This window comes from Streptomyces sp. NPDC001848 (assembly GCF_042891915.1).
In the GTDB taxonomy this organism is placed as follows: domain Bacteria; phylum Actinomycetota; class Actinomycetes; order Streptomycetales; family Streptomycetaceae; genus Streptomyces.
On record NZ_JBIATP010000010.1, the window covers coordinates 1 to 367,558 of the forward strand.

Genomic DNA, 367,558 nt, shown 5'->3' on the forward strand with positions numbered 1-367,558 from the left:
GGAACGGACGCTTCCTTCGTACTCACCGGAGAGACTCACTCTCTCGGCTTTCCTCCGGGCGCTTCCCTTCGGTGTTTCCGACTCTATCAGATCTTTCCGATCCGATTTCCTCGGTGCTTTCCAGGTTCCCGCTCTCGCGTTTCCCTTTCCGGCGGACCCGACTTTATCAGAAGTTCTGAGTCGGGATTTCCGCCCTGCGGGGCAGGTTCCCGGGCGCTCGGTCGCGTCGGGTGCCCCGCTGGCGGAGCCGTAAACGTACTGGAGCGGGGCGCCTCGATGCAAATCGAGGCGCCCCGCTCCGGGTCCACCCCCGTTCGGACTTGACCGAGCGTCAGACCTCGACGACCACGGGGAGGATCATCGGCCTGCGCCGATACGTGTCGGAGACCCACTTCCCGAGGGTCCGGCGCACCAGCTGCTGCAGCTGGTGGGGTTCGACGACCCCGTCCTGCGCCGACCGCTCCAGCGCTTCCGTGATCTTGGGAATGACGTCGCCGAAGGCCGAGTCCTCGATGCCCGAACCGCGGGCCTGGATGTGGGGGCCACCGGTGATCTTGCCCGTGGACGAGTCCATCACCACGAAGACCGAGATGATGCCCTCGTCGCCGAGGATCTTGCGGTCCTTCAGTGCCGGCTCGCCGACGTCTCCGACCGAGAGGCCGTCGACGTAGACGTAACCGGCCTGGACCTTGCCGGAGATCTTGGCCTTGCCCTCGACGAGGTCGACGGCGACGCCGTCCTCGGCGATGACGATGCGGTCGTGCGGGACACCGGTGAGTGCGCCCAGTTCGGCGTTGGCCCGCAGATGGCGCCATTCGCCGTGGACCGGCATCAGGTTCTTCGGGCGGCAGATGTTGTAGAAGTACAGCAGCTCGCCCGCGGACGCATGGCCGGAGACGTGCACCTTGGCGTTGCCCTTGTGGACGACGTTGGCGCCCCAGCGGGTCAGACCGTTGATCACGCGGTAGACCGCGTTCTCGTTGCCGGGGATCAGCGAGGACGCGAGGATCACGGTGTCGCCCTGGACGATGCGGATCTGGTGGTCCCGGTTGGCCATGCGTGACAGTGCCGCCATCGGTTCGCCCTGGGAGCCGGTGCACACCAGGACGACCTCGTGATCCGGCAGATCGTCCAGCGTCCTGACGTCCACGACCAGGCCCGGCGGGACCCTCAGGTAGCCCAGGTCCCTGGCGATGCCCATGTTGCGGACCATCGAGCGGCCGACGAAGGCGACCCGGCGGCCGTACTCGTGCGCCGCGTCCAGGATCTGCTGGATGCGGTGGACGTGGCTGGCGAAGCTTGCCACGATGATCCGCTTGCTGGCGCCCGCGAAGACCTGGCGCAGGACGTTGGAGATGTCCCGCTCGTGCGGGGTGAACCCGGGGACCTCGGCGTTCGTGGAGTCGGCGAGGAGGAGGTCGATGCCTTCCTCGCTCAGCCTGGCGAACGCGTGGAGATCCGTCAGCCGGTTGTCCAGCGGGAGCTGGTCCATCTTGAAGTCGCCGGTGTGGACCACCATGCCGGCGGGAGTGCGGATGGCGACCGCGAGGGCGTCCGGGATGGAGTGGTTGACCGCGACGAACTCGCAGTCGAAGGGGCCGACGCGTTCGCGCTGTCCCTCCGCGACCTCCAGCGTGTACGGGCGGATGCGGTGCTCCTGGAGCTTCGCCTCGATCAGGGCGAGGGTCAGCTTGGAGCCGATCAGCGGGATGTCCGGCTTCTCCCGCAGCAGGTACGGGACGCCGCCGATGTGGTCCTCATGGCCGTGGGTGAGGACGATGCCTTCGATGTCGTCGAGGCGGTCGCGGATGGACGAGAAGTCCGGGAGGATCAGATCGATTCCGGGCTGCTCCTCCTCGGGGAAGAGCACTCCGCAGTCGACGATCAGCAGACGGCCTCCGTACTCGAAGACGGTCATGTTCCGGCCGATTTCCCCGAGGCCACCGAGCGGGGTGACCCTGAGGCCCCCCTCGGGGAGCTTCGGGGGCGGGCCGAGTTCAGGATGCGGATGACTCAAAAGACTCTCCTCACCACACACGCCACGTACCGGTAAGGCACGTGGCGCGCGTGACGTTCGTGCAGAAGCAGTTGTCGGTATGGGTGCAGGCACCTGTGTCCTGCCTATTCAGTTGTGAAGTCCTTGTCAGAGCTGTACCCCGCCGGCGGCAAGATCGATCTTGAGCTGGGCGGTCTCCTCGGGCGAGAGCTCGACCATGGGCGGGCGCAGCGGCCCGGCGGGCAGTCCCTGGAGGGCGAGGGCGGCCTTGGTGGTCATGACGCCCTGGGTGCGGAACATGCCGGTGAAGACCGGGAGCAGCTTCTGGTGGATCTCGAGCGCCTTCTGGACGTCGCCGCCGGCGTAGGCCTCGGCCATGGCGCGCAGCTCCGGGGTGACGACATGGCCGACGACCGAGACGAATCCGACCGCGCCCACGGAGAGCAGGGGCAGGTTGAGCATGTCGTCGCCGGAGTACCAGGCGAGGCCTGACTGGGCGATGGCCCAGCTGGCGCGGCCGAGGTCGCCCTTGGCGTCCTTGTTGGCGACGATCCTCGGGTGCTCCGCGAGCCGGACGATGGTCTCCGTGTTGATCGGGACGCCGCTGCGGCCGGGGATGTCGTAGAGCATGACCGGCAGGTCGGTGGCGTCGGCGATGGCCTTGAAGTGCCGGTAGAGGCCCTCCTGGGGGGGCTTGTTGTAGTAAGGCGTGACGGTCAGCAGACCGTGTGCGCCGGCCTTCTGCGCCGCGCGCGCCAGTTCGATGCTGTGGTGGGTGTCGTTCGTGCCGACACCGGCCACGATGTGGGCGCGGTCGCCGACCGCGTCCAGAACGGCTCGTACGAGGTCCGATTTCTCCGCGTCGCTGGTGGTGGGGGACTCACCGGTGGTGCCGTTGATGATCAGGCCGTCGTTGCCTGCGTCCACCAGGTGGGTGGCGAGCCGCTGCGCGCCGTCGAGGTCAAGTGCGCCGTCCGCCGTGAAGGGCGTGACCATGGCGGTGAGGATCCGCCCGAAGGGGATCTGCGGAGTGGAGGTCGGAGCCATGGATAACACGCTACTCGCTGCTCCGGCCGTGGTCTGCCCGAGGGGGTCGACAAAAGTCCTGACAAATGTGGAGCCCGGTACTGCCTGCTCGGGGGTTCAAGCAGTACCGGGTCCGTTTGATCAGGCTAGATGAACTTCGCGAAATGCCGCAATACGGACACTTCGCTCGGCTGACCCGTACATCTGTGCCCGAGCATCCCTGCCCGACCGGCGCGGTGGGTGCGGGTTACGGCGCGACGCGGCCGTTCGCGTTGAACGCGGCGTACGTGAGCGGCATGAGCCTGGCCCATTCCGCCTCCATCCTCTCGCCGACCATCTCGATCTCCCGCTGCGGGAAGGAGGGCACCTTCGCCAGCTCGTGCTGGGTGCGCAGGCCGAGGAAGTGCATCAGCGAGCGGGCGTTGCAGGTGGCGTACATCGAGGAGAAGAGGCCCACCGGGAGGACCGAACGGGCGACCTCGCGGGCGACACCGGCCGCGAGCATCTCCTGGTAGCGCTCATACGCATGGATGTACGAATCCTGCATCGCGCGCTCGACGATCGCATGCTGCGTGTCCGTACCCGGCACGAACTCGTACTTGCCAGGACGCCCCTGCTGGACGAGCTTGCGGTCCTCGCCGGGGACGTAGAAGACCGGCTGGAGCTCCCGATAACGGCCTGATTCCTCGTTGTAGGAGTTGTGCACGACGATGCCGTTCGCGAGGAAGTTGTGCCAGGGGCCTTCGACCGAGAGGTCGTAGGTCATCTCCTCGCCGTCCTGTTCGATGGCGTGGACGAGATCCGGAACCGCCTTGGCGATCTTGCCGCCGCGCTGGGCCAATGCCTGTTCACCTGCGCTCTTGACCGCGTGGCAGGGCTCACAGGCGGGAGCGAGGTTCCTCTCGTCAAGGGCTTGGGTCAGGTCGCCGGCGAGGGGAACCACGTGGTCCAGGGCGAGCTGCTCCCTGGGGAAGTCCTGCCCGCAGAGGTGGCAGGTGTCGGTCTCCTTGATCAGGCGCTGGCGCTGCATGGCCGTCCATACGCCGATGCCGCGCCGCAGGCTCGGTGGGACCAGGGCCTGGGAGGGGCGGGGGGCAGTGCCTGCCGCCAAGACGGAGTCACCGACGGCGAGCTCTCCTGCCTTGCGCCACCCCTCGGGGGTGAGCACCGCGTGGTCCACCGTGCAGCGGAGCGTCTTCCCGGAAGCTGTAGTGATCTTGATCAGTGGCTTCACGCCGGACTCGATCACATCGACGATCCGTGCCCGCTGGGCCAGCAGGGTCTCCTCGTCGTAGCAGCGCACATGGTTGCGGCGCACTGATTCGAGCTTGCGGAGACGGGTGCTGGGGTGCTGCTCGCGAAACTCCGCGACCGCGGACTCGGCTGCCTCACGGTTTTCGTAGAGGCCGAGGTGGTGGTTGGTCTCGCCGCGCCTGACCTGGGCCATCCACTTGCCCGCCCGGCTGTGCCAGGTGACACCGCCGGCGGAGTGCGGGAGCCGGTCCTCGACCCCCAGGTGCCAGAGTTTGTACAGCTCGGCGATGGTACGCCGGCGCAGGTTGCCCGCCTCGCTCTCGAGGGTGATCTCGGTGTCACCCGCCAGGCACCAGCCGACCCGGTGCCGCATGAACTCGCGGAAGACGAAGATCGGGGCGCTGATGAAGAAGGTCATCGAGTTGTGCTCGAAGGGGCTGCCGTGCCGGTCCCGCATCAGGAAGTTGATCAGGCCCTTGGAGCGCTCCGGGTCCTTCTGCAGCTCGTCCAGGGACTGCTCGCCGGCGGTGGAGACACGGGCGGCCCACAGCACGTCGGAGTCGGACGCGCTGTGCTTGACCAGCTCGACGGTGACGTCGCTGCGGAAGCTGGGCTTGAGGTCGTCGGCGGAGGTGTCGGTCACGGTGTGGAAGGTCCTTCCCATCACAAGCTCGGGCGGCGCCCACTCTACGGCCCGGCACTGACAACGGGGCGTTCGGTGCCGGTCCACGACATTCGCCGGCGAAGTCGATCGAAGTTCTGCGAAATCGGTGATTCAGGGCACCTTTTCGGGCACCCGCTCGTCTGTGTCGGTGACGGCGATCCGTTCGCGTCACCCCCGGTCCTCACACAGCTGATCCATCGATCCGCACGAGTCTCAAGAGGAGAAACACACCCCATGTCCCGTCGGCGCGAGCCCGTACCGTTCGCCTTCCTCGCCGAAGCCGACTCCTTCCGCAGCAATGTCACGCCCCCGCCCCGTCAGCGTGCCTCCGCCGCCGAGCTGGCCGGGCGCTGGCTGCTGGGCCTGACCATCGCCGCCGGGCTGGTGGGCTCCCTGGTCATCGGCATGCCCGCCATGTCGCACCAGGCGTCCGCGACGACGCAGCAGTCCGTGGCGTCCAACGGCCGCTGACGCTCCTCGTCGCCCGTCGGCGCGCAGCGGCGACCCCGTCGGCCCCCGAGGGTGGTGAGCGGGGACACGGCTCGATAGCCTCACCGGTCACAGCCCCGTGCACCGAGTGAGGAGCAGCCGTGTCCCTGCCCTTCCTGACGGCCGACCGCGCCTCCGAGCAGGCGGCGGACGACCTGCCGCTGCCGTACGACGACCGCGACCGCTGGCGCCGCCCCTACCGGCCCGGCCCGTGGCGGGTGGGCACGGCCGCGCTCCTGCTGCTGTTCGCGTCGTACGTGCTGTTCGCAGCGGTCGTCATCGCCCTCACCGGCACCCCGTCGGGCGCGGGCACGGTGTTCGGTGTGGCGCTGGCCGTCATCGCCGGGGCATTGCGGCTGCTGCGGATGGGCGTCTGGGTGAGCGCGCGCGGGCTGCGCCGAGTGGGTTTCCTGTTCACGCGTACGGCGCGGTGGCAGCAGATCGTCTCGGTCCGGACGGTGCAGCAGCCGGTGCGCTGGCTGGGGCTGCCGCGCACGGTGCAGGGCCAGGCTCTGGTCCTGGTACGGCAGGGTGGGACGCCTGCCCCGGAGCCCCTGCTGACCACCCACAACGCCGACTTCCTGGCCCGCCCTCAGGCCTTCGACCGGGCGGCGGACACGGTGGAGGCGTGGGCGGCGGAGTTCAGCCGGAGCTGACCGGTCGGGGCACCCCGGTGCCGGGCTCAGGACGTGACCGTCCTGCCCTCGTGCAGGGCGATCGCCCGCTGCATCGCCTTGCGGGCCCGTGGGGTGTCGCGGGCGTCGTGGTAGGCGATCGCCAGGCGGAACCACGTGCGCCAGTCGTCCGGGGCCGCCTCCGTCTCCGCCTTGCGCTTGGCGAAGACCTCGTCGGCCGAGTCGCGGTCGATCCGGCCGCCCGGGGTGCGTCGCAACTCGTCGACCGGCAGGCCGCCCTCCGCGTCCAGCTCGGCGGCCAGCCGGTTCGCCTTGCGGACGAACTGCGTGTTCTGCCACAGGAACCAGACCCCGATGACCGGCAGGATCAGCACCGCGACGCCGAACGCGACGGTGACCGGGGTGCCGTTCTGGATCAGCAGCACGCCGCGGCTGCCGACCAGGACGAAGTAGAAGACCAGGACAGCGGCCGTGACGGCGTAGGTGATCTTCGCGCGCATCGCTGCTGCTTCCCGTTACTTCAGGTCGAGGAAGTGCTCCAGGCCGAAGGTCAGGCCCGGAGTGGTCACGACGCGGCGGGCGCCGAGCAGGATGCCCGGCATGAAGCTGCTGTGGTGCAGCGAGTCGTGGCGGATGGTGAGGGTCTCGCCCTCGCCGCCGAGCAGGACCTCCTGGTGGGCGAGCAGGCCGCGCAGGCGGACGGCGTGCACGGGGACGCCGTCGACGTTCGCGCCGCGGGCGCCGTCCAGAGCCGTCGCCGTGGCGTCGGGCTGCGGGGCGCTGCCCGCCTTCTCGCGGGCGGCGGCGATGAGCTGGGCGGTGCGCGTGGCGGTGCCGCTGGGGGCGTCCACCTTGTTCGGGTGGTGCAGCTCGACGACCTCGACGGACTCGAAGTACGGGGCGGCCGCCTCGGCGAACTTCATGGTCAGCACGGCGCCGATGGAGAAGTTCGGGGCGATCAGGACGCCGGTCTGCGGGGAATCGGCCAGCCAGCCCCTCAGCTGTGCGAGGCGCTCGTCGTTCCAGCCGGTCGTGCCGACCACGGCGTGGATGCCGTGCCGTACGCAGAACTCCAGGTTGTCCATGACGGAGGCCGGAGTGGTCAGCTCCACCGCCACCTGTGCCCCCGTCTCGACGAGGGTCTCCAGCTGGTCGCCCCGGCCGAGGGCGGCCACCAGCTCCATGTCGTCGGCGGCTTCGACGGCCCGTACGGCCTCCGCACCGATCCGGCCCTTGGCGCCGAGGACCGCCACGCGCAGCTTGCTCATCTCTCTTGCTTCCTTACCGGAGGGTGATCAGGGCACCGGAGGTGATCACGACCGCAGCGACCGGAGGCGGTCACGCGACCGCGTCGTGCAGCCGGGACGCCTGCCTGTCTTTCAGCGGACCGATGACCGACAGCGAGGGCCGCTGTCCCAGGATGTCCTGTGCCACGGACCGGACGTCGTCCGGGGTGACGGCCTCGATCCGGGCCAGCATGTCGTCGACGGACATCTGCTCGCCCCAGCACAGCTCGCTCTTGCCGATACGGTTCATCAGCGCGCCCGTGTCCTCGAGTCCGAGGACGGTCGAACCACGGAGCTGGCCGATGGCGCGGGCGATCTCCTCGTCGGACAGACCGTTCTGCGCGACGTGGTCCAGCTCGTCGCGGCAGATCTTGAGCACGTCGTGCACCTGACTGGGCCTGCAGCCCGCGTACACCCCGAAGAGGCCGCAGTCGGCGAAGCCGGAGGTGTAGGAGTACACGCTGTAGGCCAGACCCCGCTTCTCCCGGACCTCCTGGAACAGGCGGGACGACATGCCGCCGCCGAGCGCCGTGTTCAGCACGCCGAGGGCCCAGCGGCGGTCGTCGGTGCGAGCCAGGCCCGGCATGCCGAGGACGACGTGCGCCTGCTCGGTCTTGCGGGCCAGCAGCTCCACGCGGCCGGCGGTGCGGATGGTGCGGCGGCCGGCGCGCGGGCCGATGGGCGTGGCGTCCGTACGCGTGAGGGCACCGGCCTTCTCGAAGGCGGCCCGCACCTGGCGTACGACCTTCTGGTGGTCGACGTTGCCGGCGCAGGCGACCACCAGGTGCGTGGGGTCGTAGTGCTTCTTGTAGAAGCGGCGGATGCGGTCGGCGGTCAGGGCGTTGACGGTGTCGACCGTGCCGAGGACCGGGCGGCCGAGTGCGTTGTCCCCGAACATGGTGTGCGCGAACAGGTCGTGCACGCAGTCGCCGGGGTCGTCCTCCGTCATCGCGATCTCCTCGAGGATCGCGCCGCGCTCGACGTCGACGTCCTCCGCCAGGATGAGCGACCCGGTCAGCATGTCGCAGACGACGTCGATGGCGAGCGGCAGGTCGGTGTCGAGCACGCGCGCGTAGTAGCACGTGTACTCCTTCGCCGTGAACGCGTTCATCTCGCCGCCGACCGCGTCGATGGCGGAGGAGATGTCCAGGGCGGACCTGCGGGACGTGCCCTTGAAGAGCAGGTGCTCCAGGTAGTGCGTGGCGCCGTTCAGCGCCGGGGTCTCGTCGCGGGAGCCGACGTGCGCCCAGATGCCGAAGGTGGCGGAGCGCACCGAGGGCAGGGTCTCGGTGACGATCCGCAGACCGCCCGGGAGGGTGGTCTTGCGGACGGTGCCGATGCCGTTGGTGCCGTTGATCAGGGTTTGGGTACGGGCGACGGCCCGCGCCTCCGAAGAGGTGCGGGCCGTCGCCCTGAAGCCACGGGACGTCACTGGGCGGTGTCGTCCTTCGCCTCGTCGCCGGACTCGTCCTCGCCCTCGATCACGGGGATGAGGGAGAGCTTGCCGCGGGAGTCGATCTCGGCGATCTCGACCTGGACCTTCTGGCCCACGCCGAGGACGTCCTCGACGTTCTCCACGCGCTTGCCGCCGGCGAGCTTGCGGATCTGCGAGATGTGCAGCAGACCGTCCTTGCCCGGCAGCAGCGAGACGAACGCACCGAAGGTGGTGGTCTTCACGACCGTGCCCAGGTAGCGCTCGCCGACCTCCGGCATGGTCGGGTTGGCGATGCCGTTGATCGTGGCGCGGGCGGCCTCGGCGGACGGGCCGTCGGCGGCACCGATGTAGATGGTGCCGTCGTCCTCGATCGTGATCTCGGCGCCGGTGTCCTCCTGGATCTGGTTGATCATCTTGCCCTTGGGGCCGATGACCTCGCCGATCTTGTCGACCGGGATCTTGACGGTGATGATCCGCGGGGCGTGCGGGGACATCTCGTCGGGCCGGTCGATGGCCTCCATCATCACGTCGAGGATGTGCAGGCGGGCGTCACGGGCCTGCTTGAGGGCCGCGGCCAGGACGGAGGCCGGGATGCCGTCCAGCTTGGTGTCGAGCTGGAGGGCGGTCACGAACTCCTTCGTGCCGGCGACCTTGAAGTCCATGTCGCCGAAGGCGTCCTCGGCGCCGAGGATGTCGGTCAGCGTCACGTAGTGCGTCTCGCCGTCGATCTCCTGGGAGATCAGACCCATGGCGATACCGGCGACCGGGGCCTTAAGCGGCACACCGGCGTTCAGCAGCGACATGGTGGAGGCGCACACGGAGCCCATGGACGTCGAGCCGTTGGAGCCGAGGGCCTCGGACACCTGACGGATCGCGTACGGGAACTCCTCGCGCGACGGCAGCACCGGGACGAGGGCGCGCTCGGCGAGGGCGCCGTGGCCGATCTCGCGGCGCTTGGGGGAGCCGACGCGGCCGGTCTCACCGGTGGAGTAGGGCGGGAAGTTGTAGTTGTGCATGTAGCGCTTGCGCGTCACCGGGGAGAGGGTGTCGAGCTGCTGCTCCATGCGCAGCATGTTCAGCGTGGTCACGCCCAGGATCTGGGTCTCGCCACGCTCGAACAGGGCCGAGCCGTGGACCCGCGGGATGGCCTCGACCTCGGCGGCGAGCGTACGGATGTCCGTCACGCCGCGGCCGTCGATGCGCTTCTTCTCCTTGATCACGCGCTCGCGGACCAGCTGCTTGGTGAGCGAGCGGTACGCGGCGGAGATCTCCTTCTCGCGGCCCTCGAACTCCGGCAGGAGCTTCTCGGCGGCGAGCTGCTTGACGCGGTCCAGCTCCGCCTCGCGCTCCTGCTTGCCGGCGATGGTGAGCGCCTGGGCGAGCTCGGGGCGGACGGCGGCGGTCAGCGCCTCCAGGACGTCGTCCTCGTAGTCGAGGAAGATCGGGAACTCGGCGGTCGGCTTGGCGGCCTTCGCGGCGAGGTCCGACTGGGCCTTGCACAGCACCTTGATGAAGGGCTTCGCGGCCTCCAGACCGGCGGCGACGACCTCCTCGGTGGGCGCCTCGGCGCCGCCCTCGATCAGCTTGATCGTCTTCTCGGTGGCCTCGGCCTCGACCATCATGATCGCGACGTCGCCGTCCTCCAGGGCGCGGCCCGCGACGACCATGTCGAAGACGGCGTCCTCGAGCTCGCTGTGCGTCGGGAAGGCGACCCACTGGCCGTTGATCAGCGCGACGCGGACGCCGCCGATCGGGCCGGAGAAGGGCAGACCGGCCAGCTGCGTGGACGCGGACGCGGCGTTGATCGCCACGACGTCGTACAGGTGGTCGGGGTTGAGCGCCATGACGGTGGCGACGACCTGGATCTCGTTGCGCAGGCCCTTCTTGAAGGACGGGCGCAGCGGGCGGTCGATGAGGCGACAGGTGAGGATGGCGTCCTCGGAGGGACGGCCCTCACGGCGGAAGAAGGAACCGGGGATCTTCCCGGCCGCGTACATCCGCTCCTCGACGTCGACCGTCAGGGGGAAGAAGTCGAGCTGGTCCTTGGGGGTCTTGGACGCGGTGGTGGCCGACAGGACCATCGTGTCGTCGTCCAGGTACGCGACGGCGGAGCCGGCGGCCTGCTTGGCCAGGCGGCCCGTCTCGAAGCGGATGGTGCGGGTGCCGAAGGAACCGTTGTCGATCACGGCTTCGGCGTAGTGGGTCTCGTTCTCCACTAGCGTTTTCTCCTCGTCTTCGTCCCTTGGCTGCCCGTGTGGCAGGGGGACGGTGGCGGAGAAGCGCGCCGTCTGGTGCGGGCCGGTCTTCGATCGAAGCACCCGGGCTGTCCTGCCCGGGGGCCACTACCGAGGACCGGCGGCGGCGAGGTGCGCTCCTCCTCGTTCGGTGTGTGCGGTGCCGCCTGGTGCCTCCAGGTACCCCTCACACGGTGTCCTACATCGTGCGTTGTGCTACCACACTACAAAGCGGTGGTGACAGTCCGCACGTACAGCAAAGGGAGCGGCCCCCTTCGTACGGGAACCGCTCCCTCCACGGCGTCTTACCTGGCGCCCGCCGCACCGCGGCGGATGCCCAGACGGTCGACCAGCGTACGGAAGCGCTGGATGTCCTTCTTCGCCAGGTACTGCAGCAGGCGACGGCGCTGACCGACCAGGATCAGCAGACCACGGCGGGAGTGGTGGTCGTGCTTGTGGGTCTTGAGGTGCTCGGTCAGGTCGGAGATCCGACGGGACAGCAGAGCGACCTGGACCTCGGGGGAGCCGGTGTCACCCTCCTTGGTACCGAATTCGGCGATGATCTGCTTCTTCGTAGCGGCGTCGAGCGACACGCGTACTCCTCGTAGTCTTCTTCAGCTGCCACCGAGTGCCCCTGGTCTTCTTCTCAGGGGAGCTTCCACGACTCGGGAGGCGGGGATCCGCTGGGCGCGGCCTCCAGGGGAACCGGAGGTGCGTACACATACGGCCGTCACACAGCGTACCAGCCGGGCAGCAGTGGCCCGGGCCGGGTCCCGCGGGGGAGGCGGCGGGGGCGTCCGGCTCCCGGCGCGTGGGGTCACAGCAGCCGGAAGCCGAAGCCCGTGGCGGCGAGGCCGATGACGACGATCGTCGGCCCGATGACGTAGTTGCCCCACTTCCGGGGGCCTTGAGCGCGCCAAAGGGCAGTGGTCGCAGCGACACCGGCAATGACGACCAGACACCCGGCGATCCCGAGAAGGGCCAGGAAGAAGCCGCTCCAGGTAGCCGGGTGGTCCGGGTTCGGGGTCCAGGTCGCCGCAAGTCTCACTTCGTCGGCCGCTCTCACTCGTCCTTGGCCAGGGCCTGGATATCCGACTCGCTGCCGGAGCCCGCGGCGTGGACGCCCGTGTTCGAGGTGGTGCGCACGGTGTTCTTGAACGCGCCGTCCGTCAACGTGTCGGGATCGACACCGAACTGACTGATCCCGCTCCCCCGTCGTCGAGTACGTGATCACGACGGAACCCAGGAGAGTGATCCGCGAGAGGAGACGTTCACCGGCTCAGGAGGCGACACTGTCGGATCCTTTGCCCACCGCTACCGTCGGGTCCTTTGCCCACCGCGGCCCTGGGCGACGGCCACGACCGGGGTGTCGCCCGTGCACGCACCGCTGGACGGGGGCGGCGAGTCCCGCCTCTGTCACCTCCGCCGGGCCTGAGGGCCGGCGCGACGGCGGAGGGCCGGCGGCCGCCGAGCGGCGCTCAGACGCCTCCGCGCACCTTGCTGTAGACGTCGAGGACGGCCAGGCAGACCGGGACCAGCGAGAGCAGCACCACGGAGTCCGCGAGGTCCAGCATGCGGCCCCAGAAGGGGGAGAGCCCCTTCTGCGGCACGATCAGGGCGATCGCGATCAGCAGGAGCACGCCGGCGGCGACCGAGGCGCCGAGCCACAGGGTCCTGATGTCGACGGGGCCGGAGTTGCCCTTGAGCAGTTCGAGGACGATGCCGGCCGGGGGCGAGATCGCGAGGCCGAGCACCAGCAGACCGAGGGTGACGACACCGGCCACGAACAGGCACGTGACCTGTGCGGTGTACCGGAACAGGCGCGCCCGCATCATCGCGGCGAGACCGGTGCACAGGGCCAGCAGCTGGGCCCAGCCGCTGTCGCTGAAGCCGAGGACCGCGCCACCCGCGCCGATGATGACGGCCGCGCAGCCGCCCACCAGTCCGAGCAGCAGTTCGTGGCCCCGGCTGGTCTGGGCGACGATGCGCTGGACGTCGACGGCCTCCAGGTCGCCCTCCCGGCCCTCCCGACGGGCCCTGGCCAGGTCCTCAGGGTTGCGGAAACCGATCGGCAGCTTGGCGAAGCGGGCCGACCACCCGGGCAGGAAGCCGACGACCGCCAGCGCGACCACCGAGGTGCCGGCGGCGATCTCGCGCGGCTGCGCCTCGGTGAGCACACCGCAGAACACGGCGAGCGTGCCGATCGCGGAGGCCAGCGCGGCGGCCACGAACGGGGCGTCCCCCTGCGGCAGGAGCATGATCAGCACGACCGACAGGAGCAGTACGGCGACGCAGCCGACGAGGAACTGGATCCTGCCGGGGCCGTGCCCCGCGTCCTGCGGGATGACGCCGGAGCCCGCGATGAGCGCGTGCGGCAGCGCCGAGACGCCGAGTGCGACGGCGGAACCGCGGTCGTCGTACACCCGGGCCCGCACCCCCGCGAGCACCGTCAGCGCCAGTGCGACCACGCCGGCGAGGATGCCCTGGAGGCCGTGCATGTCGTGCCGTACCGGATCCGCGAACCAGAAGACGAAGCCGAGCATGACCAGCAGCAGCGCGCCGGAGACAAGACCGGCCACCCGCATCAGGTTGTCGTTCCAGCTGCGGATGTCCTGCTTGACCGCGGCGGCGATCGCGTCCACCACGTCGTCGTGGACGGCCGGCGGCAGCGAATCGGCGAACGTGCGCAGCAGCAACACTTCGCCGTCCCTGACCCGGTGCTCGAGCAACGAACGGCTCGCGTCGAGCACTTGGCCCTCACGGCGTACCAGGTGGTAGCCGGCCGGGCTGCTGTCCGGCGGGACCAGACCCGAGAGCCTGACGATCTCGGGAAAGAGGTCCTGGATCGGCAGGTCCTCCGGCAGCGCGACATCGACACGGCTGTCCGGCGCTGCGATGGTGATTCGGCAGAAACCCGTCGAAGTCCCCGTGCTCACCTGGTTGTTCCCCCTGTTGGACAAGGCTTGCTCACACCGCTGCTACGGCGCGGAGCGCCACCATATCCGTTGCGGCGGCGGACCCTGGGCCCGCCCACCCGTTTTCTCCCAGGACCCCCTCGGCATCTCCATCCTCCTGGCTCCCTCGCGCACTTGGCTCATCAGTAGGATCGACGTCTGCGCGAACGACGCCTGCGCGAACAAGGACATGTCGCGGTACACGGGGGCGTCGGTGCCAAGACGTATCAATCGCGAAGGATGAGTGCATCGGTGAGCGTCGTCATCATCAAGCGACCGCCGCGGACAGCGCCCCCGGTGGTCCCGGACGGCGAGGTCAGACTCGAGACGCCGCCCGAGATTCCTCGAGAGGGCGAAGAGAGCATGCTGATGACCCTGCTGCCCATGATGGGCATGCTGGGTTCCGTCGGCTTCTTCTTCATGCCGGGCCTCCCCTCCTACATGAGGATGGTCGGCGGGCTGATGCTGGCCTCGACTCTGGCCATGGCGATCGCCCAGTTCGCCAAGTCCCGGCAGGGCGGCGGCGGTGCCGGGATGGCCCAGGACCGGCGTGACTACTTCCGGTATCTGGAGCAGGTCCGCAAGGACGTGCACAAGACCGCGGACCTGCAGCGGCGCAGCCAGCTCTTCCAGCACCCCGACCCGGAGCAGCTGTGGGCGGCGGCGGCCGACGGCAAGCGTCTGTGGGAGCGGCGCCCGACCGACGCGGACTTCGCGTCCGTACGGATCGGCCTCGGCACCCAGCAGTTGAACACTCCGCTCGTCGCCCCGGAGACCGCGCCCAAGGAGGAGCTGGAGCCGCTGACCGCGGCTGCCATGAAGGCCTTCCTCGACGCGCACGGCAGCCTGTCCGACCTGCCCGTCGCCGTCTCGCTGCGCGCCTTCTACCACGTGACGGTGTGCGGGGACTCCGACACGGTCTACGGCAACGCCCGTGCGGCCATCGCCCAGCTGGCGACGCTGCACTCGCCGGAGGACCTGATGGTCGCCGTGGTGGCGCATCCCTCCGCGGCGGCGGACTGGGACTGGATCAAGTGGCTACCGCACAGCCAGCACCCGAAGGCCAAGGACGGCGCCGGCTCGGCCCGGCTCCTGTTCGACGACCTCGGCGAGCTGGAGGAGGCGCTGGCGGACCAGCTGGACGACAGGCCCCGCTGGAACCCGGACGCGAACCCCGTCTACGACCAGCCGCACCTGATCGTGGTGCTCGACGGCGGCACCGTGCCGCCGGACTCCGAACTCGCCAGTGCCGAAGGGCTCCAGGGCGTCACCTTCCTCGAAATCGCCCCGGGGGAGCTGGAGGAGGACTTGCGCGCGGGCCTGACGGTCTATGTGAAGCCGGGCAGGATGCGGCTGTTCGTCGGCCACGAGTCCGCGTACTCCGGCAGGCCCGACGAACTGAACATGGCACAGGCGGAGTCCCTGGCACGGCAGCTCGCCCCTTTCCGGGTCGGTTCCGCGGAGGAGGGCGAACCCCTCCTGTCCAACCTGGACTTCACCGACCTCATGGGAATCGGCGACGCGGGGTCCGTCGACGTCTCGCGCACCTGGCGTCCGCGCACGCTGCACGAGCGGCTGCGGGTGCCGATCGGTGTCGGCGAGAACGGCGAGCCGGTCATGCTCGACCTCAAGGAGGCCTCGCAGGAGGGCATGGGCCCGCACGGCCTGTGCGTCGGCGCCACCGGTTCCGGCAAGTCGGAGCTGTTGCGCACGCTGGTGCTCGGCCTCGCGGTGACGCACTCCTCGGAGACGCTGAACTTCATCCTCGCGGACTTCAAGGGTGGTGCGACCTTCGCGGGCATGGCGGACATGCCGCACACCGCGGCCGTCATCACCAACCTCGCGGACGACCTCACGCTCGTCGACCGTATGCGCGACGCGATCACGGGCGAGATGCAGCGCCGTCAGGAGCTGCTGCGCACGGCGGGCAACTACGCCAATCTGCACGACTACGAGAAGGCCCGGGCGGCGGGCGCCGCCCTGGAGCCGATGGCCTCGCTGGTGATCGTGCTCGACGAGTTCTCCGAACTCCTCACCGCCAAGCCCGACTTCATCGACATGTTCATCCAGATCGGCCGTATCGGCCGTTCGCTGGGTGTGCACCTGCTGCTGGCGTCGCAGCGCCTGGAGGAGGGCAAGCTGCGCGGTCTGGACACCTACCTGTCGTACCGGATCGGTCTGCGCACCTTCTCCGCCGCCGAGTCCCGCACGGCGATCGGTGTCCCGGACGCCTACCACCTGCCGTCGATCCCCGGCTCCGGCTACCTGCGCTACGACACCGACACCATGGTCCGCTTCAAGGCGGCGTACGTGTCGGGGCCGTACCACGGCGAGGGCCCGTCCAGGGTGAACCGCTCCACCCAGCTGCGGCCCGCGCTGTTCACGGCGGGGCACGTGGCGCTGCCCCCGCAGCCGGTGGTCGAGGACCTGGACGCCGACGACAAGGTCGACGACGCGCTCGCCGACACCGTCTTGGACGTCATCGTGAGCAGGATGGTCAACCAGGGGCCGCCGGCCCACCAGGTGTGGCTGCCCCCGCTCGACGAGGCGCCCTCGCTGGAACAGCTCCTCCCCCAGCTCGCCGTCACCCAGGAACGCGGCCTGACCGCGCCCGAGTACACGGCCCTCGGTCGGCTCAACGTGCCGGTCGGCCTGGTCGACAAGCCGTTCGAGCAGCGGCGCGACGTGCTGTACCGGGACTTCTCGGGCGGCGCGGGCCACGGTCTGTTCGTCGGTGGCCCGCAGTCCGGCAAGTCGACCCTGCTGCGGACGCTCATCTCGTCGTTCGCCCTGACCCACACGCCTGCCGAGGTGCAGTTCTACTGCCTGGACTTCGGTGGTGGCAGCCTCATCGCGATGGAGGAGCTGGCGCACGTCGGCGGGGTCGCCAACCGGCTCGACGCCGAGAAGGTGCGCCGTACGGTCAGCGAGGTCGAGGGCATCCTGAACGCGCGCGAGGAGTACTTCCGCGCGAACAACATCGACTCGGTCCAGACGTACCGGCAGCGCAGGGCCGCGGGTCTGCTGCCCGACCAGCCCTGGGGAGACGTCTTCCTCGTCATCGACGGCTGGGCGTCCTTCAAGACGGACTACGAGCTGCTCGAGGCGACCGTCACCGACATCGCGACGCGCGGTCTCGGCTTCGGTGTGCACGTCGTCCTGACGGCGAGCCGCTACACCGAGGTGCGGCCCGCGCTCAAGGACATGCTGCAGAACCGCATCGAACTGCGGCTCGGTGACCCGACCGAGTCGGAGATCGACCGCAAGGTCGCCCAGAACGTCCCCGCCACCATGCCCGGCCGCGGTCTGAGCCTGGACAAGCTGCACTTCATGACGGCGCTGCCGCGGGTCGACGGGTCCTCGCAGACGGAGGACCTGGCGGAGGCGACGGCGATCCTCGTCCGCGGCGTCAACGACAACTGGCAGGGCAGCCACGCGCCGGCGGTGCGGCTGCTGCCGACCATGCTGTCGGCGGACCGGCTGCCCAAGGGGTTCGAGCACCCGGACCGCGGTGTCGCCATCGGTATCGACGAGTCCTCGCTCTCGCCGGTCTTCGTGGACTTCGAGACGGACCCGCACTTCATCGTCTTCGGTGAGAGCGAGTCCGGTAAGTCGGCGGTGCTCAGGCTGCTCATCAAGCAGATCACCGAGCGCTACACGCCGGACCAGGCGAAGATCGTCATGGGTGACTACCGACGCGCTCACCTGGAGGGTGTGCCGGACTCCCACCTGTCGCGCTACTGCGCGTCGGCGCCCGCCCTGGCGGAGACGCTGGAAGGCCTGGCCGGCTCGATGAGCCGTCGTATGCCCGGCCCGGACGTCACGCCCGAGCAGCTGCGCAACCGCAGTTGGTACAGCAGCCCGGACGCGTTCGTCATCGTCGACGACTACGACCTGGTGGCGACGGGCATGAACCCGCTGTCCCCGCTCCTGGAGTACCTGCCCTTCGCACGGGACATCGGCCTGCGCATCATCATCGCCCGCGCCTCGGGCGGTGCCAGCCGGTCGCTGTACGAGCCGGTGATGCAGCGTCTGCGCGAACTCGGCGCCCAGGGCATCGTGCTCTCCGGCGACCGGACGGAGGGCGCGCTGCTCGGCAACATCACGCCGTCGCAGCTGCCGCCCGGCCGCGGGTACTTCCACACGCGGCGGCGGGGTGGGCAGCTCATTCAGACCGGGTGGCTTCCGCCGCGGTTCTGAGGGCCGGAAGCTCGGGGCAGAGGGGCGGTACCCATGTGGTGCCGCCCCTCTGCGCCGCGTGTGCGGGGGTGTGGGTGGTGTGGGCTTGGGCGCCGCGCGGACGCTAGGGTGGTTTCGCGACACAAGAGCCGATCCACGGGGGGCAGTTGTGGGCAGCGACGGTCTGCGCGCCGACCCTTCGGTCCTCAAGGCCGAGGGCTTCAACATGTTTACGGTGGGCCAGGACTTCAGCAAGGCGGTGGAGGCCCTGAAGGCGGGGCTGTCCGCGCTGGAGGGCGGCGAAGGCGCCACCCCGCCGTGGGGCGACGACGACATCGGACAGAACTTCGGGGTCGCCTACGAAGGCCTGCGCGAAGGCATGTACGAGTCGATGGGCAGTCTGGCGCAACGGCTCGCGGGGATGGGACTGGCCTTCACCGAGATGGGCGTGCGGCACGAGAGGAACGAGGGCGACGAGGACGCCGCCTGGCGCCAGATCACCGCCGAGTACGACGGCCAGGTGGACACATCGAAGCTGCAACGCCTGTCGCCTCGGCAAGGGGCTTGACGCGGCGCCGTCGACGCTGTCAATCCGCGTTGCCTGCAACAGATTTGTGACAGCAACCCCCTGAAGTTGCCTGCGATCGACTCCGTAAGCTGTGCGCACGGCTGTTCCCTGCGTGATGTCCCTTGTTCGGTGAGGGAGTTGGGCGCCGGTTGCTGACGGGGGTGTGGACGCTGTGTCGATGATGCTGCCGGACGAGCTCGAATGGGTTCTCCAGATGCTCGGCTACCGCTGGCCGACGGCGGACGAGGACAAGCTCAAGGACTGCGCGACCCTGTGGCGGAAGTTCGGCGACGACGTCTCGGACCTGCACGCCAGGGCGAACACCAGCGCCAGAACGGTGGTCGCCCACAACGCCGGTGAGTCCATCGACAAGTTCACCAAAACCTACGCCAAGTTCGACGGCGGCACCGGCTCCGACGGCTACCTCGCGAGTGCCGCCCAGGCCGCCTACACCATCGCAAATGTGCTGGAAGCGTGCGCCTACCTCGTCGAGTTCGCCAAGTGGGCGGTGATCGCCCAGCTGATCGCGCTGGCCTTCGAGATCGCCGCCGCCCAGGCCGCCGCTCCCTTCACCTTCGGCCTGTCCGAGGCAGGCGCACTCGGCGCCACCCAGGTCACCCGGCTGATCGTCCGACGCCTCCTCGACGAGCTCAAAGAGGCGCTCATGGAGTCGATCGTCCAGGCGTTGAAGCAACCCGCCATCTCGGCGATCCAAGCGATCATCACGGACCTGATCCGGCAGACGGTGAACGTCGGCTTCGGCGCCCAGCACGGCTACGACCTCGGCAAGACCGTCAAGGCCGGCGCCGACGCCGGCTGGGACTCCATCAAGCAGACCCCGCTGACCCTGGCCCAGGGCGTACGCGACAACCTGGGCCAGAAGGCCGGCAGCCGCTTCCACCACGCCATCGACAGCCGCATCGACGGCTACCACGAGTCGGGGACGTCCCATGGTGACGGGGAGGACGGGGAGGGCGGCGGTGACGGGGAGTCCGAGTCCTCCTCGGGGTCGTCGTCCGACTCGGAGTCGGGATCCTCGTCCCATTCCCCGTCCGACTCGGAGTCGGGATCCTCGTCCCATTCCCCATCCGACTCGTATCCGGATTCATCGTCCAGCTCTTCCTCCAACTCCTCATCCACGGCCTCCAACGACTCCGGCTCGTCGGGGTCGGGGTCGGACTCCTCGACGTCGACACACACGAACACGGGCGCGGGCACGCACATGGGCGGGCTGTCCGCCGACACCGGCGGTGCCCACATCGGCACGCAGGATGTGGGCGCGGGCCTGGAATCCGACGGCTCCGGCTCGGGGGCCGAACACAATCCTTCCCCCTTGGACACGGCGGCCCCGAGGCATACGACGTCGCTGTCGGACTTCGACGACCCCGCGCCCGGCGCGACATCTCACGGTGCTTCTGACGCCACCGGTTCCTCCGGTTCCTCCGACTCCCCGAGTGCGTCAGGCCCCGCCGACACCGGCGGCTCTTCCCCATCCGGCCTGTCCTCACCGACGCCGCACGCCGTACCCAGCCACGCGCCGTCCGACGGTGCGACGGCTCCTACGGGAGGCGGCAGTGGCGGAATCGGCACGTCGATAGACAGCCTGGCCGCCGGCGCGCCCACCCAGTCGCACGCCGCTCCTACTCCGACCACGACCGAACACTTCCCCGGCGGAACGGACGGCCGGGCGGACGGCGCCTCGTCCATGCCGACCTCGCCCACGCCTCCGTCGACCATGGACAGTGGTCCCGTCCCGCGCTCCACCGCAAGCACACCCGGCGCCACGTCCTCGACGACGGGCCCCACGAGCCCGGCTCCCACCGTCGCCCCGGTGAGGAATCCTTCCTCCGCCACGCCCGGCACGGCGTCACCCAGGGAGACGGGCCCCGCCTTCGCTCCGAGCCCGACGGTGTCCTCGACGACACCCCGGGCGTCGCGCACCTCGATGCCGGACGGCCGCATGCCTGGCGGTGGCGACGGCCGAATATCCGGTGCGAGTGACGGCCGCGTAGCCGGAGTGGGCAGCAGTCGCACAACGGGGGCGGGCGACGGCCGAATATCCGACGCAGGCGACAGGCGTACGTCCGGCACGACGGACGGCCGCACGTCCAGCACGACGGACGGCCGCATACCGACGCAGCGCACCCCCGGCACCGCCTCCGACGACCGCGCTGCGTCCCGCACCACTGTGGAGGACCGCACGGCACCGCGGAACGCCCCCGGCACGACGCCGAGCGACCGCACTGGGCCGCGGAACATCACGGACGAGCGCACAGCACCCCGCAACATTCCTGAGGAGCGCTCTCCCGTTCGCGACGCGACGGACGAACGCACCACACCCCGCGACGTCCCGGACGAACGCACCACACCCCGCGACGTCCCGGACGAGCGGACCGCGGCGCGAAACACCACGGAAGAAGGAACCACACCCAGGAACACGCCCGGCACCACGCCGGGCGACCGCACCGCCCCCCGCAGCACCTCAGACACGACCGACGCGCGTACACCCGCCCGAGGCCAAGACGCGAATCCGGACCGGGACTCGACCACAAGCGGAAGCCCGAGAACGAGCTCCTCCAGCGGTGAGCCGGAGCGAACCTCCACGCCCAGCAGCGCCAACACCCCGAACTCCTCGACGCAGTCGGGTTCCACAGCACGGCCCGGTGACAGCCAAAGCCCAACCGCGTCCGGCAAGCCCGGACCCCAGCCCCAGCCGGGCACCCGTCCCACCCCCAACAGGGCCCCGAACCAGCCCGCGGGCACAGCACCCGGCACCACTCCGCACCCGCACGCCCCGCAGGAGCCGGCGTCGCAGCACGACAGGTCGGAGACGCCCGAAGCCGAGAGGGGCCACCGCCACGACCCACAGCACCACCAGGTGACGCCGGTCCCGATCCACACCGTCTCCCCGGCGCCGTCGTCGCCACCGTCGCAGGCGAGCCATGCCTCGCCGCCGCCCCCGGGTGCCCCCTCCGCACACCCCGGCGCCTCCCCGCAGCAGCACCCGCACCAGGACAGCCTGAACGACATCCGCAACGATCTGGATCACTATCCGGGCGGTCTGACCGAGCCCCACCCGGACGACCAGCAGGCGCTGGTCAATGCGGTGCCGCACAATCCCGACGGAACCCCGGAGCGTTTCCCCGACCCCTTCGGCCACTGGGCGCAACTCCAGAACGACGGGGGCAACACCGTCCCCGGACGCAGCAACAACTGCGCAGACTGCTCCCGCTCGTTCCTGGAGACCTGGTACGGAAACCCGCAGGTCTCAGCCCCGCGCACCCTGGACGTCGACGAACACGGCAACCCGGACCCCTGGTCCCCCGAGCACAACGCCAACGCCAACCAGATCCGATGGGCGGGCGCCGAGCACATCTACGCCGGCACCGGCGACGACCCCCACACCGCCGACCGCATCGCGTGGGACCTGCACCAAGCCGGACACGGCGCCGCAGCCATCGTCCAGGTCTCCTGGCCCGGCGGGGGCGGCCACGCCTTCAACGCCGTCAACCACCACGGCCACATCATCTGGATCGACACCCAGAGCGGAGAGGTCAGCCACCAGCCCCTCCACATCCCGAACGCGACCGGCGTCTGGCACATCCCCCTGGACGCCGACCGCAATCCCATTCACCCGACCCAGCCCGAAACCGACACCACCCACCACGAGTCGGAGACGCCCCACGAAGGCACCGAAACTCCCCACCAGGAGCCGGACGACTCGCCCCAGGAAAACGAGAGTCACCAGGCTCCGGAGCCGAACCCGTCGCACGGCACCACGGACAACGTCCCCGTCAAAGACGCGGACGCCCCGGAAACCACACCGACCGCAGACAAGCCATCAGACACCGGCACCGACGGCCACACCCCGGACAGCCCATCCCACACCCAGCAGGCCCCGCCCCACCCGGACACACCCACTCACGCCGAACACGGCCCAACCCAGGCGCAGCACACATCGAAGCCCGACGAGCTTTCAACACCACATCCGTACGACGGCACAGCGACGCCGGCTTCCAGTTCCACGCACAGCAGCACTGAGAGCCGAGACGGCAACGAAAGCGACCGAGGCACGCCCCATGAAAGGGACGGTGTGGCGGCTTCGGACCACCGCACCCGAACCGACGCGACTCACACCATCGACACCGGTACCAGCGACCCCGCCGCTGAGCACGAGGCACCTTCGGCGACCGAGCGTCCCGATGGCGCTGACGCCCACAGAGTCACCCACAACGCGCCCCCTTCGGCGCCTCATACAGCGGCGGGCGACCCGGCGGTCGACCGGGGCGCTCCTCGGCACTCCCCTGCCCCGAACCCACAGTCCGCGAGCGCCTCGTCCGGGCATCCGACCAGCGGCAGTATGAATCGGCCGCATGCAGACGACGCGTCTCCAGCGGGTCGGCACACCACACCCGACCAGCGACCAGCCGCCCCGGTGAGCCACGATCACCGCGCGCCTGCAGAACCTGGCGCCGTATCGGACCATGAAAAGGATCCTTCGGCCCAGACAGGTCAGCACCGAGAACACGGGATGCTTCCCGAGCAGTCCCAGGCGGATCTCCGCGGCACCCACGACGTACACAAAGTCGATCTCGATCGCCTCTACAGCGACCTGTCCGAGTGGGGCAATACAGACCAACTGCGCGATCTGCTACGTCAGTGCGGCCCACCGGGGCAACTGAAGGGAATAAGCAAACAGACCCTCATCGACGCATTGCGGAACCCGCCGTTCCGTGACCTTTCGGAGGGTCAGCAAGGGGCGGTGGTAGCTGCCATCAGTCGCCTCTCCTTGAAGTTCCACGCCGAACTCGGAGTAGGCTCACTCGACCCCGGAGTGCCGAATCCCAACGACCCGGCTGTTCGCCCTCTCGACCACGAGGAGGGATCCGAGAAGAGGGAGCGACAGGAGAAGGGGCGTGAAAGCCTTGCACAAAGAATGAAAAGGAAGGGCACTCCCTCGGCCGGCGTCCTCTACCACAGCGGGCAAGCAATAGGGAATCCAGACCGCCCCGCACTCCGCAAAGCACTGGGTGCGGAGGATTTCAAGGCGCTGCTCGAGAACAAGGGAGACTGGTCTCGGCGGAACTATGCGACCGTTGAAATATTCGATCCCGTAACCCGGAGGAGCACCTACATTTCGGACAGTTCGCTGTCTATGGGTCGGGACTGGGCGGAAGGCGTCCACTCGGAGCCTCACATTCTGGATTACGTTGATGCCGTCAACGCCCAGCGGGAAGAGGGCCGTAAGATTCAACTCGTAAGCTTCTACACAGAGCGCGAGCCCTGCGGCCCCGCCTTGGGTACCGACTGCTCCTCATTCCTGGGAGAACATCTCCCCAAAGAGGTCAAAGTTTACTACGGAACCCCCTTCCGAAGAGGGCAGATAGAGAACGAGGCAGAGTTGCGCGCCGAAGGTCACGGCGCCGAGGTCAACGAAATGAAGGATGCCGCGGTTGCCGCACAGGGTGACGAGTCGCAGGCTTACGTGGACAAGCTGCGCGGCATATGGACCGACCTGGCACATGGCGGCCACCTCTCGTGACGTAGGATTCTGGGCTTGACAGAGAGGAGAGACGCGCCATGCCCATCGATGCGGAAACCTGGCAAAAAATCCAGGCATGGATGACGTTCCCCAAAAGAAGCGACAACCTGCTTCTCGTCGTGGGCACCGCCGGCTCGGGAAAGTCCGAGTTCGTCAGAGAGACCGCGAGGAATATCGACGGATCGATCGTCATCGAATGCGCGGGCATGACGGCCGATTTGGTGGCGCGGCGAATCGTGTCCGAACTTGGAGGGGACCTCCTACCTTCCGGTCGACGATGGCGCAGGGATCTACTGCGCACAACGGTGGAAGGGGAGCATGTAGTGCTCCTGTCCAATGTGCAGTGGGCCGGCGAGTTGGTGACTTCATCAGAGCCCTTGAGGATCGCGCGCTCACTGGTATCGAAGCTGACGTGGGCCCCGAAGGCCCGTGTTCGCTTCGTTCTCGAATGGGACCCCGATCTCCTTGGCGACCCACCACGCGGCAGTGTCGGCATCTCCCTGCAAAGACCCGGCGCACCCGCCGACGGACGCGAGTCGCTGCAGGGCGCGGACACCGCAACGAGGCAGGCTTTCCACGCCCTGAGTCTCTCCGAACTGACAGAGGTCGACCTTTCGGTTTGGCGTCTTCTCGTCATGGCCGCCTTTCCCTCGCGGCAGCCACCGACCGAGGCCGGCCTTCGAGGGATCGCCACGGATCACCCAGAGGCGTTGACGGTCCTGGAAGGGGCCACCGGGCACCCAGGAGTCGGCTTCCGCCGGCCTTCCACGAGACACTTCTGGCGCCGACAAGGCAGCGCCGGCCCGGAACAGCAGGCCCGGATCGCGGAATCGCTGATCGAGCACATCCGGGAGTCGAATCCGGGACGGCCATGGACTGAAGCGGGAGCGGTGGGCAGGTATGCCGCGAAATCGCTGCCCGTTCATGCTGCTCTGGCCGGTTCGCTCGAACAGGCGCTTTCCCAGGGATGGATCCTGGCGAACTGTGAAGCCTTGTCCGTGCTGGAAGCACTGGGTGCCGCCTATCCCGAGGGCGTGCCGCCCGGCAGCATCGCGGCCGATATCCGTTCCCTGGAGGCGCAAGGCATCCAACCTGCCGACCAAGGCGAGTGGGCGTCTTGGCTGCACCACGCTGCAGTGAGCAGCGGGCGAACCGAACTTGCCCGACAGATCGTCGACAGCGGTGTGGCACTGCCGTGGCGCACGGTGTGGTCACGCTGGCGCCCCAGCGGGGTGTTCGGCGGATACGAGGGGGAAGTAGGGCGGGTCGACGAGATCGCACTGGCTGCGGATGCAGCCCGCGGGCAGCGCGTCATCACGATGCGTGACACGACCACGGACAAGGCCGCGCTACCCGAATTCTCGTACGTCATGCGCGAATGGGATGTTCCCACTGGCAGTCCTGTCGGAGAGGAAGTCCGCGTCGAGGAGTCTCTCGAGGAGGCCGAATGGCTCTTTGCGGACCGGGCCCCCCAGGGCCTGCCGGCTGTCTTCGCGGTGCACTCTCCCTCTGGCTGGCAAGTCGAGGAAGACGGCGCTCCGCCTCCGCCTCGTGTGCCTGCAAGCGTCACGAGCGGGGTCCATGTGGAGGGAATGTGGGTTCTGGCCGGCAGCGGGGGCCTGTTCGCGGTTTCAGCGGACACCGCCCTCGCCCCCGGTCCGGCGACATGGCTGCCCGAACCGCTGGTGGAAGAACACGCCGGCCTTGCGCTGCCCGAGGTACCGCTCCCGGCGCGCGCCGCCGCAAGAGGTGAACCGTCCAGCAGGCTCTGGTTGGAGGCGAGCTTTGGTGAAGGCACCTGTCATCGCCTCGCCGCACCAGACCTACCGGACGGAGTGGAGGACCAGGCTGCGCGACGCTTCTTGACCGACATCGGTCTGCCGGTGGTCGGCGGCTTCCTGAATCTGTACGTCGACTCGCCGTTGAACAACGGTTTGCGTCAGGTTCCGTGGTCCGACAAAGCGCAGAACAGGCCACCCGATGGTGCGGGTCCCTTCTTCCTCATCGGGAGGTGGATGTACTCACAGTTGCTACTCGACGGGACGTCAGGCCAGGTGCTGCGCGACGCCACTCGTGGTCCGAGCACCGTCCTGGCCGGCAGCAGCCTCTCCCAGTTCTTCACCGTGGTGCGACTCTTCGATGAGCACCGTAAGACCCTTTACCCCAGTCGGGCAGACCGACGAGACCACCACCGGATTCTGCGGGAGTGGTGCCGTCGGATCGACCCGGTGGCATTGGAGGGTGAGGTGTGGGACGTCGTGCTCGGCCCCTACGATTTCGAGGACAGCACTTGGGATCTCGTTTCCCCTGATGGCCGCTTCCCGTAAGCCTGTGAGGAATGCGGTGAGGAGGTCGGCTCCGGAGGGGGGAGACACGCGGCAGGAAATCACTCCAAGTTTTACCGATTCTCAGAGGTTCGGCTCCTGCAGAAATGCCCCGCTGAAGCAGGTGGAGTGAGACATGAGTCCTGAGATGCCCCCGCAGATGCCACCCGAGCAAGCCCTGGACGAGCTGCTGGAGTGGCGGAGCAGTGAGACTGGAAGAGTGGCCGAGTTGACAGGCCCTCCGGACTCTGGACGGACCCGGACACTGCTTCGCCTGCGCGAGGTCGCACCCGACGTGACTTTCTTGGATGCCACCGGGCTCACCTGCGAGGACGTCATCGAGCGGCTCACGGAAGCAGCTGGACTCGACCTACCATGTGAACGCCGTGCCGACTGGGGTTACGCCTTGCGCAACTCCTCGCTCACAGGCGGCTCGGTCATCGTCGCCAACACTCAACGCGCAGGGCGGACCCGACGCTCCTCCGAACCTGATCGGATGGCGTCCTCGACCCGGGCCGCGGTGAGCGGACCCGTCGGCACGCGCTGCGCGGGGGCGGGGCCGGGCGGCGGTTCTTCGGACGACGAGGGATCGATCCCCTGGCCACGCGGCCAGTCCCGCAGCACCTCCGCATCCGTCTCCAGCATCGCCATGCCGTGCGCGTCCTCAACCAGGTGGCGGGTCCTTCCGCGCTCGGCGGCGAACACGACGGCGCCTGCCCAGCTCTCCGGGGCAGTCAGGTTCCAGTTGTGCAGCTCGGGCGCGTCGAAGGCCTCCGGCGAGCGGGGCGCTTCTGTCAGCGCCACCTCATCGAGGCCCTTCACCCTCCGGCCCGTCTCCGCGTCGAGCCGGAGCGGGCCGCGCTGGTCGACCACCTCGACCGGGTCCCGCCCCTCGTACCGACGGCGGCGAACCTGGTAGTAGTCGCCGTTCAGGCTCGGGTGGGCCGTGAACCAGTTGCCCGGCCGCCACCACGCCCACACGGTGCGCCACGGCATCCGCGGCTCGGCCGCCGCGATCCGCTGGGCGCACTCGTCGTGGCCGGCCTCCCTCGCGGCGAAGTGAAGCCAGGAGGCGAACTCGGCGGGCGTCACGACTGCGCTGCCCGAAGATCGCTTCTGCCTGCAGGAAGACCTGGCGGCCCGCGTCGTCCCCGTCGTTCCCGGCGGCCAGGTGGTCGCGCACCGCCGCGCGGTCGGCGGTCAACAGCCGTGCGGGGTAGGCCAGTACGCCGCCCAGCTCCTCACTCACCCGGTCATCCTGTCACCCACACCCCGACCGCCTCACCCTGGGATCGCCGGAAGCCCTCATCGGTTCGACCACTCCGCGCCACCGGCGCCTAAGATCGACGTCACAGGCGAAGGCGTCCGCGACGGCGGAGGACGGGGACCATGACCGGCTCGACCGAGGACTACGCACCGCACCCCCACATAGGCGGCCGGACCGCGGCGCTGCGCGCGCTCGCGGCATGGCGTGGGGCCGCTCCCGGGGCACCCCGTGTGGTCGCGCTCACCGGCAGTTCCGGCAGTGGGCGTTCGCGCTTGCTCACCGGGTTTCTGATGCTGTGCGAGCCGGAGTTCCGCAAGCAGCTTCCGCTGGACGTGATGGATCCGTCGACGGTGCCGCCGGAGCTGCCGGCCCCGGCTGTGCCGGCCCCTGACGGGCTGACCGCCGCGCAGGTGCTGTGGCTGCTCGCCGACCACTACGGGCTGAACGCCACCGGCACCGAGGAGGTGTTCGCCGAGCTGGCGGCGCTCCAGGACCCGGTGACCGTCGTCGTACCGGACGTCGACCGGGCCGGCCCGGTGCGGGCGGCAGGCGAGCCGGCGCGCCTCGTGCGGGACGTGCTCGCTCCCCTGGCCGCGACCGAGACGGTCCGGTTGCTGGCCGAGGTGCCGCGTCCGCTGGTCGCCGACCTGGTCGCCGGTCTGTCGCCCGGCGCCGTACAGGTCATCGACCTGGACGAACCCGAGTGGGCCGATCCCGAGGGCCTGGTGCTGCATGCCCAGGCGGCGCTGAGCCCGGAGTTCGGTGCTCCTGAGCTGCCGTTCACGGTCGATCCCGCCGCCCGGCTCGCCCTTGCCGCGGCCATCGGCCGCCGTGCGGGGACCAGCCCGCTGGTCGTCCAACTCGCCGTCCACTGCATCCTGATGGCCCCCGAGGGCTTCGACCCCGCAGACGAGAGCCGGTTGCCGACCTCCGTCGGTGAAGCCCTCGATCTGCATGCCGGGCGGCTCGGCGCCGATCCGCAGACGTTGCGGCTGATGCTGGCGCCGCTCGCCCTGGCGGAGGCCGACGGCATACCCGCCCACCTGTGGGCGCGGCTGGCGAGCGCGGTCGCCGGAAAGGACATGGGCCAGGCCATCGCGGGCGGAATGCTGCTCGCCGGGCCCTTCGTGCAACCCGGAGGGCGTCAGGCCGAGCAGGAGGCGGACGGCGACGAGCAGCCGCAGCGCGGGCGTACGCTGCTGCGACTGCTGCACCCCGCCATCGGTGACGAGATCCGCGCCGGCCTGCCGAACGTGCGCGCCGCGCAGACGCAGATCGCGGTGGCACTGCTGGACGCTGTGCCGGGCCAGGACTGGAGCAAGGCCGACCCCTACGTGCGTGACCACACCGCGGGTCACACCCTGGAAGCCGGTCTGCTGCCCCAACTCCTCACCGATCCGGGGCTGTTCGTGTACGCCGATCCGGTACCGCTGCGCGCCGCCGTCGAAGCCGTCCCCGTGGAGGCTCTCGGGGCGCCGGCCCGTACGTACCTGCGTACCGCCGCCCTGCTGACCCGTACCCAGGCACCGGCTGCGCTGCGCGCCGCCCTGCTGGAGACGGCGTTCGTCGAGGACGGCCTGCCCGAGTACGCCGACGCCGTACACCGGCTCGGCTTCGAGCTGCCCTGGCGGACGCTGTGGAGTCTGCCGATCGCCGGGGTGAGCGCCGTGACCGTCGGCAGCCTGCCGAGCCCGGAAGGGCCGGCCACTCCCGTCGCCGTCCTCGTCGTGCCCGCGGGCACGCCCGGAGCACGCCCGGTCGGCGAGCCCGAGGGAGCGAGTGGATCCGCGGTGCTCGTCCGCGGCCTCGTACGACCGGACGACCTCGCGGACACCGACCCCGGGCAGATCCTGCGCCCGTTGGCGGAGGAACGGGCCGCCGCCCCGCTGGGGCTGAGCCGAGGCGCCGACTACCTGCGCGTCTGGGACCGGACGAAGGAGGAGGTCGTGGCCGCGTTGATCTCCGACACGCCCTTCACCGCCGCCGACCTCTCCCCCGACGGCGTCCTCCTGGTCGCCACCGAGCGCGGGGCGAAGGCCCTCCGCATCCGCTCGACCGACGCGGCGCTAGCCTCGTAGCCACACCCGTCCCCACTCGTTCGACCAGCCATCTCGAAGGAGCCTCCCCTTGACCAGCCAGGAGCAGGCGGCGGTACAGGGCGCCGACGCGCCAGAAGGTGCCCGTCCGGTCACCGGCCCGGGCAACACCGCCGTCTTCACCTACGTCGACCCGGCGGGCGGTGAGGAGACCACCCTCTTCCGCACCTCGGGTCCGGGCCTGCCGCCCGCCGAGTACCAGTGCTGGGCCGAGCTGCGGCGGATGAACGTACCCGTCGACAATGTCGTCGCCGTCCACACCGACCTGCGGCCCAGCCTGCTCCCGGGCGGCTACACGGCCGAACTCCTCAATTCCTTCCCGAACGCCCAGCTCTCCTGCTCGCAGACCTACGGTGCCCGTCCCGAGGAGCGGGCGGAGGGCGTCGCGGCGCTGGTCGAGCAGGTCGAGATGCTGCACCGGGTCGCCGGGCAGCAGCCGCCGCCCCGCCCGTACCGCCTCCCGGTCCCCGCGCAGGTCGCGCCCGCGGAGCCGATGCGTGACGTGGCCCTCGGCCGCCACCTCGTGGAGGTCTTCGGCCAGGAGGGCGTGCGTCGCTACGACGCCGACGACGTGGCCGAAAGCCCCCTGCCCGACGCCGCCAAGTCGACGCTCACCTGGGCGGGACTCCCCGCCGACCTTCCCCTCTTCTTCACCGCCGACCGACCCGACGCCCCTCCGGCCCGCGGCCTTTTCACAGACATCGCCACGAACCTGCGCGAGCGCCGGAGCCCGGCGGGCGAGGAGAGGATCGCCGCCCTGGCCCACCTGGCCCGCATCGGCTTCGACGGGGTCGCGGTGATCGCGGTGCAGTGCGTGCCCGGGACGACGGAACCGGACGGCCTCGGCGCGCTGTGGGCCGTGGACCCGGTCACGGCCGAGGCCCGCTACGTCAACGGGACGGCGGCCGCCTTCGCCCGTTCCCTGGCGCTGCTGGCCACCGTACGGCGGCGGATGCACGGCCTCGACCCCGTCGCGGCGGGTTCCGAAGTGGCGGCGCTGCAGGCACAGTTGGTGGCCGTCGACGCTTCCGCGCTGGCCACCCCTGACACCTGGTGGTCTCTGATCGTCGAGCAGATGTGGCACGGGTTGTTCTGAGCGGCCCTCCGGAAAATCCCCCGCTGAGAGACCTGAGGCAACTGAGAGAACGAGGAGAGCACCTGTGACGTCCGACAACCCGGCACCGCCGACCACCGCCGAGCAGGCCCTCGACATCGTCCGCAGCCGGTACGCACAGCCCAGGCTGCCGGACGGCTCGCCCGCCCAGCTGCGCGTCGAGGAATTCGACATCGGATACCTGGTGTACGCGGAGTTCCCGCCGGTCACCGACGCCGCCGGCCGGCCTCAGCCCGCTCCGCCCGGCGGCAGCAAGATCGTCGTCTCCAAGGAGACCGGCGAGACCGTCACCGTCCCCAACTTCCCGAACCCGGCGGCCATCGATCTCTACCGCAGACAGCGCCGGTGACCAGTACGGAATCAGTACAGCGAGAACCCGCCGCTGTGCCGCCCCTGGCTCTTCCTCGCCGGCCGTGAGGCGTCGTCGGCCATGCCTCTCGGCTCGGGCTGCCCCGCGGACGGGTCATCGCCCGTCAGCGGCTCCCCGTGCCTGACCTGCTCGCGCTCCTCCTCGGAGAGCGACTCCCACCGGCCACGCAGGGAAGCCAGGCCTCCGCCCAGGGCACGTGCCACGGCGGGGTCGTCCAGGGCGTCACGCAGGGCGAGCCGGCCGGAGAGCAACCGCTTCGCCGCGTCCTGCATGCCCTCGCCGACGTTGTCGGTCTCGGAGAGCTTGCGCAGGGCGGAGTTCAGCGAACGTATCTGCTCCGGTTCCAGTGCCTCGTCCAGCACCCCTCGGTCCTCCGAAGCGTCGTACGGGGTCGGTGGGTTTTCAGGGAGCCTGGCCATGTCGCTTCTCCTCGCTGCCCTCGTGCCTCGGACACCCGAAGTATCTCCCGTGGCCCGCGGATGCCATGCCGGCCCCCCAATCACCCCAGGAGGAGAGGGACTTCGTCGTCATGGCTCAGGCACAGAGCACGGGAACGGGCAACGGAACCGACCGTTCACCGGCCGCCGGTCTCGTCGGCCGGGCCTTCGGCCGCCTCGGGCGCCGGGGTGGTCTGGTCTTCCTGCTCGCGGGGCCGGCCCTGAGCGGATGGGGCGCGTACGAGGGGGCGTATCCGGCGGGGTGGGCGGGCACCCACGGCACTCTGACGGTGAAGCAGTGCGAGGTGGGCTACCCGAACAACGCATCGCGGAGCAGCCGCAGGAACCGCCGCCCCGTCCGCTGCACGGGCACGTTCGTCTCCGACGACGGCAAGAGCAAGGACTCGGCCGCCGCGGTGCAGGTCAGGCACCGGTACGCGGAGGGCACCGAGCTGTCGGTGCAGCAGACGGAAGCGCCGACGACGGCCGCCTCGGCGAACGGCGACTACGTCCAGAGCGGAATGGACCGCGCCTGGCGCTTCTTCGGGGCCTTCTTCGGCGGGTGGGTCCTCACCGGCCTCGGCGCCTTCTGCCTGGCGACGGGTTATGCGCCGTTCGGCCGGAGCCACGTCTCGTACGACGAGGCTTGGGAGGCGTCGGGGCGGGGAGTGACGCGTCCGGTCCTGATCGGGATGATCGGTGTGGGGATCGTGGGAGTGGCGGCGTCCTTCCTGGTCAGCTACTTCGTCTGACCGACCCCGGTGGGCGCCCGACTGGCCGCGGAGGGTAATCTTCGCCGGTCAACTTCGGGTCTATCTGCACCTGTTCACTCGATCACGGGGTTCCCCAGGCATGTCGACGCCTCCACCGCAGTACCAGAACCAGCCGCCTTACGGGCAGCCGCAGCCGCCGTACCAGCCCTACGGCGGGCCGCAGCAGCCGTACGGGCAGCCGCGGCAACCTCAACCGCAGCCGCCGCGCGGCCCTCAGCGCCCGCGGCCGGGAGGCCCGTTGCGGGTGGTGCAGTCGGCCGCCATCGTCATAGCGATCTTCGGCGGCCTGGCCTATTACGTCTGGGACTACAACACGAGTCCCACGGGCGGCAAGGCGAGGGCAGAGGCCTCGGCGTCCGCGCAGGCCAAGGAGAACGCGACGCACGACCCGAACATCGGCGACTGCGTCAAGATCAAGGACCCCCAGGGTCATCCGCTTCCGACGATCGTCGACTGCACCTCCCCGGAGGCCCAGTACAAGACGGCTGACCGGCTGTTGGGCGATGACAGGGGCTGCGACGCGAAGTACGCCTACGGCATTCGGTACCACAGCAGCCACCAGCTCGACTACACGTTGTGCTTCACGAAGGTCTGACCCGGGCTCACCTCACGCTGCCGCCGCGCGCCCCGCAGGGGCCGGTGGCGGTCGGTTCGCGTGACGTGCGCCCGCGGCGGTCGTGTATGTCGAGGCAACCGTCGGGACCCGCACAGAGACAACGGTCTGCACACACAGCGACGACCTGCAGAGTTCGCGTCACACACTGCGTGTCGGCGTGCCTGCCTTTCCGACCCACCATCACGGGATCTCCCATGCGTTTGGCAACCGTACTGCTACTGATCGGCGCTCTGTTCGGAGCGGCACCCGCCGCAGCCCAGGCCGCGCCCTCGCGTGACTCCGCTTCATACCTCGCGCTGTCCTCGAAGCGAGGCGGTGGCGTCAGCGGCGGCGGCATCAGCAAGAGCGGCGGCTACAAGAAGTCGAGGGGAAGCGGCTACACCTACCGTTACAGCCACGGCAGTTCGTACCCGGGGAAGAAGAAGATGCCCCTGTGGCAGGCGATCCTGGTCCTGCTCGGTCTGGGCTGCCTCGTCGTCTGGGGCGTCGTCAAGTGCGTTCGCAAGCTCCAGAAGGTTGTCAGCGGCTGACGGTCAACTCGGCGGTCCGCGACCTCCTCGGGGCCGGGGGCGGTTCTGGTCTTCGGCATGCGCTTCCCTCAAGCAGGGCGCTCTGTCGTACGTGCCCCTTCATCGCCCTTCACGCAGCCCACTCCGGCTCTGACAACCGCCTCCTGGTCTCACTGATAACTTACTGCTTCTGCCAGTTGACTCCATGGGGGAATCATGAGCCAGCCGCCCTTCCAGCCACCGCCGCAACCGCCGCGACCTGCACAGCCACCGCAGAGCCCCTCCGGCCCGTACAACCAGCCTGCCCCGCCGCAGCACGCCCCGGGGTTCGGACCGCCGACCGCCCCCGGCCATTCCCCGATGCAGCCCGGGCCGCCGCCGGTTCCTGGTCAGCCGGCGATGCAGGCCGGGTTGCCACCCGTTCCCGGCCAGGCTCCGGTGTACGGGGCGCCACCGCCCGTCCCGGGCCGGGCACTGGCGCAACCTCCATACCCGATGCAGCCCGGACCGCCGTTCCAGTTCCAGGCACCGCCCCCCGGTCAGCAGCCGAACGCAAGCGGTAATCCGGTCGGCGCGGTCCTTTTCGGGCTCTTGGTCTCGGTCGTCGTCTCGCTGCTCTACACCGCTCTCATCCTGGCCACATACAAGGATCAGTCGGTCACGACGGCCAACACCCTCTACCTGGCCCACGCGTTGCTCAACGGTGCGATGGTCGGCTCCCTGGTCGGCCTGATGGCTCACCGCAGCAATGGCGCCCGGATCGGTGGAGCCGTCATCGCCGCACTCGGCGCCTTCTTCGGCTACACCAACGCCCTCCCGCTCATCGTCCTCATGAACCAGACGCCGATATTCGTCATGAATTTGCTGGAGGCCGACCCCTTCTTCCCGGCCAAGTCCTGGTGGACCAGCGATGCCCACGGCGGAGTCGACTGGTTCTCCCCGCTGGGCCTGGTGGTCGCCGCGGCCGCTGCTTGGGGTCTCGCGTACGTGGTCGGCAGCAGGCGCCGTCAGGTATGACTGTGCGCCGGTGCCGGTCCGGCCGCTGTCCGAGCCCGATCGGCAGCCGGAAGCAGTCGACTCCCGTTCGGCTGCACGCTGAAGACGTTCCCTGTACTCCTCCTCATGTCGATCTCCGGCGAAGTCTCCCCGTCGCCCTCCCCCACCGCCACTGTCGTGCCCACCGGCCGGCGAGCCGCGCGGCGGATGATTCGCGGGATGAGCGGAGCTTCGGCTGCTGTCGGCGTCCTCGGCGCGGCGGGGGGCTGATCCGGGCGCGTCGGACGGTAATCCACTCGCGCTGGGAGCCCTCGATGGATGCCAGCACGAACGACAACGGCAGTGTCGCAACGGCGAGGGCGAGCCCCGTCGCCGCCATTCCGGTGCGGATCTCCCGCCTGCCCCGAACTTCCAGGTGAGCGGCGAGCAGCGGCAGCACACAGCACAGGAGAAGGCTGAAGTGCCAGCCCTCCTCCTTGATGAAGAAGACCATCGCACCCAGCAGACCGGTACCGAACCGATGGTCATGATGCGGCAGCGCGAGAGGAAGAGCTCAAGTCCGTCGACCCCGCCGCTGAAACCCATCGCACAACCGCCCTCTCGCCCTCCGGCACTCGTCCTGCTCGCCGCTCACACCGCGGCATGGTCGTATCCACCCGTACCCACCTGTGGAAACCCGTCCGCCGCCGAGAATCCGTTGACAGCCGTCGACATCGCCAGGGCGAGCGCGCTCAGCGCCGACGCGACCGTGTCGAACGCCTTCGAGGCCTCGGCCCACATCTCCATGAGCCGGATGGCCTGTGCCGCGGCCGGCGCGAACATGGCCACCGACGCGGCCTGCCCACCGACGGGAATCAGGTTGACGGCCTGCGCCGCGAGCAGATTGACCAGCCGGATGACGAGCAGGTCGCAGAACATCACCAGGAACGACTTGAGGAACTCGGCGAACTGGAAAGCCAACTGCGCCGCCTGCGCGTAACAGCTCTGCAGGGACTTGCAGGTCTCCTTGATCTCGTCGAGCTTCTTGCAGAACTCGTCGAAGTACACGGTGGCGGCGTCTGCGGCGTTGCCGTCCCGGCTGATGCCGACGTTCTGGTCGCCCTCGCGCACATTGGCGGCGATCGCATCACAGAACGAGTCCAGACTGCCCCACACGTCGGAACAGTCGTTGTACGAGTTCCAGTCGACGAACACCCAGTTCGTCGCGACGGCGAAGGGATCGAAGTCGAAGAGCAGTTTGGACGCCTCCACCGCCACCGCGGAAGGGCTGCCCAGGTCGAGGGCGCCGCCGAGCGTCTTCTGCACCGGGCTCATCTTGTCCTCGTCCACATGGCCGGACGCGTACTTGGCGAGCGGATTGTCGCTGCCTCCGCCAGGTGGCTTCAGCGTGTGCACGGCGTCACCGGCGTCGCTGAAGTCTTGCGGATAGCCCCCGGAAGCACCGGCCGGCACCTTGGACCCCGGGTAGGTGGCGTCGAGTTTCGCCGCCTCGGCGCGGTCCGTCCCCCTGTAGTACTTCGCCATGCCCGCCAGTTTCCTTCGCGGAGGCCTCCAGCACGCCTCTTGACCTTCTCCAGAGCCTTCTTGGCCTCGCTCACATAGCGGTCGTGGTCACCCGCGAAGAGATCCCAGGCGTCTCCGCCCAGCGTCCTCTCGATCCGCGCATTGGTCCCGGTGTACGTGACGGCCTGTGCACTGCCGTCCGCGGCACGCCCCACAAGCTTCGAGAAGCCGTCGATCGCACCGGGTTCTACACGAATGTCCACATCTCCCCCATTGACCACGACGGCTCGTCGCCAGGTACGTCCGCTCAGTACAGGGACCAGCCGCGCCCGTCGTGACGCGACTTCGTACCTGACCGGTTCTCCAACGCCGCACGCTGCTCGTCCTGGAGCTGCCGCCGCTCCTCCTCGAGCCGGCGCTTCCCCTCCGCGGCGAGCGCCTCACGCTCGCTGTCGGGCAGGGAGGCCCACTTCTCGGCGGGGGGAGCCACCTGCCCCACGGCCTGATCGGCGTACGCCGACACATCGGCCGCCTCTCGCAGCCCCATGCGCACCGCGAGGACCTCCTGTGCCGTCTCCTTGAGCGCATCGCCCCCCAGCCCCGAGGCGAGACGGTGCAGGGACTGCCGCAGGATCTTGGCCTGGACGGCGTCCTGCTGCGTCATCCGAACTCGCTGCGCGCCCAGTTCTGCGCGTTCCCCGTGGCGTGCGCGGAGCGGGAGGGCGCCGTGGAGGCGGTGGCCGCAGCCCGGGTGGACGTCTGCGTGGTGCCCGGGGAGCCCGAGCCGGCCGCGGAGGCGGTGGCCCCAGCCCCGTCGGACCCCTGCGTGGTGTGGGCACCGTGTCCGGCCAGCGCGTCGACACCCCGCTGTACGCGATCCCCAACCGCCCCGCTCACCCTCTCCGTCGCGGTGCCCACGGCGTTGTCCGCGTGCGAGTTCAGGTCCGTGTAGCCGGCGACGGTCGATCCCTCGCCCCCGGTGACCTCGTTCTTGAGACCGTCCACGTACTCGCCGGCCGCAGTCCTGGCCACCCCCGCCGTCTCGCCCAGGTCGATGCCGGATCGGGCGTCGCAATAGGTCTCGATGCTCTGCTGCCCGACGTTCTGCGCCATTCCGATGGCGGCCTCTTTGGCCTTGTCCTTGGCGGCGCCGACCACCTTCTCCTGGACGAACTGCTTGGCCTGCTCCTTGATCTGCTGCTTGGCGAACTGTTTGACCTTCTCCTTGGTGATCTTCTCGAGCTGCTCCTTGGCGATCTTCTTGAGGGCGTCCACGGTGGCGTGCTCCATGGCCTTGGTGATCGCCTCCATGACGTCCCTCTTGAGCTTGTCCAGCAGCTCCCGGACGATCACCCGCGTGGCCTGTGTCGCGCCGAGCGCGCCGATCTCGGACAGTCCGAAGGTGAAGGGTGCGGACGCCTGCGCGGCGATGATCTCCAGGGCGAGAGCGACGAGTTGCGCGATCACGGCCAGCTTCGCGGTGAGAACCGCCACCGCGGCCGCGTCGAAGGCAAGAGCGATCACTTCGCACGCGGTCTTCGCGTCCGGGATGTAGCGGTCCTCGCCGCCCACGCCGGTGTAGGCGCCCCAGGCCTTGCTGAAGCCGTCGACCGCCGTGCCGACGTTGACGGCGACGACGGTGCGGGCGAAGCGTTCCCCCTGTGCCTCGATCTCCTCCAGTTGCCTGCCGAAACTCCGCCAGGCCTCGGCGACCTCGTGCAGGGCTTCTTCGTCGGCCTCGGGCCAGGAGTAGCCGAGGAGGTCGAGCACCCAGACGAGCTCGCTGGGCAGTGTGAGCGACATGCCAATAGCCCCGCATTTGTTCAGATGTGGCTGGAAATCCCGTTCAGCAGGTCGCTGTTCGACGCGTCCGATCCGTCGTAGTCGCGTGCCATGTCCTGCAGGTTGTGCCCGATCTGCTGGAGCCGTTTCGCAAGGCTGTCCATCGATGCGAGGATTCCGTCGCGAATCGGCGTGTAGACCTGGCCGAAGAGTTCCCCGAAGTCCGTGTCATCCCAGGGTTCCCCCAATCCTTCGAGGGTGTCCTGAAATCCCTTGGACGCTTTGGAGAATTCACCCCCGAGATCGACGAAGTTCTGCCCCTGCTTCCGGAGCACGGCCGTGTCAACGTCAAAGGTGTCGAACTCCATCGCTCTCCCCCGGACTTCCCTTGCTGCAGTTCGTATTGCATGGCAGGCCGATACCTTGGACTCCTCGCGCACGACCCGGCCAGCCCGCAGGTCAAGAGATCGTCAAGTCGTTCAGGGGGACCAACAGTGGTGACAACACAGCCGAGTTACGGCAGTACAGCGAGCCTGTGGGCGGGAAGGCTGCTCGGCTTGGGACTCCTCGTCGTGGCCGCGGTCGTCGCCGCGGCGACCGTTCCAAAACTGCGCAGCGAACTCGCCGGCGAGGGCACCGATGGAACCCTCACGGTTTCTTCATGCGAAACGCACACGGCGACCCATTACGGCACCCACAGGCGTACCGCTGAACTCAAGTTCAACTGCACCGGAACCTGGACCGCGCAACACGGTGGAGCCACCTACCGAGACGTGTCGGTGCCGACTTCATCGCGTTTCGAAACCGGGGCCAAAATCCCCGTGGTGCACGTGGACGACACCTTCGAGCAGCCGCAGGACCGGGACCCCGGAAAAGACTCCGCGATTCTGGCGTTCTGCCTGTCCTTGCTGGCATTCGGCGTCTTCTGCCTCCGCACCGGCTTCGGCAGCCGCAACGGTCCCGGCTTCGCGGCCTCCTGGCACCGCCTGCCGGCCCCGACCGTCACCGGCCCCCGTCCTCGGCGGCATCTTCGCCTTTGGTGTCCTGGCAGCGCTCGTGTGCTCACTCGCCCGGTAACGCCCGCACCCCTCCTGAGGAACCCCATGACCCAAGTACCCGGGAACGCCGCGACGAACGCCGCCGTGCCCGGCGAGCGCACGGGCCTCGGCCGCCTCATCGGCGCGGGGCTGATCCTCGTAGGACTCGTCCTCCTGGCCCTCGGCGCCTACCTCGGCCCCTGTCGCTACGCCACCTCCACACCGGGCAAGCTCACCGTCGAGACGTGCACCGTCGACTACAAGTACCGTTCCGGCACGTCGGGCAGTTCGCGGAAGCGGACGAAGACCAGGTGGTGCTACGGCACCTTCACCGCCGCCGACGGCTCCGTGAAGGACCTCAACGCCGAACTCAAGAGCGACGCCCTGTACCAGCGCGGCCACGTCCTTCAGGCCCGCAGGATCGGCGACACCTCCTACCAGCTGGACCACGGCTGGGTCGGCGCCATCGCGGTCGGGTGCGCGTGGGGGTTCGGGGCTCTGCCGTTCCTCACCATCGGCTTCTTCGGCACGGTCACCGGCCTCTCCTCCAACCGGGCACCGAGTCAGCGGCTGTTCCGTACCTGCCTCGCGCTGGTCGTGGTGGGAGTGGTCGGGCTGGTCGTCAGTCTGCTGGTGAGGTTCTTCGTGTGACGGTGCCCCGGCGGTCTCCAGCGAGACGAACGAACACCCCGTGCAGCGGCGCCCGCAGGGACCAGGACCCCGACCCGGCAGCCGAGCCGGACTCCGGTCGCCGCGGAGCCGTGAGGTCGGTGCTACGGGTCGTACTGTGGCTGGCGGCGCTGGTCGCCGTCGCGTTCACCGTCGCCGTGGTCCACGGGTTCATCAGGCTGGCCCATGACATCGACCATCCCAGGGACGGCTTCTCCGACTGGCAATGCGCGAGCCGGTCGGGCACCTGCGATCGGTGAACCCAGCCGGGCAGGCGGGACACGTCTCCATCTGCCGGCATCGGTTCCCCGCCGTCAGGCTCGACGGGCGTGGGACGCGAGGCGATCGGCGAACGCGAGGACGAGGTCGCGCAGCTCATCGGGCCGCTCGATGACGAACGGCCGGTCGAGTGAGGCGAGCACCGGAGGCAACCAGTCGAGCCGCTCCACCCGTAGCTCGACACGCATCCAGCGCTCGGTCGCCCGTTCCTCGCCTGCCGGGGGCTCGTCCGCCTCCAGGCTCGCAACACTGGCGGGAAGGTGGGTGCGGATCTGCTCAGCTGTCCCGTGGATCCGCAAGATCACCTCATGCTGGTACTCAGCCGTGGCGAACCCTGACAACACGCGTTGCGCCGGACCGGGGCCCACGGGCGACTCGAAAGAGCCGGGCAGGGCCCTCGCGTCGGCGATGCGATCGAGCCGGAAGGTCCGGTCCTCGCCGATCTCGGCGTCCGAGCCCGTGACGTACCACCGGCCCGAATGGGCGACGATCCCGTACGCGTGCAGTGTGCGTTCGCTGCGTCGACCGTCGGCGTCGGTGTATCTCATGGAGACCGGTCGACGGTGGCGCACCGCATCGGCGATGGTGAGCAGGACGCCGGCGTCCGGGGTGGCGAACTCACCGGGCTGATCCGTGAAGGCGAGCGACTCCAGCAGCATGTCGAGCCGGCGGGCGACGTGCCCCGGCAGCACCCGCCGGATCTTGGCCGATGCCGTCTCGCTCGCCGTGCGGTCCGCCGTCGTCAACCCCAATCGACGGCCGGCGACCAAGCCGAGCAGCACGACCAGCGCCTCGTCGTCACTGAGCATGAGCGGAGGCAGGCGGTACCCGGGGGCGAGCCGGTACCCGCCGTAGCGGCCGCGCACCGACTCCACGGGAACGTCGAGGTCGATCAGGTGGTCCACGTACCGCCGCACAGTACGTCCATTGACGCCGAGCCGGTCGGCGAGTTCGGCCACCGTCCGAGTGCCGCCCGACTGCAGCAGCTCCAGGAGTGTCAGCACGCGGCCGGTGGGTCGAGGCATGGTTCAGCCTAACGCCCAATACAGGTCGGATTCTGTCCACTATTTCTCCTAGCCTGCAGAAGTGCAGTGACTTCACTTGTCAAGGAGATCACCATGGACTTCGTCTCGATCCGGATCATCACCAGCGACGTCGCGCGCCTCGTCGCGTTCTACGAGCGAGCGACAGGGGTGCAGGCGACGTGGGCCACCGAGGACTTCGCCGAACTCAAGACCCCCAACGCCACCCTCGCGATCGCCGGCACCCGCACCGTTCCGCTGTTCGCCCCGGGTTCCGCCCGCCCAGCGGACAACCACAGCGTGATCACCGAGTTCCTCGTCGACGACGTGGACCGCGTTCACCAGAACCTGACCGGCTTCGTCACCGACTTCGTCAACGAGCCCACGACGATGCCCTGGGGCAACCGGTCGCTACTGTTCCGCGACCCCGACGGCAACCTCGTCAACTTCTTCACACCGGTCACCCCGGCAGCCATCGCGAAGTTCACACGTTGACCCCACACACAGCCGTTCCCGCGGGCCGGCCTCCCTGCGATCCCGCGACTCCCGGCGCAGGTCAGCCGAGCCCAGCAGTGCCCAGGAGTGCCAACGGTGAAGGGCAAGCCAGAGCTTCGAGAACGTGGCTGATGCGCAGGGGCAGCCGACGAGAAATTGGACTACGTGTGCGATGTCCTGAAGCGGATTCCGGCGCAGGCATGGACCACTACCTGACCATCTGAGCAGCAGCAGAGTGGCCCTTGTCCAGGGCTCAAAGGTTCCCCCGACACAAGGCGGAGGCCAGCTCAGCCGCGGCCGAACAGGCCTCCCATGCGCGCTCCCAGCTTGCGTGGGTCAAGGCCACCGGTCTTCAACTCGAAAAGCCTGACCACCGAGAGCACCAGCAGCCGACTGACGCGCGGGTCGCTGACCTTCACGTCGAAGCGGGACAGCGGTCCGGCGTGACGGGTCAGCTCGAACGCGGCGCCCTCGGGCCCGGAGAACCGCAGCGTGAGCGGGGCGACGAGATCGCCCATGGCGGAGTCGAAGTTGAAGCGCCCCACCGAGTTGCGGAGCAGTGAACCGAGGCCGGAGGCCTTGCCTTCCAGGACCGCGAGGCCGAACTGCTCCACCCGGACCCGGTCCTTGAAGGGGTTCGGGTGCGCGTCACTGTGCACGCGGCCGACAAGGGTCCGGTCCGGGCCGGCGGCGTCTTTGGCCGTCACCAGCCCCACGAACTGGTCCAGTCGGGGTCCGGCGTAGACCTCACACGGCACCTTCGCCTCCGGCGGGCCGGGCCGACGCACCCGAGCCGCGGCTGCGCTCGCGCCCTCCTCGCGGACCTCCCACACCGTTTGGTCCCGGTGATAGGAGAAGGTGGTCCGGAAGGAACTGAGCGAATCGATCACCGTGCACCCCTCCCTCGCAGTTCTGCCGCTGAGGTGCGGCTCCACCGCGCCGCCGTTCACGAGGCATCGGCCGACGTAAGGCATCGGCCGCCGGGCAGAGTCTGCAAGCCGCTCCCCATTTCCACTGGCGTGCCGGGTCAGGTTCGCGGTGGCGGGACGATGCCCCGACTCAGCGCCTCCAGAGCCCGGGCTTGCTCCTCGGACACCTCGACCGCAACCAGGGAGCCGTCGGCGAAGTGCAGGTCCACGCGTTCCGAGAGCGACGTGTGCCGGATGACGACCCTCCGCAGCTGTCCCGGCGGGATCTCGCCCAGACACCGGGCCTCCCTACGCGGCGTTCCGGGCGGGATTTTGCCGAACAGGGACGCCTTCTTGGTGGGGACCGTGCACATCAGCAGGATCCTGCGGTCGGTGAAGACCATCAGTACCCGTTCATTGTCGTAGTCGGTGCGCGAGATGTCGGGTCCGGTGCGCACAGCGATCGCGAACTGGCCGGCCATGCTCTGCCATCCCCCCGTGAGACCGGCCCCGCGCACGATACGTCGGATCCTGCGGATGATGCCGAAGTCGAAGTTCTCGACGGCATCCGCGGCCGAGAGGGCACCTTCGAAGGCGCCCTCCAACGCGCCTCGCGTGCCCCTCCACTGCTTGCCAGTCCGCAATTCGCGGGGCAGGGTGCGGCGGATCAGATCGCTCAGCTTCACATCGACGATCCCGAGCAGTCGCTCGTGCGGCTGCAGCCATGGTGTGATCAATGGCACATGGGAACCGCCGCCGAACAGGCGCGGTTCGAAGACGGGCTGTGGCGGGCCGAACTGGCCGGCGCTCATCCGAAGTCCTCCTCGATCCGTGTCTTCGGCACACGATACGGGGCCTCGTCCTTGCGGCCGTCGAGCTGGCCGGTCACAGCGTCGACGGCGGGGTCCTTGCTCAGCCCGTCGGTGACCGCACTCATCGGACCGTCAGCGCCGACCACCGCTCCGATGCCGCCTCCGATGACACCCTTCGCGGCGCCGTACACGGCCTTGGTGCCCCTGGCGGCCGCGAACTCCCCGAGGTTCTTCATCGACGGGGAGCTGACCAGGTCCTTGAGGCTCTTGGCCCTGTTGCCCATGCCGCCGATCTTGCGCACGGCCTTGGCCGCCTTCAGGCCGTCCTTGATCGTACGGAAGGACTTGCCGGCCTCCTTGATCTTGCGGACCTCTTCCATCAGCTTGTCCAGCGTCTTCGCCAGGCGGACGGAGACCTCTTCGACCCGTTCGATGAACGCAGTAATCTCGGCATCCGCCACGAGGGCGTCGGCAGCGGTCGCAAGGCCGAGGGTCAGGATGTCGACCGCGACCATCGCTGCGAGCGAGACGATCAGTGCCTCGATCGCCTCCCGAATGATCTCGATGATCATGTTCTCGGCAAGCTGGCACGCAGCAGCCGCCTGACTGATGATCTGCGCGATCTCGTCCATGTCCTTGGCGGTGCCGTCGATGGCCTCGACCACCTGACCCATGTGCCTGCCGAAGGCGTTCGACGCGACGCCTTCCCACTCCCCGGCGAGTGTGCCGCCGCCCTCGCGCAGAGCGTTGCTGACCCCCCGCATCGCTCTCGCCTGGTCCTGCCACTCGTGTGCAGCCGCACTGAGTCCGGCGAGGTTGCCGGTGACCTCCTCCAGCATGTCCATCAACCCGGTGGAGTCGAGCGCCGCCTTGACGATGCTGTCCAGGCCGGCGTCCAAGCCGTCCGCGACGGGATTCTCGATCTCCGGCAGCGGGATCAACGGCTCGTCGACGAAGTCCCGCGTCCACTTGTACGCGTCGCCGATCTGTTGGAAAGTGCCGCCGCTCACTGTCCGCCCCCGAAGGAGGCCTGGATGTGCACGTCCTGGCTCTCGTAGTTCATCGCGGTGTCCTGGAGACCCTCGCAGGTGTCGCGGAGAATCTCGAGCAGATCGGCAAAGTTCTCCTGCTCGGCCTGCACGTGCTCGCGGTACGCCTCGTAAAGGTTTTGTGCGTTCGGCAGCTTGCCGAAGTCGGTCGACGAGAGCGGCACTGACTCCATCCTCGACCAGATACGCGTTATCAGCTCAGCCTGGGCCTGTATGACCTTGTCGTACGACTTCAGCGCGCCCGGATGAACCCGAAATCCCTGATCCCCCACAGCTTCTCCCTGATCGCGGAAACGCACGTGATCATACTTGTGGGACGTTACTCAGGTTGAGCTCGACACGTCCGGTGCATTGAACGCGTCGTGGCCCTGGCCAGGCCGGTGGGTTGGTTTGTCCAGGTCAGACAGGCACCGCCGAGCTTGCCCCTCGGCGTGGTGCCGTTGGGGACTGCGGCTCGGTCGAGGGATCGGTCTCCGAGGAGCGATGAAGCTCTCGGTGACGTCATTGCCGAACGTGAACCGGTGTGTGCCTCGGCCCGAACGCAGTAAGAACCTACTGACCCCCGTAAGGAGGTCGCTGGGCATACGGATTGGAGTGCTGCGGGGGCTGAGCAGGAGGAACCGGGTACCCGTACCCTTGATCGGGAGCTGAGGTCGGGTATGTCCCTTGCATGTGCGGGTACCTCGCTTGCTGGGGCGGGTAGCCCATGTTCTGCGAGTAGGTACCGGTGACGGGGCGGCTGTTCTCCGAGCGGCGGCGACTCCGGGTTACGGCCAAGATGGTGACGGCGGCAATCACGGCTCCGAAGCCGATGACGCTGACGACAAGGACGATTACGCCCATTGAAACAGGATCCTTTCCTGGCCTCGGCTTGGTTCGCTGCTCTCTTGCCCGGATTCCCGGTCGCGTTCCCTGCCCCTGGCCGACGTGTCGGGGGCAGAAACCGATGTCCCAGCCTCAGCACACACAAAGGGGTGGCCGTAATTGGCTACGCACCCCACAGCAGAATCGGCTTCCGCCAATTTCGTTTGTTGATACCTGCCTGCTCGGCCCTGGCGATGCGCTCCGCGCCGGCTTGTTCTCGCCTGGAGGCCGATTTGTCCCAATCGGCAGGATTCAGGAAAAGCATCGCATTGCTGCCCGGCACAATCATCACCCCTCCAAAATCAAGGTCTCCTGCAATCCACGCACCGTGCTCAGTCCCCCCTGGCCAACGGCGTCGCCCGGCGGCATTGATCGCTTTCATCAACGGAGCCCCGTGCCCGCCTCGAGTGGAGATCTTGACTTCGAAAACATTGCCGTACTCGGTCCAGAGTGATCCCTTTTTGACCACACGCGTGTGGAAACGAAGAGGGTAGTGTCGCAACACCTTCTTACATTGGATCAGACGAACACCACCCCATAGGCGGTAACCCGTGAGAACCAGCAAAAACATTGCAGGAACGAAAGGAAGCACAAGGAAGAAACTATTTGGTGCACCTGCCCTGTACAGTGCGATCGGCACCGCGACCAGGACGACAATGACCACGATCCGCGCAGCGAGAACCTTCACCAAGGTGACGTAATTCTGCTTCATCACCTTTTCGATAACCACGGCCTCGGGCACGTCCGATCCCGGTGAGCTCTGTGACATTTCGTCTCCTCGCGCTCGTTGCGCTCGACTAACCGAAGTCATTCCTGATTGCGTCGGAATCCGCGGCATCCGCCACCCCACTGCCATTGACCACGGAATCCGCAAACGCAGGATCGGTGAACGTCAGAGTATGCGCGACTCCGAGAAGCACGTCCCGATAGGAATCAGCGAGGTCCACGGCGGCTGTCACCAACTGCAGCAGGATGATGTCGTCAGTTCCCGGGCCCGTCACAGCAACCGTTCCCTGCCAGACCATCACCTCGGGGGACGCGTCACCTGCCTCGGACGACGTGCTGGTGGCAGGCGCACGTCGCCTCTTCTCTGCGAGAAACCCCACTCCACACGGCAGTTCTAGAGGGCGCATGCCTTCGTCGGGACGGTCGGCAGCCGATCCGGCAAGGCTGGCAAGCACGAGTTTGGCGTTGGCTCCGGATGTCGGGAAGCTCGAAACTGTAAGGACCGAGGAGGTGACTCCACCAGCGTCGTCCGGGTGCAGCCCTAGCGCGCACCCAAGCACGTTCTGAGCATTCAGCAAGCCCACGACACCGGTATAGAACTGTACGACGCGTTCCGCGCGGTCGCGCAACTCGTCTGGCAAGCTGAGCACCTGCTTGATCAGCTCCACGACCCGTTCCACAGGCGGATCGAGGTCCAGCTGCAGATAACCATGCGGAAGTCCGTACCAGAGCAGAGGTTTGCGCTGATTCTCAGCATCGGTCAAGACGTCAGTCACTGTGCGATCCATTCTGCAGATACTGCTGTCCCCTCTACAACCATCCCAGCAGCCCTGCGATGTCGTGCAGTGTGGCAGCAGCCTTTGTGGTCTCTGCACTGTTGTGTTCAACGCCGTGGTCCGGAACCAATCCCAGACTCTCAGCGGACGACACCATGTTCGCGGCGGTATTCAGACCGCCGGCAGTGATGGCGCCCATCAGCTTGGCCGACCCGCCAACACCTTGCCTGGCAAGACGCCACGATTCGGCGGTCTCCTCGGTGGCGGTCTTCGAGAAGGCGGGGACGACCTCCCTGACGAAGGCTCCGGCCTTTTCTGCGTTTGATACAGCCACGCCCATTCTGCCGGCCATGCCCACCCCCTCGGCTACTTCCTTCGCCGCAGCACCCAGGGCAGCTCCGCCAGGGATCATGCCAACCGTATCACCGGCCATGGATGCCCAGGCGGAGAACATATCCATACCGCTCCCGCCGCCGAACAAGTCGCTTCGGAACTTGGCGTCGGCCAAATTCTTGGACATCGAGGCCGCGCTGGCGACCACCGCGATGCCGGCAAACAGTGGAGTCAGCGGCGTGGGGAAGAGTGCCAGCAGGCCGGCAATTGCGCCAATCGTTCCCGCGTGCTCCAGCAGGAACTCACCAGTTTCCTTGATGCCGTCCCACATGGCATCGACGGCCTTGCTCAGCCACCCCGGTTCCTTCGGCGCCAGCTTATCCGTGGCCTCGTCGAGAGACTTGGCGACCGTTTCCGCATTGTCCGCGTGGGTGGTCTCCAGCACCCGAGCCTTCGCGATGATGTCGTCGTACTCGCCGTTGGCCTTGTTCAGCGCGAGCGTGGCTTCGTTGAGGTTGCGCTCAGCTGCCCGCAGCCGCGCCGTCGCCGCGTCGGCTTCTGCCTGAGTCGCGAACTGGTGGCCAGCGAGCTTGAGGTCCGGGTCCTTCTCGGCTTGAGCGTGACGCTCCGTGGCCGCTGTGATGGCGGCCTTCTTTTCGGCAGCGGCATCGTCGTACTTTTGTGCCAGGTCGCGGTGGGACGTCAGGTAGCCATCCCACTTGTCGAGCTGCACGGAAGCCTTCTCCAGCGATCGAGCAGCATTCTTGATGTAAGTCGGCAGCTCACCGTCGATCGCGTGCCGGAAGGCCTGCGCCGCGTCGCCCTGCCAGTAACTGCTTTCGCCGATCAGCTTCTGGAGCTGCGTGTGACAGCTCCGCAGCGCGGTGGCGGCAGAAGCCACCTTCCGGCGCAGGGCGTCGACTTCGGCAGGAATGCCCGGCACGGGATTCCACCCGAGGTTCGGGTAGGGGTTCGCTGCCATTACTTCGTCCGTCCCTGTCCCGACGTCCCCTGCTTTGCGATGTCCTTGAAGGCTTTCTCCAGAGCGTCTTCGACCTCCTCGTAAGCCTTCTTGTTGGACTTCACACCCTTGCTGATCGCGTCGATCATTTCCTTCGTCTGCTCGGATCCGTATCTCCAGCGCTCCTGGAAACCGTCACACGCCTCGTCCAGACGCTGGGTTCCGATCTGATCGGCGCGGACATGAGCCAGCGCGGAACGAGCCTCGTTGAGGTCCCTGATGCACCCCTCGAGGGTTTTCAGAAACTGACCCAACTGATCCGTGTCCGTTTTGAAGTGATCCCCCATGGGATATCTCCTCTGATGCTGGATGGTGCTGGACCGAGTCCGCTTCAGCAGATGAGCACTGACGAAGGAGCCCCTTCAGCGATGCTGGATTCGCGACTACGACGCGGACCGACCCAAAAATCTGGATGGGGCGCTTCTTGCCGGGTAGACATCGCTCAGGAACCGGATAGCACCGGACCGCGGTGCTTACCTGCTCAGAAACGGCAGCGGGCTCCGGGCTGACGTGGCTTCTGCGCAAGGCGCGGCAAGCTCCGGCCTACGGATGAACTTGCGAGAGCGCATGGATCAGCGGCATGCCCAAAATGGCGCACGCCCTTGAACAATGCGGCTGTTCCTCCTATTGGCCCTGCTGTGGGGGCCGCTGTGCATACGGGTTCGGGTGCTGCGGAAACTGGCCTGGAGGCATGGGGTAACCCTGATTGGGAGCCGCGTCGGGGTACGGCTGATGGCCCGTCGGGTACTGAGGCGGGTAGCCCGTACTCTGAGGGGGGACTGCGCCGCCGGAGCCGGGGCCGCCGCCACTACCTCGGTTGCGGCGGCTGCGGATTACCGCGAAGACGATCGCGAAGACGACCATGACGGCTGCGAGACCGGCAATGAGAAAGGTGGTGCTTGAGGAGGACTTGTTCTTTTCCTTGGCCACATTCGTGCCATCGTTGCCCTTCGAGGCGCTGCCGGACTGTGTGGACGTGGACGGCGAGGCCTGGGCAAGCGGGCCTTGCTTGGGGCCCTTGGGAATGTCCTCTGTTAGCGCTGCATAAGGACGGATGATGCCGTATCCATATTGCTCGTCAGGCACCTTCTTGACTTTGTGGCTGAGGAAGGTGGCCGACTTGATCATGCGATTGATGACCTGACCGGCAGTGAGGTCCGGGTACTTGGCGCGAATGAGGGCTGCGGTGGCGGAGACGTACGCAGTTGCGTCAGACGTGCCCGTCCCAGATGAATAGCCATTGGAATGATTCGTGTCTGCCCGTACGATGTTTACTCCCGGAGCGGTGAGTGTCACTCCGTCACCAAAGTTGGAGTTAGACCAAAGATTCAGCGACTCATCAACGGCGCCCACCGCTACCACACCAGGAAGTTTCGCCGGGTATTCGATACCAGCGTTTCCATCATTTCCCGCACCGGCCACAACAACAACGTTGTGCTGCTGGGCATACCTGATGGCATCTGCTGCCTCCGAACCAGGTCCAGCAGAAGAATCAATAAATGACAGATTGATTACCGAGGCACCGTGATCGACTGCATAGCGAACCCCAGACGGCCACCCGTCACCTGCGCCGTCATCTCCGACCTTAATCGGCAAAATCTTGACCTTAGGTGCCAAACCGATCACGCCTGCAGAGTTATTTACCCCGTGTCCATGTCCAGCAATGATGCTCGCCATGCCGGTGCCGTGACCGTCAACGTCGCCTTCCGCGTCTCCGCCACTTCCAGAGAAGTCCCTGCCCTTCAACACCTGCCCAGTCAGATCAGGGTGACTACCATCCACTCCGCTATCGACGACCGCAACGGTGACGCCTTGGCCCTGTGACTGTGACCAGACCTTCTTGAAGTCGATGACGTCAATGACCCACTGCTTGTCTCGAACGTAGTCCGCTGAGGCAGTGGGAGCCGAGGTGAGGAGCAAGGCTCCCGTCAATGCCACGACACCTGCCGTGGACCAGACTCGCTTGAAACCCAATTCCTTGCTCCTCACTCAGGTATGGCTGGTGCCCAGCCTTCACACCCGGGCAGACGGCGACTTTCCGTCTGCTCCTTCTTGCGTGCTTACTCGATGGTCCGCGGCACGTTGCGGCTTCGGTCCTCTTCCGAAATCCAGGTCTCTTCGTCCTCGACCAAGTAGTCGGGACGGTCGCCCTGGCCATTCTCTTTCTCGGACCGCCGGCCCTTGCCGCCTGCTCCGCCGGCTGCGCCGGCCTGCGTTCCGCCCCGGCTGCCGTGCAAGCCTGCCCCGCCGCCGGCACCCTTGCCGACCCCCTTGGCCGCACCGACCACACCGCCACGAGCCCTCGCGAGGGCTCCACGACCGCCAGCGCTGACGCCGCCTCGGCCTGCCGCGCCAGCTCCGCCGGTACCCATGCCACCGATACCGGCTCGGCCTCCGACACCGCGGCCTGCTGCCGCGCCACCAGCCAAACCACCGCGACCGGCTAGGGCCCCGATCCCGCCAGCAGAACCGCCTGCGAGGCCGGCAGTTCCACCAGGTACTCCGATCCCCGCGCTCAGTGCGCCACCAGTACCGAGGCCACCGCCAGCACCGACGTTAGCTCCGCCAACGCCCGTACTGGGGCCAGTCCCAGTCAGGCCGGGAGAGATACTGTCCACATTCGTCCGGGCTGTCGGAAGCTCCGACGTGGCCGTCGGAAGCTGCGTACCTCCCGTGATGCCAGGGTCACGGGGCACCGTGGGGGCCGGCTTGATACTTGTGGTCGAGCCTGCGCTCCACGGTTTGTTGGCCACACGACCAGTACTCGGGCCCCCAGGCAACGCGCTGGGGACTGTGATGGGAGGTGGCATCGTCACATCATTGTGTGGAGGGTTGACACTTTTCTCAGTGTCGACCCACTTGTTTTTCTCAAGGTTCTGCGTATAAACCTTGTAGTTGGTCGCCAAGTTCTCCATCACCGCCACGGCCTGCAGCTTTCGCTCCATTCCTAGCGACAAATTCTTCTCGTTCGCCTTAGCGACGGTGTCGGCACTGACACCCGCAGCCAGGTCTTTCATCGCCTGTGCGTCATCGCGACCGTCGTCATTCAACCTGTCGCCCGCGCTCTCGAGCGTGGACGGTTCGTGAATGTCCTGCATCTTGGTGATGGCAGCGTCGAGATCCGTGCTGATCGCAAAGAGTTGCTCCGCCGTGAAGTTGGCGTACGCAGCCCCGTTCCGTAGCTGGACACCGATCGCGTCCGCCCTGCGCTTAAAGGCTTCGGCCGCCTGGCCTTCCCAGTGCTCGAGGACGTCATCGACGGCTTTCTGGAGGTCCCCGGCGATACTACCCTTGGCTGGCTGCGTGTCTACGGCACCGGTCTTACCGTCACCGTCGCCGCCGGAAAGGATTTGATGGACGCTCTTCCAGTGATCCCCGACCCTCGCAATCGTTCCCGGGTCGGAGTTCAGGATCATCTTACGCAGCCCATTGACCGAGTATTCCATGAAGTGCGTCTTGAAGCCCTTGCGGTCGATGGCCTTTCCGTGGCGCTTGACCGTGTCGGACTCAATGAGCCGGTCATGCTCCTTCCGTTGCGCTGCCTTCCTCTCCTTTTCCTGGGACTGGGCGAACTGCTGGCTGGCTTCGCGGTCCTGTCTAGCGTCGGTCATGGCCAACTCCCCTCGTCAGTGCTGTTTCCGGAACTCGACTACTTAGAAGCCAGCTGGCCCTTCTTGGGGCCACCCGAGTCGCCACCCATACCGCGCTTGATCTCGTGCTCCTCGTCGTTGTACCTGTCCCGAACCTTCGAGGTTTTTGTACTGAAGTCGTCGATCAATCCGTGGAGCTTTTCGATGATCGTCTCGATCTTGGTCTTCATTTCCCTGTGAGCCGCGTGTAGTTCAGCAGCCTCTTCGAACACACAAGACTTTCCCGAAACCTGACCGAAGGCATCCATCGGGATTTCCGTGTTGTACTTCGACGTGGTGCCGGCCTTGTCCATGTCGTCCAGCAGTCTCCAGAGCCTGCGGATGACCTCATCCAGCGCGCTCAGATCAACACGCATTCCGTTGCTCATACCCCGTTGTCCTCTCCCCTGTTACTCAAGTTCTCAGCACCCGCTCGGTGCTCAAGCCGCCCAGTCATCGCCCGGACCGACCAGCCGACTGCCTGACCGCGCCAACCCGCCGACTCCGCCAGTCCCGCACAGCGACCCCACTCCCCGCAGCCGTAAGCACCAGGACAAGTCCCGTCCCCAGCACATAAATGGCGATCCGCCGTTGCCGTTCCGCCTCGCTCTCCCCCATCGTCACCGCCATCGGAATGACTCCGCCAGACCCCGCCTTCACCGGCGGGTCCGGTGTCGGGGACGTGCCCGGTGTGGAATCGTCCGACAGGGCGGCGACCGGGTCGACAACCCCCCACCCGATGTAGCGGTTCGGACCACGCCCCGGCCGCTGAGCCGTCTGCTCGATCCGGGTGGCGATCTGGGCCGCCGTCCAGGTCGGGTGCTTCTCCTTCAACAGGGCCGCGACGCCCGCGACGTACGGGGCCGCGAAGCTCGTGCCGTCGGCGGTGCACTGGCCGCCCTTCGGGACCGTGGAGACCATGCCGACGCCCGGTGCCGCTACGTCGACGAAGTCGCCCGCCTGCGAGAAGAAGGCGCGTTCGTCGTTGCGGTCGGAGGCCGCTACCGCCAGGACGCCCGGGTACGAGGCCGGGTAGGTGTCTGCGGACTTACCGTCGGCTCCGTCGTTTCCTGCGGCGGCGACAATCAGCGCGCCCGCATTCACGGCCGCTGCCACGGCACTGCGCAGGGTCGGATCGTCCTTCTTGTTCGCGGTGTCCGACGAGATGTTGATGATGTCCACACCCTTGGCGACCGCGTCGCGAATCGCCGAGGCCATCGTCCCCGAGTTGCCCTGCTTGTTCTCCCCGCCCGTGTAGCGGAGAGAGAGGATCTTGGCGTCCGGAGCAATGCCCGCGAAGCCCGTCCCCTTCATCGGACGAGCCGCGATGATGCCCGCCACCCGCGTGCCGTGGCCTTCCAGGTCCTGGGTGCCGGAGCCGCCGACGTAGGACTTGCTGTCTGACGCCACGGCTGCGCTCAGCTGACGGTTGGAGCTGTCCACGCCCGTGTCGATCACCGCGACCGTAACGCCCTTGCCCGTGGCCTGTGCGCGCAGTTGGTCCAGGAGGATCCGCTGGAGTGACCACGGCGTCGACTTGATGACGGGGCCGCCGAACATGCATTCGGTCGTGGTCGTGTCGCCGGAGCCGGGGTCCGAGTCGGTGAGGTGGGTGGGCGCCGCCGCGCCGGCCGGCGCCGAGCCGGCCAGCGCCGGCGTGCCCGGTGCGAGGCAGATTCCCGTGGCTGCGAGCACGCCGAAGGCCCGCCGTACGGTGGCGGTTCCAGCGGTGCGGCTACGCGAACGAGCGGTCGTGCCCCGCATGTTCAGGTCCCCCATGTTCACGCCCTGAGGGCTTTCTTGGTTCCTTGCTTCCTTCGAAGCTGAGTTGTTGGTGCGTAGGTGAAGATGCGCCAATGCCTGTGCAGATTCCAGGGATTTACCGTGCGCGGCCCCGGACAAGGGCTCGGCCCAGCGGACGCCTTGGCGTCGGCTGGGCCGATTCTCCTCATGTCATGTTCCTCGGGCCGCCGACGGGCTCAGCCCCAGGTCGAGGCGTTGCTCTTCTCGGTGGCCTGGTAGTTCTCGGCCGCGTTCTGCAGGGCCGCGGCAATCTTCAGCAGCGTCGCGTGCAGGTCCGCGGCGGTCTTGTCCCATTCGCGCTGCTTGCGCTGGTAGCCCTCCTGGGCCTCGCCTTCCCAGGTGTTGGCGACGCGCTTGACCGCGGCCTCGAGGTCGTCGAGCTGCTGCTTGATGCGGCCGGCGGTGGAGCGCACGTCCGAGGACGCGTTCGTGATCGTGGCGTAATTTACGAGGATGCCCGACATCGTCGTTCCCTTTCAGGAAGAGTCGAAGGAAAGCGGTGGCAACCGGTCGCGATCGGCGGCAACCGGTGACGACCGTGGATGGTGGTGAAGAGCGCTGAGGAGCAGAAAGTCGAGTCCTGGTATTCGGCTCAGCCGAAGTCGGACATGATCTTGCTGATCTCGGAGTTCTGCTGCTCTTCCGACGCGGAGTAGTTGCTCCGCGTGGAGTCCACGGCTTCCTTGATGTCGTTGAGGATGTCGCTCATCCTCTTCGCGTCCGCGTTCCAGCGTTCCTGCAGCTGGTGGTAGGACTGGGCCGCCTGGCCCTGCCAGCCGCCCGCGATCTGGTCGATCACTCCGTTGAGACGGCGAATCTCACCCTGAAGCTGACCGTTCACGGTGTTGATGTCGCCGGAGAGCTTGGTCAGTTCGTCTTCTGTTACCCGGAACTGGCCGGCCATGTTGAACCTTCCCCCATGTCGTCGTTGATCCGGGAAACCTGCACCAGTACCCGGAGAAGCGGCCCATCCGTGAGCGCTGAAGGCACTCTATCGTCCGCCCGTCACACATCCACAAGCAAGGCCAATGAGTTACAGGGTTCACACACTTGAGCGATGATCCTGTGATCCCGCACGCCCAAGTGCTGCTTGCTTTCGGCCAGTTGACCCGTCACTGGCTCTGCGGCTGCGCCGCGCTGCCGGTGTCCAGGGTGGGTCCCTTCGGGATGAACGTCGCCCAGGACTGCGGCACGACCGCGGGGTTGGACACCTTCTCGTAGCCCAGCCGTGTGCGCGCCTTGTCCGTTTCGCTCGTCCCGTCCGATGAGGAGCTCGCATCTTGCGACGAGGAGGAGGAGGAGGAGGACGATGACGAGCCGGCGCCGCTGCCCTGTGCTGCGCTGTCGTTGTTCGACGGCAGCGAGTAACGCAGGCCGGTGTCCGTCAGCAGATACGTCGCGCCGCCGCCCTGCGCCGTCCCCGTGACCTCCTGGAAGAGGAGCCCCGAGCCGGACGAGACGTAGGCGCTCAGGGATTCGGAAATGACCTTCTTGGGGTAGGTCGTCCCAGCCCAGGCGGCCAGTTGCGGCTTCCTGTCCTCGCCGATGGTGCCGTTGTAGACACTGCACGAGGTGGTGCGGGCCTCCTCGGTCGCCGTCGCCGCGGGGTTCGCCTGCCGGGGAACGGTCTGGGGCCAGCCCTTGTCGGCGTAGAAGCTCTCCGCCTGGCCTCCGTTGGCGGCGATGATGTCCGGGGTGTCGACACGGATGTCGCTGATCGGGTCGGTCCCGTACGCCAGCTTCGCGGAGGGCGCGCTCTTGAGCAGGTTGGCCACGAAGGGCGTGATCTCGGCAACCCGGTCCCGCAGGACGACGTAGTACTGAGTGCCCTGCGCGTCCTGCGCCTTGAGCACCCGCCCCACCGTCCGCGCCTCCTGCGGGAGCCCGGACACCCTGGTCGGCTGCCCGGCGGAGGGGACCTCCGGGAAGGTGATGACGCCGCCTTCGTTGAGGGTGTGCAGCCACTGCTGGCTCACCGGCTGTGGCTTGGCCGTGGTGCCGATGACGGCGGCGCGCAGCTGCTCCATGGTGGTGCTGTCGAGGCCCGTGGGTCCGCCCAGCAGGAAGGCGTTGCCCTTGCCGTCGACCAGGTACTCCCGTGAGGTCTTGGGGTCGATGACGTACAGGGCCTCGCGGGCGTCGACCTTTCCGTCGCCGCTCAGCGCCTTGGCGTCGTCGGCGTCGAGGACGAAGACGGCACGGTCGATGGCGTCGTTCGAACCGGGCGCCGGCCGTTCGCACACCGCCCAGGTCTTCGGCTTCTCCGCATCCGCCTCGGCGGGCAGTCGGTCGGGCGCGTACGGGATGCCGAGGGTCGCGCCGTGCGGGATGCCGCTCTTGTCGATCTCCTTGCCGGAAACCTCGATGACGCTGCCCTTGCCCTTGTCCAGAAGGAGCTTGGCCGAGGCGTAGTTGAGGACGGGGTGGAGTGTCGGGATCTCCTTGCCGTTCGTCGCCTTGTCCTTGAGGACGACGTAACGCGTCGTGGAGTCGCTGTCGACGATGATGTACTCACCGGGCGTGTCCCAGCCCGCCGGCGCCGACGGCTTGATCACGCCCCAGGCGATGAAGCCGACCACCAGCACGACGCCCAGCGCGAGGCTGGGCATCACCGTCTGCATGGCACGCGGCGCGCCTTCGTCGGATCCGCCCGGCGATGGCGCCAGGAACGCCGCGACGGTGCGCTTGCGAGCGAACGTATAGGCGGCGAGCTCGTCCCGACGCTTTGCCATGGTCCCCAGGTCTCCCGTTGTGTGACGCTCGATCGTGCTTGATTGTGCTCGATGCGCTCGGTGCGCTCGGTGCGCTCGGTGCGCTCGATGCGCTCGATGCCCCAGTGCATTCGATGCCCTCGATGCGCTCGATGGATTTCGATGCGCTCGATGACTTCGATGTGCTCTGTGCTCTGTGCTCTGTGCTCGATGTGCTCGACGTAGCTCGAAGCCGCTTCCGCCGAGCAGGCCCTTACTATGCCCTGTGCCGCGAGGCGACGAGCCATCAGGTGTCCTGCGGGCCCCGCATCTTCACAGAGCCTCACCGCCGTGCCCCACCATCCGGGGCCCGTCCGTGAAAGGCTGGCCACCTGGGGTTTCGGTGTCCCCGGTGTCCCCCCATGCGCGGCAGCGGGTACCGTGAGCCACTCGCATGGATGTTGTGGGCCATCGGTGCCCCTGGCCCGTCGCCGGGACCTCCGACGGAGGATCTCCGGCCGACGAACGGCCACTACTTCGCGAAAGGGATGTCCCGGGGGATGAGCAGCGCTACGAGCACTCGGCGCGGAGCCCGCGCACAGCAGCAACAGGACGGTCCGGGCCGCAGACGCGGGCCGGCTGCGGTCCCCGCCGCCGCGTCGCCGCGCCTGCTGCCCAACCCGGGCGGTATGGGGCCGCTGCGGCTGCAGCAGCTCATCCTGGTGGAGCTCGCGGCGGCCGTCATGCTGGTCGCCTGGGCCGCGGACGCGTCCTGGCTGCTGGCCCCGGCCGGCGGGGTGGCGGCGCTGCTGCTGCTCCTGGCGGTCCTGCGCCGGGGTCGCCGCCCGCTGCCCGAGTGGTACGAGACGACGCGCGCGCTCAGGCGCCGTCAGCGCGAGGCCAAGACGCCCGTACCGCCGGGGACGGACCCGATGCTCGCCCCCACCGTCGAGTGCGACCCGGCCCTGCGGACCTACCGCTTCGTGTCCCGTGACGATCGCTCGATCGGCATGATCGGCGACGGGACCTTCCTGACCGCCGTGCTCTTCGTGCAGCCGGCGGACCAGCCGCTGCGTCCGGAGTCCGCCGGACGGCAGCTGCCGCTGCACCTGGTCCAGGAGGCGCTGGAGGTCGACGGGATCCGCCTGGCGTCCGCACAGGTCGTGCAGCACACCCAACCGGCGCCCGCGCCGCATCTGCCCCAGCAGTCGGTCGCCGCGCGGTCGTACGGCCCCCTCCAGGCGCAGACGGGCTCGCCCGCGCTCCGGCTCACCTGGGTCGCCCTCAAGCTCGACCCGGAACTGTGCCCGGAGGCGGTTCAGGCCCGCGGAGACGGCGTTCCCGGGGCGCAGCGTGCGCTGCTGCGGGTGGCGGACCAACTGGCGAGCCGGCTGGCCGGGGCCGGCTTCCGGGCGACCATCCTGGACGAGAACGAGCTGGTGCAGGCGCTCGCGACGTCCAGCTGCCTGAACCCGCGGGCCAACGCGCAGCACGCCCAGGACGGTCGGTCGCCCCAGCGGCGTACGGTCGAGTCGGTGCGGAGCTGGCGGGTCGACGACCGCTGGCACACGACGTACTGGCTCTCGCGCTGGCCGCAGTTGGGCAGCGGTGGTGTGGCGCTGCCCGAACTGATCACGCGGTTCACCTCGCTTCCCGTGCTCGCCACGACGTTCAGTGTGACGCTGGGCAAGGCCGGCAGCCGCGGCGTCTCGCTGACCGGGCATCTACGCGTCACCGCCCGTGGCGACAGTGAACTCGCCCAGGTGGCACGCGAGTTGGAGCGGGCCGCCAGTGCCGCGAAGGTGGGTCTGGTCCGCCTCGACCGGGAGCAGGTCCCGGGAGCCCTCGCCACTTTGCCGCTCGGAGGTACGTACTGATGTCCCACCCCGTAACGGCCACGGACCCGCGGCAGCACGGCCGGACCTCCGGACGCACGCCGGCGCACGTCGCCTCGCCCACCGACACCGGAATGATCCCCATCATCCGGCAGCCGGAGACACCGCAGCAGCAACGGCGCATCTTCAGCCCGGGTTTCGGGCTGCGCGGCCCGCGCCGCAACCGCCATGTCGTCACCGTCGACGAGCTCGCGGCCATCAGCATGCCGATCGGCGACGACGGCGTGATCATCGGTACCGACCCGGAGTCGCAGCCGGCCGTGCTCGGCCTGTCCCGTCCCACCCCCTTCGACGTCGTGCTCGTGGGCGGACTCTGGCTCGCCCAGGTGCTGGCGTTGCGCGCCGCCGCGACGGGGGCGCGGGTGGGCGTCGAGACGGGCCGTCCGCAGGCCTGGCAGCAGTTGGCCCAGGTCGCGGGTGGCGGCCAGCAGTGTGTGACGGTCTATCCGGTGGGACGGGTGCCCGCTCAGGGCCCGTCCGTCTCCAGCCCGGTGGTGTTGATCCGGGACTGTGGTGTCCGTCCGCCCCGCGGGCGGGTCACCTCGCTGCCGTGGCAGGCCGTGGTGACGGTGCTGCCGTTCGTCGGTGAGCACGCACCGCGTTGGTTGGCCCAGGCCCAACTGGTCGGCATTCAGCGCATCTCGCCCCAGGAGACCGAGATCGTGCGCGACACCCTGGGCATCCCGGACGAGCATCTTCAGCTCCTGCCCACCCTTTACGACGGTGTCGCCCTGTGGTGCACCCGCAAGCACCGCAAGTTCGTCATGACCGAGCCCACCGACGCGGAGACGGGCCTGCTCGGCGTGGCCCGCCGTATGGACTGACGCGTCGTCCGGAGCGTCGAGTGACGCGTCATCCGATGCCCGTGCGGGGCGACGCGTCAGCCGATGCCCGTGCAACGCGTCGCCCGACGCCCGTACGACGCCTCGCCCGACGCCCGTACGACGCGTTCGTCCCACGCCCGTGCGATGCGTTCGTCCCACGCCCCGTGCAACGCCTCGCCCGACGCCCGTACGACGCCTCGCCCGACGCCCGTACGACGCCTCGCCCGACGCCCGTGCGACGCGTTCGTCCCACGCCCGTGCGACGCGTTCGTCCGACGCCCGTACGATGCGTTCGTCCCACGCCCCGTGCGATGCGTTCGTCCCACGCCCCGTGCAACGCCTCGCCCGACGCCCGTACGACGCCTCGCCCGACGCCCGTGCGATGCGTTCGTCCGACGCCCCGTGCAACGCCTTGCCCGACACCCGTGCGATGCGTTCGTCCGACGCCCCGTGCAACGCCTTGCCCGACACCCGTGCGATGCGTTCGTCCCACGCCCCGTGCAACGCCTCGCCCGACGCCCGTACGAACGCCTTGCCCGACGCCCGTGCGACGCGTTCGTCCGACGCCCGTGCGACGCGTTCGTCCGACGCCCGTACGATGCGTTCGTCCCACGCCCCGTGCAACGCCTCGCCCGACGCCCGTACGACGCCTCGCCCGACGCCCGTGCGATGCGTTCGTCCGACGCCTGTGCGACCGTCGTCTGACGCCTCGTCGTCCCGGAAGCACGGTGCGACCGGTCACGTCGACAGTCACTTTTCCGTACCGCGACCCGAGTGATTAGTCTCTTCTGGTGATGCGGTGACGATCGCAGCCGCGTGGGAATCGCCACTCGGTCCGCCCGGCCGCGACGACGACCAACTCAGCAGCAGCGGCTGACCAGGAGGCAAGCAGTGAACAGCGATCGGTCCGAGTACAACGGCGCCAGCCCGTCCTCGGACGGGGACGATCAAGAGGTGGACCTCACCGGCGAGTTCGAAATCGTCTACACACCTCCCGCCTGGTACGCCGAAAGCACACAGGGTGGTTCCGCGGCCGGCGGACAGCGCGACGCCGGGCCGGCCTCGCCGCCTCCGCCACCCGGTCCGCCCGTCGGTTCGCCCGTCGGTCCCCCGGTCGGTCCGCCCACCGGACCGCCGGGTGGCCCCGCCCCCCAGGCTCCCGCGCCGGCGCAGCCGTACGCCCAGGGCGCACCGCAGCAGCCCGCGCAGGGCGCGCCCCCCGCGAGCCGGAACAGCACGGGTGGCTACGGCTTTCCGCAGCAGCAGCCCGCTGCGAGCACCCCTCCTGTGCCGACGGGCGCGGCGACGCCCGGCGGGTACGGCTACCCCCAGCAGACGGGAGCGGGCGCATCCCAGCCGGGCCAGAACCCGTCAGGCGGCTACGGACAGCCTCAGCCTCAAGCGTCGGCCCAGCCGCAGCAGTCCGCCCAGCCGCAGCAGCCCGCCCAGCCGCAGCAGCCCGTGCAGCCGCAAGCACCCGCCCAACCGCCCGCGCCCGGCTTCCCCGTGCTGCGGCCCGTCGACGAGGACGCCCAGGCCGAGGAGCCCCAGGCCGCCGCCCCGGCAGCGGGCGCCCCTCAACAGCCCGCCGGCGCGCAGTCGACGCCCGAGCAGCCGGTGGCGGAACTCAACCATGCCGCGGCCGACGCCGAGGCGGCGAGGCTGTTCGGCGGAGCCGACGACGACGAGAAGCCGGAGGAGGAGCCGAGCGGCGAGGCCGAGTCGGGTGACTCCGCCGGATCCGGAGTGTCCGGTGCGGAGGGCGCCGGGACGGCGGACGTCCGTTCCGCGTCGGAGTCCGCCGCGCCGACCGAAGCCGAGGCCGCGTCAGCGACCGGGGAGGCAGAGCCGGAAGGCGATGCGGAGACGGAGCCGGCGCCCGCCGCACCCGCACCCGCAGCGCAGGGGCAGCAGCCGCAGGCGGCGCCCGCCGCGCAGGTCCCCGCCGCGCCCCAGGCCGGCCAGGAGCTTCCTCCGCTGCCCCAGGGCTACGTACCCGCGCACCCCGTTCAGGGGGCACCGCAGCAGGCAGGGCAGCCGGACCAGCAGGCCGCGGCAGCAGCCGCACAGGCCGCCGGATACGGCTACCCGCAGCCGGGGCCCGGGCAGCCCGGGCACCCGATGCCTCCGCAGGGCGCGTTCGGCCCGGCCCAACCTGCCGGGTACCCGGCCCAGCCTCCCGCGTACCCGGCGCAGGCTCCCGGATACCCGGCGCAGAGCGGACAGCCCGCGCCGGTGGACCCGCGGCAGGCACCGCAGCCCCCGCAGCCGCAGCCGCAGCCGCAGCCGCAGGCCGCCGGGTACGGCTACCCGCAGCCGCCCGCCCAGCCGCTCCCGCAGCAGCCCGGACCGGTCGGTTACGGTTATCCGCCCCCGCCGCCCGGCTACGGCTACCCGCACCCCGCCCAGCCGCAGCAGCCCGCGGCCCAGCAACCGGCTCCGGCCCAGCAGCAGCCCCCGGCCCAGCCACTGCCGCAGCAGCAGGCGCAGCAGCAGCCCGCCGCTCCGCCCGCCGCCTACGGCAACCAGGGCTGGACCGCCCCGGTCGGCCCCCAGGCGGGCCCCGGCGCTCCCCAGCCGCAGGCCGCGCCCGGCACCCCGCTCGGCTACAACGCGGCCGTGGAGCTGTCCTCCGACCGGCTGCTGCGCCACCAGCCCAAGGCCCGCAAGAACAACACGGGCCCGTCCCGCTTCAAGCTCGGCGGCAAGAAGGAGGAGGCCGAGCGGCAGCGGAAGCTGGAGCTGATCCGTACGCCGGTGATGTCCTGCTACCGGATCGCGGTGATCAGCCTCAAGGGCGGCGTCGGCAAGACCACCACGACCATGTCGCTCGGCGCGACGCTCGCCACCGAGCGTCAGGACAAGATCCTGGCGATCGACGCCAACCCGGACGCCGGCACCCTCGGCCGACGGGTGCGGCGCGAGACCGGCGCCACCATCCGCGACCTGGTTCAGGAGATCCCGCGGCTGAACAGCTACATGGACATTCGCCGCTTCACCTCGCAGGCGCCGTCCGGGCTGGAGATCATCGCCAACGACGTGGACCCGGCGGTCTCCACCACCTTCAACGACCAGGACTACCGTGCCGCGCTCGACGTGCTGGGCCGGCAGTACCCGATCATCCTCACGGACTCGGGTACCGGTCTGCTCTACAGCGCGATGCGCGGAGTCCTGGACCTCGCCGACCAGTTGATCATCATCTCCACCCCCTCGGTGGACGGCGCGAGCAGCGCCTCGACGACGCTCGACTGGCTGTCGGCGAACGGCTTCGCCGATCTGGTCCAGCGGTCGGTCACCGTGATCTCCGGTGTCCGCGAGACGGGCAAGATGATCAAGGTGGAGGACATCGTCGCGCACTTCGAGACCCGCTGCCGCGGTGTCGTCGTGATCCCCTTCGACGAGCACCTCGCGGCAGGCGCCGAGGTGGACCTCGACATGATGCGTCCCAAGACCCGCGAGGCCTACTTCGACCTCGCCGCCCTCGTCGCCGAGGACATCGCCCGTACGCAGCAGGGCTTCGGCAACCCCAACCTGCACTTCCAGCAGCCCCCGCAGGGATACGCGGCCCCGCAGCAGCCCCAGCAGCCCTACGGCCGGCCCGGCGGTGCCCCGCAGCCGGGGCAGGGGTGGCAGCAGGTCCCGCAGCAGCCCGGACCCGGGCAGGGCTGGCAGCAGCAGCCCGCGCCGGGCCAGAGCTGGCAGCAGCAGCCGGCCCCGGCGCAGAACCCGCAGCAGGACCAGCCCCAGCAAGGGCCCGTACCGCCCGGCTGGACGCAGCAGTAGCGAACCGCGGACATGGTCAGAGGGCCGGCACCTTCACGGTGCCGGCCCTCTGTGGTCCGCTGCGTGGTCCGCCCCTTGGCTCGCCACTTGGCTCGCTACTTGGCTCGCTACTTGAGGTCGAACTCCCCGTCGCGCGCCCCGAGTACGAACGCCCGCCACTCCGCCGCGGTGTAGCGGAGCACCGTGTCGGGGTCCGCGGAGTTGCGCATCGCGACGGCGCCGCCCGGCAGGTACGCGATCTCCACCCGTTCGTCCTGGGGACCTTCAGGGGAGCCGACCCACTCGACGCCGCTGATGTCCATGGCGTACAGCTCTTCTTTCTCCTGCTCGGTCGCCACCGGGTCCACTCCGTTCCACCGACCTTACGGACGAAGGGGATTCTACAACTGGCTTGCGGCGGGGGGTTTCAAGCGGTTTCCGAGCGAAGGACGCGGCCGTCGGCCGTTGTTCAGGCGTGGTCTCCCGCCGCCGCGATCAGTTCACGGCAGCGCTTGACGTCCTCCGCCATCTGCTCCAGCAACCCGTCCAGCGAGTCGAACCTGGCCTGTCCGCGGACGAACGCCAGGAAGTCGACGGCGACGTGCAGCCCGTACAGATCCAGTCCCACCCGATCGATGGCGTACGCCTCCACGGTGCGCTCGGTGCCGTCGAACTGGGGGTTGGTCCCGACGGAGATCGCGGCCGGCATCGCCTCCCCCTCGACCAGCAGCCAGCCGGCGTAGACGCCGTCGGCCGGGATCGCGGTGTGCGGGAGCGTCTCGACGTTGGCGGTGGGGAAGCCGAGGTCACGGCCGCGCTGGGCACCCCGTACCACCACGCCCTCCACCCGGTGCGGGCGCCCGAGGATCTCGCGCGCGCCCTCGACGTCACCCTCGGCGATCAGCCGACGGGTCAGGGTGGAGGAGAAGGGCTCGCCGCCGCCCGCCTCCCCGGTCACGTAGAGATCCACCACCTCGACCTCGAAGTCGTAGGTCTTGCCCTGCTCGGCCAGGAACTCCACGTTGCCGGCGGCCTTGTGCCCGAAGCGGAAGTTCGGGCCTTCGACGACGGCCTTGGCGTGCAGCTTGTCCACCAGCACCTTGACCACGAAGTCGGCGGGCGAGAGCCGGGAGAACTCGGTGGTGAAGGGCAGGACGAGGACCGCGTCCACGCCCAGTTCGGCGCACAGTTCGGCGCGGCGGTGGTGCGGGGCGAGCAGCGGTGGGTGGCTGCCGGGGCGCACGACCTCGCTGGGGTGCGGGTCGAAGGTCACGACGACCGAGGGGACGCCCAGCTCACGGGCGCGCTCCACGGTATGCCGGATGATCAGCTGGTGACCGCGGTGGACTCCGTCGTACGAGCCGATGGTGACGACGCTGCGCCCCCAGTCCTCGGGGATGTCCTCCAAGCCACGCCAGCGCTGCACTGTGACCGCTCCTCGTCGAACCTGTGTCCGTCTGTCTCTGCCTTGTACGCAGGTCTAAGGGTGCCATGCCGGGACGCCTCGGCCCGCATCGGCATGGAGGCTGTGACGGGGGGCACGTCGTATCGGGGGCGTCCGGCGGCGGACACCGCCGTGCGGGCCGTCCGGACCGTCCGGACCGTCCGGACCGTTCGAGCCGTGAGGCACCGGCCGGACCGGTCGTGCGGTGAACGCGCCCCCTTCCGCTCCCTCGGTTCACTCCGAGCGCCTGCTCGCCGGGGTGAATGGATACGAATGGATGGATACACCTCTGTGAGGGGGAACCGAGGGGGGACCGTGGAGCGGCGGCCGGTATCGCGCGATCGCCGCTCCACGGGCAGACAGGGCGTGCGTCAGCCGTGCGTCAGGCGAACACGGCCAGGCTCTTCGCCTTGCCCCGCTGGGCCTCCACGAGCGCCAGCAACCGGCTCTCCGGGCCGAAGACGGCGACGGGGCCGGCGCCCGCGTACTCGTCGGGCATCTCCAGCCGTACGCCGTTGGTGAGCAGCCGGGCCCGCTTGGCGTCCACGTCCCAGCGCGGGAAGGCGGCCGCGGCGGCCTCGGCGATCGGCATCACGGTCAGCTCCTGCTGGAGCTGCTCCAGGGTGTGGGCCGCGTCCAGCTTGTACGGCCCCACCCGGGTGCGGCGCAGTGCGGTGAGGTGGCCGCCGACGCCCAGGTCCTCGCCCAGGTCGCGGGCGAGGGCCCGGATGTAGGTGCCGGACGAGCAGACCACGGACACCAGCAGGTCGAGCACCGGGGTGCCGTCCTCGGCGACGGCGTCCCGGACGTCGTACACCGCGAACGACGAGACGGTGACCGGCCGGGCCGGGATGTCGAATTCCTCGCCGTCCCGGGCCCGCTTGTACGACCGTACGCCGTTGATCTTGATGGCGCTGACCTTGGACGGCACCTGCATGATGTGGCCGGTCAGCTTGGCGATCCCGGCGTCGATGGCGTCCCGGGTGACCTTGGAGGCGTCGACGGAGGAGGTGATCTCCCCCTCGGCGTCGTCCGTGATCGTCGTCTGCCCGAGGCGGACGGTGCCCACGTACTCCTTCTCGGTCAGCGCGAGGTGACCGAGAAGCTTGGTGGCCTTCTCCAGGCCCAGGACGAGGACGCCGGTGGCCATCGGGTCGAGGGTGCCGGCGTGGCCGACGCGACGCGTCCTGGCGATGCCGCGCATCTTGGCGACGACGTCGTGCGAAGTGAAGCCCGACGGCTTGTCGACGATGACGAGGCCGTCGGGCGTGGTGTGCTGCTGGGTCATTCGGTGGTGTCGTCCGTCTCGTCGTCGGAGCCGGGCTTCCGGTACGGGTCGGCGTCACCCGCGTACGACTTGCCCGTGGCCGCCTCGCGCACCTGCGCGTCGGACTGCCGCGCCTTGTCGAGCAGGTCCTCGATGGTCCGGGCGGTGTCCGGGAGGGCGTCCGCGACGAAGGTGAGGGTCGGGGTGAACTTCACGCCGGCGGCGCGTCCGACCTCGGAGCGCAGGATGCCCTTGGCGCTCTCCAGGCCGGCCGCGGCGGCCTTCCGCTCCTCGTCGTCCCCGTACACGGTGTAGAAGACGGTCGCCTCCCGCAGATCGCCCGTCACCCGGGTGTCCGTGATGGTGACGTGCGAGCCGAGCCGCGGGTCCTTGATCCCGCGCTGCAGCTTCTGGGCCACCACCTCTCGGATGAGGTCCGCCAGCCTTTTAGCCCGCGCGTTGTCGGCCACTGGTCCGTCTCCCTGTCTTTCCTGTCTGTGTTCTTCGGTCGGTCGTCAGTCGTCGTCGCCGTGGAGTCGCCGTCTGACGGACAGCAGCTCCACCTCGGGGCGCCCGGCGACCAGCCGCTCGCACCGGTCCAGTACGTCGGTCAGGTGCCCCGCGTCGCCGGAGACCGCGGCGAGCCCGATGATGGCCCGCCGGTAGAGATCCATGTGGTCCACCTCGGCGGCGCTCACCGCGTACTTGCGCTGGAGCTCGGCGACGATCGGGCGGACGACGGAGCGCTTCTCCTTCAGCGACCGTACGTCGCCGAGGAGGAGGTCGAAGGACAGGGTCCCCACGTACATGTGTGTCCGGATGACCCGCCGGTACGGGATCGGTGGCCCTGCCGTCGGTATGGGCAGGGACACGAAAACCGTACAACGAACCCTGCGGGCCACTCGACGGGATTGTTCTCGCCCCGCCGCCCCTACCCGTTCCCGTCCTCCAGGGGCTGCCGCCCCTTCGACCCCGCCAGGGGCTACCGCCCCTGGAACCCAGGCCCCCGCGGGCCGTGCCCAACCGACCGCACCGGAGCTACCGCCCCTGGAACCCAGGCCCCCGCGGGCCGTGCCCAACCGACCGCACCGGGGCTACCGCCCCTGGAACCCGGCGGGGACTACGTCCCCTGCACCCCTCGCGGGGCTCCGGCCAAGCACCCCGCTTGGGCTACGCCCCAGACCCCGTTTCCGGGGACCGGCCCCCGAACCCCCGCTCCGCAGACGCCGGAGGGGCTGATTTGTCAGCCCGTCCGGCGTTTGCGGACGAGGCCGTTCAGGGCGAAAAGGGTCGGGGGGCGCAGCCCCCAGGGACGGGACGGGTAGGGGCTGCGGGGGCGCAAACCCCTCGTCGGGGACCGCCGCGGTCCCGGCAGACGGCCGCCGGCCGACGGAACAGTTCGTCCCGTCGGCCGGCAGGCAGCCGTCGGCCTTACGCCCGCGGCTTCTCGCGCAGCTCGTACGTCGCGATGACGTCGTCCACCTTGATGTCGTTGAAGTTGCCGAGGTTGATACCGCCCTCGAACCCTTCGCGGATCTCGGTGACGTCGTCCTTGAAGCGACGCAGGCCCTCGATGGTGAGGTTCTCCGCGACCACCTTGCCGTCGCGGATGAGGCGCGCCTTGGCGTTCCTCCTGACCTCGCCGGACCGGATGAGGACACCCGCGATGTTGCCCAGCTTGGACGACTTGAAGACCTCGCGGATCTCCGCCGTACCGAGCTCGACCTCCTCGAACTCCGGCTTGAGCATGCCCTTGAGGGCCGCCTCGATCTCCTCGATCGCCTGGTAGATGACCGAGTAGTACCGGACGTCCACACCCTCGCGCTCGGCCATCTGCGCCGCACGGCCCGCCGCGCGCACGTTGAAGCCGATCACGATGGCGTCGGAGCCCATCGCCAGGTCGATGTCCGACTCCGTGACCGCACCGACGCCGCGGTGCAGCACCCGGATGTCGACCTCCTCGCCGACGTCGAGCTGGAGCAGGGAGGACTCGAGGGCCTCGACGGAACCAGAAGCGTCGCCCTTGATGATCAGGTTCAGCTGCTGGACCTCGCCGGCCTTCAGCACCTTGTCCAGGTCCTCCAGCGAGACGCGGCGCGTGCGCTTGGCGAAGGCCGCGTTGCGCTCGCGGGCGGCGCGCTTCTCCGCGATCTGGCGGGCCGTACGGTCCTCGTCGACCACGATGAAGTTGTCGCCGGCACCCGGGACGTTGGTCAGACCCAGGACCTGGACCGGCATGGACGGCCCGGCCTCCTGCACGTTCTGACCGCTGTCGTCGAGCATCGCCCGCACGCGGCCGTACGCGTCGCCGACCACCATCGTGTCGCCGACCCGCAGCGTGCCGCGCTGGACGAGGACCGTCGCCACGGCGCCACGGCCGCGGTCGAGACGGGACTCGATCGCGATGCCCTGGGCGTCCTGGTTCGGGTTGGCCCGAAGGTCCAGGGTGGCGTCGGCGGTCAGGATGACCGCCTCCAGCAGGCTGTCGATGTGCAGGCCCTGCTTGGCGGAGATGTCGACGAACATGGTGTCGCCGCCGTACTCCTCGGCCACCAGGCCGTACTCGGTGAGCTGACCGCGCACCTTGGTCGGGTCCGCGCCCTCGACGTCGATCTTGTTGACCGCGACCACGATCGGCACGTCGGCCGCCTTGGCGTGGTTCAGGGCCTCGACCGTCTGGGGCATCACACCGTCGTTGGCCGCCACCACGAGGATCGCGATGTCGGTCGACTTGGCACCGCGGGCACGCATGGCGGTGAACGCCTCGTGACCCGGGGTGTCGATGAAGGTGATCGCCCGGTCCTCGCCGTTGACCTCGGTCGTGACCTGGTAGGCACCGATGTGCTGGGTGATGCCACCGGCCTCGCCCGCGATGACGTTCGTCTTGCGGATGGCGTCGAGCAGGCGGGTCTTACCGTGGTCGACGTGACCCATGACGGTCACCACCGGCGGACGGACGACCAGGTCCTCCTCGGAGCCCTCGTCCTCACCGAACTCGATGTCGAAGGACTCGAGGAGCTCGCGGTCCTCCTCCTCCGGGCTGACGATCTGGACGTTGTAGTTCATCTCGCCGGCCAGGAGCTGCAGCGTCTCGTCGGAGACGGACTGCGTGGCCGTGACCATCTCGCCGAGGTTCATCATGACCGCGACGAGGGACGCCGGGTTGGCGTTGATCTTCTCCGCGAAGTCGGTGAGCGACGCGCCACGGGAGAGACGGATGGTCTCGCCGTTGCCGCGCGGCAGCATCACGCCGCCGACGGACGGCGCCTGCATCGCCTCGTACTCCTGACGACGCTGCCGCTTCGACTTGCGGCCACGACGCGCCGGACCACCGGGACGACCGAAGGCGCCCTGCGTGCCACCACGGCCACCGGGACCACCCGGACGACCGCCGAAGCCGGGACGGCCACCGCCGCCACCGCCGAAGCCGCCGCCACCACCGGGAGCACCGGCACCGGGACGACCGGCGAAGCCGCCGCCACCCGGACGACCGCCTCCACCGGGACGACCGGCGAAGCCGCCGCCGCCCGGACGAGCGCCGCCACCGGGACGACCGGCACCGGCGGGACCACGACCGCCGCCGCCGGGGCCCGGACGCGGGCCGGCAGCGGGACGCTGCGGCATCATGCCCGGGTTCGGGCGCGGACCGGCGGGGCCGCCGCCGGGACGCGGACCGCCCTGCGGACGCGGCATCGAGCCCGGGGTCGGGCGCGGACCGCCCGGAGCCTGCGGACGCGGGCCGCCGGAAGCCTGCGGACGGGGACCGCCAGGGGCGGCCTGCGGACGCGGGGCACCCGGAGCGCCGGGACCACCCGGACGCGGGCCCTGCGGACGGGGCGCCTGCGGGCGCGCCATGCCGGTGGAGCCACCGGAGGTGAAGGGGTTGTTGCCCGGACGGGGACCGGCCGGACGGGCACCCGGACGTGCGCCGGAACCACCCGGACGCGGGGCGCCGGGACGCGCACCCTGGGCACCGCCCTGGCCCTGGCCGGACGCGGCCGGACGTGCGCCGGGCTTGGGCGCACCGGGACGGGCACTCGGGCGCGGCGGGGTGGGGGCGGCCGGAGCCGACGGGGGTGCCGTGAACTCGGGGGCACCCGGGGCGGGGGACGCCGGGGCGGGCCGCGGCGCGGGCTTCGGGCCCGGCGTCGGGCGCGGACCCGGGGCCGGAGCCGCGGGCTTCTCGGCGGCCGGGGGCTTGGGGGCCGCCGGACGCGGGGCAGCCGGCCGTGCGGCCTGCGCCGGGGAGGGCGCGGCCGGCTTCGCCGGGGCGGCCTTGCGGGGGGCGGCGGACTTGCCGCCACCGCCGTTGCCCTGCTGCAAGGCGTCGGTCAGCTTGCGTACTACGGGCGCTTCGATGGTCGAAGACGCCGAACGGACGAATTCACCGAGTTCCTGGAGCTTGGCCATGACGACCTTGCTCTCGACACCGAACTCCTTGGCGAGTTCGTAGACCCGGACCTTAGCCACTTCGCTCCTTTGAGGTCCGGGTTGAAGCCGGACCGTCGCTAGTTCATGGGCGTACTCATCGCGTACTCATCGAGTGCTCATCGCAATCTCGACCTGCTTTCGACTCGCGAGGTACCAGGACCGCACGCGGTTCCGTGCGGCACGTCTTACGGTGTTGTCTGCCCAGCTGGGTGCTGCTGACAACTTTCTTCCTGCTCGACGTACTGGCGCAACGCCTTTGTGTCGAGCGGACCCGGGACGCGGAGCGCCCGCGGGAACGCCCGACGGCGCACCGCCAGGTCGAAACAGGACAGTGCGGGGTGCACGTACGCACCCCGGCCGGGCAGCGTACCGCGAGGATCGGGGACGCAGGCGTCCTCGACCGCCACGGTGCGCAGCAGTTCGATCTTGGCCGCTCGCTCCCGACACCCCACACAGGTGCGTTCAGGGCATACTCGGGCGTGCGTCCGGCCAGACACGGATAAGTCTACCTCCCCGCACCGACCTCACCCCTTTGGGGCAAGAATCGAACAGCTGCTGCATATGAATCTGTCGTGATCTCAGCGACGCGCGGCCGGGATCTATTCCCCGCCGGGGTCGCACGGCTTCCCCGCCGAGGTCACACGCTTCCCCGACGCGGTCGCACGGCTCAGGCCTGCGGCTCGGCAGGCTGTTCGGTGTCCGGCCGGATGTCGATCCGCCAGCCGGTCAGCCGTGCCGCCAGACGGGCGTTCTGCCCCTCCTTGCCGATCGCCAGCGACAGCTGGTAGTCGGGGACCGTCACGCGCGCGGAGCGGGCCGCGAGATCCACGACCTCCACCTTGGAGACCCGGGCCGGGGAGAGGGCGTTCGCCACCATCTCGGCGGGGTCGTCCGACCAGTCGACGATGTCGATCTTCTCACCGTTCAGCTCGCCCATGACGTTGCGCACACGGCCGCCCATGGGGCCGATACAGGCACCCTTGGCGTTCAGGCCCGAACGGGTGGATCGCACCGCGATCTTCGTACGGTGACCGGCCTCACGGGCGATCGCCGCGATCTCCACGGAGCCGTCGGCGATCTCCGGCACCTCGAGCGCGAACAGCTTCTTCACCAGATTGGGGTGGGTGCGCGAAAGAGTGACGGACGGACCGCGCACACCCTTCGCCACCCGGACGACGTACGACCGGATGCGCTTGCCGTGCTCGTACGTCTCCCCCGGCACCTGCTCCTGCACCGGCAGGATGGCCTCCAGCTTGCCGATGTCCACCAGCACGTTCTTCGGGTCGCGGCCCTGCTGGACCACACCGGTGACGATGTCGCCCTCGCGGCCCGCGTACTCGCCGAGCGTCGCGTCGTCCTCGGCGTCGCGCAGACGCTGCAGGATGACCTGCTTGGCGGTGGTGGCGGCGATGCGGCCGAAGCCCGACGGGGTGTCGTCGAACTCGCGCGGCTCCTGCCCCTCCGAGAGGTCCTCGGGGTCCTCCTTCGCCCACACGGTCACATGGCCGGTCTCCCGGTTGAGCTCCACGCGCGCGTGGCGGCGGCTTCCCTCGGTGCGGTGGTAGGCGATGAGGAGGGCCGCCTCGATCGCCTCGACCAGCAGGTCGAAGGAGATCTCCTTCTCCCGCACCAAGCCCCGCAGGGCACTCATGTCGATGTCCACGGCTACGCCTCCTCCTCTTCCTTCATGTCCCTCGTGTCCTTGCGGTTGAACTCGACCTGCACCCGCGCCTTGGCGATGTCCGGGAAGGCGAGTCTGCGGGTGGTGGCCTTGCGGCCCTTCACACCGGGCACCTCGAGGTCGACGCCGTCGTCGTCGACCTGCTGAATCCTGGCGACCAGTTCGCCGCCCTCGGCCAGCTGGAACCTCACCAGCCGGCCCAGGGCCCGTACGTAGTGCCGGTGTTCACTGAGGAGGCGCTCCGCGCCCGGGGTTCCGACCTCGAGGGTGTACTCCCCCTCGCCCATCGCGTCCGTCTCGTCGAGCTTCGCCGAGAGCGCGCGGCTCACATCGGCGATCTGGTCCAGGTCGGCACCGGTGTCGGAGTCGACGACGACGCGCAGCACACGCTTGCGCCCGACGGAGTCCACCGCGATCTCCTCGAGATCGAGCCCCTGGGAAGTGACGAGCGGTTCCAGCAGTTCTCGCAGCCTCTCGCTCTGGGTGGTGCTCATCCGGGTGACTCCTCGGCCGCGTGTGCTGTTGTGGGTTGGTCGCTGTCAGGTCAAAGGGTATCCGGTCCCGGAGGGTGATGCGGTCCACCTGGCTCGCCGCCGGGTCCGGGCTGCGATCGCCCGAGCCGACGCCGAGCACGGCAGCAACGCGCCTGGGTCGGGGCGCGAGTGCCACGCGCGCGTCGGGACGTTCCGCCCGGCCGACGAGCAGTACCCACACACCGCAGGCGACGGGGATCCACCAGCCGGGGCGGGTCGCCACGACGAACCTAAGCCGGAAGGGCGCGCGGACGGAGGCCCGGGCCGGGCGCACGAGAGCGTACGGCGGCCCGGCCGGCCGCCGGCGCCAAGCGCGCGTGCACGCTGTCGGCCGAGCCGATGGCAGGCACGGGCCGGGCGCGCGGGTACGGTGATCATCGGGTTCCCGCCCATACGTTGGGGTCCCGCCCATCCGTTCGTACCGAAGTCTCCGAGGACGGTCTGCCGTGCCCCTCCCCCCGCCTCCGCGCGCCGCGCTGCGCAGAAGGAGCCTGTTCGCCTCGGCCGCGGGTGCCGCGCTGCTGGCGGGCTGCTCCGGAGCCTCCGATCCGAGCGCCACGGGCGGCAGCCCGGCGGCGGACGACCGGGCACGCGCGCGTGCGGCCCGGGACAGCGAGGCACTGGCGGCGCGGTACGCGGCGGTCATCGCCGCCCATCCGGACCTGGCGGCACGGCTGGTGCCGCTGCGGGCGGAGGTCGTCCGGCACGCACAGGCGTTCGGCGGCGGGACCGGCCCCTCGGCGTCGCCCGCCGCCGGCTCGACATCGACAGGCCTGTCCGCTCTCCCCTCGGCTTCCGGGTCCCCCTCGGCCTCCGCGTCCCCCTCGACCTCCGCCTCCACCGTGCCGGCGGACGCCAAGTCCGCGCTGGCCGACCTGGCCGCGGCCGAGCGCGCCCTGGCCGACCGGCGCGGCAGGGCGTTGCTGGAGGTGCCGGGCGAGCTGGCGCGGCTGATGGCGTCCGTGGCCGCGGCCGGGGCCGCGCACGCGTACCTGCTGACGGAGGGCGGAAAGTGAGCACGAGCAGCACCGGCACACCGACGGCCGCCAGTGGCGAGCTGACCGCCCTGCGGGCCGCCCTGCGCGCCGAGCACGCCGCCGTCTACGGCTACGGCGTCGTCGGCGGCCGCATCCAGCAGGCGCGGCGCGAGGAGGCGCGGGCCGCCTACGACGCCCACCGCGCCCGGCGGGACGAACTGGCCCGGGCGGTACGGGACCTGGGCGGCACACCGGACGCCGCCGCGGCCGCGTACGCGCTGCCGTTCCCGGTGCCCGACTCCGCCGCCGCCGTGCGGCTGGCCGCGGAGCTGGAGGAGCGGATGGCCGGGGTCTACGCGGATCTCGTGCGCGCCTCGACGGGTACACGGCGCGGCTTCGCCGCCGGGGCGCTGCGGGAAGCGGCGGTGCGGGCGGTGCGCTGGAGCGGCGAGAGCGTAGCCTTCCCTGGTCTCGCCGAGCGGGCGGCGGCCGGCCCCACCGCGTCGGCGACACCGCGGACCTGACGCGTACGCGCTCGGCCGTACGCGTGCGAAGCCGACCTGGAAGGGAACAACTCGCGCATGGCTTTCGAACCGCCGCAGCGCCTGGTGAGGGCGCTCGGCGAGACGCAGCGGGACGGTGGCGCCGACTGGCTGGGCAGGCTCCCGGAGCTGGCCCGGCGGGCCGTCGGTCTACGCGAGTTGACCGTGGAGCGGGTGCAGGCGCCGGGTGGCCGCAGCAGCCTGGTGCTGCTGGTGCGGCGGGCCGACGGGACGCCCGCCGTGCTGAAGCTGGTACCCCCGTGGGCCCGGCCGGGCAGCGAGCGGGCCGCGCTCACCCACTGGGACGGCTTCGGGGCGGTACGGCTCCTGGACGCGGACGCCCCGGACGCCGGGGAGGGCGTGCTGCTGCTGGAGCGCCTGCACCCGGAGATGTCCGTGCGCTCGCTGCCGGAGGCGAAGGCCCTGCTGGAGGCGGCCGGCACGCTGCGGCGGCTGTGGGTCGAGCCGCCCGCCGGACACTCCTTCGAGACGGTGGCCGCGCGCACGGAGCGGCAGGCCGAGGCGATGCTGAGGAGCGCGGAGACGGACCCGGAGGCCGCGCCACTGGTCGAGGCGGCGCTGGCGGCCCGTGCGGAGCTGCTCGCCGCCCCGCCCGAGGAGCGGCTGCTGCACGGCACCCTCCGGCAGAGCAAGATCCTCGCCGGGGAGCGGATGCCGTGGCTGGCGGTGGGCCCGGACCCGGTGGTCGGCGAGTGCGCCTTCGATCTGGCCCGGCTGGTGCGCGACCGGGTGGAGGACCTGATCGCGGCGCCCTCCGGGGCTGCCATCACCCGCCGCCGGGTGAAGCGGCTCGCGGAGTCCCTGGACCTGGACCAGGAGCGGCTGCGCGGCTGGACGCTGTTCCGGGCGGTGGAGTCGGGGGTGCGGGCACGCCGGGTGGGCCGCCCGGGGGATGCTGAGCTGCTGCTGGAGTTCGCGAGCTGGCTCTAGTCCTTCGTCCCCGGCCGATCCGCAGGGCCGGCAACGCCTGCGGCACGCGGTGAGGCCACTGCGTGACACAGGCGTCATGGCCCGTTGTACGGATCAGGCGGTGAGGCGGGCGATCGCCTCGTCCACCGTCAGCTCCTCGCGCTCGCCCGTCCTGCGGTCCTTCAGCTCGACCACGCCCTCACCCGCGCGCCGCCCTGCCACCAGGATCTGCGGTACGCCGATCAGCTCGGCGTCGGTGAACTTCACGCCCGGCGAGACACCGGCCCGGTCGTCCACCAGGACGCGGACACCGGCCGCCGCCAGCTTCTCGGAGACGTCCAGCGCGACCTCGGTCTGCAGCGCCTTGCCGGCGGCCACCACGTGCACGTCGGCCGGGGCGACCTCCTTGGGCCAGCACAGGCCCTGCTCGTCGGCGGTCTGCTCGGCGAGCGCGGCGACCGCTCGGGAGACACCGATGCCGTAGGAACCCATGGTGACGCGGACCGGCTTGCCGTTCTGGCCGAGGACGTCGAGCTTGAGGGCGTCGGTGTACTTGCGGCCGAGCTGGAAGATGTGGCCGATCTCGATGGCGCGGTCCAGCTTGAGCGGGGTGCCGCACTTCGGGCAGGGGTCGCCCTCCTGCACCACCACGACGTCCACGTACTCGTCGACCTGGAAGTCGCGGCCGGCGACCACGTTCTTCGCGTGGGTCTGCTCCTTGTTGGCGCCCGTGATCCACGCGGTGCCCGGTGCCACGCGCGGGTCGGCGATGTAGCGGACCTTCTCCAGGCCCTGCGGGCCGACGTAGCCGCGGACCAGGTCGGGACGCTCGGTGAAGTCCGCCTCGGTGACCAGTTCGACGGCGGCCGGGGCGAAGTGCGCCTCGACCTTGTCCATGTCGACCTCGCGGTCGCCGGGGACGCCGACGGCGACGATCTCGCCGCCGACCTTCACCAGGAGGTTCTTCAGGGTGGCGGAGGCCGGGACGCCGAGGAAGGCGGCGAGGGTCTCGATCGTGGGGGTGTCCGGGGTGGGGATCTCCTCGGCGGCCGGGACGCCGGAGGCGTCGACGGGCTTCAGCTCGTAGGTGATCGCCTCGGTGTTGGCTGCGAAGTCGCAGTTCGGGCAGTCCGCGAAGGTGTCCTCGCCGGCGGCGGCCGGGGCGAGGAACTCCTCGGACTTGGAGCCGCCCATCGCGCCCGCGGTCGCGGCGACGATCCGGTAGTCGAGGCCGAGGCGCTCGAAGACGCGCTGGTAGGCCTGGCGGTGCAGGGCGTAGGACCGGGCGAGGCCCTCGTCCTCCAGGTCGAAGGAGTACGAGTCCTTCATCAGGAACTCACGGCCGCGCAGGATGCCCGCGCGGGGCCGCGCCTCGTCCCGGAACTTGGTCTGGATCTGGTAGAGGATCACCGGCAGGTCCTTGTAGGAGGACGCCTGGTCCTTCACCAGCAGGGTGAAGATCTCCTCGTGGGTGGGACCGAGCAGGTAGTCGCCGCCCTTGCGGTCCTTCAGGCGGAACAGCTCGGCGCCGTACTCGTCCCAGCGGCCCGTCGCCTCGTACGGCTCGCGCGGCAGCAGCGCGGGGAGCAGCACCTCCTGCGCGCCGATCGCGTCCATCTCCTCGCGGACGATCCGCTCCACGTTGGCGAGGACCTTCTTGCCGAGCGGCAGCCAGGTCCACACACCGGCGGCGGTGCGGCGCACGTAGCCCGCGCGGACCAGCAGCTTGTGGCTGAGGACCTCGGCGTCGGCCGGGTCGTCGCGCAACGTCTTCGCCATCAACTGGGACATGCGCTGGACCGGTGCGTTGGCCATGGTTCTCGTACTCCTGCCGATGGGGGTCCCCCCGCTCGAGCGAGCCGAGAGTGGGGGAGGGTGATGGCTAGGAGGTTAGCCGGGCTTGCCGTGCCGGTGGAAATCGGTTAAGGCCCGACGGGCCCACGGCGGCGGAGCGGCAGTGGGGCGCCCATCACGGCGTACGGCTTCGGTGCGCTCGGGAAGAGCACCTGCCGCGCGAGGTCCACGTAGCCCAGCGAGTGGTACAGCCCGCGGGCCGGGCTGTCGGTGTCGATCGCCGAGAGGATCGAGCGGGGCTCGCCGGCGGTGTCCGTGATGGTGGTGATCAGGGCACGGCCGATGCCGCGGTTCTGGTACCGGGGGTGGACGTGGAGCTCGGTGATCACGAACGAGTTGTCGAGCCAGTCGTCGCGGCCCTGGGCGCGCAGATACGGTTCGACGACGGTGGACCACCAGTGCGCGCGGTCGTTGGGCATCCCGTACACGAACCCGACGAGACGTCCGTCCGCGGTGGTGGCGCCGAACGCGCGGGCTCCCGGGTAGGTCATGTGCCGCAGCACGATCTGGCGGCGTACGGCGACCTCGTCGGCGCCCAGCCCGAACGCGAGGGCCTGGACGGCGAGCGCCTCGTCGACGCGGGCGGGCAGGTCCAGGGTGCCGATCACGACGTCGTCGACGGTACGAGGCATGGTCGTGAGCCTACAGGGGGTGCGCGGGCGGTGTTCGGCTGCGGGCCGTCTGTGACCCACAGCGCCCGGTGGCGCCTGTGGCGACGCTCAGAACAGGACGCTCATGAACGCCCCGACCTCCTGGAAGCCCACCCTGTGGTACGCCCGCCGCGCGGGGGTGTTGAAGTCGTTGACGTACAGGCTCACCACCGGGGCGACGTCCCTCAGCGCGTAACGCAGCACTGCCGCCATGCCCGGTGCGGCGAGGCCCATCCCCCGGTACTCGGGGGCCACCCACACCCCCTGGATCTGGCAGGCCAGCGGGGTCGCGGCGCCGATCTCCGCCTTGAAGACGACCCTCCCGCTGTCGTCGAAGCGGGCGAAGGAGCGGCCCGCGCCGACGAGTTCGGCGACCCGTGCCTGGTAGAGCAGCCCTCCGTCGCCGGCCAGCGGGGAGACGCCGACCTCCTCGGTGAACATCGCCACGCACGCCGGCATGATCGTCTCCAGCTCGTCCTTGCGGATGCGGCGGACGTGCGGATCGGGGACGATGCCGTCGGGCATCCGGTCGGTGACCATGAGCGGCTGGTGGGCGCGGACCTCACGGGCGGGACCCCAGCTCGGCTCCAGCAGCCGCCACAACTGGGCGGTGGACTCGGCGGGGCCGACGATCGAGGAGCAGCGGCGGCCGGTGCGCCGGGCGCGGTCCGCGAAGGCCCGCACCGCGCGCGGGGTGGCGCAGATCGGGACGAGGTTGGCGCCGGCGTAGCAGAGCGAGGTCAGCATGCCGTCCTCGTACCAGCCCCACATCTCGCCACCGAGACGCCAGGGGTCGAGGCCCGCGACATGGACGCGGGAGGTCACGAAGGCGTTCGCGACCGGCTCGCGGTCGAGGACGGCGAGTGCGGCGTCCAGGTCACTCGGTTCGAGGACCCGGGTGGTCGTCTGCGTCAACACGTGCGGGAGCCTCACCCTTGGGTCTGCTGATCTCCGCACTGTACCTGGCGCGCCTGGACGGTGCCGCCCGGTGGGGTCTGCTGTGGCTTCTGGGACCGCCGTGACTCACTGCCGAACGGCAAGACCTATGAACGCCTCCCAGGAGGCGGGCGGGATCGTGAGGGTGGGTCCGGTTCCGGGGGTGTGCTTGGAGTCACGGACGTGGATGGTGGTGGGGCAGGGGGCTACTTCTGCGCACTCGCCGCCGTCGCCGCCGCTGTAGCTGGATTTGCGCCAGGCGAGGGCTACTTCCAGGCACTGGCCGCCTTCGCCGCTGCTGTAGCTGCTCTTGAACCACACGAGCTCGGACAGTGCTTCGGCGTTCATGTGTCTCCCAGCATCTTCTCTACCAAGGCCAGCGATTCGCGCGGGGTCAGGGCTTGGGCGCGCAGAAGGCTGTACTGCTCTTCCAACTCCCTGACTGTCCGACGGTCGGTGAAGAGGCGGCTGTACGTGTGCACCTCCGCGTAGGCGATCCTGCGCCCTTCCTTCGTCCCGATCAAGGTGAAAGGGCCACCGAGTGCCGCGTGCTCCTCCCGGCCGTTCGGCATGACCTGAATCTCCACATTGCGTTGCCGCCCGATGAGCAGGATTTGCTCCAGCTGCCCCCGATGGACGCCCCACCCTCCTAGGGCCCGATGGAGGATGGACTCCTCCATCACAAAGCTGATGATCGGTGCCGGCTTCCGGGAGAAGATCGACTGCCGCGCCAACCGAGCCGTTACGCGCTGCTCGACCACCTCCTCATCGAGCAGCGGGCGCCGCATCGTGAACACCGCCCGCGCGTAGTCCTCCGTCTGTAAGAGGCCGTTGACCACGAGCGTGTCATACACATGCCACTCCACCGCCTCCCTCTCCAACTTCGCCGCATCCCGAAAAAACGCCGGATACTGCGCCCTCTCCATCTCCTCGACCAACTCCAGCAACACCCCGTGCGCCCCGAGCACTTCGTCCGCCCGTGCGATGAACTCCGCCGACGGAATCCGTCTCCCCTGCTCGAAGGACGCGATGGTCGACTCGGAGTAGCCCGTCCGCGACCCCAGTTCGGCACGTCCCATCCCCGCCGCCGTGCGCAACCTCTTCAACTGCCGTCCGAAGATGTGCGGTACGCCCGTCCCCTGCTCCTCGCTCATGCCCCCCTCACCGCTCTCGCGCAGCCTTGGTCACGGCTCGCCGCGCGTACAGACGCGACCCGTCCGCGTACAACCCGCGGTGGTCCCGGCTGAGCCCCTGTTCAACGCTACGCAGCGTGCGCGACCGTGAGCGACATGAAGTCGGCAACGCCCCCCAACTGGCATATTCAGAACCGCGCCGCGCCCGTACACGAGTTCGCCATGCGGTTCACGTCCACTCCGCGCGGCGCGCGGCTCGCCAGGCGTCTGGTCTCCCACCGTCTCGACGAGTGGGGGCACCCCTACGGCGGTCCCCTCAACGAGGCCGTCACGCTTATCGCCTCCGAGCTGGCCGCCAACGCCGTACGGCATGGTCATGTGCCGGGGCGGGACTTCCACGTACGGCTCACCGAGACGCCGGAGGTGGTGCGTCTGGAGGTCTCCGACACCCGTACGGAGCGGCTGCCCGAGTCCCGGCCCCCGCGGGACCCGGCGAGCGACGAGTCGGGACGCGGGCTGCTGCTCGTCGAGGCGCTGGCCGACCTGTGGGGCGTCGTACCGCGCAGCCCGGGGAAGAGCGTCTGGGCGGAAGTACGGCGGAGTCCCGCCACCGACGGGTGACGGGACTCCGGGGAGAAGGGCGGGGAGAAGAAGCGGTGCTCAGCCCGCGACCGACACCGACGGTTCGCCGGAGGCCGTGCCGTCCTGCTGCATCTGCTCGGCGAGCTTCATGGCCTCCTCGATGAGGGTCTCCACGATCTTCGACTCGGGGACGGTCTTGATGACCTCGCCCTTGACGAAGATCTGGCCCTTGCCGTTGCCGGAGGCGACGCCGAGGTCGGCCTCGCGGGCCTCGCCGGGGCCGTTGACGACGCAGCCCATGACCGCGACGCGCAGCGGGACGTCCATGCCGGTGAGGCCCGCCGTGACCTCCTCGGCCAGCTTGTAGACGTCGACCTGGGCGCGGCCGCAGGACGGGCAGGAGACGATCTCCAGGCCGCGCTCGCGCAGGCCGAGGGACTCCAGGATCTGGATGCCGACCTTGACCTCCTCGACGGGAGGCGCGGACAGGGAGACGCGGATGGTGTCGCCGATGCCCTGGGAGAGCAGCGCGCCGAAGGCGACGGCCGACTTGATGGTGCCCTGGAAGGCGGGGCCGGCCTCGGTGACGCCGAGGTGCAGCGGGTAGTCGCACTGGGCGGCGAGCTGGCGGTACGCCTCGATCATCACGACCGGGTCGTTGTGCTTGACGGAGATCTTGATGTCCCGGAAGTCGTGCTCCTCGAAGAGGGACGCCTCCCACAGCGCCGACTCGACGAGCGCCTCCGGGGTCGCCTTGCCGTACTTCTGGAGCAGACGTCGGTCCAGGGAACCGGCGTTGACGCCGATCCGGATGGGAGTGCCGTGGTCCTTGGCGGCCTTGGCGATCTCCTTGACCTTGTCGTCGAACTGCTTGATGTTGCCCGGGTTGACGCGGACGGCCGCGCAGCCCGCCTCGATCGCGGCGAAGACGTACTTCGGCTGGAAGTGGATGTCCGCGATCACCGGGATCTGCGACTTCTTCGCGATGGTCGCGAGGGCGTCCGCGTCGTCCTGCGTCGGGCACGCGACCCGGACGATCTGGCAGCCCGAGGCCGTCAGCTCCGCGATCTGCTGGAGGGTGGCGCCGATGTCCGACGTACGAGTCGTCGTCATCGACTGCACGGACACCGGGGCGTCTCCGCCCACCGCCACCGGTCCGACCTGGATCTGCCGGCTCTTCCGGCGCTCGGCGAGCTTGGTCGGAACGGACGGCATGCCGAGTGAAATCGCAGTCATCTGCTGTGCAACCCCAAGTTGTGGATCAAGGTCCGGTCCCGGAAAACGGCGGGCTCCGGGGTCCGAGATTACGCCACGGACATGAATGCGGAGCACACAGCATCCACGGAGTCCATCCGATGGGCGACCCGGGCCGGGCGGCCGTCCTCGCCGCCGTCGAGGCCACCGTCAAGGCCACGGTTACTCGCGGAGATGAGCGTTCGCTGCGGGATGCGCGTCACCGCTGTCCGCGCCCAGGCCCGCGAGCAGGCGCAGCCCGTCCTCGGCGGGGCTGCCGGGGGCCGCGGACAGCACCAGCAGCTCCATGCCTGATTCGTCCGGTAGCGCGAAGTTCTCCTGGTGCAGTTCCAGCAGTCCGACCAGCGGGTGGCGGTACGCCTTGCGTCCATGGGTGCGGGCGCGCACGTCCGCGCGGGCCCAGAGGCGGCGGAAGCGCTCGCTGCCCATCGCCAGCTCGCCGATCAGCGAGGCCAGTCGGGGGTCCTCGGGGTACTTGCCGGCGGCCAGGCGCAGGTGCCCGACCACGTCGAGGGTGCACTTCTCCCAGTCCGCGTAAAGACCCCGCTCGGCCTCCTCGAGGAAGATGTGCCGGGCGGTGTTCAGGCCCGGCATCGGCCGGCCGTAGAGAAGCCCGGCGAGGCGGTTGCCGGCGAGCACGTCCAGGCGGTGGTCCATGATCAGCGCGGGTGCGTCGGCGACCAGGTCGAGGACGCGCAGCAGCTCCGGCCGGATCCGGCCGCTCGGTGCCTTCGCGCGGCGGCGGCGCTGCCGGGCGAGCCGGTAGAGGTGCCCGCGTTCGGTCTCGTCGAGGCCGAGGACGCGGGCGAGCGCGTCGAGGACCTGCTCGGAGGGCTGGGTCGCGCGGCCCTGCTCCAGGCGTACGTAGTAGTCGACGCTGACTCCGGACAGGTGCGCGACCTCTTCGCGGCGCAGCCCTTCGACCCGGCGGCGGCTGTCGGTGGGGATACCGACGGCCGCCGGGTCGACCCGGGAGCGCCGGGTCCTGAGGAAGCCCGCAAGATCGTCCATGCCCCCCAGTATGGCCTCCGCGGCGCCCGTGAAGGGGGTCCTGCCGATACCAGGAAGTCCCGTCCGACGGAAGAGGCGCCCCTGAACGCCGGGCGTCGCGGCGCCCAGGATCGAGGCACCCGATCCGAAGGAGTTGCCATGAAGGCGCTGATCGTCTACGCCCATCCGGAGCCGAAGTCGCTCAACGGCTCGCTGAAGGACCTCGCGGTGTCCACGTTGGAGGCCGCCGGGCACGAGGTACGGGTGAGCGATCTGTACGCGATGAACTGGAAGGCGGTCGTGGACGCCGCGGACTACGGCCCCCACGCCTCACGTCCGCTGAAGGTCGCCCTGGACTCGGGCCGGGCCTTCGACGCCGGGACGCTGACCCCGGACGTTCGCGCCGAGCAGGAGAAGCTGCTGTGGGCCGACACGATCATCTTCCAGTTCCCGCTGTGGTGGTACACGATGCCCGCGATCCTCAAGGGCTGGGTGGACCGGGTGTTCACCTACCACTTCGCGTACGGCGTCGGCGAGCACAGCGACACCAAGTACGGCGAGCGCTTCGGTGAAGGCACCCTCGCGGGCAGGAGGGCTCTGCTGTCGGTGACCGTCGGCGGCCCGGAGTCGCACTACGCCGCTCGCGGGATCAACGGCCCCATCGACGATCTGCTGTTCCCGATCCACCACGGCATCCTCTACTACCCGGGCATCGAGGTGCTGCCACCGTTCGTGCTGTACGGCGCCGACCGGATGACCCGCGAGGACTACCCGGACGTCGCCAAGGCCTGGGAGCAGCGCCTGCTGACCCTGGAGTCGACCGAGCCGATCGCGTTCCGGCGGCAGAACTTCGGTGACTACGAGATCCCCTCGCTGCACCTGAAGGAGGGACTGGAGCCCGCGGGCCGCACGGGTTTCGGACTGCACGTGCGTGGCTGAACAACCGTGCCCTTCACCCGCGTGAGCTGCGCGGGCGAAGGGCACGACATCACGACCGTGTGGCGGAAAACGACCGTTCAGCTGATCTTCACGGGATTGACGACATCTGCCACCAGGACGAGCAAGGTGAAGCAGACGAAGATCCCGGCCACCACGTACGCCACCGGCATCAGCTTCGCCACGTCGAAGGGGCCCGGGTCGGGGCGGCGCAGCACCTTGGCCACGTTCCGGCGCAGCGACTCCCACAGGGCGCCCGCGATGTGCCCGCCGTCCAGCGGGAGCAGCGGAAGCATGTTGAACAGGAACAGGGACAGGTTGAAGCCCGCGACCAGCATCAGCATCATCGCGATCTGCTGGGACGGCGGGATGTCGAGGGTGAACACCTCACCGCCGACCCGGGCCGCGCCGACCACGCCCATCGGGGAGTCCGGCCGGCGCGGGGCGTTGCCGAAGGCCGCGTCCCACAGGGCGGGGATCTTGCCGGGCAGGGAGACGATCGACTCGACGCCGTTCTCCATCATGTTGCCCATGCGCTGCACGGACTGGTCGAAGGACTGCTGGACGATGCCGGTGGCCGGAGTGAAGCCGAGGAAGCCGGCGTAGACGTACTTGCCCTCGACGTAGCCGCCGTTGCCGTCCGTCTTGCTGACCTGGTTGTTGATCAGGTGGGCGTGCAGGTCGACCATCTGCCCCTTGCGCTCGACGGTGATCGTGACGTCCTTGCCGGGGTTGGCGCGGATGTCGGACTGGAGGGTGGACCAGTCCTTCACCTGCGTCCCGTTGAAGGCCACGATCTTGTCGCCGGGCTTCAGGCCGGCGGCCTGGGCGGGCGCCACCGGGTCGCCCTTCTCGCACTTCGTACGGTTCTCGCTCTGCTGGATGACGCAGTCGGAGACCTTGGAGACCGTGGTCGTCTGGCTCTGGACGCCGAACGTCATCATCACGCCGAGGAAGACCACCACGGCGAGGATCAGGTTCATGAAGGGGCCCGCGAACATGACGATGACCCGCTTCCACGGCTTGCGGGTGTAGAAGAGCCGGGTCTCGTCACCGGGCTGCAGTTCTTCGAAGGACTGCGCCCGGGCGTCCTCGATCATCCCGCGCCACGGGGAGGTGGAGCGGGCCTCGATCCGGCCATCCGGGCCGGGCGGGAACATGCCGATCATGCGGATGTAGCCGCCGAGCGGGACCGCCTTGATGCCGTACTCGGTCTCGCCCTTCTTGCGCGACCAGATGGTCGGGCCGAAGCCGACCATGTACTGCGGCACGCGGATGCCGAAGAGCTTGGCCGTCGACAGATGCCCCAGCTCGTGCCATGCGATCGAGAAGAGCAGGCCGACCACGAAGACGACTATGCCGAGGATCATCATCAGGGTCGTCATGCACGAGCCTCCGCTGTAGCCGTCTGCGCCGTCAGTTCCCTGGCCCGGGCACGCGCCCAGGTCTCCGCTTCGAGGACGTCCGCGACGGTCAGGGAAGTTCCCTGACGAGGGGTGCCGTGCTCCTCGACCACCCGTGTGACCGTATCCATGATCCCGAGATACGGCAGTCCGCCGTTCAGGAACGCGTCCACGCACTCCTCGTTGGCCGCATTGAACACCGCCGGGGCCGTGCCCGCGAGCTGCCCGACGTGCCGGGCGAGTCCCACCGACGGGAACGCCTCGGTGTCGAGCGGGAAGAACTCCCAGGTCGACGCGTTGCTCCAGTCGAAGGCGGGCGCCGCGTCGGGCACCCGTTCGGGCCAGCCGAGTCCGATGGCGATCGGCCCCCGCATGTCGGGGGGCGTCGCCTGCGCCAGGGTCGATCCATCCGTGAATTCCACCATCGAGTGGACATACGACTGCGGGTGCACGACAACCTCAATGCGATCGAAGGGAATGTCGTACAGCAGGTGCGCCTCGATCACTTCCAGGCCCTTGTTCACGAGGGTCGCGGAGTTGATCGTGATGACCGGGCCCATGGCCCAGGTGGGGTGGGCGAGCGCGTCCTTCGGCGTGACGTTCGCGAGTTCCGCCTTGGTACGGCCGCGGAACGGCCCGCCGGAGGCGGTGACGACCAGTTTGCGCACGTCGGCGCGGGTACCGGAGGCGAGGGCCTGGAACAGGGCGGCGTGCTCGGAGTCGACCGGGATGATCTGGCCGGGCTTGGCCAGGGCCTTCACCAGCGGGCCGCCGACGATGAGCGACTCCTTGTTGGCGAGCGCGAGCGTGCGGCCCGCCTCGAGGGCGGCGAGGGTGGGCGCGAGGCCGATGGAGCCGGTGATGCCGTTCAGGACGGTGTGGCAGTCGGAGCCGGCGAGCTGGGTGGCCGCGTCGGGTCCGGCGAGTATCTCGGGGAGGGCCTCCCCCGGCCCGTACTGCGTGCTCAGGGCCTGCCTCAGGGCCGGTACGACGTCCTCGCGGGCGACCGCCACGGTGCGCACACGCAGGCGGTGGGCCTGCTCGGCGAGCAGTGCGACCCGGCCGCCGTTGGCGGAGAGCCCGGTGACGCGGAACCGGTCGGGGTTGCGCACCACGAGGTCGACGGCCTGGGTGCCGATCGAGCCGGTGGAGCCGAGGATCACGACGTCCCGCACTCCGTCCACGGGGTCGAAGACGAGATGGGGGTCGGCAAGAGGGGCTGGGCTGTCGCTCATCCCTCCATTGTGGCCGCAGGGCGGGGGCGGGCGGACAGGGCGTCCCTCTCCCGAGGGTGCGTCGTCGAGCGGACGAGGTGGTCCTGGCCGGCCGTGACACGCTGCCACCGCTCGGCGGGCGCGGCCGATCTGCTCATCGCCGCGACCGCCGAGCTCCGGGGCTCACCCGTACTTGACGCTCTTGCCCGGCCCGCAGCCGTCCGTCACCGGATCGGCCGGTGGACGTTCTCCTTCCGGGACGGGCCGGGTGACGCGTCGGCGATCCACGGACCGTCTCCGGAGGGGTCGGTGATCCCGTCCTCCAGCCACTCGTACGTGCCGGTCAGCACGCCCTTGACCACCTTGCGGTCCAGGTCGTCCGTGTTGGTCCACAGGCGGTCGAAGAGCTCGTCGACGCGGATGCGGGCCTGTCGGCAGAACGCGTCCGCGAGCTGGTAGGCCTCCCGGCCGTGGTCCCCGGTCCCGTGCAGGTGCTCGGCGCGCACGCAGGCCGCGGCCATCGCGAACAGCTCGGCGCCGATGTCCACCACCCGGCCCAGGAAGCCCTGCTTGGTCTCCATGCGGCCCTGCCAGCGGGACATGCCGTAGAAGGTGGAGCGGGCCAGCTTGCGGGCGCTGCGCTCGACGTACCGCAGGTGCGTGGACAGGTCGATCTCCCGGCGGAACTCCCCGAACGCGCCCGGTACCTGCCCCTGTCCGGCGACCAGCTTCGGCAGCCACCTGGCGTAGAAGACGCCCGCGTTGGCGCCCGCCCTCGCCTTGTCGGACAGGGACTTTTCCGGGTCGATCAGGTCACCGGCCACCGACAGGTGGGCGTCCACCGCCTCCCGTGCGATCAGCAGGTGCATGATCTCCGTGGAGCCCTCGAAGATGCGGTTGATGCGCAGGTCGCGCAGCATCTGCTCGGCCGGCACACCGCGCTCGCCGCGGGCCCGGAGGGAGTCCGCGGTCTCGAAGCCGCGCCCGCCGCGGATCTGGACCAGTTCGTCGGCCATCAGCCAGGCCATCTCGGAGCCGTAGAGCTTGGCGAGGGCGGCCTCGATGCGGATGTCGTTGCGGTCCTCGTCGGCCATCTGCGACGACAGGTCGACGACGGCCTCCAGGGCGAAGGTGGTCGCCGCGATGAAGGAGATCTTCGAGCCGACCGCCTCGTGCAGCGCGACCGGCTTGCCCCACTGCTCGCGGGCCGCCGACCACTCGCGGGCGATCTTGAGGCACCACTTGCCCGCGCCCACGCACATCGCGGGCAGCGAGAGCCGGCCGGTGTTCAGCGTGGTCAGGGCGATCTTGAGGCCCTGGCCCTCCTCGCCGATGCGGTTCGCGGCCGGGACGCGGACCCGGTGGAAGCGGGTGACGCCGTTCTCGAGGCCGCGCAGGCCCATGAAGGCGTTGCGGTTCTCCACGGTGATGCCTTCGGAGGCCGACTCGACGACGAACGCCGTGATGCCGCCCCTGTGGCCCTCGGACTTCGGCACCCGCGCCATGACGACCAGCAGGTCGGCGACCACGCCGTTGGTGGTCCACAGCTTCACGCCGTCGAGGACGTACTCGTCGCCGTCGGGCACGGCCGTGGTGGCCAGGCGGGCCGGGTCGGAGCCCACGTCCGGCTCGGTGAGCAGGAACGCGGAGATGTCGGTGCGGGCGCAGCGCGGCAGGAACGTCTCCTTCTGCTCCTGCGTGCCGAACAACTTCAGCGGCTGCGGTACTCCGATCGACTGATGCGCGGACAGCAGCGCGCCGATGGCGGGGCTCGCGGAGCCGACGAGGGCGAGCGCCTTGTTGTAGTACACCTGGGTGAGGCCGAGACCGCCGTACTTCGTGTCGATCTTCATGCCGAGGGCGCCGAGCTCCTTGAGCCCGGTGATCGTCTCGTCGGGGATGCGGGCCTCGCGCTCGATGCGGGCGCCGTCGATGTGTGTCTCGCAGAAGTCGCGCAGTTTGGCGAGGAACTCCTCGCCGCGCTGTACGGCCTCGGCGTCGGGTACCGGGTGGGGGTGGATGAGGTCGAGCCGGAAACGGCCGAGGAACAGTTCCTTGGCGAAGCTGGGCTTGCGCCAGTCCTGCTCGCGCGCGGCCTCCGCGACCTGGCGGGCCTCGCGCTCGGTGACCGTCGGCTTGGGAGTGGGGGCTGTTGGTGCGGTCATGAGGCTCACCTCGCCGCGAATCGGGATGTTTGGGGCGTACGCCGCTCAAGGTGTGGTACGGCGCCCAAGGGTGCCGTACGGCGATCTTGCGGGCGTACGTTACTGACCGGTGCTACTCGATCGTTGGTACCCCGATCCGGGCAAGGTCACCAGTCCTCGCGCACCGACCCGCCGATGAAAAGTGCGTCGGCCGATGCCATCGGGCGCGCCTCGGTGCAAGTCGGCCAGGAGGCGTCCCCCTGCGACAGGCGCCGTCGTGGGTGTTGCGTCGGGGGGCCTTCCGGGGGACGGTTCGGATACCGTCCGTTCAGCGGTCGCCCGCAGCCGGCGAGCTCGCCACGGGCGCTCGGTGAATTTTGGTGTCGAAGCGCTTCGATAGACTATGGACAGCCCACCCACGCCAAGCTACTGTCGAGCCATCCTCAAACGCCCCTGTTCCGCAACGCGCGCACTGTCGAAGCGCTTCACTCACGCTTGGAGAGCTGGATGGTCACCCTCGCCGAGGTCGCCCAGCACGCCGGAGTGTCGGCGAGCACGGTGAGCTATGTCCTCAGCGGCAAGCGGTCCATCTCCGCGTCCACCCGGCAGCGGGTCGAGCGGAGCATCCGGGAGCTCGGCTACCACCCGAACGCCGGGGCGCGCGCCCTGGCCAGCAACAAGTCGAACATCATCGCGTTGATGATCCCGCTCCGCACGGACATGTACGTGCCGGTGATGATGGAGATCGCCATCGCCGTGGCGACCACCGCACGCGCCCACGGGTACGACGTCCTGCTGCTCACCGGCGAGGAGGGCCCGGACGCGGTGCGCCGGGTCACGGGCAGCGGACTCGCGGACGCGATGATCCTCATGGACGTCGAACTGGACGACGAGCGGCTGCCGCTGCTGCGGGAGACGGACCAGCCGTCGGTGCTCATCGGCCTGCCCGCCAGCACCACCGGGCTGACCTGCGTGGACCTCGACTTCGGGGCGACGGGCGCACTGTGCGCCGAGCACCTGGCCGTCCTCGGCCACCGTGACATCGCTGTCATCGGTGAGGCGCCCGCCGTCTACGAACGGCACACCGGCTTCGCGGAGCGCACCCTCGACGGTCTCCGGTCCCACTCCCGGGAGCTGGGCCTGAGGGTGCTGCACCGCCCCTGCGAGGGCGGGTACGACGCGATGGCGGTGACCCTGGCCCGGATCCTCGACGAGCGGCCGGGCACCACCGGGTTCGTCGTGCAGAACGAGTCCGCGGTGGAGCCCCTGCTCGCGCTGCTGCGCCAGCAGGGCCGGGCCGTCCCGGAGGACGTCTCCGTCATCGCGATCTGCCCGGACCAGGTCGCCGTCCAGGCGTCGGTGCGGCTGACGTCCGTCGCCATCCCCGCGCAGGAGATGGGCCGGCGCGCGGTCGAGCTGCTGGTGGCCAAGCTGGACGGCCACGGCACCGACGAAGTGGTGCTGCTCCCACCGGAGCTCACGGTCCGGGCCAGCACCGGACCGGCGCCGTCCGCGCCCTGACACCGCGGCCGCGCGCCGCACCCCGTGCCGTGCTCGCCGGGGCACCCCACGCCGTACGTCTCCCGGGCGCCTGCCATTCCCGGCGCCTGATGTTCCAGGCACCTTCCTGTCTGCACCCCTTCAGGAGCACACCCACCGTGAATCAGCCTGCCGAAGCCCAGCCCAAGGTCAGCCTCGCCCAGTCCTCCCCCACCGTGGGCACCTTCCGTGAGCGGGACGGTGCGCTGGAGTGGAGCGGCCGTCAGGAGACCGTGCGCGTCGAGCCGTGGGGGCCGGACGCCGTGCGCGTGCGGGCCAGGCTCGGCGGCCCGGTCCTCGAGGGGCTGCCGGGCGCCCTGCTCGACGAGCCGCCGGCCGCCGAGAGCACCGTCAAGATCGAGGACGGGCGCGGTCGGCTCACGGTCGGCGCGCTCACGGTGGACGTGGACGCCGAGGGCCTGATCCGCTTCCTGCGTACCGAGGACGGCGGCGAGCTGCTGGCCGAGGAGCGCGCCCACTTCTGGTGGCCGGGCCCGCGCCTGTACACCGCCGTGGGCAACGGCCACCACCGCCTGGAGCAGCGTTTCGCCGCGTACGACGACGAGCAGCTGTACGGCCTGGGCCAGCACCAGCACGGGCGGCTGGACCAGAAGGGGCTGGTCGTCGATCTGGTCCAGCGCAACGCCGAGGTCTCCGTCCCGGTGCTCACCTCCAGCCGCGGCTACACCCTGCTGTGGAACAACCCGGCGATCGGCCGGGTGGAGCTGGCGGGCAACGGCACCCGCTGGGTGGCGGACTCGGCGCGCCAGATCGACTACTGGATCACCGCGGGCGCTCCGGCCGACGCGCAGCGCCGCTACAGCGCGGTCACCGGCCGCACCCCGACGCTGCCTCAGTGGGCGGCGGGCTTCTGGCAGTGCAAGCTGCGCTACCGCACCCAGGACGAACTCCTCGCCGTGGCGCGGGAGTACAAGCGGCGCGGCCTGCCGATCGACGCGATCGTGTGCGACTTCTTCCACTGGACGCACCTGGGCGAGTGGAAGTTCGACCCGAAGGAGTGGCCGGACCCGGCGGCGATGGTGCGGGAGCTGGACGACCTCGGCATCAAGCTGGTGGTGAGCGTGTGGCCGTCGGTGTCGCCGCTCAGCGAGAACCACCCGGTGATGGAGCAGCGCGGCTACTTCGTCGGCACCCAGTACGGCCCGATGGCGCACGCGGACTGGCCGGACAAGGAGGTCGCCTCCACCGTCCAGGTCGCCTTCTACGACGCCACGAACCCGGACGCACGGGAGTTCGTGTGGTCGCGGGTGAAGGAGAACTACCTCGACCCGTACGGCATCACGGCGTTCTGGCTGGATGCCTGCGAGCCGGAGCTGAAGCCGGGCTTCCAGGAGAACCTGCGCTACTGGGCGGGCCCGGGCCTGGAAGTCGGCAACCTGTACCCGGCCGAGAACTCCCGCACCTTCTTCGAGGGCCTGCGGGCCTCCGGCGAGGGCGAGGTGATCACCCTCAACCGCTCGGCGTGGGCGGGCAGCCAGCGCTATGGCGCCGCCCTGTGGTCCGGGGACATCGGCACCGACTTCGCGACCCTGCGCCGCCAGATCGCCGCCGGCCTGAACACCGCGCTGTCCGGCATCCCGTGGTGGAACACCGACATCGGCGGCTTCCACGGCGGCGACCCGGACGACCCGGCCTACCGGGAGGTGATGGTCCGCTGGTTCCAGTTCGGCGCCCTGTCCCCGCTGATGCGCCTGCACGGCTTCCGCGACCCCGGCATGCCGCTCGGCCCGGAGATGACCGGCGGGCCCAACGAGGTCTGGTCGTACGGGGAGGAGGCCGGCGCGATCCTGGAGAAGTACCTGCGGCTGCGCGAGCGTCTGAAGCCGTACGTCCTGAAGGTCATGCGGCAGGCCCACGAGGAGGGTCTGCCGGTGATGCGGCCACTATTCCTGGAGTTCCCCGGGGACGAGCGTGCCTGGCAGGTGTCCGACGCCTACCTGTTCGGGCCGGACCTGCTGGTCGCCCCGGTGCTGGAACCGGGTGCGACGACGTGGACGACGTACCTGCCGGCGGGTGCGCGCTGGCAGGACGCGTGGACGGGTGAGACGTACGAGGGCGGCGCGTCCGTCACGGTCGACGCGCCGCTGGACCGGATCCCGCTGTTCCTGCGGGACGGGGCGGAGCTGCCGATCGCCGGGTGACGGCTGACGACGGTGCGGCCGGTCCCGTCCCGGGGCCGGCCGCTGTCCTGTCGTGGGCCGCCGGGTCAGCTTGCGCAGACCGACCGCAGGGAGCGGACCAGCGCCCTGGTGTGCAGGGCGTCCAGCCGGTCGGCGTGGTGGACCTGGACGGCGGCGAAGGCGAGTTCCGGGTGGCAGGTGGGCACGGCGCGGACCTCGGCCGTGCCGGCGAGGGCCTGGACGAGTGCCGTGTTGATGCGGTTGATCTCCTGGCGGACGACGGCCAGGTCCGGCCGCGTGGTGGGGGCCTGGTCCGGGTGGTCGGTCCACCGCTGGAACAGGCCGCGCTGCACGATCTTGTTCGCTTCTATCTGGTCGCGGAAGATCCGCCGGACCTCGTCCGGGTCCGCACCGAGCTGCTGTGCCTGGGCGGCTACGGAGTCGAGGACCTGCTGCTCGCGGGCGGGGTCGTCGATGGGACTGTCGGTGCCCCACTTCGCCGCCGCCACCAGGTCGGCGGTGGCGAGGCGCTCGGCGGACAGCTCGGCGACGGGATGCAGCGCGGACGCCGAGGGCCGTACGGAGACGGCAGCGGGCGCCGGGAGTGGCGCGGCGGCCGCGGCGGTCGGGGCGGCGAGTACGACGGCCGCGGTCGCCGCGGTGGCCGCGGCGGTCAGGACGCGGCTGAGGGAGGTGGTGGTTCGCATGGCCGCCATCCAACCAACTCCCGTCCGGGCAGCGGAAAGCCGCCCCTCCGCGAAGGGGCGGCTTCCGGCCGGGATCAGCTGCTGGAGACGCTCATGCTGTTGGTGGTGAAGTTCAGGCCGCCGGACGAGGAGGTGATCTCGAAGCCGAACTGGAAGTCGGCGATGGTCACGTTGCCGAACCAGCCCTTGGTGTCCTTGATCCACTTGAGGATCGGCAGGACGTCGACCGTGCCGGCGGTCGAGTTGGAGGTGCGCACGAACGAGAAGACGTCGTTCGCGGTGTTGTTGCCCTTGTAGACGCTCCAGGTGGAGCCGCCGAGCGTCACGGTGCCCTGCGAGGTGCCGAGGGGACCGACGGCGCCGGTCTTGTTGACCCAGAGCATGATCTCGTAGGCGTGGTTGCTGTCCCAGATGTCGTACGACGTGTTGTACGAGCCGGACGACGGGACGGTGACGTTGTAGCTGCTCGTGAGGGACGAGAGCGAGGCGATCGACCTGTTGATCATCTTCTTGGCGTTGGGGTAGGACTTGATCCCGCCGGTGTTCGGGTGGTCGGCCCAGACGCCCCAGCTGGTACCGGAGTTGGCCCAGATGCACTGGCTGCCGGCGCCCTTGCCCCAGATGTTGTTGTAGAGCGTGTAGCCGTTCAGCGTGGTGTTGCCGTACTGCTCGCAGGAGTTCCACACGGCGGCCTGGGCGGGGGCGGAGGCGAGGCCGACGGTGGCGCCGAGGGCGAGTGCGGGGGCGATCAGCGCCTCGGTGAGCCTGCTCAGGGTGCGTGTTGCCATGGTGTCCCTTCCATGGGTGGGGGGAATTGCGGGGGGTTACCACGTCCTCAGGGCGAGGACGTGGTCTTCTCCGGCGACCAGGTCGAGGGGCCGGCTGCCGGTGGAAGTCCGGAGTTCGACACGGTGGCTGCGGTTCGGTCTGATGACGCCGGTGGCGCCGTCCGGCCTCCAGGTGAGGTCGACTTCGGCCCCGAACCGCGTCCGCGCCCCCCGCAGTTCGCCGCTCGGGTACTCCTTCGGCAGCGCGGGCAGCAGGACCAGCCGGTCAGGGGTCGACTGCACGAGCGTCTCGAGGAGCACGGCGGGCAGGGTGTGGGCCGCGTCGGCGTTGTAGACGTGCCGGTTCGGGTAGTGAGCGCTCATCAGCGAGGCGTGGAAGAAGTCGCCGTCGAGGACCTGGCCGAGGGCGTGGGCGACACGCTCGCCGTCCCGGAGCCGGGCCGCGACGAGCGCGTGGTGGAGGTGCCCGTGCGCGGAGTCGTTCTCGGCGCCGCGCAGTTCGAGCGCCCGGCGGGCGGCCGCGGCGAGGTCCGGAGTGTCGTAGGGGGTGATCTCGTCCAGCGGCCAGACGCCGTGGAGGTGGCTGAGGTGGCGGTGGTCGTAGGTGTCCCCGAGGCCCGGCCACGCCCATTCGGCGAGGGCGCCGTCGGCGTTGACGCGGTGCGGCGGGAGGCGGTCGGCGAGGGTCCGCCAGCGCTCCGCGTCGGGGCCGGGGTGGTACTCGGCCGCCGTCAGCAGGGCGTGGCGGGCCGCCGAGAGGTCCATGGCGGCGTTGACGGTGGCCCAGCTCGCGTTGGCGGGCCGGTTCTCGGGTGAGTAGGAGGGGACGACCAGCAGATGCCCGTCGTCGTCGGTACGGGTGAGGAAGTCCTCGTAGAACAGGGTGAAGTCCTCGTAGAACAGGGCGACTTCGGCGAGGACGGCGGCGGTGCGCGGGTCGCGCTCGCCGCGTGTCTCGTCGTGGTCGACGAGCGGTTTGAGCAGCCAGTCGGCGCCCGCCGTCCACAGGTGCAGCGGGTATTCCCGGCTGAAGTGGTACGCGTAACCTGTCTCGCCGTTGGTGTGCGGGGGCGCTACGACGCCGCGTGCGCCGAAGACGGCCCGGGCGTTCTCCCGCCAGTGGCCGAGTTGGCGGTGGATCAGTGCCGCGTGCGCCTCGGTGACCTCGGGGAGCGCGCCGGCCGCTGCTGAGGCGGTCTGGAGGTTGAGGTTGGCGTCGGTGGTGAACGCGCCGGACCACGCCGTGTTCCAGTCGCCGGTCCACAGGCCGGTCAGCCGCGGCGGGAGCATGCCGCTGGAGCTGAGCAGGTGGTAGGGGCCGGCGGCGAAGGGCTGCACCCCCTGCCGCTCCCGCCCGTCGGTGAAGTCCTCGGCGGCCGTGGTCTCGCCCGCGAGCAGCCGGTCCTGCACGTCGGCGAGCCGGTGGGCCGGCTCGGGCGGCCGGGCGTGTTCGCTGCCGTTGGGGCGTACGAGAGTGTGGTGGTTGACGATGACGCGGTCGTCGTCCGGATCACCGAACACCATTGCGCCATGGCGGCCGTTGCCCCGCAGGAAGGCGTCCTCCCAGCGGCTGGCGGGAAGGGGCTCCCACGTGCCATGAACAGGTCCGTTGTTCATGGCCGCAGCACCGCCGCCCCGTATCGGCCGAGCGTGAGCCCGCCCGTGATCGTCTCGTCCGTGAGCAGGTCCAGGTGCGTGCCGGGGACCTCGACCGTGACCGGTTCACGCCCGTGGTTCAGCACGAAGAGCAGCTCGCCGCGCCGGACCGCCTCCACCCCGGCGGGCAGCCCGTCGAGCACCGGCCGCACGCCCGCGCCGGCCGCGATGCCCGCGAGCAGCTCGCGCAGCGCGTCCGGCTCCGGCAGCGTGGAGACGTACCAGGCCTGCCCCTTGTTGAGCACGGCCGGGAGCCCGTCGAGTTCCCCGCCCTTGTAGCGGGCGGCCACCGTGTCCGGCTCGGCCTCCAGCTCCTCGGACCACAGGGTGCCCCGGAAGCCGCCGCGGCCACCGTCGCACTCGACGGTCTCGCCCGCGTCCAGCGGCCACCACTCGTGCAGCGTGCGGATGCCGAAGAGGTCGCGCAGCCGCGCGTCCATGCCGCCGGGCCGCACCCGGTCGTCCTGGTCCGCGACGCCGGTCAGGAAGCCGCAGACGAGGGTGCCGCCTTGGCGGGCGTACGCGAGGAGGTTCTCGACCGCGGCGTCCGTGAGCAGGTAGAGCTGCGGCACGAGCACACACCTGTAGCCGGCCAGGTCGTGCTCGGGGTGGGCGAAGGCGGCGGTGAGGTGTGCCTCCCAGAGGGCGCGGTGCCAGGCGCCTACGACGGACGGGTAGTCGGCCTCGGTGGAGAGCCGGCCGTCCTGCGCGCCCGCCCACCAGGAGTGCCAGTCGTGCAGGATCGCGATGTCCGCGTTCGTCCGGCTGCCCGCCACCGCCTCGCCGATGCGGGCGAGTTCCCCGCCGAGCTGCTTGACCTCCTGGAAGGTGCGGCCCTCCTCCCCCGCGTGGCTGACCATGCCGGAGTGGAACTTCTCCGCGCCCTGACGGGACTGCCGCCACTGGAAGTAGCACACGGCGTCCGCCCCGCGCGCCACGGCCTGGAGGGACCACAGGCGGTTCAGGCCGCGCGGCTTGGGGTGGTTGACACCACGCCAGTTCACGGGGCCCGCCGCCTGCTCCATGAGCATCCAGGGGCCGTGGGCCTGGGAGCGGGTCATGTCCTGGACCATGGCGCCGTTCCGGGCGCCCAGCGGATCGCGCGGATCGGGATAGATGTCGACCGAGACGACGTCCTCCTCCTCGGCCCAGCGCCAGGCGTCCTGCCCGAACCACATCGGCATGAAGTTGGTGGTGACCGGGATGTGCGGGGTGTGGCGGCGCACGATGTCGCGCTCGGCGACGTAGCACTCCAGCAGCATGTCGGAGGTGAAGCGGCGGAAGTCCAGCACCTGGGTGGGGTTCTTCATGTAGTGGGGCTGCCGGGGCGGCAGGATGCCGTCCCAGCTGTCGTAGCCCTGGCTCCAGAAGGCGGTGCCCCAGGCGGTGTTCAGTGCGTCGAGCGTGCCGTACTTCTCGCGGAGCCAGCGGCGGAACGCCGCCGCCGCCTCGTCGCCGTAGTCGAACGTGCAGTACTCGTTGTTGATGTGCCACATCGTGAGGGCCGGGTGGCCGCCGTAGCGGGCCGCCAGGTCCTCGGTGATGGCGGCGGCGTAGCGCCGGTAGGTGGCGCTGGAGTGCGAGAAGTGCTGCCGGCCGCCCCACCACTCGGTGCGGCCGTCCTCGGTGCGGGGCAGGGTGTCCGGGTGCAGACGGCCCATCCACGGCGGGGGCGAGGAGGTGGGGGTGGCCAGGACGACTCCGATGCCGTTCGCGTGCATCAGGTCCATCAGCGTGTCCAGCCAGCCGAACTCCCGTGCGCCCGGGTGGGGTTCGAGCTTCGCCCAGGAGAAGACACCGAGGGTCACGGAGTTGACCCCCGCGTCCTTCATCAGCCGGACGTCCTCGTGCCAGGTCGCCTCGGGCCACTGCTCGGGGTTGTAGTCGCCACCGAAGAGGATCCGCCCACCGGTGGCGGCACTGAGGTCCGGCATCAGGCGGGCTCCCCGTACTGGATGCCGCGTCCGTTCGTGGCCAGGTAGACACGGCCGTGGACGCGCGGGTCACCGGTGATGGCGTCGCCGATGTACCCCCACTGGTGGGCGTCGTCGTTGATCCGCACCCACGTCTTCGCCTCGTCGTCGGAGCGGAAGACGGCGGTGATGCTCTGCGTCGAGCCGACCTGGTAGATCGCCGGGTAGCCGGCGCCGTCGGCTGCCTTGCCGAAGCCGAGGACGTACGAGGCCCGGCAGCTGCTGACCTTGGAGAAGCCGGCACCGCCGTCGGTGGAGCGGTACAGCCCGTTTCCCTTGGTGCTGAGCCACAGGTCGCCGGAGCGCCCGGGGGCAGCGACCAGCTTGAACTGGGTGTCGCCGGACGGGAGCCCGGTCGCACCCTTCGCGAACGTCAGGCCACCGTCGGAGCTGACGTACACCGTTCCCGTGTCGGTGTCGAACGTGTAGAAGCGTGCCGGGTCGACCGGGTCGGCGACCGGTGTGGCGCCCTTGGGGTACGAGGAGACCTCGGACCAGGTCGCGCCGTTGTCGGTCGAGCGCTGCGCCGGGTACCTGGTGCCGTCCCAGTGCACGAAGGTCCACAGCAGCACGCTGCCGTCGGCGTTGGTGGCGATCGGTCCCGGAGCGTCCTTGGCGATGGCGGGCTGGGCCGGGAAGGGTGCCCAGGTCTGACCGCCGTCGTCGGAGTAGGCGCCGTTGCCGTGGTCGCCCCAGCCCGAGCGGACGACGTACGACGGCTTCCGCGCGGCCTGCGCGAGTCCCGTGGCGGTCCCGAACACGGGGTTCGTCGACATGCCGCGCGACGGCGACGCCGTGAGCCGGTCGTGGTAGAGCACCCCGATGTCGCCCGACCCGCTGATCAGGTGCGCCGTTCCGGTCGGGGGTGAGATCAGCTGGCGTACGGCCGTCTCCTCCAGGCCGCGGATCTGCGGGGCCCAGTGCGTGAGGTCACGGGTGCCGTAGAGGGTCGCGCCGGTGCCGTGGACGATGTGCAGGGAGTCGTACGGGTCGAGGGCGAGCGCCTGGATCCACCAGCCGAACTTCGGCTTGTCCGCGCCGAACGTGAGGAAGGGGGTCTCGGAGACGTCGAGGACGGCCTTGTCCTTCAGGGACGTCCAGGTGCGGCCGCCGTCGGTGGTCCGGTACAGCGTGTCGACCTCGGCCCAGCGGTTGTTGGTGGAGACGACGACGGTGCCGGGGCGCCGGGCGTCGACGGCGACCCCGCCGTAGCCGAACGTGTCGGCCGAACCGTCACTCGCGGTGCCGCCCGGCTTGGCGGGGGTGACCTCGGTCCACTTGCCGCTCGTGGCGTGGAGCTTGTGCACGCTGCCGTCCGACTGGCCGTTGGGGCCGGGAGCGTTGGCGTACGTCACGTACAGCGCACGGGTGTGGCAGTCGTAGGCCGCCCGGATCGGCACCTTGGCGGCGGTGCCGGTGGGCTGACCGGGCACGGCCTGCCAGGTGGTGCCGTCGCTGGTGCGGTACAGGTTCGCCGAGCTGCCGTCGGAGTCGCCCCAGCCGGCGTAGACGGTACGGCCGGCGGCGACGAGAAGAACGACGCCCTGGCCGGACGCGGAGGGAGAGGGCGGGAAACCGGGCGCGGCTGCCCAGGTGGCCCCCCGGTCCGTCGACTTCAGCAGCCCGTCGTGCCGGGTGCCCAGCCACAGGGTGTCGCTGTTCCGCGGGTCGACCAGCAGCCGCTCCCCCGCGCCCCGGCCGTCCTCGTTGGCGCCGAGCTTCACGCTGAGGTCGGTGCGCTTCCAGGTGGCGCCGCGGTCCTCGGAGCGCAGCACGGCTCCGTTGCCGGCCCAGGACTGGGTGTAGGTGCCGAGGGCGAGGTAGAGCCGGTCGGGGTGGGTGGGATCGACGGCCATGGCCTCGACGCCGAGGAGGTTCCAGTCGTCCCATCCCATGTGGTCGATGAGGGGGGTCCAGTGGGCGGCGCCGTCGTCCCAGCGGTAGGCACCGCCGATGTCGGTACGGGCGTAGGCGAGGCCGCGCACGCAGGGGTGGAACAGCACACCGGTGATGAAGCCGGTGCCGCCGATGACGGCGTTGCGCCAGCGGTACGCCTGGCCGGCGACGGTCGTGGCGGTCTCGGCGGCATGCGCGCGCCCGGGGAGGAAGGGGACGGTGGTGAGCGCGGCGGCGGCCGCGGTTCCGGCAAGGACGGCACGTCTGCTCAGGGAGTGGGACGCGTGCATGGCTTACCTCGTTGTGTGCGCTCGGGGAGATCCCGGAGGAGGGGGAAGGTGAGACGCTGACGGGTGCCGTGGCCGACCGCGGGGCAGGAAAAGGCCGGCCACGGCGGGACTGAGGAGCGCCGGGCGTCAGCCCTTGACGGCTCCGGTGAGCATGCCCTTCTTGAAGTGCCGCTGGACGAAGGGGGAGGCGACGGCGACGGGGATCAGGGCGAGGACCATGACCGCCATCTGCAGTCCCAGGGACGAGAGTTGACCGGTGCGGACCGCCTGCTGGAGGCCGGTCGGCGCCTCGGTGTTCTTCTGGACCAGCTGGATGAGCACGTTCTGCAGCGGCATCATCTGCCGGCCGGTGAGGTAGATGGAGGCGTTGAACCAGGCGCTCCAGTACCCGACCGCGTAGAACAACGAGATGACGGCCAGCACGGCCCTCGACAGCGGCATGCTGATGGTCAGCAGGATGCGCAGGTCACTGGCCCCGTCGATGCGGGCGGACTCGGTGAGTTCGGGGGAGATTCCCATGAAGAAGGCCCGCAGGACGAGGATGTTGAAGACACTGACCGCGCTCGGCAGGATCAGCGACAGATAGGTGTCGGTGAGCCCCAGTGACTGCACCAGAAGGTACGTCGGGATGAGGCCGGCCCCGAAGAACATGGTCGCCATCATGGTCATCAGGAAGAACCGGTGGCCCAGAGTGCCCCGCCGGGACAGGCCGTAGGCCGCGAGGACCGACACCGTCATCGAGAACAGCGTGCCGAAGAGCGTGACGCCGACCGAGACCATGATCGCCCGGCTGACCTGGCCGCCGCTGAGCAGTACCGTGTAGTTGACGAAGGTGATGCCCTGGGGGATCACGACCAGACCGCCGACCCGGTCGATCACGGGTTTGGGAGAGAGGCTGGTGACGATCACGATCCACAGCGGACCGAGGACCCCCAGACAGCACAGCAGAAGGAATCCGCCCTTGGCGGTGAGTCCGGCCTTGCTGGGCGGCTCCTCCCACACGGGGCGGGCGGGTGCCTTGAGGCTGCGGATGAGCGTCGTGTTGAGGCTCACTTCTGATACACCCCCTGCTCGCCGAGCAGATGCGCGACCCTGTTCGCGCCCAGGACGAGACACACTCCGATGACTCCCTTGGCGAGGCCGACCGCGGCCGCGTAGCTGAAGTCGCCGTTCTGGATGCCGATGTTCCACACGTAGGTGTCGAGGACCTCGCTGGCCCCGGCACCGACCGCGTTCCGCTGGAGCAGGAACTGCTCGAATCCGACGCTCAGCGCGTCGCCCACCCGCAGGACCAGCAGCAGTGCGATCACCGGGCGCAGCGCGGGCAGCGTCACGTGCCACATGCGCCGCCAGCGCCCCGCGCCGTCCAGGGCGGCGGCCTCGTACAGATCGGTGCTGACGGCGGCCAGCGCGGCGAGGAAGACGATGATCCCCCAGCCGGCGTCCTTCCACACGGCTTGCGCGATGACCATGTACTTGAACAGGCTCGCGTTGGTCATCAGGTCGAAGCCGCTCCACCCGTGGTTCTCCAGGGTCTGCGCGATGATGCCCGCACCGCCGAACATCTGCTGGAAGACGGTGACCACGAGGACCCACGAGAAGAAGTGCGGCAGATACATGATCGCCTGCGCCACGGCCCGCACCCGGGGCCGGATCACGCTGTTTATGACCAGCGCGAGGGCGATGGGTATCGGGAAGAACAGCACCAGTTGCAGCACGAACAGCACGATGGTGTTCTTCGCGGCGCCCCAGAAGAGCGGGTCGTCGATCATCCGCGAGAACTGTTCCACGCCGACCCAGGGGCTGTGGAAGATCGCTGTGGCGCCGTTGCTGGAGGCGTACGGGTCGTAGTCCTGGAAGGCGACGACGTTGCCGAGCAGCGGGACGTAGTTGAAGATCAGGAGCAGGACGATGACGGGCAGCGTCATCAGGATGAGCGCGCGGTCGCGGCGCCACCGGACCCGGAAGGGAACCCTGCCGGCCTTGCCGGCCCCGCGCGGCACGCTCTGCCTCACGGTGGCTGCGGCGACCGCGGCCGTCGGTTCCTCGACGGCCGCAGAGGGACGTGTCCCGTCTGGCCTGCTCCCGGCCGTGAGGGACATCAGTTGCCACTGCCGTTCTTGTCGAGGAGCTGCTTGTACCAGTCGCGCAGCTTGTCGCCGCCGGAGGACTTCCAGGTGGAGATGGCCTGCTGTACGTCGGACAGCTTCTTGTTGCCGCGCACGTAGTCGATCTCCAGTTGCTCGAACTGGCTGGAGAGGTTGGCGTAGCGGCTCGGCTCGATGATGTTCATGCCGTAGGTGGACGTCTTCTTCACGAAGGCACCCTGCCGCTGCTGCCACTCGACCTGCTTGCGGGTGATCTCGGGGAAGTCGGGGTGGGCGAGGTAGGGAGCCGGGGCCGCCAGCATCACCCAGGCGTTGTTCACCTCCTGGTTACCCAGGTCGTTCTTGACCGGGACGCCGTTCTTGACGGTGTAGTGGGTGCCCTCGACGCCGTAGTCGACGAACATCCGTTCCTTGGTGCCGTAGGGTGCTGCCGCGAAGTTGGCGGCGGCCAGCGCGTTCTCGATCGTCTCCTTCGAGGCACCCTTGCGGATCATCGACCAGATGCTGGCGGGCGGGGCGGCGTACAGCGTCGGGGTGCCGCCGCCGGCGCCGAAGTAGTCCATGCCGTCGATCTGGAAGCCGGGGTTGGACTTGGCCTGTTGGGCGGTCAAGCCGTACCAGCCGGACATGTCGTTGTTGAAGACCAGGATCTGCCCGGCGGTGAACCGCTGGCTGGGGTCTCCCGTGTTCGCCCTGTCGTCGGGATGGACCACGCCCGCGTCGAACAGCTTGCGGACCCACTCCAGGTGTTCGAGGTACTCGGGGTGCTCGATGCGGTACGTCAGCTTGCCGTCGGCCCCGATGTTCCAGCCGAGCGGCCCGGCGGGGAGGACACCGAAGATGCCCGCCGCACTCCACCTCATGTCGCCGCAGGCCCACACCTTGGCCTTGGCGCTGGTGGCCTCCTGGGCCCAGCTGAGGAACTCGTCGGCCGACTTGGGAACGGTGTAGCCCTTCTTGTCGAAGATGTCCTTGCGGTAGAAGGGCACGATGTTGGGCACGGAGGCGGCGGGCATCGGGATGCCGCGCAGCGCGCCGCCGAAGATGCTCATGCGCCAGGAGTCGGACGGTATCGCGGCCAGGTTCGGGTACTTCTTGACCTTGTCGCCCGCCAGGTAGGGGCCGAGGTCCATGAACTTGGCGGTGACCGCGCTCGGAATCTTGCCGACCAGTTCCCAGCTGGGCACGACCACCATGTCCGGTATGGAGCTGGAGGCGAGAACGGCGCCGAGCTTCTCACCGTAGGTGTTGCCGTCCTGGTTCTGCCAGGTGATCTTGGTGCCCGCCGCCGCGTCGAGTGCCTTGTAGTACGCGCAATCGGGCTTCGGCGGGGTGCCCCAGAGCGGGGACATGATCGTGAAGGGGGCGCCGGTGCCGAGCTTGTCCGGGACCGACGCGGCAAGGGACGCGAGATCGACCTTGCTGGTGAAACCGGCGGCCGACCCGTTCTTCGACGGAATGTCCGGCTTGGCGACCGTGCTCGGGACGTACGTCGGGAGCATCTTGTCCGCGGCCTTGCGCGACGTGGTGCCCTCACGCGAACCGCTTTCCGAACCGCCGCAGGCGGCGAGCAGGGGCATCCCTCCGGCCACAGCTGCGGCGACCGCCGTGGAGGCGAGGAAGCTTCTCCGGCTAGGTCCGGAAGAGGCGGAAGCGGAGTTCGGCGTCATTGCGTCAACCCTTCGTGGCACACCAGGACACCCGGCGGGAGAGCCGTCGGCTGCGGTGTCTCGAGTGGAACTTGGCTGAGCTGAAGCGGCGGTGACATCGGAGGGGTGGTGAGCACGCTGAGCGGGCCCTCTGCAGTCGAAGCGCTTCGATGTTGCTGTGAGGTTAAGTGAACACCGGGGGGCGCACAAGGGTCGCATCCAAGATTCCTCCGGGGGTGTCGAGGCATCGGCCGGACCGGTCGGGAGGCTTGAAATCACGGTGAGGAAACGGAGTTGTTGCGCCTGGGTGTCTTGACACCCGCCGGGACCTCGAATGAGCATCGAAGCGCTTCGAAAGCGTCCCGCCGCTCGATTTCCGAAGGAGCACCACGTGACTGCACAGACCCCGCCGGCGCTCCCTTTCCGGGATACGCAGCTGCCGTTCGCGAAGCGCATCGAGGACTTGGTGGAGCGGCTGACGCTCGACGAGAAGATCGCGTTCCTGCACCAGTTCGTGCCCGCCGTCGAGCGCCTCGGCATCGCCGCGTTCCGCACCGGCCAGGAGGCGCTGCACGGAGTGGCGTGGATGGGCCCGGCGACGGTGTTCCCGCAGGCGGTCGGGCTCGGCGCGACCTGGAACGAGGACCTGGTGCGCCGGGTCGGCGAGGCGGTGTCCAAGGAGGTCCGTGCGATGCTCGCCCGTGACGAGCGCGTCGGCCTCAACGTCTGGTCGCCCACGGTCAACCTGCTGCGCCACCCGCTGTGGGGCCGCAACGAGGAGGGCTACTCGGAGGACCCCGCGCTGACCTCGGCGATCGCGACGGCGTACACGCGGGGCCTGCGCGGCGACCATCCGACGTACTGGCGCACCGCCCCGGTCCTCAAGCACTGGCTCGCCCACAACAACGAGACGAACCGTGACACCACCTCCTCCTCGGTCCGTCCACGGGTGCTGCACGAGTACGACCTGCGGGCGTTCCACGAGGCGGTCCAGGCGGGCTCGGTGGCGGGGGTGATGCCCGCGTACAACCTGGTCAACGGCCGCCCCAACCATGTCTCGCCGTATCTGCGCGAGCACCTGCGCCGCTGGAGCGACCAGGAGCTGATGGTCTGCTCCGACGCGGGGGCGCCCTCCAACCTGGTCGACTCCGAGCACTACTTCGACACCCACGAGGAGGCGACGGCCGCGGCGATCCGGGCCGGCGTCGACAGCTTCACCGACCACGGCACGGACAGCTCGACGATCGTCGCGCGGATCAAGGGCGCGCTGGTGAAGGGGCTGTTGAACGAGGAGGACATCGACCAGGCGGTGCGCCGGCAGCTCTCGGTGCGGTTCCGGCTGGGCGAGTTCGACCCGCGCCTCGACCCGCACGCGGGGACCCGGGACTTCGACACGCCGGCCCATCGGGCGCTCGCCCAGGAGGCCGCGGAGCAGGCGGTCGTGCTGCTGCAGAACGACGGCCTGCTGCCCCTCGCCGACGGCGTGCGCGTCGCGGCGGTCGGGCTGCTCGCCGACGAGTGCAAGCTCGACTGGTACAGCGGCACCCTGATCCACCGGTCCACACCCCTGGAGGGCCTGTACGAGCGCTTCGGCGCCGATCGGGTGGACTTCGCGGAGGGCGTGGACCGGGTACGGCTGAAGACCTCCGCCGGTGCGTATCTGCGGGTGCCCGTGGCCGACGCCGACGACGAGGTGCGCGGCGCGGAGGGGGCTCTGGACCCGGCGCTGTTGCAGGGCCGCACGGACCTGCCGCCGCTCACCGCCGACGCGCAGGGCAGCGAACTCGCGCTGATCGACTGGGGCGAGGGTCTGCTGACCTTCCGCGCCCCCGACGGGCGGTACCTCTCGGTCGCCGACGACGGGTATGTCCGCGCGTCCGCGGACCAGCCCGGCGGCTGGGTCGTCCAGGAGACGTTCCGCCTGGAACCCCATGGCAGCGGTCACCTCCTGAAGCACCTCGGGACGGGCGGGTACGTGTCGGTCGCCGCCGACGGCGTGAAGGTTGCCGAGGACCATCGGGAAGTCTTCGAACTGGAGGTCGTCGAGCGCGGCGAGGACGCGGTCACCCGGGCGGCGGCGGGCGCGGACGTGGTGCTCGTGTTCGCGGGCAACGACCCGCACCTGAACGGCCGGGAGACCGAGGACCGTACGACGCTGCGCCTGCCCGGTCACCAGGAGCGCCTGCTGCGCGCGGCCCGTGCCGCGAACCCGCGCACGGCGCTGGTGCTGGTCTCCGCGTACCCGTACGCGGTCGACCCGGCGGACCTCCCGGCCGTGCTGTGGACCGCGCACGGCGGCCAGGCCGCGGGCACCGCGCTGGCCCGGGTGCTGTCCGGTGACGTCTCCCCCGCGGGCCGTCTGCCGCAGACCTGGTACGCGGACGACGCGGCCCTGCCCGATCTGCTCGACTACGACGTGATCGGCAGTCGCCAGACGTATCTGTACTTCGAGGGCACGCCGCTGTTCCCGTTCGGGCACGGCCTGTCGTACGCCTCCTTCGCGTACGGCGACCTGGCCGCCCGGGTGGAGGACGGGCGGGTGGCGGTCTCCTTCACCGTGACCAACACCGGCGCGCGGGCCGCCGACGAGGTCGCCCAGGTGTACACCCGGGCCGTCGATCCGTCGGTCCCGCGTCCGCGCCGGGAACTGGTCGCCCACCGGCGGGTGCACCTGGCGCCCGGCGCCTCGGCGGAGCTGGCCTTCGAGGTGCCGTTGCGCGCCCTGGAGTTCTGGGACGTGGCGCACGGGCGGTGGCGGCTGGAGCCGGGCCGGTACGAGATCCTGGTGGGCGCGTCGAGCGAGGACATCCGGCTGCGGACGACGATCACACCGCCCGGTGAGCCGGCCGGGCCGCGCCCGGTGCGGGAACGGGGCCTGGAGGCCGCCGACTTCGACGAGCAGCGGGGCACGGTGATCGTCGACCGTACGAAGGTGTCGGGGGACGCCGTGACGCCCGTCGACGACGGGGAGGGTGAACTGCTCTTCCGCCGGTGCGACTTCGCGGACGGCGTGACGGGCGTGGCGGTGCGGGTGGCCGGCGAGGGCACCGTCGAGCTGTCGCTGGACGGGGGCGATGCGACGGCCGTGCCGACGCTCGCCGCGTCCACCGGCCCCTACGACTACACCACCGTGGACGCCGCGTTCACCGCTTCCGGTGTGCACGACGTCCGCGTCGGACTGCGTGGCCCGCTGCGGCTCGCGCACGTCGGCTTCTCCGCTTGAGGGTCCGGAGCAGGCCGACGCACCGACGGCCGGAGCCCCCGCACAGCGGGCTCCGGCCGTCGGCCTGAAGGTGGGGTCAGAGGGCGAGGCCCGTCAGCACCAGCACCCGCTCGTAGGTGTAGTCCTCCATGGCGAACCTCACGCCCTCGCGGCCGACGCCGGACAGCTTGGCACCGCCGTACGGCATCTGGTCGGCGCGGTAGGAGGGCACGTCGCCGATGACCACGCCGCCGACCTCCAGGGCGCGGTGGGCGCGGAAGGCGACCTGGAGGTCGTGGGTGAACACGCCCGCCTGGAGGCCGTACTTGGAGTCGTTGACGGCGGCGAACGCCTCGGCCTCACCGTCCACCTTCTGCACGGTCAGGACGGGCCCGAAGACCTCCTCGCAGGAGATGGTCACATCGGCGGGGACGTCGGTGAGGACGGTCGGCGCGTAGGAGGCGCCGTCCCGCTTGCCACCGGTGAGCAGCGTGGCGCCCGCGTTCACCGCCTCGTCGACCCAGGACTCCACGCGCTTCGCGGCGTCCTCGCTGACCAGCGGGCCGACATCGGTCGCGGCGTCGGAGGGGTCCCCGGTGACCTGGGCCTCGACGGCGGCGACGACGCGCGGCAGCAGCCGGTCGTACACCGCGGCGTCGGCGATGACGCGCTGCACGGAGATGCAGGACTGGCCGCCCTGGTAGTTGGAGAAGGTGGCGATGCGGTTCGCGGCCCAGTCCAGGTCCTCGTCGCTCGCGTAGTCGGCGAGCACGACGGCCGCGCCGTTGCCGCCCAGCTCCAGGGTGCAGTGCTTGCGCGGCACCGAGTCCATGATCGCGTAGCCGACCTTCTCGGAGCCGGTGAAGGAGATGACCGGCAGCCGCTCGTCCTGGACGAGGGCGGGCATACGGTCGTTGGGGACCGGCAGGATGGACCACGAGCCGGCGGGCAGCTCGGTCTCGGCCAGCAGCTCGCCGATGACCAGGCCGGACAGCGGGGTGGCCGGGGCGGGCTTGAGGATGATCGGGGCGCCGGCGGCGATGGCCGGGGCGACCTTGTGGGCGCACAGGTTCAGCGGGAAGTTGAACGGCGCGATACCGAGGACGACGCCCTTGGGGAAGCGGCGGGTCAGCGCGAGGCGGCCCTGGCCGCCGGCGTCGGTGTCGAGGCGCTGGGCCTCGCCGCCGTTGAAGCGGCGGGCCTCCTCGGCCGCGAACCGGAACACGGAGACGGCACGGCCGACCTCGCCGCGCGCCCACTTGATGGGCTTGCCGTTCTCCGCGGAGATCAGCTGCGCTATCTCCTCGCTGCGCTCCGCGAGCCGCTTCGAGACATGGTCGAGGGCGGCGGCGCGGACGTGGGCCGGGGTGGCGGCGAACTCGTCGCGCACGGCGTACGCGGCGGCCACGGCCTCCTCGACCTGCGCCTCGGTCGGGACGCTGACCTTGCCGACGAGCCTGCCGTCCCACGGGGAGGTGACGTCGAAGGTGGTCTCGCCGGTGGCCTGGCGGCCGGCGAGCCAGAAGGCGTGGGTGGAAGTCATAGCGTTCAGTCCCGGCCCTTCCGAGGTTGGCTGGTGCTTGGGGTTGCGTGGTCCACGGTAGGGCCGGGGCGGCGACGGGTCGTTTGTCCGGGCAGTCGCACTGCCCGGCCGGGCTTGGACGCCATGTACAGCGGGGCTGTCGTCACTCCCCCGCCGGTGCCGTGGCCTTGAGCGCCAGCCACAGTTCCATCCGGACGTCCGGGTCGTCCAGGGAGCGGCCCAGGATCTCCTCGACCCGGCGCATCCGGTAGCGCAGCGTGTGGCGGTGGACGCCGAGGTCGGCCGCCGCCGCGTCCCACTGGCCGTGGCGGGACAGCCAGGCCCGCAGGGAGGCGACCAGGTCGCCGCGGCCCGTCGCGTCGTGTTCGCGCAGGGCGCGCAGCAGTCCGTCCGCGAAGGCCCGTACGGCGTCGTCCTGGAGCAGCGGGAGCACCGATCCGGTCGCCAGCTCCTCGTGCTCGACCAGCGCCCGGCCGCGCCGCCGGGCCACCGAGAGCGCCTGTTCGGCCTGCTTGTAGGCGGCAGCGGCGGCGATCGGCCCGGCGGGGGCCGACATCCCGACCACCAGTTCGTCCTCGTCGGCGGCCGACTGCTCGCGGGCGGCGGCCCGGGCGGCCTGGACCGCCGGTGCGTACTCCTGGCAGGCGGCGACGGCCGCGCCCCCGTCGACGGCGAGGATCACGAGCCGGGCCTGACCCTCGGGCACGACGAGCACGGCCTCCCCGGAGCGGGCGGCGGCGGACTCCACCGTCTCCGCGAGCCCCTCCAGGGGGTCGCCGTCCGTGTCGGCCGCCGCGAGCGCGGCTGCGGTCTGCGGCGCGGTCGCCACGCGCGCGTGCCCGTCGGCGTGCGCCCGGGCGGCCGAAGCGGACGCCGACTCGGCGACGATCACCCGGAAGGGCGCGTCCAGGAGGTCGCCGTACAGGTCCCCGGCGACGGCACGGGCGTGGTCCGGCTGCCCGGCGAGCAGCATCCGCAGCACGGCCGCGCCGATCCGCTGCTCGGCGGCGTGCAGGGACCGGGAGCGTTCGGTGGTGAGGGTCAGCAGGGCGATGGCGGAGTGCACGGCGTACCGCTCGGCGGTGCCCAGCGGGGCGGCCGTGCCCACGGCGAGCGCGGCGCGCGGGCGGCGCCCGGTGCCGAGGGAGTGCAGCTCGATGCGGTCCTCGCCGTTCGGCCCGCCGACCACGGAGCTGGCCGGCGCGGGGCGCTCCCGCAGCCGTTCCACGTCGGGGGTGAGGCGTGCGGCGCGGCGCCCGGCCCACTCGGGCGCGGCGGCGACGACGGCGCCGGACGCGTCGTAGAGCGCGGCCCAGCCGTCGACCTGGGCGGCGAGCGCGGCGAGCAGTCCCTCCGGGCCGTCGCTGAGCGCCTGCCTGGTCAGCTCGCGCTGTGCGGCGAACCCCGCGGTCACGGCCCGGTACTGGTCGGCGGCGAGCGCGGCGGAGACGGCCTTGCTGATGGCGAGGAAGGGGGTGCGGCGGGGCACCTCCAGCAGCGGGAGCCCCTCCTCGCGGGCCGCGTCCACGAGTGCCTTGGGGACCTCGTCGTAGTTGACGCCCACGGCGAAGCCGAGGCCGACCACGCCCGCGCCCACCAGCCGCTTCACATAGCGGCGCATGGCCTCCGGGTCCTCCGCGTCCAGCTTGAGCGCGGTGATGAGCAGCAGCTCGCCGCCCTCCATGTAGGGCACGGGGTCGGCGAGCTCGCTGACGTGCGCCCAGCGGACGGGGACGTCCAGGTGGTCCTCGCCCGCGCGCACGGTCAGCTTGAGCGCGGAGTGGTGGACGAGCGAGGCGAGGGTGAGGGGCATGGGGCCTTCGGGTCGTGGGTGATCGTCGTGATCTGTGCGATCTTTGTGATCGTCGTGATCCTTTGGCCGCCGCGTATGAACGACCTATGCCGATTCTGCCTCACCGTACGGTCGCCGCGGGCCCGGATCCCCGTCAGTTCCGAAGATCGACCAGAAGTGGCGGGGCGTGCTCGCCCTTCACGTTCGTCAGGGAGAGCACGGCGTGCCCCGGCGGCACCGCGTGCGCCAGTTCGGACGCGGACCACCGCTCGCGCTCTACCTGGCGGACGGTCACCGCGCGCGCGGTCGGCGCGTGGCCGGTGATCACCCGGCGCAGCATGTGCAGGGCCTTGCCCGCCGGGGTCTCGGCGATGATCTGCCGGTCGGTGACGTCCCGCGTCTCGGTCCACTCCTTGCCCCACACCTCGGCGAAGTCCTGGCCGTCCCAGGGGGTGAGCCCGGACAGCGCCATCCGGCACCCGGTGGCGCCGAGCAGGGGCCCGCGCAGCGGCCGGGGCACGTCGTCGAGCGTGCGCAGGGTGAGGACGACACCGGCGTTCGAGGACCTGAGCCGCTGGATGCCGCGGACGGCCTCGGGCGTCACCACCCCGCTCGCGTCGTCGAGGAGCAGGCAGGCGAACAGGGACCGGTCCTCACGGGTGGCGACACTGGCGGTGAACTGGGCGAGCACCAGTCGCGCGAGGATCCGCGAGGCGTCGGCGTGACCGCGCTCGGGCAGGTCGATACGGACCCGCACCGGGTGGTCGAGGGCGCGCAGGGAGAACGGCCGGGTCTGCCCGGAGGTGTCGAAGAACGGGGCGAAGGCGGGCCGGTCGAGCAGCGCGACCCGGTCGGCGAGGACCCCGCCGACGTCGCCGGGGTGCCGGGACTGCCGTTCCCGGGCGTCCAGTTCCCGTAGCAGGGCGTCCTGCCCGGTGTCCTGCAGGGCCTTCCGCAGGGCGGCGAGGGGCCCGGGCGCGCCGTCGAGGAGCTCGCGCAGCTCCGGTACGGACGGGAAGCGCCCGTGGACGGCCCGGTAGGGCCCGAGGAGCTGGGCGAGGACGGTGGTGGAGCGGCGGCTGTCCCCGCCGGGGTGCGGGTCGGCGAGGTCGCCGACGAGCGCCTCGGCGAGCACGGCCGCCGCCTCGTCCGGGTCGGTGGTGCCGCCGTACAGGTCCAGGTCGTACACGGACTCGGGGTGTCCGACGCGTACGACGACGTCGTAGGCGTCCGCCGGTCCGAGCCCGGCGCCGGCCGCCCCGACCACGACGACGGCGGCCCGCCCGGTGAGCGCGTGCAGGCACAGCGACTCGGCGAGCGGCCACACCAGCGAGCTGGTCTTGCCGGACCCGGCGGGTCCCACGGCGACCAGGGAGGTGGCGAGCAGATCGGGGCCGAGGGCGAGTCCGCTGCCGCGGTAGGCGTAGGGGTTGCGGGGGTCGTCGACGGCGGTGCCGAGCCGGACCTGGCCGGTGAACAGGTCGTGCCGGGCGAGCCGGGCGGGCAGGTCGCGCTCCCCGGAGGGGTGTGGGCAGGCGGCGGCGCCGTGCTTGAGCACCGCGCTGGTGAACGTGGTGAGGTCGTGCCGGCCGCTGAGCACACCCTGCCAGGCGCGGGTGATGCGGGCGTGGTCGACGTCGCGCATGAGCCCGGCGTGCGCGTCGGCGGCGAGCCGGTCGGCGGCCTCGTGCGCCCCTGCGGCGCGGAGCTGGTTGAACCGGGCGGGGTCGTCCTCGGGCGCCGGGGGCTTCTCGGCCATGGGGGCGGCGGCGCGCCAGGCGGGCGGTCCGAAGCGGCGCCAGACCTCGCCCCAGCGGCCGAGCTTGCCGACGGTGAGCATGATGGCGAGGGCGATGACCGTGTAGTAGCCGTACCAGAGGACGGCGTTGCCGACGCGGTCGTTGCTGTGCCGCCAGGAGTCGGGGGTGAACAGGTCCAGCGGTACCACCCACCAGCCGCCGAGGTAGCCGTTCCACAGCAGCGACCAGATCAGCCAGCCCACCAGGAACGCGATCAGCGCGCCGCTGAGCAGCTGCCGGGTCGGGGTCCGCTCGGGTTCCTGTGCGGGCCGTGGCCGGTGCCCGAAGCGCCACACGCCGGGCAGCGCGGGTGGCCGGGGCGCCCGCAGCCAGGCCAGGAACGCCGAGCCGTCCGGCCGCGGCGGCGGCCCGGGGGCGTGCGCCGGGCGGGGCGGCACCGGGGGCGGCCCCGCCGGACGCGGCACGGGGTCGGCCCGCGTGATCCGTGCGTCCTGCGTTCCGTCGCTGTCCATCGCCGTTGCCCCCTGACCAGCCGCTCCGTCCACCATCAGCGAGTCAATCTAACGTCCCCGCAAGGGGAGTTCACCGCATACGCGACCGGGTGTCCGGTGACGCGTCCCCTTCCGTGGTGTCCACCGCTATGTCCACGGCGGACAAGCGGGCGTCCGCAAGGCGCCCACATGGAGCATGCCCACCCTTCGCGGCCCGCCTTAGCCTGCGAGAAAAGAGGCAAGCGTCCGAAAAACACCCTCGTCACACACACTCGTCGACAAGACCGTCGACGACACCCCCGTCGACAAGACCGTCGACCCGCCCGAACGCAAGATCATCAGGGAGCCCCCATGACCGCACTTCCGCAGGAGCGCCGCGTCGTCACCGCCATCCCCGGCCCGAAGTCGCTCGAGCTGCAGGCCCGTCGCACCGCCGCGGTCGCCCAGGGCGTGGGCTCCGTGCTGCCGGTGTTCACCACGCGCGCGGGCGGCGGGATCATCGAGGACGTCGACGGCAACCGGCTGATCGACTTCGGCTCCGGTATCGCCGTGACGTCCGTGGGCGCCTCCGCCGAGGCCGTCGTACGCCGGGCGTCGGCACAGCTCCAGGACTTCACGCACACCTGTTTCATGGTCACGCCGTACGAGGGCTACGTGGCCGTCGCCGAGGCGCTGGCCGAGCTCACGCCGGGTGACCACGCCAAGAAGTCCGCGCTGTTCAACTCGGGCGCCGAGGCGGTCGAGAACGCCGTCAAGATCGCCCGCGCGTACACCAGGCGCCAGGCGGTCGTCGTCTTCGACCACGGCTACCACGGCCGCACCAACCTCACGATGGCGCTGACGGCCAAGAACATGCCGTACAAGCACGGCTTCGGCCCGTTCGCGCCCGAGGTCTACCGGATGCCGATGGCCTACGCCTACCGCTGGCCGACCGGCCCGGAGAACTGCGGTCCCGAGGCCGCCGCGCAGGCCATCGACCAGATCACCAAGCAGGTCGGTGCGGACAACGTGGCCGCGATCATCATCGAGCCGGTGCTCGGCGAGGGCGGCTTCATCGAGCCGGCGAAGGGCTTCCTGCCCGCGCTGCGGAAGTTCGCCACGGACAACGGCATCGTCTTCGTCGCCGACGAGATCCAGTCGGGCTTCTGCCGCACCGGCCAGTGGTTCGCCTGCGAGGACGAGGGCATCGTCCCGGACCTGATCACGACGGCGAAGGGCATCGCGGGCGGCCTTCCGCTCGCCGCGGTCACCGGCCGCGCGGAGATCATGGACGCCGCGCACGCGGGCGGCCTGGGCGGCACCTACGGCGGCAACCCGGTCGCCTGCGCGGGTGCGCTCGGCGCGATCGAGACGATGAAGGAGCTCGACCTCAACGCGCGGGCGAAGGAGATCGAGGAGACCATGAAGGCCCGCCTGACGGCGATGGCCGAGAAGTTCGACGTGATCGGCGACGTCCGAGGCCGTGGCGCGATGATCGCGATCGAGCTGGTGAAGGACCGTACGACGAAGGAGCCGAACCCGGAGGCGACCTCGGCGCTCGCCAAGGCCTGCCACCAGGAGGGCCTGCTGGTCCTGACCTGTGGCACCTACGGGAACGTGCTGCGTTTCCTGCCGCCGCTGGTGATCGGCCAGGACCTGCTGAACGAGGGTCTGGACATCATCGAGCAGGCGTTCGCGCGCATCTGACCTCAACGTCAGAGCGTGTGAAGAAGGTGTGCGAGGTGGATGGCGGGTCGCGTTTCCGGCTGTCGGCGCGGTTTTTCCTGCCGTAGGTTCTTCACCGGATGAGAGATACACCCGCCCACAGGGGACTGTGGGCGGCACTGGGCCGGGGCCTCCCCAGCTTCGACCTGGTCGTGCCCTCGCGCACACAAGGAGCCTTCGGCTCCGGATCTCCTCGTGATCGGACGGCCGCACGCCCCAAACCCCCCGGGGCGGGCGGCACCCCGATCACCACGGCCGCCCCGGAACAACCCCCCCTGTTCCGGGGCGGCCGTCCCGCGTTCTGCCCCACCCGTTCAGCGGCGGCACCCGGTCACGGGAAGACCGGCCGACCTGGGAAGCTGAGTGGTGTGTCATCGCCCCGAGAAGCCGCCCGCCACCGCAGGTGGCCCGCCTGTGTCGTGGCCACCGCCGTCGTCCTCTTCCTCCTCCTCACCTGGCAGGTCGTCGCCCATGGCCCGCTCGCGCGGGCGGACCTGCGGCTGAGCGGACACCTGGTCCGTCCCGACCGGGTGTCCGGGGCTCTCGCCGACCTGGGGAACGTCTCCGTCGCCGTGCCGATCCTCGCCGTGGTGCTGGTGTGCGCCGCCAGGCTGGCCCGGCGTGCCGGTACGCGACGGTGGTGGCTGCCGTCCGTCGCCGCGACCGTCCTGATGGCCCTCGTCCCCGTGTTCGTCATCCCGGTCAAGCACCTCGTCGCCCGGCCGGGCCCACCCCTGATGGGCCCGGCCACCGGTTACTTTCCCTCCGGCCACACGGCCACCGCCGCCATCGCCTACGGTGCCGCGGCCCTCGTCCTGCGGCCCTGGCTGCGCACGTCCTACGCCCGCCGCGAAGTACTCCTCGCCTGCCTCGCCCTCAACCTCGCCGTGGCCTTCGGTCTGGTCCGCCACGGCTATCACTGGCTCCTGGACGTCGTGGCCAGTTGGTGTCTGGGCGCCGTGCTGCTGACCGGGCTCGCGGTGTTCCTCGGCCGACACGAGGGGCCGTAGGGATCGGCGCTCCCCGGCCGGCACGAGGGACCCCAGGGATCGGCGCTCCCCGGCCGGCACGAGGGACCCCAGGGATCGGCGTCGGGCCCTCAGCTGTCGAAGCCCAGGCCCAGTCGGTCCATGGTCCTCAGCCACAGGTTGCGCCGCCCGGCGTGCGCGTCCGCCCGCGCCAGCGACCACTTGGTCAGCGCGATGCCCGTCCAGGCGAACGGCTCCGGCGGGAACGGCACCGGCTTCCTGCGGACCATCCGAAGTTCCGTCCGCTCCGTGCGCTCCCCCGCCAGCAGGTCCAGCATGACCTCGGCGCCGAAGCGGGTCGCGCCGACGCCGAGGCCCGTGTAGCCGGCCGCGTACGCCACCCGCCCCTGGTGGGCCGTGCCGAAGAACGCCGAGAAGCGCGAGCAGGTGTCGATCGCGCCGCCCCACGCGTGGGTGAAGCGGACGCCCTCCAGCTGCGGGAAGCACGTGAAGAAGTGCCCGGCGAGCTTGGCGTACGTCTCCGGGCGGTCCTCGTACTCGGCGCGCACCCGGCCGCCGTACGGGTAGATCGCGTCGTAGCCGCCCCACAGGATGCGGTTGTCGGCCGAGAGCCGGAAGTAGTGGAACTGGTTCGCCGAGTCCCCGAGGCCCTGGCGGTTCCTCCAGCCGACCGAGGCCAGCTGGTCGGCGGTGAGCGGCTCGGTCATCAGCGCGTAGTCGTAGACCGGGACCGTGTACGGGCGGACGCGCCGCACCAGGTTCGGGAAGACGTTCGTACCGAGCGCGACCCGCCGCGCGCGCACCTCGCCGTACGGGGTGCGGACGGCCATGCCGGCGCCGTACGGCTTGAGGGTCAGGGCGGGCGTGTGCTCGTGGATGCGGACACCGAGCCGCAGGCAGGCGCGCTTGAGGCCCCAGGCGAGCTTCGCCGGATGCACCATGGCCACGCCCCGGCGGTCGTACAGGCCCGCCAGGAAGGTCGGCGAGTCGACCTGTTCCCGTACCGCGTCCGCGTCCAGGTACTCGACGCCGTCGGCGAGGCCCCGACGCTCCATCTCCTCGTACCAGTCCTTCAGTTCCCACGCCTGGTACGTCTCGGTCGCGACGTCGATCTCGCCGGTGCGCTCGAAGTCGCAGTCCAGTGAGTGGCGGGCGACCGCCTTCTCGATCTCGTCGAGGTTGCGGGCGCCCAGTTCCTGCAGCTTGTGAATCTCCTCCGGCCAGCGGGCGAGGCCGTTGGCCGAGCCGTGGGTGAGGGAGGCGGCACAGAAGCCTCCGTTGCGGCCGGAGGCGGCCCAGCCCACCTCACGGCCCTCCACCAGCACCACGTCCCGCCCGGGGTCGCGCTCCTTGGCGATCAGCGCGGTCCACAGTCCGCTGTAGCCGCCGCCCACCACCAGCAGGTCGCAGGTCTCGGCGCCGGTGAGCGCGGGCTCGGGGCGAGGACGGCCGGGGTCGTCCAGCCAGTACGGGACCGGCCGGGCTTCGGAGAGAGATGTCGTCCAACGGGTCATGGCGCTCGGGGCCATGATGTCAACTCCCCACGGAATTCCAGGAACAGGGATTACGCCTTCCGGCGCTTTCTGCGGTTGCCGGCGGCCATGGACGCCAGCACGAACAGGACGGCGACGATGAACATCGCCGTGCCGATCACATTGATCTGGACGGGCGTTCCGCGCTGCGCCGAGCCCCACACGAACATGGGGAAGGTGACGGTGGAGCCCGCGTTGAAATTGGTGATGATGAAATCGTCGAAGGAGAGCGCGAAGGCGAGCAGCGCACCCGCGGCGATTCCGGGCGCCGCGATGGGCAGCGTGACCCTCAGGAACGTCTGCACCGGGCCCGCGTAGAGGTCCTGCGCCGCCTGTTCCAGCCTCGGGTCCATCGACATCACGCGCGCCTTGACCGCGGTGACGACGAAGCTGAGGCAGAACATGATGTGCGCGATCAGGATGGTCCAGAAGCCCAGTTGGGCGCCCATGTTGAGGAACAGGGTGAGCAGCGAGGCCGCCATGACGACCTCGGGCATCGCCATCGGCAGGAAGATCAGCGAGTTCACGGCGCCGCGCGCGCGGAAGCGGTGGCGGACCAGCGCGAAGGCGATCATCGTGCCGAGGACCGTGGCGCCGATGGTCGCCCACACGGCGATCTGGAGGCTGACCGCGAGCGAGCCACACATCCCGGCGACGCCGCACGGGTCCTTCCAGGCGTTCGTGGAGAACTGCTGCCACTGGTAGTTGAAGCGGCCCGTCGGCTTGTTGAAGGAGAACACCGTGACGACGACGTTCGGCAGCAGGAGATATCCGAGCGTCAGCAGTCCGGCGATGACGACGAGATGGCGTTTGAGCCAGTTGACGAAGGTCATTTTTAAACGAGATCCTCCGTGCCGGACCTGCGGATGTAGACCGTGACCATGACGAGGATCGCTGCCATCAGGATGAACGAGAGGGCGGCGGCCTTCGGGTAGTCCAGGACGGTCAGGAACTGTGTCTGGATGACGTTGCCGACCATGCGGGTGTCGGTGGAGCCGAGCAGGTCCGCGTTGACGTAGTCGCCGGCGGCCGGGATGAAGGTCAGCAGCGTGCCGGAGACCACGCCCGGCATCGACAGCGGGAAGGTGACCTTGTGGAAGGTGGTGAAGGGCTTGGCGTACAGATCGCCGGCCGCCTCGTGCAGGCGCGGGTCGATGCGCTCCAGCGAGGTGTAGAGCGGCAGGATCATGAACGGCAGGAAGTTGTACGTCAGTCCGCACACCACCGCGAGCGGGGTGGCCAGCACGCGGTCGCCCGAGGTCCAGCCGAGCCAGTTGGTGACGTCCAGGACGTGCAGCGTGTTCAGGGCCCCGACGACCGGGCCGCCGTCCGCCAGGATCGTCTTCCAGGCGAGGGTGCGGATCAGGAAGCTGGTGAAGAACGGCGCGATCACCAGGATCATGACCAGGTTCCGCCAGCGGCCCGCCCGGAAGGCGATGAGGTACGCCAGCGGGTAGCCGAGGAGCAGACACAGCAGCGTCGCGGCGGCCGCGTACAGGACCGACCGCACGAACTGCGGCCAGTACGTGGACAGCGCGTCCCAGTAGGTGGCGAAGTGCCAGGTGACCTTGTAGCCCTGCTCCAGGGAGCCCGTCTGCACCGACGTGGACGCCTGGTAGACCATCGGCAGCGCGAAGAAGACCAGCAGCCACAGGATGCCGGGCAGCAGCAGCCAGTACGGAGTGAGGCGGCCCCGTCTGCGCGGGGGCTTCCCGCTCTCGGGGGCGGTGGGCGCGAGGGGCGGGGGCGCCTCGGTGAGCGTCGTCATCAGGCCGCCTCTTCCTCGACCGTCTCCACCCCGGCGTCGATGTCCTGAGCCGCGTCCAGGCCGAAGGTGTGGGCCGGGCTCCAGTGCAGGACGACCTGCGTGCCGGGCACCAGGCGGGGGTCGCGGTCGATGTTCTGGGCGTAGACCGCGAACTCGGGGCAGACCGGGCTGTCGACGACGTACTGGGTGGAGACGCCGATGAAACTGGCGTCGGCGATCGTGCCGGTGATGCGGTTGCGGCCCTCGGGGACCTCGCCCGCGTCGTCGGCGTGGGTGAGGGCGACCTTCTCGGGGCGGACGCCCACCAGCACCTTTCCGCCGCTTGTCGTCGGCGCGGAACAGCGCCCCTCGGGCAGGGTCAACGTGCCGCCGCCCGCCTTCAGGACGATCTCCTCGCCGTTCTTGGAGTCGACCTCGGCCTCGATCAGGTTGGAGGTGCCGAGGAAGTTGGCGACGAACGTCGTGCGCGGGTTCTCGTACAGGTCGGTGGGCGAACCGAGTTGCTCGACCCGGCCCGCGTTCATCACGGCGACCGTGTCGGCCATCGTCATGGCCTCCTCCTGGTCGTGCGTGACATGGATGAAGGTGATGCCCACCTCGGTCTGGATCCGCTTGAGCTCCAACTGCATCTGGCGGCGCAGCTTGAGGTCGAGGGCGCCGAGCGGCTCGTCCAGGAGGAGCACCTTGGGGTGGTTGATCAACGCCCGGGCCACGGCGACGCGCTGCTGCTGCCCGCCGGAGAGCTGGTGCGGCTTCTTGCGCGCCTGCTCGCCGAGCTGCACCAGCTCCAGCATGTCCTCGACCTGTTTCTTCACCGACTTGACGCCGCGCCGGCGCAGGCCGAAGGCGACGTTCTCGAAGATGTCCAGGTGCGGGAAGAGGGCGTAGGACTGGAAGACCGTGTTCACCGGGCGCTTGTACGGCGGCAGGTGCGTGACGTCCTGGTCGCCGAGGTGCACGGTGCCGCTGGTGGGCTCCTCCAGGCCCGCGATCATGCGCAGGGTGGTGGTCTTGCCGCAGCCGGAGGCGCCGAGCAGCGCGAAGAAGGAGCCCTGCGGCACGGTCAGGTCGAGCGGGTGTACGGCGGTGAAGGAGCCGTAGGTCTTGGATATCCCGGAGAGGCGGACGTCGCCGCTGTTGTCTGGTGTCGTCATCGTCGTCGTCACGCCCCTGTCAGCTTGGAGAACTTCTGCTGGTAGGCCGTCTCTTCCTTCGGTGTCAGCGAGCGGAAGGCATGGGACTTCGCCTGCATGGCCTTGTCGGGAACGATCAGCGGATTGCTGGCCGCCCCCTTGTCGATCTTCGCAAGGTAGGGCTGCACTCCCGCGACCGGACTCACGTAGTTGATGTAGGCGGCGAGTTCGGCGGCCGGCTCGGGCTCGTAGAAGAAGTCGATGAGCCGCTCGGCGTTCGTCTTGTGGCGCGCCTTGTTGGGGACCAGCATGTTGTCGGACGAGGTCATGTAGCCGGCGTCCGGGATGACATAGCCGACGTCCGGGTTGTCCGCCTGGAGCTGGACGATGTCGCCGCCCCAGGCCACGCACGCGGCGAAGTCGCCCTTGGTGAGGTCCGAGGTGTAGTCGTTGCCGGTGAAGCGGCGTATCTGGCCCTGGTCGACGGCCTTCTGCAGGCGGGCGATCACCGCGTCGAAGTCGTCGTCGGTGAACTTCGCCGGGTCCTTGCCCATGTCGAGCATGGTCATGCCGATGCTGTCGCGCATCTCGGTCAGGAAGCCGACGCGGCCCTTGAGCTTGGGGTTGTCCAGCAGGTCGGAGACCGACTTCACCTCGATGCCGTCCAGCGCCTTCTTGTTGTAGGCAACGACGGTCGAAACGCCCTGCCAGGGGTACGAGTACGCCCGTCCCGGATCCCAGTCCGGCGCCCGGAACTGGTCCGACAGGTTGGCGAAGGCGTGGGGAAGGTTGGACGGGTCCAGTTTCTGGACGTATCCGAGCCGGATCATCCGGGCGGCCAGCCAGTCGGTGAGCACGATCAGGTCGCGGCCGGTGTCCTGGCCGGCGGCGAGCTGCGGCTGGATCTTGCCGAAGAACTCGTCGTTGTCGTTGATGTCCTCGGTGTACTTGACCTGGATGCCGCTCTGCTTGGCGAACGCGTCGAGCGTGGGGTGCCGTTTGGTCTTGTCGTCCACGTCGATGTACTCGGGCCAGTTCGAGAAGTTGACGACCTTCTCCTTGGCCGAGTGGTCGTCGGCGGACGCGCCACCTGGTGTCCTGGTTGCCGCGGGGATGCCGCAGGCGCTCAGCGCCCCGAGTGCGCCGGCCGTGAGCGCGCCGCCCGCGGAGGCGCGCAGCAGCGACCGGCGGGTCATCGCCGCCCGGCCGTTGCGGAGGCTCCGCCGGATGGCGGCGGCTACGACCGGCGAGGGGCGGTCGGGCTCGTACTGCTCCATGCGCGTGGTGCCCTTTCGGAGGTGGTGCCCTTTCGGGAGGGTGGGTGGCCGCGGGTCGGGCGGCCCGGCTGCTATCGGTCCCCGAAGATCGTGCGGTGCCAGTCCTTGCGGGCCACCGCCGTGTTGTCGAACATGACGTGCTTGATCTGGGTGTATTCCTCGAACGAGTAAGCGGACATGTCCTTGCCGAAGCCGGAGGCCGCAAAGCCGCCGTGGGGCATCTCGCTGATGATCGGGATGTGGTCGTTGACCCAGACGCAGCCCGCCCTGATCTCCCTGGTCGCACGGTTCGCCCGGTAGACGTCCCGCGTCCAGGCGGATGCGGCGAGGCCGTAGGGGGTGTCGTTGGCGAGCCGGATGCCGTCGTCGTCGCTGTCGAAGGGCAGGACGACGAGCACGGGCCCGAAGATCTCGGACTGGACGATCTCGCTGTCCTGGGGTGCGTCGGCGATGAGGGTGGGCCGGTAGTACGCGCCGTCCTGGAGGTCGTCGCCCTCGGGGGCCCGTCCGCCGGTCACCACGCGCGCGTAGGCACGCGCCCGGTCGACGAAGCCGGCCACGCGGTCGCGCTGGGCGTGCGAGATCAGCGGGCCCAGGTCGGTGCCGGGGGCGAACGGGTCGCCGAGCCGGACGGTCTCCATGAGGGCCGCGGTCCGCGCGACGAACTCCTCGTACAGCGGCCGTTGCACGTACGCGCGCGTGGCGGCCGTGCAGTCCTGGCCGGTGTTGATGAGGGCGCCCGCGACCGCGCCGTGCACGGCGGCCTCAAGGTCCGCGTCGTCGAAGACGACGAAGGGTGCCTTGCCGCCGAGTTCCAGGTGGAGGCGCTTGACGGTCGCGGTGGCGATCTCGGCGACGCGCCTGCCGACCGCGGTGGAACCGGTGAAGGAGGTCATGGCCACATCGGGGTGGCCGACGAGATGCTCACCGGCCTCCTTGCCGGTGCCGGTGACGATGTTGACGACACCGTCCGGGATGCCCGCATACGTGGCGGCCCGGGCGAACAACAGCGAGGTCAGCGGCGTGAGTTCGGCCGGTTTCAGGACGATCGTGTTGCCCGCGGCGATCGCCGGGAGGATCTTCCAGGCGGCCATCTGCAGGGGGTAGTTCCAGGGTGCGACGGAGCCGATGACGCCGATGGGTTCGCGGCGGACGTAGGAGGTGTGGTCGCCGGAGTACTCGCCGGCGGACTGCCCCTGGAGGTGGCGGGCGGCACCGGCGAAGAAGGCGGTGTTGTCGATCGTGCCCGGCACGTCGAACTCCCGCGTGAGCTTGAGCGGTTTGCCGCACTGGAGCGACTCGGCGCGGGCGAAGTCCTCGGCGTGGTCGGCGAGGACGGCGGCGAAGCGGTGCAGCGCGTCGGAGCGTTCGCCCGGGGTCGCCGTGGACCACTCGGGGAAGGCCGCGCGGGCGGCGGCCACGGCGCGGTCGACGTCGTCGGTGCCGGCCAGTTCGTAGGTGTACACCTCGGTGCCGGTCGACGGGTCGATCACCGAGTGCGTACGGCCCGAGGTGCCCGTGGCCGGTCGGCCCGCGATGTACTGCGCACCGTCCGCGAAACGTTCCTGTAGGTCGCCCCGCGTGGTCGGGCGGGTGGCACCGTCACCGGCGTTGCCCGGTTTGTCCATGTCGCTCTCCTCCGCCGCCGGCCCGCTGTGCGCTGCGGGGGCTGGCGTAGCTTCGGCTCGATATGGGTGCCGATCCTGACAGAGCAAGGGGAGGTCAACAAGTGATTCCGTTGTTGCCTTTTGGTTACGCGACGGAATCTGTCGACCAGATGCCGAGTGCGGCCCATAAAGAAGGGACAGGATGTCAGTGGTGCGTGCCAGACTCGGCGGCATGGAGAAGATCGATTCTTGGGACGCCCTGATCAGGGAGGTCCGCGCGGGGGCGAGGATCAAGTACCTCCACTTCTGGGGGCACCGGCCGCGCGCGGACGGACGGATCGCGGCGAGCTGTCTGAGCCAGTGGTGGCCGTCGCCGTTCACCGTGGATGGCGTGGAGTACGCGACGGCTGAGCACTGGATGATGGCGTCGAAGGCGCGGCTCTTCGGTGACGCGGAGGCGGAGCGGAAGGTGCTCCGGACGCCGGAGCCCGCGCTCGTGAAGAAGGCGGGGCGGCTGGTGCGCGGCTTCGACGAGGCGATATGGGCGCGGGAGCGGTTCGGCATCGTGGTCGAGGGCAGTGTCCACAAGTTCGCCGCGCACGAGGAGCTGCGGGACTTTCTGCTGGGCACGGGGAAGCGTGTGCTGGTCGAGGCGAGCCCGCTGGACCGGGTGTGGGGCATCGGGCTCGCGGCGGACGACGAACGGGCGGCGGATCCGGAGCGGTGGCGGGGGCCGAACCTGCTGGGGTTCGCGCTGATGGAGGCCCGGGCGCGGTTGGCCTCGGGGCAGCCGGTGCCCGATGGGTCAGCCGGCAGCCCCCGTCACCAGTGAGGTCGAGTAGCCGTCGTCGGTGCCCGTCCACGGGTCGTCACCACTGCTGTGGTCCGGGACGGCGAGGACGACGACGAGCAGGACGGCGCCCAGGACGAACCCGACCGCTCCGCAGATGAGGCCGGCCAGGGCCATGCCCGGGTTGGTCGCCTGGCCTCGGCGCGCCTTGCGGCGGCCGGCGACGCCGAAGATCACAGCGAGCACGCCGGCGGGCATGGCCAGCGGCCAGAGGCAGAACACGACGGTGGAGATGATGCCGAGCACGAGCGAGGCGATCCCCATGCCGTTGCTCGGCGGCACGGGCAGACCGGGCCAGCCGTAGCCGGCGCCCTGGGGGCCGTAGGGCGCGCCGTAGGCCGGATGGCCGGGGTACCGGGGGTAGCCGTACGGCACCTGCCCCGGGCCCTCGGGACCGATGGGGGGCGGCGGTACGGGTTCGCCCGGGGCGGGGGGCGGAGCGGCGAAGGGGTTGCCGGCGGCCGGGGATCCGGGGCTCGGTGCGGCGTACGGGTTGGCCCAGGGGCCCTGGGGCGGGGTGACCGGCAGGGCGGGACCCGGGAACGTGACGGTGGTGGGCCGGTCCTGCCCGGAGGGGGTGCCGCCGCCGGGGGCCACGGTGCCCTCGGGCTCCACGGGGGGCGCCCACGGGTCGGAGGCGGGCTTGTCGAGCCGCACTCCGGAGGGCTCGTCGGCGGGGGTGGCGGGGGCACCCGGTATGCCACCGCCCGCACCGTCCGAGGCATCCGGCGTCTGTCCGCCTCCGGCCCCGCCGCTGCCGTGGCCCGGGGAGGCCCACGGGTCCGGGGCCGCGTCCTGAGGTGTTCCCGGCCGCCAAGCGTCGTCGGACATGCGTGGGTCCCCCCTCTGTCGAATGTTCCGTCATGCTACGGGCCCCGTCTCCCCGACGCGGCCCGCGCCCTACGATGATCCCGCACGTCACCGATCAGCCGATCACCCGCGTCCCTCCCCGGGTCACCACCGCCCGGGCGCCGGGACGCCGTTCCCGGGGAGGAACCTTGACCGACCACCACGACACCGCCGCCGTGCGCGACCTGCACGCCTTCATCGCCGGGCTGCCCAAGGCCGAACTGCACGTGCACCACGTCGGCTCCGCCTCCCCCCGCATCGTCTCGGAACTGGCCGCCCGCCACCCCGACTCCAAGGTGCCCACCGACCCCGAGGCCCTCGCCGACTACTTCACGTTCACGGACTTCGCCCACTTCATCGAGGTGTACCTGTCGGTCGTCGACCTGATCCGGACCCCCGAGGACGTCCGCCTGCTGACGTACGAGATCGCCCGTGACCTGGCCCGTCAGCGGGTCCGCTACGCGGAGCTGACCATCACCCCGTACTCGTCCACCCGCCGCGGTATCGACGAGCGCGCGTTCATGGACGCCATCGAGGACGCCCGCAAGGCCGCTGAGGCGGAGTTCGGGACCGTGCTGCGCTGGTGCTTCGACATCCCGGGCGAGGCCGGGCTGACCTCGGCCGAGGAGACGGTCCGGCTCGCCACGGACGACCGGCTGCGGCCCGAGGGGCTGGTCTCGTTCGGGCTCGGCGGCCCCGAGATCGGCGTGCCTCGGCCCCAGTTCAAGCCCTACTTCGACCGGGCCATAGCGGCGGGTCTCCACTCCGTGCCGCACGCGGGCGAGACGACCGGGCCCGAGACGGTCTGGGACGCGCTGAACGAGCTGCGCGCCGAACGCATCGGGCACGGCACCAGCTCCGCCCGCGACCCGAAGCTGCTGGCCCACCTCGCCGAGCACCGCATCGCGCTGGAGGTCTGCCCGACCTCCAACATCGCCACCCGCGCGGTCCGCTCGCTCGACGAGCACCCGATCAAGGAGTTCATGCGCGCCGGGGTCCTCGTCACCGTCAACTCCGACGACCCGCCGATGTTCGGCACCGACCTCAACAACGAGTACGCGGTCGCCGCGCGGCTCCTCGACCTCGACGAGCGGGGTCTGGCCGCCCTCGCCAGGAACGCGGTCGAGGCGTCGTTCCTCGACGACGCCGACAAGGCGCGGCTGTCTGCCGAGATCGACGCGTACACCACCGCCTGGCTCGCGCCCTGACGGTGCGCCCGTCGCCCCGCCACCACCCCGACGGGCTGCCGCGCGGTGCCGCACCGTCACAATGAGCCCCATGCGTACCGTGACCGCCGTGGCCCATCGCGGCGACCCCTACCACCACCGCGAGAACACGATCGACTCACTGCGCTCCGCGCTCCTGCGCGGCGCGGACGCGGTCGAGATCGACGTACGGCTCACCCGGGACGGTGTGCCCGTGCTGCTGCACGACGGATCGCTGAAGCGGCTGTGGGAGCAGGACCGCCCGCTCGCGGCGCTCTCCTTGGACGAGGTGCGGGGCCTGACGGCGGGCGGTGTGCCGACGCTGGCGGACGCGCTCGCGGCGACCGACGGCAGCCGGGTGATGATCGACCTGCCGGGCGGCCCCTCGTCCCGGGCCGTACGCCGAATCGTCGGCATCGTCCGGGACTGCGGGGCGGCGGAGCGCGTGTACTACTGCGCGGGCGCCGAGACCATGCTGGCGGTGCGTGCCGCCGACCCCGCGGCGGAGATCGCCCTGACCTGGGCGACCCTCGCCCCGCCGCGGCCCGCGCTGCTCGACGCGGTGCGCCCGCGCTGGCTCAACTACCGCTTCGGCCTGGTCGACCGCGACCTGGCGGCCCGGGTGCGCCGGGGCGGCCAGCTGCTGTCCGTGTGGACCCCCGACACCCGCCGGTCGATGCGGCGCCTCCTCGACCTGGGCGTGGACTCGATCACGACGAACCGCATCGACACCCTGCGCGCGGTCCGCGGACACTGAGTCGGGCGCGCCGGGACGGGCGGGCGCCGGAACGGGCGGGCGCCGGAACGGCGAGCACCGCGACAGCCGAGCACCGCGACAGGAGAACGCCAGAACGGCGAGCACCGCGACAGCCGAGCACCGCGACAGGAGAACGCCAGAACGGCGAGCACCGCGACAGGCGGGCGGGCCCCGACCGCGAGCGCGTCGCCGGCGAGCACGGGCACGGGCACCTGCCGTCACGCTCCGCCCGCCACGGCGGCTGGCCCCCGCGTCAGGCCGCCTTCGTCAGCCGTACGTCCTCCACGCCCAGCAGCCCGAGCAGCGGGACTTTGCCGGTCCGCTGCCCGGGGTCGACCACGAGGCCGGAGCCGCGGATCAGGTCCAGCAGCAGTTCGGCCAGGGGCATGACCATGTGCCGCCCCCAGCAGCGCTCGGAGGAGTGGCCGAAGGGCAGGTACCCGGGGGCGGTGTCCGGGTCGAGCGCGTCCCAGCGTTCCGGGCGGAAGGCGCCGGGCTCGTCCCACAGGGCGGGGTCCCGGTGGGAGAGCAGCGGCAGCACCAGGACGTCGTCGCCCTCACCGATGCGGTCGTCGACGGCCGGGTACTCCGGGGAGGCGTTGCGCAGGATGTTCCACGAGGGCGGCAGCAGCCGCAGCGACTCCAGGATGATGTTGCGGTTCGGCATGGCGTCGTCGAAGGGCGAACCGAGCCAGAGCGCGTTCGCCACCAGGGTGGAGACGGTGAAGCACACAGGGGCGGCGGCCCTGCGGTACATGCCCATCGCGTATCGGCGTTCCTGGTAGCCGACGGCCCGCGCCGCGCGGCCCGCGAGCCCGGTGAGGTGGTCGCCCGGCCGGGGCCAGCCGGGGAGTGCCGCGCCCACCGCGATCACCGACCAGGTGAGCTTGGGCGTGAGTTCCAGGTTGCGGCTCATCAGCATCCGCAGCCGCCGCGGGTCCCGGCCGAGGATCAGGTCGCGCAGGAAGAGGTGTCCGGTCAGGGGCCAGGATCCGGACAGGTCCACGTCTCTCGGCAGGGGTCCGGCGAGTGCCGCGCGCACGTCGTTGCCGACGGTACGCGTGACCGACGACGCCTCGGTGCGGGAGATCGACCGCCCGTGCAGCGGCTTGAACGTGGGCCGTTCGACCTCCGTGGCGCGTCGCGCGGCGAGGATTCGGTCGGCGACCTCGTGCCCGGCGACGCCGATGGTGTCGGGTTCGAGCCGGAAGACGTCCTGGCCCAGGTGGTCCTGGAGGAGGGCGGCCAGCCGCGGTGCGAACACGGTGGTGCGCGCACGCGGCAGGGATGTCGGGGGCATGTGTTCTCCGGGAGGGGCGGGTGCCGACGCGGTGATCCGCCGTGCGGCCTGGACATCGTTGTCCGACGGCGGCACGGGGTCGCCGGACAACGATGTCGGTCGGCCGCACGGCGGGGCCTGACCGGATCAGTACCAGAGGTACCAGGCGTTCGCCTTCAGGCTCTTGCGGGCCGCGACCTTGTTACGGACGGCGAAGAGAAGCTTCATCACTGCACCTCCTCTCGGGGCGGGGCGGGTGGGCGACGCGCGATGCTCGCGGGTGGAGCCCGTGAAGATCGCGTTTCGTTGGCGAGCCGATTCCTCCCCCACCCGATGAGCGGATAATCACTCCGCCGGGTGAGAACTCCCTTTCATGCACGGAAAGTTCAACCAGTGCGCTGTCGGTCGATCGTGCGCTCCGTCCGGCCTCCCTTTCGCGGCACGGGCGTCCGCCACCCGCACGCCGCCGCGCTACACGCGCGAGCGTTGGGGGACCGCCGCGGGGTCGGCAGGCGCGGACCGGGTGGCGTACTGGGGCACCGGTGCGGTGTCCTTCCCGTTGTCGCGGACCAGGCCGTAGCGGATCACGCCCTGTGCCGGTCCGGTCATGATGTCCTTGTGGACCTCGTCCCAGCTGGACGGGAAGACGATCAGGCCGTAGTCGCAGCCCCGTTCGTTCTGCGTGAGGGTGACGGAACCGTCCAGGTAGAAGTACTCGTTCTGCCACATCTGCTGGGTGCCGGCCGGCAGGACGGCGTACCCGATGGCCGGTCCGCCCATCCCGGTGGCGTATCCGCCGGGGCTGCCCGGCAGGGGGTCGTCCATGCGGCGGCCACCGCCCGACGCGACGTGGAACAGTTTGCCCTTCAGACCGGTCCAGGCCGGCATCACCAGGGCGCCCGGCCGGTTCTTCGGCGAGATCTGCCAGCGCACCAGGACATAGCCCCGGCCCTTGAGCGTGACACTCTCCCCGCGGTGCTGCAGGACGGCCTTCGGGCCGCCGCTGCTGGTGATCCCGGACTCGGTGCGGTGCGGAAGCGCCCCAGGCGGGGTGTTCACGGGGGGCGCGCTGTCGACGGAGTCGACGACCGTGCCGTACAGGTCCGCCGTCGGCGACGGTGCGGGGCGCGCCGTGGCGGCGGGCAGGGCGCTCGGCGCGGTGTGCGTGGGTGGGCGGGCCGTGCTCGCCGCCGTGGGAGCGATCTGGCGGGCGGGCGGCGCCTCGGGTGTCCGGGTCACGACGTACGCGCCGCCCGCGACGATCGTCGCGCCCGCCGTGACGGCCACGGCGGGCTTGGTGAGCGCGCCGAGCACCTTCGCGGACCAGCCGACGGAGGCGGCCGCCGCGGACGTCTTGCCGCCGAGGGCCAGCGACAGGGCGAAGCCGGCCGGGACGGGGACGAGCGCGATCCCGGCGAGCAGCCGTTCGGCGGGCACGACGGCCCTCTCGGCCCCGGCGCACACGGGGCAGCCGCGGATGTGCCGGGCCAGCCTCTTGCGCCACACCGAACCGGGTCGGCCGTCCCAGCGGGCGGTCACGGCGGCCAGTTCGGGGCAGGAGCCCTCCAACGCCCGTACGATGCCGCGCGCCACCTCCAGGCGCGCCTTCATCCGCTGCACCCGCACGGCGGCGTGCTGGCGGCTGATGCCGACGGCGGCGGCCAGCTCGCGGCGGGTGAGCTCGCCCGCGACCTCCAGCCACCACAGCGACAGCAGCTGCCGGTCCTCGTCGTCGAGCCAGCGCACCGCCTCCGCGACCTCACGCCGCTGGCCCTCCAACTGCAGCCGCAGCACGGTGAGTTCGGCGAAGTCGGCGGCCCGGTCGCCCGCGTCCCCGGCCAGCGGCTCGGGCGTCCTGCGGCGCGCCCGCTCCCGTATCTGCCGCATGGCGATGGCGACCAGCCAGGAGCGGAAACTGTCCGGATCACGCAGGGCGCCGATGTTGCCGACGGCGCGCAGCATCGTCTCCTGCACGACGTCGTCGACGTCGGCATGGCCGTTGAGCGCGCGGCCGACGACGTTGTAGACGAGCGGCAGCCAGCCCGCGACCAGCTCGTTGAGCGCATGCCGGTCACCGGCCTGTGCCGCCGCGATGGTGGAACGCCACTGCCGGCTGTCCACGTGCGTCCTCTCCCCGGTCGTCGTACCGCCCTGCGGACGTACAGTCTCAGCCACGGCCGGGATCCATGGGGCGGGCGGTCCGCGACGGCTCGCGGCGCACGGCCCGACACCCGTCGATTCCGGGATGGATCACCGGCCGTGGCCGGCGGCGGGTGCGGTCGCCGTGCCCATGCCTCACTCGGTTCGCTCCTGTGCGTCGGGATCAGGGGGCGCTGAGGGAGACGGAGGGGAGGGGGCCGGGATAACAGTTTTTCGGCGCGACGCGGACCACACGCCTCACCGGCCGGCTGGATCCGTCACCTCTTCCAAGTCCGCGAGCGCCACCCCACCATCACCAAAGCCCGGGCCGACAACGGCTACAAGACAAAGCCGTGGAACAAGCCGCCCACGTCGGCATTGGCCATGGGAAGGGACTCCGGAGCAGAAGGGAACAGGCGGATCAGCGTGTGCAACTGGTGGTGTCCGATGGGGCGTCGATGCGCGCGGTGACCTGCAGGAGCACCTGAGTGAGGCGCATTTCGCACTCGGCACTGTCCGCGCCGGTCACCACCCAGTGAGCAAGCCGGTCATCGATGGACGACTTCGGCGGCGCCGAGACCCAGTCACCAGGTCCTCGTGTCCGGACGAGCCGCTCCAGCCACTGCTCGAAGCGCAGGTCTGGGGGCGCGCTGAGAGCCTTGACCTCTCCGCTGACGGGCGGATGGAGGAACCCTACGGCCGCCGCTGCCACCCGCGTCGGCGTCAGGTCGCGTACCGCGCCGGTGGCGAGCGCGGCCGCTGCCTGCGGCAGATCGATCCCGGTGGCCTTGGCCACCAGCAGCGGGATGAGGTCGCCGCCCGGTCGGGAATTGACCTCGGTCACCGCCGGTCCTCGGTGCGTCAACCGCAGCTCGACGTGCTGTACGCCGCGCTCGATACCCAACGCCCGGACAGCATCGGTGACGGCCTTGAGCACCGCGGTGTCATGGAGCAGTGGATCGTTGGCGTCGACGCAGTGCCCGACTTCTTGAAAGCGGGGCTCGGCACCCGGGCGCTTACGCGTGATGGCCACCACCCGCACGTCTCCGCCGTCGAGTACGACCGTCTCAGCGCTGATCTCGGGCCCGACGAGGTACTCCTCCACCAGGACGCCGGACGTGGCGAAGGTATGCAGGCCCAGAAACGTCTCCCAGCTTGCGGCTCGGTAGGCGTCGCGGACTTCATCGTCGGTGTAGGCCCGCCTCACTCCCGCGCTGCCGGCCATGCCGTACAGCGCAAGTACGCAGCTGATGCCCTTCGTTGACAGGCCGAGGTCGGCGCACCGGTAGGAGCGGAAGGGATAGCTGAAGCCAGCCGCGCGGACCACGCCGGCCCCGACAACGAGGGCCCAGATATGAGCGTTTTCTCGGCGGTGAGACGAAGGATTGGTCTGCGTGGTGGGTGGTCGTGTGGCGGACAGAGTGGCGGGCACGAGCACTCCTGGAAGAGGGGGAGAAGCCACGGCGTCTGACGAGTCCCGGGCGCCGGGCTCAGGAGAAGACTGATCGGCTCGGCGTGCCGTCGAGGACGACGGCACGCCGAGCGGCCGAACTCCGAGGCGCGGAGGCAGGAGCAGCGGCTGGCCGCGATTCCATGGATTCAATCCAGGGGCAGTGAGTACGCCTATCCCGTCCACGGCGTGCTGCAACACTCCTTGAGCGCCCCAGAGCCTGGGTTGAGTTCTCTGGTGGGCAATGACTCTTTCAAGTCGCTTTGTGATGGCCGTTTTCCTGCGCCGACAGAGGGACGGCCACCATGCTGTTATGCAGTTGTCGAGCGGTTGCGGCCCGCGCGGAGCCGGGTGCGGATCCGTCCCTGCGCCGACAGGGAATCCGCAGACCGCGTCACAGGGGTTGTTCCACGGCTATACAGCGCAAAAGGCCGAGACCCTTGAGGGCCCGCTCTGTGAGCGGCGCACTGCACAGCGCCGCTGCCACGAGGGCGAAGGCCACCGCCGTATGCCCTTGCTGTGGCGGAGGAGCGAGCCGGACCGCGGTGGTCACGCCAGAGGCCCCCCGCTGGGGCGCCCAGAATGCTCAAAACGATCGGCCTGCTTCCGGAGAAGTCATCACACGGATCGAGGGCATGACCGTTCTGAGCTTTCAGACGGGGTCCTGCCTCAGCAGGAGGCGCGCACCAGCTGGGCCGGACCGCGGGTGGTGCTGGGCATGGGGGCCGCGCAGCCAGACGTCGCCCGGCCCGTGCCTCTTCCCGTCCTCGTCGATGATCTCGCCATCGATGATGAAGGCCCGCTCCTCTTTGCCGCCGTGCTCGCACGGGGTGTCTGTGTTCGGAGGCCACACCACCAGGTAGGTGGTGCCGGCGTCGCCCTCCAGCAAGGGGATGATGCTGATGCGGGTCGGGTCCACCCGTTCCATCACCTCTGCGATGGAAGTGAAGTGCACTTCACTTCCATCACGCTGCTCCTGCAAGGTCAAAGGTCCCTCCCCGGGCATACTGACGCGTGGCACAGCCAGCTCTGCCCAGCGAAGCTGATCCGGTCGGCGAGGACGACCCTTTCGCCGGGATTCAGGACATTGCTGACTGCTGTGCGGGGCTCAGCCCCGTCACCGCAAGAATCAAAGTAGGGTGCCGGCCAGTTCGAAGCAATTACAGAACTGCACTGCGGTAGGGGTCCGGGCCTTCGAAGTGCACAGGAGTCGGGCGGATCAGCTGTCGGTGTGCAGAACGAAAAGGCCATACCTTCTGCTTCCGCACACTCGACATACGCTGACGTCCGCCCTGCTGGGTTTCGGAGCCATCACTCACGCCGCCGGCGTTGCACCGAGCAGCCGATGACGGAGGGGAAGTGGGAGAGCAGGTAGCCGGGGCAGGCACCGTACGAGGAATGAGTGGTTTTGCTGCTGGGCCGGTAGCCCAACTCCTACTGACCTGGGCGCGGGCGCTGCTGGGTATACGGGTCGGGATACTGATGGAACTGTCCCGGAGGAGCGGGGTGCCCCTGGTTGGGAGCCGAATTGGAGTAAGGCTGCCGAGCCGGCGCGTAGGCGTCGATTTGAGGGAAGCGGCCACCCGCCAAGCCCGGTCCTCCGCCACCACCATTGCGACGGCTTCGGATGACCGCGAGGACGATTGCACCGATGAGCACAACGGCTGCGATTCCGCCGGCGATGACGAAGATGCTGCTGGCAGAGGTCTTCTTCTGGGCCTGGGACGAGGTGTTCGTCCCCTCAGATGCCTCGCTGGAAGTCGAGTCGGGTGACTTGAGTCGACCGAGAGGGTTCGTCTTGGGGCCGGCTGGGATATTCATCGTCAGTGCCGAGTAGGGCCTGACGATCCCGTAGCCGTATTCTTCGTCTGGTGCCCTCAAACCCTTGTGGTGCGCGAAGGTGGCCGACTTGATCAGACGGCTGATGACTTGGCCTGCAGTGAGGTCGGGGTACTTCGCACGGACCAAGGCCGCAGTGGCGGATACAAAAGCAGTGGCGTCTGAAGTTCCGCTACCTACGCCGTAGCCATTGGATCTCGTCGGATTTGCACCCACGATGTCCACGCCGGGAGCTGTAAGTGCGAGCCCCTTTCCCGTGTTCGAGTCCTCCCAGAGATTGGCGTTCTTGTCCACGGCGCCGACGGAGACGACGCCGGGTAGTGCTGCTGGGTCACTTACGGCAATGTGTCCCTCATTTCCCGAGCTGGCCACGACTACAACATCATGTTCCTCCGCGTACGCGATAGCTTCACGACCGGCACTTAGAGTTCTGCCGCCATCGCTTGCTATGGAGAGATTGATCACCTTGGCGCCGTGGTCCACTGCATATCGGACTGCGGCACCCCAAGTTTCATCGAGATTCCTGTCGGACCTCGTCTGAAGAGTGCGGAGCGGCAAGATTTTGGCTTTGGGTGCGAGCCCCATCACCCCTTCGGAATGTCCCGCGCCGTGACCATGCCCGGCGATGATGCTCGCCATCTTTGTTCCGTGGCCAACCAGGTCCTGCTGGGCGTTCCCGCCGCCGGTGAAGTCCTTACCCTGGAGGACCTGGCCGCTCAGGTCAGGGTGCTCGCCATCCACTCCGGAATCAACGACGGCGACGGTGACACCTTCACCCTGAGATTCAGCCCAAACGTTCTCTGCCGAGGTCACGTCCAAGGTCCACTGGCGATCTCGAATGTAGTCCGCTGACGCAGTCGGCGCCGCAGTGAGGAGCAAGGCTCCTGTGAGCGCCACGACTCCCGCTGTTGACGAGACCCTCTTGAAATCCACTTCCCTGCTCCTCACTCAACTGCGGTTGATACCGCCAGTCTTCAAACAGACGATCCGTACGATTTTTCCGTGCGGCTCGTCCATGTGGCCCACTCGATAAGCCGCGGCACGTTCCGGTGGCGGCCTTGGGCGGAGACCAAAAGGGGCCGCGCACGAGCAGGGTTGTTTCTGATCTCCGACAGGCAGAGCGCCGGCGGCCTGACCTGCCGGCGCGCCTCGGTGCACTGGATTTTCCAGGGTGCGGACAATGGCTTTCTTTCATTCCTGCGCACGTCAAAACGAGGGGTCGGATCGTGTGTTCCGTTGCAGGCGATCCGTGTTACCGGATGCGACGGCCCGACCGCGAATGCAAAGCGCAACACGGCAGACCAAGCCGGTCAGGCCCCGTTCACGCGAACATCGATCACAACAGCCAGTTCGACGATTCGTCAGCACTGCCTACGAGGCCGGCCTGACCATGGCGGTCGCCATTCGGGACGTTGCTGACCGCTGGTCGGGCGGTAAGTCCGCACAGCAGTCCTCAAAGTAGAGCGGTCATCGATGCCTGGCAATTGCAGAAGCGCACCGTGAGCGGTATCTGGCTTTTCGATGTGCACAAGATACGGGGCAGCGCCGCTGCGATTGTGCAGGACGAAAGCCCGCATGCTCCACTCACGCACATCACAGCCGCGGCGCCCCAGGCCACCGCCGGCGCACAGAGTAGACAACGCTCGGTCAGCCCGCAGCAGACGACTGGGCATACTGCCGCCGGCCGAGCATGGGCCGCCCCGTCACGAGAAATGCCGCAATGCCTACGTCGGCGATGGTGACCACATCGGTGTCGTGAACGCCGATTTCCCGCGCGTTGGTGTCCATGCCCAGTTGCTTCGACGCGGCCTTGATGTGGTTGCGGACTGTCGGATCCGACACGCCCAGGGCCTGCGCAGTGGCCGGAATCGAGAGGTCATTCTCCAGCCATGCGCACACGGTGGTGAGCAGGTCCCTGTTCTGAGGGTCCGAGTGCAGTTTCCTCAACCGGCGTTCGGCCCACTCCTGGACGGTGTCACCTGCCGCCACGATGAGTTCGGCGAAGTCCGGAGCCGGCTCGAGCGTGAAGTCGTCCGGGGCCGGAAGCGCCAGGATGTTGAAGGCAAGGAGCAAAAGGATCCGGTTGTTGACACTGTTGAGTTCGAGCCCCAGGAGGCTCCCGGCGCGACTCAGACGGCCTCGCAGGGTATTGCGGTGGATACCCAGGGCCTTTGAAGCCTCGATCGGCTTGTACGAGAGGCCGGTGGGCAACGTCTGAAGGAGCAACTTGTGCTCAGGCTTCAGCAGTGGGGCCAGAAGCCCCTGCGCCCAGGCCCACGCCTTGTTCCGAGGCAGCAGCGGGGCGATCTTCGGCTCCGCCCCCACAGCGACCCGCTCAGGGGCGTGCGCTGCCACCAGGACGGCGTGCGCTGCTTCCGCGTAGCCGGCACCCGCAGCATCAAGCGGGTACGGCGTGCTCACTCCCATGGCCAGCCCCTGACGAGCGCTGATCAGCTGGTCAAGATCGGACTGGACCTCGGTGTCCGCACGCGTCGGGGTCACCACGATGATGTGCTGGTCCTTGCCGGGGCAGGGAGAGACCAGCGACCTGCGCCCCATGTGCTGCAAGCACCACTGCAGGTGAGGGTCGCGAGCCTGGCCGCCGGTGTCGATGATTCGCACACGGACCAGGTCCGTGTCCATCAGAGCAGGGGAGATCAAACCGGCGATGACCTGAGCCTTGAGTACCTCTCCGCCGAAGAGCAGCTGGGTGGCGGCCTGGTGGACTGCACGAGGCGCGAGCACAGCGGACCGGGCGGCCTCGTGTTCGAGTCGTGCCTGCTCGCACAGCCCAAGGAGCTTGGCCGCGTGCCGAATCAGCTTGCCGGCCGTCGACTCGAACGCGCGGCGGGAAGCGACAGCCAGCAGCGCGCCGTCGTCTGCACCCAGGATCTGGACGAGCTGTGTGTGTTCGGCCTCGTCGGCGCCGGCCGCCGAGTCGCCTCCTACGAGGGAGCGTGCCAGATTGGACTGGCTCTCCGGGGCGGCGGTGAAGACGCCCCTCTCGTGGGAACCTGCCGCGACATCAGCTTCCAGCGCCTCGGAGAGCCAGCGCACAATGCGGCTGGCGGCCTCGGGGTTGGCCAGCTGCGACGGCAGGGCATTGAGGAGGGCCTCAAGCTGCTCGACCTGGCGCTCGGCAATGAGGGCGCGTTGCTGCTGGAGGTCCTCGTTGATGCCCGCCCATTCGCTGTCCGCGGTCGTGACGAGGAGCGGAAGTTGCAACCGCTGGGCCAGGGTGCGGATGCCAGGCGGAATGGCCGGCACGCGACCGGGCGAGTGCAATGCCAGCCCCGAAGCCCGGCGTTGCTTCAGATCCCGCAGAAGATGGTCCAGGGCCGCCACTGCGCGCTGGTCCAGCTCTCCCCCCGGCGTGACCAAAGCCAACGTCCCTGGGGCGGGCGGTTCCGTTGCCTGGGTGGGCACCTGTGTCAGTTGCACCGCAGCAACCTTGGTCACTCGATTCTCAGCGTGGGCGCGGGCTTGCCATGGGTCCACGAAGAGCAGTCTGAGGTCTGGCCTTCCAGTCGTCAGGTACCCCAGTGTGGGCATGCTCCTTCCCCCTTCACGTGCTAGGTGCCCGACGTCCCGCTCGGGCATGGTGTGCGCGGTCCGGCGCGGTGCCGGCGCCTGGGACATCCGCCCTGCCCTCCCCGGCTCAAAGGGGGGCGGAACGACAGATTCAGATGCACGCGCATTTGTTCGACAGGCTGATACTTCTTCACACCGTATGCGGTGTCAACGCGGCTCCTTCACTTGCACGGCTCTGAAGGAAAAAGGCGCAGGACACCCCACCTGCCTGGCGTTCATCCACCGCTCGGCAAGAGACCCGTCTCCTGGCCACTGACCTACCCGACAGGCCACGGCCTCCGCTCTGGATCGTTCCCCTCTCGGCACCTCGACGGGAGCGCGGGCGTCATCGCTCCGGGAGGGAAAGCTGCCTCGCCCGGATCCGCTGGGTGAATCGCTCGCTGGACAGGCACCCGGTTCCGGACGTGCGGAAGTGCCGGCTTGGCTGCGGAGTCCGCATGGGGATGGACCGCACCTTTGCCCACCGGTGGCACCGGAGGAAGGCCCTGCACCTCGACGAGCTCGGGGCATGGTGACGGCCGGACCGTAAGTGTGCCCAGCGAGAAACCGCTTTATCCGCGCTGCGGGGAGGTTGGCTGAAGGTCGCTCGGTGTGGAGTGATCGCCGTTCTTGGACAGGCTGGAATCGGCCAACGAGTGGATGACCGATTGCAGTGCCGGCCGGCCGCGCCTTGGAGAAGTACTTGGCTGGTGGCGGGGCCTGAGCCAGTACCAGGTGACCCGGCTCGCCCATACGTCACTCCGGCTCATTGCTGCCTGTCTCGAACAAACGCTCTATCACATCGTGCGGTCGGGATGGCTTCGCAAAGTGCAGTGTTTGAGTCAAACAGCAGTCGCGATCTTGGCTGAGATGGATCGATAAGACGACAATCAGATCGACGGTCTGCCTGGAGGCGGAGAACCACTGCCGAGGGACGTCCCCCGCACCCGAGTGGGTGCGGAGGTAGCGCGAAGGAGGGGTTGTGGGGTACTTCACCCAGCAGTGGCATGAGGACCTGCGACATCGCGTGCGTGAGTTCGCCGAGCGCGAGATACGGCCCCGCATACCGGAGATGGAGGCGACTCGGGCCGTGGAGCACGAGCTGGCCCGGTTGATTGCACGACAGGGATGGATCGGCGTCACCATCGACCGAGCGTACGGAGGCATGGGCGCCGGGCATCTGGCCAAGACGATCATCATCGAGGAACTCGCCAGGGTCAGCGGTGCCATGGGTGCCATGGTGCAGGCCAGCCAGTTGGGTGTAGCCAAGATCATCCACTTCGGCAACGATGTCCAGAAGAGAACCTGGCTGCCGCGGATCGCCGCGGGGGACTGCCTGCCGACGATCGCGACCACGGAGGAACAGTCGGGTGGCCACGTCCTCGGCATGGCCACCACCGCGGTCCGTGACGGCGATGACTACGTTCTCAACGGCCACAAGGTCTTCGTCGGGAACAGTCATGTCGGGGACTTGCACGGCGTGGTCGCTCGGACCGGCGAGGGGTCCAAGGGCCTGTCGGCCTTCCTCGTCGAGAAGGACCGGCCCGGTCTCTCCCTGGCCGAACACCAGCCTGCCATGGGGCTGCATGGCTTCAGCTTCGGGAAACTCGTCTTCAACAACTGCCGGGTGCCGGCGGCGAATCTCCTCGGGGCCGAGGGTGAGGGCCTTGCCGTCGCCTACTCGTCCAGTGTGCTCTACGGCAGGCCCAACCTGACGGCGGTCTCCCTCGGCATTCACACAGCGGTCGTCGAAGAGACGGCCGCCCTGTGCATCAAGCGCGAGCGCTACGGCCAGCCGCTGGGCGAGCTGCACAACGTCAAACTGAAGCTAGGTTTGATGCAGCATCGCCTGATGACCGCCCGACTGGCCGCGTACCACGCCGTGCACCTCCTGGATCAGGGCAAGCCCTGCGACGCGGAGCTGATGTCCGCCAAGTACCTCAACGTAGAAGCCGCCATGGAGTCGGCCGAAGACTGTATGAAGATCCACGCCGCGAGCGGCCTGTTCACCGATCGTCCCGTGGAGCGGTATCTGCGCGATGCTCAGCACATCTACGCACCAGCCGGCACGTCCGAGATCCAGCTCCTGCGCCTGGGGGAGTTCGCGCTCGGTACGGCCAAGGGCCAGTGGTCCGAACGCCTGGCGGATCTGGTGAGGCTCGGGCCGACGGACCACCTGGGCGACGAGCAGTTGGAGGCAGCTGCCCGGTAAACGCAGGGAGCCACGGACACAGCGCGGTGCCCGCGGCTCCCACTCGCCTCGCCACGGGCTATCCGGCCGAGAGCGACCGCCCTGCGCGCGTTCAGAGCGCGCCCTGAGCCTCTATCTCGCGCAGTCGATTGACCATCTGCTGGGCCAGCGACTTGATCTGGTCCAGGCCCTGCCGCCCCCAGGGGGTGATTTCAGGGGAAATCGCACAGACCGTGCCCAGAGCGATTCCTGTGTCCCAGTCGATCAGCGGAGCACCGATGTACGAGCGGATGCCGATCTCGTTGATGACCGGGTTTCCGGCGAATCGTGGATAGTCACAGACGTCCTCCAGCACCAACGCTTTCTTCCGCACCACGACGTGCGGGCACCAGCCGTGATCGCGGGCCATCACTCGGCTGGTGCCGGCCTGTTGCGGCCCCAGCTCCATGCTCTGTCCGTCCGCGGGGGTGAAGAGGCCGGCGAAGTACTGCTGCTGCTCGTTGATGAAGTTGACCATCGCGTAGGGAGCACCGACGGTCCGCGCCAAGTTGCGGGCGAACTCGTCGAACTCGGGGACGGGCAGATTACCGACGCCGATCTGCCGCAGTCGGGCTACCCGGGCGGGTGCGTCCGGGTCCTCGGGCGTCACCAGCCTGGGGGCTGTCGGGTCGTATTGGGGTGTGTACGGGACGGGCGTGGACATGCAGGCTCCATTCGACGGCGCTGGCCGAGCGTCAGCGCAGCAGGGTGGGCTCCGCGGGCGGCGTGCCGGGAGCCGGGGCAAGCAGGTGCTCTACGAGCGCGATGAGTACTTGAGTGCTCGAACTGCACTGGCGCGCGTCGCACAGCACAACGGGCACCTCAGGCTTGAGATCGATGGCCGCGCGGATCTCCTCGGGTTCGTAGTGGTAAGCCCCGTCGAACTGGTTGACGGCCACCACGAAGCTGATGCCCCGCCGCTCGAAGAAGTCCACGGCGGCGAAGCACTGGTCCAGCCGGCGGGTGTCGGCGAGGACGACCGCGCCCAACGCTCCGTTGGACAGTTCGTCCCACATGAACCAGAACCGTTCCTGCCCCGGCGTACCGAACAGGTAGAGGACGTGGTCCTGGCTGATGGTGATGCGACCGAAGTCCATGGCGACCGTGGTGGTCGTCTTGTCTTCGATACCCACCAGGCTGTCTGTTCGGGCGCTGACCTGGGTCAGCAGTTCCTCGGTGCTCAGCGGTGCGATTTCGCTGACCGACCCGACGAAGGTGGTCTTGCCTACCCCGAATCCACCAGCGATGAGGATCTTCAGCGCAGTGGGAAAGGGGTCAGATCCGCTTGCGAAGGCCATCTAGCACCGCCTCCAGGAGTTTTCGGTCGGTTGGGGAGGCCGCCTCAATGGGGCGGGGCGCCTGTGCGGTGAGCGCTTTGTGCCCCAAGAGGTCGGACAACAGGACTTTGGTGATGGCGGCCGGCAGCCGGAGTCGCGCGGCGATCTCGGCAACCGAGATGGGGCGGCGCTCGCACAGAGTGAGGACCTGGTCGTAGTCGGGACCGAGGTACGTCTTCGGCCGGATGCCGGTCGCCATCACGAGGCTCAGCAGGTCGAAGTGCGTGGCGGGACGGGTGCGGCCATTGCTGACGGTGTAGGGCCGGACTAAACGTCCGGCCTCGTCGTCGAGCCACATCCCTTCCTGCGAATCCGTCATCCTCAGCGCCCCACAGTGCCCGGCGCGGCTGGCGTCTGGTGCCTGGCAGGTGTCGCGAGATACGGCTTGACGCTCTTGATCAGCATGGCCATCTCGTAGCCGAGTACGGCGGCATCGGCTTCCCGACCGGCCAGAACCGCCAGGCATGTCCCCGAGCCGGCCGAGGTCACGAACAGCAGGAGCGTGTCCAGCTCCACCACGACCTGCCGCACATCATCGCCGTCACCGAAGCGCATACCTACACTGCGGGCGAGTGAGTACATCCCGGAGGCCAGGGCCGACATGTGGTCTGCGTCGTCGGGCGTCAGCCCGTCCGCCGCTTTCCTGAGACCGTCGGCAGACAGCAGAAGCGCGCTACGAGTATGCGGGACTGTCTGGACAAGGCGCTGCAGGAGCCAGTCGAGGTCCTGGGTTTGACCATTGCGCGTGTCGCTCACCATGGCGGCGTCTTTCTCCTCGGGGGTGCGTACAAGATCTGCGGGTTAGCGGGAGTCGTCAGCGGGGCTGTCGGCGGATACGTCGTCGGCGAGACGCTGTCCTCGTTGGAAGGCCGCCATCAGTCCCGGGTCGTGCTCGCCCTGCGGCATGCCCCCCGTCATACGCGCAGTAGGCGCGTTCCTGAGCTCTGGCACGATGTGCTCTTGCGCCCGGCGCTGTGGCAGCGGCGGCCTCCCGGTGCGCGGGTCTTCGTCGTATGGCCCGGGTCGGTTGGCCGCTTGGTGCCGCACGGGCCCTGGGGACTGCGGAGTCGGCTGCTGCGGTGCAGGAGTCGGGGCGGCCATCTGCTGAACCTGAGGCATCGGCTGGATGCGGGGCATCGGCTGGCGTTGGTGCATCGGCTGCGCTGTGTCCAGCGGCGGAGGTACGTATCGCATCTCGGGCTCCACCTGGACAGGGGGACGCTGGGATACGGCAGGCGGCACGTGCTGGTTGGCTGCGACAGTGGCCTGAGAGGACATTTCGTCGGCCTCGTCGCCGATGAGCGGGTGCGGCAGGACGAGGACCGCCTGGATGCCGCCATAGATGTTGCTCTGGAGCCGCACGGCGATGTTGTGGCGGCGAGCCAGCTCGGAGACCACGTACAGGCCGATACGACCGTCGGCGAGCAGCTTGGCGAGGTCGTGGCGGTCAGGCTCGGAGAGCAGGGAGTTCAGCCGGGCCTGCTCCTCCAGGGAGATGCCCAGGCCGCGGTCCTCGACCTCGACGGCCAGCCCGGCCGTCACCCTCTGAGCACGCAGCAGTACTTCGGTGCTGGGATCCGAGAACGCGGTGGCATTCTCCACCAGTTCGGCCAGCAGGTGGACGACGTCGGCGACCGCGTGGCCGCGCAAGGAGCCTTCGATCGGCGGGACCAGTTTGACCCGAGAGTACTGCTCGACCTCGGCGATCGATGACCGCAGCACCTCCATCAGCGACACGGGACGGGTCCACTGACGGCGCGAGATGGAGCCGCCGAGGACCGCCACGTTCTCCGCATGCCGGCGGATTCGCGTCGCCAGGTGGTCGACGTTGAAGAGGCCCTTGAGCAGCTCGGGGTCCTCCACCTCGTTCTCCAGCCCGTCCAGCATGGTGATCTGACGGTGCACGAGAGACTGAAGGCGCCGGGCCAGGTTGACGAAGACCTCGACCCTTTCCTCGCTGCCCGGTGCCGTGCCCTGTGCGAGCTGCGCCGCCCGTGCGAGGGCGGCCTTCGCCTCGAACTGCGTTCGAGCGATTGCGTGCTCGACACGGCCCATCCCGTCAGACTCAGCGGGAGCCTGTCGTGTGAACTGGGGAAGGGTCACCCGCATGCCCCGCTCCAGCGCTACCACCATCCCCTGTAGCTCATTTTGGCCCGTGGTGACAGTGTTCAGCAGTGAGGCCTGGCGCTCGGCGGCGCGACGGGCCTCGGCCGTGGCGGCGCGTGCGGCCACGATCAGGACCGTGACTCCGATGACGAGGGCACCGGTCAGGACGCCCCAGGTGGCGGCGTCCGCCGAGCCGGCCTGGGCGTGCAGGACAAAGGCCACGACGGCGGCCGCGAACACCGCCATGAAGGCCGCGGGAAGGACCGCGAGGCGGCGCATCCTGGAGCGGGTCGCGGGATCGGGCTTCTCGTTCTGTGCCGGCGGCTTGCCGTGCCTGCTTCGTGCCGGGCCCGAAGCGGCCGTGCGACCGGTTTCCGAGGGCGCTGCATATGCCGGAGATTCAGACATGAGAGTCCTCTCGATCAGCGCGGGGGTGCGCGAGCAGCACGCCGCCGACCAACCGTCAACTCGGGGTAAGCGATTGGGCAGTTAATAGCACGGCCACCCTAGACCAATCTCATGAATGCACAGTAATCACATCGCTACCGCAACCACCACAAAAAGGGGCGCACTGATTCAGCGAAATGGAGCTAGATGCTCCGGCGGGCGGCAGTGGCCCAGGTACAAGCCCGGCTACGCCACCATCGCGCGTCTCAGTGCCCCGAGCGGAGAGTACAGAGCGCTGCCAGAGGTCTCCAGCGCTCCACCGAGTGTCCTTCCGGCCGCGCCTGGCCTACGGAGGCGCTGCATCTTCGCGACGAGCGCCTTTCACACCCGCCGGTGAGCCGGTCGTGTTCCTGGCGGCAGCGCTCCCGACTCCAGGCCGGTGCGCAGGGGGCGGCCGGCGACGATCGTACGGATCGCGCTCTTGGAGCATGCCGTGTATCGACCGGGTGACTCCAGGACGTGGCGCGCCGGGACCTGCCCGGCGAACCCGACGTCACGGACTGGGGCTTCTCCGAACCAACTGAACAACTTCCGCGTGAGGGACCCACGTTCGGCGGCCCCGGGCGTCTCGCTACCCGCCCCGCGCGCGCCGCACCCGCCCCCTCGCGTACCGCACCCGGCCCGCCCCCCGCGGGCACCGCATCCGGCCCTCCTCCCGCGCCGGCGCCCGGCCGGAGTCGGGGCCGCACCGGGAAGCGACGCCTCCGGACACACCGCGGCCCCGGGCGGAGACTCCCGCCCGGGGCCGTGTGTCCGCTCACCCTCGGAGGGCTACGCGTCCAGCGACGTCATCACGTGCTTGATCCGCGTGTAGTCGTCGAAGCCGTACGCCGACAGGTCCTTGCCGTAGCCGGACTTCTTGAAGCCGCCGTGCGGCATCTCCGCGACCAGCGGGATGTGCGTGTTGATCCACACGCAGCCGAAGTCGAGGGCCTTGGACATGCGCATCGCGCGCGCGTGGTCCTTGGTCCACACCGAGGAGGCGAGGGCGTAGTCGACGCCGTTGGCGTACTCGACGGCCTGCTCCTCGTCGGTGAAGGACTGCACGGTGATGACCGGGCCGAACACCTCGTTCTGGATGATCTCGTCGTCCTGCTTGAGGCCGGAGACGACGGTCGGGGCGTAGAAGTAGCCCTTGTCGCCGACCTGGTGGCCGCCGGCCTCCACCTTGGCGTGCGCGGGCAGGCGCTCGATGAAGCCGGAGACCTGCTTGAGCTGGTTCGGGTTGTTCAGCGGACCGTAGAGCACGTCCTCGTCGTCCGGCTGACCGGTCTTGGTCTCGGAGGCCGCCTTGGCCAGCGCGGCCACGAACTCGTCGTGGATGGACTCGTGGACCAGGACGCGGGTGGCGGCCGTACAGTCCTGCCCTGCGTTGAAGAAGCCCGCCACCGAGATGTCCTCGACGGCCTTGGCGATGTCGGTGTCCTGGAAGACGACGACCGGCGCCTTGCCGCCCAGCTCCAGGTGGACGCGCTTGAGGTCCTTGGACGCGGACTCGGCGACCGACATGCCGGCGCGGACGGAGCCGGTGATGGAGGCCATCGCCGGGGTCGGGTGCTCCACCATCATGCGGCCGGTCTCGCGGTCGCCGCAGATGACGTTGAAGACGCCCTTGGGCAGGATCGAGCCGATGATGTCGGCGATCAGGACCGTGGATGCCGGGGTGGTGTCCGACGGCTTCAGCACGACCGTGTTGCCCGCCGCGATCGCCGGGGCGAACTTCCACACGGCCATCATCATCGGGTAGTTCCACGGCGCGACCTGTGCGCAGACACCGACCGGCTCACGGCGGATGATCGAGGTCATCCCCTCCATGTACTCGCCGGCCGAGCGGCCCTCGAGCATCCGGGCGGCGCCCGCGAAGAAGCGGATCTGGTCGATCATCGGGGGGATCTCCTCCGACCGGGTCAGCCCGATGGGCTTGCCCGTGTTCTCGACCTCGGCCGCGATCAGTTCCTCGGCGCGCTCCTCGAAGGCGTCAGCGATCTTCAGCAGGGCCTTCTGCCGTTCGGCGGGCGTGGTGTCGCGCCAGCCCGGGAAGGCCGCCGCGGCGGCCGCCATCGCGGCGTCGACGTCCGCCTGCCCGGACAGCGGGGCGGTCGCATACGCCTCGCCGGTCGCGGGGTTGACCACCTGGGTGGTCCGTCCGTCGGCGGCGTCACGGAATTCGCCGTCGATGTAGTTGCGCAGACGACGCAGCTCGGTGCTCACTGCGGGCCCTCCAAGTTCGGGTGTCCAATCGCTGAGACACCCACCCTAGTCCGTCGGCCGACGTTTTCAACACCCTCGATTGCGCCAGTGCTGCGAAATCCGCAGACTGAGATCACAGAAACAACGAATTTCATCGATCCCGCCTTGCGGAACTGTCGATCCGTCGTGCACAGTGAGGTCGTGGCCAGTCGAAGCGCAGACCAGAGGGACTCCCGCGAGTCCAAGAACGGCACACCCCAGCTGGACGCCGTCTCCCTCGCCATCATCGAACAGCTCCAGGAGGACGGCCGTCGGCCGTACGCCGCGATCGGCAAGGCCGTCGGCCTGTCGGAGGCGGCGGTGCGCCAGCGCGTCCAGAAGCTGCTCGACCAGGGCGTGATGCAGATCGTCGCCGTCACGGACCCGCTCACCGTGGGCTTCCGCCGGCAGGCGATGGTCGGGGTGAACGTCGAGGGCGACGTGGAGTCCGCGGCCGACGCACTGGCCGCGATGGACGAATGCGAGTACGTCGTGATGACCGCGGGCTCCTTCGACCTCCTGGTGGAGATCGTCTGCGAGGACGACGACCACCTGCTGGAAGTCATCAACAAACGCATCCGGGCCGTCCCCGGAGTGCGCTCCACCGAGAGCTTCGTCTACCTCAAGCTGAAGAAGCAGACCTACATGTGGGGAACCCGATAACCGTGAGGACCCGATAGCCGTGAGTACCAAGGACCTCAGCAAGACCGCGTACGACCACCTGTGGATGCACTTCACCCGCATGTCCTCGTACGAGAACGCGCCCGTCCCCACCATCGTCCGGGGCGAGGGCACCTACATCTACGACGACAAGGGCAAGCGCTACCTCGACGGTCTCGCCGGTCTCTTCGTGGTCCAGGCGGGCCACGGCCGCACCGAACTGGCGGAGACGGCGTTCAAGCAGGCGCAGGAACTGGCGTTCTTCCCGGTGTGGTCCTACGCCCACCCCAAGGCCGTCGAGCTCGCGGAGCGGCTCGCCGACTACGCCCCGGGCGACCTGAACAAGGTCTTCTTCACCACGGGCGGCGGCGAGGCGGTGGAGACCGCCTGGAAGCTCGCCAAGCAGTACTTCAAGCTGGTCGGCAAGCCCACCAAGCACAAGGTCATATCCCGCGCGGTCGCCTACCACGGCACCCCGCAGGGCGCCCTGTCCATCACCGGCCTGCCGGGCCTGAAGGCCCCCTTCGAGCCGCTGGTGCCGGGCGCGCACAAGGTCCCGAACACCAACATCTACCGCGCCCCGATCTTCGGCGACGACCCGGAGGCCTTCGGCCGCTGGGCCGCCGACCAGATCGAGCAGCAGATCCTCTTCGAGGGCCCGGACACCGTCGCGGCCGTGTTCCTGGAGCCGGTGCAGAACGCCGGCGGCTGCTTCCCGCCGCCGCCCGGCTACTTCCAGCGGGTGCGCGAGATCTGCGACCGGTACGACGTGCTGCTGGTCTCGGACGAGGTCATCTGCGCCTTCGGCCGCCTGGGCACGATGTTCGCCTGCGACAAGTTCGGCTACGTCCCGGACATGATCACCTGCGCCAAGGGCATGACCTCGGGCTACTCCCCCATCGGCGCGTGCATCGTCTCCGACCGCCTCGCCGAGCCGTTCTACAAGGGCGACAACACCTTCCTGCACGGCTACACCTTCGGCGGCCACCCGGTCTCCGCCGCGGTGGGCCTGGCCAACCTGGACCTGTTCGAGCGGGAGGGCCTGAACCAGCACGTGCTGGACAACGAGGCCGCGTTCCTCTCCACCCTGCAGAAGCTGCACGACCTGCCGATCGTCGGCGACGTCCGCGGCAACGGCTTCTTCTACGGCATCGAGCTGGTCAAGGACAAGGCGACCAAGGAGTCCTTCGACGAGGAGGAGACCGAGCGCGTCCTGTACGGCTTCCTGTCCAAGGCGCTGTTCGACAACGGCCTGTACTGCCGCGCCGACGACCGCGGTGACCCGGTCGTCCAGCTCGCCCCGCCGCTGGTCTCGAACCAGGAGACCTTCGACGAGATCGAGCAGATCCTGCGCGCCACGCTCACGGAGGCGTGGACCAAGCTGTAGACCCGCGGAGATCCCCGTGCGCCCCGGACGGCACACCGTCCGGGGCGCACGGGCTTCGTCAGGCCGGCGGTCTGCCGGTCAGATGATGGTGTCGTAGATGTTCCAGCCCGTACCGATACCGCTGCGTGAGCCGTACGGCGACGTGGGGCTGCCGGTACCGGGATAGACGTACACGTTCCCGGAGGAGTCCCGGGCGACGAGGTCCGCCTTGCCGTCACCGCTCACGTCACCGGGGCCGACCATGGTGTAGCCGCCCCAGCCCGTACCGGCCTTGACGCGCGGTCCGAAGGGCGACGTCGGACTGCCGGTGCCGGGATAGACGTACAGGTTCCCCGAGGAGTCCCGCGCGAGCAGATCCCCCTTGCCGTCACCGTTGAGGTCGCCGCCGTTGACCATGGTGTAGCCGCCCCAGCCCCAGCCGGCCTTGACGCGCGGCCCGAAGGGCGACGTCGGACTGCCGGTGCCCGGATAGACGTACAGGTTCCCCGAGGAGTCCCGCGCGAGCAGGTCCGTCTTCCCGTCACCGGTCAGGTCCCCCATGCCGAGCATGGTGTAACCGCCCCACCCGTAGCCGGCCTTCACCCGCGCCTTGAAGGGCGCCGACGGGTTGCCGCTGCCCTGGTAGTACCAGAGGTTGCCGGAGCCGTCCCGGGCGACCAGGTCACCCGTGCCGTCGGCGTGGAAGACCGACATCGGCGTCATGGCGTTGTAGCCGCCCCACCCGTAGCCGATCTTGTACCGCGACAGGAACGGCGACGACGCCGCCCCCGTGCCCTGGTACTGCCACAGGTCACCGGAGCCGTCCCGGGCGATGACGTTCTGCCGCGTCGAGGCGGCCGGGCCGGGTACCGCGGAGACGACCTTCACGTCCGCCGAACTCAGGTACGCCAGACGGTGGTTGTAGCGGATCGGATAGTAGGTGGTGGTGCCGCTGATCACCGTTCGGTCGTGCGGGGCGCTGCCGTCGAACGTGGTCGAGCGGTAGTAGCCCGACGTCTCCTTCGCGATGGCGACGTACAACTGCCCGGAGGGAGCGGTGTACTTGGTGAGCGGCGTCACCGGCTGCGCCGTGAGGTCGCTCGGGTAGGCGCTCGCCTCCGGGTAGGCACGCCCGTAGACCGGTATGGAGCTGGCCCCGTCCCGGGCGGTGACCACCGTGAACGCGGAGGTGTCGGAGACCGGAACGGTGTACGAGCCGTGCGGGTTGTAGAACCACGCCTTGATGCCGCCGTACCAGATCGCGGTCCAGTCGTCCTGCTGTGCGGCCACCACGAAGTCCTGACCGGCGACCGCCTTGTCGCTCCAGTCGGCGGCGACGGTCGTTCCGGAGGAGAAGTAGGGATTCGTGATCAGCGATGCGCTGCTCGACGGCCCGGTGCGCAGGTAGACGAAGTCGGCGGGCTGCGCCGACTGGCCGTCGACGGGAGGTTCGTACGACGTGTCGAACGGCGGCGCGATCCGCACCACCTCACCGGCGACGAGCGGCGAGCCGGCCGGGTTGCTGTTCGGCGCGCCGAGCAGCGACATGTAGTGGTTCCAGTCCCAGTAGGTGCCCGGGTCCCAGTGCATGCCGGCCACGTACGCGTCGAGCGGGCCCGTGATGTCGTCGTGGCCGATGATGTGTTCGCGGTCGAGCGGGATGCCGTACCTGCCCGCGAGGTACTTCACCAGCGCGGCGGACGACTCGTACTCCGACTCGGTGTACCAGCTCCCGCCCTGGAGCGCGTAGCCCTCGTGCTCGACGCCGACGGCGTGCTGGTTCATGTACCAGTTGCCCGCATGCCAGGCGACGTCCTTGTCGGCCACCATCTGCGTGACCAGCCCGTCCGAGGAGCGGATCACGTAGTGGGCGCTGGCGCCGGCGGTCGGGTCCTGGAACTGGCCGACCGACGCCGAGTAGCCGCCCTCGGTGTCGTGGATGACGATGTAGTTGATCGCGTCGCCGTCCGAGGGCCGGTCGGCGATGTCGTAGTTGCCGTACTGCGTCTTGTCCGTCGAACTGGTCTGTTGGTACGCAGCGGGTACGAAGTTGCACGTCAGACCGGACGGGCACTCCGGGGCCGGGGTGCTGGTCGCCGTGGCGGCCATGGCGGTGGTGTAGCTCGCGCCCGTCGCGGTGGCGTAGCCGGTGTGCGTGGTGCCGGTGGTCGAGTAGGCGGCCGTGTTCGTCTGCGGCTTCAGCGCGGGCCGCGCGTCGAGCGTCACCTGCTGGCCGTCGGCGGTCACACGGCGGATCCCCGTACGCATGTGGGTGTAGACGCGCTGCGCGAACTGTGCCGCGCCCTTGCTGTCCGGCGACTGGCTGTAACGTTCCACCGCCGCGTACCACTGCGCCGGGTCGGTCGGTAGCCCGCCGGTCGCCGCGCGCTCGTACTCGGCCAGCAGCGCCGCACCTCCGCGTACGCTCTGCCTCATGTCGGTGCGCAGCGATGCCGCCGGTTCGCCGATGAGCTTCGCCGCCTGCTCCAGTGTGTGCAGTGCGGGCGCGTCGGTCTGCACGGCGCCCACAGCGGCCAGCACGTGCTCCGACGGGTGGAAGGATCCCCGACGGTCCTCGCCGCGCAGGTCCAACTCGCGCATGCGTTCGCTCTGCGACGGCTTGCGCACGTCGGTCGAGGACACCTGCGTGAGGCCCATCACATTGTAATTGCCCGTCATGCTCGGCCGGCCCGCATGGGTGTCCCAACGGCTCTGCTGGTACGCCACCGCCGTCAACACGCTCTGCGGCACGTGGAACTCCCGTGCAGCCGAGGCGAAATCGTCCTGCAGGGCACCGGGAGCGACCGCCGACGGGTGTGAGCCACCCAACTGGCCGGCCTGCGCCACGGCCGCGATTCCCGCCGCGACGAGCGCGAGCGCGCCTCCGGCAGCCATTCCCACCCGCACCCTCGACCGGCGGTGTTTTCGCTGCTTGCGATTCAAAGACCGTTCCTGTTCTGGCCATACGCAGGCCGATCAGGGGGGGTGGCAGGCGGACGTTAGCAGGGAAGACGCCCGCGCACACAATGCGCGGGGCGAACAGCGATCATTTGCGTCGGTTTCGCCGGACGGATCGTCCTCCCGGATGATCAGCAACCGCTCCGGGCCATCCGTTCGAGTGAGAAACGGGGGTCCGGGGCCGTTCGCTGTCCGGGCTCCCCGGTGCCACCTGCTTAGCGTGCGAGGTGACCGATCGCCCTTGCCATCGTTCGCCCGAACGGGTCCCCAGGACGGGGATCGGCAGGGGAAAACGGATCAGAACCGAGGTGTACGCGATGGTGGCCCCGTCGGACGACGACGTGCTCTGGGCAAACGCCCTGCACTTCCAGCACAACGGCTCACCCGCGCTGCGCGGGGTCTCGCTAGGGGTACGCGAGGGCGAGATCCTGGCGGTGACCGGCCCGCGCGGCAGCGGCAAGACGACCCTGCTGCAGTGTCTGGCGGGGCTGCTGCCCGCCCAGCGGGGCGAGGTCTGGTTCAACAGCACGCCCGTGCACACCATGGGCCCGCTCACCCGCGAGCGGCTGCGCCGTGACCGGTTCGGCTGGATCGACCCGGTCCCGATGCTCGTCCCCGAGCTGAACGCCTGGGAGAACGCGGCGCTGCCGCTGATGCTGCGCGGCACCAGCCGCCGCCGCGCCAAGACCGCCGCACTGGAGTGGCTGGAACGCCTGGACATCGGCGACAGCGCCCGCAGGCGCCCCCATGAGCTGACCCAGGCGCAGCGGCAGCGGATCGCCGTCGCCCGGGCGCTCGCCACCTGCCCGACGGTGCTCTTCGCGGACGAGCCCACCGCATCCCTGCACCGCGCCGACGGCGCCCAGGTGCTGCGCACGATCACCACCGCGGCCCGCTCGCACGGCATCACCGTCGTCCTCGCCACCCACCCGGCCCAGGCCGCCGGCCTCGCCGACCGGACGGTGTCGCTGCTGGACGGGCGGCGCGTGAACACCGTCCATCTGCCCCCGGTGTCCGAGACGGAAGGCCGTCAGACGTGCTCGCTCTCCGCCTAGCCCGCGGGGCGCGCCCCCTGGTCCAGTTCCGTCGCCTCCTGGTCGTGGCGGCCTCGGCGGGCACGGGCTTCCTGCTGCTGTGCACGCTGGGGTACGCGCTCGGACATCCGGAGGCGGCGGACGGCTCGGCGCTGCGGCTGGCCTGGTGTCTCGCACCGACCGCGGCCACCGTGTACCTGGCGGTCGCCGTCGCCCGCACGGACCCGGGCACCCGTCCACGGTCCGGTCTGGCGGCGATCGGCCTCGGCCCGGCCAGGCTGATGGCCCTGTCGGCGGCGACCACGGCCTTCACGACCGCGCTCGGCTCGCTGCTGGCACTGCTGGGCTTCCTGCACCTGCGCGGTGATCCGACGGGGATGCCGTTCGACGGCGCGGCGGCGGGCCTCCTCGCCGCCGACCAGCCCTTGCCCGTGCCCGCGGCGCTCACGCTGCTGGCGCTGGTGCCGTTCACGGCGTCCGTGGCGACGGCGGTGGCGCTGCGCCCGCGGGGCGAACCGTCACCGCACGGCGGCGACTCCGACCCGGACGCCGACGACGTGGCCGAGGTACCGGCCGAGAATCCGATGCCGGAGCCTCCCGCCGCCCCCCGGCCCGCCCCCGGCGGCCTGCCCTGGGGTGTGGCCGCGCTCGCCGGGGGGTTCGCCGTGGAGGCGCACGCGAGCCGGCCGGGCGGGGCGCCGGGCACGGCCCTGCCCGGTGGGCTCACCGGCGGGCCGGTGGCGGTGCTCGCGGGCTGGGCGCTGACCGCGTTGGGGCTCGCGCTGGCCGGGCCCGCACTGACGCATCTGTGCGGATGGCTGCTGCAGTCGGTGCGCCCCGGTGCCGTGCGACTGCTGGCCGGGCGCGGTCTGCAGGAGGACGCGGGGCCGATCGGCCGGCCGCTCGGGGTGGTGTGCGCGGTGGCGTCGGGTTTCTACGCCATGGCGACGCTGTACGCCGGCACACGCCCGACCCCGGGGCCGCTGACGACGCTGGGCGCGGTGGTGGTGGGAGGCTGCGCGGTCGCGGCGCTGGCGACGGCCGCGGTCGAGGTGAGGCAGGCGCGTGCCGACACGGTCGCCGCGCTGGTGCGGCTGGGTGCCCCGGCCACCGTGCTGCGCACCGCCGCGCTGCTGCGCGCTGCTGCTCTGGTGGCGGTGTTCACGCCGGTGACCTGGGTGGTCGCGGAACTGGCGGCCATGCCGCTGAGGGGCTGAGAGGATCCCGGAATTTTTTTCGACCCCGGCGATGAGTTCTGGGTCGGCGCGCGGTCCATCTCTGCGTACGGCTCATCCGCCACCTTGGAAGAGAGGCCTCTCATGTACCAGCAGATGATCTTCGTGAACCTGCCCGTCGCCGACGTCGAGACGTCGAAGAAGTTCTTCACGGAGCTGGGCTACACGATCAATCCGCAGTTCACGTCGGACGACTGTGCCTGCGTCGTCATCAGCGACACCATCATCGCGATGATGCTGAGCAAGCAGCACTATGCCAACTTCACGAAGAAGGAGATCGCGGACGCGACGAAGACCAGCGAGGTGCTGATCTGTCTGAGCGCCGAAAGCCGGGAGAAGGTCGACGAGCTGGTCGACCGGGCGGTCGCCGCGGGCGGCTCGGTGTCCGGCGAGACCCAGGACTACGGCCACATGTACGGCCGTGCCTTCGACGACCCGGACGGCCACACCTGGGAGGTCATGTGGATGGACCCGGCGGCGGTGCAGGGCTGAGCACGCGCAGGTGAACGCCGGTGCCCGACGGGTGGGTTGAGAACACTTCTGCGGATTTCAAACGCATGGGCGGTTAATGAGCAGGCAAAGGCGACCGTCATGCCGGACATCGGCGTTGACAGTACTCAGCTGCCGCTTATAAACCTGTGAGCCTCTCGGGGATGCTGTGATGGCAGCGCAACATCCCCTGAACCCCCCGCAGTTGCGCATCCCGTGAAGGGCAATCGTGTCCATATCTTCCCGCACCGCTCGAACGGTGCGCATCCTCGGCGTCGCCTCGGCTTCCGCCGCGCTCGCGCTCGGCGTCGCCGGCAACGCGCTCGCCTGCAACATCAGTGAGTTCTCCGCCGTGGCCAAGTGTGACGGTGGCAAGGGTGTCATCGTCGTCACGGACGTCGACGCCTCCGGTACTCCGGCGAACGTCTCCGTCTTCCTCGAGAACAACAGCGCCGACGCGAGGAAGGTCGGCGTGCAGGAGGTGAAGGGGTCCGCTCTGGGCACCACGGTCACCTTCGCCGAGGACTGGCAGCCGAACGCCACCTACCGCATCCGGGTGAAGGCCGGGCACCAGGTCGATGCGGACATCCAGCCGAACCTGACCACCCCGTCGAGGGCCTGCACCACCTCGGAGACCACCCCGCCGGCCTCCGACACCCCGAAGCCGTCGAACTCGCCGGCTCCGACCCCGTCCTCCTCCGCCTCCCCGTCGGGCACGCCGTCGCAGGCGGAGAGCACGGCGCCCGCCACGACCGGGGACAACTCCCCCTCGCCCGCGGCGGGCAGCTCCAACCTCGCCGAGACCGGCGCCAGCTCCAGCACGCCCCTGATCGCCGGCATCGCCGGCGGCCTGGTCGTCATCGGTGGCGGCGCGGTGTTCTTCGGCATGCGCCGCCGCGGCTCGTCGAAGGCGAACCGAGCGAACTGACACGCCGTCAGCGGCCGTGCGAGCAGGCGGTCCGTCCCGTCGGGGGCGGACCGCCTTTCGTCGTGCATCCGTGGTGCTCAGGCGGACGGGTCCCCGAGCACGACGACGTCGCTCGCGTCGAAGACGACCCCGACCTCGTCCCCGGGCTCCGGGGCCGACCGCAGCGGGCAGGCCGCCTCCAGCGCGGGGGCCTCCTCCGGTTGCAGGCGCAGGGCGACGTGGGTGCCGCGGAAGGTGCGGGCGGTCACGGTGCAGCGCAGCCCCTCGGCGGCGGCCGTCAACCGTACGCCCGCCGGGCGGACCAGCAGCGTGCCGGGCCCCTGCGGGGTGCCTTCCGGGACCGGGAGCTTGCCCCATGGGGTGTCCGCGGCCTCACCGGCGACGGTCGCCTCCACCACGTTGTCGAAGCCGAGGAAGCGTGCCACGAACTCGTTCGCGGGCCGCTGCCACACCTCAAGGGGCGTGCCGGACTGGGCGACCCGCCCGTCGCGCATCACCACGACCCGGTCGGCGAGCGCGAAGGCCTCACCCTGGTCGTGGGTGACGGCGAGCACGGTCGTGCCCAGGCGGCCGAACAGGCCGCGCAGTTCGACGACCAGCCGCTCGCGCAGCGACCGGTCGAGCTGGCCCAGCGGCTCGTCCAGCATCAGCAGCCGCGGCCGGGGCGCGAGGGCGCGGGCGAGCGCGACGCGCTGCTGCTCACCGCCGGACAGCTCGGCGACAGCCCTGCGCTCAGCGCCCGGCAGCCCGACGAGGTCGAGCAACTCCCCCACGCGGGACTCCCGTTCGGCGCGCGGGGCACCGCGCATCCGCAGTCCGAAGGCGACGTTGCCGCCCACGTCCCGCTGCGGGAACAGCTGGTGGTCCTGGAACATCAGCCCCACGCCGCGCCGGTGCGCGGGCACCCCGTCCAGGTCCCGTCCGTCGAGGAACACCCGCCCCGCGTCGAGGGGTTGCAGTCCGGCCACGGTCCGCAGCAGCGTCGACTTGCCGCTGCCGCTCGGCCCCAGCACGCACACGATCTCGTGCTCGGCGACCTCGAGGTCCACCCGGTCGAGCGCGGCCCGCCCGTCGAAGCGCACGGTCGCGCCGTGCAGCCTGAGCATCGTCAGAACTCCCCCGTCCGATCGGTCCGCAGCCTCTCCAGGACGCCCAGCGCCACCGCGCACACCACCATCAGAATCGTCGACAGGGCCATCGCCTGCCCGTAGTTGAGATCGCCGGGCCGCGCGAGCAGCCGGGCCACGGCCACCGGCAGCGTCGGGTTGTCGGGCCGCGCGATGAACACGGTCGCCCCGAACTCGCCCAGCGACACGGCGAACGCGAACCCGGCGGCGATCAGCAGCGCCCGCCGCACGAGCGGCAGATCCACCTCGCGCCACACCCGCCACGGCGACGCCCCGAGCACGGCGGCCGCCTCCCGCAGCCGTTCGTCCACGGCCCGCAGCACCGGAAGCATGGTGCGCACCACGAAGGGGGCGCCCACCAGCGCCTGCGCGAGCGGCACCAGGACCCAGGAACCGCGCAGGTCCAGGGGCGGTTTGTCGAGCGCGATCAGGAACCCGAAGCCGACGGTCACCGCGGACACGCCGAGCGGCAGCATCAGCAGCGCGTCGAAGCCCCGTACGAGCCGGCCGGCGTCCCTGCGGGCGAGGGCCGCGGCGGCGAGCGATCCGATCAGCACCGCGATGAGGGTGGCGGCGACGGCGTACTGGAGCGAGTTGCCGATGGCGTCGACGGGCGGGACGAGGAAGGTGCTGTCGTCGGAGCGGGTCAGCGCCTTGTAGTAGGCGAACCCGGGCGCGTCGAGCGAGCGCTGGAGAAGGACCGCGAGCGGCAGGACGAGCAGGAGGGCGACCGTGGCGAGGACCGCGCCGAGCAGCGCCCACTGGCCGGCCCCGCGCGGCCTGCGCGCCGTGCGCGACGCGTCGACCAGCCTGAGCGCGCTCTCCCGGCGGCGCACCGTCCACGCGTGCAGCCCGAGGATCGCGCCCACCGTGACGAACTGGACGATCGTCAGCACGGCGGCGGTGGACAGGTCGAAGATCTCCGAGGTCTGCCGGTAGATCTCCACCTCCAGGGTGGAGAAGGTGGGGCCGCCGAGGATCTGCACCACACCGAAGGAGGTGAAGGTGAACAGGAACACCATCAGCGCGGCGGCGGCCACGGCGGGGCCCAGCGCGGGCAGCGTCACCGTCCGCCAGGACGCGAGCCGGGAGGCGCCGAGCACGCGCGCGGCCTCCTCCTGGCGGGGGTCGAGCTGTGCCCACAGCCCGCCGACGGTGCGGACGACGACGGCGTAGTTGAAGAAGACGTGGGCGAGCAGGATGGCCCACACGGTGGTGTCGAGTCGTACGCCCCACAGGTCGTCGAGGAGTCCGCCGCGGCCCACCAGCGCCAGGAAGGCGGTGCCGACGACGACGGTGGGCAGCACGAACGGGACGGTGACGACGGCACGCAGCACCTGCCTGCCCGGGAAGTCGTAGCGCGCGACGACATACGCGCCGGGCAGCGCGATCAGCAGGGTCAGGGCGGTGGAGGCGAGCGCCTGCCAGGTCGTGAACCACAGCACGTGCCGGATGTCCGGCTGGGCGAGCACATCCACGACGCGCCCGAACCGCCATGCTCCGTCCGCCTTCAGACCGCGCGCGAGGATCGCGGCGACGGGGTAGGCGAAGAAGACCGCGAAGAACGCGACGGGCAGGGCCATCAGCCCGAGCCGCGCCGCGTTCCCCCGCCTGCGTGGGGTCACTTCAGTACGAGCGACGTCCACGCCTTGACCCACTGGTCACGGTCGGCTGCGATCTTCGTGGGATCCATGGTCTCGGGGCTCTTGGCCGCGGGCCCGTACTCGGTGAACTCGGCGGGCACCTTCGCGCCCCTGACCACCGGGTAGACGAACATGTTGAGCGGCATGTCCTCCTGGAACCTCCTGCTGATCAGGAAGTCGATGAAGGCCTTGCCGCCCTTGGTGTTGTGGGCGCCCGTCAGCAGGCCGGCGAACTCGATCTGGCGGAAGCAGGTGCCGGTGGCGACACCGGTCGGCGCGGTCTTGGGGCGCGGCTGGGCGTAGACCACCTCGGCGGGCGGCGAAGAGGCGTAGGAGACGACGAGCGGCCGGTCACCCTTGGCCTTCCTGCCCCCGGCGGAGCCGGAGAACTCCTGGTCGTACGCCTGTTCCCAGCCGTCGACCACCTTCACACCGTTGGCCTTGAGCTTCTTCCAGTAGCCCTGCCAGCCGGTGTCGCCGTACTTGGCGGCGCTGCCGAGCAGGAAGCCGAGGCCCGGCGAGGAGGTGGCGGCGTTCTCGGTGACGAGGAGGTTCTTGTACTGGGGCTTGACGAGATCGTCGAACGAGGTGGGCGGGGTCAGCTGGTGGTCGGCGAAGTACTTCTTGTCGTAGTTGACGCAGATGTCGCCGTAGTCGATGGGCGTGACCCGGTGCTTGCCCTGGTCCAGCTGGTACTCGGTGCCGACCTGGTCGAGACCCTTGGCCTCGTACGACTGGAACAGGCCGTTGTCCAGGGCCCGCGACAGCAGCGTGTTGTCGACGCCGAAGAACACGTCGCCCTGTGGGTTGTCCTTCGTCAGGATCGCCTTGTTGACGGCCTGGCCCGCGTCGCCGTCCTTGAGGACCTTGACGGTGTAGCCGGACTCCTTCTCGAACGCCGCGATGACGCTCTTCGAGGCGGCCCACGAGTCGTGGCTGACGAGGGTGACGGTCTTGGAGTCGCCGCCGCCGGCGCTACCGCCTCCCGAGCCGGACGACCCGCACGCGGACAACGTGACCATGCCCAGCCCGACGACCACGGCCGCGAACTGCCTACCGGTAATGCTCAACTGATTCCTCCTGGGGGTGACCAGGAAGAGACGCGGCCCTGCCCGGGACCTTTCGTCGGTTCCCGGGCAGGGCGCAACAGCTCGAGTGAAGACCGAACTCCCTACCCAGAATGACCTGGGCGAGGTTCAGAGGGTCTGCGGTCGACACCGCACTCTCAGCGCTGTGGCGCTCCCCTGTCGGAATATGAAGATGTACGTACTGATGGAACAGCCCTCAGACTACCGCTCGGTGGCGGCGAGCTGACCGCACGCCCCGTCGATCTCCTGACCACGGGTGTCGCGGATCGTCACCGGTACACCATGGGCGGCGATCGCCTCGACGAACGCCTTCTCGTCCTCGGGGCGGGAGGCGGTCCACTTGGAGCCTGGCGTCGGGTTCAGCGGGATGAGGTTGACGTGCACGGGCTTGCCCTTGAGCAGCCGGCCGAGCAGATCCCCACGCCACGCCTGGTCGTTGATGTCCCGGATGAGGGCGTACTCGATGGACAGCCGACGCCCGGACTTCTCGACGTAGTCGAACCCGGCGTCGAGGACCTCGCGCACCTTCCACCGCGTGTTGACGGGGACGAGGGTGTCGCGCAGCTCGTCGTCGGGGGCGTGCAGGGAGATGGCGAGACGGCACTTGAAGCCCTCGTCGGCGAACCGGTGGATGGCCGGCACCAGTCCGACCGTCGACACGGTGATACCGCGCTGGGAGAGCCCGAGCCCGTCCGGCGCGGGATCGGTGAGCGCCCGAATCGCACCCACGACGCGCTTGTAGTTGGCGAGGGGCTCGCCCATGCCCATGAAGACGATGTTGGACAGCCGCGCCGGCCCACCGGGGATCTCACCGTCACGCAGGGCCCTCATCCCGTCCACGATCTGGTGCACGATCTCGGCCGTGGACAGATTACGGTCGAGACCGGCCTGACCGGTGGCGCAGAAGGGGCAGTTCATGCCGCAGCCCGCCTGCGAGCTGATGCACATGGTGACCCGGTCCGGGTAGCGCATGAGCACGGACTCGACGAGCGTGCCGTCGAACAGCCGCCACAGCGTCTTGCGGGTGGTGCCCTGGTCGGTCGACAGGTGCCGCACGACCGTCATCAGCTCCGGCAGCAGCGCCTCCTGCAGCTTGGCGCGGGAGGGCGCCGGGATGTCGGTCCACTGCTCCGGCGCGTGCGCGAACCGCGCGAAGTAGTGCTGCGAGAGCTGCTTGGCGCGAAACGGCTTCTCGCCGATCGCGGCGACCGCCTCCTTGCGCTCGGCGGGCGAGAGATCGGCGAGATGCCGCGGCGGCGTCTTGGCTCCGCGCGGGGCGACGAAAGTGAGTTCTCCGGGCTTAGGCATGGCTCAACCAGTGTCGCAGATCCAATCGGGTGACCTGCGGCTGTCGCTCGCTACGACTGTCGTTAGTAGTCGTCACCGGTCGCCACTGAGCGGCCTCGGACGGCCCAGAGACGGCCCAGCGAAGATCACTCGTCGGCCGCCAGCCACTCATCGAGCCGGACCTCGACCTGGTGGTTGTGGGCGGCGCCCCAGATGACCTCCCCACATACGGAGGCCCCAAGGGCCGTGAGGTCCATCCCGCGCGGCATGGCCGTGATCTCCGCCAGCGCTATGGCGTTCGGCACGCCGTCTATACGTATGAAGACCCCGAACCGCTGGCGACCGACGACCTCACCCGTGATCCGGGTTCCTACAGGCAGGGCCGCGACGGTTGCCGCCCAGCTCGACCGGACCGCGTCAGCGGCCGGCACTTCAGGGCCCGTGGGCCACGCGTACTCATCCATCGCTAGATCATGACGCCCTGGAACCGGTGCTTAGAAGATGCGGGCATGCCGTGGTGAGCCGGTCAGATCGCCTCGTCCCCGCCACCGCGCGGAGCCGCTGAGCGCTGCTGCCGTCTGCCGTCGTTGCCATCAGCGCTGCCGTCATCGCGTTCGCCGCATAGTGCTGCGGTCGCTGCTATTTGTGCGGCAACGGGTACCGCGTCACGAATTTCGGAGTGGTCCATCGCCGTGATATGCGGGTCGATCGGAGCGAGAGCATGGTCAAGTGGACATAGCGACGCACTTGCGCAGCCTCATGGGCTCCTTGTCCCGGGAAAGCGGCGTCTTCGGACACGTGGTCACTACGGCCGGCACATCTGCTCCTGAACTCGTGCGCGAAGTGGCTGCAGAGGCGGAACGGACCTGGAAGGACTACGCCGTCGCGGGGGCCGTCGGTCCTGACTCACCAGATGAGGTCGAGGTGGCGCTCTCACGGATCGGCGGTGACCGTGCTGCGGACCTCCTGACCTACCTGGCGGCTGAAGACCTCGTGTTCCCGGCGACGCCACGCCGCGACCGTGCGCATGCTCACCGAGCGGCTGAGCGGGTCGTGCGCCTGCTCGGCTACCAGGCCGACTGGTACACGAACATCAGTGATCTCTCGCTCCAGGCACGCGCGTGGAACCCCGTCACCCGACATACCTTCGACGGAGTCGTCGCGGGGGTTGGAAATGGCTTCGCCGTGGTATTGCTGCAGGTCGGCGAGGACTAGGGCCTACGGCAGCGCGCCTCTTGCTGCCGCCCCTGCCTGCTCGAACTCCTCGGCCGGGATGACAACGGCGGTGAACTCCTCCTGCTCGTTGATCTCCTCAAGCGGCGGCACAGGCACCTCTCCTAACATGGTGCTCGGGCTCCACCGCGACTCGTCCGCCCAATCGAGCCGGCCATCACGGAATACCTCGGTCTTGCGGACCTCGTACCGGTCTTCGCCGACCTCGCTGAGGATCTCCACCGGCTCATCGGAGAAGTCGTGATGCCAGATGACCTTGAGATACCACACGAGTTGCCTGCCTCAGCGTCCCTAGTTTGGAAGATCGCGTACGGGGATCGTGGCTGACCTGGGAAGGCGGTGGCCTGTGCGTTCCCGGAACGCTCGCCGCCATTCCCCGGTGTGCCCCGATGGGCGCCGCTCGATCGGGCACGCCGTGGGCACGAGGGGCGCCCTCGGACCTGCGGCAGTTCTGGCTGATCCAGGTGCGAGCGAGGTGGTTACTGCACCAGATAGAAGCGAACTCTTACCTGATACGCCCCTTAAGACAATCATTACTCTCGTATGGTCTTGTCATGGACATTCTGATACCTGGGCTCGCGCCAACGGTGGTCGGCGTGGTGAGCTTCGCTGTGGTCTTCGTCTGCATGACCAAGGTTCTTTTGCCGCGCATCAACAAGGTTCTCGGCGAACGGAGGGACGCCATCGAGGGCCAGATGGAATGTGCTGAACAGTTGGCAGCGGAAGCCGGTGAAGTCGTCGCGAAGTATCGCGAGGAGCTGGCTGAGGCCCGACACGAGGCGGCGCGCCTGCGCCAGGAGGCTTTGGAGCAGGGCACACAACTGATAGCCGAGCTTCGCGCTGAGGGCCTGCGGGAACGCGAGGCGATGATCGTGGAAGCTCAGGCACGGCTCGGGGCCGATCGCGTCATTGCGGAGACGGAGCTGCGGGGAGACGTCGTGTCGTTGGCCACGGAGCTGGCCGGTCGAGTGGTGGGCGAAACTCTCGAAGGCGTCGCCAACAGCGAGATCGTGGACCGCTTCTTCTCAGACCTTGATGCTCGAAGCGCGGCGGGCTTGCAGTAGTCGCCACCTCAACCCACCACTTCTCCCAGCTCTCATCCCGTCCGCCGTCGACCCGCACACCGTGGAGCGGGCGTGGTCCATGGCGTCCAGGTGGAGCGCGCCACTGTACGAACGACTGTGAGGATTGACCACGGCGCCGCTGGGCAGGCCTGACCCACCGAACGAATGACGCTTCGAGCTGTCCTCTCCAGGAATGGACGCCATGGGCCGCGTCTGCTCGGCTCAGCCTGGGTCGACGGTGGACGGGATGAGAGCATCCCGCGCACGCCACAATGCACCTGCGGTCGGGAACGGTGCCCCCTCCATCCCGGTGCCGGCCGATCCCCCGCCGGAGGCACTGTTCTGACCGTGGTCGCGCTAAGGAGTGATCGACTCATGGCCTCCGGCCCTATCCTCCAGTGGGCGCGCGTCGGCGCAGCCCGCGCGGAGCGGGCCGAAGGCAGGAGCGTCGCGCGGAGCGGAGCCGGGAAGCGTGCCCGGCGGAGCGGAGCGCAGCCGGGCCTTGATCTCGGAGGCCGATGAGGACGGCAAGTACGAGTCCGCTCGTGAGCACGGCATGCACGCGCTGAGGCACTTCTACGCCTCGGTCCTGCTCGACGCGGGAGAGAGCATCAAGGCCGTGAGCGAGTACCTCGGGCACTCCGACCCTGGGCTGACCCTGCGGGTGTACGCGCACCTGATGCCGTCGAGCGAGGAGCGTACAAGGAAGGCCGTGGATCGGGTGCTTCTCCCGGCCCCGCGTGAGCCTGACGGCCCAGAGACGGCCCAGTGACCCACACCAGGCCCCCTATCCGCGCCGAACGCGCTGGTAGGGGGCTTGTTGCTGCCCAACTACTGCCAGTTCTCCGGGCTTGGGCATGGTCCTCCCAGTGTCTCAGATCCACTGGTGTGGCCCGCGACCCAGGATTCACGAGCTCGCAAGGGCCCGTTCCGGGCTCCTGCCGGGCGGACCGCAGGGTCCTTCAGCCGGTCGGTGTGACGCGGATGGCGGCGATGTCGAACTGGAGGCGGACCTTCTCGCTCACCATGGCACCACCCTCGGCCAGCCTGGAGTCGTAGGTGAGGCCCCAGTCGGAACGGTTGATCGTGGTGGTGCCGTCGAAACCGACGCGCTCGTAACCGAACGGGTCCGTCACATGGCCGATGTAGGTGAGTTCCAGGTCGACGGGGCGCGTGGTGTCCTTGATGGTGAGGTCACCGGTCATGCGGTAGACGTCCTTGCCCGCGAGCTGCACGGCGGTGCTGGTGAAGATCATCCGTGGGTAGGTCGCGGAGTCCAGGAAGTCGCGGCCGACCAGGTGTGTGTCGCGTTGCTCGACACCGGTGTCGACGCTGGCGGTGAACAACGCGATGTCGGCACGGGAGCGGGCCGGGTCACGGCCGTCGAAGTAGAGGCGGCTGTCGTACTCCAGGAAGGCGCCGCGCACCGTCGTCACCATGGCGTGGCGGACGGAGAACCCGATCCTGCTGTGCGCGGGGTCGATGATCCACTCGCCGGTGAGGGCCTGCAGGGCGGGATCAGGCAGAGCGCCGGCCGCGGGATGCTCCGGGGCGCCGGAGGCCACGGGTGCGGCGGGAGCCGCCGCGCGTCGGAGGGGAGAGCTGCGGCCAAAAAGGTTCATGCCGCATGTAGTTATGTCAGGGCAACCGGGGCCCGCAAGGCCTGGTCAGGAAACCCGACCCTTCCTCAGCACACCTTCACAGGTGTGCGCGTCTCCTGGGGCGGGGCGGGACGGAGGGGCCCACCGCTCTGTGGACGACGGGCCCCTCCGGCACCGTGAGCCGCGCGGACGCCGGTCGGCCAGGTCAGGCCGACCCCACGAAGACCACCATCAGCAGCCACACCACCGGCGCCGTCGGCAGCAGCGAGTCCAGCCGGTCCATGATGCCCCCATGACCCGGCAGCAGTGTGCCCATGTCCTTGATGCCCAGGTCTCGTTTGATCATCGACTCGCCGAGGTCGCCGAGCGTGGCGCTGGCCGCGACCGCGAGACCCAGCAGCAGGCCCTGCCACCAGGAACCGCCGTCGATCAGGAACTGCATGCACAGCGCGCCCGCGCCCATCGCGAAGGTGACGGCCCCGATGAGGCCCTCGCGGGTCTTGCCGGGACTGATGCGCGGGGCGAGCTTGTGCCGGCCGAAGCGCCAGCCGATCGCGTACGCGCCGGTGTCGCTGACGACCGTCAGGAGCAGGAAGGTCAGGACACGCCGCGGGCCGTCGTCGGCCGTGAGCATCATGGCGACGAACGTGGCCAGGAACGGCACGTAGAAGGCCGCGAAGACGCCTGCTGTGACGTCCCGGAGGTAGCCGTCCGGCGGTTCCGTCATGCGCCACACCAGGGCCGCGAGCGCGGTCAGCGCCATCGCCACCCAGGCTCCCTCGGCGCCCCGCACATACCCGGCGACGATCATCGCCGCGCCACCGACCGCGAGCGGCACCAGGGGTGCCTTGATGCCCTTGCGTTCCTCCAGCCGCTTCGTCAGCTCCCACAGGCCCACCACGACGGCGACCGCTATGACGCCGACGAACACGGCCTTGACGATGAACAACGAGGCGACGATCACGACGCCGAGCCCGACGCCGACCCCTATGGCCGCGCCCAGGTCACGGCCCGCACTCTTCTTCTGAGGTGCGGGTGCCGGCTGCGGGACGTCGGGCATGGGCTCCGTATTCTGCTGCGCCGCCCACGGGGACGGTACTTGCGGCGTCTCGTCGCGGAACAAGGGGCCGCGTCGACGGGCGGCGGCCCCCCGGTCGTCATCCTGGTCTCCGCCGGGCGCGGGTACCTCGGGCACGATGGGCATGGGGCGAGTCTGCTGGGCGTCATGCGCATCGTACGCGGGACCCGCCGGGCCGAGGCCCTGGCCAGGCCCCTGCTCGGTGGGCCCCCAGTACCCGGCCTGTGGCGGCGCCCCCCAGGAAGAGTCGTTCATCAGACCTCGAGCAGCTCGGCTTCCTTGTGCTTGAGCAGCTCGTCCACCTGGGCAACGTACTTCGCGGTGGTGTCGTCGAGCTCCTTCTCCGCACGGCGGCCCTCGTCCTCGCCGACCTCGCCGTCCTTGACGAGCTTGTCGATGGCGTCCTTGGCCTTGCGGCGCACGGAGCGGATCGAGACCTTCGCGTCCTCGCCCTTGCCCTTGGCGACCTTGATGTACTCGCGGCGCCGTTCCTCGGTGAGCTCGGGGAACACCACGCGGATGATGTTGCCGTCATTGCTCGGGTTGACGCCCAGGTCGGAGTCGCGGATCGCCTGCTCGATGTTGCGCAGCGCGCTCTTGTCGAACGGCGTCACCACGGCCATACGCGGTTCCGGCACCGAGAACGAGGCCAGCTGGTTGATCGGCGTCGGTGCGCCGTAGTAGTCGGCCACGATCTTGTTGAACATCGCCGGGTGCGCACGACCGGTGCGGATCGCGGCGAAGTCCTCCTTGGCGACCACGACGGCCTTCTCCATCTTCTCCTCGGCCTCGAGGAGGGTCTCTTCGATCACCACTTGCTCCTGCGTGTCTTGAGTAGGCCCGGCAACGGTCCTCATCGGTCTGCGGCCGGCTGCGTCGCGTCTTCTTCCTGCACGGTTCCCGACCGGCAGGACATTGTCCATCCCCCGGTCAGGGTCCGTCGCCCCGTCGGGGTGCACCCCCGGCGGGTCTGCCTCCGGTCACTCCCGGCTGCCTTGGTCACCCACGAGTGTGCCGATCTTCTCACCCTTGACGGCCCGGGCGATATTGCCCTCCGCCAGCAGTTCGAAGACGAGGATGGGCAGCTTGTTGTCCCGGCACAGCGTGATCGCGGTCATGTCGGCGACCTTCAGGTCGCGGGTGATGACCTCTCCGTAGCTGAGGGAGTCGAACTTGACGGCCTCGGGGTTGGTCTTCGGGTCGGAGTCGTAGACCCCGTCCACACCGTTCTTGCCCATCAGCAGCGCCTCGGCGTCGATCTCCAGGGCACGCTGGGCGGCGGTCGTGTCGGTGGAGAAGTACGGCATGCCCATACCGGCGCCGAAGATGACCACACGGCCCTTCTCCAGGTGGCGCACGGCACGCAGCGGGATGTACGGCTCGGCGACCTGGCCCATGGTGATGGCGGTCTGCACACGCGAGTCGATGCCCTCCTTCTCCAGGAAGTCCTGGAGGGCGAGGCAGTTCATGACCGTGCCCAGCATGCCCATGTAGTCGGAGCGGGCCCGGTCCATGCCGCGCTGCTGGAGTTCCGCGCCGCGGAAGAAGTTGCCGCCACCGATGACGACGGCGATCTGGGATCCGTCGCGCACCACGGCCGCGATCTCCCGGGCGATGGCATGCACCACGTCCGGGTCGACACCCAGTCCGGTGCCGCCGGAGAACGCCTCTCCGGACAGCTTCAGCAGGAACCGGCCGCGAACTTTGCCGTCGTCGCTCTTCTCGGCCTTGGTGGTCATGGAGATCTCCTCGTGGTGCGCATACGAAGAAGGCCATTGCCGGTGGGGCGTGTTTCGCATCCCATGCGCGGCAATGGCCTCCTCGTCAGATCTGCTGTCGTCCGCCACACGCGTGTGCGGGTCGGCGCACGCGAACGGCGGGGACGACTGCTTTCGACCCTACCGGGGTCGCGCGTCGATCGCGGTCCGGACTCAGATGCCGACCTTGATGCGCGTGAAGCGCTTCAGGGTGACACCGGCCTCTTCCAGGACCTTCTGGACGGACTTCTTGTTGTCCAGCGCGTAGGGCTGACCGAGCAGCGTGGCGTCCTTGAAGAAGCCGTTGAGGCGACCCTCGACGATCTTCGGCAGGGCGGCCTCGGGCTTGCCCTCGGCGCGGGTGGTCTCCTCGGCGATGCGGCGCTCGGACTCGACGACCTCGGCCGGGACGTCCTCCTTGGAGAGGTACTTCGGCGCGAAGGCGGCGATGTGCTGGGCGACGCCCTTGGCGACCTCGGCGTTCGGCTTGTCGAGCTCCACGAGCACACCGATCTGGAACGGCAGGTCGGGCATCGTGCGGTGCATGTACGCCGACACGTAGCCGTCGGCGAACTGCGCGAAGCGGTCGAGGACGATCTTCTCGCCGAGGTTGGCGTTGGCCTCGTCGACGAACGCCTGCACGGTCTTGCCGGGCTCGATCTCGGAGGCGAGCAGGGCCTCGAGGTCGGCCGGGGAGGTCTTGGCGACGTGCTCGGCGATCGCCTGGGCGACGGCCTGGAACTTCTCGCCCTTGGCGACGAAGTCGGTCTCGCACTTCAGCTCGACAAGGACACCGGAGGAGTTGTCGTCGGCGATGATGGAGACCACGGCGCCGTTCTCGGCGGAGCGGCCCTCGCGCTTGGCGACGCCCTTCTGGCCCTTGATGCGGAGCGCCTCGACGGCCTTGTCGACGTTGCCCTCGGCCTCGTCCAGCGCCTTCTTGCAGTCCATCATGCCGGCGCCGGTGAGCTCACGGAGCTTCTTGACGTCGGCGGCGGTGTAGTTCGCCATGATTTTCGTGAATCTCTTCTCGGAGTTCGAAGTCTCGAAGGGGCGGCCGCCGACCCGGGGACGGGCGACCGCCGAAGATCTACGGGCTACGAAGATCTGCCGCCGGTGAAGATCCGCCGATGCGGATCCGTCGGCCTGAAGCAGATCTAAGGGCTACGGATGAACGGCGGGTGGCGCGCACGGCGCCGCCCGCCCTCACATCAGCCGAACGGCCCTGAAGGTCAGGCCTGCTCGCCCTCGGCGGCCGGAGCCTCCGCAGCCGGAGCCTCGGCCGGCTTCTCGGCCTCGGCGGCAGGGGCCTCCTCGGCCTTCTTCTCGCCCTCGAGCAGGTCACGCTCCCACTCGGCGAGCGGCTCGCCGGCGGCCTTCTCGCCCTTGCCCTCGGCGGCCACGCCGGAACGGGCGATGAGGCCCTCGGCGACGGCGTCGGCGATCACACGGGTGAGCAGGGTGACGGAGCGGATCGCGTCGTCGTTGCCCGGGATCTTGTAGTCGACCTCGTCGGGGTCGCAGTTGGTGTCGAGGATGGCGACGACCGGGATGTTGAGCTTCCGAGCCTCACCGACCGCGATGTGCTCCTTCTTGGTGTCCACGATCCAGACGGCGCTCGGCACCTTCTGCATCTCGCGGATACCGCCGAGGGTCTTCTCCAGCTTGGCCTTCTCGCGGGAGAGGACCAGGAGCTCCTTCTTGGTCAGACCGGAGGACGCGACGTCCTCGAAGTCGATCTGCTCGAGCTCCTTCAGGCGCTGCAGACGCTTGTAGACGGTCGAGAAGTTGGTGAGCATGCCGCCCAGCCAGCGCTGGTTGACGTACGGCATGCCGACGCGCGTCGCCTGCTCGGCGATGGCCTCCTGCGCCTGCTTCTTGGTGCCGACGAACATGACCGTGCCGCCGTGGGCGACGGTCTCCTTGACGAACTCGTAGGCGCGGTCGATGTACGACAGCGACTGGAGCAGGTCGATGATGTAGATGCCGTTGCGCTCGGTGAAGATGAAGCGCTTCATCTTCGGGTTCCAGCGACGGGTCTGGTGACCGAAGTGGACGCCGCTCTCCAGCAGCTCCCGCATCGTGACGACGGCCATGGCCGTTCTCCTTGTGTTTTCTCGGTTGTTCCTGACGCCCGCGTGCGCCGTGCCGCGAAGGACCGAGGAGGCGCTGACACCGGCCCGCGAGGGCCCGTGTCGGGGCGTGCGAAGTCGACCCGGTGACCCGGATCGCCACAAGAAGTGTACGGGACCGCCGGGGTGGAGGGTGACGCCGCTGTCCACAACCGGTCAGTTGTCCACAGGTTCCGGCAGGTCCGCCCATCGCCCGGCACGGTACCCCCATGCGAACGAAACGAAGTGTGCGGACCTGGCCGGCGGCACTGCTGCTGGTCATGGCGGGAGTCCCGGCCTCGGCGGCGTGGGCGGGCGGCGGGCCCTCGGCCACGGTGTCGCCGTCGGCCCGGGGGCCGTGGACAGCGGTGCCCGCGGCGGCCCGGGGGCCTTCGCCGGGGGCGCCCGCGCCCGGCGCGGGTGCTTCGGTGCCGGCCGTGGGCCGTCTGTGGCCGGTGGGTGTGCGCCCCACGGTGGTACGGGGCTGGGAGCCCCCGGCGACTCCGTACGGACCGGGCCACCGGGGCGTGGACCTGGCGGCAGCCGCGGGGGATCCGGTGCGGGCGGTCGCCGCCGGGCGGGTGACGTTCGCGGGCCGGGTGGCGGGACGGGGCGTGGTCGCGGTCGACCTGACGGGCACCGGCGACCCACCGCTGCGCACGACGTACGAGCCGGTGCGCGCGTCGGTACGGGAAGGTGACGAGGTGGACCCGGGCGACGTACTGGGCGTACTGGAACCATCGACGGCCCACTGCCCGGGCCCGTGCCTGCACTGGGGCCTGCGCCGGGGCGAGACGTACCTGGACCCGCTGTCACTGCTTCCGCCGTGGCTGCTGCGTGCGGGGCCGTCTCGGCTGCTGCCTGTGGAGGGGGTGCCTGTGCCTGTGGCGGGGCCGTAGGTGGCGGCTGGTGACCGGGTGGGGGGTGGGGGGAGGGGGAGGGGGAGGGGGAGGGGGAGGGGGAGGGGGCGGGGGAATCAGCCCCGGATGCCGCGCAGGGCCATCGCCACCGCCACCTCCGTGATCGCCACCGGATCCTCCGCCGCGCCCAGTTCGATACGCCGTACCGCCGCGTCGACGACGCCCTGGAGCAGCATCGCGGCGAGTCGGGGTTCGCGGTGGCCCAGGTCGCGCAGGGCTTCGACGATCATCGCGACGAGACCCCCGTGCGCCGCCCTGATCTTCTCGCGGGCCCCGGCGTCGAGTTCGCTGGCCGAGATGGCCACCACGGCCCGGTGCCGCCGGTCCCCCACGAGGGCGAGCTGCCGCCGTACATACGCCTCGATCTTGGCCTCGGGGCCTTCGGCCGCCGCCATCGCCGCCTCGACCTCCGCCGCCCACACGGGGAAGTCGACCGCGCACAGCTCCTCGACGACGGCCGCGCGGGAGCGGAAGTACTCGTAGACCGAGGAGCGGGCGAGGCCCGTGCGCTCGGCGAGGGCCGGGAAGGTCAGTGCCTCCGTGCCTCCCTCGGACAGCAGGGACCGTGCCGCGTCCAGCAGGGCGGCTCGCTGCATCGACCGGTGCTCGGCCACGGAGGCCGCTCGAATCCTTGGCACGTCCACCACTGTACGGACGCACCGACCCCGACGGCAGTCACTCCGGCCACACGCGCCGGTGACGGGATCGCGCCTCAGCGGCCGAAGGCGGCCAGCTTGGCCCGTAGCTGCAGGACCGACTTCGTGTGGATCTGGCTCACCCGGCTCTCGGTCACGCCGAGCACGTTGCCGATCTCGGCCAGCGTGAGCCCCTCGTAGTAGTAGAGCGTGACCACGGTCTTCTCCCGCTCGGGCAGCGTGTTGATGGCTCGCGCCAGGAACCTGCGCAGTTCCCGGTCCTCGGCCACCTCGACCGGGTTGTCGGCGGCGGTGTCCTCCAGCGTGTCCATGAAGCTCAGCCCGTCCCCGTCCTCACCGCCCACGTGCAGCAGTTCTTCCAGGGCGACCACGTTGGCGAGTGACAGCTGGCTGAAGACGGCATGGAGCTCCTCCACGCCGATGCCCATCTCCGCGGCCACCTCCGGCTCGGTGGGCGTCCGCCTCAGGCGCGCCTCCAGGGTCGCGTACGCCCGTTCCACGCTGCGTGCCTTCTGCCGTACCGATCGTGGGATCCAGTCCAGGGCCCGCAGTTCGTCGATCATGGCGCCCCGGATGCGGGTGATCGCGTATGTCTCGAACTTGATCTCCCGGTCGATGTCGAACTTCTCGATCGCGTCGATCAGCCCGAAGACACCCGATGACACGAAGTCCGCCTGGTCCACGTTGGCCGGCAGGCCGACGCTCACCCGGCCGGCCACGTATTTGACCAACGGTGAGTAGTGCAGGATCAGCTGCTCCCGCAACCGCTCGTCCCCCGTCTCCTTGTACGACCGCCACAACTCGTCGAGCGTCGAGGGAGCGGGCGGGCGCACGCTGCCGCCGTCACGGGCGGCTGGGGGAAGCGCCGCCCGGTCGGACCCGGAGGTGTGCTGGGGCATTCGTCGCCTTGTGCCGTTCTGCAGTGAACTGGTGATACCTGGGTGAGCTGTCGGTCTGGTGCCGGGATGGCCTGTCTGAGTCGGAACCTCGTGAGCGTAGCGTGACTGTGGTGTCGCAGTGTGCGAAGGGCAGCGGATCACCCCTGCGCGATCGGGCCGTGTGGGGCGGTTGTCGTGGCCGCCGTGGTAGCCCTCTGTGATCGCCGGAAAGGGTCAACTGCGGGAAACGCCAAGGCTGTCGGGGGTCGCCCGGACGGCCGACACACGCTCGGTCAGCGCGGGAGGTGATCTTGTCGACCGGCTGTGATCGCCTGGCGTGTCAACTTCCAGCCGTCGCCGTGTCGTTCGACGTATCCAAGTGATCGGAGTTCGTACAGTCTCCCGACCGCGTCGTCCTGGGTCGTCTGCGCGCCGCGCGCGATGGCGTGCGCGGAGGCGGTGCCGTGTGCGGGCAGAGCGGCCAGGACGCGTCGGGCGGCGGGTTCCAGCAGGTCGCGGGGCAGGACGGGGCCGCGTCGGTCCGGGGCGAGCTCGCCCATGTCGCCGACGAGTTCCACGACGTCCGCGGCGTCGGTGACGAGTACGGCGTCGCCGCGCAGCAGTTCGTGCACGCCGGCCGAGAGTGCGCTGGTGGCGGGTCCGGGGACGCCTATGACGAAGCGGCCGAGCCGCCCTGCGGCACGTGCGGTGACCAGGGAGCCGCTGCGGTGGGCGGCTTCGACGACGACGGTGCCGCGGGTGAGTGCGGCGATGATCCGGTTGCGGACGATGAACCGGCTCGGTGTCGGATGCTCTCCGGGCGGCAGCTCGCCCACGACGAGCCCCTGCTCGGCGATCCTGCCGATCAGCCGGCTGTGTCCGCGCGGGTAGGGCCGGTCGACGCCGCAGGCGAGGACGGCGACGGTGGCGCCCGTGGCCCCGAGGACGCCCCGGTGGGCGGCGCCGTCGATGCCGTAGGCACCCCCGGACACGACGACCCAGCCGCGCTCGGCGAGGTCGGCGGCGAGGGTGGCCGCGATGTGTGCGCCGTACTCGGTGCAGGCGCGGGCGCCGACGACGGCGACGGACTTCAGGGCCCACATGCGCAGGCTGGGCCGCCCTCGCACCCACAGTCCGATGGGGCGGGCGTCCCCGAGGTCGTCGAGTTGGGCCGGCCACTCGGCGCTCCCGGGGCACACGAACCTCATCCCGGCCTCGCGGGCGGCGGCCCAGTCCCGTTCCGGCTCGGCCGCCGCGGCCCGCGCGAGGAGCCCTGTCCAGCGTTTGTCGGTCACTCCTGGCAGCCTCCTGCCGCCTTCGCATAACCGTCGGGCCAGTTCCCTGGGGCCGTGTTCGCGCAGCCAGCGGCCGGCGGCCTCGTCTCCGGGTTCGATGACCCGGGTGAGGAAGATCCGGGCGAGGGTTTCGGCGTCCGGGGTGCTGTCCTCGTTCATGCGGGTGCTCCGATCGTCATCGGCACGCCCCTCGGGACGCCGGTGCGCAGTTGCAGTGCCAGGGCGACGTCCGTGGCGTTCGGCCGGTCGTGGCCGATGAGGTCGGCGACCGTCCAGGCCACGCGGAGCACGCGGTCGAGGCCTCGGGCGGTGAGGAGGCCGCGTTCCAGGTTGCGCTCGGCCTCGTCCATGGCGCCGGGTGCGACGTGCCAGCGGTTGCGCAGTTCGCGTCCCGGTACTTCGCTGTTGGTTCGCCAGGGGGTGTCGGCGAGGCGGGCTGCCGCTCGCTGTCTGGCGGCGCGGACGCGGTCGGCGACGGTGGCGGTGGTCTCACCGCGGGCGCCGCGGTCGGTGAGTTGGGCCCGGGTGACGGGGTCGACCTCGACGCGCAGGTCGACCCGGTCGAGGAGGGGGCCGGAGAGCCGGGCCTGGTAGCGGCGGATTGCCGAGGGTGGGCATTCGCACTGGGTTTCGCGCTGGGAGAAGCGTCCGCAGGGGCAGGGATTGGCGGCGAGCACCATGAGGAACCTGGCGGGGAACCGTACGACGCCGGCGCTGCGGGCGATCACGACGTGCCCGGACTCCAGGGGTTGTCGCAGGGCGTCCAGGGCGTGGCTGCTGAACTCGGGGGTTTCGTCGAGGAAGAGGACTCCTCGGTGGGCGAGTGACACGGCGCCGGGCCGGGCGACGCCGGGGCCGCCTCCGACGAGGGCCTGCATGGTGGCCGAGTGGTGCGGGGCGCAGTAGGGGGCGATGTCGATCAGGGGTTTGCCGGGTGGGAGCAGGCCCGCCACCGAGTGCACCGCGGTGACTTCCAGCGATTCCTGCCTGTCGAGCCGGGGCAGGATGGTGGGCAGCCGTTCCGCGAGCATGGTCTTGCCGGCGCCGGGTGGGCCTTCGAGGAAGAGGTGGTGGCCGCCGGCCGCGGCCACCTCGACCGCGGTGCGGGCCGAGTTCTGGCCGACGACGTCGGCGAGGTCGTGGGCGGTGTCGTGCTGTGCGGCGCCCACGCTGTGCATTCCGGTGGCGGCTCCGGTGCCCGGGACGCGCAGGCCTGCGAGGAGGGGATCGGGGCGGCCTTCCATGTCCGGCTCCTCGTCGGGTACGGGCTCGTCGGCGAGGAGGGCGATGAGTTGCCGCAGGCTGCGGACGCCGAGCACGGACACGCCGGGGACGAGTGAGGCCTCGGCGGCGGCGCATTCCGGCACGACCACTTGTTCGTAGCCGGCGTCGGCGGCGGCCAGGACGGCGGGCAGGATGCCGCGGACCGGGCGGACCCGTCCGTCCAGGCCCAGTTCGCCGATCATGACGATGTCGGCGAGGACCCGGGGGTCGATCCGTTCGGCGGCGCCGAGGACCGCACAGGCGACGGCGAGGTCGAATCCGCTGCCGGCCTTGGGTACGGAGGCGGGGCTGAGTCCGACGGTGAGCTTCTTCTGGGGCCATTCGGCGCCCGAGTTGACCACGGCGGCCCGGACCCGGTCGCGGCTTTCCGTGAGGCTTTTGTCGGGTAGGCCCACGAGGGTGAACGCGGCGACGCCTGGTTCGAGGTCGGCCTGGACCTCGACGACCACGCCTTCGACGCCGACGAGGGCCACGGAGCAGGTGCGTGCGAAGCCCATGTCAGGCCACCCCTCGCGCGTGCTGGACGGCGGGTGCGCCGCGCTCGGGGAGCAGGACGCCGATCAGGTCGATGCGGACGCCTCCTGGTGGGGCGCCGCCGTGGGCCTGGATCCAGTGTTCGGCGAGGTCGCGCAGCCGCTCGGCCTTCTGCGGGGTCACGGCGGCCATCGGATGCTCGAAGGAGCCGCCCCTGCGGGTTTTCACCTCGCAGACGACCAGGACGTCGCCGTCCCTGGCGACGATGTCGATCTCGCCGTTTCTGCCGTCGCGCCAGTTGCGCTCCAGGATGGTCATCCCGGCCGCGGTGAGGCGTCGGGCGGCGAGGTTCTCTCCGTACCTGCCGAGTGCGTTGCGTGCCTGGTGTGTGGTCATGTCGGCACCACCTCCGGCGCCAACCGTCACGCATCGGGCTCCACCGGATGGATCTTGGTGGACTACTCGGCGGTTGTGGAAAACTCCGTCACCCACACGGGTGACATAGCGGGCGGGGTGCTCAGCCGCCCGGCAGCTCCAGGTCGCTCTTGTTCAGCTCCTCGATGTTCACGTCCTTGAATGTGAGGACGCGTACCTGTTTGACGAAACGGGCGGGCCGGTACATGTCCCACACCCAGGCGTCCGCCATGGACACCTCGAAGAACACCTCGCCCTGGACCGAGTGCACCTGCATCTCGTAGTCGTTGGTGAGGTAGAAGCGCCGTTCGGTCTCGATCACGTATTTGAACAGACCGACGACATCGCGGTACTCCCGGTAGAGCTTGAGCTCCATCTCGGTCTCGTACTTCTCGAGGTCCTCGGCGCTCATGGCATGTTCCCCTTCAGCCGTGCGATCCCCCCATTGTGCGCCACTCCTGTGAGGCCCTAGACGATTTCCGTGTCCAGGGTCACAGGTCCGGCGGGAGGACCTTCGTCGAGCAGTGTGCGCAGCAGCTCGGCGAGTCTCTTCGGATACACCGTCTCATGTGCCTCGGCCAGTTCTCCGCACGTCCACCACCGTGCTCCCGCGACACTGCTTTTTTCCAGTTCCGTGAGATTCGGCTCGGCCGTGGCGGTCTGGGTCGTACGGGCCAGGTAGTACCACTCGTCCTGGTCCCAGCGGCGGCCGGCGAAGGGGAACGAGCATCTGCGCCGCCACAGCACGGGGCCCAGCTCGACGTCCGTGATGCCGGTTTCCTCGGCCACTTCCCGCAGCGCGGCCTGCTCGCGCGTCTCGTCCCCCTCGACGCCGCCGCCGGGAGTGAACCACCAGTCGTCCGCCGGGTTCTCCGGCTCATGGCCGTGGAGCAGCAGGATGCGGTCGTCGGGGTCCAGCAGAATCACCCGGGCCACCTTGCGCGGCCCGGTGGCGCCCGGCTCGTCCGGCGACGCGGGCGCGGGCGGGGAGGCCTCAGCGGGCACGGGCCGGCTCCGTCCGTACCGCGGTGCCGCGCCTGCGTCCCGCGCGCCCGGCGATCGGTCCGTAGGCCGCGCCTCCCAGGACCAGCACCGCACCCGCCACGATCACGCCGAGGACCAGCCGCAGCGGCCCGGGCGACGAGATCGGACCCAGTGCCTCGAAGCCCGTGGGGCGCGCCAGCATGCCGTGCATCGGCCACACCACGGCGTCCACACGGGCGTCCACCGCGGTGCGCGGCACCGTGCCGTTGAAGGCCTCCGTGAGGTGGGCGGAGGAGTCCAGGGAGCCGCTGCGCTCGTCGCCGAGCACGAACAGCCGGTCCTCGGGGACCGTGATGGTGGGGATGGTCTTGAACTCGGCGGGTTCGCCCTTGACGAGGTAGGACTCGTCGATCTGCTTGCCGTTGACGGTCAGCTTGCCGTGGGTGCAGCAGCCGACGGTGTCGCCGCCGACCGCCACGACCCGCTTGACCAGCGGCATGTTGCCCCACGTCGTCTGGCGGAAGACGATGACGTCGCCGCGCCGGATGTCGGCGCCGTCGACGCGCTGTGCGAGGACCCGGTCGCCGGCGGCGATCGTGGGGGACATGGAGTTGGTGGGCACGGTGTAGGGCTGGTAGACGATCGCGCCCCAGACGAACCCGCCGAGGAAGAGCACACAGCCGAGGGCCACGGCCAGCCCCGACAGCCTGCTGCCGAGCCGTCCGCGGCCCTTGTCCGCACGACCAGTCCCGCTCATTCCCACAGCTCCCCAGGTCGGAGAATCGATCCAGCGGCCACAGCCGGGCCGCGGAAGATCGGCGATCTGGGACGGCACCCTACCCGGCGGTACCGCTGCCGGAAACCCGCGGGTTTCCGTCGGTAAGGCGTGCGGTGAGGCGGCGCCTGCGCCACACCACCAGCGGCACGGCGCCGACCAGGCCGAGGGCGGAGGGTGCCACCGTGTTCAGGCCCTGGTCGAAGGTGTCGGGGATGGGCAGCGTGTCCCAGCGGGTGGGCGGCCAGGCGATCACGATGGCGCGGCCCACGACGTTCCCCACCGGCACGAAGCCCCGGAACTTGTCCTGCTGGTGGTAGCGGGAGTCGAGCGAGTTCTGCCGGTGGTCGCCCATGACCCAGATTTTGCCCGGCGGGACCGTGACCTTGAACTGGCCGCCCTGGTCGTCGACGCTGCAGGGGGTGTTGCCCGGGTACACGTACGGCTCGTTGAGCGGCTTGCCGTTGACCAGCAGCGGGCCGGTGCCCTTGCACTCGATGGTGTCGCCGCCGACGCCGATGACACGCTTGATGAGGTCCTTCTCCTCGGCGGACGGCATCAGGCCGATCCAGCTCAGCGCCGTCTGCAGGGCGTTGGGCGTGCTGGTGGGCTCGCCGGCCAGCCAGTTGTCCGGGTCGTGGAAGACCACGACCTCGCCGCGCGAGGGCTTCGAGCCGAACCACGGGGTCAGCTTGTCGACGAGGACGCGGTCGCCCTGCTGGAGGGTGTTCTGCATCGAGTCCGAGGGGATCGAGAACGCCTGCACCAGGAACGTCTTGATCAGCAGCGCGAGCACCAGCGCGATACCGATGAGGAGCGGAAGTTCCTTCCAGAAGGAGCGCTGCTTCTTGGGGCCGCCGCCCTGTCCGTCGCTCTCCCGCGCGCCGTGCACCGGGGCGTCACTCCCGGAGCCGACGTGCTCTTCCGCGGCCGGGGCAGCCGCCTCGTCGGGTCGCTCCGGCCTCTCCTCGGGACCCTCGTGTCCGGACCGTGCGCCGACCGCCAAATCCCCCACATCCACTCCTCACTCCGTACCGCCGCCGGCGCCCCTGTCGACGCAGGCCCACCACTCCCATAACGAGCGGGAGTTCCGCAGGGCTCGGGAGGGGGATCAATCCGTATCGATCCGCGGAGGCCACCCTATGCGACGGACCGAGTGCGCTCGTCGCACCGCCCGGCACCGACGCGTAAGTGTCCGGCTCCTTCAGTCGGGTCCAGTGCCCAATGGGCCAGGCGATAACCATGGCGCGGCCTACGACGGACTCCTCCGAGACAGTACCGCCGTACGGCTCGTTGCGGTGGTAGCGCGAGTCGGCCGAGTTGGCCCGGTGGTCGCCCATCACCCACAGCCGGCCCGGTGGCACGGTCTCCGAGAACGAGAAGTCCGAAGGTTTGTTCCCCGGGTGAATGTACGGCTCGTTCAGCGGCATGCCGTTGACCGTGACGCGCCCCTGGGTGTCGCAGCACTTCACCGTGTCCCCGCCGACCGCGATCACCCGTTTGATGAGGTCCTTGTCGTTGTCGGACGGCAGCAGGCCGATCCAGGTGAGCCCTTCCTTGACCTGCTTGACGACGATGGGGTCGTTCTTCTTGGGCGTCTTCTCCCCGGCGAGCCAGTCGCCGGGGTCCCGGAAGACGACGACGTCACCGCGCTGCGGCTTGGAGCCGAACCACGGGGTGAGCTTGTCGACGAGGACGCGGTCGCCGATCTGGATCGTGTTCTCCATCGAGCCCGACGGGATGACGAACGCCTGCACGAGGAAGGTCTTCAGGACCAGTGCTATGAGGACGGCGACACCGACGAGGAGCGGTATCTCCTTGACGGCGGAACGCCTCCTCTTCCGCTTCACCTTGCGCTGGAGCTTGCGCCGCTCGGCACGGCTGCGTCCGGTGGGGGCCCCGCCGGCGGCGCGCCGCGCGCCGGTGGGCAGCAGGTTCTGCGTGGCGGTGTCGGACGGCACACCGCGCGGCTTGCCCCGGTTACCCATGCGCACCGCCCGCTGTGGCCGGCGCTTTCGCCTCCGGGGCGTTCGCGCCGGGCGCGGGGACGCGTGCGTAGGCGCCGGGGCGGGTGAGGTGCTTGAGGTGCGCGGCGGGCCAGACCACCCAGTCGGCCCGCCCGATCACGGCGCCGACGGGGACCATGCCGCCGCCCGGGGAGCCGAGGTGGTCCCGGGAGTCGCTGGATCGACTGCGGTGGTCGCCGAGGACGAAGAGCGTGCCGTCGGGCACGACGACGTCGAAGGAGACGTCGGACGGGCTGTTGCCGGGGTAAAGAAACGACGACTCGTCGACCGACCGGCCGTTCACCTCGAGCCTCCCCTCCTTGTCGCAGCAGACCACGTGGTCTCCCCCCACACCTACTACCCGTTTGACGTAGTCGGCGTTCCCGAAGTACCCGGTGCCGTCGAACACGACGATGTCGCCTCGCTGCGGCTTCGATCCGAAACGGTACGCCAACTTATTTACGAGAACGCGGTCCCCGATCCTCAATCCGCGCTCCATGGAACCGCTCGGAATGTCGAACGGCTGCGTCACAAACGTGCCGAGGGTCAGGAGGAACAACAGGCAGGCCAGGGCGGTCAGGGTGATCCGGCCACCGGGCAGCCAGTCGGCCGCCCGGGGCAGCAACGCGGAACGCGACCGTTCCTCCGGCCCCGCCGTGTCCGAGGTCTCCTCGGGCCGAGTGGGGTGGGAGGAGCGGTCGCGCTCCAGGTGCTGTGCTTCGGTGTCCATCGGGGGCAGATGCTATCCGGCCCCCTTGTGAACTCCCTCAGGCGCTCAGTTCTCGCGCTTCTCCTTGATCTTCGCGGCCTTGCCGCGCAGGTCGCGCAGGTAGTACAGCTTGGCGCGACGCACGTCACCCTTGGTGACGAGCTCGATCTTCTCCACGATCGGGGTGTGCACCGGGAAGGTGCGCTCGACGCCGACGGAGAAGGAGACCTTGCGGACCGTGAAGGTCTCGCGCACGCCGGAGCCCTGGCGGCGGATCACGACGCCCTTGAACTGCTGCACACGGGAGCGGTTGCCCTCGATGACGCGGACGTGGACGTTGACGGTGTCACCGGGACGGAAGGCCGGGATGTCGCTGCGCAGCGACGCGGCGTCGACGGAGTCGAGCAGGTGAGACATTTCGTCTGCTTTCTTCGCCGATGCCACAGGTCATCGACGGTAGGTAGGTTTTCGGTGAGTAAGCCGTGGTCCGCGTCGGGGCGGGCGTCGTATCCCCCTGTGGCAGGGGCGCGCGCCGGACGGCGGACAACAGCGCACTATTCTTCCACGCCGTCCGGCCTGCGCCAAAATCGGCCGTACGGCTTGCCGTCGGGGTCCGGTGCCCAGCCCAGGATGGAGAGCATCTCGCGGTCCTTCCTGTCGAAGGCGGCGGGGTCGCAGCGCTCGATCAGGTCGGGCCGGTTGGCCGTGGTGCGCTTCAGGGCCTCGTCGCGGCGCCAGCGGGCGATCTTCCCGTGGTGGCCGCTGAGCAGCACTTCCGGGATGCTCCGGCCGCGCCAGGCGGGCGGCTTGGTGTAGACGGGGCCCTCCAGGAGGTTCGCCATCGCGCCGGGCGCGAAGGAGTCGTCCCGGTGGGACTCGGCGTTGCCGAGGACTCCGGGCAGCAGCCGGGCCACCGCCTCGGTGACGACGAGGACGGCCGCCTCGCCGCCGGCGAGGACGTAGTCACCGATGGACACCTCGTACACCGGTATCCGGGTGGCGTACTCGTCGACGACGCGACGGTCGATGCCCTCGTAGCGGGCGGGCGTGAAGATCAGCCACGGGCGCTCGGAGAGTTCGACGGCGAGCTTCTGGGTGAAGGGGCGGCCGCTGGGGGTCGGCACGATGAGCGCGGGCTCGTGGGAGCCGGTCTCGTAGCCGTCGGCGAGTATCTCGTCCAGGGCGTCGCCCCAGGGCTCGGTCTTCATGACCATGCCGGGTCCGCCGCCGTACGGCGTGTCGTCGACGGTGTTGTGCCGGTCGTACGTCCACGAGCGCAGGTCGTGCACATGGACGTCGAGCTGTCCACGCGCGCGTGCCTTGCCGACGAGGGAGACGTTCAGCGGCTCCAGGTACTCGGGGAAGATCGTGACGACGTCGAGTCTCATGCGCCCTCGTCCCTCGGCGAGGCGATCTCCGCGCGGTCGTCGATCAGTCCCGGCGGGGGGTCGATGACGGCTCGCTGCTCCTCGAGATCGATCTGCGTGACGATCTCCTGGACGAACGGGATCATCACCTCGGTCCCGTCGGGGCGCTCGACCACGAACAGGTCCTGCGTGGGCAGGTGGGAGATCTCGGTGATACGGCCGACCTCGACGCCGTCCTCGGTCACCACGTCCAGGTCGATGAGCTGGTGGTCGTAGTACTCGTCCTCACCCTCGGGCAGTTCGTCGGGGTCGACCTCGGCGATCAGCAGGGTGTTGCGCAGCGCCTCGGCGGCGTTGCGGTCCCGCACGCCCTCGAAGCGCAGGAGCAGGCGGCCGCTGTGCACCCGGCCGGTCTCGATGGTCAGCGGCCCGGCCGAGGCGGGGTCGGTGGCCAGTACGGCGCCGGGGGCGAGCCTGAGCTCCGGCTCGTCGGTACGTACCTCCACGGTGACCTCGCCCCTGACCCCGTGGGCGCGGCCGATCCGTGCGACTACCAGCTGCACTGTGCTTGATCTCCTGTCATACGACTACGGGCCGGGGACGGCCCAGTGGCCCTCCCCGGCCCGAGCCGGTGCTGCGTTGGTTCAGCGGACGTGGTCCACGTCGACGAGGTCGACCCGGACGCCGCGGCCGCCGATGGCGCCCACGACGGTGCGCAGAGCACGTGCGGTGCGACCGTTGCGGCCGATCACCTTGCCGAGGTCGTCGGGGTGGACCCGAACCTCGAGCACACGCCCGCGACGCAGGGTGCGCGAGGCCACCTGCACATCGTCAGGGTTGTCGACGATGCCCTTCACGAGGTGCTCGAGAGCCTCCTCGAGCATGCTCAGGCCTCGGTCGACTCAGACGCAGAGGACTCGGCCGGGGCCTCGTCCTTCTTCTCGGCCTTCTTCTTCTGGGTGATCGCCTCGCCCTTGCCCTCGTCCTCGCCGCTGATGGCCTCGAACGACGGACGCGCGGCCTTGGTCTCCGGCTGCAGCAGCGGCGCCGGGGCGGGCTCGCCCTTGAACTTCTGCCAGTCGCCGGTCTTCTTGAGGATGGCGAGCACGGGCTCGGTCGGCTGGGCGCCGACACCGAGCCAGTACGCCACGCGCTCGGCGTCGACCTCGATCACCGACGGGTTGTACGTCGGGTGGTACTTGCCGATCTCCTCGATGGCCCGGCCGTCACGGCGGGTGCGGGAGTCGGCGACGACGATGCGGTAGTGAGGCGAACGGATCTTGCCCAGACGCTTCAGCTTGATCTTGACTGCCACGGGAGTGGGTTCTCCTGGATTTGACGTGGTTGGGCACGGCGGAGCGGCCGCGTGGGGTTGCGGTACCCGAGTGCCCGATGGACGCGTCAGCCGGAGGAGAGAGGGGTCCTGTGCGGCTGTCGAGTACAGCTAGCCATTGTGCCATACCCTGCGGGCCCCCTTTGGCCGAGGGGCGCGGTCCGCAGGCGTGCGGGCATGACGAAGGGACATCCGGCGCCGGGTCCCCCGGGCGTTGGTCACGCCGCCCGGCGCTCACGGATGCCTGGGCGCAAGCGAGGTACGGCCGCCACGAGCAGCCGTCGGCTCAGCTTGCCGCCGCCCCCACCGGCTCCGGGATGCGGAACGGCTTTCCGCAGCCGCCGCACACGATCGGGGCCTGGGCCAGGACCGAGGGGACCACGCGGACGTTGCGACCGCAGTCGCAGACCGCCTTGACGCGGACGCCGCCTCCCGAGGAGCCGTGGCGGGCGGCCGGGCCCCGGAACGTGCGGGCCGTGTCGGCGGCCGTCGCCTGCGAGTGGGCCTTGAGCGCGCGCTGGAGCCGCTCGATCGTGGGGCGGTAGCGTCGCTTCGCCTCGGGGTTGAGCGTGACCAGGGAGAAACCGCTGCTCGGGTGCGGCTCCTCGGGGTGGTCCAGGCCCAGCTCCTCGGCGATCGCGAGGAATCTGCGGTTGTGGTAGCGGCCGGCACGGGAGGTGTCGCGCACTCCGCGCGCGGCGGCGATGCCGTGGACTGCTTCGTGGAGCAGTCGCTCGAAGGAGAGTTCGTGCCCGCAGGCGGACGACGACTCTCCGATCAGTGACTCGGGCGCGGCAAGATCGGGCAGCTCGGGGTGGTACCGCTGAATGTCGGCCCACGCCTGTGCCAGCTCTGCGGCGAGAACAGGTGGTGTCGTGCTCACGTAATGACAACGAGCCTGAGTGCCCCCGTGTTCCTATTCCGGGGCATCCCAAATAATTTGCACGTACCCGTCAGTTGCCGCTGATGCGTCCTGACGAGGGCGGGTGCGCCGAACTGCGGAGAAGCCTCACAGCTCATCCCAAGCTGGTGCGTAGCCACCTCTACGGTCCGGCGCGTACGAGAACTCCGCACGCCGGGGTTCATGTGGTCCGCGGATGCGCAAGAGGCGTTTCGGCCGCTCCTGGCCCGCCGTCCACCATCTCAGTAAGCGCGCGCCGCGCCGGCGACGTTACCGGGTGCGTCGTCGGCGCCGGGAACCGGCCCGTCCTCGGCGACGAGACACCGTACGGTCACCGCGTGTTCGGCCGGCCCGGGCCCGCCCATCACGCAAAGGCGGAAGCCCTCCGTCCCGGGCGTGGAACGGGTGCTTTCGCCGTGGAGCGATGGCACGGAAACCCCTGTGTGCCCGGTGAGTCATGGGCCGCCGGGGCGGACCAGGGGCGCGCGGACGGCGCACACGAGTACCCCCACGACCCCTGGACGCCACGACGGGCGCGGAGTTTCCTGGCATACGGAGGCCATACGGGGGTCACGGGGGCCGAGTGCGAGGGCACGTCACGGGGGACGGCATCGTCAGACAGCGGCAACTCTTGGCGGATTGGGGCGCTTTCGATGACACCTACGCCCGTGCGGCAGCACCTCTCCCACGCGGGCGCGGTTCCTCGCGTGGACCGGCGTGCACGCGCGCGTGACTGGGCGGAGATTCAGGAGCGGATGCTGGTGCCGCTCTACGAGGCCGTCTACGAGCGGCTGGAAGTGGGGTCCGCGACGCGGCTGCTGGGGCTCGGGTGCGGTACGGGACTGGCGCTGCTGATGGCGGCGTCCCGGGGCGCGTCGGTCACCGGTGTGGACTGCGGGGCGTGCGAACGGCTGGCGCTCGCGCGCGAGCGGCTGGGGACCGCACCGTGGGGCGCGCGTACGTGTGCCGGTGCCCGGATCGTCGACGGCTCGCCACGGGACGCGGCGCCCGCACCGGATGAGCCGGCGTACAACCTGGTGACCGCGTTCGAGCCGATCGGCTGTGCGGCCGGTGATGCCGAGACCCTTGAGCGGCAGTTGGTGGCGGCGGCGCGGTTCACGGAGCACGGCGCGCCCGTGGTGCTCGCCGGGTGGGGTCCGCCGGAGCGGTGCAGCACCGCGTCCGTCCTGCGTGTCGCCGCGAAACTGGCCGATCCCGAAAGCGGAGGGGCCGGTTGGCGGCCGGCGCGACGCGACGACCTGGAGGAGACCGCGCAGCGCTGCGGGCTCAGGCCGGACGGATCGGGGCGGGTGGCCTGCCCCTTCGGGTACGCCGACCTGGACAGTGCGCTGCGGGGGATGCTGTCGACGGGGTTGTTCGACGCGGCAATCGCCGCGACGGACCAGGAGCAGGTCGACAAGGAGCTCACGGAGGCGCTGCATCCGCACCGCCGGGCGGACGGCACGGTGTGGATGCCGAACGTCTTCCGCTACCTGATCGCACGCACCCCCTAGACGACGCGCCGGGGGCGCCCCTTCGCAGAGGGGCGCCCCCGGTGTCGTATCCGGGGAAGTGCGTCAGCCCATGAACTTCTTGAACTCGTCCGGCAGCTCGAATTCCTGACCGCCCTGCTGCGGCAGGCCGAAGGCGCCGCCGCCCTGCGCCGCGGCGGCGCGGCGGGCGGCCTCCTCCTGTTCCTGCTGCTTGCGCTTCATCGGGTTGCCGGAGCGCTGCTTGCCCTTGGCCTTCTTCTGCTGCTTCCTGGCGCGGCCGGGGCCGCCGCCCATGCCCGGGATCCCCGGCATGCCGGGCATGCCGCCGCCCTGGGCCATGCGGGACATCATCTTGCGGGCCTCGAAGAACCGCTCGACGAGGTTCTTCACGGCGCTGACCTCGACACCGGAACCCTTGGCGATGCGGGCGCGGCGCGAGCCGTTGATGATCGTCGGGTCCTGGCGCTCGCCCGGGGTCATCGACTTGATGATCGCGGCGGTGCGGTCGACGTCGCGCTCGTCGATGTTGTTGATCTGGTCCTTGATCTGGCCCATGCCTGGCAGCATCCCGAGCAGCTTGGAGATGGAGCCCATCTTCCTGACCTGCTCCATCTGGGCCAGGAAGTCGTCGAGGGTGAAGTCCTGGCCCTTCTTGGACGCCAGCTTGGAGGCCATCTTCTCGGCCTCTTCCTGGCTGAACGTCTTCTCCGCCTGCTCGATCAGGGTGAGCAGGTCACCCATGTCGAGGATGCGGGAGGCCATCCGGTCCGGGTGGAAGGCGTCGAAGTCCTCGAGCTTCTCGCCGTTCGACGCGAACATGATCGGCTTGCCGGTGATCTGGCGGATCGACAGGGCCGCACCACCACGGGCGTCACCGTCGAGCTTGGACAGCACCACACCGTCGAAGCCGACGCCGTCACGGAAGGCCTCCGCGGTGTTCACGGCGTCCTGACCGATCATGGCGTCGACGACGAACAGGATCTCGTCCGGGGAGACCGCGTCCCGGATGTCCGCGGCCTGCTGCATCATCTCCTGGTCGATGCCGAGGCGGCCCGCGGTGTCCACGATCACGATGTCGTGGAGCTTCTGCCTGGCGAAGTCGATGGAGTCCTTGGCGACCTTGACCGGGTCGCCGACGCCGTTGCCCGGCTCCGGCGCGTAGACGGCGACGCCGGCGCGGTCGGCGACGACGCTGAGCTGGTTGACCGCGTTCGGGCGCTGGAGGTCGGCGGCGACCAGGAGCGGGGAGTGGCCCTGCTCCTTGAGCCACTTGCCGAGCTTGCCCGCGAGGGTGGTCTTACCGGCACCCTGCAGACCCGCGAGCATGATCACGGTCGGGGGCTGCTTGGCGAAGCGGAGACGGCGGGTCTCGCCGCCGAGGATGGTGACCAGCTCGTCGTTGACGATCTTGAGGACCTGCTGGGCGGGGTTCAGCGCCCGGGAGACCTCGGCGCCGAGGGCGCGCTCCTTGACGTTCTTGATGAAGGTGCGGACCACGGGCAGGGCCACGTCGGCCTCGAGGAGCGCGATGCGGATTTCGCGCGCCGTGGCGTCGATGTCCGCCTCGGAGAGCCTGCCTTTCCCGCGGAGGCTTTTGAAAGTCGCGCTGAGGCGGTCGGAGAGGGTGTCGAACACGGCGGCGTCGGTCCTCGGGGTCGGGGTCGTCTTGGGCTGCCCTCCAGGGTATCGGGCCTCACGGGGAAAACGTCCCCGCCCGTCGGGGTCACCCCCGCAGCGCCTCCTCCAGTGCCCGTGCCACCGACACCGCCTCCTCCCCCGGCAACGGCGCTCCCGTGGCCGTCGTCACATAGAAGGCGTCCACGGCATTGGCGCCCAGCGTGGAGACGTGAGCGCTGCGCACCCGCACCCCCGCCTTCTCCAGGGCCCGCCCGATCCGGAACAGCAGCCCCGGGGCGTCCTGGGCCCGGACCTCGATCACCGTCGCGTGGTGGGAGGCCGCGGGGGCGACCGTCACGCGCGGCGGCGGGGGCACCACGCCCCGGCGGCGCGGGTAGGCCGCGTCGCGCTCCGCCAGGCGGGAGGAGATGTCCAGGGAGCCGTCCAGGGCCCGTACGAGGTCGGCGCGCAGCCGGGCGGCCTGGGGCAGGGAGCCGTACTCCGCCGCGACCCGCCAGTCGAGCAGCAGCACCGAGCCGTCCATGCCGTCCGGCAGGTCCAGGGCGCGCAGCTCGGCGGTGCGGACGGTGAGGCGGTGCATGGCGAGCACGCCGGACACGGCGGGCAGCACCCCGGGCTGGTCGGGTACGGCGATGAGGAGTTCCACGCCGAGGGGTTCCGGTTCGCCGGAGGGTTCCTCGGCGGGCGGCTCGGTCTGGGCGCGCAGGGAGAGGACGGGGCCGCCGGTGCGGTGGGCCTCGACGGCGAGCCGTTCCTGTTCGGCGGTGGGCGTGGCGGCCTCCGGGTCGGCGGGCTCGTCGCCGGCGAGCACCGCGCAGACGCGTTTGACCAGGTCGGTCACGAGCGCGCTGCGCCAGGTCGACCAGGCCGCGGGTCCGGTGGCGAGCGCGTCGGCCTCGGTGAGGGCGTGCAGCAGCTCCAGCGTGCTCTGCGAGCCGACGGCCTCGGCGACCGAGCGGACGGTGGCCGGGTCCTCCAGGTCGCGCCGGGTCGCGGTCTCGACGAGGAGCAGGTGGTGGCGTACGAGGGTGGCGAGGACCGCGACGTCGTCGCGGTCGAAGCCGATGCGGCCGGCCACGTCGCGCGCGATGATCTCGCCGGCGAGGGAGTGGTCGCCGGGCCAGCCCTTGCCGATGTCGTGCAGGAGCGCGGCGACCAGGAGGAGGTCGGGGCGGCCCACACGGCGGGTCAGCTCGGAGGCGCGCACGGCCGTCTCGATCAGGTGCCGGTCGACGGTCCACAGGTGCACGGCGTTGCGTTGCGGGCGGCAGCGCACCCGCTCCCAGTCGGGCAGCAGTCGGGTGATCAGGCCCTCGGCCTCCAGGGCCTCCCAGACCTCGACGGTGGGACGGCCGGAGCCCAGCAGGGTGACGAGCTGTTCGCGCGCCTCGGCGGGCCACGGCGTGGGCAGGGGGCGCACGGAGCCCGCCATGCGCCGTACGGCGTGCAGGGAGAGCGGGAGGCCGGCCTGGGCGGCGGCAGCGGCGGCGCGCAGCGGGAGCACGGGGTCACGTTCGGGGCGCGCGGCGCGCGCGAGGACGACTTCGCCGTCCTGCTCCACCACGCCCTCGGCGAGGGGGGACCGCTCGGTGACCGGCTTGCCGCCGCCCAGCATGGCCCGCAACCTCGGCCGCACGGCGCGCGACCGCAGCACACGCCCCACTTCGCGCCACGTCACATCGCTGGCGTACGAAATGACGCGCGCCGCCTCGTACACCTGCCGCAGCAGCGTGTCGGCGTCCAGCAGGCCCAGCTCGGTGGCGACCTGGTCCTGCTCCTGAAGTGCCAGCCGGTCGGTGGCGCGCCCGGTGGTCAGATGCAGCGCGTCGCGCACGTCGAGGAGCCTGCGCCGGGCGTCGGCCAGTCCCTCGCGCGGGGCGTCCGCGAGCCAGGAGGCGGCGACCGCCCGCAGGGCCGTGGCGTCGCGCAGCCCGCCCCTGGCCTCCTTGAGGTCCGGTTCCAGCAGGTACTGCAGCTCGCCCTGCCGCTCGGCGCGCTCGGCGCACAGCTCCTGCAGTTCGGGGAGACGTTTCGGCGCCTGGTTGCGCCAGTCGGCCAGCACGGCGGTCCTCAGGCCCGCGGTGAGCCCGAGATCGCCGGCCAGGTGCCGGGCGTCCAGCAGGCCGAGCTGCACCTTGAGGTCCTCGGCAGCGGTTTTGCGGGCCTCCGCCGGGGTGCGCACGGAATGGTCGAGGGCGAGGCCGAGGTCCCACACGGGGTACCAGATGCGGTCGGCGAGGGCGGCGACCGCCTTGCTGTCGCTGCCGTCGTGCAGCAGGAGCAGGTCCAGGTCGCTGCGCGGGGACAGCTCGCCGCGGCCGTACCCGCCGACGGCGACCAGGGACACGCCGCGCAGTTGCTCGGCACCCGCGGTGAACAGCTCCGCGAGCCAGTTGTCCGTCAGATCGGACAGGGCGGCACGGCGCGGCGGCCCGGACTGCTCCCCCTGCGTGAGGAGGTGCAGCCGGGCCGCCGCGTAGCCGCTGGGTCCCGAGCCCTCTGCTTCCGTACGTACGTCCGTACTCGTCACCCAGCGACTCCTGTTCCGTTGCGTGTCCTACAGCGCGTCGGGTCCGCGCTCGCCGGTCCGGACCCGGACGGCCGTCTCGACCGGGATGGACCAGACCTTGCCGTCACCGATCTTGCCGGTGCGGGCGGCCTTCACGATGACTTCGATGAGCTGTTCGGCGTCGTCGTCCTCGGCCAGCACCTCGATACGGATCTTGGGCACCAGGTCGACCGTGTACTCGGCGCCGCGGTAGACCTCGGTGTGTCCCCGCTGCCGACCGTAGCCGCTCGCTTCCGTGACCGTCAGTCCGTGGACCCCGAAGGCCTGCAGGGCCTCCTTGATCTCGTCGAGCCGGTGCGGCTTGACGACGGCGGTGATGAGCCTCATGCGTCCACCTTCCTGGTCTCCGTGGCGGCCAGGGCGGAGGCGACGGTTCCGATGACACCGCCGCCCGCGCCGCTGAAGTCGTATGCGGTCTCCGCGTGCTCGGCCTGGTCGATGCCCGAGACCTCCTCGTCCTCGGTGACCCGCATGCCGATCGTCTTGTCGAGCAGGAAGGCGAGGACCGCGGAGACGACCAGGGAGTAGGCGAGGACCGCGCCGACACCGGCGCACTGCTTCCACAGCTGGGTGAAGCTGTGGTCCCCGTAGAAGACGCCCGTGGCGGTGGACTGGCCCTTGCCGGTGGCGAAGAAGCCGATCAGCAGGGAGCCGATGATGCCGCCGACCATGTGGACGCCGACGACGTCGAGGGAGTCGTCGTAGCCGAACTTGAACTTCAGGCCCACGGCCGCGGCGCAGGCGACACCGGCGATGGCGCCGACGGCGATCGCGCCGAGCGGCGAGACCGCACCACCGGACGGGGTGATCGCGACCAGACCGGCGACCGCGCCGGAGGCGGCTCCCAGCGTGGTGAACGCGCCGTGGCGGATCTTCTCGTAGGCGAGCCAGGCCAGCATGGCGGCACCGGTGGCGACCTGCGTGTTGACGAACATCAGCGCGCCGACGCCGTCGTCGTTGCCGAGCCAGGAGCCCGCGTTGAAGCCGAACCAGCCGAACCACAGCAGACCCGCGCCGAGCATGACCAGCGGAAGGCTGTGCGGACGCATCGGGTCCCTCTTGAAGCCGACGCGCTTGCCGATGACGAGGATCACGCCGAGCGCCGCCGCACCGGCGTTGATGTGGACCGCCGTACCACCCGCGAAGTCGATCACACCGAGCTTGAAGGCCCAGCCGTCGGAACCCCAGACCCAGTGGGCGACCGGGACATAGACGACCGTGAGCCACAGCGCGATGAACAGCGACCAGGCCGAGAACTTCACACGGTCCGCGAGGGCGCCGCTTATCAGGGCCGGCGTGATGATCGCGAACATCATCTGGAAGACCATGAACACGAAGATCGGGATCGTGTAGCCGGGCCAGAGCTCCGTCAGACCGATCTTGTGGAGGCCGAACCAGTCGGAGTCCCAGCCGATGAAGCTGTTGTTCGTACCGAAGGCGAGGGAGAAGCCGTAGAGCACCCACAGAATGGTGATGATGCCCATGCTGATGAAGCTCATCATCAGCATGTTCAGGGTGCTCTTGACGCGGACCATGCCTCCGTAGAAGAAGGCCAGGCCCGGGGTCATGATCAGCACCAGGGCGGAAGCGATGAGCATGAAACCTGTGTTGGCGGACGACAGCTTGGGTGCGTCCGCCGCAAGCGTGATGGCGGCTGGTGCCATCGGCGTCTCCTCGTCGGTTGGTACGGCCCCGTGCGGGCGAAGCCGGAGAGCGGTCCGGTCATGAAGGCGTGGGGGTTATGGGCCACGAGATTGACGCAGCGCCGTTTCGGTCGAAGCCCCTCGATGTTTCACCGCAGTGACGAAGGCGCCCGGCGTGTTACGCGTTGATGAACTGCCGGATGCCGGCCGCGCTGATCGTTATCGTGGCGCAACGTTCGATGGCGGGCGGCACGACCACCGGCCGAATCACGCAGCAACCATCAATTGATCAATCCCCACGGCGAGCAACCACCTCCGCGAGAGCGGCGCCGGCTCAGGCGCAAAAAAGCCCGGCCGCGGTGGCCATCCGATGACCTGGCATGGGGGGAGCCGAGTCGGGCGGTTCGGGATGGCGGCCGCGGCCGGAGTTCTTGGGGCCCGGGTGGGCGCGGGCCCCTTGGGCCTGAGAAGGTCACACCGCTTCGGCGGTCTCGGGCAGGTGGGTGGCGAGGTGGTCGGTGAGTTCGACGATCTCCGTGAGATCACCGAAATCGCGTACAGCCGTGTCGACGGTTTTTCGAATACGAGTGTTGACACGTTCCGAGCGCACCTTTTTGGCGACCTCCAGGGCCCGCCTGGTGAGCACCGCGCTCTGCTCGGGTTCGCGCTGGAGGAGATGCACGGTGGCCATGCCGATCAGGTTGAGCGCGTACGACCGCTGGTGCTCGCTGTCCTCGGCGAACCGGTCGACGGCCTTCCGCATCAAGGGCTCGGCCAGGGAGGCGTAGGTGGGGCTGCGGCCCGCGACATAGGCGAGGTCCCGGAAGGAGTGGGAGTTCTCCGCGTACAGCTCGGCCTCGGAGAAGAAGCGGATCCAGTCCGGATCGGGCTCGTCCCAGTCCTCGGCGTCGGCGAAGGTGTCCTCGGCCATCCGGACGGCACGCTTGCACCTGCCGGGCTGCCCCATGTTGGCGTAGGCGCGGGCCTCCATCGCATACAGCATCGCCTGGGTGCGCGGGCTCGCGCAGTCGCGGCTGCCGTACTGGGCGAGGTGGATGAGCTCCAGGGCATCCTCCGGACGGCCCAGGTGGATCATCTGGCGGCTCATGCTGGAGAGGACGTACGAGCCGAGCGGCTTGTCGCCCGCCTCCTTGGCGGCGTGCAGGGCGAGCACGAAGTACTTCTGGGCGGTGGGCTGCAGTCCGACGTCGTAGCTCATCCAGCCGGCCAGTTCGGCCAGCTCGGCGGCGACCTTGAACAGGCGCTTGGCGGTGGCCTCGGGCTGCGGTTCCTGCAGCAGGTCGGTCACCTCGTGCAGCTGGCCGACGACCGCCTTGCGGCGCAGTCCGCCACCGCACTGGGCGTCCCACTTGCGGAACATCACGGTGGTGGCCTCGAGCAGGTCCAGCTCGGGCTGGGAGAGCCGGCCGCGGGAGCGCCCTGACGGCGGGGAGGACCGGGGTTCCTCGCGGGGGGAGGCGGGGCTCGGCACCAGCCAGCGCTGGACGGGCTCGATGAGGGACGGACCCGCGGACAGGGCCAGCGAGGTCCCGAGGAAGCCGCGCCGCGCCAGCATCAGGTCGCTGCGCGAGAACTCGCTGATCATGGCCACGGTCTGCGGGCCCGTCCAGGGCAGGTCGATCCCGGACACGGAGGGTGACTGGTGGGCGGGGCGCAGTCCGAGGTCCTCGACGGCGACGACGCAGCCGAAGCGCTCGGAGAACAGTTCCGACAGGATCCGCGGGATCGGCTCGCGCGGGTTCTCCCCGTCGAGCCAGCGGCGCACCCGTGAGGTGTCCGTGGAGATGTGGTTCGCCCCCAACTGGCGTGCCCTGCGGTTCACTTGACGCGCCAGCTCGCCCTTCGACCAGCCGCTGCGCACGAACCACGAGGTGAGCAGCTCATTGGGGCGCTTGTCAGCGTTCGTCCCGCTTCCGTCACTGCCGCCCACTGGAACGCCCCCATCCCTCAGACCACTTGTCGCTGTGCGCGCCAAGCACTACCAGAATGCCGGTGCAGACGGTCCCGCGTCCGGCGGTTCTCACCCGTCGGGCGGGAACCGACTTGCCTCCGGCATACCCACGAGCGCATACGTTCCCAGGAGCCGTGCACTCAAAGTAGTCCTACGATCACCCGTCCAGCCATGGCGTACACAGAAACGCCACCATTCGCCACCCCTTCGAATGAACCAAGGGCGGGCCCCGCACGATTCACTTGACACATGACTGCCGGAAGCGGATGGACGCGTGCACTCACCGGCGCGCACTGACCGCACACCACCCCGGGATGCAACCGGGCGCTGCCCGGGGCCCCGTGGAGACGACCCACGGATGGGAACGCAGAGTCACGTTGCGCTTCCGTGGCGTAACCACCGGCGCGCTGGACCCGTTGGAGGGGGCATGGGCTTCACGATCGGCGGCACGCGGGGCATCCGCGACATCCGCCCCGGTGCGCGGCGCCGGGGCCGCTCGTCGGAGTGCACGGCCGTGGCCGAGTACTCCGGGCTGTGGGGCTGGGACGTGGTGCCCGGCGCACGGGCGGTCGCCGGGCAGTGCTCCTGCGGGAAGGCGGACTGTGGCGCGCCCGGCGCGCACCCGCTGGACTTCGCACCCGTCGTGCGCGCCGGCGCGACGCTCGACGAGGTGACCGAGACCTGGGCCGAGGTGCCGGGCGCCGCGGTGATGCTGCCGGTCGGCCGGGCGTTCGACGTGATCGAGGTCGCCGAGGCCGCGGGGCGGCGCGCCCTGGTCCGGCTGGAGCGCATGGGTCTGCCGCTCGGCCCGGTGACGGCGACCCCGGAGGGCCGCGCGCACTTCTTCGTCGCCCCCGGGTCCGCAGCCGAGCTGCCCGAGCTGCTGTATCGCATGGCATGGGACGACACCGCCCTCGATCTGCACGCCCTGGGCCCCGGCGCGTACATCACGGCCCCGCCCTCGGACCGCGGCGGCCGCGGCCCGGTCCGCTGGCTCCGCTCCCCTGCCCTGGACTCGGCGACGAGACCCCCGGCGGCGCGCCTGCTGATCGGCACGCTGGCGTACGTGGCGCATCGCTCACGCGCCTGAAGGAGACTTCCGCAACACGCCCTGCAGCTCACCGAAGGGCTGGGTCCACCGATACGGAGGGGCCCCATTCCAGCTGCACCATGGAACGGGGCCCCTCCTCCGTACGGTCACGCACAGGCCGCGTGCGTCTGCGCGCTCAGTCCCCGATAAGCGCATCCACGAACGCTTCCGGCTCGAACGGCGCCAGGTCGTCGGCACCCTCGCCGAGGCCGACCAGCTTCACCGGTACGCCCAGCTCCCGCTGGACCGCCACCACGATGCCGCCCTTGGCCGTGCCGTCGAGCTTGGTCAGCACGATGCCGGTGATGTCCACGACCTCGGCGAAGACACGGGCCTGGATGAGACCGTTCTGCCCGGTCGTGGCGTCCAGGACGAGCAGCACCTCGTCGAGCGGGGCGTGCTTCTCCACGACGCGCTTGACCTTGCCCAGCTCATCCATGAGGCCGGTCTTGGTGTGCAGGCGGCCGGCGGTGTCGATGAGCACGACGTCGCAGCCCATCTCCTTGCCTTCCTTCACCGCGTCGAAGGCGACGGAGGCGGGGTCGCCGCCCTCCGGCCCGCGCACGGTGTAGGCGCCGACCCGCTCGCCCCAGGTCTGCAGCTGGTCGGCGGCGGCGGCGCGGAAGGTGTCGGCGGCGCCGAGGACGACGGTGCGGCCGTCGGCCACCAGGACCCGGGCCAGCTTGCCGGTGGTGGTGGTCTTGCCGGTGCCGTTGACGCCGACGACCATCACGATGCCGGGCTTGCTGCTCTCGGGCTCGGTGCGCACGGTGCGGTCCATGTCGGGGCCGACCAGTGTGAGCAGCTCCTCGCGCAGCAGGCCGCGCAGCTCTTCGGGGGTGCGGGTGCCGAGCACCTTCACACGCTCGCGCAGCCGCTCGACCAGCTCCTGGGTGGGCTGCACGCCGACGTCGGCGGTGAGCAGCGTGTCCTCGATCTCCTCCCAGGTCTCCTCGTCGAGGTGCTCGCGGGACAGGAGGGTGAGGAGCCCCTTGCCGAGCGCGTTCTGCGAGCGGGACAGACGGGCGCGCAGACGGACGAGACGGCCGGCGGTGGGCTCGGGGATCTCGATCGGGGGCGCTTCGACGACGGGCGGCTCCTCGACGGCGACGGGAGTCCCGCCCGGAAGGTCCACCTCCTCTATCGTCCGGCGCTCCTCGTCGCGCGGCGTCTCGGCCTCTTCGCCGACGTGCGGCTCGGCCGGAGGGGCGGTGATGTCGGGCGTCTCGGGGGGCGCCGGGGGCAGCGGCCTGCGGCGCCGGCTGCCGACGATGAGCCCGCCGAGCGCGCCGAGCACGACCACGGCGATGACTACAGCAAGGATGACGGTTTCCATAACGCGTCCAGTATGCGCGACCGGGCACCGCCCCGTTCGGCGGCGGCTCCGGGGTGCATGACCCTTGTTGTCTGACGCTCTGTCAGCTAACGTCCCCCCGCACACCTGCCCGGCGAAGGCGAAGGGGACCTTGTCATGGCCGTCACGGTCGTACGGTTCAACCTCGTCGAGCCCGGGGCGACCCCGGCCTCACTGGGCGCCCGCTACCGGGCCGCCGTGGCGATGGCCGGGTACGCCGACGACCGGGGGATCACCACCGTGCAGACGGAGGAGCACCACGGGGCGGCGAACAACTGGCTGCCGTCGCCGTTCGTCTTCGCCGGTGCGGTGCTCGGCGCGACCCGACGGCTCTCGGTCACCGTCTCGGCGGCGATCGGGCCGCTGCACGACCCGCTGCGACTGGCCGAGGACATCGCCGTCCTGGACCTGGTCAGCGGCGGCCGGCTGGTGACCGTCGCCGGGATCGGGTACCGGCCCGAGGAGTACGCCGTCTTCGGCGTCGACTTCGAGCGGCGCGGAAGGCTGCAGGACGAGCTGCTGGAGACGCTGCTGAAGGCGTGGACCGGCGAGGAGTTCGAGTTCCGGGGCCGTACCGTACGCATCACCCCGCGCCCGTACACCCAGCCGCACCCCCTGCTGCTGGTCGGCGGCTCCTCCAAGGCGGCGGCCCGCCGCGCCGCCCGGCTGGGCCTGCCGTTCTTCCCGAGCGCGCACCTGCCGGAGCTGGAGGCCTACTACAAGGAGCGCCTGGCGGAGTACGGCCGGGAGGGCTGGACGATGATGCCCGCCGAGGAGACGCCGCTGCTGCACCTCGCGGAGGATCCGGACCGGGCGTGGGCCCGGTACGGGAAGCACTTCCTGCACGAGGCGCGGACCTACGCCTCCTGGCAGCCCTGGGGCGCCCGCTCGGCGGTCAGGTCGGCGGCCACCACGGTGGAGGAGCTGCGGGCGGAGGGCGTGTACCGGATCGTGACGCCCGAGGAGTGCCTGGCCCTGGGCCTGGACAGCCGCGTGCTGCACCCGCTGGCCGGCGGGATGCCGGTGGACGAGGGCTGGCGCAGTCTGCAGCTGTTCTGCGAGAGGGTGCTGCCCCGGCTGGAGAGCTGAGCCTCATACCGGCGGTCGGGCGGAAAAACCGCCGCCCGGCTCGGGCAGTGGCCGAGCCGGGCGGCGGCAGGGTCCGAGGAGAGGGGCAGCGGGGACTTGGCCCTTCTCCTCGAGTTCGAGGAGCCTTCTCGTCAGGCTCAGCCCATCTCCTCCAGCGCCTTGCCCTTCGTCTCCTTCACGAACTTCAGGACGAACGGGATGGAGAGCGCGGCGAAGACCGTGTAGATCACGTAGGTGCCGGACAGGTTCCAGTCGGCGAGCGACGGGAAGCTCGCGGTGATGGCCCAGTTGGCGATCCACTGCGCGGCGGCGGCCACGCCCAGGGCGGCGGCGCGGATCCGGTTCGGGAACATCTCGCCGAGCATGACCCACACGACCACGCCCCAGGACAGGGCGAAGAAGAGGACGAACACGTGGGCGGCGATCAGGGCGACCCAGCCCTGGGTGCTGGGCAGCTTGCCGTCGACCAGGTGGTAGGAGAACGCCCAGGCCTCCAGCGCGAGGCCGACGGCCATGCCGACGGAGCCGATGAGCGCCAGCGGCTTGCGGCCGATGCGGTCCACGAAGATCATCGCGATCACGGTGCCGACGATGTTGATGATCGAGGTGGTGAAGGAGTAGAAGAACGAGTCCGTCGGGTCGACGCCGACCGACTGCCACAGCGTCGAGGAGTAGTAGAACGCGACGTTGATGCCGACGAACTGCTGGAAGACCGACAGGCCGATGCCGATCCAGACGATCGGCTTGAAGAAGAAGCCGCCGCCGAGCAGGTCCTTGAAGGTGGACTTGTGCTCGCTCTTCATGGCGTGCTCGATCTCGGCGACGCGGGCGTCCAGGTCGGCGCCCTGCCCCTCGACCTCGGCGAGGATCTCCCGGGCGCGCTCACGCTTGCCGACGGAGAGCAGGAAGCGGGGGGACTCGGGGATGGCGAAGGAGAGCAGCCCGTACAGGAGGGCCGGGACGACCATGACGCCGAGCATGACCTGCCAGGCCTCCAGGCCCATCAGCTTGCCGCGCTGGTTGCCGCCGGCGGCGTTGAGCAGGCCCCAGTTGACCAGCTGCGAGATGGCGATGCCGACGACGATCGCGGCCTGCTGGAAGGAGCCGAGCCGGCCGCGGTAGGCGGGCGGGGCGACCTCGGCGATGTAGGCGGGGCCGATCACGGAGGCCATGCCGATGGCGAAGCCGCCGACGACGCGCCACAGGGCGAAGTCCCACAGCGCGAAGGGCAGGGCGGAGCCGACGGCGCTGACGACGAAGAGGACCGCGGCGATCTGCATCACCCGGATGCGGCCGAGGCGGTCGGCTATGCGGCCGGCGGTGGCGGCGCCGATGGCGCAGCCGATGAGGGCGATGGCGATGACCTGGGCCAGCGCTGCGGAGCCGATGTCGTAGCGGTCCCGGATGGCCTCGACGGCACCGTTGATCACGGAGCTGTCGTAGCCGAAGAGGAAGCCGCCCATCGCGGCGGCCGCCGCGATGAAGATGACGTGCCCGAGATGATCGGGATGAGCCGTACCGGCTCCTGTCCTTGCCTGCGCTGTGCTGGTCAACGTGTACTCCTCGGGCCACCGGCAACGCTGCCGGGGATGGGCTGGGCCCTTTCGGGTATGGGTGGCGTGTCAAGTACCCGGCGAGCACTCGTTAACGCCGCTCATATCTGAAGGTAAAAGCAACGTTGCAGAGACTATGCCTTCAGGTTTCGAAGTCAAGAGGCCGAGTCTGTGAGCTTCGAGCCATGTGGCAGAGACGTTGCGTTCAAGTGTTGAAGATGTGAAAAGGTGCAGGTGGCAAACGGTGTAGGAGGCAGCCGTCTAGCGCAGGCGCTGCGAGATGACTTTCGACACACCGTCGCCCTGCATGGAGACGCCGTACAGCGCATCGGCGACCTCCATCGTTCGCTTCTGGTGCGTGATCACGATCAGCTGCGAGGTCTCCTGCAGCTCCTGCATGATGCGGATCAGCCGCTGCAGGTTGGTGTCGTCGAGCGCCGCCTCGACCTCGTCCATCACGTAGAACGGGCTGGGCCGGGCCTTGAAGATCGACACCAGCAGCGCGACGGCCGTCAGTGACCGCTCGCCGCCGGAGAGCAGGGAGAGCCGCTTGACCTTCTTGCCCGGGGGCCGCGCCTCGACGTCCACGCCGGTGGTGAGCATGTTGTCCGGATCGGTCAGGACCAGCCGGCCCTCGCCGCCGGGGAACAGCCGGCTGAAGACGCCCTCGAACTCCCGGGCCGTGTCCCGGTAGGCCTCGGTGAACACCTGCTCGACGCGCTCGTCGACCTCCTTGACCACCTGGAGCAGGTCGGCGCGGGTCTTCTTCAGGTCGTCGAGCTGCTCGCTGAGGAACTTGTGGCGCTCCTCCAGCGCGGCGAACTCCTCCAGGGCGAGCGGGTTGACCTTGCCGAGCTGCTGGTAGGCGCGTTCGGCGGCCTTGAGCCGCTTCTCCTGCTCGGCGCGCACGAACGGCTTCGGCCGGTTGCGCGGATGCTCCGGGTCCTCGGGCAGCTCTTCGCCCTCGGCGGGCGGGGAGGGCGGTACGAGCTGGTCGGGACCGTACTCGGCAACCAGGACCGCCGGCTCGACGCCCAGCTCCTCCATCGCTTTGGTCTCCAGCTGCTCTATGCGCAGCCGCTTCTCGGCCCCGAGCACCTCGCCGCGGTGGACGGAGTCGGTGAGCTTGTCCAGTTCGGCCTTGAGGTCGCGGCCGTGTGCGCGGGCCGCCGCCAGCTCCTCCTCCCGGCGTGCCTTGACCGCCTCGGCGGCGGCGCGCTCGGCCTCCGCCCGGCTCAGGGAGACCTCGACATGCGCGAGGAGCTGCCGGGCGCCGGAGGCGACGGCCTCCGCGACGGCCGCCTCGTGGCGCAGCCGGGCCCGCCGCTGCTCGGCACGCGCGCGTGCCTCACGTTCGGCGCGCGCGGCCCGGTCCAGGGAGTCGGCGCGTCCGGCCAGGCCCTTGACGCGTTCCTCGTGGGTACGGACCTGGAGGCGGGCCTCCATCTCGGTCTGCCGCGCGTTGGCGCCGTCGGCGGCGAGGCGGTCGCGTACGGAGGTGTCGGGCTCCTCCTCGACCGGCATCTCCTCGGCGACGGCGAGCCGCTCGGCGAGTTCCTCGACCTCCCGCAGGGCCTTGTCGAGTGCCTCCTGGGCGCGCGCGGCGGCGGCGGCGCTGCGCTCGGCCTCCCCGGCGGCCCCGCGCGCCTGCCCGGCGAGCCGGCCCAGCTGCTGGGCGACCTGGGACTTCTCCCGCTCGGCCGCTCGCCGCCGCTCCCCCAGTTCCTCGACGAGCGCGGCACACTCCGTGCGCCGCTCCGCCGCGAGCCGCTGCGCCTCGGCCAACTCCTCGCACCGCACGGCGAGTTCGTCGAGCTCGGCGGCGGCCTCGTCGACGGAGGCCTGGACCTCGAGCAGGCTGGGCGCCCCGGCGGAACCCCCGTACGCGAGGTGCGCCCCGAGGAGATCGCCCTCGGCGGTGACGGCGGTCAGCTCGGGCCGCGCCCCGACCAGTTCCTCGGCGTCCTCTAGCGTGCTCACGACGACGATGCCGCGCAGCAGCCGGCGTACGGCGGGCATGAGGTCGGCGGGGCCTCGCACGAGATCGGCAGCGAAGGAGTACCCGTCGACACCGCCGCTGTCGCGTACGTCCGCCGGATCCTGGGGTGCCCCCGCCACCAGCAACGCCGCCCGTCCCCCGTCCTGCTTGCGCAGCAGCCGGAGCGCGTCGGCCGCCGCGGCCGGGTCCGTCACCGCCAGGGCATCCGCGGCCGTGCCGAAGGCCGCCGCGAGGGCGACCTCATGGCCCGGCGCCACCGTCAGCAGTTCCGCGGCCGGGCCGAGCAGGCCGGTGAGGCGGTCCTTCGCCTCCAACAGGGCGCCCGTGCCGTCCTTGCGGCGCAGGCCCATGGCCAGGGCGTCATGCCGGGCCTGGGTCGCGGCGCGCGCTCGTTCGGCCGCCGTGGCCGCCTCGCGTGCGGCCGTGAGCGCGACCTCCGCCTCGGCGAGCGCGGCCTTGGCCGTCTTGTGCCGCTCCGCGAGGTCCGCGTCGCCCGCGTCCAGCCCGTCGACCTCGGCTTTCAGGGCCTCGTACTCCTCCTGGGCGGCGACGGCGCGCTGCTGTGCCTCGTCGCGCGCGGCGGCCAGCCGGTCGATCTCGGCCTGGGCGGCGGCCGCGCGTGAACGGGCGGCGCCCACCTGCCCGTTCAGTCGGGCGAGCCCTTCGCGCCGGTCCGCGATGGCGCGCGCCACGTCCTTCAGGCGCCGTTCCTCGAGCGCCAGTTCGCGCTCCAGCTCGGCGCGGTGCGCGACCGTGTCCTCCAGGGCGCGCTCGGCGGCCTCCAGGGCCGCCTCCAGTTCGGCCTCCTGCTCGCGGATGCGGGCGGCCTCCCGCTCCATGTCCTCGGGGTCGCGCCCGCGCCGCTCCTCCGGCGGCTGGGAGGTGGCGCTCTTGACCCGGGCGTCGGCCAGCGAGATCGTGCCGCGCACCCGCTCCGCCAGCTGCGACAGCTCGTACCAGGTCTGCCGGGCCCGCTGCAGACGCGGCGTCAGCTGCCGCACCTCGTCCTCCAGGAGCGCCTCACGCTGCAGTGCCCTCTTCAGCTCCGCCTCGGCGGCCTCCTTGCGTTCCTTGAGCGCTGCCTCGTCGGCGATCTCGGCCTTGAGGGCCTCGCGGAACCGTACGAGGTCGTCGGCCAGCAGGCGCAGTCGGGCGTCGCGCAGGTCAGCCTGGATCACGGCCGCCCGACGGGCCACCGCCGCCTGCCGGCCGAGCGGTTTCAGTTGGCGGCGCAGCTCGTCGGTGAGGTCCTGGACGCGGGCGAGGTTCGCCTGCATGGCGTCCAGCTTCCTGAGCGCCTTCTCCTTGCGCTTGCGGTGCTTGAGGACGCCCGCGGCCTCCTCGATGAAGGCGCGGCGGCCCATGGGGTCGGCGTGCAGCACGGAGTCGAGCTGGCCCTGGCCGACGATCACGTGCATCTCGCGGCCGATGCCGGAGTCGGAGAGGAGTTCCTGGATGTCGAGGAGACGGCAGGTGTCGCCGTTGATCTGGTACTCGCTGCCGCCGTTGCGGAACATGATCCGCGTGATGGTGACCTCGGAGTACTCGATCGGGAGGGCGCCGTCGCTGTTGTCGATGGTCAGCGACACCTCGGCGCGGCCGAGCGGCGGGCGGCCGGTGGTGCCGGCGAAGATGACGTCCTCCATCTTGCCGCCGCGCAGCGACTTGGCTCCCTGCTCGCCCATGACCCAGCTGAGCGCGTCCACGACATTGGACTTGCCCGAGCCGTTCGGGCCGACGACGCACGTGATCCCCGGCTCGAACCGGAGCGTGGTGGCCGAGGCGAACGACTTGAAGCCGCGGAGGGTCAGGGCCTTGAGGTGCACGCCGTCGGACTCTACCGTCCGGGTCTGTCTCACTCCATGAACCCGCGGTTTCACCCCTGAACGGGCAGGGCACATCCTCCGTTGAAGACGGCGAACAGGTGCGCGGGGGCGACCGGGTCGGGGGGCAAGAAAGAAGGGACGCCGAGGCGTCCCTTGCAATTCTGACAACATCAGCGGTGGGTACGGGCAGCCCGACCACTGCGTGTGCCGTGGCGCGATGCAGTGATCAGGTGAGCGCAGGCTCCGCCTGGTGTGCGTCGACGCTCTCCATGATCCTGTCATGAGAAGCGGCAGCCGAGGACAGCGCGTCGTTCTCCGCCTGGATCCGTCCGAGCTCGGCTTCGAGTTCCTGGACGCGCTGCTGAAGCCGTCGCATCTCGGCGAGGAGTCGCGGGTCGGAGCCGCCGACGTAACCGAGAAGCGCCTTTGCCATGATGGATGGTCCTCCACAATGAGTGACCGACCGATGCGGTGTGGGTCGTGAGGGATTCGCACCCGCGGTGCCCGGCATGGTGAGTTCTACGCCGTGCTTCCATGCCAAACAGCTAAGGTGCGCGGGGCTTTCAGCGTCTCACCAAAAAGTTTGACGGTCAACACGATCACGCCCTGCGCCGACGGGCAACCCGGGGGCGCGCGGCCCTGGACGGGCGGCGCTGCGGCTCCTGCGGGCCCCTGCGGGCGTGGAGATCATCCTTACCCGCGGAGCCTGCCACGGCAAGCGGTTCTTGGCAACCACCAGCACCTTTCCGCCCGGGGCAGATGCCGGTGACATGTCCCTCCGCTTCGGCGCGGGGGTCGTCGGGCTCCGGCTCAGCGGACCGCGAAGCCGTCGTAGCCGCCGCGGGGCGTGTCCCAAATCTCAGTGACTCCGTCCACACGCCCGGGTGTGTCGTCGCCGCGGAGCCACTCCAGCAGAACCTCGCAGCGCTTCCGGGGCCCCTCGGCGACCACCTGCACCCGCCCGTCGTCCAGGTTGAGGGCAAAACCACTCAGGCCGCCGATCTCCAGCGCCTTGGCCCGGGTGAACCAGCGGAAACCCACCCCTTGGACACGTCCGCGCACCCACGCGACCAGCCGTGCGTCGTCGTTCATGGGTGCACGCTAACCGGCCAATGTCCCTCCCGGCACATCCGCCTCGTCCGTGATGCGGTACCGTCCCCACCCATAACTCTCACGTGAAACTCACACGATCGTGTGAGTTGCGCCGACCGCAAGACCAGGAAGGCCAGCAATGGGACGCCACCGACGCTCCGCCGCCGGACGCGCCGCCACGGGGGGCCGCGCCAAGAGGGTCACAGAGAGCTACGACACTCCGCCGGAGCGCTACGGCCCGGAGAACCTCTACGGCTTCGCCGCGGTCCTGGAGGCCGAGCGGCGGGCGACCCGCTCGCACCGCAGGAAGAAGGCCCCGACGCCGGTGCGCACGGGCCTGCTGGGTGTCTCCGCCGCCGTGGCGCTGGGCACCGTGGCGGTCGCCACCGGGGTGCTGCCCGGCGGCAACCACTTCTCGGTGAGCGGTGACCCCGGCGACGTACAGGCCGGCGGCACCACCCCGTCGGGCTTCGCCACCCAGCAGGGCGGCACCAGCGGCACCGCGGACGACCGCGGATCCTCGTCCACCAGCCGGGACGCCGACCGCTCGCCCACGCCGGTCGCGACCGCGACCCCCTCCACCCCCTCGACGTCCTCCGCGGCGCCGACCACTCAGCCCGCGCGGACGCCGTCCCCCTCGGCGACGGGGACCACGGCGACGGCCGCGCCGCCGCCCCAGCAGCACACGAAGCCGTCGGTGACGATCCCCTCACAGAAGGTGACCTCCGAGGCCGCCGCCGAGGCCGAGGTGATCAAGCTGGTCAACCAGGAGCGGGCCAAGGTGGGCTGCTCCCCGGTGACCCCGAACGGCCCGCTGCGCAAGCTGGCGGAGGCGTTCAGCGCGGACATGGCCGCGCGGAACTTCTTCGACCACACCGACCCCGACGGCAAGGACCCCTGGCAGCGGGCGGCCGTGCTCGGCATAACGGACCTGGGCGGCGAGAACATAGCGCGCGGCCAGGCCACGCCGCAGGACGTCATGGACGCCTGGATGAACAGCCCCGGCCACCGGGCGAACATACTGAACTGCGACTTCCAGACGCTGGGCGTCGGAGTGCACTTCGGGTCCGGCGGCCCTTGGTGGACGCAGGACTTCGGCTACTGACGCGGCGCTCCGGCACCGCCGCGATCGTACGCGCGTGCCCCCGCCCCGGGGTGTCCGGGGCGGGGGCACCGTCGTGTCCGGGCGGCTCAGGCGGCGGCGCGGCCGAGCGTGAAGACGCGTGCCGTCTCCGCGACGCGGCGGCCGAGGTGCCGGGCGGTGGCGATGTCGGCCTTGTGGACGGCCTCCGGGCCCTCGTCGTTGTTGCTCTGGGCGGCGGCGCCGGCGAAGACGCCGAGGCGGTTGAGGTCGTGCTCGGAGCCCGTGCTGACGTTCCAGCCGGGGTGCAGTCCGAGGTTGACCCAGTTCATGCCGTGCTGTGCGGCCAGGATCTGGAAGAACTGCAGGGTGTGCAGCTTGTCGCCGCTCTTGGACCCGGAGTTGGTGAAGCCGGCGGCCAACTTGTCCTTCCAGTCCTGCCCGAACCACCGCTTCGAGGACGCCTCGGCGAAGACGTGGAAGGCGCCGGACGCGGTGCCCATGTAGGTCGGCGAGCCGAAGACGATCGCGTCCGAGGCGTCGAGCATCGCCCACTGCTCCTCGGTGATCTCGTCGACCTTGATCAGGTGGACCTGGGCGCCGGCGTCGACGGCGCCGTCCCGTACGGCTTCGGCGAGGACGGCGGTGTGGCCGTAGCCGGAGTGGTAGGCGATGGAGACAACAGGGGTGGTCACGGTTCGCTCTCGCTCTCTCAGACATCACGAAACGGCGGCCACGAAAGGTGCGCAGCTCACCGGCGGCGACAAAAGGAAAGCACTAACTTTTTGTTAGTGCAACCTGGTGGTTAGCGCTGCGCTCGCGTACGCTTGCGGCATGAACGGCATCCAGGAGCACACCGAGGACCAGGACCTCGCGTACAACGTGTTCGCCAAGGCGTGCCCCTCGCGCGGCACGCTGGAGCACGTCACGGGCCGCTGGGGCGGACTCACGCTCGGCGCGCTGTACGAGGGCTCGATGCGCTTCAACGAGCTGCGCCGCCGGGTCGACGGCGTGAGCGAGAAGATGCTGTCCCAGACCCTGCACGCGCTGGAGCGCGACGGCCTGGTGCACCGCGAGGCACAGCCGACCAACCCGCCCCGGGTGGACTACGAACTGACCCCGCTCGGCCGCGAGGTCGCCGAGCGCCTGCTGTCCCTCATCCACTGCGTGGAGGGCCGTATGGACGACGTCCTGGCGGCCCGCCGGCGTTACGACGAGACGCGCGGCGCCCTCTGACAGCTGGGGCAGAAGTAGCTGGAGCGGTTCATCCAGGCACGGCGGCGCATGGGCGTGGTGCAGCGCCGGCAGGGCTCGCCCTCGCGGCCGTACGCGTCCAGCGACCGGTCGAAGTAGCCGGACTCCCCGTTCACGTTGACGTAGAGGCTGTCGAAGCTGGTGCCGCCGACGGCGAGCGCCGCGTTCATCACGTCCCTGACGTGACCGAGGAGCTCCGCGGTGCGGGGGCGCGTGAAGGTGGCGGTGGGGCGCTCGTAGTGGATGCGGGAGCGCCACAGTGCCTCGTCCGCGTAGATGTTGCCGACGCCGCTGATCAGCGACTGGTCGAGCAGGGCCCGCTTGATGGTGGTGCGCTTGCGCCGCAGTGCCTGGTGGAAGGCCTTGTCGTCGAAGAGCGGGTCGAGCGGGTCGCGGGCGATGTGCGCGATGACGTCGGGCAGCCCGTCGGGGGCGGTGTCGTGCAGTGAGAGGCCGCCGAAGGTGCGCTGATCGACGAAGCGCAGCTCGGTGGCGAGGGCGTCGTCGAAGCGGACCCGGATCCTGAGGTGCTTCTCGTCCGGCGCCTCGTGCGGCTGGACGAGGAGCTGACCGCTCATGCCGAGGTGGGCGAGGACCGCCGTGCCGGTGGTCTCGACGGGGATCCAGAGGTATTTCCCGCGGCGGCTCGGGGTGCCGATACGCTGGCCCTTCAGCCGGTGCGCGAAGTCGTCCCCGCCGGCCGTATGGCGGCGGACGGCCCGCGGGTGCAGCACCTCGACGTCGGCGACCGTCCGGTGGGCCACCCAGCGCTCCAGCCCGCGCCGCACGACTTCGACCTCGGGCAACTCGGGCACGGACTCCTCCGGAGGGGTGAACAGGGGACGACGTCCGCAGCGTACCTCTTGGTCAGGAACCGATGACGCGCCGTCCGGAACGGCGCGAGGACGCGCGCCGACGGGCGATGCGACCCGGCGCGCACCGGCGCGTACTGACGCGTACCAGCGCACACTGGCGCGTTCCGGCGCGCAAGCCCGGCGGGGCGCGCGCACGGGCGGACGCCGGCCGCACCGCCCGCCCGGCGGGGCATCGCCGCAGCGGCCTCCGTGCGACCGAGCGGACGTCGTCCAAGCGCCTGCGGGCGTCTCAGGACGCCTGGCGGGCCGGTCCTTCCATGAAACGGACCCGCCCCGGGCACAGGTGCCGGGGGCGGGTCCGTGATGAAGGAATCAGGCCGTGGCCGTGTCGCTCGCCGGGGCCGTGGCGGCGGTTTCCGTGGTCCCGTCGGGGGCTCCCGCCTCGGCCGCCGCCTTCGCGCGTGCGTCCGCGGCGGCACGGATGGAGCGCCATGCCGACTCCGCGGCCTGCTGCTCCGCCTCCTTCTTGCTGCGGCCGGTGCCGGTGCCGTACGAGACGCCTCCGACGCGGGCGGCAGCAGTAAAGGTCTTCTCGTGGTCCGGGCCGGTCTCCGTGACCAGGTACTCGGGCACTCCGAGCCCCTCGGTCGCGGTCAGCTCCTGGAGGCTGGTCTTCCAGTCCAGGCCGGCACCGAGATTAGAGGACTTCTCGATCAGCGGGTCGAACAGGCGGTGCACCAGCTCCGCCGCCGATTCCAGCCCCTGGTCGAGGTAGACAGCGCCGATCACCGCTTCGAGGGTGTCGGCGAGGATGGACGCCTTGTCCCGGCCGCCCGTGCCCTCCTCGCCCCGGCCGAGCCGGATGAAGGAGCCGAGGTCGAGCCCGCGGCCCACCTCCGCCAGCGCACGCGAGTTGACCACCGCGGCCCGCAGCTTGGCCAGCTGGCCCTCGGGCAGGTCGGGGTGGGTGCGGTACAGCGTGTCGGTGACGACGAGGCCGAGCACGGAGTCCCCGAGGAACTCCAGGCGCTCGTTCGTCGGCAGACCGCCGTTCTCGTACGCGTAGGAGCGGTGGGTCAGCGCACGCACCAGAAGGGCGGACTCGACCTTGTAGCCGAGCCGCCCTTCCAGAAGCGTGTGGGACGAGGCTGTGTTGTCCGCCTTCTTCCTGGCGTGTGGGTCCGCCTTGGCGTCAGACATCAGACCTCTCACCAGCCGCTCAGACCTCGAGGACCTGGCGCTTGTTGTAGGTGCCGCACGACGGGCACGCGATGTGCTGCTGCTTGGGCTCGTGGCAGCGCTCGCACGCGACCAGGGTGGGGACCGCAGCCTTCCACTGCGACCGGCGGTGGCGCGTGTTGCTGCGCGACATCTTCCGCTTCGGAACAGCCACGGCTACTTCTCCTGCTTCTCGTCGACGCCCGCTTCGGCGCCGCTCGTGTCGTCCTTGTCGCCACTCTGGAGTGAGTCGGCGAGTCCCTGCAGTGCCGCCCAACGGATGTCGACGGCGTCATGGTGGTGGTCCGGGTCGTCCGCGAGCCGCGCCCCGCACTCGGAGCACAGGCCCGGGCAGTCTTCCTGGCACACCGGCTGCATCGGCAGTGCGAGCACCACCGCATCACGCAGCAGAGGTTCGAGGTCGAACAGGCCGTCCTCGAGGAAGAACCTGTCCTCGTCGTCCTCGGCGTCGTCGCCCGGTTCCGCGATCACACGGCCCCGGTCGTCGGCGTCAGGGTACGAGAACAGTTCCTGGAAGTCCGCTTCGAGCTCCAGCTCGACCGGCTCCAGACACCTTACGCACTCCCCCTCGGCCCGGGCACGGGCGGTGCCCGTGACGAGCACCCCTTCCATGACCGACTCCAGGCGGAGTTCGAGCTCCACCGGGGCGCCTTCCGGCACTCCGACGACCCCGCGGATACCGAAGTCCTTCGGGGCGTCGACCGTGCGGGTCAGGCGCTGCAGCGCACCAGGACGCCGACCCAGCTCGTGCGTGTCGAACACGAGGGGGTTGCGGTGGTCGAGGCGGGCGTTCAGGGCCATTCCTGCTTTCGGTCTTCGAAGCTCGGGGGACGCTGCCCTCCGGTGTTCCCGGGCAGCGGTGATCGCGGACGTCTACGAAACAGCGTGTGCGTACGCGCGACCGAAGAGCCAGAATACTGGACCTTCCGCTCTCGGCCCAATCCGGTGCGTCCGAAGGGGTCCGAGGCCGCGTGTGCCGGAACGCTCAGTGACCGCCGCGTCCCTGTTCGTAGGCCCGCAGCTGCTCGGCGCTGATCATGCTGGTGTCGAAAAGGCTGGTCTCGTCGAGGGCGCCCGCCTGGGCCTCGGCGTACCCCTGCGGGCCGTGGCCCTGGCCGTACGGGGCCTGCTGGTCGTAGCCCTGCGCTTGCGGGTAGGCGGCGTACGGGTCGGCCTGCTGGTAGCCGTACGCGTCCTGCTGGGCGTACGTCTGCTGGTAACCGTACTGGTCGGCCTGCTGGTACCCGTACGGGTCCTGCGCCTGGGCGTAGGCCGGTTCGGTCTGCTGGGCCGGGATCGCGGGCGCCGGGTCAGGGCTGTCGGCGAGGGCCGCGAGATCGGCGAGGTAGTCGGCGTCGCTGGTGTGCTGGACGGTGGTGGTGTCGCCGGCGAGGGCGCCGAGGTCGTCGGTGGCGATCCGGCCGTGCAGCTTCTGGCGGCCCTTGCCGACGGCCTCCAGGGTCTTGGCGAGCACGGCCTCGAAGGCGCCGAGCTTGGCGTCCACGTACGCGTCGGCGTCGCGGCGCAGGGTCTCCGGGTCGTGGCTGCGCTCGGGGGCGTCCTCGTCCTCGTAGCCGTTCTCGTCCAGGCCGGGGCCGGTGCCGAGGAGCTTCTCGCGGCCGCGGCCGACCGAGCCGAGGGTCTTGGTGAGGACGACCTCGAAGTTGGCGAGCTTGGAGTCGACGTAGTCGTCGGCCTCGGCGCGGATCTCCTCGGCCTCCTGGCGGGCCTCGGCGAGGATCCGGTCGGCCTCGGCCTGCGAGCGGCGGGCGACCTCCGTGTCGGAGATCAGGGAGCCGCGCTGGGCGTGCGCACTCTCGATGATCCGCTCGGCCTCCTGACGGGCCCGCTCGACCATCTGCTCCCGGTCGCCGATGAGCTCCTGGGCCTCGGCCAGCGAGTCCGGCAGCGCCTGGCGCAGCTCCTCGAGCATCGAGAGCAGTTGGGCGCGGTTGACCACGCACGACGCCGACATGGGCATGGACCGGGCGCTGGAGACCACCGCGACGATCTCGTCGAGCTTCTTCTGCACGTCCACCGTGTGCTCGCCACTCTCTACGGATGTGTTGGAGACGGACGGATCGACTGTACGGCCCCTGCCGCCCCACCCGACACCGGGTGACGGGCTGTCAGGTACCCGGAACGTCCGCCGGGGTCCGCTCAGTCCTTCTTCAGGCGCTGGGTGAGGGCCTCGAGGACGACCGGGGGCACCAGGTGGGAGACGTCCCCGCCCCAGGCCGCGACTTCCTTGACGAGCGAGGAGGACAGGAAGCTGTAGGTGGGGTTGGTGGGGACGAAGAGGGTTTCGACACCGGAGAGGCCGTTGTTCATCTGGGCCATCTGCAGTTCGTAGTCGAAGTCGCTGACGGCGCGCAGGCCCTTGACGATGGCGGGGATGTCGCGCTGCTTGCAGAAGTCGACGAGGAGGCCGTGGAACGCCTCCACCGTGACGTTCCCGAACTCGCTGGTGACCTGGCGGATCAGGTCGATCCGCTCGTCGATCTCGAACAGGCCCTTCTTGGCCTTGTTGATCATCACCGCGACGTACACCTCGTCGTACAGCTTGGAGGCGCGGGCGATGATGTCGAGGTGTCCGTTGGTGATCGGGTCGAACGACCCGGGACAGACGGCGCGGCGCACTTGTGATCCCTCGCTCTCCGGTCCGGTCATCGTGCTCATCGTGCGTCTTCGCACGTGGAGGCGGCGCGACCGTACCAAAACGTGCCCTCGCCGTAGCGACGGGCCCGGATCGCGTCGAAGCCGTCCGGCCAACGGAATTCCCCGCCTCTGGTGCTGCGCTCCACGGTGACGAGGGCGTCGGCCGCGAGCCAGCCCCCCGAGCGGAGTGTGAGCAGAATCTCGCGAAGATCGTCGTCCGACACGGCGTACGGGGGATCGAGGAAGACGATGTCGTACGGGTCCGCCGGCGCCGGTGTCCGGATGATCTGTTCCGCTTTGCCCGCCCTGACTTCGGCGCCGGGCAGGCCGAGCGCCCTGACGTTCTCGCGGACGGTGCGGGCGGCGCGGGCGTCGGCCTCCACGAGGAGGGTGTGGCCGGCCCCGCGGGACAGGGCCTCGAGGCCGACAGCGCCGGACCCGGCGTACAGGTCGAGGACCCGTTCGCCGTCCAGCGGGCCGCCGAGGAGAGCCTGCCAGGTGGAGAAGAGGCCCTCGCGCGCCCGGTCGGAGGTGGGGCGGGTCCGGTGCCCGGGCGGAACGGCGAGCCGACGCCCGCCGGCGCGACCGGCGATCACGCGGGTCATCTCTTCGGTCCTTGTCGGTCTGCGGTCGGTGACGTCTCGTGCGGTGACGTCTTCAGTGTCTCAGCCACGCCCGGCCCTGGGCACGCCCGCCCTCGTCGTCGCCCGGTCTCGACGACAAGGATCAGACGGGTGGGACGAGTCGGAGGGATCAGAAGGATCGGACGGATCGGACAGGGCGGACGGGCGGACGGGTCCGGCGGGTCCACGGGGCCGGCGGGTCCGACGGGTCCGACGGGTCCGACGGGTCCGACGGGTCCGACGGGTCCGACGGGTCCGACGGGTCCGACGGAATCCATGAATCAGCCCTTCTCCAGGTACTGCTCCCTCTCCTCGTCCAGGAGGGCCTCCAGCGCCGTGCGCAGACCCGGCAGGTGTTCCAGGTCCGGATCGGCCGCCACGACCGCCGCGGCCTCCTCGCGGGCCTGGGCGATGATCTCCTCGTCGTCGATGACGGCGAGCACGCGCAAACTGGTGCGGGCGCCGGACTGGGCCTGACCGAGGACGTCGCCCTCGCGGCGCTGTTCGAGGTCGAGCCGGGAGAGTTCGAAGCCGTCGAGCGTGGACGCCACCGCGTTCAGCCGCTGGCGGGCCGCGCTCGCCTCCGGCATCTCGGTGACCAGGAGGCACAGCCCGGGTGCCGAGCCCCGCCCGACCCGGCCGCGCAGCTGGTGGAGCTGCGAGACCCCGAAGCGGTCCGCGTCCATGATCACCATCACGGTGGCGTTCGGGACGTTGACGCCGACCTCGATGACGGTCGTCGCGACCAGGACGTCGGTCTCGCCGGCGGCGAACCGGCGCATGACCGCGTCCTTGTCGTCGGGCTGCATCCTGCCGTGCAGCACCTCGATGCGAAGGCCTTGGAGGGGGCCCTTGGCGAGCTGGTCCGCCACGTCGAGCACCGCGAGCGGCGGGCGCTTCTCCGCCTCGTCCTCGGGCGACTTCCTGGCCTTCTTCGGGTCGTCCTCCTCGTCACCGATCCGTGGACACACCACGTACGCCTGGTGCCCTCCCGCGACCTCCTCCCGCACCCGCTCCCAGGCGCGCGCCAGGAAGTGCGGCTTGTCCGCGGCGGGCACGACGTGGCTGGCGATAGGCGACCTTCCGGCCGGGAGTTGGTCCAGGACGGAGGTCTCCAGGTCGCCGAAGACGGTCATGGCGACGGTCCGGGGAATCGGCGTGGCCGTCATCACCAGCAGGTGCGGCGGCTGCCTGCCCTTTCCGCGCAGTGCGTCCCGCTGCTCCACCCCGAACCGGTGCTGCTCGTCCACCACGACCAGCCCGAGGTCGTGGAACTGCACCTTGTCCTCGATCAGGGCATGGGTGCCGATCACGATCCCGGCCTCCCCGGTGGCGAGATCGAGCAGCGCCTGCCGTCGCGCGGCGGCTCCCATGGACCCGGTGAGCAGCACCACCTTGGTGGCCTGCTCGGCCCCGCCGAGCATCCCTGACTCGGCCAGCTCGCCCATCATCTCGACGATGGACCGGTGGTGCTGCTGGGCGAGCACCTCGGTGGGCGCGAGCATCGCGGCCTGCCCGCCCGCATCCACGACGGCGAGCATGGCGCGCAGCGCCACCAGGGTCTTGCCGCTGCCGACCTCCCCCTGGAGCAGCCGGTGCATCGGGTGCTCGGTGGCCAGGTCGGCGAAGATCTCCCTCGAGACCTTCTGCTGGCCTTCCGTGAGGGTGAAGGGCAGGCGGTCGTCGAAGGCCGCCAGGAGGCCGTCCGGCTTCGGTTTGCGGGCCACCGCCGGCAGTTGGGTCTCCGCGTGGCGGCGGCGGGCCAGGGCCACCTGAAGGACGAACGCCTCGTCCCACTTCAGGCGGGAGCGGGCGTCAGCGATGTCCGCCTTGGTCTGCGGGCAGTGGATCTTCAGCAGGGCCTCGGGGAGGGAGAGCAGGCCGCGGCCCGCTCGGAGGGACTCCGGGAGGGGGTCGATGGCCTCCTGGGCGCTGGGCAGCACCGTCTGCACCGCTTTGGCGATCTTCCAGGACTCCAGTTTGGCCGTGGCCGGGTAGAGCGGGATCAGGGCGCCCGCCCAGCTGTCCACCGCCTCGGTCACGTCGTCGCCGCGCAGTGGTTCGTAGGCCGGGTGGGCGAGTTGGAGCCTGCGGTTGAAGACCGAGACCCTGCCCGCGAACAGCGCGCGGGTGCCCGGCAGGAGTTCCTTGTGGGGTTTGTGCACGCCGTTGCCGAAGAAGACCAGTTGCAGGCGGCCGCTGCCGTCGGTGATGGTCACCTCCAGGCGCTGTCCCTTGCCCCGGGGAGCCTTGGCCGAGGCGAAGGTGTGCAGACGGGCGTCGGCGACCTGGGCGACCACCGTGACGTGCTCGTCCATGGGGAGGTCGGCGAGGTGGGTGAGTTGTCCGCGCTCCTCGTATCTGCGCGGGTAGTGGTGGAGCAGGTCGCCGACGGTGTGCAGGCCGAGATGCTCGGCCATCACCTTCGCGGTGGCGGGGCCGAGCACCTTCTTCAGTGGTTCTTCCAGTGCGGGCACGAGATCCATTGCACACCAAGGCACTGACAATGCCGTATACGTCTTGGAAAACCGCTGGTCAGCGGGGTGGTTCCGGGCCTACGATGACCCATCCCCGGCTCGCTCCGCGGTCACCGCCCCACCGGGACCGCCCGACCCCGCGCCGTCGAACGTCCCCCACCCGCGGCGCCGTGACGATGGATTCCCAGACCTCACAGTCCTCACCGGCCTCACAGTCACCCAGCTCCGCCCATACCTTCCAGGTCGACCTGCGCGGTCTGGTGGACCTGCTCTCCCATCACCTCTACTCCAGCCCCAAGGTCTATCTGCGCGAGCTGCTGCAGAACGCGGTGGACGCGATCACCGCCCGCCGCGCCGAGCAGCCCGGCGCGCCCGCCACGGTCCGGCTGTACGCGGACGGCGGGACCCTGCGCGTGGAGGACTCCGGCATCGGGCTCACCGAGTCCGATGTGCACAACCTCCTCGCCACCATCGGACGCAGCTCCAAGCGCGCCGACGGCCTGCAGGAGGCGCGCTCCGACTTCCTCGGGCAGTTCGGCATCGGACTGCTGGCGTGTTTCGTCGTCGCCGAGCGCATACGGGTGGTCAGCCGCAGCGCCCGTACGCCGGATGCGGCGCCCGTGGAGTGGACGGCCGCCGACGACGGTTCGTACGTCGTGCGCACACTGCCACCCGACGCGCGGCCCGAACCCGGCACCACCGTGCACCTGGTGGCCCGTCCGGGTGCCGGCGACTGGCTCTCGGCGGACCGGGTGCGGTCCCTGGCACGGGACTTCGGATCGCTGCTGCCGTACGACGTCCGGGTCGGCGACGAGCCGGTCACGGACCTGCCCGCGCCCTGGGACCGTGCCCACCCCTCCCCCGCCGCCCGCAGGGTGGCCCTGGCGCGCCACTGTCACGACCTGTTCGGTTTCACCCCGCTGGACTCCATCGACCTGGACGTGCCGCTCGCGGGCATCCGGGGTGTGGCGTACGTGCTGCCGACCTCGGTGAGCCCGGCCCAGCGGGCGGGTCACCGGGTGCATCTCAAGGGCATGCTGCTGACCGAGCGGGCCGAACAGCTGTTGCCGGACTGGGCGTTCTTCGTGCGCTGTGTGCTCGACACGGACAGCCTCAGGCCCACGGCGTCGCGCGAGTCGCTGTACGAGGACGAGACGCTCGCGGCCGTACGGGAAGCCCTCGGGGAGCGCATCAGGTCCTGGCTGACCTCTCTCGCGGCCGGTGACCCCGAGCGGCTCGCCGCCTTCCTGTCGGTGCACCACCTGGGCGTGAAGTCGCTGGCGCGGCACGACAAGGAGATGCTGCGCACCATGTTGCCGTGGCTCCCCTTCGAGACGACCGACGGGCGGCTGTCCCTGGAGGAGTTCGCGCAGCGGCATCCCGTCGTGCACTTCACCCGGACGGTGGAGGAATACCGCCAGGTGGCGCCGATCGCGTCCGCACAGGGCGTCGGTGTGGTCAACGGCGGCTACACGTACGACAGCGAGCTGATCGAGGCGCTGCCGTCGGTGCGCCCGGGCACGCCGGTCGCCGAACTGGACGCGGACACGGTGACCGCGCACCTGGACGCGGTCGACCCGGCCGAGGAGCTGGCGCTCGCCGCCTTCCTGGCGGCGGCGCGCGCCAAGCTCGACCCGCTGGGCTGCGATGTCGTGCTGCGCGCGTTCCATCCGCTGTCCGTGCCGGCGCTGCACCTGGACGACCGTGAGGCGCGCCACGAGCAGGCGCGGGCGGAGGCCGAGGAGCAGGCCGACGAGCTGTGGGCGGGCATCCTCGGCTCGCTGCGGGGCAGTGCTCCACGCGCGCGTCTGGTGCTCAACCACCTCAACCCGCTGGTCCGCAGGATCAGTTCGCTGAGGGATCCCGAGCTGATCGGTACCGCCACGGAGTCGCTGTACGGGCAGGCCCTGCTGATGGCCCAGCGGCCGCTCAGGCCCGCGGACTCCGCGCTGCTGAACCGTGCCTTCATCGGCCTTCTGGAATGGGCCACCCACTCCGACTCGCCCAAGGACGGCCCCCGATGAGCCAGATCATGGATTTCGACTCGCTGCGCCGGGCCATGGCGGACAACTACGAGCAGCCGGAGGGCCCGGCGCGCAACGCGCGCGCGGAGCAGCTGCTGGTGGAGGCGGAGAAGCTGGGCATCCCCCTGGCCGTGATCGAGGCGCTCGGGCACCAGTTGCAGGTCTACAACTACAGCTCCGAGAAGGACAAGATGTTCGTTCCGTTCGCGCGGTTGCTGCGCATGTGGGACGAGCGCCCGGAGGACTTCGACGAGTACGAGGCCCATTCGCTGCACTGGGTCTTCAAGTGGATGTCGGCGGGCATGCTGGGCCAGCCGCACATCCCGCTGGCCTCCATCGAGAAGTGGCTCGGCGAGATGGAGCACCGCTACCGGCTGGCCGGGTACTCCGAACGGGCCGTGCGCAGCGCCGAGTTCAACATCGCCGCGCACATAGGGGACCTGGAGCGGGCCGAGCGGGCGTACGCGGCGTGGCTGGCCGCCGACCGGGACGCGATGGCCGACTGTCACGCGTGCGAGCTGCACGACCAGGGCTGGTGGCAGTCCAGCAAGGGCGAGGACGAGCGGGCCCTCGAACTGTGGCGGCCGGTCCTGGAGGGCGAGCACGTCTGCGCCCACGAACCGCACGCCGCACTGGCCTCCTCCCTGCTGCCGCTGCTGCGGCTGGGCCACCTGGACGAGGCACGGGCACACCACCTGCGCGGGCTGCGGCTGGTGCGGGCCATGGAGAGCATGCGCTCCTCGTACGCGGACCACGTGGAGTTCTGTGCGCTGACCGGCAACGAGGCCCGCGGCCTCGAACTGCTGTCCGAGCGGCCGGCGTACTTCACCGACTCCGGGGAGCCGCGCAGCAAGCTGAACTTCCTCACCGTGGTGGCGCTGCTGATGGGCCGGCTGGTCGAGCGCGGCCTCGGCGACCAGGTGGTGCCCGGCCCGGCGGGCCGGGAGTGGACCGCCGGGGAACTGGCCGTCCACGCGCGCGGGGAGGCGTTGGCGCTGGCCGCCCGCTTCGACGCGCGCAACGGCACCTCGTACGTCGGCGAGCGCACCCGGGAGCGCATGGACCGCCGCCCGCTGGTGGACCGGCTGCCGCTCGGGGTGCGTGCGGCCCGCCCGGCGCCGGTGGCGCCGCCGCCGCGCGGCCCGCGGGCCCCGCGGGCCGCGGAGCGGGACATCGCGGACCTCCTCGCCGAGGCGCGGCGGCTGGCGGACGCCCTGGACCCGGCCGCGATGGACGCCTGGGCGGCCGTGGCGCGCGCCGCCCAGGGCCGCCGGCTGGACCCCCGGGACCAGGCGGACCTCGTCGACCACGAGGCGATGAGCCGCGGCCCGGAGGGCGTCGAACCGTTCGAGCGGGCGGCCGAGTTGTATCTGGCCGCCGGTGACCCCGGTGAGGCGCTGGCGGCACGCGCGCGTGCGGCCTTCGTACGGTCCCTGACAGGCCACCCGGACGAGGCACTGGAGACGGTCACCGCGCTGCGCGAGGAGGCGCTCGCCCTGTTCGAGGCCGGTGGCACGGGGGTGCGGCAGACGGCGTCCGTCCTCGTCGGGCGGGCCCGCGTCCTGATGAACCGGCTGCACGAGGACGGTGGCGACGCGGAAGCCGCGGAGGAGGCCGCCCGGGAGCTGCTGGCGTTCGCCGGGCCGCACACCGCCGATCGGCACCTGGCGCATCGGGCCGCCGAGGCCAAGACCATGCTCGGCCGACTGGCGGTGCACGCCGGGGACCCGCGGGCCGGGGCGGAGCTGCTGGCGCGGGCGGCCGAGGAGTACGTGGCGGCGGGCCTGCCGTGGTTCGCGGTGGAGCACGAGGCGCGGCTGGCCGACGTCGCCCGGCAGCTCGGCGACGCGGAGACGGCCGAGCGGGCGGCCCGTGCGGCCCTGGAGCACGGCCAGGGGGTTCTGGAGCCGCTCGGGCAGGCACAACTGCACCTTCAGGTGGCGGAGGTGCTGGCGGCGTCGGGGCGGCTTTCGGAGGCCGCCGGGCACGCCCTGGAGGCGGCGCACTGGGCCGACGAGGCGGGTGAGGGCCCGACGCTGGGTGCCTGGGCGCGGCACCAGCTGGGCGGGCTCCTGCTGCGGCAGGGGCGGTACGCGGAGGCGGCGGAGGTGCTGGAGTCCGCACTGCCCGATCTGACCGCCGACACGCACGGCGACGGGGCGATCGTGCAGACCCAGTGGTGGCTCGGCGACTGCCACACGCAGCTGGGCGAGCACCGGGAGGCGGCCGAGCGGTGGCTGCGGGCCGCGGAGATCGCCCGGCACTGGCCGGGCCGGCGGGACCACGCCATGCTGGCGCACCTGGCCGCCGAGGCACTGGGCCGCGCGGGCCTGCCCGTGGAGGCGGACCGGGCGTACGCGCGCGCCGGTGACCTGTGGCGCGAGCTGGGCAACACGCCGAGTCTGGTCCGCGCACTGCGCGCCCGTGCGTGGCTCGCGGCGGGCGGGGAGGCGGGCCTGGACGCCGCGCGGGAGCTGATGGCCGAGGCGGCGCGGGAGTGCTCCGCGGCGGCGGAGGCGGCGGCGGACGAGGAGGCGCGCGCCCAGCTCGTCACCGAACTCGGGCACACGCACCGCCAGTTCGGCGAGCTGGTCGCCCGGTCGGCCGGCGACGGTGCGGACGAGGAGGTGATGCACACGGCGTTCGAGGAGGCACTGACGCACCTCACGGAGGCGATCGCCGCCTTCGCGTCCCTCGGCACGGGCGCCCTCGGTGCCCGTACCGGCGCGGAACTGACCGCCGGCTGGCTGGAGGCCGACCTCGGGCGCCCCCACGAGGCGTCGGCACGCGCGCGTGCGGTGCTGGCGGCCTACGAGGAGGCGGACGCCGACGCGGAGACGGCCGAGGCCCGGCGAGCCGAGGCGGAACGCCTGCTGGAGCAACTGGCCACCCCGCAGCAGCGGTGACGACCGCCGCCGGGCGCCTGCCTCCCCCGCGTGGGGCGCCCGGCGGCGCTCCGGATCACTCCACGCCGATCAGCAGCAGCGGCCCCTGGCGGCCGCCCCGGTACACCACCGTGTCGACCGCCAGGTACGCCTCGCGCACCCGCGCCTCCAAGTGGTCCGCGACGGCGTGCGGGGCCTCGTCGCCGAGGACCAGGGTGACCATCTCGCCGCCCGCCGCCAGCATGCGGTCAAGGACCGTCTCGGCCGTCGCCGTGACGTCGGACCCGATGACCGCGACATCGCCGTCGATCAGTCCGAGGACATCCCCGGCCTGGCAGATGCCGGCCATCGTCCAGGACCGCTCCGCCGCGACGGTCACCTCGGCGTACCGGGTCGCGCCGGCCGCCGACGTCATCGCCACCACGTCCTCGTCGAAGCGGCGCTCCGGCTCGTGCACGGCCAGCGCCGCGATGCCCTGCACCGCGGACCGGGTCGGGATCAGCGCCACGCGGACGCCCTCGGTACGGGCCTGCTCGGCCGCGGCGGCCGCGGTGTGGCGCAGGTCGGCGTCGTTGGGCAGCAGCACCACCTCGCGCGCGTGCGCCCGCCGTACCGCCTCCACCAGCTCCCCGCTCGCCGGGGGCTCTCCCGGGCGGGCGAGCACGGTGGTCGCCCCCGCCTCCTGGTACAGCCCGGCCAGACCCTCGCCCGGCACCACGGCCACCACCGCCCGCTGCACCCGCTCGCGCAGCGGCCGTCCGGTGCCTCCGGTGTGCGCGTCACCGCTGCCGAAGTGGGTGATCCGGATCCGGTACGGCCGACCTGCCTCGATGCCCGCCTCCACGGCGGCGCCCGCGTCGTCGGCGTGCACATGGACGTTCCACAGCCCGTCCCCGCCGACCACGACGAGCGAGTCCCCGAGCGTGTCGAGCCGCTGCCGCAGCCGTGTCACGGCGGCGTCGTCGGCCTCCAGGAGGTAGATCACCTCGTAGGCCGGCCCACTCCCGTCGGCGGAGCAGTCCCCGGGCCCCTGGCGGGGCACCGTGAGCCTGGCGTCCGGCACGCGCGCGTGGCCGCCCGAAGCGGCGGCCGGCGCCTCCCCGGCCACCCGGGGCGCCTCCCCGGTCAGCGTCTCCACCAGGGCCGCGAGCACCGCCACCAGCCCCCTGCCGCCCGCGTCGACGACTCCGGCGCGCTCCAGGACCGCCAGTTGCCCGGGCGTCGCCGCCAGGGCCGCCCGCGCTCCCTCGTACGCCGCCCGTGCCACGCTGCCGCAGTCGCCCTCGGCGCCGGTGACCGCCTCCGCGGCGGCCGAGGCGACGCTCAGGACGGTGCCCTCCACCGGGTGCGCGACGGCCTGGCGCGCGGAGTCGGCGGCCTGCCTCAGGGCGAGCCGCAGCCCCTGCGCGTCGGCGTGGGCCGTCTCACCGTCGGCGGCGAGCACCTGCGCCATGCCGCGCAGCAGCTGCGCGAGGATGGTCCCGGAGTTGCCGCGGGCCCCGATGAGCGCGCCGTGCGCCATGGCCCGTACGGCGTCGGCGAGCGCCGGCCGCCCCTCGCTCCCGGCGGCGCCCGTCTCGTAGCCGGCGAAGACCGCCTCGACGGCCGCCGCGGCCGACTCCACGGTCAGATACAGGTTCGTGCCGGTGTCCCCGTCGGCCACGGGATAGACGTTGATCGCGTCGATCTCCTCGCGCGCCCGCCCCAGCGCCTGAAGGGCGAGAGAGCACCAGGTGCGCACCGCGAGCGCATCCAAGGGCTGCGGCACCTGCGCCACCTGCGCCTCCTTCAGCTGCTGGACGTGGGAGGCAGCGTAGACCCAGGAGGGGCCCGGGCCGGAAGAGGGCCGGGCCGGACGCCGCTGCGCGGGCCGTCCACAGGGCCGCGGCTGGGCCCGGCGCGGCCGTGGTAGTTTCGTTCTACGGGCGCAGCCGATGTATGCTGCTCCGGTTGCCCGATCCAGGTCGGGTGTTTCCCCTGGCAGCGCCACTCAGATCCTACGATCTCGATCCCGGCATGCCGGGACCATAACCGTAAGTGCATCTGAAGTCTTTGGAGTGACCCGTGGCTGCCAACTGCGACGTCTGCGGCAAGGGGCCGGGCTTCGGCAACAACATCTCGCACTCGCACCGCCGTACGTCCCGTCGCTGGAACCCGAACATCCAGCGTGTGCGTACCGTGGTGGGCGGGACGCCGAAGCGCGTGAACGCTTGCACCTCGTGCATCAAGGCCGGCAAGGTCTCGCGCTGACGCCCAGTTAAGCGCGCGGCCACCGCTGGTTCGCTGCACTGAGCCGGTCCATCTCGGTGGGCCGGCTTTTTGCTGTGCCCGCGCGGGCGCGGCCTGCCGGAATCCGCCGCATGCGCTGCGGCGTCCTCGCCCCCTCGACGTCCGCACCGAGGACGGCACCCCGCTCGACGCCGGTGGTCCCCGCCGCCGTGCGCTCCTGACCCCGCTCCTGCTCGACGCCGGGCGGACGGTGTCCGCCGAGCACCTCACCGACGGTCTGTAAGGCGACGAGCCGCCCGCGCGAGCCGCGAACACGCTCCAGTCGCAGATCTCCCGCCGGCGCAGGCGGCCGGGCCCGCACGCGGAGGCCGAGGCGGCCCCCACCGGGCAGCGTCCCGCCGTGTCACCCGACACGGTCGACGCGCGCCGTTTCGAACGGCTCGCCCGCGAAGGCTCCGCGGCCCTCGCGGGCGGCGACCACCGCACGGCGGCCGCCCCCTTCTTCGCCCCGGCGACCGAGCGGCGGATCCACAGCCGGGACCGGACGTACCGGCTGCTGAGCTCCCGGCTGCTCGCGGGCTTCCGCAAGCGGCTGACGGAGAAGGCGGCGACGGCCGTCGAGCCGCCGGAGTACCCGGTGTGAGACCCCGGTCTACGCCTCGATGTCCCCGAAGTGGTCCCAGCCGCCCTTGCTGGTCCACGGCGCCCCGTCCACCGTCACCTGGGGCAGCGCCGAGGGGTTGAGGACCTCGCCGATCACCTTCCAGCGGGCCGGCAGCTTCACGTCCGGCGGGAAGGTGGCGACGATCGCGTGGTCCTCGCCACCGGTGAGCACCCACTGCAGGGGGTCCACGCCCACGGCCTGCCCGATGTCGTTCATCTGGGACGGGATGTCGATGGCGCCGGAGCGGATGTCGATCCGCACCTTGCTCGCCTCCGCGATGTGCCCGAGGTCGGCGATGAGCCCGTCGCTGACGTCGCACATCGCGGTCGCGCCGAGCCCGGCGGCGGCCGGACCCGCGTGGTACGGGGGCTCGGGGCGCCGGTGGGCCTCCACGAACGCGCGCGGGGAGCGGAAGCCGCGGGAGAGCACCGCGTACCCGGCCGCGGACCAGCCGAGCCAGCCGGTGACGGCGACCACGTCGCCGGGCTGGGCACCGGCCCGGGTGACCGGCTCCTGGTTGCGCAGGTCGCCGAGCGCGGTGATCGAGATCATGATGGTGTCGCCGCGTACGACGTCACCGCCGACCACCGCCGCGCCCGCGACCTGGCACTCGTCGCGCAGGCCGTCCATCAGCTCGGTGGGCCAGGTCGCCGGCAGTTCGGCGGGGACGACGAGGCCGAGCAGCAGCGCGGTCGGCACGGCGCCCATCGCGGCGATGTCCGCGAGGTTCTGCGCGGCCGCCTTGCGGCCGACGTCGTACGCCGTCGACCAGTCACGGCGGAAGTGCCGGCCCTCCAGCAGGATGTCGGTGCTCGCCACCACCCTGCGGTCGGGGGCGGCGACCACCGCGGCGTCGTCGCCGGGGCCGACCCGGACCGCCGGGGTGGTGGTGAGCCGGGAGGTGAGCTCCCTGATGAGCCCGAACTCGCCCAGCTCGCCCACGGTGCCCTTCATCGTCGTACGTCCCCTTCTCTTGCCTTCCGCGCCCGGTCGCGAGCCCTCATCGTCCTCGGTACGGTCGTCTCGACCGTCACCTTGTGTCGCCGGTGTCGCCCGGCGCTCACGCCACAGCCTCCGCGGGTCTCCCCCCGGCGAGCGGCGACGCGGTACCGTGGCGTCCCTTCTCTCCACATGATCCTCGTGGCCGCCCTGGAGGTTCCGTGGTACAGGCGTACATCCTGATCCAGACGGAGGTCGGCAAGGCGTCGACCGTCGCCGAGACGATCAGCAAGATCCCTGGGGTGATCCAGGCCGAGGACGTGACGGGTCCGTACGACGTCATCGTGCGCGCCCAGGCCGACACCGTCGACGAACTCGGCCGCATGGTGGTCGCGAAGGTCCAGCAGGTGGACGGCATCACCCGCACCCTGACCTGCCCGGTGGTGCATCTGTAGCCCCCGTCTACGCTTGCCCGGTGAACATCCTGCGTCACCGGCTGCTCGGTCTGCGCGCCCTCGCCCTGCTGATCGCCGCCGTGGGCTGCTCCTCGAACGACGGCAGCCCCTCGGCCGCGGTTCCCAGCCCGGACGCGAAGGTCACGAAGTTGTGCCGGAACCTGGACAAGGTGCTGCCGCGGAAGGTGGGCGGCCAGGGCCGGAACGACCCCGAGCCCCGGTCCGCGCTGACGGCGGGCTGGGGAAGCCCGGCGATCATACTGCGCTGCGGGGTGCCTCGGCCCGCGGAGATGTCCGACCCGGAGGCCGACGGTGCGGAGGTGAACGGGGTGGGCTGGCTGTTGCAGAAGGAGAACGACGGGTCGTTCCGTTTCACCACCACGCTGCGGCAGGCGTATGTCGAGGTGACCATTCCCAAGGCGCGGACGGCCGGAGGCGTGGGGCCGCTCGTCGATGTGGCCCCTGCCATCAAGAAGGCGATCCCCGAGGGGATCGCCTCCTGAGAGCGGATGTGACACGGGGCTCCGCGCCGTACGGTCCTCAGCGCAGCCCGGTCGAGCGGTTCAGCGCCGCCTGGATCAGGCGGTCCACCAGCTCGCCGTAGGAGATCCCGCTCGCCTGCCACATCTGCGGGTACATCGAGATGGGCGTGAACCCGGGCATCGTGTTGATCTCGTTGATCACGAACTCGTCCTCCTCCGTCAGGAAGAAGTCCGCGCGGACCAGCCCTTCGCAGGACGCGGCCTCGAACGCCGCCACCGCGAGGCGCTGCACCTCGGCGGTCTGCTCGTCGGTCAGCGGCGCGGGCACGATGCCGGGCGTGGAGTCGATGTACTTCGCCTCGAAGTCGTAGTAGGCGTGCGCGTCCGGCGGCGGGATCTCGGCCGGTACGGAGGCGCGGGGGCCGTCCTCGAACTCCAGGACGCCGCACTCGATCTCGCGGCCCCGTACCGCCGCCTCGATCAGGATCTTCGGGTCGTGGCGCTGGGCCTCGGCGATGGCCTCGTCCAGGCCGGAGAGGTCCTCGACCTTGGTGATGCCGATCGACGAACCCGCGCGCGCGGGCTTCACGAACAGCGGCCAGCCGTGCTCGCCGGCGAAGTCGACGATCTTCTTGCGGGCGGCGGCCTCGTCACGCTCCCACTCGCGCGGCCGGATCACCACGTAGGGGCCGACCTTGAGCCCGAACGAGGCGAACACCCGCTTCATGTACTCCTTGTCCTGGCCGACGGCCGAGGCGAGCACGCCCGAACCCACGTACGGGACGCCGGACAGCTCGAGGAGGCCCTGGAGGGTGCCGTCCTCGCCGTAGGGGCCGTGCAGCACGGGGAAGACCACGTCGACGTCGCCCAGCGCCTTGGGCACCGAACCGGGCTCGCTGTAGACGACTTCGCGGCTCGCCGGGTCGACGGGCAGGATGACGCCGCCCTCCTGGGACTCCGCGAGGTCCTCGACGCTGGGCGTACGGCGGTCGGTGATCGCCATGCGCTCCGGCTCGTCGGCGGTGAGCGCCCAACGGCCGTCCTGAGTGATACCGATCGGCAGGACGTCGTACTTCGTCCGGTCGATGGCACGCAGCACCGCGCCGGCGGTGACCACGGAGATCCCGTGTTCGGAGCTGCGGCCGCCGAAGACGACGGCGACACGCGGCTTGCGGGGCGGCTGCCCAGGGCTCTGGGGGAGGTTCTCGGTGCTCATATCGCGATGAGAGTACCCGTAGGTAGTGCCCTGGGTCAGCGTGCGCCCCGCAGGCGAACGATCAAAAACGGGGCGAGATCGCTCAGCGTCGTTCGGGCTTCGCGCTGCGCGACATCAGTTCCTTCAGGGCGACCACCGGGGGCTTGCCCTCGTGGACGATGCCGACGACCGTCTCCGTGATCGGCATGTCGACGCCGTGCCGGCGGGCCAGATCCAGCACGGACTCACAGGACTTGACCCCCTCGGCGGTCTGCCGGGTGACCGCGATGGTCTCCTCCAGGGTCATGCCCTTGCCGAGGTTGGTGCCGAAGGTGTGGTTGCGCGACAGCGGCGAGGAGCAGGTCGCGACCAGGTCGCCCAGCCCGGCCAGTCCCGAGAACGTCAGCGGATCGGCGCCCATGGCGAGGCCGAGCCGGGTCGTCTCGGCGAGCCCGCGGGTGATGAGCGAGCCCTTGGCGTTGTCGCCGAGGCCCATGCCGTCCGCGATGCCGACGGCCAGGCCGATGACGTTCTTGACCGCGCCGCCCAGTTCGCAGCCCACGACGTCGGTGTTGGTGTACGGGCGGAAGTAGGGCGTGTGGCAGACGGTCTGCAGCCGCTGTGCGACGGCCTCGTCGGTGCAGGCGACCACAGCGGCGGCGGGCATGCGCGCGGCGATCTCGCGGGCCAGGTTGGGCCCGGTGACGACGGCGACGCGCTCCGGGACGACCTTGGCGACGTCCTCGATGACCTCGCTCATCCGCATGGCGGAGCCGAGTTCGACGCCCTTCATCAGGGAGACGAGGATCGTGTGGGGTGCGAACAACGGCGCCCACTCGGCGAGGTTCCCGCGCAGGGTCTGGGAGGGGATCGCGAGTATCGCGAAGTCGGCGTCGCGCGCGGCCTCGGCGGGGTCCGTGGTGGCGCGCAGGTTCGCGGGGAGTTCCACGCCCGGCAGGTAGTCCGGGTTCGTACGGGTGGAGTTGACCGCCTCGACGAGTTCGGCGCGGCGGGCCCAGAGGGTGACCTCGCACCCGGCGTCGGCGAGCACCATGCCGAACGCCGTCCCCCACGATCCCGTTCCGAACACGGCCGCCTTGACCGGCTTGCTCACTGGCCCTGCCCCTCCTTCTCCCGTGCCTTCTGCTGTGCGGCGGACCGGCGGCGCTGTTCGATGCGCACCTCGCGCGGGTCGTACGGCTTCTCGGGCGCCTTCTCGCCGCGGATCTCCTCCAGCTGGCGGGTGATGGCGGCCATGATGACCTCCGTCGCCTCCTTCAGGACGTCGGGGGACATCTCCTTGTCGTAGAAGCGCGTGAGGTCCACGGGCGGGCCGGCGAGCACGTGGTGCGTCTTGCGCGGAAAGAGGTTGGGCTTCTTGGCGTAGGGCGGCAGCAGCTCGTTGGCGCCCCACTGGGCGACGGGGATGACCGGGCACTTGGTCTGCAGGGCGACCCGGGCCGCGCCGGTCTTGCCGGTCATGGGCCAGCCGTTCGGGTCGCGGGTGAGGGTGCCCTCCGGGTAGAAGGCGACGCACTCGCCGCGCTCCACGGCGTCGATGGCGGCCCGGAAGGCGCTGAGCGCGTCCGTGGACTCGCGGTAGACGGGGATCTGGCCGGTGCCGCGCATCGCGGCGCCGACGAATCCCTTCTTGAAAAGGCCGCTCTTCGCGAGGAATCGGGGAACGCGCCCGGTGTTGTACTGGAAGTGGGCGTAGGCGAAGGGGTCCACATGGGAATTGTGGTTCACCACGGTGATAAATCCGCCCTCGGCCGGAATGTTCTCCATTCCACGCCAGTCCCGCTTGAGCAGAACCACCAGCGGTGGTTTGCAGAGGACCGCTGCGAAGCGGTACCAGAAGCCGATTCTGCGGCGGGGCACGCGGACACCTTCCTCTAGGGACCCGGCACGGGGGCCTGGCGCTTGGCTGTGGGCCGCACAAGTGTCGCCCCAGGCCGCCCGTCTGTCGAGAACACCGTACGCCCGCCTGTCTCCGACGACCGCGCTGCGTCGGGCTTCGCACATGTTCTCCAGGGGGCGGGTGACAATGGGCGCGACGAGGACAGGGACGGAGCGCTCGTGCAGTGGACTGTGGTCGTACCCGTGAAGGCCCTGGCGCGGGCCAAGAGCAGGCTCTCGGACACGGCGGGGGACGCGGTGCGTCCGGGACTGGCGCTGGCCTTCGCGCAGGACACGGTGTCCGCGGCGCTGGCGTGTGCGGCGGTGCGTGATGTGGCGGTCGTCACGGACGACCCGGTCGCGGGGCGGGAGCTGGCGGCCCTGGGTGCCCGGATCGTGCCGGACGAGCCGGCGGGCGGTCTGAACGCCGCGCTCACGCACGGTGCGGCCGCCGTCAGGGCGCTGCGCCCGCGCGGTGCGGTGGCGGCGCTCAACGCGGATCTTCCGGCGCTGCGGCCCGTGGAATTGGCCCGGGTCCTGGATGCGGCCACGGAATTCCCGCGCGCTTTTCTGCCGGACGCCGCCGGAATCGGTACGACGCTGCTGGCCGCCGCACCCGGCGGGGAATTGCGGCCGGCCTTCGGCCCTGATTCCCGGGCACGGCACCGCGCGTCGGGAGCGGTGGAGCTCGCGCTCGACGAGGTGGCTTCGGTGCGCCAGGACGTGGACACGGGCGACGACCTGCGCGCGGCCCTGTCCCTGGGCGTGGGCCCGCGCACGACGGCGGCGACGGCCCGGCTGCTGATTCCCGGGCAGCCGGGGGGCTGACGGGTGCCTGCGGCGGCTTCGCGGTTTGGCGGGCCCTGGCGGGATGCCTCTGTCGGGATGCCTCTGTCGGGCAGCCGCCGTCCGCACCCCGCGGCCGGACCGCGTGCGTCGTACGGAGGCGGACGGCCGGCCGGAGCGACTCGTCGGGCCTCGTGCACCGTGGTGGAGCCGCCGCTGTGCCGCTCCGGGCGCCGTGGCACCCCCTCGTACCCGCAGGCGCACCGGGCCCCGGCTTGCCTGGTCGGCCGCTGCCGCCCGGCTCGCCGTCCACCGGCGCCGATAGGCTGCGGTCATGCAGGCGACCGCGTACACCTACGACCCCGACACCCGCACCGGACAGGTGCTGCTCGACGACGGCACCCCGGTCCCCTTCGACGCGGCGGCGTTCGACGCGGGCGGGCTGCGACTGCTGCGGCCCGGTCAGCGGGTGCGGATCGAGACGGAGGGCGAGGGTGAGGGCCGGCGGATCACGCTGGTGACCCTGCACACGTTCTGAACACACCGCGGGCCGGGCTCCTGCTGGAGCCCGGCCCGGCGCGTGAGTAGTGCCCGTGCGCCCCGGTTACCTGCGGGCGGTGGTCTTCTTGGCGGTGGTCTTCCGTGCCGTCGACTTCTTGGCCGGAGCCTTCTTGGCCGGGGCCTTCTTCGCCGCCGCCTTCTTCGTGGTGGTCTTCTTGGCCGCGGCCTTCTTGGCGGCCGCCGCCGTGGTCTTCTTGGCGGGCGCCTTCTTCGCCGCGGCCTTCTTGGCGGCCGCGGCCGTGGTCTTCTTGGCGGGCGCCTTCTTCGCCGCGGCCTTCTTCGTGGCCGCCGCCGTGGTCTTCTTCGCCGCGGCCTTCTTGCCGGCAGCCTTGGCGATGGTGGGCGGTGCACCGGACAGGCTGCCCTTGGGCGCCTTCTTGACGGCCACCTCGCCACCGCGCGGGAGCTTCTTCGTGCCGCTCACCAGGTCCTTGAAGCCCTGGCCCGCGCGGAAGCGCGGCACGGAGGTCTTCCTGACCCGAACCCTCTCGCCGGTCTGGGGGTTGCGGGCGTAACGGGCCGGACGCTCGACCTTCTCGAACGAACCGAAGCCGGTGACCGAGACCCGCTCGCCCGCGACGACAGCGCGGACGATGGCGTCCAGGACATGATCGACAGCATCGGCGGCCTGCTGGCGGCCACCCAACTTGTCGGCAATCGCTTCTACGAGCTGCGCCTTGTTCACGTCTTCCCCTTCGGAGACATCGCCGGAACGAAAGTGTTCAAGCTTTTTCGCACGTTAGGCAGATATATACCGCAAATCAAACACGAAACGGGCTTATCACCCTTGTGCCGCAACAGACTCGGCCGCCTCAGACTTCCTCTTCGGGGATGCGCTCCTCGTCGAGGTCACCCATGAACCGCTCCAGACGCCGGGCCGCTTCGGCGGGATCGTGCTTGGCTGCGGCCGTGATGACCAGCAGCTTCCGGGTCAGCGCCATCCGTACGCCCTCCGGGACTTGCAGTGTGCGCACCCTTGCGTGCGCTTCCTTGAGTTGGCCCGCGACCGCCGTATAGAGCTGGAGTTGGCCGTCGTTGTCCATGCACAGATTGTGCCATCTGGGGCGAGTTGTCGCCCCCGCTGGGGGCAACTGCCGCGCCCCGGAGGGCGCCCGGGCACCGCGGCCCATCGCGGGGTCAGAGTTCGGGTACCCACGCAATGACCTCTGTAACTGCGGCAGTTGATGACCTTGGCAGTGCCCCGCGGGACCTTCTCGGGGCAGATATGGCTGTACCCCCAACCGTCCACGATTGGGGGTACAGAGCGGTGCAGCGATGGCCGAAACCAGCCTTGCGCCGGGGCCGGGTGTCAGACCTGCAGCGTCTTCGGCTTGTACGAGGGGCGGCGCGCCTCGTAGGCGGCGATGTCGGCCTCGTTCTGCAGCGTGATGGAGATGTCGTCGAGGCCGTTCAGCAGCCGCCAGCGGGAGTTCTCGTCCAGCTCGAAGGCGGCGGTGATGCCCTCCGCACGAACCTCACGAGCCTCAAGGTCCACAGTGACCTCAGCAGTGGGGTCCTTTTCCGTGAGCTCCCACAGCGCGTCGACGATCTTCTGCTCGAGGACGACCGTCAGCAGCCCGTTCTTGAGCGAGTTGCCGCGGAAGATATCGGCGAAGCGGGAGGAGATGACCGCCTTGAAGCCGTAGTTCTGCAGCGCCCAGACGGCGTGCTCACGGGAGGAGCCGGTGCCGAAGTCGGGGCCGGCGACCAGCACCGTGGCGCCCTGCCGCTCGGGGCGGTTGAGCACGAACTCCGGGTCCTTGCGCCAGGCCTCGAACAGCCCGTCCTCGAACCCGTCCCGCGTGACCTTCTTGAGCCAGTGGGCGGGGATGATCTGGTCGGTGTCGACGTTGCTGCGGCGCAGCGGGACGGCCCGGCCGGTGTGCGTGGTGAATGCTTCCATGACTCTCAGACTCCAGCGGGCGTACGAGTGTCGACGTCGGACAGGTCGGCGGGGGACGCCAGGTGACCGAGGACGGCCGTGGCGGCGGCGACCTGCGGGGATACCAGGTGCGTACGGCCGCCCTTGCCCTGCCGGCCCTCGAAGTTGCGGTTGGAGGTGGACGCGGAGCGCTCACCGGGGGCCAGCTGGTCGGGGTTCATGCCGAGGCACATCGAGCAGCCCGCGTGCCGCCATTCGGCGCCGGCCTCCTTGAAGACCACGTCCAGGCCCTCGGAGACGGCCTGCAGGCCCACGCGCGCGGAACCGGGAACGACGAGCATCCGTACACCGTCGGCGACTTTGCGGTCCTTCAGGATCGCGGCGGCGGCGCGCAGGTCCTCGATGCGGCCGTTGGTGCAGGAACCTACGAAGACGGTGTCCACCTTGATGGACCGCAGCGGCTGCCCCGACTCCAACCCCATGTACTCCAGGGCCTTTTCGGCGGCCAGGCGCTCCGAAGCGTCCTCGTACGAAGCCGGGTCGGGGACGGACGCCGAAAGCGGCGCACCCTGGCCGGGGTTGGTGCCCCAGGTGACGAACGGCGAGAGCGCGGAGGCGTCGATGTGGACCTCGGCGTCGAATTCGGCGTCGTCGTCGGTCCGCAGCGTCTTCCAGTACTCGACCGCGGCGTCCCAGTCGGCGCCCTCGGGGGCGTGCGGGCGGCCCTTGAGGTAGGCGAAGGTGGTGTCGTCGGGGGCGATCATGCCCGCGCGGGCGCCGGCCTCGATGGACATGTTGCAGATGGTCATCCGGGCCTCCATCGAGAGCTTCTCGATGGCCGAGCCGCGGTACTCCAGGACGTAGCCCTGGCCGCCGCCGGTGCCGATCTTCGCGATGATCGCCAGGATCAGGTCCTTGGCGGTGACGCCCTCGGGCAGCTCGCCGTCGACCGTGATCGCCATGGTCTTCGGGCGGGCCATCGGCAGCGTCTGGGTGGCCAGCACGTGCTCGACCTGCGAGGTGCCGATACCAAAGGCCAGCGCGCCGAAGGCGCCGTGCGTGGAGGTGTGCGAGTCGCCGCAGACGACCGTCGTGCCGGGCTGGGTCAGGCCCAGCTGGGGGCCGACGACGTGCACGACGCCCTGCTCGACATCGCCCAGCGGGTGCAGGCGGACGCCGAACTCCGCGCAGTTCTTGCGCAGCGTCTCCAGCTGGGCGCGGGAGACCGGGTCCGCGATGGGCTTGTCGATGTCGAGGGTGGGGGTGTTGTGGTCCTCGGTCGCGATGGTGAGGTCGAGCCTGCGCACCCGGCGGCCGCTCTTGCGCAGCCCGTCGAAGGCCTGCGGGCTGGTCACCTCGTGCAGCAGGTGCAGATCGATGTAGAGGAGGTCGGGCTCGCCCTCGGCGCGCCGGACGACATGGTCGTCCCAGACCTTCTCCGCGAGTGTCCTACCCATCGCTTTCCCTCCGGCCGGCAAAGACTGCACCGACCCAACTAGAGATCTTGGGGAGTGGTGGCGCCCGTACCCCTGGTTTTCCGGGCGTTCACCGCCGGGCCCGTCGGTCTGCGGGCCGCTGTGACATCCAGGGTGGCGCGTTCCACGAAAAATTGAACTTGCGTTTCACAGAGTGAGACGCGAGTATCGTTGCATGGACAACAGTAGCGGCGTCGGCGTTCTGGACAAGGCGGCCCTCGTCCTGAGCGCTCTGGAGTCCGGTCCGGCCACCCTCGCGGGCCTGGTCGGCGCCACCGGACTGGCACGACCCACGGCGCACCGCCTCGCCGTGGCGCTTGAGCACCACCGTATGGTGGCGCGCGACATGCAGGGCCGTTTCATTCTCGGCCCCCGGCTGGCCGAGCTGGCCGCGGCGGCGGGCGAGGACCGCCTGCTGGCGACGGCGGGCCCGGTGCTGACCCACCTCCGCGATGTCACGGGCGAGAGCGCGCAGCTCTACCGGCGCCAGGGTGACATGCGCATCTGTGTGGCCGCGGCGGAGCGCCTGTCCGGCCTCAGGGACACGGTCCCGGTCGGCTCGACGCTCACGATGAAGGCCGGCTCCTCCGCGCAGATCCTGCTGGCCTGGGAGGAGCCCGAGCGGCTGCACCGCGGCCTGCAGGGCGCCCGCTTCACGGCGACGGCCCTGTCGGGCGTACGGCGCCGCGGCTGGGCCCAGTCCATCGGCGAGCGCGAGCCGGGCGTGGCGTCGGTCTCGGCGCCCGTACGCGGCCCCTCGAACCGCGTCGTGGCCGCGGTGTCCGTCTCCGGCCCCATCGAGCGCCTGACCCGCCACCCGGGCCGTATGCACGCCCAGGCGGTCATCGACGCCGCCGCCCGCCTGTCCGAGGCGCTGCGCCGCTCGGGCTGACCGTCCCGGACGTCACCCGGGGAGGAGGGACCGGCCTCAACGCCGCGGCAGGCCCCTCCGGCTCCCCTTCGACGTACGGACGACACTCTCGTCACGAGGCTCTCAGGAGAGCTGCAGCCGGTCGGCGGCCCGGTCGCCTCGGCGGCCGACCGGCACGACACCAATGGCCCTGCCCAGGCCGAACTCGGGCATGTTCATGTAGACCGCCTCATGGGAGCTGGCCGGCACGACGTAGGTCTCGTGCCAGAAGCCGACCTTCCCCTTCCCCTCGCGCAGCCGCCGGTTGAAGGCGGCCCAGGCCGGCCGGTGGTTCTTGTCCGGGGCGGCCGCGTAGGCCAGGAGCTTCTCCTTCGACTCCCAGTACTGGACCAGGTACAGCTCGCGCACCCCGCCCAACAGGGACTTGTAGCCGAGCAGTCCGCTGCCCTCGTCCCGTTCGAGCTCCGCGAGCATCGGCCCCATGGCCCTGACCACCGGCCACCAACTGCGCACCGCCGCAAAGCTGTTGATGCGCATCCCGACGTGGAAGACGACCACCCCGTCCTCGCTCGCGGCCGTCGTGCGCCCCTCGATCGGCTTTCCGCTCATGATCGCCCCCACTCGGTCCTCATCCGGCCCGGTCATTGGATAGCTTGACTATCCTGATTGGATAGTAACACTGCCCAATAGGGGCGCAAGAGGAAAGTCGGTGCGGGACGGGATGCGACTGGCGGAGCTGAGCGCGCGCAGCGGGGTCTCCACGGCGACGATCACGTACTACCTGCGCTAAGGGCTGCTGCACGCCGGCCGCCGGATCACGGCCAAGCAGGCCGAGTACGACGAGGAGCACCTGCGGCGGCTGCGGCTGGTGCGGGCGCTGATCCAGGTGGGCCGGGTCCCGGTGAACTCGGCCCGGCAGGTGCCGGCCGCCCTCCGGGACCAGGACCTGGACCGGAACGAGCGCCTGGGCACTGCCGTGTGGGCCCTGCCGCACGGTCCGGCGCCGGACGAGGGGGACCCGGCCACCGAGGCGGCCCGGCGCACCGCCGACGCGCTTCCGGACCGGCTCGGCTGGAACTACGGTGCCACGCCCGGCCCGTCCGGAGAGCCGACGGCACCCGCGTACGGGATGCCGGTGACCGCGATCACCACGCTGTCCCGGCTGGGCTGTCCCTGCGCCGTCGAGGACTTGGAACCCTACGCCCGCGCGATGGAGCGGATCGCGGTCACCGACCTGGACCTGGTGGAGCGCTACGGGACGCCGGACGAGCAGGTGGAGGCCGCCGTGGCACTGACCGTGCCGTACGAGCCGGTGCTGCTCGGTCTGCGCCGGCTGGCGAAGGCGGAGGAGTCACGCCGCCGGTTCAGCGGGAAGTGACGCACGGACAAGGGCCCTCCCGAGGGAGGGCCCTTTTGACTGTGTACCCCCGACCGGATTCGAACCGGCGCTACCGCCTTGAGAGGGCGGCGTGCTAGGCCGCTACACAACGGGGGCGTAGATCATACGTTTCCGCAGATCAGCTGGTCTACCTGGACTCGAACCAAGACTAACTGAACCAGAATCAGTCGTGCTGCCAATTACACCATAGACCAAAGGTGGTTTAGACCTTTCAGTACCCCCGACCGGATTCGAACCGGCGCTACCGCCTTGAGAGGGCGGCGTGCTAGGCCGCTACACAACGGGGGCCCATGTGATCCTGGAAGGATCCGTACCCCCGACCGGATTCGAACCGGCGCTACTGCCTTGAGAGGGCAGCGTGCTAGGCCGCTACACAACGGGGGCTTGCGGATGGGATCCGCGGGTGCAGATGAGCTCTGCGAGCTGGCCTACCTGGACTCGAACCAAGACTAACTGAACCAGAATCAGTCGTGCTGCCAATTACACCATAGGCCACTGGAACGCAAGCCCCTGCGGGGATCTTGTTCTAGTTCTGCGCTTAGGAGTTCCGGCCTTCCGGCCCGCTCCCCGCGGCGCAGGAAGAACATTACCTGAAGGTGGACGGCGCTCCAAAACGGGTATCGGCGCACAGGATCGCGGGTAGTTCGGCGAGGGACGAGATCCGGTGGGGGCCCTCGATGGCGTCACCGCTGATGAGCGCCGTGTCACGGCAGATCCAGACCGACAGCAGACCCGCCTCGGCGGCGCCGCGCCCGTCGATCTCCGGGTGGTCGCCGACGTACGCCACCTGGTGGGGGGCGAGCCCCAGGGCGTCGCAGGCGGCGCGGAAGGCCCTGGCGTCCGGCTTGGAGATGCCGAGCTCGGCTGCGCACAGGACGGCCTCGAAGCGGTCGCGTACACCGAGCGTGCGGAGTTTGTGCTCCTGGACGTGGACGCTGGAGTTGGACAGCACGGCGTGTCGGTGGCTGGCGGCGAGGGCGTCGAGGACGGGCAGGACGTCGGGGAAGAGCGCCCAGGCTGCCTGGTAGTGGCCCAGGTACCGCTGGAACCAGGCGTCGGCCTCGTCGTCGCTGAGCTCCTCGCCCAGGAAGACCCGCACCCGGTCGCGGCGCTGCCCCTCGAAGGAGACCTCCCCGGCCGCGTAGCGCGCCCACTGGACGTCGGTGATCTCACGCCAGCGCGCGAGGGCCTGCTCGACGGTCGCGAAGCCGCTCAGCAGACCCTCGGCCGCCAGGTGGGCACGCATGCCGACACGGTCGGCGGTGGTGTAGTCGAAGAGGGTGTCGTCGACGTCCCAGACCACGGCCCGAATACTCATGGCCCGACAGTAACTCGGACCGGTGACGCCTCTGCCGTTTTCCAGTCTTCGGTCGCCCGCGGATGTCGTAGCGTGGTGGAACCGACGAGCGAAAGACCGAGCCACAGCCATGACCGAGTACCGCGTCCAGTTCACCGTCGAGGCCCGTGCGACGTACGACGCCCTGCCCGCGGAGCGCCGGGCTCAGCTGGACAAGGCGCTGCGCATACTGGCCCGTGACCCGTTCCACAAGACGGCTACCGCCCAGCTCGGCCCGGACGAGCATCTGCGCAAGGCTTACGTGGCTCCCGGCGTCGTACTCGAGTACATGGTGGCGGGCGCGATCATGGTCGTCGTCGTCCTGGAGATCTTCGACGAGAGCCACTACCTGATCGACGAGAACGACGCCGCCTGACGTACGCCGAAGGGGCGGCACCCGGACTCCGGGTGCCGCCCCTTCGGCGTGCTCACGCCGCCAGCTTCGCCAGCGCCGCGTCGATGCGGGCGATTGTCTTCTCCTTGCCCAGGACCTGCAGGGACTCGAAGAGCGGCAGGCCGACCGTGCGGCCGGTGACCGCCACGCGGACCGGGGCCTGGGCCTTGCCGAGCTTGAGGCCGTGCTCCTCGCCGGCCGCCAGCACGGCCTCCTTCAGCGACTCCGGGCTGCTCCAGTCGGCCTGGAAGAGCTTGGCGCGGGCCGTGCTCAGCAGGGCGTCGGAGCCCTCCTTCATCGCCTTGGTCCAGCTCGCCTCGTCGAACACCGGCTCCGCGAGGAACAGGAAGTCGACGTTGTCGGTGATCTCGGACAGGACCTTGACGCGGGTCTGTGCGTGCGGCGCGATCGCCTGCCACTTCGCCTCGTCGAAGTCCTCCGGCGCCCACGGGGCGAACGGGGCCTTCAGCCACGGCCGGCAGCGCTCGGTGAACTCCTTCACGTCCAGCAGCCGGATGTGGTCGGCGTTGATCGACTCGGCCTTCTTCAGGTCGAAGCGGGCCGGGTTGGGGTTCACGTCCGTGATGTCGAAGGCGGCGACCATCTCGTCGATCGAGAAGATGTCGCGGTCGGGCGCGAGCGACCAGCCCAGCAGGGAGAGGTAGTTGAGCAGGCCCTCGGGCAGGAAGCCCTGCTCGCGGTAGAGGTTCAGCGACGACTGCGGGTCGCGCTTGGACAGCTTCTTGTTGCCCTCGCCCATCACGTACGGCAGATGGCCGAACTCGGGCACGGCCTTGGCGACGCCCAGCTCGATCAGCGCCCTGTACAGGGCGATCTGCCGCGGCGTGGAGGAGAGCAGGTCCTCGCCGCGCAGGACGTGGGTGATCTCCATCAGGGCGTCGTCGACCGGGTTCACCAGCGTGTAGAGGGGGGCGCCGTTGGCCCGGACGATGCCGTAGTCCGGCACGTTCTCCGGCGTGAAGGTCAGCTCGCCGCGGACCAGGTCCGTGAAGGTGATCGGCTCGTCGGGCATGCGGAAGCGGACGATCGGCGTGCGGCCCTCGGCCTCGTACGCCGCCACCTGCTCGGCGGTCAGGTCACGGCAGTGCCCGTCGTACCCGGACGGCTTCCCGGCGGCGCGGGCGGCGTCGCGGCGGGCGTCCAGCTCCTCCGTGGTGCAGTAGCAGTGGTAGGCGTACCCGCCGTCCAGGAGCTTGTTCGCGACGTCCTTGTAGAGGTCCATCCGCTGGGACTGGCGGTACGGCGCGTGGGGGCCGCCGACCTCGGGGCCCTCGTCCCAGTCGAAGCCCAGCCAGCGCAGCGAGTCCAGAAGCTGGACGTACGACTCCTCGGAGTCGCGGGCCGCGTCCGTGTCCTCGATGCGGAAGACGAACGTGCCGCCGGTGTGGCGGGCGAACGCCCAGTTGAACAGGGCGGTGCGGACCAGGCCCACGTGGGGGTTGCCGGTCGGGGACGGACAGAAACGTACGCGGACGGAGCCGTTAGCCACGCTTGATCACCTTGTTGGTGAGAGTGCCGATGCCTTCGATGGTGACGGCGACCTCGTCGCCGACGTTGAGGGGGCCGACCCCTGCGGGGGTGCCCGTGAGGATCACGTCGCCGGGGAGCAGCGTCATGGCCTCGGAGATGTTGACGATCAGATCCTCGATCGGGTGGATCATCTCGCTCGTGCGGCCGAGCTGGCGCTGCTCGCCGTTGACCGTGAGCTGGATGGTGAGGTCGCTCGGGTCGAGGTCGGTCTCCACCCAGGGGCCGAGCGGGCAGGAGGTGTCGAAGCCCTTGGCCCGGGCCCACTGCTTCTCACGGCGCTGGACGTCGCGGGCGGTGACGTCGTTGGCGCAGGTGTAGCCGAGGATCACGTCCTTGACGCGCTCGCGCGGGACCTCGCGGCACATGCGGCCGATCACCACGGCCAGCTCGGCCTCGTGGTGCAGTTCCTGGCAGAAGGAGGGGTAGGCGATCTCGTCGCCGGGACCGATCACCGAGGTGGACGGCTTGAAGAAGGCGAACGGGGCGTCGGGGACCTCGTTGCCCAGCTCGCGCGCGTGCTCGGCGTAGTTGCGGCCGAAGGCCACGACCTTGTTGGGGAGCACGGGCGGCAGCAGCCTGACCTTGCTCAGCGGGACCTTGGTGCCGGAGAGCTCGAAGTCCGCGAACGGGATGCCCTTGATGATGTCGAGGACGAGCTCGTCCGGCTTGTCACCCTCGACCGCACCGAAGGCGACGTTCCCGTCGATGGAGAATCTGGCGATGCGCACGGGATCCTTGCGCCCCTTAACTGAGCTGGCTGGAGTCTGACGCTCCAGGCTAACGCGGCAAGGGGTGGGGACCTCGCGCTTTACGGGCGCCACCGGGTTCCCTACGTGATCGGCGGGGCGCCACCGCGCGCCCGCCACCGGTCCCGTGCGCCATCGGCGGCTCGCGCCGGGAGACGATCATCCGCCCGGGTCAGAGGTGAGAGGCCGTTGACCGCGCGCCCCTGGATCCGGCACCGCGCACGCGGGGCATCCGGGGGCTCCATGCGGGTGTGCCGCCACGTGCCGTGACCGACACCTCGCCTGCCGCGCGGGACTCACCCGTGGCACGGGCGTGGGTTCCGCGTGGCAGGCGCCTCCGTTGAGCGTGCGGCGCCCACAGTGCGTACTACTGCGCGACGGAGGCCTGGGCCGGGACCTCCATGAGGACGGTGCGCTTGGGATTGGCGGTCTGGGTGGGAAGGTCGACGGAGTGTTCCGGTGTCGCCGGCACCTGCAGCTCGTCGGCCTCGGCGATGTGCGCCAGCGTCGTCCGCCGCGGGTTGGCTATGGTGCGGAACATCATCGTGGTCTTCACTGTTGTCGTTGACCTCGTCGTTGCGGGCGCCGGGCGGGCCTCAAGGGCCGTCGCCGGGGCGCGGGTTGTCGGATTCGCCATCCCTGTAAAGCGTCAGGCTAAACATCCAATTCCCACGCAAAGCCCCGAAGAGGGTCTGATCACCGTGTGAGTTTGCTCACTGACCGACAGACAAAAGGGGCAATCGCCGCCATCAATCCCCTTCAATGAAACGGACATTGCTCCATTGAAGCCCGCATTCCGCTCCTGATCATGGCGACTGGGACACCACGCGCATGCCGGCGCCTCGTCCGCTTACGCCCGTTATGTACGGGATCACTCTCTACGTCGGGTGACGCAATCCTCACAAGGTGTCACGGAGGTCACACGCTGGCCCGTCGGCCTTGTTGGAGATCCGGCACTGTGCTGGAATTCCACGGACCGCCGCGGGATCGCACCGGCGCACAGGGGGCGCAACGCAGCGCCGAAAAGCGGCGGGAAGGGGGAGCCAGCGCCGGTCACTCACGACCACCCGGGGAGCGTATTCAGGGCGCCCCCCACGACGCCGACACCGTCCCACCGCTCGTGCGGAGGGACGCCTGGTCCAGAGGTTGCGACGCTAGTGCAGGGACGTTTCAAGAGGGATGGCAGCGCTTCGGCGGAGCCGGAGCCGCACGGCGGGACCGACCGCGGTTCCTCGCCCCAGCGCGCCCAGAACCCGGGACCGGCACCGGCTGCCGGCGGCCCCGAGCGGCCCGGGCGCACCGGCGCGTCCACGCTCGGCACGTCACCCACGCCGCCCCCGGCGCCCAAGAGCAGCATTCCCCCAACCGACCCCGGCTCCCGCATGGCGCTGCGCAACTGGCGCATCTCCACGCGTCTGGTGTCGCTGCTGGCGCTCCCCGTCGTCGCGGCGACCTCGCTCGGTGCCCTGCGCATCAGCGAGAACATGGACCAGATCCAGCAGCTGGACAACATGAAGCTGCTGACGGACATGACCACGCAGGCCACGCAGCTGGCGGAGGCGCTCCAGGAGGAGCGCGACCAGTCCGCGGGCCCCCTCGCCCACGGCGCGGACGCGAACGACTACACGGTCAAGGGCGTCCGCGACAAGACCAACCGCGCCCGTTCCGCCTTCCTGGAGGGCACCCAGGAGATCGGCGACGCCTCCGGCAGCGGCCAGCTCTCGGGTGTGCGCGACAGCATCGTCGGCATCGCGAGCGAGCTGAACAACCTCAGCGCGATACGCGCCAACGCCTACAAGGACCCGAAGAACTCCACCCAGACGGTCGAGGCCTACCACCGTCTGATCACCGGCCTGCTCAGCCTGTCCCAGGACATGGCGGAGGCCACCAGCAACCCGGAGATGATCCAGCGCACCCGCGCCCTGGCGGCCTTCTCCACCGCCAAGGAGTACGCGTCCGTGCAGCGCGCGGTCATCGCGGCGGCCCTGCCCGCGAGCAACACCACGTTCGGCCAGCTCTCCGAGAACGACCGCCAGTACGCCCTCTCCGCCCTGGAGAGCCAGGACTCCGAGCTGGACAGCTTCCGCAGCATCTACGGCGACGGCGCCGAGGACCTGACGAAGCCGATCGACCAGGGCAGCCCGACCATCGAGGCCGCCGACCAGTACGCCGGTCGCGTGCTGAAGAGCGCCAACGGCCTGCAGTCGCAGGACAAGCGCTCGTACAAGGACTGGATCGACGACGACTCGACCAAGATCCAGCAGATGAAGAGCATCGAGGGCACGCTCCTGGAGCAGATGGAGCAGAAGGCCCGCGAGCTGAAGAACGCCTCGCAGCGTGAGGCGATCATCTCCGGTGCGCTGATCCTGCTCGTCCTCGGCGTGTCCCTGGTCGGCGCCTTCGTCGTGGCCCGCTCCATGATCCGCTCGCTGCGCCGACTGCAGGAGACCGCGACCAAGGTCGCCCAGGAACGCCTGCCCGAGCTGGTCAAGCAGCTGTCCGAGTCCGACCCGCAGGACGTCGACACGTCCGTGGAGTCGGTCGGTGTGCACTCCCGGGACGAGATCGGCCAGGTGGCCGCGGCCTTCGACGACGTGCACCGCGAGGCGGTCCGCCTCGCCGCCGAGCAGGCCCTGCTGCGGGGCAACGTCAACGCGATGTTCACCAACCTCTCGCGCCGCTCCCAGGGTCTGATCCAGCGCCAGCTGTCGCTGATCTCCGAGCTGGAGTCCCGCGAGGCCGACCCGGACCAGCTGTCCTCGCTGTTCAAGCTCGACCACCTGGCGACGCGTATGCGCCGCAACGGTGAGAACCTCCTCGTCCTCGCGGGTGAGGAGCCCGGCCGCCGCTGGACCCGCCCGGTCCCGCTGGTCGACGTGCTCCGCGCCGCCGCGTCCGAGGTGGAGCAGTACGAGCGCATCGAGCTGGCCGCGGTCCCGGCCACCGAGGTCGCCGGCCGGGTCGTCAACGACCTCGTGCACCTGCTCGCCGAGCTGCTGGAGAACGCCACCTCGTTCTCCTCGCCGCAGACCAAGGTCAAGGTCACCGGTCACGCGCTGCCCGACGGCCGCGTGCTCATCGAGATCCACGACACCGGCATCGGTCTGTCGCCGGAGGACCTCGCGGCGATCAACGAACGGCTCGCCTCGCCGCCCACCGTGGACGTCTCCGTCTCCCGCCGCATGGGTCTGTTCGTGGTCGGCCGCCTCTCGCAGCGCCACGGCATCCGCATCCAGCTGCGCCCCTCCGACTCCGGTGGTACGACCGCGCTGGTCATGCTCCCGGTCGACGTCGCCCAGGGCGGCAAGAAGCCCGCCCCGGGCAAGCCGGGCCAGGGCGCCCCGCACAGCGGTGGCCCGGCCGCAGCGCAGGCCGCCGCTGGCGCGGCCGCGGCCCGACGCCAGGCGCAGCAGGGCAGCCGGCCCGCCGGCGGCCCGGGTCTCGACGCCGGCCCGCAGCGTGGGCAGGTGGGCGCCGGTGAGGGCCCGCGCGCCGCGCTGCCCGGCGCCTTCCCCGGTGGCCGTCCCGGTGGTCCCGGCGCACCGCAGGCCCCCGTCTCCCCGCAGGGCCGGCCGGCCCCGGCGGGCGCGGGAGCCGGTGGCTTCGGACAGGGCGGTCCGCAGGGGATGCAGGCGGCCCAGGCCTTCCAGGAGCCCGGTTCCCGGCAGGGCGGCTTCGGTGACGGCGGCCCGGGCCTGCGCCCGGCCGGCTTCGGCGACAGCGCCCCCGTACCGCCGCAACAGCCGCAGCAGCAGTCGCCGCAGCCCAAGGAGCGGGGTGGCCGTCGCCGTCCGCAGCTGCCCGGGCGTGGCGGACCGCGGCCGGAGCTGCCCGGTGCCGGCTCGCAGCAGCGCACGCCGAGCTGGAGCGACGAGAACGCGCAGCCGCCGGTGCCGCGCGCCTCGCTGGACGCCCCCCGCGGCCACGAGGAGCCGGACGCGCTGACCTCGACCTCTCCCATGCCGCGGATCGACGACCGTCAGGGCCCCGGCTCGACGGCGGAGATCCCGCGCGTGGACGACCGCCAGGAGTTCCCGCGGCCGGACTTCAACTCGCCGCGCCCCGCCGCGGGTTCCCCGGACAACGGGCAGTTCGTCCGCTCGGACGTCTTCGGCGCCCCGGGCCAGGGCGGCGCCCCGGGCCGCTTCCCGGCGCCGGGACAGGGCCAGGACACGGGCCGCTTCCCGGCGCCCGGCCGGGCCCAGGACCCGGCCACGACCGGCCAGTTCGCGCAGCAGGGCTACGACGGCTCCGGCACGGGCCAGTTCGCGGCCCCGGGCTTCGGCAACCACCAGGACCCCTCGGCCACCGGGCAGTTCGAGCGTCCGCAGGCGGGCGGTGAGGCGTACGGCGCCTCCCGGCCGCCCGTCCCCCAGCAGCCTCAGCGCCGCCAGGAGCCCGAGGCGCTGCCGCCGGCGGCGGGTCCCGGAGACGGGCGTACGCCGCTGTACGACACGCTCGAGACCAACTGGTTCCGCGAACGGCAGCAGAGCAACGGCTCCGCGCCTCAGCAGGCTCCGCAGCAGCAGCCCTCCCCGGGTCCCCAGCGTCCGGCCGGCCCGGCCGGCCCGGCCTGGCGGACCTCCCCGAACGACGAGCTCGTCCGCCAGGCCGAGCGCGTGCGGCAGCCCGCCTCGGGCGGGGTCACCACCTCCGGCCTGCCGCGCCGGGTCCCGCGCGCGAACCTCGTGCCGGGCACGGCCCAGCAGCAACAGCACCACAGCGGTCCGCAGGTCTCGCGTGCGCCCGACGACGTGCGCGGTCGGCTGACCAATCTCCGACGGGGCATCGCCCAGGGTCGCCAGGCCGGTACCGGCCAGACCGGCAGCTTCCCCAGCCCCACTCACCAGCAGGAGCGTTAGTTGAGCCCGATGAGCCAGGCGGCACAGAACCTCAACTGGTTGATCACCAACTTCGTGGACAACACCCCCGGGGTGTCCCACACCGTCGTCGTGTCCGCCGACGGTCTCCTGCTGGCGCTGTCGGAGGGCTTCCCCCGTGACCGCGCCGACCAGTTGGCGGCCGTGGCCTCCGGGCTCACGTCGCTGACGGCAGGAGCCTCCCGGATCTTCGAGGGCGGCACCGTGGCACAGACCGTCGTCGAAATGGAACGCGGCTTCCTGTTCCTGATGTCCATCTCGGACGGCTCGTCCCTCGCCGTGCTCGCCCACCCCGAGTGCGACATCGGCCTCGTCGGCTACGAGATGGCGCTCCTGGTCGACCGCGCGGGCGCGGTACTCACGCCCGACCTGCGCGCCGAACTCCAGGGCAGTCTGCTCCACTGACCGGCCCCGGTACCACCCACCTCACGAAATCACCGTCAGGCCGCCACAGTCCCCCCACCGGCCCCGTCAGACGGCTAGCCCGACCGACTTGCTGTCCCGCCCGGAGGATTCATGACCCCGCCCACCGCCTCTCACGATCCGTACGCCGAGCCGTACGGGGACGAGGGCGACCAGCCGCTGGTCCGTCCGTACGCGATGACGGGCGGCCGGACCCGGCCGCGCTATCAGCTCGCGATCGAGGCGCTGATCAGCACCACGGCCGACCCGGCCCAGCTGATGGGACTGCTGCCGGAGCACCAGCGGATCTGCCACCTGTGCCGCGAGGTGAAGTCGGTGGCCGAGGTGTCGGCGCTGCTGGCCATGCCGCTCGGTGTGGCCCGGATTCTCGTCGCGGACCTCGCCGAGGCCGGACTCGTCGCGATCCACCAGCCGGGTGGCGACGAGAACAACGGCGGCGCGCCGGACGTGACACTGCTCGAAAGGGTGCTCAGTGGACTTCGCAAGCTCTGACGGGGGGCGGGCGACCACCTCCGCGAAGATCGTGGTGGCGGGCGGCTTCGGCGTCGGCAAGACCACGTTCGTGGGCGCCGTCTCGGAGATCAACCCGCTGCGCACGGAGGCCGTCATGACCTCCGCGTCCGCGGGCATCGACGACCTCACCCACACCGGGGACAAGACCACCACCACGGTGGCGATGGACTTCGGCCGTATCACCCTCGACCAGGACCTGATCCTCTACCTCTTCGGTACGCCGGGCCAGGACCGCTTCTGGTTCATGTGGGACGACCTGGTCCGCGGCGCGATCGGCGCGGTGGTGCTCGTGGACACCCGGCGCCTGGCCGACTGCTTCCCCGCGGTCGACTACTTCGAGAACAGCGGCCTGCCCTTCGTCATCGCCCTCAACGGCTTCGACGGGCACCAGCCGTACACGCCGGACGAGGTGCGCGAGGCGCTGCAGATCGGCCCCGACACCCCGATCATCACCACGGACGCCCGACACCGGGCGGACGCGAAGAGCGCGCTGATCACGCTGGTGGAACATGCCCTCATGGCCCGCCTGCGGTAGATCAAGTCCGCGGCACCATACGGCAGTTGCCGTAGATCACCGGGTGCCGGCTGTGGCGTTTGACACGGTCGGCCCCGGTGTTCATAACGTTTCGACAGAGAAATTCGGTGGTACCGACACACCGCGCGGTCGGTCGGTACCGCTGCGCTCACAAAAGCCCCGCCTTTTGGCGGGGCTCGCTCTTTATGACCGTTTTATCTAGGGCATCCGGCGTCCGGAATCTCGGATTCCGAGTGTTTGGAATCGCGCAGGTCGACGTGCTGGAATGCCTGAACTGCCCATTGGTCAAAGACGTACAAGTCTCGGACAGGGCTCTGGAGACACCGCGGCACGACGTAGGTGCCGTCGCCGAGAGGTTGTTGGTCGAGTGAGGCGAAGCAAGAACGGTCCCGAGCCGTCGGCGCGGGGCAACTTCACCCCGCCGCCGCGCGGAGCGGCACCCGCACAAGTGCCCGGACCGGAGCCGACGGCTCTCCCGCCCAGCGGCAGCCGCTTTTCCCCGCGCAACTGGCGCGTGCCGACCAGGCTGAACGCGATCCTGCTCATACCCGTGCTGGTCGGCCTGGTGATGGGCGGCTTCCAGGTGAAGAGCTCGATCGACACCTGGCGACAGGCGCGGGACGCCGAGAACACGGCCCGTCTCGTGCAGGCGTCCCTGACCTACGCCAACGCACTCATCACCGAGCGCGACGTCAGCGCCGCGCCCCTCCTCCAGGGCAAGGGCCAGAACGACTCGACGGTCGTCCAGGCCCGCAGTGCCACCGACCAGGCCGCCAAGTCCTTCGACCAGGCCGCCCGGAACATGCCCCACAAGTCGGGCCTGGAGCGCCGCCTCTCCATCTTCCGCAAGGCCGAGACCAAGCTGCCGGCACTGCGCCAGGGCGCCTACACCTCCGCCCTGAGCGGGGTGCAGACCGAGGAGGGCTACGTCCAGGTCCAGCACCCGCTGATGGAGTTCGCCAACGAACTCGGCCTCGGCACCGGCAACATCACCAGCTACGGCCGCACCGTCTACGCCATCTCGCTGACGAAGGCCGCTCTGTCCCTGGAGCGCTCGATCGGTATGCACATGCTGATCAAGCCGGGCACCTCGGACACCAGCCTCGCCAAGCAGCGCGTCGCCCTCTCCTCGTACGCCTACCTCGAGGGCATCGCCGTCGAGGAGTACATCGGCGGCGGCACCCAGGCCGACGCCGACAAGCTCTCGGTCCTCCAGAAGAAGATCCAGTCCGACGGCGCGGCGATGGTCCAGCAGGCCAAGGCCAAGGACCCGAACTACGTGCCCCCGCCGTCCGACCCGACCAAGATGGTCGCGGCTCTCGCCTCGCTGCAGTCCACCGACGCCACCGCCCGCGCCGCGCTCGCCCAGCAGGGCATCACCCCGCAGAACTGGTGGGCGGTCAACACCCTCAAGTTCAACGCGTACCGGCAGATCGAGTCGGACATGGCCGACAAGGCCGTGGCGGACGCCTCCGCCATCGCCGACGACGCCAAGCAGTCCGCCTTCGTCACCGGTGCCATCGTCGTCGTCGCCCTGCTCGCCGCGTTCATCATCGCCGGCCTCATGGCCCGCCAGATGAGCCGCTCGATGCGCCAGCTGCGCAACGCGGCCTTCGGGGTCGCCGAGCAGCGGCTGCCGATGCTGGTCGACCAGCTCTCGCGCACCGACCCCGGCCGGGTCGACACCCGGGTCGCGCCCATCCCGATCTCCTCCACGGACGAGATCGGCGAGGTCGCCCGCGCCTTCGACCAGGTCCACCGCGAGGCCGTCCGGCTCGCCGCCGAGCAGGCCCTGCTGCGGGGCAACATCAACGCCATCTTCACCAACCTCTCGCGCCGCAACCAGTCGCTGATCGAGGGCCAGCTGACCCTGATCACCGAACTGGAGAACAACGAGGCCGACCCGGACCAGCTGGAGAACCTGTTCAAGCTGGACCACCTCGCGACCCGTATGCGCCGCAACGGCGAGAACCTCCTCGTCCTCGCCGGCGAGGAGCCCGGCCGCCGCTGGGACCAGCCGGTCCCGCTGATCGACGTGCTGCGCGCCGCATCCTCCGAGGTGGAGCAGTACGAGCGCATCGAGCTGTCCGGCGTCCCGGAGGCCGAGATCCACGGCCGCGCCGTGACCGACCTCGTGCACCTGCTCGCGGAGCTGCTGGAGAACGCCACGACGTTCTCCTCGCCGCAGACCAAGGTCCGGGTGACCGCCACCCGGCTGCCCGACGGCCGGATCATGATCGAGATCCATGACAAGGGCATCGGTCTGACCGCCGAGGACTTCGCGGACATCAACCACAAGCTGGCCAACCCGCCGACCGTGGACGCCGCGATCTCGCAGCGCATGGGCCTGTTCGTGGTCGGCCGGCTGTCCGACCGGCACGGCATCCGCGTCCAGCTGCGCCCCTCGGGCGAGCAGGCCGGCACCACCTCGCTGGTCATGCTGCCCGACGCCATCACCCACGGCGGTGGCGGCGAGCAGCCGCTGGAGCGCGACGAGTTCACCGTCTCGCAGATCATCCCGGAGCAGCAGCCCTACCAGGGCGAGAACTTCGACGGACAGCCGATGCGCACGGCCGCGGAGCTGGGCTTCGACGACAGCCGCTACGCCGAAGTGCCGAACGACATACGGGAGTTGGACCCCGTCGGCCGCTCGCTGATGCGCGAGGAGCGCCGTGCGGCCCTGGAGGCCCAGGTCCAGGGCACGAACCGGCAGCAGGAGCCGCAGGAGGGCGATCGGACCGCTCCCTCCTACCAGGACGGCTTCGAGACGCGGCAGCCCGCGTACGGCGAAGGACAACACGCGTACGACGACAGCCGGTCCCCGTACGACACCGGGCAGCACGCGTACGAGGAGCAGCGCGCTGCGTACGACCAGCAGACGGCGTACGCGGAGCCCCAGCAGAGCGCGTACCAGGATCCGTACTTCTCCCAGAACGGCGGCCTGTCGCAGAACGGCGGCCTGTCGCAGAACGACGGCTTCCCGTCCGGTGGCGGCTACCCGGAGCCCGCGTATGCGGAGCAGGTGCCGGAGAGCCGTGCCGCGGACCGGTCCGGCCCGGCCGAGACGTTCCCCTCCTTCGAGGAGTCGACGTACCAGGACGACTGGCCGGCGCAGGACGACTTCCGGAGCGGCTACCGCTCCGAGTACGCTCCCGAACCGGAATCCGCGCAGGCCGGTGACGTGAGCGAGCGGGACCGCGTAGGCTTCGACCGTCCGGGACCGGCCCCCTCCGCCGGCCACGAGCTGACCGACGCCGGACTGCCCCGCCGCGGCTCCACCGCGAACGGCACCGCCGGCCGGCCCCAGCCCGTGCCTCAGGATCCGCCGGCGGCCACGGAGACGGGCGGCGACTGGCGCTCCGCGAACGACGAGCGGTGGCAGCAGGCAGCGCAGCTCCGGAAACCCAAGGCGGGCGGGGTCACCGCTTCCGGTCTGCCTCGACGGGTACCCAAGGCGAACCTGATCGAGGGCGCCGCGGAGGCGACCCCGCAGGGAGGCCCACAGGTCTCCCGGGCCCCCGAAGACGTCAGGGGCAGGCTGAGCAACCTGCGCCGAGGTGTCCAGCGGGGACGCCAAGCAGGCAGTGAAACGAACGGCCAGGGCTTCGGTCCTGACAGCACCTACAACCAGGAGCGTTAGTGTGAGCCCGATGAGCCAGGCGGCACAGAACCTGAACTGGTTGATCACCAACTTCGTGGACAACACCCCCGGGGTGTCCCACACGGTGGTGGTCTCCGCCGACGGACTCCTTCTGGCGATGTCCGAAGGCTTTCCGCGCGATCGCGCCGACCAGCTGGCGGCCGTCGCCTCCGGTCTGACCTCGCTGACCGCGGGTGCCTCCCGCATCTTCGAGGGCGGCAACGTGAACCAGACGGTTGTGGAGATGGAGCGGGGATTCCTCTTCATCATGTCCATTTCCGACGGTTCGTCGCTCGCGGTTCTTGCACACCCGGAGGCGGACATCGGCCTCATCGGGTACGAGATGGCGCTTCTGGTCGACCGTGCCGGTACGGTCCTGACCCCGGACCTTCGTGCGGAGCTCCAGGGGAGCCTTCTCAACTAGGAGACGGACGGTGCGTTTGAGCGTCCCGGGGCCGTAAGGTTTCGGGACGCGGCTTCCACAGGGATGGGTGCCCGGCGCAGTCGGAGGAGGAGAGAACGTGGCAACACCCCCAGGCGGTTCGCCCACCGGCAACTGGTCCTACGGCCCCGGTCAGGGCCCGGGCCAGGGTGACCAGAACCGGTACGACTTCCCCTCCGCGCCGGGCCAGTGGCGCCAGCCGTACGCGCCGCAGGGCCCCCAGGGCCCGGGACCGTCGCCGTACGACCAGCCGCCGGCACCGCGTATCCAGCCCGTGCAGCCGCAGCGCCGCTCCCCCGAACCGGCGCCCGCCGGGTCCTCGAACAACCCTCTGGTGCGCCCGTACGCCATGACGGGCGGCCGCACCAGGCCGCGCTACCAGCTCGCCATCGAGGCGCTGGTGCACACCACCGCACAACCGCACCAGATGCAGGGCCAGTTGCCCGAGCATCAGCGGATCTGCAACCTGTGCCGGGAAATCAAGTCGGTGGCCGAGATCTCGGCCCTCCTCACGATCCCTCTCGGCGTGGCCAGGATCCTCGTCGCCGACTTGGCGGAGGCGGGCCTGGTCGCCATCCATCAGCCCGGCGGCGACGAGAACGCCGGCGGCCAGCCAGACGTGACACTGCTCGAAAGGGTGCTCAGTGGACTTCGCAAGCTCTAGCGGCGGTCCTTCCCGCTCCACCACCTCCGCGAAGATCGTGGTGGCGGGCGGCTTCGGCGTGGGCAAGACCACGTTCGTCGGCGCCGTCTCGGAGATCAACCCGCTGCGCACGGAGGCCGTCATGACGTCTGCTTCGGCGGGCATCGACGACCTCACCCACACCGGGGACAAGACCACCACCACGGTGGCGATGGACTTCGGCCGTATCACCCTCGACCAGGACCTGATCCTCTACCTCTTCGGTACGCCGGGCCAGGACCGCTTCTGGTTCATGTGGGACGACCTGGTCCGCGGCGCGATCGGCGCGGTGGTGCTCGTGGACACCCGGCGCCTGGCCGACTGCTTCCCCGCGGTCGACTACTTCGAGAACAGCGGCCTGCCGTTCGTGATCGCGCTGAACGGCTTCGACGGCCAGCAGCCGTACTCACCGGACGAGGTGCGGGAGGCGCTGCAGATCGGGCCGGACACGCCGATCATCACAACGGATGCGAGACATCGGGCTGACGCCAAGTCCACTCTGATCACTTTGGTGGAGCATGCCCTGATGGCTCGCCTTCGCTAGGCGGAGGTTGCGGCAACTGGGCTGCCCCAGCGGGTCGTACCCCGACTGCGGGTGGTTCGTGGTTGACCGCGCCCACGCGGCGGAGCCGCAAGTCGATACAGCCCCGCGCCCCTTGAGGGGCGCACCCACGGGCCCCTCCTCAGGGAGGGGCCCAGTTTTTTCTGCCGCGACGCGATGACGATACGTCCTCTGCACAGCGAGAAGGGCCCCTCCCAAGCGGAGAAGCCCTTCAGGGACGGCTCGAGCGGCGCAGCTACGCGTGCCAGCTGTGCGGTGCGCGGAAGCCCGGTTCGCGTTCCAGGCGGCGCCAGCCTGCCTTGGCGCGGCCTCGGTGGGACGCGGTCGTGGCGGGGGTCTGAGCCGCCGCGCGGGCCAGGAGGACGGCCGTGATGGCGGCCACTTCCTCGGGCTCGGCGTGGCCCTTCTCGACGCGGATGTCAGGGTTGCTCATGGGTCTCAGTCTCCGTGAGAGAGGGGTCCGCGGGGTTGCCGCGGTGGGTCCGCTCGGTTACTGCGGCGGGTTGCCGTGCTTGCGGGACGGCAGGTCGGCGTGCTTGGCGTGCAGCATCGCCAGGGACCGGATCAGAACCTCACGGGTCTCGGCCGGGTCGATGACGTCGTCCACCAGGCCCCGCTCGGCCGCGTAGTACGGGTGCATGAGCTCGGACTTGTACTCCTTGACCATCCGCGCCCGCATGGCCTCGGGGTCCTCCGCCCCGGCGATCTGACGGCGGAAGATCACGTTGGCTGCGCCCTCGGCACCCATCACTGCGATCTCGTTGGTCGGCCAGGCGTAGGTGAGGTCCGCCCCGATGGACTGGCTGTCCATCACGATGTACGCACCTCCGTACGCCTTGCGCAGGATCAGCGAGATCCGCGGCACGGTCGCGTTGCAGTACGCGTACAGCAGCTTCGCCCCGTGCCGGATGATGCCGCCGTGCTCCTGGTCGACACCCGGAAGGAACCCGGGAACGTCCAGGAACGTCACCAACGGGATGTTAAAAGCGTCACACATCTGCACAAAGCGTGCAGCTTTTTCCGAGGCCTCGATGTCGAGGACACCGGCGAGGGTCTGGGGCTGGTTGGCGATGATGCCGACCACCTGGCCGTCGAGCCGGGCCAGCGCGCAGATGATGTTCCGGGCCCAGCGCTCGTGGACCTCCAGGTACTCGCCGTCGTCGACGATCTCCTCGATCACCTTGGCCATGTCGTACGGCCGGTTGCCGTCCGCCGGGACCAGGTCCAGCAGGACGTCCGAGCGGCGGTCGACGGGGTCGGTGCACTCCACCCGCGGCGGGTTCTCCCGGTTGTTCTGCGGGAGCAGGGAGAGGAGGTAGCGCACCTCGGCGATGCACGTCTCCTCGTCGTCGTACGCGAAGTGGCAGACGCCGCTCGTCTCGGCGTGGACGTCCGCGCCGCCGAGACCGTTCTGCGTGATCTCCTCACCGGTCACCGCCTTGACCACGTCCGGGCCGGTGATGAACATCTGCGAGGTCTCGCGGACCATGAACACGAAGTCCGTCAGCGCGGGGCTGTAGGCGGCGCCACCCGCGCACGGGCCGAGCATGACGCTGATCTGCGGGATGACACCGGAGGCCTTGGTGTTGCGCTGGAAGATGCCGCCGTAGCCGGCGAGGGCGGAGACGCCCTCCTGGATACGGGCGCCCGCGCCGTCGTTCAGGGACACCAGCGGCGCCCCGGCGGCGATGGCCATGTCCATGATCTTGTGGATCTTCGTGGCGTGGGCCTCGCCCAGCGCGCCGCCGAAGATGCGGAAGTCGTGGGCGTAGACGAAGACCGTGCGGCCCTCCACCGTGCCCCAGCCGGTGATCACACCGTCGGTGTACGGCTTCTTCGCCTCCAGGCCGAACCCGCTCGCCCGGTGCCGACGCAGCTGCTCGACCTCCTGGAAGGAACCGGCGTCCAGAAGCAGTTCGATGCGCTCCCGGGCGGTCAGCTTGCCCTTGGCGTGCTGCGCCTCGGTCGCCTTCTCGCTCGGACCCGCGAGGGCCTGCTTGCGGATCTCGTGCAGTTCGGCGACCCGCCCGCGCGCGTCCGCGGGCTCGCTCCCGGAATCCACAGCCTCGTCCAAAACGGTCATGTAGCGACCTTACGAAAGCCACCAAGAAAGCTCGCCGTCGACTCCGTACAGTCTCGGGCCCGTTTTCCTGGTAACCCTGAACAGAATACGGCCCGGATGCAGCCGTTCTGACTGCCCCGAGGGCCTCGGCGTTGTCGGGCTCCGACAAAGCGGGCGACGGAGAGTGATCACACCTTGGTGGCTCGCACATGCCATCCCTGGAGTGACAGGGCGCCCCGAACGGCCGCAGACGCGATCCCCACGGCGGAATTCCACGCTACCCGCCGGCTCGCCGCCTCCACGCCCGGGCCCGGCGCTCCCGGGGACACGCACACCGATGACGTTGAAGCCTGAACGGAATAGGTCTACCGTCGCTCCCGTTAAGACTCGTTGAATGTTGAACAGCCTCCAGAGCCGCGGCCTCTCTTCCGGGACCGCGATCCGTCCCCCGAAGGAGCACGTGATGAACCTCTTCAGCCGCAAGAACAGCACCGAGACCGCACCGGCCGCGGGCGTGAACCCGGACCTCGCCGCACTGACCGGCGCGTACACGCTGGACCCGGCGCACAGCACGATCGGGTTCGTGGCCCGGCACGCGATGGTCACCAACGTCAAGGGCAGCTTCAAGGACTTCACCGGCACGCTGCACCTGGACGGCTCCGCCCCGTCGAAGTCCACGGCTTCCATCGACGTGAAGATGGACAGCATCGAGACCGGCTCCGCCGACCGCGACAACCACCTCAAGAGCTCCGACTTCTTCCGGACCGACGAGCACCCGACGATGACGTTCCGCTCCACCCGCGCGGAGGCGCTCGGCGGCGACGACTACCGGATCACCGGCGACCTCACGATCCTCGGCACCACCAGGCCGCTCACCATCGACCTGGAGTTCAACGGCGCGGCCAAGGACCCGTTCGGCAACGAGCGCGTCGGCTTCGAGGGCAAGGCGGAGATCCTGCGCTCCGAGTGGGGCCTGACCTGGAACGCGGCTCTGGAGACGGGCGGCGTGCTGGTCTCCGACAAGATCAAGCTGGTCTTCGACATCTCGGCGATCAAGCAGGCGTGACCCACGCCCGCACCAACGTGAGCGCCCGCCCTCCCGGATCAGGAGGGCGGGCGCTCACGTCTTCACACGGTCACGATCAGAACCCTCCGCCGAAGTCCCCGCCGCCTCCGCCGAAGTCCCCTCCCCCGCCGTCGCCGAAGCCGCCGCCGAAGTCCCCGGTGTCGAAGTCGGCACCCGAGACGTCGCCGCCCTGGTACCCGCCGAAGTCGCCGTAGCCGGTTCCGTAGTCGGCGGCGTACGACGGCGTGGCCATCATGCTGCCGAGCAGCGTGCCGACGAGCAGGCCGGGCAGGATGCCGCCGCCGAAGTAGCCGCCCGCCCAGGGACCGTAGGCGGGGCCCGCGTCCCAGTACGGACGGCGGCCGTACTCCGTGTCCACCTCGCGGATCATGGGGTCGCGGCCGTCGGCCAGACGAGCCCGGTCGGCCGCGCAGACCGGGACCTCGCGCGGGGCGCCGCCCGGCGGTGTCCAGGTCGCGTCGGCGACGGACGGACCGTGGCGCGGGTCGAAGAAGCAGGGCGCCCTGCGTTCGGGCAGCGGCCGGCCCTCGCGGCGGGCGGCGAGCGTCGCCAGCGCGAAGCGGCCGTCCTCCAGGGCCTGGGTCACGGCCTTCACGTCCTCGGGGCGGTGCGCCGCCGCCATGGCCGACTTCGCCTCCTCGTACGCGTCCAGGGCGCGTGCGTAGTCCGAGCGCATCGCGTCGTCGGCGCCCGGCTCCCCCGGCTGGAAGTCGAGGCGGTCCAGTTCCTCGCCGAAGGCGGTGATGTCCTCGTCCACCACGACCCGCAGCTTCTCCAGCGCGGCCTGCTGCTCCTCCGCGCGCCGGCGCCGACCGCGTCGTACGAGCATGTACGCGCCGGTGCCGCCGAGGACCAGCACCACGGCGAGCGTGATCAGCGCGGTGGACGACACCCGGTGGCTGCTGCCGGAGGTGCCCCAGGTGGCGGGGGCGTGGCCGCCGACGTTGGCGAGGGCACGGTCGGTGAAGTCGTTCAGCTGGGCCTTGGCGGTCTCGCCCTGGACGCTGGTGACCAGGTTCCGTACGGCGCTGTGCCCGAGGACCGAGGAGTCGGCGCGGGCGTCGAAGCGGTCGCCGAGGCGGACACCGTACAGGCCGGTGATGCCGGTGGCGGTGCGCAGGTCGACGAACAGGTTCCGGGTCGGGTAGTCGGCGGGCAGGACCACGATGAACACCGGCTTGCCCGCGTCCTCGATCTTCTTGGCGAGCGCGTCGGCGTCCGCCCCGGACAGCTGCCCGGAGGCGGCCGGGTCGACGTACACGGGGCCGCTGCGCAGCGCCTGCGCGATGGCGGACACGTCCGTGGCGGCCTGCGCGCGGGACGCACCGGGTGACAGCACCGTGAGCGCGGCCATGAGCAGGGCGACCAGCGGTACGACAATTCCTCGGTGGAGCGCGGCCTTCATACTTCGAACCTACCGGAAGCCGCATGAACCCGGGCGTCGCTCCGGGCGGGCGGTCCGCACCGCCCACCCGGACCGGTTTCCGTCAGGCCGCCGCCCGGTAGGCCTCGGTCAGCTCGGCCACCGCTGCCGCGTACCTGCCCGTCAGCAGCAGGTGGTCGGCGTCGGCGAACGGTTTCGCGATCGCCGCCGTCATCCCGGAGCCCGCCTTCTGCTGGACGAGCAGCCGGGCCCTGGTGACGATCTGGTGTCCGGCCCGGTCGGAGCCCGCCCTCTCGGCGGCGGCGGCCGCGAGCGCGAGCGCCTTCAGGGTCGCCGTGCCTCCCTCCGGGACCTGGGTCAGCGTGGTGAGCCCCCACCCGTACGGGAACTGCGGATCGTACGCGGCGTCGCCGACGTTGATCGGCAGCTGGTTCTCCGACCTCGGCCAGGTGACGGGCAGCTGCCCGGTGAAGGGACGCCTACCGTAGAGGACGTCCGCCACGCCGTCGCCCTCGGTGCCCGGCAGCCAGGACGCCACGAGCGCGTCGATCCGGCCGAGCCGGTCGCCGATGATCTGCGGGCGCCCGGAGACGATCAGCACCGCGCACTTCATGGCCGCGCACACCTTGTCGACGGCGGCCTGGTCGGCGGCGGAGAGCCGCAGGTCGTGGCCGTTGCCGACGTCGCCGACGCCCTCGGCGTACGGGGTCTCGCCGACGACGACCACGCCGACGTCGTAGCCGTTCGTCGGGGCCGAGGCGTCCTTGGAGTAGGTGACGTCTCCCCCGGCGTTCCTCATGCCCTGGAGGATGGTCGTGCCCTGGGTGTGGGTGCCGGAGGAGCCCTGCCAGGTGATGGTCCAGCCGCCGGTCTGGTTGCCGAGGTCGTCGGCGTCGGAGCCGGCGACGTACACCCTCTGGTTCTTCCTCAGCGGCAGCACGCCGTGCGCGTTCTTCAGCAGCACCTGGGACTCGGCGGCCGCCTGCCGGGCCACGGCCCGGTGGGCCGCCGAGCCGATCCGCGCGGCACCTGTGGTGTCGGCGTAGGGGTGCTCGAAGAGCCCCAGCCTGAACTTCTGCGTGAGGATGCGGGAGACGGCGTCGTCGATGCGTCGCCCGCTGATGCGCCCGGCCTTCACCTCGTCGACGAGTGTCGTCCGGAAGTCCTTGTACGCGTACGGCACCATCATCATGTCGACGCCCGCGTCGACCGACGTGCGGACGCGGGCCGCGTAGTCGCCGGGGAGCTGGTCGATGGCGTTCCAGTCGCTGATGACGAAGCCGCCGAAGCCCATACGGCCCTTGAGCACACCGTTGATCATGTCGCCGCGGGCGTGCATCTTCACGGGGCCCTGCCCGTCGCCGACGATGTCGAGCGAGGAGTACGACGGCATGACCGAACCGATGCCGCGCTGGACGGCTGTCGTGTACGGCGCCAGGTGGACGGCCTCCAGCTGCTGCCGGGTGACCGTGGTGACGCCCTGGTCGATGGTGTAGGAGCCGGTGGTGGAGGAACCGTAAGCGGTGCCGCCGTCGCCGACGAAGTGCTTGGCGGTGGCGAGCACCTTGTCGTCGCGGCTCAGGTCGCGCCCGTCGGGCCTTCCCTGCAGGCCCTGGATGATCGTCTCCATGGACCGCACGAGCGCCGGGTCCTCGCCGAAGGACTCGTAGGAGCGGCCCCAGCGTTCGTCACGGGTGACGCACAGGCACGGCGCGAAGTCCCAGGGGACCCCGGTGGCGCGCACCTCACTGGCCGTCACCGCGCCCGTCCGCTCGGCCAGTTGGGGATCGCGGGTCGCGCCGATGCCGATGTTGTGCGGCATGATCGTGGCACCGGCGAGGTTGTTGTGGCCGTGGACCGCGTCGACGCCGTAGATCAGCGGGATCTGGAACCGGGTCGCCCGGGCGCGGAGCTGGAAGGAGTCGATCATCTTCGCCCAGGCTTCCGGGGTGTTGGGCATGGGGGTGGAGCCGCCGCCGGACAGGAGCGAGCCGAGGGCGTAGCCGGCGATGTCGCCCTGGTCGGTGAGCGCGGCCCGCTCGGCCTGGGTCATCTGGCCGGCCTTCTCCTCCAGGCTCATGCGGGAGACGAGGTCGGCGACGCGTTCCCGGATCGGCAACCTGCTGTCCAGGTACGGCAGTCCGTGCGCGTCGATGACCACCTGCGGGGTCTCGGTGGGAGCCTTGGCGCCGGTGACGGAGAGCTTGAGGGGGATCGTCTCGGCGGGCTCGGCCGCCTTGTCCTCGAGGGTGGGGACCTGGATGGTGCGGGTGCTTCCGGAGGCCGTGCCGGCCGGGAAGGTGAGGGTTCCCCTGACGGGCGTGTAGTCGGTGCCGGGCTCGGCGGTGCCGCCGACGGTCTCGTAGGTGACGGTGACCGGTTCGTCGAGCGGCGCGGATCCGGTGGTGGCGACCGAGACCTTCACCTGGGCGGTGCCGCCCTCCTGCACGGGGTGGACGGCGGAGTCGGTGGTGACGGAGGCGCGCAGGGACTGGTCGGCCCTGCCGTACAGCTCGACGTCGTCCATGGCGAAGGTGCCCTTGACGCCGACGGGGAGCGTCACGGCGTACCCCCACATCTGGGTCAGGCCGAGGACATGGTCGATGCCGCCGACGGGCTGGTAGTCCGTACGGTAGGTGAAGTCGGTGAACGGGATCTGGATCTGTTTCCAGCCGGTGAAGTCGTCGGTGAAGGAGGTCGTCCACAGCTCCGACGCCTCGCCGTTCGCGCCGCCGTCCTTGATCTCGAAGGCGATCTTCCTGCCGTTGTTCCGGCCGTCCCACCAGAAGCGGATGCCGCGGTGGGAGGACCAGTCGTGGGCCGGCTGGTCCGCCGCGAAGTCGTGCGTGAAGCCGCCGTAGCCGCTGATGTCGTAGCTGCCGGTGAGGACCTTCGCGCCCTCGGGGGCGTCCGCGCGGTCGGCGAGCCGGAGGCTGGGCGGGTCGTCGCTGTCTCCGCCCCAGGTGAAGATGCCGTCCGCCGGCTGCCGGGCGAAGGGCACCTCGCCCTCGAAGCGGTCGACGGGCACGGGGGCGGGGGTCGGATCGTCGGCCGCGCGCGCCGACACCAGGGGGATCAGGGCGGTGAGCAGGGTGGCGGAGGCGAGCAGGGCGGTTCTTCGCATCGACGGACCTTCCCTCGGCTCTCAGGGTTCACTCATGGCTTAGATCACGCCGTGAGTTAACTAGCGGGCCGGAGAGGCGTCAAGACTTCACGTCAGAACGGTCACAGACACAACTCACTGCCGAATCAGGCCGGTTGTCGCTTCAGATTCTGAACGCGCACCCCCTTGACGCGTATACGAAGCCGTCATTTACTCACGCCTCGCACGCCCCCATCCCCCACCTGAAGAAGGGCGGCGCTCCATGAAGAGACATCGGCGCGCGATCCGGCTGCTGCTCGCCGGGCTGCTCACCACCGCCGGGTTCGCGGCGGCCACCCCCGCGCAGGCGGCCGGCGAACAGGTCACCGCCTGGCTCACCACGACCGACGACTCGGGTGGACGCCATGTGGTGCGCGGTCTGCAGCCGCAGACGCCGTTCGCCTTCCAGTCCGGAACCGGTGGCGGCGGCGAGAACATCACCGTCGACGAGAACACGCGCTACCAGACCTTCACCGGCGGCGGGGCGTCGTTCACGGACACCGCGGCCTGGCTGATGAACAGCAGCGGGGCCCTCACGCAGGCGACGCGGGACACGACGATGCGGAAGCTGTTCTCGCCGACGGACGGGATCGGGCTGTCGTTCCTGCGCAATCCGATGGGCGCCTCCGACCTGGCGCGCTACGGATACACGTACGACGACGTGCCGGCCGGTCAGACCGACCCCTCCCTGGCCAAGTTCTCCATCGCGCACGACCTGGCGGACGTGGTCCCGCTGACGAGGCAGGCGCTCCAGCTGAACCCGCAGCTGACGGTGATGGCCACTCCGTGGACGGCACCCGCCTGGATGAAGGACAGCGGGCAGCTCAATGGTGGCTGGCTCAAGGCGGAGGACTACGGGGCCTACGCCTCCTACTTCGTCAAGTACCTCCAGGCCTACCGGGACCAGGGCATCCCCGTCTCGTACGTCACGGCCCAGAACGAGCCGACGTGCTGCTCGGGCTATCCGTCGATGAGCTGGAACGCGTCCGGGCTCGCCTACTTCACGAAGAACGAGCTGCTGCCGAAGCTCCAGGCGGCGGGCCTGACGACGAAGGTGCTGGCGCACGACTGGAACTGGGACACGTACGACTCCTACGCCGCCCAGACCGTGGACGACGCGGCCGTCCGCGCGCACCCGAACTTCGGCGGGATCGCGTGGCACGGGTACGGCGGTGACGTGACGAAGCAGACGGCCGTGCACAACCAGTACCCGCAGCTGGACGCGTTCGGCACGGAGCACTCGGGCGGCACCTGGATCGCGAACCAGCAGCGCGAGGACATGCTCAACATCGTGGACTACACCCGGAACTGGGCGAAGTCCGTGACGAAGTGGTCCCTTGCGGTGGACCAGAACATGGGGCCGCACAACGGTGGCTGCGGCACCTGCACGGGACTCGTCACGGTCCACAACGGGGACGGTGCGAGCGGGACGGTCGACTACACGATCGAGTACTACACGATGGGGCATCTGACGAAGTTCGTACGGCCGGGCGCGCAGCGCATCGCCTCCACGGCGTCGTCGTCCGTGCCGAACGTGGCATGGCGGAACCCGGACGGTTCGAAGGCACTGATCGCGTACAACGACGCCACGTCGGCGAGGACGGTGACGATCGACTGGGGCGGGCAGCACGCGACGTACTCGCTGCCGGGGAAGACGTCGGCGACGTTCACGTGGTCGGGAGCGCAGTCGGGCGGCGGCGACCGGTCGGGGGCGTTCGTGGGTCTCGCGGGCAAGTGCCTGGACGTGGCGGGGGCCTCGAACGCCAACGGCGCGGCGGTGCAGCTCTACGACTGCAACGGGACGGCCGCCCAGCAGTGGACGGTGAAGACGGACGGGTCGATCCAGGCGCTGGGGAAGTGCCTGGACGTGACGTCCGGGTCGACGGCTGACGGGGCGAAGGTGCAGCTGTACGACTGCAACGGCACGGGAGCACAGCAGTGGTCGTACAACGCGTCGACGGGTGACGTGGTGAACGTCGCGGCGAACAAGTGTCTGGATGTGACGGACAACTCGTCGGCGAACGGGGCGCGGGCGCAGATCTGGTCGTGCACGGGAGCGGCGAACCAGAAGTGGCGTCTGCAGTAGCCGGACGGACGGGCCGAGGGGTGCTGCGGGCATCCCTCGGCCCGGCCTCGGCGGCCTGGGTGCTACTCCGCCGGTTGCACCCCGGCCCGCAGCAGGCCGTACGTGTACGCGTCCTCCAGGGCTTGCCACGATGCCGCGATCACGTTGTCCGCCACGCCCACCGTGGACCATTCGCCCTTGCCGTCCGACGTGGAGATCAGGACGCGGGTCGTGGACTGGGTGCCGTGCACGCCCTCCAGGATGCGGACCTTGTAGTCCACCAGGTCCAGGGCGGCCAGCTGCGGGTAGATCTTCTCCAGGGCCACGCGCAGGGCGCGGTCCAGGGCGTTGACCGGGCCGTTGCCCTCCGCCGTCGCCACGATCCGCTCGCTCTTCGCCCACAGCTTCACCGTGGCCTCGTTGGCGTGCGTGCCGTCCGGGCGGTCCTCGACGATCGCCCGCCAGGACTCCGTGCGGAAGTAGCGCAGCGGCTTGCCCGCCACCTCCTCGCGCAACAGGAGTTCGAACGACGCGTCCGCCGCCTCGTACGTGTAGCCCTTGAGCTCCCGCTCCTTGACGCGGTCGACCACCCGGCCCACCAGCTCACGGTCGCCGCCCAGGTCGATGCCCAGTTCCTTGCCCTTGAGCTCCACCGACGCCCGGCCCGCCATGTCGGAGACCAGCATCCGCATGGTGTTGCCGACCAGTTCCGGGTCGATGTGCTGGTACAGGTCCGGGTCGACCTTGATGGCCGAGGCGTGCAGGCCCGCCTTGTGCGCGAAGGCCGAGACGCCCACGTACGGCTGGTGGGTGGAGGGGGTGAGGTTCACGACCTCCGCGATCGCGTGGGAGATCCGCGTCATCTCGCGCAGCCTGCCCTCCGGCAGCACCTTCTTGCCGTACTTCAGCTCCAGGGCCGCCACCACCGGGAACAGGTTGGCGTTGCCCACCCGCTCGCCGTACCCGTTCGCCGTGCACTGCACGTGCGTGGCGCCCGCGTCCACCGCCGCGAGGGTGTTCGCGACCGCGCAGCCCGTGTCGTCCTGGGCGTGGATGCCGAGGCGGGCACCGGTGTCCGCGAGGACCGTCGAGACCACGGCGTGGACCTGCGCCGGGAGCATGCCGCCGTTGGTGTCGCAGAGGATGACCACGTCCGCGCCCGCCTCCGACGCCGTGCGCACCACCGACTTGGCGTATTCGGCGTTCGCCCGGTAGCCGTCGAAGAAGTGCTCGCAGTCGACGAAGACCCGCCGGCCCTGCGCCCGCAGGTGGGACACCGTGTCGCGGATCATCTCCAGGTTCTCGTCGAGCGTCGTGCGCAACGCCAGTTCGACATGGCGGTCGTGGGACTTCGCGACCAGCGTGATCACCGGAGCTCCCGAGGCCAGCAGCGCCTTGACCTGCGGGTCCTCCGCGGCCTTGCCGCCCGCCCGGCGCGTCGCGCCGAAGGCCACCAGCTGGGCGTGCCGGAAGTCGATCTCCTGCTGGGCGCGCGCGAAGAACTCGGTGTCCCGCGGGTTGGCGCCGGGCCAGCCGCCCTCGATGAAGCCCACGCCGAAGTCGTCCAGGTGCCGTGCGATGGCCAGCTTGTCCGCGACGGTGAGGTTGATCCCCTCGCGCTGCGCGCCGTCGCGCAGCGTCGTGTCGAAGACGTGGAACGAGTCGTCGAGCTCGCTGGTTGCCGTCTCGGTCATGGTCTCAAGGCTCCTGTTTTGGATCTCGGTCTTACCGGAATGACCGGTTCCACCGTCCCCCCATGGTCCCTCGCGCTCCGCCCCCGGCTGAAGGTGGGCCAGGAAACGAAAAAACCTCTCGCGGGTGCGAGAGGTCTGCGCGCGGGTCGAGGACGACGGTGGCCACCCGTACCTGGTCGTACGTGGCGGTCACTGCGGACCGGCGCGCCTGCTGCCAATAATCATGGCGAACGAGAGCACGGGGGCAGTCTGGCACAATCCGCCCCCGCGCTCACCGCCGTCTCAGGATGCGGTCGTCACGGGGGAGGACTCCACGTCCTTCATCCGGGTGAGGTCCAGGTCCCTGGTCTCCCGCATGGTGACGTACACGACCAGCGATACGGCCGCACAGGCCGCCACGTACCAGAAGAAACCGGACTCGGGGCCCGCGTCCTTGAACCACAGGGCGACGTACTCCGCCGTTCCGCCGAACAGGGCGTTGGCCACCGCATAGGGAAGCGCCACACCCAACGCGCGGATGCGCGTCGGGAACAGCTCGGCCTTCACACAGGCGTTGATCGAGGTGTAACCGGTGACCACGACCAGGGCCAACAGGGACAGGCCGAGCGCCGGCCAGTAACTGTCCGCGTGCTTCAGCATCGTCATCACCGGGACCGTCAGCACGGTCGAGCCCACCGCGAAGGTGATCAGCAGGGGGCGGCGGCCGATCCGGTCGGAGAGCCGGCCGGCGAGCGGCTGGAGGCAGGCGAAGACGATCAGCGCGGTGAAGGAGACCAGGGTCGCGGTCTGCTTGGGCAGGCCGGCCGAGTTCGACAGATACTTCGTCAGGTACGTGGTGTACGTGTAGTACGCGACCGTGCCTCCCATGGTCAGCGCGATCACCAGGAACGCCTCGCGCTTGTGCCGCCACAACGCGCGCAACGTCCCGCGCTCCTGCCCCTCGCCCTCGCTCTCCTCGGCCTCGTAGACGTCCGTCTCGAGCATGTTCCGGCGCAGGTAGAAGACCACCGCCGCACCGAGGGCGCCCAGCACGAACGGAATGCGCCAGCCGTAGTCGTGCAGCGCGCCGTCGGACATCGTGCGCTGCAGGGCGATCTGCAGGCCGAGGCCGACGATCTGGCCGGCGGTCATCGACACGTACTGGAAGCTGGAGGCGAACCCGCGTCGGCGCGGGTCGGAGGCCTCCGTCAGGTAGGTCGCGCTCGCCGCGTACTCGCCGCCCACCGACAGGCCCTGCAGCAGCCGGGCGACGAGCAGCACCACCGCGCCGCCGTACCCGGCGACGGCGTACGTCGGCGCGATCGCGATGAGGATCGCGGAGGCGGACATCAGGGTGACCGTGAGGGTCAGCGCGGCCTTGCGTCCCTTGCGGTCACCGACCCGGCCGAGCAGCCAGCCGCCGACCGGGCGCATGAAGAAGCCGACCGCGAAGATGCCCGCGGTGTTCATGAGCTGGGCCGTGGGGTTGTCGTCGGGGAAGAACGCCCCGGCGAAGTAGGTGGCGAAGCTGGCGTAGACGAACCAGTCGTACCACTCCACCATGTTGCCGGCCGAACCGACCCAGATCCTCTTCCAGTGCTCTCGTCCCATGGGCGGTAACGTGCCCGGCGTTCGCGGGTGCGACAAGAGCGCCTCGGGTTTCGTTCATTGCGTTCATGACGCGTCGGCAGGCCGGCCGCCGGTCCCGTCCTCGGCGAGAGGGGAGCCGCCCCGGACTCGGGTCCCGGGCGGCTCCTGGCACGCGAGCGGTGCGGCGGGCGTCAGCCCAGCTTGTGCATCCAGCCGTGCGTGTCCTTGCGCGTGCCCCGCTGGATGTCGAGCAGGGCCTCGCGGAGCTTCAGGGTGACCTCGCCGGGCTCGCCGCCCGACTGCTTCCACTCGGCGGTGGCGCGCTTGACCGTGCCGACCGGGGTGATGACCGCGGCGGTCCCGCAGGCGAACACCTCGGTGAGGGTGCCGTTCTCCGAGTCGGCCTGCCACCGGTCGATGGAGATCCGGCCCTCCTCGGCCTCGTAGCCGAGGTCGCGGGCGACCGTCAGCAGGGAGTCACGGGTGACGCCCTCCAGGATGGAGCCGGTCAGCTTCGGGGTGACGATCTTGTTGCCGTACACGAAGTACAGGTTCATGCCGCCCAGTTCCTCGACCCACTTGTGCTCCACGGCGTCGAGGTAGCAGACCTGGTCGCAGCCCTTGGCGGCGGCCTCGGCCTGGGCGAGCAGGGAGGCCGCGTAGTTGCCACCGGTCTTGGCGTCGCCCATGCCGCCGGGGACGGCGCGGACGCGGTCCTCCGACGCCCAGATGGAGACGGGCTTGACGCCGCCCGGGAAGTAGGCGCCGGCCGGGGAGGCGATGACCAGGAACAGGTACTCGTTGGCGGGCTTGACGCCCAGGCCGACCTCGGTGGCGATCATGAAGGGGCGCAGATAGAGGGACTCCTCACCGCCATGCGCCGGCACCCACGCCTTGTCCTGCTGGACGAGGACGTCACACGCCTCGATGAAGGTCTCGACCGGCAGCTCGGGCATCGCCAGGCGCTTGGCGGAACGCTGGAAGCGCAGGGCGTTCATCTCCGGGCGGAAGGTGGCCACGGAGCCGTCGGGCTGGCGGTAGGCCTTGAGGCCCTCGAAGATCTCCTGCGCGTAGTGCAGGACGTTGGTGGCCGGGTCGAGGGAGATCGGCGCGTAGGGGACGAGCTGGCCGTCGTGCCAGCCCCGCCCCTCGGTCCACCTGATCGTCACCATGTGGTCGGTGAAGTGGCGGCCGAACCCGGGGTTGGCCAGGATCGCCTCCCGCTCCGCGTCGGACAGCGGGTTGGAGGAGGGCTTCAGCTCGATCGTGGGCGTCGTCATGTGTGGTTGTCCTTCACCGGTTGTCGTGACGGGCCGCGCTCACTCCCGTACTGGCCGTGGCCAGTACTAGGACGTCCGAGCATTCCCTCAATCCGCGGCTCCGCGTCGATTATCGCAAGCGGGGAGTCGCGGACGAAACGGTGTGAATGCGGCCCTTGGGTGTGCCCAGGGTGGGTCGATGGTGACACCCGGCGGAGGCATGGGAAAGCCGCCGGGTGCGGTTGCGACCCGGCGGCCTTGAACTCAGGGGGTGTGAGTAGGGCGGCGGGTCAGCCGGCTACTCGTACGGCGAGCGCGTCGCCGATCTCGTCGGTCGTGCGGGCGGGCTTGCCCACGCGCTCCGCGAGGTCGGCGGAGACGGCCTCCTCGATGCGGGCGGCCTCGGTCTCGTACCCGAGGTGGCGCAGCAGGAGGGCGACCGACAGGACGGTGGCCGAGGGGTCGGCCTTGCCCTGGCCCGCGATGTCGGGCGCCGAGCCGTGCACGGGCTCGAACATCGACGGGAACTCGCCGGACGGGTTGATGTTGCCCGAGGCGGCGACCCCGATGCCGCCGGAGATGGCGGCGGCGAGGTCGGTGATGATGTCGCCGAAGAGGTTGTCGGTGACGATCACGTCGAAGCGCTCGGGCTGGGTGACGAGGTAGATCGTGGCCGCGTCGACGTGCATGTACTCGGTGGTGACCTCGGGGAACTCCTCGGCCACCTGGTTGAAGATGTTCGTCCACAGGTGACCCGCGAACGCCAGCACGTTGTTCTTGTGGACCAGGGCCAGCTTCTTGCGCGGGCGCGCCTGGGCGCGGGCGAAGGCGTCCCGGACCACGCGCTCGACACCGAAGGCGGTGTTCACGGAGACCTCGGTGGCGACCTCGTGCGGGGTGCCCTTGCGGATGGTGCCGCCGTTGCCCGTGTAGGGGCCCTCGGTGCCCTCGCGGACGACGACGAAGTCGATCTCGGGCTGGCCGGCGAGCGGGGTCGCGACGCCCGGCAGCAGCTTGGAGGGCCGGAGGTTGACGTGGTGGTCGAAGGCGAAGCGGAGCTTGAGCAGGAAGCCGCGCTCCAGGACGCCGGACGGCACCGAGGGGTCGCCGATCGCGCCGAGCAGGATCGCGTCGTGCTGCCTGAGCTGCTCGAGGTCGGCGTCGGTGAGGGTTTCGCCGGTGGCGTGGTAGCGCCGGGCGCCGAAGTCGTACTCCTTGGTCTCCAGCTTCACATCCTGCGGAAGGACGGCGGAGAGGACCTTCAGTCCCTGGGCCACGACCTCCTGGCCGATGCCGTCACCGGGAATCACTGCGAGATTGATGCTGCGAGACATGACGGCACCGTACTCCTTGTCCCATGTAATGACACGAGGCGTCCGACATACGGACACGACCACCGGCCCGACGCAGAGGTGCGACGCGGCAGATGGCGCGGGGCGTCCGGCCGCGCCGCACCTCGTGCGGGTGCGGCTCCCGGCTCATGGGTGCGGCCTCACGGGTGAGGTGCGGGCCGTGCGAGTGAGGGCCTCGGGATGCGCAGATGTGGCTCAGTGGCCGGTCGCGCCGCCGTTGTCCCTGCGGTCGAGGGCGCGCTGGAGCGCGGCGGCGGCGTTCTTGCGGTCGGACTCGCTCGTACGGGAAACGTGACGGACTCGGCGGCGGGCGGTCGTCTCGGCCATGGGGAATCGACTCCTTCGTGATCCGCGCGTGCGGAAAAGGGGTTACGAGACGCCGGCGGGGCGGGGAGCGGTGCCGCAGGGGTTGCCTGCACGGGGCCCGGCTCACGACCGCCATTCGCTTGATCGAGCGAGACGTTCGGCTTTTACAAAAGTAAGTGAGGACGGGGCATCTGTCTCCACAATTACTCGGACTTCCTACTATCTGAGACGCCCACCGGGTCACACGACGGCGACCTGCGCAAACCGTCGACGGGAGTCGGGGTGTCAGAGCACGTCCCCGTCGCGCCAGTCGAAGACCAGCTTGCGCTTGAAGTCGAGGGCGCCCGCGGCGGCGGGGCGCACATAGGTGCAGTCCTCGTCGTCACGCAGGCGGACGACACCGCGGGGGCCGAGGCCGTACAGACGGCCGCGCCAGAGCCGCCAGCCGCGGGCGGCGTAGAGGGGGGCGCCGTCGTCGCTGGCGGAGAGCGCGCCGAGGTCGTAGGCGCGGTCGACGATCCGCTCGACCTCGGCCATGACGCGCCCGCCGAGCCCCTGGCGCCGCACGTCGGCGCGGACGCCCACACCCTCGACGTACCCGACGCGCAGCCAGCGCTTGCGGTACCGGGCGCGCCGCTGGATGACGGACCCGTGCGCGGCGAGCCCCCGCTCGTCGGTGACGAGCACGTGCATCCCGCCGAGCGCGTGCTCCCAGTCGTCATCGTCGTAGTCCCCGTCGAACGCGGCATCGAGCAGCGCGCGCACGGCCCGGAGCTCGGCGGGGTCGAGGTCGGCGGTGTGGACGGTACGGACTCCGGCTGTCACGTGGTCAGTATCACTCGTCCCCCGGCGTTCTCCCCGCCCCGACGCCCCCTACGGCGGCCCGGAGCCATGGTTGGCAGCCGGGCCGGACGACCTGCGCGCGCTCATGAGAACCGCCCCCGTCCCGGTTCGCGAGGAGCCGGGGCGGGGGCGGCGTTCGAGAGGGGGCGTCAGCCCATGTGCGGGTACGTGTAGTCCGTCGGCGGGACCAGCGTCTCCTTGATCGCGCGGGTCAGGGTCCAGCGCAGCAGGTTCTGCGGGGCACCCGCCTTGTCGTTGGTGCCGGAGGCCCGGCCACCGCCGAAGGGCTGCTGGCCGACCACGGCGCCGGTCGACTTGTCGTTGATGTAGAAGTTGCCGGCCGCGTAGCGCAGCCTCTCGGCCGTGTGGGCCGCGGCCGCGCGGTCGTTCGCGATGACCGAGCCGGTCAGCGCGTAGTCCGACACCGACTCCATCTGGGTCAGCATCTCGTCGTACTTGTCGTCCTCGTAGACGTGGACGGCGAGGATCGGGCCGAAGTACTCGGTGCGGAACACCTCGTTCTCCGGGTCGCTGCACTCGATGACGGTCGGGCGCACGAAGTAGCCGACCGAGTCGTCGTACGAGCCGCCCGCGACGATCGTGCAGGCCGGGTCCTCCTTCGCCCGGTCGATCGCGGCCTTGTTCTTCGCGAAGGCCCGCTCGTCGATGACGGCGCCGATGAAGTTCGACAGGTCGGTGACGTCGCCCATGCTGATGCCGTCGACCTCGGCCGCGAACTGCTCCTTGAAGCCGTCGTTCCAGATCGAGGCCGGGATGTACGCGCGGGAGGTGGCGGAACACTTCTGGCCCTGGTACTCGAAGGCGCCACGGGTGAGCGCCGTCTTCAGCACCGCGCGGTCGGCCGACGGGTGGGCCACGACGAAGTCCTTGCCGCCGGTCTCACCGACCAGGCGCGGGTAGGAACGGTACTTCTCGATGTTGTTGCCGACCGTCTTCCACAGGTACTGGAAGGTCTTGGTGGAGCCGGTGAAGTGGATGCCGGCGAGGTCCCGGTGTTCCAGGGCGACCCCGGAGACCTCGATGCCGTCGCCGGTGAGGAGGTTGATGACGCCCTTGGGCATGCCCGCCTCCTCCAGGAGCTGCATGAGCAGGACGGCCGCGTGGGTCTGCGCCGGGGACGGCTTCCAGACCACGACGTTGCCCATCAGCGCCGGGGCCGTCGGCAGGTTGCCCGCGATCGCCGAGAAGTTGAACGGGGTGATCGCGTAGACGAACCCCTCCAGCGGGCGGTGGTCGAGGCGGTTCCACACGCCCGGGGAGTTGGCCGGGGGCTGCTCGGCCAGGATCTGGCGGGCGTAGTGGACGTTGAAGCGCCAGAAGTCGACCAGTTCGCACGGCGTGTCGATCTCGGCCTGCTGGGCGGTCTTGGACTGGCCGAGCATGGTGGAGGCGGCCAGCGTCTCGCGCCACGGGCCGGCCAGCAGCTCGGCGGCGCGCAGGATGATCGCCGCGCGGTCGTCGAAGGACATCGCCCGCCAGGCGGGCGCTGCGGCCAGCGCGGCGTCGATGGCGTCCTGCGCGTCCTGCCTGGTCGCGTTGCGGTAGGTGCCGAGGACGGCCTTGTGGTTGTGCGGCTGCACGACCTGGAACTCCTCGCCGCCGCCCATGCGCTGGACGCCGCCGATGGTGCAGGGCAGGTCGATCGGGTTCTCGGCCAGCTCCTTCAGCTTGGCCTCCAGGCGGGCACGCTCGGGCGAGCCGGGGGCGTAGCCGTGCACCGGCTCGTTGACGGGGGTGGGGACCTGGGTCACAGCGTCCATGGGTTCCGTAACTCCTTGACGTGAGCGGTGTTGCGAGCGGGGGTGCGGGCTCAGCCCTTGGTGACCATCGAGCGGACGAAGAAGCGCAGGTTCGCCGGCTTCTCCGCCAGGCGGCGCATGAAGTAGCCGTACCAGTCGGTGCCGTACGCCGTGTAGACGCGCATGCGGTGGCCCTCGGCGGCCAGGCGCAGGTGCTCCTCGCTGCGGATGCCGTACAGCATCTGGAACTCGTACTCGTCCGTCTTGCGCCCGGCGCGGTGGGCGAGTTCCTGGGCGATGGAGATCAGGCGCGGGTCGTGGGAGCCGATCATCGGGTATCCCTCGCCCTCCATGAGGGTCTTCAGGATGCGGACGTACGCCTTGTCGGTCTCGTGCTTGTCCTGGTACGCGACGGACGCGGGCTCCTTGTAAGCCCCCTTCACGATACGCACGCGGCTGCCGTTCGCGGCGAGGCGGCGGGCGTCGGCCTCGGTGCGGTAGAGGTAGGCCTGGATCACACAGCCCGTCTGCGGGAAGTCCTTCCGCAGCTCCTCGTGGATGGCGAACATCGAGTCGAGGGTGGTGTGGTCCTCCGCGTCCAGGGTGACCGTCGTACCGATCGCGGCGGCCGCCTCGACGACCGGGCGCACGTTCTTCAGGGCCAGCTCGTGGCCGTCCTCCAGCGCCTGGCCGAACATGGACAGCTTCACCGACATCTCGGCGCGGGTGCCCAGCTCCAGGGGCTCCAGCCGGTCGATCAGCTGAAGGTAGGCGTCGCGCGCGGCCGTGGCCTGTTCGGGGGTCGTGATGTCCTCGCCGACGACGTCCATCGTCAGCTCCAGCCCCCTGCCGGTGAGGTCCTTGATGATCGGCACGACGTCGTCGACCGTCTCGCCCGGGATGAAGCGGTCGACGACCTGCTTGGTCACCGGGGCCGCCGAGATCAGGCGTCGCATCCGGTCGCTGCGCGACGCGGCGAGAATCACGGGACCCAGCACGGGGCACCTCCACAGAACAGGCAGGAGGCCGCAACCCGACCATTCGGGTACGGCACGGAGAACCACCGTGAAACCTAAGGATCCCTCCGATCGTCGGCCATCGACAGCTGTCACGCATCCGTGCCCTGGATCTCAGACAGATGTATGAGCCGGATCGGAAAATACGGGAGAATGGCCCTGTGGCGGACGTTTTCAAGGCCGGGCGCGGCGATTACCAGGAGCTCGTCGACGAGATCTCCGCGCTGCTCGGCGCCCCGGCGACCCTGGAGAACCGGGACTTCGAGCTGATCGCCTTCGCCGCGTACGACAGCGAGGGCGACTTCGACGAGGCCTCCCTCGACCCCGTGCGCACCCGGTCGATCCTCACGCGCCGCTCCACTGCCGCGGTGCGCAAGTGGTTCGAGGGCTTCGGCATCGCGCGCGCCACGGGGCCGGTGCGGATTCCGCCGACTCCGGAGGCGGGCGTGTACCGGGGAAGGATCTGCCTTCCGGTACGCCATCGGGGTGTCGTCCTCGGCTATGTGTGGCTGCTGGCCGACGAGCCGGGCCCGTCCGAGGCCCAGCTGTCGGCCGCGATGGAGATCGCGGCGCGGATCGGCGACCTGCTCGCCGAGGAGGCGCAGGCGGGCGCCGAGGTGACGCGTGAGCTGCGCGCGGTGCTGACCGCGGAGCGCGGCTGGCCACAGGACATGGCGGTGGCCGAGTTGCGGACGGCGCTGGGTGCGCGTGGCGCGGGACTGCACACGGTGGTCTGCATCGCGCCCTGGCCCTCGGCCGACCCGGACGACGCGCCGTCGGCCCGGACGATCCCGGCGGCGACCGCGCTGTGCACGGTGCCGTGGGGCACCACCGGTCAGAGCCTGGCGCTGCTGGTGCGGTTGCGCTCGACGGACGTGCTGACGCCGGCGCTGACGGCGGCCACCCGGCTGCTGCGGGAGGCCGGGGGCGCGGGCTCGGGGTCGGCGGCCGGGGTGGCGGGCGCCCGGCAGGGCCTCGCCGAGCTGGGTGCGGCCTGGCAGGAGGCCGCGGGGGCGGCCCGCGCGGCCCTGGCGGAGCCCCGGCTCGGCCCGGTCGCCCAGTGGTCGGCCATCGGCCCCTACCGCCTGCTGACGTCGCTCCCGCCGCAGGCGGCCCACGACCCCGCCGTGAGCGCCCTGCTGCCCCCCTCCCACCGCGAACTGGCCCGCACCGCCGAGGTGTTCCTGGACTGTGCCGGCCAGGCGGGCCGCGCGGCCGCCGAACTGGGCATCCACCGGCAGACCCTGTACTACCGCCTCTCCCGCGTCGAACAGCTCACGGGCCTGGACCTCGACGACGGGGAGGACCGGCTGCTGCTGCACATGGCGCTCAAGGGTGCGCGGCTCTAGCGCCGCGGCGGGCAACGTGTGCCCGTCACGGAGCGGCGTCCGGTGCGTGCTCTGGGGGTACCCCCTGCTCGAAGAGCTTGGGGGGCGTGCCGGGCGTCGCGACGGCGCGAACGCCGCCTGTCGCGGCACTAGGTCACGTCCGCCCTTTTCTCCCCGTCAACCCTTCTCTCGTCATCAGCTCATTTCTCCTCATCAGCTCTTTGTCCCTCATCAGCTCTTTTCTTCCCTTCAGCTCATTTCTCCCTTCGGCGCGCGGGATCGGGCCGAAGCTGGTCTGCTGGGTGCGGGGGCCCGTCGTACCCGTCTTCGGGAGAAGCCCATGAGTACGTATCGAGTCGCGCAGGTGGCCGCCGCCGGCGGCCCGTTCGAGGTCGTCGAGCGTGAGGTGCCGCAGCCGGGGCCCGGCCAGGTACGGGTGGCCGTGGAGGCGTGCGGGATCTGCCACAGCGACGCCTTGTTCGTGAACGCCGGGCTGCCGGGCATCACGTTCCCGGTGGTGCCCGGACACGAGATCGCCGGGCGCATCGAGGAGCTCGGCGAGGGGGTGCAGGAGAGGGGCTGGCAGGTCGGCGACCGGGTGGCGGTGGGGTGGTTCGGGGGCAGCTGCGGCCACTGCATGCCCTGCCGACAGGGCGACTTCGTCGTGTGTGACAACCTGAAGGTGCCCGGATGGGCGTACGACGGAGGCTTCGCCCAGGCGGTGACCGCGCCGGCCGACGCCCTGGCCCGCATCCCCGACGCGCTGGCGGCGACCGACGCCGGGCCCATGGCGTGTGCGGGGGTGACCACGTACAACGGGCTGCGGCGCAGCTCCGCACAGCCGGGCGATCTGATCGCCGTGCTCGGCATCGGCGGCCTCGGCCACCTCGGGGTGCAGTACGCGGCCGCCATGGGCTTCGAGACCGTGGCGATCGCCCGCGGAGCCGAGAAGGCCGGCCTTGCCAAGCAGCTCGGCGCCCATCACTACGTCGACAGCACGGCGGGCACCTCCGTCGCGGAGGCGCTGCAGTCGCTCGGCGGCGCCAAGGTCGTCCTGGCCACCGCGGGCAACTCCGAGGCCATCACGGCGACCGTGGACGGGCTGTCGCACCGCGGCGAACTGGTGGTCATCGGTGCGGCTCCCGAGCCGCTGGGGGTCAGCCCCGGCCAGCTGATCATGCGGGGCAGGGTGGTGCGCGGCCATCCGTCCGGCACTGCGCGAGACGTGGAGGACACCATGGCGTTCAGCGCCCTGCACGGGATCCGCCCGATGATCGAGACCGTAACCCTGGACCAGGCGGGCGAGGCGTACCAGAAGATGCTCTCCGGCGCCGCCCGCTTCCGGATGGTGCTGACCACGCGCTGACCGGGCGTCAGCTCCGCTCGACTCCCGCGATCACCTGGCGCAGCCCCTCGGTGAGCCGGTCGGCGTCGGGGGCGCTCTTCGGGTCGAAGGTCCACTGCGTGATGAGCCCGAGCATCAGGGTCGTGTAGAAGGTGCCGAGCGTGTCCACGGTCTCCTCCGGGACGTCCTCCTCGCGCATGCCCGTGAAGAACGCCACGAAGCCGCGCGAGCCCTCCCGCTGGGCGCGCGCCAGGTGGTCGCGCAGCTCGGGCATCTGGTCGCCCATCGCCACGATCTCCACGCTCAGCCGCCACAGGGAACCGGGCTCCCGCATGGTCGCGATGATGTTGGACCACACCTCCCGGAACCGTTCCAGCGAGCCGGGCTCGCCACGGATCTCCTCACTCCCCTCGAAGGCGTCGGACATCTCCTCGACCAGCGCCACATAGGCCTGTGCGAGCAGCGCGTCCTTCGACCCGTAGTGGTAACCGATCGACGCCAGGTTGGTCCCCGACTCCCTGACGATGTCGCGCGCCGTCGTACGCGCGAACCCCTTCTCCAACAGGCAGCGCTTGGCGCCTTCGAGCAGATCCTCACGGTGTCCCATGCGACCACCTTACCCCGATCCATACGACCGTCCTAGACAATCGATTTAAACGCTCGTACTAGACAACCGTTTAGGACGCCCGTACAGTCGCTGCCATGACGAACCCGACGAGCACGACCACGACCGCACCGCCCGCGAAAGCCCGTGCCGGCCGCCGTGAATGGACCGCCCTGGGCGTCCTGATGCTTCCTCTGCTGCTGGTCTCGATGGACGTCTCGGTCCTCTACTTCGCCATCCCGGCGATCAGCGCGGACCTGCAGCCGAGCAGCACCCAGCAGCTGTGGATCTTCGACATCTACGGCTTCGTCCTGGCCGGCCTGCTGATGACGATGGGCTCCCTGGGCGACCGCTTCGGCCGCCGCCGACTGCTCCTGACGGGCGCCGCCGCCTTCGGCGCCGCCTCGGTGCTCGCGGCCTACGCGAACAGTGCCGAGACCCTGATCGCCGCCCGGGCGGTGCTCGGCATCGGCGGAGCCACCCTGATGCCGTCCACCATGGCCCTGCTGCGCACGATGTTCACCGACCCCGGCCAGCGCGCGAAGGCGATCGGCCTGTGGTCGGGCGTGATGACGGGCGGGATCGCGCTCGGCTCGGTGATGAGCGGCGTCCTCGTCGAGCACTTCTGGTGGGGCTCGGTCTTCCTGGTCAACCTGCCCGCGATGCTGCTCCTGCTCGCCCTCGGCCCGGTCCTGCTCCCCGAGTCCCGCAGCGCGAACCCCGGCCGCTTCGACTGGGTGAGCGTCCCGCTGTCGATGGCCGCCGTGCTCCCCGTGATCTACGGCCTGAAGGAGATCGCCTCCGAGGGCCGGCACGTTCCGTACGTCGTGTCGGTCGCTGCCGGGCTGCTCTTCGCCGCGCTGTTCGTCCACCGGCAGCGCACCGCGGCCTCCCCGCTGATCTCACCGGCCCTGTTCCGTGCCCGCGGCTTCACCCCGTCGGTCGTGCTCACCCTGGTCTCCGCCTTCGGGATGATGGGTTCGGCCCTCTTCACCACCCAGTACCTGCAGTCGGTCCTCGGCAAGAGCCCCCTTCAGGCCGCGTTGTGGAGCCTGCTCCCCTCGGTCCTCATCGGTGTCGCGGGACCGGTCACCACCCAGCTCGTCCAGAAGGGCGCCAACCGGGGGTACGTCGTCGCCACCGGCTTCGCGGTCAGCGCCGCCGGATACGGCATGCTCGTGCTGACCGGCACCGACTCCCTGTGGCTCACCCTCGCCGCCGCCGGCGTCCTCGCCTCCGGGGTCGTCATGGTGATGTCCCAGCTGTCCGACCTCGCCCTGAGCACCGCCCCGGTCGAAGAGGCGGGCGCGGCGTCCTCCGTCATGGAGACCGGCACCGAGTTCGGCGGCGCCCTCGGCATGGCGGTCCTCGGCTCCATCGGTACGGCCGTCTACCGCCACGAGATCCCGGCATCGGCCCCGGCCCCGGCCCACGAAACCCTGGGCGGCGCGCTCGCGGTGGCCCACGGGATGCCGGGCCGGGCGGGAGCGGAGCTGCTGGCCGCGGCACGGGAGGCGTTCACCACCGGGATGCACGGGGCGGCGATCGCCGCGACGGTGGTCCTGGCGGGGGCTGCCGCACTGGCGGCGAGGAGCCTGCGCGGGATCCACGTACGGAACGCCCAGGAGTGATCACGGCGCGAGACCAGTCGGGGCCCGGCCACCATGAGTGGCCGGGCCCCGACTGTCGTGCGTGCTGGTCTCAGACCGGGTTCGCTGGTCTCAGACCAGGTTCACCGAGCGGGCGGACGTCGCTCCGATCTCCTCCGCGACCTCCGTCAGCACGTTCTGCGGCACCGTGTCGTCGACCGTCAGGACCGCGAGGGCCTCGCCGCCCGCGATGTCCCGGGCCACCTGCATGCCCGCGATGTTGATGCCCGCCTCGCCGAGGATGCGGCCCAGGGTGCCGACGACACCCGGACGGTCGGTGTAGCGCAGGACGACCATGTGCTCCGCGAGCGCCAGGTCCACGTCGTACTGGCCCACCGCCACGATCTTCTGGTGGTGCTTCGGTCCGGCCAGCGTGCCCGACACCGAGACCTCCTCGCCGTCGGCGAGCGTGCCGCGGACGGTGACCACATTGCGGTGGTCCGTGGCCTCGGAGCTGGTGGTCAGGCGCACCTCGACACCGCGCTCCTGGGCGAACAGCGGGGCGTTGACGTACGAGACCGTCTCGTCCACGACGTCCTCGAACACGCCCTTGAGCGCGGACAGTTCGAGCACCTTGACGTCGTGCTGGGTGATCTCGCCGTACACCTCGACGTCGAGCCGGACCGCGACCTCGCCCGCGAGCGCGGTGAAGATGCGGCCGAGCTTCTCCGCGAGCGGCAGACCCGGCTTGACGTCCTCGGCGATGACACCGCCCTGGACGTTCACCGCGTCCGGCACCAGCTCGCCGGCGAGCGCCAGGCGCACCGACTTGGCGACCGCGATGCCCGCCTTCTCCTGCGCCTCGTCGGTGGAGGCGCCGAGGTGCGGGGTGCAGACCACCTGGTCGAGCTCGAACAGCGGGGAGTCCGTGCACGGCTCCTTCGCGTACACGTCGAGGCCCGCGCCCGCGACGCGGCCCTCCTTGAGCGCCGAGTACAGCGCCTCCTCGTCGACGATCCCGCCGCGCGCGGCGTTGATGATGCGCACGCTGGGCTTGACCTTGTGCAGCGCCTCGGCGCCGATCAGGCCGAGCGTCTCGGGGGTCTTCGGGAGGTGGACGGTGATGAAGTCGGAGACCTCGAGCAGCTCGTCCAGGGTCAGCACCTTCACGCCCATCTGCGCGGCCCGGGCAGGCTGGACGTAGGGGTCGTAGGCGACGACCTTCATGCCGAACGCGGACATGCGCTGCGCGACCAGCGCACCGATACGGCCGAGGCCGACGACACCGAGGGTCTTCTCGGCGAGCTCGACGCCGGTGTACTTGCTGCGCTTCCACTCGCCGTTCTTCAGCGCGGCGTTGGCCTGCGGGATGTTGCGGGCGGTGGAGATGATCAGACCGCAGGCCAGTTCGGCCGCGGTCACGATGTTCGAGGTGGGGGCGTTGACGACCATCACGCCGGCCTTGGTGGCGGCGGAGACGTCCACGTTGTCCAGGCCGACGCCGGCTCGCGCGACGACCTTCAGCTTCCTCGCGGCGGCGATGGCCTCGGCGTCGACCTTCGTCGCGGAGCGGATCAGGATGGCGTCTACATCGGCGATCGCGGGCAGCAGCTCCCCGCGGTCGGCGCCGTTGCAGTGGCGGATCTCGAAGTCGGGGCCGAGGGCGTCGACGGTCGCGGGCGACAGCTCTTCAGCGATGAGTACGACGGGTTTCGAGCTCACGTGAGTCCTCACATGTCCAATGCGGACGGCCGTCCCGACGGCCGCTGGCGGTGGAGGGGAGTGGCACCGGGGAAGGGTGGCAATTCCCAGGTGTCGCTTGGCCGCGTGGAGACGCACGACGCTGTGGGCCTGACGCGATTGTTGTGCAGCAGTCTAGTGGCGCGGCGTGGGTCGTATTGCGCCTGCGCGGCAGGATCACCCGGACGTGGCCTGCCGGTGTGGACAACAACAATAGTGCGGCGGTGCCCCCGGCAGAGGGCACCGCCGCAGCGGAGGTCAGGCCTCCTCGTTGACCCACGACATGAGCTTGCGCAGCTGCTTGCCGGTGGTCTCCAGCAGGTGCTCGGAGTCCTGCTTCTTGTACTCGTTGTACTTCTTCAGGCCGCCGTGGTACTCGTCCATCCAGTTGCGGGCGAAGGTGCCGTCCTGGATCTCCGCGAGGACCTGCTTCATCTCCGCCTTGGTGGCGTCGGTGATGATGCGCGGGCCGGTGACGTAGTCGCCCCACTCGGCGGTCTCGGAGACGGACCAGCGCATCTTCTCCAGGCCGCCCTCGTACATGAGGTCGACGATCAGCTTCAGCTCGTGCAGGCACTCGAAGTAGGCGATCTCCGGCTGGTAGCCCGCCTCGACCAGGGTTTCGAAGCCGGCCTTCACCAGGGCGGAGGTACCACCGCACAGGACGGCCTGCTCGCCGAACAGGTCGGTCTCGGTCTCCTCGGTGAAGGTCGTCTTGATGACGCCGGCGCGGGTGCCGCCGATGCCCTTCGCGTACGACAGGGCCAGCGCGAACGCGTTGCCGGAGGCGTCCTGCTCGACGGCCGCGATACACGGAACGCCGCGGCCCTCCTCGTACTGGCGGCGCACCAGGTGGCCCGGGCCCTTCGGGGCGACCATGCACACGTCCACGCCGGCCGGGGGCTTGATGAAGCCGAAGCGGATGTTGAAGCCGTGGCCGAAGAACAGCGCGTCGCCGTCCTTCAGGTTCGGGGCGATGGACTCCTCGTAGACCTGGGCCTGGATCGGGTCCGGGACGAGGATCATGATGACGTCGGCCTCGGCGGCGGCCTCGGCGGGGGTCACCACGCGCAGGCCCTGCTCCTCGGCCTTCGCCTTGGACTTGGAGCCCTCGTGCAGACCGACACGGACGTCGACACCCGAGTCGCGCAGCGACAGCGCGTGGGCGTGGCCCTGGCTGCCGTAGCCGATGACCGCGACCTTGCGGCCCTGGATGATGGACAGGTCGGCGTCAGCGTCGTAGAACAGCTCGGCCACTTTGTGTTCTCTCCTTGAGTGCAGGTGTTGCGTCCCACCGTATGACGGCGGGCGGAAGGGAAGTTTCGGGGTCTCGGCATACGGGCGGCCGGTGTCCCCCGGCCGCCCGGACACCTTCTTACGCCGACCGGTCCAGGGCCCGCAGCGAGCGGTCCGTGATCGAACGGGCACCGCGGCCGATCGCGATCGTGCCGGACTGCACCAGCTCCTTGATGCCGAACGGCTCCAGCATCTTCAGCATGGCCGACAGCTTGTCGCCGGACCCGGTGGCCTCGATGGTGACGGCCTCCGGGGAGACGTCGACCGTCTTGGCGCGGAACAGCTGGACGATCTCGACGATCTGGGAGCGCGTCTCGTTGTCGGCGCGCACCTTCACCAGAACGAGTTCACGCTGAACGGCCTGCGACGGCTCCAGCTCGACGATCTTCAGCACGTTGACGAGCTTGTTGAGCTGCTTGGTGACCTGCTCCAACGGCAGGTCCTCGACGTTCACCACGATGGTGATGCGGGAGATGTCGGGGTGCTCGGTGACACCGACCGCGAGCGAGTCGATGTTGAAGCCGCGGCGGGAGAACAGGGCGGCGATCCGGGCCAGGATGCCGGGGGTGTTCTCCACCAGGACGGAGAGGGTGTGCTTGGTGGACATGGTTCTCGACTCAGCTCTCTCTCAGTCGTCCTCGTTGTCGCCGAAGTCGGGGCGGACGTCCCGGGCGGCCATGATCTCGTCGTTGGAGGTGCCGGCGGCGACCATCGGCCACACCATCGCGTCCTCGTGGACGATGAAGTCGACGACGACGGGGCGGTCGTTGACGGAGTTCGCCTCTTCGATGACCTTGTCCAGGTCGTCCGGGGACTCGCAGCGGATCGCGTAGCAGCCCATGGCCTCCGACAGCTTCACGAAGTCGGGGACGCGGGTGCCCTTGGCCTGCGGGTCGATGTCCTCCGGGCCGGAGTGCAGCACCGTGTTGGAGTACCGCTGGTTGTAGAACAGGGTCTGCCACTGGCGGACCATCCCGAGAGCGCCGTTGTTGATGATGGCGACCTTGATCGGGATGTTGTTCAGGGCGCAGGTGGTCAGCTCCTGGTTGGTCATCTGGAAGCAGCCGTCGCCGTCGATCGCCCAGACCGTGCGGTCCGGGGCGCCGGCCTTCGCGCCCATCGCGGCCGGGACCGCGTACCCCATGGTTCCGGCGCCGCCGGAGTTGAGCCAGGTCGCGGGCTTCTCGTACTGGATGAAGTGTGCGGCCCACATCTGGTGCTGGCCGACACCCGCGGCGAAGATCGTGCCCTGCGGCGCGAGCTGCCCGATGCGCTCGATGACCTGCTGCGGGGAGAGCGTGCCGTTCTCCGGCAGGTCGTAGCCGAGCGGGTAGGTCTCGCGCCAGCGGTTGAGGTCGTTCCACCAGGCGGTGTAGTCGCCCTGGTGGCCCTCGCTGTGCTCCTTCTGCACCGCTTGAATCAGGTCGGCGATGACCTCGCGGGCGTCACCGACGATCGGCACGTCGGCGGCGCGGTTCTTGCCGATCTCGGCGGGGTCGATGTCGGCGTGGACGATCTTGGCGTACGGGGCGAAGCTGTCCAGCTTGCCGGTGACGCGGTCGTCGAAGCGGGCACCGAGGGCGACGATCAGGTCGGCCTTCTGCAGCGCGGTGACGGCGGCCACCGAGCCGTGCATGCCGGGCATGCCCAGGTGCTGCGGGTGGCTGTCGGGGAACGCGCCGAGCGCCATCAGGGTGGTGGTGACGGGCGCCCCGGTGAGCTCCGCGAGGACCTTCAGCTCGGCGGTGGCCCGCGCCTTGAGGACGCCGCCGCCGACGTAGAGGACGGGCCGTTTGGCGGAGGTGATCAGCTTGGCGGCCTCGCGGATCTGCTTGGCGTGCGGCTTGGTCACCGGGCGGTAGCCTGGCAGGTCCATCACCGGCGGCCAGGAGAAGGTGGTCTGCGCCTGGAGGGCGTCCTTGGCGATGTCGACCAGGACCGGGCCGGGGCGGCCGGTCGAGGCGATGTGGAACGCCTGCGCGATCACCCGCGGGATGTCCTCCGCCTTGGTGACCAGGAAGTTGTGCTTGGTGATCGGCATGGTGATGCCGACGATGTCCGCCTCCTGGAAGGCGTCGGTGCCGATCGCCTTGGAGGCGACCTGGCCGGTGATCGCGACCAGCGGCACCGAGTCCATGTGGGCGTCCGCGATCGGGGTCACCAGGTTGGTGGCGCCGGGACCCGAGGTCGCCATGCAGACGCCGACCCTGCCGGTGGCCTGGGCGTAGCCGGTGGCCGCGTGCCCCGCGCCCTGCTCGTGCCGCACGAGCACGTGGCGCACCCGCGTGGAGTCCATCAGCGGGTCGTACGCCGGCAGGATGGCACCACCCGGAATGCCGAATACGGTGTCGGCGCCGACCTCCTCGAGAGAGCGGATGAGGGACTGCGCACCCGTGACGTGCTCGGGGGCGGACTGCTGTCCTCCGGATCGGGGCCGCGGCTGCGGGTGAGGGGCCCCGGTGGCCTGCTCGGTCATCGGCATTCTCTTCTCGATGCTGAGGGTTTTGGCGAGGTTCGGGCGTTGCTCGACTGGTGCCTGTGCAACAAAAAACCCCTCGTGCCATGAGGCAAGCGAGGGGAGCGCGCCGGGTGTGGTCGCTGGGTTTTCCGGTTCATGTCCGGTGGGTCCCAGCTCAGCCGACGCGCTGTCCAAGTACGAGAATTCGGGTGCGCATGGCACAGACCCTCCCCCCGGCACGCCATTACTGTCAAGTGGGTGGGACGGGAGTCTCATTATGTGAGCGTAGGGCTGTTCCGCCTCCGAAAACGGCAGGCACGCCACTGGTGTACACCCCCGCGGCCCTCCCCAGGGCTCGTTCACTCGCACCGCCCGCGAAGGCCGGCTCCGCCGGGCCGTGCGGCACCGGGTAGTGGCCGGATGTGAGCGCCCGGCGCAGCCGGTACTCGTCCAGTGGGCCCGAGAATGCCATGCCCTGACCATGCGTGCAGCCCATGGCGCGCAGAGCGACGACCTGCTCGGGCAGGTCCACGCCGTCGGCGACGGAGATGAGGCCCAAATCGCCGGCGATGCGGAGCAGCCCACTTGTGATCTTGTGCAGCCGCGCGGACTCGACGACCCCCTCGACGAGGTTCCGGTCCAGCTTCAGGACGTCGAGAGGGAGCCGGCGCAGCGCCGTGATGGCCGCGTAGCTGCCGAGGCCGTCCAGGGCGATACGGACGCCGATCCGGCGCAGGCTGCCGAGTCTGCGTTCCAGCTCCTCCAGGGAGATCCGCGGGTCGATGCCGGACAGCTCGATCATCAGGGCACCGGACGCCAGACCGTGCCGGGTGAGCAGGGCCTCGATGGAGCCGAGCGGCAGGGAGCGGTCGAGCAGCCGACGGGCGCTCACACGGACGGCGACGGGTACGGCGAGTCCGTCGGCGGCGCGCTCGGCGGCCTGCAGTACGGCCTCCTCGAGGATCCAGCGGCCCAGCTCGGCGGCCTTGTCACTGTCCTCCGGGACACGCAGGAACTCGTCGGGTGTGAAGAGCACGCCCTGGGAGGACCGCCAGCGTGCCCGGGCGCTGACGGACGCGATACGGCCGTCCTGGAGCGACACCAGGGGCTGGTGCAGCAGGGTGAACTCGCCGTCGTCGAGCGCGGCCCGCAGCCGGGTGGCCAGCTCGGCCTTGCGGACGACGTCCTGCTGCATCTGGGGCTTGTACAGCTCGACCCGGCCCTTGCCGGCGGCCTTGGCGCGGTACATGGCCAGGTCGGCGTTGCGCAGCAGCTCACCGGCGCCGAGGCCCGGTTCGGCGAAGGCCACGCCGATGGAGGCGGCCACCCGGACATCGTTGCCGTCGATGTCGTACGGCTGGGAGAGGGTGACCCTGAGCCGGTCGGCGAGTTCGAGGATGTGCCTCTCGCGCGCGGTACGGTCCCGGGCGCCGTCGCCGACGATGAGGGCCGCGAACTCGTCGCCGCCGAGGCGCGCTGCGGTGTCGCCCTGCCGCACCGACTCCTGGAGCCTGCGGGCGGCCTGGACGAGGAGCTCGTCGCCGGCCTGGTGCCCGATGGTGTCGTTGACGGCCTTGAAGCCGTCGAGGTCGATGAACAGGACGGCGGTGCCGCGGTCGGAGGAGCGACGGCCGGACAGGGCCTGCTGGACGCGCTTGGTGAACAGGGCGCGATTGGGCAGGTCGGTGAGCGGGTCGTGCTCGGCGCTGTGCTGCAGCTGGGCCTGCAGGCGCACCCGCTCGGTCACGTCCCGGCTGTTGAAGATCAGGCCGCCCTGGTGGCGGTTGACGGTGGACTCCACGTTGAGCCAGCCGCCGTCGCCGGAGCGGAAACGGCACTCGATACGGGTGGTCGGTTCCTCGGTGTGGCTGGCGGCGAGGAAGCGCCGCACCTCGTGCACCACGCAGCCCAGGTCCTCGGGGTGGATGAGCGCGGCGAGCTCGGTGCCGACGAGTTCCTCGGCGGGCCGGCCGTAGACGCCGGCGGCGGCCGGGGAGACGTACTTCAGGATGCCGTTGGGTGCGGCGATCATGATGACGTCGCTGGAGCCCTGCACCAGGGAGCGGAAGTGGTTCTCCTGCTGCGCCAGTTCCTGCGCGAGCGTGATGTTGTCCAGCAGCATGATGCCCTGGCGGACGACGAGCGCGAGGACGACGGCGCCCGCGGTGATGAGCACCACGCGGTCGACGCTGTGGCCGTTGAGGACGTTGTAGAGGATCCCCAGGGTGCAGACGCCGGCGGCCAGGTAGGGCGTGAGAGCGGCCAGCGATCCGGCGATCGGGCGCGGGGCCCGGTACCGGTCGTGATCGGCGTCCGGCGGGGGTGCGGCCGGGTACCGGTCGTGGGCCGGGCGCTGCGGGAGCCCGGGGGCCGGGTCCTGGTCCCGGTGCCCTTCCTCGTGGCCGGTGGCCCGGGGTTCGCTCTGCCGCTGTTCCGGGACGTGTTCGTGCACCACACGCGTGTGCCCGTCGTCCGGCGTCCGACCGGGGCGGGCGCCGACCCAGGGGGCGTAGGCGAGGAGCAGCGAGCCGGAGAACCAGCCCGCGTCCAGCAGTTGGCCCGAGTGGTAGCTGCTGTGCAGCAGCGGCGAGGTGAACAGGGCGTCGCACAGCACGGTCAGGGCGAGAGCGCCGATGGCGGTGTTGACCGCGGAGCGGTGCACCGCCGAGCGCCTGAGGTGCAGGGCGACCACCATGCTGATCAGGGCGATGTCCAGCAGCGGGTACGCGAGCGACAGCGCGGTGTGCGCCACGCTCGGCCCGTCGAACTTCGCCGCCTGCGCGAGCGCGAGGCTCCACGACAGCGTCAGCAGCGAGCCGCCGATCAGCCACGCGTCGAGCGCCAGGCATACCCAACCCGCCTTGGTGACGGGCCTTTTGGCGAGCACGAGCAGTCCTACGATCGCGGGTGGAGCGAAGCAGAGGAAGAACAGGTCGGCACAGCTGGGCGAGGGGACGGGGCGGTCGAGGACGACCTCGTACCAGCCCCAGACGCCGTTGCCCAGCGCGGCCATGGCGGAGGAGAGCGCGAACAGCAGCCAGGCGGATCGAAAGCGGCTGCGGCGGCTACGGGCGTACAGCAGGCAGGAGACCGACGCGGTGCCGGCCGCCGCGCTCAGCCCGAAGTCGCCCATGACCAGCGCGAGGCTCCGGGAGCCCCAGTCGACCGCGGAACCGACGGCGTATCCCGCGCACACCAGGGCCAGGACGAGTTGCGGACCCGGGTTCGTCCGGCCGCCCGGTGCCGGACGGCGGGCCGGCAGCACCCCCGGGGACCTCACCGGTCCCTCCCGGTCCGTCGCGCCGGGTCCCGCCGGGCCCGACGCGCCGGGTGGGCGTGCCTCTTGTGGCCGCCGTGCCCTGGGTGGTGACAGTGGCTGCCGTGGTGACGACGGCTTCCGTGAGCGCTGTGACCGCGTCTGCGCGTCGCGGTCCGCCAGGGTCGTCGCCCGCGGCCGCGCCGCGTCGGATCGTTCGTCCATAGGCCGTGCATCGCCCGTCGCCCCCCTCTGTGTCTGAAAGTTCCGTCCCCGGCGCCGAACGGTGCGCGGCGCAGCCCCTGTCGGGGACGATACACCAGTTTCGTCACTCAGGGACATAGTCCCTCTACTCTCCGTGACGACCAGGAGGAATGCCCGTACGTACCGCGTTCGGGGGACTGCGGAGCGTACCGGAAGCGGACGGGGGTGCGTCGGAAGCGGTGCGTGCGCCGGTGGTGCGACCGTCGGCGGGCGCGTGCGCGGGTGACCGGGGACGGCTCGGACCGTACGCCGCACCGACCGTGCCCGGGACCTGCCCGCCCCCACTCGCCCGCGTGCGGCGCCGGTTCAGCCGCCGGTCGTCAGGACGACGTGCTCGAGCGGTTCTTCCCGCGCGAAACGGTTCAGCTGAGAGCTGAGGAGACGCTGGGCGCGGGGCCAGAAGGCCGAGGTGGGGCCACCGACATGAGGGCTGATGAGCACGCCCGGCGCCTGCCACAGGGGGTGCCCCTCGGGCAGGGGTTCCGGGTCGGTGACGTCCAGGGCGGCGGTGATACGGCCGGACTCCAGCTCGGCCAGCAGGGCCTTGGTGTCGACGACCCCGCCACGCGCCACGTTGACGAGCAGCGCACCGTCCTTCATCCGGGCCAGGAACTCCGCGTCCACCAGGCCTTTCGTCTCCTCGGTGAGCGGAGTGACCAGGACGACGACATCGGCGTCGGGAAGAAGTTCCGACAATCGGGAGAGAGGATGCACAAGGCCGCGCGCTGTGTTGCGCTCGCGGCGCGCGACGCGCGCCACCCGCGCGACTTCGAAGGGTGCGAGCCGGTCCTCGATGGCGGCACCGATCGCGCCGTAGCCGACGATGAGCACGGACCTGTCGGCGAGCGCGGGGTGGAACCCGCTCTCCCAGCGCCCCTCCGCCTGAGCCCGTACGAAGCCGGGGATGCCGCGCAGCGAGGCGAGGATCAGGGCGAGTGCGAGCTCGGCCGTGCTCGCTTCGTGCACGCCGCGCGCGTTGCACAGCCGTACGCCCGGCACGACGGACGACAGGTGGGCGGTGATGTCGTCGACGCCCGCCGTCAGCGTCTGGATGACCTTCAGGTTCCGCATCTGCTCCAGCGGCCGGACCTTGACGTCCTGGCGCTTCATGTACGGCACGGCGTAGAACACGCAGTCGGCCGGGTCGGCGGGAAAGTCCTGCCCGCCGTCCCAGTAGCGGTAGGTCAGGCCCTCGGGCAGACCCTCTATCTCGTCGTCGCGGAACGGAAGCCAAACGTCGTCGCTCATGGTCAGGAGGCTATGCCAAGGATCCGGTGCCGCATTGGTTAGTTTGGGGTGCCAGCAAAGGAGGACGCGGCCAGGTGGAGCGCAGGACGATCGGCGCGGCGACGCTCGAAGTGGGGGCCGTGGGACTCGGGTGCATGCCGATGAGCTGGGGGTACTCCACCTCCCGGCAACGGGGCGACGAGTCGCTGCGGACGGTGCACCGGGCGCTCGACCTGGGGGTGACGCTGCTGGACACCGCCGACATGTACGGGCCGTTCACCAACGAGCTGCTGGTGGGCCGGGTGCTGAAGGAGCGGCGCGCCGAGGCCTTCGTGTCGACCAAGGTGGGGCTGCTCGTGGGCGAGCAGCACATCGTGGCCAACGGCCGCCCCGGCTATGTGAAACGGGCCTGCGACGCGTCGCTGCGCCGTCTGCAGACGGACGTCATCGATCTCTACCAGCTGCACCGGGCGGACCCGGAGGTTCCCGTCGAGGAGACCTGGGGCGCGATGGCGGACCTGGTGCGGGCGGGCAAGGTGCGGGCGCTGGGGCTGTGCGCGGTGGGGGTGCGCGGCGGGCGGCGGACCGGAACGCGGCTGTACGACGGAACGATCCGGCAGCTGGAGCGGGTGCAACAGGTGTTCCCGGTGAGCGCGGTGGAGGCGGAGCTGTCGGTGTGGTCGCCCCAGGCGCTGGACCAGCTGCTGCCGTGGTGCGCGGCGCGCGGCGTGGGCTTCCTCGCGGCGATGCCGCTCGGCAACGGCTTCCTGACGGGCACGCTGACGCCGGGCGAGGGTTTCGAACCGGACGACCTGCGCGCCCGGCACCCCCGCTTCACGGCGGAGATGATGGCGGCGAACCAGCCGATCGTGGCCGGCCTGCGCCGGGTGGCGCGCCGCCACGGTGACGGCGTCACCCCGGCGCAGGTGGCCCTGTCCTGGGTGCTGTCCCAGGGCCCCCACGTGATCCCGGTCCCGGGCGCCAAACAGCGGCGGTGGGTGACGGAGAACGCGGCGGCCTCCGTGCTGCGGCTGACCCCCGAGGACCTGACGGAACTGGCGGCACTGCCGGCGGCGCAGGGGTCGTGGGACTGAACGGGTCCGTTTCGCGCGTGGCCGGAATGTGACGGCGGGTGCGGGGAAGGACGTCGGCCGGGAACCCCATGGACGCGTAAAGCGTAGGCAAGGGCGAACGCCCGCGACGGAGAGACTGCATGGTGCGACGTCGAGTGGTGACGGCCGTGGTGGCCGCGACCGCGCTGCTGGCGGTCGGCTGCTCCTCCGGTGGCGGGGGCACACCGGGTGGGGGCGAGAGTTCCCCGACCGGCGCCGCGTCGCCGTCGTCGTCCGGACGGACCGCCGAAGAGACACCGCCGGCCAAGGGGTCGGTCCGTGTGCTGCGCACGGTCTCCGACCACCTGAAGACGCCCTGGAGCCTGGCTCCGCTGCCGGGCGGCGGACTCCTGGTCTCCTCCCGGGACGACGGGACGATCACCCGGGTCGACGACAGGACCGGCAAGAAGACCGTCGTCGGCACGGTGCCGGGTGTCGCCGCCGAAGGCGAGGGCGGTCTGCTCGGCATCGCGCTCTCCCCCGATCACGCCCATGACCACCTGATCTACGCCTACCTGACGACCGACTCGGACAACCGCATCGTCCGTATGCTGTACGACCCGAAGAAGCCGGCCGGTGAGCAGCTCGGCGCACCGGACACCGTCTTCAAGGGCATCCCCAAGGGCTTCGTCCACAACGGCGGCCGTAGCGCGTTCGGCCCCGACGGCATGCTGTACGCGGGCACCGGCGAGTCGGGCGACCGGGGTCTGGCCCAGGACCGGAACTCGCTGGGCGGGAAGATCCTCCGCATGACCCCCGACGGCGAGCCGGCCCCCGGCAACCCCTTCGGGAACTCGGTGGTCTACTCGTACGGGCACCGCAATGTGCAGGGTCTGGCCTGGGACGACAAGCAGCGGCTGTACGCCTCCGAGTTCGGCCAGGACACCTGGGACGAGCTGAACGCGATCAAGCCGGGCACCAACTACGGCTGGCCGGACGCCGAGGGCAGGTCGAGCGATCCGAAGTTCCAGAACCCGATCGCCCAGTGGCACACCGACGAGGCCTCCCCCAGCGGCATCGCCTACGCCGAGGGCTCGATCTGGATGGCCGGTCTGCGCGGGCAGCGGCTGTGGTGCGTCCCGCTGAAGGGCACGGAGACCGCGGCGCCCCCGCAGGCCTTCCTCACCGGCGCCTACGGCAGGCTGCGCACCGTGGTCGCGGCCGGCGGCGACAAGCTGTGGCTGACGACGAGCAACACGGACGGCCGGGGCAGGCCGTCGCCGAGCGACGACCGGATCCTGGAGGTCGAGGTGTCGTAGGCGGGCCGCCCGGCTCAGTCCCGGTCGGGCTCCGGGGCGGCGGGAGCCGGTTTCGGCAGGCGTATGACCACCGTGCCCGACGCCAGATCGATCGGGCCATGGCCCGGATCGCCGTCCGTGACGTCCACCCTGGTCAGTTCCAGGCGCTTCTTCTCATCGTGGGTGTGTTCGCGGCCCGGTGCGAACAGCTCCTCGAACATGTTGAACACGGCGCCTCCCCAGGGCCTCTCGTCAGCGTAAGCCTCAGCCCGCCGCCTGGACAGGGGGCGCCTCCGCCGGGAACAACCGCAACCGGTGCGCCACCGCCGCCGCCTCGCCCCGCCCCGCGACGCCCAGCTTCGCCAGGATGTTGGAGACGTGGACGCTGGCCGTCTTCGGGGAGATGAACAGCTCCTCGGCTATCTGTCGGTTGCTGCGGCCGACCGCGACCAGGCGGAGCACGTCCCGCTCCCGGTTGGTCAGTCCCAGGGACTCGGCGGGATCGAGCGCGGCCGCCCGCGGCGCGCGGGTGAGGGTGAGGCGGGCGCGCCGGGCGAGCAGGGCGACCGCGTCGGCGAGCGGCCGGGCACCGAGGTGGTCGGCGACCGCCCCGGCCAGCCGCAGCAGCTCGGCGGCCCGCTCGCGTGCGTCCTCGTCGGCACCCGGTACCAGCAGGGACTCGGCGAGCCGGTACCGGACCCGGGCCAGGTCGTACGGGCGGTCCAGGGCCTCGAAGGCGGTCACGGCCTCCGCCCAGGCGTCCGGTTCGCCACGACCCTCGGCGCGCAGCAGCTCGGCGCGGACCCAGCAGGCGTACGCCTGCCACACCGGCACGTTCGCGGCGAGTGTCTTCGCGGTGTCGCGGATCCGCCCCAGTGTCTCGGCGCGGCCCGGCTCGGCGACGGCCGGCCCGAACGCGTCGGCCTCGGCGGTGGCGGCGGCGAGCAGCAGCGGCCAGCCGTAGCGCTGGGTGCCGGGCGGAAACCCTCTGGTCAGCGCGGTGGCGAGCGCGGTGCGCGCGTCGTCGAGGCGGCCCTCACCGGCAGCGATCCCGATGGTGACGTGCTCCAGCCTCAGCTCGTGCTGCGGCATGCTGTCGTGCGTGCCCAGGTACGCACGGGCGGCGGCCAGTTGCCGTGCCGCCTCGGCCAGATCGCCGCGGGCGAGAGCGAGGTGCGCGTGGATCGTGGCGCGGAAGGCGCAGGGCTTGGCGCTCTGGCCGACACGCTCGGAGTTGATCCCTGCCTCGGCGGCCTCCTCCCAGCGGCCCAGGGAGTAGAGGGACTCGCCGAGGTTGCCCCACACCCAGGCCTCGGAGTCCGTCAGCCCCAGCTTCCGGGTGATCTCCAGACCCTCACGGAGCACGTCGGCAGCCTCCCGGGAACGGCCGATGCCTTCCAGGTGGGACGGCAGGTTCACATACAGACGGCCCCTCACGTAGGGCTCGCCGAGAGCGGCCGCCTGCTCCTTGACCTCGTAGATCTCCGCGAGCCCGGTGTCGATGTCACCGGCGTCGACGAGGAGGCCGCCCAGGGTGAGGCGGGCGTTGAGCTCGATGTCGCGGGCGCCCACCATGCGCGCGTACTCCACGGCGCGCTCGGCAGCCGAAAAGGCTTCCGGGCCTGGCTGGTGCAGCATCGACCAGCCGGCGACCATGGCGAGCACCTCGGCGTGCACCTCGGAAGGCGGCAGTCCGCGCACCAGCTCCTGGGCGGTGGCGAGTTCCTTCCAGCCGTCGCCGCGGCCCGTGTGCTGCACGAGTCGCGAGCGCTGTACCCAGAACCAGGCGGCGCGCAGGGGGTCCCCCCGGCTCGAACCGTGTTGAGAGCCTGCGGGAGGGTTGGAATCCTCCTCCAGCAGGCGCAGCGCCCGCCTGGTGATCTTCAGGGCGCGTTCCCGCTCCCCGCACAGTCGGCCCGCCACCGCCGCCTCGGCCATCAGGTCGAGGTAGCGCAGAGGTGTGGTGGCCGGGTCGCAGCCGCAGGGCGGGTAGACCTCGGCGTGGTCCACGGGCCGCAGGGCCGCCCGTACGTCGTCGGGGGCGAGGTCCCAGAGCTCCATCGCCCGCTCCAGGAGCCGCAGTTGCTCGGAGTGGGCGTGCCGGCGGCGGGCCTCCACGGCGGCGTCGAGGACGGCGGGCAGGGCCTTGGCGGCGTCGTGCGCGTGGTACCAGTAGCTGGCCAGGCGGGTGGCCCGCTGGTCGGCGGGGACGAGTGCGGGATCGGCCTCCAGGGCTTCGGCGTAGCGTCGGTTGAGGCGGGAGCGCTCGCCGGGCAGCAGGTCGTCGCTGACGGCCTCGCGGACCAGCGAGTGGCGGAAGCGGTAGCCGTCGCCGTCCGGGGTGGCGAGCAGGATGTTGGCGCCGACGGCGGCGCGCAGGGCCTCGATGAGGTCGTCCTCGGCGAGTGAGGCGACGGCCGCGAGGAGGCGGTACTCGACGGTGGAGCCGCCCTCGGCCACGGCCCGGACGACCCGCTGCGCGGTCTCGGGCAGCGCTTCCACACGGACGAGCAGGAGGTCGCGCAGGGAGTCGGTGAGGCCGGTGCAGCAGCCGTCCTGGGCGGCGACCGCCAGTTCCTCCACGAAGAACGCGTTGCCGTCGGAGCGGGCGAAGATGTCGTCGACCTGGGCGGGGTCGGGGTCGGCGCCGAGAATGCCGGCGATCTGGCGTTCGACCTCGGTGCGGTTGAAGCGGCCCAGCTCGATGCGGCGGACGGTGCGCAGGCGGTCGAGTTCGGCGAGGAGGGGGCGCAGTGGGTGGCGGCGGTGGATGTCGTCGGAGCGGTAGGTGGCGACGACGACCAGACGGCCGCTGCGCAGCGTCCGCAGGAGGTAGGCGAGCAGGTGGCGGGTGGAGGCATCGGCCCAGTGCAGGTCTTCCAGGGCGAGGACGACGGTGCGGCGGGCAGCGATCCGCTCGAGCAGGCGGGCGGTGAGTTCGAAGAGGCGGGCCATGCCCTCCTCGTCGTCCCGGGGGCCGCGGCGGGCCTCGCCGAGTTCGGGCAGCAGCCGCGCGAGCTCCTCCTCCTGGCCGGCGGCGGCCTCGGCGAGTTCCTCGGGAAGCTGCCGGCGCAGGGCGCGCAGGGCGGTGGAGAACGGTGCGAAGGGCAGCCCGTCGGCGCCGATCTCCACGCAGCCGCCGAGTGCGACGACGGCGTCCCCGCGGGCCGCGGCCGCCGTGAACTCCTCCAGCAACCGGGTCTTGCCGACGCCCGCCTCGCCCCCGACGAGCAGCGCCTGGGGCTCTCCGGCACCGGCGCGGGCGAGCGCGTCCCGCAGCGCCCCCAACTCCTCGCCGCGACCGACGAAAACGGGGCTGACGGACCTGGTCTCCACGCCCCCGAGCATGTCATGAGGCACTGACAGCGCGGCACCGATTATTCGCACCGGCGATGCGGAAGCGGCCGCCCCCGGTGATGGGGGGACGGCCGCTGCGGCGGATCGGTCGGGGTCGGCGTGCGCCGGGAGCGCGGGGCCCGCGCCGTCCCGGCACGGCCGCGTGTTCACGCCGCGCGGGCGAGTCCGCTGCGGCCCTGACGCGAACTATGGGACCGGGCCGGGCGGGCCGCGTCGTCGGCCGACTGCCGGCGGCGGCGCTGGGCCGCGCGGGCGAGGCGGTAGTCGTCGGCCTCGCGGATCAGCTCGGCGGAACGGATCTTGTGCAGGTCGTAGGCGAGCATGTGCTTCCCCCTTGGAGGTTGTGGCGCGGCATCGCTTTCCGCGCTGTCTCAACCTTCGTTTCCGAGGGGGGTCCGCCGCATCGGGAAGATTCCGCATCTTCTTACTGACCCGGGTCCTTAGATGCGAAGAGGAGGTCTTAGGGGCCCGGCGAGTACGCCGGAGACGCCCCAAGACCCCTCACAAGTGCGGCGTTCAGCCGGCGGACGGCAGCCCGAGCAGGATGTCCGTGTACTTCAACACGGCCAGGAACAGGCCGATGACACCGAGCGCGACACCGCCCCACGCGACCGACTTGATCCACGCCGCCTGTGGCTTTCCGGGTGTCCCGAACGCCGGCCGGGCCAGCACCACGACGCCTACGATCAGCGCGGCCAGCGCGAACAGGCCGCCCCACAGCGCCGTGGCGTGCCAGGCGTCGCCGTAGACCGCCTTGATCTGCTTGGCGACGCTCGCCTGGGACGAGGTCTGCAGCTGGCCGACCAGTTGCTGGCGCGCTCCGGCCACGGTGCCGAGCCAGCTGCCGCTGAGCGAGATCAGGCCGAGTGCGGCGGAGACCACCGCCCCGGCGCCCTGGCCCACGCCGGAGGGGCCCTTCGGGGTGGCCTCCTCGACCGCCTCCGTCACCTCGCTCGTCTCTGGGGCCTCGGTGGCCTCGGTGGCCTCGTTGGCCTCGTTGGCCTTGTCGGTCTTGGTGACCTCCGCCTTCTGCTCGTCGTTCGTCGCCTCGACGCCGCTCACGGCCCCGGCCTCGTCCACTGTCTTGGTTCCCATGCCTCGCACCGTACGGACGCTGTCTGAGAGGTCTCTTAATGATCGTCTACTGGTGATCGTCGCCGCCTGCACGCGCGCGTGCCGCACGCCACTCGGGGGCGAGCACCGACCAGACCTCGATGTCCTGACGCACACCCCGGTGCGGGTACGCCTCGCGGAGCACCCCTTCCCGGGTCATGCCGAGCCGTCGCGCCACGTTGATGCTCGGTTCGTTGGCGGACGACGCGTACCACTCCACACGGTGCATGCCCCGCTCGTCAAACGCCCAGTCGACGAGCACCCGCGCCCCACGGGTGACCAGGCCCCGTCCGGCCGCCGCGGGCTCCAGCCAGCAGCCGAGCTCGCAGTTGCCCCCCGCGGCGTCGAAGACGCGGAAGAGCAGTCCGCCGACCAGCTTGCCGTCCAGCCACAGCCCGTGCAGGAAGCCACTGTCGGCGGCGCGCTTGTCGGCGTACGACTGCAGGACGGCCCGGGCGGAGTCGACGTCCGTCGCGTTCACCCCGAACGGGATGTGCCGGTTGATGAACTCCCGTCCCCGGTCGAGGTGCGCCAGGAACTCCTCGCCGTGCCACGGCTCCAGGGGCCGCAGCTCGGCTCCGTCGTCACCCAGGGATATCCCGTACATCCTGCTCCCGCTCCGTCAGCAGCACGTCGATCACGGCATCGTCGCCAAGACGCTGCCGGGGAATCGCCGGAACCCCCGGAATCGGCGCACGGCACTCCGGCGGTTCGATGCTGATCCGCGGCAGCCGGCGCTCCAGCCAGGAGGGCAGCCACCAGTTGGCGGCGCCGAGGAGGTGCATGAGGGCGGGGACGAGCAGGGTGCGCAGGACGAAGGCGTCCAGGGCGACGGCGGAGGCGAGCGCGATGCCGAACATGGCGATCACCCGGTCGCCGGCGAGCACGAAGGACAGGAAGACGGAGATCATGATGACGGCGGCCGAGTTGATCACCCGGCTGGTCTCGGCGAGTCCGATGCGCACGGCGCGGCGGTTGTCGCCGGTCTCCAGCCACTCCTCGTACATGCGGCTGACCAGGAACACCTGGTAGTCCATGGACAGGCCGAAGAGCACCGAGACCATGATCACGGGGAGGAAGGGCTCGATCGGGCCGGCACTGCCGAGGCCCAGCAGCTCGCTCCCCCAGCCCCACTGGAACATCGCGACGACCACGCCGAAGGCGGCGGCGACGGCGGCGAGGTTCATCGCGGCGGCCTTCAGTGGGATGCCGAAGGACCGGAAGGCCAGCAGGAGCAGCACGCAGCCGAGGCCGATCACCACGCCCACGAACAGTGGCAGCTTGCCGATGATCACGCTCGCGAAGTCGTCGTAGCCGGCCGTCACTCCGCCCACGTACAGGTCGAGGCTGGTGCCCTTCTCGGCGCGCGGCAGCACGTCGGAGCGCAGCCGTTTCACCAGGTCGCTGGTCTGCTGGGACTGCGGGGCGGAGTCGGGCACGACGGTGAGGTACGCCGTGGTGCCGCTGCTGTCGTACGTCACCGGTGTCACGGCGGCGACGCCCTTGGTGGTGGCGAGCGTGGAGTCGAGGTTGTCGAGGACGAGCTTGTCCTCGGCACCACCGACCTTGCCGACCAGGGTGAGCGGGCCGTTGACGCCGGGCCCGAAGCCCTCGGCGAGCAGGTCGTAGGCCTGCCGGGTGGTCGACGTCTTCGGGTCGTTGCCCTGGTCGGAGGTGCCGAGGTGGAGGGAGAGCGTGGGCAGCGCGAGCAGCGCCATGACGGCCAGGGCGACGGCACCCAGCTTCTTGGGGTGGCGTTCCACGAACGCGGACCAGCGGGCCGACAGCCCGGTCGGCACCTCGGGTTCGGGCCCGTGCTCGTAGAGCCTGCGCCGCTCGCGCCTGCTGAGGGCGCGCGGGCCGATGTAGGACAGCAGGGCGGGCAGCAGGGTGATCGAGGCCGCGACGGTGAGCAGCACGGTGAGGCAGGCGGCGACCGCGACGCCGTTGAGGAAGCCCAGCCGGAGGATCAGCATGCCGAGCAGCGCGATGCACACGGTGGCGCCCGCGAAGACGACGGCCCGACCGGTGGTGGCGACGGCGTTCACGGCGGCCTCGGTCACCGGGACGCCGCGCTTGAGGCTGCGGCGGTGCCTGGTCACGATGAACAGCGCGTAGTCGATGCCGACACCGAGGCCGATCAGCACGCCGAGCATGGGCGCGAAGTCGGCGACGGTCATCGCGTGCCCGAGCAGTTCGATACCGAAGTAGGCGGTGCCGACGCCGATCAGCGCGGTCGCGATGGGCAGCAGGGAGGCGGCGAGCGAGCCGAAGGCGAGGAAGAGGACCACGGCGGCGACGGCCACGCCGATGACCTCGGCGAGGTGCCCGCCCCCCGCCTCGGTGAGCGAGACGGCGCTGCCGCCGAGTTCCACCTGGAGCCCGCGGGTCTCGGCGGCCTTGGCAGTGCTGACGACGGTCTGGGCCTCGCCCTTCTTGATGTCCTGGGACTCGTGGGCGAAGGTGACCGTGGCGTACGCGGTGTGGCCGTCGCGGCTGATCGCGTCGCCGTGGTTGCCCTGGTAGGGGTTGGTGACGGAGGCGACGCCGGGCAGGTCCGCGATGCGGTCCAGGGTGCGGGTCATCGTCTGCTGGACGTCGGTGTCGCGCACGCTGCCGCCGGCGGTGTGCCAGACGACGGTGTCACTGTCGCCGCTCAGGTGCGGGAAGCTCTTCTGGATCAACCGGTAGGCGTGGTCGGACTCGGTGCCGGGGGCGCCGTAGTTGTTCGAGTACGCGGAGCCCGTGACGGCTGCCGCGGAGGTGACGCCGGCGAAGGCGATCAGCCACAGCAAAACCGTGAGAAGGCGGTGGCGGACACACCAACGTGCGAGGGCTGCCACGGATCGTGCTCCCTGGGGTCATTCGTGGATCTTTGCCCGGGGACAGCCACAGATGGAACTGAACATCCCGCAAAGAACACATGAGCAATCCCCAACACTTTCGCAGCCCACGAAGATCCTTTGTCGCTTTCGTGGGCTTCCTCACAAGAGTGGGACCTAAGTCACAGGACAATCCCAGCAACTCTGTCGCCACATAAGGTTTTTGTAAGCGAAGAAGGGGCAGTACACCAGGTTCGGTGCACTGCCCCTCGGGGGCGTTCCGCGATCTCCGTCAGCCCTCGCTGACGCCCAGCTTCTGCAGGATCAGCTCCTTGACGCGGGCGGCGTCGGCCTGGCCGCGGGTGGCCTTCATGACGGCGCCGACCAGGGCGCCGGCCGCGGCCACCTTGCCGCCGCGGATCTTGTCCGCGATGGCCGGGTTGCCGGCGATGGCCTCCTCGACGGCGGCGGTCAGCGCGCCCTCGTCGGAGACGACCTTCAGACCGCGCTTCTCGACGACCTCGTCCGGGGTGCCCTCGCCCGCGAGGACGCCCTCGATGACCTGGCGGGCCAGCTTGTCGTTGAGGTCGCCCGACTCCACCAGCTTGGTCACGCGCGCGACCTGCTCCGGAGTGATCGGCAGCTCGTCCAGGGCCTTGCCCGACTCGTTGGCGTTGCGGGCCAGTTCGCCCATCCACCACTTGCGCGCGGCGGCCGCGTCGGCGCCCGCGTCGATGGTGGCGACGATCAGGTCCAGGGCGCCGGCGTTGAGGATCGCCTGCATGTCGGTCGCCGAGACGCCCCACTCCTCGCGCAGCCGGTTGCGGCGCACCAGCGGCAGCTCGGGCAGCCCGGCGCGCAGCTCCTCGACCCACTCGCGCGCGGGCGCGACGGGCACCAGGTCCGGCTCGGGGAAGTACCGGTAGTCCTCGGCCTCCTCCTTGGTCCGGCCCGAGGTGGTCGTACCGGTGTCCTCGTGGAAGTGGCGGGTCTCCTGGGTCACCGTGCCACCGCTGCCGAGCACGGCGGCGTGGCGCTGGATCTCGTAGCGGCAGGCGCGCTCGACGGACCGCAGCGAGTTGACGTTCTTGGTCTCGGAGCGGGTGCCGAACTTCTCCGAGCCCTTCGGCATCAGCGACAGGTTCACGTCACAGCGCATCTGGCCCATCTCCATGCGGGCCTCGGAGACGCCGAGTGCCCGGATGAGCTCGCGGAGCTCACGGACGTACGCCTTCGCCACCTCGGGGGCGCGCTCGCCGGCACCGACGATCGGCTTGGTGACGATCTCGATCAGCGGGATGCCGGCGCGGTTGTAGTCCAGCAGCGAGTGCTGGGCGCCGTGGATGCGGCCGGTGGCGCCGCCGACGTGGGTCGACTTGCCGGTGTCCTCCTCCATGTGGGCGCGCTCGATCTCCACGCGGAAGGTCGTGCCGTCCTCCAGCTGCACGTCGAGGTAGCCGTTGAAGGCGATCGGCTCGTCGTACTGGGAGGTCTGGAAGTTCTTCGGCATGTCCGGATAGAAGTAGTTCTTCCGGGCGAAGCGGCACCACTCGGCGATCTCGCAGTTCAGCGCGAGACCGATCCTGATCGCGGACTCCACGCCGGTCGCGTTGACGACCGGGAGGGAGCCGGGCAGGCCGAGGCAGGTGGGGCAGGTCTGGGTGTTCGGGTCGGCGCCGAGCGCCGTGGAACAGCCGCAGAACATCTTGGTCCTGGTGCCGAGTTCGACATGGACCTCGAGGCCCATGACGGGGTCGTACGACGCCAGCGCGTCCTCGTACGACACCAGGTCGGTCATGGTGGTCACGGTGAAACTTCCCTCTCAGCCCAGCAGGACGTCGTCGTCGCCCAGCCGCTTCAGCTCGCGGACGAGGATGGCGAGGCCGGTGACGATGGCGGCGGCGGACACGGCGGCGTCGATCAGGCGCAGCGTGTCGTGTTCGAGGCGGGCCTTCTTGACCTGCTTCGCGACACTGATCGCGCCGAACGCGGTGGTGGCCATGGACAGGTACGTACCGGACTTCGACTTCTTGAAGCCCTTGGCCTTCGACAGTGCCTTGCTCACAGCGACGGAGCCTCCTCGAGAAGCGGGTGCCCCCACTTTTCCACGAAGGCGGCCTCGACGGCGGCGCCGACCTTGTAGAGGCGGTCGTCCTTCGTCGCCGGGGCGATGATCTGCAGGCCCACCGGGAGGTTGTCCTCCGGGGCGAGACCGCAGGGCAGCGACATGGCGGCGTTGCCGGCCAGGTTGACCGGGATGGTGCACAGGTCCGCGAGGTACATCGCCATCGGGTCGTCGGCGCGCTCGCCGATCGGGAAGGCGGTGGTGGGGGTCGTGGGCGACACGATCACGTCCACCTTCTCGAACGACTTCTCGAAGTCGCGGGTGATGAGCGTGCGGACCTTCTGGGCGGAGCCGTAGTACGCGTCGTAGTAGCCGCTCGACAGGGCGTACGTGCCGAGCATGATGCGGCGCTTGACCTCCGGGCCGAAGCCCTCCGCACGGGTGAGGGAGGTGACCTCCTCGGCGGAGTGCGTGCCGTCGTCGCCGGAGCGCAGGCCGTAACGCAGACCGTCGAAGCGGGCGAGGTTGCTGGAGCACTCGCTCGGCGCGATCAGGTAGTACGCGGCCAGCGCCAGGTCGAAGGACGGGCAGTCCAGCTCGACGATCTCGGCGCCCAGCTCCTTCAGGAGCGCGACGGACTCGTCGAAGCGCTGCAGGACACCGGCCTGGTAGCCCTCGCCGCGGAACTGCTTGACGACACCGACGCGCATGCCCGCCACGCTGCCGTTGCGGGCGGCCTCGACGACCGGCGGGACCGGGGCGTCGATGGAGGTGGAGTCCAGCGGGTCGTGGCCGGCGATCACCTCGTGCAGCAGGGCCGCGTCCAGGACCGTACGGGCGCAGGGGCCGCCCTGGTCGAGGGAGCTGGAGAACGCCACCATGCCGTACCGGGAGACCCCGCCGTACGTCGGCTTGACGCCGACCGTGCCGGTGACGGCGGCGGGCTGACGGATGGAACCGCCGGTGTCGGTGCCGATGGCCAGGGGCGCCTGGAAGGAGGCGAGCGCGGCGCTCGACCCACCGCCGGAACCACCGGGGATACGGGTGAGGTCCCAGGGGTTGCCGGTCGGCCCGAACGCGCTGTTCTCCGTCGACGACCCCATGGCGAACTCGTCCATGTTGGTCTTGCCGATGATGACGACGTCGGCGGCCTTGAGCTTCTTGGTGACGGTCGCGTCGTACGGCGGGATCCAGCCCTCGAGGATCTTGGAGCCGACGGTGGTCGGGATGCCCTCGGTGGTGAAGATGTCCTTCAGCGCGAGCGGCACACCGGCGAGCGGGCCGAGCTTCTCGCCGCGCTCCCGCTTCTCGTCGACGGCGCGGGCCTGCGCCAGCGCGCCCTCACGGTCGACGTGGAGGAAGGCGTGCACCTTCTCGTCGACGGCCTCGATCCGGGCGAGGTGGGCCTCGGTGACCTCGACGGCGGTCAGCTCGCCGGAGGCGATCTTGGCGGCGGTCTCGGCGGCGGTGAGCCGGATGATGCTGTTCTTGTCCGTCATGGCGGGCTACTCCTCCCCCAGGATCTGCGGCACCTTGAAACGCTGCTGCTCCTGGGCCGGGGCGCCGGACAGCGCCTGCTCGGGGGTGAGCGACGGACGGACCTCGTCCGGGCGCATGACATTGGTCAGCGGCAGCGGGTGGGAGGTCGGGGGTACGTCTTGGTCGGCGACCTCGCTGACGCGGGCGACCGCGCCGATGATGTCGTCGAGCTGGCCTGCGAAGTGGTCGAGCTCTTCGGGCTTCAGCTCCAGACGCGCCAGCCGGGCGAGGTGGGCGACCTCCTCGCGCGTGATGCCAGGCATGCAGCGATCCTCTGGGGTGAGTGTGTGTGCTTTGGCCCAATCCTATGGGGCGGGACACGGTCCCCGTGAAACGGTTTGCCGCCCGCCCGCCCCTCAGCTTCGGCGCCCTTCCCAGGTGTCGCTGCGCAGGAAGTGGTTGTCGTAGAGGTCCTGCACCTCCAGCAGGCTCTCCGGGGTGGCCTCGCCGAGGCGGATGCGCTGGAGGTGGCGGAAGTACTCGAAGCGTTCGACACCCGGTGTGATCACGATGAGGATGTCGGCGCAGGCGCCCGGAACGGCGGCGAAGGCGTGCGGCCTGCCCGGCGGGACGATGACCAGGTCGCCGCGCTCGGCGGTGACGATGTCGTCGCCGGAGAGGAGCTCGGCGGCCCCGTCGAGCAGGTAGAACATCTCGGCGGAGTTGTGGTGTAGGTGCGGGCGCGCACCGTCGGCCCCCTCCCCGAGGGTGACGCGCACGGTGGACAGCGCCCCTCCGCTGGCGCTGCTGTCGGCCAGCAGCTTGACGCCGACGGGGGCGCCACCGACCACCTCGGCCTCGGCATCACGGACGATCACGGACTCGTCGAACTTCGGGACGAACAGCGACATGGGCAACCCCCTGGTGTCGGTGACGGACGGGATCAGACGGCGAAGAGCAGAGCTGCGCTGATGAGAACAACGACCGCCGTGACGAAGTGGATCCCGTACGCGACCGCCTTCGAACCCCCGTGGCGCAGGACTATGACCATGTCGAAGAGCGGCACGAGCGCCACCGCGAGCATGAACCAGGCCTCGGCACGGGCACCGGCGAAGGCGAGCAGCGCCAGGCCCGCGACGCCGTAGGTGCCGTCCCGGAGGCCCTTGATGGTCAGGTAGGCGCCCGCGTCGCCGTCCGGCCGGGCGGGAACCCCGTAGCCGGCGGCGGCAGGACCGGGCTGGAACAGGAACCGGTACCCGAGGAACAGGCAGAACAGGTCGAGCACGACGGCCAGGGTGTAGGCGGTGACGGTCATGTCTTCTCTCCTCGCTAGCAGCGCTAGGGACAAGAGCGAAGCTAGCAGAGCGTCGACAGAAATGCTAGCGGTGCTAGAATTCCGGCATGTCGATTCAGACGCGCCGGGAGCGCGAACGAGCGGAACGCGAGCGGCTGATCGTGACGGCCGCGCGGGAACTGGCGGAGGCCGAGGGCTGGGACGCCGTCACCACCCGGCGGCTCGCCGCCGAGATCGACTACAGCCAGCCCGTCCTGTACAGCCACTTCAAGGGCAAGGACGCCATCATGGCGGCGGTCGCGGTAGAGGGTTGCGCCGAGCTTGCCGTCGAGTTGCGGACCGCGCGTACGGCGGCCGACGGCACGCGCGCGGCGCTGGCGGCGGTCGGCGAGGCGTACACCGCCTTCGCGCGGCGGCGGCCCGCGCTGTACGACGCGATCTTCACCCACCCCGTGGACCTGCCGTTCGCCACGCCCGAGGCGCCCGCGGCCCTGCAGGAGGCGTTCGGTGAACTGCTCCGGGCCGTCGAGCCCGTCGCGAGCGAGGGCGACGATCCGGGCCTGCTCACGGAGACCTACTGGGCCGGGCTGCACGGGCTGGTCACGCTGATGCGCAGCGGACGCCTGCCGGCCGAGGCCCATGAACGCCGGCTCGCCCTGTTGGTCGGGCACTTCGCGGCGGGGGCCGACTGATCACGCCCCTTGTCGGGTCAGCCGAGCCGCCCGGGGTCGTCCGCGGTGGCCGCGGGCAGCGCGGCCCTGGGGCGCTGCCACCCCCGCACTCCGCGGGCCCGCAGCCACGCCGTCGTCTCCTCCGCCGGCATGGCCGCCGCGACCAGCCACCCCTGCACCGCGTCGCAGCCCAGGTCGCGCAGCCGCTCCCATGTCTCGTCGTCCTCGACGCCCTCCGCGACAACGAGCAGGCCCAGCGAATGCGCGAGGTCCACCGTGCAGCGCACGATCTCGGCGTCCTCCGCGTCCACCGCGAGCCGCGCCACGAACGACCGGTCGATCTTCAGCTCGCTCACCGGCAGCCGCCGCAGATGCACGAGCGACGAGTAGCCCGTGCCGAAGTCGTCCAGCGACATCTTCACCCCGTGCCCGGCCAGCCCCGCCAGGGTGTCGGCGGCCCGCTGGGGGTCCTCCAGGAGGACGTGTTCCGTGATCTCCAGCTGGAGCGCGCCCGCCGGGACCCCGTGCCGGGCCAGCCGCGCCGCGACCGACCCCGCGAACCCCGGCGTGTGGACATCCCGTGGGGAGACGTTCACCGCGACCGGCACCGTGAGCCCCTGCGCCCGCCATCGCGCGACCTGCTCCAGCGCCGTCTCCAGCACGTACTCCGTCAGGTGCGGCATCAGCCCGGAGGACTCCGCGATGGCGATGAACTCGTCCGGCGGCACCTTCCCGCGCTCGGGATGCACCCACCGCACCAGCGCCTCCAGTCCGGCGACCTGCCCGTCGAACCGCACCTTCGGCTGGTAGTGCAACTGCACCTCGTGCGCGTCCAGCGCGCGCCGCAGATCCCCCAGAAGCCCCAGCCGGTCCGGTGTGTTCGAGTCCCGCTTGGACTCGTACACCTCCACCCCGGTGCGGTCCCGCTTCGCCTGGTACATCGCGACGTCCGCCCGCCGCAGCAGCCCCTCCGCGTCCAGCGCGTGGTCGGGGAAGACGGCGACCCCGGCGCTGGCCTCCAGGACGAGCGTGAGCCCGTCGAGGTCGAGCGGCGAGCTCAGCGCGGCGACCAGGTTGCGGGCCGCCCTCGACGCGGACGTCGTGGAGTCCGCGACCGGCAGTAACACCGCGAACTCGTCGCCCCCGAGCCGCGCTGCCTCCGCCCCGCGCGGCAGGGCCAGCCGCAGCCGCTCGGCTATCTGCAGCAGCAGGCGGTCGCCCGCGAGATGGCCGAGCGTGTCGTTCACGGACCGGAAGCGGTCGAGGTCGATCAGCATCAGGGCGGCCCGTGCCCCGATCCGCTCGGCGTCGTCGAGGGCCGTCCAGGTGCGCTCCAGCAGCCACTGGCGGTTGGGCAGCCCGGTGAGCCCGTCGCGCAGCTGCTCCTCCGCACGGGCCCGGGCTATCCACAGGGTGGAGTCCAGGGCGATCAGCGGAACGGCGAACAGCGGCAGCAGGACCGGCACCGCGACGGCCACGACGCAGACCAGCGGGGCGATGCCGAGCAGCGCGACGGCGACGAGTCCCTGGCGGAGCAGGGCGGTGCGGACGGCGGTGGGCAGCCCGCCGGTGCGCGGCGCGTGCAGGTACCACAGCAGCAGCCGGGTCACGGCGAGATACGCGGTGGCTGCGAGGACGACCTGGGGGGCGGTGTAGAGGGTCCAGGTCCCGGGGTCCGAGGGCGCCTCGACGGTCGGGACCTGCCCGAAGGCGGCCAGTACGAGGGCTGCGGCGCCGATGCCGAGGAGGTCGGCCGCGCCCTGCAGTATGCCCTGCCGCCAGCGGCCCGGCCGGGCGGCGCCGACCAGGACGACGACCGTGAGGCTGACCATCCCGGCGGGCACCCAGCCGAACAGCAGCAGGACGGCGAGGGTGAGGGCGGCGCCCGAGCCCGTGCCGCCCCACCAGCGGGAGCGGCCGAGCATGACCAGGTGGCCGACGATGATGCCGGTGAGCACGGCCAGGGACCAGCCGACGGCCCCGGACGGGAACAGCGCGTGGTGTTCGCCGAACGCGCGGTAGAAGCCGGCGCCGAGGAGGAACCCGGCGGCCGCGACGACCACCGCGGGCAGCGCGGGCCACGACATGTGCCGGTCGCCGTCCTGGCCGGGCAGCCCGGAGGGACGCCCGTCGGCGAGCGCGCCGGGGCCGGGTGGCAGGGCCGGCAGCGGGCTTGTGCCCGGGGCGCTCCCCGCCGGGGCTCCGGCGCCGGGGCCGGGGGTCGCCCCCCGCACGGCTCGTGGCACGGCGCGCGGGCCGCCCGTACCCGCGTGCCCGGACGGCCGCACGATCCGGCGCCCCGCCTGCCAGGCGCCGCACACCCGGCGCAGGCGCAGCCGTGAGTCCGGGGCGGCACTCTTGGTCGGTTCCATTCCCGTCCCTCTCACAGCCGGTGCCCTCGCCACGCGGCCCGATTGCCCGACGAACCGTCAACGGCACCGCGACTGAAAACCCACCACGCGTCCGGGCACGGCAGGCGCACAGCTCAACAGTAGGCCGCAGAAGGCTTTCACGGGCAGCGGTCGTGGACGGTTGCCCGAATGCGACCCGGCCACCCGTATGCATCTGGTATGCGCCGAACGGGTGACATTCAACCGCTACTCCCCGGTCGGAAGCGCGACTTCCGCGGCTGCTTCCGGCCCTCGTTCCAACAGGACGGCGAAACCGTCCTCATCCAGCACGGGGACCTTCAGCTGCATGGCCTTGTCGTACTTCGATCCGGGATTCTCGCCCATCACCACGAAGGACGTCTTCTTGGAGACAGAACCGGTCACTTTCGCGCCGCGGCTCTGCAGCGCCTCCTTGGCGCCGTCCCGCGTGTACTGCTCAAGCGTGCCGGTGACGACCACCGTGAGCCCCTCCAGCGGACGCGGCCCCTCGTCCTCGCCGGTGCGCTCCTCCTCCATACGGACGCCCGCGGCCTTCCACTTGCGGAGGATGTCGCGGTGCCAGTCCTCGGCGAACCACTGCTTGAGGGAGGCGGCGATGATGGGCCCGACCCCGTCGGTGGCCGCCAGCTCCTCCTCGCTCGCCTGGTCGATGCGGTCGATCGACCGGAACTCGCGGGCCAGCGCCTCGGCCGCCACCGGCCCGACGTGACGGATCGACAGGCCGGTGAGGATGCGGGCGAGCGGGCGCTGCTTGGCCGCCGCGATGTTCTCCAGCATCGCGAGCGCGTTCTTCTTGGGCTCGCCCTGCTGGTTGGCGAAGACCGTGGCGACCTTCTCCTCGCCGGTCTTCGGGTCGCGCTTGGGCAGGCCGCTGTCCTGGTCGAGGACGTACGCCTTGATGGGCAGCAGCTGTTCGACGGTGAGGTCGAACAGGTCGCCCTCGTCCTTCAACGGCGGCTCGGTCGGCTCCAAGGGCTGGGTGAGGGCGGCGGCGGCGACGTAGCCGAAGTGCTCGATGTCCAGCGCCTTGCGGCCCGCCAGGTAGAAAAGACGCTCGCGCAACTGAGCGGGGCAGGAACGCGCGTTCGGGCAGCGTAGATCGACGTCGCCCTCCTTCATGGGCCGCAGCGGGGTGCCGCACTCGGGGCACTCGGACGGCATCACGAACTCCCGCTCGGTGCCGTCGCGCAGGTCGACGACCGGACCGAGGATCTCCGGGATGACGTCACCGGCCTTGCGCAGCACCACCGTGTCCCCGATGAGCACGCCCTTGGCCTTGACCACGTCCTGGTTGTGCAGGGTGGCGAACTCGACCTCCGAGCCGGCCACCGTGACCGGCTCGACCTGGGCGTACGGCGTGACCCGGCCCGTGCGGCCCACACCCACGCGGATGTTGATGAGCTTGGTGTTGACCTCCTCGGGCGCGTACTTGTACGCGATCGCCCAGCGCGGGGCGCGGGAGGTGGAGCCCAGGCGGCCCTGGAGCGGGATCTCGTCGAGCTTGACGACGACCCCGTCGATCTCGTGCTCCACGGAGTGGCGGTTCTCCCCGAAGTAGGCGATGAACTCCCGCACGCCGTCGAGGTCGTCGACCACCTTGTTGTGCCGGGCGGTGGGCAGCCCCCAGGACTTCAGCAGGTCGTACGCCTGGGAGAGGCGGGTGAGGCCGTCCTTGAAGCCCTTCAGGGCGCCGATGCCGTGAACCACCATGTGCAGCGGGCGGGTGGCCGTGACGCGCGGGTCCTTCTGGCGCAGGGAACCCGCCGCGGCGTTGCGCGGGTTGGCGAAGGGCTTGTCGCCGCCCGCCACCAGGCGGGCGTTGAGCTCCTCGAACTTCTCCATCGGGAAGTAGACCTCGCCGCGGATCTCCACGAGGTCGGGGACGTGGTCGCCGTTGAGGCGGTCCGGGATCTCCGCGATCGTACGGACGTTCGGAGTGATGTCCTCGCCGGTGCGGCCGTCGCCGCGGGTCGCGGCGCGCGTGAGGCGGCCGTGCTCGTACGTCAGATTGACCGCGAGGCCGTCGACCTTCAGTTCGCACAGGAAGTGGTACGCGGAGGTGCCGACCTCCTTGGCGACGCGGTCGGCCCAGGCGGCGAGCTCCTCGTCGTCGAACGCGTTGTCCAGGGAGAGCATGCGCTCGCGGTGCTGGACGGCCGTGAACTCCGTCTCGTACGCCCCCGCGACCTTCTGGGTGGGCGAGTCGGGGGTGCGCAGCTCCGGGTACTGCTCCTCGAGGGCTTCGAGCGAGCGCAGGAGCTGGTCGAACTCCGCGTCGCTGATGACGGGAGCGTCCTTCACGTAGTACCGGAAGCGGTGCTCCTCGATCTGCTCGGCGAGCTGCGCGTGCTGCTCCCGGGCCTCCGCGGGCACCGTCGTCTCCGCTTGCTTGTCGCCGGCCACCGTGTTGTCCTCCCGTTACTCTGGGTTGTCCGCGAGGGATCTCGCCGCCCGGACGCAGTGCGCGAGCGCCATGCGCGCGTACTCCGGGGAGGCGCCCGCCAGCCCGCACGTCGGCGTGACCGTCACCGCGTCCGCGAGAAGCCCCGGATTCAGCCCCAGCCTGCGCCACAGCGTCCTGACACCCATGACGCTACCGGCAGGGTCTGACAATGGGCCGTCCGTGGACGGCACGACGCCGGCGAACAGCCGGGTACCCCCTTCCACCGCCTCCCCGATCGCCTCGTCGTCACGATCGGTGAGCAGCGAGAAGTCGAAGGAGACCCCATCTGCGCCGGCCCTGCGCAGAAGAGCGAACGGGACGTCCGGGGCACAGGAGTGGACGACGACCGGGCCGTCCGTGTGCACGCCGATCACGTCGCGCAGCGTGGCCTCGACGATCTGCCGGTCCACGGCCCGGTGGGTGCGGTAGCCGCTCGCGGTCTTCACCTGGCCGCGCAGTACGGCGGTGAGGGACGGCTCGTCGAGCTGGAGGACGAGCCGGGCGCCGGGGACGCGGCGCCGCACCTCGTCGAGATGGAGGCGAAGGCCCTCGGCGAGCGAGCCCGCGAGGTCCCGGCAGGCGCCGGGGTCGGACAGTGCCGCCTCGCCGCTCTTCAGCTCCAGCGCGGCGGCGAGCGTCCAGGGGCCCACCGCCTGCACCTTCAGCGGCCCCTCATAGGCCTGGGTGAACTCCTCCAGCGCGTCGAGGTCCTCGCCGAGCCAGGAGCGCGCCCGCCGGGTGTCCCGCCCCGGCCGGTCCCCGAACCGCCAGCCGCTGGGCTCCACGCGCGCGTACAGATCGACGAGCATCCCGGCGGTCCGCCCGATCATGTCCGCGCCGGGCCCCCGCGCGGGCAGCTCGGCCAGAAACGGAAAGTCCTCGAAGCTCCCGGTGACGGTCTTGGCCGCCTCCCGGGCGTCCCCACCGGGCATGGACCCCACACCGGTGGCGGCACCGAAGGTGAACTGGCTGTTTTCACTCACCCCGGCAGCCTACGGAACCCTCGGGGGCCGGGTTCAACGCCGGTGTCCCCCATGCCGCTCCAGAAGGGCGAGCAGCCCTTCGGGATCGGCGACCTGGAGACTGTTGCGGAAGCGCCCCCGCTCCCAGGCGGTGTCGGTACGGCCGTGGTGGCTGCCGCTCCCGATGAATTCGCCCTCGGCGTCCGGCAGGGCGACGGTCCCGCTGCCGCGGCAGCGGTAGATGTCGTCCAGGAAGTCACCGGTCGTCGTGAGAGCCCGCAGCTCCGCGAGGTCGTCCGAGTCGAAGACCGCGCCGAGAGGGGACGCTCGGCGAGCGGTCCGCCGTCGTCCCCGCCCGCCACCGCGGCCGCGGTCCGCCCCCGGACCCCGTCCAGCCATGCGCGGATCTCGTCACCACTCGCCGCGTCGTGCACCCACGGCGCGCTCACCGCCCCGGCCGCACCGTCAGGTCGTTGACCTCCGCGTCCCGCGGCAGGTCCAGGCACATCAGGACCGTCGTCGCCACCGACTCGGGGTCGATCCACCGGGACGGGTCGTACTGCTTGCCCTCCTGCTGGTGGACCTTGGCCTGCATCGGGCTCGCCGTGCGGCCGGGGTAGACCGAGGTGACCCGGACGCCGTTGGTGTGCTCCTCCTCGCGCAGGGAGTCCGCGAGGGCCTTCAGGCCGTGCTTGGAGGCCGCGTACGCCGACCACTCCGCATGGGCGTTCAGACCCGCGCCCGAGTTCACGAAGACCACGTGGCCGCGTGCCGCGCGCAGCTGGGGCAGGAAGAGGCGGGTCAGCTCGGCCGGCGCGATCAGGTTGACGTTCAGCTGGTGGTGCCAGGACTTCGGGGTCAGCTCGCCCACCCGGCCCAGGTCGACCACGCCCGCGACGTGCAGCAGGGAGTCCACCCGGTCCGGCAGGCTCTGGTGCGAGAACGCCCAGGACAGCCTGTCCGGGTCCACGAGGTCGCCCACCAGGGTCTTCACCCCGGGGAACTCGGCCGCCAGCTCCTTCGCGCGCCCCGCGTCGCGCGCGTGCAGCACGAGGTCGTCCCCGCGCGCGTGCAGGCGGCGGGCCACGGCCGCGCCGATACCTGAGCCGGCACCGGTGATCACATGAGTAGCCATGCCCGCCATGCTCGCATCACCGCGTCACCGGATCCCCAGCGACTCCTCCAGGTACGCCAGCGCCCCCACCGGCTCCTCGGCGAAGAACACCAGGTCCGCGAGGGGCCTGGGCAGGAAGCCCTCCTCCTCCATACGCCGGAACTGCTCCTTCAGGCCGTCGTAGAAGCCCGCGGTGTTCAGCAGGACGACCGGCTTGTCGGTGTGCCCATGCTTCTTCAGCTCCAGGATCTCGGTGGCCTCGTCCAGGGTTCCCATGCCGCCCACCATGATCACGACCGCGTCGGCCTTCTCCAGGAGCAGCCTCTTGCGCTCGGCGAGGTCCCGCGCGACCACCATCCCGTCGACGCCCACCCTCACCTTGTGCGAGAGGAACTCGACGGAGACGCCCACCAGCTGCCCGCCGGCCTCGTGGACCCCGTCCGCGACCACCTTCATCAGCCCCACGTCGGAGCCGCCCCACACCAGGGTGTGCCCGCCCTTGCCGAGCAGTTCGGCGAACTCACGGGCGGGCCGCGTGTAGGTCTCGGAGAGGTCGGCGGCGGAGAGGAAGACGCAGATGTTCATGCCGATCACCGTACGCGGGAAGAACCGGGTCCCCGCGAGCGCTTTTCAAGTATGGCCGAAGGACACACCATCACCATCGAGCAGGGCGACCGGCACGTGCGCGTGGTGCACGGCGGTCAGATCCTGGCGGACAGCGACCGCCCCCTGGTGCTGCGCGAGACCGGCTGTCCCGTGCGGTACTACATCCCCGTCGAGGACGTCCGCACGGACCTCCTCACCCCCTCCGACACCCATACGGTCTGCCCCTTCAAGGGCACGGCGTCGTACTGGTCCCTGCCGAATGCGCCGGACCTCGTCTGGGCGTATCCGGACCCCAAACCGGACGTCGCCCGGATCAAGGACCACCTCTGCTTCTACGAAGTCGAGGTGTCTTGACCGATTGTCGCCGTGGTCTGCGGCAGTCTCACAGGTATGGACAAGCAGACCATCTCGCGCGACGGCACCCCCATCGCCTACGAACGCACCGGTAAGGGCCCGGCGGTCGTCCTCGTGAGCGGCGCGATGTCCACGGGCGCCACGGTGGCGCCCCTGGCCGCGCGCCTCTCGGACCGCTTCAGCGTCATCGTGTACGACCGCCGGGGCCGCGGTGCGAGTGGCGACACGGCGCCGTACGCGGTCGACCGCGAGGTCGAGGACCTGGCGGCGCTCTTCGAGGCCGCGGGCGGCGAGGCATCGCTCTACGGCGTCTCGTCGGGTGGCGCGCTCGCTCTGCGGGCGGCGGCGAGCGGGCTGCCGGTCCGTCAGGTCGCCGTGTACGAGGTGCCCTTCGCCGACTACGGGGAAGGCGGCGCCGAGGAGCGAGCGGAGTACACCCGGAATCTGACCGAGGCGCTCGCGGCCGGGCGGCGCGGGGACGCGGTGGAGCTGTTCCTCAGGCTCACCGGCCTGGCCGAGGCGGTGATCGCGACCGCCCGCCAGTCCCCCATGTGGACGGACATGGAGGCGATCGCGCACACGCTCGCCTACGACGACGCCGTGATGGGCGACGGCCTGGTGCCCCGGGAGCGGCTGGCCTCGATCACGGTCCCGGTCCTGGCCGTCGCGGGCGACGCGAGCCCTCCGTGGCTGCGCAGGGCGGCCGAGGCGATCGCCCGGGCGGCGCCCCACGGCACGCACCGCACGCTGGAGGGTCAGACCCACAGGGTGGATCCCGAGGTGCTGGCGCCGGTGCTGGCGGAGTTCTTCGACCGGTAGTGGCCGGTGTGCGCCGTGGGTTACGCGACCGCGGTGGTCACCCGCGTCGTCGACGCGATCGTCGCCGAGCCCACCACGCGTGTGCCGTCGTACAGGACGATCGCCTGGCCGGGGGCCACGCCGCGGACCGGCTCGGTGAAGCGGACCCTCAGTTCGCCGTCGACCAGTTCCGCGGTGACCTCCGTCTCGCCGCCGTGGGCGCGGAGCTGGGCCGTGTAGGTGCCGGGGCCGTCCGGGGCCGTTCCGCACCAGCGGGGCTTGACGGCGGTCAGGGCCGAGACGTCCAGGGCGGAGGCGGGGCCGACGGTCACCGTGTTCGTGACCGGGGAGATGTCGAGGACGTAGCGCGGCTTGCCGTCCGGGGCAGGGGTGCCGATCCTGAGGCCCTTGCGCTGGCCGATCGTGAAGCCGTACGCGCCGTCGTGCGTGCCGATCTTGGCGCCGGACTCGTCGACGATGTCGCCCTCCGCCCTGCCCAGCCGGCGGGCCAGGAAGCCCTGGGTGTCGCCGTCGGCGATGAAGCAGATGTCGTGCGAGTCCGGCTTCTTGGCGACCGCGAGGCCGCGGCGCTCGGCCTCCGCGCGGATCTCGTCCTTGGTGGTGACCGTGTCGCCGAGCGGGAACATGGCGTGCGCGAGCTGCTTGTCGTCGAGCACGCCGAGGACGTACGACTGGTCCTTCGCCATGTCGGAGGCGCGGTGCAGCTCGCGGGTGCCGTCCGGCAGGGTCACGATCTTCGCGTAGTGGCCGGTGCAGACCGCGTCGAAGCCCAGCGCCAGCGCCTTGTCGAGCAGGGCCGCGAACTTGATCTTCTCGTTGCAGCGCAGGCACGGGTTCGGGGTGCGTCCGGCCTCGTACTCGGCGACGAAGTCCTCGACGACGTCCTCGCGGAACCTCTCGGCGAGGTCCCAGACGTAGAACGGGATGCCGATGACGTCCGCGGCGCGGCGGGCGTCGCGCGAGTCCTCGATGGTGCAACAGCCGCGCGCGCCCGTGCGGAACGACTGCGGGTTCGCGGACAGCGCGAGGTGGACGCCGGTCACATCATGGCCCGCCTCGGCGGCGCGGGCGGCGGCGACGGCGGAGTCGACCCCGCCGGACATGGCGGCGAGGACGCGGAGGGGGCGCTGCGGGGTGTCAGTCATAGCCCTTCAAGGGTACGGGGCCGCGGGAACCGGTGCCGGGGAGTATCCACGCGCGGCTGACGGCGGCGGTCTGCGGGCGGTACGGGATAGCCGTCGACCGCGAGCACATCATCGGGCACGCCCAGGTGCCGGGCACGGACCACACGGATCCGGGCCCGCGCTGGGACTGGGAGCGGTACATGGGGCTGGTGCGGCTGGAGCGGACGGCACCGGCCCGGTAGGGCTCGGAAGGATCCGGGTCAGGTCAGTCCCGCCGTGCGCGCACGTTCCACCGCGGGGCCGATCGCCTTGGCGACCGCCGCCACGTCGGCCTCCGTGGACGTGTGGCCGAACGAGAAGCGCAGGGTGCCGCGGGCGAGGTCCGGGTCCGCGCCGGTGGCGAGCAGGACATGGCTCGGCTGGGCCACCCCCGCCGTGCAGGCGGAGCCCGTGGAGCACTCGATGCCCTGTGCGTCCAGCAGCAGGAGCAGGGAGTCGCCCTCACAGCCGGGGAACGTGAAGTGGGCGTTGGCCGGGAGCCGGTCCACCGGGTCGCCGCCCAGGATCGCGTCGGGGACCGCCTTGCGGACCTCCTCGATCAGCTCGTCGCGCAGGGCGCCGATCTCGCGGGCGAACCACTCGCGGTGCTCGGCGGCCAGCCGTCCGGCGACGGCGAAGGCGGCGATGGCGGGGACGTCCAGGGTGCCGGAGCGCACATGGCGCTCCTGGCCGCCGCCGTGCAGCACCGGGACGGGGCTGTACTGGCGGCCGAGGACCAGGGCGCCGATGCCGTACGGGCCACCGATCTTGTGGCCGGAAACCGTCATCGCGGCGAGGCCCGAGGCCTCGAAGTCGACGGGGACCTGACCGAAGGCCTGGACGGCGTCCGCATGCAGCGGGACGTCGAACTCGCGGGCGGTCTCGGCCAGTTCGCGGACCGGCATGACGGTGCCGATCTCGTTGTTGGCCCACATGACGGTGGCGAGGGCGACGTCGTCGGGGTCGCGGGCGATGGCCTCACGCAGGGCCTCGGGGTGGACGCGGCCGTAGGAGTCGACGGGCAGGTACTCGACGGTGGCGCCCTCTTGTTCGCCGAGCCAGTGGACGGCGTCCAGGACGGCGTGGTGTTCCACGGGGCTGGCGAGGACCCGGGTGCGGGCCGGGTCGGCGGCGCGGCGGGCCCAGAACAGGCCCTTCACGGCGAGGTTGTCGGCCTCGGTGCCGCCGGAGGTGAAGACCACCTCGCTGGGGCGGGCGCCGAGGGCCTCGGCGAGGGTTTCGCGGGCCTCTTCGACGGTTCGCCTGGCGCGGCGGCCCGATGCGTGCAGCGAGGAGGCGTTGCCGGTGATGCCGAGGTGCGCGGTCAGGGCCTCTGCCGCCTCGGGAAGCATCGGGGTGGTCGCGGCGTGGTCGAGGTATGCCATGGTGACGCCAATTCTAGGCCCCGCCCGTTGCGCCGCCGGTGCGGCCGGGCTTCGGCGCAGCCGCGCCCGAAGTCGTGGTGGCGGCGGTCAGAAGCTCCAGGACACCGTGTGGTCCAGCTGCATGAACGTCACCAGGAGCACCAGGTCCGCCACGCCCAGGCCGAGGCCGAGCAGGGCGCGGCCCCGGCGGCTCGTGCCGCGCCACAGGGCCACCGCGGCCAGGACGATGGCGATCGGGCCCAGCACGACGTTCAGGACGAGCAGGCCGAGCAGCCCGAGGACGAAGGACGCCACGGCCATGCCGTTCGCGTCGCGCATCCCGGTACGTCCGGCCGGAGCGGCGGTGTCCTGGCCGCGGGCGGCGGTGTCCTTCGTTCGTACGGCGGTGAGATGCATGGCGGTCAGCTCCCGAGTGTCGAGGACGTACGGCGGTTTCAGTGGGCCGACGGGTGGCGACGGCGCCCGTGCCGCTCGCGGACCGCGAAGACCACGAGCCATACGGCGATGACGGCCGCGGCGACGAGGGTGAAGGAGAGCGGGGCCTGGGCGACGGTGCCCAGGACGGTGCCCAGCAGCAGAAGCGCGGCGACGAGGAACAGCATGGGACGAGATCCCCCTCCGGGATGCCTCTCGTGAATGTTCGGTGAACGCTTGTAGTTACAGTTGTTCACTGACTCCCCAGTCTAGCGCCTTCCATGGCTTTCCAATTCCAGAGAACAGTTGTTAACTGCATGGCATGAGTCACACCCTCGGCATCCGGCAGGCCCAGAAACAGAAGACCCGCCAGGCGCTGCTGGACGCGGCGCTCGGTCTGCTGGAGGAGCAGAGCCTGAGCAGCCTGGGTCTGCGCGAGGTCACCCGCGCGGTCGGTGTCGCCCCGACCGCCTTCTACCGGCATTTCCGGTCGACCGCCGACCTCGGCGTGGAGCTGGTCGAGGAGGCCCTCGGCAGCCTCCACCCGATGATCGAGTCCACGGTCTCCGCGACCGGCGACAGCGACGAACGCATCGAGCGCGCCGTCGGCCTGATCGCCCGTCATGTGGACGCGTACCCCGCACACGTACGGTTCATCGCCCGCGAACGGCACGGCGGCGTCCAGCCCGTGCGGGAGGCGATACGCCGGCAACTCGCCCGGTTCGCCGAGGAAGTGAAGGTGGCGCTGGCCGAGCACCCGGAGTCCGCGGGGTGGAGCGACGAGGACCTGCTGATGCTGGCCGGTCTGTACGTCGACCAGATGCTGGTGACGGCCTCCCAGTTCCTGGAGGCCTTGGAGGGCGGCGCCGGGGACCGGGAACGGGTGGCCCGGCTCGCGACACAGCGGATGCGGCTGATCAGCATCGGCCGCCACCACTGGAAGGGGTGACCGCCGCGAGGCGATCGCCCGCGACGACCGTGGGCGGCGCGCCCGTCCCCCGAGCGCCCCGCCCACGTACCGGCCCGTCCGCCCCCGACGTCCCCGGGGGCGGGCCGGAGATCAGCCCGGCGCCTGCCGCCCCTGCCCGGCCGGCTGCCCACCGGGGCCGCCACAGCCGCCCCGGCCGCCGCCGGGCCCGCCGCCCGGGCCGCCGGACGGCATCCCCGACGTACCCGACGGCTTCCCGCCCGTCGCGCCGCCCGTGGGGGCACCGGAGGGGGCTCCCGACGGCCGGGCGGACGGGTTGCCGGAAGGGGCACCGGACGGCGTCCCCGAGGGCGCCGGGCAACTGGTGCTCCGGCCGGAGTTGCCGTTGCCCGCCGATGACGAGTCGCCCGAACCGCAGGCCGTCAGGACCACGGGCGAGAGCGCCGGCAGGGCCACCGCGGGGACGAGACGCGCACGCTTCATGAGAAACAACTCCAAGGAAGATGAGGGAGTTTCCGGGCGGGCACTCAGTCAACGCCGCTTGGGACTTGCCTCGGACCGCCCTGCGCCGCGCCTGTGCGGCAGGCAAAGCCGCCCCCAAATCGCCGTCCTGACCTGCGCGTTCGCCCCATCGCTCAAACCCCGCGCCGGTACAGTTCCGTGACGGAGGCCGCCGCCCGCGCCAGTTCCTCGCGGGCCTCGGGGGGTGCCAGGACCTCCAACCGGTCGGCGAACACCAGCAGTTGGCGCACCTCGCGGACGAACCCGTACGACAGCCGTGCGCTCACCCAGGGGCTCTCACCGTCGTCCTCCGGCAGGGCGACAAGCGCGGACGCGGTCAGCCGCTGGAACATGTCGAGGAAGTCGCGGCGCACCCGGACGGTCACCTCGTAGCCGCCCGGCCGCTCCTCGACCTGTCGCCGCAGCACCTCCCAGACGTCGGCGAGTTCGACTCCGGGGCGGCGCCGCACCGGGTCCGGCAGCAGGGTCGCCGAGCGCACCCGGTCCGCGCGGAACAGCCGGGGGCTGCCGCGGCGGTCGGCGACCAGGTACCAGACGCCCGCCTTCGAGACGAGTCCGTACGGGTCCACGGTGTACGTGCGCGGGGTGGTGGCCCCGCTGTGCCGGTAGCGCAGCCTGAGGCGACGGTCGGCGAACACGGCGTCCTGGAGGGTGCCGAGGTCGACGGCGGGCTGCGGGCCGCCCTTCCAACGCGTGGCGTCCACCAGGATGCGGCGGCTGGTGGCCTCGGCGGCCGGGCGGTGCGGCGCGGGCAGCGCCGCCATCACCTTGCGCAGCGCGGAGCCGAGGGCGGCGTCCAGGCCGAGCGCGGCGTGCGCGCCCTGGGCGGCCAGGATGAACAGGGCGCGGGACTCGTCGGCGGTCAGGCCCGTGACGTCCGTACGGAAACCGGCGAGCAGTTCGATGCCGCCGTGCCGGCCGCGCTCCGCGTACACGGGGACGCCCGAGGCCGCGAGGGCCTCGATGTCGCGGTAGATGGTGCGCACCGAGACCTCCAGCCGCTCGGCGAGTTCGGGGGCGGGGATGCGGCCGCGGGTCTGGAGCAGCAGGAGGATCGACAGCAGGCGGTCGGACTTCACGCCCACAGGATCGCGAGCGCGGAAAGGCCCGCGCAAACGTTGACGGGAACTGTCACGTGACACCCTTCCGCCCCACCAGGGGCTCCCGCCCCGAGAACGCGACCGGGTACGGCGCCCCTGGTCCCCCTTGCGGGGCTCCGCCCCTGCACCCGGACACGGCGCCGACCCCGGCCCCGGCGAGCTGCCGCCCGCTCCGGTCACGGGGTCCGCCCGCTGCCCCCGGCCACCCGGCAGCACGCCCGCCCAGGGCGCGCGGGTCAGGCCAGCCTGGCCCGCGCCAGTTGGCGGGACTGGGCGACCAGGCGGTCGTTGCTGTCCCAGACCTCCGCGTCCTCCTCCAGGAAGCCGCCGGCGAGGTTGCGTGTGGTGATCGATACGCGCAGTGGGCCGGGAGCCGGGCGGGAGCGTACGTGTACGGTCAGCTCGATCGTGGGTACCCAGCCGGAGATTCCCAGCTCGAAGGCGGTGGGCGGCAGTGCGTCCACCGCGAGCAGCAGGGAGAGGGGGTCGGCGTCCCGGCCGTCGGCGAGGCCGAACCAGGCCCGCATCTCGCCCTTCCCGGACGGCGCGCCGAGCGCCCAGCCCAGGGTCGCGGGGTCCAGCTTGAGCATCAGCCGGTCGGTGATGGCCGAGCTGCCGGGGATCGGCGCCGGAGCGTCCTGCGGGCCGAAGCACTGGTCCAGGGGCGGTATCGCGGGCGGCTGCGCGCTGGTACGGACGTCGTCGGGGAGGGAGTCCAGGTCGCCGTACGCGGCGAGGACACGGATGCGCTCCACCTCGTGGCCCTCGTCGTCGTACTGGAAGAGGGACGCCTGGCCGGTGGAGAGGGTGCGGCCGGTGCGTACCAGGTCCGTGCGCACGACGGCAGGGCCCGGCCGGGACGCGGTCAGGTAGTGCGCCGAGATCGTGAACGGGTCCTGGTGCGGCAGGGCGTCCGCCAGGGCGCGGCCCAGGACGGCCAGCAGGTAGCCGCCGTTGACGGCGTTGATGATCGTCCAGCTGGCGGAGAGGTCGATGTCGTAGACGCCGGGTTCCCGTCGGGTGACCGCGGTGTCGCGGTCGAACTCACTGTTGCCGATCGTGGCCTGCGCGGCCGGTGCGGTAGCTGCTTCTGGCATGCCAGAACGGTACAACAGGAGATTACTAAGCAGTAGCTTTGGAGGCGTCGAGTGGGTGACGCCCCGCCGAAACTCCGCGCGATTCCAGGCATCCACAGGTGAGGTTTTGGCAATTTCTCGGTAAGTGTCCGCACTCGTCCGTGACCGAAGGGCCGCCGGCTCCCTCTCAGAAGACGTACAGCCCGTTCCGCCCGTTCACAGGAAGAGCCGCATAGCCGATGAGCCTGACCGGGACGCCGTTCCTCATCACGTCGATCGTCCTCTTGGCGATCGCCCTCGTCCTGCCTCTGTTCCTGTGGTCACGACTGCGGGGCCCGATGGTGGCGCGCCAGGCCGTCCGGGTGCTCATGCTGGTGTTCGCCCAGGCGACGGCCGTCACCCTCGTCTTCGTCCTGGTGAACAACGCCAACGGCCTCTACGACAACTGGTCCGACCTGTTCGGCACGGGCAACCATGTGCAGCAGGCCGCCGACCTCGGCAAGGACGGCACCGGCGGCATCCAGATCAAGGCCCTGCCCAAGGTCAAACAGACGTTCACGCCGGCCGACGGCCCGGGCATGCGCGCGGCCGGCGGGGTGGAGGTCACCCAGCTCAAGGGCCGGGTCTCGGGCGTCGAGGCCGAGGTCTACGTGTGGCTGCCGCCGCAGTACAACGACCCCGCCTACAAGGACAAGAAGTTCCCCGTCGTGGAGCTGCTGTCCGGCTACCCGGGCTCGGCCAAGGCCTGGTTCGGCTCTCTGCAGGTGCACGAGCAGCTGCTGCCGCTGATGAAGAGCGGGCAGGTGGAGCCGTTCATCCTGGTGTCACCGCGCACCAACCTCATCGCCAAGGTCGACACCGGCTGCGCGAACGTCCCGGGCGCCGTGAACGCCGACACCTGGCTCAGCATCGACGTCCCCAAGATGATCATGGACAACTTCCGTGCCCAGTCCGCGCCGGACGGCTGGGCGGCCGCCGGGTACTCCGCGGGGGCGCACTGCGCCGCGAAGCTCGTGGTCGCGCACCCCGACCGCTACCGGGCCGCGATCAGCCTGTCCGGCTACAACGACCCGATCGGCGAGCGCAACTCGCTGGCCGCGCGGAACATCCAGCTGCGCCGGGCGAACAACCCGTACTTCATCCTGAAGGGCTACCGCACCCCGCCCCGGATCTCGCTCTACCTGTCCGGCGAGAGTGGCGACGGCTACCAGGCGGCCGCCGCGCTGCAGGCCATCGCGAAACCGCCGACACTGGTGCGCGCGGTGCTGATCCCGCGCAGCGCCGGCGGGCACAGCATGGCCCTGTGGCGGCCGCAGATCCCGACGGTGTTCACCTGGCTGAGCCAGCAGATGACCGGCCAGGCCACGGGGAATCTTCCTCAGCCACATTGGACCGCCGGTTCCAGGCGCGCGGAGCTCGCCAGTGGTACTTCATCGCCATCAGGCGTAGTACGAAAGCGGTGACGACCGCGAGCCCCGAGGTGAGCGGGGTCAGGGCGTCGAGACGTATGCAGAGCGCGACCATGGTGGCCCCGACGATCGCCGGAACCGCGTAGAGGTCGCGGTCCCAGCGCAGCAGCGAGGGCACCTCGTTGGCGAGGACGTCACGCAGGACACCGCCGCCCACGGCCGTCGCCAGGCCGAGGGCGGCGGACGCGGTCAGGCCGAGTCCATGGTCGTACGCCTTCGTCGTGCCCGCGACGCAGAACAGACCGAGGCCGGCCGCGTCGAAGACGTTGACCGCGACCTGGATGCGCTCCACCTGCGGATGGAGGAAGACCACCAGGAGAGCGGCGAGCAGCGGGGTCAGGAAGTACCCCAGATCCGTGAACGCGGCCGGCGGCACGGCGCCGATGACCACGTCCCGGAACAGCCCTCCGCCCAGCGCCGTGACCTCGGCGAGCACGGCGATGCCGAACACGTCGAAGTTCTTGCGGACGGCCAGCAGGGCGCCGGAGATCGCGAAGACGAAGATGCCGACGAGATCCAGCGTGTGCTGGACGGAGGGGCTGAACAATTGCTGGAGCACCCTTACATTCTCACTCATCCAAGGGGGTGCACCTTACAAAGCAAGGCAAACTCCGGATTGCACCGAGGTTACAGCGTCGGCTTGCCCGTGGTGAAGATCCACTTCTGGAACAGGTCGTCGAGCCGCTGCCCCGAGACCTTCTCCGCGAGTCGGATGAAGTCGGCGGTGTTGGCGTTGCCGTAGCGGTGCAGCGCGGTCCAGGCGGGCAGCAGCCTGAAGAACGCCGTGTCGCCGATGCGCTCGCGCAGCGCCTGGAGCGTCATCGCGCCGCGCTGGTAGACCGCGGAGGCGAACATGGTGTCGCGCTGCGGGTCGGCCACCTCGATCTGCCAGAAGGGGTTGTCGGCGGGGCGGGCGTCGTACGCCGCGACGAAGGAGTCGTGCGCCGAGCGGGTGCCCTTGTGCTCCGCCCACAGCCACTGGGCGTAGGTGGCGAAGCCCTCGTTGAGCCAGATGTCCTTCCAGCGCTCCACCGAGACCGAGTCGCCGAACCACTGGTGGGCCAGCTCGTGCACGATCGTCGTCTCGTTGCGGACGGCCGAGTACGCGGGCTTCGACTGCACCTCCAGGGAGAAGCCGGCCTCGGGCATGTCGTCGACGATGGCGCCGGTCTCCTCGAAGGGGTACGGGCCGAAGACCTTCGACCAGTAGTCGGTGGCCTCGGCGGTGACGGCGTACACGTCGACGCTGTTGCTGTTCTTCAGGACGGGGTCGATGGCGACGTAGATCGGGATCCCGGACGGCGTCTTGCCGGTCCGCACGTCGAACTTCCCGATGGTCGCCGTCGCCAGGTAGGTGGCCATCGGCTTCGACTCCCGCCAGTGGGTGACGGTCTGGTCGCCCTTGTCGTACGTCGACACGAGCCGTCCGTTGGACACCGCGGTCAGGCCCTTGGGCGCCTTGATGCGGATGTCGTAGGTGGCCTTGTCGGAGGGGTGGTCGCTGGACGGGAACCAGGTGGAGGCGGCGTTGGGCTCGCAGGCGACGAAGACGCCGTCGGCGGTCTTCATCCATCCGTACTTCGAGCCGAACACGATCGGGCCGCCGAGGGGCTGCGGGATGCCGCCGTAGGTGACGGCGACCGTGAAGTCCCGGCCCTTGGGCAGGACGCCGCGCGGGGTGATGCGGATCTCGTCGCCCTGACGCGTGAACTGCGCACGTCTGCCGTTCACCTCGACCTTCGTGACCTGAAGCTGCTGCAGGTCCAGGTCGAAGGAGGTGAGGCTCTGGGTGGCCCGGGCCGTGATCGTCGTACGGCCGTCGAGCCGGCCGGTGTCCGGGGCGTACGCCACGTCGAGGGCGTAGTGGCGGGCGTCGAAGCCGCCGTTGCCGAGCTGCGGGAAGTAGGAGTCGCCGACGCCGGCGGAGCCGGGGGCCGGGGCGGAGGACGCCGCGACGGCGAGGAAGGAGGCCGCCGCGGTGGCCAGGACCCCTAAGCGCGTCGAACGTGCCGAACGGGAGAGTGCCATGGAGTCATCCCTTCGAGCGTGCGCCGATCAGTCGATCGGGCGGTCACGCCGGACTCTGCACTCTCCCGTTCGGTCATGTGCATGACTTTGCCAAGTTGTCATGCGTTACTTGTCGGTTGACTCCTGACGGTCGGCTGCCGCCGGCTTGCCGGGAGCGGACGCCTCGTCGGCGGGCTCGCCCGAGGACTCCTCCTCGGCGGGCTGCTCCGACGACTCCCCACCTGCGGGCTGCTCCGACGACTCCCCACCTGCGGGCTGCTCCGACGACTCCCCACCTGCGGGCTGCTCCGACGACTCCCCACCGGCGGGCTGCTCCGACGACTCCTCGCCCGCGGGCTCGGAAGCTTCCTCCGCAGAGAGCTCCTCCGAGTTCCCGGATGCCTCGGAGGGCTCCTCGGTCGCAGCCGGCGCGTCGGAGGTCTCGGCCTCGGCCTCGGCCCCGACCTCCGCGGCCACCGCCGCCGACGTCTCCGCCGACTCCGCCAGGACCTCGTCGGCCACCAGCTTCGCCGCCTCCTTGGCGTCGGAGAGCAGCACCGTGTCCTGCGGGGCCTGGTCCTCGAAGTTCTCCGGGTGGTGGCAGGCCACCCGCTGCCCCGGCTTCAGCTCCAGCAGCTGCGGCTCGGTGGTCCGGCAGATCTCCGTCGCCTTCCAGCACCGGGTGTGGAAGCGGCAGCCGCTCGGCGGCGCGATCGGTGAGGGGACGTCGCCCTTGAGCAGGATGCGCTCGCTCTTGGCGTTCTTCCGCTTCGGGTCCGGGATCGGCACCGCCGACATCAGCGCCTTGGTGTACGGGTGCATCGGCGCCCTGTACAGCGACTCCCGGTCGGCGAGCTCCACGATCTTGCCGAGGTACATCACCGCGATCCGGTCCGAGACGTGCCGGACGACCGAAAGGTCGTGCGCGATGATCACATACGTCAGGCCCAGCTCCTGCTGGAGGTCGTCGAGCAGGTTGACCACCTGCGCCTGGATCGACACGTCGAGCGCGGAAACCGGCTCGTCGGCCACGACCAGCTTCGGGTTGAGCGCGAGCGCCCGGGCGATGCCGATGCGCTGGCGCTGACCGCCGGAGAATTCGTGCGGATAGCGGTTGTAGTGCTCGGGGTTGAGACCCACGACCGACAGCAGCCGCTGCACCTCCTTCTTGATGCCGCCCTCGGGCGTGACGCCCTGGAGCCGGAAGGGGGCGCCGACGATGGTGCCGATGGTGTGGCGCGGGTTCAGCGACGAGTACGGGTCCTGGAAGATCATCTGCACATCGCGGCGCAGCGGGCGCATCCCGCTCACACCGAGGTGCGTGATGTCCTTGCCCTCGAACTCGATCGTGCCGTCGGTGGGTTCGAGCAGCCGGGTGATCAGCCGGCCCATCGTCGACTTGCCGCAGCCCGACTCACCCACGACGCCCAGGGTCTCACCGGCCTTGACCTCGAAGTCGAGGCCGTCGACCGCGCGCACCGCGCCGACCTGCCGCTGGAGCAGGCCCTTGCGGATGGGGAAGTGCTTCTTGAGGCCGGTCACCTTCAGCAGGGTCTCGCCGGGTGCGGCGTCCTTGGTGAGGGTGGCACCGTCGCTCTGCGCAGGAATCGTCACTGCTGTGTCTTTGGGGTTCTCGCTCACAGCTTCGGCGCAATCTCTTCGGTCCAGATACGCTCCCGCTGCTCCTGCGACATGTGGCAGGCGGCCCAGTGCCGGCTGCCGACCTCGGTCAGCTCGGGCCGGACGGTGCGGGTGACGTTGTCCTTCGGGACGTCGGCGTACGGGCAGCGGGGGTTGAAGGCGCAGCCGGACGGGACGTTGATCAGGGAGGGCGGGGAGCCCTTGACCGGGATCAGGCGCTCCTGCTGCTCGCGGTCCAGGCGCGGCATCGAGCCGAGCAGGCCCCAGGTGTAGGGGTGGCGGGGCTCGTAGAACACCTTGTCGGCCGGGCCGCGTTCCACGCAGCGGCCGCCGTACATCACCAGGAGGTCGTCGGCCAGTTCGGCGACGACGCCCAGGTCGTGGGTGATGACGATGACGGCGGAGCCGAACTCCTTCTGCAGATCGCGGATGAGGTCGAGGATCTGCGCCTGGACGGTCACGTCCAGAGCGGTGGTCGGCTCGTCCGCAATCAGCAGCTCGGGGTTGTTGACCAGCGACATCGCGATCATCGCGCGCTGGCGCATACCGCCGGAGAACTCGTGGGGGTAGTTGTCGACCCGCTTGTCCGGCTGCGGGATGCCGACCCGGTCGAGCATCTCGATCGCCCGCTTACGGGCGGTCTTCTTGTCGACGTCGTGGTGGATGCGGTACGCCTCCACGATCTGCTGGCCGATCGTGTAGTACGGGTGCAGCGCGGACAGCGGGTCCTGGAAGATCATCGCCATCTCGCGGCCGCGCATCTTGCGCACCTGGTCGGGATCGGCGGACAGCAGCTCGGTGCCGTTCAGCCAGATCTCGCCGGAGATCCGCGCCTTGCGCTTGCCGTACTGGCCGGCGGTGTGCAGGCCCATGATGCCGAGCGAGGTGACGGACTTGCCGGAACCCGACTCGCCCACGATGCCGAGGGTCTTGCCCTTCTCCAGCTGGAAGCTGAGCCCGTCGACGGACTTCACCAGACCGTCGTCGGTCGGGAAGTGCACCTTGAGGTCGCGCACTTCGAGGAAGGCGGTGGGGGCGGGCGAGCCGTCGGTGGGCTCGCCCACGGCCGCTGCGCTCTTGCCGATGTCGGTCATGCGAGCCTCACTCGGGGGTCGATCACGGCGTACAGAACGTCCACGACGAGGTTGGCGATGAGCACCGCGAGGGAAGTGATCAGCGTGACGCCCAGGATGATGGGCAGGTCCTGGTTCTTGATCGCGCTCAGCACGGCCTGGCCGAGACCGGGGATGCTGAACGTGGTCTCGGTGAGGATCGCGCCACCGATGAGGGCGCCGAGGTCCATGCCGAGCATGGTCAGGATGGGCGTCATCGTGGAGCGCATGGCGTGCTTGCCGATGACGACCTGCTCCGTCAGGCCCTTGGCCCGGGCCGTGCGGATGTAGTCCTCACCGAGGATCTCCAGCATCGTGGCGCGGGTGATGCGGGCGTACATCGCGGCGTACAGGAAGGCCAGGGTGATCCAGGGCAGGATCATGCCGCCGAGCCAGCCGGAGAAGCTGTCGCTGATGGAGACGTACTTGCCGTCGATCCAGTGCAGCCCGTAGCTGAAGATCGCCAGCGAGAGCAGACCGGTGAAGTAGATCGGCAGGGAGACACCGCTGAGCGCGACGACCATCGCGCCGCGGTCCCACAGGCTGCCCCGCTTGAGTGCGGAGAGCACACCCGCCGCGACACCGAAGACCAGCCACAGCACGGCGGCACCGAGCGCGAGACCCAGGGTCACCGGGAAGCGGTCGGTCAGCACCGGCCACACGGCCTGCTCACTGCGGAATGAGTAACCGAAGCACGGCGCGGCACAGTGGGTGACATCGCCACCGGCCGCGTAGGTGCGGCCCACGAAGATGCCCTTGAAGAAGTGCCAGACCTGCGCGTAGACCGGGTCGCTCAGACCCAGCTTCTCCCGGACCGCGGCGACGGCGTGGGGGTCTGCCTGCTTGCCCACGAAGCTCGTGGCGATGTCCACGCCCGCCCACTTGGGGACGAGGAAGAAGATGCTGAAGACCACCAGGATGATGACCACCAGCATCACTGCGGCGGCGAACAGCCGCCTGGTGAGGTAAGCGAGCACAGCTTACGGCCCGCCGCGGACCGCGGGCCCCCGGAGTCTTCCGTGGGCCCGCGGTCTCGCCGCGCCGGCCTTCACCTGCCTTTCGTGCCGTACGGCGGGTGTGCCGGATTTACTTCGAGGACTTCAGGCCGATGTTGACGAAGTCGTAGTAGCCGCTGTACGCGTTCGACGTGTACACGTTGGCCACACGCGAGGAGCGGATGTTGAGGAGCCGCTCGAACGTGAAGGGCAGGTAGTACGCGCCCTCCATGACCTTGTGGTTGATCTCGGTGGAGATCTGGGTCTTCTTCGAGTCGTCCAGCGTGGTGCTGTACTGGTCGAAGAGGCCGTCGATCGTCTGGTCCTTGATCAGGGCGTAGTTGTTGTTACCGCTCTGCAGGATGGCCTTGCTGTCCCACAGCGGGTAGCCGTAGCCCTGGACGGTCGGGAAGTCCGGACCCCAGCCCATGACGATGATGCCGAGCTTCTTCTTCGCGACGTTCGAGGGCGAGCCGATGATGCCCGGGGACTGCGAGCCGTCGTACTGGTAGATGTCGGCGTTGATGCCGACCTTCTTCAGCGCGGCCTGCAGGGACTCGGCGGTGGCGACTTCCTGCGACTTGTTGTTGCGGACGGCGATGGTGGTGGAGAAGCCGTTCGGCTGGCCGCAGGCCTTCAGCTCCTGCTTGGCCAGGTTCACGTTGCCGTTCTTGTTGGCACCGGCGATCTGGTACGGGTCGTACTTCTGGCCCTCGCCACCGGCGACCGACGGCGGGAGCATGTTGGTGCCGATGTCACCACCGGCGATGGGGCCACCGCGGGCGGTCTGCAGCGACACGTGGTCGGCGGCGTAGATCACGGCCTTGCGGCAGTGGAGGTTGTCGAACGGCTTGACGCTCTGCGGGAAGACCGCGTACCGGATGAAGCCGGAGACCGGGTTGTCCAGGTTCGCCTTGTGCTCCTTCAGGGCGATCTGGCGGCCCTGCGGGCCGAGGCCGGTCTGGCTCGCGTCGATGTCGTAGTCGCCGTTGATCAGGCGCTGGTCGGAGTCGGCCTGGTTGGTGGAGATGTCCAGCGTGATCTGGTCCGGGTAGGCCTTGCGGACCGGGTCCGAGGACGCCTTCCAGCTGGCGTTGCGGACCAGGGTCAGGTTCTTGCCCGGGGTGTACGACTGGAACTTGTACGGGCCGGAGGAGAACGGGTGCAGGCCGTACTTGGACTTGGTGTCCATGTCCTGGCGGACCGGGGACGACACGACCATCGCGAGCACCTGCAGGAAGTCCGAGTTGGGCTGCGGGAGGTGGAAGACGATCGTCTTGGCGTCCGGCGTGTCGACCGCCTTCAGGCCCAGGTGGTCCTTCGAGGTGTCCTTGTAGGGGCCCTTGTAGGTGTTGTTCGGGTCCAGCATCGCCTGGAGGTAGGGCGGACCGCCGGAGAGGACGTCCTGGGCCCAGGAGCGCTCGATGCCGTACTTGATGTCCTGCGAGGTGATCGGCTTGCCGTCCTCCCAGGTGATGCCGTCGCGCAGGGTGAACGTGTAGGTCTTGCCGCCGTCCGTCACCTTGCCCATGTCCGTGGCGAGGTCCGGGGTGAGCTGGGCACCCTCGGCACCCGGCGCGGTCTTGTAGGTGAGCAGCTGACGGCTGTAGTAGCGGGCGAAGTCCCACATGAAGCCGTAGTAACCGCGCGTGGTGTCCCACGAGTCGGCGTCCTGCGTGCTCACGAACTTCAGGGTGCCGCCCTTCTTGACCAGGTCGGCCTGGGCAACCTTGTTGTTCGCCGCGTTGAAGCCGGCCGCGCCGTTCTTCGAGCCGCTGTCGCCGTTGCCACCGCCGCACGCCGCCGTGGTCAGCAGCCCGGCGACCACTACGGCAGCGGCAAGGGCCTGCTTGCGCCGCCCTGAGGTGCGTTGGGTAGTCACGATCTCGGATCCTCCGGATTTGATGAGAGACCCCGTGGATGAGCTCACGGGACGCTTGGGGTACGGCACTTCAGCGCGATCCCTTCGGGTCGAAGGCGTCCCGCACGCCGTCACCGAAGAGATTGAAGGCCAGAACCGTGATGAAGATCGCCACGCCCGGGATGACCATGTACATGGGGTCCGAGTCGTAGTAGTCGATCGCGCTCGAGAGCATCTGGCCCCAGGAGGACGTGGGCGGCTTGACGCCCACACCCAGGAAGCTGAGCGCCGCCTCGGTGAGGATGTTGGTGGGGATCATCATCGTCGTGTACACGATGATCGGCGCGATGAGGTTGGGCAGGAGCTCCTTGAAGAGGATGTAGAACCGCCCGGCGCCGAGCGAGCGGGCCGCCTCGACGTACTCGCGCTCGCGCAGGGAGAGCGTCTGACCTCGCACCACGCGACCGATGTACGGCCAGCCGAAGAAACCGATGACCAGGATCATCACGAAGACGCGCACGCCCGTGCCGGTGAGGCCCAGCATCGCGTTGGGCATGACGGAGACCAGCGCGATGATGAACAGCAGCTGCGGAAAGGCGAGCAGGCCGTCCATCACACGGCTGATGACCGAGTCGACCCAGCCGCCGAAGAAGCCCGCGAGGATACCGAAGAGGGTGCCCAGGACCACCGCGACCACGGCGGACAGGAAGCCGACGAGCAGCGAGATCCGGGCGCCGTAGAGGATGCGGGCGAAGATGTCCCGGCCGTTGACCGGTTCGACGCCGAGCAGGTGGTCACCACTGATGCCCCCCAGGGACCCCGTGGGCGTACTGAACAGCGGATCGATCAGGTTCTCGTGGTAGACGTCCGGGTCCTGTCCGACCAGGTGCGCGATCACCGGCGCGAGGATGGCGATCACGATGAGGACGAGCACGACGATGCCACCCGTCAGGGCGAGTTTGTCCCGCTTCAGGCGCTCCCAGGCGATCCGTCCCAGGGACCGGCCCTGAACGGCCTTCGCGTCGGTGGCGGCAGCCGCTGCTTCCTCGGCCGCCCCCGGGGCCGCTTCCGCAGTCGGCTCGTGCAATGGTGCCGTCATCTGGCAGGGACCCCTCTCAACCGGCGATGGCCGGCCCGCACTTGCCGCGGTGGCGGCATGAATCAGTCCGTCGTACACAGGGGCGAACCCCTTGAAGCGGGAGTCTTCAACGCTTCGGCGATCAGTGGCCAGACTTGACGGTGAAAGGATGCATAAACGTGATGCGGACTGGGGAGATCCGTTATCCGGACAGCCGGTAACGCGGTGCGGACAGCAGCAAATGGGGACACACCGCAGCAGAGAGGGGTCAACCGCCCTCATCTACGCGCGAAGAAGAGGTCCGGGTACCGAACCCGTCCTCCGCCCGGAGAGTAGGGACGTCAGTACACCCCGCGTGCCGGCGGATAGCCGTAGCCGCCCGCAGCGGGCGCCGCTGCCGGGGCGTGGGCTTCGCGGTCGTAGAACGGACGAGCGTTGACGCGCAGCCACATCGCCACCGGGTCGTGTTCGTCGGACAGCGCGACCGTCGACACCGGCAGGCCCTCCGGGACGGCCGTGACGGACTGCTGCATCATCGCGCGCACCGAGTCGACGGCCGGCGGTGAGGTGTCGTAGACGTCCAGGCCGATCGCCAGGTACGGGGCGCCGAGGGACGGTTGCACCCAGGCGCGGCGCAAGGAACGCACGGCGGGGGTGCGGTGGGCGTTCTGCGTGAGGAGGGCGTAGAACTGCGGGATCTCGATGGCCGGTTCCGACAGCCTCAGGGGGCCCGCGGGCTGGCGCTCCAGGCCGGTGGCGATGCGGCGCAGGTCCAGCCAGGGGATGCCGACCCCGCCGCCGGGCGCGTGCGGGTTCAGCCACAGGCCGTAGTGGCCGGGGTAGAGGGCGCGGGCCACGTCGGCGCCGTCGATCACCTCGTAGGAGCGACTCCAGCCGCTGGCCGAGAGTTCCTGTGCCGAGGTGACGCAGGGCGCGTAGCCATGGCCGTCCACTTCCATGGTCGCGTACTGGGCGTCGGGCGAGCCGGACTGGCCGTGCCACAGCAGCATCCAGACCCTGCCCGTGGACGGGGTCGCGAGCGCGCGCAGGAGCGCCTCGTAGGCGTCGTAACGCCCGGGCGTCACCTGGCGCAGCATGTGCTCGACGCTGGCGCTGGCGCTCGCGCTCACCTGTCGTACCGCCTCTTCTGGAAGTTGCGCGTTGGGGAACAGCTTAAGCGCCACCCGGTCGGGGCCTGCTGCCCCGGCCGGTCGCGGTCGTTCGTGGTCGGTCGCTCCCCGAAGCCTCGGCCGCGCCCGGACAGGAAACCCCCGTCGCGGCGCAGCCGCACATCGACACAGCCCGGCGCCCTTGTCGGGGCTGCCTCAGTAGCCCTGCTGATAGAAGGGCCGGACCTTCTCCTTCATCCAGTCGGCCACCGGGTCCTGGGCCACGTCCAGCAGGACCAGATTGACCGGCCACTTGACCGCCACCTTGGCCAGGGCGCGGCCCAGGGCGTCCAGTGGGAGGGCACGCAGGTCGCCCTCCCACTGGGAGAGCTCCACGCCGATGAACAACACCGGGTCCGCCGTCTCGACGGCGGCGAGGCAGCGGCGTGCCGTGAGGACCACGCCGGCCGCCGTGAACTCGGCGGACGCGGCGGCGAGGAAGTCCACCGGGTCGTCCTGCCAGTCGGGCTCGAAGAGGCGGACGCGGCCACCGGTCGTGGGGCCGTCCAGCGGGGTGCGTCCGACGCGGCAGAGCTCGGCCACCGCGTCCGGAGGCAGGGGTATGCCGACCACGCCGCCGGGGTTGACCGAGATACCAACCTGCGGCGGCAGCCCGCGGGCGAACTCGACGGCGGGGGCGACGGTGAACGACATGTGCCCGCCGGCGACATGGCGGAACTGCTCCTCCGAGCTGAACACCGGGACGTACGCCTGGCCCTCGATCTCCAGCGTGGGCAGGTCGAGGGGGCCGCTGTGCGGGCCACCGCCGTTCGGCAGCGGCACCCACAGGTAGCTGCGGCCGAGCACCTCGACGATCCGGGCGCCCGCCGAGGGGATGCCGAGCGAGGCGGAGAGCACCTCCTCCAGCTCGTTGCCCGGCCATCCGCCGTGCGGATGGGGGTGCGTCTGTGCGGGGAAGTCCGCGGGAAGGTCCGCCGGGAAGTCCATGTGCCTACCGCCTGCCGAGTACCACTGGTGTGGCGAAAAGGCTAACGGCTCCGCGGGCGCGGCGATTCGTTCCGCCCCTCCCGCCCGGTCCGCGAAGGCGTTTCATTCCGCCCCGTCCACCCGGTCCGCGAAGTCGATCCGGCGCAGCACGTCCGCCGCGTCCCGGTCCAGAAGGACCGCCGAACCGCAGCCCTCCGGGAACCGTCCCCGCTCGACGGCGCGCAGCAGATGGCGGGTTGCGCTGCGGTGGCGCAGGAAGGCGTACCGGGAGACGCATCGGCCCCTCTCGCGCTGGCCGTCCAGGGCGGTGTCGGCGGTGACGTCGAGCAGGAGCAGGTGGAGCGTGCCGCCGCGGCGCCGGGCCTCGCGGGCCAGCCAGGTGCGCACCCAGGTCTGGGTGCCGCAGTCGTGCACGACGACTCCGGTGCCGGCCCGCAGGGCGCGGCGCAGGCCCGCGTAGTGCGCGAGGCGGACCAGGGGGCGGTAGACCGCGTACGGCAGGAAGCGGGCCAGGCGCGCGTCCCAGCGGTCGCGGGTGTCCTGGGAGTCGACGCGGGCGCCGCGTACCGCGCGCCGCATGAGGGTGGACTTGCCGCTGCCGGGCAGGCCGGTGACCACGACGAGGTCGCGGGCGCCGAAGGTGAGCCCGTACGGGCTGCGGCCGCCGCGGTCGCGCAGGTCGCGGACCACCGGCGCGGGCACCCGCGCGTGGGCCCGCCGGGCCGGGGCGCCGGACTGCCGGGGTACCGCGATGCCCGTGGTCGTGGCGTACGCCGTCGTCCTGTTCACCGTGATCGTCCTCCCTTGCGGTCAGGAAGTCCCATCCCCGCCGAGTGTAAAGAGAAGGTAATGGACGGTTTCTCGTGGTGGTGTCCGCGTACTGCCACAGGCCGGTCACAAGTGCAGCCCTGCCGGGATCGGGCGAGGCGTGCAATGATGTGCGCGCCAACTGCATACCGGCCGCTTGAATCCGCGCGGGAGAGTTCCGGGGACGTACGGGGTTGCGTACGTGGGCCCGGGCGCCGAAGGAGCAAGTCCCTCCCTTGAATCTCTCAGGCCCCGATACCGCGCGGGCGAGGCACATCTGGAAAGCGGGCTGCTTCTCGGTGGCTCCACCCAAGGTGCAAGCCGTGACGTCCCGCCGCGCGGGTGTTCATGGCGAACCTCTCAGGTTCCGATGACAGATGGGGAGGACCGACCTCGCCCTCCCCCACGCTCGAATGCGCTCGCGCGGGGGGACCCCACGCCCTGGGAGCACAACCGATGAGCAGCAGTAGCCCCCTGCGCCGTACCGCGCTCGATGCCCTGCATCGTTCGCTCGGCGCGACGATGACCGACTTCGCCGGCTGGGACATGCCCCTCAGGTACGGCTCCGAGCGTGACGAGCACGTCGCCGTGCGTACCAAGGCGGGCCTGTTCGACCTCTCGCACATGGGCGAGATCACGGTGACCGGGCCCGAGGCGGACCGGTTCCTCAACCACGCGCTGGTCGGCGACATCGCCTCCGTCCGCGTGGGCCGCGCCCGCTACACCATGATCTGCCAGGAGGACGGCGGCATCCTGGACGACCTGATCGTCTACCGGCTGGCCGAGAACGAGTACATGGTCGTCGCCAACGCCTCCAACGCCCAGGTGGTGCTGGACGCGCTCACCGAGCGCGCCGCGGGCTTCGCCGCCGCGGTGCGCGACGACCGGGACGCGTACGCGCTGATCGCCGTCCAGGGCCCCGAGTCCCCCGGCATCCTGAAGTCCCTGACCGACGCCGATCTCGACGGCCTGAAGTACTACGCGGGCCTGCCCGGCACGGTCGCGGGCGTCCCCGCGCTCATCGCGCGCACCGGCTACACCGGCGAGGACGGCTTCGAGCTGTTCGTCGCGCCCGAGCACGCCGAGAAGCTGTGGCAGGCGCTGACCGAGGCGGGCGCGCCGGTCGGTCTGGTCCCCTGCGGGCTGTCCTGCCGGGACACGCTGCGCCTGGAGGCGGGCATGCCGCTGTACGGGCACGAGCTGAGCACCTCGCTGACGCCCTTCGACGCCGGGCTCGGCCGGGTGGTGAAGTTCGAGAAGGAGGGCGACTTCGTGGGGCGTGCCGCGCTGGAGGCGGCCGCGTCCCGTGCCCAGGAGAACCCGCCGCGCGTCCTCGTCGGGTTGATCGCGGAGGGCCGCCGCGTACCGCGGGCCGGGTACCCGGTCGTCGCGGGCGGCGAGGTGATCGGCGAGGTCACCTCCGGGGCGCCCTCCCCCACGCTGGGCAGGCCGATCGCGATGGCGTACGTCGACGCCGGGCACTCCGCGCCGGGCACGCCCGGGGTCGGGGTGGACATCCGGGGCAGCCACGAGCCGCACGAGGTCGTGGCGCTGCCGTTCTACAAGCGCCGGAAGTAGGCCCTCGGCGGGCAGGTGACGTGATTCCGCGCACCTCCGCCGTGCCCACGCACGTCTTCAGCAGTACTCCCTTCACCACCACTCCCCCGCGTACAGGAGAATTCAGGTCATGAGCAACCCCCAGCAGCTGCGCTACAGCAAGGAGCACGAGTGGCTGTCGGACGCCGAGGACGGCGTCTCGACGGTCGGCATCACGGAGCACGCGGCCAACGCGCTCGGCGATGTCGTCTTCGTCCAGCTCCCGGAGGTCGGTGACACGGTGACCGCGGGCGAGACCTGCGGCGAGCTGGAGTCGACCAAGTCGGTCAGCGACCTCTACTCCCCGGTCAGCGGTGAGGTCACGGAGGTGAACGAGGACGTGGTCAACGACCCGTCGCTGGTGAACTCCGAGCCCTTCGAGGGCGGCTGGCTGTTCAAGGTACGCGTGTCCGAGGAACCGGCCGACCTGCTGTCCGCCGACGAGTACGACACCCACATCGCCGGCTGAGGAGCACCCGCGCAGATGACCCTTCTGAACACGCCCCTGCACGAGCTCGACCCGGACGTCGCCGCCGCGGTCGACGCCGAGCTGCACCGCCAGCAGTCCACCCTGGAGATGATCGCCTCCGAGAACTTCGCCCCGCTGGCGGTCATGGAGGCGCAGGGTTCGGTCCTCACCAACAAGTACGCCGAGGGCTACCCGGGCCGCCGCTACTACGGCGGCTGCGAGCACGTCGACGTCACCGAGCAGATCGCCATCGACCGGATCAAGGAGCTGTTCGGCGCGGAGTACGCCAACGTGCAGCCCCACTCCGGTGCCTCCGCCAACCAGGCGGCCCTGTTCGCGCTGGCCCAGCCCGGCGACACCATCCTCGGCCTGGACCTGGCGCACGGCGGCCACCTGACCCACGGGATGCGGCTGAACTTCTCGGGCAAGCAGTTCCACGTGGTCGCCTACCACGTGGACGAGACGGGCCTGGTCGACATGGCCGAGGTCGAGCGGCTCGCCAAGGAGCACCGCCCGAAGGTGATCATCGCCGGCTGGTCGGCGTACCCGCGGCAGCTGGACTTCGCCGAGTTCCGCCGGATCGCGGACGAGGTCGAGGCGTACCTGTGGGTCGACATGGCACACTTCGCGGGCCTGGTCGCCGCCGGCCTCCACCCGAACCCGGTCGAGTACGCGGACGTGGTCACCTCCACGACCCACAAGACCCTCGGGGGCCCGCGCGGCGGCATCATCCTCGCCAAGAAGGACTTCGCGAAGAAGCTGAACTCGTCCGTCTTCCCGGGCTTCCAGGGCGGCCCCCTGGAGCACGTGATCGCGGCCAAGGCGGTGTCCTTCAAGATCGCCGCCACGGAGGAGTTCCGGGAGCGCCAGCGCCGTACCGTCGAGGGCGCGAAGATCCTCGCCGAGCGGCTGACGGCGGCCGACGCCCGCGAGGCCGGCGTGAACGTGCTGACCGGCGGCACGGACGTGCACCTGGTCCTGGTCGACCTGCGTGACTCCGAGCTGGACGGGCAGCAGGCCGAGGACCGCCTGCACGAGGTCGGCATCACGGTCAACCGCAACGCGGTCCCGAACGACCCACGCCCGCCGATGGTCACCTCCGGCCTGCGCATCGGCACGCCCGCCCTCGCGACCCGCGGCTTCCAGGCCGAGGACTTCGCCGAGGTCGCCGATGTGATCGCCGAGGCGCTCAAGCCCTCGTACGACGCGGAGGCCCTGAAGGCCCGGGTGAAGGCCCTGGCCGAGAAGCACCCGCTGTACCCGGGTCTGAACAAGTAAGTCCCCGGTGGGGCACCCGGGGAAGGGTGCCCCATCACCCCCTGTCTTGAGGAGTGACCGTGGCCATCTCGGTCTTCGACCTGTTCTCGATCGGCATCGGCCCGTCCAGCTCCCACACGGTCGGCCCGATGCGCGCGGCACGCATGTTCGCGCGGCGACTGCACAACGAGGGCCTGCTGCCCTCCGTCGCGTCGGTGCGGACGGAGCTGTACGGCTCCCTGGGCGCGACCGGGCACGGCCACGGCACCCCGAAGGCGGTGCTGCTCGGCCTGGAGGGCGCCTCGCCGCGCACGGTGGACGTGGAGACGGCGGACGCCCGAGTGGAGGCGATCAGGACGGGGGGCCGGATCAATCTCCTGGGCGAGCACGAGATCGCGTTCGACTTCGACAAGGATCTGGTGCTGCACCGCCGCAAGGCGCTCCCGTACCACGCCAACGGCATGACGATCCGGGCGTACGACGGCACGGGCGCCGAGCTGCTGTCGAAGACGTACTACTCGGTCGGCGGCGGCTTCGTCGTGGACGAGGACGCGGTCGGCGCGGATCGCATCAAGCTGGACGACACGGTCCTGAAGTACCCCTTCCGCACCGGTGACGAGCTGCTCCGCCTCACGAAGGAGACGGGCCTGTCGATCTCCGCTCTCATGCTGGAGAACGAGCGGTCCTGGCGCACGGAGGAGGAGATACGCGCCGGGCTGCTGGAGATCTGGCGCGTCATGCGGGAGTGCGTCCAGCGCGGCATGTCCCGCGAGGGCATCCTCCCCGGCGGTCTGAAGGTGCGCCGCCGCGCGGCCGTCACCGCGCGCCAGCTGCGCGCCGAGGGCGACGCGACGGCCCGCGCGATGGAGTGGATCACGCTCTACGCGATGGCGGTGAACGAGGAGAACGCGGCCGGCGGCCGGGTCGTGACCGCCCCCACGAACGGCGCCGCGGGCATCATCCCGGCGGTCCTGCACTACTACATGAACTTCGTCCCGGGCGCCGACGAGGACGGCGTGGTCCGCTTCCTGCTCGCCGCGGGAGCGATCGGCATGCTCTTCAAGGAGAACGCGTCCATCTCCGGCGCGGAGGTCGGCTGCCAGGGTGAGGTCGGCTCGGCCTGCTCCATGGCGGCTGGTGCGCTGGCCGAGGTGCTCGGCGGCACCCCCGAACAGGTGGAGAACGCGGCCGAGATCGGCATGGAGCACAACCTCGGCCTGACCTGCGACCCGGTCGGCGGTCTGGTCCAGATCCCGTGCATCGAGCGCAACGGCATGGCTGCGGTGAAGGCGGTCACGGCGGCCCGGATGGCGATGCGCGGTGACGGCTCGCACAAGGTCTCCCTCGACAAGGTCATCAAGACCATGAAGGAGACCGGCGCGGACATGAGCGTCAAGTACAAGGAGACGGCGCGGGGCGGGCTCGCGGTGAACATCATCGAGTGCTAGGCAGGTAGGCCCTGACCAGCGCGTTCGTGTCTTTCAGCGCTGTCGGGGCCTTCCCTGCTCACACGGCGGAAAGTCCCGGCTACATGAGCTCGTCGAAGACGCCGAAGCCGAACACGGGCCGGTCGACGAAGCTGCCGTCGACGCCAAGCGAGCCCTCCTGCGCGGTGACACGGCGGGCTCGGCGGACGCCGCATAGCGGCACTCTCGTCCTGGACTGCGAGGGCCTGTCCAAACTCTTGGGGTCCCGGGCTTCGACGAGTGGCGTGGTCCAGCACGAACCGGGTGTCCGCGGTGCGGACAGCGAGGGCCTTGGCGATCAGGGCATCGTCGATGTCGCCGGTGATGGCGAAGGTTTCCACCCGGCCGCCGGGAAACTCGACTTGGTCAGCGTCGTAGGTGTGGTCGATGGCCACGACCAGGTAGCCGTGGCCGGCTGGTTCCTCGATCGGAACAGTGCCGAGGCTACGGTCGCTGCGCAGGCCCGGTGAGTGCAGGACGACCGGCCTCCCGCACCGGCCGCGCTCAACCGGGGCGGCCGGGTGGGCGTGCGTGGTCGGCAGCAGCAGCGTGCCGGGCGGGATGCCCTGTTCCCCCCTGGACGTCGCCCTGGCGGTCGTACTGGGCGGGGACTGCCCCGCGGACGTCGCGATGCCACGGTGTGAGCCGGCCGCCCTCGGCCCGGTCGCCTCCGACCCGACCATCTCCCGCCTGATCGACACCCTCGCTGCCTCCGGCGAGAAAGCCCTGCAGGCCATCCGGTCCGCACGGTCCGAAGTCCGTAACCGCGTCTGGTCGTTGGCCGGCGAGAACGCCCTGACCGCAGACGGCCAGGTCATCATCGATCTCGACGGTGTCCTCGTGATCGCGCATTCCGACAAGGAGGACGCGGCCGCGACCCGGAAGAAGGCCTACGGCCATCACCCCTGACCGCCTTCGTCGACCACGGACCGGGCGGAACCGCCGAGCCCGTGAACATCATCGAATGCTGACGCGATTCTTGTTCCTGTAGCGCCTCAGGTTCCTCCAGGGGCTACCGCACGGTAACCACTCTCTCCTACGCTGCCGCCAACTCGGCGACGACAAAAGGGAGTTGGACCATGCGTGTGGTGAGACGGTCTGCGGCGCTGCTGGGTGCCGCGGCGATGCTGGTGGTGCTACCGGGGAACGCCCACGCGGCGTCCCCCACGTTCGCGGACGCGACCACGATCGGCACGCACAACGCGTACGAGAAGGACAAGTACACATACTTCGCTCAGGCCCTCGACTCGGGGGCCTCACTTCTGGAACTGGACGTCTACACGGACAGCATCAGCAAGCGCTGGCGGGTCAGCCACAGCAATCCGTTCGGCGACGACAACAACTGCGAGGCCGCGAAGAGTCCGAGCGAGCTGTACAGCAAGAACCGCAACCAGGACCTCGGCAGCTGCCTCGACAACATCGCGGCCTGGCATCAGCTGCACCCCGACCACCGGCCGATCGTCTTCAAGGTGGAGATGAAGAACGGCTTCAACAACAACGGCGGCCTCGGACCGGACGAGTTCGACGCGCTGGTCGCCTCGAAGCTCGGCAACATCGTCTACAAACCGTCCGACCTGCTCGGCTCCACCTACTCCACGCTCGACGCGGCCGCGAAGGCGAACGCCTGGCCGTCGCGGGACGCCCTCAAGGGCAAGGTCGTCTTCGAACTCATCCCCGGTACGGTCGAGATGAAGAACCCGTTCGACCACTACTGGACCGACCGGGAGTACGGCGACCACCTGCACAACCTGTACGCCGCCGGGAACATCTCCAAGGCCGAGGCCTTCCCCGCCGTTCTCGGCGCGGCCTCCGGCGACCCGCGCGCCGGCCGCTACGACGCCTCCATCCGCCCGTGGTTCGTGTTCTTCGACGGCGACGCGGCGACGTACGTCAACAACGGCTACGACACCGCCTGGTACGACGACAACCACTACATCCTGATCATGACGGACGCGGCCGGTGTATCCCCGGCGATCTCGTCCACCAGTCCGACGGACGCCGAGGTCGCGGCACGCCTGTCGCTGCTCGCCCACGACCACGCCAGTGTGATCACCTCCGACTGGTCGACGAAGTCGGCGTCGGTCCTCAGTTCGGTGGCCGACCGGGGCTGACGTCCCGGCGCAGGGGGCATACCACCCGTACAAAGGTGACAACAGGCATCGATCCGTGTAGATACCTGTTCCCCCCACCACCTCTTGAGGGAGCCCCCATGCTGCGAGGCATCGACGTCAGCGCGTACCAGTCCTCCGCGTACGGCACGGACGGCCTCTCCTTCGTCTTCGTCAAGGCGACGGAGGGGCTTTCGTATGTGAACCCGAAACTCTCCGCCCAGACGAAGACCGCCCGGGACGCCGGTTGCGTGGTCGGCTTCTACCACTTCCTGTGGCCGGGCGACATCACCGCCCAGGCCGAGTACTTCGTCGGCAAGGCTCCGGAGCGGGCGGGCGACCTGCTGGCCGTGGACTGGGAGACGACCGGCGACGGGACGCACGCGAGCAACGCGGAGAAGGACGCCTTCATCCGCAAGGTGAAGCAGCTCCGCCCGGACAACCGCGTGCTGCTCTACACCAGCCGCCACTTCTGGCTGACCATCGACACCACGTCCTACGCCGGGGACGGCCTGTGGATCGCCGACTACGTCACCGCGGGCAAGCCGCGTATCGAGGCCTCGTGGCGCTTCCACCAGTACACGTCGGACCCGGTGGACCAGAACGTGGCGAACTTCGCCGACAAGGCGGCGCTCAAGGCGTGGGCGCAGAACGCCTGACCCCGGCCACCGCCCTGCGGGCCCAGGCGGAGCAGTGTTTCGCGCAGTTGACTGCCGGTGACCGCCGCGGTCCCGCGCCACCGCGGGCAACCGAACGGCGGTGAGCAAACGCCTACGCGCGGAATTCCGCAGGCCGCTCGGGCGACGCCTGTTCCAGCGCCTTGGTGACCTCGGCCAGGCCGGCACGCAGGCCGTAGACCGGAGTACCGGGCTGCTGGCGCCAGGAGTCGTCGATGCCGCCCGCGTCCACCGTGTCGAAGCCCAGCTCCTCGAGCAGGGCCCTGACCTTCGCCTTCGCCGACGCGTCATCGCCCGCCACCGGCAGCGCCATGCGGTCGGGGGCTCCGGCCGGGCGGGGACGGTCCAGGATGTCCTGGGCGTAGGTGCCGTTGAAGGCCTTGATCACGGGGTGGCCGATCTGCCGTTCGGTCCAGCGGCTCTCGGTGAGGCCCTCGTCCTCGATCGCCGCGATCCTGCCGTCCCGCTCCCTGGGGTAGTAGTTGCCGGTGTCGATCACGGCGACGCCCTCCGCCGCGCCCTCCAGCAGCCCGGAGGGCAGGTCGGGTACGGCCTTCACCGGGATCGTGATCACAACGATCTCGGCGCCGCGGGCCGCGTCCCGCACCGTGACAGGGGTCGCGCCCGTCTCCTCGGCGAGTGCGGCGAGCGTGTGCGGGCCGCGGGAGTTGGCGACGGAGACGTCGTGGCCGAGGGCGGTGAGCCGCCGGGTCAGGTTGCCGCCGATGTTGCCCGCGCCGATGATGCCGATCTTCATGACTCGCCTCGCCCTTCCGGGGGTCGGTGTCCTTCACAGCCTCTGCCGGGCGTGTCCAACCCCGGCGCGCGGCGAACTATTCCGGTCCGTGGCGAACGGGTGACGTCGACTCGCGGCCTGCCCGGGGCGGGTGTCGGGGGCCTGCTCCCGCAGCAGGGCGAGGGTCCCCTCGAGTTCTTCACCCAGTACGGTGCCGGCCGCCTCCGCGTCCCCGTCGGTGACGGCCCGTACGAGGGCCGCGTGGGAGTCGTCGCCCGTGTTCGCGTCCTGGTCGCGCACACGGGTCAGGGACAGCATGTCGATGAGCGCTTCGCGCAGGGCGGGGGTGAACTCGGCGAACAGGTCGGCGAGTACGGGGTTGTGCGCGGCGGCGACCACCGCCGTGTGCAGGGCGATGTCGGCATCGACGAACGCCGCGTCATCGGCTGCGGACGCCGTGCGCCGGCCCGCCAGGGCGGCTTCCATCGTGGCGATGTCGTCGGGGGTGCGGCGGTGCGCGGCCAGGCGGGCCGCGTGGACCTCGACCGCCATGCGGACCTCGTAGACGTCCGTCACCGCCGCCCGCCGCAGCCGGGTGGGCCAGTCCTCGACGGGCTCGGTCGCGATGACGAAGACGCCGGAGCCGTGGCGCGGCTGCACCAGCCCGGCCCCGGCCAGCGCGCGCAGCGCCTCCCGGACCGTGGAGCGGCCCACGCCGAGTTCCTTGGCGAGCGTGGTCTCGCCGGGCAGCCGTGTGCCGACCGGCCAGTGGCCGCCGGTGATCTGTGCGCGCAGCCGGTCCGCGGCCTGTTCGACCAGCGGGCTGGGGCGGACGGCGTCGAGCGGCATGGCGGTGTCACCAACTTGTCTGAGGAGTAGGGCGGTTCGCACTTGTCTGAGGAGCTGTGCAGTGGATAGCGTACCGGCATGACGCTGCGCGGTCTCCTTCTCCTCGGCTGCCGCGGCGGGGTTTGATCGCGACCGGCGCCCCGCCGCGGGGTGCCGTGCTGCCGGTCACCGTCCGACCGAGCCGAAGGCAGCAGACGATGACCACCACCCACGAGACGCCGGTGTGGAATCCCCAGCGTCCCGGGCCCATGCCGTACCACCGCTACCGCCCCTTCCACGAGCGCGTGCACGTCCCCGTCGAGGACCGGAACTGGCCCTCCGCCCGCATCGAGCGCGCACCCCTGTGGGTCCCCGTCGACCTGCGCGACGGCAACCAGGCGCTGGCCGAGCCCATGGACACGCCCCGCAAGCGCCGCTTCTTCGACCTGCTGGTCGCCACCGGGTTCAAGGAGATCGAGGTCGGTTATCCGTCCGCGAGCCGCACCGACTTCGGTTTCGTACGTCACCTGGTGATCACCGGAGCCGTCCCGGACGACGTCACGCCCGTCGTCTTCACGCCCGCGCGCCCCGACCTGATCGACACGACGTTCGACGCGATCGAGGGGCTGCCGAGGGCCGTCGTGCACCTGTACATCGCGACCTCCCCGGTGTGGCGCGAGGTGGTGCTCGGGCGGGGCCGGGCCGAGGTGTGGCGGACCGTACGGGAGGCGGCGACGCGCATGGCGCGGAACGCGGGGAGGATGCCGTCCTCGTACGTCCGTTTCCAGTTCTCGCCCGAGACCTTCAACCTCACCGAGCCGGACTTCGTGCTGGAACTCTGCGACGGGCTGACCGAGTTGTGGGACGCGAGCCCCGACCGGCCGGTCACGCACAACTTTCCCGCGACCGTCGAGATCGCCACCCCGAACGTCTACGCCGACCAGATCGAGTACGTGCACCGGCACCTCGCGCGCCGGGACGCGGTGATCCTGTCCGTGCACCCGCACAACGACCGCGGCACGGGAGTGGCCTGCGCCGAACTCGCCGTCCTGGCTGGAGCGCAGCGGGTGGAGGGCTGCCTCTTCGGCAACGGCGAACGCACCGGCAACGTCGACCTGGTGACCCTCGCCCTGAACCTCCACGCCCAGGGGGTCGATCCGATGCTCGACTTCCGGGACCTGGACGCGGTCCGTGCGACGGTCGAGCACTGCAACCGCCTGCCGGTGCACCCGCGCCACCCGTACGCCGGCGCCCTGGTCCACACCGCGTTCTCCGGCACGCACCAGGACGCGATCAGCAAGGGACTCGACCATCACGCGCGCGTGGCGGCCAAGTCGGGTGTGCCCGAGGGCGAGGCCCCGTGGGCGGTGCCGTATCTGCCGATCGACCCGGCCGATGTGGGGCGTTCGTACGAGGCGGTGATCCGGGTCAACTCGCAGTCCGGCAAGGGCGGTGTGGCGTATCTGCTGCGCACGCACGCGGGCATCGACCTGCCGCCCCGGATGCGGCTCGACTTCTCACGCATCGTCCAGGAGGCCACGGACGACAGCGGGCGGGAGGCGACGCCCAAGGAGGTGTACGAGCTGTTCCGGGCGGCGTATCTCGCGGAGGGCGAGGTGCGGCTGGCCGCCTGGTCGACGCATCCGGAAGCCTCCGGCAGGCACCGTTTCGTCTGCACCCTGGAGACCGACGACCGCACCGGGGACCACGAGGGCACGGGCACCGGCCCGCTGACGGCCTTCACGGACGCCCTGGCCGGCGCCGGGTACACCGTCCAGGTGCTGGACATCGCCGAGCAGGCGGGCGTGGACGGGGACGTGGTCGCCTACGCCGAGTGCCGCGTCGACGGCACCACGGTCTGGGGCGCGGGCCGGGACATCTCGCCCGTCGCGGCGTCGGTCCGGGCCGTGCTCTGCGCGGTGAACCGGGCGGCGGCCCGGTGACGGAGGTGCTGCGGGCGGAGGACGTCGATGTCGTACGGGACGGGCGGCCGATCCTCCAGGAGGTGTCCCTCACCGTCCGGGCCGGCCAGCACTGGGCCCTGCTGGGCGCGAACGGCGCCGGCAAGTCCACCCTGCTCGGCCTGCTCGGCGCCCTGATCCACCCCACCCGGGGCACCGTCGAGGTCCTCGGGCGCCGTCTGGGACGCGTCGACCTGCGGGAACTCAGGTCCTCGGTCGGTCACGTCAATCCGCGCCATCCGCTGACCTCGCCGCTGCGGGTGCGGGACGTGGTGCTGACGGGGCTGACCAACTCCGTGGAGCCGCTGCCCCGGTGGCGGCCGGCGCCCGAGCAGGAGCAGCGGGCCGAAAAGCTCATCCGGGCCCTGGGGCTCACGGACCACCGTGAGGCGCGCTGGCCCACGCTCTCCCAGGGTCAGCGCGGCCGGACCCTGATCGCCCGCGCGCTCATGCCGCAGCCCCGGCTCCTGCTGCTGGACGAACCGGCCACCGGCCTCGACCTGCCGGGCCGGGAGCAGCTGATCGGCGCGCTGGAGGAGCTGCGCCTGGCCCATCCGCACCTGGCGACGGTCCTGGTCACGCACCACCTGGAGGAGCTGCCGCCGGGCACCACGCACGCCGTGCTGCTGCGCGAGGGCCGGGTGCTGGCTCTGGGCCCGGTCGCCGAGGTGTTGACCGGCGACCAGGTCGGCAAGTGTTTCGACCTGCCGCTCACGCTGGAGCGCCGGGACGGGCGCTGGAACGTGCGGGTCAGCCGCCACGCATGACGAAGGGGGGCGCCGGCCCGCAAGGACCGGCGCCCCCGCACCGCGTCACTTGTTCAGGTGCGTCCAGAACTCGTGGAAGGACAGCACCTTGTCGCCGTTGAGGTCGCGGGACTTGATGATGGCCTCGGCCACTGCCTCGGTGACGTTCCAGTCGCCCCCCTGAGCCAGGGCGGTCTTGAACTCGGTCGTGGTGATGAAACCGTCACCGTCCGCGTCGATCCGCGCGAAGTGCTTGCGTGCTTCCTCGATGTCCGCCACCGGTCCGCCCCTTTTGTGTCGCGTTGTTCTGTCGTGTCGTCGTACTGACGCAGGTCAGACTAACGGCCCGCGCGAGCCCTCAGTGCGGCGACCACCCAGGCGAACTCCTCCTGGTGCGGAGGCTGGGGCTGGTTGTTGACGACGGACATCAGTTCGCGGTAGCGGGCGACCCGTTCGTCGAAAGCCGTCTCCATGCGCTCCCGCACGGCGGCCCGGTCGGTGTCGCCGAACAGGTCCCGCAGCACGGCGTCGGCCTCGGGCGCCTCAGGTGGGATGCCCCGCTCACGTGCCCGGCCCGCCAGTTCGACAAGCCGCTTGGCGAACCACAGGGACGCCCCGGGGGGAACGTCGGGCCGCCGGTCGGCCGCGTTGAACTCGGCCGCCTTCCGCATCTGCGCCCGGAACTCCGGGTCCTGCAACATCTCGGCCAGCTCCACCCAGGCGTCGACCTGCTCGGGCGTCGGGTCGTCGGGCAGGTCGGCCGCCGTGCGGCGCATCCGCTCCCGGATCTCCGGGTCCACCGCGTCCAGTCCGTGGAGCATCTCGTCCACGAACCCGTCCACGATCCGCTGCCGCTCCGCCGCCGACAGCCGCGCCAGTTTGTTCATCAGGGTCATCTCCTCCGCGCTCGATCCCCGTCGCGCCACCGTCGACAGCACCGCCCTGGTCACCCTCAGCGCCCGGATCTGCGCGTCCAGGGCCGCCACGTGCGCGGTCGCCACCTCCGCGACCGTCCGCTCGCCCGCCAGCACCCCGCGCACGTCGGCCAGGCCGAGGCCCAGTTCACGCAGGGTACGGATCAGCTCCAGGCGTGCCACGGACGCGGCGTCGTACAGCCGGTAGCCGCCCGTGGAGCGGGCCACCGGGGGCAGGACGCCCTCGTCGGACCAGTAGCGGATGGTGCGCACGGTCAGTCCGGTGGCGCGGGCCAGGTCGCCGATGGTGAAAAGGCCGGTGCCGTCGTCGATCACATCTGCGAGTCTGGGCCTTCCAGTGGGTGGAGACTCAAGGAGGTCGTGCCGCCCGCGGGCTGGAGGTCCTCCGTAGGGCGGCGGCGTCAGCGGAAGACGCCCGTGTGGCCGAGGGAGTAGCGGCCCGGTTGGGGGTAGACGGCGAGGCCGTGCGGGCCGCTGCCCACCCTGATCCGGGCCAGTTGCCGGCCGGTCTTCGTGTCGATGGCGTACACCTCGGAGTTGTAGCGGCCGGACAGCCACAGCACCTTGCCGTCGGCCGAGACACCGCCCATGTCGGGGCTGCCGCCGTTCGGCAGGCGCCACTTCTTCGTCAGCCGGTTCTCCTTGAAGTCGAAGACGGAGATGGTGCCCTCGCCCCGGTTGGAGATGTACATCTCGCGGGAGTCGCGACTGACGTAGAGCCCGTGCGCGCCCTTGCCGGTGGGCAGGAAGGACGGCTCGGCGAAGGTGTCGCCGTCCAGGATCCACATGCCGTCGGCGACCATGTCGGCGATGTAGAACCTCTTGCCGTCCGGAGAGACCTTGACGTCCTGCGGCATGGCGCCGCGGTGCGGCAGCTTCTGCCGGCCGATCACCTTCATCTTCTCCGTGTCGACCTTGAGCAGTTCGCCGCTGAACTCGCAGGAGACGATGAAGTAGCGTCCGTCGAGCGAGAAGTCGGCGTGGTTGACGCCGTAACAGCTCACCGGGACCGCCTTCTTCACCTTCATGGTGTGCGCGTCGCGGAAGACCAGCTGACGGTCCTTGGAGGCCATCACCACCGCGTACTTGCCGTCCGGTGTGAAGTACAGGTTGTAGGGGTCGTGCACGGCGACCGGCTCGCCCGCCTCGCCGGTCCTCGGGTCGATGGGGGTGAGGGAGTTGCCGAGGTCGTTGTTGACCCACAGCGTCTTCAGGTCCCAGGACGGCACCACGTGCTGGGGCTGGCGGCCGACCCGGATCGTCTCCATGACCTTGTACGTCTTCGGGTCGATGACGGAGACGGTGTCGGAGTTGGTGTTGGGCACGTACACCCGGGACGGGAAGTCCTTGACCACCGGGGAGAGCTGCCCCGGGCGGTCGGCGGCGTAGACGTCCTTGGGGTCGAGCACGGGCGGCATGCCCGGCAGTCCCTGGAGGGCCTGCGGCTGGGCGCGCTGAACGGGGGTCTTGGAGGCTGTGCCCTCGTCCTTCCTGTGGGGGGACCCGCTGCTGCAGCCGGCCAGCACGGCGAGGGCGGCGCCGGCGATCAGTACGCGCGTGACGGTCGTGGGATGCATCAGCTCAGCAACTCCGTGGTGGTCACCGCGGCGAGGCCGCGGTCTTTGAGTGCGTGCAGGATGTCGGGGAGGGCGGTGACCGTGTCCGGGTACCCGAAGTGCAGGCTCACCACCGATCCGTTGCGGATCTCGTCGATGACCTTGCGGGTGACGGCGGCTGCGCCCGGTGAGGTGTAGTCGAGCGAGTCGACGTCGTACGACAGGATGTGCGGGTAGCCGGCGCGGCGGGCCAGGGATTCGACGAGCGGGGTGGCGCGCTGCGCCCGGGACGGGCGGAACCAGGCGCCGATGGCTCCGGTGAGGTGCCGCAGCCGCTCCGCGCATCCCTTGATCTCGGCGAATGCCTGCGGCTCGGACATGGTGGTGATGCCGAGGTGGCGCAGGGTGTGGTTGCCGAGGTCGTGACCGCCCTCCAGGATGCGGCCGGCGACCTCCGGGTGCTCGTCGAGCCAGGTGCCGACCGCGAGGACGGTGACTTTGGCGCCCGCCTCCTCGGCCGTGCGGAGGATCGACGTGGCGTAGGAGGGGTCGCCCTGGCCGTGGAAGGTGAGCGCAACCCGTGGGCGGTTGCGGGGACCGTTGGCGATCTGGGCGGGCTGCCCCGGCAGGGAGCGTGGGACGGGTGCGGCGATCGGGACGTGCGATCCGTTGGCGGAGCGCGTTCCGGTGGCGCGGGACGGAAGGGTCCGGTGGACGACGGTGTCGCCGGGGGAACAGGCGGCGAGGGCACCGGCGGCGGCGAGTCCCGCGCCGGCGCGCAGCGCCGCGCGACGGCCGGGCACGGTGCGAGCGGTGTCCGTCTGACGATCGGTCTCGCGGTCGGATGGGGAGGGAGGGACAGGCGTGGTCACTCTCCCCATTTAAGGACGGGTTGGTGGAGAAATCGACGATTTGACCTTTTCCTGGAAGGGGCGGGTCGCGGTCACCGGTCAGGGACCCGCATCTCGAACCAGGTGGTCTTGCCGCGGGGCAGCAGGTCGACACCCCAGCGGTCGGCGAGTTTGTCGACGAGGAACAGACCACGGCCGCTGATGTCGAGTTCCTGGACGGGCATCAGACAGGGTAGCCCCCGCGAGGGGTCGCGGAGCTCGACGCGGATCCAGCCGCGGCGCCGCCGCATACGTAACCCGAAGACGCGTGCGCCGGTGTGCCGCACGGCGTTCCCGACGAGTTCGGAGACGAGCAGGACGGCGTCCTCGGTCATGCGCGGGCCGAGCCCCCAGTGGCGCAGGATCACGACCTGGGCGAGCCGGCGCGCGGTGGCGGCGGATTCGGGCCGGGACGGCAGCGGCACATCGGTCTCGGCGGGGTTTCCGAACAACTCCAGTGCCTTGAGCGCCTGTTCGTCCTCGACCGCAGGCGACCAGCGTGCCGCGGTAGCACCTCCGTGCCGCCGCGGCGGCTCCATACCCTCCAGCCCCGCCATGGACCCATCATGGCCGCCCGGAGGGGGGCTCGGGGTCGTTACGACGGAATACGCCCCCCGGAAGCACGCATTCCTCACCATTCGGCCGGCATATGCCAAGCGCAATCCGAGGGCTGCGGCACCCCAACTGGCCTGCGACGACGGGCCAGTTGGGGGCAATCGCCGGTCGATCTCGACGCTCAGGCCTTAAGGCTGCCTTAAGGCTCCCATAATCCGCCCCATCGAGGGACGGGGAACAGGACGTCGCGTCAACTCCAGGTGCCACAAACGTGAGTTGCTGAACAATGCTCAGGTTACGGCCGCCTGGCAATCCTCACACGAACTTCGCCTTGCCCGGCCCCTCCTCCACGAAGCTGCGCATCCCGCGCTCGCGGTCCTCGGTCGCGAACAGGCCCGCGAACCAGGTGCGTTCCACCGCGAGGCCGGTGTCGATGTCCGTCTCGAGACCCGTGTCGATCGACTCCTTGGCGGCGCGCAGCGCGATCGCCGGCCCCTGCGCGAGCTTCGCGGCCCAGGCGTGCGCCTCGGCGTACACCTGGTCGGCCGCAACGACCCGGTCCACCAGACCCAGCGCCAGCGCCTCGTCCGCCTTGACCTGGCGCCCGGTGAAGATCAGGTCCTTCGCCTTGGACGGGCCGATCAACCGGGCCAGCCGCTGCGTGCCGCCCGCGCCCGGGATCAGGCCGAGCAGGATCTCCGGCTGCCCCAGCTTGGCGTTCTCGCCGGCGATGCGGTAGTCCGCGCACAGCGCCAGCTCGCAGCCGCCGCCCAGGGCGTAGCCGGTGACGGCGGCGACGACGGGCTTGGGGATGCGGGCGACGGCGGTGAAGGAGTCCTGCAGGGCGCGGGAGCGCAGGACCATCGCGGTGTGGTCCATGCCCTGCATCTCCTTGATGTCCGCGCCCGCGGCGAACACCTTCTCTCCGCCGTAGAGGACCACGGCGCGCACGTCGTCGCGGCGCGTGATCTCCTCGGCGAGTTCCTTGAGCCGGTCCTGGGTGGCGACGTCCAGCGCGTTCATCGGCGGGCGGTCCAGACGGAGGGTGCCCACGCCCTCGGCGACTTCGAGATGCACAGTCATGGGAGGAGGTTAACGGGGACTAACGACAGCGGGCCCGGTGTGCTCGCTCACAGCGGCGCACCGGGCCCGGTCACTGCGGATCGGCGTTACTTGATCCACTCGTCCCAGGGCATGTTCCAGCCGTTGAGCCCGTTGTCGGGCGCGACCGTGGCGTCGTGGGAGTTCTTCACGACGACGACGTCACCGACCATCGAGTGGTCGTAGAACCAGGCGGCCGCCACCGAGCTGTCGTAACCGCCCTTCACATCGCGCAGGCCGACACAGCCGTGGCTGGCGTTGTAGTTGCCGAAGGCGTCGCCGCCCCAGTAGTTGCCGTGGATGAAGGTGCCGGAGTCGGTCAGGCGCTGGGCGTGCGGCACGTCCTTGATGTCGTACTCGCCGCCGTAGCCCACCGTTTCGCCGTTCATCCGGGTCACCACCAGGCGCTCGCTGATGACCATCTGGCCGTTCCAGGTGTCGTAGCCGGGCTTGCCGGTGGTGACCGGGAGGGTCTTGACGACCTTGCCGTCCCGCTTGACGACCATCGTGTGCGCCTTGGCGTCCACGGTGGAGACCTGGCTGCGGCCGATGGTGAAGCTCACGGTCTTCGCCTGCTCGCCGTAGACGCCGGGGCGGCCCTCGACGCCGTCGAGGTTCAGGTTCACGGTGACCTTGGTGCCGGGCTTCCAGTAGTCCTTGGGCCGGAAGTCGAGGCGGTCGTTGCCGAACCAGTGGCCGCGGACCTCGACGGCGGGCTCGGTCTTGATGGTGATGGCCTTCTCGACGTCGGCCGGGTGGGTGATGCCCCGGGTGAACCGGACCGAGAAGGGCATGCCGACGCCGACGGTGGAGCCGTTGTCCGGGGTGTAGACGCCGACGAAGGTGTTCTTCGGAGTGAGCGTGGTGAACGAGGACTCCGCGGCGGAGGTCAGGCCCGAGGCGTCCTCGGCGACCGCGTGGACCTTGTACGTGGTGGCCGAGGCGAGGTGGGTCGACGGGGTCCAGGAGCTCCCCCCACCGGTGATGGTCCCGGCGATCTCGTGCCCCTTCGGGTCCTTGACCTCGACCTGGGTGAGTCTGCCCTTGGCGGCGGTCACCTTGAGGGCGCCGCTCGTGTCCACGTCCTTGGCTCCGTCCTTCGGGGCTATGGTGACGACGGCCTGCGACTGCTTGGCCGCCGCCTTGCCGGAGCCCTGGCCCTTTGCGTCACCGCCTCCCCCTCCCCCACCGCACGCGGTGACGGTCAGCAGGAGGGCACCGAGTATCAACGCAGGCAGCCCCGTGCGCCGCCGCCCTTCCCCTCGGATCGTTCGGATCGTTCGACCCGGGGGCGCCACAGCCGGAGCGCGTCCCTGCGTCTCTCTCACCCGGGCGCCAACCGCCGCCCCCGATATCGGTCGCCCGCTCACGTTCCCTCTCCCCTCGCACGGCCTGATCCCCTCAGGCCCCCCACTCCGGCGCATCCCGAACGCGCACTGCGCAAATCAATCACACCCCACGGCCCGAAGACTCCCCGCCGGTGTCACCGTTCAGTCCCAACTCGCCACCGCGCGCAGGTGCATCGGCAGCCGCCACATGCGCCCCCTGGGGTGCCGTTGTGCTGGGCTGTCACCGTTCGGGCGGCCGCAGGCAGTCTTTCCTTCACAGCACTTGATGCTTGACGTCGGCTCCTGGTTGCCCCCGGCGGGGGAAGGCGTTGGGGAAAACCCCGCCGTGGCCCGGGAAATGCCCGGCTGCGCCCCGTGATGACCCGTCCGTTCAGGGCTGGTCGACGGCTCCGCCGGCTGTCCAGTCGCTCCAGCTCATGTTCCACCCGCCCAGCCCGTTGTCCGCAGCGACCTGCTTGTCGTCGCTGTGCACGACCTCGATGACGTCGCCCACGAGGCTGCGCTCGAAGAACCAGCCCGCCGGGGTGTCGGAGCCGCCGCCCTTGACGTCCCTAAGGCCCACGCAGCCGTGACTGACGTTGCTGTGACCGGGGGCGTCCGGGGCCCAGTAGTTGCCGTGGACGAAGGTGCCGGACTCGGTCAGGCGCAGGGCGTGCGGGACGTCCGGGATGTCGTACTCGCCGCCGAAGCCGACCGTGCGGCTGTTCATGCGGGTGACCACGAGCATCTCCATCACCACCATCTTCCCGTTGTACGTGGTGGTCTTCGGGGCGCCCGCGGTGATCGGCACGGTGGCGAGCAGCCGGCCGTCGCGGCGGACCTGCATGGTGTGCCGGGCCGCGTCCACGACGGAGACCTGGCTGCGGCCGATGGTGAAGGCGACGGTCCGGTACTGCCGTCCGTAGATCCCGGGCGCGCCCTCCACGTCGCGCAGCCGCAGGGTGACGGTGACCCGGGTGCCGGGTTTCCAGTAGTGCTCGGGCCGGAAGTCCAGGCGGACCCTGCCGAACCAGTGCGGGCGGATCTCGACGGCGGGCCTGGCGGTCACCCGGATCGCGCGCTCGACGGCGGCCCGGTTCTCGATCCGCCGGTTGAACTGCACGGACACGATCATTCCGGTGCCGACGGTGGAGCGGTCCTCCGGGGTGACGTACCCGACGAACCGCTGCTCGGGGACGTACGTGGTGAAGGTCGCGTGACGGGCCGAGCGGCGACCGTGGCCGTCGCGGGCCACCGCGTCGACCGTGTACTCGGCCGCGAGGGCGAGGCGGGGGTCGTCCGGCTCCCAGACGGTGCCGCCCGCCGAGAGGTGGCCGGGCACCGGGGACTGCCGGGCGTCCTGGGACCTGACGACGGTCACCGACTCCAGACGGCCGCCCGCGGCCCGGACCCGCAGCGGCCGGTCGGCGGGCACGGCCCTGCTGCCGTCGCCGGGCGAGATGCGGATGAGGTCCTCGGGCGCCGGGTTCTTGCCGAAGACGCCGTCGAGTCCATGGCCGGTACAGCCGGCCAGGACGGCCACCCAGGTCAGTACCGCGGCCAGCGCGGCGCCCGCGCGGCTCACGCGCGTGTGTCCGTGCGTCACGACGATCTCAACGACCCAGCACCTGCCGGGAAACGTGAGTGCGAGCCGCGCACTGGGCAGAACAGGGGGGAGGACGACGGGATCAGGTACGCGGCCGGGACGCCGTGCACCCGTTTTCCCGTCGTTCCGCGAGCCGCGGGAGGCGTGTACGTGTCCAGCGCAGCCGAGCAGGAGGCAGTGCAGGAGGAGCAGGCGGGCGAGGGACGGTCCGCGCGCTCGGCCGCCGTGCTGAACGGCAGGCGGCGCCCGGTGCCCACGGTGCCCGTGTGGCCGGGTGCCCCGACCCCGCTCGGGGCGCGCTTCCGGACCGGCCCGGACGGGGTCGTGGGCACCAACTTCGCGCTGTGGGCGGGGGGCGCGGAGGCGGTCGAGCTGTGCCTGTTCGACGGGCCGGGGCCCGAGAGCCGGGAGACCCGGGTCCGGCTGACCGAACTGACGCATGAGATATGGCACGGTTTCGTCCCGGGCGTGATGCCGGGGCAGCGGTACGGCTACCGGGTGCACGGCCGCTGGGACCCGTGGACCGGCGCCCGCTGGAACCCGGCGAAGCTGCTGCTCGACCCGTACGCGCGCGCGGTCGACGGGGAGTTCTCCCTGCCGCCGGAGGCGTACGGGCACGTGCGGGACTGGCCCGACCAGCATGTCGCCGACACCGTGCGCGACGACCGGGACTCCGCGCCGTACGTCCCCAAGGGCGTCGTGGTGCACGATGACGACGACTGGGCGGACGACCACCGCCCGAAGACGCCGTGGGCGGACTCGGTGATCTACGAGCTGCATGTGCGCGGCTTCACCCGCCTGCACCCGGACATCCCCGACGAGCTGCGCGGCACCTATGCCGGCCTCGCGCACCCCGCGGCGATCGAGCACCTGGTGAAGCTGGGCGTGACCGCCGTCGAACTGCTGCCCGTACACCAGTTCGCGCACGAGGACCACCTGCTGCGCCGCGGTCTCAGGAACCACTGGGGCTACAACTCCATCGGCTACTTCGCCCCGCACGCCGCCTACGCCTCCACCGGCACGGCCGGCCAGCAGGTCGGCGAGTTCAAGCGCATGGTGAAGGCGCTGCACGCGGCCGGGATCGAGGTGATCCTCGACGTGGTCTACAACCACACCGCGGAGGCGGGCGAGCTGGGCCCGACGCTGTCGCTGAAGGGCATCGACAACCGCGGCTACTACCGGCTGCAGTCCGACGCGCGCCGCTACGCCGACTACACCGGCTGCGGCAACACCCTGCACGTGGTGCAGCCGCAGGTGCTGCGTCTGATCACCGACTCGCTGCGCTACTGGGTGACGGAGATGGGCGTGGACGGCTTCCGCTTCGACCTCGCGGCCGCGCTCGCCCGCTCCATGCACGACGTCGACATGCTCTCCCCGTTCCTCGCGGTCATCGCCCAGGACCCGGTGCTGCGCCGGGTGAAGCTGATCGCGGAACCGTGGGACGTGGGCTCGGGCGGCTACCAGGTCGGCGCGTTCCCCCCGCTGTGGACGGAGTGGAACGACCGCTACCGGGGTGCCGTTCGGGACTTCTGGCGGGGCGCGCTGCCGGATGTGCGGGACCTGGGGTACCGCCTGTCGGGCTCCAGCGACCTGTACGCCTGGGGCGGGCGCCGCCCGTACGCCTCGGTCAACTTCGTCACCGCCCACGACGGTTTCACCCTGCGCGACCTGGTGTCGTACGAGCGCAAGCACAACGAGGCCAACGGCGAGGGCAACCGCGACGGCTCCGACGACAACCGCTCCTGGAACTGCGGCGCGGAGGGCGAGACCGACGACGAGCGGATACGGGCGCTGCGGCGCCGGCAGCTGCGGAACCTCCTGACGACCCTGCTGCTGTCGACGGGCGTGCCGATGCTGGTCGCGGGCGACGAGATGGGCCGCACCCAGCGCGGCAACAACAACGCCTACTGTCAGGACAACGAGATCGGCTGGGTGGACTGGGGGCTGACGGCCGACCCCGGCTGGCAGGCGCTGTTCGACCTGACGTCCCGGCTGATCGCGCTGCGCCACCGCCATCCGGTGCTGCGCCGCCGGGCGTTCTTCTCCGGGCGGCCACAGGCGGCGGACGGCCTCAGGGACCTGGCGTGGTTCACGCCCCGCGGGGCCGAGATGACGGAACGCGACTGGTACGCGCCCGCCGCGACCCTCGGCATGTATCTGTCCGGCCGGGACATACCGGGCCGGGACGCCCGCGGCGCACCGGTGGTGGACGACAGCTTTCTCGCGGTCCTGCACGCCGGGGACCGCCCGGTGAGTTTCGTGCTGCCGGGGCCGCCGTGGGCCGAGCGGTACGAGGTGGTCGTGGACACCTCGCGGGAGGAGCAGGCCCAGGCGCCGGGGACGGCCCACCGGGCGGGTGCGACGGTGACGGTGCCGGCTCGGGCGGTGCTGCTGCTGAAGGTGGCCGGCTGACGGCGGTCGGCGCATCGGCCGTCCCGCTCGAAAGCGGCATCGGCCGATCGGCTGACCGGGTGGTACGACCGCGTGGCCGCCCCGGTCGTACGGCCCCTGGAGCAGGGGGACCCCCAGGTCGCGGGATCAGCGGGCGACTGCGGTCGGGCCGAAACTCGGTGGGCAGTGTCAGTGCCGATCCGTAGGCTCGCTCGTGATGTCGACGACACGTGCAACCACCAGCGACCGCTCCGCCGTCCGTACGCTGCTGCGCCTGTGGCCGTATGTGCGGCCGGTGCGGCTGCGGCTGTTCACCGCGGCGTTCGTCGCGATCGTCGCCTCCTGCGTGGGGCTCGTGATCCCCCTCGTCCTGAAGTGGATGGTGGACGGGCCCGTCACCGACCGGGAGCCGGCGGGGGTGTGGCTCGGCGCTCTGTACTTGCTGCTGCTGGGGATCGCCGAGGCCGGGCTGTTCGGGGTGCGGCGGTGGCTGGTGGCCCGGCCGCTGTCGCGCGTCGAGGCGGAGATGCGGGCGGATCTGTACCGGCATCTGCAGCGGCTGCCGGTCGCCTTCCACGACCGTTGGGCGTCGGGGCAGTTGCTGTCCCGGGGCACCACGGACCTCATGCTGCTGCGTCAGTTCCTGGCGTTCCCACTGACGTTCCTGCTGGTGAACGGCGTGACGATTCTGGTGGGTGTGGTCATCATGCTGCTCCAGGACCGGACCCTCGGACTGGTCGTCCTGGGGCCCGGCATCCCGGTGGTCGTGATGTGCGCCGTGTTCGAGCGGCGGTACGCGCTGGTGGCGCGGCGGGCGCAGGACCAGGTGGGCGATCTGACGACCGTGGTCGAGGAGAGCGTGCTCGGCATCCGGATCATCAAGGGATTCGGGCGGCACCACAGCCAGGCCAGGGCGTTCCGGGAGCTGTCCCGGACGCTGCGCGGGACGGAGTTGGCGAAGGCGCGGCTGCTGGCGGCGATCTGGGCGGTCATCGTCACGCTGCCGGAGGTGGCTCTCGGGGCGGCTCTGGTCGTGGGGGCGGTGCAGGTCGCGGACGACGCCTTGTCGGCGGGAACGCTGGTGGCCTTCCTCTCCACGGCTCTCGCGCTGCGGTGGCCCGTGGAGTCCATCGGCTTCCTGCTGGCGATGAGCCAGGAGGCGGCGACCGCTACGGAGCGGTACTTCGAGGTGATGGACGAGGTACCGGAGGTGGAGCACGTCTCGGCGTCGGTGCCGGCCGGGAGTGGGTTCCGCAACCCGGCGGTTCGAGGTGCCTCCCCCAAGCTCTCGACTTCGCTGGAGCAGGGGGGACCCCCATCGCCCACCCGTGAGGGTACCTCCCAGGCCGTCAAGGCACTGGGGGAGGCACGACTGCCCGCAGCTGTGCATGGCCGGCCCGACGGCCTGCGGTTCGACAACGTTTCCTTCCGCTACCCCGACGCACCGCCCGACTCCCCGCCCATCCTCACCGGCATCGACCTCCACATCCGCCCCGGCGAGACCATGGCCCTGGTCGGAGCCACCGGCAGCGGCAAGACCACCCTCACCGCGCTCATCCCCCGCCTGCACGAGGTGACTTCGGGACGTATCACCCTCGACGGAGTCGACATCACCGCCATGTCCCGTGAAGAGCTCCGTGCCAAGGTGGCCGTCGCCTTCGAGGAACCCACGCTCTTCTCCACCACCGTCGCCGCCAACGTCCTCATGGGCGCTCCCGACACCGCCGGCGAGAAGGAGCTGGAGCGCGCCCTCGCCGTCGCCCAGGCCGACTTCGTCCACGCCCTCCCCCAGGGCACCCGTACCCAGGTCGGCGAGCAGGGGCTCAGCCTCTCCGGCGGCCAGCGGCAGCGCCTCGCGCTGGCCCGGGCCGTCGTCGGCACCCCGCGCTTCCTCGTCCTGGACGACCCCCTCTCCGCCCTCGACGTGCACACCGAGGCCGCGGTCGAGGCCGCCCTGCGCCGCGTGCTCGACGGCACGACCGCCCTGGTGGTCGCGCACCGTCCGTCCACCGTCCTGCTCGCCGACCGCGTCGCCCTGCTCTCCGGCGGCCGTGTCGCCGCCGTCGGCACCCACCACGAACTGCTGCGCACCAACGCCGAGTACGCCCATCTGATGTCCGGAGACCCCGCACACTCCCAGGGCAGCGAGGAGGCCCCATGACGGCGTCCGCGACGACCGCGCCGAACGACGAGGAACAGGACCGGAAGGGATCCGCCGCCCCGGACCCCGCCGGCTCCCGCGACCCCTTCGACCGCGACGCCCTCCCCACACCCCCGGGAGCCACCGCCGCGCTGCTGCGCTCACTGCTCGCCCCGCTCAGGGCCCGTACCGCCCTGACCTGCGTCCTGCTGCTGCTCCAGCAGGCCGCGGTGCAGGTGGGCCCGCTGCTGGTGGCGTACACCATCGACCGTGCCGTACCGGCGCTCCGGCACGGCGACCACGGCCCGCTGATCGCGGTGGCGGTCGGCTACCTGCTGTCCGCCGCGGCCTCCGGCGGGCTCCAGTACGCCTTCATCGTCGCCTCGGCACGTGTCAACCAGGACGTGCTGCTCGACCTGCGCGGCCGCATCTTCCGCCACGCGCAGGCGCTGAGCATCGACTTCCACGAGCGCTACACCTCGGGCCGGCTGATCTCGCGCTCCACGACCGACGTCGAGTCGCTGCGCGAACTGCTCAGCGAGGGCCTTCAGGAACTGGTCACGGTCATCCTGTCGTTCGTCTACATCTCCGCGATGCTCCTCTGGCTGGATCTGGGCCTCGGCGCCGTCGCGGTGGCCTCGCTCGTGCCGCTGTACGGGCTGGTGCGGATCTACCGGCGCAGGGCGGGACGCATCTTCCGCAGGCGGTCGACCGCGATCGCCGCGGTGATCGTGAAGTTCGCCGAGACGATGAACGGTATCCGCCCGGTGCGCGCGTTCCGCCGGGAGGAGGCCAACGACGCCGACTTCCGCGTCCTGAACCGGCGGCACGAACGGACCAACGGCGACGCCCTGCTGGAGATGGCCCGCTATGTCACCGGCTCCCGGCTGGTGGCCAACACGGCGGTGGCCGGAATCGTGCTGTGGGGCGCCTACCGGGTGGCGGAGGGCTCCCTCGCGCTGGGTGTGCTGGCGGCGGCGGTGCTGTATCTGCGGCGGCTGTACGACCCCATCGACCGGCTCGGCATGTTCCTGAACTCCTACCAGTCGGCCGCCGCCTCGCTGGAGAAGATCGCGGGGCTGCTGGCGCAGACGCCGTCCGTGCCGGAGCCGGCCCACCCCAGGGAGCTTCCGCCACCGGCGGGCGACCGGCCGGGCCGCGAGGTCGTCTTCGAGGACGTCCGGTTCGCGTACCGCACGGGCGGCGAGGTGCTGCCCCGCTTCTCGCTCACCCTGCCGGCCGGGCAGACGGTGGCGGTGGTCGGCGCGACCGGCGCCGGCAAGTCGACGCTGGCCAAGCTGCTGGCCCGCTTCTACGACCCCACCGACGGCCGGATCCTGCTGGACGGCGTGGACCTGCGCGACCTCGCCCTGCCCGACCTCAGGCGCGGGGTGGTCATGGTGACCCAGGAGGCGTTCCTGTTCTCCGGGACGGTCGCGGAGAACATCGCGATCGGCCGTCCGGAGGCGACCCGCGAGGACATGGAGCGTGCCGCGAAGGCGATCGGCGCCCATGACTTCATCGCGGCGCTGCCGGAGGGCTATGACACCGACGTCCGCAAACGCGGCGGTCGCATCTCGGCCGGGCAGCGGCAACTCGTGGCGTTCGCCCGGGCGTTGCTCGCCGACCCCGCGGTGCTGATCCTCGACGAGGCGACCAGCTCCCTCGACGTCCCCGGCGAACGGGCCGTGCAGCGGGCGATGGAGACGGTGCTGCGGGGCCGTACGGCCGTGGTGATCGCGCACCGGCTGTCGACGGTGGAGATCGCCGACCGGGTGCTCGTGATGGACGGCGGCCGCATCGTCGAGGACGGCAGCCCGGCGGAACTGATCGCGGGGACGGGACGGTTCGCGGATCTGCACCGGGCCTGGCGGGACAGCCTGGCGTGAGCGGAACGGCGAGAAGGGCGAGAACGGGGAGAACAACGGGGAGAACGGGGAGACGGAACGATGATCGACGCGTACGAGGATCCCGGGGAGCCCGACTGTCGCGGCGGCTGGCGGTATCTGTGGTGGCTGGTGACGCGGCAGCCGGGACGTTCCGTGGCGGGAGCGCTGCTGGGCAGCGTGTGGATGGTGCTGCTGGCGGCGACGCCGTATCTGATGGCCCGTGCGGTCGACGAGGGCCTTCGACCGGGTGACATGGGCGCCCTCGCCGGATGGTGCACGGCGCTGTTCGTGGTGGGGGCGTTCAACGCCTGGCTGAGCATCATGCGGCACCGCGTGATGACCCGGGTGCGGATGGACGCCAACTTCCGCACGGTCAAGGTGGTCGTGGGACACGCGGTCCGGCTGGGGGCCGCGCTGCCGCGGCGGGCCGGGGCCGGTGAAGTGGTCACGATCGGCGTGGGCGACGTGCAGACGATCGCCGGAGCCCTGACCGTCGTGGGCCCCGGTGTCGGTGCGGTCGTCGCCTACCTGGTGGTCGCCGGGCTGCTGTTGTCGGTCTCCGTGCGGCTCGCCGCGGTCGTGCTGCTCGGCGTGCCGGTGATCGCACTGATCGTCGGACCGCTGATGGGTCGGCTGCAGGGCACGGAGACGGAGTACCGGGAGCGGCAGGGCGTGCTGACCGCCCGGATCGGCGACCTCGCGGGCGGGCTGCGGGTCCTCAACGGCCTCGGTGGCAAGGGTCTGTTCGCGGACGCCTTCCGCCGGGACTCCCAGCGGCTGCGGGAGCAGGGATACCGGGTCGGGTCGGTGACCAGCTGGATGCAGGCGCTCGGGGTGGGGCTGCCGACGCTGTTCCTCGCCGTGGTGACCTGGCTCGCGGCCCGGCTGGCCGCACGGGGGGACATCACGGTGGGTGAGTTGGTGGCGGTGTACGGCTACGTCGCCGTGATCGTGCGTCCGGTGGCGTTCTTCCTGGAGTGCGGCTACCAGCTCGGCCGTGGCGTGGTGGCCGCCCGGCGCGTCGTACGGCTGCTGCGGCTGGAGCCGGAGCCGGACGACGGCACCCGCGAGGCGCCCGCGGAACCGTCCGTGCTGCACGACCCGGAGTCCGGGGTGCGGGTGCCGCCGGGGCGGCTGACCGCCCTGGCCGGGGCGCGGCCCGCGGACGCCGCGGCCGTCGTCGACCGCCTGGGCCGGTACGTCCCCTCGGAGGCGACCTGGGGCGGGGTGCGCCTGGACGACATCCCGCTGCCGCAGGTGCGGGCGCGGATCCTGGTCGCCGACAACGAGGCCGACCTGTTCGCCGGGACGCTGCGCGAACTGGTCGCGGGTGCACGGGAGCCGGAGGACCTCGACGAGGCGGCGATGGGGCGGGCGGTGCGCGCCGCTGTCGCCGACGACATCGTGCAGGGCCTGCCGGACGGCCTCGGCTCGGCGATCGACGCGCAGGGGCGCAACCTCTCCGGCGGCCAGCGGCAGCGCGTCCGGCTCGTGCGGGCGCTGCTCGCCGACCCCGAGGTGCTGTTGGCCGTCGAGCCCACCTCGGCGCTGGACGCGCACACCGAGGCAGCGGTCGCGGAGCGACTGCGGGCGGTGCGCGAGGCCCGTACGACCGTGGTGACCACCACCTCCCCGCTGGTCCTGGACCACGCGGACACCGTCCACTACCTGGTCGACGGCAAGGTCGCGGCCACCGGGAGCCACCGGCAACTGCTCCAGGCGGAGCCCGGCTACCGGGCGCTGGTGGCGCGGGACACCGACACCGCCGACGCCGAGGAGGCCGTGGCGTGAGCCGGGGACAACTGCCCGTCGCCGAACCGGTCGACGTACGCAGGGCGGCTGTACGGCTGGTGCGGGCCGACGGGCGGGCCTTCGCCGCCGTCGTCGCCCTGAACGCGGCGGCCTCCGGGGCCGGGCTGGCCGGGCCGTGGCTGCTCGGGCGGATCGTCGACGAGGTCCGGGCCGGGAGCGACGTCGGTGCCGTGGACCGGCTGGCGCTCGGCATCCTGCTGTGCTCGCTGGCGCAGTTGCTGCTGTCGCGTTGGGCCCGGTACGTGGGGCACCGCTTCGGGGAGCGGACCCTCGCCCGGGTGCGCGAGGAGTTCGTCGACCGGACCCTCGCGCTGCCCGCGTCCGTGGTGGAGCGGGCCGGCACCGGGGACCTGACCGCGCGCGGCACCGCCGACGTGGCCACCGTGGGCACCACGCTGCGCGACGCCGGCCCCGAGCTGCTGATCAACACCGTGCAGGCGCTGTTCCTGCTGGGCGCGGTGTTCACGCTCGACCCGCTGCTCGGCGCGATCGGCGTGTTCTGCCTGATCCCCATCTCCTGGGTGCTGCGCTGGTATCTGCGTCGGGCCAGGGACGGCTACCTCGCCGAGGGCGAGGCGAACTCCCAGGTCGCGGAGATCCTGGCGGCGACGGCGTCCGGGGCGCGCACGATCGAGGCGTTCCGGCTGCGGGAGCGGCGGGTCGCGACGAGCCGGGACGCGCTGGACGTCTCCCGGCGCCGGCGCCTGTACACGCTGTCGTTGCGATCCGTGTTCTTCCCGGTGGTGGAGGTCTCCTATGTCCTGCCCGTGGCCGGGGTGCTGCTGGCCGGCGGGGTGCTGCACGCGCACGGGGCGATGAGCCTGGGGTCGGTGGTGGCCGCCGCGGTGTATCTGCAGCAGTTCAGCTCGCCGCTGGACGAGATCCTGATGCGGGTCGAGCAGTTGCAGAGCAGCGGAGCGTCCTTCGCCCGGGTGGAGGGGCTCGCCCGGGCCCCGCAGGCCGACCCGGAGGGCACGCCGGCCGTCCCGGCGGACGACCGGATCGACGTGACGGGTGTGCGCTACGCCTACGACCGCGGGGGCGAGGTGCTGCACGGAGTCGACCTGACCGTACGGCCCGGGGAGCGGCTGGCGGTGGTCGGCCCCTCCGGCGCCGGCAAGACCACCCTGAGCCGGCTGCTGGCCGGCATCGACGCGCCGACCGAGGGCTCGGTGACGGTGGGCGGCGTACCGGTCGCGGAGCTGGGGCCGGAGCGGCTGCGCCGCCAGGTCGTCCTGGTCACCCAGGAGCACCATGTCTTCCTCGGCACGGTCCGCGACAACCTGCGGGTCGCCGAACCGTCCGCGACGGACGAGCAGCTGTGGGCCGCGCTCGCCGCGGTGGGCGCCGACGGCTGGGTACGGGAGCTACCGGACGGCCTGGACACCGAGTTGGGGCCGTCCGGTTGTCGCACGGACGGCTCACAGGCCCAGCAACTGGCCCTCGCCCGGGTGGTGCTGGCCGATCCGCACACGCTGATCCTCGACGAGGCCACGGCCCTGCTGGATCCGACGACGGCCCGCCACACGGAGCGCGCTCTGGCGGCGGTTCTGAGGGGCCGCACGGTCATCGCGATCGCCCACCGCCTCCACACGGCCCACGACGCGGACCGGGTGGCGGTGATGGAGAACGGCCGCCTGACCGAAATGGGCACGCACGAGGACCTGGTGACGGCGGCCGGGGCGTACGCGGCGTTGTGGCGGACGTGGCACGGATGAACGGAGGCGAGGGTGAGTGGCGGCGACCGGCCGCCCGGAACCTCCTCTTTGCACACGAACGGGGCGGCGTGCGCCGACGGTGTGTCGGTGTACGCCGCCCTCGGGTGGGGCAGTCGCGGGAGGCGGCCCGCGTCGTCATGGCGGTTATTTCGGGTCGTGGGCGAACTTCGAGGTCGACCAGAGGTAGCCGAGCACCGCGAGGCCCAGGCACCAGCCGACGGCGAGCCATCCGTTGTTGCCGATCCCGGTGCCGAGCAGCAGGCCGCGCAGGGTCTCGATGGCGGGCGTGAACGGCTGGTATTCGGCGATCGGCTGGAACCAGCCGGGCATGGCGTGGAGGGGGACGAAGGCGCTGGACAGGAGCGGCAGCAGGATCAGGGGCATCGCGTTGTTGCTGGCGGCCTCCGCGTTCGGGCTGATCAGTCCCATGCCGACCGCGATCCAGGTGAGCGCCGTGGCGAAGAGCACGAGCAGTCCGAAGGCCGCGAGCCACTCCAGGACCGTCGCGTCGGTGGAGCGGAAGCCGATGGCCACGGCGACGGCGCCGACGAGGACCACGCTGACGATCGACTGCAGCACGCTGCCGATGACGTGCCCGATGATCACGGAGCCGCGGTGGATCGCCATCGTGCGGAAGCGGGCGATGATGCCCTCGGTCATGTCGTTGGAGACGGAGACCGCGGTGCCGATGGTGGTGCTGCCGATGGTCATCAGCAGGAGGCCCGGGACGATGTAGGCGATGTACTCAGAGCGGTCCGGCCTTCCGTCGCCTATGCCCGCGCTCATGGTGTCGCCGAAGATGTAGACGAAGAGCAGCAACAGCATGATCGGCGTGAGCAGCAGGTTCAGGGTGAGGGACGGGTAGCGCCGGGCGTGCAGGAGGTTGCGGCGCAGCATCGTGGTGGAGTCGCGCACGGCGAGGGAGATCCGGGCCGGGCGGGCGGGAGCCAGGGGGGAGCTCATCGGGCGGTCTCCTTGGGCTGGTTGGGCTGGTTGGGCTGGTTGGGGATGTTGGCGCCGCCGGTCAGGGCGAAGAAGACGTCGTCGAGGTCGGGGGTGTGCACGGTCAGCTCGTCGGCCTCGACGCCGGCCGAGTCCAGCCAGTCGAGGATGGCGCGCAGCTCGCGCTGGCTGCCGTCGCTGGGGATCTGCAGGGCGAGGGATTCGTCGTCCCGGCTGACCTCGCGCAGCGCGGTGGCGGCGCTCCGGTACGCGGCCGGGTCGGTGAAGCGGAGTCGGACGTGTCCGCCGGGGATCAGGCGCTTCAGCTCCTCGGCGGTGCCCTGGGCGGCGATCGTGCCGTCGTTGAGCACGGCGATGCGGTCGGCGAGCTCGTCGGCCTCCTCCAGGTACTGGGTGGTGAGGAAGACGGTGACGCCGCCCGTGACGAGCTCTCGGATGATCTGCCACATGGTGTGGCGGGAACGCGGGTCGAGGCCGGTGGTCGGCTCGTCGAGGAAGATGATCCGCGGGCTGCCGACCAGGGTCATGGCGATGTCGAGGCGGCGCTTCATGCCGCCGGAGTAGGTGGAGGCGGGCTTCTTCGCGGCCTCGGTGAGGTCGAAGCGCTCCAGCAGCTCGGCGGTGACCCGCCGCCCCTCACGCTTGGACAGGTGGTGCAGGTCCGCCATGAGGAGCATGTTCTCCTCTCCGGTGATCAGCCCGTCGACGGCGGAGAACTGCCCGGTGACCCCGATCACCGCACGCACGGCCTGCGGGTCGGTGGCGAGGTCGTGGCCGCCGACGCGGATCCGGCCACTGCCGGGATCGGGGGAGACGAGGGTGGAGAGGATCTTGACGGCGGTGGTCTTGCCGGCGCCGTTCGGGCCGAGCAGGGAGAAGATCGTTCCCTGCTCGACGGCCAGGTCGACGCCGTCGAGGACGGTCTTGTCGCCGTAGGACTTGCGCAGCCGCTCCGCCGCGATGGCCAGGTCGGTCATGAGAGGTGCCCCCTATTACGGACTGTGGATCTACAGGCTGCGGGCGGTGATGTCGCCGTGGGAGGTGGTGGCGCGGATGTCGAGTTCCGGGGTCCCGTCGTTCTTGAGGGTGTTGCTGATCCTGCCGTGACCGGTGCCGGCGTCCAGGGCGGCCGAGACACCGGCGGCGGCGCCGATCGAGATGTCGCCCGACTCGGTACGCAGCACGACCGTGCCGCGCCCGGCCTCGGCGATCCGGATGCCGCCCCGCGCGGTGCTGATCTCCGCCGAGCCGCCCAGCCGGCCGACCTCGACATCGCCGTCAACCGCGGTGAGGCGGAGGCTCGCGGCCTCGTCGATCTTGATCTTGCGGTACGCGCCGTCGAAGGCGACGTCGCCGAGGCGTCCGACGACCCGGAGTTCGGCGGCGGCTGTCTTCCCCTCGACGCGGGAGCCGGCGGGCAGCTGGACGGTGACCTCGACGGCTCCGGAGGGGCCGAAGAGCTGGTTCTTCGCCTCCGGGGCCGTGATCCGCAGGACGCCGTCGGCGTAGGCGACCTCGATCTGCTCCGCCGCCTTGACGTCACGGCCCTTGGAGGCGTCCGCGGGCAGGACCTCGACCGCGGTGTCGGCCCGGTCGGCGGCGATGAGCTGGATGCGTCCTGCGGGAATGTCGAGGACGGCGGAGACGGGGGCGGGGGTGTCGAACTTCTGCATGGTGCTCTCCAGTCGGCTCGTTGTTTCTGACACCGGAAACGCTACGTTGCGTTCAAGAATCCAGCAACAGATTCGTTGCACGTAACTTATATAACCACAGGTGAATGCCACAATATTGTTGCAATGATTCTGCCATCTAACGCAACAACTTGCTCAGTTCGTTGCAATGAACCAAAGGTGAACGCTATCGTTGACGCACCACACACCACGAAGGAGGCAGCGATGCCGGGCGGCAGGCTCACTCAGCAGGAACGCCAGCAGATCGCGCTGGGCCTGGCCGACGGCCTCGCCTACGCGGAGATCGCCAGACGCCTCGACCGCCCGACCTCGACCATCACCCGCGAGGTCATGCGCAACGGCGGCCCCACCGCCTACCGCGCCGACCTCGCCCACCGCGCCACCGAACGCCGCGCGCGCCGGCGCAGGCAGGCCGCACCCCGGCGGGGGTCACAGGCAGCCCCGCAGGCGTTCGGACGCGATCCCGAGGCCGTGCGCGCGTACGAGGAGACGCTCACCACCGTCTACATGCAGTCGGGCACGCCCCCGATGATGGCGCGGGTGATGGCCTGTCTCACCATCAGCGACGCGGGCAGCCTCACCGCGTCCGAGCTCGTCGAGCGCCTACAGGTCAGCCCGGCGTCGGTCTCCAAAGCCATCGCGTTCCTCGAGAGCCAGGAGCTCGTCCGCCGGGAACGCCACGAAGGCCGCCGCGAGCGTTACGTCGTGGACGACGAGGTCATGTACCAGGCCATGATGGCCAGCGTCCGAGCCACCGCCCAGGTCGCCGAGACCACACGGCAGGGCGTCGGCATCCTCGGCCGCGACACCCCGGCGGGCGCCCGCCTCGAGAACACCGCCCGCTTCCTGGACTTCGTCTCCGAGAGCCTCGCCCGCGCGGCGGACCAGGCCCGCGAGATCCTCCACACGAAACCGGAAACGACCTCGGGCGGCACTGCCGAGTCAAGGTCAGATCACTGACGGACAGCCGTCCTGCGCCGACCGGATGGCCAAGAGCCCATCGCTGGTCTCGCCCCTGTCGCCACACGGAGCGCGCGCCGGCGGCGGTTGTGATGCGCGGCGGACAGGAGGCTGGACGGGCCAAGTGCTCGGGCCCCGCCGGCGGTTCAGCCGGCGAGACCGGCTCGTCGCAGCAGCTTCAGCCAGTCGTCGTACTCCACCAACTCGTCGCCGACCGACGCAAGCCGTGCGTACTCCGCAGTGGCCAACCACTCCAGGAAGTACGCCTCCAGCCCGGGCGCGAGCCGCTCGAAGCGCTCCGCGTCGACCCACTCCCGGTGCTCGTCCGGGATGCCGAGGACGCCGCCGCCGGCGCGGCCGAGGAAGACCGGTGTGTCGCCGATCAACCCGACGCAGAACAGCTTCTCCGGGGACAGCTCCAGCGGGGAGTCGACCACCGGTCCGCAGTAGAACTGGTGCTCCTCGGCCTCCTCCAAGCCGAAGAGCTGCACGGACGGCCCGCAGCTCGCGCCGTCCAGCACCCGGCAGAAGTCCAGGAACTCCCTCGGCACCCCGTCGGCCTCCGCGGCGACCGCGGTCTCCTCGTCGATCGCCCCGCCGAGCGTGAACCGGAACAGGTCCGTGCTCTCCACCAGCGCCGTCCGCAGGGCGTCCACCGTGGCGATCAGGCGGGACGATCCCGGGCTCGCGCTGGTCATCCGGCCACCACTTGATGTCGATTCCGATCTGATCGCCGTCCGGAAGATCCCTGATCTGCGGGCGTACGTACTGCGTGCCGACCTGGAAGTTTGTCACCCGGTCGAGCATCCGCAGGTTACGTCACGCGTCCGGACCACCGGTCTGGAGCGGCGGTGGACCGCCGACATCGCCACACGCCGGCCGTGGACGGCAAGACCGTCACGGCCGTGCGGCTCCTCGGGCAGCTTGTTGAACAGTCCGTATACCGAACATGACCATCCGGCCAACGAACGATTTCCGGCCAACCTATTGATGCGCTCCTGACAATTCCATCGCCCTCTGCCACGCTTCCCACGACCCCCGCACAGCAACCCCACAGCTTCGACCGCTGTGCCGGGCCGAGACGCCCTTCACGCAGTTCACGCACTGCGCACCTGGTTCCGCGTTCCGCCCTGTTCTGCCCGGACGGCCCACCCTCCGTCCGGTCTCCCCTGGCCGCGCGAACCGCGGCCACGCAGAAGGAGTCAGTGTTGAGAAGCAGTTCCTCTCGCAGACGCACCTCCCACACCCCCGCCCGCCGCGCCGCCGCCGTCGCCCTCGTCGGCGTCTCCGCGCTGCTCGCCGCCGCCGTCCAGTCGGGCGCCGCGAGCGCCGCCCCGGCCGGCCCCGCCGCCGGGAAGTTCAACCCCGCCCACGCGGCCCTGAGGCTCTCCCCGTCGCAGCGCGCCGAGCTGATCCGCGACGCCGACGCGGCGAAGGCGGACACCGCCAGGGAGATCGGCCTCGGCGCCCAGGAGAAGCTGGCCGTCAAGGACGTCGTCAAGGACGGCGACGGCACCCTCCACACCCGCTACGAGCGCACCTACGCCGGTCTGCCCGTCCTCGGCGGCGACCTGGTCGTCGACACCAGCAAGTCGGGGACGACCGAGAAGGTCGCCATGGCCACCCAGGCCACCATCAAGGTCCCCTCGCTCACCCCGGCGGTCGCCCCCGCCAAGGCGGAGAAGCAGGCGCTGTCCGTGGCCCGGGCGGCGGGCTCCACCAAGACCGGCGCGGACCGGGCGCCCCGCAAGGTGATCTGGGCGGCCGGCGGCAAGCCGGTACTGGCGTACGAGACGGTGGTGGGCGGCTTCCAGGACGACGGCACCCCGAACGAACTGCACGTCATCACCGACGCCACCACCGGCAAGGAGCTCTACCGCTACCAGGGCATCGAGACCGGCATCGGCAACACCCAGTACAGCGGCCAGGTCACGCTGACCACCACGCAGTCGGGGTCGACGTACACGCTGAACGACGGCTCGCGCGGCGGACACAAGACGTACAACCTCAACCACGGCTCCTCCGGCACCGGCACGCTGTTCTCGCAGTCGAGCGACACCTGGGGCAACGGCACCACGTCCAACGCCGCGACCGCGGGCGCCGACGCGCACTACGGCGCGGCCGTCACCTGGGACTTCTACAAGAACACCTTCGGCCGCAGCGGCATCAGGAACGACGGCAAGGCGGCGTACTCGCGGGTCCACTACGGCAACGCGTACGTGAACGCCTTCTGGGACGACGGCTGCTTCTGCATGACCTACGGCGACGGCTCCGGCAACGCCGACCCGCTGACCTCCCTCGACGTGGCCGGCCACGAGATGAGCCACGGCGTCACCTCCAACACCGCGGGGCTCAACTACAGCGGGGAGTCCGGCGGTCTGAACGAGGCGACCAGCGACATCATGGGCACCGGTGTGGAGTTCTACGCCAACAACTCCTCCGACCCGGGTGACTACCTCATCGGCGAGAAGATCAACATCAACGGCGACGGCACCCCGCTGCGCTACATGGACAAGCCCAGCAAGGACGGCGGCTCCGCCGACAGCTGGTACTCGGGCGTGGGGAACCTGGACGTCCACTACTCCTCCGGCGTCGCCAACCACTTCTTCTACCTGCTGTCCGAGGGCAGCGGCGCCAAGGTGATCAACGGCGTCAGCTACAACTCGCCGACGGCGGACGGGCTTCCGGTCACCGGCATCGGCCGGGACAAGGCGCTGCAGATCTGGTACCGGGCGCTGACCACGAAGTTCACCTCGACCACCGCCTACGCCGGCGCCCGCACCGGCACGCTGGCCGCGGCGGGTGAGCTGTACGGCACCTCCAGCGCCGAGTACAAGGCGGTGCAGGACGCCTGGGCGGCGGTCGCGGTCGGGTCACGCTCGGGCGGTGGCGGCGGTGGCGGCGGCACGTCGTACGAGAACACGACCCCGGTGTCCATCCCGGACAACGGACCCGCCATCACCTCGTCGATCACCGTCTCCGGCAGGACCGGGAACGCGCCGAGCAACCTCCAGGTGACCGTCGACATCACGCACACCTGGCGCGGCGACCTCGTGATCGATCTGGTCGGCCCCTCGGGCACCTCGTACCGCCTGAAGGACTTCAGCTCCTCCGACTCGGCGGACGACGTCAAGGCGACCTACACGGTCAACGCATCCTCCGAAACGGCCGACGGCACCTGGAAGTTGAAGGTTCAGGACCAGGCGGCGCAGGACGTCGGCACCCTCAACAGCTGGAAACTGACCTTCCCGTAAACCGCGCTCCGAGCAGCGCGGACAGGGCGCCGCCCCGAGGTGGGCGACCTCGGGGCGGCGCCCGTTTACATGCCCGCAATGTTCATCTGCGAGTTGACTTTCGGCCAACATCACTTTGAGGTCATGACATGTACGCGACCTCATGTCACGCTTCCACAGCTGCCGCACACGCACCGCAACTTCACAACCGATCCGGCCGGTGACCCCACTCCGGCCGGAATCCCCCACAGAAGGAGCTTGTGTGACTCCCCGCTACGCGCGTCACCAGCGCACCACGCTGGCCATCTCCACCGCCGTCGCCGCCGGAGCCCTCCTCACCACGGGCCTGAGCGCGAACGCCTCGGCCCAGCCCCAGGCCGGCTCCGCCGGCAAGGCACCCCTCGCCGCCGCCCCGACGTACCTGTCCGCCTCGGCCCGCACCTCGCTCATCGCGAAGGCCCGGGAGAACGCCGCCGAGACGGCCCGGCAGATAGGTCTCGGCGCCAAGGAGAAGCTGGTCGTCAAGGACGTCGTCAAGGACGTCGACGGCACGGTCCACACGCGCTACGAGCGCACCTACGCCGGCCTCCCGGTCCTCGGCGGCGACCTCGTCGTCCACACCTCGAAGTCCGGGAGGACCGAGGGTGTGACCAGAGCGACCGACACCGCCATCAAGGTGGCCTCGCTCAAGCCGCAGATCACGGCGTCCAAGGCCGAGAAGCAGGCCCTGACCGTCGCGAAGGCCGCGGGCTCGGACAAGACCGCCGCCGACAGCGCGCCCCGCAAGGTGATCTGGGCGGGCAGCGGCAAGCCGGTCCTCGCCTACGAGACGGTCGTCGGCGGTCTCCAGGACGACGGCACCCCGAACCAGCTGCACGTCATCACCGACGCGGCCACCGGCAAGAAGCTGTACGAGTACCAGGGCATCGAGACCGGCACGGGCAAGAGCCTCTACTCGGGCACGGTCACTCTCAACACCACCCTGTCCGGGTCGACGTACCAGCTGTACGACACCACGCGGGGCGGCCACAAGACGTACAACCTCGCCCACAGGACCTCCGGCACCGGCACGCTGTTCACCGACGCCGACGACGTGTGGGGCACCGGCACCGCCTCCAGTTCGTCCACGGACCAGACGGCCGCCGCGGACGCCGCCTACGGCGCCCAGGTGACCTGGGACTTCTACAAGAACACCTTCGGCCGCAGCGGCATCAAGAACGACGGCAAGGCCGCCTACTCCCGCGTCCACTACGGCAACGCGTACGTGAACGCCTTCTGGGACGACAGCTGCTTCTGCATGACCTACGGCGACGGCTCCGCGAACACCCACCCGCTGACCTCCCTCGACGTGGCCGGCCACGAGATGAGCCACGGCGTCACCTCGAACACGGCCGGCCTGAACTACAGCGGCGAGTCGGGTGGCCTGAACGAGGCGACCTCGGACATCTTCGGCACCGGCGTGGAGTTCTACGCGAACAACAGCTCGGACCCCGGTGACTACCTCATCGGCGAGAAGATCAACATCAACGGCGACGGCACCCCGCTGCGCTACATGGACAAGCCCAGCAAGGACGGCGGCTCCGCCGACTACTGGTCCTCGTCCGTCGGCAACCTCGACGTCCACTACTCGTCGGGCGTGGCCAACCACTTCTTCTACCTGCTGTCCGAGGGCAGCGGCGCGAAGACGATCAACGGCGTCAGCTACAACTCGCCGACGTACAACGGCTCCGCGGTCACCGGCATCGGCCGGGACAAGGCGCTGCAGATCTGGTACAAGGCGCTGACGACGTACTTCACGTCCACGACCAACTACAAGTCCGCCCGCGCGGGCACGCTCTCGGCGGCGGCGGCGCTCTACGGCTCCAGCAGCACCGAGTACAAGGCGGTCGCGGCGGCCTGGTCCGCGGTCAACGTGACCTAGGGTCTCCCGTCCGGACCAGGCCGGATCAGGGAGCGGGGCCTGGTACGTGCAGCTGCGAGGCGGAGGAGGGAGTCAACGCGGAGCGTTGGCGACCGACGACAACGCCGCAGATGCGCCTGCCAGGCCCCGCCGGCCCGGCATGATCCGAACGAGGGGCCCGGGTACTCACGCCGACACGGCGGCCCCCGGCGGGAAGGTGACGCCGGGGGCCGCCCTAGGCTGGGGCCATGGCCTTCACGTACGAGGATGTCGGCGCCACCCGCGAGCCCGGCCACTGCCCCGAGGGCTTCCGCCCGCTGCACGTCCGTGCCCGCATCGGCGAGGGCGAAGGGGTGTTCCGCCGGGCCGCCGAGGCGCTCCTGACCTGGGAGCTGCACCGGGCGATGGGCGTCGGCGTCTCCGCGGCCGAGGACAGGGCGGCCCCCGGGGTCGACGTCACCATCACCCTTGCCGGCATGATCAAGGCCCCGTGCCGCGTGGTCTGGACGCTGGAGGAACCCCGCCGCGCCGGCTGGGCGTACGGCACGCTGCCGGGCCACCCGGAGAGCGGCGAGGAGTCCTTCGTGGTGGACCGCACGGGCGACGGCACGGTCTGGCTGACGATCAACGCCTTCAGCCGCCCGGCCAAGTGGTACGCGAGGGCGGGCGGCCCGGCGACACGGGGGTTCCAGCACGCGTATGCGCGCCGGTGCGGGGCCGTACTGCGCCGGCTGTGCTCGGAGGATGCGTGACCGCACCGAAGCGGTGAGCCCTCACCTCAGCAGTACCCCGGCCCCCTCCCCCGTCCCCTCCGACGGCACCGCCACCAACCCCAGCTCCGCGCTCGACGCCAGCAGCCGGTGGGTCGGCAGGATCCGGACCGTGTAGCCGAACGGGCCCGTGCGGTCCAGGGACAGGGGCCCCTCGTACAGCCAGCGGCCTTCCATATCCGGGCCGCCCGCCGGTTTCAGGGGTACCGCCGACGCGTCCTCCAGGCGGTCCTCCAGGTCCACCCGGCCCGCCACCGCCTGCACCTCCACGTCGTCGGGGCCGAGGTCGCCGAGGCCCACCCGGACGCGGAGTGCGAGTGTGGTGCCCAGTTCCGCCGTCTCCGCGGTCGCCGACGTCTCGACGTGGTCGACCGTGACCGACGGCCAGGTGGAGCGCACCCGCGCCTTCCAGCCCGCCAGCTCCCGCGCCGCGTCCGGTGTCATCGACCGGTGCGCGTGGGCCGCCGGGGTGTACAGGCGCTCCACGTACTCGCGGACCATCCGGCCCGCCAGCACCTTCGGGCCCAGGTGCATGAGGGTCTGGCGGACCATCTCGATCCAGCGGTCCGGCAGCCCGCCCTGACCCCGCTCGTAGAAGCGCGGCGCCACGCGCTGCTCCAGCAGCTCGTACAGTGCCGCGGCCTCGAGGTCGTCGCGCCGGTCCTCGTCCGTTCCGGCGCCGTCGGCGGTGGGGATCGCCCAGCCGAAGTCCGGCTGGAACCACTCGTCCCACCAGCCGTCGAGGACCGACAGGTTGAGGCAGCCGTTGAGGGCCGCCTTCATCCCGCTCGTGCCGCACGCCTCCAACGGGCGCAGCGGGTTGTTCAGCCACACGTCACAGCCGGGGTAGAGCTTCTGCGCCATCGCCATGCCGTAGTCGGGCAGGAACACGATGCGGTGGCGTACGCGCGGGTCGTCCGCGAACCGGACCAGCTCCTGGATCAGACGCTTTCCGCCGTCGTCGGCCGGGTGCGCCTTGCCCGCCACGACGATCTGGACGGGGCGCTCCGGGTGCAGCAGCAGCTCCATCAGTCGGTCCGGGTCGCGCAGCATCAGCGTCAGGCGTTTGTAGGAGGGCACGCGGCGCGCGAAGCCGATGGTCAGGACATCGGGGTCCAGGACGCCGTCGATCCAGCCCAGCTCCGCCGTCCCGGCACCGCGCTGCCGCCAGGACGCGTACAGCCGTTCCCGGACCTCCAGGACCAGTTGCTCGCGCAGCACCCGGCGCAGGTCCCAGATGTCCTGGTCGGGGATCTCCGCGATCGCGTCCCAGCGCTCGCGTCCGCCCTCCGTCATGGCGTCCTCGGTGCGCTCGGCGCCGATCTGCCGCGCGCCGAGCCGGAACACCTCCGGCGCCACCCAGGTCGGCGCGTGCACCCCGTTCGTCACGGACGTGATCGGCACCTCGTCGGCGTCGAAGCCCGGCCACAGGCCCGAGAACATCTCCCGGCTGACGTTGCCGTGGAGGAGGGACACGCCGTTGGCCCGCTGGCCGAGGCGCAGGCCCATCACGGCCATGTTGAAGAGGTTCGGTTCGCCGCCCGGGTAGGTCTCCATGCCGAGCCGCAGGATCCGTTCCACGTCGATGCCCGGCAGTTCGGCGTCCGGGCCGAAGTGGCGGGCCACCAGCTCCCGGTCGAACCGGTCGATGCCGGCCGGGACGGGTGTGTGGGTGGTGAAGACGGTCCCCGCCCGCACCGCCTCCAGGGCCGGGTCGAAGTCGAGGCCCCTCTCGCACAGTTCCGCGATCCGCTCCAGGCCGAGGAAGCCCGCGTGTCCCTCGTTGGTGTGGAACACCTCGGGCTCGGGGTGTCCGGTCAGCCTGCAGTACGTGCGCACCGCGCGCACCCCGCCGATGCCGAGCAGCATCTCCTGGAGCAGCCGGTGCTCGCTGCCGCCGCCGTACAGCCGGTCGGTGACGCCCCGCTCGCCGAGGTCGTTCTCCTCCACGTCGGAGTCGAGCATCAGCAGCGGCACCCGGCCCACCTGGGCGAGCCAGACGCGGGCCTTCAGGCGTCGGCCGCCGGGCAGGCCGAGGGAGACCTGGGCGGGCGTGCCGTCGGGTTCGCTCAGCGGTGTGAGCGGCAGCTCGTTGGGGTCGAGCACCGGGTAGTGCTCCTGCTGCCAGCCGTCCCGGGAGAGCGTCTGCCGGAAGTAGCCGTGCCGGTACAGCAGGCCCACGCCGATCAGCGGGACGCCGAGGTCGCTGGCCGCCTTCAGATGGTCCCCGGCCAGGATGCCGAGGCCGCCGGAGTACTGGGGCAGCGCCGCGGTGATGCCGAACTCGGGCGAGAAGTAGGCGATGGCGGCGGGAAGGTCGGACGACCGGTCCTGGGACTGGTACCAGCGGTCGCCGGTGACGTAGTCGTGCAGGTCGTCGGCGGCCGCGGTGAGGCGGCGCAGGAAGCGGCGGTCCTCGGCGAGCTCGGCGAGCCGGGCGGGCGGCACGCTCCCCAGCAGCCGCACCGGGTCGCCACCCGAGGCGGCCCACCGCTCGGGGTCGACGGACTGGAAGAGGTCACGGGTCTCCGCATGCCACGACCAGCGCAGATTGCGCGCCAGGTCGCTCAGCGGCTGCAGGGCTTCGGGGAGGACGGGACGTACGGTGAACCTGCGGATGGCCTTCACGAATTCCACCTTCACGGAGGACGTACGTAGCGTCTCCGAAGGTACGCTGCACTCCGCTGTGGGAGCGACGGTCTCCGTGTTGTTACCGCCGGGTTCGTAGGCACCGGCGCATGCAGCAGCCGTCGCAGGGGGCTCCGCCCCGGACCCACGATCGGCCTGAACGGCCTCGTCCTCAAGGGCCGGACGGGCTGGTTGTGCCCCAACAGGACCGAGACGTGAACGCCGTCGCCGCCGTTTGAGACGTCCAAAAAACAACGCAACTTTTACATGTGCGACGCTCCCCGATATGGCCGATTCCCCACGCATAGGCGACCTTGTGGCGGTTCGCCCGCACACGAGAGGCTTCAGGCGGCGTACCGGTCGTGAACTGCGGGCGGACCACGCCTAGTTGGGAGGGGAAATCGAGTCATGGCACGGATGAGAAACGCGCGTCTGCGCTGGGCCGGTGGTCTGACCGCCGTCGCCACGGTCGCGGCGCTCGCGGCCGTCGCGCCGCCCGCGCAGGCCGCCCCGGAAGGAACCGTCCTGGGCGCCGGTGCCCCCGGCGCCGTCGGCGGCAGCTACATCGTGACGCTCAAGGGGGGAACTCAGGCCCTGTCGGCCACCGGCAAGGGCATCGCCGAGAAGTACGGGGCGAGAATCAGCCAGACCTACGGCAGCGTGCTCAACGGCTACGCGGTGACCGCCGACGCACGGCAGGCCAGGCGCCTCGCGGCGGACTCCCGCGTGGCCTCGGTCGTCCAGGACACAAAGGTCACGCTCGACCACTACCAGAAGAACCCGCCCTCATGGTCCCTGGACCGGATCGACCAGCCGAACCTGCCGCTCGACCAGGGCTACACCTGGCCCGAACCGGCGGGAGCGGGCGTGACGGCGTACGTCATCGACACCGGCATCCGTATCTCGCACAAGGACTTCGGCGGCCGGGCGAGTTACGGCTGGGACTTCGTGGACAACGACGCGACCGCCGAGGACGGCAACGGACACGGCACGCACGTGGCGGGCACCGTCGCGGGCGCCACCTACGGGGTGGCCAAGCAGGCCAGGGTCGTCGCGGTGCGCGTCCTCGACGACGACGGCTCCGGTACCACCGCGCAGGTCATCGCGGGCATCGACTGGGTGACCAAGCACGCCAGGAAACCCGCGGTGGCCAATCTGAGCCTGAGCGGCTACGCGAACGCCCAGCTGGACGCGGCCGTACGCAACTCCATCGCCTCGGGCGTCACCTACGCGGTCGCCGCCGGCAACAGCGGGCTGGCGGCCGGCCTGTACTCCCCGGCCCGCGTCGATCAGGCCATCACGGTCGGCGCCAGCGACCGGAAGGACGCCCGGGCGAGCTTCTCCAACTGGGGTTCGAGCCTGGACCTGTTCGCCCCCGGCGTGGCGATCACCTCGGACTCCAACGCGAGCGACACCGCCACCGCCACACTCTCCGGGACATCGATGGCGACACCGCACGTCACGGGCGCCGCCGCCCTCTATCTGGCCCGCCATCCCAAGGCCACCCCGGCACAGGTGAGCCAGGCCCTGGTACGGCGGGCGGTCTCCGGGAAGATCAAGGGAGCGGGGATCGGGTCACCCGACAAGCTGCTCCAGGTCGACAATCCTTGACCCCCGGTTAACCGGACACGCGTACTCTGACCGGCCTCGCCCCTTGTTGCGGGCGGGGCCGGTCCACTTGGCTGTCCTCAATGCGGCCGGTCTTGAACGTAGACATACGCGTGAGTAGTTAACAAAGTGCCGGAATGCCCACCCGTACTGCGGGAAGGCTCCTCCGGTAACCCTGCCGGCCCACCTTCCGACACCCCATCCGCCCGGACACGTTGACGCGGACAGGAGCGGTCATGCCCCCGACGCACCACCCGCCAGCACCCCCGGCACCTGGCACCACCCCCACGCGACACGCCGACGCCGGTCCCCCCGCCCAGCGGACACCCGCCTCGGACACGGGGCCGAGCCCGGCGCCGGACACCGGTCCCACCCTCGGACGCATCCCCGTCCTCGACGTACGCCCCCTCGTCCTCGGCGGCCGACGCCCGGCCAAGGCCGTGGTCGGCGAGGAGTTCCAGATCTCCGCGACGGTGTTCCGCGAGGGTCACGACGCCGTCGCGGCGAACGTCGTCCTCACCGACGCCGAGGGCCGCCGGGGACCCTGGACACCGATGCGTGAACTGGCCCCCGGCACCGACCGCTGGGGCGCCACGGTCTCCCTGCCGAGCGAGGGCCGCTGGACCTACGCCGTGGAGGCGTGGGGCGATCCGGTCACCACCTGGCGCCATCACGCGGGGATCAAGATCCCGGCGGGGATGGACACCGAACTCGTCCTGGAGGAGGGCGCACGGCTGTACGAGCGCGCGGCCGACGGCACCCCGGAAGGCGAGGACGGGCGAGAGGTGCTGCTCGCCGCGGCCCGTGCCCTGCGCGACACCGGCCGCCCGGCCGCCTCCCGTCTCGCGGCGGCGTTGACGCCCGAGGTGGATGCGGTGCTGGCGCGGTATCCGTTGCGTGAACTGGTGACGTCCTCGGATCCGTTGCCGTTGGT

General features: G+C 70.4%; 308 protein-coding genes, 5 tRNA genes, 10 pseudogenes and 2 riboswitches. Of the genes and pseudogenes, 102 read left to right on the top strand and 221 right to left on the bottom strand.

Annotated elements, in window-relative coordinates; all coding sequences use genetic code 11:
* Nucleotides 1–331: 331 nt before the first annotated feature.
* The 5 genes and pseudogenes from ACFYZJ_RS21110 to ACFYZJ_RS21130 all read right to left on the bottom strand — a co-directional run.
* The gene (locus ACFYZJ_RS21110; RefSeq protein ID WP_388570329.1) at nucleotides 332–2,017 is read right to left on the bottom strand and encodes a ribonuclease J; all 1,686 of its coding nucleotides are present in this window, start codon (nucleotides 2,015–2,017) and stop codon (nucleotides 332–334) included.
* 126 nt (nucleotides 2,018–2,143) lie between these two features.
* On the bottom strand, nucleotides 2,144–3,043 hold the full coding sequence (gene dapA, locus ACFYZJ_RS21115; RefSeq protein WP_388570331.1) for a 4-hydroxy-tetrahydrodipicolinate synthase: 900 nt from the start codon (nucleotides 3,041–3,043) through the stop codon (nucleotides 2,144–2,146).
* 226 nt (nucleotides 3,044–3,269) lie between these two features.
* Nucleotides 3,270–3,719: pseudogene (thyX, locus tag ACFYZJ_RS21120) on the bottom strand (FAD-dependent thymidylate synthase); the annotation flags it as partial.
* 3 nt (nucleotides 3,720–3,722) lie between these two features.
* Nucleotides 3,723–4,649, bottom strand: a pseudogene (locus tag ACFYZJ_RS21125) (HNH endonuclease); the annotation flags it as partial.
* Nucleotides 4,629–4,919 (bottom strand): annotated as a pseudogene (locus ACFYZJ_RS21130) (FAD-dependent thymidylate synthase); the annotation flags it as partial. The pseudogenes ACFYZJ_RS21130 and ACFYZJ_RS21125, both read right to left, overlap by 21 nt.
* A 255-nt stretch (nucleotides 4,920–5,174) precedes the next feature.
* On the opposite strand from ACFYZJ_RS21130, the gene ACFYZJ_RS21135 reads away from it, so the two are divergent.
* Together ACFYZJ_RS21135 and ACFYZJ_RS21140 are read left to right on the top strand one after the other, a co-directional pair.
* Nucleotides 5,175–5,411, top strand: a complete 237-nt coding sequence (locus tag ACFYZJ_RS21135; protein ID WP_388570332.1) for a hypothetical protein — start codon at nucleotides 5,175–5,177, stop codon at nucleotides 5,409–5,411.
* Nucleotides 5,412–5,530: 119 nt separating this feature from the next.
* The gene (locus ACFYZJ_RS21140; RefSeq protein ID WP_388570334.1) at nucleotides 5,531–6,085 is read left to right on the top strand and encodes a hypothetical protein; all 555 of its coding nucleotides are present in this window, start codon (nucleotides 5,531–5,533) and stop codon (nucleotides 6,083–6,085) included.
* A gap of 26 nt (nucleotides 6,086–6,111) precedes the next feature.
* Here ACFYZJ_RS21140 and ACFYZJ_RS21145 read toward each other — a convergent pair whose 3' ends face one another.
* The 7 genes from ACFYZJ_RS21145 to eccD all read right to left on the bottom strand — a co-directional run bounded on the left by ACFYZJ_RS21145 (nucleotide 6,112) and on the right by eccD (nucleotide 13,955).
* Entirely contained in the window at nucleotides 6,112–6,564 is a 453-nt protein-coding gene (locus tag ACFYZJ_RS21145; RefSeq protein ID WP_388570336.1) for a hypothetical protein, read from the bottom strand.
* A gap of 15 nt (nucleotides 6,565–6,579) precedes the next feature.
* Nucleotides 6,580–7,332, bottom strand: coding sequence for a 4-hydroxy-tetrahydrodipicolinate reductase (gene dapB / locus ACFYZJ_RS21150; protein ID WP_388570338.1), 753 nt, complete (start codon nucleotides 7,330–7,332; stop codon nucleotides 6,580–6,582).
* A 70-nt stretch (nucleotides 7,333–7,402) separates the two neighbouring features.
* On the bottom strand, nucleotides 7,403–8,782 hold the full coding sequence (locus tag ACFYZJ_RS21155; protein ID WP_388570339.1) for a M16 family metallopeptidase: 1,380 nt from the start codon (nucleotides 8,780–8,782) through the stop codon (nucleotides 7,403–7,405).
* On the bottom strand, nucleotides 8,779–11,001 hold the full coding sequence (locus ACFYZJ_RS21160; RefSeq protein WP_388570340.1) for a polyribonucleotide nucleotidyltransferase: 2,223 nt from the start codon (nucleotides 10,999–11,001) through the stop codon (nucleotides 8,779–8,781). Before ACFYZJ_RS21160 ends, ACFYZJ_RS21155 begins: the two co-directional genes overlap by 4 nt.
* A 323-nt stretch (nucleotides 11,002–11,324) precedes the next feature.
* Nucleotides 11,325–11,612 (bottom strand): 30S ribosomal protein S15, encoded by a 288-nt coding sequence (gene rpsO / locus ACFYZJ_RS21165; RefSeq protein ID WP_030657602.1) that lies wholly within the window; start codon nucleotides 11,610–11,612, stop codon nucleotides 11,325–11,327.
* A 224-nt stretch (nucleotides 11,613–11,836) separates the two neighbouring features.
* Nucleotides 11,837–12,067, bottom strand: a complete 231-nt coding sequence (locus ACFYZJ_RS21170) for a hypothetical protein (protein WP_388570341.1) — start codon at nucleotides 12,065–12,067, stop codon at nucleotides 11,837–11,839.
* Nucleotides 12,068–12,497: 430 nt separating this feature from the next.
* The gene (gene eccD, locus ACFYZJ_RS21175; RefSeq protein WP_388570343.1) at nucleotides 12,498–13,955 is read right to left on the bottom strand and encodes a type VII secretion integral membrane protein EccD; all 1,458 of its coding nucleotides are present in this window, start codon (nucleotides 13,953–13,955) and stop codon (nucleotides 12,498–12,500) included.
* Between the two features lie 270 nt (nucleotides 13,956–14,225).
* Between eccD and eccCa the strand changes: the two genes are divergently transcribed.
* The 4 genes from eccCa to ACFYZJ_RS21195 all read left to right on the top strand — a co-directional run bounded on the left by eccCa (nucleotide 14,226) and on the right by ACFYZJ_RS21195 (nucleotide 26,589).
* Nucleotides 14,226–18,173, top strand: a complete 3,948-nt coding sequence (gene eccCa, locus ACFYZJ_RS21180; protein ID WP_388570344.1) for a type VII secretion protein EccCa — start codon at nucleotides 14,226–14,228, stop codon at nucleotides 18,171–18,173.
* Nucleotides 18,174–18,321: 148 nt separating this feature from the next.
* On the top strand, nucleotides 18,322–18,720 hold the full coding sequence (locus ACFYZJ_RS21185; RefSeq protein ID WP_388570346.1) for a hypothetical protein: 399 nt from the start codon (nucleotides 18,322–18,324) through the stop codon (nucleotides 18,718–18,720).
* Between the two features lie 178 nt (nucleotides 18,721–18,898).
* Nucleotides 18,899–24,262, top strand: coding sequence for a toxin glutamine deamidase domain-containing protein (locus ACFYZJ_RS21190; RefSeq protein ID WP_388570348.1), 5,364 nt, complete (start codon nucleotides 18,899–18,901; stop codon nucleotides 24,260–24,262).
* A 38-nt stretch (nucleotides 24,263–24,300) separates the two neighbouring features.
* A complete protein-coding gene (locus ACFYZJ_RS21195) occupies nucleotides 24,301–26,589 on the top strand; it encodes an SUKH-4 family immunity protein (RefSeq protein ID WP_388570349.1) in 2,289 nt (762 codons plus the stop codon).
* 450 nt (nucleotides 26,590–27,039) lie between these two features.
* Here the strand turns inward: ACFYZJ_RS21195 and ACFYZJ_RS21200 are convergent, their stop codons facing one another.
* Complete coding sequence (locus ACFYZJ_RS21200; protein ID WP_388570350.1) at nucleotides 27,040–27,678, bottom strand: hypothetical protein; 639 nt, start codon at nucleotides 27,676–27,678, stop codon at nucleotides 27,040–27,042.
* A 297-nt stretch (nucleotides 27,679–27,975) separates the two neighbouring features.
* Here ACFYZJ_RS21200 and ACFYZJ_RS21205 point away from each other — a divergent pair, with 297 nt between their 5' ends.
* From ACFYZJ_RS21205 to ACFYZJ_RS21215, 3 genes are all read left to right on the top strand, one after another.
* Nucleotides 27,976–29,931 carry an ATP-binding protein gene (locus tag ACFYZJ_RS21205; protein ID WP_388570351.1) on the top strand — a complete coding sequence of 652 codons (1,956 nt, stop codon included), beginning with the start codon at nucleotides 27,976–27,978 and terminating at the stop codon, nucleotides 29,929–29,931.
* A 49-nt stretch (nucleotides 29,932–29,980) separates the two neighbouring features.
* The gene (locus ACFYZJ_RS21210; protein WP_388570352.1) at nucleotides 29,981–31,045 is read left to right on the top strand and encodes an SUKH-4 family immunity protein; all 1,065 of its coding nucleotides are present in this window, start codon (nucleotides 29,981–29,983) and stop codon (nucleotides 31,043–31,045) included.
* A 64-nt stretch (nucleotides 31,046–31,109) separates the two neighbouring features.
* The gene (locus ACFYZJ_RS21215; protein WP_388570353.1) at nucleotides 31,110–31,412 is read left to right on the top strand and encodes a hypothetical protein; all 303 of its coding nucleotides are present in this window, start codon (nucleotides 31,110–31,112) and stop codon (nucleotides 31,410–31,412) included.
* Between the two features lie 11 nt (nucleotides 31,413–31,423).
* On the opposite strand, the gene ACFYZJ_RS21220 is transcribed toward ACFYZJ_RS21215, so the two are convergent.
* Nucleotides 31,424–31,852: a hypothetical protein gene (locus ACFYZJ_RS21220; RefSeq protein WP_388570355.1), complete on the bottom strand. Its 429-nt coding sequence runs from the start codon at nucleotides 31,850–31,852 to the stop codon at nucleotides 31,424–31,426.
* Between the two features lie 110 nt (nucleotides 31,853–31,962).
* Between ACFYZJ_RS21220 and ACFYZJ_RS21225 the strand changes: the two genes are divergently transcribed.
* From ACFYZJ_RS21225 to ACFYZJ_RS21240, 4 genes are all read left to right on the top strand, one after another.
* Nucleotides 31,963–32,622, top strand: a complete 660-nt coding sequence (locus tag ACFYZJ_RS21225) for a hypothetical protein (RefSeq protein ID WP_388570356.1) — start codon at nucleotides 31,963–31,965, stop codon at nucleotides 32,620–32,622.
* A 100-nt stretch (nucleotides 32,623–32,722) separates the two neighbouring features.
* Nucleotides 32,723–33,238, top strand: coding sequence for a hypothetical protein (locus tag ACFYZJ_RS21230; protein ID WP_388570358.1), 516 nt, complete (start codon nucleotides 32,723–32,725; stop codon nucleotides 33,236–33,238).
* 215 nt (nucleotides 33,239–33,453) lie between these two features.
* Nucleotides 33,454–33,789 (top strand): hypothetical protein, encoded by a 336-nt coding sequence (locus ACFYZJ_RS21235; RefSeq protein WP_388570359.1) that lies wholly within the window; start codon nucleotides 33,454–33,456, stop codon nucleotides 33,787–33,789.
* A 474-nt stretch (nucleotides 33,790–34,263) separates the two neighbouring features.
* Entirely contained in the window at nucleotides 34,264–34,785 is a 522-nt protein-coding gene (locus ACFYZJ_RS21240) for a hypothetical protein (RefSeq protein WP_388570360.1), read from the top strand.
* Between the two features lie 609 nt (nucleotides 34,786–35,394).
* On the opposite strand, the gene ACFYZJ_RS21245 is transcribed toward ACFYZJ_RS21240, so the two are convergent.
* The 4 genes from ACFYZJ_RS21245 to ACFYZJ_RS21260 all read right to left on the bottom strand — a co-directional run bounded on the left by ACFYZJ_RS21245 (nucleotide 35,395) and on the right by ACFYZJ_RS21260 (nucleotide 38,417).
* Entirely contained in the window at nucleotides 35,395–36,288 is an 894-nt protein-coding gene (locus ACFYZJ_RS21245; protein ID WP_388570362.1) for a hypothetical protein, read from the bottom strand.
* A gap of 286 nt (nucleotides 36,289–36,574) precedes the next feature.
* On the bottom strand, nucleotides 36,575–36,931 hold the full coding sequence (locus ACFYZJ_RS21250) for a hypothetical protein (RefSeq protein ID WP_388570363.1): 357 nt from the start codon (nucleotides 36,929–36,931) through the stop codon (nucleotides 36,575–36,577).
* Nucleotides 36,928–38,070 (bottom strand): PE-PGRS family protein, encoded by a 1,143-nt coding sequence (locus ACFYZJ_RS21255; protein WP_388570365.1) that lies wholly within the window; start codon nucleotides 38,068–38,070, stop codon nucleotides 36,928–36,930. The genes ACFYZJ_RS21250 and ACFYZJ_RS21255 overlap by 4 nt, the downstream gene beginning before the upstream one ends.
* A gap of 20 nt (nucleotides 38,071–38,090) precedes the next feature.
* The gene (locus tag ACFYZJ_RS21260) at nucleotides 38,091–38,417 is read right to left on the bottom strand and encodes a hypothetical protein (RefSeq protein WP_388570366.1); all 327 of its coding nucleotides are present in this window, start codon (nucleotides 38,415–38,417) and stop codon (nucleotides 38,091–38,093) included.
* 735 nt (nucleotides 38,418–39,152) lie between these two features.
* Between ACFYZJ_RS21260 and ACFYZJ_RS21265 the strand changes: the two genes are divergently transcribed.
* Together ACFYZJ_RS21265 and ACFYZJ_RS21270 are read left to right on the top strand one after the other, a co-directional pair.
* Nucleotides 39,153–39,737, top strand: coding sequence for a hypothetical protein (locus ACFYZJ_RS21265; RefSeq protein WP_388570367.1), 585 nt, complete (start codon nucleotides 39,153–39,155; stop codon nucleotides 39,735–39,737).
* 119 nt (nucleotides 39,738–39,856) lie between these two features.
* A complete protein-coding gene (locus ACFYZJ_RS21270) occupies nucleotides 39,857–40,015 on the top strand; it encodes a hypothetical protein (RefSeq protein WP_388570368.1) in 159 nt (52 codons plus the stop codon).
* A 54-nt stretch (nucleotides 40,016–40,069) separates the two neighbouring features.
* Here ACFYZJ_RS21270 and ACFYZJ_RS21275 read toward each other — a convergent pair whose 3' ends face one another.
* Nucleotides 40,070–41,059, bottom strand: coding sequence for a helix-turn-helix transcriptional regulator (locus ACFYZJ_RS21275; RefSeq protein ID WP_388570369.1), 990 nt, complete (start codon nucleotides 41,057–41,059; stop codon nucleotides 40,070–40,072).
* Nucleotides 41,060–41,152: 93 nt separating this feature from the next.
* Between ACFYZJ_RS21275 and ACFYZJ_RS21280 the strand changes: the two genes are divergently transcribed.
* On the top strand, nucleotides 41,153–41,551 hold the full coding sequence (locus ACFYZJ_RS21280) for a VOC family protein (RefSeq protein WP_388570371.1): 399 nt from the start codon (nucleotides 41,153–41,155) through the stop codon (nucleotides 41,549–41,551).
* A gap of 287 nt (nucleotides 41,552–41,838) precedes the next feature.
* Here the strand turns inward: ACFYZJ_RS21280 and ACFYZJ_RS21285 are convergent, their stop codons facing one another.
* The 15 genes from ACFYZJ_RS21285 to eccB form a co-directional block, all read right to left on the bottom strand.
* Nucleotides 41,839–42,441, bottom strand: a complete 603-nt coding sequence (locus ACFYZJ_RS21285; RefSeq protein ID WP_388570372.1) for a hypothetical protein — start codon at nucleotides 42,439–42,441, stop codon at nucleotides 41,839–41,841.
* Between the two features lie 137 nt (nucleotides 42,442–42,578).
* Nucleotides 42,579–43,271 carry a hypothetical protein gene (locus tag ACFYZJ_RS21290; RefSeq protein WP_388570373.1) on the bottom strand — a complete coding sequence of 231 codons (693 nt, stop codon included), beginning with the start codon at nucleotides 43,269–43,271 and terminating at the stop codon, nucleotides 42,579–42,581.
* Nucleotides 43,268–44,281, bottom strand: a complete 1,014-nt coding sequence (locus ACFYZJ_RS21295) for a WXG100 family type VII secretion target (protein WP_388570375.1) — start codon at nucleotides 44,279–44,281, stop codon at nucleotides 43,268–43,270. Before ACFYZJ_RS21295 ends, ACFYZJ_RS21290 begins: the two co-directional genes overlap by 4 nt.
* Entirely contained in the window at nucleotides 44,278–44,619 is a 342-nt protein-coding gene (locus ACFYZJ_RS21300) for a hypothetical protein (protein WP_388570377.1), read from the bottom strand. Before ACFYZJ_RS21300 ends, ACFYZJ_RS21295 begins: the two co-directional genes overlap by 4 nt.
* Before the next feature lie 689 nt (nucleotides 44,620–45,308).
* On the bottom strand, nucleotides 45,309–45,953 hold the full coding sequence (locus tag ACFYZJ_RS21305) for a hypothetical protein (protein ID WP_388570378.1): 645 nt from the start codon (nucleotides 45,951–45,953) through the stop codon (nucleotides 45,309–45,311).
* 28 nt (nucleotides 45,954–45,981) lie between these two features.
* Entirely contained in the window at nucleotides 45,982–46,686 is a 705-nt protein-coding gene (locus ACFYZJ_RS21310) for a hypothetical protein (protein WP_388570380.1), read from the bottom strand.
* A gap of 34 nt (nucleotides 46,687–46,720) precedes the next feature.
* Entirely contained in the window at nucleotides 46,721–48,001 is a 1,281-nt protein-coding gene (locus ACFYZJ_RS21315) for a hypothetical protein (RefSeq protein ID WP_388570382.1), read from the bottom strand.
* Entirely contained in the window at nucleotides 48,001–48,327 is a 327-nt protein-coding gene (locus tag ACFYZJ_RS21320; protein WP_388570384.1) for a hypothetical protein, read from the bottom strand. Before ACFYZJ_RS21320 ends, ACFYZJ_RS21315 begins: the two co-directional genes overlap by 1 nt.
* A gap of 337 nt (nucleotides 48,328–48,664) precedes the next feature.
* Nucleotides 48,665–50,014 carry a type VII secretion-associated serine protease mycosin gene (mycP, locus tag ACFYZJ_RS21325; protein ID WP_388570385.1) on the bottom strand — a complete coding sequence of 450 codons (1,350 nt, stop codon included), beginning with the start codon at nucleotides 50,012–50,014 and terminating at the stop codon, nucleotides 48,665–48,667.
* 86 nt (nucleotides 50,015–50,100) lie between these two features.
* A complete protein-coding gene (locus ACFYZJ_RS21330; RefSeq protein WP_388570387.1) occupies nucleotides 50,101–51,651 on the bottom strand; it encodes a hypothetical protein in 1,551 nt (516 codons plus the stop codon).
* A gap of 38 nt (nucleotides 51,652–51,689) precedes the next feature.
* A complete protein-coding gene (locus ACFYZJ_RS21335; protein ID WP_388570388.1) occupies nucleotides 51,690–52,058 on the bottom strand; it encodes a hypothetical protein in 369 nt (122 codons plus the stop codon).
* A gap of 64 nt (nucleotides 52,059–52,122) precedes the next feature.
* On the bottom strand, nucleotides 52,123–53,571 hold the full coding sequence (gene mycP / locus ACFYZJ_RS21340) for a type VII secretion-associated serine protease mycosin (RefSeq protein ID WP_388570389.1): 1,449 nt from the start codon (nucleotides 53,569–53,571) through the stop codon (nucleotides 52,123–52,125).
* Nucleotides 53,572–53,648: 77 nt separating this feature from the next.
* Nucleotides 53,649–53,936 carry a WXG100 family type VII secretion target gene (locus tag ACFYZJ_RS21345; RefSeq protein ID WP_388570391.1) on the bottom strand — a complete coding sequence of 96 codons (288 nt, stop codon included), beginning with the start codon at nucleotides 53,934–53,936 and terminating at the stop codon, nucleotides 53,649–53,651.
* Nucleotides 53,937–54,064: 128 nt separating this feature from the next.
* The gene (locus ACFYZJ_RS21350; protein WP_103843682.1) at nucleotides 54,065–54,376 is read right to left on the bottom strand and encodes a WXG100 family type VII secretion target; all 312 of its coding nucleotides are present in this window, start codon (nucleotides 54,374–54,376) and stop codon (nucleotides 54,065–54,067) included.
* Between the two features lie 208 nt (nucleotides 54,377–54,584).
* Entirely contained in the window at nucleotides 54,585–56,204 is a 1,620-nt protein-coding gene (gene eccB / locus ACFYZJ_RS21355; RefSeq protein ID WP_388570393.1) for a type VII secretion protein EccB, read from the bottom strand.
* 38 nt (nucleotides 56,205–56,242) lie between these two features.
* Between eccB and ACFYZJ_RS21360 the strand changes: the two genes are divergently transcribed.
* From ACFYZJ_RS21360 to ACFYZJ_RS21375, 4 genes are all read left to right on the top strand, one after another.
* Nucleotides 56,243–56,542, top strand: a complete 300-nt coding sequence (locus ACFYZJ_RS21360; RefSeq protein WP_388570395.1) for a hypothetical protein — start codon at nucleotides 56,243–56,245, stop codon at nucleotides 56,540–56,542.
* Nucleotides 56,543–56,722: 180 nt separating this feature from the next.
* Complete coding sequence (gene eccE, locus ACFYZJ_RS21365) at nucleotides 56,723–58,039, top strand: type VII secretion protein EccE (RefSeq protein WP_388570396.1); 1,317 nt, start codon at nucleotides 56,723–56,725, stop codon at nucleotides 58,037–58,039.
* A complete protein-coding gene (locus ACFYZJ_RS21370; protein ID WP_388570398.1) occupies nucleotides 58,039–58,881 on the top strand; it encodes a hypothetical protein in 843 nt (280 codons plus the stop codon). The genes eccE and ACFYZJ_RS21370 overlap by 1 nt, the downstream gene beginning before the upstream one ends.
* An 891-nt stretch (nucleotides 58,882–59,772) precedes the next feature.
* Nucleotides 59,773–62,664, top strand: coding sequence for an SCO5717 family growth-regulating ATPase (locus ACFYZJ_RS21375; protein ID WP_388570399.1), 2,892 nt, complete (start codon nucleotides 59,773–59,775; stop codon nucleotides 62,662–62,664).
* 107 nt (nucleotides 62,665–62,771) lie between these two features.
* Here the strand turns inward: ACFYZJ_RS21375 and ACFYZJ_RS21380 are convergent, their stop codons facing one another.
* The 9 genes from ACFYZJ_RS21380 to rimP all read right to left on the bottom strand — a co-directional run bounded on the left by ACFYZJ_RS21380 (nucleotide 62,772) and on the right by rimP (nucleotide 71,960).
* Complete coding sequence (locus tag ACFYZJ_RS21380; RefSeq protein ID WP_388570400.1) at nucleotides 62,772–63,002, bottom strand: DUF397 domain-containing protein; 231 nt, start codon at nucleotides 63,000–63,002, stop codon at nucleotides 62,772–62,774.
* A gap of 110 nt (nucleotides 63,003–63,112) precedes the next feature.
* Nucleotides 63,113–64,069, bottom strand: a complete 957-nt coding sequence (locus ACFYZJ_RS21385) for a bifunctional riboflavin kinase/FAD synthetase (protein WP_388570402.1) — start codon at nucleotides 64,067–64,069, stop codon at nucleotides 63,113–63,115.
* 400 nt (nucleotides 64,070–64,469) lie between these two features.
* Nucleotides 64,470–65,375, bottom strand: a complete 906-nt coding sequence (gene truB, locus ACFYZJ_RS21390) for a tRNA pseudouridine(55) synthase TruB (protein WP_388570403.1) — start codon at nucleotides 65,373–65,375, stop codon at nucleotides 64,470–64,472.
* Entirely contained in the window at nucleotides 65,372–65,824 is a 453-nt protein-coding gene (gene rbfA / locus ACFYZJ_RS21395; RefSeq protein WP_388570405.1) for a 30S ribosome-binding factor RbfA, read from the bottom strand. Before rbfA ends, truB begins: the two co-directional genes overlap by 4 nt.
* Before the next feature lie 45 nt (nucleotides 65,825–65,869).
* Nucleotides 65,870–66,163, bottom strand: coding sequence for a DUF503 domain-containing protein (locus ACFYZJ_RS21400; RefSeq protein ID WP_388570407.1), 294 nt, complete (start codon nucleotides 66,161–66,163; stop codon nucleotides 65,870–65,872).
* A 622-nt stretch (nucleotides 66,164–66,785) separates the two neighbouring features.
* Nucleotides 66,786–69,824, bottom strand: coding sequence for a translation initiation factor IF-2 (infB, locus tag ACFYZJ_RS21405; RefSeq protein WP_388570408.1), 3,039 nt, complete (start codon nucleotides 69,822–69,824; stop codon nucleotides 66,786–66,788).
* Nucleotides 69,825–69,970: 146 nt separating this feature from the next.
* The gene (locus ACFYZJ_RS21410) at nucleotides 69,971–70,282 is read right to left on the bottom strand and encodes a YlxR family protein (protein WP_388570410.1); all 312 of its coding nucleotides are present in this window, start codon (nucleotides 70,280–70,282) and stop codon (nucleotides 69,971–69,973) included.
* A 170-nt stretch (nucleotides 70,283–70,452) separates the two neighbouring features.
* Nucleotides 70,453–71,448: a transcription termination factor NusA gene (gene nusA, locus ACFYZJ_RS21415; protein ID WP_388570411.1), complete on the bottom strand. Its 996-nt coding sequence runs from the start codon at nucleotides 71,446–71,448 to the stop codon at nucleotides 70,453–70,455.
* Nucleotides 71,449–71,450: 2 nt separating this feature from the next.
* Nucleotides 71,451–71,960, bottom strand: a complete 510-nt coding sequence (gene rimP, locus ACFYZJ_RS21420) for a ribosome maturation factor RimP (protein WP_388570413.1) — start codon at nucleotides 71,958–71,960, stop codon at nucleotides 71,451–71,453.
* A 485-nt stretch (nucleotides 71,961–72,445) separates the two neighbouring features.
* On the opposite strand from rimP, the gene ACFYZJ_RS21425 reads away from it, so the two are divergent.
* Genes ACFYZJ_RS21425 through ACFYZJ_RS21435 form a run of 3 tightly spaced genes read left to right on the top strand, consistent with a single transcriptional unit; the run spans nucleotide 72,446 to nucleotide 74,469 of the window.
* Complete coding sequence (locus ACFYZJ_RS21425; protein ID WP_388570415.1) at nucleotides 72,446–73,015, top strand: hypothetical protein; 570 nt, start codon at nucleotides 72,446–72,448, stop codon at nucleotides 73,013–73,015.
* A complete protein-coding gene (locus ACFYZJ_RS21430) occupies nucleotides 73,012–73,500 on the top strand; it encodes a ferritin-like domain-containing protein (RefSeq protein WP_388570416.1) in 489 nt (162 codons plus the stop codon). Before ACFYZJ_RS21425 ends, ACFYZJ_RS21430 begins: the two co-directional genes overlap by 4 nt.
* Before the next feature lie 57 nt (nucleotides 73,501–73,557).
* The gene (locus ACFYZJ_RS21435) at nucleotides 73,558–74,469 is read left to right on the top strand and encodes an aminoglycoside phosphotransferase family protein (RefSeq protein ID WP_388570418.1); all 912 of its coding nucleotides are present in this window, start codon (nucleotides 73,558–73,560) and stop codon (nucleotides 74,467–74,469) included.
* A 93-nt stretch (nucleotides 74,470–74,562) separates the two neighbouring features.
* Here ACFYZJ_RS21435 and ACFYZJ_RS21440 read toward each other — a convergent pair whose 3' ends face one another.
* From ACFYZJ_RS21440 to ACFYZJ_RS21460, 5 genes are all read right to left on the bottom strand, one after another.
* Nucleotides 74,563–76,263, bottom strand: coding sequence for a proline--tRNA ligase (locus ACFYZJ_RS21440; protein ID WP_388570419.1), 1,701 nt, complete (start codon nucleotides 76,261–76,263; stop codon nucleotides 74,563–74,565).
* A gap of 107 nt (nucleotides 76,264–76,370) precedes the next feature.
* Entirely contained in the window at nucleotides 76,371–76,934 is a 564-nt protein-coding gene (locus tag ACFYZJ_RS21445) for a GNAT family N-acetyltransferase (RefSeq protein WP_388570421.1), read from the bottom strand.
* A gap of 87 nt (nucleotides 76,935–77,021) precedes the next feature.
* Nucleotides 77,022–77,870, bottom strand: coding sequence for a GNAT family N-acetyltransferase (locus ACFYZJ_RS21450; protein WP_388570423.1), 849 nt, complete (start codon nucleotides 77,868–77,870; stop codon nucleotides 77,022–77,024).
* A gap of 105 nt (nucleotides 77,871–77,975) precedes the next feature.
* Entirely contained in the window at nucleotides 77,976–78,236 is a 261-nt protein-coding gene (locus ACFYZJ_RS21455) for a DUF397 domain-containing protein (RefSeq protein ID WP_388570425.1), read from the bottom strand.
* Nucleotides 78,233–79,042, bottom strand: a complete 810-nt coding sequence (locus tag ACFYZJ_RS21460; RefSeq protein ID WP_388570427.1) for a helix-turn-helix domain-containing protein — start codon at nucleotides 79,040–79,042, stop codon at nucleotides 78,233–78,235. The genes ACFYZJ_RS21455 and ACFYZJ_RS21460 overlap by 4 nt, the downstream gene beginning before the upstream one ends.
* Nucleotides 79,043–79,177: 135 nt before the next feature.
* Here ACFYZJ_RS21460 and ACFYZJ_RS21465 point away from each other — a divergent pair, with 135 nt between their 5' ends.
* Nucleotides 79,178–79,642 (top strand): ATP-binding protein, encoded by a 465-nt coding sequence (locus ACFYZJ_RS21465; protein WP_388570428.1) that lies wholly within the window; start codon nucleotides 79,178–79,180, stop codon nucleotides 79,640–79,642.
* A 39-nt stretch (nucleotides 79,643–79,681) separates the two neighbouring features.
* On the opposite strand, the gene ispG is transcribed toward ACFYZJ_RS21465, so the two are convergent.
* A complete protein-coding gene (gene ispG, locus ACFYZJ_RS21470; protein ID WP_388570430.1) occupies nucleotides 79,682–80,839 on the bottom strand; it encodes a flavodoxin-dependent (E)-4-hydroxy-3-methylbut-2-enyl-diphosphate synthase in 1,158 nt (385 codons plus the stop codon).
* A gap of 180 nt (nucleotides 80,840–81,019) precedes the next feature.
* Nucleotides 81,020–81,868 carry a helix-turn-helix transcriptional regulator gene (locus ACFYZJ_RS21475; protein WP_388570432.1) on the bottom strand — a complete coding sequence of 283 codons (849 nt, stop codon included), beginning with the start codon at nucleotides 81,866–81,868 and terminating at the stop codon, nucleotides 81,020–81,022.
* A 138-nt stretch (nucleotides 81,869–82,006) separates the two neighbouring features.
* On the opposite strand from ACFYZJ_RS21475, the gene ACFYZJ_RS21480 reads away from it, so the two are divergent.
* Nucleotides 82,007–82,786 carry an NAD(P)H-dependent oxidoreductase gene (locus ACFYZJ_RS21480; protein WP_388570433.1) on the top strand — a complete coding sequence of 260 codons (780 nt, stop codon included), beginning with the start codon at nucleotides 82,007–82,009 and terminating at the stop codon, nucleotides 82,784–82,786.
* Between the two features lie 77 nt (nucleotides 82,787–82,863).
* Here the strand turns inward: ACFYZJ_RS21480 and ACFYZJ_RS21485 are convergent, their stop codons facing one another.
* The 3 genes from ACFYZJ_RS21485 to ACFYZJ_RS21495 all read right to left on the bottom strand — a co-directional run bounded on the left by ACFYZJ_RS21485 (nucleotide 82,864) and on the right by ACFYZJ_RS21495 (nucleotide 87,565).
* Entirely contained in the window at nucleotides 82,864–84,168 is a 1,305-nt protein-coding gene (locus tag ACFYZJ_RS21485) for a M50 family metallopeptidase (protein WP_388570435.1), read from the bottom strand.
* Nucleotides 84,165–85,421, bottom strand: a complete 1,257-nt coding sequence (gene dxr, locus ACFYZJ_RS21490; protein WP_388570436.1) for a 1-deoxy-D-xylulose-5-phosphate reductoisomerase — start codon at nucleotides 85,419–85,421, stop codon at nucleotides 84,165–84,167. The genes ACFYZJ_RS21485 and dxr overlap by 4 nt, the downstream gene beginning before the upstream one ends.
* Before the next feature lie 203 nt (nucleotides 85,422–85,624).
* Complete coding sequence (locus ACFYZJ_RS21495) at nucleotides 85,625–87,565, bottom strand: acyl-CoA dehydrogenase family protein (RefSeq protein ID WP_388570438.1); 1,941 nt, start codon at nucleotides 87,563–87,565, stop codon at nucleotides 85,625–85,627.
* A 486-nt stretch (nucleotides 87,566–88,051) separates the two neighbouring features.
* Between ACFYZJ_RS21495 and ACFYZJ_RS21500 the strand changes: the two genes are divergently transcribed.
* The gene (locus ACFYZJ_RS21500) at nucleotides 88,052–89,065 is read left to right on the top strand and encodes a LacI family DNA-binding transcriptional regulator (RefSeq protein WP_388570440.1); all 1,014 of its coding nucleotides are present in this window, start codon (nucleotides 88,052–88,054) and stop codon (nucleotides 89,063–89,065) included.
* Between the two features lie 137 nt (nucleotides 89,066–89,202).
* Complete coding sequence (locus ACFYZJ_RS21505; protein WP_388570442.1) at nucleotides 89,203–91,245, top strand: TIM-barrel domain-containing protein; 2,043 nt, start codon at nucleotides 89,203–89,205, stop codon at nucleotides 91,243–91,245.
* Nucleotides 91,246–91,310: 65 nt separating this feature from the next.
* Here ACFYZJ_RS21505 and ACFYZJ_RS21510 read toward each other — a convergent pair whose 3' ends face one another.
* The 8 genes from ACFYZJ_RS21510 to ACFYZJ_RS21545 all read right to left on the bottom strand — a co-directional run bounded on the left by ACFYZJ_RS21510 (nucleotide 91,311) and on the right by ACFYZJ_RS21545 (nucleotide 102,312).
* Complete coding sequence (locus ACFYZJ_RS21510; protein WP_388570443.1) at nucleotides 91,311–91,931, bottom strand: chorismate mutase; 621 nt, start codon at nucleotides 91,929–91,931, stop codon at nucleotides 91,311–91,313.
* A 74-nt stretch (nucleotides 91,932–92,005) separates the two neighbouring features.
* The gene (locus ACFYZJ_RS21515) at nucleotides 92,006–92,719 is read right to left on the bottom strand and encodes a hypothetical protein (protein WP_388570444.1); all 714 of its coding nucleotides are present in this window, start codon (nucleotides 92,717–92,719) and stop codon (nucleotides 92,006–92,008) included.
* A 36-nt stretch (nucleotides 92,720–92,755) separates the two neighbouring features.
* Nucleotides 92,756–94,336 (bottom strand): glycoside hydrolase N-terminal domain-containing protein, encoded by a 1,581-nt coding sequence (locus ACFYZJ_RS21520; protein ID WP_388570446.1) that lies wholly within the window; start codon nucleotides 94,334–94,336, stop codon nucleotides 92,756–92,758.
* On the bottom strand, nucleotides 94,333–96,309 hold the full coding sequence (locus ACFYZJ_RS21525; protein WP_388570448.1) for a beta-galactosidase: 1,977 nt from the start codon (nucleotides 96,307–96,309) through the stop codon (nucleotides 94,333–94,335). The genes ACFYZJ_RS21520 and ACFYZJ_RS21525 overlap by 4 nt, the downstream gene beginning before the upstream one ends.
* Nucleotides 96,309–98,534, bottom strand: a complete 2,226-nt coding sequence (locus ACFYZJ_RS21530; RefSeq protein ID WP_388570450.1) for a 1,4-beta-glucanase — start codon at nucleotides 98,532–98,534, stop codon at nucleotides 96,309–96,311. The genes ACFYZJ_RS21525 and ACFYZJ_RS21530 overlap by 1 nt, the downstream gene beginning before the upstream one ends.
* Before the next feature lie 126 nt (nucleotides 98,535–98,660).
* Entirely contained in the window at nucleotides 98,661–99,587 is a 927-nt protein-coding gene (locus tag ACFYZJ_RS21535; RefSeq protein WP_388570451.1) for a carbohydrate ABC transporter permease, read from the bottom strand.
* Nucleotides 99,584–100,636 carry an ABC transporter permease gene (locus ACFYZJ_RS21540; RefSeq protein WP_388570453.1) on the bottom strand — a complete coding sequence of 351 codons (1,053 nt, stop codon included), beginning with the start codon at nucleotides 100,634–100,636 and terminating at the stop codon, nucleotides 99,584–99,586. The genes ACFYZJ_RS21535 and ACFYZJ_RS21540 overlap by 4 nt, the downstream gene beginning before the upstream one ends.
* Nucleotides 100,636–102,312: an extracellular solute-binding protein gene (locus ACFYZJ_RS21545; RefSeq protein WP_388570455.1), complete on the bottom strand. Its 1,677-nt coding sequence runs from the start codon at nucleotides 102,310–102,312 to the stop codon at nucleotides 100,636–100,638. The genes ACFYZJ_RS21540 and ACFYZJ_RS21545 overlap by 1 nt, the downstream gene beginning before the upstream one ends.
* A gap of 370 nt (nucleotides 102,313–102,682) precedes the next feature.
* Between ACFYZJ_RS21545 and ACFYZJ_RS21550 the strand changes: the two genes are divergently transcribed.
* Nucleotides 102,683–105,514 carry a glycoside hydrolase family 3 C-terminal domain-containing protein gene (locus ACFYZJ_RS21550; RefSeq protein ID WP_388570457.1) on the top strand — a complete coding sequence of 944 codons (2,832 nt, stop codon included), beginning with the start codon at nucleotides 102,683–102,685 and terminating at the stop codon, nucleotides 105,512–105,514.
* A 76-nt stretch (nucleotides 105,515–105,590) separates the two neighbouring features.
* Here ACFYZJ_RS21550 and ACFYZJ_RS21555 read toward each other — a convergent pair whose 3' ends face one another.
* The 3 genes from ACFYZJ_RS21555 to ACFYZJ_RS21565 all read right to left on the bottom strand — a co-directional run bounded on the left by ACFYZJ_RS21555 (nucleotide 105,591) and on the right by ACFYZJ_RS21565 (nucleotide 111,100).
* On the bottom strand, nucleotides 105,591–107,036 hold the full coding sequence (locus tag ACFYZJ_RS21555; protein WP_388570458.1) for an aldehyde dehydrogenase family protein: 1,446 nt from the start codon (nucleotides 107,034–107,036) through the stop codon (nucleotides 105,591–105,593).
* Nucleotides 107,037–107,178: 142 nt separating this feature from the next.
* A complete protein-coding gene (locus ACFYZJ_RS21560) occupies nucleotides 107,179–108,849 on the bottom strand; it encodes a PucR family transcriptional regulator (RefSeq protein WP_388570459.1) in 1,671 nt (556 codons plus the stop codon).
* Nucleotides 108,850–108,982: 133 nt separating this feature from the next.
* Nucleotides 108,983–111,100, bottom strand: coding sequence for an ATP-binding protein (locus ACFYZJ_RS21565; RefSeq protein ID WP_388570461.1), 2,118 nt, complete (start codon nucleotides 111,098–111,100; stop codon nucleotides 108,983–108,985).
* Between the two features lie 330 nt (nucleotides 111,101–111,430).
* On the opposite strand from ACFYZJ_RS21565, the gene gabT reads away from it, so the two are divergent.
* Both gabT and ACFYZJ_RS21575 read left to right on the top strand, forming a co-directional pair.
* Entirely contained in the window at nucleotides 111,431–112,765 is a 1,335-nt protein-coding gene (gene gabT, locus ACFYZJ_RS21570) for a 4-aminobutyrate--2-oxoglutarate transaminase (protein WP_388570463.1), read from the top strand.
* Nucleotides 112,766–113,202: 437 nt separating this feature from the next.
* The gene (locus ACFYZJ_RS21575) at nucleotides 113,203–113,793 is read left to right on the top strand and encodes a phosphatase PAP2 family protein (RefSeq protein ID WP_388570464.1); all 591 of its coding nucleotides are present in this window, start codon (nucleotides 113,203–113,205) and stop codon (nucleotides 113,791–113,793) included.
* 89 nt (nucleotides 113,794–113,882) lie between these two features.
* On the opposite strand, the gene ACFYZJ_RS21580 is transcribed toward ACFYZJ_RS21575, so the two are convergent.
* The 6 genes from ACFYZJ_RS21580 to ACFYZJ_RS21605 all read right to left on the bottom strand — a co-directional run bounded on the left by ACFYZJ_RS21580 (nucleotide 113,883) and on the right by ACFYZJ_RS21605 (nucleotide 121,110).
* Complete coding sequence (locus ACFYZJ_RS21580; RefSeq protein WP_388570466.1) at nucleotides 113,883–115,301, bottom strand: NAD(P)/FAD-dependent oxidoreductase; 1,419 nt, start codon at nucleotides 115,299–115,301, stop codon at nucleotides 113,883–113,885.
* Between the two features lie 35 nt (nucleotides 115,302–115,336).
* A complete protein-coding gene (locus tag ACFYZJ_RS21585) occupies nucleotides 115,337–116,137 on the bottom strand; it encodes an ABC transporter permease (RefSeq protein ID WP_388570468.1) in 801 nt (266 codons plus the stop codon).
* 2 nt (nucleotides 116,138–116,139) lie between these two features.
* Nucleotides 116,140–117,072 (bottom strand): ABC transporter permease, encoded by a 933-nt coding sequence (locus ACFYZJ_RS21590; protein WP_388570470.1) that lies wholly within the window; start codon nucleotides 117,070–117,072, stop codon nucleotides 116,140–116,142.
* Nucleotides 117,072–118,226 carry an ABC transporter ATP-binding protein gene (locus ACFYZJ_RS21595; protein WP_388570471.1) on the bottom strand — a complete coding sequence of 385 codons (1,155 nt, stop codon included), beginning with the start codon at nucleotides 118,224–118,226 and terminating at the stop codon, nucleotides 117,072–117,074. Before ACFYZJ_RS21595 ends, ACFYZJ_RS21590 begins: the two co-directional genes overlap by 1 nt.
* 8 nt (nucleotides 118,227–118,234) lie before the next feature.
* A complete protein-coding gene (locus ACFYZJ_RS21600) occupies nucleotides 118,235–119,482 on the bottom strand; it encodes a PotD/PotF family extracellular solute-binding protein (protein ID WP_388570473.1) in 1,248 nt (415 codons plus the stop codon).
* Between the two features lie 71 nt (nucleotides 119,483–119,553).
* Complete coding sequence (locus ACFYZJ_RS21605) at nucleotides 119,554–121,110, bottom strand: gamma-aminobutyraldehyde dehydrogenase (RefSeq protein ID WP_388570475.1); 1,557 nt, start codon at nucleotides 121,108–121,110, stop codon at nucleotides 119,554–119,556.
* A 181-nt stretch (nucleotides 121,111–121,291) separates the two neighbouring features.
* Here ACFYZJ_RS21605 and ACFYZJ_RS21610 point away from each other — a divergent pair, with 181 nt between their 5' ends.
* Nucleotides 121,292–121,921, top strand: a complete 630-nt coding sequence (locus ACFYZJ_RS21610; RefSeq protein WP_388570476.1) for an NADAR family protein — start codon at nucleotides 121,292–121,294, stop codon at nucleotides 121,919–121,921.
* Here the strand turns inward: ACFYZJ_RS21610 and ACFYZJ_RS21615 are convergent.
* On the bottom strand, nucleotides 121,895–122,770 hold the full coding sequence (locus ACFYZJ_RS21615) for a DUF4190 domain-containing protein (RefSeq protein WP_388570478.1): 876 nt from the start codon (nucleotides 122,768–122,770) through the stop codon (nucleotides 121,895–121,897). The genes ACFYZJ_RS21610 and ACFYZJ_RS21615 overlap by 27 nt on opposite strands.
* A gap of 22 nt (nucleotides 122,771–122,792) precedes the next feature.
* Between ACFYZJ_RS21615 and ACFYZJ_RS21620 the strand changes: the two are divergent.
* A pseudogene (locus ACFYZJ_RS21620) lies at nucleotides 122,793–123,996 on the top strand (adenosine deaminase).
* 70 nt (nucleotides 123,997–124,066) lie between these two features.
* Complete coding sequence (locus ACFYZJ_RS21625; protein WP_388570480.1) at nucleotides 124,067–124,750, top strand: glycerophosphodiester phosphodiesterase; 684 nt, start codon at nucleotides 124,067–124,069, stop codon at nucleotides 124,748–124,750.
* A gap of 253 nt (nucleotides 124,751–125,003) precedes the next feature.
* Here the strand turns inward: ACFYZJ_RS21625 and ACFYZJ_RS21630 are convergent, their stop codons facing one another.
* The 7 genes from ACFYZJ_RS21630 to ACFYZJ_RS21660 form a co-directional block, all read right to left on the bottom strand.
* The gene (locus tag ACFYZJ_RS21630; RefSeq protein ID WP_388570481.1) at nucleotides 125,004–126,050 is read right to left on the bottom strand and encodes a cytochrome P450; all 1,047 of its coding nucleotides are present in this window, start codon (nucleotides 126,048–126,050) and stop codon (nucleotides 125,004–125,006) included.
* Between the two features lie 126 nt (nucleotides 126,051–126,176).
* Nucleotides 126,177–126,257 (bottom strand): tryptorubin family RiPP precursor, encoded by an 81-nt coding sequence (locus tag ACFYZJ_RS21635; protein WP_388570770.1) that lies wholly within the window; start codon nucleotides 126,255–126,257, stop codon nucleotides 126,177–126,179.
* 243 nt (nucleotides 126,258–126,500) lie between these two features.
* Nucleotides 126,501–128,150, bottom strand: coding sequence for a sigma-70 family RNA polymerase sigma factor (locus tag ACFYZJ_RS21640; protein ID WP_388570771.1), 1,650 nt, complete (start codon nucleotides 128,148–128,150; stop codon nucleotides 126,501–126,503).
* A gap of 439 nt (nucleotides 128,151–128,589) precedes the next feature.
* On the bottom strand, nucleotides 128,590–129,600 hold the full coding sequence (locus tag ACFYZJ_RS21645; protein WP_388570483.1) for an ATP-grasp domain-containing protein: 1,011 nt from the start codon (nucleotides 129,598–129,600) through the stop codon (nucleotides 128,590–128,592).
* Nucleotides 129,601–130,270: 670 nt separating this feature from the next.
* Complete coding sequence (locus tag ACFYZJ_RS21650) at nucleotides 130,271–130,606, bottom strand: hypothetical protein (RefSeq protein ID WP_388570485.1); 336 nt, start codon at nucleotides 130,604–130,606, stop codon at nucleotides 130,271–130,273.
* A 446-nt stretch (nucleotides 130,607–131,052) separates the two neighbouring features.
* Nucleotides 131,053–132,390, bottom strand: coding sequence for a type VII secretion-associated serine protease mycosin (mycP, locus tag ACFYZJ_RS21655; RefSeq protein WP_388570486.1), 1,338 nt, complete (start codon nucleotides 132,388–132,390; stop codon nucleotides 131,053–131,055).
* A 714-nt stretch (nucleotides 132,391–133,104) separates the two neighbouring features.
* A complete protein-coding gene (locus ACFYZJ_RS21660) occupies nucleotides 133,105–134,916 on the bottom strand; it encodes a helix-turn-helix domain-containing protein (RefSeq protein WP_388570487.1) in 1,812 nt (603 codons plus the stop codon).
* 1,093 nt (nucleotides 134,917–136,009) lie between these two features.
* Here ACFYZJ_RS21660 and ACFYZJ_RS21665 point away from each other — a divergent pair.
* Entirely contained in the window at nucleotides 136,010–137,239 is a 1,230-nt protein-coding gene (locus tag ACFYZJ_RS21665) for an acyl-CoA dehydrogenase family protein (protein ID WP_388570488.1), read from the top strand.
* A 91-nt stretch (nucleotides 137,240–137,330) separates the two neighbouring features.
* Here ACFYZJ_RS21665 and ACFYZJ_RS21670 read toward each other — a convergent pair whose 3' ends face one another.
* The 6 genes from ACFYZJ_RS21670 to ACFYZJ_RS21695 form a co-directional block, all read right to left on the bottom strand.
* Nucleotides 137,331–137,921: a GAF domain-containing protein gene (locus tag ACFYZJ_RS21670; protein WP_388570490.1), complete on the bottom strand. Its 591-nt coding sequence runs from the start codon at nucleotides 137,919–137,921 to the stop codon at nucleotides 137,331–137,333.
* A 31-nt stretch (nucleotides 137,922–137,952) separates the two neighbouring features.
* Nucleotides 137,953–138,555 (bottom strand): ATP/GTP-binding protein, encoded by a 603-nt coding sequence (locus ACFYZJ_RS21675; RefSeq protein WP_388570491.1) that lies wholly within the window; start codon nucleotides 138,553–138,555, stop codon nucleotides 137,953–137,955.
* Entirely contained in the window at nucleotides 138,533–138,913 is a 381-nt protein-coding gene (locus ACFYZJ_RS21680) for a DUF742 domain-containing protein (protein WP_388570492.1), read from the bottom strand. Before ACFYZJ_RS21680 ends, ACFYZJ_RS21675 begins: the two co-directional genes overlap by 23 nt.
* A gap of 2 nt (nucleotides 138,914–138,915) precedes the next feature.
* The gene (locus ACFYZJ_RS21685; protein ID WP_388570494.1) at nucleotides 138,916–139,353 is read right to left on the bottom strand and encodes a roadblock/LC7 domain-containing protein; all 438 of its coding nucleotides are present in this window, start codon (nucleotides 139,351–139,353) and stop codon (nucleotides 138,916–138,918) included.
* A 42-nt stretch (nucleotides 139,354–139,395) separates the two neighbouring features.
* Entirely contained in the window at nucleotides 139,396–140,979 is a 1,584-nt protein-coding gene (locus ACFYZJ_RS21690; protein ID WP_388570495.1) for an ATP-binding protein, read from the bottom strand.
* A 939-nt stretch (nucleotides 140,980–141,918) separates the two neighbouring features.
* Nucleotides 141,919–143,358: a gamma-aminobutyraldehyde dehydrogenase gene (locus ACFYZJ_RS21695; RefSeq protein ID WP_388570497.1), complete on the bottom strand. Its 1,440-nt coding sequence runs from the start codon at nucleotides 143,356–143,358 to the stop codon at nucleotides 141,919–141,921.
* Between the two features lie 165 nt (nucleotides 143,359–143,523).
* On the opposite strand from ACFYZJ_RS21695, the gene ACFYZJ_RS21700 reads away from it, so the two are divergent.
* Together ACFYZJ_RS21700 and ACFYZJ_RS21705 are read left to right on the top strand one after the other, a co-directional pair.
* Nucleotides 143,524–144,039 (top strand): Lrp/AsnC family transcriptional regulator, encoded by a 516-nt coding sequence (locus tag ACFYZJ_RS21700; RefSeq protein WP_103839939.1) that lies wholly within the window; start codon nucleotides 143,524–143,526, stop codon nucleotides 144,037–144,039.
* 19 nt (nucleotides 144,040–144,058) lie between these two features.
* On the top strand, nucleotides 144,059–145,423 hold the full coding sequence (locus ACFYZJ_RS21705; protein ID WP_388570498.1) for an aspartate aminotransferase family protein: 1,365 nt from the start codon (nucleotides 144,059–144,061) through the stop codon (nucleotides 145,421–145,423).
* A gap of 78 nt (nucleotides 145,424–145,501) precedes the next feature.
* Here ACFYZJ_RS21705 and ACFYZJ_RS21710 read toward each other — a convergent pair whose 3' ends face one another.
* Entirely contained in the window at nucleotides 145,502–148,297 is a 2,796-nt protein-coding gene (locus tag ACFYZJ_RS21710; RefSeq protein ID WP_388570500.1) for an N-acetylmuramoyl-L-alanine amidase, read from the bottom strand.
* Between the two features lie 380 nt (nucleotides 148,298–148,677).
* Here ACFYZJ_RS21710 and ACFYZJ_RS21715 point away from each other — a divergent pair, with 380 nt between their 5' ends.
* The 4 genes from ACFYZJ_RS21715 to ACFYZJ_RS21730 all read left to right on the top strand — a co-directional run bounded on the left by ACFYZJ_RS21715 (nucleotide 148,678) and on the right by ACFYZJ_RS21730 (nucleotide 152,046).
* On the top strand, nucleotides 148,678–149,415 hold the full coding sequence (locus ACFYZJ_RS21715; protein ID WP_388570502.1) for an ABC transporter ATP-binding protein: 738 nt from the start codon (nucleotides 148,678–148,680) through the stop codon (nucleotides 149,413–149,415).
* Nucleotides 149,397–150,611, top strand: coding sequence for a hypothetical protein (locus ACFYZJ_RS21720; RefSeq protein WP_388570504.1), 1,215 nt, complete (start codon nucleotides 149,397–149,399; stop codon nucleotides 150,609–150,611). The genes ACFYZJ_RS21715 and ACFYZJ_RS21720 overlap by 19 nt, the downstream gene beginning before the upstream one ends.
* A 102-nt stretch (nucleotides 150,612–150,713) precedes the next feature.
* Nucleotides 150,714–151,121: a VOC family protein gene (locus ACFYZJ_RS21725; RefSeq protein ID WP_388570505.1), complete on the top strand. Its 408-nt coding sequence runs from the start codon at nucleotides 150,714–150,716 to the stop codon at nucleotides 151,119–151,121.
* Nucleotides 151,122–151,347: 226 nt separating this feature from the next.
* The gene (locus tag ACFYZJ_RS21730) at nucleotides 151,348–152,046 is read left to right on the top strand and encodes an LAETG motif-containing sortase-dependent surface protein (RefSeq protein ID WP_388570507.1); all 699 of its coding nucleotides are present in this window, start codon (nucleotides 151,348–151,350) and stop codon (nucleotides 152,044–152,046) included.
* 77 nt (nucleotides 152,047–152,123) lie between these two features.
* On the opposite strand, the gene ACFYZJ_RS21735 is transcribed toward ACFYZJ_RS21730, so the two are convergent.
* The 5 genes from ACFYZJ_RS21735 to ACFYZJ_RS21755 form a co-directional block, all read right to left on the bottom strand.
* Nucleotides 152,124–153,152: an ABC transporter ATP-binding protein gene (locus ACFYZJ_RS21735; protein ID WP_388570509.1), complete on the bottom strand. Its 1,029-nt coding sequence runs from the start codon at nucleotides 153,150–153,152 to the stop codon at nucleotides 152,124–152,126.
* A gap of 2 nt (nucleotides 153,153–153,154) precedes the next feature.
* Nucleotides 153,155–154,819 carry an ABC transporter permease gene (locus tag ACFYZJ_RS21740; RefSeq protein WP_388570510.1) on the bottom strand — a complete coding sequence of 555 codons (1,665 nt, stop codon included), beginning with the start codon at nucleotides 154,817–154,819 and terminating at the stop codon, nucleotides 153,155–153,157.
* The gene (locus ACFYZJ_RS21745; RefSeq protein WP_388570773.1) at nucleotides 154,795–155,838 is read right to left on the bottom strand and encodes a thiamine ABC transporter substrate binding subunit; all 1,044 of its coding nucleotides are present in this window, start codon (nucleotides 155,836–155,838) and stop codon (nucleotides 154,795–154,797) included. The genes ACFYZJ_RS21740 and ACFYZJ_RS21745 overlap by 25 nt, the downstream gene beginning before the upstream one ends.
* A gap of 128 nt (nucleotides 155,839–155,966) precedes the next feature.
* Nucleotides 155,967–156,072: riboswitch (TPP riboswitch) on the bottom strand.
* Between the two features lie 33 nt (nucleotides 156,073–156,105).
* Nucleotides 156,106–157,212: a 23S rRNA (adenine(2503)-C(2))-methyltransferase RlmN gene (gene rlmN, locus ACFYZJ_RS21750; RefSeq protein WP_388570512.1), complete on the bottom strand. Its 1,107-nt coding sequence runs from the start codon at nucleotides 157,210–157,212 to the stop codon at nucleotides 156,106–156,108.
* A 125-nt stretch (nucleotides 157,213–157,337) separates the two neighbouring features.
* A complete protein-coding gene (locus ACFYZJ_RS21755) occupies nucleotides 157,338–157,655 on the bottom strand; it encodes a hypothetical protein (protein WP_388570514.1) in 318 nt (105 codons plus the stop codon).
* A 265-nt stretch (nucleotides 157,656–157,920) separates the two neighbouring features.
* On the opposite strand from ACFYZJ_RS21755, the gene ACFYZJ_RS21760 reads away from it, so the two are divergent.
* The gene (locus ACFYZJ_RS21760; protein ID WP_388570516.1) at nucleotides 157,921–158,406 is read left to right on the top strand and encodes a hypothetical protein; all 486 of its coding nucleotides are present in this window, start codon (nucleotides 157,921–157,923) and stop codon (nucleotides 158,404–158,406) included.
* 3 nt (nucleotides 158,407–158,409) lie between these two features.
* Here the strand turns inward: ACFYZJ_RS21760 and ACFYZJ_RS21765 are convergent, their stop codons facing one another.
* Nucleotides 158,410–158,694 carry a DUF6881 domain-containing protein gene (locus ACFYZJ_RS21765; protein WP_388570518.1) on the bottom strand — a complete coding sequence of 95 codons (285 nt, stop codon included), beginning with the start codon at nucleotides 158,692–158,694 and terminating at the stop codon, nucleotides 158,410–158,412.
* 284 nt (nucleotides 158,695–158,978) lie between these two features.
* Between ACFYZJ_RS21765 and atpF the strand changes: the two genes are divergently transcribed.
* Nucleotides 158,979–159,488 carry a F0F1 ATP synthase subunit B gene (atpF, locus tag ACFYZJ_RS21770; RefSeq protein ID WP_388570520.1) on the top strand — a complete coding sequence of 170 codons (510 nt, stop codon included), beginning with the start codon at nucleotides 158,979–158,981 and terminating at the stop codon, nucleotides 159,486–159,488.
* 523 nt (nucleotides 159,489–160,011) lie between these two features.
* Nucleotides 160,012–160,260 (top strand): annotated as a pseudogene (locus ACFYZJ_RS21775) (tyrosine-type recombinase/integrase); the annotation flags it as partial.
* A 190-nt stretch (nucleotides 160,261–160,450) separates the two neighbouring features.
* Here ACFYZJ_RS21775 and ACFYZJ_RS21780 read toward each other — a convergent pair.
* From ACFYZJ_RS21780 to rpsB, 6 genes are all read right to left on the bottom strand, one after another.
* Nucleotides 160,451–161,110: a YceI family protein gene (locus ACFYZJ_RS21780; RefSeq protein ID WP_388570522.1), complete on the bottom strand. Its 660-nt coding sequence runs from the start codon at nucleotides 161,108–161,110 to the stop codon at nucleotides 160,451–160,453.
* Nucleotides 161,111–161,294: 184 nt separating this feature from the next.
* The gene (locus ACFYZJ_RS21785; RefSeq protein ID WP_388570524.1) at nucleotides 161,295–162,422 is read right to left on the bottom strand and encodes a phosphatidate cytidylyltransferase; all 1,128 of its coding nucleotides are present in this window, start codon (nucleotides 162,420–162,422) and stop codon (nucleotides 161,295–161,297) included.
* Nucleotides 162,422–162,979 (bottom strand): ribosome recycling factor, encoded by a 558-nt coding sequence (frr, locus tag ACFYZJ_RS21790; protein ID WP_044388432.1) that lies wholly within the window; start codon nucleotides 162,977–162,979, stop codon nucleotides 162,422–162,424. Before frr ends, ACFYZJ_RS21785 begins: the two co-directional genes overlap by 1 nt.
* A 168-nt stretch (nucleotides 162,980–163,147) precedes the next feature.
* Nucleotides 163,148–163,906 carry a UMP kinase gene (gene pyrH / locus ACFYZJ_RS21795; protein ID WP_388570526.1) on the bottom strand — a complete coding sequence of 253 codons (759 nt, stop codon included), beginning with the start codon at nucleotides 163,904–163,906 and terminating at the stop codon, nucleotides 163,148–163,150.
* Nucleotides 163,907–164,098: 192 nt separating this feature from the next.
* The gene (tsf, locus tag ACFYZJ_RS21800) at nucleotides 164,099–164,935 is read right to left on the bottom strand and encodes a translation elongation factor Ts (protein WP_103839951.1); all 837 of its coding nucleotides are present in this window, start codon (nucleotides 164,933–164,935) and stop codon (nucleotides 164,099–164,101) included.
* Nucleotides 164,936–165,156: 221 nt separating this feature from the next.
* Nucleotides 165,157–166,020 (bottom strand): 30S ribosomal protein S2, encoded by an 864-nt coding sequence (gene rpsB / locus ACFYZJ_RS21805; protein WP_388570528.1) that lies wholly within the window; start codon nucleotides 166,018–166,020, stop codon nucleotides 165,157–165,159.
* A gap of 245 nt (nucleotides 166,021–166,265) precedes the next feature.
* Here rpsB and ACFYZJ_RS21810 point away from each other — a divergent pair, with 245 nt between their 5' ends.
* Complete coding sequence (locus ACFYZJ_RS21810; protein WP_388570530.1) at nucleotides 166,266–166,934, top strand: murein hydrolase activator EnvC family protein; 669 nt, start codon at nucleotides 166,266–166,268, stop codon at nucleotides 166,932–166,934.
* Between the two features lie 77 nt (nucleotides 166,935–167,011).
* Here ACFYZJ_RS21810 and ACFYZJ_RS21815 read toward each other — a convergent pair whose 3' ends face one another.
* The 17 genes from ACFYZJ_RS21815 to ACFYZJ_RS21895 form a co-directional block, all read right to left on the bottom strand.
* Nucleotides 167,012–167,569, bottom strand: coding sequence for a TetR/AcrR family transcriptional regulator (locus tag ACFYZJ_RS21815; RefSeq protein ID WP_388570775.1), 558 nt, complete (start codon nucleotides 167,567–167,569; stop codon nucleotides 167,012–167,014).
* Nucleotides 167,570–167,667: 98 nt separating this feature from the next.
* Entirely contained in the window at nucleotides 167,668–168,510 is an 843-nt protein-coding gene (gene whiG / locus ACFYZJ_RS21820; RefSeq protein WP_388570532.1) for an RNA polymerase sigma factor WhiG, read from the bottom strand.
* A gap of 272 nt (nucleotides 168,511–168,782) precedes the next feature.
* Nucleotides 168,783–169,943 carry a DNA-processing protein DprA gene (gene dprA / locus ACFYZJ_RS21825; protein ID WP_388570534.1) on the bottom strand — a complete coding sequence of 387 codons (1,161 nt, stop codon included), beginning with the start codon at nucleotides 169,941–169,943 and terminating at the stop codon, nucleotides 168,783–168,785.
* Complete coding sequence (locus tag ACFYZJ_RS21830) at nucleotides 169,940–171,565, bottom strand: YifB family Mg chelatase-like AAA ATPase (RefSeq protein WP_388570536.1); 1,626 nt, start codon at nucleotides 171,563–171,565, stop codon at nucleotides 169,940–169,942. The genes dprA and ACFYZJ_RS21830 overlap by 4 nt, the downstream gene beginning before the upstream one ends.
* Before the next feature lies 1 nt (nucleotide 171,566).
* Entirely contained in the window at nucleotides 171,567–171,968 is a 402-nt protein-coding gene (locus tag ACFYZJ_RS21835) for a YraN family protein (RefSeq protein WP_388570538.1), read from the bottom strand.
* Nucleotides 171,969–172,059: 91 nt separating this feature from the next.
* Nucleotides 172,060–172,368, bottom strand: coding sequence for a DUF2469 domain-containing protein (locus ACFYZJ_RS21840; protein WP_003965949.1), 309 nt, complete (start codon nucleotides 172,366–172,368; stop codon nucleotides 172,060–172,062).
* Nucleotides 172,369–172,424: 56 nt separating this feature from the next.
* The gene (locus tag ACFYZJ_RS21845; RefSeq protein ID WP_388570539.1) at nucleotides 172,425–172,961 is read right to left on the bottom strand and encodes an NUDIX hydrolase; all 537 of its coding nucleotides are present in this window, start codon (nucleotides 172,959–172,961) and stop codon (nucleotides 172,425–172,427) included.
* Nucleotides 172,951–173,697 carry a signal peptidase I gene (gene lepB / locus ACFYZJ_RS21850; protein WP_388570541.1) on the bottom strand — a complete coding sequence of 249 codons (747 nt, stop codon included), beginning with the start codon at nucleotides 173,695–173,697 and terminating at the stop codon, nucleotides 172,951–172,953. Before lepB (ACFYZJ_RS21850) ends, ACFYZJ_RS21845 begins: the two co-directional genes overlap by 11 nt.
* Before the next feature lie 79 nt (nucleotides 173,698–173,776).
* Nucleotides 173,777–174,730 carry a signal peptidase I gene (lepB, locus tag ACFYZJ_RS21855; RefSeq protein ID WP_388570543.1) on the bottom strand — a complete coding sequence of 318 codons (954 nt, stop codon included), beginning with the start codon at nucleotides 174,728–174,730 and terminating at the stop codon, nucleotides 173,777–173,779.
* On the bottom strand, nucleotides 174,615–175,703 hold the full coding sequence (lepB, locus tag ACFYZJ_RS21860) for a signal peptidase I (RefSeq protein ID WP_388570544.1): 1,089 nt from the start codon (nucleotides 175,701–175,703) through the stop codon (nucleotides 174,615–174,617). The genes lepB (ACFYZJ_RS21855) and lepB (ACFYZJ_RS21860) overlap by 116 nt, the downstream gene beginning before the upstream one ends.
* Entirely contained in the window at nucleotides 175,696–176,451 is a 756-nt protein-coding gene (lepB, locus tag ACFYZJ_RS21865; RefSeq protein WP_388570546.1) for a signal peptidase I, read from the bottom strand. The genes lepB (ACFYZJ_RS21860) and lepB (ACFYZJ_RS21865) overlap by 8 nt, the downstream gene beginning before the upstream one ends.
* Before the next feature lie 45 nt (nucleotides 176,452–176,496).
* A complete protein-coding gene (rplS, locus tag ACFYZJ_RS21870) occupies nucleotides 176,497–176,847 on the bottom strand; it encodes a 50S ribosomal protein L19 (RefSeq protein WP_388570548.1) in 351 nt (116 codons plus the stop codon).
* A 137-nt stretch (nucleotides 176,848–176,984) separates the two neighbouring features.
* Complete coding sequence (gene trmD / locus ACFYZJ_RS21875; RefSeq protein WP_388570550.1) at nucleotides 176,985–177,818, bottom strand: tRNA (guanosine(37)-N1)-methyltransferase TrmD; 834 nt, start codon at nucleotides 177,816–177,818, stop codon at nucleotides 176,985–176,987.
* Entirely contained in the window at nucleotides 177,815–178,360 is a 546-nt protein-coding gene (gene rimM, locus ACFYZJ_RS21880) for a ribosome maturation factor RimM (RefSeq protein ID WP_388570552.1), read from the bottom strand. The genes trmD and rimM overlap by 4 nt, the downstream gene beginning before the upstream one ends.
* Before the next feature lie 81 nt (nucleotides 178,361–178,441).
* Nucleotides 178,442–178,681, bottom strand: coding sequence for an RNA-binding protein (locus tag ACFYZJ_RS21885; RefSeq protein ID WP_007384965.1), 240 nt, complete (start codon nucleotides 178,679–178,681; stop codon nucleotides 178,442–178,444).
* Between the two features lie 2 nt (nucleotides 178,682–178,683).
* Nucleotides 178,684–179,112 carry a 30S ribosomal protein S16 gene (rpsP, locus tag ACFYZJ_RS21890; protein ID WP_103839965.1) on the bottom strand — a complete coding sequence of 143 codons (429 nt, stop codon included), beginning with the start codon at nucleotides 179,110–179,112 and terminating at the stop codon, nucleotides 178,684–178,686.
* Between the two features lie 304 nt (nucleotides 179,113–179,416).
* On the bottom strand, nucleotides 179,417–180,013 hold the full coding sequence (locus tag ACFYZJ_RS21895; protein WP_200422616.1) for a hypothetical protein: 597 nt from the start codon (nucleotides 180,011–180,013) through the stop codon (nucleotides 179,417–179,419).
* Nucleotides 180,014–180,684: 671 nt separating this feature from the next.
* On the opposite strand from ACFYZJ_RS21895, the gene ACFYZJ_RS21900 reads away from it, so the two are divergent.
* A complete protein-coding gene (locus ACFYZJ_RS21900; RefSeq protein WP_388570554.1) occupies nucleotides 180,685–181,545 on the top strand; it encodes an SAM-dependent methyltransferase in 861 nt (286 codons plus the stop codon).
* A gap of 63 nt (nucleotides 181,546–181,608) precedes the next feature.
* On the opposite strand, the gene ffh is transcribed toward ACFYZJ_RS21900, so the two are convergent.
* The 5 genes from ffh to ACFYZJ_RS21925 all read right to left on the bottom strand — a co-directional run bounded on the left by ffh (nucleotide 181,609) and on the right by ACFYZJ_RS21925 (nucleotide 189,325).
* Nucleotides 181,609–183,159, bottom strand: coding sequence for a signal recognition particle protein (ffh, locus tag ACFYZJ_RS21905; RefSeq protein ID WP_388570556.1), 1,551 nt, complete (start codon nucleotides 183,157–183,159; stop codon nucleotides 181,609–181,611).
* Between the two features lie 88 nt (nucleotides 183,160–183,247).
* A complete protein-coding gene (locus ACFYZJ_RS21910; protein ID WP_388570558.1) occupies nucleotides 183,248–185,692 on the bottom strand; it encodes a [protein-PII] uridylyltransferase in 2,445 nt (814 codons plus the stop codon).
* A 27-nt stretch (nucleotides 185,693–185,719) separates the two neighbouring features.
* Nucleotides 185,720–186,058 (bottom strand): P-II family nitrogen regulator, encoded by a 339-nt coding sequence (locus ACFYZJ_RS21915; RefSeq protein WP_103839971.1) that lies wholly within the window; start codon nucleotides 186,056–186,058, stop codon nucleotides 185,720–185,722.
* Nucleotides 186,055–187,395, bottom strand: a complete 1,341-nt coding sequence (locus ACFYZJ_RS21920) for an ammonium transporter (protein WP_388570560.1) — start codon at nucleotides 187,393–187,395, stop codon at nucleotides 186,055–186,057. The genes ACFYZJ_RS21915 and ACFYZJ_RS21920 overlap by 4 nt, the downstream gene beginning before the upstream one ends.
* A 451-nt stretch (nucleotides 187,396–187,846) precedes the next feature.
* Nucleotides 187,847–189,325: a hypothetical protein gene (locus ACFYZJ_RS21925; RefSeq protein WP_388570562.1), complete on the bottom strand. Its 1,479-nt coding sequence runs from the start codon at nucleotides 189,323–189,325 to the stop codon at nucleotides 187,847–187,849.
* A 448-nt stretch (nucleotides 189,326–189,773) separates the two neighbouring features.
* Here ACFYZJ_RS21925 and ACFYZJ_RS21930 point away from each other — a divergent pair, with 448 nt between their 5' ends.
* A complete protein-coding gene (locus ACFYZJ_RS21930; RefSeq protein WP_388570564.1) occupies nucleotides 189,774–190,436 on the top strand; it encodes a bifunctional DNA primase/polymerase in 663 nt (220 codons plus the stop codon).
* Nucleotides 190,437–190,572: 136 nt separating this feature from the next.
* On the opposite strand, the gene ftsY is transcribed toward ACFYZJ_RS21930, so the two are convergent.
* The gene (ftsY, locus tag ACFYZJ_RS21935; protein ID WP_388570566.1) at nucleotides 190,573–191,772 is read right to left on the bottom strand and encodes a signal recognition particle-docking protein FtsY; all 1,200 of its coding nucleotides are present in this window, start codon (nucleotides 191,770–191,772) and stop codon (nucleotides 190,573–190,575) included.
* A gap of 135 nt (nucleotides 191,773–191,907) precedes the next feature.
* On the opposite strand from ftsY, the gene ACFYZJ_RS21940 reads away from it, so the two are divergent.
* The gene (locus ACFYZJ_RS21940) at nucleotides 191,908–192,879 is read left to right on the top strand and encodes an LLM class flavin-dependent oxidoreductase (protein WP_388570567.1); all 972 of its coding nucleotides are present in this window, start codon (nucleotides 191,908–191,910) and stop codon (nucleotides 192,877–192,879) included.
* 137 nt (nucleotides 192,880–193,016) lie between these two features.
* On the opposite strand, the gene ACFYZJ_RS21945 is transcribed toward ACFYZJ_RS21940, so the two are convergent.
* From ACFYZJ_RS21945 to ACFYZJ_RS21960, 4 genes are all read right to left on the bottom strand, one after another.
* Nucleotides 193,017–194,432 carry a sugar porter family MFS transporter gene (locus ACFYZJ_RS21945; RefSeq protein ID WP_388570569.1) on the bottom strand — a complete coding sequence of 472 codons (1,416 nt, stop codon included), beginning with the start codon at nucleotides 194,430–194,432 and terminating at the stop codon, nucleotides 193,017–193,019.
* A gap of 261 nt (nucleotides 194,433–194,693) precedes the next feature.
* A complete protein-coding gene (gene smc / locus ACFYZJ_RS21950; protein ID WP_388570570.1) occupies nucleotides 194,694–198,257 on the bottom strand; it encodes a chromosome segregation protein SMC in 3,564 nt (1,187 codons plus the stop codon).
* A 226-nt stretch (nucleotides 198,258–198,483) separates the two neighbouring features.
* The gene (locus ACFYZJ_RS21955) at nucleotides 198,484–198,690 is read right to left on the bottom strand and encodes a hypothetical protein (RefSeq protein WP_200422604.1); all 207 of its coding nucleotides are present in this window, start codon (nucleotides 198,688–198,690) and stop codon (nucleotides 198,484–198,486) included.
* Between the two features lie 377 nt (nucleotides 198,691–199,067).
* On the bottom strand, nucleotides 199,068–199,349 hold the full coding sequence (locus tag ACFYZJ_RS21960; protein ID WP_388570572.1) for an acylphosphatase: 282 nt from the start codon (nucleotides 199,347–199,349) through the stop codon (nucleotides 199,068–199,070).
* Between the two features lie 139 nt (nucleotides 199,350–199,488).
* On the opposite strand from ACFYZJ_RS21960, the gene ACFYZJ_RS21965 reads away from it, so the two are divergent.
* A complete protein-coding gene (locus ACFYZJ_RS21965; RefSeq protein ID WP_388570573.1) occupies nucleotides 199,489–200,454 on the top strand; it encodes a CAP domain-containing protein in 966 nt (321 codons plus the stop codon).
* Nucleotides 200,455–200,540: 86 nt separating this feature from the next.
* Here ACFYZJ_RS21965 and ACFYZJ_RS21970 read toward each other — a convergent pair whose 3' ends face one another.
* Entirely contained in the window at nucleotides 200,541–201,125 is a 585-nt protein-coding gene (locus ACFYZJ_RS21970) for a flavodoxin family protein (RefSeq protein ID WP_388570574.1), read from the bottom strand.
* 139 nt (nucleotides 201,126–201,264) lie between these two features.
* Between ACFYZJ_RS21970 and ACFYZJ_RS21975 the strand changes: the two genes are divergently transcribed.
* Nucleotides 201,265–201,666, top strand: a complete 402-nt coding sequence (locus ACFYZJ_RS21975; protein WP_388570575.1) for a winged helix-turn-helix transcriptional regulator — start codon at nucleotides 201,265–201,267, stop codon at nucleotides 201,664–201,666.
* Here ACFYZJ_RS21975 and mutM read toward each other — a convergent pair.
* From mutM to recG, 8 genes are all read right to left on the bottom strand, one after another.
* Nucleotides 201,639–202,499 (bottom strand): bifunctional DNA-formamidopyrimidine glycosylase/DNA-(apurinic or apyrimidinic site) lyase, encoded by an 861-nt coding sequence (gene mutM / locus ACFYZJ_RS21980; protein WP_388570576.1) that lies wholly within the window; start codon nucleotides 202,497–202,499, stop codon nucleotides 201,639–201,641. The two genes, ACFYZJ_RS21975 and mutM, sit on opposite strands and share 28 nt — an antisense overlap.
* Nucleotides 202,500–202,871: 372 nt before the next feature.
* Entirely contained in the window at nucleotides 202,872–203,699 is an 828-nt protein-coding gene (gene rnc / locus ACFYZJ_RS21985; protein WP_388570578.1) for a ribonuclease III, read from the bottom strand.
* 19 nt (nucleotides 203,700–203,718) lie between these two features.
* Nucleotides 203,719–203,892 carry a 50S ribosomal protein L32 gene (gene rpmF / locus ACFYZJ_RS21990; RefSeq protein ID WP_003951102.1) on the bottom strand — a complete coding sequence of 58 codons (174 nt, stop codon included), beginning with the start codon at nucleotides 203,890–203,892 and terminating at the stop codon, nucleotides 203,719–203,721.
* A 2-nt stretch (nucleotides 203,893–203,894) separates the two neighbouring features.
* Nucleotides 203,895–204,539, bottom strand: a complete 645-nt coding sequence (locus tag ACFYZJ_RS21995; RefSeq protein ID WP_388570579.1) for a YceD family protein — start codon at nucleotides 204,537–204,539, stop codon at nucleotides 203,895–203,897.
* Nucleotides 204,540–204,723: 184 nt separating this feature from the next.
* Nucleotides 204,724–205,776, bottom strand: coding sequence for an ATP synthase F0 subunit B (locus tag ACFYZJ_RS22000; RefSeq protein ID WP_388570580.1), 1,053 nt, complete (start codon nucleotides 205,774–205,776; stop codon nucleotides 204,724–204,726).
* A 122-nt stretch (nucleotides 205,777–205,898) separates the two neighbouring features.
* The gene (coaD, locus tag ACFYZJ_RS22005; protein WP_388570581.1) at nucleotides 205,899–206,408 is read right to left on the bottom strand and encodes a pantetheine-phosphate adenylyltransferase; all 510 of its coding nucleotides are present in this window, start codon (nucleotides 206,406–206,408) and stop codon (nucleotides 205,899–205,901) included.
* Nucleotides 206,409–206,413: 5 nt separating this feature from the next.
* Entirely contained in the window at nucleotides 206,414–207,001 is a 588-nt protein-coding gene (gene rsmD, locus ACFYZJ_RS22010; protein ID WP_388570582.1) for a 16S rRNA (guanine(966)-N(2))-methyltransferase RsmD, read from the bottom strand.
* A gap of 299 nt (nucleotides 207,002–207,300) precedes the next feature.
* Nucleotides 207,301–209,505, bottom strand: coding sequence for an ATP-dependent DNA helicase RecG (gene recG, locus ACFYZJ_RS22015; RefSeq protein WP_388570583.1), 2,205 nt, complete (start codon nucleotides 209,503–209,505; stop codon nucleotides 207,301–207,303).
* Nucleotides 209,506–209,672: 167 nt separating this feature from the next.
* Between recG and ACFYZJ_RS22020 the strand changes: the two genes are divergently transcribed.
* Together ACFYZJ_RS22020 and ACFYZJ_RS22025 are read left to right on the top strand one after the other, a co-directional pair.
* Nucleotides 209,673–211,520, top strand: coding sequence for an HSP90 family protein (locus ACFYZJ_RS22020; protein WP_388570584.1), 1,848 nt, complete (start codon nucleotides 209,673–209,675; stop codon nucleotides 211,518–211,520).
* A complete protein-coding gene (locus ACFYZJ_RS22025) occupies nucleotides 211,517–214,426 on the top strand; it encodes a tetratricopeptide repeat protein (RefSeq protein WP_388570585.1) in 2,910 nt (969 codons plus the stop codon). The genes ACFYZJ_RS22020 and ACFYZJ_RS22025 overlap by 4 nt, the downstream gene beginning before the upstream one ends.
* A gap of 55 nt (nucleotides 214,427–214,481) precedes the next feature.
* On the opposite strand, the gene ACFYZJ_RS22030 is transcribed toward ACFYZJ_RS22025, so the two are convergent.
* Nucleotides 214,482–216,182 carry a DAK2 domain-containing protein gene (locus ACFYZJ_RS22030; RefSeq protein WP_388570586.1) on the bottom strand — a complete coding sequence of 567 codons (1,701 nt, stop codon included), beginning with the start codon at nucleotides 216,180–216,182 and terminating at the stop codon, nucleotides 214,482–214,484.
* Between the two features lie 287 nt (nucleotides 216,183–216,469).
* On the opposite strand from ACFYZJ_RS22030, the gene rpmB reads away from it, so the two are divergent.
* On the top strand, nucleotides 216,470–216,655 hold the full coding sequence (rpmB, locus tag ACFYZJ_RS22035; RefSeq protein WP_003993230.1) for a 50S ribosomal protein L28: 186 nt from the start codon (nucleotides 216,470–216,472) through the stop codon (nucleotides 216,653–216,655).
* 379 nt (nucleotides 216,656–217,034) lie between these two features.
* Nucleotides 217,035–217,277, top strand: coding sequence for a hypothetical protein (locus tag ACFYZJ_RS22040; protein ID WP_388570587.1), 243 nt, complete (start codon nucleotides 217,035–217,037; stop codon nucleotides 217,275–217,277).
* A 9-nt stretch (nucleotides 217,278–217,286) separates the two neighbouring features.
* Here ACFYZJ_RS22040 and ACFYZJ_RS22045 read toward each other — a convergent pair whose 3' ends face one another.
* On the bottom strand, nucleotides 217,287–218,252 hold the full coding sequence (locus ACFYZJ_RS22045) for a thiamine-phosphate kinase (protein ID WP_388570589.1): 966 nt from the start codon (nucleotides 218,250–218,252) through the stop codon (nucleotides 217,287–217,289).
* A gap of 206 nt (nucleotides 218,253–218,458) precedes the next feature.
* On the opposite strand from ACFYZJ_RS22045, the gene ACFYZJ_RS22050 reads away from it, so the two are divergent.
* Both ACFYZJ_RS22050 and ACFYZJ_RS22055 read left to right on the top strand, forming a co-directional pair.
* Nucleotides 218,459–218,692, top strand: a complete 234-nt coding sequence (locus ACFYZJ_RS22050; RefSeq protein WP_028802415.1) for an Lrp/AsnC family transcriptional regulator — start codon at nucleotides 218,459–218,461, stop codon at nucleotides 218,690–218,692.
* Nucleotides 218,693–218,712: 20 nt separating this feature from the next.
* A complete protein-coding gene (locus tag ACFYZJ_RS22055) occupies nucleotides 218,713–219,195 on the top strand; it encodes a DUF3515 domain-containing protein (protein ID WP_388570590.1) in 483 nt (160 codons plus the stop codon).
* 37 nt (nucleotides 219,196–219,232) lie between these two features.
* On the opposite strand, the gene ACFYZJ_RS22060 is transcribed toward ACFYZJ_RS22055, so the two are convergent.
* The 3 genes from ACFYZJ_RS22060 to ACFYZJ_RS22070 form a co-directional block, all read right to left on the bottom strand.
* Nucleotides 219,233–220,390, bottom strand: coding sequence for a D-alanine--D-alanine ligase family protein (locus tag ACFYZJ_RS22060; protein WP_388570591.1), 1,158 nt, complete (start codon nucleotides 220,388–220,390; stop codon nucleotides 219,233–219,235).
* 82 nt (nucleotides 220,391–220,472) lie between these two features.
* Nucleotides 220,473–221,483, bottom strand: a complete 1,011-nt coding sequence (locus ACFYZJ_RS22065; RefSeq protein WP_388570593.1) for an NAD(P)H-dependent glycerol-3-phosphate dehydrogenase — start codon at nucleotides 221,481–221,483, stop codon at nucleotides 220,473–220,475.
* Nucleotides 221,480–222,250 (bottom strand): lysophospholipid acyltransferase family protein, encoded by a 771-nt coding sequence (locus ACFYZJ_RS22070; RefSeq protein ID WP_388570595.1) that lies wholly within the window; start codon nucleotides 222,248–222,250, stop codon nucleotides 221,480–221,482. The genes ACFYZJ_RS22065 and ACFYZJ_RS22070 overlap by 4 nt, the downstream gene beginning before the upstream one ends.
* A 198-nt stretch (nucleotides 222,251–222,448) precedes the next feature.
* On the opposite strand from ACFYZJ_RS22070, the gene cofC reads away from it, so the two are divergent.
* Together cofC and ACFYZJ_RS22080 are read left to right on the top strand one after the other, a co-directional pair.
* Nucleotides 222,449–223,096, top strand: a complete 648-nt coding sequence (cofC, locus tag ACFYZJ_RS22075) for a 2-phospho-L-lactate guanylyltransferase (RefSeq protein ID WP_388570597.1) — start codon at nucleotides 222,449–222,451, stop codon at nucleotides 223,094–223,096.
* A gap of 292 nt (nucleotides 223,097–223,388) precedes the next feature.
* Nucleotides 223,389–223,592 carry a hypothetical protein gene (locus ACFYZJ_RS22080; protein WP_388570598.1) on the top strand — a complete coding sequence of 68 codons (204 nt, stop codon included), beginning with the start codon at nucleotides 223,389–223,391 and terminating at the stop codon, nucleotides 223,590–223,592.
* Nucleotides 223,593–223,658: 66 nt separating this feature from the next.
* Here the strand turns inward: ACFYZJ_RS22080 and ACFYZJ_RS22085 are convergent, their stop codons facing one another.
* The 4 genes from ACFYZJ_RS22085 to leuC form a co-directional block, all read right to left on the bottom strand.
* Nucleotides 223,659–224,300: an HU family DNA-binding protein gene (locus tag ACFYZJ_RS22085; RefSeq protein WP_388570599.1), complete on the bottom strand. Its 642-nt coding sequence runs from the start codon at nucleotides 224,298–224,300 to the stop codon at nucleotides 223,659–223,661.
* A gap of 127 nt (nucleotides 224,301–224,427) precedes the next feature.
* The gene (locus ACFYZJ_RS22090) at nucleotides 224,428–224,658 is read right to left on the bottom strand and encodes a hypothetical protein (protein ID WP_103838071.1); all 231 of its coding nucleotides are present in this window, start codon (nucleotides 224,656–224,658) and stop codon (nucleotides 224,428–224,430) included.
* Nucleotides 224,659–224,924: 266 nt separating this feature from the next.
* A complete protein-coding gene (leuD, locus tag ACFYZJ_RS22095; protein ID WP_388570601.1) occupies nucleotides 224,925–225,518 on the bottom strand; it encodes a 3-isopropylmalate dehydratase small subunit in 594 nt (197 codons plus the stop codon).
* A gap of 5 nt (nucleotides 225,519–225,523) precedes the next feature.
* Nucleotides 225,524–226,954, bottom strand: coding sequence for a 3-isopropylmalate dehydratase large subunit (leuC, locus tag ACFYZJ_RS22100; RefSeq protein ID WP_388570602.1), 1,431 nt, complete (start codon nucleotides 226,952–226,954; stop codon nucleotides 225,524–225,526).
* Nucleotides 226,955–227,147: 193 nt separating this feature from the next.
* Here leuC and ndgR point away from each other — a divergent pair, with 193 nt between their 5' ends.
* On the top strand, nucleotides 227,148–227,864 hold the full coding sequence (gene ndgR / locus ACFYZJ_RS22105) for an IclR family transcriptional regulator NdgR (RefSeq protein WP_023546516.1): 717 nt from the start codon (nucleotides 227,148–227,150) through the stop codon (nucleotides 227,862–227,864).
* Nucleotides 227,865–227,966: 102 nt separating this feature from the next.
* Here ndgR and ACFYZJ_RS22110 read toward each other — a convergent pair whose 3' ends face one another.
* Complete coding sequence (locus ACFYZJ_RS22110) at nucleotides 227,967–228,452, bottom strand: DUF4188 domain-containing protein (RefSeq protein WP_388570603.1); 486 nt, start codon at nucleotides 228,450–228,452, stop codon at nucleotides 227,967–227,969.
* A 112-nt stretch (nucleotides 228,453–228,564) separates the two neighbouring features.
* Here ACFYZJ_RS22110 and ACFYZJ_RS22115 point away from each other — a divergent pair.
* Nucleotides 228,565–229,221, top strand: a pseudogene (locus ACFYZJ_RS22115) (MerR family transcriptional regulator).
* 44 nt (nucleotides 229,222–229,265) lie between these two features.
* On the opposite strand, the gene ACFYZJ_RS22120 reads toward ACFYZJ_RS22115, so the two are convergent.
* From ACFYZJ_RS22120 to ACFYZJ_RS22145, 6 genes are all read right to left on the bottom strand, one after another.
* Nucleotides 229,266–229,338: transfer RNA gene (locus ACFYZJ_RS22120), tRNA-Glu, on the bottom strand.
* A gap of 26 nt (nucleotides 229,339–229,364) precedes the next feature.
* Nucleotides 229,365–229,436, bottom strand: a tRNA-Gln gene (locus ACFYZJ_RS22125).
* A 21-nt stretch (nucleotides 229,437–229,457) separates the two neighbouring features.
* Nucleotides 229,458–229,530, bottom strand: a tRNA-Glu gene (locus ACFYZJ_RS22130).
* 23 nt (nucleotides 229,531–229,553) lie between these two features.
* Nucleotides 229,554–229,626: transfer RNA gene (locus ACFYZJ_RS22135), tRNA-Glu, on the bottom strand.
* Nucleotides 229,627–229,665: 39 nt separating this feature from the next.
* A tRNA-Gln gene (locus tag ACFYZJ_RS22140) sits at nucleotides 229,666–229,737 on the bottom strand.
* A gap of 91 nt (nucleotides 229,738–229,828) precedes the next feature.
* Nucleotides 229,829–230,560, bottom strand: a complete 732-nt coding sequence (locus ACFYZJ_RS22145) for an HAD family hydrolase (RefSeq protein ID WP_388570604.1) — start codon at nucleotides 230,558–230,560, stop codon at nucleotides 229,829–229,831.
* A gap of 109 nt (nucleotides 230,561–230,669) precedes the next feature.
* Between ACFYZJ_RS22145 and ACFYZJ_RS22150 the strand changes: the two genes are divergently transcribed.
* The gene (locus ACFYZJ_RS22150) at nucleotides 230,670–230,954 is read left to right on the top strand and encodes a type II toxin-antitoxin system RelE/ParE family toxin (protein WP_388570605.1); all 285 of its coding nucleotides are present in this window, start codon (nucleotides 230,670–230,672) and stop codon (nucleotides 230,952–230,954) included.
* Nucleotides 230,955–231,006: 52 nt separating this feature from the next.
* Here ACFYZJ_RS22150 and gltX read toward each other — a convergent pair whose 3' ends face one another.
* The 3 genes from gltX to ACFYZJ_RS22165 all read right to left on the bottom strand — a co-directional run bounded on the left by gltX (nucleotide 231,007) and on the right by ACFYZJ_RS22165 (nucleotide 233,825).
* Nucleotides 231,007–232,482: a glutamate--tRNA ligase gene (gltX, locus tag ACFYZJ_RS22155; RefSeq protein WP_388570607.1), complete on the bottom strand. Its 1,476-nt coding sequence runs from the start codon at nucleotides 232,480–232,482 to the stop codon at nucleotides 231,007–231,009.
* Nucleotides 232,475–233,251 (bottom strand): fumarylacetoacetate hydrolase family protein, encoded by a 777-nt coding sequence (locus ACFYZJ_RS22160; RefSeq protein WP_388570609.1) that lies wholly within the window; start codon nucleotides 233,249–233,251, stop codon nucleotides 232,475–232,477. Before ACFYZJ_RS22160 ends, gltX begins: the two co-directional genes overlap by 8 nt.
* Before the next feature lie 385 nt (nucleotides 233,252–233,636).
* A complete protein-coding gene (locus ACFYZJ_RS22165) occupies nucleotides 233,637–233,825 on the bottom strand; it encodes a hypothetical protein (protein WP_388570610.1) in 189 nt (62 codons plus the stop codon).
* Between the two features lie 601 nt (nucleotides 233,826–234,426).
* Between ACFYZJ_RS22165 and ACFYZJ_RS22170 the strand changes: the two genes are divergently transcribed.
* The 8 genes from ACFYZJ_RS22170 to ACFYZJ_RS22205 all read left to right on the top strand — a co-directional run bounded on the left by ACFYZJ_RS22170 (nucleotide 234,427) and on the right by ACFYZJ_RS22205 (nucleotide 244,928).
* Nucleotides 234,427–238,131, top strand: a complete 3,705-nt coding sequence (locus tag ACFYZJ_RS22170; protein WP_388570612.1) for a nitrate- and nitrite sensing domain-containing protein — start codon at nucleotides 234,427–234,429, stop codon at nucleotides 238,129–238,131.
* A 9-nt stretch (nucleotides 238,132–238,140) separates the two neighbouring features.
* The gene (locus tag ACFYZJ_RS22175; RefSeq protein ID WP_103838061.1) at nucleotides 238,141–238,554 is read left to right on the top strand and encodes a roadblock/LC7 domain-containing protein; all 414 of its coding nucleotides are present in this window, start codon (nucleotides 238,141–238,143) and stop codon (nucleotides 238,552–238,554) included.
* 111 nt (nucleotides 238,555–238,665) lie between these two features.
* Nucleotides 238,666–239,064, top strand: coding sequence for a DUF742 domain-containing protein (locus tag ACFYZJ_RS22180; protein ID WP_103838060.1), 399 nt, complete (start codon nucleotides 238,666–238,668; stop codon nucleotides 239,062–239,064).
* On the top strand, nucleotides 239,045–239,620 hold the full coding sequence (locus ACFYZJ_RS22185; RefSeq protein WP_054219273.1) for an ATP/GTP-binding protein: 576 nt from the start codon (nucleotides 239,045–239,047) through the stop codon (nucleotides 239,618–239,620). Before ACFYZJ_RS22180 ends, ACFYZJ_RS22185 begins: the two co-directional genes overlap by 20 nt.
* Nucleotides 239,621–239,987: 367 nt before the next feature.
* Nucleotides 239,988–243,260, top strand: coding sequence for a nitrate- and nitrite sensing domain-containing protein (locus tag ACFYZJ_RS22190; protein WP_388570614.1), 3,273 nt, complete (start codon nucleotides 239,988–239,990; stop codon nucleotides 243,258–243,260).
* 10 nt (nucleotides 243,261–243,270) lie between these two features.
* Nucleotides 243,271–243,684 carry a roadblock/LC7 domain-containing protein gene (locus ACFYZJ_RS22195; RefSeq protein ID WP_029385896.1) on the top strand — a complete coding sequence of 138 codons (414 nt, stop codon included), beginning with the start codon at nucleotides 243,271–243,273 and terminating at the stop codon, nucleotides 243,682–243,684.
* A 97-nt stretch (nucleotides 243,685–243,781) separates the two neighbouring features.
* Complete coding sequence (locus ACFYZJ_RS22200; RefSeq protein WP_263232246.1) at nucleotides 243,782–244,366, top strand: DUF742 domain-containing protein; 585 nt, start codon at nucleotides 243,782–243,784, stop codon at nucleotides 244,364–244,366.
* Complete coding sequence (locus tag ACFYZJ_RS22205; protein WP_044384251.1) at nucleotides 244,347–244,928, top strand: ATP/GTP-binding protein; 582 nt, start codon at nucleotides 244,347–244,349, stop codon at nucleotides 244,926–244,928. The genes ACFYZJ_RS22200 and ACFYZJ_RS22205 overlap by 20 nt, the downstream gene beginning before the upstream one ends.
* Before the next feature lie 253 nt (nucleotides 244,929–245,181).
* Here ACFYZJ_RS22205 and ACFYZJ_RS22210 read toward each other — a convergent pair whose 3' ends face one another.
* Together ACFYZJ_RS22210 and ACFYZJ_RS22215 are read right to left on the bottom strand one after the other, a co-directional pair.
* A complete protein-coding gene (locus ACFYZJ_RS22210) occupies nucleotides 245,182–245,379 on the bottom strand; it encodes an acyl-CoA carboxylase subunit epsilon (protein ID WP_103838056.1) in 198 nt (65 codons plus the stop codon).
* Nucleotides 245,380–245,436: 57 nt separating this feature from the next.
* Nucleotides 245,437–247,029 carry an acyl-CoA carboxylase subunit beta gene (locus ACFYZJ_RS22215; RefSeq protein WP_388570616.1) on the bottom strand — a complete coding sequence of 531 codons (1,593 nt, stop codon included), beginning with the start codon at nucleotides 247,027–247,029 and terminating at the stop codon, nucleotides 245,437–245,439.
* Nucleotides 247,030–247,471: 442 nt separating this feature from the next.
* Between ACFYZJ_RS22215 and ACFYZJ_RS22220 the strand changes: the two genes are divergently transcribed.
* Nucleotides 247,472–248,074 (top strand): YceI family protein, encoded by a 603-nt coding sequence (locus ACFYZJ_RS22220; RefSeq protein WP_388570617.1) that lies wholly within the window; start codon nucleotides 247,472–247,474, stop codon nucleotides 248,072–248,074.
* A gap of 76 nt (nucleotides 248,075–248,150) precedes the next feature.
* Here ACFYZJ_RS22220 and ACFYZJ_RS22225 read toward each other — a convergent pair whose 3' ends face one another.
* Complete coding sequence (locus ACFYZJ_RS22225; protein ID WP_388570619.1) at nucleotides 248,151–249,500, bottom strand: hypothetical protein; 1,350 nt, start codon at nucleotides 249,498–249,500, stop codon at nucleotides 248,151–248,153.
* An 82-nt stretch (nucleotides 249,501–249,582) separates the two neighbouring features.
* Nucleotides 249,583–252,603, bottom strand: a complete 3,021-nt coding sequence (locus ACFYZJ_RS22230) for a carbohydrate binding domain-containing protein (RefSeq protein WP_388570620.1) — start codon at nucleotides 252,601–252,603, stop codon at nucleotides 249,583–249,585.
* A gap of 241 nt (nucleotides 252,604–252,844) precedes the next feature.
* On the opposite strand from ACFYZJ_RS22230, the gene ACFYZJ_RS22235 reads away from it, so the two are divergent.
* Nucleotides 252,845–254,707, top strand: coding sequence for a ricin-type beta-trefoil lectin domain protein (locus tag ACFYZJ_RS22235; RefSeq protein ID WP_388570621.1), 1,863 nt, complete (start codon nucleotides 252,845–252,847; stop codon nucleotides 254,705–254,707).
* 62 nt (nucleotides 254,708–254,769) lie between these two features.
* Here the strand turns inward: ACFYZJ_RS22235 and cimA are convergent, their stop codons facing one another.
* From cimA to ACFYZJ_RS22275, 8 genes are all read right to left on the bottom strand, one after another.
* Nucleotides 254,770–256,380, bottom strand: coding sequence for a citramalate synthase (gene cimA / locus ACFYZJ_RS22240; protein ID WP_388570622.1), 1,611 nt, complete (start codon nucleotides 256,378–256,380; stop codon nucleotides 254,770–254,772).
* Nucleotides 256,381–256,662: 282 nt separating this feature from the next.
* The gene (locus ACFYZJ_RS22245; RefSeq protein WP_388570623.1) at nucleotides 256,663–257,970 is read right to left on the bottom strand and encodes an MFS transporter; all 1,308 of its coding nucleotides are present in this window, start codon (nucleotides 257,968–257,970) and stop codon (nucleotides 256,663–256,665) included.
* A 170-nt stretch (nucleotides 257,971–258,140) separates the two neighbouring features.
* On the bottom strand, nucleotides 258,141–259,229 hold the full coding sequence (locus ACFYZJ_RS22250; RefSeq protein WP_388570625.1) for a branched-chain amino acid aminotransferase: 1,089 nt from the start codon (nucleotides 259,227–259,229) through the stop codon (nucleotides 258,141–258,143).
* Nucleotides 259,230–259,498: 269 nt separating this feature from the next.
* Nucleotides 259,499–260,542, bottom strand: coding sequence for a 3-isopropylmalate dehydrogenase (locus ACFYZJ_RS22255; protein ID WP_388570627.1), 1,044 nt, complete (start codon nucleotides 260,540–260,542; stop codon nucleotides 259,499–259,501).
* Between the two features lie 213 nt (nucleotides 260,543–260,755).
* Complete coding sequence (locus tag ACFYZJ_RS22260; RefSeq protein WP_103838047.1) at nucleotides 260,756–260,887, bottom strand: hypothetical protein; 132 nt, start codon at nucleotides 260,885–260,887, stop codon at nucleotides 260,756–260,758.
* 264 nt (nucleotides 260,888–261,151) lie between these two features.
* Nucleotides 261,152–261,691 (bottom strand): GNAT family N-acetyltransferase, encoded by a 540-nt coding sequence (locus ACFYZJ_RS22265; RefSeq protein WP_388570628.1) that lies wholly within the window; start codon nucleotides 261,689–261,691, stop codon nucleotides 261,152–261,154.
* A gap of 167 nt (nucleotides 261,692–261,858) precedes the next feature.
* Nucleotides 261,859–263,490 (bottom strand): L-glutamate gamma-semialdehyde dehydrogenase, encoded by a 1,632-nt coding sequence (gene pruA / locus ACFYZJ_RS22270; protein ID WP_388570630.1) that lies wholly within the window; start codon nucleotides 263,488–263,490, stop codon nucleotides 261,859–261,861.
* Nucleotides 263,491–263,540: 50 nt separating this feature from the next.
* On the bottom strand, nucleotides 263,541–264,467 hold the full coding sequence (locus tag ACFYZJ_RS22275) for a proline dehydrogenase family protein (RefSeq protein WP_388570631.1): 927 nt from the start codon (nucleotides 264,465–264,467) through the stop codon (nucleotides 263,541–263,543).
* A gap of 140 nt (nucleotides 264,468–264,607) precedes the next feature.
* Here ACFYZJ_RS22275 and ACFYZJ_RS22280 point away from each other — a divergent pair, with 140 nt between their 5' ends.
* Together ACFYZJ_RS22280 and ACFYZJ_RS22285 are read left to right on the top strand one after the other, a co-directional pair.
* Nucleotides 264,608–265,834, top strand: a complete 1,227-nt coding sequence (locus ACFYZJ_RS22280) for a PucR family transcriptional regulator (RefSeq protein WP_388570633.1) — start codon at nucleotides 264,608–264,610, stop codon at nucleotides 265,832–265,834.
* 319 nt (nucleotides 265,835–266,153) lie between these two features.
* On the top strand, nucleotides 266,154–267,179 hold the full coding sequence (locus ACFYZJ_RS22285; protein ID WP_388570635.1) for an alcohol dehydrogenase: 1,026 nt from the start codon (nucleotides 266,154–266,156) through the stop codon (nucleotides 267,177–267,179).
* 7 nt (nucleotides 267,180–267,186) lie between these two features.
* Here ACFYZJ_RS22285 and ACFYZJ_RS22290 read toward each other — a convergent pair whose 3' ends face one another.
* Nucleotides 267,187–267,765, bottom strand: a complete 579-nt coding sequence (locus ACFYZJ_RS22290; RefSeq protein WP_388570636.1) for a TetR/AcrR family transcriptional regulator — start codon at nucleotides 267,763–267,765, stop codon at nucleotides 267,187–267,189.
* A 95-nt stretch (nucleotides 267,766–267,860) separates the two neighbouring features.
* Here ACFYZJ_RS22290 and ACFYZJ_RS22295 point away from each other — a divergent pair, with 95 nt between their 5' ends.
* Complete coding sequence (locus ACFYZJ_RS22295; RefSeq protein ID WP_388570638.1) at nucleotides 267,861–269,393, top strand: MFS transporter; 1,533 nt, start codon at nucleotides 267,861–267,863, stop codon at nucleotides 269,391–269,393.
* 90 nt (nucleotides 269,394–269,483) lie between these two features.
* Here the strand turns inward: ACFYZJ_RS22295 and serA are convergent, their stop codons facing one another.
* The 6 genes from serA to ACFYZJ_RS22325 form a co-directional block, all read right to left on the bottom strand.
* The gene (serA, locus tag ACFYZJ_RS22300) at nucleotides 269,484–271,073 is read right to left on the bottom strand and encodes a phosphoglycerate dehydrogenase (RefSeq protein WP_388570640.1); all 1,590 of its coding nucleotides are present in this window, start codon (nucleotides 271,071–271,073) and stop codon (nucleotides 269,484–269,486) included.
* Nucleotides 271,074–271,349: 276 nt separating this feature from the next.
* Nucleotides 271,350–272,348, bottom strand: coding sequence for a ketol-acid reductoisomerase (gene ilvC / locus ACFYZJ_RS22305; RefSeq protein ID WP_388570641.1), 999 nt, complete (start codon nucleotides 272,346–272,348; stop codon nucleotides 271,350–271,352).
* Between the two features lie 118 nt (nucleotides 272,349–272,466).
* Nucleotides 272,467–272,994 carry an acetolactate synthase small subunit gene (ilvN, locus tag ACFYZJ_RS22310; protein ID WP_388570643.1) on the bottom strand — a complete coding sequence of 176 codons (528 nt, stop codon included), beginning with the start codon at nucleotides 272,992–272,994 and terminating at the stop codon, nucleotides 272,467–272,469.
* Between the two features lie 21 nt (nucleotides 272,995–273,015).
* Entirely contained in the window at nucleotides 273,016–274,863 is a 1,848-nt protein-coding gene (locus ACFYZJ_RS22315; RefSeq protein WP_388570645.1) for an acetolactate synthase large subunit, read from the bottom strand.
* Between the two features lie 232 nt (nucleotides 274,864–275,095).
* Nucleotides 275,096–278,326, bottom strand: a complete 3,231-nt coding sequence (locus ACFYZJ_RS22320; RefSeq protein WP_388570647.1) for an EAL domain-containing protein — start codon at nucleotides 278,324–278,326, stop codon at nucleotides 275,096–275,098.
* A gap of 345 nt (nucleotides 278,327–278,671) precedes the next feature.
* On the bottom strand, nucleotides 278,672–279,613 hold the full coding sequence (locus ACFYZJ_RS22325; RefSeq protein WP_388570649.1) for a 2-hydroxyacid dehydrogenase: 942 nt from the start codon (nucleotides 279,611–279,613) through the stop codon (nucleotides 278,672–278,674).
* Nucleotides 279,614–279,687: 74 nt separating this feature from the next.
* Here ACFYZJ_RS22325 and ACFYZJ_RS22330 point away from each other — a divergent pair, with 74 nt between their 5' ends.
* Together ACFYZJ_RS22330 and ACFYZJ_RS22335 are read left to right on the top strand one after the other, a co-directional pair.
* Nucleotides 279,688–280,686 carry an aldo/keto reductase gene (locus tag ACFYZJ_RS22330; protein WP_388570651.1) on the top strand — a complete coding sequence of 333 codons (999 nt, stop codon included), beginning with the start codon at nucleotides 279,688–279,690 and terminating at the stop codon, nucleotides 280,684–280,686.
* Between the two features lie 119 nt (nucleotides 280,687–280,805).
* Nucleotides 280,806–281,963: a PQQ-dependent sugar dehydrogenase gene (locus tag ACFYZJ_RS22335; protein WP_388570653.1), complete on the top strand. Its 1,158-nt coding sequence runs from the start codon at nucleotides 280,806–280,808 to the stop codon at nucleotides 281,961–281,963.
* 14 nt (nucleotides 281,964–281,977) lie between these two features.
* Here ACFYZJ_RS22335 and ACFYZJ_RS22340 read toward each other — a convergent pair whose 3' ends face one another.
* From ACFYZJ_RS22340 to ACFYZJ_RS22395, 12 genes are all read right to left on the bottom strand, one after another.
* On the bottom strand, nucleotides 281,978–282,172 hold the full coding sequence (locus ACFYZJ_RS22340; RefSeq protein WP_388570655.1) for a DUF6191 domain-containing protein: 195 nt from the start codon (nucleotides 282,170–282,172) through the stop codon (nucleotides 281,978–281,980).
* A gap of 34 nt (nucleotides 282,173–282,206) precedes the next feature.
* On the bottom strand, nucleotides 282,207–285,290 hold the full coding sequence (locus tag ACFYZJ_RS22345) for an AAA family ATPase (protein WP_388570657.1): 3,084 nt from the start codon (nucleotides 285,288–285,290) through the stop codon (nucleotides 282,207–282,209).
* Nucleotides 285,291–285,445: 155 nt separating this feature from the next.
* Nucleotides 285,446–285,622, bottom strand: a complete 177-nt coding sequence (locus ACFYZJ_RS22350) for a hypothetical protein (protein WP_388570659.1) — start codon at nucleotides 285,620–285,622, stop codon at nucleotides 285,446–285,448.
* 193 nt (nucleotides 285,623–285,815) lie between these two features.
* The gene (locus ACFYZJ_RS22355; RefSeq protein WP_388570661.1) at nucleotides 285,816–286,394 is read right to left on the bottom strand and encodes a hypothetical protein; all 579 of its coding nucleotides are present in this window, start codon (nucleotides 286,392–286,394) and stop codon (nucleotides 285,816–285,818) included.
* A gap of 46 nt (nucleotides 286,395–286,440) precedes the next feature.
* Nucleotides 286,441–287,019: a GNAT family N-acetyltransferase gene (locus ACFYZJ_RS22360; RefSeq protein ID WP_388570662.1), complete on the bottom strand. Its 579-nt coding sequence runs from the start codon at nucleotides 287,017–287,019 to the stop codon at nucleotides 286,441–286,443.
* Complete coding sequence (locus ACFYZJ_RS22365; protein ID WP_388570664.1) at nucleotides 286,997–289,255, bottom strand: MMPL family transporter; 2,259 nt, start codon at nucleotides 289,253–289,255, stop codon at nucleotides 286,997–286,999. Before ACFYZJ_RS22365 ends, ACFYZJ_RS22360 begins: the two co-directional genes overlap by 23 nt.
* A 271-nt stretch (nucleotides 289,256–289,526) precedes the next feature.
* Nucleotides 289,527–291,041 carry an Asp-tRNA(Asn)/Glu-tRNA(Gln) amidotransferase subunit GatB gene (gatB, locus tag ACFYZJ_RS22370; protein ID WP_388570666.1) on the bottom strand — a complete coding sequence of 505 codons (1,515 nt, stop codon included), beginning with the start codon at nucleotides 291,039–291,041 and terminating at the stop codon, nucleotides 289,527–289,529.
* 15 nt (nucleotides 291,042–291,056) lie between these two features.
* Nucleotides 291,057–291,299: a hypothetical protein gene (locus ACFYZJ_RS22375; protein WP_388570668.1), complete on the bottom strand. Its 243-nt coding sequence runs from the start codon at nucleotides 291,297–291,299 to the stop codon at nucleotides 291,057–291,059.
* Complete coding sequence (gene gatA / locus ACFYZJ_RS22380) at nucleotides 291,296–292,798, bottom strand: Asp-tRNA(Asn)/Glu-tRNA(Gln) amidotransferase subunit GatA (protein ID WP_388570670.1); 1,503 nt, start codon at nucleotides 292,796–292,798, stop codon at nucleotides 291,296–291,298. The genes ACFYZJ_RS22375 and gatA overlap by 4 nt, the downstream gene beginning before the upstream one ends.
* Before the next feature lie 6 nt (nucleotides 292,799–292,804).
* Nucleotides 292,805–293,101, bottom strand: a complete 297-nt coding sequence (gene gatC, locus ACFYZJ_RS22385; protein WP_004925108.1) for an Asp-tRNA(Asn)/Glu-tRNA(Gln) amidotransferase subunit GatC — start codon at nucleotides 293,099–293,101, stop codon at nucleotides 292,805–292,807.
* 93 nt (nucleotides 293,102–293,194) lie between these two features.
* A complete protein-coding gene (locus ACFYZJ_RS22390) occupies nucleotides 293,195–293,689 on the bottom strand; it encodes a cupin domain-containing protein (protein WP_388570672.1) in 495 nt (164 codons plus the stop codon).
* A 32-nt stretch (nucleotides 293,690–293,721) separates the two neighbouring features.
* On the bottom strand, nucleotides 293,722–294,093 hold the full coding sequence (locus tag ACFYZJ_RS22395) for a DUF4267 domain-containing protein (RefSeq protein ID WP_388570674.1): 372 nt from the start codon (nucleotides 294,091–294,093) through the stop codon (nucleotides 293,722–293,724).
* An 86-nt stretch (nucleotides 294,094–294,179) separates the two neighbouring features.
* Between ACFYZJ_RS22395 and ACFYZJ_RS22400 the strand changes: the two genes are divergently transcribed.
* Nucleotides 294,180–294,764 (top strand): TetR/AcrR family transcriptional regulator, encoded by a 585-nt coding sequence (locus ACFYZJ_RS22400; protein WP_388570675.1) that lies wholly within the window; start codon nucleotides 294,180–294,182, stop codon nucleotides 294,762–294,764.
* Nucleotides 294,765–294,781: 17 nt separating this feature from the next.
* On the opposite strand, the gene ACFYZJ_RS22405 is transcribed toward ACFYZJ_RS22400, so the two are convergent.
* From ACFYZJ_RS22405 to ACFYZJ_RS22430, 6 genes are all read right to left on the bottom strand, one after another.
* Nucleotides 294,782–297,115, bottom strand: coding sequence for a putative bifunctional diguanylate cyclase/phosphodiesterase (locus ACFYZJ_RS22405; protein WP_388570677.1), 2,334 nt, complete (start codon nucleotides 297,113–297,115; stop codon nucleotides 294,782–294,784).
* A gap of 225 nt (nucleotides 297,116–297,340) precedes the next feature.
* The gene (gene ligA, locus ACFYZJ_RS22410) at nucleotides 297,341–299,536 is read right to left on the bottom strand and encodes an NAD-dependent DNA ligase LigA (RefSeq protein WP_388570679.1); all 2,196 of its coding nucleotides are present in this window, start codon (nucleotides 299,534–299,536) and stop codon (nucleotides 297,341–297,343) included.
* A 15-nt stretch (nucleotides 299,537–299,551) separates the two neighbouring features.
* Nucleotides 299,552–300,559, bottom strand: a complete 1,008-nt coding sequence (locus tag ACFYZJ_RS22415; RefSeq protein ID WP_388570681.1) for a methionine synthase — start codon at nucleotides 300,557–300,559, stop codon at nucleotides 299,552–299,554.
* Between the two features lie 33 nt (nucleotides 300,560–300,592).
* Nucleotides 300,593–300,937 carry a hypothetical protein gene (locus ACFYZJ_RS22420; RefSeq protein WP_388570683.1) on the bottom strand — a complete coding sequence of 115 codons (345 nt, stop codon included), beginning with the start codon at nucleotides 300,935–300,937 and terminating at the stop codon, nucleotides 300,593–300,595.
* Nucleotides 300,938–300,983: 46 nt separating this feature from the next.
* A complete protein-coding gene (locus ACFYZJ_RS22425) occupies nucleotides 300,984–301,682 on the bottom strand; it encodes an SDR family oxidoreductase (protein ID WP_388570685.1) in 699 nt (232 codons plus the stop codon).
* A gap of 15 nt (nucleotides 301,683–301,697) precedes the next feature.
* On the bottom strand, nucleotides 301,698–302,237 hold the full coding sequence (locus tag ACFYZJ_RS22430) for a TIGR00730 family Rossman fold protein (protein ID WP_388570687.1): 540 nt from the start codon (nucleotides 302,235–302,237) through the stop codon (nucleotides 301,698–301,700).
* 51 nt (nucleotides 302,238–302,288) lie between these two features.
* Between ACFYZJ_RS22430 and ACFYZJ_RS22435 the strand changes: the two genes are divergently transcribed.
* Nucleotides 302,289–302,612 (top strand): DUF427 domain-containing protein, encoded by a 324-nt coding sequence (locus ACFYZJ_RS22435; protein ID WP_388570689.1) that lies wholly within the window; start codon nucleotides 302,289–302,291, stop codon nucleotides 302,610–302,612.
* Between the two features lie 36 nt (nucleotides 302,613–302,648).
* Nucleotides 302,649–303,431: an alpha/beta fold hydrolase gene (locus ACFYZJ_RS22440; protein ID WP_388570690.1), complete on the top strand. Its 783-nt coding sequence runs from the start codon at nucleotides 302,649–302,651 to the stop codon at nucleotides 303,429–303,431.
* 20 nt (nucleotides 303,432–303,451) lie between these two features.
* Here the strand turns inward: ACFYZJ_RS22440 and mnmA are convergent, their stop codons facing one another.
* On the bottom strand, nucleotides 303,452–304,576 hold the full coding sequence (mnmA, locus tag ACFYZJ_RS22445) for a tRNA 2-thiouridine(34) synthase MnmA (RefSeq protein ID WP_388570692.1): 1,125 nt from the start codon (nucleotides 304,574–304,576) through the stop codon (nucleotides 303,452–303,454).
* 50 nt (nucleotides 304,577–304,626) lie between these two features.
* Between mnmA and ACFYZJ_RS22450 the strand changes: the two are divergent.
* A pseudogene (locus ACFYZJ_RS22450) lies at nucleotides 304,627–304,797 on the top strand (N-acetylmuramoyl-L-alanine amidase); the annotation flags it as partial.
* Between the two features lie 18 nt (nucleotides 304,798–304,815).
* Here ACFYZJ_RS22450 and ACFYZJ_RS22455 read toward each other — a convergent pair.
* The 3 genes from ACFYZJ_RS22455 to ACFYZJ_RS22465 form a co-directional block, all read right to left on the bottom strand.
* Complete coding sequence (locus tag ACFYZJ_RS22455) at nucleotides 304,816–305,979, bottom strand: cysteine desulfurase family protein (protein ID WP_388570694.1); 1,164 nt, start codon at nucleotides 305,977–305,979, stop codon at nucleotides 304,816–304,818.
* Nucleotides 305,980–306,066: 87 nt separating this feature from the next.
* A complete protein-coding gene (locus ACFYZJ_RS22460) occupies nucleotides 306,067–306,375 on the bottom strand; it encodes a DUF4190 domain-containing protein (RefSeq protein WP_388570696.1) in 309 nt (102 codons plus the stop codon).
* Between the two features lie 38 nt (nucleotides 306,376–306,413).
* Complete coding sequence (locus ACFYZJ_RS22465; RefSeq protein ID WP_388570698.1) at nucleotides 306,414–306,581, bottom strand: hypothetical protein; 168 nt, start codon at nucleotides 306,579–306,581, stop codon at nucleotides 306,414–306,416.
* 134 nt (nucleotides 306,582–306,715) lie between these two features.
* Between ACFYZJ_RS22465 and ACFYZJ_RS22470 the strand changes: the two genes are divergently transcribed.
* Entirely contained in the window at nucleotides 306,716–307,342 is a 627-nt protein-coding gene (locus ACFYZJ_RS22470; protein ID WP_388570700.1) for a TetR family transcriptional regulator, read from the top strand.
* 111 nt (nucleotides 307,343–307,453) lie between these two features.
* Here the strand turns inward: ACFYZJ_RS22470 and ACFYZJ_RS22475 are convergent, their stop codons facing one another.
* The 3 genes from ACFYZJ_RS22475 to ACFYZJ_RS22485 form a co-directional block, all read right to left on the bottom strand.
* Nucleotides 307,454–307,804, bottom strand: coding sequence for a hypothetical protein (locus ACFYZJ_RS22475; protein WP_388570701.1), 351 nt, complete (start codon nucleotides 307,802–307,804; stop codon nucleotides 307,454–307,456).
* A 152-nt stretch (nucleotides 307,805–307,956) separates the two neighbouring features.
* Entirely contained in the window at nucleotides 307,957–308,922 is a 966-nt protein-coding gene (locus ACFYZJ_RS22480) for a helix-turn-helix transcriptional regulator (protein WP_388570703.1), read from the bottom strand.
* Between the two features lie 257 nt (nucleotides 308,923–309,179).
* Nucleotides 309,180–310,040 carry a thioesterase family protein gene (locus tag ACFYZJ_RS22485; protein WP_388570705.1) on the bottom strand — a complete coding sequence of 287 codons (861 nt, stop codon included), beginning with the start codon at nucleotides 310,038–310,040 and terminating at the stop codon, nucleotides 309,180–309,182.
* Nucleotides 310,041–310,597: 557 nt separating this feature from the next.
* Between ACFYZJ_RS22485 and ACFYZJ_RS22490 the strand changes: the two are divergent.
* Nucleotides 310,598–311,041, top strand: a pseudogene (locus ACFYZJ_RS22490) (alpha/beta hydrolase); the annotation flags it as partial.
* Between the two features lie 307 nt (nucleotides 311,042–311,348).
* Here the strand turns inward: ACFYZJ_RS22490 and ACFYZJ_RS22495 are convergent.
* From ACFYZJ_RS22495 to ACFYZJ_RS22540, 10 genes are all read right to left on the bottom strand, one after another.
* The gene (locus tag ACFYZJ_RS22495) at nucleotides 311,349–312,047 is read right to left on the bottom strand and encodes a trimeric intracellular cation channel family protein (RefSeq protein ID WP_388570777.1); all 699 of its coding nucleotides are present in this window, start codon (nucleotides 312,045–312,047) and stop codon (nucleotides 311,349–311,351) included.
* A 68-nt stretch (nucleotides 312,048–312,115) separates the two neighbouring features.
* Nucleotides 312,116–313,516, bottom strand: a complete 1,401-nt coding sequence (locus ACFYZJ_RS22500; protein WP_388570707.1) for a M1 family metallopeptidase — start codon at nucleotides 313,514–313,516, stop codon at nucleotides 312,116–312,118.
* Between the two features lie 105 nt (nucleotides 313,517–313,621).
* Nucleotides 313,622–315,109, bottom strand: a complete 1,488-nt coding sequence (locus ACFYZJ_RS22505; RefSeq protein ID WP_388570709.1) for a dipeptide ABC transporter ATP-binding protein — start codon at nucleotides 315,107–315,109, stop codon at nucleotides 313,622–313,624.
* Nucleotides 315,110–315,132: 23 nt separating this feature from the next.
* Nucleotides 315,133–316,230: an ABC transporter ATP-binding protein gene (locus tag ACFYZJ_RS22510; protein WP_388570711.1), complete on the bottom strand. Its 1,098-nt coding sequence runs from the start codon at nucleotides 316,228–316,230 to the stop codon at nucleotides 315,133–315,135.
* Entirely contained in the window at nucleotides 316,227–317,225 is a 999-nt protein-coding gene (locus tag ACFYZJ_RS22515; RefSeq protein WP_388570712.1) for an ABC transporter permease, read from the bottom strand. The genes ACFYZJ_RS22510 and ACFYZJ_RS22515 overlap by 4 nt, the downstream gene beginning before the upstream one ends.
* Nucleotides 317,226–317,334: 109 nt before the next feature.
* On the bottom strand, nucleotides 317,335–319,125 hold the full coding sequence (locus ACFYZJ_RS22520) for an ABC transporter substrate-binding protein (RefSeq protein ID WP_388570713.1): 1,791 nt from the start codon (nucleotides 319,123–319,125) through the stop codon (nucleotides 317,335–317,337).
* 70 nt (nucleotides 319,126–319,195) lie between these two features.
* Nucleotides 319,196–320,203: an ABC transporter permease gene (locus ACFYZJ_RS22525; RefSeq protein ID WP_388570715.1), complete on the bottom strand. Its 1,008-nt coding sequence runs from the start codon at nucleotides 320,201–320,203 to the stop codon at nucleotides 319,196–319,198.
* A 320-nt stretch (nucleotides 320,204–320,523) separates the two neighbouring features.
* The gene (locus tag ACFYZJ_RS22530) at nucleotides 320,524–321,279 is read right to left on the bottom strand and encodes an enhanced serine sensitivity protein SseB C-terminal domain-containing protein (protein ID WP_388570778.1); all 756 of its coding nucleotides are present in this window, start codon (nucleotides 321,277–321,279) and stop codon (nucleotides 320,524–320,526) included.
* A gap of 228 nt (nucleotides 321,280–321,507) precedes the next feature.
* A complete protein-coding gene (locus tag ACFYZJ_RS22535) occupies nucleotides 321,508–322,299 on the bottom strand; it encodes an enhanced serine sensitivity protein SseB (protein ID WP_388570717.1) in 792 nt (263 codons plus the stop codon).
* Between the two features lie 102 nt (nucleotides 322,300–322,401).
* Nucleotides 322,402–323,094 carry an AAA family ATPase gene (locus tag ACFYZJ_RS22540; protein ID WP_388570780.1) on the bottom strand — a complete coding sequence of 231 codons (693 nt, stop codon included), beginning with the start codon at nucleotides 323,092–323,094 and terminating at the stop codon, nucleotides 322,402–322,404.
* 170 nt (nucleotides 323,095–323,264) lie between these two features.
* Nucleotides 323,265–323,377: riboswitch (glycine riboswitch) on the top strand.
* Between the two features lie 185 nt (nucleotides 323,378–323,562).
* On the opposite strand from ACFYZJ_RS22540, the gene gcvT reads away from it, so the two are divergent.
* The 8 genes and pseudogenes from gcvT to ACFYZJ_RS22580 all read left to right on the top strand — a co-directional run bounded on the left by gcvT (nucleotide 323,563) and on the right by ACFYZJ_RS22580 (nucleotide 330,661).
* Complete coding sequence (gcvT, locus tag ACFYZJ_RS22545) at nucleotides 323,563–324,684, top strand: glycine cleavage system aminomethyltransferase GcvT (RefSeq protein WP_388570718.1); 1,122 nt, start codon at nucleotides 323,563–323,565, stop codon at nucleotides 324,682–324,684.
* 109 nt (nucleotides 324,685–324,793) lie between these two features.
* Nucleotides 324,794–325,171, top strand: a complete 378-nt coding sequence (gene gcvH, locus ACFYZJ_RS22550; RefSeq protein ID WP_388570720.1) for a glycine cleavage system protein GcvH — start codon at nucleotides 324,794–324,796, stop codon at nucleotides 325,169–325,171.
* A 15-nt stretch (nucleotides 325,172–325,186) separates the two neighbouring features.
* A complete protein-coding gene (glyA, locus tag ACFYZJ_RS22555; RefSeq protein ID WP_388570722.1) occupies nucleotides 325,187–326,449 on the top strand; it encodes a serine hydroxymethyltransferase in 1,263 nt (420 codons plus the stop codon).
* A gap of 59 nt (nucleotides 326,450–326,508) precedes the next feature.
* Nucleotides 326,509–327,876, top strand: coding sequence for an L-serine ammonia-lyase (locus ACFYZJ_RS22560; RefSeq protein WP_388570724.1), 1,368 nt, complete (start codon nucleotides 326,509–326,511; stop codon nucleotides 327,874–327,876).
* Nucleotides 327,877–328,139: 263 nt separating this feature from the next.
* Nucleotides 328,140–328,364 (top strand): hypothetical protein, encoded by a 225-nt coding sequence (locus ACFYZJ_RS22565; RefSeq protein WP_388570726.1) that lies wholly within the window; start codon nucleotides 328,140–328,142, stop codon nucleotides 328,362–328,364.
* A 106-nt stretch (nucleotides 328,365–328,470) separates the two neighbouring features.
* Nucleotides 328,471–328,847, top strand: a pseudogene (locus ACFYZJ_RS22570) (transposase); the annotation flags it as partial.
* A 126-nt stretch (nucleotides 328,848–328,973) separates the two neighbouring features.
* Nucleotides 328,974–330,005, top strand: a complete 1,032-nt coding sequence (locus tag ACFYZJ_RS22575) for a phosphatidylinositol-specific phospholipase C domain-containing protein (RefSeq protein WP_388570727.1) — start codon at nucleotides 328,974–328,976, stop codon at nucleotides 330,003–330,005.
* A 98-nt stretch (nucleotides 330,006–330,103) separates the two neighbouring features.
* The gene (locus ACFYZJ_RS22580; protein ID WP_388570728.1) at nucleotides 330,104–330,661 is read left to right on the top strand and encodes a glycoside hydrolase family 25 protein; all 558 of its coding nucleotides are present in this window, start codon (nucleotides 330,104–330,106) and stop codon (nucleotides 330,659–330,661) included.
* A 112-nt stretch (nucleotides 330,662–330,773) separates the two neighbouring features.
* Here the strand turns inward: ACFYZJ_RS22580 and ACFYZJ_RS22585 are convergent.
* Together ACFYZJ_RS22585 and ACFYZJ_RS22590 are read right to left on the bottom strand one after the other, a co-directional pair.
* Nucleotides 330,774–331,442, bottom strand: a pseudogene (locus tag ACFYZJ_RS22585) (NADPH-dependent F420 reductase); the annotation flags it as partial.
* A 27-nt stretch (nucleotides 331,443–331,469) separates the two neighbouring features.
* Entirely contained in the window at nucleotides 331,470–332,264 is a 795-nt protein-coding gene (locus ACFYZJ_RS22590; RefSeq protein WP_388570730.1) for a FadR/GntR family transcriptional regulator, read from the bottom strand.
* Nucleotides 332,265–332,461: 197 nt separating this feature from the next.
* On the opposite strand from ACFYZJ_RS22590, the gene ACFYZJ_RS22595 reads away from it, so the two are divergent.
* Nucleotides 332,462–334,186 (top strand): 2-isopropylmalate synthase, encoded by a 1,725-nt coding sequence (locus ACFYZJ_RS22595; RefSeq protein ID WP_388570731.1) that lies wholly within the window; start codon nucleotides 332,462–332,464, stop codon nucleotides 334,184–334,186.
* A complete protein-coding gene (locus ACFYZJ_RS22600; protein WP_388570732.1) occupies nucleotides 334,183–334,971 on the top strand; it encodes an ABC transporter ATP-binding protein in 789 nt (262 codons plus the stop codon). The genes ACFYZJ_RS22595 and ACFYZJ_RS22600 overlap by 4 nt, the downstream gene beginning before the upstream one ends.
* 45 nt (nucleotides 334,972–335,016) lie before the next feature.
* Here the strand turns inward: ACFYZJ_RS22600 and ACFYZJ_RS22605 are convergent, their stop codons facing one another.
* The 8 genes from ACFYZJ_RS22605 to ACFYZJ_RS22640 form a co-directional block, all read right to left on the bottom strand.
* The gene (locus ACFYZJ_RS22605; protein WP_388570734.1) at nucleotides 335,017–335,229 is read right to left on the bottom strand and encodes an EF-hand domain-containing protein; all 213 of its coding nucleotides are present in this window, start codon (nucleotides 335,227–335,229) and stop codon (nucleotides 335,017–335,019) included.
* Nucleotides 335,230–335,288: 59 nt separating this feature from the next.
* Entirely contained in the window at nucleotides 335,289–336,200 is a 912-nt protein-coding gene (locus tag ACFYZJ_RS22610) for a MerR family transcriptional regulator (RefSeq protein ID WP_388570736.1), read from the bottom strand.
* Nucleotides 336,201–336,286: 86 nt separating this feature from the next.
* Nucleotides 336,287–337,462 carry a hypothetical protein gene (locus ACFYZJ_RS22615; RefSeq protein WP_388570737.1) on the bottom strand — a complete coding sequence of 392 codons (1,176 nt, stop codon included), beginning with the start codon at nucleotides 337,460–337,462 and terminating at the stop codon, nucleotides 336,287–336,289.
* Nucleotides 337,462–338,244 carry a polysaccharide deacetylase family protein gene (locus tag ACFYZJ_RS22620; protein ID WP_388570739.1) on the bottom strand — a complete coding sequence of 261 codons (783 nt, stop codon included), beginning with the start codon at nucleotides 338,242–338,244 and terminating at the stop codon, nucleotides 337,462–337,464. The genes ACFYZJ_RS22615 and ACFYZJ_RS22620 overlap by 1 nt, the downstream gene beginning before the upstream one ends.
* A gap of 140 nt (nucleotides 338,245–338,384) precedes the next feature.
* Nucleotides 338,385–338,888 (bottom strand): ATP-binding protein, encoded by a 504-nt coding sequence (locus ACFYZJ_RS22625; RefSeq protein WP_388570741.1) that lies wholly within the window; start codon nucleotides 338,886–338,888, stop codon nucleotides 338,385–338,387.
* Between the two features lie 313 nt (nucleotides 338,889–339,201).
* Nucleotides 339,202–339,969: an enoyl-CoA hydratase/isomerase family protein gene (locus tag ACFYZJ_RS22630; RefSeq protein ID WP_388570743.1), complete on the bottom strand. Its 768-nt coding sequence runs from the start codon at nucleotides 339,967–339,969 to the stop codon at nucleotides 339,202–339,204.
* Between the two features lie 86 nt (nucleotides 339,970–340,055).
* Nucleotides 340,056–341,357, bottom strand: coding sequence for an Ig-like domain-containing protein (locus ACFYZJ_RS22635; protein WP_388570745.1), 1,302 nt, complete (start codon nucleotides 341,355–341,357; stop codon nucleotides 340,056–340,058).
* Between the two features lie 349 nt (nucleotides 341,358–341,706).
* Nucleotides 341,707–342,900: an Ig-like domain-containing protein gene (locus ACFYZJ_RS22640; protein WP_388570746.1), complete on the bottom strand. Its 1,194-nt coding sequence runs from the start codon at nucleotides 342,898–342,900 to the stop codon at nucleotides 341,707–341,709.
* Nucleotides 342,901–343,071: 171 nt separating this feature from the next.
* Here ACFYZJ_RS22640 and glgX point away from each other — a divergent pair, with 171 nt between their 5' ends.
* The 5 genes from glgX (at nucleotide 343,072) to ACFYZJ_RS22665 (ending at nucleotide 352,871) form a co-directional block, all read left to right on the top strand.
* Nucleotides 343,072–345,333, top strand: coding sequence for a glycogen debranching protein GlgX (gene glgX, locus ACFYZJ_RS22645; RefSeq protein ID WP_388570747.1), 2,262 nt, complete (start codon nucleotides 343,072–343,074; stop codon nucleotides 345,331–345,333).
* A gap of 196 nt (nucleotides 345,334–345,529) precedes the next feature.
* Entirely contained in the window at nucleotides 345,530–347,473 is a 1,944-nt protein-coding gene (locus tag ACFYZJ_RS22650) for an ABC transporter ATP-binding protein (RefSeq protein WP_388570748.1), read from the top strand.
* Complete coding sequence (locus ACFYZJ_RS22655; RefSeq protein WP_388570749.1) at nucleotides 347,470–349,341, top strand: ABC transporter ATP-binding protein; 1,872 nt, start codon at nucleotides 347,470–347,472, stop codon at nucleotides 349,339–349,341. The genes ACFYZJ_RS22650 and ACFYZJ_RS22655 overlap by 4 nt, the downstream gene beginning before the upstream one ends.
* Nucleotides 349,342–349,401: 60 nt before the next feature.
* The gene (locus ACFYZJ_RS22660; RefSeq protein ID WP_388570751.1) at nucleotides 349,402–351,132 is read left to right on the top strand and encodes an ABC transporter ATP-binding protein; all 1,731 of its coding nucleotides are present in this window, start codon (nucleotides 349,402–349,404) and stop codon (nucleotides 351,130–351,132) included.
* Nucleotides 351,129–352,871 carry an ABC transporter ATP-binding protein gene (locus tag ACFYZJ_RS22665; RefSeq protein WP_388570752.1) on the top strand — a complete coding sequence of 581 codons (1,743 nt, stop codon included), beginning with the start codon at nucleotides 351,129–351,131 and terminating at the stop codon, nucleotides 352,869–352,871. Before ACFYZJ_RS22660 ends, ACFYZJ_RS22665 begins: the two co-directional genes overlap by 4 nt.
* 144 nt (nucleotides 352,872–353,015) lie before the next feature.
* Here ACFYZJ_RS22665 and ACFYZJ_RS22670 read toward each other — a convergent pair whose 3' ends face one another.
* Genes ACFYZJ_RS22670 through ACFYZJ_RS22680 form a run of 3 tightly spaced genes read right to left on the bottom strand, consistent with a single transcriptional unit; the run spans nucleotide 353,016 to nucleotide 355,507 of the window.
* Nucleotides 353,016–353,834, bottom strand: coding sequence for an ABC transporter permease (locus ACFYZJ_RS22670; protein WP_388570753.1), 819 nt, complete (start codon nucleotides 353,832–353,834; stop codon nucleotides 353,016–353,018).
* Nucleotides 353,831–354,811 carry an ATP-binding cassette domain-containing protein gene (locus ACFYZJ_RS22675; protein WP_388570754.1) on the bottom strand — a complete coding sequence of 327 codons (981 nt, stop codon included), beginning with the start codon at nucleotides 354,809–354,811 and terminating at the stop codon, nucleotides 353,831–353,833. The genes ACFYZJ_RS22670 and ACFYZJ_RS22675 overlap by 4 nt, the downstream gene beginning before the upstream one ends.
* A gap of 30 nt (nucleotides 354,812–354,841) precedes the next feature.
* Complete coding sequence (locus tag ACFYZJ_RS22680; protein ID WP_388570756.1) at nucleotides 354,842–355,507, bottom strand: DUF4097 family beta strand repeat-containing protein; 666 nt, start codon at nucleotides 355,505–355,507, stop codon at nucleotides 354,842–354,844.
* 222 nt (nucleotides 355,508–355,729) lie between these two features.
* Between ACFYZJ_RS22680 and ACFYZJ_RS22685 the strand changes: the two genes are divergently transcribed.
* The gene (locus ACFYZJ_RS22685) at nucleotides 355,730–356,485 is read left to right on the top strand and encodes a helix-turn-helix domain-containing protein (protein WP_388570781.1); all 756 of its coding nucleotides are present in this window, start codon (nucleotides 355,730–355,732) and stop codon (nucleotides 356,483–356,485) included.
* Nucleotides 356,486–356,631: 146 nt separating this feature from the next.
* Here ACFYZJ_RS22685 and ACFYZJ_RS22690 read toward each other — a convergent pair whose 3' ends face one another.
* Nucleotides 356,632–357,183, bottom strand: a complete 552-nt coding sequence (locus ACFYZJ_RS22690; protein ID WP_388570758.1) for a hypothetical protein — start codon at nucleotides 357,181–357,183, stop codon at nucleotides 356,632–356,634.
* 510 nt (nucleotides 357,184–357,693) lie between these two features.
* Here ACFYZJ_RS22690 and ACFYZJ_RS22695 point away from each other — a divergent pair.
* The 3 genes from ACFYZJ_RS22695 (at nucleotide 357,694) to ACFYZJ_RS22705 (ending at nucleotide 362,370) form a co-directional block, all read left to right on the top strand.
* Complete coding sequence (locus tag ACFYZJ_RS22695) at nucleotides 357,694–359,739, top strand: M4 family metallopeptidase (RefSeq protein WP_388570759.1); 2,046 nt, start codon at nucleotides 357,694–357,696, stop codon at nucleotides 359,737–359,739.
* A 241-nt stretch (nucleotides 359,740–359,980) separates the two neighbouring features.
* Complete coding sequence (locus tag ACFYZJ_RS22700) at nucleotides 359,981–361,639, top strand: M4 family metallopeptidase (RefSeq protein ID WP_388570761.1); 1,659 nt, start codon at nucleotides 359,981–359,983, stop codon at nucleotides 361,637–361,639.
* A gap of 227 nt (nucleotides 361,640–361,866) precedes the next feature.
* Complete coding sequence (locus ACFYZJ_RS22705) at nucleotides 361,867–362,370, top strand: DUF1990 family protein (protein WP_388570763.1); 504 nt, start codon at nucleotides 361,867–361,869, stop codon at nucleotides 362,368–362,370.
* 21 nt (nucleotides 362,371–362,391) lie between these two features.
* On the opposite strand, the gene ACFYZJ_RS22710 is transcribed toward ACFYZJ_RS22705, so the two are convergent.
* Nucleotides 362,392–365,016, bottom strand: coding sequence for a glycosyltransferase family 1 protein (locus ACFYZJ_RS22710; protein ID WP_388570765.1), 2,625 nt, complete (start codon nucleotides 365,014–365,016; stop codon nucleotides 362,392–362,394).
* A 408-nt stretch (nucleotides 365,017–365,424) separates the two neighbouring features.
* Between ACFYZJ_RS22710 and ACFYZJ_RS22715 the strand changes: the two genes are divergently transcribed.
* Together ACFYZJ_RS22715 and ACFYZJ_RS22720 are read left to right on the top strand one after the other, a co-directional pair.
* The gene (locus tag ACFYZJ_RS22715; RefSeq protein WP_388570766.1) at nucleotides 365,425–366,627 is read left to right on the top strand and encodes a S8 family peptidase; all 1,203 of its coding nucleotides are present in this window, start codon (nucleotides 365,425–365,427) and stop codon (nucleotides 366,625–366,627) included.
* Nucleotides 366,628–366,860: 233 nt separating this feature from the next.
* Nucleotides 366,861–367,558, top strand: a 698-nt coding sequence (locus tag ACFYZJ_RS22720; protein ID WP_388570768.1) for a maltotransferase domain-containing protein, incomplete at its 3' end; no start/stop codon positions are given.

Coding starts and splice junctions, on each gene's coding strand:
- dapA (WP_388570331.1), bottom strand. CDS start 3,043: ATGGCTCCGACCTCCACTCCGCAGATCCCCTTCGGGCGGATCCTCACC.
- ACFYZJ_RS21135 (WP_388570332.1), top strand. CDS start 5,175: ATGTCCCGTCGGCGCGAGCCCGTACCGTTCGCCTTCCTCGCCGAAGCC.
- ACFYZJ_RS21145 (WP_388570336.1), bottom strand. CDS start 6,564: ATGCGCGCGAAGATCACCTACGCCGTCACGGCCGCTGTCCTGGTCTTC.
- dapB (WP_388570338.1), bottom strand. CDS start 7,332: ATGAGCAAGCTGCGCGTGGCGGTCCTCGGCGCCAAGGGCCGGATCGGT.
- ACFYZJ_RS21190 (WP_388570348.1), top strand. CDS start 18,899: ATGATGCTGCCGGACGAGCTCGAATGGGTTCTCCAGATGCTCGGCTAC.
- ACFYZJ_RS21195 (WP_388570349.1), top strand. CDS start 24,301: ATGCCCATCGATGCGGAAACCTGGCAAAAAATCCAGGCATGGATGACG.
- ACFYZJ_RS21205 (WP_388570351.1), top strand. CDS start 27,976: ATGACCGGCTCGACCGAGGACTACGCACCGCACCCCCACATAGGCGGC.
- ACFYZJ_RS21220 (WP_388570355.1), bottom strand. CDS start 31,852: ATGGCCAGGCTCCCTGAAAACCCACCGACCCCGTACGACGCTTCGGAG.
- ACFYZJ_RS21225 (WP_388570356.1), top strand. CDS start 31,963: ATGGCTCAGGCACAGAGCACGGGAACGGGCAACGGAACCGACCGTTCA.
- ACFYZJ_RS21230 (WP_388570358.1), top strand. CDS start 32,723: ATGTCGACGCCTCCACCGCAGTACCAGAACCAGCCGCCTTACGGGCAG.
- ACFYZJ_RS21235 (WP_388570359.1), top strand. CDS start 33,454: ATGCGTTTGGCAACCGTACTGCTACTGATCGGCGCTCTGTTCGGAGCG.
- ACFYZJ_RS21240 (WP_388570360.1), top strand. CDS start 34,264: ATGCAGCCCGGACCGCCGTTCCAGTTCCAGGCACCGCCCCCCGGTCAG.
- ACFYZJ_RS21245 (WP_388570362.1), bottom strand. CDS start 36,288: ATGGCGAAGTACTACAGGGGGACGGACCGCGCCGAGGCGGCGAAACTC.
- ACFYZJ_RS21250 (WP_388570363.1), bottom strand. CDS start 36,931: ATGACGCAGCAGGACGCCGTCCAGGCCAAGATCCTGCGGCAGTCCCTG.
- ACFYZJ_RS21255 (WP_388570365.1), bottom strand. CDS start 38,070: ATGTCGCTCACACTGCCCAGCGAGCTCGTCTGGGTGCTCGACCTCCTC.
- ACFYZJ_RS21260 (WP_388570366.1), bottom strand. CDS start 38,417: ATGGAGTTCGACACCTTTGACGTTGACACGGCCGTGCTCCGGAAGCAG.
- ACFYZJ_RS21265 (WP_388570367.1), top strand. CDS start 39,153: ATGACCCAAGTACCCGGGAACGCCGCGACGAACGCCGCCGTGCCCGGC.
- ACFYZJ_RS21275 (WP_388570369.1), bottom strand. CDS start 41,059: ATGCCTCGACCCACCGGCCGCGTGCTGACACTCCTGGAGCTGCTGCAG.
- ACFYZJ_RS21280 (WP_388570371.1), top strand. CDS start 41,153: ATGGACTTCGTCTCGATCCGGATCATCACCAGCGACGTCGCGCGCCTC.
- ACFYZJ_RS21290 (WP_388570373.1), bottom strand. CDS start 43,271: ATGAGCGCCGGCCAGTTCGGCCCGCCACAGCCCGTCTTCGAACCGCGC.
- ACFYZJ_RS21305 (WP_388570378.1), bottom strand. CDS start 45,953: ATGTCACAGAGCTCACCGGGATCGGACGTGCCCGAGGCCGTGGTTATC.
- ACFYZJ_RS21315 (WP_388570382.1), bottom strand. CDS start 48,001: ATGGCAGCGAACCCCTACCCGAACCTCGGGTGGAATCCCGTGCCGGGC.
- ACFYZJ_RS21320 (WP_388570384.1), bottom strand. CDS start 48,327: ATGGGGGATCACTTCAAAACGGACACGGATCAGTTGGGTCAGTTTCTG.
- ACFYZJ_RS21330 (WP_388570387.1), bottom strand. CDS start 51,651: ATGACCGACGCTAGACAGGACCGCGAAGCCAGCCAGCAGTTCGCCCAG.
- ACFYZJ_RS21335 (WP_388570388.1), bottom strand. CDS start 52,058: ATGAGCAACGGAATGCGTGTTGATCTGAGCGCGCTGGATGAGGTCATC.
- ACFYZJ_RS21345 (WP_388570391.1), bottom strand. CDS start 53,936: ATGTCGGGCATCCTCGTAAATTACGCCACGATCACGAACGCGTCCTCG.
- ACFYZJ_RS21350 (WP_103843682.1), bottom strand. CDS start 54,376: ATGGCCGGCCAGTTCCGGGTAACAGAAGACGAACTGACCAAGCTCTCC.
- eccB (WP_388570393.1), bottom strand. CDS start 56,204: ATGGCAAAGCGTCGGGACGAGCTCGCCGCCTATACGTTCGCTCGCAAG.
- eccE (WP_388570396.1), top strand. CDS start 56,723: ATGAGCAGCGCTACGAGCACTCGGCGCGGAGCCCGCGCACAGCAGCAA.
- ACFYZJ_RS21370 (WP_388570398.1), top strand. CDS start 58,039: ATGTCCCACCCCGTAACGGCCACGGACCCGCGGCAGCACGGCCGGACC.
- truB (WP_388570403.1), bottom strand. CDS start 65,375: ATGACCCAGCAGCACACCACGCCCGACGGCCTCGTCATCGTCGACAAG.
- ACFYZJ_RS21400 (WP_388570407.1), bottom strand. CDS start 66,163: ATGTACGTGGGGACCCTGTCCTTCGACCTCCTCCTCGGCGACGTACGG.
- rimP (WP_388570413.1), bottom strand. CDS start 71,960: ATGAGCACCACCCAGAGCGAGAGGCTGCGAGAACTGCTGGAACCGCTC.
- ACFYZJ_RS21435 (WP_388570418.1), top strand. CDS start 73,558: ATGGCTTTCGAACCGCCGCAGCGCCTGGTGAGGGCGCTCGGCGAGACG.
- ACFYZJ_RS21440 (WP_388570419.1), bottom strand. CDS start 76,263: ATGGCCAACGCACCGGTCCAGCGCATGTCCCAGTTGATGGCGAAGACG.
- ACFYZJ_RS21445 (WP_388570421.1), bottom strand. CDS start 76,934: ATGCCTCGTACCGTCGACGACGTCGTGATCGGCACCCTGGACCTGCCC.
- ACFYZJ_RS21455 (WP_388570425.1), bottom strand. CDS start 78,236: ATGAACGCCGAAGCACTGTCCGAGCTCGTGTGGTTCAAGAGCAGCTAC.
- ACFYZJ_RS21460 (WP_388570427.1), bottom strand. CDS start 79,042: ATGAGCGAGGAGCAGGGGACGGGCGTACCGCACATCTTCGGACGGCAG.
- ACFYZJ_RS21465 (WP_388570428.1), top strand. CDS start 79,178: ATGAAGTCGGCAACGCCCCCCAACTGGCATATTCAGAACCGCGCCGCG.
- ispG (WP_388570430.1), bottom strand. CDS start 80,839: ATGACTGCGATTTCACTCGGCATGCCGTCCGTTCCGACCAAGCTCGCC.
- ACFYZJ_RS21475 (WP_388570432.1), bottom strand. CDS start 81,868: ATGGACGATCTTGCGGGCTTCCTCAGGACCCGGCGCTCCCGGGTCGAC.
- ACFYZJ_RS21480 (WP_388570433.1), top strand. CDS start 82,007: ATGAAGGCGCTGATCGTCTACGCCCATCCGGAGCCGAAGTCGCTCAAC.
- ACFYZJ_RS21485 (WP_388570435.1), bottom strand. CDS start 84,168: ATGACGACCCTGATGATGATCCTCGGCATAGTCGTCTTCGTGGTCGGC.
- dxr (WP_388570436.1), bottom strand. CDS start 85,421: ATGAGCGACAGCCCAGCCCCTCTTGCCGACCCCCATCTCGTCTTCGAC.
- ACFYZJ_RS21495 (WP_388570438.1), bottom strand. CDS start 87,565: ATGACCGCACCAACAGCCCCCACTCCCAAGCCGACGGTCACCGAGCGC.
- ACFYZJ_RS21500 (WP_388570440.1), top strand. CDS start 88,052: ATGGTCACCCTCGCCGAGGTCGCCCAGCACGCCGGAGTGTCGGCGAGC.
- ACFYZJ_RS21510 (WP_388570443.1), bottom strand. CDS start 91,931: ATGCGAACCACCACCTCCCTCAGCCGCGTCCTGACCGCCGCGGCCACC.
- ACFYZJ_RS21515 (WP_388570444.1), bottom strand. CDS start 92,719: ATGGCAACACGCACCCTGAGCAGGCTCACCGAGGCGCTGATCGCCCCC.
- ACFYZJ_RS21520 (WP_388570446.1), bottom strand. CDS start 94,336: ATGAACAACGGACCTGTTCATGGCACGTGGGAGCCCCTTCCCGCCAGC.
- ACFYZJ_RS21525 (WP_388570448.1), bottom strand. CDS start 96,309: ATGCCGGACCTCAGTGCCGCCACCGGTGGGCGGATCCTCTTCGGTGGC.
- ACFYZJ_RS21530 (WP_388570450.1), bottom strand. CDS start 98,534: ATGCACGCGTCCCACTCCCTGAGCAGACGTGCCGTCCTTGCCGGAACC.
- ACFYZJ_RS21540 (WP_388570453.1), bottom strand. CDS start 100,636: ATGTCCCTCACGGCCGGGAGCAGGCCAGACGGGACACGTCCCTCTGCG.
- ACFYZJ_RS21545 (WP_388570455.1), bottom strand. CDS start 102,312: ATGACGCCGAACTCCGCTTCCGCCTCTTCCGGACCTAGCCGGAGAAGC.
- ACFYZJ_RS21555 (WP_388570458.1), bottom strand. CDS start 107,036: ATGACTTCCACCCACGCCTTCTGGCTCGCCGGCCGCCAGGCCACCGGC.
- ACFYZJ_RS21560 (WP_388570459.1), bottom strand. CDS start 108,849: ATGCCCCTCACCCTCGCCTCGCTCGTCCACCACTCCGCGCTCAAGCTG.
- ACFYZJ_RS21565 (WP_388570461.1), bottom strand. CDS start 111,100: ATGGACAGCGACGGAACGCAGGACGCACGGATCACGCGGGCCGACCCC.
- gabT (WP_388570463.1), top strand. CDS start 111,431: ATGACCGCACTTCCGCAGGAGCGCCGCGTCGTCACCGCCATCCCCGGC.
- ACFYZJ_RS21580 (WP_388570466.1), bottom strand. CDS start 115,301: ATGGCCCCGAGCGCCATGACCCGTTGGACGACATCTCTCTCCGAAGCC.
- ACFYZJ_RS21585 (WP_388570468.1), bottom strand. CDS start 116,137: ATGACCTTCGTCAACTGGCTCAAACGCCATCTCGTCGTCATCGCCGGA.
- ACFYZJ_RS21590 (WP_388570470.1), bottom strand. CDS start 117,072: ATGACGACGCTCACCGAGGCGCCCCCGCCCCTCGCGCCCACCGCCCCC.
- ACFYZJ_RS21595 (WP_388570471.1), bottom strand. CDS start 118,226: ATGACGACACCAGACAACAGCGGCGACGTCCGCCTCTCCGGGATATCC.
- ACFYZJ_RS21600 (WP_388570473.1), bottom strand. CDS start 119,482: ATGGAGCAGTACGAGCCCGACCGCCCCTCGCCGGTCGTAGCCGCCGCC.
- ACFYZJ_RS21605 (WP_388570475.1), bottom strand. CDS start 121,110: ATGGACAAACCGGGCAACGCCGGTGACGGTGCCACCCGCCCGACCACG.
- ACFYZJ_RS21610 (WP_388570476.1), top strand. CDS start 121,292: ATGTCAGTGGTGCGTGCCAGACTCGGCGGCATGGAGAAGATCGATTCT.
- ACFYZJ_RS21615 (WP_388570478.1), bottom strand. CDS start 122,770: ATGTCCGACGACGCTTGGCGGCCGGGAACACCTCAGGACGCGGCCCCG.
- ACFYZJ_RS21625 (WP_388570480.1), top strand. CDS start 124,067: ATGCGTACCGTGACCGCCGTGGCCCATCGCGGCGACCCCTACCACCAC.
- ACFYZJ_RS21630 (WP_388570481.1), bottom strand. CDS start 126,050: ATGCCCCCGACATCCCTGCCGCGTGCGCGCACCACCGTGTTCGCACCG.
- ACFYZJ_RS21635 (WP_388570770.1), bottom strand. CDS start 126,257: ATGAAGCTTCTCTTCGCCGTCCGTAACAAGGTCGCGGCCCGCAAGAGC.
- ACFYZJ_RS21670 (WP_388570490.1), bottom strand. CDS start 137,921: ATGTCCACGCCCGTCCCGTACACACCCCAATACGACCCGACAGCCCCC.
- ACFYZJ_RS21675 (WP_388570491.1), bottom strand. CDS start 138,555: ATGGCCTTCGCAAGCGGATCTGACCCCTTTCCCACTGCGCTGAAGATC.
- ACFYZJ_RS21680 (WP_388570492.1), bottom strand. CDS start 138,913: ATGACGGATTCGCAGGAAGGGATGTGGCTCGACGACGAGGCCGGACGT.
- ACFYZJ_RS21685 (WP_388570494.1), bottom strand. CDS start 139,353: ATGGTGAGCGACACGCGCAATGGTCAAACCCAGGACCTCGACTGGCTC.
- ACFYZJ_RS21690 (WP_388570495.1), bottom strand. CDS start 140,979: ATGCGCCGCCTCGCGGTCCTTCCCGCGGCCTTCATGGCGGTGTTCGCG.
- ACFYZJ_RS21710 (WP_388570500.1), bottom strand. CDS start 148,297: ATGGCTGCCGGAGGCGCGCTCGCGCTCGTCGCGGCGGGAATCGCGGCC.
- ACFYZJ_RS21715 (WP_388570502.1), top strand. CDS start 148,678: ATGGTGGCCCCGTCGGACGACGACGTGCTCTGGGCAAACGCCCTGCAC.
- ACFYZJ_RS21725 (WP_388570505.1), top strand. CDS start 150,714: ATGTACCAGCAGATGATCTTCGTGAACCTGCCCGTCGCCGACGTCGAG.
- ACFYZJ_RS21735 (WP_388570509.1), bottom strand. CDS start 153,152: ATGCTCAGGCTGCACGGCGCGACCGTGCGCTTCGACGGGCGGGCCGCG.
- ACFYZJ_RS21745 (WP_388570773.1), bottom strand. CDS start 155,838: ATGGTCACGTTGTCCGCGTGCGGGTCGTCCGGCTCGGGAGGCGGTAGC.
- rlmN (WP_388570512.1), bottom strand. CDS start 157,212: ATGCCTAAGCCCGGAGAACTCACTTTCGTCGCCCCGCGCGGAGCCAAG.
- ACFYZJ_RS21755 (WP_388570514.1), bottom strand. CDS start 157,655: ATGGATGAGTACGCGTGGCCCACGGGCCCTGAAGTGCCGGCCGCTGAC.
- atpF (WP_388570520.1), top strand. CDS start 158,979: ATGGACATTCTGATACCTGGGCTCGCGCCAACGGTGGTCGGCGTGGTG.
- ACFYZJ_RS21780 (WP_388570522.1), bottom strand. CDS start 161,110: ATGAACCTTTTTGGCCGCAGCTCTCCCCTCCGACGCGCGGCGGCTCCC.
- ACFYZJ_RS21785 (WP_388570524.1), bottom strand. CDS start 162,422: ATGAACGACTCTTCCTGGGGGGCGCCGCCACAGGCCGGGTACTGGGGG.
- pyrH (WP_388570526.1), bottom strand. CDS start 163,906: ATGACCACCAAGGCCGAGAAGAGCGACGACGGCAAAGTTCGCGGCCGG.
- tsf (WP_103839951.1), bottom strand. CDS start 164,935: ATGGCGAACTACACCGCCGCCGACGTCAAGAAGCTCCGTGAGCTCACC.
- rpsB (WP_388570528.1), bottom strand. CDS start 166,020: ATGGCCGTCGTCACGATGCGGGAGCTGCTGGAGAGCGGCGTCCACTTC.
- ACFYZJ_RS21810 (WP_388570530.1), top strand. CDS start 166,266: ATGCGAACGAAACGAAGTGTGCGGACCTGGCCGGCGGCACTGCTGCTG.
- whiG (WP_388570532.1), bottom strand. CDS start 168,510: ATGCCCCAGCACACCTCCGGGTCCGACCGGGCGGCGCTTCCCCCAGCC.
- dprA (WP_388570534.1), bottom strand. CDS start 169,943: ATGAACGAGGACAGCACCCCGGACGCCGAAACCCTCGCCCGGATCTTC.
- ACFYZJ_RS21830 (WP_388570536.1), bottom strand. CDS start 171,565: ATGGGCTTCGCACGCACCTGCTCCGTGGCCCTCGTCGGCGTCGAAGGC.
- ACFYZJ_RS21840 (WP_003965949.1), bottom strand. CDS start 172,368: ATGAGCGCCGAGGACCTCGAGAAGTACGAGACCGAGATGGAGCTCAAG.
- lepB (WP_388570541.1), bottom strand. CDS start 173,697: ATGAGCGGGACTGGTCGTGCGGACAAGGGCCGCGGACGGCTCGGCAGC.
- lepB (WP_388570544.1), bottom strand. CDS start 175,703: ATGGGTAACCGGGGCAAGCCGCGCGGTGTGCCGTCCGACACCGCCACG.
- lepB (WP_388570546.1), bottom strand. CDS start 176,451: ATGGACACCGAAGCACAGCACCTGGAGCGCGACCGCTCCTCCCACCCC.
- rplS (WP_388570548.1), bottom strand. CDS start 176,847: ATGTCTCACCTGCTCGACTCCGTCGACGCCGCGTCGCTGCGCAGCGAC.
- trmD (WP_388570550.1), bottom strand. CDS start 177,818: ATGAGACTCGACGTCGTCACGATCTTCCCCGAGTACCTGGAGCCGCTG.
- ACFYZJ_RS21885 (WP_007384965.1), bottom strand. CDS start 178,681: ATGCTCGAGGAGGCTCTCGAGCACCTCGTGAAGGGCATCGTCGACAAC.
- ACFYZJ_RS21900 (WP_388570554.1), top strand. CDS start 180,685: ATGACACCTACGCCCGTGCGGCAGCACCTCTCCCACGCGGGCGCGGTT.
- ACFYZJ_RS21915 (WP_103839971.1), bottom strand. CDS start 186,058: ATGAGGCTCATCACCGCCGTCGTCAAGCCGCACCGGCTCGACGAGATC.
- ACFYZJ_RS21920 (WP_388570560.1), bottom strand. CDS start 187,395: ATGGCACCAGCCGCCATCACGCTTGCGGCGGACGCACCCAAGCTGTCG.
- ACFYZJ_RS21930 (WP_388570564.1), top strand. CDS start 189,774: ATGGGCTTCACGATCGGCGGCACGCGGGGCATCCGCGACATCCGCCCC.
- ftsY (WP_388570566.1), bottom strand. CDS start 191,772: ATGGAAACCGTCATCCTTGCTGTAGTCATCGCCGTGGTCGTGCTCGGC.
- ACFYZJ_RS21940 (WP_388570567.1), top strand. CDS start 191,908: ATGGCCGTCACGGTCGTACGGTTCAACCTCGTCGAGCCCGGGGCGACC.
- ACFYZJ_RS21955 (WP_200422604.1), bottom strand. CDS start 198,690: ATGGCAAAGGCGCTTCTCGGTTACGTCGGCGGCTCCGACCCGCGACTC.
- ACFYZJ_RS21960 (WP_388570572.1), bottom strand. CDS start 199,349: ATGAACGACGACGCACGGCTGGTCGCGTGGGTGCGCGGACGTGTCCAA.
- ACFYZJ_RS21965 (WP_388570573.1), top strand. CDS start 199,489: ATGGGACGCCACCGACGCTCCGCCGCCGGACGCGCCGCCACGGGGGGC.
- ACFYZJ_RS21975 (WP_388570575.1), top strand. CDS start 201,265: ATGAACGGCATCCAGGAGCACACCGAGGACCAGGACCTCGCGTACAAC.
- rnc (WP_388570578.1), bottom strand. CDS start 203,699: ATGTCTGACGCCAAGGCGGACCCACACGCCAGGAAGAAGGCGGACAAC.
- ACFYZJ_RS21995 (WP_388570579.1), bottom strand. CDS start 204,539: ATGGCCCTGAACGCCCGCCTCGACCACCGCAACCCCCTCGTGTTCGAC.
- coaD (WP_388570581.1), bottom strand. CDS start 206,408: ATGACCGGACCGGAGAGCGAGGGATCACAAGTGCGCCGCGCCGTCTGT.
- rsmD (WP_388570582.1), bottom strand. CDS start 207,001: ATGACCCGCGTGATCGCCGGTCGCGCCGGCGGGCGTCGGCTCGCCGTT.
- recG (WP_388570583.1), bottom strand. CDS start 209,505: ATGGATCTCGTGCCCGCACTGGAAGAACCACTGAAGAAGGTGCTCGGC.
- ACFYZJ_RS22020 (WP_388570584.1), top strand. CDS start 209,673: ATGGATTCCCAGACCTCACAGTCCTCACCGGCCTCACAGTCACCCAGC.
- ACFYZJ_RS22025 (WP_388570585.1), top strand. CDS start 211,517: ATGAGCCAGATCATGGATTTCGACTCGCTGCGCCGGGCCATGGCGGAC.
- ACFYZJ_RS22045 (WP_388570589.1), bottom strand. CDS start 218,252: ATGAAGGGCACCGTGGGCGAGCTGGGCGAGTTCGGGCTCATCAGGGAG.
- ACFYZJ_RS22060 (WP_388570591.1), bottom strand. CDS start 220,390: ATGAGCACCGAGAACCTCCCCCAGAGCCCTGGGCAGCCGCCCCGCAAG.
- ACFYZJ_RS22080 (WP_388570598.1), top strand. CDS start 223,389: ATGCAGGCGACCGCGTACACCTACGACCCCGACACCCGCACCGGACAG.
- ACFYZJ_RS22090 (WP_103838071.1), bottom strand. CDS start 224,658: ATGGACAACGACGGCCAACTCCAGCTCTATACGGCGGTCGCGGGCCAA.
- leuD (WP_388570601.1), bottom strand. CDS start 225,518: ATGGAAGCATTCACCACGCACACCGGCCGGGCCGTCCCGCTGCGCCGC.
- leuC (WP_388570602.1), bottom strand. CDS start 226,954: ATGGGTAGGACACTCGCGGAGAAGGTCTGGGACGACCATGTCGTCCGG.
- ndgR (WP_023546516.1), top strand. CDS start 227,148: ATGGACAACAGTAGCGGCGTCGGCGTTCTGGACAAGGCGGCCCTCGTC.
- ACFYZJ_RS22110 (WP_388570603.1), bottom strand. CDS start 228,452: ATGAGCGGAAAGCCGATCGAGGGGCGCACGACGGCCGCGAGCGAGGAC.
- ACFYZJ_RS22145 (WP_388570604.1), bottom strand. CDS start 230,560: ATGAGTATTCGGGCCGTGGTCTGGGACGTCGACGACACCCTCTTCGAC.
- ACFYZJ_RS22150 (WP_388570605.1), top strand. CDS start 230,670: ATGACCGAGTACCGCGTCCAGTTCACCGTCGAGGCCCGTGCGACGTAC.
- ACFYZJ_RS22175 (WP_103838061.1), top strand. CDS start 238,141: ATGAGCCAGGCGGCACAGAACCTCAACTGGTTGATCACCAACTTCGTG.
- ACFYZJ_RS22180 (WP_103838060.1), top strand. CDS start 238,666: ATGACCCCGCCCACCGCCTCTCACGATCCGTACGCCGAGCCGTACGGG.
- ACFYZJ_RS22195 (WP_029385896.1), top strand. CDS start 243,271: ATGAGCCAGGCGGCACAGAACCTGAACTGGTTGATCACCAACTTCGTG.
- ACFYZJ_RS22210 (WP_103838056.1), bottom strand. CDS start 245,379: ATGAGCAACCCTGACATCCGCGTCGAGAAGGGCCACGCCGAGCCCGAG.
- ACFYZJ_RS22215 (WP_388570616.1), bottom strand. CDS start 247,029: ATGACCGTTTTGGACGAGGCTGTGGATTCCGGGAGCGAGCCCGCGGAC.
- ACFYZJ_RS22220 (WP_388570617.1), top strand. CDS start 247,472: ATGAACCTCTTCAGCCGCAAGAACAGCACCGAGACCGCACCGGCCGCG.
- ACFYZJ_RS22225 (WP_388570619.1), bottom strand. CDS start 249,500: ATGAAGGCCGCGCTCCACCGAGGAATTGTCGTACCGCTGGTCGCCCTG.
- ACFYZJ_RS22230 (WP_388570620.1), bottom strand. CDS start 252,603: ATGCGAAGAACCGCCCTGCTCGCCTCCGCCACCCTGCTCACCGCCCTG.
- ACFYZJ_RS22235 (WP_388570621.1), top strand. CDS start 252,845: ATGAAGAGACATCGGCGCGCGATCCGGCTGCTGCTCGCCGGGCTGCTC.
- cimA (WP_388570622.1), bottom strand. CDS start 256,380: ATGACCGAGACGGCAACCAGCGAGCTCGACGACTCGTTCCACGTCTTC.
- ACFYZJ_RS22245 (WP_388570623.1), bottom strand. CDS start 257,970: ATGGGACGAGAGCACTGGAAGAGGATCTGGGTCGGTTCGGCCGGCAAC.
- ACFYZJ_RS22250 (WP_388570625.1), bottom strand. CDS start 259,229: ATGACGACGCCCACGATCGAGCTGAAGCCCTCCTCCAACCCGCTGTCC.
- ACFYZJ_RS22255 (WP_388570627.1), bottom strand. CDS start 260,542: ATGTCTCGCAGCATCAATCTCGCAGTGATTCCCGGTGACGGCATCGGC.
- ACFYZJ_RS22260 (WP_103838047.1), bottom strand. CDS start 260,887: ATGGCCGAGACGACCGCCCGCCGCCGAGTCCGTCACGTTTCCCGTACG.
- pruA (WP_388570630.1), bottom strand. CDS start 263,490: ATGGACGCTGTGACCCAGGTCCCCACCCCCGTCAACGAGCCGGTGCAC.
- ACFYZJ_RS22280 (WP_388570633.1), top strand. CDS start 264,608: ATGTATGAGCCGGATCGGAAAATACGGGAGAATGGCCCTGTGGCGGAC.
- ACFYZJ_RS22285 (WP_388570635.1), top strand. CDS start 266,154: ATGAGTACGTATCGAGTCGCGCAGGTGGCCGCCGCCGGCGGCCCGTTC.
- ACFYZJ_RS22290 (WP_388570636.1), bottom strand. CDS start 267,765: ATGGGACACCGTGAGGATCTGCTCGAAGGCGCCAAGCGCTGCCTGTTG.
- ACFYZJ_RS22295 (WP_388570638.1), top strand. CDS start 267,861: ATGACGAACCCGACGAGCACGACCACGACCGCACCGCCCGCGAAAGCC.
- ilvN (WP_388570643.1), bottom strand. CDS start 272,994: ATGTCCACCAAGCACACCCTCTCCGTCCTGGTGGAGAACACCCCCGGC.
- ACFYZJ_RS22315 (WP_388570645.1), bottom strand. CDS start 274,863: ATGACCGAGCAGGCCACCGGGGCCCCTCACCCGCAGCCGCGGCCCCGA.
- ACFYZJ_RS22320 (WP_388570647.1), bottom strand. CDS start 278,326: ATGGACGAACGATCCGACGCGGCGCGGCCGCGGGCGACGACCCTGGCG.
- ACFYZJ_RS22325 (WP_388570649.1), bottom strand. CDS start 279,613: ATGAGCGACGACGTTTGGCTTCCGTTCCGCGACGACGAGATAGAGGGT.
- ACFYZJ_RS22335 (WP_388570653.1), top strand. CDS start 280,806: ATGGTGCGACGTCGAGTGGTGACGGCCGTGGTGGCCGCGACCGCGCTG.
- ACFYZJ_RS22345 (WP_388570657.1), bottom strand. CDS start 285,290: ATGCTCGGGGGCGTGGAGACCAGGTCCGTCAGCCCCGTTTTCGTCGGT.
- ACFYZJ_RS22350 (WP_388570659.1), bottom strand. CDS start 285,622: ATGCTCGCCTACGACCTGCACAAGATCCGTTCCGCCGAGCTGATCCGC.
- ACFYZJ_RS22355 (WP_388570661.1), bottom strand. CDS start 286,394: ATGGGAACCAAGACAGTGGACGAGGCCGGGGCCGTGAGCGGCGTCGAG.
- ACFYZJ_RS22360 (WP_388570662.1), bottom strand. CDS start 287,019: ATGTACGGGATATCCCTGGGTGACGACGGAGCCGAGCTGCGGCCCCTG.
- gatA (WP_388570670.1), bottom strand. CDS start 292,798: ATGACGGACAAGAACAGCATCATCCGGCTCACCGCCGCCGAGACCGCC.
- gatC (WP_004925108.1), bottom strand. CDS start 293,101: ATGCCTGGCATCACGCGCGAGGAGGTCGCCCACCTCGCCCGGCTGGCG.
- ACFYZJ_RS22390 (WP_388570672.1), bottom strand. CDS start 293,689: ATGTCGCTGTTCGTCCCGAAGTTCGACGAGTCCGTGATCGTCCGTGAT.
- ACFYZJ_RS22395 (WP_388570674.1), bottom strand. CDS start 294,093: ATGACCGTCACCGCCTACACCCTGGCCGTCGTGCTCGACCTGTTCTGC.
- ACFYZJ_RS22400 (WP_388570675.1), top strand. CDS start 294,180: ATGTCGATTCAGACGCGCCGGGAGCGCGAACGAGCGGAACGCGAGCGG.
- ACFYZJ_RS22405 (WP_388570677.1), bottom strand. CDS start 297,115: ATGGAACCGACCAAGAGTGCCGCCCCGGACTCACGGCTGCGCCTGCGC.
- ACFYZJ_RS22420 (WP_388570683.1), bottom strand. CDS start 300,937: ATGGCTGGACGGGGTCCGGGGGCGGACCGCGGCCGCGGTGGCGGGCGG.
- ACFYZJ_RS22425 (WP_388570685.1), bottom strand. CDS start 301,682: ATGGCGGGCATGGCTACTCATGTGATCACCGGTGCCGGCTCAGGTATC.
- ACFYZJ_RS22430 (WP_388570687.1), bottom strand. CDS start 302,237: ATGAACATCTGCGTCTTCCTCTCCGCCGCCGACCTCTCCGAGACCTAC.
- ACFYZJ_RS22435 (WP_388570689.1), top strand. CDS start 302,289: ATGGCCGAAGGACACACCATCACCATCGAGCAGGGCGACCGGCACGTG.
- ACFYZJ_RS22440 (WP_388570690.1), top strand. CDS start 302,649: ATGGACAAGCAGACCATCTCGCGCGACGGCACCCCCATCGCCTACGAA.
- mnmA (WP_388570692.1), bottom strand. CDS start 304,576: ATGACTGACACCCCGCAGCGCCCCCTCCGCGTCCTCGCCGCCATGTCC.
- ACFYZJ_RS22455 (WP_388570694.1), bottom strand. CDS start 305,979: ATGGCATACCTCGACCACGCCGCGACCACCCCGATGCTTCCCGAGGCG.
- ACFYZJ_RS22460 (WP_388570696.1), bottom strand. CDS start 306,375: ATGCATCTCACCGCCGTACGAACGAAGGACACCGCCGCCCGCGGCCAG.
- ACFYZJ_RS22465 (WP_388570698.1), bottom strand. CDS start 306,581: ATGCTGTTCCTCGTCGCCGCGCTTCTGCTGCTGGGCACCGTCCTGGGC.
- ACFYZJ_RS22470 (WP_388570700.1), top strand. CDS start 306,716: ATGAGTCACACCCTCGGCATCCGGCAGGCCCAGAAACAGAAGACCCGC.
- ACFYZJ_RS22475 (WP_388570701.1), bottom strand. CDS start 307,804: ATGAAGCGTGCGCGTCTCGTCCCCGCGGTGGCCCTGCCGGCGCTCTCG.
- ACFYZJ_RS22485 (WP_388570705.1), bottom strand. CDS start 310,040: ATGCCAGAAGCAGCTACCGCACCGGCCGCGCAGGCCACGATCGGCAAC.
- ACFYZJ_RS22500 (WP_388570707.1), bottom strand. CDS start 313,516: ATGGCACTCTCCCGTTCGGCACGTTCGACGCGCTTAGGGGTCCTGGCC.
- ACFYZJ_RS22510 (WP_388570711.1), bottom strand. CDS start 316,230: ATGACCGACATCGGCAAGAGCGCAGCGGCCGTGGGCGAGCCCACCGAC.
- ACFYZJ_RS22525 (WP_388570715.1), bottom strand. CDS start 320,203: ATGACGGCACCATTGCACGAGCCGACTGCGGAAGCGGCCCCGGGGGCG.
- ACFYZJ_RS22530 (WP_388570778.1), bottom strand. CDS start 321,279: ATGCTGCGCCAGGTGACGCCCGGGCGTTACGACGCCTACGAGGCGCTC.
- ACFYZJ_RS22535 (WP_388570717.1), bottom strand. CDS start 322,299: ATGGACTTCCCGGCGGACCTTCCCGCGGACTTCCCCGCACAGACGCAC.
- gcvT (WP_388570718.1), top strand. CDS start 323,563: ATGAGCAGCAGTAGCCCCCTGCGCCGTACCGCGCTCGATGCCCTGCAT.
- gcvH (WP_388570720.1), top strand. CDS start 324,794: ATGAGCAACCCCCAGCAGCTGCGCTACAGCAAGGAGCACGAGTGGCTG.
- glyA (WP_388570722.1), top strand. CDS start 325,187: ATGACCCTTCTGAACACGCCCCTGCACGAGCTCGACCCGGACGTCGCC.
- ACFYZJ_RS22575 (WP_388570727.1), top strand. CDS start 328,974: ATGCGTGTGGTGAGACGGTCTGCGGCGCTGCTGGGTGCCGCGGCGATG.
- ACFYZJ_RS22580 (WP_388570728.1), top strand. CDS start 330,104: ATGCTGCGAGGCATCGACGTCAGCGCGTACCAGTCCTCCGCGTACGGC.
- ACFYZJ_RS22590 (WP_388570730.1), bottom strand. CDS start 332,264: ATGCCGCTCGACGCCGTCCGCCCCAGCCCGCTGGTCGAACAGGCCGCG.
- ACFYZJ_RS22595 (WP_388570731.1), top strand. CDS start 332,462: ATGACCACCACCCACGAGACGCCGGTGTGGAATCCCCAGCGTCCCGGG.
- ACFYZJ_RS22615 (WP_388570737.1), bottom strand. CDS start 337,462: ATGCATCCCACGACCGTCACGCGCGTACTGATCGCCGGCGCCGCCCTC.
- ACFYZJ_RS22625 (WP_388570741.1), bottom strand. CDS start 338,888: ATGGCGGGGCTGGAGGGTATGGAGCCGCCGCGGCGGCACGGAGGTGCT.
- ACFYZJ_RS22630 (WP_388570743.1), bottom strand. CDS start 339,969: ATGACTGTGCATCTCGAAGTCGCCGAGGGCGTGGGCACCCTCCGTCTG.
- ACFYZJ_RS22650 (WP_388570748.1), top strand. CDS start 345,530: ATGTCGACGACACGTGCAACCACCAGCGACCGCTCCGCCGTCCGTACG.
- ACFYZJ_RS22655 (WP_388570749.1), top strand. CDS start 347,470: ATGACGGCGTCCGCGACGACCGCGCCGAACGACGAGGAACAGGACCGG.
- ACFYZJ_RS22660 (WP_388570751.1), top strand. CDS start 349,402: ATGATCGACGCGTACGAGGATCCCGGGGAGCCCGACTGTCGCGGCGGC.
- ACFYZJ_RS22670 (WP_388570753.1), bottom strand. CDS start 353,834: ATGAGCTCCCCCCTGGCTCCCGCCCGCCCGGCCCGGATCTCCCTCGCC.
- ACFYZJ_RS22675 (WP_388570754.1), bottom strand. CDS start 354,811: ATGACCGACCTGGCCATCGCGGCGGAGCGGCTGCGCAAGTCCTACGGC.
- ACFYZJ_RS22680 (WP_388570756.1), bottom strand. CDS start 355,507: ATGCAGAAGTTCGACACCCCCGCCCCCGTCTCCGCCGTCCTCGACATT.
- ACFYZJ_RS22685 (WP_388570781.1), top strand. CDS start 355,730: ATGCCGGGCGGCAGGCTCACTCAGCAGGAACGCCAGCAGATCGCGCTG.
- ACFYZJ_RS22690 (WP_388570758.1), bottom strand. CDS start 357,183: ATGACCAGCGCGAGCCCGGGATCGTCCCGCCTGATCGCCACGGTGGAC.
- ACFYZJ_RS22705 (WP_388570763.1), top strand. CDS start 361,867: ATGGCCTTCACGTACGAGGATGTCGGCGCCACCCGCGAGCCCGGCCAC.
- ACFYZJ_RS22715 (WP_388570766.1), top strand. CDS start 365,425: ATGGCACGGATGAGAAACGCGCGTCTGCGCTGGGCCGGTGGTCTGACC.